Raw genomic sequence first — 446,673 nt, 5'->3', positions numbered from 1 at the left:
TGATCACGGTGACGCTGGCGCTGTTCATGGTCTACGGGGTGCGCCTGTCGGGGCAGCGCCTGCCGCGCGCGGTGCTGCCGCTGACGACGCTGGGCTATGCCGCGCCGGGGGCGGTGCTGGCGGTCGGCATCCTGATCCCGCTCGCCGGTCTCGATCACATGCTGGCCGACACCGTGCTGGCGATCACCGGCCACGACCCCGGGCTGCTGCTGACGGGCTCGGCCTTCGCGATCATCCTCGCCTATGTGGTGCGATTCTTCGCCATCGCCCAAGGCGCGAGCGACGCCGCCTTCGGGCGCGTGCCGCCCTCGCTGCCGATGGCCGCGCGTTCGCTGGGGCGCACGCCGGGCGGTGTTCTGCGCAGCCTCTACCTGCCACTGATGCGCGGCTCGGTCGGCTCGGCGCTGCTTCTGGTCTTCGTCGATTGCGTGAAGGAACTGCCCGCGACACTGCTGCTGCGCCCGTTCAATTTCGAGACGCTGGCCACGCGCACGCAGGAAAAGGCGAGCCTCGAGAACCTGGGCGATGCCTCGCCCGCCGCACTTCTCGTCTGCGCGGTGGGGTTGGTCGCAGTCGCGATCCTCGCCCGCGCGGATCAAGCGCGCGCCGATCTTGCCCGTTCCCGCTGAGCGGCGTCTTGCGCGAATTTCCAAGCCGCGCTATTGCGGGCCCGTCACGCCGGCGTAGCTCAGTTGGTAGAGCGTCTGATTTGTAATCAGGGGGTCGGGGGTTCGAGTCCCTCCGCCGGCACCACCTCACCGCGCCTGTGGGCGTGCATTGGAGGGCGCGATGGACGGCACCGCTCAGATTTCCGGAGCTCTTCCGGGGCGCATGTTCGATGCGCTCGTGCTGGGAGGTCCGGCGATGTGGGCGATTGCGGCGCTGTCTGTGATCTCGCTCGCGGTGATTTTTTGGAAAATCTGGGATCTGTTGGCCGCCGGCGCGTGGTCGGGCGGGGCACATAGCCAGGCGGCGATCGCGGCTTGGGCGGCAGGCGATCCCGACGGGGCCGAGGCGGCTCTGGCGGGGCGGCGCTCGTTGCGCGCGCAGCTGGCCCGAGCGGCGATGGCGAGTCTGCGCGATCCGCAGCTCGATCGGGCAGGTGCCGAGGCCGAAACGGGCCGCGTCGCGCGCGATCTGCTGGCGCGCGCACGCTCGGGGCTCCGCGCGCTGGAACTGGCCGTGGTGATCGGCCCGCTTCTGGGGCTTCTGGGCACGGTCGCGGGCATGATCGCGGCCTTCCGCGCGCTGCAGGAGGCGGGCGTTCAGGCCGATCCGGCGACGCTCGCAGGCGGCATCTGGGAGGCGCTTCTGACGACGGCGGCGGGCATGGCGGTGGCGATCCCGGCGCAGATCGCGCTGTCGGGCTTCGACGCGGTCGTGGACCGCCTGCGCCACGATATGGAAGACGCCGCGACCCGCATCTTCGCCCGCGCGCCCGCCACGCTCACCGAGCGGCCCCGCGCCGCCGCCGAGTGAGGCGCGCGCGATGTTCGCCTTCGGTCAACCGCGCCCCCGCCGCCGCCCGGCGCTGACGCCGATGATCGACGTGGTCTTCCTGCTTCTGGTGTTCTTCATGCTCGCCTCGCGCTTCGGGGTGGAGCGCACGCTCGACCTGACCTTGGGTGCCGGCACGTCTGGCGCGGACTGGTCCGGGCCGCCGCGTCTGGTCGATGTGGGCGTCGGCGGCACGGTCAGCCTGAACGGGCAGACTGTCGCGCTCTCCGATCTGGCGGGCGCGCTGCAGCCGCTGATGGACCAACCCTCCGATCCGGTGGTGCTGCGTCCGAAAGAGGGCGATCTGAGCGCACTGACGCAGGTGATCGAGGCGCTGCGCGGCGCGGGGCTGAGCAATCTGGTGCTGGTGCCGTGAGGCTTTTCTCCGATCCGCCGCGGCGTAGCCTGGCCGAGCCGCTCTTGCCGATGATCAACGTGGTTTTCCTGCTGCTGATCTTCTTCCTGCTGGCTGCGACGCTGGCCCAGCCGACGCCTTTCGAGGTCACCCCACCCGAGGCTTCGGGCGCGGGCAAGGCCGATCCCGGCGCGCTGGTCCTGTTTGCGAATTCCGAAGGCGAGATCGCCTATGGCGAGGCGCGCGGCGATGCGGCGATTGCGGCGCTGGGGGCGGCTGCGCAGGATGCGCGCGCGGACTGCGGCGATTGCGCCGACAGCCTGACCCTGCGTGCGGACGGGCAGCTTCCCGGCGACGCGCTGGCGAAACTGATGCCGCAGCTGGCGGGTCTCGGTTTCACCGATCTCAAACTCGTGGTGCGGGGCAAATGACGCTGCGCGGGCTGGCTTTCGCGGGTGCGCTTGGCGCGGCTTTGGCGGTCCATGCGGGCGTGCTGATGGTCTGGGAGCCTGCGCCTGCGGGCGGGGCGCAATCGGCGGGCGACGGGGGCGACGCGCTCGTCTCGCTTGCGCCGTCTTCGCCGTCCATGGCCGCGCGGGTGGCGGAGTGGGAGCGCCCGCCCGAGGTCGAGACGGAGATCGCGGCGGCGCAGCCTGAGGCTCCAACAGCGCCCGAAGCGCCTGAAGCCCCGACCGAGCCGCCGGAAACCGCGCCGCAGACTGCCGCAGCCCCCACGCTGACCGCGCCACCTGCGCCCGACGCGGCGTTGCCCGAACAGGCCGAGCCCGCGCCGCCCGACATGCCGCGGCCCGAAGCCAAGCCCACGCCGCCTGCGCCGGAACCGGCGAAGCCGAAGCCCAAAGCGCCCGCGAAGAAACAGGCCTCGCAGCCCGCCGCGGCTCAGCCCAAGCAGCAGGCGAAGGGGCAGGGCGACAAAGGGGCCGCAGGCGACCGGCGCGCGGCCCCGGCGGCGACGCTCTCGGCGGGGCAGATCCGCTCGCTGATGGGATCGTGGGGCGGAGACATCCGCGCCCGGATCGAACGCGCCAAGCAAACGCCCTCCGGGGCAGGCGCGGGCCGCGTGGTGGTGGCGCTGAATATCGCGCGCGACGGGCGGCTCGTTGGCGCGTCGGTGGCGCAAAGCTCGGGCAATGCGGCGCTCGACCGGGCGGCGCTCGATGCCGTGCGCCGGGCGGGTCGTTTCCCCGCAGCGCCGCAAGGCTTGGGCAAACCCAGCTACAGCTTCTCCTTGCCGATGGCCTTCCGCTGAGCGCGGCTTGCACCCGCCGGCAAGGCGAGGCAGGGTGCGCGCAACCAAGGAGCGAGCATGCCGATCAAGAACCGTTTTGCCGAGATGCACGCGGAAGCCACCGCATGGCGGCACGATTTTCACCGCAATCCCGAACTGCTCTATGATCTGCCGCGGACCTCCGCGCGCGTGGCCGAGCTGCTGCGGGAATTCGGCTGCGATGAGGTGGTCGAGGGGATCGGGCGGACGGGTGTCGTCGGCGTGATCGAAGGGCAGGGCACGCGCCAGGGCGGGCTACGCTGCGTCGGTCTGCGCGCCGATATGGATGCGCTGCCGATCCGGGAGAAAACCGGTGCCAAACACGCCTCCGAGGTCGAGGGCAAGATGCATGCCTGCGGCCATGACGGGCACACGTCGACCCTGCTTGCGGCGGCGAAATACCTCTGCGAGACGCGGGCTTTCGCGGGCCGTGCCGTGGTGATTTTCCAGCCCGCCGAAGAGGGCGGAGCCGGGGCCAAGGCGATGATCGAGGACGGTCTGATGGAGCGTTTCGGCATCGAAGAGCTCTATGCGCTGCACAACATGCCGGGGATGGAACCGGGCAGCTTCGGCATCCGGCCTGACGCGATGATGGCGGCGGCGGATTTCTTCGACATCGTGGTGACCGGCAAGGGCGGCCATGCGGCGAAACCTCAGGAAGTGATCGACCCGGTGCCGATTTCCGCCCATCTGATCCTCGCGCTGCAAAGCATCGTGTCCCGCGCGACCGATCCGCTGGAGGAGATCGTGCTGTCGGTCACGACGCTGGAGACCGACTCGAAGGCGCTTAACGTGATCGGCAATTCGGTGAGCCTTGGCGGGACGGTGCGTACGATGAGCGCCGAGACCCGCGATCTGGCCGAGCGCCGTCTGCGCGAGATCGCGCAAGGCGTGGCCGCGACGCATGAGGCGACGGCAGAGGTCGACTACCGGCGCGGCTATCCCGTCACCCGCAACGATGCGGCGGCGGCCGAGGTCGCAGCGCAGGTGGCCGAGGCCGTGGCAGGCACCTGCGATCGCAACGTCGACCCGATGATGGGGGCGGAGGATTTCGCCTATATGCTGGAGGTGCGCCCCGGGGCCTATGGCTTCATCGGCAATGGCCCCAGCGCGCCGCTTCATCACGCGGAATATGATTTCAACGACGCGATCCTGCCTGCGGGTGCAAGCTGGTTCGTCGGCATGATCGAGGCACGTCTGCCTGCCGAGTGAGCCTTAGCGCATGACCATAACCCGCGCTGGTCTCAGCGCATGACCATGACCGCACATTTCGCATGGCGCACGACGCGCGAGGCGGTCGAGCCGATCAGGTAATCGCCAAAGCCCGGACGGTGCGACGCGATCACGATGCAATCGGCCCCGATATGTTCGGCGTAGTCGAGGATTTCATGGCCGGGCTGACCTTCGACAATCGCCCAGGCGCCCGCGTCGAACTCCGCCGCGCGCGTGGCGAGGTCGTGCTCCAACGTCTTGCGCAATTCCTCCGCATAACCCTCGGGCATGTAGTTGATCGCATAGGCGGGGACGTCTTCCATCACATGCAGCAAGGTAATGCGCGCCCCGTCGCCTGCGAGCGCCCGCGCGACATTGATTGCGGCGTCGGGATTGTGATCTTCGTCGAAGGCGACGGGCACGAGAATGTTGGAATACATTGGTTTGGCTCCCTTTCTTTGTCGGGAGCCTGCCAGAGGGTCTGGCGCTGCGCATTGATTTGAGTCACCCCGGAGGTGGGCCGCGCCACCAAATTCGCGTGAGTTGCCCGAGACCTGCGCCGCGCGCGTAGCGGACGCAGGTCCGGTGAGGCTCAGCCGCCGGTATGGCTCATGTGGCGCGACATTTGGCCCGAGACGGTCTGGCGCGAATAGTCGAAATCATGGCCCTTGGGCTTGCGCGAGATCGCCTCGCGGATCGCGGCTTCCAGCGCGGCATCGTCCTCGCTGGCTCGCAGGGGCGCGCGCAGATCGGCGTTGTCCTCCTGGCCGAGGCACATGAACAGCTCGCCCGTGCAGGTCACCCGCACACGGTTGCAGTTCTCGCAGAAATTATGCGTGAGCGGCGTGATGAAGCCGATCTTCTGGCCGCTTTCCTCAAGCCGCACGTAGCGCGCCGGGCCCCCGGTCGATTCCGCCAGATCGGTCAGGGTAAACCGCTCGGCCATTGCCTTGCGCACATCCGAGAGCGGCCAGTATTGATCGAGCCGCAGATCGTCGCCCATCTCGCCCATCGGCATCACTTCGATGAAGGTCAGGTCGAAGCCTTCCGCCGCGCACCAGTCGATGAGGGTGAACAGCTCGTCTTCGTTGAAGCCCTTCAGCGCGACGGTGTTGATCTTGACCTTGAGGCCCGCGCGTTTCGCGGCCTCGAGACCTTTGAGCACCTGTTCGAGCCGCCCCCAGCGCGTGATCTTCGCGAATTTGTCGGCATCGAGCGTGTCGAGCGAGACGTTGATCCGCTTCATGCCCAGTGCCGCGAGATCATCGGCGAATTTCGCAAGCTGCGAGCCATTGGTGGTCAGCGTCAACTCGCGCAGATCGCCGGTCTCCAGATGCCGCGAGATCGAGCGGAAGAAGGTCATGATATCGCGCCGCACCAGCGGCTCGCCCCCGGTGAGCCGCAGCTTCTTCACGCCAAGGCGGATGAAGGTCGAGCAGAGCCGGTCCAATTCTTCGAGCGTCAGCAGTTCCTTTTTCGGCAGGAACTGCATGTGCTCGGCCATGCAATAGGTGCAGCGAAAATCGCAGCGATCGGTGACCGACACCCGCAAGTAGTCGATAGGGCGGGCGAAGGGGTCGATGAGGGGCGTGTTATCCATGGTTCGGAAAGTAAGGCGCGGCGGGCGGGGCGGCAAGGGTCGTCACGTGGATCACGTGCGGGCAGGGCGCAGAGCGGGGGGTGGCAGTCGCCTCGGACTGCGCATAGGCTCGACGAAATTTTAAGGAGATTTCGAATGCGCAAACCCCTCTCCCGCCCGATCTTGGCGCTCACGCTGATGATGCCGATGGCGGGCTGCGCCACGCTGGGACTCAACGGCCCAAACGCCGCGAGCCCGGCGACCACGGCAGCCCCCGACGCCGCCGCTCCGGTCGCAGCGCCGATCCCGAAGCCGAGTGCGAAAACCGCCGATTCCCTTGATACCACCACCGCGGAGCAGCGCGCGGAGGCGGCGAAGAAACCCGTGGGCGGCGAGACCAAGCTTGGCACCACCATCGCGAGCCTTGGCGATCCGGCCGATCCGGGCTTCTGGGTAAAGACCGGGCTGGTCAAAAGCGAAACCCCCGGCCGGATCGAAGACCCGAAGACCGGCAAATCCGCGAAGGTCACGCTGATCCCGTCGGGCAAGGCGGCTGGCTCGGGCTCGGAAGTGTCGCTGCCCGCGCTGCGTCTGCTCGAGGTGCCGCTGACCGATCTGCCCGAACTTACCGTCTACAAGCTTTGAGTGGCGCGCGATGAACCCTCTGCGCGAGATCGACATTCCGCCGCTCTGGCTGGTGCTCTTCGCGGCGCTGGTCTGGGCGCTGGGGCAGATCGTGCCGATGCCGTTTCGCTATGATCGCGCGCTCGGGATGATCGCGATCGCGCTCGGGCTCGCGCTCATGCTGGCCGCGGTGGGGCAGATGCTGCTTCACCGCACCACCTTCATCCCGCGCCGTGACCCGTCTGACCTCGTGACCTCCGGCGTCTTCGCGCTGTCGCGCAACCCGATCTATCTCGGCGACGCGCTTGTGCTGGCGGGGCTGGCGCTGATCTGGCACGCGCCTTTGGGGCTTCTGCTGGTGCCGGTCTTCATGTGGTTCATCACGCAGCGCTACATTCTCGGCGAGGAAGCCCGGATCGCCGCGCATTTCGGCGACGCTTACACCGCCTACCGCGCCCGGACCCGCCGCTGGCTCTGATCGGGCCGCGGCATAATGCTGCGCCCGTCAAAAAAGCTGGTGGCGGTGCAATCGGGTCGCAGCGCGAAATGGACGACCTAACGCGCTGATATAAAAATATAAATTACCCTAAAGTTCGGTATTCAATGGTATACACGAACCGGTGAGGCGCGCCGTGAACGATTAACAAGGTTTTACGGCCCATCGGTGCTTGTGAAACATTATTGCGCGATGCTAAGGAGTACGACGCAAGATTCCGGGTGCGCAGGCCATCGGCTAAACGCACCGCTATCCAAGGGGGAGTTAGAGTGAAAATCGGAGCTCCAAAGGAGATTTTCGAGGGCGAGGCGCGGGTCGCCATGACGCCCGACTCGGCTTTGCAGCTGCAAAAGCTGGGCCATGAGTGCTTCATCGAGACCGGGGCAGGCGTCCGTGCCGGCTTCACAGACGAGGCCTACGAGGCCGCGAACGTGACCGTCATCAAGACCGCCGCCGCGCTGTTCAAAGAGGTGGATTTCGTCATCAAGGTGCGTCCGCCGAGCGATACAGAGGTCAAGCGCCTCAAGCCCGGCCAGACCCTGATCTCGTTCTTCTACCCGGCCCAGAACGAAGAGCTTCTGAAAGCCGCCGAGAAGACCGGTGCGAACGTGATCGCGATGGACATGGTCCCGCGGATTTCGCGCGCGCAGAAAATGGATGCGCTGTCGTCCATGGCCAATATCGCGGGCTACCGCGCGGTGCTCGAGGCAGGCAACAATTTCGGCCGCTTCTTCACCGGTCAGGTGACGGCGGCGGGTAAGGTTCCGCCGGCGAAAGTGCTCGTGGTGGGCGCAGGCGTCGCGGGTCTCGCCGCGATCGGCGCTTCGACCTCGCTGGGTGCGATCACCTACGCCTTCGACGTGCGTCCCGAAGTGGCCGAACAGATCGAGTCGATGGGCGCCGAGTTCGTCTATCTCGACTTCGAAGAGGCCGCGAAAGACGGCGCCGAGACGGGTGGCTATGCTGCGCCGTCCTCGCCGGAGTTCCGTGAAGCCCAGCTTGCGAAATTCCGCGAACTGGCGCCCGATATCGATATCGTCATCACCACCGCGCTGATCCCGGGCCGTGACGCCCCGGTGCTGTGGACCAAGGACATGGTCGAGGCGATGAAGCCCGGTTCCGTGATCGTGGACCTCGCCGCCGAGCGCGGTGGCAACTGCGAACTGACCGTGCCGGACCAGAAGATCGTGAGCGACAATGGCGTGACCATCGTCGGCTACACCGATTTCCCGAGCCGCATGGCGACGCAGAGCTCCACGCTCTACTCGACCAACATCCGTCACATGATGACGGACCTGACGCCCGAGAAGGACGGTGTCGTCGTCCATGACATGGAAGACGACGTGATCCGCGGCGCGACCGTGGCCTATCAGGGCGAGATCACCTTCCCGCCGCCGAAACCCAAGGTGGCCGCGATCGCGGCGCAGAAGCCGAAGGAAAAGGCCAAGGAGCTGACGCCGGAAGAGAAGCGCGCAGCCGAAGTGGCCGAGTTCAAGAAGCAGACCCGCAACCAGGTGACGCTGCTCGCCGTGGGCGCGATCGTGCTTCTGGGCGTGGGCCTCGTGGCGCCGGCCAGCTTCATGCAGCACTTCATCGTCTTCGTGCTCAGCTGTTTCGTGGGCTTCCAGGTGATCTGGAACGTCTCGCACTCGCTGCACACGCCGCTGATGGCTGTGACCAATGCGATCTCGTCGATCATCATCCTCGGCGCGCTGTTGCAGATCGGATCGGGCTCGTGGCTCGTGATCCTGCTTGCTGCGCTGTCGGTGTTCATGGCCGGGATCAACATCTTCGGTGGCTTCATGGTCACCCGGCGCATGCTCGCCATGTTCCAGAAGTCGTAAGAGGGGGAGAGCGTAATGGAAAACGGATTCTCGACCGCCGCCTATGTCGTCGCGGCAGTTCTCTTCATCCTCTCGCTGGGCGGCCTTTCGGGGCAGGAAAGCGCGAAACGGGCCGTGTGGTATGGCATCGTCGGCATGGGCCTTGCGGTTCTGGCGACGCTGATCGGCCCCGGCTCGGGGCTGTGGCTTCTCTCGGTCATCCTGATCGCGGCCGGTGGCATCATCGGCTGGTTCGTCGCGAACCGGGTGCAGATGACGGAAATGCCGCAGCTTGTGGCGGCGATGCACTCGCTGGTCGGTCTCGCCGCCGTCTTCGTGGGCTACAACGCCTATATCGAGATGGCGCGCGTCGGCGCGATGGGCATGGAAGAACAGCACGCGCTGAAAGGCTTTGCCGCTCTGATCGCGCATAAGACGCCGGTCGAGCTGTCGATCCTGCGCGTCGAGCTGTTCCTCGGCGTGTTCATCGGGGCGGTGACCTTCACCGGGTCGGTCGTGGCCTTCGGCAAGCTCGCGGGCAAGGTGACCTCGAAGGCCACCAAGCTGCCGGGCGGGCATATGCTCAACGCAGGCGCCGCGATCCTCTCGGTGATCCTGCTGATCCTGTTCATCAACGGCGCGGGCGCTTGGGCGCTCATCGCGATGACGCTTCTGGCCTTCTTCATCGGTTACCACCTGATCATGGGTATCGGCGGCGCCGATATGCCTGTCGTGGTGTCGATGCTGAACTCCTATTCGGGCTGGGCCGCGGCGGCGATCGGCTTCTCGCTGGGCAACGATCTTCTGATCGTGGTCGGCGCGCTGGTCGGCTCCTCGGGTGCGATCCTGTCCTACATCATGTGTAAGGCGATGAACCGCTCGTTCATCAGCGTTATCCTCGGCGGCTTCGGCGGTACCTCCGGTCCCGCGATGGAAGTCGAGGGCGAGCAGATCGCGATCGACGCCGACGGCGTGGCCTCCGCTCTGCGCGACGCAGATAGCGTGATCATCGTGCCGGGCTACGGCATGGCAGTGGCACAGGCTCAGCAGGCCGTGTCGGAACTGACCCGCAAGCTGCGCTCTCAGGGCAAGGACGTCCGCTTCGCGATCCACCCGGTCGCGGGTCGTCTGCCGGGCCACATGAACGTGCTGCTGGCCGAGGCGAAAGTGCCTTACGACATCGTTCTGGAAATGGACGAGATCAACGAGGACTTCCCCGACACCGATGTGGTGATCGTCATCGGCTCGAACGACATCGTGAACCCCGCGGCACAGGAAGATCCGAACTCGCCGATCGCTGGCATGCCGGTTCTGGAAGTGTGGAGGGCCAAGCAGGTCTTCGTCTCGAAGCGCGGTCAGGGCACCGGTTATTCGGGCATCGAGAACCCGCTGTTCTACAAAGAGAACACCCGGATGTTTTATGGCGACGCCAAGGACTCGGTGAACCAGCTGCTGCCGCTGATCGACTGATCGGCAGGGCAGGGAATTTGGAAACGGCCGGTCGGTGGACCGGCCGTTTTCGTTTGTGAGGGTGGCTCGGGGCGACTAGCCCCGGGCCGCGCCCGACCCTCCCCCCGGGAGGGCGCATTGGCGATGTCGGCGCGGGCATGGAGGTCGTGCGGGCTTGCGAGATAAACCGCCCAGCCACATCCGTTGCAACGCGCCCACCCGAGGCTCGGGCGCGTCCCTCTGTCGTGAAGTAGAAAACCTGGGGCCTTACGCCCCCGCAGCCTCACCGGCCAGCTTGCGAATCCGTTCCACCATCGCGCGCAACCCGTTCGAGCGCTGCGCCGACAGGTGGTCGTTCAGGCCCAGACGGCCCAGCTCGGTGGGCGCGTCCACCTTCAGGACGTCTTCAACCGTCAGGCCGGAGTAAAGCGCATGCAGGATCGCGATCAGGCCCTGCACGATCATCGCGTCGCTATCGCCCTGAAAGTCGAAGGTCGCCTGCGGGCCCTCGCCCTCGATCCGGGGCAGCAGCCAGACCTGGCTCGCACAGCCCTCCACCTTGGTCGCAGGCACCTTTACCGCGTCGTCCAGGGGCGGCAATTCGCGGCCCAGCTCGATCACGTGACGGTAGCGGTCCTCCCAATCGTCGAGAAATTCGAAGGTCTCGGCAATCTCTTCAAAGGCTTCGCGCGCCATGGTTACTCGCTCCTACGGACAGGGAATTGCCTATTGGGTAACGGGTTCGCGCCCGAGGGTCCAGACGCGGCTTTTCAAAAGCGCTACAATGGGCTACCACAAATCCGGGTCCAGACCCGGGACAGTATCGGAGCCATCATGAACAAAGCCCTGATCGCGGCACTTGCCCTGACGCTCACCACCGCAGGCTGCGGCACAATCCGTGACAGCAAGCTCAACCCGTTCAACTGGTTCGGGCGCGACACGGCTGCACCGGTGGAAACACTCGCGCCGCGCGGCGGCTACCCCGTGAAGGTCGGCAAGCCGAACCAGCAGCAGGTGTCGCAGGTTTCCTCGCTCTCGGTCGAGAAGATCCCCTCGGGTGCGATTATCACCGCGATGGGCCTGCCGCCGACGCAAGGCTATTGGGATACCGATCTGGTCCCGCTGAATGGCGGTGCGCCGGATGAGAACGGCACGGTGACCTATGTCTTCATGGTTTCGCCGCCGCCCGCCGACAGCCCCGATGCGCGCCGGGTGATGACCCCGCAGTCGCGCGAGGTTTCGGCGGCTGCGTTCCTGAGCACTTACAAGCTGCAGGGCGTGCGCAAGATCGTGGTGCAGGGCGTTTCCAACGCGCGGTCCGTCGCGCGCTGATCGTCACTTCAGTTGATTGAGATGAGGCTCGGGGCGACCCGGGCCTTTTTCTTGTCGTCTTGCCCGGATCAGCCGCGACAGCGGCCCGGGCAGCGCCCGACCGCCCCCTCGGGCGGGCGCTTGTGGGGTGTCAGCGCGCGCACTGAAAGCCTCCGAAACTTTCAGGGATAAAGCGAAGACCACCAAAGAAGGGGGCGCCCACCCGGCGGTCAGGCGCAGCCCTCTGGTGTCCTTACACGTCGATCAGCTTCACCGCGCCGCTATCGGCGGTCAAAGCCACTTCGCCCTTAGCCAGACGCAGCGCGTCAGTGCCGAAGACCTCCGCGCGCCAGCCCTGCAGGGCGGCCACGTCGCGCTTGCCGGCGGCGATGCGATCCAGATCGGAGGATGTCGCGATCAGCTTCGCGGCGACGCCTGCCTGCTGCGATTTCGCCTTCAGCAGCACCCGCAGCAGATCGCCGAGCGCGGTGTCGACCTGCAATTGCTGGGCCTGGTTATCGGGGCGGGGCAGCTTCTCGTTGGGCATCTCAAGCCCTTCGCGGACCGCCGTCAGGATGCCCTCTGCGATCTCGCCCTTGCGAGCTTCGCGCAGCAGCAGTCGCGACTTGCCCAGCTCTTCGATCGAAGAGGGCTTGGTCGAGGCCAGCTCCAGCAGCGCGTCATCCTTGAAGATACGGCTCCGCGGGATGTTGCGGTTTTGGGCGTAACCTTCGCGGAACTGCGCCAGCTCGCGCACGATGGCGAGGAAACGGCCCGAATTGGTCCGCGTCTTCACGCGCTTCCATGCCTCTTCGGGGCGGTTGATATAGGTCTCGGGGTTCAGCAGAACCGCCTCTTCCTCTTCGACCCAGGCATCGCGGCCGGTTTTCTTCAGCTGTTCGTCGAGGAATTCGTAGATCACGCGCAGATGGGTCACATCGGCGATCGCGTATTTCTTCTGCGCCTCGGTCAGCGGACGGCGCGACCAGTCGGTGAAACGCGAGGATTTGTCGAGCGACTGCTTGGCGATCTTGCGCACCAGCGTCTCGTAGCCCACCTGCTCGCCGAAGCCGCAGACCATCGCGGCGATCTGCGTATCGAACAGCGGATCGGGGAAGACCTGCGCGTCGGTGTAGAAAATCTCCAGATCCTGCCGCGCGGCGTGGAAGACCTTCACGGTCTCCTTGTGGCGGTAAAGATCGTAGAGCGGCTCGAGCGAGAGATCGTCGGACAGCGGGTCGACCAGAACGGCCTCGCCTTCGGTCTCGCCATGATTGGGGAGCGCCATCTGCACGAGGCACAGCTTGGACCAGTAGGTCCGCTCGCGCAGGAATTCGGTGTCGACGGTGACGTAGGGCTCTTGCTTGGCCTTTTCGCAGAAGGCCGCGAGGGCCTCGGTCGTGGTGATGGTCTGCATATCGCGCTTTCAATTCGGTGCGGGCTCATCCCGCGCAGGTGCAAATTCCCTAGACCTTCATGGGGCAAAAGGGAAGGGCGGCGCGTGTTACGGCCCGGTTTGCGTGGCAGAAGCGCCAGTTTCAGTGCTGAAGGAGGAACGCGGCCCAGGTCAGCCCGTAGAGGATGGGCTGGTGGATCAGGTAGATCGGCAGGGTGTGACGGCCTGCGAACAGCGCGACTTTCATCACACCGCGTGTCTGATCCGGCTGGTAGCGCGCGGCCCGTTTCCAATAGCCCAGACGGTCGAGCAGTTTCGCCGCGCCCATGCCGATCAGGAACGGCCCGATCCACGGGAAGACCGGCTCGAAATCCATCGAGGGTCGCCACTTCGTCGAGAGCCCCAGCCACCACAGCCACGGGTGATTGAAGATCTCGAAGGCGTAGTTCAGATGCACCCAGACCGCGATCACGCCGAGTGCTGCCAGCAAGATCCACGGCAGGAACAGAAGTGCGGCACCGATCAGCGAACTGACGGCGATGGAATGCAGGATGCCGTAATAGATGAAGTATTCCGGCATCATCACATAGGTCGCGGCACTCACCAGCCCGGCGGCAACCACCACCTTGCCGATCCGCTTCCAGAACGGGGCGGTGCGGAAGCCGTGGCGATGGGCGAGCACGAGGCTGGCGCCGGCCATGAAGATGAAGGTGCTGGCTACCACGCGGGCGAAATCGAGGAAGGCGGGGTGAAACACCGTGCCACGCGGCACAAAGCCGAAATTCTCGAGATCGTAGGTCAGGTGGAAGATCGCCATGCCGATCAGCGCCACGGCCCGGATCAGGTCGGGGGCGATCATGCGCCCGCGCGGGGCCGTATCCGGGGTCGTGTCCATGTGTCAGTCATGCGCGAAGCGACGGCCGCTCGCAAGCGGATGCGGCGCATTTCGGCGTGAGCGTGCTTACAAATGGGCGCTTACAGAAAGACCGGCGTGCGGTCGCCCTCGGCGAACCGGCGCAGCACCGCCGGATAGAGGCGATGTTCCTGCACCAGCACGCGGGCGGCCAGATCGTCGGGCGTGTCGTCCGGCTCGATCGGAACGCGCGCCTGACCGAGAATCGGCCCGTCATCAAGCACCGGCGTCACCTCATGCACGGTGCAGCCCGCGACCGCATCGCCCGCCTCGATCGCGCGCTTATGGGTGTGCAGCCCGGGATATTTCGGCAAGAGCGAGGGGTGGATATTGAGCATCCGACCCTCGAACTGCGCCACGAATTCCGGCGTCAGCACCCGCATGAAGCCCGCGAGGCAGAGGATATCGGGCTTAGCGGCGAGGATCGGTTTCAGCAGCTCGGCCTCGAACGCGGCGCGATCCTTGCCATAGGGGCGGTGGTCGATGGCGGCGGTCGGTACGCCCATCCGCGCGGCCTTCTCCAGCCCCGACGCCCGTGCGTCGTTCGATGCGACGAGCACCGGGCGGGCAGGGTGGTCCTCTGCCATGCTCTCGACCAGTCGGACCATGTTCGAGCCGCCGCCCGAGATCAGGATCGCGACACGGATCACAGCAGCGCGCCCTCGTAGGCGATGCCCTCATTGGCGGTGACGGTGCCGATGCGGGTGACGCTCTCGCCTTCGCCTGCGAGCAGGGCGGCGACCTCGTCGGCCTTGTCCGCCGCGACGACGACGATCATGCCGATGCCGCAATTGAAGGTTTTCAGCAGTTCGCGCTCTTCCATCGAAGCGGTCTCGGCCAGCCAGCGGAATACGCCGGGCAGCTCCCACGCGTCGAGGTCGATGGTCGCGCCCATACCCTCGGGCAGAACGCGCGGCAGGTTCTCGGTCAGGCCGCCGCCGGTGATATGGGCCAGCGCATGAACGCCGCCTGCGCGCACCGCAGCCAGGCATTGTTTGACGTAAAGCCGGGTGGGCGCCAGCAGCGCCTCGCCAAGCGAGCCCTCATCGAAGGGGCAGTCCGCGTCCCAGCCAAGGCCGGATATCTCGACCACCTTGCGCACGAAGGAATAGCCGTTGGAATGCACGCCGTTCGAGCCGAGGCCCAGAAGCACGTCACCCTCGGCCACGCCTGCGGGCAGGTCGGTGCCCCGTTCCATCGCGCCGACCGCGAAGCCCGCGAGGTCGAAATCGCCCTTGGAATACATGCCCGGCATTTCCGCCGTCTCGCCGCCGATCAGTGCGCAGCCCGATTGCGCACAGCCTTCCGCGATGCCCTCGATGATGCGCGCGGCCTGATCGAGCTCGAGCTTGCCGGTCGCGAAATAATCGAGGAAAAACAGCGGCTCTGCACCTTGGCAGACCAGATCGTTGACGCACATCGCCACGAGGTCGATGCCGATCGTGTCGACATTGCCGGTGTCGATCGCGATGCGCAGCTTGGTGCCCACGCCATCGGTCGCGCCGACGAGGATCGGATCGTTGTAACCGGCCGCCTTCAGATCGAACAGCGCGCCGAAGCCGCCCAGACCCGACATCGTGCCCGAGCGCTGCGTGCGCTTGGCTGCGGGTTTGATCCGGTCCACCAACGCATTGCCCGCGTCGATATCGACGCCCGCATCGGCATAGGTGAGGCCCTGTTTTTTCTCGGTCATCGCGGCGCACTCCGGCAAGTAAACTCTTGGCCGAAGCCCTAGCGTAACCGCACGCGCCCCGCAACGTCGAAGGGGATGGGTGCGCGCGCTTTCTTGACGCGCGCGTGCGGCCTGACTAGAGGAATACGCAATGGTGGGCCTGTAGCTCAATTGGTTAGAGCAGGGCGCTCATAACGCCTTGGTTGCGGGTTCAAGTCCTGCCGGGCCTACCAGTTTTCCGCCGAAATTTCCGCAGCTTCGTGGCCGTGTTGCCACGACTCTCCCTATGCGTGTCGCCTCGCCCGGAAAGCCCCCATTTCGCCCAATTTGCGCCGTGAGACGATCACGAACCCGCGCCAAATGAGGGCCTTGTTAGAGTGTCAGTAACTATAAAAATCGAGCAGCCACGTCATAGGCCCCGATATTTTTGCACAGTCTTCGAAAGTCGGAGACCGGTCCCTCGCGGGCCTGTCCGGCAGTAACAAGGTAAAGCAGCGGCGACATGGCCACGACGTTCAACTGGATATATCTCGGCGTCGCCGAGGACGCGAACGGCAATATCTACTACTTGGATTCCCAAGAGGGAAATTCGAGCATGGAGAATTACAACCTTCTCCAGAACGCCTCCGCCGGGTCCTCCACCGATCCGCTGTTCAGCCACATCACCGAAGCAACGCTGATCGACAATGGCGGCTCGAGTGGCGTTCTCGACACCAATAACAACACGTCCAACGACACGATCCGGACCGATATCGGTGACGGTCAGGGCGTTCGCGATTTCACCTATGACGGTCTGGTGGTCTACAACACGACGATCACCTACACCGACGGCACCACGGCGAATGTGCAATCGGTCCTCGTGCAGACCACGACGGGCGAAGTGTTCCTCGCGCCGGAACTGTCGAATAATGCAACCACGGCGGCCTATGAGGCCAAACCGATCCAGTCGATGATCATCGGCTCAGCGGTGAGCTATCAAAACACCAATCTCGCGCAGGATCGCTACGTTACCGGCTTCGACGATGGCTATGTCGACGGCACCGACGGGGCGGACCGCATTGACGTGAACTACGTCGAACCGATCGCGAATGGCTCCGACCGCGTAGACAATAACGATGCGGGGCTCGCGGGCAGCAGCGGCAACGACGACTACATCCGGGCCTATGGCGGCAACGATACCGTGCTGGCCGGGCTCGGCAACGACACGGTCGATGGCGGCACGGGCGACGATTCGATCGAAGGCGGGTCGGGCAACGACTCGCTGATCGGCGGAACCGGCAATGACACGCTCCTCGGTGGCAGCGGGAACGACACGCTCACCGGGAACGACGGCAACGATTCCCTCGATGGCGGCGCGGATAATGACTGGCTCGATGGCGGGATCGGGAACGACACTCTGATCGGCGGTCTCGGGAATGACCGGCTGATCGGCGGCGCGGGCAACGACTCGCTCGATGGCGGGGCGGGGACCGATACGCTCGACGGCGGCACGGGCAACGACACGCTGCATGGCGGCGCGGGCGGCGATATCCTGTCGGGCGGAACCGGCATGGACTATGTCGACTATTCCGATTCCGCGAGCGCGGTGAACATCAACCTCGGCGCGGGAACGGCCACGGGCGGCGATGCGACGGGCGATACGCTCAGCGGCGTCGACGGGATTTACGGCTCGGCAGGCAACGACACGCTGATCGGCTTCGACGGCGCCTCCTCGGACCCGACGGATGGCTACACCAACGTCTTCTACGGCAATGGCGGCGACGACTATATCGACGGCGCGGGCGCGGATGACATCCTCTACGGCGGCACCGGCAACGACACCGTGCTGGGCGGATCGGGAAACGACTCGCTTTACGGCGACGAAGGCAATGACAGCCTCGTTGGCGGCACCGGCGATGATACGCTCTTCGGTGGCGACGGGAACGACGTCCTGCAGGGCGGGGCCGGGAGCGACCAACTCGACGGCGGCGCGGGCAATGATACGCTCTCGGGCGGCGGCGGCGGCGGCGACACTCTCGTCGGCGGCGCGGATGCCGACAGGTTCATCGACCTCGTCCCCGGCGACACGATCGACGGCTCGGAGACGGGCGACGATTTCGACATCATCGACCTCAGCGACTGGGGCTGGGACAATGTCGCCGTGCATCGTGACGCGGCGAACCCGGAAAACGGCACGATCGATTTCTATGACGGCAATGGCGCGGTCGTCGGCACGGTCAACTTCTCGAATATCGAAAAGGTCATCCCCTGCTTCACGCCGGGCACCTTGATCGCGACGCATAGCGGCGCCCGCGCGGTCGAAAGCCTGCAGGTCGGCGATCGCATTCTGACTCGCGACAGCGGCTTTCAGGTCATCCGCTGGATTGGCACCCGTGCGCTCAGCGCGGCGGAACTGCTGGCGAAGCCGGAATTCCGCTCCATCAAGATCGCACCGGGCGCGCTGGGCGCGAACCAGCCCGAGCGCGAGATGCGCGTCTCGCCGCAGCACCGCATCCTGCTGACCGGGCCGCGCGCGCAACTGATCGCGGGCGAGCCGGAGGTGCTGGCCGCCGCGCGCCATCTTGTCGGGTTGCCGGGGATCGAGATCGACGAAGAGGCCGAGGCGGTCACCTATATCCACGTGATGTTCGATAATCACGAGATCGTTTTCTCCGACGGGCTCTGGACCGAAAGCTTCCAGCCGGGGCAGGCGACGATGAACGATATGGATCAGGCGCAACGGGCCGAATTGCTTGCGCTCTTCCCGGAACTGGACGGCGAAGTCGAAAGCTATCTCGCCGCGCGGCCGAGCCTGAAACGCCATGAGGCCCGGATCATCGCGGCCGCCTGACCCGGCGCGAGCCACTTCCGCGTGACCTGCTTGCCCTTGCGTTCCCCCGCTCCGGATCGCTACAGGGGTTATTGACCCGTGGATCAATAAAAGGAGCGCGCTGCAATGCCTGACCTCGAAACCGCCGCCAAGGACGACAGCAAGCCGCGCCCGAACATCCTGATCCTGATGGTCGACCAGCTCAACGGGACGCTCTTTCCCGATGGTCCGGCGGAGTGGCTGCACACGCCCAATCTGCGCAAGCTGGCCGAGCGTTCCGTGCGGTTCGAGAACGCCTATACCGGCTCGCCCTTGTGTGCGCCGGGACGGGCGGCCTTCATGTCGGGCCAGCTTCCCTCGACCACGGGCGTCTATGACAACGCGGCCGAGTTCCGCTCGGACATTCCGACCTATGCCCACCACTTGCGCCGCGCGGGCTACCAGACCTGCCTCTCGGGCAAGATGCATTTCGTGGGCCCCGATCAGCTTCACGGGTTCGAAGAGCGACTGACCACCGATATCTACCCCGCCGATTTCGGCTGGACCCCGGATTACCGCAAGCCCGGCGAGCGGATCGACTGGTGGTATCACAATATGGGCTCGGTGACCGGGGCAGGGGTAGCCGAGATTTCCAACCAGATGGAATATGACGACAATGTCGCCCATGAGGCGAAGATGAAGCTCTACGATCTGGCGCGCGGCAACGATGCGCGGCCGTGGATGCTGACCGTCAGCTTCACCCATCCGCACGACCCCTACGTCGCGCGCAAGAAATACTGGGATCTCTACGAGGATTGCGACCATCTCGAGCCCGAGGTCGGCACGATCCCCTATGAGGAACAGGACAACCACTCGAAGCGGATTTTCGACGCCAATGACTGGCGCGAGTTCGACATCACCACCGAAGATATCCGCCGTTCGCGCCGCGCCTATTTCGCGAACCTGTCCTATCTCGACGACAAGATCGGCGAGCTGCTGCAGGTGCTCGAAGACACCCGGCAGGAGGCCACGATCCTCTTCGTCTCCGATCACGGCGACATGCTGGGCGCGCGGGGGCTGTGGTTCAAGATGAGCTTCTACGAGGGCTCGGCGCGCGTGCCGCTGATGATCTCGGCACCGGGGCTGGAGCCGGGGCTGGTCTCCGATCCGGTTTCGACGATCGACGTCACGCCGACGCTCTGCGATCTGGCGGGCATCTCGCTCGACGAGATCGCGCCCTGGATCGACGGGCAGACCCTGCTGCCGCAAGCCAAGCGCGAGCCCCGCAAAGAGGCGGTGGCGATGGAATATGCCGCCGAGGCGTCTTACGCGCCGCTCGTGAGCCTGCGCAAAGGGCGCTACAAGCTGAACCTGTGCAATCTCGATCCCGATCAGCTCTTCGATGTCGAGGCCGACCCGCATGAGTTGACCAACCTCGCAGACGACCCCGCCCATGCCGAGGCCTATGCCGCGCTGAAGGCCGAGGCGGCTCAGCGCTGGGATCTGGATCGTTTCGACGCGGAGGTCCGGGCCAGTCAGGCGCGCCGCTGGGTCGTCTACGAGGCGCTCAGCCAGGGCGGCCAGTACCCGTGGGATTACCAGCCGCTCAAGAAGGCCTCCGAGGCCTATATGCGCAATCACATGGACCTTAACGTGCTGGAAGAGAACAAACGTTTCCCGCGCGGGGAATAAGGGCGCACGGCCCGGGGGGGGGGCGCCGGCCCCGGGCCAATCTCTGGGGCTTTTCACTACCCCGTGAGCGCCTTTCCGGAACGCCGCGCCGCCCTAAGCTGTTGTCCAACCCAACAGGCAGACAGGAGATCGACCATGAGCGTTCCGACCCTCACCCTCAATGATGGCATCAAGATTCCGCAGCTTGGCCTCGGCGTCTGGAAAATGGACGATGCCGATGCGCCCGCCATCATCGAAAACGCCCTCGACGCGGGCTATCGCCATATCGACACCGCCGCCGCCTATGGCAACGAGGCGGGCGTGGGCCGCGGCATCGCGCAAAGCGGTGTGGCGCGCGAAGACATCTTCGTGACCTCGAAGCTCTGGAACGACCGGCAGGGCTATGACGAGACCAAGCGCGCCTTCGACGAGACGATGGGCAAGCTGGGCTTCGATTATCTCGACCTCTACCTGATCCACTGGCCGATGCCTGCGAAGGACAAATATGTCGAGGCGTGGAAAGCGCTGATCGAGCTGCGCGACGCGGGCCGCATCCGCGCGATCGGTGTGTCGAACTTCCTGCCCGACCATCTCGAGCGGCTGATCGAAGAGACCGGTGAGGCGCCCGCGATCAACCAGATCGAACTGCATCCGCGCTTCCAGCAGGCCGCGCAGCGCGAGGTGCATGAAAAGCTCGGCATCACGACCGAATGCTGGTCGCCCCTGGGGCAGGGCGAGGCGCTCGCGAACCCGATCCTCACAGAGATCGCGGCGCGCCATGGCAAATCGGTGGCGCAGGTGATCCTGCGCTGGCAGGTGCAGCTAGGTTGCGTGACGATCCCGAAATCCGCCAATCACGAGCGGATGCGCGAGAATATCGACGTGTTCGATTTCGAGTTGACCGAGGATGAGATGGCGCAGATCAAGGATATCGACAGCGCGGAAGGCCGGATTGGGCCGGACCCCGCCACCGCCGATTTCTGAGAGGGCCGATGGGTCATGCCACCCCGGCGACACAGGCGCTGACCCGCGCCAAGCTCGCCTTCGAACTGCACGAATATGCTTATGAGGCCGGTCAAGATAAGATCGGCCTCCATGCGGCCGGTGCGCTCGGAGTGGAGCCTTCGCGGGTTCTCAAGACCCTGATGGTCGAGGTGGATGGCAAGCCCGCCTGCGCGGTGATCCCGTCTGATGCGACGCTGTCGATGAAGAAGGTGGCCGCAGCTTTTGGGGGCAAATCCGCGAAGATGTTGGAGCCCGCCAAGGCCGAGAAGCTGACCGGGTTTCGCACCGGCGGCATCAGCCCCTTCGGCCAGAAACGCGCAAGCCCGGTGGCGTTCGAGCAGAGCGCGCTCGGCTACGAGACGATCATCCTGAACGGCGGCAAGCGCGGGCTGATGATCGAACTTCGCCCCGCTGCGGCGCTGTCAGCCGCGCGGGCCGAGGCAAAGCCCCTCATCGCCGATCAGTGACCGCCCATCCCCTTGCGGATGCGCCGGATCATCAGCCAGACCGCGAGGATCACGATCGGCGTCAGCCCCGCCATCATCAGCTCTTTGCTCAGCCCGATCTTCTTCGAGAGCGGATAGGCGAGGTAGCCCGCGACCGAGATCGCGTAATAGCTGATCGCGACCACCGACAACCCCTCGACCGTGTGCTGCAGGCGTAGCTGCAGGTCCGAGCGGCGATCCATGCTTTCCAGCACTTTCTGGTTCTGCGCCGAGCGTTCCACGTCGACCCGCGTGCGTAGCAGTTCGCCCGCGCGCGCCGCCCGCGTCACCATCTGGCGCAGCCGCGTTTCGGCCGATTTGACCGTGCGCACCGCCGGATCGTAGCGACGAGCCATGAACTCGCTGAGCTTCTGTCGCCCCTCGAAGCGGCTCTCGCGCAGGGCCTCCACCCGCTCGCGCACGATCGCCTCATAGGCTCCGGTCGCAGAGAAGCGGAAGGAATGCTGCACCGCGAGGCTCTCCAGCTCGGCGGAGATTTCCAGCAGGTCGTGCAGTGTCTCTTCGGCGGAATTGGCGTCATTGCCCATCCCGTCCACGATCTCGGTCAGGCGCGGGTCGAGCGCATTGAGCCGCTTCGACAGATCGCGCGCCCGCGCCAGCCCCAGCATCGACATCGCGCGATAGGTTTCCAGCTCGCAAAGCCGCTGCACCGTGCGCCCGATCCGTCCCGGCCCGGTGCCGGGCCGCGCGAAGACGGCAAAGCGCATCTGCCCGTTCGGGTCGATCCGGAAATCCCCCGCGACCACCGCCGCCCCGTCGAGCACCCAGGTGCAGACGAGGCTTTCGGTGACGAACCATTGCTCCAGCAGCGGCGAGATGTCGTCGGGGTTCTCGGGCAGCTCCTCGATGCGGATCTGCACCGCCGCGATCCGCCCGCCGGGCGCCGCATCGATCCAGCTATCGGGGTAGATCTCGGTCTCCGCCGGATCGAAGGCGCGCGACGACACGCCCTTGCCGAAAGCGAGATAGGTGGTGAATTCGGTATGGCTCTCCCATTTCACCTCGTGGCGCCCGATCTTGCCGCCGTAATGGGTGATCCCCGCCTGTGGCTGCGCCGCCCCGTTGCGCGTCAGAAGATCGACGAGGTGATCGTGATCCTTGCTGCGGTCGCGATTGGCCGCATCGCGCGGCTCCTTGAAGGCGACATAGACCGCATGTCCCGGCACGCCCAGTTTCGGATAGGGGCGGGCGTGCAATTCGTTCACGAGCGCATAGCGCTGGGGATGGTCGGGCAGGTGGGGCTTTGGATCGGCGGTCATCTCTCAAGTCTCGCTCACGCGGGTGTTACCCTCTAGCTGCGGCGAAATTCCCCGCTGATCAAGCGTTTGACGGCATGCATCGGAATACCGGGCAAATCTGCCACAGCGCCACGCGGATCGCGACGGGGCAGGGGGCGCTGCCCCCTCGGCCTGACGGCCTCACCCCGGGATATTTGCGCCAAGGCGAAGGGAGAAGGGTTAAAACGGCACGTCGTCGGCATCGGCGGCGGGCACGACGAAGCTCGACAGCAGACGCTTCTCGCCCGCCTTGTCGAATTCCACGACGAGCTTGTCGCCTTCCGAGCCCATCACCTCGCCATAGCCGAACTTCTTGTGGAAGACCCGGTCGCCGATCTCGTAATCGCTCTCGCCCTTGGCGTCGATCACCATATGGCGCGCCTCGCGCGGCTGGCCGGTCCCACGCGATTGAGCGTTTTGCAGCCGCCGCCAGCCCGGCGAGTTGTAGACATCGGCGCGCGAGACGCGGTCTTCCATCGCGGAGGAGCCGCCAAAGCCGCCCCCGTTCATACCGCCGCCATAGAGGCCCGGAGGCGTCAGCACGTCGATATGGGCGGGCGGCAATTCGTCGATGAAGCGCGAGGGCATCTGGCTTTGCCATTGGCCATAGACGCGGCGGTTGCCTGCGAAGGAAATCGTGCACAGCTCCTCGGCGCGGGTGATGCCGACATAGGCCAGACGCCGCTCTTCCTCGAGCCCCTTCAACCCGCTTTCATCCATCGAGCGCTGCGAGGGGAACAGCCCATCCTCCCAACCCGGCAGGAAGACCACGGGAAATTCCAGCCCCTTGGCCGCGTGCAGCGTCATGATCGAGACCTTCTCCTCGGTCTCGGCCTTGTCGTTGTCCATGATCAGCGCGACGTGTTCGAGGAAGCCCTGCAGATTGTCGAACTGCTCCAGAGCCTTGACGAGTTCCTTGAGGTTCTCGAGCCGCCCCGGCGCTTCCGGCGTCTTGTCGTTCTGCCACATCTCGACATAGCCGGACTCTTCCAAGATCCGTTCGGCCAGACGCACATGGCTGAGGTCATTTGCGGGCGCCACGCCATCCTCGGCGGGCTCGATCAGCAGGTCGTCATCCTCGGCCCGCGTCACCGCCGTCGCGGGCGAGGCCTGCACGACCTCCTCATGCCAGCGCGCGACATTCTCGACGAAGAGCCGCAGCTGCCCACCCGCCTTGCCCGACAGCGCGCCTTCGGCCACCAAGAGCCGCGCGCCGTCCAGAAGGCTCAGCCCGTTCTCGCGCGCGGCGACCTGAATGCGCTGCTGCGCCTTGTCGCCAAGGCCGCGCTTGGGGGTGTTGATGATCCGCTCGAAAGCCAGATCGTCATCGGGCGAGGTCACGAGGCGGAAATAGGCCATCGCGTCGCGGATCTCGAGCCGCTCGTAGAAGCGCGGCCCGCCGATGACGCGATAAGGCAGACCGATGGTCAGGAACCGGTCCTCGAAGGCGCGCATCTGATGCGAGGCGCGCACAAGAATCGCCTGTGAATTCAAGCTGATCGGCGGATTGCCGCGGGTCCCGCGCTGGATCGCCTCGACCTCTTCGCCGATCCAGCGGGCCTCTTCCTCGCCGTCCCAATGACCGATCAGGCGCACCTTCTCGCCGCCCTCGGCCTCGGTCCACAGTTCCTTGCCCAGACGGCCCTCATTGGCCGTGATCAGCCCTGAGGCGGCGGAGAGGATATGCGCGGTCGAGCGGTAATTCTGCTCCAGCCGGATCACCGCGGCGCCGGGAAAATCCTTCTCGAATTTCAGAATGTTGCCGACCTCGGCGCCACGCCAGCCATAGATCGACTGGTCGTCATCGCCCACGCAGCAGATGTTCTTGTGGCCCTGCGCGAGAAGCCGCAGCCACAGATATTGCGCGACGTTGGTATCCTGATACTCGTCGACGAGGATGTATTTGAACCAGCGCTGATATTGCGCAAGCACATCCCCGTGGGTCTGGAAGATCGTGACCATGTGCAGCAGCAGATCGCCGAAATCGACCGCGTTGAGCGTCTTCAGCCGCGCCTGATAGGCGGCGTAAAGCTCGGACCCGCGATTGTCGAAAGCCGCCGTCTCGCGGCCCGAGACCTTTTCGGGCGTCAGCGCCTTGTTCTTCCAACCGTCGATGAGCCCAGCCAATTGCCGTGCGGGCCAGCGCTTCTCGTCCATATTCGCCGCCACGATCAGCTGCTTGAGCAGCCGGATCTGGTCGTCGGTGTCGAGAATGGTGAAATTCGACTTGAGCCCCACAAGTTCGGCGTGGCGGCGCAACAGCTTCACGCAGACCGAGTGGAAGGTGCCAAGCCACGGCATCCCCTCGATCGCACCGCCCAAGTGGCGCCCCACGCGCTCTTTCATCTCGCGCGCGGCCTTGTTGGTGAAGGTGACTGCCAACACCTCGTTCGGGCGCGCGCGGCCGGTGTGGATCAGATGCGCGATCCGTGCGGTCAGCGCCGAGGTCTTGCCCGTGCCCGCGCCTGCCAGCATCAAGACCGGCCCGTCGAGCGTCTCGACGGCCTGGCGCTGCTGGGGGTTCAGTTTCTCGAGATACGGCGCGCTCCGCGCTTGCATGGCGCCCGCCATGGCACGTTGCGACAGGCTCGCAGCCCCTTCATACGGATCGTCGTCATCAGCCCAATTCATGGGAGGCAATCTAGCGGTTCGGCCTTCAGAGGGAAAGGGGCATGTTCGGCATCTGTTCGCCTAACGTAAGCTTCAGCGCCCGTCTTCGCTCTTGCGAAAATATCCCGGGGGCCCGCAGGACGGGGGCAGAGCCCCGTCACCGCCTACAACGCGCATCAACGCGGCGGAGACAGCTCCTACCCGGGCTCAGCCCTGATGGATCAGCGTGGCGAACAGCTTCGGATCGACGCTGGCCGATGCGAAGGTCTCGCCCTCGGTCAGCATGGCCACGGCGTCATGGCTGTGCAGGCTTTCTTGATGGCTGGCCACGATGCGGAAATCGCCGATACGGGCATCCGCCAGAAGGCGCTCGGCGAAGGCGCGCACGGCATCCTCGACGAAGATCGGGTTGGCGGCGTTCAGTTCGGCGAAGGCCTGTTCGTCCTCGCGCTTGACCATGACCTGCGTCTCGGTCGGCACCGCGGCGCGGGCGAGATCGATCATATCCTCGAACCACAGCACCTCGCCGGGCTCGACCACTGCCGAGATCCGCGCGACGGAGCGCTGCGAATGGGGCGTCGCCAGCTGGCCGCGGCTGGCGCGGGCATGTTCGGACAGCTCCAGCGAGCATGGGCAAGTGGAGGAATAAACGTAGTCGAGGTGGATCACCTTGGTGCGCACCCCGGCCGTCTCGATCAGTTCCAACGCGATATCGTAATACTGCCAGCCTTCCAACCCGGAGCGCAGCGAGGGCCGCTTCACCGGGAAGGAGACCCGCATCATCAGACGGGCGTCGAAGCTCTCGAGATCATCCATGTAGTCGTCGAGCGCGGCTTCCATCACCTCGAAGGAGAAGGTCTTCTCCGCATGGACGTAGAAGCTGCGCATCACGCGGGACATATTGATGCCCTTCTTCTCCGCTTCGAGGCTGACCGTCCCGGTGACCGAGGCCTCCAGCGTCAGATCGCCATTGTCGCGGGTATGGAAGCGCACCGGCAGGCGGAAATTCGAGATGCCGACATGTTCGATCCGGGTATGGGCGCCCACGATCAGCGAGGACGGGCCGTTCTGCAGGTCGGGCATCGTCGCCTTGTAGGTCTCGTCCGCCTCGAAAGCCGCGTCATAGTCGCGGCTCAGATCGGGATAGTTCGAGACCGCGTGGCCCGGCAGCAGCCGCGCGATCGCCGGATCCAGCTGTGCGACCTCGACCGGGTCGGCCTTTGCCGCCCATGCGCGCAGCACGTCGAGCGCGGCGCGCGCGTCGTCATTGTCGGGGGTCTCGATCCTGCCTTGCACGTTCATATCCTGTCCTCCGGTGCGCCCGGTCCCGCCAGATATGGGGTTTTTGAGGGCGATGTCCAAGACAATACGCCGGTTCGCGGCAATCGGTTCACCCCGTTCAGGCCGCGTCGAGCGCCCCCTTGATGTCGGCGATCAGGTCGCCCCCGTCCTCGATCCCCATCGAGATGCGGATCAGACCGGGGGTGATCGCGATCGCCGCCCGCTCCTCTTCCGACAGGTTCTTGTGGGTCGTCGTCGCCGGATGGGTCGCGATGGATTTCGCATCGCCGAGGTTGTTCGAGATCGACACGATCTGCAGCGCGTTGAGGAAGCGGAACGCCGCCTCCTTGCCGCCCTTCAGATCGAGCGCGAGCATCGTGCCGCCCGAGCCCATCTGCTCCATCGCCAATGCATGTTGGGGATGATCCATCAGGCCGGGATAGACGGTGCGGGCGAGTTTCTCATGACCGGCCACGGCGCTGGCCACGGCGGCCGCGTTGGCCGCCTGCGCGCGCACCCGCAGATCGAGCGTCTGCAACCCGCTCAGCAGAACCCAGGCATGGAACGGGCTCATCGCGCCGCCGGTGTGCTTCACGTAAGTTTCCAGCGGACCGCGGATATATTCCTTCGAGCCGAGCACGACACCGCCGAGCACGCGCCCGCCGCCATCGATATGCTTGGTCGCGGAATAGACGATCACATCTGCGCCAAGTTCCACTGCACGCGAGAAGATCGGCGAGGCGAAGACGTTGTCGACCACCACCGTTGCGCCGCCCTCATGGGCGATTTTCACGATGCCCGCGACATCCATCACTTCGAGGCCCGGATTCGAGACGCTCTCGAAGAAGCAGACCTTCGTCTCGGGACGCATCGCGGCGCGCCACGCGTCGAGATCGGTGCCGTCGACCAGGGTCACATCCACGCCGAAGCCCTGCAGCACTTTCAGCACATGCAGGCAGGACCCGAACATCTGGCGCGCGGCCACGATGTGATCGCCCGCCTTCACGAGGCAGGTCAGCGCGCCGTTGATCGCGGCCATGCCGGAGGCGCAGGCGAAAGCGTCTTCGGTGCCTTCGATCGAGGCCATCCGGTCTTCGAACATGCGCGTGGTGGGGTTGCCGTAGCGCGCATAGATGAACTCATCGTCGGAGGCGTTCAGGAACCGTTGCTCGGCGGCTTCGGCCGAGGGGTAGGCAAAGCCCTGCGTCAGGAACATCGCCTCGGCCAGTTCGCCATATTGGCTGCGGCGAATGCCGTCATGGACGAGTTTGGTGCGGGTCTTGCGCTCGGTCATCGGTGCCTCCTGCGGCGGTCTGTCGCGGCTTGGGGCTGCGATAGCGCGCAGGCGGCGCTGGGTCAACGCATAGCGGCGATGTCACGATCGCACAAAACGAATGCGTGCCGTCGCTGCAGGCTCACGCGAGGGCGTGGGAACTTTCCGACGAAAAGCCGCGTTCGGATTAGAACAACAACCTGCGCCTGCGCTCCTCCCCCGAGGCCCAAATGCCGCTTCTCAAGGTCCATGCCAGCTCCGAGCTGCCCGCCGATGTCATCGCTCAGGCGCGCGCCCTGCCGGAGGGCGCGCCGGTCGTCTTGATGATCCACGGCTACGGCTATGCGGCGGGCGTCGAGGGGCGCGACCCGTATCAGCATATCTTCGCGATGGAGCCGAGCTTCAATCTGCACACCGCGATCAGCTGGCCGCGCGCGCTCGGCTTCGACGGCAGCAATCCGGGCGAAGGGCTGGGCATCGCGTTCAGCTGGCAATCGACGGGGCGGCTGACCCGGATCTACGACATGGCCGAGATCGCCGCACAGCGCCTTGCCCGGTTGATCGGCGCGCTTCATGCCGCGACCGGGCGTCCGGTGGGAATCATCGGCCATTCGATGGGCGCACGTGTCGCGCTGCGCGCGCTGCGCCATGCCCATGCGGGGCAAGTCGCGCGGATGGTGCTGCTGGCCGCCGCGGAATTCCAGAGCCGCGCCGAGGAGGCGATGGCGAGCCCGGCGGGCCGCAGCTGCGAGGTGCTCAACGTCACCAGCCGCGACAATGACCTGTTCGATTTCCTGTTCGAGTGGGGCGTTGCAGGCGGGCGCGAGCGGTCTTTGGGAAATGGCCTTTCGCAGCCGATGCGCAACTGGCTCGATCTGCAGATCGACGCGCCCGAGGTGATCGAGGTTCTCGAAGATCTCGGCTACCCCGTCGCCCCGCCCGCGAAACGCGTCTGCCATTTCGCCTGCTACATGCGCGAGGGGCTGTTCGACCTTTACCGTCAAGTGCTGCGCCAGCCCGACCGACTGCCGCTTCCCTTTCTCGCCGAAGCACTACCTAAGGCGCAAGACCCCCGCTGGTCGCGCCTGTTTGCGCGTCCGCGCACAACGGGTTTCGCATTGCCCTCGTTCCAGCGTGCGGCAAAGTAGAGCGGAACCTGCCGCCTAACCTGACGGAGACCCCATGATCGACCTCTATTATTGGCCCACGCCGAACGGCTGGAAAATCTCTATCGCGCTCGAAGAGATGGGCCTGCCCTACGAGACCCACTTGGTGAATATCGGCAAGGGCGAGCAATTCGAGCCGGAATTTCTGAAAATCTCTCCCAACAACCGGATGCCCGCGATCATCGACCGCGACGGCCCCGATGGCGCGCCGGTCTCGATCTTCGAGAGCGGCGCGATCCTGCAATATCTCGCCCGCAAGACCGGCCAGTTCTACGGCGAGACCGAGCGCGACCGGATCGCGGTCGACGAATGGCTGTTCTGGCAGGTCGGCGGGCTGGGCCCGATGGCCGGTCAGGCGCACCACTTCCTGAAATACGCGCCCAAGCTCGAGCCGTCGCAGGACCTGCCCTACGCGAAGGATCGCTACCGGGCTGAAACCGGTCGGCTCTATGGCGTCATGGACCGCCGTCTCGCCGAGACCCGCTACCTTGCCGGCGATTTCTACTCGATCGCGGATATAGCGTCTTGGGGGTGGGCTTCGCTCTGGGAAGGGCAGGAGCAGACGCTCGACGACAAGCCGAACCTGAAGCGCTGGCTCGACGAAGTCGGCGACCGCCCGGGCGTCAAAGCGGGCCGGGCCCTGTCTGCCGATGAGCGCAGCGACAATTCGAGCCGCGAAGCGCAGAAGCATCTCTTCAAGCGCTGAACGCCAGACCCAAGACATGAAAAAGGGCGCCTCACCGGGCGCCCTTTTGCTTTGATCGATCAGGACCGGATCAGTTGATCGTCAGGTCCAGCGTGATCTCGCAGTTCAGAAGCTTCGAGATCGGGCAGCCTTCCTTGGCGCCCTCGGCCGCCTTGCGGATGGCCTCCTCGTCGCCAGTACCCTTCACGGTCGAGGTCAGCGCGGATTTCTTCACCGCGAAGCCATCGCCCTCCTTGTCGAGCGAGATTTCCGCCTTGGTGTCGATCACGACATCCGAGACGCCTGCCTGCTCGAGCTGAAGCGACAGCGCCATCGAGAAGCAGGACGCGTGAGCCGCGCCGATCAATTCCTCGGGATTCGAACCGGGCTCATCCTCGAACCGGGTGTTAAAACCGTAGGGCTGCGACTTCAGCGCGCCGCTCTCGGTCGAAATCGTGCCTTTGCCGCCCTTGATGGTGCCTTCCCAATGGGCCGATGCGTGCTTGCGGATCATGAATCCCTCCTATGCGTTGCATTCGCGGAGACAACGAGACGGAACGCCAGTTGTTCCGCTTCAGCGCCCGCGCCCCACCAGCCTATCATATTCCTGAATGGCGAAGCGGTCCGTCATCCCGGCCACGTAATCGAGCACGACCCGCGCCAGCGCCTGCTTCGATTCGGGCCGGGTGCAGTCGCCGCCGAGGATGCGCGCGCGGGAGACTTCCTCCTGCCATTCCTCGGGCAGAAGCTCCGGGCGTTCCATGAACAGCGGGAACAGCGCGTTGATCATTTCGGTCACGCGCTTGCGCTCCACCACCACGGAGGGCGCGCGATACATGCGCTCGAACAGGAATTGCTTGAGCACCTTGAGGCTTTGATAAAGCGGCTTCGAGAAGCGGATGATCGGCCCGTCCATCTGGCGGATATCATCGACCGATTGCGGCCCGAGCGAGGTCAGACGGTTCTCGGCCACCGCGATCACGTCTTCGACCATCACGCCGAAGACCCGGCGCAGCGCCTCGTGCTGGCGGCGCGTGCGGTCGAGACCGGGATGCAGCTTGTCGACCTCGGCGAAACAGGCCCCGATCACCGGCAATTCGCACAGGTCATTCTCGTCGAAGAGCCCCGCGCGCAGGCCGTCATGCAGATCGTGGTGGTTATAGGCCACGTCATCGGCCACGGCCGCCACCTGCGCCTCGGCGCTGGCATTGGTCTCCAGCTCCAGATCCCAGGCCGCATCGACCTCGGCCAGCGCATAGGGCAGCTCCTCGCGGCTGGGGAAGCTGTGCGAGCCGCCCTTGTCGGAAATCGCGGGCCCGTTGTGCTTGGCGATGCCTTCCAGCGTCTCCCATGTCAGGTTCAGCCCGTCGAAGCCCGCGTAATGCTTCTCCAGCTTGGTCACGATCCGCAGCGCCTGCGCGTTGTGATCGAAGCCCCCGTAAGGCGCCATTAGCTCGGCCAGCGCGTCCTCGCCGGTATGCCCGAAGGGCGGATGGCCCAGATCATGCGCCAGCGCCACTGCTTCGGCCAAATCGGTGTTCAACCCCAGCGTCCCCGCGATGGTGCGCGCGACCTGCGCCACCTCGATCGTGTGGGTCAGGCGCGTGCGGTAATAATCGCCTTCATGTTCGACGAAGACCTGCGTCTTGTGCTTGAGCCGTCGGAAGGCTGAGGAGTGGATGATCCGGTCCCGATCGCGCTGGAACGGCGAGCGAAAAGTGGACATGCTTTCGGGGTGAAGCCGCCCGCGGCTCTCGCCGGGCTGGCAGGCATAGGGCTTGAGCACTGGTAAAACCTCGTCTTGTCGGCACGCTTCGGCCCTCCTATATCTCGGATGTGACGGAAATACAGGCCCCGTGGGGTCAGGAAGGCCAATCCGATGCAACTCCCTCCGAAAGTGACCGAACGCGCCTTTGCGCGTCTGGCGGAAATCAATGAAGGTCGCGAGGCGCCGCAAGCGCTGCGCGTGGCCGTCGAGGGCGGCGGCTGTTCCGGTTTTCAGTATGATATCAAGCTCGAAGAGACGCCTGCGGGCGACGACATCGTGCTTGAAGGCGCAGGCCAGAAGGTTCTGATCGACCCGGTCTCGCTGCCCTTCCTCGAGAACGCCACGATCGACTTCACCGAAGAACTGATCGGCGCGCGCTTCGTGATCGAGAACCCGAACGCATCCAGCTCCTGCGGCTGCGGCGTCTCCTTCGCAATGTAACGATGTAGGCGATGCGCCTTATCTGAACGGCGCATCCTCGCTTCCTCTTGAAATAAATATCCCCGCCGGAGGCTCCCCTCCTTCGGCGTCACTCCTCCAGTGGCAATTTGCGAAAATCGAACCCGTCTTCCAGCGTCGGCTTGATCACGTCGAAATAGGGCGAGAGATCGAAATCGCGCGGCGTGAACAGCGACGAGTGCCGGATATGCAGAATTTCGCCCTGACTGTCGGCGCTGCCCATCTCGATATCGGGCAGGATCGGATAATGGACCGAATGAAACGCCTCGGCGATCACGGTCGAGCAAATCGCCCGCGTCGGGTCGCCTGATCCCAAAGCCAGCATCCGCCGCCGAAACCGATGCGGCACAGGCGGGCGCGGCAGAAGATACCGCACCAGGTCGATCACGTTCTTCAGATCGTATTGCCGCCCGACGGCGCTCTGCATGTAGTCGATCACCTCTTCCAGCCGATCATGCCCAAGCCCCACGGGGCGGCAGATGCGGGTGTTGAGATGCGCATAGGCCGCGAGCCCCGCGATCCGCACGCCCGCCTCAAGATCGGCCTCGATCAGCTCGCCGCCGGGCGGGCCGCCCGAATAGAAAGCCGCATGGGACCATGTGGAATGGGTGAGATACTTGATCGCCGCCGAGATCCGCCGGTCGCCCTCGACCAGCAGCACATCGCCGGGACGCAGCGTGGCGCGCAGCGCGCGGGTCGGGATCACGCCGAACGGCTGGTAGAAACGGGTCTGCTTTTGCAGAAACCGCGCCATTCTCTTGCCGGACATCCGAGACAGCTGCGCCATGATCTCCTCCTTGCTCAGAGGTAGGTCCGGCGCGCGCTACCGCACAGCTCAGGCGCAAAGATGTGATTTTCGTTGCCTGACGCGCGATGCGCCTGCGCTCATTTCGGCGGCAGCGGCCCGCCCATATCGAGCCCCGTATCCATCGCCGCCGCGCGCGCCTTCTCGATCCGTGCCCAAAGCGTGGGATCCTCCTCGCCCTGCGGCCAGACCCCCGTCAGCGCAAAGCGGAAGCGCGCGGAATGGCGCGCCTCGCGCTCGATCCGCTCGATGAACTCCGCGCCATGTTCCGCCACCAGATCCTCCAGCGGCCCGGCGGCGAGCATCACCACCTGCCAGATCGTCGTGGCCCCGGTCAGCGCCTTGCGGATGAAGGTCCAGAGCACCTCGGGATATTCGCGCAGCTCGAAGACACAGAGCACCGACCACGGGAACTCCTCGCCCTCGGGCTCCTCGGCATTGTCGGCGAGCCACAGATCGACCAGCGCCTCGACCGTGCGCACGTCTTCCGGTGCACTGGCCTCGTTGCACAGGATCGAAACGAGTTCAGGGGGCAGCGGGGTCGTCATTGCATCATTTCCTTGGTCGCCGACAGCGTCACGCCTTCATAGTCGCGCTCGACCCGGTCGATGTCCCATTGCAGGCGCGTGAGGAACACCACGTCGCCGTCATGGTCATAGGAGATGTGCTGTTTGTTGGCGTTGACCAGCTTTTCGACCGCCGCCTTGTCGCCCAGCACCCAACGGGCGGAGGTGAATTGCGAGGCTTCGAAGCGCACGGGGATGCCGTATTCCTGCTCGATCCGGCTCGCCAGCACCTCGAATTGCAGCGCGCCGACGACGCCCACGATGAAGCCCGAGCCGATCGCAGGCTTGAACACCTTGGCCGCGCCCTCTTCGGCGAATTGCATCAGCGCCTTTTCCAGATGCTTGCCCTTCATCGGGTCGGTCGCGCGCACCGATTGCAGCAGTTCCGGCGCGAAGCTCGGAATGCCGGTGAAGCGCAGCGCCTCGCCTTCGGTCAGCGCGTCACCGATGCGGAGCTGGCCGTGGTTCGGAATACCGATGATATCGCCGCCCCAGGCCTCTTCGGCCAGTTCGCGGTCGGCGGCGAGGAACAGAACCGGGTTCGACACCGCCATCTGCTTTTTCGAGCGCACATGCAGCAGTTTCTGCCCGCGCGTGAAATGGCCCGAGACGAGCCGCACGAAGGCCACGCGGTCGCGGTGCTTGGGGTCCATGTTCGCCTGCACCTTGAAGACGAAGCCCGCGACCTTCTTCTCCTCGGGCGCCACATCGCGCTCAGCGGATTTGAAGACCTCCGGCTCGGGCCCGAATTCGCCGATCCCGTCCATCAGTTCCTTCACACCGAAGCTGTTGATCGCCGAGCCGAACCAGATCGGCGTCAGGTGCCCCTCGAGGAAGCTCTGGCGGTCGAAGGCGGGCAGTAGCTCGCGCGCCATCTCGACCTCTTCCTTTAGCTTTTCGAGCTGGTCGGCGGGCACATGCTCGGCCAGTTTCGGGTCGTCCAACCCGCTGATCTTGATCGATTCCGCAACCTTGTTGCGGTCGGCGCGGTCCATCAGTTCCAGCCGGTCGTGCAGCATGTCGTAGCAACCGAGGAAGTCGCGACCCATCCCGATCGGCCAGCTTGCCGGGGCCACGTCGATCGCGAGGTTTTCTTGAATTTCGTCGATGATCTCGAACGTGTCGCGGCTCTCGCGGTCCATCTTGTTACAGAAGGTCAGGATCGGCAGGTCGCGCAGACGGCAGACCTCAAACAGCTTCCGGGTCTGACTTTCCACGCCCTTCGCGCCGTCGATCACCATGATCGCCGCATCGACCGCCGTCAGCGTCCGGTAGGTATCTTCCGAGAAATCCGAGTGGCCGGGCGTGTCGACGAGGTTGTAGCGGAAGTCGCGATACTCGAAGGACATGGCCGAGGCCGAGACCGAAATCCCGCGATCCTGCTCCATCTTCATGAAGTCCGAACGCGTCCGCCGCGCCTCGCCCTTGGCGCGCACCTGTCCCGCCATCTGAATGGCGCCGCCGAAAAGCAGGAACTTCTCGGTCAGAGTGGTCTTGCCCGCATCCGGGTGCGAGATGATCGCGAAGGTGCGGCGACGGGCGATTTCGGGCGGGAGCGCGGGACGGTTCATCATGCGCGCTCGTTTAGCCTGCCCGCGCGCGCCTTGCAATCGCGGCGATGGGGGGGCGCCGGGGTTGTCATGCAGAGGGGGGCTCCGCCCCCGCGCTGACGCGCTCCCCCGGGATATTTTGACCAAGGCGAAGTGCAATCCCGCGTGGCCTTCCTCTTGGCGGAAATATCCCGGGGGTGAATTGGCGCAGCCAAGAGGGGGCAGCGCCCCCTCGCTCCGTTTGGCTTAGTTCACCAGACCCGGGACCGGCAGCCCGGCCGATTGCCAGAGCAGCACGAAATTCAGCCCCAGCACCATGAGCGCGCCCAGCACCGCGAGCCACAGAATCGGCCCGCGCAGGGCGAATTTGCCCATGATGTCGCCGCGCCGTGCGAAGATCAGCAGTGCGACCATCGGGACGGGCAGGGCGATCGACAGCACCACCTGACTCATCACCAGCGCGTCGGTCGTGTTCACTCCGAGCCAGACGACGACGAAGGCGGGCGCCATCGTGATGACCCGGCGCAGCCAGACCGGGATGCGACGGCGGATAAAGCCCTGCATGATCATCTGCCCTGCCATCGTGCCGACGACCGACGAAGAAACTCCCGAGGCGATCAGCGAGGTCAGGAAGGCGGCCGCCGCGAACCCGCCCAAGAGCGGCGTCAGCGTGTGATAGGCGGTCTCGATCTCGGCCACTTCGGAATGCCCGCTATGGAAGGCCGAGGCCGCCATGATCACCATCGCCATATTGACCATCCCCGCGATCGCGAGCGCGATGATCACCTCGCGGTTGGAGAACTTCACCAGCCGCGCCTTCTGCACCGGATCACGCGTCAGGGCGCGGTTCTGCGTCAGGCCGGAATGGAGGAAGATCGCATGCGGCATCACAGTCGCACCGATGATGCCCACCGAGATCGTCAGCGCCGTCGCATCTGGCATTGAGGGCGCGAACATTCCTGCCACCGCTCCCGACCAGTCGACCGGCGCCACGAACATCTCGGCGAGGTAGCACGCCCCGATGAGCGCCACGAGCGCACCGATCACGATCTCCATCGGGCGGAACCCGCCGCGCTCGAACATCAAGATTGCATAGGTGACGACGGCGGTGACTCCCATCCCCCAGATCAGCGGCCAGCCGAACAGGAGCGAAAGCCCCAACGCGCCGCCCAGAAACTCCGCCAGATCGGTGGCCATCGCGGCGATCTCCGAGACGACCCACATCGCAATCGTCACAGGTTTCGAGAAATTCTCGCGCGAGAGTTCTGCGAGGTTCTTGCCCGTGACGATGCCCACGCGCGCCGAGATCGCCTGAAACAGCATCGCGATGAGGTTCGCACCCAGCACGACCCACAAAAGCGCATAGCCATAGCCCGCGCCCGCCTGAATATTCGTCGCGTAATTGCCCGGGTCCATATAGGCGACCGAGGCGATGACGGCTGGCCCGAAGAACAACAGATACCCGCCGCGCCGGTTGCCCGACAGCACGGCCTCCATCGCCGTGCGGGTGCGGCTCGTCATGTTTTCCTTGCGGGTTAGTTCAGTCATGGGAGTCCTCGTCTATGCTGCTCCTGCGAAATGTAGCCTTGGCTACAAGATTCGCAAGTGGCTAATTTTCGTTGACAGCACAACGCGCGCCGCGCGAAGCTTTGCTTGGCATATCGGGCGCGACACGTTATCCGGTCCGCTCCGGAAATGGCGCCCGACAGGCCCCCGACCGGTATTGAGACAAAGACCGTCAAGGCAGGCGAATGACTGACACCGATCCCTCCCAGATCAAGGGGTTCAACCGGGCCCGAGAGCGTGCGGCGCGCGCGCTCCTGGAAGACTATGTCGAGATGATCGCCGATCTGACGGCGGAATTCGGCGAGGCGCGGATCACCGAGATCGCCGCGCGACTCGGGGTGGCCCATCCGACCGCGACGAAAGCCGTGGCGCGGCTCAAACGCGAAGGGCTGGCCGTGTCGCGGCCCTATCGCGGGGTGTTCCTTACGGAGACGGGGGAGGCGCTGGCCGATCAGGTGCGCGAACGCCACCGGACCGTCGTGGCCCTGTTGCGCGCCGTGGGCGTGCCGGAAGAGGTCGCGGAGATCGACGCCGAAGGGATCGAGCACCATGTCTCGTCCCGCACGCTGGAGGCCTTCGAGGCTTTCCTTGCGTCAAAGGCTGGAAAATAGCTCCGACAGCCGCTCGGCCTCGCCGGCAAGACCCCAGGGCGGGTTCACGATGAACATCCCCGAGCCGATCATGCCGTGTCCTTCGCGCGCGGGCGGGAATCGCACCTCATGGCTCAGCGCATCGGGGAAATCGCGGCGCAGGGTGCGGACCATCGTCTCGTGTGCGCCCGAGGCGAGCATCGGATACCAAAGCGCGACGATGCCGACGTTCCATTTCTTCGCGATATGGCCGATCAGCTTCGGCATCGCCGTGTAGTCGGCCTTCTCCTCGAAGCTCGGGTCGATCAGCATCATCCCGCGACGTGGCGTCGGAGGTGTCAGCGCCAGCGCCATCTCGCGCCCGTCGGCCTTGTGCAGGACCGCGCCGCTTCGCCGCGTGGCCGTGCGCAGGGCGGAAAACTCCTGCGGGTGCAATTCACATAGCTGAATCGTGTCCATCGGCCGCAACAGCGCCTGTGCCACCAAAGGCGAACCCGGATAGGTCTGCGCGCCGTGCTGCGCCCGCACAGCGGCCAGCGCGCGCATATAAGGGTGATCGGAGGCGAACCAGCCCAGGCCTTCCACCCGCGTAATTCCGGCCGCTGCCTCTCCCGTTTTCGCCGCCTCCGCCCCGTCGAGCGCATAAAGCCCGCGCCCGGCATGGGTTTCGAGATAGCTCAGCGGCTTGTCCTTGCGCGTCAGGTAATCGAGCGCGGAGGCAAGCAGCGCGTGCTTGTGCACATCGGCCAGATTTCCGGCGTGATAGGCGTGTTGGTAAGACAGCATTGGTTCGGTCTCCTTGCGCCCTTCCTGCCGGTCAGCGCGCGCGAGGGCAATGCTCTTCTTCTCGAGAGAAATATCCCGGGGGTGCGCGAAGCGTGCGGGGCAGAGCCCCTCCGACGGATCAGCTTGGGAAAGAATAAAAGAAAACGGCGGCGCCCAGGGAGGAGGAGGGGCGCCGCCGTCTCTTTTCTGCCGTCAGGTCTCAGGGAGGAGGAGAGAGACCCTTCGGCACTGTCGACACCGCTTCAGGGAGGAGGAGGAAGCGGCGTCACACCCTCGGGTCCAGGGAGGAGGAGAGGACCCTCGGTATTTTGTGGCAGCACCCTCAGGGAGGAGGAGGAGAGTGCCGCCGAAACGATCGGCCCAGGGAGGAGGAGAGGGCCTTTCGTATCACATTGGACCTGTCGGCCCGGATATCAAGTGCTGCACTGCAGCATGCGACAGCCTGTCGCAGCTTTCCGCCGGTGATAGGCGGCGACCTCAGGGAGGAGGAGAGAGATCGCCGCCTGCTCGGCGCGGATCTCTCAGGGAGGAGGAGAGAGAGATCCGGGCAGCTCGGATCCGGCGTTGCGGCGTCGCGCCGCTTGGGGCCGGTATGTTTGGTGTGGCGGCGCTCTCAGGGAGGAGGAGAGAGAGCGCCGCCGCAGTCCTGAGCCCCAGGGAGGAGGAGAGGGGCTCGGGAAGCGAATTACTTGCCGTATGCGGCCTCGTAGGCCACGCGGGTGATCATCGAGCTGTGCAGCCCGAGGTCGTTCAGCTCGCGGCTGTTGAGCGAGCGCAGTTCGTTGAGCGTCTGGCGATACACCTTGCGGCGGGCCAGGGCTTCGGTCAGTTTCGATTTCAGCGCGGCGAAGCCGCCTTCGTTCAGTTGGATGTCTTGTACGAGTGCCATCGTTTCAGCCTCATCTATCTACTTGCGAGGGCCGCTGCCGGTTCCAGCTTGTCGGCCCGAATTCGTTACTTCGTGTTCCGTCGTTGGGCTAAAGATGGCGCTAATGCTGCGACTGCACAATGCCGGGAAGCCTCATTGCCGCCATGCAGAAAATGCATGAATGATTCTGACCCATTTTCGAGACGCAGACGCAAGATATGTGCGCTTGCCTTGCGGCGTTTGGGGGATTCCTGACCATTTGGGCAGTTCTCGACTTGAACTGCGCGGCAAAAACGCCACAGTTCCGGCCAAATCACGAGCAGTCGGGCCGATGACGGACCCGGGAATGGAGGAATCTGCATGGCTCTGAGCAAGGAAACGGTTCTTGCGACGTTGCAATCGGTAGAAGTGCCGGGCGGCGGGACCGCGATCAGCCGCGATCTCGTGCGCGCGCTTGCGGTGCAAGACGGCGTGGTGCGCTTCGTGCTCGAAGGCGCGCCGCAGCCCGAACTGGAAGCGATGCGCCCCACGCTGGAAGCGGCGATCAAGGCGCTTCCCGAGGTGACGAGCGTGACGGTGGTCGTGCCCGCGGGCGCGCCGCGCGGTCTTGGCGGCACCGCTCAGCAATCGCAACAGCGCGGCCCCGCGATCGGCGGCCATCCCAAGCCCCAGCAAGGCCCGCAAAAAGTGCCGGGCGTGAAGAAGATCATCGCTGTCGGGTCCGGCAAGGGTGGCGTGGGCAAATCCACCGTCGCGTCGAACCTCGCTGTGGCGCTGACTCGCGCGGGCAAGAAGGTCGGTCTACTCGATGCGGATATCTATGGTCCCTCGCTGCCGCGCATGATGGGTGCGAGCAAGCGGCCGGCCTCGCCGGACGGCCAGACGATCCTGCCGCTGCAGGCGCATGGCGTCACGCTGATGTCGGTCGGCCTCATGCTCAAAGAGAGCGAGGCGGTGATCTGGCGCGGCCCGATGCTGATGGGCGCGATGCAGCAGATGCTGTTCCAGGTGAAATGGGACGAATACGGCCCGCTCGACGTGCTTTTGATCGATCTGCCGCCGGGGACGGGGGATGTGCAGCTCACGCTGTGCCAGAAAACCGAGCTGGACGGGGCGATTATCGTCTCGACCCCGCAGGATGTCGCGCTGCTCGATGCGAAGAAGGCGATCGACATGTTCCAGCGGCTGAAAACCCCGATCCACGGGCTGGTCGAAAACATGTCTTCTTATGTATGCCCCAATTGCGGCCACGAGGCGCATCTCTTCGGCCATGGCGGGGTCGCCGCAGAGGCGAAGGCGCTGGGGCTGCCCTTCCTCGGTGCGCTGCCCGTCGATCTGGATGTGCGGCTCGCCGGCGATGCGGGCACCCCGGTCGCGGCGGGCGAGGGGCCGGCGGCCGAGGGCTATGCCGCTCTTGCGCAGGGGCTGGTCGACCGCGATCTGCTCTGACCTCGGGACCAAGGTCGCATTTGGAAAGGCGCCCGATCCGGGCGCCTTTTTTCTGGTCACAGGGGCGTTATGGGAAATCATGGCACCTTTCATGGAACTTCACGGGAGCGTAGAAGGCATGTGAGCGGAGATTCGCCACGAAACTGGGCGGAATCACGCGCGCTTCACGCGCCCTCGCGCAAAATCACCCTGTGGTGAGCGCTGAAATCAGTGGTGTCGCGGGTTCAAATTGCGGCTCAAAAACCACAGGTTCCGCATTGGGCGAAATTTTTTGGGATTTTACGGGAAGCTCTGACGGCTCCGGTTTTTCTACCATATATAGTAAATTGCCGTCATGCGTGCGCTATCTGTGGTCCTATTTCGGCACAACACCTGGTAATGGAGTCTCTTCGCGAACAACATGTGCCTAGTATTCGGCAACTTTTTTCTTGCGTGCCATGAATTCCCATGGCATCCCTAATTCATCGGAAGCGAAGACAAATAGAGGCACTAAGACCTCACGGCGAAATGCAGGTTTCATACAGGCCATCGCTTCACGAAAACAAAGAGATCCGGCGCGCGAGCGAGCAGATATCCCCATCCCCCCAGGTGGCGCGTGCAGTCGGACATACCCAGTAATGGGAACGAGGGCGGCGGATTGGGCAGTGGCAGCAGCCCAATCCGCTGTTTTCATTTCGGGCCCCGCCCGGCGGGACAGGTGATAGGAGCGCGCTTTGGCGGGCATGTTCATAGGCGAATACACCTTCAAGGTGGACAGTAAGGGTCGCGTGTCGATCCCCGCGCTGTTTCGTCGTGAGCTGGAAGAGGGTGACCCCGAGCGCCCGAACAAAGATCGCCCCCGCATGGTCATCGTCTACGGTGCCGACACCCAGAAAATGCTCCAGATCTACACGCAGGCCGCCTTCGAGGCGCTGGCCGCCGATATCGCGGCGCTGCCGCGCGGCTCGAAGCAGCGCACGATCCTGCAGCGGATGGTTTTGTCCAAATCGCACCCGACCGAAGTCGATCCCGATGGCCGCCTGGTTCTCCCGGCGGCTTTGCGCACGAAGATCGGTCTCGACAAGGAGGCTTATTTCTCCGGCGTGGGCGAGACCTTCGAGATATGGAACCCCGAGACCTTCGCCGCTGCCGATGAAGCCAATATCGATCAGTGGATCGAGGAGCAGGGCGAAGATTTCGACCCGCTCAGCCTATTGTCGCAGGGGTGAGCCATGACGGATCGGGACGCCCTGCCAGACGCCCCTCATGTCCCGGTTTTGCTGCGGCCGCTCCTTCGGGCGGTCGCGCCTGTCTCTGGGACTTGGCTTGACGGAACCTTCGGCGCGGGCGGCTATGCGCGCGGATTGCTGGAGGCGGGTGCCGACAAGGTAATCGGCGTCGACCGCGACCCGGCCGTGTTCGAGATGGCCGAGGCGTGGCGCGGCGAGTATGGCGACCGGCTGGAGCTGGTCGAGGGCACCTTCTCCGAACTCGATACCTATAGCGACGAATTGCTCGACGGCGTGGTGCTGGATCTCGGCGTCTCCTCGATGCAGCTCGATCAGGCGGATCGCGGCTTTTCCTTCATGCGCGACGGGCCGCTCGACATGCGGATGTCGCAGGAGGGGCCCTCGGCGGCCGATCTGGTGAACGAGACGGACGAGGCCGAACTCGCTGATATCCTGTATCAATATGGCGAAGAGCGCGCCTCGCGCCGGATCGCCAAGGCCATTGTCGAGGCGCGCAAGACCCAGCCTTTCGAGACAACGCAGCAGCTGGTCAAGGTGATCGAGCGCTGCCTGCCGCGCCCGAAACCGGGGCAGAGCCATCCCGCCACGCGCAGCTTCCAGGGTCTGCGCATCGCGGTGAACGATGAATTTGGCCAGTTGATCGAGGGGCTGGAGGCCGCGGAGCGCGCGCTGAAACCCGGCGGGCTTCTGGCCGTGGTCAGCTTCCATTCGCTCGAAGACCGGGTGGTGAAACGCTTCTTCGCCGCGCGCTCGTCGACGGGCGGGGGCGGTTCGCGACATGCACCGGTTCAGCAAGCCCTAGATCCCGCGTTCGAGATTACCGTGAAGGGCGACGGGCCCGACGAAGAGGAACTGGCGGAAAACCCGCGCGCACGGTCGGCCCGGCTTCGGGTAGGACGGCGCACCGAGGCGCCCGCCGGCAAGGCCGATCGCACGCAACTGGGGCTTCCGAAGCTCGTCACCGGGGAAAAGAAGGGGAAACGCCGTTGAGACTGCTTGCCTATCTTGCCGCCTCCGCCTGTGTCCTCGCGCTCGCCTTCTGGGCCTATCACGTCAATTACGACACGCAGGACCGGATCGACGAGCTGCGCGACCTCAACCGCGAAATCGCCTCGCTCAACGAGGGGCTGTCCGTGCTCAACGCCGAATGGGCCTATCTCAACCGCCCGCAGCGCCTGCGCGAACTGGTTAATCTCAACTTCACCTCGCTGCGTCTCCTGCCAATGACGCCCGAGCAGTTCGGGACCGTGGCGCAGATCGCCTATCCGACGCCGCAGGCTGATGATGCCGACGCGTCGAACGCCGATTTGTCCGGCCTGTCCGACCCGATCGAGGTCAAGGCCGATCCTGAGGGAGGGAACTGATGCGCACGCCCCTTCGTCCGCTTGCCCGTATACTTGACGCCCGCGAAAAGGGTGAGAACCCCGACGCGATCGAGCGCGAAAACCGCCGTCTGCGCGGCGAGGCCACCCGCGACAAGGCGCGCCAAAGCGCCGAGGGCCGCCTGCTGGTCATGTCGGTGATCTTCCTCGCGGCCTTCCTGACGGTGGGCCTGCGCATGGGCTCCTTCGCCGCCGCGCGCCCCGAAGAGCCGCAGACCGCTTCCACGACCGAGCAGATCCACGCCCAACGCGCCGACATCGTCGACCGCAAGGGCAGGGTGCTTGCGACCAACCTGCTGACCCACTCGCTCTATGCGCAGCCGCCGATGATGATCGATCCGCTGGGCACCGTGGACAAGCTGGTGAAGATCTTCCCCGATCTCGACCGCGACCGGCTGAAGCAGGATTTCACCGGTCATCGCAAATTCGTCTGGATCAAGCGCCGCATCAGCCCGGAGCAGATGCAGGCGGTCCATGATATTGGCGATCCCGGCCTTCTGTTTGGCCCGCGCGAGATGCGGCTTTATCCCAACGGCCACCTCGCCTCACATATTCTTGGCGGCGCGCGCTACGGCACGGAGGGCGTGAACTCGGCCGAGATCCTCGGCGTGGCCGGGATCGAGAAGGAATATGACAAATGGCTGCGCGATCCGGCCAATGGTGGGCAGCCGCTGAAGCTCTCGCTGGACCTGACCGTGCAGTCCGCGCTCGAAGACGTGCTCTCGGGCGGCATGAAGCTGATGAATGCCAAGGGCGCAACGGCGGTGCTTATGAAGGTTCAGACCGGCGAGATCGTCGCCATGGCGAGTCTGCCCGATTTCGACCCCAACGACCGCCCCGCGCCGCTTCTGAAAGGCGATCCCTCCGACAGCCCGCTGTTCAACCGCGCGGTTCAGGGGATGTACGAGTTGGGCTCCACCTTCAAGATTTTCGCGGTCAGCCAAGCGATGCAGGACGGTCTGGTCACGCCCGAGACGATGATCGACACCAAGGGCCCGCTGCGCTGGGGCAAGTTCCGCATCCACGATTTCCACAATTACGGCAAGCAGTTGTCGGTCACGGATGTGATCGTGCACAGCTCGAATATCGGCACTGCGCGGATCGTCCAGAAGATCGGTCCCGAGAAGCAGCGCGAGTTCCTCGGCAAGCTGGGCCTTCTGGAGCCCTCGCCGGTGGAGCTGATCGAGGCGCCGACGGGCCGACCGATTCTGCCGAAAAACTGGTCGGAGCTGTCCGCGATGACCATCGGCTACGGCCACGGTCTCTCCGACAGCCCGCTGCAGCTTGCAACGGCCTATGCGACGATCGCCAATGACGGGCGGCGCGTGCTGCCGACGCTGATCGCCAACGGCGGCCCGCGCAAGCCGCATAAGCAGGAATTCGGGGCCCCCGAAGGCGCGCAGGTCGTGTCTCCGGCAGTGGCCCGCAAGGCGCTTGCGATGATGCGCGCCGTGGTGACGCGCGGCACGGCGAGCTACGGCAATGTCGCGGGCTATCAGGTCGCGGGCAAGACCGGCACCGCCGACAAGCCCGATCCGCAGGGCGGCTATTACGACAAGAAGGTGATCTCGACCTTCGCGGGCGTCTTCCCGGTGACCAACCCCGAATATGTGCTGGTTCTCACGCTGGACGAGCCGACGGATACCTCCGGCGATACGCCGCGCCGCACCGCGGGCTGGACCGCCGTGCCGGTCGCGGCCGAGACGATCCGCCGTGTCGCGCCGCTTCTGGGCCTGCGCCCCGAACCGACCACGCCCGACACGCTCGACGGTATCAGCCTCGTCAAGAAAGACTGACCTTTCCGGGCTGTCAGCGGGTCTCGCGCCACGCGCATGAACTCGCGCAAAGAGACCGGGGGCAGGGCCTGTCGCCTTGACCTCGCAGACGCGTCGCCGGATAAGTGCGGCAAGCTGAATGAAGGACGGATACGATGGCTGCGGGCACCAAAATGCTGAGCGAATTGGGGCTGACGCCGCTGCAGGGCGCAGACTGCGCGATCTCGGGGCTGTCGGTCGACAGTCGGCAGGTCAAGCCGGGCCATCTTTTCGCGGCTCTGCCGGGTACGCAGATCCACGGGGCCGAGTTCATCCCCTACGCATTGCGCATGGGCGCGGCCGCCGTTCTGACCGATCGCGCGGGCGAGAAGGCCGCGCGCGAGGCGCTTGAAGGCACTGACACCGCCATCGTCATCACGCAAGACCCGCGTCAGGCGCTGGCCTTCGCGGCGGCGCTGTGGTTCGAGCGCCAGCCCGAGACCCTGATCGCGGTGACCGGCACCAACGGAAAGACCTCCGTGGCCACCTTCACCCGCCAGATCTGGCAGCTTATGGGGTTCGAGGCCGCGAATATCGGCACGACCGGCGTGGAAGGCAGCTATTCCGCCCCGTCGCCGCATACTACGCCCGAGCCGATCACCTTGCATCGCCTGCTCTCGGATATGGCGGCCGTCGGCGTGACACATGCCGCGATGGAGGCCTCGTCGCACGGGCTGGCGCAGCGCCGGCTGGATGGGGTGACGCTCTCGGCGGCTGCCTTCACGAATTTCACGCAAGATCACCTCGATTATCACGCGAGCTTCGAGGAGTATTTTGCCGCCAAGGCCGGGCTCTTCACCCGCGTTCTGCCCGAAGACGGGGCGGCGGTGATCAATCTCGACGATCCCAAGGGCGAGGAACTGGCGCGCTACATCACCGCGCGCGGTCAGGAACTGATCGGCATCGGCCATACCGAGCAATGCGAAATGCAGATCCTTGGCCAGCGATTTGACGCGACCGGGCAGGATGTGCGCTTCTCGTGGGAAGGCTGGACGCAGATGACCCGCCTGCCGCTGATCGGCGGGTTCCAGGCGATGAACGTGCTCACGGCAGCAGCGCTCGCCATCGCCTGCGGTGCCGACCCCGAGGACGTCTTCGCGACGCTGCCGAAGCTCTCGACCGTGCGCGGGCGGATGCAGCTGGCCGCTACCCGCGACAATGGCGCGACGGTTTTCGTCGATTACGCCCATACGCCCGACGCGGTGCAGACTGCGCTCAAGGCGCTGCGCCCGCATGTGATGGGCCGCCTGATCGCCATCGTCGGCGCGGGCGGCGATCGTGACGCGACCAAGCGCCCGCTGATGGGGCAGGCGGCGGCTGAGAACGCCGATATCGTCATCGTCACCGACGACAATCCACGCTCCGAAGATCCCGCGACGATCCGCGCCGCCGTGCTGGAAGGCGCGCCCAAGGCGCTGGAAGTGGGCGATCGGGCCGAGGCGATCCTGCGCGGCGTCGATCTTCTGCAGCCGGGCGATGCGCTCTTGGTGATGGGCAAGGGCCACGAGAGCGGTCAGATCATCGGCTCTGACACCTATCCCTTCGACGATGCCGAGCAGGCCTCGGTCGCCGTCGCCGCGCTGGACGGAAAAATTTGATGGCCGTTCTCTGGACCTCGAGTGACGCGGCCGCCGCGACCGGTGGCGAAGCCACGCAACCCTTCGCCGCGACCGGGATTTCCATCGACACCCGGACGATCCACCCCGGCGATCTTTTCGTGGCGCTCAAGGATGTGCGCGACGGCCATGACTTCGTGCGTCAGGCCCTCGACAAGGGCGCAGCGGCGGCGCTGGTCAGCCGCATCCCCGAGGGCTGCTCGAAGGACGATCCGCTGCTGATCGTGGATGACGTCCTCGCAGGCCTAGAGGCTTTGGGCCGGGCAGGGCGCGCGCGGGCGCGGGCCCGCGTGCTCGCTGTCACCGGTTCCGTCGGCAAGACGTCCAGCAAAGAGATGCTGCGCGCCGTCCTCTCCGCCCAAGGCACCGTCCACGCCGCCGAGGCGAGCTTCAACAATCATTGGGGCGTCCCGATCACGCTCGCGCGCCTGCCGCAGGATGCCGATTTCGCCGTGATCGAGATCGGTATGAGCAACCCGGGCGAGATCGCGCCGCTGGCGAAGATGGCGCAACCCCATGCCGCGATGATCACCACCGTCGCGCCGGCCCATCTGGCCGCTTTCGACAGTATCGAGGGCATCGCGCATGAGAAAGCGTCGATCTTCGAGGGGCTCATCGACGGCGGCATCGCGATCGTGCCGTCCGGTCTTGAGGTTTCCGACATTCTGCGCAAGGCCGCCCAGCAGGCCGGAACCATGGTCAGCTTCGGTCCCGAGCCGGGCTCGGATTACCGTCTGATCGAGGCCCGCATCGCGGGCGACGCGACCGTCGTTCAGGCCGATCACCACGGCACGCCGATCCTGTTCAAGGTGATGACCCCGGGGCGGCATTTCGCGAACAATGCGCTCGGCGTGCTGGCTCTGGCCGAAGCCGCGGGCTGCGATCCGACCATCGCCGCGATGGATCTGGGCAACTGGCAGCCCCCCGCCGGGCGCGGCCAGCGCGAGCGGGTCTATATGGATGTGGTGGACGAGGCCGAGAGCTTCGATCTCTTCGACGACGCGTTCAACGCGAACCCGGCCTCGATGTCGGCTGCGCTCGAGGTTCTGGCAGGCGCCAAGCCGCGCGACGGGGTGGGGCGCACCGCGAAAGGGCGCCGCATCGCGATCCTCGGCGACATGCTGGAGCTGGGCGAGGACGAGGCGGCGCTGCATGCGGCCATCGCCGATCACCCGGCCATGGCGAAGATAGACCTCGTGCATCTCGCGGGACCGCGCATGGCGGCGCTGCGCGAGGCCCTTCCGCGCGCCAAACGCGGCGAATGGTATGAAAAGGCGGACAAGCTGGCAGAGCGCGCCCGCCACCTGATCGACCCCGGCGACGTCGTTCTGGTCAAAGGGTCCAAAGGCTCCAAGGTGAGCGTCGTCGTGAGCGTATTGAAAAAACTCGGCCAGCCCGGCGCGGCCGAGGCCCATAAGGGAAAAGACTAATGTTGTATTGGCTGACTGACCTCTCGGATGGCGGGGGCGTCTTCAACCTGTTCCGCTACATCACCTTCCGCGCGGGCGGGGCATTCTTCACGGCGCTTCTGGTGGGGTTCATCTTCGGCCCCTGGCTGATCGGTATCCTGCGGCGCACCCAAGGCAAGGGGCAGCCGATCCGCGATGACGGGCCGGAGGGGCATATCTCCAAGGCCGGCACGCCCACCATGGGCGGCATCCTGATCCTAACGGCATTGCTTGTGTCGACGCTTCTCTGGGCGCGGCTCGACAACGGCTATATCTGGGTCGTGCTGATGGTCACTTATGGCTATGCCGCGATCGGGTTCGCCGATGACTACGCCAAGGTCTCCAAGCAAAACACCAAAGGCGTCAGCAGCAAGGCGCGGCTTGCGCTCGGGTTCCTGCTCGCGCTGCTCGCGTCGCTCCTGACATGGTATCTGCACCCCTCCGATCTGGAAGGGCGTCTGTCGATCCCGTTCTTCAAGGATCTCGTGCTGAACCTCGGCTATTTCTACATCCCCTTCGCGATGATCGTGATCGTGGGCGCGGCCAATGCGGTGAACCTCACCGACGGGCTCGACGGGCTCGCGATCATGCCGGTGATGATCGCCGCGGGCACGCTGGGCGCCATCGCCTATGTCGTGGGCCGGACCGACTTCACCGAATATCTGGGCGTGCAATTCGTCCCCGGTTCGGGCGAATTGGTGATCTTCACCGCGGCGCTGATGGGGGGCGGTCTGGGCTTCCTGTGGTATAACGCCCCGCCGGCTGCGGTCTTCATGGGCGATACCGGCAGCCTCGCACTTGGCGGCGCGATCGGCGCGATCGCGGTCTGCACCCAGCACGAGATTGTCCTCGGTATCGTGGGCGGCCTCTTCGTGGTCGAGGCGCTGTCGGTGATCATTCAGGTCGCCTATTTCAAGCGCACCGGGAAGCGGGTCTTCCTGATGGCTCCGATCCATCACCATTTCGAAAAGAAAGGCTGGTCGGAGCCGCAGATCGTCATCCGCTTCTGGATCATCTCGCTGATCCTCGCGCTGATCGGTCTGGCGACGCTGAAAATCCGCTAAACCACACCTCTTTACTAAGCGCGCAGCCGCGCGCGTGATGTCTTTCGGCGCGCCCTGGTTCCTCAGGGCGCGCCTTGGTTTCTCTCAAAATTAATTGAGCGAACCAGAGCCGCAGTCACTAGTTGTCTCCCCGAACCGCGACACGAGACGTCGCAAAGTTTTAACGAGGAGAACCCGATGACCCGCAAGTTCAACATTATTCTGTCGACGACCGCTCTCGCTGCCACGCTCTCGCTGGGCACCATTGCAAGCGCCGCAGATGGCGTGACCACCGGTGGCTCGTCCGAAAACGGCCAATACGGCCTGGTCGACTACAAGATGCAGATCGTGCCGAATGACCAGACCTCCGACGGCACCGCGCCCGCGGTCAACGTCACCTCGGGTGGCGACGTCAACAACACCGCTGGTGTCGCGGGCGAGAAAGTCGGCGTTACGATGACCGACCAGACCTCCAACGGCGAAGAGTCGATCCCCGCCGAGAACCAGCTGAACAAAGATGCCGGCATCGTCGGCAACAAGGTCCAGACCGGCGTCAACGATGCAGTCGTGTCCTCGGACGGCGCTGCAATCGGTACGATCGAGAAAGTCATGAACATGGGCGACAGCGACGAAGTCTATGTCCGCACCGACGACACGCTCGACACGACCGTTTCGATGTTCAAGATCACCGTTCCGGCCTCCGAAGTCGGCTCGGGCAAGCTGATGCTGAATGCGAGCCTGTCGGACATTCTCTCGACGCTCGAAAAGCAGCAAGACCAGAAGTCGTAATCTAACGATCTTCGCTAGAAGACCCTTTGCGGTGCGCACGGTTCCTCCCCTCCGTGCGCGCCGTTTTTTGCATGTCCGGCGACGTGCGCGCTGCGTTCCCCCTTTCCCCTTCGTATTGGTTCAAATATCCCGGGGGTGCGGGGGCTGGCCCCCGCGATAGAACGACGTGATAGAGCGACGAAAACGCGAGGCGGTCCCGCTGCCCTTGCGCGAGGCGACAGGAGAGACCCATGATCCCGGTGCAGGGCTTTGACGGACAGAAGGTGGCGGTGCTCGGGCTCGGGCGCTCGGGTCTGGCGACGGCGGCCGCGCTGCGCGCAGGCGGGGCCGATCCGCTGTGCTGGGACGACAGCCCCGAAGGCCGCGCCCGCGCCGAGGAAGCGGGCTATAGCTGCCGCGACCTGACGCGCCACGGCGCTTTCGAGGAGGTCGCAGCCCTGATCGTCTCGCCCGGTATCCCGCATCTCTACCCCAAGCCCAACCAGGTTATTTCGGCGGCGATGGAGGCGGGCGTGCCCGTCGATAACGATATCGGCCTGTTCTTCGCCTCCTGGGCCACTGATGATTTCATGCGCTACGATCAGGCGCCGCGCACGATCTGCGTCACCGGCTCGAACGGGAAATCCACGACGACGGCGCTGATCCATCACATTCTGGAAGAGGCCGGGCGACCGACCCAGATGGCGGGCAATATCGGGCGCGGCGTGCTCGATCTGGAGCCTGCCGAGAATGGCGAAGTGGTGGTGCTGGAGCTGTCTTCCTATCAGACCGATCTGGCGCGCGCGCTGACGCCGGACATCGCGGTCTTCACCAATCTCTCGCCCGACCATCTCGACCGCCACGCGGGCATGGGCGGCTATTTCGCGGCCAAGCGTCGTCTTTTCGCGGAAGGAGGCCCGGATCGCGCGGTGATCGGCGTCGATGAGCCCGAGGGCGTCTATCTCGCCAATCAGATCATGATGGGTCGCAACGATGACCGGCTGATCCGGGTGTCCTCCGCGCGCAAGCTGGGCGACTGGGGCTGGTCGGTCTACGCGCGCAAAGGGTTCCTCAGCGAATGGCGCAAGGGCAAGCAGGTGGCCTCGATCGATCTGCGCGACGTGACCGGGCTGCCCGGCGCGCATAACCACCAGAACGCCTGCGCGGCCTACGCCGCCGTGCGCGCGCTGGGAATTGCGCCGCGGGTGATCGAACAGGCGTTCCATTCCTTCGCCGGTCTGCCGCATCGCAGCCAGACCGTCGCGGAGAAGCGTGGGGTGCGCTGGGTCAACGACTCCAAGGCAACGAACACCGACAGCGCCGCGAAGGCGCTCGAGGCCTTCCCGAACATCCGCTGGATCGCGGGCGGTCTGGGTAAGGAGGGCGGGGTGGCCTCACTGTCCGAGCATCTCGGCGCGGTGAAAAAGGCCTACTTCATCGGCCATTCCGCGCGCGATTTTGCGCTGGAACTGGCCGTCGAGCATGAGATTTGCGAAACGATGGAAGCCGCCGTCGCCGCCTGCGCCCGCGATGCCGAAGAGGGCGACACGGTGCTGCTGGCGCCTGCGGCGGCCAGCTTCGACCAATATCCGAATTTCGAGAAACGCGGCGATCATTTCGCGCAGCTCGTGGACGCGCTGCCCGGCTGAGGTTTGGGCGTCTAAGCCGTCCGCTCTCACATCTCGCGACAACGGCAGTCCCGCTTCGGGGCTGCCGAATGCCCCGCTGCCTCTTCTGTCTCCTTCTCCGTACTCGGCCTGTAGCTCGAACGGTGTGGCGTCCTGAACGGCGCCGTTCGTCCTTATGCGCCAAACCTCCGAAACAAGACAAAAATCGCGCCCCGCGTACTGAGTCGCGGCGGCGCCCCAGTTGCATGCTTCGGCAATCAAACGGCGTATCTGGCGTCCAGATTTCGGCATCTCTGACAAGAAATACAACTCTTGATTGTTATTTCGCGACGCTGAACCGATGCCGCGGCGTCAAAACGCTCGCAATCTGAATCTTGGCTGCCCGGCTCAACAGGGGACACGGGGCCAGATTTAAACGCCGGGGTGGGCCGGCATTTCAGAAACGGAGAAAGACCATGAAACTGTTCAAACTCGCTTCGCTGCGCCGTCTGAAGTCCGACGAAGAGGGCGTCACTGTCGTCGAATACGGGATCGCGCTGGCGGTGGCCGTTGGTATCGGCTCGGCGATCTATACGACGCTCGGTACCGCGGTGCACGGGGAAATGCTGTCTGGCGCCCAAATCATGGATTCGACGGCAACCGGCGCCTACGGCAACTGATGCCGCGTCTTTCGCTCAGGGCGACCGTCACCGCGTTGCCCTGGGCCACTCAACTCATTTCATGAAACGGAGAGCGCCATGCGTATCGCATCTTTGCTGACCTTCACTGCAGGACTCGCCGTGGCAGGTGGCTCGGCTTACCTGGCGCGCGATTTCTTCGAGGCGAAATACAAACGCGACCTTGCCGCCGAGCGCGAAGGGCTCGTCGAGGTACTCGCCGCTGCACAGAACATTCCCTTCGGTCAGACCATCGAGGCGCAGAAGCTGACTTCGATCTCCTGGCCGAAAGAGGCGCTGCCGCCGGGTGTCTTTACCGATTACGCGGCCCTTCTGCCCAAAACGGGCGGAGAGCCACGCCGCGCCCGTGCCGAGATCGCGCAGGGCGAGCTTATCCTCGCCTCCAAGGTCTCGAACTACGGCGAGAAGGTCACCATCGTTCAGACCCTCGGCCCGAACAGCCGCGCCATGGCAATCGAGGTCAACGCCTCGAGCGGCGTGGGTGGCTTCGTGACGCCGGGCGACCGCGTCGACGTGATGATGACCCGCGGCAAGAACGAGTCGCTCAAGACCGTGACGATCCTTCAGGACGTTCGCGTCATCGGGGTCGATCAGGAAGCCGATGAGAAGGTGAAAACCCCCGGCGTGGCGCGCACTGTCACCGTCGAGGTCTCGCCCGATCAGGGCCAACGCCTCGCGCTGGCGCAGAAGGCGGGCACGCTCAGCCTGACGCTGCGCACGCTCGACGAGGCCGAGAGCGATCCGCTGCCCTCGATCGGCTTGGCCGATATTCTCAGCGAGCGGTCCGCGAACAAGCTCGAACCCACGCCCGTGCGCACGGTGACGATCCGGCGCGGCACGGAAGTGACCCATACGACGGTCAAGTGAGGTTCGGGGTCGATGGGGCGCATCCAGAACAGCATCCGGCGTTTCGCCCGAGAGGAAGACGGGACGATCCTCGTCTTCTTCGGGGCGAGCCTCGTGGTGGTGCTCGGTCTGGTCGCGCTCTCCTTCGATCTGGGCCGGCTCGGCAGCACCCGCTCGGAGCTGCAATCCTTCGCGGACTCGGTGGCGCTGGCGGCTGCGGGCGAACTTGACGGCAATTCCGACGCGATCACCCGCGCCAATGCGGCCGCTCAACTCATCGTCGACAGCCAGACTTTCGCGACTGGCTCGCAGGTGCTGGGGGCTGCGAACGATGTGACCCTGACCTATCTCAGCGCACTGCCGGACAGCGATAGCGACGCGACAAACGCAGTGACCACCGATCCCGCGAAGGCCGCCTTCGTGCGGGTCGATGTCGATGAGCGCGAAGTTCCGGGCGTTTTCGCCGCCGCTTTTACCACGATGGGCGGCTATGACGCGTTCGACGGTTCGGCCACGGCGCAGGCGGTGGCGGGGCTCGAAATCCTGGCCTGTGACGTGACGCCCTTGATGTTCTGCGTCCCGCCCGGCTTCGATGCGGAAAAGGATATCGGACAGATGATCCTGCTGCGCTCGGGCGGGGGCGGTGATGCCGCGTGGGGGCCGGGCGATTTCGGGTTCCTTGATCCGAATGGCGCGAAAATCGATGACGAGGGGCCTTGCGCCAAGAAATCCGGCGCGCAGCTCGACGCCTGCCTGCTCGGCGCCGTCAGCAAGATCACCCAATGCTTCAACCAGCGCGGCGTCGATCTCGAACCGGGCCAGAAGGAAGGGCGCAACGCGGCGATCTTCAACGTGCGCTTCGACATGTATCAGTCGATCATGAACGGGCTGAGCAACGATCCCGATTACGCGCCCGCGCCGAATGTCATCAAGGGGATCGTCGCCGCCAATCCGAGCGGGAAGGATGGCACGACGTCGAATGGCGGCGGAAAAAACACCTGCATCAAAGAAAATGAAGAGCTTTCGCCCGACACGGTCGGCCTGCCGCGTGACGATTGCTTCATGGAGGGGGCCGCTGAGCCCTGCGGGCGTTTCGGCGATGGCGACTGGTCGCAGGGCCGCATCACCTACATGCAGAAGAATTACGGGATCGACATCACGGCAGAAGGCGCCACGGATCCCTTCGCGGATGCCGAAACCCGGTACGATCTCTATCTTGCCGAGATCGCGGCGGCGGCTGGCGGCGACATTCTATCCGGGCGCGCCGAGACGGGCCTGCCGAGCTGCGCGCCCGCTGCCGCCCCCAATGCCGACCGCCGCGTGCTGATCGTCGCGGGCATCGATTGCAGCGCCGAGACGGGCACGGTGATCAAGGGCGCGGCTTCCGGCGTGCCGGTCAAGGAATTCGTCAAAGTCTTCCTGACCGAACCGGTGGGCGAGGACGGATCGAGCCCGCCGACGATGGATATCTGGGGCGAAGTGATCGGGTCCGCCAGCAATGGCGACCAAGAGGAGCTGGGCACAGGCGGCATGGTCCGCGACGTCGTCCAGCTTTACCGGTGAGCGCGATGCGGTGGTTTCGCGCATATCGCCTCCGCGCCCCGCGCCGGATCTGGCGCAACGATGAGGGCGCGCAGCTGGTGGAATTCGCGCTGGTGCTTCCGCTGATGCTCATCCTCTTCGCGGCGATCATCGAGAGCGGGCGGATGTTCCTCGCCTACCAGACGGTGATCGGCGGGGTGCGCGACGCGAGCCGCTACCTCGCCCGGATCACCCCGCGCAGCATCTGCGAAACCGGCGGCAGCGTCGATGGTCAGGCGGAGACGCTCGCGAATATCGTCGGCAACGCGATCACCGGCGGCAGCGTTCTGGGGAGCGGGATTACCGTCACGACGGTCGAGCCGAGCCTCGATTGCATCGAAGGCAGCTATCGTTTCGGCGATGCGCCGATCGTCGAAGTGGCGGCGAATGTCACGATCACCTTCCCCTTCGCCGGTCTCTTCACCCTGATCACACCGTCGACGCTCGGCACCGTCACCACGACGATCGCCGACCAGAACCGGGTCTTCGGCTCATGACCGGGCCGCTCGCATATCACGCGCGCGCACTGCGCCGCTTCCTGCGCGACGAGGAGGGCGCGACCCTCGTCGAGTTCACGCTGGTCTTCGGCCTCTACCTGCTGGTGTTCTTCGGGCTTCTGGATTTCGGGCGCCTGGCCTTTCACTACGTGAACATGCAGCGCGGGTTGCAGGTCGCGGCGCGACTGGCAGCGGTGCGTCCGGCGGCATGTGCCGGCGTGCCGGAGACGAACGAGCGCGGCGTGACGCCGAAAGACGAGACCGAGCCGCAATTCGGTACGAATTGCAGCGCCAAGAGCTGGGTCTGCGCGGCGCCCGCCACGGTGAGCTGCTCGGGCGCGACGACGAATGCGACCGTGGCCGAGATCTGGCCGATCGTCGCCCCGGCGCTGCCCAATGGCTCGACCGCGGCGAACCTGTCCTTCAGCTATTCCTACGATTCCGAGCTTGGATTTCTCGGCGGGCCCTATGTGCCGATGGTCACCGTCGAATTGCAGAATGTGAGCTTCCAGTTCGCGACGCCGCTGGGCGCGCTGGTGGGGCTCGTGACCGGCACTGCCGATGAAAATCTTGATGCAGATATCGCCTTCCCGAGCATGAGCACGTCGATGCCGGGCGAGGATCTCGCGCAGGGCGCGGGAAGCTAAAGCAAGGGGAGACATGAAATGACCCGTAGAACCAAACCGATATTCCTGGTGCCCGAGCCGAGCGCGCGCGACCTTGCCGCGCCCGCCAAGCGCCGGCTGACCTTTTCCGCCGAGGCCGAGCGCCTGACGCATGCACGGGCGCCTGACGAAGAGGGGCAGGTCATCGCGGTCGCGCGCAGCCGCGGCGGGATCGGGGCCACGATGCTGGCGGTGAATCTCGCCCATCAACTGGCCGCCCAAGGGGTGAAGAAAGGCCAGGCACCGCGCCGCGTCGGGCTGATCGACCTCGATCTGCAATTCGGCATGGTCGCGGGTTTCCTCGATCTCGATCCGAGCCCGGCGCTCTACGACATGGCGCGCAGCGGGGCGGTGCCGGACGAGACCTTCCTCGATCAGTCGATCCAGTATTCGAAAGACGGGCTGGAAGTGCTCTGCGCCCCCGCCGCTTTCGCGCCGCTCGGGGCGCTCGGGGCCGATCAGGTCACCGAACTCATCACCCTGATGCAGGCGCGCTGCGATTACGTCGTCGTCGATCTGCCGCATGCGCTGATCGATTGGGTCTCGCCGGTGCTGGCGCGCGCGTCGTTGATGTATCTGGTGACCGATCTCGCGGTGCCTTCGCTGCAGCAGGCCCGCCGCCTGATCGACGCCTATCACGAGGAGAACCTCGCGCTGGAGATCGAAGTGGTAGTGAACCATCAAAGCCGTCCGCTGATGCGCTCGCGGGTGCAGCAGGAGGCGGCGAAGGCGCTAGATCGCGATCTGAGCCACTGGTTGCCCGACGACCCGCGCGCCGCCAAGGAGGCTGCCGATCGCGGCGTGCCTCTTGCGCGGATCGGGCGGCGCTCTGCGCTGTCGAAAGCGATTGCCGGTTTGGCGAAGGGGCGGCTCGCACAGAGCGCAGCCCGGACGAATTGAGGGGGAGCACGAGATGTTTCGCAATTTCACGGATCGCGGGTCGAAACCGACCGAGACCGAAAAGGTGATCCCGCTCGGCAAGCCCTATGCGGGCGGCCCGCCGAAAGACGCGCGCGAGATGGCCGCACAACAGGTTACGCCCAAACCGCCCGTGGCAGAGGTCGACGAAGACGCGCAGCGTCGCGCGCTGGAACTGAAAAGCCGCCTGCATGACGCGCTTCTGGACCGGCTCAACCTGTCGATGCTCGACAAGGTCGTGCCCGAGGAGCTGCGCCGCGAAGTGGCGGCGCTGGTGAGCGAAGAGCTGCGCGACGCGAAAACGCCGCTGCGTGCGGAGGAGTTCAAGGCGCTGGTCGACGAGCTTCTCAACGAAGTGCTGGGGCTCGGCCCGCTGGAGCCGCTGCTGGCCGATCCGTCGATCAACGACATTCTCGTCAATGGCTGCAACCGCGTCTTCGTCGAGCGCCACGGCGTCCTCGAGCGCACGGCGGTACGCTTCCGCGACGAGCGCCACCTGCTACGGATCATCGACAAGATCGTCTCGCGGGTGGGGCGCCGGATCGACGAGAGCAACCCTTGGGTCGATGCGCGGCTCGAAGACGGCAGCCGCGTGAACGCGATCATCCGGCCCTGTGCGATTGACGGGCCGAGCCTGTCGATCCGCAAATTCGCGCGCCAACCCTATACGATGGAGCGGCTCGTCGAGACTGGGATGATGACGGGGGCTGCGTCGCGGTTCCTCCACGGGCTGGTGCATGCCCGCAAGAATATCCTGATCTCGGGCGGTACCGGCTCGGGCAAGACGACGCTCTTGAACGCGATTTCGGCTGCCATCGACCCGCGCACGCGGATCGTGACGATCGAGGACGCCGCCGAATTGCAGCTGCAACAGGAGCATGTGGTGCGGCTGGAAACCCGCGCGTCCAATCCGAACGGGCAGGGCGCGGTGATCCAGCGCGATCTGGTGAAGAACGCGCTGCGGATGCGCCCCGACCGGATCATCGTCGGCGAGGTGCGCGGCTCGGAAGCCTTCGACATGTTGCAGGCGATGAACACGGGCCATGACGGCTCGATGACCACGGTCCACGCCAATTCCGCGCGCGACGCTCTGGGACGGATCGAGCAGATGGTGACGATGATCGGCCTCGACATGCCGCTCAACGCGATCCGCTCGCAGATCGCCTCCGGCCTCGACATCGTCGTGCAGATCGCGCGCATGTCCGACGGTCGCCGCCGGGTGCTCTCGATCTCCGAGATCACCGGGCAGGAGGGCAATATCGTGATGATGCAGGACATCTTCACCTTCCGCAAAACCGGCACCTCCGCCGATGGCGTGATCGAGGGCGAGTTCACCGCGACCGGCCTGCGCCCGCGTTGCCTCGAAGACCTGATCGCGGCGGGTGTCGCGGTCGATCCGTCCGATTTCAAGATGCGGGGGAACTGAGCCATGTGGGAGATCATCGAAAAGGACCTCGCCGCCTATGTCGCCTATAGCGGCATCGCGCTTGGCGTTCTGCTGGCGCTGACGGGCGGCCTGCACCTGCTCAACCGCACCGAGACCAGCGGTGAGGCCAAGAGCCGCCGGATGAAGATGATCGCGAAGGGGCGCGACACCGAGGAGATGCTCGCGCTGCTCAAGCCCAACCCGCGCAAGGGCTGGATCGCCCGGCTGCCGAAGCGGTTCGATCTGCCGCGTCTGCTGCATCGCGCGGGCTTCCGGATCGGGCCGGACAAGTTCCTGCTGATCTGCGCCGCGCTTGCGATCGGGAGTTTCGTGCTGGCGCTTGCTCCGCTCGGCCCGCTGCGGGCGGCCTCTGCGGCTGTGACGATCGGGCTGGCGCTGCCCTTCATGGTGCTGCGCTCGCGGGCGACGCAACGGATGAAAGTGCTGACGAGCCAGCTGCCTGATGCACTCGACATGCTGGCGCGGGGCCTGAAGATCGGCCACCCGCTGAATATGTCGATCGGCGCCGTGGCCGAGGAGATGCCCGATCCGATCGGCACCGAATTCGGCATCATCTTCGATCAGGTGACCTATGGCGAAGACCTTCCCGACGCGGTGCTGGAATTCGCCGAGCGGGTGGGGCTGGAAGACGCCGACTATCTCGCGGCCAGCATCGGTATTCAGCACGGTACGGGCGGTGATCTCGCCCGCGTGCTCGAAGTGCTGGCGGCGACGACGCGGGGTCGTATCTCGATGCGGCGCAAGATCCGCGCGATCTCGGCGGAGGGGCGCGCCTCGGCGTGGTTCCTGACCGCGCTGCCCTTCATCATGTTCGGCTTCACCTCGCTGATTTCGCCGAATTACTACGGCGAAGTCGCCGATCACCCGATGTTCCGCACGATGGCGATCATCGTCGTCACGCTGATCATCCTGAACGCCGTGGTGCTGCGCCGTCTGGTGCAGTTCCGGATCTGAGCCGGGGAGAGAGACCATGTTGATGACACGGATCGAGGATTTCGCGCTTCGGATGGGCATCGCGCCCGAGACGCTTCTGGCCGCCGGGATCGGCTTCGGCCTGCTGCTTCTGATCGTCGGGCTTCAGGCCGCCTTCCAGCGCGACCGCGCCGCCGAGCGCATCGCGGCCATCGGCGGGCCGAAAACGGGGGGGCGCGCCGAGCATGGCTATCTCAAGGCGCCGGAGGCACGTCCGGGCCAGATCCTGAAGGCCTTCGTGCCCGCCGACCGCCAGACCCGCTCCAAGCTGGAACGCAAACTTGCGCAGGCCGGGCTTTCCGGCGCGAGCGCATTGCGCCGCTTCACCCTGGTCCGGATCGCGCTGGGGATCGGCCTGCCGGGCATTTTCATGGGGCTTCTGTTTGCCGCGCGCAGCCCCGAAATAGGCCTGCCGATGGGGCTGGATGCCCGTCTCGGCAGCCTGAGCGGCATGGCGACCTATCAGATCCTGACCGGGCTCGTCGCAGGCGGCTATCTGCTGCCGCTTATGTGGCTCAACAGCCGGATGCGCGAGCGGCGGCTGCGGATCGAAGAGAGCTTCCCGAACGCGCTCGATCTGATGCAGGTCGCGATCGAGAGCGGCATGGGGTTCGATGCGGCGATGACCCGCGTGGGCAACGAGCTTGCGGAGACGTCGCCGGAGATTTCCTTCGAGTTCCTCTCGGTGCAGCGCCAGGTTCAGGCCGGGCGCGAGCGCGAGGCGGCACTGCGAGACATGGCCGACCGGACCGGGGTCGAGACCGTGCGTGCCTTCGCCAATGTCGCAAGCCAGTCGCTGCGCTTCGGGGCCTCTATGGCACAGGCGTTGACCACCTATGCCGCGGATCTGCGCGGCATTCGTGAGATGCGGGCCCAGGAAAAGGCCAATCGCCTGCCGGTGCAGATGTCAGGGGTTCTGGCCTCGTTGATGCTCCCGGCGCTGATCCTCATCGCCGTTGGCCCGGTGGTGATTCGCTATTTCGTGAATTACGCGCAGTAAATCGAATCGTTTCCAAATTCGATCTTTTCCCAAGGCATTGTTTACGGACAATTTTTTAGGCCGAAATGTCGACTTAAATGCCGAATATGCAACCTTTGATTGCAGTGGGTGTCAATAGAATCATCCACAGGGGGCTGTGGATATAGTCCAAATGGCTAGCTTAGGAATTAACGCATTTAGGGGTTACGCTTAGAGATGGTCTACGCGCTGTCACGCACATAAGTGGGCCACATATAATAGTTTCTGGGGATGGTGGGGACCATGCGGGACTATGGGACAGCCGGGGCTTCGCCCGGGCAAGAGCGCGCTATCGAAGCGGGCATGATTGGGGCCGTTGCACAGTGGTGTGAGTGTCTGCACGGGACGAACCCGCTGCGTATGGCGTTGAGATATCTGACCGACAGTATCGGGGCCGAGGCCGTCATATTGGCGCGCTATCCGCGGGATGCGGGCGCATCGGCACGGGCGTTGGTCCATGACAGGGCGCGATCCGGCTGCCGGATCCCGCTGGAGCATAGTTTCGCAGGTGATCTGCTTGGCGATTATCTCGACAAGGCCAAACGGGGCTCGACCTGGTATCGCTCGATGCAGGACGAGGACGTGCCGCAGGCGGTCGCTTCGGCACTGGCCCGGCGCAACCTCGTCGAAATGGTCGTCATCCCGCTCGAGATCAGCGACCGCTGGGTCGATACGCTGGAGCTGCATTTCACCGAGAAGCTGCGCCAGTATCAGCAAGCGGTGCTGACCACGCTCGGCGATACGCTGAGCCGCACCTGGCACAACCGCGCCCGGGGTATGTTCACCGAGACCTTGCTGAAATCGGCCGCCAAACAGGCCGCGCCGCTCATCGGCTCGCCGATCCTGAGCGCGGACAACCCGGCGCGTCTGAGCCGTTCGGAATATCGCGTCTGCCTGCTGCTGCGTCACGGCCAGTCGCCCGATCAGATGCTCGCGGAGCTGGGGATCAAGGAATCCACCCTGCGCACCCATCTGAGCAATCTCTACGCCAAGACCGGCGCGCGCAATCTGGCGGAACTGACCTTCCAGCTTGTCTCCGAACTGCCCTTCGAACTCGCCGGCGCCAGAGCCGGACGGGTCGCATGACCGGGCAGCTCCTGCCGCTGGCGGCGCTGGCCCCGGTCTTGATCTGGGTCGCGCTCAGCGATCTGCGCGAGATGCGCATCCCGAACAAGATCGTGCTGATCACGCTTGGCTTCTTTGCGCTCTGCGCCCCGTTTCTGGGCCCGCACGAACTGAGCCTGCGCCTTGCCGCGGGCGCGATCACCTTCCTCGTCGGCTACGTCTTTTTCGTGCTGCGCGCCTTCGGGGGCGGGGACGTGAAATTTCTCGCGGCCCTGATGCTATTCGTACCCTCTGCGGCGATGGGGGAGTTTCTTATCGCCTTTTCCGTCGCGCTTTTTGCGGGCTCGGCGCTGACGATGGGGTTGCAAAGCGCGCCGGTGGCGACGCGGCTTGGGCCCCGTTTGGGTTGGAAAAGTTGTTACGCACGGGGAAAGCTCCCGATGGGCGTCTCGATCGCGCTTGCGGGTCTGGCTTTGCCTTATCTGGTCGGCGGGTAGGCCCCGCCAAGGGAGGACCTATGTCACGCAAGATTTGGACCAAGTCGCTCGGAGTGGTCGCTCTGGCATTGTGCACGGTCAGCGCACCACTCCTCGCCGACGAAACGAAGCCCGACGTCACCGAACGCGCGCAGGCGCTCGTCTGGGGCTCTGGCGATGTGAAACCCGATCCACAGGCCGGGCTTTCGATGTTGGAGGACGCCGCGGCGCAAGGCGATCCCGAAGCGGCTTTGGCCGCAGGTAACCTGCTCCTTTGGGGCGGTCCTGTCGCTGCGGATCGTGATCGTGCCGTCGGCTATCTCGAACAGGCAGTCGAAGCTGGCAACTGGGAAGCGCACCGTCTGTTGGGCAAGCAGCTGATCGGCGGCTGGGCTTTGCCACGCGACACTGCGCGCGGGGTCGACCTGCTTGAGACGCAGATTGCAAAGGGCGATGCGAAAGCGGCGCTGATCTTGGGCGAGGCCTATCTCTACGGAACGGGACTGCCGCGCGATTATGCCAAGGCACGCGACCTGTTCGAGACCGCAGCAGAGGCGGGCGACGCGACCGGATTGTGGAAATACGGTGAGGCGCTGATGTGGTCGCAGCGTGATCCGAAGACAGCGCAGGCGTTTCTCGAACGCGCAGGCGCGGCGGGTGTCGATGGCGCCTATGCGACGCTGGCCGAGGGCGCGATGTATGGCTATCTCGGTGGCGGCAAAGCGTCGCGCGCGAAGTTCGACGGCTATGCCAAGGCCGCCCGCGCGGCGGGAAACGAACGGATCGAAGTGCTCGACGCCACGCGTCGCATCTGGGGCATCTCGATGCGCGGCGATGGCAAACAGGCGGTGGCGCAACTGCGCGAGGCTGCCGAAGCGGGCAACAAGACCGCAGCGCGCTATCTGGTCGGCCTTTTGCGCGACGGCAATTCCTATAACGTCCGGCGCGATCCCAAAGGGGCGGCGGACTTCCTTGACGCGCATAGCGATCTGTTCACGCCCGAAGAACGTGCGAATTACGCGATGACGATCCGTGTGGCGAGGCATCGGCACGATGCCGATTTCGCACCGCTCGCGGGAGAGATCGCGCCCGCCCGGGCGAAGATGAATGCCGCAGAGGCTCGCGATCTTTTCAAGGCCAATCCTCGGCTCGCGGTCTATATGATCCAGAAAGACCTTGCCGATAAGGGGCTGTATCGCGGCCCGCTCGACGGGTTTGCCGGGCGCGGAACGCTGCGCGCGATGGAACGCGCCTGCGGCGGAATGTCGGGCGATATGGCCTGCCGTGACGGAGTTCTGGCGCCCGAGATCGTCGGCGCGATGCTGCGCGAAGGGTGGGGCTCGTAAGTGACATCGAAGGTTCTGGTCACCGGCGGCGCGGGCTTCATAGGCTCGCATTGCTGTAAGGCGCTGGCTGCGGCGGGGCACGCCCCCGTCGTCTTCGACGATCTGTCGCGCGGCCATGCCGATGCGGTGCGCTGGGGGCCTCTCGTCGAGGGCGATCTGCGCGACCGGGATCTGGTGGAGACGGCGCTCAAGGAGCACCGGATCGACGCTGTTATCCATTTCGCGGCGCTGGCCTATGTCGGCGAGAGCGTGGCCGAACCCACCCGCTATTACGACGTCAATCTGGGTGGGATGACCGCTCTTCTGGGCGCGATGCAGGCGGTGGGGCTGGACAAGATCGTCTTCTCGTCGAGCTGCGCCACTTATGGCACGCCCGAGACGCTGCCGATCTCCGAGGACACGCCGCAAAACCCGATCAACCCCTATGGCCGCAGCAAGCTTATCTGCGAATGGATGCTGGAAGATGCCGCAGCCGCGACCGATCTGCGCTTCGCGGCCCTGCGTTATTTCAACGCGAGCGGCGCTGACCCGAGCGGCGAGATCGGCGAGCGGCACGACCCGGAGACCCATCTGATCCCGCTGGTGCTGCGCGCGGCCTCGGGGCAGGGACCGGCGGTGAAGGTCTTCGGCACGGATTATCCAACGCCCGACGGCACCTGCATCCGCGACTACATCCATGTCGACGATCTGGCCCGCGCGCATCTTCTGGCGCTCGATCACCTGCAGGGCGGCGGCGATAGCCTGAAACTGAACCTCGGGACGGGGCGAGGCGCGTCGATCCGCGAAGTGATCGCCTCGGTTGAGCGGGTGACGGGGCGCAGGGTGCCCTTCGAGGACGCCCCACGCCGCCCCGGCGATCCGGCGGAACTGGTGGCCGATCCAACGCGGGCGCGCGAGGCTCTGGGCTTTAGCGCGCGCTACCGTGAACTTGACGAGATCGTGTCCCATGCCGCCCCGTGGTTCGGCCTCTGACCTCGGGTTCTCGCTCTGCCGGGGTTGAGCCTGCCGCCCAGCCATCTATCTTGCGCCTCAACGCAATTCAGGAGGCTCTCATGGCAAGCGACGCAATCGATCCGCAACTTCTCGACCGGCTGGCCGAGGTTGCCGTGCAGGTGGGGCTGAACCTGCAAGACGGTCAGGATCTGGTGTTGACCGCGCCCGTCGAGGCGCTGCCGCTGGTGCGCCGGATCGCCGCCGAAGCCTATCGCGCGGGCGCAGGCACCTTCACCCCGATCCTGAGCGATGGTCAGATCACGCTGGCCCGCTTCGAGAACGCGAAGGACGAAAGCTTCGACCGCGCGCCCGACTGGCTCTATCAGGGCATGGCGAAGGCCTATGAGGCCGGCGCGGCCCGCATGGCGATCGTCGGCGAAGACCCGATGCTGCTATCCGAACAGGACCCGGAGAAAGTCTCGCGCGCAGGCAAGGCCAACTCCATCGCCTATAAACCGGCGCTGGAGAAAATCTCGAATTTCGAGATCAACTGGTCAATCGTCTCCTATCCGACCGTGGCCTGGGCCAAGCGCGTTTTCCCCGATCTGCCCGAGGACGAAGCTGTGGGCAAACTGGCCGACGCGATCTTCGCCGCCTCGCGCGCCGATCAACCCGATCCCGTCGCGGCTTGGGAGGCGCATAACGCGGCCCTGCGCAAGCGCCGCGACTGGCTGAACGAGCAGCGCTTCTCGGCGCTGCATTTCACCGGCGGCGGCACCGATCTGACCGTGGGCCTCGCCGACGATCACGAATGGAGCGGTGGCGCCTCCGAGGCCAATAACGGCGTCGTCTGTAACCCGAACATCCCGACCGAAGAGGTCTTCACCACGCCCCATGCCGCGCGCGTCGACGGCGTCGTTCGCGCGACCAAGCCGCTGTCGCATCAGGGCAGCCTGATCGAGAATATCGAGATGCGCTTCGAGGGCGGCAAAGTGGTCGAGGCGAAGGCCAGCCGCGGCGAGGCGGTACTGCAAAAGCTGATCGACACCGATGAAGGCGCGCGCCGTCTGGGCGAGGTCGCGCTGGTGCCGAACGGCTCGCCGATCTCGGCCTCGGGGCTGCTGTTCTACAATACGCTCTACGACGAGAACGCGGCCTGCCATATCGCGATGGGGCAGTGCTATTCGAAATGCTTCATCAATGGCGGCGAGCTGAGCGAGGACGAGGTCGCAGCCAAGGGTGGCAACAGTTCGATGATCCATGTCGATTGGATGATCGGCGGCCCCGAGACCGATATCGACGGCATCAAGCCCGACGGCACGCGCGTCCCGGTCTTCCGCAAAGGCGAATGGGCCTGATAGGTCGTAGAACCTGACAAAGTATAGCGCCCGGCACGCCAATTGATGTGTCGGGCGCTTATTTTTTGTGCGAACGTGAGGGATTTCGCCTCATCTCGCGCAGTTCGATGCGCCCGGCGTAGGATGGCACCGCTGAGCGCGGGCGCTGCTTGACGGAAACGGAAACTGGGCGAAATCTGAATATACGGGTCGGGCTTGGCCGACCCTCTTGGGCAACTCGCGCACCCTTGCGCTGTGTGAAGGGCCGCCCGGTCGACGCAGATTTTCGATCCTCCTCCCCGAAAACGCGTTCAGGCCGGGCGGTGCCCAGCCTGACCAGCAAGAAATCGAGCTTTCCGCCCGCTTAGTTCCCCGTATCGAGGCTCTTCGAAATCAGTTTTTCGCGGTTCTGCGCGAGCGAGGGATGGATCAGCGCGTTCTCGATCGCGGCAACCTGCGTGAAGCCGATGTCGTTGAGCTTCTTCCCGTTAGTAAACTCCGCAGCCCGGGCTTGGTCGAGCATGCTGAGATGCGGATCGGCCGGCATGAAATAGGCCGGGTCGGACCCGCTCGAGCTCTGCTTGGGCGACTGCGATTGCGGCCCAAGGTCAGCGGGCGGCTGCGACGTGACACCGGCTTGCGCGATCCCGACGCCAAGGCCAAGCGCCACTGCAAGGCTGCAACCGAAAGTAGCGGCGGTAAAACGGGTCGTCATAGGCAGTTTCCTCATTTCTTCTTCAGGGCCATACGGATCAGCGTTTCCTTCGCCGTGCGGTCGGCATTCTGAACCAGTGCTTCCTTGATCTGCACGATCTGGCGGTCAGTCAGGTTGGACAGGTCGACATTGCCGACGAGGAAATGCACGCGTTGGATCTCCAGCGCATTGAGCGGCTGCTGCTGCGCGGCGGCCAGCGACGGCAACGCGGCGCAGGCGAGGGCGGCGATCAGGGCGATCGATTTCATCATGAGTCTCCTCAGGGTGCTCTTCCCAACGAAAATGCAGTTGCGCGCGCGTGGGACAAGCGTGGTCGCGCGCAAGTTTCGGTGAAGGTCGCTTGCCCTATGCGTCAAGATGGGGATTCACATCGCGAATTCATCATGATACCGTAACTATTAACAAGCAGAGGGCAGACATAAGCTCTCGCGAAATACGGGCAGGATCGAGGCAATGAAGGCGGGCTATCAGGGCACCTTCGTCATTTCATGGGCGCAGACGGAAATCGACGGCACTCCGGTGCCGCCACTTGAGGTCGTGACCGTGGGGGCATGTTGGCGATGGACGGGGCAGGCGATTTGCGTGGACGGGCCCAATGATCGGCTCATCTTGCACAATGCGCGCGGCGATGCGGAGCGGCGCACGAAAGCCGCCCGCGCGGTGCGTCGCCTGCTGGGCGAAGCGGTGGGACATCCGCGAACGCTCGACGATCCCGACGAGACCGAGACGCCCAATCAAAGCTTTACCGTGACCGATGGCTATCACGCCTATGTCGTCACGCTGATCGAGCTGGCCGAAAGCGGCACGCGCATCCTGATGTTCGCCGGTCGGATGCCGCCGGTGGACAGCGATCTGTGGGTGGTCGACCGGGCGCTCGACCTGCGCCCGAAAGCGGCGCGGCAGGGGCCCGCGGGTGTCATCTGTTTCACCCCCGGCACGCTGATCGAGACCGACCAGGGCCGCCGCCCGGTCGAGGCGTTGCGCGAAGGCGACCGCGTGCTGACCCGCGATGACGGGGCGCAGCCGATCTGCTGGATCGGTCGGCGCGACATCTCGGGCGCGCGGCTCCACGCGATGCCGCATCTGCGCCCGGTGCGGATCTCGGCAGGGGCGTTCGGCATCGCACGACCCGATCGCGATCTGATCGTGTCGCCGCAGCACCGGATGCTGGTGCGCGGGCGCGCGGCGCAGGCGCTGTTTGCCGAGGACGAGGTGTTGGTGCGCGCCTGCGATCTGGTGAATGGCCGCCAGATCCGCTTCGAGGGCGCGCTGCGCGGTCTGAGCTACATCCATCTTATGTTCGAACGCCATCAGGTGCTGACCGCGAACGGTCTGGAAACCGAAAGCTTCCACCCGGCCTCCACCCGGCTCGAGATGATCGCCCGCGACCAGCGCGCCGGGCTCGAAGCGCTGGTGCCCGAGGTCGAGGAAAATCCGCTCAGCTACGGCGCCTTCGCGCGCCGGGCGCTCAAGCCCTCCGAGGCTGCGATCCTGCGCCACGATCTGGCCGCCTGAACGAGCAAAACCGCTGGAAATCGCTGCAGGCTTGGGCTGTGCGTCAGATGCACGGCTTCGTGCGCATTTTGCGCCTTTTCTCTGCCCGAACGTCGCCTTAGCTTCGGGACAAAGGAGATATCAATGACCAGACCCGTCGTCGGCATCATCGGCAATAGAGGCCTCGTAGGTGACCGCTATCCCGTCCATGAAGGTGGGCAACTCAACTCGGAAGCGGTGAGCAAGGTCTCCGATTGCATCCCGCTGCTGATCCCCGCCGATCCCGAATATGTGTCCGTTCAGGAGTTGATGGAGGTCTGCGACGGCTTCCTCCTGACCGGCGGGCGCCCGAACGTCCACCCGCATGAATATGGCGAAGAGCCGACCGAGAAGCACGGCACCTTCGACCGTGCCCGCGACGCGATCACCCTGCCGCTGGTGCGGGCCTGTGTCGAGAACGGGCAGCCCTTCCTCGGCATCTGCCGGGGCTTTCAGGAGGTCAACGTCGCGATGGGCGGCACGCTTCACCCCGAGATCCGCGAGCTTCCGGGGCGATTGAACCACCGGATGCCGCCGGAGGGGACGCTCGAAGAAGGGTTCTCCAACCGCCACATGGTCACGCTCACCCCCGGCGGCCGGTTCGCGCGTCTCTTCGGCGCGGATGAGGTCGAGACCAACACGCTGCACGGGCAGGGCGTCTGCACCGCCGGTACCCGGATTGTGATCGAAGGGCGCGCCCCCGATGGTACGCCCGAGGCGATCTATGTTAAGGACGCGCCGGGGTTTACCCTATCGGTGCAATGGCATCCCGAATGGCGTGCGGCGGAAGATCCGGTCTCGCGCCCTCTGTTCGAGGCATTCGGCGATGCGGTGCGTGCTTGGGCGCGCGGCGAACGGCCCGCCGCCTGCGTCGCCTGAGCCGCTAAGACAAAACGGAGAGAAAGATGAAACGCTCGCGCGTGAACGAAATCATGGCCGCGGCCGAGGAAATGATCCAGGAATTCGGCTTCCGCCTGCCGCCTTTCGCATGGTGGAGCCCGGCCGAGTTCAAGGCGCGCCTGCCGCAGGCGCAGCGCATCGTGGAAGCCGCGATGGGCTGGGATATCACCGATTACGGGCAGGGCGATTTCGACAAGCTGGGCCTGTTCCTCTTCACCCTGCGCAACGGCGATCTGCGCGACCTTCAGGCGGGCCACGGCATGGCCTATGCCGAGAAGCTCCTGATCTCGCGCAAGGACCAGATCAGCCCGATGCACACCCATATCATCAAGGCCGAGGACATCATCAACCGCGGCGGCGCAGACCTCGCGATCGAGCTCTATGGCTCTGACGCGGATGGCAAATTCGACGAGAGCGCAGGCGGGCAGGTGATGTGCGACGGCGTCCCGCGCAATTACGCGCCCGGCGAGGTGCTGATCCTGCGCCCCGGCGAGAGCGTGACCCTGCGGCCCGGTGACTGGCATGCCTTCTGGGGCGAGGGGGGCGACGTGCTGATCGGCGAGGTTTCGACCGTCAATGACGACAATACCGACAATATCTTCCGCGAAGATATCGGGCGCTTCTCCGAGATCGAGGAAGACGAAGCGCCGCGCCACCTGCTGGTCAGCGACTACGACAAGTTCCTGTATTCATAAGTACTTACTGGCTTCCTTGCGGGCGAAAGGCTTGAGCCTTTCGCCATGCTCGGCCAGCCAGGCCTGCACGCGGGCCGGGTCTTTCTTGCTCAACTCGCGCAACCACCACGCGATGGCCTTCTGGATGAACCAGTCGCGATCCTCGGCCAGTTGCGCCGCCCAGCCCAGAACCTCGTCGCGCACCGCCTCGTCCTCGGGCTTGGGATTGCGCTGCTTGGTCCAGGGCAGGGTGAAGACGAAGGCCGCGCGCCGCGTCCACATGTGATCCGAGCGCACCCAGTCGGCCACCTCGTCGAGCCGCGCAGGCTCGGCCTGAAGCCGTTTCGAGCCCGCCTTGGCCGCGTGATCGGCAATCGCCCAGGCGTCGAATTGCGGCACCCAGCTCGCGATCAAGTCCCATGCGGCATCATCGGGGCGCAGCCGCGCCTGCGTCAGCAGCTTGGCGGCCGCGATCCGCGCCTCGTGAATGTCGCTGTCCCAAAGCCCGCGGGCGAGTTCGACCCGCCCCGGAACATCAAGCTGGCCACGCCACAGCGCGACCATGTCCTCGATCGCCGGAACGGAAACGCCCAGATAGCGCCGCTCCGCCTTGTGATAGGCGGCCATCTCGGCGGCTTTCTCGGCATCCGCCCAGCTTTCCAGCGCGAAAAGCGCGTCTTCCAGCGTGGGTGGCGGGCCGAGCGGCTCGCCCGTATCGTCTTCCTCGGCGAAGGCCTCATAGTCCGCATCCGAAGCCGCATAGGCCTCGGCCTCGGCGCGCAGCCGGGCGTCCTCCACCGGGTCGAGCGGCGCGTAATCCGCCGCGCGCGGCCGCGCGACGCGTTTCTTGCCCCGCTTGCGGCTCATTCGACCGTCACCGATTTGGCGAGGTTGCGCGGCTGGTCCACGTCGGTGCCTTTCGCGACCGCCGTGTGATAGGCGAGCAGCTGCGCCGGAACCGCGTAAAGGATCGGCGCGAAAGGTTCCGCAATATCAGGCATTTGCAGCGTGCCCCAGGTGCCATCCTGCGCCGCGCTGATGCCCTTGGCATCGGAGACCAGCAGCACCATCCCGTGGCGCGCCATCACCTCCTGCATGTTCGACACGGTCTTGTCGAAGAGCTTGTCATAGGGCGCCATAACGATCACTGGCACGGTGCGATCGATCAGCGCGATCGGCCCGTGTTTCAGCTCGCCCGAGGCATAGCCTTCGGCATGGATATAGCTGATTTCCTTGAGCTTCAGCGCCCCTTCCAGTGCCAGCGGATACATCGCGCCGCGTCCGAGGAAGAGAATGTCCTGCGCCTCTGCGAGTTGCTCGGCGAGATGCGCGATCGGCTCGGAGATCGACAGGGCCTGATTGAGCAGGCCGGGCAGGGCGCGCAACGTATCGGCATGGGCGCTAAGCGTGGGCCCGTCGGTGACGTCCCGATCACGGCCCGCTTTCAGCGCCATCACGGCCAGAACCAGCAGCTGCGCGGTGAACGCCTTGGTCGAGGCCACGCCGACCTCGACGCCCGCGAAGATCGGCAGCATGATGTCGGCTTCGCGCGCGATGGAGGAGGTGGGCACGTTCACCACGGCCACGGTTTTCGCAACGCGCTCGGAGCAATAGCGCAACGCGGCCAGCGTATCGGCGGTCTCCCCGGACTGGCTGACGAAGACGGCGAGGCTGCGCTCGGACAGGGGTGGCTCTCGGTAGCGGAATTCGGAAGCCACGTCGATCTCGACCGGGATCCGGGCGAAGGTCTCCAACCAGTATTTCGCCACCGCGCAGGCATAATGCGCCGTGCCGCAGGCGATCAGGATAATCCGGTCGATGTTGGAAAAGTCCAACTCTTCCGGCAGATTCAGCCCGGTTTCGGGCAGATAATGTCGCAAAGCGTCAGCCAGCACGACGGGCTGCTCGGCGATTTCCTTCGCCATGAAATGCTTGTAGCCGCCCTTTTCGACCTGCGCCTGACCCAGATCGATGCGGCTCTCGTCGCGGTTCGCACGGCGGCCCTCGGCGTCGAAAATCTCGGCGCCTGCGCGGGTGACGAATGCGTAATCGCCCTCTTCGAGGTAGGTGATCCGGTCGGTCATCGGCGCGAGCGCGATCGCGTCCGACCCCACGAACATCTCGCCATCACCATGCCCGATCGCGAGCGGCGAGCCCTTGCGCGCCGCGATCAGCAGATCGTCCTCACCGTCGAAGAGCCACAGCAGCGCGAACGCCCCTTCGAGCTTGCCAAGCGTCGCGACGGCGGCCTCGCGCGCATCCATGCCGCGATCCATGAACATCCGCGTCAGCAGCGCGACGGTTTCGGTATCCGTCTGCGTCTCCGGGGTGATCCCGGCCTCGGCCAGCTCGGCCCGCAGCTCGCGGAAGTTCTCGATGATGCCGTTATGCACGACCGCGACGGGGCCGGAGCGATGCGGATGCGCATTGCCCTGGGTGGCAGCCCCATGGGTCGCCCAGCGGGTATGGCCGATGCCCGACTTGCCCGGCAGCGGCTCATGCACCAGCAAATCGGACAGGTTCCACAGCTTGCCCACCGCCCGGCGGCGGTCCAGCTTGCCTGCATTTACCGTCGCGATCCCGGCACTGTCATAGCCGCGATATTCCAATCGCTTGAGGCTCTCAACGAGCCAAGGGGACACTTCGTGCTTCCCCAAAACGCCAATAATTCCGCACATTTATCAATCTTTCTTCATGCGACGCGCTTTCTCCGCGCGCAGTTTCGCAAATAGTTTCGTAGCGAGGCCCGGACGGTTCACCTGCTCGGACCGTTCGATCGCGATCGCCTCGGCAGGGACGTCTTTCGAGATCACCGATCCCGAGCCGGTCAGCGCGCCGTCGCCCACCGTGACCGGGGCCACCAGCATCGTGTCGGAGCCGATGAAGGCATTCGCGCCGATGGTGGTGCGATGCTTCATGACCCCGTCGTAATTGCAGGTCACCGTGCCCGCGCCGATATTCGTATGCTCCCCGATATCGGCATCGCCCAGATAGGTCAGATGGCCGACTTTCACACCCTCGGCGAGGATCGCGTTCTTCACCTCGACGAAATTGCCGATATGCACGTCCTCGGCGAGTTCCGCGCCGGGGCGCAGACGGGCGAAGGGACCGATCGTCGCCCCACGCGAGATGTGGCAGCCTTCGAGATGGCAGAAGGCCTCGATCACCGCACCGGATTCGATGGTCACATCGGGGCCGAACACGACGTTCGGGCCCAGCACGACATCGCGGCTGATATAGGTGTCGAGCGCGAACCAGACGCTGGTGGGCTCGACCATGGTCACGCCGTTTTCCATCGCCTCGGCGCGCATCCGCTCCTGGAACAGGGCCTCGGCGCGGGCAAGCTCGGCGCGGGTGTTGATGCCCAGCGTTTCGGCCTCGTCACAGGTCACGACCTGCGCGGTCAGACCCTTCTTGCGCGCGGCTTCGACGATATCGGTGAGGTAGTATTCGCCCGACGCGTTCTCGTTCGACAGCCCCGCGACCAGTTCGGTCAGAAGCACTGCGTCACAGGCGATAACGCCAGAGTTGCAAAGGGTTATGCCGCGTTCTTCATCCGTGGCATCCTTGAATTCCACGATCCGATCCAGCGTGTCGCCCTGCGCCACCAAGCGCCCATAGCGGCCCGGATCGGCCGCCTCGAAGCCGAGCACGGTCACCGCCGCATCGGACGCGGCCAGCCGCTCCAGCGTCTCTGGCCGGATGAAGGGCGTGTCGCCGTAAAGCACGATCACGCGGCCGTCGAACCCGTCGAGCGCGGGCAGGGCCTGTGCCACCGCGTGGCCGGTGCCGAGCTGTTCTTCCTGAAGCACGATCTGCGCCTCGGGATCGACCTTCGCGACGGCTTTCTTCACCTTGTCGGCACCGTGGCCCGCAACAACGATCACGGTCTCGGGTTCGAGCGCACGTCCGGCAGCCAGTGCATGCGCCACCAGCGGCGCGCGGCCCACCTGATGCAGCACCTTCGGCAAGTCGGATTTCATGCGGGTGCCCTGTCCCGCCGCGAGGGTGATCAATGCAATCGCCATTAGAAACCTTTTCTTCTGCTCGGCCCCGTTTTAACCATTGGCTTGCTTGCCGCAAGTGGTGCGTCTTCACGCTTCCTTTCGCGGTGTTACGGAAGGAGCAACAGGCAATGCGCACAGTGGTTTTCGACCTCGACGGGACTTTGGCGGATACCTCCGCCGACCTGATCGCGGCGGCTAATTCCTGCTTCATGGCGCGCGGCCACGCGCCGCTTCTCGATCCGGCGGGGGACGCGCTGACCGCCTTCCATGGTGGCCGTGCGATGCTGAAGGCCGGCTATGGGCGGCTGGGGCTGCCGGAGGCGGAGATCGCCGAGCTGGTCGAGGCCGATTATCACCCGCTGCTTGCGCATTACGGCGAGAATATCGACCGCCATACGCAGCTTTATCCCGGCGCGGAGGCGGCGGTGAAAACGCTGCGCGATCAAGGCTTTGCGACGGCTGTCTGCACCAACAAGCCCGAAGGTCTCGCGCGTGATCTGATCGACCGGCTCGGGATCGCCGCGCTTTTTGACGCGCTGATCGGCGCCGATACGCTGCCGCTGCGCAAACCTTCGCCAGATCCCTATCTCGCGGCGGTCGAGCGGGCCGGGGGCAAGCTGGAAACCTCGCTGCTGGTGGGCGACACCAACACCGATCGCGAGACCGCCCGCGCCGTCGGCGTGCCCTGCGTTCTTGTGACCTTCGGCCCAGAGGGGCGCGGCATCGAACGGCTCGCGCCCGAGGCGCTGCTCGATCATTTCGACGATTTGCCCGCGCTTGCCGCGCGGATGCTCGGGTGATCGCCTCGGCGGGGCTGCGCCGCCCCGAACCACCCCTACGACGCGGCTTCCGACGGCCATGACCGCAGCGCCCATCGGTCCTTCGCGCTTTCACGCCACCGCCTTCGTTCTGATCGCGGTGTTCCTCGACATGGTGGGGTTCGGGCTGATCATCCCCGTGCTGCCCTCGCTGATCGCGGATGTGGGCCATGTCGATCTGGCACAGGCGAGCCGGATCGGCGGCTGGATGTTCGCGGCCTTCAGCCTCGCGCAGTTCCTGTTTGCGCCGCTGATGGGCAACCTCTCGGATCGGTTCGGGCGCCGCCCGCTTTTGCTGCTCGCGATCGGGGGCTTGGGCGTCGATTACCTGTTTCACGCCTTCGCGCCGACGCTGCTCTGGCTCTTCGTGGGCCGGATCGTCGCGGGCATCTGCGGCGCGTCCTACGTCATCGCGAACGCCTATCTCGCCGACATCACCCCACCGGCCGAGCGTGCCCGCGCCTTCGGCCTGATCGGGGCGGCGTTCGGTTTCGGCTTCATCGCGGGGCCTGCGCTTGGCGGGTTTCTGGGCGAGCTTGGCCCGCGTATTCCTTTCTTCGTGGCGGCCGCGCTGTCGGGGCTGAACCTGATCTACGGGCTGATCGTGCTGCCCGAAAGTCTGCCGCAGGGCCTGCGCCGTCCGGTGAACTGGCGCGCCTGCAACCCGCTGGGCACGCTGAAAGTCTTCGCGCGCTATCCGGGCGTGCTGCCAATGGGCACCGCGCTTGGCGTCTATCTGTTCGCCTCCGCCGTCTATCCCGCGATCTGGCCCTATTGGGGGATGGCGAAATTCGGCTGGTCCGAGGGGACGGTGGGGCTGACGCTCGCAGGCTACGGGGTCGTCGCGGCGATCTTTCAGGGCGGGCTGGCCGGTCCGCTCGCGTCCCGTCTGGGCGAGGCGCGGGTGGTGGTGATCGGGCTGATCGTCGGGATCGGCATGACCATCGCGCTGGGGCTGTCGACCTCGCTCGTGATGGTGCTGATCGTCCTGCTGATCACCGGGGTCGAGGGGCTGGTGCATCCGATGATCGCCTCGCTGATGTCCAACGCGGTGCCCGAGGATGCGCAGGGCGCGCTGCAGGGCGGCATTTCGGCGCTGATGAACCTTGCAATGCTGGCAGGCACCTTGTTCTTCACCCAAGTCTTCGGGATATTCCTCGCCGAGAACGCCCCGATCCGCACACCGGACATGGCCTTTTACGTGGCCTCCGTGATCCTGCTGGCGGCATTGGCGCTGTTTATCCGCGCAAGAAAGGTCTGAGCGATGTCCGAGGTCTTCAAAGGCAATTTCACCCAGCAGGAGCCGATCCCCGAAGATGCGATCGAGCGCGCCGTCGAGGTGATGCGCTCGGGTCGCCTGCATCGCTATAACACCCTGCCCGGAGAGCCGGGCGAGGTGGCGCTGCTGGAGGAGGAATTCGCCGGATTGACCGGCGCGCCCTATTGCCTTGCGGTGGCCTCGGGCGGCTATGCCTTGGGCTGCGCGCTGCGCGCCGTGGGCGTGGGGCCGGGCGATCCGGTGCTGACCAATGCCTTCACGCTCGCTCCAGTGCCCGGCGCGATCGCGGCGGTCGGCGGCAAGCCCGTTCTGGTCGAGGTCACCGACAACCTGACCATCGACCTTGACGATCTGGCGGCGAAAGCCCCGCAGGCACGCGTGCTGATGCTGTCGCATATGCGCGGCCATATCTGCGACATGGATGCGCTGATGGCGATCGCGCGCGCCCATGATCTGACGGTGATCGAGGATTGCGCCCATACGATGGGGGCGACATGGGCTGGGGTTCACTCGGGGCGGCATGGCGCGATCGGCTGCTATTCGACCCAGACCTACAAGCACATGAATTCGGGCGAGGGCGGGCTGATCGTGACCGACGATGCCGAGCTGGCGGCGCGGATGATCCTGCTGTCGGGCAGCTACATGCTTTATGAGCGGCACCGCGCAGCGCCCGGCCCGGAGGTGTTCGAGGGGCTGAAATACGACACGCCCAATGTCTCGGGCCGGATGGACCATCTGCGCGCCGCGATCCTGCGCCCCCAGCTGTCGACGCTGGCGGATCGGGTGGCGCGCTGGAATGCGCTGTACCGTGAGGTCGAGGCCGGGCTTGCGGGGGCAGAGGGCATCGCGCTGATCGAGCGCCCCGAGGCCGAGAGCTATGTCGGCTCGTCCTTCCAGTTCCGCCTGCCGGGGCGCTCCGCCCCCGAGATGCTGGACTTCGTCGCCCGGGCTGCGGCCCGCGGGGTCGAGCTGAAATGGTTCGGCGCGGATGAGCCTGCGGGCTTCACCTCGCGCCATGACAGCTGGCGTTACGCTGAGGCGCAGAACCTGCCGCGCACCGATGCGGTGCTGGCGACGCTGCTGGATCTGCGCCTGCCGCTGACTTTCTCGACGGATGACGCCGCCCAGATCGTGCGTATCCTGCGCGAAGAGGCCGAGACCTGAAGAGGCGGCGCGCTGACCCTTACCCCGCGCGCGAGATCCAGTCGGCGATCATCAGGTCGAGATGCGCGCCGCCGCCATTCTTGTAAAGCGTGATCTCCTCGGCGCTTTCCCGCCCGCGCGCGCCGCCGATGAGGTCGTAGAGATCGGCCTTCACCGCCTCGGGCGTGATCACCCCTTCGCGGATCGGGATCAGCAGCTCGCCGATATGGCCCAGCGTGGTGTCGCGACTGTCGACGAAGAGGCTCGCCGTCGAGATCAGCGCATCGTCGGCCTCGCGCATATCGGCCTTATAGGCTCCGATCAGATCGACATGGGTGCCGGGCTTTACCCATGCGCCCTGCAAAACAGGCGCGCGGGCCATCGTGGCGCAGCTGACGATATCGGCCTCCGCCACCGCCTCGGCCAGTTCGGTCACCGCGCGCAGGCTGATGCCCTCGGGGGCAGGGCCCTCCGCCAGTTCCTGTGCCTGCTCGGGGCGGCGCGTCCAGAGCGTAATCTCCGTCAGCCCCGGAAAGCCCGCCGCATAGGCCGCGATCAGCGAGCGTGCGACCCGGCCCCCGCCCACGATCAACAGACGACGGCTGTCGGGGCGGGCCAGAAGCTGCGCGCCCAGAACGGAATCGGCGGCGGTCTTGAACTCGGTCACCAGCGGGCAATCGACGATCGCGGTGGGTTGGCCGTTCTCGGGCTCGAACACCACCATCGCGCCTTGCACCGTCGGCAGTCCCACCTGCGCATTGCCGTCGCAGACGGTGAAGGATTTCACCCCGTAACCCAGCCCCGGAATGTAGGCCGCGCGGCTCAGCAAAACCGCGTCAGAGGGCCCGAGAAACGTATCGCCCAGCTCCGCCTTCGGGCGCGTATGGCCCGCGCGCAGCGCTGCGATTGCGCCCGGCCAGTCCAGCTTCTCGGCGATGTCATAGGGGATGATCTTCGGGCTCATGTGGTCTCCTTTATTGTCTCGGTCGTCACAGAGGCGCCAGCCAGCGCGCCGGGGCCGACACCTCGCGCGGGCCGTTGGCGGCGCCGGTGATCGCATCGGCCAGTAGCGCGCCGCAGCCCGCCGAGAGCGTCCAGCCCAGCTGACCGTGGCCCGCATTGACCCACAGATTGTCGTAAGACTTCACCCGACCAAGGAACGGCGGGCCATGCGGGGTCGAGGGCCGCAGCCCGGTCCACAGCACGGGCGGCGCATCGCTCACCGCATCGCCGAAACGTGCGGCGACGTAATCGGTCAGAACCTTGGTGCGATCCTCGCGCAGCGTCCGGTCGCGTCCGGCGAATTCGGCGATCGCGGTCACCCGCAAGACACCACCGTAAGAGGCCACAGCCAGCATCGCGGCCTCGTCGATATAAGGGTGGCGGGGCAGGCGGCTTTGGTCGCGGACTTCCCACGTCCCCGAATAGCCCTTCACCGGGTAGATATCCGGCGCAAAGCCTAGAGGGCGCGCCAGATCGGGCGTCTCCACCCCGGTCGCAAGGATCACCTGCGCGGCGGGCAGCGTCTCGTCGGCGAGGTTGACCCCGGTGATCTTGCCATCAGCCTGCGTGAACCCGGTCACCGCGCTGTTGTAGCGAAACTGGACGCCGTGTTTGACGGTAAGGGCTTTGGCGGCGGCGCGGGTCACCTCGTGGCAATTGCCCGCGGCATCCATCGGCGAGAGGAACGCGCCTGCAAAACCCGTCTCGGCGAGCAGCGGATCGTTCTCGGCCAGCCAGTCCGGGTCGATCCGCGTCAGCCGCCCGTCGTCATGCGCGTCGATCTCGGCGGTTGCGTTATAAAGATAGAGCCCGCCCTCGAAGCGGATCAGCGCGTCCAGACCCAGCTCCTGCGCCATCTCGGGCAGGGCGGCGCGGGCGGTCTCGGCCAGCCGCATCATCCGCGCGGTGTTGCGCGCCTGTGCGGCCCCGGTGCAGTTGCGCAGGAAGGTCGTCCCCCAGCGCCACAGCGCCGGATCGAAGGGCGCGGTCAGCTTCACGCCGGGATTGCGCCCCGCCATCGCGCGCAGCAGTTGCGGCAAGGCATCCGGTCCCGCCCAGGCGCTTGCATGGCCGATCGAGACGATCCCGGCATTCGCGCGCGAGCACAGCTCCGCCGGGCCGGGCAGGCGGTCGATCACCGTCACGTCCAGACCCCGGCGGGCCAGCGCCCATGCGGTCATCGTGCCCACGATCCCCGCTCCGATCACGATATGACGTGGCTGGCCCATCTTCGCTCCCGTCGGTTTCCAAGCTCTCAGGGCTCTTTGTGGCGGCAATCGTTGCAAGTGACCAGCCCCTGCGCTGCGTGGCTCTGTGCCGCTGCGTCCATCCGGGCGCGGGCCGGGCCACGGGCCTTGACCCGACTCGGCAATTGCGCATAAATGAACGTGCGTTCAATAAACCGGGGGAGGAGATCCGATGTTCGCAGGTTCGATGGAGTTCGATCTGGGCGAGGATATCGCCGCACTGCGCGATATGGTGCGCCGTTGGGCGTCCGAGCGTGTGGCCCCGATCGCGGCCAAAACCGATCTGGATAATGAGTTTCCGAACGAGCTCTGGACCGAGATGGGCGAGCTTGGCCTGCTCGGGATTACCGTGTCGGAAGAATTCGGCGGGGCGGGGATGGGCTATCTCGCCCATGTCGTGGCCACCGAGGAAATCGCGCGGGCTTCGGCCTCGATCGCGCTCAGCTATGGCGCGCATTCCAATCTGTGTGTGAACCAGATCAAGCTGAACGGCTCGGACGCGCAGAAGAAGAAATACCTGCCCGGCCTGATTTCGGGCGAGTCCGTCGGCGCGCTGGCAATGTCGGAATCCGGCGCAGGCTCGGATGTGGTGGGCATGAAGCTCAAGGCCGAGAAGCGTAACGGCTATTACGTGCTCAACGGCCATAAATACTGGATCACGAACGGCCCCGATGCCGATACGCTCGTGGTCTATGCCAAGACCGACCCGGAAGCCGGCTCCAAGGGCATCACCGCCTTCATCGTCGAGAAGGATTTCAAGGGCTTCACCACTTCCAAGCATTTCGACAAGCTCGGCATGCGCGGCTCGAACACGGCGCAGCTGTTCTTCGAGGATTGCGAAGTGCCCTTCGAGAACGTGCTGGGCGAAGAGGGGCGCGGCGTGCGCGTCCTGATGTCGGGCCTCGATTACGAGCGCGTGGTGCTCTCGGGCATCGGCACCGGCATCATGATGGCCTGCCTCGACGAGGTCGTGCCCTATTGCAAGGAGCGCGAGCAGTTCGGCCAGCCGATCGGGAATTTCCAACTCATGCAGGGCAAGATCGCCGATATGTATGTCGCGATGAACACCGCGCGCGCCTACACATACGAGGTCGCGAAGGCCTGTGATCGTGGCGCGGTGACGCGTCAGGATGCGGCCGCCACCGTGCTTTATGCCTCCGAGCAGGCGATGGTGCAGGCGCATCAGGCGGTGCAGGCCCTTGGCGGCGCCGGGTTCCTCAACGACTCCAACGTCTCGCGCCTGTTCCGGGACGCGAAGCTTATGGAGATCGGCGCGGGCACCTCGGAAATCCGCCGGATGCTCATCGGTCGCGAGATCATGGGAGCCGTCTGATGCGGGCGGGCGCTCTCCTGCTGATCGGGCTTGCAGCGCCTTTGGCGGCGCAGGCCCAAGGGGTAGGGGCGGATTTCGATCCGGCCCCGTTGGAGAGCTGCCTTTCGAGCGCAGGCGATCCTGCGTCCTGCATCGGCAAAGCGGCGGAGAATTGCATCGGCGGTGATGCAGACGTCCCCGACCGCCGCGCCTGCTATGATGCCGAGCGCGCCCTCTGGTCCGACCGGGCGGCGACAGCCCTCGACAGCTTGCGCAAAGCGGCGGCGGCCAGTGACGCGGCGCAAATCGTGGCGGGCAAGTCTCCGTCCGGATTGCAAGGCGCGCAGCTGGGTGAGGCGGAAGCCGCCTGGGCGCGCTACCGCGATGGCGCCTGCGCCTACGGGGCCGCGCTGCAGGGCGAGGGCGCCGAGGCGGAGGAGGCGCGCTGCCTGATGCGCAAGACCGCTGAACATGCGCTGGAACTGCAGGATTGGGCCGGGCTGCTGGCCGGCAAGGCGCGCCCATGACATGGACACCCCGCCTTCACGGGCGCTCTGAGAAAAGGAAACGCGCGATGAAATTGGCATGGTTGCTGGGCGGTCTGATGCTCGCCGCGCCCGCTTGGGCGCAGGAGCCGAGCGTCGATCCGGACGCGGTGCGCGCCTGTTTCGACGGGGCGAAGGATACCCATCCCGCCCGTATCGGCGAGGCGGCCGCGACCTGTCAGGGTCAGCCGGGCGGCGATACGACACTCGGCATCTCGGCTTGCCTGCAAGGCGAGGCGCAGGTCTGGGACGATATCGCGAAGTCGCAATACAAGGCGGCGCGCGCCCGTCTGCTGGAGCAGGGCGGCACGGAACTCGCCAACAAGCTGCTCGATGCGCAAGGCGCGTGGGGGCAGTATCGCGACGCCGATTGCGGGCTGCTCTACGAGATTTGGAAGGACGGCACGATCCGCACGGTCGTGGCGTCGCAATGCTACCTCGAGCGTACGGCGCAACGCGCGCTGGAACTGCGCGATTTGGGGAGGATGGAATGAAACTGTTATCGCAGGCCCTGACCTCGTCGGAGGACTTTCAGGCCAATCGCAAGGCGCATCTCGACGCGCTGTCGCAGATCGAAAACGCGGCTGCACAGGCAGCGGCAGGCGGCGGCCCCGCCGCGCTGGAGCGGCACCTGTCGCGCGGCAAGATGGCGCCGCGCGAACGGGTGGCGGGGCTTCTCGATCCCGGCTCGCCGTTTCTGGAAATCGGCGCGACGGCGGCGCATGACATGTATGGCAATGCCGCGCCCTGTGCGGGCGTGATCGCCGGCATCGGCCGGGTGCAGGGCCAGGAGGTCATGGTGGTCGCCAACGACGCCACCGTAAAGGGCGGCACCTATTACCCGCTGACGGTGAAGAAACACCTGCGCGCACAGGAAATCGCCGAGGAAAACCATCTCCCCTGCATCTACCTCGTCGACTCGGGCGGTGCAAACCTGCCCAATCAGGACGAAGTCTTCCCCGATCGCGACCATTTCGGGCGCATCTTCTACAATCAGGCCCGGATGTCGGCGAAGGGCATTGCCCAGATCGCGGTGGTGATGGGGTCCTGCACGGCAGGCGGCGCCTATGTGCCCGCGATGTCCGATGTGACGATCATCGTGAAAGAGCAGGGCACGATCTTCCTCGCAGGCCCGCCTCTGGTGAAGGCCGCGACGGGCGAGGTCGTGACCGCCGAGGATCTGGGCGGCGGCGATGTGCATACGCGCCTCTCGGGCGTGGCCGATTATCTGGCTGAAGACGACGCCCATGCGCTGGCCCTCGCACGCCGCGCGGTCGGCAATCTCAATTACACGAAACCTTCGACGGTGAACTGGCAATCTCCCGAGGAGCCCGCCTACGACCCCGAGGAAATCCTCGGTGTCGTCCCGGCAGACCTGCGCACCCCCTATGACATCCGCGAGGTGATCGCGCGCCTCGTGGACGGCTCGCGCTTCGACGAGTTCAAACCGCGCTTCGGCGAGACGATCGTCACCGGCTTCGCCCATGTGAAAGGCTGTCCCGTCGGCATCGTCGCCAATAACGGCGTGCTGTTCTCGGAAGCCGCCCAGAAGGCCGCGCATTTCATCGAACTCTGCTCGCAGCGCTCGATCCCGCTGGTCTTCCTGCAAAACATCACCGGCTTCATGGTCGGGCGCAAATATGAAAACGAGGGCATCGCGCGTCATGGCGCGAAGATGGTCACCGCCGTCGCCACCACCTCGGTGCCGAAGATCACGATGCTGGTCGGCGGCTCCTTCGGGGCGGGCAATTACGGCATGGCAGGCCGTGCCTATTCCCCGCGCTTCCTCTGGACCTGGCCCAACTCGCGGATCTCCGTGATGGGCGGCGAACAGGCCGCAGGCGTGCTCGCCACCGTCAAACGCGACGGGATCGAGCGCAAGGGCGGTGAATGGTCGGCGGAAGAAGAGGCCGAGTTCAAGCGCCCCACCATCGAGATGTTCGAGCGCCAGTCGCATCCGCTCTACGCCTCGGCGCGGCTCTGGGATGACGGCATCATCGACCCGCGCAAATCGCGCGACGTGCTGGCGCTCTCGCTCTCCGCCGCGCTCAACGCTCCGATCGAGCCGACCCGCTTCGGCCTGTTCCGGATGTAACTTTCATGCCTCCGGCGGGGATATTTGGACCAAGAGGAAGTGCAAATCTTCGACTTGGCCGAAATATCCCGGGAGGCTCCGCAGGAGCTGGGGCAGCGCCCCCTCCGACGCTCTCAAAGGGGAGACCGACATGTTTTCCAAGATCCTGATCGCCAATCGCGGGGAGATCGCCTGCCGCGTGATCGAGACCGCACGCAAACTGGGCGTGGCGGCCGTCGCCGTCTATTCCGAGGCCGATAGCGAGGCGCGCCATGTGGCAATGGCCGACGAGGCGGTGGCCATTGGCGGCCCCGCGCCGAAAGACAGCTATCTGCGCGGTGATGCGATCATCGAGGCCGCCAAACAGACCGGCGCGCAGGCGATCCATCCGGGCTACGGGTTCCTCTCGGAGAACCCCGATTTCGTGGACGCCGTCGAGGCGGCGGGGCTGGTCTTCATCGGCCCCTCGGCGAAGGCGATCCGCGCGATGGGGCTCAAGGACGCGGCCAAGGCGCTGATGGAAAAGGCGGGCGTGCCTGTCGTGCCGGGCTATCACGGCGACAATCAGGACCCCGAGCATCTCGCGGGCGCGGCCGACACGATCGGCTATCCGGTGCTGATCAAGGCGGTCGCGGGCGGCGGCGGCAAGGGGATGCGGCTGGTCGAGGCGTCGTCCGACTTCGCGGATGCACTGGCGTCGGCGCAGGGCGAGGCGCAGACCGCCTTTGGCAATCCCGCCGTGCTGATCGAGAAATTCATCGGCTCGCCCCGCCATATCGAAGTGCAGGTCTTCGGCGATGGCGCGGACGCGGTGCATCTGTTTGAGCGCGACTGCTCGCTTCAGCGTCGCCACCAGAAGGTGATCGAAGAGGCCCCCGCGCCGGGCATGACGTCCGAGATGCGCGAGGCGATGGGGCAGGCGGCGACGCGCGCCGCCGAGGCCATTGGCTACAAGGGCGCGGGTACTGTGGAGTTCATCGTGGACGGCTCAGACGGGCTGCGGCCTGACCGGTTCTGGTTCATGGAAATGAACACCCGCCTTCAGGTCGAGCATCCCGTGACCGAGGCGATCACCGGGGTCGATCTGGTCGAATGGCAGTTGCGGGTGGCCTCGGGCGAGCCGCTGCCTTGCGCCCAAGAAGATCTGAGCATCACCGGCCATGCGTTCGAGGCCCGGCTTTACGCCGAAGACGTGCCCGCGGGCTTCCTGCCCGCGACGGGGACGCTCTCGCATCTACATTTCGCAGAGGGTTGCCGCGCCGATACCGGTGTGCGCACCGGTGACACGATCAGCCCGTGGTATGACCCGATGATCGCGAAGGTCATCACCCATGGCCCGACCCGCGCCACCGCGCTGGGGCAGCTCGCCCGCGCGCTGGAAGAGACCGAGGTGGCGGGGACGGTGACGAACCTCGCCTTCCTCGCGCGGCTCGCGCGGCATGAGGGCTTCGCGCAGGGCAAGGTCGATACCGGGCTGATCGGGCGCGAGATCGACGCGCTCGCCGCCCCGACCGAGACGCCGGTTGCCGCAAAAGCGCTGGCCGTGATCGCCGCGGCCGGGCTTTGGGACGGGAAGGACAGCGGCTTCAGCCTCTGGCAGTCGCCGCGCCGCGCCGTGCCCTTCGAGGAAGAGGCCGCGATCCGCGTGCACGGCCCGGGCCATGTCACGGTCGAGCTGGGCGAGGAGGCCCATGCGTGCCAGCTGGCCGAGGATGGCTGGCGGGTGAATGGGGCTAAGACCGGAGCGCGGATGGCGCAGTCTGACGGGGCGATCACGATCTTCCTGCATGGCGCGCATCGCTTCGACATCCCCGACCCGCTGGCGCGCGGGGCGGATGCCGACGCCTCCGACCTGACGCTGGCGCCGATGCCGGGGCTGGTGAAGGCGGTCTTCGTCTCTGCCGGCGACACGGTGGCGGCGGGCGACCGGCTTGCCATCATGGAAGCGATGAAGATGGAACACACGATGCGCGCGGCCCGCGACGGTGTGGTGGCCGAGGTTCTGGTGACTGAGGGCGCGCAGGTCGAGGCGGGTGCCGCGCTCATCCGGCTGGAGGACGAGGCATGATCCGTCTGCATCACATCCCCGGCGCGCGCTCGATGCGGGTGCTGTGGCTGCTGGAGGAGATGGGACTCGATTACGAGCTTCAGACATGGTCGCTCACCGATGGCTCGCTGCGCAGTCCGGAGTTTCGCGAACTCTCGCCCGCCGGGCGCATCCCGGCGCTGGAGGTCGACGGGCGGTCGATCTTCGAGAGCGGCGCGATCATCGAATACCTGACCGAGACCCGGCCCGAGGCCGGGCTGGCCCCGGTTCCGGGGGAGCCCACCCGCGCCGATTTCCTAGAATGGCTGCATTTCGCGGAGACGCAGGGCAACATCCTGCAAAGCCTCAATATTCAGCATATCTTCCTGCGCCCGCCCGAGGCGCGCTCGCCTGCGATGATGGCGCTCGAGACGAAGCGGCTCGGCGTGACGATGAAGGCGCTGGAGGCGCATCTGGCCGGGCGCGACTGGCTGATCGGGACGTTCTCGGCGGCCGATTGCATGATGGGGTTCAATATCGACGCGATGTTCCGCTTCGTGCCGCGGGAGGGGTTTCCGAACATCTCCGCCTATCGCGACCGGATCGAGGCACGACCTGCCTATCAGCGCGCGGTCGCGAAGGGCGGGGCGAGCATGTATGCGCAGGATTTCTACGAGCTGCCCCCGATGGAGCAAACCAATGGCTGAGAGCGTCGAAATCTTCGAGATGGCCCCGCGTGACGGGCTGCAGAACGAAAAGCGGCAGATCGCGCTTTCCGACAAGATCGCGCTGGTCGATTGCCTGAGCCGGGCCGGGTTCCGGCGGATCGAGGTGGGGTCTTTCGTCAGCCCGAAATGGGTGCCGCAAATGGCCGACTCGGCGGAGGTCTTCGCCGGGATCACGCGCCGCCCCGGCATTTCCTACGCGGCGCTGACGCCGAACATGAAAGGCTACGAGGCGGCGAAAGCGGCCAAGGTCGATGAGGTTTCGATCTTCGCCTCTGCCTCCGAGGGGTTTTCGCGCGCGAACCTCAATTGTTCGATCAGTGAAAGTTTGGAGCGGTTCGCGCCCATCATGGAGGCCGCGAAAGTCGATAATATGAAAGTCCGCGGCTACATCTCTGTCGTCACGGATTGCCCTTTTGACGGGAAAACGCCGCCGGAGAACGTGGCCCGGGTCGCGGCGCAGCTGCGCGACATGGGCTGTTACGAAATCAGCCTCGGCGACACGATCGGGCAGGGTACGCCCGAAAGCGTGACGGCGATGCTGCACGCGGTGTTGGGTGAGGTCCCGGCGGAAAAGCTCGCCGGGCATTTCCACGACACCTCCGGGCGGGCGCTGGAGAATATCGAAGCCTCGCTGGCGATGGGCCTGCGGGTGTTCGACGCCTGCGTCGGCGGTCTGGGGGGCTGTCCCTATGCGCCCGGCGCGGCTGGCAATGTCGCGACCGAAGCGGTGCAGGCGCGGCTTGAGGCATTGGGCTACGAGACCGGGCTGGATGTTGCCGTTCTGGCCGAAGCGGCCGCGATGGCGAAGAAGATGAAAGGGCAGGGCGATGTTTGAGACGATCAAGACCGAGACCGATGCGCGTGGCATCGCGCGGCTCACGCTGGCGCGTTCGGAGAAGCATAATGCGCTCTCCGAGCAGATGATGGAGGAGATCACTGCGGCGATCGGCCAGCTTGGCTCGGACGACGCCGTGCGCGTGGTCATCCTCGCCGCCGAAGGGCGCAGTTTCTGCGCGGGTGGCGATCTGAAATGGATGCAGAGCCAGATCGCGGCGGGCGCGAAAGAGCGTGCGGCGGCGGCGCGCAAGCTCGCAGGGATGCTGCAGGCGCTCAACACCTGCCCGAAACCGGTGATCGGCGCGGTGCAGGGCAACGCCTTCGGCGGCGGCATCGGCATGATGTCGGTCTGTGACGTGGCCATCGGCGTCGAGGGCGCGAAATTCGGGCTGACCGAAACGCGGCTGGGCCTGACGCCCGCGACGATCTCTCCTTATGTCGTCGCGCGCATGGGCGAGGCCCGGGCGCGCCGCGTCTTCATGTCCTCGCGGATCTTCGAGGCCGCCGAGGCGCGTGATCTGGGTTTGCTGGCCAAGGTGGTCCTGCCCGAGGTGCTGGAGCGCGCCGTGATGGCCGAGGCCGAGCCCTATCTCGCCTGCGCGCCGGGCGCGGTGGGCGAGGCCAAGGCCTTGGTCCGCGCGCTGGGGCCGCGGATCGACGAGAGCGTGATCGACATGACGATCGAGGCGTTGGTGACTCGCTGGGAATCCGCCGAGTCGGATGAAGGAATCACCGCGTTTTTCGAGAAGCGCGATGCGACGTGGAAAGCTTAAGGCAGCCTTAAGTAGCGCCCCGCAACGCGCAGGTTGAATATTCCGAAAATTCAAAGCGCCGTTAAGTTTGATCGAAGGCTGCGCTGCTGCAAAAGCGGCGCAGTCCAACGCGGGCAGGCTCTGAGCGGCGCTCGAAGCGCAAAAAATTCGCATACATTCGTATGCAAAAAGCATCTGTGGCCCGCATTTGCATGATTTTCCGGCCTGCTCTCGGTTGACCCCAATGGGGCGCAAGGCTATTGCTCGCCTAGCCAGAACCTGCGCGACAAGTCGTCGCGATGTTAGGGAGCCAAGCCCATGCATGACATGCTGCGCGAATATCTTCCCATCCTCATCTTTCTCGCCATGGCGATCGTGTTGGGCCTTGTGCTCATGCTCGCCGCGGCAGTGGTGGCGGTCCGCAATCCCGACCCTGAGAAGGTGTCGGCCTACGAATGCGGCTTCAACGCCTTCGACGATGCCCGGATGAAGTTCGACGTTCGTTTCTACCTCGTTTCCATCCTCTTCATCATTTTCGATCTCGAAGTGGCCTTCCTCTTCCCTTGGGCGGTGGCCTTCGGTCAGCTTTCCATGGTCGGATTCTGGTCGATGATGGTCTTCCTGACGGTTCTGACCGTAGGATTCGCATATGAGTGGAAGAAAGGGGCGCTGGAATGGGCGTGATGACCTCTGCCAATACCGCCGGTGCGGATCGCGAAGTCGCGACGCAGACGCTGAACAAGGAGTTGCAGGATAAAGGCTTCCTGCTGACCTCCACCGAAGACATCATCAATTGGGCGCGCAACGGCTCGCTGCACTGGATGACCTTCGGCCTTGCCTGCTGCGCCGTCGAGATGATGCAGGTGTCGATGCCGCGCTACGACCTCGAGCGGTTCGGCACCGCGCCGCGCGCAAGCCCGCGCCAGTCCGACCTGATGATCGTCGCCGGCACCCTCACCAACAAGATGGCGCCCGCTCTGCGCAAGGTCTACGACCAGATGCCCGAGCCGCGCTACGTGATCTCGATGGGCTCCTGCGCGAATGGCGGTGGCTATTACCACTACAGCTATTCGGTGGTGCGCGGCTGCGACCGCGTCGTGCCGGTCGATATCTACGTTCCGGGCTGCCCGCCCACGGCGGAGGCGCTGCTTTACGGCATCCTTCAGCTGCAACGCAAAATCCGCCGCACCGGCACGCTGGTGCGCTGAGGAGAGCGAGAGATGGACGATACTGCCCTTCGCGAACTGGCCGGCCATATCGAGCTGAAGCGCCCCGATGACGTGGTCTCCACCGAGATCGCCTTCGACGAGCTGACGGTCACGATCACCGCGCAATCCGTTCCCGGCTTTACCGAGTTCCTGCGCGACGATCCGAATTGCCGCTTCACCAACCTCGTGGACATCACGGCCATCGACTGGCCCGAACGCCCCCAGCGCTTCGATGTCGTCTGGCATTACCTGTCGATGTATCGCAATCAGCGCATCCGCATTAAGGCGGCGGTCCGCGAAGAGGACATGGTGCCCTCGATCACCAAGCTGCACCCCTGTGCCGATTGGTTCGAGCGCGAGATTTTCGACATGTTCGGCATCCTGTTCTCGGGCCATCCGGACCTGCGCCGTCTGCTGACCGATTACGGCTTCCGCGGCCATCCGCTGCGCAAGGATTTCCCGACGACGGGCTATGTCGAAGTGCGTTACGACGAAGTGCTCAAGCGCGTCGTCTATGAGCCGGTGAAACTGACGCAGGAATACCGGCAGTTCGATTTCCTCTCGCCATGGGAAGGGGCCAAATACATCCTTCCCGGTGACGAGAAGGGCGAGGAGGCGAAATGATGGACGGCGATATCCGCAACAATGTCTATGATGACGGCTCGAGGGACACGCTGACCGACGAACAGCGCATCCGCAATTTCAACATCAACTTCGGTCCCCAACACCCGGCCGCCCACGGCGTGCTGCGCATGGTGCTGGAGCTGGACGGCGAAGTCGTGGAACGCGCCGACCCGCATATCGGGCTGCTGCACCGTGGCACCGAGAAGCTGATGGAAAGCCGCACCTATCTGCAGAACCTGCCCTACTTCAATCGCCTCGACTATGTCGCGCCGATGAACCAGGAACATGCGTGGTGCCTCGCCATCGAGAAACTGACCGGCGTGGAAGTGCCGCGTCGCGGCTCGCTGATCCGCGTGCTCTATTCCGAGATCGGGCGCATCCTGAACCACCTGCTCAACGTGACGACGCAGGCGATGGACGTGGGCGCGCTGACGCCGCCGCTCTGGGGCTTCGAGGAACGCGAGAAGCTGATGGTCTTCTACGAGCGAGCCTGCGGCGCGCGTCTGCACTCGGCCTATTTCCGGCCCGGCGGCGTCCACCAGGACCTGCCGCCGAAGCTGCTCGACGATATCGAGACATGGGCGCATGAGTTCCCGAAAGTGCTCGACGATATCGAAGGGCTTCTGACCGAGAACCGCATCTTCAAGCAGCGCAACGTCGATATCTGCGTCATCTCCGAGGAAGAAATCCAGCAATGGGGCTATTCCGGCGTGATGGTACGTGGCTCCGGCCTTGCATGGGACCTGCGCCGCGCGCAGCCCTACGAGTGCTATGACGAGTTCGACTTCCAGATCCCGATCGGCAAGAACGGCGATTGCTACGACCGCTACCTCTGCCGGATGGCCGAGATGCGCGAGTCGACCAAGATCGTGCTTCAGGCGATCGAGAAGCTGCGGATGCCGGAAAATCAGGGCGACGTGCTTGCCCGCGGCAAGGTGACCCCGCCGAAGCGGTCGGAGATGAAGCGCTCGATGGAAGCGCTGATCCACCACTTCAAGCTTTATACCGAAGGCTTCCACGTCCCCGCGGGCGAGGTTTATGCCGCCGTCGAAGCGCCCAAGGGCGAGTTCGGCGTCTATCTGGTGGCCGACGGCACGAACAAGCCGTATCGCGCGAAGATCCGCGCTCCGGGTTACCTGCATCTGCAATCCATGGATCACGTCGCCAAGGGGCACATGCTCGCCGACGTTTCTGCAATCATCGGCACGATGGACATCGTGTTCGGGGAGGTTGACCGCTAATGCTTCGCCGTCTTTACCCGGAACAACCCGATAGTTTCGAGTTCACGCCCGAGAACCTCGCATGGGCCAAGGCCCAGATGACCAAGTTCCCGGTCGGCCGTCAGGCCTCGGCGATCATCCCGCTGCTGTTCCGCGCGCAGGAACAGGAAGGCTGGCTGAGCCGTCCGGCAATCGAATACGTCGCCGAGATGCTCGACATGCCCTATATGCGGGCGCTCGAGGTCGCGACCTTCTACTTCATGTTCCAGCTGGCCCCGGTCGGCTCGGTCGCCCACCTGCAGATCTGCGGCACGACCTCGTGCATGATCTGCGGCGCGGAAGACCTGATGAAGGTCTGCAAGGAAAAGATCGCCGCCGAGCCGTTCCAGCTCTCGGAAGATGGCAAGTTCTCGTGGGAAGAGGTCGAATGCCTCGGCGCCTGTGCGAACGCTCCGATGATGCAGGTCGGCAAGGATTACTACGAAGACCTGACCGAGGAGAGCCTCGCGAAGCTGATCGACGAGATGGGCAAGGGCGATGTGCCGAAGCCCGGCTCGCAGACCGGCCGCTTCTCGTCCGAGCCCGCCTCGGGCCTGACCGCGCTCACCGAGAGCAAGGGCGACAAGGAAGAGTACAATGCTTCGGTCGACCTCGCGGTCGGCATCGGCGACACGATCAAGCGCATCGACGGCACCGAAGTGCCGCTCGCCGCACCGTGGCAAAGCTCGGGTCAGCGCGGCCCGATCGGCACGATGGGGCAGGAGCGTCCGCGCTCTGCCGCGCAACAGGACGAGGCGCGCAAGGCCGCCAAGAAAACCGAAGCCAAGCCCGCCAAGGACGCGCCCGCCGACAAGACCGGCGTGACGAAATCCGAAGCGCAGGCCACCTCGAAGGCCCGCCCGGAGTCCAAGCGTGAGCCCGAAGGCACCGAGGCTGAGGCCGCACAGGCAGAGGCAGGCGAGAAGCCCAAGCTGCTCGACGCACCGCGCGACGGTGGGGCCGATGACCTCAAGATGATCAAGGGCGTCGGGCCGAAGCTCGAGACGCTTCTGCATTCGATGGGCATTTATCATTTCGACCAGATCGCTGGCTGGACCGATGCGGAACTCGCTTGGGTCGACAGCAATCTCGAAGGGTTCAAAGGTCGCGCGACGCGTGACGACTGGAAAGGTCAGGCAGAGAAACTGGCCAGCGGGGCGGAGACCGAATTCTCGTCGCGCGCAAAGAAAGACGGCATTTACGAATAAGCGCAACAGGGTAGAGACCGCCGTTCGGCGGAGTGAATGGAGAAACGGGAATGGGTGATCAGACACAAGGGTGCCGCGGCAAGGCGGGTATCTGGGCAGGTATTACGGGGCTTGTGGTCACCGTATTCCTGATGGTCGTGGCGCATGAGCCCTTCCTCGTGGCTCTGTTCCTCGGTCTGATGACCTTCCTGCTGTTCGGCGCCTTCCTGATCTGGGCGTTCTGCTCCGAGCATGGCGCGCCGGGCGCGGCTGACGGTACCGGCGCATCCTCCGACGACTCCGCAATTCCCGAAAGCCCGGTCGAAACCTTCAACGCCTCGTCTCCGGAAGGGGTTGCAGCCCAAGCGCAGGCGGCAGCGGCGGCACCGACGCCCGCAGCCGAACGCGAAGTGGCGCATGCCGACACCATGACGCCCAAGGACGAAGAGGCTACGCCCGAGGCTGACAAGCCCGAGCCCGGCCCGACCACCAAGCCCGCGACGGAAGAGCCTGAGGCCGAGGAGCCCAAGGCCGAGCCGAAGGCGGAAGAGCCTAAAGCCGAAGAACCGAGAGCGGCGCCCAAGGCCAAGCCCGAGAGCGACGACACAAACCCGCTCTCTGCCATGTCGGCGCAGGTCGCGGACAAGCCCGCCGCCAAAAGCGCGGCAGGCCAACCCCAGGCCGCCGAGGGCGACGGCAAGAAGCCGCGTGGGCTCAAGCAGCCGCGCAAGGCGGGGGCCGACGATCTCAAGAAGATCGAAGGCGTCGGGCCGAAGCTCGAAGAAGTGCTGAACGGCTGGGGTATCTACCATTACGACCAGATCGCGAAATGGGGCCCCGAAGAGATTGCCTATGCGGACCAGAACGTGCCGCGTTTCAAGGGCCGCTGCACCCGCGACAAGTGGGTCAGCCAGGCGAAGATCATCGTCGAGGAAGGCATGGATGCGTTCCTCGAACGGGCGAAGACGAACGATTACTGAGCGGGGGTGAATGAGCCAGATCGACGAGCACGACAGGGCGTTGGGGCGTAGAGCCGCCCTTATCATCGCCGTCGCCACGATCCTCTGGCTCCTCCTGCAATGGATCGGACAACAACACGGCTGGTCGGCGCAGGTCGCGCTGATCGGCGATCTCGCGGCGATAGCCGCCTATATCTACGCGCTGGCACTCGTCTGGCGCATCTGGCGCCGGAAATCCGGCAAGTGAGGGAAGCGATATGCTGAAGGATCAAGACCGGATCTTCACCAATCTCTACGGGATGCATGACCGCTCTCTGCAGGGCGCGAAGATGCGCGGGCATTGGGACGGCACTGGCGAGATCCTGTCGAAAGGCAAGGATTGGATCATCGAGCAAGTGAAGGCCTCCGGCCTGCGCGGGCGCGGTGGGGCAGGCTTCCCGACGGGTCTCAAATGGTCCTTCATGCCGAAGGAAAGCGACGGGCGTCCGGCCTTCCTCGCGATCAATGCCGACGAATCCGAGCCCGCGACCTGCAAGGACCGCGAAATCATGCGCCACGATCCGCATACGCTGATCGAAGGCGCGCTGATCGCCGGTTTCGCGATGGGGGCTGCGGCCGCCTATATCTACATCCGCGGCGAATATGTCCGCGAGAAAGAGGCGCTGCAGCGCGCGATCGACGAGGCCTATGAAGACGGGCTGATCGGCAAGAACGCCTGCGGCTCCGGCTACGATTACGACGTCTACCTGTCGCACGGTGCGGGGGCCTATATCTGCGGCGAGGAAACGGCGCTGCTGGAGAGCCTCGAAGGCAAGAAGGGCATGCCCCGGATGAAACCGCCGTTCCCGGCAGGTGCGGGCCTCTACGGTTGCCCGACCACGGTGAACAACGTGGAATCCATCGCCGTTGTCCCGACCATCCTGCGCCGCGGCGCGGAGTGGTATGCAGGCTTCGGGCGTCCGAACAACACCGGCGTGAAGCTGTTTGCGATGTCGGGCCACGTCAACACGCCCTGCGTCATCGAAGAGACCATGTCGATCTCGATGAAGGAACTGATCGAGAAGCATGGCGGCGGCGTCCGTGGCGGCTGGGAGAACCTCAAGGCGGTGATCCCAGGCGGCGCGTCCTGCCCGATCCTGCCCGCCGATCAATGTGAAGACGCGATCATGGATTACGACGGCATGCGCGAGCTGAAATCCAGCTTCGGCACCGCGTGCATGATCGTCATGGATCAGAATACCGACGTGATCAAAGCGGTCTGGCGCCTGTCCAAGTTCTTCAAGCACGAGAGCTGCGGCCAGTGCACGCCCTGCCGCGAAGGCACCGGCTGGATGATGCGCGTGATGGACCGTCTGGTACGCGGCGAGGCCGAGATCGAAGAGATCGACATGCTGTTCGACGTGACCAAACAGGTCGAAGGCCACACGATCTGCGCGCTCGGTGACGCAGCCGCCTGGCCGATCCAGGGCCTGATCCGTCACTTCCGCGAAGAGATCGAAGACCGCATCAAGGCCCGCAAGACGGGCCGCATGGGCGCGATGGCTGCCGAATGAAGCAACCCGCCGGATATCACCTGGCCGAGCTGAATATCGGCCGACTGGTTGCCGAACCGGGCGACCCGCGTGTGGAGGCTTTCATGAAAGCCCTCGACGCGGTGAACGGCATTGGCAAGCGGTCGGACGGGTTCGTCTGGATGATGGAAGGCTCGGGCGAGCCCGGCACCGGCAATACCGAGGCCAAGATCGGCGGCGATCCCTGTTTCGTCTCGAACCTGACGGTCTGGGAAGACGTCGAAAGCCTCGAGAAATTCGTCTGGAACACCGTGCATCGCGCTTTCTACGAGCGTCGCGCGGAATGGTTCGAACTTCTCGGTCAGCAGCATTTCGTCATGTGGTGGGTGCCCGCGGGCCATCAGCCGACGCTCGACGAGGCGCTGGAACGGCTCGAAGCGCTTCGCGCGAATGGACCGTCGGACCGGGCTTTCGGCTGGAAAGACCTTCCGCAAGCCACGCTGTGGAAGACGCGCGCCTGTGCGCCGGAGGTGGCGGCATGAACCTCTCGATCAAACTCTTCTCGCTAGCACTGGTCGCGACAGTTCTCTCAGGCTGCGTGCCGAGCGGCACCATCAAATTGTCGGAAAAGGGCGACGTGCGCGAGGAAGCCCTGAGCGAGATGGTTGCGATGAAGAAAGCCAGGATGCTTTCGGAGAATTGTCGGCGCATGTCTTTGATCACGCTCGGCTATAATGAGTTTCGCGACACCGACATGCGCATTGCCCTCACGGAAAAGGCAAAGGCGCAGGGATATACACGGCGCGATCTGTCGAAATGGGCGTCCAAGCTCGACCATGCCACGCTTCAGAACGATCTCATGAATTACATCAAGTCGCGTAAACTCGTGTTCGGCGAACCGCTGACCTTCTGTGAAGCGGGCGAAAAAGAAATCGCGATGAAAAGCCAGATTGGATCCTACCTCTATATCCGCGATATCCATGGTAAAACACGCGAAGAACTGGGCGTGACCATCCCGAAACCGGAGGGGAAATAGGGCATGGCAAACGACAGGATGACAGCCGGACTGGCGAAAGGCGCTGTTGCCATGATCTTGCCAACGCTTTTGGCAGGCTGCATGGGCACTCCGGGCGGCAACGAGGCCTCGAAAGGCCCGCGCCGTTTGGCGGCGGTCGAGGGCTATACGGCGGCCTATGACGCGAGCGGCGCGCTTGTCGTGATGCGGCAGGCTCAGCCCTTTGCGAATGACGAGGGCGCCGAGGCCAAGCGGGCCGCGAACGCCATCTGCGGCGGGGCCGTGGCCTCGTCGATTGACGACACATACCGGGACGGCGCTTGGGTCTTCCCGATGGGCTGCGGACACGCGGCCTGACCTAAAACCCGCGCGGGGGCAACCTCGCGCCCGAAGAGACGAGACGGATAGCCATGGCTGACCTGAGAAAGATCATCATCGACGGGAACGAGGTCGAGGTCGATCCGAACCTCACGCTGATCCAGGCGTGCGAGCAGGCGGGGATCGAGATCCCGCGCTTCTGCTACCACGAGCGTCTGTCGATCGCGGGCAACTGCCGGATGTGTCTGGTGGAAGTCGTGGGCGGCCCGCCGAAGCCCGCCGCGTCCTGTGCGATGCAGGTGCGCGATATGCGCCCCGGTCCCGAAGGGGCACCGCCGGTGATCAAGACCAACTCGCCGATGGTCAAGAAGGCCCGCGAGGGGGTGATGGAGTTCCTGCTCATCAACCACCCGCTCGACTGTCCGATCTGCGACCAGGGCGGCGAATGCGATTTGCAAGACCAGGCAATGGCTTACGGGGTGGACTTCAGCCGCTACCGCGAGCCCAAGCGCGCCGCGACCGAGCTGAACCTCGGCCCGCTGGTCGAAACTCATATGACGCGCTGCATCTCCTGCACCCGCTGCGTACGCTTCACCACCGAAGTCGCTGGCATTACCCAGATGGGCCAGACCGGCCGGGGTGAGGATGCGGAGATCGCGAACTACCTGAACATGACGCTCGATTCCAACATGCAGGGCAACATCATCGACCTGTGCCCGGTGGGCGCGCTGGTCTCCAAGCCCTACGCGTTCACCGCGCGTCCGTGGGAGCTGACCAAGACCGAGACCGTCGACGTGATGGACGCCGTGGGCTCGAACATCCGCGTCGATACCAAGGGGCGCGAAGTGATGCGCATCCTGCCGCGCAACAATGACGACGTGAACGAGGAGTGGATCTCCGACAAGACGCGCTTCGTCTGGGACGGGTTGCGCCGCCAGCGTCTCGACAAGCCTTACGTCCGCGTCGACGGCAAGCTGAAGCCCGCAAGCTGGGGCGAAGCGCTGAGCGCCGCCGCCGAGGCGATGAAGGGCAAGAAAGTCGCCGGTCTCGTGGGCGATCTGGTCTCGACCGAGGCAGCTTTCTCGCTCAAGCAACTGATCGAAGGTCTGGGCGGCACCGTCGAATGCCGCACCGATGGCGCGCGTCTGCCGATCGGTAACCGCTACGGCTATGTCGGCAACGCGACGATCGCCGATCTGGATAACGCCGAGATGGTGCAGATCATCGGCGCGAACCCGGCGGTGGAAGCGCCCGTTCTGAACGCGCGCATCCGCAAAGCCTGGGCCAAGGGCGCGACTGTCGGTCTCGTCGGCGAAGCCTGCGATCTGACCTATGATTACGTCCATGTCGGCACCGACCGCGCCGCTCTGGCAGAACTGTCGGGCAAGACGATCTCGGACGAGACCAAGGCGAAGAACACCGTCGTCATCATCGGGCAGGGCGCTCTGAACGAAGCCGATGGCGAGGCGGTTCTGGCCCATGCGATGAAGCTGGCCGAGAACTCGAACGCCAAGTTCATGGTGCTGCACACCGCTGCGGCCCGTGTCGGCGCGATGGATGTGGGCGCTGTGACCGAGGGCGGTCTGCTCGCGGCCATCGACGGCGCCGAAGTGATCTACAACATGGGCGCCGACGAGGTGGAGATCACTCCGCGCGCCGAGGGCGGTCCCTTCGTGATCTATCAGGGCAGCCACGGCGACCGCGGCGCGAACCGCGCCGACGTGATCCTGCCGGGCGCGGCCTATACGGAAGAAAACGGCCTCTTCGTGAACACCGAAGGGCGTCCGCAGCTTGCTTTCCGCGCGGCTTTCCCGCCGGGCGAGGCGAAAGAGAACTGGGCGATCCTGCGCGCGCTCTCGGCCGAGCTGGACGCCAAGCAGCCTTGGGACACGCTCGCCGGTCTGCGCCGCGCGATGGTCGCGGACGTGCCGCATCTGGCGCAGGTCGATGAGGTTGTGGAGAACGAAGTGCAGGCGATCGAGCCGCGCGACATGGGCAAGGCGACCTTCCGTCTGCCGATCCACGAATTCTACCTGACCAACCCGATCGCACGGGCCTCCGTCGTGATGGGCGAATGCGCCAGCCTCGCGAAAGCGCGGGCCGAAGCGCCGGTCGCCGCCGAGTGAGGTTGAGACGGATGATGCAGACCCTGCCCAATATCGCACCGCTCGCCCCCGGCCTTCTGGCCGGTCTGGCGGCGTGCACGCCGACCGGCGGGGCGCAGGGGGATAGCGCGGTCAAACCGGACTATCGGGGCACCGAGACGCGGCTCCTCGACAGCGATCTGGTGGAGATCCGCGCGCGTGTCTCGGGCGAGGGCGCTGGCGAGAAAGCGGCGACCGATTATGCCCAATGCGCAGCCGCGCAATATGCGCTGGTGCGCGGCTATGGATTTGCGCGCCATGTGCGCACGAATGTGACTGAAGAGGGTGGCATCTGGCGGGCAGATGCGGTCTACACCATCTCGCCCGCCTTGCCGCAGGGACTCAAGACGATCGACGCGGAAGTAACCGTCGCCGATTGCAAGGATCGCGGCATTCCGACCGTATGAAGAGAGTGGGACATCATGGCTGAATTCTTCGCGACACCTTTCGGGATCTTCCTGCTGATCGTGCTGCAGAGCTTGGCGGTTATCGCCTTCGTGATGCTTTCGATGATCTGGCTGGTCTATGGCGACCGTAAGATCTGGGCTGCCGTGCAGATGCGTCGCGGGCCGAACGTCGTCGGGCCCTGGGGTCTGATGCAGACCTTCGCGGATGCGCTGAAATATGTGGTCAAGGAAATCGTCGTTCCGGCGGGCGCCGACAAGTTCGTCTATTTCCTCGCCCCGATCCTGAGCTTCGTGCTGGCGATGCTGACCTTCGCGGTGATCCCCTTCGCCGACGGTTGGGTGCTTGCCGATATCAACGTGGCCCTTCTGTTCGTCTTCGCGGCCTCCTCGCTCGAAGTGTATGGCGTGATCATGGGCGGCTGGGCGTCGAACTCGAAATACCCGTTCCTGGGCTCGCTCCGCTCGGCCGCGCAGATGATCTCCTACGAGGTCTCGATCGGCCTGATCATCATCGGGGTGATCATCTCGACCGGCTCGATGAACCTGTCGACCATCGTGCGCGCGCAGGATACCGGCTGGGGCCTGCTGGGCTGGTACTGGCTGCCCCACCTGCCGATGGTGGCGCTGTTCTTCATCTCGGCGCTGGCCGAAACCAACCGCCCGCCCTTCGATCTTCCCGAAGCGGAATCCGAACTCGTCGCGGGCTTCATGGTGGAATACAGCTCGACCCCGTATCTGCTGTTCATGGCCGGCGAATATATCGCGATCTGGCTGATGTGCGCGCTGATGTCGATCCTGTTCTTCGGCGGCTGGCTGTCCCCGATCCCGGGGTTGCCCGACGGGGTACTGTGGATGTTCGCCAAGATGGTGTTCTTCTTCTTCATGTTCGCGATGGTGAAGGCGATCGTGCCGCGCTACCGCTACGACCAGCTCATGCGGATTGGCTGGAAAGTCTTCCTGCCGCTGTCGCTGGCGTGGGTGGTGATCATCGCCTTCCTCGCGAAATTCGAAATCTTCGGGCACTTCTGGGCCCGCTGGGCGATGGGGAGCTGATAGATGGCTTTCGACTATAACCGCGCTGCCAAGTATTTCCTGCTGGTGGACTTCATCAAAGGCTTCGGTCTGGGGATGCGCTATTTCTTCGCGCCGAAACCCACGCTGAACTACCCGCACGAGAAGGGCCCGCTGTCGCCGCGCTTCCGTGGCGAGCACGCCCTGCGCCGCTATCCCAACGGGGAAGAGCGCTGCATCGCGTGCAAACTGTGCGAGGCGATCTGCCCGGCGCAGGCGATCACGATCGACGCGGAACCTCGCGCCGACGGCTCGCGCCGCACGACGCGCTACGACATCGACATGACGAAATGCATCTATTGCGGCTTCTGTCAGGAAGCCTGCCCGGTGGATGCGATCGTCGAAGGTCCGAATTTCGAATTCTCGACCGAGACCCGCGAGGAGCTGTTCTACGACAAGCAGAAGCTTCTTGAGAACGGGGCCCGCTGGGAAGCCGAGATTGCCCGCAACCTCGAACTGGATGCGCCTTACAGATGACCGACGATTTTTCGAAACTCTTTAGCAACATGATGGAGCAGTCGGCCGAGATGGCGCGGCTGTTCAATCCGGCGCTGGAAAGTTTCAATCCGGCTGCGATGGAGAAACTCTTCCCCACCATGTCGAAGGACATGATGGAGATGTGGTTCGGCAAGACCTTCAACCGCGAAGGGCTCGACAGCCGGACGCGGCTTCTGGTGACGATCGCCGCGCTCACGGTGCTGGGCGCGCAAGCGGACTCGCAGCTGCGCCTGACGATCCGCCACGCGCTCGAGGCCGGGGCCACGCAACGCGAGATCGCCGAGGTGATCTTTCAGATGAGCATGTTCGGCGGGGTGCCCGCCATGACCCGCGCGCTCGAGATCGCGCAATCGGTCTTCGACGAGAATTCGGGAGAGAACGAATGACGGTGTTTGCTTTCGCCTTCTACCTTTTCGCCATTACGGCGGTGGTCGCGGGCTTCATGGTGGTGATTTCCAAGAACCCGGTCCATTCGGTGCTCTGGCTGATCCTCACCTTCCTGTCGGCAGCGGGGCTTTTCGTGCTGCTGGGCTCGGAATTCGTCGCGATGCTCTTGATCATCGTCTATGTCGGCGCGGTCGCGGTGCTCTTCCTCTTCGTGGTGATGATGCTCGATGTCGACTTCGCCGCGCTGAAAGGGGAGCTGGCGCGCTACATGCCGCTGGGCCTGCTGATCGGGGTCGTGATGCTGGTGCAGCTGGGGATCGCCTTCGGCGCATGGCAGACCTCCGGCATGGCGGAAAGCCTGCGTGCCGATCCGGTGCCCGAGGGCATGACCAACGCGCAGGCGATCGGCCTGCTCGTTTATGACAAATACCTCTACCTCTTCCAGACGGCGGGCCTGATCCTGCTGGTCGCGATGATCGGGGCGATCCTTCTGACGCTGCGCCATCGTACCAACGTCAAGCGCCAGAACGTCATCGCGCAGATGCATCGCGATCCGTCCAAGACGATGGAAATGGTGGACGTCAAACCGGGGCAGGGGCTGTGAGCGAACAAAAGCAAGCGAAAAACGCGAGTTCGGAAACGAGGGTGAACGCATGATCGGATTGGAACATTACCTTGGCGTGGCTGCCGCGCTGTTCGTGATCGGCATTTTCGGGATCTTCGTGAACCGCAAGAACGTGATCGTCATCATGATGTCGATCGAACTCATGCTGTTGGCGGTGAATATCAACCTGGTGGCCTTCGCGGCCTATCTGGATGACCTCGTCGGACAGATCTTCACCCTCTTCGTGCTGACCGTTGCGGCAGCCGAGGCCGCGATCGGCCTTGCGATCCTCGTGGTCTTCTTCCGCAACCGCGGCTCGATCGAGGTCGAAGACGTCAACGTGATGAAGGGATAAGGGACGATGGAAACGATCATTCTCTTTGCGCCGCTGGTCGGTGCGATCCTTGGTGGCTTCGGCTGGCGGGTGATCGGCGAGAAGGGCGCGATGGTCCTGACCACGGGCCTTCTGTTCCTCGCCGCTCTGCTCAGCTGGATCGTATTCCTCACGCTGGGCGATCAGACGCAGCACATTCACGTCCTGAACTGGATCACCTCGGGGGAGCTGGATGTCTCCTGGGCGATCCGGATGGACCGACTGACCGCGATCATGCTGATCGTGGTGACGACGGTCTCCTCGCTCGTGCATCTCTACTCGTGGGGCTACATGGCCCATGACGAGAATTTCGACGAAGAGAAGGGCGAGAACTACAAGGCGCGTTTCTTCGCCTACCTGTCCTTCTTCACCTTCACCATGTTGATGCTGGTGACCTCGGACAACCTGCTGCAGATGTTCTTCGGCTGGGAAGGCGTCGGTGTCGCCTCCTACCTGCTGATCGGCTTCTACTACAAGAAACCCTCGGCCAACGCGGCCGCGATGAAGGCCTTCATCGTCAACCGTGTCGGCGATTTCGGCTTCCTGCTGGGGATGTTCGGCCTGTTCTACATGACCGGCTCGCTGCAGCTGGACGACGTCTTCTCGGCGGCCCCGGCCTTGTCCGAGACCAATCTCGACTTCCTCTGGGGGTCCTGGAACGCGGTCGAGCTCTGTGCCTTCCTGCTCTTCGTGGGGGCGATGGGTAAATCGGCGCAGCTCTTCCTGCACACATGGTTGCCGGACGCGATGGAAGGCCCGACGCCTGTGTCGGCACTGATCCACGCCGCGACCATGGTGACCGCAGGCGTGTTCCTCGTCTGCCGCATGTCGCCGGTCTATGAATACGCTCCGCATGCGCAGACCTTCATCGTCGTGATCGGCGCCTCGACCGCCTTCTTTGCTGCGACCGTGGGTCTGGTGCAGAACGACATCAAGCGCGTCATCGCCTATTCGACCTGTTCGCAGCTGGGCTACATGTTCGCCGCGGCCGGTGTCGGCGTCTATTCGGTGGCGATGTTCCACCTGCTGACCCACGCGTTCTTCAAGGCGCTGCTGTTCCTTTCGGCGGGCTCGGTCATCACCGCGATGCACCACGAGCAGGACATGCGGAACTATGGCGGCCTTCGCAAAAAGGTGCCGCTGACCTTCTGGGCGATGATCTTCGGCACGCTGGCGATCACCGGGGTCGGTATTCCCTTCACGCCGATCGGCTTCGCGGGCTTCCTGTCGAAAGACGCGATCATCGAGAGCGTCTGGGGCGGTTCCGGCGCGGGCTATGCCTTCTGGCTTCTGGTTATCGCGGCGGCCTTCACGTCCTTCTACTCGTGGCGCCTGATCTTCATGACCTTCTTCGGCAAGCCGCGCGGCGATCATCATGCGCATGATCACGCCAAGGAAAGCCCGTGGGTCATGACGGTGCCGCTGGTGGTGCTGTCCTTCGGCGCGATCTTCGCCGGGATGATCTGGTACAACGTCTTCTTCGGCGATCACGCTAAGCTGGTGAAATTCTTCGGGCTTCCGGCCCATGCCGAGCAGACGGCGGATGCGGGTCATGCGACGAATGGCGAAGCCGCGCAGTCCGGCGAGGGCACCCATGGCGCAACGCCGCCGGTGCCGGATGCGACCATGTCCGAGCAGCAGGCCGAGGCCGAGCTGATGGACGAGGCCAAGACCTCGCCGGATGTCGGCGTCTCGACGGCGGTGATCAAGTATCCGGGCGTCGCACCTCAGGGCGCGATCTATATGGGTCAGGAAAACGAGGTCATCGACAAGGCGCACCACGCGCCGGCCTGGGTCAAGGTTTCGCCCTTCGTGGCGATGCTTGCAGGGCTTCTCGTGGCATGGCTGTTCTACATCAAGGACACCAGCCTGCCGAAGCGGTTCGCCGAGGCGCAGCCGGGCCTGTACCGCTTCCTGCTCAACAAGTGGTATTTCGACGAGCTGTACGAGCGCATCTTCGTGCGCCCGGCGCTCTGGTTCGGCTATCAATTCTGGAAGAAAGGGGACGAGGGCTCGATTGACCGAGTTATCGACGGCATGGCCGTTGGCATCGTCCCGACATTCACGAGGTTCCTTAACAGGATGCAATCGGGCTATCTGTTCCACTACGCCTTCGCCATGGTGATCGGGATTGTCGGTCTCATGCTCTGGGTCGTCCTCAACGGGGGGGCGAACTGATGCAACACCTGCTTTCCATCGTCATCTTCACGCCCGCCGTGGCGGCGCTGATCCTCGCGCTGGTTCTGCGCGGCGGCTCGCCCGAGGCGGACCGGAACGCGAAATGGGTGGCGCTGACCGCGACGTCGGTCACCTTCCTGATCTCGCTGTTCCTGCTGGCCGGGTTCGACCCGTCCAACACCGGCTTCCAGTTCATGGAGAAATACTCCTGGATCATGGGGTTCCAGTACCGCGTGGGCGTCGACGGCCTGTCGATCCTCTTCGTGATGCTGACCACCTTCATGATGCCGCTGGTGATCGTAGGTAGCTGGAACGTCACCGACCGCGTGAAGGAATACATGATCGCCTTCCTCGTCCTAGAGACGCTGATGGTGGGTACCTTCGTCACGCTCGATCTGGTGCTGTTCTACCTGTTCTTCGAAGCGGGCCTGATCCCGATGTTCCTGATCATCGGTATCTGGGGGGGCAAGCAGCGCGTCTACGCCGCGTTCAAGTTCTTCCTCTACACCTTCTTCGGCTCGGTCTTCATGCTGGTGTCGATCATCTACATCTACTTCCACACCGGAACGACGGACATGCCGGGGCTGCTCGTCTACGAGTTCCCATACACACCGGTGCACATACTCGGGATAACGATCCCCGGCGGGGTGCAAACGCTGCTCTGGCTCGGCTTCTTCATCTCCTTCGCGATCAAGATGCCGCTCTGGCCGGTGCACACCTGGCTGCCTGCCGCGCACGTGCAGGCGCCGACGGCCGGTTCGGTCGTGCTGGCCGCGGTGCTGCTGAAGCTCGCCGATTACGGTTTCCTGCGCTTCTCGCTGCCGATGTTCCCGGTGGGCAACCTCGTGGTCGGCCCCTGGGCGATGTGGCTCGCGGTGATCGCGATCATCTGGACCTCGTTGGTGGCGCTGGTTCAGACCGATATCAAGCGCGTCATCGCCTATAGCTCGGTCGCACACATGGCCGTCGTGCTGCTCGGGATTTTCTCGGGCACGCAGCAGGGCATCGAGGGCGGTATCTTCATGGTGGTCGCGCACGGTTTCACCTCGGCGGCGCTGTTCCTCGCGGTGGGTGTGGTCTACGACCGGATGCATACGCGCGAGATCTCGGCCTATGGTGGCCTGGTGAAGCGCATGCCGGCCTATGCGACGATCTTCATGTTCTTCACGATGGCCAATGTCGGCCTTCCGGGCACCGCCAATTTCGTCGGCGAGTTCCTGATCCTCGTGGGCGTCTTCCAGGTGAATACCTGGGTTGCGCTCTTCGCCACGACGAGCGTGATCCTGTCGGCGGCCTATGCGCTCTGGCTCTATCGCCGGGTCGTCTTCGGCGATCTGATCAAGGAGAGCCTGCGTTCGATCACCGACCTGAGTACGCGCGAGAAGTGGATCTTCGCGCCGCTGGTCGCGATGACGTTGTTGCTCGGGGTCTATCCTGATCTGGTGACCAACATCATCGGGCCGTCGGTGACGCAACTCGTCCAGAACTATCACGATGCCTTGCCGGACAACCTTCTGTCCGACCTGGTCGAACACTGAGGAGCTGAGGGATGACTTCTGCGGATTTCTCGATCGTCCTTCCGGAGTTTTTGCTCGCCGTCTACGCGATGGTGGCGCTGCTCGCGGGTGTGTGGTTCGGCAAGGACAAGCTTGCGCCGACCCTGCTGTGGATCACTTCCGGCGTCATGCTGGTGATCGCGGCCTGGATCGGTCTGGCCGAGGTAGGGTCGCATGAGGCCTTCGGTGGCCTCTTCATCGACGACGCGTTCTCGCGCTTCACCAAGGTGATGATCCTGGTCTCGGCTGCGCTGGTTCTCGCGATGGGCACCGATTACATGCAGCGCCGCGGGCTGCTGCGCTTCGAATACCCGATCCTCGCGACGCTGGCCGTCATCGGCATGATGATGATGGTCTCGGCGGGCAACCTGATGTCGCTCTACATGGGCCTCGAGCTGCAATCTCTCGCGCTCTACATCGTGGCCGCGCTGCGCCGCGAGAGCGAGAAGAGCTCGGAAGCCGGTCTGAAGTACTTCGTGCTCGGCGCGCTGTCCTCGGGCATCCTGCTCTACGGCGCCTCGCTGACCTACGGCTTCGCGGGCACCACGCAATTCGCGGGTATCATCGGGGTGGTTCAAGAAGGTCACCTGCCGATCGGCCTGCTGTTCGGCATGGTCTTCCTGATCGCCGGTCTCGCCTTCAAGGTCTCGGCAGTGCCGTTCCACATGTGGACGCCCGACGTCTATGAAGGCTCGCCCACGCCGGTCACCGCCTTCTTCGCCACCGCGCCGAAAATCGCCGCGATGGCGCTGATCGCACGGCTCGTCTTCGACGCCTTCGGTCAGGTGCCTGCGGAGTGGGGCCAGATTCTCGCGCTGCTCGCGGGCCTGTCGATGGTCTGGGGCTCGGTCGCGGCAATCGGTCAGACGAACATCAAGCGCCTGATGGCCTATTCCTCGATCACCCATATGGGCTTCGTGCTGCTGGGCCTCTCGGCGGGCACCGCCGAGGGCGTGCAGGCGATGCTGACCTATATGGCGATCTACGTGACGATGAATGTCGGCGTCTTCGCCTTCATGCTCTCGATGGAGCGTGACGGCCAGCCGGTGACCGATATCAAGTCGCTGAACCAATATGCCCGTCAGGATCCGACCAAGGCGCTGGCGATGCTGGTACTGCTGTTCTCGCTCGCGGGCGTGCCGCCGTTCCTGGGCTTCTTCGCCAAGTTCGCGGTGCTGCAGGCGGCGCTGCATGCGGGCTATATCTGGCTCGTGCTGCTGGGCGTGATCGCCTCGGTCGTGGCGGCCTTCTACTACCTACGGATCGTGTTCTACATGTATTTCGGCAAGGAGACGGACCCGCTGGACAACCGGATGCCCGCGATCCAATGGGGGCTTCTGATGGTCTCCGCGCTGGCGATGCTGCTCGGTATCTTCAACCTCTTCGGCATCGAGGGCGCGGCCCAGGCTGCGGCGGCGGCTCTTGTCAACTGAGCGCGATGACTGGCCCGAGGGTGTGGCGCGACACGTTCTGCCCTCGGTCGATAGCACCATGGATGAAGCGGCCCGGCTAGCGCCGGGCCTCTCCGGTTCAGCGTGGATCTTTGCGCATGAGCAGACCGCGGCCCGCGGTCGGCGCGGCCGTGCCTGGCGCGCACCCACGGGCAACTTCTCGGCCACGCTGGTGATGCGGCCCGAGGGCGGGCTGGGGCAGGCGGCGCTCTATTCTTTCGTCGCGGCTCTGGCGCTCGAAGCGGCGCTCGCCCATGTCGGGGGCCCGCATGCACGGCTCACGATCAAATGGCCCAATGACGTGCTGCTGAGCGGTGGCAAGATCGCGGGCATCCTGCTGGAGAGCCTGCGGGGCGGAGAGCAGATCGCGATCGGCATCGGGGTGAACCTCGCGCAAGCGCCCGATCGCAGCGAGGTCGAACCCGAGGCGATGGCCCCGGTCAGCCTGATTGGCGAGACCGGGATGCAGATCGCTCCGGTCGATTTCCTGCCGATGCTGGCGCAGGCCTTCGACCATTACGACCGGAAATTCCGCGACTACGGCTTCGACGCGATCCGCAATGCGTGGCTCGCCCGCGCGGCGCGGCTGGGCGAGGAGATCACCGCCCGGGTCGGCAACGAAACCTATCGCGGCACTTTCGAGACCATCGACGAAACCGGCGCGCTGATCCTGACCACGCCCGAGGGCCGTCGCGCCATCTCGGCAGCGGATATCTTTTTCTGAGCGGAAAGGGGGAGCCATGCTTCTCTGCATCGACTGCGGTAACACCAATACGGTCTTTTCGGTCTGGGACGGGACGGATTTCATCGCCACATGGCGGATGGAGACCAATCACCAGCGCACGGCGGACGAGTATTTCCTCTGGCTGTCGGGCATGATGCGCGTGCAGGAGATCGCGGGCGAGATCACCGAGGTGATCATCTCCTCAACCGTGCCGCGCGTCGTCTTCAACCTGCGGGTCCTGTCGAACCGGTATTTCAACTGCCGGCCGCTGGTGGTGGGCAAGCCCGAATGCCGTCTGCCGGTCGAGCCGCGCGTCGATCCGGGCACGACCGTCGGGCCGGATCGCCTCGTGAACACGGTGGCGGGCTATGACCGGCATGGCGGCGATATCGTCGTCGTCGATTTCGGCACCGCGACCACCTTTGACGTGGTGGCCTCCGACGGGGCCTATATTGGCGGCGTGATCGCACCCGGCGTCAACCTCTCGCTCGAGGCGTTGCACGCGTCCGCCGCCGCCCTACCTCATGTCGACGTGACGATGCCCGACAAGGCCATCGGCACGAATACCGTCGCCTGTATCCAATCGGGCGTTTTCTGGGGCTATATCGGCCTCGTCGAAGGCGTCGTGCGCCAAATCCGGCTCGAACGCGACCGCCCGATGAAAGTCATCGCGACCGGCGGTCTTGCCGAACTGTTCTCGCAGGGCTTTGACCTCTTTGACAGTGTGGAATACGACCTTACCATGCATGGCCTGCGCCTCCTCAACGACTATAACAAGGACTTTCCCGCGTGAGTGACAGACTGATCTATCTCCCCCTCGGCGGTGCCGGCGAAATCGGCATGAACGCCTATGTGTACGGCTACGGCCCAGAGGGGAAAGAGCGGCTGATCGTTGTCGATCTGGGCGTGACTTTCCCGGATATGGATGGCACGCCCGGCGTCGACCTGATCTTCGCCGATCTCGAATGGCTGGAAGCGAATGCCGACCGGATCGACGCGATCTTCATCACCCACGCCCATGAAGACCATATCGGCGCGCTGCCCCATGTCTGGAACAAGCTGCGCAAGCCGGTCTATGCGCGCGCCTTCACCGGCCGCATCGGTCAGCTGAAGCTGGAAGAGGCGGGCATCCCGGCCGAGACGATCCAGATCGTCGAGCCGCGCCCGACCGTGATCGAGGCGGGTCCCTTCGAGGTGCAATTCGTGCCGATCTCGCACTCGATCCCCGAAAGCTCCGGCCTCATCATCGACACGCCCGCCGGGCGCGTTGTCCATACGGGTGATTTCAAGCTCGACGGCAACCCGATCGTGGGCGAGCCCTTCGAGCCCGAGATGTGGCATGCCATCGCCAAAGAGGGCGACGGTGTGAAGGTTCTGGTGAGCGATTCCACGAATGTCTTCTCGCCGCTGCCGGGCCGGTCGGAGGCCACGCTGGCCGAGCCGATCTCGGAACTGATCCGCGCACAGACCGGCATGGTCGTCGCGACAACCTTCGCCTCGAACGTCGCGCGCCTGAAGACGCTCGCCGAGGCGGGCAAGGCCGCGGGACGCTCCGTCTGCCTGCTGGGCCGTGCGATGAAGCGTATGGTCTCGGTCGCGGAAGAAACCGGGGTGCTCAAGGGCATGCCCGGCACGATCTCGGCGGAAGAGGCGAGCGATGTGCCGCGCCAGAACCTGATGCTGATCGTGACCGGTTCTCAGGGCGAGCGCCGCGCGGCCTCGGCCCAACTGAGCCGTGGCAAATATCTGGGTCTCGAGCTGAAAGAGGGCGACACGTTCCTGTTCTCCTCGAAGACCATTCCGGGCAACGAGCGCGGCGTGATCCGCATCATGAACGCGTTCTCCGAGATGGGCGTCGACGTGGTGGACGATCACGGCGGGCTCTATCACGTCTCGGGCCACGCGAACCGCCCCGATCTGGAAGCGGTCCATGAGCTGCTCGCGCCGAAGATGCTGATCCCGATGCATGGCGAGCATCGCCACCTGCGCGAACACGCGAAGCTGGCCTCGGATAAGGGCATCGCATCAGAAGTCGCGACGAACGGCACGATGATCGATCTGACCGGCAAGGTGCCAAAAGTCGTCGAATATATCGAAGCGGGCCGCACTTACCTCGACGGTTCGGTGCAGATCGGCGCGATGGACGGCGTGGTGCGGGACCGAATGCGCATGGCGCTGAACGGGCTGTGCCTCGTGACCCTGATCCTCGACGAGGAAGACCAGCCCCTGGGCGAGCCCTGGGTCGAGCTGAACGGCCTGCCGAAACTGGGCCGCTCGGGCGCGCCGCTGGCCGAGACGATCGAAGACGAGATGACGCAATATCTCGAACGGGCTTCGATCAAGGTCCTCAAAAATGACGACAAGCTCGACGAGGGCCTGCGTCGCATCGCGCGTCAGGTCTCGATGGAAGAGATCGGCAAGAAGCCCGAAGTGATCGTCGTCACCAGCCGCCTGACCGAGTGAGCGCGGCTCCGCGCCCGCAAGGGCGCGGATCGCCCTAGGCGCCAGGCGCTCAGGGGCGCGCCCCTGCCTTGAAGACAAAGAAAAACCCCGCCGGAGGAAGCCTCCGGCGGGGATATTTTTACCAATACGAAAGCGTCAGCTGTCCGCTTTGTCCTCGGCGGTCTCCTCAACCGCGCCGGGGCGGAAGGAGACGGTGAGGAAGTCCGGAACGTGATCGCCCATGCCCACGACTTCGTTGTCGCGCTCGCGGCGGTTGCGGCCACCGCGCGACCGGCGGGCATTGCCGCCCTCGTCGGAAGACTGGCTGCGCGATTGCGGCTTCGGAGCGCTCGCGGCCTCGGGGGCTTCGCTGCGCGCCTCTTCGGGCTGAGCCTCGGCCTTATTGGCGGCCTTCTCCGGCTCCTGCTGCTCCTGCGGCGCGGCGCTTTGCGGCTGCTGCGTCTCTTCGCTGCGCTGGTCGCGTTTCGACCCACGCCCGCCACGATCCCGGCTGCGCCCGCCGCGCGAACGACCGCCCTTGGCGTCTTCGCGCTTGCGCGCCGGTTGCTTCGCGCCTTCGGACAGCTCGAAATCTTCCGGCGGCTCGGCGCGCGGGATTTCCTGTTCGACGAGGTTTTCGATCTGGCCGAGGAATTTCTCGTCCGACGGCACCGCGATCGAGATCGCCGTGCCCTTGCGGCCCGCGCGACCCGTGCGGCCGATCCGGTGGACATAATCTTCGGCATGCATCGGCAGATCGTAGTTGAAGACGTGGCTCACCGAGGGCACGTCGAGACCGCGCGCGGCCACGTCGGAGGCGATCAGCAGCTTGAGCTTGCCATCGCGGAAATTCTCGAGCGTGCGCGTGCGCTGGCTCTGATCGAGGTCGCCATGGATCGGGGCGGCGTCGAAGCCGTATTTCTGCAGGCTCTTGGCGACGATATCGACATCGACCTTGCGGTTACAGAAGACGATCGCGTTGGTGCAGGCCTCGCCCTCGGCCGAGATCACCGCGCGCAGCAATTCGCGCTTGGCCTTGGCCGTCTGGTCGCGGCGCGCCGGTTCGATCTGGATCAGCTTCTGGGTGATGTTCGCACCCGTGGTCGCCTGACGCGCAACTTCGACCCGCGTCGGCGCATGCAGGAAGGTGTTGGTGATCCGCTCGATCTCAGGGGCCATCGTGGCCGAGAAGAACAGCGTCTGGCGCGTGAACGGCGTCAGCTGGAAGATGCGCTCGATATCCGGGATGAAGCCCATGTCGAGCATCCGGTCGGCCTCGTCGACGACCATGACCTTCACATCGGTCAGGATCAGTTTGCCACGCTCGAAATGGTCGAGCAGGCGGCCCGGCGTCGCGATCAGCACGTCGACGCCCTTGTCGATCAGCTTGTCCTGCTCGCCGAACGACACGCCGCCGATCAGCAGCGCGCGGGTCAGCTTGGTGTTCTTGGCGTAGAGGTCGAAGTTCTCGGCGACCTGGGCTGCCAGTTCGCGGGTCGGGCAGAGCACGAGCGAGCGCGGCATCCGGGCGCGGGCGCGGCCCCGACGCAGCAGCGTCAGCATCGGCAGGGTGAAGCTGGCGGTCTTGCCGGTCCCGGTCTGCGCGATGCCGAGCACGTCCTTGCCTTCGAGCGCGGGCGGAATGGCGCCAGCCTGAATGGGCGTGGGCTCTTCGTAGCCAGCATCGACAACGGCGGAAAGGACTTTCGGGTCCAGCTTCAGATCGGTGAATTTAGTCATGGGTTTCCTTGGTTTACCTTTGATCGCGTCCTGTCGCGACCCGCATCGGGCGGAGCCGCTATCGGGCGCTTTAGGAACCGGGCGCCCAGGAGAAGCTCCGCCGGATTACGGAGCTTGACTGCGCCCTACCGGATTGCGACGCAAAGGTCAATCTTTTCAGGGGGTGACCCGGGGCTGCGTGCGGAACATAGCGCGGTCCTGCGCGATATTCGGCCTCTTGCAAAAGGGCACGGAACCTGACCTCCTGAGCGGGGTTTGATCCCGAAGCGTGACGAGGGACAGGTATGGCAGTTGCGGAATCGGCGGGTCTCGGCCCGGTATTGGCCTTTGCGCTGGTGGGTGTGTGCGGTGTCGGGGCGCAATGGCTGGCCTGGCGCCTGCGCCTGCCCGCCATCGTGATCATGCTCGTCGCTGGGCTCATCGCGGGCCCCGCGACGGGGCTTTTGAACCCGAGCCGCGATTTCGGCGAATTGCTGAGCCCTCTGATCGCGCTCGCCGTGGCGGTGATCCTGTTCGAAGGGGGATTCTCGCTCGATTTCCACCGCTTGGGCGATGCGAAAACCGGGGTCCGGCGGCTGGTCTTCATCGGCGCGCCTCTGGGCTGGTTGCTCTCGGCACTCGCGCTCGTCTGGGGGGCAGGGCTCAGCTGGGAAAGCGCGGCGGTCTTTGGCGGCATCATGGTCGTCACCGGCCCCACGGTGATCGCGCCGCTTCTGCGCACGGCGAAACTTGCCCGCCGCCCCGCACGCCTGCTGCAATGGGAAGCGATCGTGAACGACCCGATCGGCGCGCTGGCGGCGGTTCTGGCCTTCGAGGTGGTGTTCACGCTGCGCTCCAACCTGCCGATGGGCGAGGCGGTCGGGCATCTCGCGCTCGGCATCGGCTTCGCGGCTGCGATCGGTGGCGCAATCGGCTGGGGTATCGCGCGCAGCTTCTCGCGCGGGTGGGTGCCGGAATTCATGAAGGTGCCGGTGCTCTTCGCGACGCTTCTGGCCACCTTCGCGGTGACGGATCACGTGCTGCATGAAAGCGGGCTGCTGGCGGTCACGGTGATGGGGCTGGTGATCGGCAATGCCGACCTGCCGTCCTACGAGGAACTGCGCCGCTTCAAGGAGCATGCGACGGTCTTGCTGGTCTCGGGCGTGTTCATCCTGCTCGCCGCGAATATCGAGATCGACCAGTTGGCCGCCCTCGATTGGCACGCGCTCCTCTTCGTCATTCTCGTGGTGCTGGTGGCGCGGCCGCTGACGGTGCTGATCTCATTGATAGGGACGAGTCTGCCGCGCAACGAGCGGCTGCTGATCGCCTTTACCGGCCCGCGCGGGGTGGTTCTGGTCGCGGTGGCGGGCCTCTTCGGGCAGCGTCTGGCCGAGATCGGCGTCGCGGACGGGCTGCGCATCGGGCCGCTGGCCTTCGTGCTGGTGCTGGTGACGGTGATCGTGCATGGCTTCACGCTGGCGCCGCTCGCGCGGAAACTGGGGCTCGCCAATGCCGACAAGCCGGGCCTGCTGATCGTAGGCGGTTCGCGCTTCACCACGGCGCTGGCCGAGACGCTGAACAAGGCCGAGGTGCCGGTGCTGATCACCGACCCGAACCATGCCCACCTGATCCGCCCGCGCGCCAATGGGCTCAAGACCTTCTACGGCGATATTCTGGGCGAAGCGGCGGAGGACAAGGTCGAGCTGATGGCCTATTCGACCCTGCTCGCGGCCACCGATAACGACGCCTACAACACGCTCGTCGCGACCGATCTCGCGCCCGAGCTGGGCCGCGACAAGGTCTGGCAGGTGCCGCGCCAGAAGGACGACCGCGAACGTCACGCGCTGCCGACGCAGCTCGGTGGGCGCCGCTTTGGCGAGGGGCGGACGCTGGAGAATTGGGAGAAGCTGCTGTCGGAGGGCTGGCGGTTCCGGGTCACCCGGATCACCGAGGAATACAGGCTGCCCGACTGGCGCAAGAAGCGGCCCAAAGCGAAGCCCGTGATGGTCGTGGCGAAAAGCGGCGATCTGCGCTTCGTGATCGATGCGGCCGAGATGAAGGTCGAACCGGGCGGGCGGTTGATCTCGCTCCTGCCGCCCGAGGCATTCGAGGAGGAAACCGCGCAGAAGGCCAAGGCCGGGGAGAAGCCCTCGGGTCAGCCGGGGCCTGCCGCGCGAATCCCGTGAGGGCTAGTCGATCCGGGCGGTGAGGGTGCGGCGGGCGATCACCGCGCCGTCGCGGCTGAGCGTGATCTGGCCGTCGTAGCGGCCCCTCGGCCATCCGCCCGGCGGGGCTTTCTTGCCGACATACCGGAAGAACCGGGCCTTGGACGCGTCGCCCTCGCTGGTCGTGTCGATGCTAATCCCGTTCGGGCCGGTGATCTCGAACCCGATCGTGTCCCCAGTTCGCAGGCCGAAGCCGTAGCCCCACAAGATTAGCGCGGGTGCGGTGTCGCTGGGCGGGGGCAGGGGAGCACCGGCCAAGACTGTCTCGAAGCGTGGCAGGGTGGCGGTGAACCCGGCCGCCAGCCAACCGCTCGGTGAATATTTTACCGGGTCGGACCAGAGCGTTTGCGTCGCATCGGTGGCGCAGGCGTCCTGCATGTCAGGATCGAACGGGTCGACGACGGCGTCGTCGTGGCGCAGCGAAAGGTGCAGATGCGGGAACTCCGCTTTACCTGATTGTCCGACGAGGCCGAGCGGGGCGCCCGCCGCCACCTGATCGCCGCGGATCACGGAGATGGAACCTTCGCGCAGGTGGCAATATTGGGTCTGCCAGCCGTTGCCGAGATCGATGGTGATCCCGTTGCCGCATTCCTTGCCTGCAGCTGTCTGCCCGCTGGCATAAGCTCCGTCGGGTTCCCCGTCGCGGGTGGCGATCACCCGGCCCGGGGCGGCGGCGATCACCTGCACGCCCGCCTGCATCTGCGCTTCGGTCAGTAGCGCGAAATCGGTGCCCTTGTGGCGATCATAGGTCAGCCTGCCGCAACCCGCATCGCGCGCGCCGGGGCCGGGGTCGCGGTCGACGTAGTTCTGGATGTAGCAATCTTGGCCAAGCGTGCACTCGACCGGCATCTGCAGCTTCGGCGCGTCGGATAGAAAAGTCCCGGCCATGCAGGGCACGGCCGGGACGAGTAGGCTTATCAATACCGCGCGGAGCACGGTCTAGATCATTCGGCGGTCAGCAGGCGCGGCTTGGAGCCGGAGATCCGCTTCTTGCCCGGTTCCTCGACCTTGATGACGATCTTGTCGTCCTTGATCGAGACCTTGGCGACGCCGCCCTTGGTGAGCTTCCCGAAGAGCAGCTCTTCGGCGAGCGGCTTCTTGATATGCTCCTGAATGACCCGGCCCAGCGGACGCGCACCCATCTTGTCGTCGTAGCCCTTCTCGGCGAGCCAGTTCGCGGCGGCCGGGGTGAGCTCGATATGGACGTTGCGGTCGATCAACTGTGCTTCGAGTTGCAGCACGAACTTGTCGACCACCTGCAAGATCACCTCGCGCGGCAGCGGCGCGAAGCTGACCACCGCATCCAGACGGTTGCGGAACTCGGGCGTGAAAGTCCGCTCGATCGCGGCCGTATCCTCGCCCTCGCGCCGATCGCGCCCGAAGCCGATTGCGGTCTTCGCCTGCTCGGCGGCGCCCGCATTCGAGGTCATGATCAAGATCACATTGCGGAAGTCGACGGTCCGGCCGTTATGGTCGGTGAGCTTCCCGTGATCCATCACCTGCAGCAGGATGTTGTAGACATCCGGGTGGGCCTTTTCGATCTCGTCGAGCAGCAGCACGCAATGCGGGTGCTGGTCGACGCTGTCGGTCAGCATGCCGCCCTGATCGAAGCCGACATAGCCCGGAGGCGCACCGATCAGACGCGAGACCGCGTGCTTCTCCATGTATTCCGACATGTCGAAGCGCATCAGTTCCACGCCGAGCGTATCGGCGAGCTGCTTGGCGACCTCGGTCTTGCCGACGCCGGTCGGACCCGCGAAGAGGTAGTTGCCGATCGGCTTCTCCGGCTCGCGCAGACCCGCACGGGCCAGCTTGATCGCGGAGGACAGCGTCTCGATCGCCTTGTCCTGGCCGAACACGACGCGCTTGAGGGACTTCTCGAGATCCTTGAGCACCTCGGCATCGTCCTTCGAGACCGATTTCGGCGGGATCCGCGCGATCTTGGCGACGACTGCCTCGATCTCTTTCGGGCCGATGGTCTTGCGCCGCTTGCTTTCGGCCACGAGATGCTGGGCCGCGCCCGCCTCGTCGATCACGTCGATCGCCTTGTCGGGCAGCTTGCGGTCATGGACATAGCGCGCCGACAGTTCCACCGCCGTCTTGATGGCGTCGTTGGTGTAGCGGATGTCGTGGTGCTTCTCGAAATAGGGTTTCAGACCCATCAGGATCTTGATGGAATCCGGCACCGACGGCTCGTTCACGTCGATCTTCTGGAACCGGCGGCTCAGCGCGCGGTCCTTCTCGAAATGCTGGCGGAACTCCTTGTAGGTGGTGGAGCCCATGGTGCGCAGCTTGCCGCCCTGAAGCGCGGGCTTCAGGAGGTTGGACGCATCCATCGCGCCACCCGAAGTCGCGCCAGCCCCGATCACGGTGTGGATCTCGTCGATGAAGAGGATCGCGTCGGGATGCTCTTCGAGTTCCTTCACCACGGCCTTCAGACGCTCCTCGAAGTCGCCGCGATAACGGGTGCCCGCGAGCAGCGCACCCATATCGAGCGAGTAGATCGTCGAATTGGCGAGGATCTCCGGGGTTTCGCCGCGCGTGATCTTCAGCGCGAGACCTTCCGCGATCGCGGTCTTGCCCACGCCGGGATCGCCCACCAGAAGCGGGTTGTTCTTGCGGCGGCGGCACAGCACCTGAATGCAGCGCTCCACCTCGTGCTCACGCCCGATCAGCGGGTCGACATCGCCCTTCTCGGATTTCGCGTTGAGGTTCACGCAGTATTTCTCGAGCGCGGAATCCTTGGCTTCGGCCTGGGTCGCCCCTTCGGCTTTGGCCTCTTCCTCGGCACCCGACACCGGGCGCGTTTCGCCGAACTCGGGGTCCTTCGCCACGCCATGCGCGATGAAGTTCACCGCGTCGTAGCGGGTCATGTCCTGCTCTTGCAGGAAATAGGCGGCGTTGCTTTCGCGTTCCGCGAAGATCGCGACGAGCACATTGGCCCCGGTCACTTCCGAGCGGCCCGAGCTTTGGACATGGATGGCCGCACGCTGGATCACGCGCTGGAAGGCCGCGGTCGGCACGGCTTCCGAACCTTCGATTTCGGTCACGAGGGTGGACAGCTCATCGTCGATGAACTCCACCAAGGTCTGGCGCAATTCGTCGGTGTCGACGGCGCAGGCCTTCATCACCCGCGCGGCGTCCGGCTCGTCGATCAAGGCGAGGAGCAGGTGTTCTAGCGTCGCGAGTTCATGCTTTCGGGCATTGGCGAGCGCCAGCGCCCCGTGGATTGCCTGTTCGAGCGTATTGGAAAACGACGGCATTATCTGCTCCTTTCCTCGGAGGGCGGCGCGGGAGGATACCCAGCCTAGTGTTGCCCTATAAGATTAAAGTTCGGTGGAAATCGCCGCGCTTCAAGTCTTTTCATGCCCAAAATCCGACCGGACTCCGATTCGTGCGGAAAAAACGGTCATTTAACGGGCGCGACGGTGCAGGGATACCGATGAGGCGCGCAATATCTTGGGGGGTTGCGTGTGACCTCTCCCATATGGGGAGGGTTTTCGCGCGTTCAAGCGTATTGCCGGTTACTTGGGCGACTCGCCGCGGCTTTCAGCGGTGTCGTATTGCGTGTCCTCATAGACCGGCGGACGGCGCGCGGTGCTCTGGTGCAATTCCGCGGCCAGTTCGGCCTCTTCGGGGTCAGTGTTGCCCGCGCGCTCAGGGGTGTCTTCGGCGCTCGCGGCGGGTGTCGATTTGGACGATGGCTCCTCTTCGTCGTCGTAGACTTCCTCGTCGAGCTCCGCCTCGGTATGGGCGGCAGGCGAATGTTCCAGCAGCAGCGCCATGATGTCGGTCCGGGTCAGGATCCCGACGAGCCGTCCGCTTTCGGTCACCGGCACGACGCGCGCCTCGCGCCGGGCCAGCCGTTCGAGCAATTCGCCCACCGGCGTGTCGCCCTCGACCGTCTCGATATCGGTATGGAAGATCGCGCGGACCTCGGCCTCAGGGGGCGCCGCGCGGAACCGCAGCGGGCGGCGCAGGATGTCGAATTCCTTGAACAGTTCCTCCAGCGCGTCGTGCTGATCGACCACGCCCAGATAATAGCCGGAATTGTCGACCACCGGCAGCGTGTGCACGTTGAGCGCGGTCATCTTGCGCACGATTTCCGACAGCGGCGCTTCGGGGCTGACGGTGACGGGGTTCTGCGTCATCAGATCGCGCACATGCGTATCGGCGAGAAGCGACTCGGCGGCGCGGTGTTCGGCCACCGCCATCAGCCGTGCCAGATCGGCGGGGTCCATATTGGCCGACTGGTTGAACTCGACCAGAAGGTTCGACAGGTCGCGCTGGCTGAGCGAGCGGGCCGGGCCGCGGGCGCGTCCGACATGGGCCGGGTGATAGGCGAGCGGGCGCGTCGGATAGGAAATCCCGAACAGCCGGTTCCAGAGCATCGCGAAACCGATCATCAGCACGGTCATCACCGCGATCGGGAAGATCGCGAAATCGAAGCCGAGCCGTCGCCCGGCCTCATGTTCCAGCACCACCAGCAGCGCGATCCCGGCCGCCGGCGGATGCAGAGCGCGCGCCGCCATCATTGCCGCAATCGACCCGCCCACCGCGAGCCCGTCCGCATAGGGCGGCGGCGTCACCATCAGCACCGCGACCGGCACCACGGCGGAGATCATCATCCCCATCATCGCGGACCATGGCTGCGCCAGAGGCGAATTCGGCAAAACGAACAACAGCACCGCCATCGAGGCGAAGCTGGAGACGAGGTAGATCCCGGCCTGTCGCGAATGGGGCAGGGTGGCCACGATGAAGGTCACGACGAGGATCGCCACCCCCGCACCGACCGCGCCGCGCAGAATGTCGACCGCGGGCCTGCGCCCCATGGAGGGGCCGAAGCGGCGCAACTGGCGGCGGACATTCTTGGGCAGGTGTGAGATCGGCATCGGTTCGCTGGGGTCGGAAAAGGTGAAACAGGTATCGCGCCTGCCACGCGCGGATGCAAGCGCGGGGCGGCGAGGGCGCAGTGGCGCGGCGTCGCCGGTTCGAGGCTGGGTGACGACTGCAAGGGCGTCTGACATCTTGCCATCATGCGCGGCGCCTCTATGGTGCGGCGCGACTTTACAGGCGGGACAGAAGACGGAGACAGCGCGATGGCCGGACCGATAGACAAGACGCTGCGCACGGCGAAGAGCCATGCGAAAAGCGGGGCCTTTGCCGAGGCCGAGGCGCTCTATCGCGAGGTGCTGGCAAGGTTTCCCGGCAACAAGCGCGCGCAAGCCGGGCTGGCCGAGATCGCGCAGACCCGCGCCTCCACCCGTCCGATGAACCCGCCGCGCCCGGTGATCGACCAGCTCTTCGGCCTTAAGAAGTCGGGCCGTGACCGCGAGGCCGCCGAGGCCGCCGCCCGCGTTCTCAAGCAATTCCCGCGGGCTCCGGCTGCGATGGAAGTCCGTGCCGCGGCACTCTCGGCGCTGGACGATCACGAGGGCGCGGCGGCGCTCTATCGCGAATTGGTGGGGATGTTCCCTGACGCGCCCGACGCGCATGGCAGCTACGGCAACGAACTGATGGCGCTGAACCGCGACGACGAGGCCGTGGCCGAGTTCGAGCGCGTTTTGGAACTACGGCCCGGCGATCCGGTTTCGCTCAATAACATCGGCAATGCGAAACGCCGGGCGGGCGAAGACAAGATCGCGCGCGAGCTCTATCAGGCCGCCCATGAGGCTGCGCCCGATTTCGCCGAGGCACAGCTGAATCTGGGGAATATGCTGGCGAAAGATGGAGAGCTGGAGGAGGCGGAATTCCACCTCAAGGCCTTCTTGCACAAAGTGCCCGATCACTATCTGACCCTGTCGTCGCTGGGCGATCTCCTTCTCGCAAAAGGCGACAAGCAATCGGCGCGCGAGAATTACGAGCGCGCTTTGCACTATCGGCCCGGCTTCCCCGATGCGCTCGCCGGGCTCGCCCATATCCAGCGCGCCACGGCGGACGATCCGCTTTTCGATGCGCTCACGGCTTCGCTCGCGCAGCCGGGCCATAGCGCGAAGCAACGTGCGGGGCTCGAATTCGCGCTTGGCAAGCTGCGCGAGGAGTCGGGCGAGACCGAGGCCGCTTTCGGTCACTACACGCGCGGCAATGCGCTGCGCAAAGAGGCTCAGGGCTACACCATTGCGCGCGACGTGGAGCGTTTCGCTCAGATCAAACAGGCGTTTCCCGCCCCACCCGCCGAAATTCCCGAAACCGCGCCTGATGGCCCCGAGCCGATCTTCATCGTCGGCCTGCCGCGCTCGGGCACGACCCTGACCGAGCAGATCATCTCGGCGCATCCGCAGGTCGCACCGGGCGGAGAGCTGACCGAGCTGAGCCAACAGTTCAACGAGTTCGACTGGACCGATCCCGATCTGCTGGCGCAGAAAGCGCCCGAGATCCGCGCCGAGTATCGCGAGAAACTGCGCAAGCTCGGGCAGGGCGCGCCCTTCGTGACCGACAAGATGCCGCTCAATTTCCGCTGGTTGGGCGAGATCCGGGCGCTTTTCCCGCAGGCGAAGATCGTCCACACCAACCGCGACCCGCGTGCGGTGATCTGGTCGATCTTCCGGCTCAATTTCAGCTCCGACGGCAATGATTACGCCTATGATCTGGATGATCTGGTTGCCTATCATGGCCTCTATCGCGACCTGATGGCGCATTGGCGCACGCTGTTCGGCGCGACGCTTTACGATCTCGATTACGAACAGCTGACCGCGACGCCGGAGCCGGTGATCCGCGACATGCTGGCCTATCTCGAACTGCCTTTCGACGAGGCGTGTCTGCGCCCGCAGGACAATACGCGCATCGCGCGCACCGCGTCGCGCGATCAGGTTACGAAACCGATCTACAAGGGCAGCTCGCAGGCGTGGGAGAAATTCGCGCCCCATCTGGAGGCAGCTTTCGCCAAGCTCGACTGAGAGTCTGGGCTTGTCCTCTGGAGATCCCGCCGATTCAGGCGGGCCTTGAGCCATGTCGCTGCGACCGGCCCTTAGCGGCGCTTGTCATCGTCCGGGTGCTCGCTATGGTCGGGACGATTTTGCGAAGGAGAGCCAATGGCTGGGTCCGTTGACAAGATTCTGCTTGCCGCGCGTGGTCATGCAAAGCGTGGGGAAATCGCGCAGGCCGAGGCGCTTTACCGCGAGGTGCTTGGGCGCTTTCCGGGCAACAAACGCGCGAGAGCGGGGCTTGAGGCACTGGGACAGGCCAGTAAGGTGAAACCCGTCGCGGGGCCGCCGCGCGCGCTGATTCAGCAGTTGATGGGGCTGATGCAGACGGGGCGCAATCGCGAGCTGATCGACCAGGCGAACCGCGCGCTGCGGATCCATCCTGACACCATACTGTTGCTTGAATTCCGCGCGGCGGGGCAGGGGGCGCTGGGCGACCATGCCGGGGCGGCCGAGACCTACCGCCGCCTGATCGCCTTGCGTCCGGATCACGCCGATACGCACGGCAATCTGGGCAATGAGCTGATGGAGCTGGGCCAGCACGAAGACGCGATCGCTCAGTTCGAGCGCGTGTTGGCGCTGCGTCCACGCGATCCGGTCGCGCTCAACAATCTGGGCAATGCGCTGCTCGCGCTCGGGCGCGAGGCCGAGGCGCGCACACGGTTCGAGGCCGCGCTCGAGGTCGCGCCGAATGATGTGCATATGCTCAATAATCTGGGCAATCTGCTGCTGAACGAGGGGGATTTCACCGGGGCGCGGCTCCGGTTGGAAAAGGGGCTGTCGCTCGATCCGCGCCATGTGTTGCTGTTGAACAATCTTGGCATCGTGCTTCTCGCCGAAGGCGACATCGCGGGGGCGCAGGCACGGTTCGAGGCGGCGCTGGCTGCTGACCCGAGTTATGCCGAGGCCTGGTGGAACCTCTCGCCCCTGCATCGCTTCGTGCCCGATGACCCGCTGCTTTCACAACTCGAAACGCAGGTCGCGGCGGAAGGCCATTCGGAGCACGATCGGATGCTGCTCGAATTCGCGCTGGCCAAGGCGCAGCATGATGTGGGCAGGACCGAGCGGGCCTTCGCGCTCTGGCATTCGGCCAATGCGCGGCGCAAGGCCGAACTGGGCTATGACATCGCGCAGGATCGCACGCTGTTTGCGCAGCTGCGCGACCGGTTTGCCGAAGCTTATCCGCCGATCCCCGAGACCGAGGCCGACCGGGCTGCCCCGGTGCCGATCTTCCTGCTGGGCCTGCCGCGTTCGGGCACGACGCTGGTCGAGCAGATCGTCACCCAGCACAGTCAGGTCGCGCCCGGCGACGAGATCGCCACGCTGGATAGCGAGATGAGCGCGCTCGACTGGAGCGACCCGGAGGCCCTGACCCGGGAGGCGGGGCGCATCCGCGCCGCCTATTACGAGACGCTGACCGGGCTGGCCGATGGCAAGCCCTTCGTGACCGACAAGATGCCGCTCAATTTCCGCTGGATCGGCGCGATCCGGGCGCTGTTTCCGCGCGCGCTCATCGTGCATGTCCATCGTGATCCGCGCGCGACGCTCTGGTCGATCTATCGCAACTTCTTTTCCAGCGCGGGGAATGGCTACGCGCATGATCTGGACGATCTCGTGGCCTATCACGGGCTCTATCGCGATCTGATGGCGCATTGGGCGACGCAGCCCGGCACGATCATCGATTGCGACTACGAGGCGCTGACGGAAGACCCCGAGGCGCGCAGCCGCAGGTTGATCGAGGCTCTCGGGCTACCTTGGGAGGATGCCTGCCTGCGCCCTCAGGACAACGCCCGCACGGTTGCGACCACGTCGAACACGCAGGTGCGCAAGCCGATCTACAAAGGCAGCTCGCAGGAATGGGGGAAATACGCCCCCTATCTGGAGGCAACCTTCGCGAAGCTCGCCTGAGCGCGGGCTTGCGACGCGCAGGGGCCGCGTTAATCTGCACGGACCACTGAGAGAGCCCTCCGATGCCCGACCTGTCCCATATTCTCGCCTTCGGTGCCGTGGCCCTCGCCATGGTGCTGAGCCCCGGTCCCAACATGATCTATCTGGTGTCGCGCACGATCTGTCAGGGGCGAGGCGCGGGGATGATCTCACTGGGTGGGGTGGCGCTGGGATTTGTCTTCTACATGCTTTGCGCGGCCTTCGGGATCACTGCGATCGTGCTCGCCGTGCCCTATGCCTATGACGCGCTGCGAATGGCCGGGGCGCTCTATCTGCTCTGGCTGGCATGGCAGGCGGTGCGACCGGGCGGGCGCTCGGCTTTCGTGATGCGCGAGTTGCCGGTCGACGGGCCGCGCAAACTGTTCGTGATGGGCTTCGTCACCAACCTGCTCAATCCGAAGATCGCGGTAATGTATCTGTCGCTGCTGCCGCAATTCATCGACCCCGCGGCGGGATCGGTGCTGGCGCAGTCACTGGCGCTTGGCGTGGTGCAGATCGTTATCTCGGTGGGCGTGAATGCTGCTATCGTGATGGGCGCCGGCGCATTGGCGCAGTTCCTCGCGACGCGTCCGCTCTGGATGCGGGTGCAGCGCTGGGCGATGGGGACGGTGCTCGCCGCGCTGGCGCTGAGCGTGTTGCGCGACGCGCGACGGTGAGGCCTAGAACCGGTCTTTGCGCGCGCGCGCTTCGGTGAAGACTTCGACCGGCGTCGCGTTTTCGGGCAGGCCGAGCGCCGCGCGCAGTTTCGGATCGTCGCCGCGCAGGAACGGGTTGGTCGCTTTCTCCAGACCCAGTTCGACCGGAACGGTGGGGCGGGCCTGAGCGCGAATGGCGCGGACATTCTCCATCCGGTCGATGAGGTTCGGGTTCTCCGGTTCGATCGAGAGCGCGAAGCGACCATTTGCCTCAGTATATTCATGCCCCGAACAGACCAGCGTCTCGTCGGGCAACTCGCTAAACCGCGACAACGTGTTATACATCTGTTGCGCCGAGCCCTCGAAGAGACGTCCGCAGCCCCAACTCATCAGGCTGTCGCCGGAAAACAGCAGACCGCCCTCGGGGAAGTAATAGGCGATATGGCCGACCGTATGCCCATCGGCGGGCAGAACCTCGACATGCTCCATCCCGATCGCGAGTTTTTCGCCGGGGCTGACCTCCTGATCGAGCTTGGGCAGACGATGCGCATCCGCCTTGGCCCCCACGATTTTCGCCCCCGTCGCCGCTGACAATGCCTGAACGCCATCGATGTGATCGGCGTGATGATGCGTCAGCAGGATCAGGTTTGCTTTCCAGCCCCGTTCGTTCAGCGCCTTCAGGATCGGCGGCGCTTCGGGAACGTCGATCACGGTGGTTGTGTCCGTCGCCGCCTCGTGCACGACATAGGCATAGTTGTCGGCGAGACAGGGAATGATGAGAAGCTCAACGGCCATGGTGTTTTCTACCGCTTTGATTATCTTGGCACATAGCTAAGCCGAAGGAAGCGAAAGGCGCAATGCATCTCGACGTACTCGACCTGCGGAATTTCTACTACCGAACTCAGCTAGGCCGTGCGGCGCAGCGGGCAATCCGAGATCGGGTTGTTTCCATGTGGCCCGCGACGGGGCCGCAGATGGCGGGGCAGACGGTGGCGGGCTACGGCTTCGCGGTGCCGCTGCTGCGTCCCTATCTGGAGCCTGCGCGCCGGGTGATCGGGTTGATGCCGGCCGAGCAGGGCGTGATGCCCTGGCCTGCGGGGATGCCCAATGTCTCGGTTCTGTGCGACGAGGCGCGCTGGCCGCTCGAGACGGGCCGGGTGGATCGGCTGATCGTGATGCACGGGCTGGAGACCTCCGACAATTCCGAGGCCTTGATGCAGGAATGCTGGCGGGTGCTGGGGCCGGGGGGCAGGGCGCTGTTCATCGTGCCGAACCGCGCGGGTCTCTGGGCGCCGCGGGAAACCACGCCCTTCGGTTTCGGCAAGCCCTACACGCTGGGGCAGCTCGACCAGCTCGCGCGCCGTTCCGGCTTCGTGCCCGAGCGGCATACCGGGGCACTCTATATCCCGCCGAGCCATCGCCGCTTCTGGCTGCGCTCGGCCGCGATGTGGGAACGGCTGGGCACCAAGGCGGCGGGCGTGCTGGCGGCGGGCGTCGTGATGCTGGAAGTCTCCAAACAGGTCCATGCGCGCCATGATTCCGGCCTGGGCGCGCGGGTCCGCAAACCGCTGTCGATTCTCGAAGGGGCGGTAAAACCGGCGACGGACCCGGCCTGACACGGAGTTAATGCCTCCCGCGGGAAAAACAGTCGAGACGCAACAATCACGTTCGCGTACCGCCCGTCGCGCAACTCTCATGTGTTCCGTCGCGGGAGGCGGATAATTATCGAACTGCCAACGCGTATTGAGGTGAATCACCCCCGCGCGGCGTTCCGTGACCAACCGGTCCAAATTCCTGTTAGCGCCCACAAAATCCTCCCGTCCCTGTCACCTTCCCGCGACGAAGGGCAGATTGGAGTGCTTCTGCTCACATTCTCGTGCTCAAGATGGTTGCGAGGGGGGGATTGCTCTGCTAGTGACCTCCCCGATAAGCGGCGCGGAGGGCATGTCTCAAGCGCGCCGGGGGAGCGCCCCATGGCCTGTTCCGGGTCGGGGCAAAACGCATCGGAAGGGTGGACGTGTCCGAACCAGCTTCGATTTCCGCAAGCATCGCCGGCCGCTATGCGCTGGCCATTTTTGAACTCTCGCGCGAAGCAAATGCCCTCGCCGCGCTCGAAGCCGATGTCTCCGCGCTGTCGGAGGCGCTGGCTGGCTCTGACGAGCTGCGTGAGGTGATTGCATCGCCGGTCTACACGCGCGACCAGCAGGCAGCCGCAATCGGCGCTCTGGCAGGCAAGATGGGCCTGTCGGACCCGATGAAGAACGGTCTGCAGCTGATGGGCGCCAAGCGTCGTCTCTTCGTGCTGCCGCAGCTGCTCAAGGCGCTGTCGGATCTGATCGCGGACGAGAAGGGCGAAGTGACCGCAGATGTCACCTCGGCCAGCAAGCTCAGCGCCGCACAGGCCAAGAAGCTCGCCGAAGTGCTGAAAAACCAGACGGGCAAGACCGTCAAACTGAACACCGCCGTCGATGAAAGCCTCATCGGTGGTATGATCGTAAAGCTGGGCTCGCGCATGGTCGACACGTCGATCCGTTCGAAGCTCGCTTCTCTCAAGAACGCCATGAAAGAGGTCGGATAAATGGGCATCCAAGCAGCTGAGATTTCTGCGATCCTCAAGGAGCAGATCAAGAATTTCGGGCAGGACGCCCAAGTGGCCGAAGTCGGTCGCGTGCTGTCGGTTGGCGACGGTATCGCGCGCGTCTACGGGCTCGACAACGTCCAGGCCGGTGAGATGGTTGAATTCCCCGGTGGTATCCGCGGGATGGCACTGAACCTCGAGACCGACAACGTCGGTGTCGTGATCTTCGGTTCGGACCAAGACATTAAAGAAGGCGACACCGTCAAGCGCACGAACTCCATTGTGGACGTGCCGGTCGGTGAAGCGCTGCTCGGCCGCGTGGTCGACGGTCTCGGCAACGCGCTCGACGGCAAAGGCGCCATCGAAGCGAAAGAGCGTCGCGTCGCCGACGTGAAAGCTCCGGGCATCATCCCGCGTAAATCGGTTCACGAGCCGATGGCGACCGGCCTCAAGTCGGTTGACGCGATGATCCCGATCGGCCGTGGCCAGCGCGAGCTGATCATTGGCGACCGTCAGACCGGTAAGACCGCAATCGCGCTCGACACCATTCTGAACCAGAAGTCGTATAACGACGCCGATCCGTCCAACAAGCTGCACTGCTTCTACGTCGCGATCGGCCAGAAGCGCTCGACCGTGGCGCAGCTGGTGAAGAAGCTCGAAGAGACCGGTGCGATCGAATACACCACCGTGATCGCCGCGACCGCTTCGGACCCCGCGCCGATGCAGTACCTCGCACCCTACACCGCGACCGCGATGGCGGAATACTTCCGCGACAACGGCATGCACGCGCTGATCATCTATGATGACCTCTCGAAGCAGGCTGTCGCTTATCGCCAGATGTCGCTGCTGCTGCGTCGCCCGCCGGGCCGCGAAGCTTACCCGGGCGACGTGTTCTACCTGCACTCCCGCCTGCTGGAGCGTTCGGCGAAGCTGAACGAAGACTTCGGCGCCGGTTCGCTGACCGCTCTGCCGGTCATCGAAACCCAGGGCGGCGACGTGTCGGCCTTCATCCCGACCAACGTGATCTCGATCACCGATGGTCAGATCTTCCTCGAGACGGAACTCTTCTACCAAGGTATCCGTCCCGCCGTGAACACCGGTCTGTCGGTGTCGCGCGTTGGTTCGTCGGCTCAGACGAACTCGATGAAGACCGTGGCGGGCCCGGTTAAGCTGGAACTGGCACAGTATCGCGAAATGGCGGCCTTCGCTCAGTTCGGCTCGGATCTCGACGCCGCAACCCAGAAGCTGCTGAACCGTGGTGCGCGCCTGACCGAGCTGATGAAACAGCCGCAGTATTCGCCGCTCACCAACGCGGAAATCGTGGCCGTCATCTTCGCCGGCACCAACGGTTATCTCGATAACATCCCGGTTTCCGAGGTCGGCAAGTTCGAACAGGGTCTGCTGGATTACCTGCGCAACTCGCGCAAGGACATCCTCGACTGGCTCACGAACGAGGATCCGAAGATCAAGGGTGACGCGGCCGACAAGCTGAAAGCCGCTATCGACGAATTCGCCAAGACCTACGCGTGATTGGCCTGAAAGGACAGGGACATGCCCAGCCTTAAGGACCTTAAAAACCGGATCGGAAGCGTCAAGAACACGCGGAAGATCACCAAGGCGATGCAAATGGTCGCCGCCGCAAAGTTGCGCCGCGCTCAAGAAGCGGCCGAAGCTGCGCGCCCCTATGCCGAGCGGATGCACTCCGTGATGGCGGGGCTCGCAAGCTCGGTCCAGGGCCGGGACAACGCGCCGCGCCTGCTTTCGGGCACCGGTTCGGACAAGGTGCAGCTTTTGGTGGTCATGACCGCCGAACGCGGCCTGTGCGGTGGCTTCAACGCCAATATTGCGAAGCTCGCGCGCCAGACGGCTGAAAAGCTGCTGGCCGAGGGCAAAGAGGTGAAGATCCTCACCGTCGGCAAGAAAGGCCGCGATGCGCTGCGCCGTGAATACGGTCAGTACTTCATCGGCCACGTCGATCTGAGCGACGTTAAGCGCCTGAGCTATGACGACGCGCAGAAGATCGCTCGCGACCTGATCGGTCGCTTCGACAATGGCGAGTTCGACGTCGCGACGATCTTCTTCTCGATCTTCGAGAGCGTGATCGCGCAGCGCCCGACCGCGAAGCAGATCATCCCCGCTTCCTATGAACCGGAAGAGGGCGAAGAAACGCCGAGCGTGAACTACGACTACGAACCCAGCGAGACGCAAATCCTCGAGGATCTGCTGCCGCGCGGGGTCGCCACGCAGATCTTCACGGCTCTGCTGGAAAACGGTGCCTCGGAACAAGGTGCGCGGATGTCAGCGATGGACTCTGCGACGCGCAATGCGGGCGATATGATCGACAAGCTGACGATCGAATACAACCGCACGCGCCAGGCCGCGATCACCAAGGAACTCATCGAAATCATTTCGGGCGCCGAGGCGCTCTGACGGAACCGGAGAAAGACAGACATGGCAAGCAATGGTAAAGTGACCCAGGTCATCGGCGCCGTCGTCGACGTGCAGTTCGACGGCGAGCTGCCTGCGATCCTCAACGCGCTGGAAACCGAGAACAACGGCAAGCGCCTCGTTCTCGAAGTGGCTCAGCACCTCGGCGAAAACTCGGTGCGTACCATCGCAATGGACGCGACCGAAGGTCTCGTGCGCGGCGCCGGAGTGAAAGACACCGGCAAGCCGATCTCGGTGCCGGTCGGCAACGCGACCCTCGGCCGCATCCTGAACGTGATCGGCGAGCCCGTGGACGAGAAGGGCCCCGTGGAAGCGGACGAAACCCGCGCCATCCACCAGCCCGCGCCGAACTTCGAGAGCCAGGCGACCGCCTCGGAAATCCTCGTGACCGGCATCAAGGTCATCGACCTGCTCGCACCCTACTCCAAGGGTGGTAAGATCGGCCTGTTCGGCGGCGCTGGCGTCGGCAAGACCGTTCTGATCATGGAGCTGATCAACAACATCGCGAAGGTGCACTCGGGCTACTCCGTGTTCGCCGGTGTGGGCGAGCGGACCCGTGAAGGGAACGACCTCTACCACGAGATGATCGAATCCAACGTCATCAAGCCCGACGATCTGTCGAGCTCGCAGGTGGCTCTGGTCTACGGCCAGATGAACGAGCCTCCGGGTGCGCGTGCGCGTGTCGCTCTGACCGGTCTGACCCTGGCCGAGCAGTTCCGCGACCAGTCGGGTACCGACGTTCTGTTCTTCGTGGACAACATCTTCCGCTTCACGCAGGCAGGTTCCGAGGTGTCGGCACTTCTGGGCCGTATCCCCTCGGCAGTGGGCTACCAGCCGACGCTGGCCACCGACATGGGTGCGATGCAGGAGCGTATTACCTCGACGAAAGCCGGCTCGATCACCTCGATCCAGGCCGTCTACGTGCCCGCGGATGACCTTACCGACCCGGCTCCGGCCACCACCTTCGCCCACCTTGACGCCACGACCGTTCTGTCGCGTGCGATCTCGGAACTCGGCATCTACCCGGCTGTGGACCCGCTGGACTCGTCCTCGCGTATCCTCGATCCGGGCATCGTCGGCGAAGAGCACTACAAGGTCGCCCGTCAGGTGCAGGAGATCCTTCAGCGCTATAAGGCTCTGCAGGACATCATCGCCATCCTCGGCATGGACGAACTGTCCGAAGAGGATAAGCTGACCGTGGCTCGTGCCCGTAAGATCCAGCGTTTCCTCTCGCAGCCCTTCGACGTTGCGAAAGTGTTCACCGGTTCGGACGGCGTTCAGGTTCCGCTCGAAGACACCATCGAGTCGTTCAAGGCGGTTGTTGCAGGCGAATACGATCACCTGCCCGAAGCAGCCTTCTACATGGTTGGCGGCATCGAGGACGTGAAAGCGAAAGCCGAGAAACTCGCCGCTGCGGCGTAAGGAGGCATTATGGCCGACACGATGCAATTCGATCTCGTTGCGCCCGAGCGCAAGCTGGCCTCGGAAGAGGCGGCGGTCGAGGTCATGGTGCCTGGTGCGGATGGTGACCTCACGGTCATGCCCGGCCACGCGCCGATGCTGACCACGCTGCGTCCCGGCAAGCTGACGATGGTGACGCGGTCGGAAACCCAGAGCTACGCGGTGACGGGTGGCTTCGCCGAGATCACCCCCGAGGGGATCACGGTTCTGGCCGAGCGTTCGCTGCCCGCGGAAGAGTTCACCAAGGAAGTCCACGATCGCCTGATCGAGGAAGCCCGCCGCGTCCATGACGAGGCGCATCCTTCGGTGGCCGACATGACCGCGAAGCTGCTGGCTGACATGGAGGCCCTCGGCTCGCATATGCTGAGCTGAGACCTCTCGCGAAAAGATTTAGGAAGCCCCGGATTTTCCGGGGCTTTTTATTGTCTGCAGTTGGGGTAAGCTCTGCCTCAGGTTGAAGGAAAGAGGCCGTCTCGCGATGATCACGATCGAAAGCCACCGTCTGGGGATGCAACGCGGCTCGCTCGTGCTGTTCTCCGACTATCAGGATGGCGGCGCCATGTGGACGGGCGAGGGCCCGCGCGAGTTGCGCAAGAAGGTTGCCTTCCCCGAGCCGTTTCGCGCGACGCCGATGGTGCAGGTCTCGCTGTCGATGTGGGACGTGGACGGCAAGCACAATTCGCGGATGGATATCTCCAGCGACGGCGCCACGCCCGAGGGGTTCGTGATCGTCTTCCGCACCTGGGGCGACAGCCGTGTGGCGCGGGTGCGCGCGGATTGGCTGGCACTGGGCGGTGTCTCGCATGAGGATGACTGGGACATCGACTGATCTGCGCCGACCATCCCATGAAAAACGCCCCGCCGATCGGCGGGGCGTTTTCCTATGTCTGGGGGAGGGCGGTTCGCAAACCGCCCCGCCGAAAGATCAGTCGAGCGCCTTGAAGTTCAGCGCCGCACCTTCGTCCTTGATGCCCGAGAACCAGCGCGCCGTGACGGTCTTGGTCTTGGTGTAGAAGCGGAAGGCGTCCGGGCCGTACTGGTTGAGGTCGCCGAAGGCCGACTTCTTCCAGCCGCCGAAGGTGTAGTAGCTCAGCGGAACAGGGATCGGGAAGTTGATGCCGACCATGCCGACATTCACGTTCGCCGCGAAGTCGCGCGCCACGTCGCCATCGGCGGTGTAGATCGCGGTGCCGTTGCCGTAGGGGCTGTCGATGACAAGATCGAGCGCCTCGTCATAGGACTTCGTGCGCACCATCGACAGGACCGGGCCAAAGATTTCCTCTTTGTAGATGTCCATGTCGGGGGTGACGTTGTCGAAGAGCGACGGGCCGACAAAGAAGCCGTCCTCATAGCCCTGCAGCGAGAAGTCGCGGCCGTCGACGACAAGGTTCGCACCCTGATCGACACCCGAATTGATGAGCGACTTGATCCGCTCCTGCGCCTGCTTGGTGATGACGGGGCCGTAATCCACGTCGTCGCCACCGGTATAGGGGCCGACTTTCAGCTTCTCGATCTTCGGCACGAGACGCTCGACCAGCGCATCCGCCGTGCCGTCGCCCACCGGGACCGCAACCGAGATCGCCATGCAGCGCTCGCCAGCGGCGCCGTAGCCCGCGCCGATCAGCGCGTCGGCGGCCTTGTCCATGTCCGCGTCGGGCATGATGATCATGTGGTTCTTCGCACCGCCGAAGCACTGCGCGCGCTTGCCGTTGGTTGCCGCACGACCGTAGATGTATTGCGCGATCGGGGTCGAACCCACGAAGCCCACGCCCTGGATCGTTTCGTGATCGAGGATCGTGTCCACGGCTTCCTTATCGCCGTTGACGACCTGCAGTACGCCATCGGGAAGACCGGCTTCCTGCGCCAGTTCCGCAAGCATGATCGCGGTGGTCGGCACGCGCTCGGACGGCTTGAGGATCATCGCGTTACCGGCCGAAAGCGCCGGGCCCATTTTCCACAGCGGGATCATGGCGGGGAAGTTGAACGGCGTGATGCCGGCCACGACGCCCAGCGGCTGACGCATCGAGTAGAGGTCGATACCGGGGCCTGCGTCGCCCGTGTATTCGCCCTTGAGCATCGCCGGCGCGCCCATGCAGACCTCGATCACTTCGAGGCCACGCTGCACGTCGCCCTTCGCGTCGGGGATGGTCTTGCCGTGCTCTTTCGACAGAGCCTCGGCGAGCTTGTCCATGTCGCGCTCGATCAGCTGACCGAATTTCATCATCACGCGCGCGCGACGCTGCGGGTTGACCTTCTGCCATTCCAGCTGCGCTTTCGCGGCGTCCGCGATTGCCGCATCCAGCTCGGCCGGAGTGGCCAGCGCGACCTTGGCGATCTGCTCGCCGGTGGCGGGGTTGAAGACTTCGCCGAAGCGGCCGGACGTGCCCGCAACGCGCTTGCCGTTGATCCAGTGACCGATTTCTTCCATGAGACGCTCCTCCTACAGATAATCTTGGCTTGGGCGCACTCTAGCCTTGCGAAATTGAGCATAAAAGAGGAAGTAGTTCAAAAGCGTTTTGCATTTTTGCAAAGAGGGACGCGATATGGACTGGGACGACTTGCGGATTTTCCTTGCCGTCGCACGGGCCGAGAGCCTGTCGGGCGCCGGGCGGCGGTTGAAGCTGGACGCGGCCACCGTGGGGCGGCGCATCGCGCGGCTCGAAGAAGGGGTGGGGGCGAAGCTCTTCGTGAAATCGCCACAGGGCTATGCGCTCTCCGAGTCGGGCGACCGGCTCCTGCCCCATGCCGAAGCGGCGGAGCAGGTCTTTGCAGGCGCCGATGAGGAACTCTCCGGCATCGCGGGCCAGTTGACGGGGCAATTGCGGATCGGCGCGCCCGATGGCTGCGCGAATTATCTTCTGCCACAGGTCTGCGCGAAGATCGCCGAGGACAATCCCGGGCTGGAGATCCAGGTCGTCGCCTTGCCGCGGGTCTTCAACCTCTCGAAACGCGAGGCGGATATGGCGATCGCGGTCTCGCGCCCGACCGCAGGCCGCCTGACCGTGCAGAAGCTGAGCGATTACCACCTTAGCCTTGCCGCCCATCGCGACTATCTCGCAAAAGCACCGCCGATCACCTGCAAGGAGGATCTGCGCCATCACCGGATGATCGGCTATATCCCCGACATGATCTTCGACAAGGAGCTGGATTACTTCGCCGAGACCGAGGCCGAGGTGATGGGGCTGGCGTCAAATTCAGCGGCCGTGCAGACCCGGATGATCGAGGCGGGCGCGGGGGTGGGCATTGTCCACGACTTCGCGATCCCCTTCGCCCCCGGCGTGCAACGCGTGCTTGGCGACGAGATCCGGCTCAATCGCGCCTTCTGGTTGATCCGCCATGCCGATGACCGCCGATCCGAGCGCCTGACCCGCTTCGCCGAGGCGTTGGGGCAGGGGCTGCGCGACGAGGTTGCGCGGCTCGAACACGCTGCGGTTGAAATATAACTGGCGGCCCCGTGAACCGCAAAGCCGTTGACAAATCTATGAAAGCAGTGGGACGCTTGGGTTTAGACGACGTTTTTCAGGGAGACGCCGATGCAGGTTATGCAGATTCTCAAGAACAAGGGCGAGATGGAAGTTTTCACCGTCGCCCCCGACATGAAGCTGAGCGAGGTGATTGCCACGCTTTCTTCGAAACGCATCGGTGCGGTGATCGTCTCGCAGGACGGGGAAACCGTCGACGGGATCGTCTCGGAACGCGATGTCGTGCGTGAAATCGCCCGGCGCGGTGCCGATTGTCTGGTGATGACCGCCGGAGATGTCATGACCCGCGACGTCAAGCATTGCGCCCCGATGGACAGCACCGAAGAGGTGATGAGCCTGATGACCGAGGGCCGCTTCCGCCACATGCCCGTGCGTGAGAACGGCAAGATGGTCGGCGTGATCTCGATCGGGGACGTTGTCAAGGCGCGTCTGAACGAGCTCCATATGGAGAAAGAGTCGCTTCAGGGCATGATCATGGGCAACTGATGCCGCATTGCGGCACCTTCCCGCTTGCATTTAGCCACGCAATATAGTTGCGTGCGCTGAGCTTTTTGGCGGGCGACGAGGGAGGATGCCATGCGGATCGGTCTTTACCCCGGAACTTTCGATCCGGTCACGCTGGGCCACCTCGATATTATCGAGCGCGCGATGGCTCTGGTGGATCGGCTCGTGATCGGGGTCGCGATCAACCGGGACAAGGGGCCGCTTTTCTCGCTCGAGGAACGCGTCGCCATGCTTCAGGACGAATGCGCGAAGATCACCGACCGCCGCGGCGGAGAGATCGTCGTCCATCCCTTCGAAAACCTGCTGATCGACTGCGCCAAGGATGTCGGCGCCAGCGTGATCGTGCGCGGCCTGCGCGCGGTGGCCGATTTCGAATATGAATTCCAGATGGTCGGGATGAACCGCGCGCTCGACGCCTCGGTCGAGACGGTGTTCCTGATGGCCGATGCACGGCGTCAGGCGATCGCCTCGAAGCTGGTGAAGGAAATCGCGCGGCTCGACGGGGATGTCTCGAAATTCGTCACCCCCGCCGTGCGCGATGCCTTGGTCAAGGCTTACGCCAACCGCTGATCAGCCGTTCGAGGCGGCGTTGCCCGACGTGCCGCTTTGCTGCGATTTCTGCTGCATCTGAGTGCTGCCGCTCGCATTTGCCGAGGATTTCGTGGCGTTGCCCGCCTGCTGCGGCAGGTTATCGAGACCCCATTGGTCGATCACGACGGAATCCTCGACGCCTTTCAGCGCAAGGTTCGCCTCGTAGTAATTGCCCGATTTGATGAGCTTGGACGCGTCCTGCAGATGGGCGAGCGACGCTTTCGCGGGCACCATCGCCGCCGAGATGGACACGTCGATATCGTTGTCCTTCAGCGTCTTGGCGGCGGCTTTCGCGTTCCCCTGTGCCATCTGCTGATTGGCCTTGCCGACCGCTTTCTGGTTATCCGGCGTGACCGTGAAGCTTTCGCCAAGCGCGATGGAGCTGTCGAAGGGCAGGTAGGTCACGCCTTTCTTGCCCGCTTTCGAGGGTACGCCCCATTTGCTCTCGGCCTTCTCGGCGGACTGCATTTTCGCAGTGGCGTCCTTGGTCATCTTGGTCGCCATGTCGGTATTGCCGTCGAAGATCGCCAGACGCGCCGCGCGCACTTCGCGCATCGCCGTGTAGGCGTCATTGACCGTGGTCAGCAAGTCCTTGTCGGTCGAGCTTGCCGTGGTCTGCGAGACGGCGTCATTGCCTTGGTTCTGGGCGCTCTGCATCGCGGTGCCGCTTGAATTGCTGTTGGCGTTGGTGGTGGCGGCATTGGCCATCTCAAAGCTCGCGGGGCCCGCGATCAGCGCGGAGGAGAGGGCGAGGGCGAGGAATTTCTTGCTGCGTTCCATGGGATATTCCCTTTCGTGATGGGGTTCAGCTAAGGCGGAGGCGCCGAGGTGGCGCGCTCCATGGCCCCAAAACGTCTCGGATTTCAAAGGGTTCTATCACCATGCATCAAGGCTCCCGGCGCGGGAGAGAGGGCGCGTGCATGCTCTGCGAGCCGTGTGTGAGAGGTGAACGAAAAAGGGCGGCCCAAGATGGACCGCCCCTTCGTCATTTTCGCAATCTGTGGGGCTGCGCCCCGTTCACGCTCAGATCAGCTTGCCCATCGCGACGGCGGTGTCCGCCATGCGGTTCGAGAAGCCCCATTCGTTGTCGTACCAGCTCAGGATACGGACCATGCGGCCTTCCATGACCTTGGTCTGGTCCATGTGGAAGATCGACGAATGCGGGTCGTGGTTGAAGTCGCTCGAGACGTTGGGCTTGTCGGTATAGCCGAGGATGCCTTTCATCGGGCCGTCAGCGGCTGCCTTGATCGCGGCATTGATCTCTTCGACGCTGGTGTCCTTGCCGGCCTCGAAGACCAGATCGACGACCGAGACGTTCGGCGTCGGCACGCGGATCGCGACGCCGTCGAGCTTGCCGTTGAGTTCCGGCAGCACCAGACCCACGGCTTTCGCAGCGCCGGTCGAGGTCGGGATCATCGACAGCGCGGCCGCACGGGCGCGGTAGAGATCCTTATGCATCGTGTCCAGCGTCGGCTGGTCGCCGGTATAGCTGTGGATCGTGGTCATGAAGCCCTTCTCGATCCCGATCGCGTCGTTCAGCGCCTTGGCGACGGGCGAGAGGCAGTTCGTGGTGCAGGACGCGTTCGAGACGACGAGGTCATCCGCGGTCAGCGCACCGTCGTTCACACCGAAGACGATGGTCTTGTCGGCGCCGCTGGCAGGGGCCGAGACCAGAACGCGCTTCGAGCCGTTCTCGAGGTGGAAGGCCGCCTTGTCGCGCGCGGTGAAGATGCCGGTGCATTCCAGCGCGACATCGACATCGCCCCAGGGCAGCTCTTTCGGGTCACGGATCGCGGTGACCTTGATCTTGCCGCGGCCGGCATCGATCCAGTCTTCGCCGGTCGTGACCTCATGGGGGAATTTGCCGTGCACGGAGTCGAATTGCAGCAGATGCGCGTTCGTCTCGACCGGGCCGAGATCGTTGATCGCGATCACTTCGATGTCGGTGCGCCCCGACTCGATGATCCCGCGCAGCACGTTGCGGCCGATGCGACCGAACCCGTTGATGGCAACTTTAACCGTCATATCCGTCTCCTCTGGCTGGCTGCCCGGCAGGGAGTTGCACGGGCAGGTCTTCCGTTAACGCTAACAAGCGCGTTCAGCGCCAAAGGTCAACGGGGTGCAGCCCGATGCTAGCGCCAGAAAGCGACATATTGAACGAGATCGGCAGTTTTTTTCGCCAGAAACAGCAGGATGCTGCCGTCATCGGCAAACACATCCGCCAAAATGAGCAAAATGAGGAGGGCCCCAAGCCAGAGCGCGATCCGATTGGTCATCTATCCCCTTCGCGCGCCCTTGCTTGGCGCGTCAGTGCACGAGTCGCCCCATCGCCCCGGCCACATCGGCCATGCGGCAGGAGAACCCCCATTCGTTGTCGTACCAGGCCAGAACGCGGACAAGCTTGCCCACGACCTTGGTCTGGTCCGGCGCGAAGATAGAGGATTGCTGCGTGTGGTTGAAGTCGATCGAGACCTTAGGTTCGGGGTCGTAGCCCAGCACCATGCCCATGTAGCCGGCAGCGGCCTCGCGGACGATCTCGTTCACCTCGTCGCGGGTGACGGTCTTGCGCGCCTCGAAGGTCAGATCGACCGCGGAAACATTGGGGGTCGGGACGCGCAGCGCGGTGCCGTCGAGGCGGCCTTGCAGTTCGGGCAGCACCTCGCCCAGGGCTTTCGCGGCGCCGGTGGAGGTCGGGATCATCGCCATCGCGGCGGCGCGGGCGCGGTAGAGATCCTTGTGGCGGCGGTCGAGCGTGGGCTGATCGCCGGTATAGGAATGGATCGTCGTCATCACGCCCGATTCGATGCCGATCGTGTCATTGAGCACCTTGGCGAGCGGCGCGAGGCAGTTCGTCGTGCACGACCCGTTCGAGACGACGTGATGCGCGGGCGTCAGCTCGCGATGGTTCACGCCGTAGACCACGGTCTTGTCGGCATCGGTCGCAGGCGCGGAAACCAGAACCCGCTTCGCGCCGCGGCCCAGGTGGACGGCGGCCTTGTCGCGGGCGTTGAACTTGCCGGTGCATTCGAGAACGACATCGACGCCGTCCCAGTCGAGTTCTTCCGGGTCGTAGGTCGACATCACGTCGATCGGGCCGCGCCCGAGGTCGAGCGTGTTGCCCGCGACCTTCACCTGCCCGCCGAACCGGCCGTGGACGGAGTCGTATTTCAGGAGATGCGCATTGGTCTCGATCGGGCCGGTGGCGTTGATCTTGACGACCTGCACGTCATTGCGCGCGGCTTCCGCGATATGCGCGAGCGTGCAGCGCCCGATGCGGCCGAAGCCGTTGATCCCGATGGTGACGGTCATGATGATCTCTCCGAAGCGCGTAATTTCGGCGCTGGATACCATTGCATGCAATTCGGGAAAAGGTTTTGAAACAGTATGTTAGCGTAAACACGCGGTGTTTGCGATAACATTGCGGGGCAGGGTGCGGCTTTGGCGCGAAGAGTGGCGCCAAACGGGGCGCGGCGACAGAATCTTTCGCTCAATCTTCGTCCTCCGCGACGAGGAAGATCTCTCCCGCGGCTTCCATCTCCCGGATCGCGGCGACGACCGCGCTCATCGCCTCTTCGGCGTCTTTCTCCTTCACCTTGCCCAGATTCGCCATCTCGTCGCGCAAGCTTTGCGCCATGCGCTGGGACATGTTGGCAAGAATGAACTCCGCCGCGGGCTGCCACGGGCCGGTCGCCCCGGCAAGCGCGACGGTCAACTGCGCTTGATCGACCACGCGCAGCACTTTCGGAATGTCGCGGGTGTCGATGCGGGCGGGGATATTGGCGAAGGTGAAGATCGCCTTCTTCACCTCGTCGGCGAAAGTCTTGTCCTCTTCCTCCAACCCCTTGAGCACCGCGTCGCGGGTGGCCGAAGCCGAGTAGTTCAGGATCGCGCCCACCCGTTCCACCGGCCCGGAATCGAAGGTCTTGGGCGGGGCGGCATCGAGCTGCGCCGCAAGCGCCTGCCCGATCCGCAGCACGGTTTCGGGCGCGACATTGCCGGTCAGCGAGACCGCATAGGCAATCCGCCGCGCTTTCTCTCCGGGCAGCAGCCCGAGCAGTTCGGCAGATTTCGCGACCGACAGCTTCGACAGCATCACCGCGCCCACTTCGACGCTTTCGCCTTCCAGCACGGGCAGAAGCACCTCTGCGGTGAGGCCCGCGATCCGCTGCCACGGGTCGGCGCGCGAGGAGCCGGAGGCCAGCCTGCGCAACCGGTTCGAAGCCGAGGGCGAGAGCTGTCCGTCTAGCAGTGACAGCGCGCCTTCCAGCCCGCCAGGGAAAGCGATGCCGACAGCTTCCAATTCTTCGCAGAACTCTTCCACCACGCTCGCGATGGTAGCGCGGTCGACCAGACGCAGCTGTGCCACAGCCTCGGTCAGTTCGGTCTGGTGATCGTCGCTCAGCTCCGTCAGCGGCAGTTTCAGCCCTTCGGAGGCGAGCAGCCGCACGATGATCGCAGCTTTCTGGCGCCGCGTAAGCGGTCCCGGCCGGGCGGATTTGTCGCCAGCCGAGTCGGACCCGGCCATATGACCGAGCGCCATGGGCGCGATCGCATTCACCGCGAGAACCTCCGTGCTGGGCATCGGCCGCGCGGGCGGCCAATGCGGTTTCGCGGTCAGCTTTGCACGGAGGCCGTTAAGACGGGATTACCGTCTCAGCGGTCAGCTGGACTGCAGGACGCAGGCACTCGCGTCCTTGTCCCAGACCTGGCCCTGCGGGCAGGACATGGAAGCCTGATGGCCGCTAAAGCACTCGGCCGACGCGGCCAGAGGAGCGAGGATCAGCACGGCGGCTGCAAGGATGGTTCGGGTCATCTGCAATCTCCCTTTGCTAGATGCCCCAGCGTAAGCCCGAATCGCACGCGCCGCCTATAGTCGGCTGACATAGGCGGCGCGGAACGGGCTTGTTTCTCGATTATTCGCCGAAAACGCGGGCGAAAATCGTGTCGACATGCTTGGTATGGTAGCCCATGTCGAACTTCTCGTTGATGCCGTCGACGCCGAGAGCGGCCACGACATCCTTGTCGGCGAGCAGCTGTTCGCGGAAATCGACGCGGTCTTCCCAGACCTTGAGCGCGTTGCGCTGCACCATCGCATAGGCGTCTTCGCGCGACACGCCGGCTTGCGTCAGCGCCAGCAGAACGCGCTGGCTCATCACCAGACCGGGGAACTTGTTCATATTCGCGAGCATGTTCTCGGGGTAGATGATCATCTTGTCGACGACGCCTGCCAGACGGTTCAGCGCAAAGTCCAGCGTCACGGTCGCGTCGGGGCCGATGCCACGCTCGACCGAGCTGTGCGAGATGTCACGCTCGTGCCAGAGCGCCACGTTCTCCATCGCCGGGATCACGGTCATCCGCACTAGGCGGGCAAGGCCGGTGAGGTTCTCGGTCAGGACCGGGTTCTTCTTGTGCGGCATCGCCGACGAGCCTTTCTGGCCCATCGAGAAGAATTCGGCGCCTTCGAGCACTTCGGTGCGCTGCATGTGGCGGATCTCGATCGCGACGTTTTCGATCGACGACGCGATGACGCCGAGGGTGGCGAAGAACATCGCATGGCGGTCGCGCGGAATGACCTGCGTCGAGATCGGCTCCGGCTTGAGGCCGAGCATCTTGCAGACATGCTCTTCGACGCGCGGGTCGATATTGGCGAAGGTGCCGACAGCGCCCGAGATCGCGCCGGTCGCGACTTCTTCCTTGGCGGCTTGCAGGCGGGCTTTGTTGCGGTCCATCTCGGCGTAGAAGCGCGCGAAGGTCAGGCCCATCGTCGTGGGCTCGGCATGGATGCCGTGCGAGCGGCCCACGCGAACCGTGTCCTTGTGCTCGTAGGCGCGCTTCTTCAGCGCCGCCAGAACCTTGTCGAGATCGGCCAGCAGAATATCGGCGGCGCGCACCAGCTGCACGTTGAGGCAGGTGTCGAGCACGTCCGACGAGGTCATGCCCTGATGGACGAAGCGGGCCTCTTCCGAGCCAACATGCTCGGCCAGATGGGTCAGGAAGGCGATCACGTCATGCTTGGTGACGGCCTCGATCTCGTCGATGCGGTCGACGTCGAACTCGACATCCTTGGCCTTCCAGACGGCCTCGGCATTCTCTTTCGGGATCACGCCCAGCTCGGCCTGAGCGTCGCAGGCATGCGCCTCGATCTCGTACCAGATTTTGAACTTGGTGGCGGGTTCCCAGATGTCGACCATCTCTTTGCGGGCATAACGCGGGATCATCGGCGGCCTCTTGATTGCGTGTGGTTGCGCGCTTGTTAGACTGCACCTGCCTTTGGGGCAAGGGAGAGCCAATGCCGCAGCTGTCGGATTTCGAGGGGAACTGGGTGCTGACGCGCCAAATCCTGCATAGCGACGGCGATAAGGCCCGTTTCGACGGTCATGCCTGCTTCGCACCCGAAGGGGTCGGGCTGCATTATCGCGAGAGCGGCGAGCTGGTGATGCCGGGCGGTCAGAGCTTTCACGCCGAGCGCAGCTATTTCTGGCGGGCCGAGGGCGGGCAGATCGCCGTGGCCTTCGAGGACGGTCGTCCATTTCACAGTTTCGATCCGCTGAGCCCGGCCGCGAGCCATTGGTGCGATCCCGACGATTACCGGGTGAGCTATGACTTCGACGCGTGGCCGAAGTGGCGGGCGATCTGGCGGGTGCAGGGACCGCGCAAGGATTACGAGATGATCTCGGACTATGTGCGCAGCGCGGGGCAGCCCTGACGCGGGCGCTCTTGCCGCGGGCGGGGACGCGCGGCAATCTGCGGGGATGAAAGACCTTGTCGCCACACCGATCCTGCAAAACCGCCTGAGCTTCGCGCCCTGGGCCGACCCGCGCACGCGGCGGCTGCCGGGGGTGATCCCGGTGCCATATGAGGATTGGCTCGAGGTCGACGACGCCTATGCCGCGCAGATGGGTTTGCGCGACCGGCTGATAGGGGAGGCGTGCGATCTGGTGCTGGGCCTGTCGGATCACGGACGACCTGCGGCGGAAGAGCTCTACGATCTGGTGCTGCCGATGCTTCCGGCGCTGGGGTTTGCCTGCAGTGCGGAGACGGTCACGCGGCCCGATGGGGCGGTGGTTGCGCTGGATCGCGCGGACCCGCTGGCCACGCTCGGGCGGCTCTTGCAATGCGATCTGTGCCTGATGGAAGCCGATGAGGCCGCCTTCGGCCATGCCGAGCATGTGCTGACCGGTGGCGTGCTGTGTTTCCCTTCGGGCTGGACGCTACGCGAGAAATTCATGCGTCCGATGATGCGCATTCACGAACCGATCGAGATCTACACCGACGATCTCGGCAAAAGGGTTCAGCGCTTGCTCGATGGCGTACGTGAGGGCAGGGGGCTGATGCGCGGGACTGCTTCGCGCTCTGCCGCGCATCTGCACGATCCGCGCTCGGAATACGAATTCGCCCACGCGCCCGCCGACGCCCCTTATATACGGGTGGAGCGGCAATGCCTGTTCCGGCTGCCGCGCACGAACGCCGTGGTGTTCTCGATTCACACGCAGGTGGTGCGGCCCGAAAGCCTGAGCCCGGATCAGGCGCAGTCCTTGGCCGAGCACCCGATCCGGCAGGCGGATTAAGCTTCCTGCATCAGGCGCCAGCGCGTCTCGGCCATATCCTGCGAGACCATGCCAGGGATCAGAAGCGCGTCGATCAGCCACCACAGGCCTGCAAGGCCAAGCGGGATGAAGCCGATCAGGATGGGCGACAGAAGCGTGCCGATCCCGGTCAGCGCCAGCATCACCACGCCGGAGAAGACGCGCCCCATATACATCCGGTGCACGCCAAGCATCGGCAGCATGAACCACAGCACATAGCCCAGAAGGGCGGACTTCTTCTCATTCGCGACGCGCTGCTCGATATAGAGGGCGCGGGCATCGTCTCGGGTCATGTTAATCTCCATAACATCTTCCCGGTCGATATGGGCAGTTGCGCCGCGCGATCAAGAGGGTCGCGGACAATCCGCCGTCTCGGCGGGTCTGCGCGGGCGTCCGGTTTCATAACCTTTTAACCAAAAGTGACCTTAGGGAAGTTTTGGCGCTAATCGCCTTATGCGCGAGTGCCGCGACGCTGCGGATTTCCGCAGTTCGGAAAAAATTTGACATATAAAACAACAAGATAAATAACAGTGATCAACGACTTGTGATTTTTGGCCGTGATCTCTTTGTAGCCCCGAGCCGCAACAATTGTCGGCTTTCGTCACAATTATGGACGAATCAAAGATGAAAACCGGGTTAAAGAAAAGCGGGCTTGAAGGTTCGCACTCTGAGGTAGGGTAATAGGGGCGAAAATGTCGGATCTCTCGACCAATTTCGAGCTTGCAAGTGTAACGGGTGCCACCCAGGAACGGTCGCGCATTCTGCGCTACGAGGGCGTGGGCAAGCGTCTGTTCGACATTCTCGCCGTGATCGCGATCCTTCCGGTTCTGCTGCCGCTGATCGCGGTGCTCGCGCTCGCGGTGCGCGCCGATGGTGGTCCTGCCTTCTATTCGCAGATCCGCGTCGGACAGGGCGGCAAGCGCTTCCGCTGCTACAAGCTGCGCACCATCCATGTCGATGCCGAGGCGCAGCTCGTGCGTATGTGCAACGAGAACCCCGCGCTCGCGCTGGAATGGTCGGTGAACCAGAAGCTCGACGACGATCCGCGCATCACCCGCATCGGCCGCTTCCTGCGACGCACCAGCCTCGACGAGCTGCCGCAGTTCTTCAACGTGCTGTTCGGGACGATGAGCCTCGTGGGGCCGCGCCCCTTCATGCTCGACCAGGAGGCCAGCTACAAAGGCGCGATGGGCCTGGCTTATTACAAGATGCGCCCCGGCATCACCGGGCTGTGGCAGGTCGCCGGGCGTTCGACCACCGCCTTCGTGGATCGCGTGCGCTTCGACGAACGCTATTATGCGCGGCTGTCGCTGCTGAACGATCTGTGGCTCTGCGTGATGACCGTCGCCGTGGTGCTGCGCCAGACGGGCAAGTAATTCCAACACCGGTTGCGAGAGAGAGACGGCTTGTAACCTGCCAACGGGCGCTCCCCTCGGGGGGCGCCCATCGTTTTTCAGCCTTCGACTTGAAGGAAGCGCAGCCCGCCCTTGTCGAGCCAAGCCGCGCTTAGGAGTCCGGTCTCATAGGCGCCGGTATCGACCGCGATGCGGCCCTGATCGGCGACCGGCTGTTCCACGACCCAATGGCCGAAGGCGATCCAGACCCCGTCGCGCCGCGTCATCTGCCCGAACCGGGGATGGCCCCAGAGCAGCGCGTCGCGGCTTTGGCGTTCCATCGGGTGATAGGGGTCGGCCCCCGCATGGGTCGCGGCGAAGCGACCCTCGCGCCACATCGCGGGGCGCGCATCGAGCCATGCCAGCAGGTCCGGCCCCAGCGCGCGGGCGAGGTCCATGCGCAGCGCGTCCAGCACCTCCGGATCCGTCTCGCGCGGATCGGGCGGTGCGATGCCGTAGCTCTGCAGCGTCTGCAATCCGCCCACGCGCAGCCAGCCGGCGGTGCGCGCATCGGGGGACAAAAGGAAGTCGAGCATCATCCGCTCGTGATTGCCCATCAGGCAGATCATCCGTGAGGGGTTGGCAAGCTGCGCGGCATGGAGCGTCGCCAGCACCCGCGCCGAATTCGGTCCGCGGTCGATCATGTCGCCCAACGTAATGATCCGGGCCTTTGCGCCTCGCGGTTCCTGCCCGATCCGCTCGAACATCTTGCCCAAGAGATCGGCGCGGCCATGAAGGTCCCCGATCACGCAGATCGGCGCCTCCGGACGGGGCAGCCCATTGGGTGCCGAGGGAGCGGTCTCTGGTTTGAGACGGGAGAGTAGAGAGCGCAACATATGGGGAAATCCGGAGTTATGCGGGGTGGAAACCAACGCGTGGCTGGGACATAACCGTCGTAAGACGTGAGCGAAAGGGGCTCACATAAAAATGGGCGGCAAACCGCCCCCGTGGCAAGGGCGGGTCGTAAGGGGCATGGCGAGACGCATTCTGATCGTGGTGGAGAACCTGCCGGTGCCGCTGGATCGCAGGGTCTGGCTGGAGGCCACGACATTGCGCGCTTCGGGCTACGAGGTCTCGGTGATCTGTCCGATGGGGCGCGGCTGGGACGCGGCTTATGATGAGATCGAGGGCATCCATATTTACCGCCACCCCGCACCGCCAGAAGCCCATTCCGGCGCGGTGGCCTATGCGCGCGAATACTGGCACGCGATCAAGGCGTGGTTCCGGCTGGCGAAACAGGTGAAACGCGAGCGCGGCTTCGACGTGATCCAAGGCTGCAACCCGCCCGACCTGATCTGGCTTCTGGCCTGGCGCTATCGCCTCTCGGGTGTGCGCTACATGTTCGACCATCACGACGTCTGCCCGGAGCTGTTCGAGGCCAAGTTCGGCAAGAAGGGGCTCCTGTGGGCCGTGATGCGCATCTGGGAGCGGATCACCTTCGCCAGCGCCTCGGTGTCGATGGCCACGAACGAGAGCTTCCGCAAGATCGCGATCTCGCGAGGTGGCATGGCCCCCGAGGACGTCTTCGTCGTTCGCTCCGCCCCGCGCGTCGAGACCTTCCTGCCCGGGCCTGGTGATCCCGCCTATCGCAAGGGCGCGAAGACCGTGCTCGGCTATATCGGCGTGATCGGCCAGCAGGAGGGGATGGACCTGCTGGTTCAGGCGGTCGAGCATCTGGTGCGCAAGCTCGGCTACAGCGATCTGCATGTGGTGATCGTGGGCTTCGGCCCCGAACTGCCTACCGTGGAGGCCGACGTCGCGGCGCGCGGCCTGAGTGACTACTTCACCTTCACCGGCCCGCTCTACGGCGAGGATATGCTGGCGGCGATGAATGCGATCGATATCGGCGTGGCACCCGATCCGAAAAACGCGATGAACGACATCTCCACGATGAACAAGGTCATGGAATACATGACGCTCGAGAAGCCCTTGGTGCAGTTCGAACTGACCGAAGGGCGGGCCTCTGCGGGGGAGGCCGCGCTCTATGCCCGCGCCAATGATCCGAAGGACTTCGCCGCCCGGATCGCGGCCCTGATCGAGGCGCCCGAACGCGCGCGTTCGATGGGGCGGCTGGGCCGGGCGCGGGTGCTCGATGCGCTGTCTTGGGATTTCTCGGCCCGACAGCTCCTTGCGGCCTATGATCGGATATTCTCCAAGATGGGGAAATAAAACCTGCAGATCGAGCGGAATTGTTTCTTATAAATCATTCTTTTTGCTCAAGTTTCGCCAAGATTCCAGTTGCGCGCCGCCCCATTTGCGCCACAAACTCAAGGGGCGGACAGCGAGATGGTTCGCCCTATATCGTTAAGCATTCAGCTTGGAACTTGTATGGCGCATTGGAGGACATCGGCGGTGGCGTTTACCGCACTGGTTGTGACCAGTGTGACCAGCTCTGCCATCGCGGGTGATCTGCGCGAAGCCACGCCTCACGCGACCGCTGATCTGACGGGCCGTGCGCTCTACGATCCGGTGGCCCATGCGCTCGCGATCGGGCTGACACCGGCGATGGCCGATGCGCGCGTGGATCGTGCGATCAAAGCCGTGGAAACCTGCCCGCTTGTGTTCGACACGCGCAACCCGATCCCGGGCTGCTGGGGCGGGACCGTCGCGCTGGGCTCGTAAGCCCGCTCAATCCGGAATCGAGGCACTCAGCCGGGGCAGGGATTGCCCGATGAAGCGCGTCAGGCGGCGGTCGGCTGCGCGGATATCCTCGTCGCGGCGGATCGGCGTGACATAGCGCACCAGCGCGCCATCGGTCCGTCCGCGCGTGATGCCATCGACGATCACCGACAGCTTCGCGCGCCAGTCGCTCGTCATCGCGCGGCCGCGCCCGTCGAACCAGTAATAGACCAGTTGTCGGTTGAGCCCCTTGGTGATGATCGCGCGGTTGACCTCGAAGGGGGCGCGGTGGGGCAGGGCGATGCGATGCGGGCGGAAGGCACTGACCTCCCAGCCGCCGACCGGCAGGCACACCTCGGGGGAATGGATGCCGTCGCCTTGGCTCTGATCGGCATACCACGCGACGAACAGGTTCACCGGCGCGTCCTGAGCGGGATCGGTATAAACCGCGTTGAGATAATCGCTCGCCGCCAGCACAGTTTCCGTGGCTGGCTCCAGCGGGCGGCGCGTGCCTTCCCAGCCATCGATCTGCGTCGGGAAGGACGACAGCGGCGCGCGCTCGGGCGGGAGCGTCGTCATCTGCGGCAGGCCCGACCAGAGCGCCAGCGCGACCCCGGTCAGGATGACCGCCAGCCCCAGATCGCGCGACGGTGCGAGCTTGCGCAAGCGGCGCGCTTCCGGCGCAAAGCGGCGATAGTCCAGATCGAGCGCCTCCGAGAGCGGTTTTGGCTCGGCCACCAGCCGCTGCAGCCCGATTGCGGTGAGGCTTAAGATCGCAATCGCCGCCCCGAAGATCACCCAGCCCTCGAAGACATGCAGGAAGCCCTCGGCCTGTTCGATCCCGTAGGCGTCGACAAGTATCGCGACCATGCCGATGCGCAGCGAATTCAGAAGCACCGTCAGAGGCGCGGCCATCACGAAAAGCACCGCCTTATGCCAGAACGGGCCGCGATAGAGGATGCCGAACAGGTAGGAAAAGCTGAGGATCGGGAAGAGATAGCGCAGCCCCGAACAGGCATCGGCCACCTGCAGCTTGTAGACGCCGAGGTCGATCACATTGCCGCTCAGATGCACCGGGATGTCCGCGGCGCGCACCAGCATCACGCCCAACTCCGACGAGACGAGCTGCAGGGCGATGGTGAGCTTCCAGTAGAGGATCTGCGGCAGCGGCAGCATGAAAATCAGATGCAACACCGGCTTCCAGTGGCGTTTGCCCGCCTGCCAGCCCATGCTCAGCAGCACCGCGCCCATCATCCAGATAATCAGCGCATAGGTCACGAAATCGGCGATTTGTGCGCGGCTGCCGAAGACGGCGAGGGCGAGGGCGAGTGCGATCACCGCGACGCCTTGCCAGCGCCGCGGGCGGGCCTCCAGCGTAAGCGGTGCGTGATGCAATTCGCGCGCGAAAAGATAGAGCGAAATCAGCGGGATCAGCGGCCCGTGGCTGTATTCCGGCGTGGACCATGCCGCCCCGAGGCTCGCGAGTCCCAACGCGAAGAACGGATAGGAGAGGACGGCCAGCGTCAGCAGGCCGAGCGTGCCCCATGGCAGGGCACGCACCTCGCGCAGAGGGGGGCTCGTGGTGATCATCTCGACTGCTCGCTCATAGGCCGTCTGACGCGGCGCTTAACATGAGCTTACCCCGCGAGAGCTTTGATCCAAAGACAAAATCAGCGCTGGGCCGGGGCCGGGCGCGGGGTGTTGCCCGGTGAGCCCTCTCCGGTCAGGGCGGCAAGCTGCGCCTGCGCGCCCCGCATCGCGGGCGGGAGCGGCTCACCGGCAAGACGCAGCGCATCGCGTAGGGCCGCTTCGGCCAGATCGGGCTCTTCAAGTGCGATCAGCACGGCGGCGTAGTGATATTGCGCGAGCGCGTTCTCGGGCAGCCCGGCGGCGGCGGCGGCGAGGAGGGGGCGCGCGGCCCCGTAATTGCCCAGCCGGTATTCCGCCCAGCCATAGGTGTCCTTGAAGGCGGGTTCGGGCCGCTCTCGGAAGCGTTTCGCGATCTGCGCCGCACGCTCGAGGCTGGGCCGGTCGTCGCGATGGGTGCTCAGCAGGCTCGCGAGGTTGTTCGCTACGATCAGATCGCCGCTGTCGCGGGTGTAGAGATCGTCATAGGTCGCGATCGCCGCGTCGAACCGGCCCGATTTTTCCTCCGAGCGCGCCCGGTAGAGCAGCAGCAGCGGATCGGCCTGCGGGGCCTTTTCCAGCGCGGTCTGGATCACCGCAAGCGCGTCGCCTTCGCGCCCTTGGGCCGCGAGCAGGCGATAGAGCTGGCGGGCTGGGCGCGGATCGGCCGGGTCTTCGTACATCAGCGTGCGCAGCCCGGTTTCGGCCCGGTCGGTGTCGCCCTGAATCGCGCAGAGATTGGCCTCCAGCAGCCGCAAGCCGCGATTGCCGGGTTGCTCGTCCAGTTGCGCCTCGAGATAGGCGCGCGCCTCGCCGCCCCGCCCGGAGGCCAGTTGCGCCTGCACCACGGCCGAGACCGCCGCCGCCGAGACCGCAGGGGCCGTGGTGACGCCGTCTTCGCCGGTCGGGGGCATCTGCACCAGGGTTTTCAGCGTCTCGATCGCGCTCTCGCTGCGGCCGCGCCCCATCAGGATCGCGGCGCGGATCGACTGCGCCAGCGCCTCCGTGCCCGGGGCCGACGATGCGGCAAGGCGGTCCGCGATGCGATGGGCAAGCATCCAGTCGCGATCGGCAAGCGCCAGATCGGCCTGCCGCTTGAGCAGTCCGGGGCTGTTGGGGGTTACCGCCACGGCCTCGGCCAGAACCGTCCGCGCGGCGCTGGCGCGGTCATGCGCGAAGAGGAAATCGACATAGCGGATCGCCTCGGGCGCAGCGCGCCCCGCCGCATCATAGGCTTGGCTGAAGCGGCCCATCGCCAGGTCGGGCGCGCCTTCTCGCAGGTCGGCCTCGCCCAGCAGGGTCAGGGTCTGCGGGTTGTCGGGGGCCTGCTGCAGCGCGCTGCGCAGATCGGTGATCGCCAGATCGAGGCGATCCTCCTCGATCCGCCACGCCGCGCGCTGCTGCAGGGCAGGGACGTTGGTCGCATCGGTCTTCAGGATGGCCGCGATCTCGGCTTTCGCCTTATCGCGCTGCCCGTCATGGTCGAGCATCCGGGCGTAAGCAGAGCGCAGCTGGCGCATCTCCTCGCTGTCGGGATGGCTTTCGATCAGCGCCTGCATCCGCGTTAAAGCCGCCGCCCGGTCCCCGGCCTGAAAATCCAGATCGGCCCGCATCGCGGTGAAGATCGCCTCATTCGACTGGCCCTTCGACTGCGCGATGAGCGAGTCGAGTTCCGCCCGCGCGGCCTCGGCACCTTTCGCGCGGGCCAGAAAACGCACGAGTTCCAGATAGCCGCCCGTCTGCTGGTCTCGATCTGTCGCGAGCTTGCGCAGGAAACGCGCCGCCCCCGCCGGATCATCGCGCAGCACATACCATGCGATGAGGGCCGTGCGGGTTTTCGGGTCTTCCGGGAATAGCCCCTGCATCACTTCGAGCTGCGCGCCGATCTCCGCGTTCGCGCCGCGCTTCGAGATCAGTTCCAGCTTGAGAACCTGCAGCCGGTATTGCGCAGGATCGCGGGCCAGCGCCGCATCGAGCGCGGCCAGCGTCGCGGCGTCGTCGCCCTGTGCATTGCGCGCGTCGATCAGCACATGCCAGCCGGTCAGGACCTCGGGATGCGCCACGGTCAGAGCCTTGGCCTGCGCCGCGATTTCGGACTGGCGGCCCGTGTCGCGCGACAGGCTGGCCTCTCGCAGGTCGAGCGCGAGCTGCACCGCCTGCGCGCCGGGATCGTCCGGGGCGAGCTCCTGTACCGCGTCGACCTGCTTTTGAGCGCGCGGCAGGTTGCCCGTGCGCAGCGACAGCTCCGCAAGGATGCGATGCACCTCGACCGTCTCAGGATACTGTTCGAGCAGACGCAGATATTGGCTGAAGGCCTCCTGCAGGCGTCCCTGCGCCAGCAGCAGATCGGCATAGGCGCGCCGCGCGGCCTTATGGGTGCCGTCATATTCGAAGACGTTGCGCAGCTCGACCATCGCGCGGACGGGATCGCCCTCGGCCAGAAGGGTCTGGGCCGATTGGTAATGGGCTTCGGCCTTGTCTGCGTCACTCTTGCAGCCGCTCAATGCGAGTGCCGCGCAAAGCGCGAAAAAGCTCGCGCGCGCATACTGGTATCGGGGCATCTGTCTTGCCTGCTCTGCTACTGCGCTCTGACTGGCGCTTGGCAGAAAGGCTAGCTGCTCCGACGTCATCTATAAAGAGATTTGAACAGCGCCCCCCTGTCTAAATAGCCAGTTTTCCTAGGAATAGACGCGTTTTTGCGACAGTTTCGCCTCAGCCACTCGCGAATTGCTCACGAATTCTTGCGTAAGGCGGGGAGATGCAGCTTACTGGCGCAAACAAATCCCAGAGGCCAAAGGCCCGGTACAGGCATGAACGAAATCTACACCGAATTCTTCGGGTTGGCAGAGCGTCCTTTTTCGTTGCTGCCCGATCCCGATTTCCTGTTCTGGTCTCCAGAGCACAAGCACGCGGCGACGATGCTCGAATACGGGCTGTTCTCGCGCGCACCGATCACGCTGATCACTGGCGAGGTCGGGGCGGGCAAGACGACGCTGCTGCGTCACCTGATGGCGACGATCTCCGAGGATGTGACGATCGCGCTCGTGTCGAACGCGCGCGGCTCGCGCGACGACGTGATCCGCTGGATCATGCTCTCGCTCGGCCAGCGGGTGGAGGCGGGCGAGGATTACGTCCTGATCTACGACCGGTTCCAGCAGCTTCTGATCCAGGAATATGCCGCCGGGCGGCGCGTGGTGGTGGTGATCGACGAGGCGCAGAACCTCGATGCGGGCGTGCTCGAAGAGCTGCGCATGATCACCAATATAAACGCCGACAAGGACGAGCTGGTGCAGCTGATCCTGATGGGGCAGCCGGAACTGCGCGACCTGATCGCACGGCCCGAGCTGCGCCAGTTTGCGCAGCGTGTGTCTTCCGGCTTCCATCTCGGGCCGATGCCCGCCGATTGCGCGCAGCCCTATATCGCCCATCGCCTGCAGGTCGCAGGCGCGACGCGCGAGATCTTCACCCCCGAAGCTGCGCAGAAACTGCACGCCCATTGCGGCGGCCTTCCGCGGCTGATGAACCAGCTGGCCGATCTGGGCATGGTCTATGCCTATTCGGCGCGCTCCCATACGGTAACCGGCGAGATCATCGACAGGGTGATCGAGGACAACGTCTTCTATCTGCCGGTCGAGACCCAGCGCGCCAAGCCGCGCGTGATCGCGCCCACGCCAACCTCCGCAGCAGCCGCTGAGGCCGCGCCTGCCTTTCGCCACAGGGGAGGGCGCTGATGCGGGAGCTCCGCTTCTACGCAGCCCTGTTTGCCCGGCGGATCCACTGGCTCTTGCTGGCGGTGTTGCTGGGCGCGCTTGTCGGTCTGGCGGCGGGGCGGATGATCACGCCGATCTACGAGGCCAAGGCGCTTCTTGTGGTCGAAGGGGACCGCATCCCCGACGGTCTGGCGGCCTCGACCGTGCGCACCGACACCAATGCCAAGCTGCAGGTGATCCGCAAGCGGGTGCTCTCGCGCGAAAGCCTGCTCGACATGGCGCGGCGGATGGCGCTGTTTCCTGACCTGCGCACCGAGTCCGGCGCGCGCAATGCCGATGCGGTTTTCGAGGCGCTGCAGAACTCGGTCGAGATCGAGATCTCCGAGCAGAGCAAGTCGCGCTCCGCCCCGAAAGACGCGACCTTCATGACGGTGTCCTTCCGCGCAGGCGCTCCGGCCCGCGCCGCGCGGGTCGCAAACGAACTGGTGACGCGCATCCTCAAGGAAGACAGCGATATCCGCACCAAGGCCGCCCGCGATACGCTTGATTTCTTCTCGCGCGAGGTGGATCGGCTGGAAGGCGAACTGGCGAAATCCTCCAGCGCGATGTTGCAGTTCAAGCAGGAGAACGGCGACGCTCTGCCCGAGGAATTGCCGCTGCTGCGCGACCGTCTCGCTGCCGTTCAGGCGGGCGCGGAGACCCGGCTCGCGCATGTGAACGAGACCGAGACCGAGATCGACCGGCTGGTGCGGCTGCGCGAAGCCGCGGGGCGTGTGGTCGACCGCGACGCAATCTACCCGCCCGCCGCGCGCGAACTGTCCCGGCTCGAGGCGCAGCGAGACGCGCTCAAACCGCTGCTGCCCGCCGATGACGCACGCCTCGCGGCGCTGGGCGCGCAGATTCAGGAATTGTCGCAGCAGGTGGCGCTGCCGCTGCCGAAAGCCAACTCCGCCTTCGAGAGCCGTCTGCGCGAATTGACCGATACGCTCTTCGTTGCGCAGGCCGCCGGGGATGCCGCCGATCTGAAAATCGCGCAACTCCGCGAGGCGATTGCGAAAGTGCCCGCCAACGCATCGGCGCTCGAGGCGCTGCGCCGCGATCACGACAATCTCGCCGATCAATACGACAGCGCCGTGAAAGCGCGCGCCGTGGCCGAGACGGGCGATACGATCGAGTCGCTGGCCAAGGGCGAGAAGTTGACCGTGATCGATCAGGCGGTCGCGCCGGGAGAGCCGGTGAAGCCCAATCGCAAGACGCTCGCGCTGGCAGGCGTCGGGGTGGGGCTTTTGTTTGGTCTCGTGGCGATTGCGCTGCGCGAATTGCTCAGCACCGGCATCCGCCGCCCCGAAGACCTGCAGCGCCATCTGGGGATCTCGGCTTTCGCGACGCTGCCCTATCTGAGCACGCCCGAAGACGCGCGCCGACGTCGTCGCAAGGTGCTGGTCTCCGGCTCGATGGTCGGCGCGGCTTTCGTTGCGGTCGTGGTGCTGTTCGGCGCGTTCTACATGCCGCTCGACCGGCTGTTCTGAGGCAAGGAGGCGAGAGATGGCGGAGAGATTGCGAGACGCGATTGCCAAGGCCCGCGCTGCCCGCACGGGCCGTGCGACCTCCGAGCCTTCGGTCCGGGCGCAGGTCGCCCCCGGCAGCGACGGTATCACGGCGGGCGCGTGGCAGGCTCTGACGCCGATCGCCCCGAATTTAGGGCGGCTGCGCGGCAAGCGCATCGTCAGCCCCGATAGCAGCGCCGAGAGCGCCCCGATCGACCTCATGCGCACCAAGATCGTGCAGCAGATGCGCGCCAATGGCTGGCGGCGGCTGGCGATCACCTCGCCCTCCGCGGGCTGCGGGAAATCGACCGTCGCGCTCAATCTCGCGCTGAGCCTTGCGCGACAGCAAGAGCGTCACACGCTGCTGATAGAGGCCGATTTCCGCAAACCCTCGCTGTTGAAGCTGCTCGACGCGCCTCGCGGGCCGCAGATCTCCGAAGTGCTCGCAGGCACGGCCGAGTTTGCCGATCACGCCTTGCGGCTGGGCGGCAACCTCGCGATTGGGGCGAATAGCAAGCCGGTGGAGACCCCGGCCGAGTTGATCCAGTCGCGCCGCGCTGCCGAGGCGCTGGAACGGATCGAGACGATCTACGCCCCCGACCTGATGATCTTCGACACCGCGCCGGTGCTGGTCAGCGACGATACGCTCTCGCTCGCCGCCCATGTCGATTGCGTGCTGATCATCGCCGCGACCGAAGAGACCACGATTCAGGAAATCGACATCTGCGAGCGCGAGCTGGCCGAACGCACCAATGTGATGGGCGTCGTGGTCAACAAATTCCGCTTCGCCGCCCCCGAATATGGCTATGCCTATGGCTACGGCTACGGGGCCGCGATGGAGGAGGACTGAGCGGCCAGCCGCTTTGCCTTCGGTCACGCCCGTGCCATATAGCTTCGGTAAACGCGCGGCCCCCGCCTGCGGGGGCTCTGACCGCGCCAAACCCTGCTGACGAAAGGCCGCCATGACCCGCATCATCTCTTCGCTGTCCGAGATTTCCGCCCCGTATGACGCGCTGTTTTGCGACCTCTGGGGGTGCCTGCATAACGGGGTTAAGGCGTTTCCCGCGGCGGTCGAGGCGCTGCAGGCGTTTCGTGCAAAAGGCGGCAAGGTCGTGCTTCTGACCAACGCCCCGCGGCCCGCGAAATTCGTGATGGAGTCGCTGGATCGGCTGGGTTGCCCGCGCGACGCCTATGACCTCGTCGTATCCTCCGGCGATGCCGCGCAGGATGCGATGTTCGCGGGCGCCGTGGGCAAGAAGGTCTGGCATCTGGGCCCGTCCAAGGATGACGGGTTCTTCACCGAAGTGCCGGAAGAATGGCAGGGGCAGGCCGAGATCACCCGTGTCGATTTCGACGAGGCCGAGGGCATCGTCTGCACCGGCCCCTTCGACGAGGTGAACGAAGTCCCTGAGGATTACCGCCCGAAGTTCCTGCTCGCGAAGATGCGCGAGCTGCCGATGCTTTGTGCAAACCCCGATATTGTCGTCGATCTGGGCGACAAGCGCATCTACTGCGCCGGCGCGCTGGCCGCGCTTTATGAGGAAATGGGCGGTGAGGCGATGTATTTCGGCAAGCCCCATCCGCCGATCTACGATCTCGCGCGGCGCAAGCTGAGCCGTCTGGGCGGCGCGGAGGATGCGCGCATCCTCGCTATCGGTGACGGGATCAATACCGATGTGGCCGGCGCTGCGGGGGAGGGGATCGATTGCCTCTTCATCTCCAGTGGTCTGGCGCATGATCAGTTCGGGGCCGATCCGCAGAACCCCGATCCCGAATTACTGCGCACCTGGCTGGAGGCGCGTCAGCGCGACCCGCTCTACACGATGGGTCATCTGACCTGAGCGAAGCGCAAAATTCAGGCGGTAACTTTGTTGCGCCTTTTGTCGCGGTAGGGTAAAAAAGTTGCGCGGGCGTCTTGCCTGTGCTCTGCCGCATGTGCTATGCCGCAGTGCAACATGAACTTCCGGCTGGGACCTATGGATATGCTCGACAACCTGCCCCGTGGCACGATCTGCATCGAAGATCTGGAAATCGGCATGGTGCGCTACCTCCGCAAGGAGGTCACCGACCGCGACATCGAGATGTTCGCGGAGGTCTCCACCGACCATAACCCGGTCCATCTGGACGATGCCTATGCGCAAGACACCATTTTCGAGGGTCGAATCGCGCATGGCATGCTGACTGCCGGCCTGATCTCGGCGGTGATCGGCGAGCAGCTTCCCGGTCATGGCACGGTCTATCTGGGCCAGTCGCTGAAATTCATGGCCCCCGTGCGCCCCGGCGATGTGGTCTATGCCGAGGTGAAGGTGACGGCGATCGATCATTCGCGTCGCCGTGTCACGCTTGAAACCCACTGCGCGGTGGGCGATACGGTGGTCGTGAAAGGCGAGGCGCTGGTTCTGGCGCCCTCGCGCAAGTTCGACTGACCCGGCGACCTCGCCGGAGGGCGGGGTGGATGAAACGCTTGACCACTTGGAAATCGCTGGAGAAATCCGCGCGCGGAGCCTCCGTCGCGATGGGCAATTTCGACGGCATCCATCTCGGCCATCAATCGGTGATCGATCAGGCACGTGGGAAAGATGCGCCGCTGGGCGTCATCACCTTCGAGCCCCATCCCCGCGAATTCTTCGCAGCCCGGGCAGGCAAGACCCTGCCGCCGTTCCGGCTGATGAACCCCGAGGCGCGCGCCAACCGGCTCGCCAAGCTCGGGGTCGAGCGGCTCTATGAACTGCCCTTCAACGAAGAACTGGCCGATATGAGCGCCGACGCTTTCGCCCGCGAAGTGCTGGCCGAGGGGCTGGGCGTGACCCATGTCGCCGTGGGCGGCGATTTCCGCTTTGGCAAGGGCCGCGAGGGCGATGCCGCGATGCTGACGGAGCTGGGCGCGAAATACGGCTTCGAGGTCACCGTCGCGCCGCTTCTGCATGTCGAGGGGGTGGAGGCGTCCTCGACCGCGATCCGCACCGCGCTGGCCGAGGGCCGCCCCGAGGATGCCGCCGCTATGCTGGGCCACCTGCACCGGATCGAGGGCGCGGTACTGCATGGCGACAAGCGCGGCCGCGATCTGGGGTATCCGACCGCGAATATGTCGATGGCCGGGCTGCATCTGCCCAAGCTCGGCGTCTATGCGGTGAAGTTCGACGTGCTGACCGGGCCGCATAAGGGCAGCTATACCGGGGCTGCGAGCCTCGGCGTGCGCCCGATGTTCGGCGAGAATACCCCGAACCTCGAGACCTTCGTCTTCGATTTCAAAGGCGATCTCTACGACGAGCATGTCTCGGTCGCGCTGGTCGAATTCCTGCGCCCCGAGATGAAGTTCGACGGGGTGGAGGCGCTGGTCGCGCAGATGGATGCCGATTGCGCCCGCGCGCGGGAGATACTGGCCGAGCGCTGAGGGCCGCGCCCCGCCCGACCTCGGGTGGGCGCTTAATTTCGCTAGTGGCTGGGCGCTTTATCTCTAAAACCCGCAAGCCGCACGTGCCCGCGATACCATCGCCAATGCGCCCTCCCGGGGGGAGGTCGGGCGCGACCCGGGGCTGGTCGCCCCGCGCCAAGGGCCACCGGTCTGCCCGTCCCGCCATGTCCAAATCGCAGATCCGCTCACGATCCGCCGATCTGCCCTTTCCATTTCCCCGCCGCTGCCCCATTTTCCGCGCCATGACCAAACTGCGCCCCGAGTTCTGGAACCTGCCGCTGAAGAAGCTCACCGCCCCCGAATGGGAGGCGCTGTGCGATGGCTGCGGCAAATGCTGCCTGAACAAGCTCGAATACGAGGATACGGGCGAGGTCGTCTTCACCCGCGTCGCCTGCCGGCTGCTCGATGGCGAGAGCTGCAGCTGCACGCAATATGACATTCGCCACCAGTTCGTTCCCGAATGCGTCACGCTCAGCCCCAAGACGATCCACAAGATCGCCTATTGGATGCCTGCGACCTGCGCCTACCGGCTGCGCTTCGAAGATAAGCCGCTGCATGACTGGCACTACTTGATCTCGGGTTCGCGCGAGACGGTCCACGAGGCCGGGGAAAGCGTGCGCGGCTGGACCGTACCCGAATTCGAAGTGCCCGAAGACGAGTGGGACGAATACACGATCGAGGATCTCTCATGAATTTTGCCTCCGACAACACGTCCGGTGCCCATCCCGCCATTCTCGAGGGCCTCATGGCCGCGAATGAAGGGCATGTGCATTCCTATGGCGACGACCCGATCACCGAAGGCGTGCAGGCGAAGATCCGTGAGATTTTCGAGGCGCCCGAGGCGCGCGTCTATCTGGTTGCGACCGGCACGGCGGCCAATGCGCTTTCCTGCGCGGTGCTGACCCAGCCCTGGGGCGCGATCTTCTGCCATCGCAACGCCCATATCGAGGAAGACGAATGCGGCGCGCCGGAATTCTACACTGGCGGCTCGAAGCTGGTTCTGGTCGACGGGCCGGATGCGAAGATGGACCCCGACGCGCTCGCGCGCACCATCGCCCATACCGGGCGCGGCGGCATCCATAACGTCCAGCGCGGCATGGTCTCGATCACCAACTCGACCGAGGCCGGGGCGGTCTATTCGCCCGAGGAGGTGAAAGCCCTGAGCGATGTCGCCCGCCGCTTCCATCTGCCCGTGCATATGGACGGCGCACGTTTTGCCAATGCGCTGGTGTCCGCGGTCTGCACCCCGGCCGAGATGACCTGGAAGGCGGGCGTCGACGTGCTCAGCTTCGGCGGCACCAAGAACGGCTGCATGGGCGTCGAGGCGGTGGTGATTTTTGACCCCAAACGCGCCTGGGAATTCGAGCTGCGCCGCAAGCGTGGCGGCCATCTCTTCTCGAAGCACCGCTTCCTCGCGGCCCAGATGCAGGCCTATCTGGCCGACGATCTGTGGTTGAAGACCGCGCGCCATGCCAATGAAATGGCACGCAAACTCTCGGAAGGCTTCGGCCAGATCGAGGGCGCGAAACTGATCCACCCGACGCAGGCCAATGCGGTCTTCGCCGCCTTGCCGCGTGGGGCGCATAAGCGCGCGAATGCAGCCGGGGCCTATTATTACCTCTGGCCGTTCGATCAGTCGCTGGAAGGGCCCGAGGACGAGCTTCTGGCCGCGCGTCTGGTGTGTTCCTGGGCCACGACGCCCGAGGAAATCGACGCCTTCCTCGGCTATCTAGCCTGAGTTCAGCGGCGTCCGGGCAGGTCGCGAAACGCGAGTTTCTCGGGCGGGCCGTCCCATTCCGGATGCTCTTTCTGCGCGGCTTTCAAGGCCGCGCGGAACCTAGCGATCGCCCCAAGGCCCGGAATGCGCGGGATATGCGCCAGTTCCCAGTGAATGCCGTTGATCGGATCGTCGAAGAACACCGCGTAATAGCCCGGCGCATAAACGGAATATTCCTGCGGGGCCTCCGTCACCGACAGCCCGCGCGGGATCAGGAAGTCGCGGTGAAACGCATCCACCTCGGCGCGTGATTTCGCCCAGAGCGCGATGTGATGGATGCCCACGGCGCGCGCCTCGTGATCCAGTTTCTCGCCCGAATGCGCGGGCTGAATGCCGATATAGGAATGCGGCATCGGGAAGCGCGCCATGTAATAGATGGAGCGATAGCCGATATCGAGCGTCCAGAAGCTCTTATATCCAAGCCATCCGAACATCGCATCGTAGAAGGCGATCGACTTGTCATAGTCGAGCACTGAAAATTCGACGTGATTGACCCCGCGCCAGCGCATGAGCGGCCTCCTCCTGATGGTCTTAACCCTAGAGGAGCCGCGCGACGGTGCAATGACGTCTCACGCAGATGGGATGGGGTAGGGCGGGTGCCATGGTCGCGCAGGGCCCGCCTGCCGCACTGTTGCGGACGAGACCTCGAAGAGCACCAGATGGCTCAGATCAAGACGCGAGCGCGAAGCGTAGAGCAGCCCCTGTGCGCCGCGCGCCCGTGACCGATCCGAGAGGCGCCATGTGGGCGACGGCGCGCCGCTCGCTCTCCCATCTTGCCAGATCACAGACGCCGCCGCCTGATCGGGCGTGCCGCGCAGGTCGTCCATCGCTTCTGTAATGATCTCCAGCGGCACAATCACCCGCGGCGGGTCAGTGGTCCGCACATAGCGCCGGAGCGCCACGGCAGCCCCCTCGGCACTCAGCGAGGCATAAAGGGCGACCTGCCCGGAATGATGAAACCGGCCCTCCGGATGGCGGGCCGGTTCGCAAGCCTCGTCGGCACGGTCGGCTGAGAGTATCCGCCAGACCGTGCCGTGGAAGGGGATCACTCGGCTTCGCCCTGCTCGGCGAGGAACTTTTCTGCGTCGAGCGCGGCCATGCAGCCCATCCCCGCCGAGGTCACCGCCTGACGATAGGTGTGATCGGTCAGGTCGCCCGCCGCGAAGATGCCCGGCTGCGAGGTGCGGGTTGAACCCGGCTCCACCCAGACATAGCCGCCCGATTGCATCTTCAGGCTGTCCTTCACCAGCTCGGACGACGGCGCGTGCCCGATCGCCACGAAGAACCCGTCGCAGGGGATGACTTTCTCGGACCCGTCGGCGGTGGATTTCACCCGCACACCGGTGACGCCGAGCGGATTTTCGTCGCCGAGGATTTCCTCGACCGTGTGATTCCACTCCACTTCGATCTTGGGGTTCTTGAACAGGCGATCCTGCAGGATCTTCTCAGAGCGCAGCGTGTCGCGCCGGTGGATCAGCGTCACCTTGGAGGCGAAGTTGGTCAGGAACAGCGCCTCTTCGACCGCGGTGTTGCCGCCGCCGATCACCACGACTTCCTTGCCGCGATAGAAGAACCCGTCGCAGGTCGCGCAGGCCGAGACGCCGAAGCCCTTGAACTTCTCTTCCGAGGGAAGCCCCAGCCATTTCGCCTGCGCCCCAGTGGCGAGGATCACTGCTGCTGCCTCGTAGGTCGTGCCCGAATCGCCTTTCGCGACGAAGGGGCGCTTCGAGGTGTCGAGCTCGGTGATCATGTCCATGATGATCTCAGTGCCCATCGCGCGGGCATGCTCTTCCATCTTCACCATCAGGTCGGGGCCCTGAATCTCGCTCTCACCGGGCCAGTTCTCGACCTCGGTGGTGATGGTCAGCTGGCCGCCCGGCTGCATGCCTTGCACCAGAACCGGCTCGAGCATCGCACGCGACGCGTAGACCGCCGCCGTGTAGCCCGCAGGGCCGGAGCCGATGATCAGAACCTTGGTTTTCTTCGTCTCGGACATGCCTGCCTCCTTGGAATTCTGCCCGACGGATATAGTCGGAGCGAGGCGCGCCGAAAAGCCCCTGCTTGCCGCGACAAATAGCACTTGCGGAGCGGTCCGCGAAATATTATTGCGCATCCTCTCTTCCAGCGGTAAGTTCTGCCGCAACGCACGAAGGATTGTTTCAACATGCCCACCTCCCGGCTCGACGACATCGACCGCAAAATCCTCGCTGAACTGCAGGCGGACGGGCGGATGACGAATGTCGAACTGGCCAAGCGTGTGGGCATTTCGGCACCGCCGTGCCTGCGCCGCGTGCGCACGCTCGAAGAGGCGGGCTACATCCGCGGCTACCATGCTGACGTGAACCCGCGCGAGCTGGGCTTCGAAGTGCAGGTCTTCGCGATGGTGCGCCTGCACAGCCAAGCCGAAGCGGATCTGTCGAACTTCGAGTCGCGCTGCCGCGAATGGCCGCTCGTGCGCGAGTGCCATATGCTCAATGGCGAGATCGATTTCGTGCTGAAATGCGTGGCGCCGGACCTCTCGAGCTTCCAGAGCTTCCTGACCGGCCAGCTCACTGCCGCCGAGAACGTGGCCAGCGTGAAGACCTCGCTGGTGATCCGCTGCGCCAAGGACGAGCCGGGCGTGCCCTTCGATGTGCTCGAAGAGCGCATCGCGAAACTCGCCTGAGCCTTACCCTGAATTGAACCGTTGTCGGAGGGGCGCTGCCCCTCCCTTCGCTGTCGTGAATTCCCACCCCGGGATATTTTCGCAAGAGCGAAGGGCGGGCGGCGCCCCTTAGCGGGTCTCTTTCGGGCGCAACACCAGCCAGATCAGCGCGGCGCCCGCCAGCGTCAGGAAGGGGATCATCGCAAGATTGACCGCCTGCCAGCCCGCTTGGGCATTACCGCTCTGGGTGCAGTTCATCAGCCCACCCGAGGCGAGCGAGGCGAGGAAGACGCCGCCGAAGACCACGAAATCGTTCATCCCCTGCACATGGCCGCGCTCATCCGGGCTATGGGCGGAGGCGAGCATCGCCGTCGCGCCGATGAAGCCGAAGTTCCAACCCAGCCCCAGCAGCATCAGGGCGATGTAGAACTGGTCCAGATCGACCCCGGTCAGCGCCACAGCGCCGGAGGCCGCGAGAATCACGAGGCCGGTGCCCACGATCACCTCTTTGCCGAAGCGCGCGATCAGGTGGCCGGTGAAGAAGCTCGGCAGATACATCGCCAGCACATGGGCCGAGACGATATTGGCCGCGTCGCCCTGCTCGAACCCGCAGCCCACGACCGCCAGCGGCGTCGAGGTCATCACGAGGTTCATCAGCGCATAGGAGACCATGGCGCAGATCATCGCGACGAGGATCACCGGGTCTTTCAGCAGCTCGCGCCGGGTGCGGCCCTCGTGATGTTCGTGCTTCTTGCGCCGCCCCGGAGCCGGGATGTCGAGGAAGGAGAACAGGATCGGCCCGAGCGCATTGATCCCGATGATCGCGAGGTACGTCGCCATGAAGGGCACGACCATCGCCTCGCTCGTGACCTTCACGAGCTGCGGGCCGATGATCGCGGCCACAAGCCCGCCGGCCATCACATATGAGATCGCCTTGGGCTGGAACTCCGCGCTGGCGGTATCGGTCGCCGCGAACCGGTAGAAACCCTGCGCCGACATGTAGGTGCCGGTGAAGAACGACCCCAGCATGAACAGCGCAAACGACCCGTGATAGAGCGCATAGGCCGCGGTCGCCGCCCCCAGCGCGCCCATCGCATTGGCGAGGATGAAGCCCGCGCGGCGGCCTTTCGCGGCCATGAATTCCGACATCGGCTGCGCCGAGAGGACCGAGCCCAGAATGATCAGCGACAGGGGCAGGGTCGCGAGGCAGGGATTGGGCGAGAGCATCTGGCCCGCAAGACCGCCCACCGTGAAGATCATCGGCATCTGCGCGCCCAGAAGCGCCTGGGCCAGAACCAGCACGATCGTATTGCGCTTTTCGCGAGAGGCGGGAGGGGCGGTCATGTCAATCATGACAGCTTGCTAGCGTGGCGATTGGGGGCTGGCAAGCGGGCGCGGCATGAGGCAGGGTGTCGCGCATGGTTGGACGTATCATTACCTGCGAAGACGATATTGCCGAAGGCACCGAATTTCTTTGCCGCACAGAGCCGCGTTTTGCCGAGGTTTGCGCGCTGACGGGGCCGTGGCCTTTGCGCCGCCGCGAGGACGGGTTCGAGGCGCTGCGCGACGCGATCATCGGCCAGCAGGTCTCGGTCGCCGCCGCCAACTCGATCCGGGGCAAGGTGATCGGCGCGGGCTATGGCGATCCGGTCTCTATCGCGGGCGCCTCGGAAGAGGACCTGCGCGCCTGTGGCCTCTCGCGCCAGAAAGTGCGCTACCTTCAGGCGCTCTCCAATTCCGGCGTCGATTTCGAGGGTCTGCGCGCGATGCCCGACGAAGACGTGGTCGCGCAGCTCCTGCCGATCCCCGGCATCGGGCGCTGGACGGTGGAGATGTATCTCATCTTCGCTCTGGGCCGCGCCGATGTCTTCGCGGTGGACGATCTGGCGCTCGCCGAAGGGGCGCGGCTGCTGTTCGATTTGCCCGAGCGGCCCAAGCGCAAGCAATTCAATGAGCTATCGGCAGCCTGGTCGCCGTGGCGCGCGGTTGCGGCGCGCGGCCTCTGGGCCTATTACGCGGCCTGTAAAGATCGTGAAGGAGTTGCCCCATGACCCGCAAGCTGGAAGCCGGACGCAAAGAGCCGCAATCGGGAACGGTGAAATCCGCCGTGGTGTTCCTGCATGGCTATGGCGCGGACGGGGCGGATCTTCTGGGCCTCGCCGATCCGCTGGGCCAGCACATGCCCGACACGCTGTTCCTCGCGCCCGACGCGCCCGAACCCTGCCGCGCGGCGCCTTACGGGCGGCAATGGTTCCCGATCCCCTGGATCGACAATTCCAGCGAAGCGGAATCCGCCCAAGGTCTCAAGGACGCGGCTGCCGACGTGGATGCTTTCCTCGATTCCGTGCTGGAAGAGCAGGGGCTGACGCCCGCGCGGCTTGCCGTGATCGGCTTCTCGCAAGGCACGATGACCGCGCTCGAAGTGCTGCCGCGCCGGGCCGAACCTGTCGCGGGGCTCGTGGCCTTCTCGGGCCGTCTTCTGCGCCCGGAAGCTCTGGGCAACGAGGCGATCTCCAAGCCGCCGGTTCTGCTGATCCATGGCGATCAGGACCCGGTCGTGCCCTTCGCCGATATGGGCAAAGCGGGCGATGCGCTGGTCTCGGCGGGGTTCGATACCTATGCCCATGTGATGAAGGGCACCGGTCACGGCATCGCACCCGACGGGCTCTCGGTGGCGCTGTCCTTCCTGCAAGACAAACTGCCGGGCTGAGATGCCCGCGGCCGCCGATCGCCGCGGCACCTGCAACCTTGCCAAACGCTCGCGCAGCGTCATTTCTCTGTCATGGCTGTTTGCTACCCATGCCGCATGGCAGCAATCGCGAGATCAAGAGGCTTGCCAGATCGCGAACGCCATATATAGTCATGGATAAGGCAGGGGCGGACCCCGCCCCTGAGCCGAGGCAGGCGACAGGGCGAGGACGGAGTCACCCATGCTGGACGAGTGCGACAGGACGAATTTTCGAACCCAATTCACCCGCGAACCGGCGGCGCTGAGACAGCACCCGGCACTGGTGCTCAACGCCGATTTCCGGCCGCTCTCCTATTACCCGCTGTCGCTATGGCCTTGGCAGGAGGCGATAAAGGCGGTCTTCCTCGACAGGGTGACGATCCTCGCCGAATACGAAGAAGTGGTGCGCAGCCAGAGGCAGGCCTTCAAAATCCCCTCCGTCGTCGTCCTCAAAGAATATGTCCGACCCCAGAAGCGCGTGGCTTTCACGCGCTTCAATCTTTTTCTGAGGGACGAATTCAAGTGCCAGTATTGCGGCAAGCGGGGCGATCTGACCTTCGACCATGTGATCCCGCGCTCGCGCGGTGGAATCACCAGTTGGGAGAATGTTGTGGCCGCCTGCGCGCCGTGCAATCTGCGCAAGGCCAACAAGCCGCTGGAGCGCTCCGGGATGCATCTTCTCAAGCCCGCGCGCCAGCCCCAGCCCGAGGATATGCTGCGCATCGGGCGTCGCTTCCCGCCAGGCTATCTGCACGAAAGTTGGATGGACTTCCTCTACTGGGACACCGAGCTGGAAGCCTAAAGAAAAGGGCGCGTCGTCTCCGGCACGCCCTTCTTCGTATTGGTGAAAATATCCCGGGGGGCTTGCGCAGCAAGCGGGGGCAGAGCCCCCTCAGTGCCCCGCCGCGACCTGACCACCATTCGACAGCTTGTCGATGATCGTCTCTGTCGCGTGGTTCATGCCCACGACCTTCACATCCGTGCCTGACATCCGGAACTTGCCCACCGCCCGGTCCAGCGCCGAGACCGAGGAGATGTCCCAGATATGGGCGTGGGTCAGGTCGATCACCACGCGGTCGAGCTTCTCCTGGAAGTCGAAGGCGCGGTTGAACTCTTCCACGGTCGCGAAGAAGATCTGGCCCTTGATGTAATAGGTCCGCAGGTGATGCGCCTCGTTGTAGCGCGAGGAGATCTCGGTCATCCGCGCGATCTTGCCCGCGAAGAAAATCCCCGAGAGCAGCACGCCCACCAGAACCCCGATCGCGAGATTATGGGTGGCGACGACGAAGGCGACGGTGGCCAGCATCACCACGTTGGACGACATCGGCATCGTGCGCAGCTGTCCCAGCGAGGCCCAGCTGAACGTGCCGATCGACACCATGATCATGATCGCCACCAGCGCGGGCATCGGGATGCGGCCCACCCATTCGCCCAGCACCACGCAGAAGATGAGAAGCGCGATCCCCGCGGTCAGGGTCGACAGGCGCGTGCGGCCGCCCGAGGTGACGTTGATCACCGACTGGCCGATCATCGCGCAGCCCGCCATGCCGCCAATGAAGCCGGTGCAGAAATTGGCGATGCCCTGACCGAAGCATTCCTGACGACGGTCCGAACGCGTGTCGGTCATCTCGTCGACGATGTTCTGCGTCATCAGGCTCTCCAGAAGGCCGACGACCGCCACGCCCACCGAATAGGGCAGGATGATCTGCAGCGTCTCGAAGGTGAACGGCACGTTGGGGATCAGCAGCGAGGGCAGCTGATCGGGCAGGGCGCCCATGTCGGACACCGTGTGCACGTCGTTGAGCCCCAGCCCCATCGAGACCGCGCTGAGAACGAGGATCGCGATCAGCGGCGAGGGGATGGCACGGAAGAAGCGCGGCAGCAGGTAGATGATCGCAAGGCCAAGTGCCACCAGGGCATAGGTCGCCACGACCGGCACATTGGCCGGGTTCAGCTCGGGCCATTGCGCCATGAAGATCAGGATGGCGAGCGCGTTCACGAAGCCCGTCATCACCGATTTCGACACGAAACGCATCACTGTCCCGAGGTTCAGCGCCCCGGCAATCACCTGAAGCACGCCCGCCAGCACCGTCGCGGCCAGCAGGTAGTCGAGCCCGTAGCTGCGCACCAATGTGCCCATCAGCACGGCGGTTGCGGCGGTGGCGGCCGAGATCATGCCCGGGCGGCCACCAAAGAAAGCGGTGATCGTGGCGATCATGAAGGAGGCGTAGAGGCCCACTTTCGGGTCCACGCCTGCGATGATGGAGAAAGCGATGGCCTCGGGGATCAGCGCGAGCGCCACCACGAGACCGGAGAGAATGTCAGCGCGGAAGTTGCCAGTCCACTGGCTGCGCCATTGCGACAAGGTCATACGGTTGTCCTGCAATTAGAAAGGCCCGCGACCGGGGAGGGGCGGGCCGGAGGGATGTGAGATTTGGCGAAGCCAATACCCGGGTGACGTAGCGATGCCAAGCCCCGGAGGTCGGGTTTTAAGAAAAATTCAAAGAGGATTAAGCCGGATTGCCCGATTTCGTGGCAAATTTGGCGAGACTGGTGGCCAGATCGCCATAGCCCGTAAAACGCCGTTCATAGCGCAGGCCGAGCCGCTTCGCGGCCTCACGCGCCTTCGCGTCGAGCGCGGGATCGTCGGTCTGGGCCTGATAGATCAGCCGGTCGTAATTGCCGAACATCATCGGGATCAGCTCGGGGTGACGGTCGAAGCCCATCGGCTTCCAGACGAATGCGTCGAACTGACGGGTCAGGAAATCGGTGAGGTAGAAGGCCGTGATTTCGTCCTCGGCGGTTTCGGCAAAGGCCGCGTTGCCTTCAAAAAACGAATAACAATGGGGGCCTTCGACCATCTCGACCCCCAAAGACTTGCACTTTTCCAACAATTGCCCGCCCGTGCCGCAATCGGCATAGACCACGAAGATATCGTCATATTGGTCGCGATAGCGCAGCACCGCCTCTTCGACGGCGGCGGTGATTTTCTCGGGGTATAGGTGCAGATTGGCGGGCAGGCAGGTCAGGTCGATATGATCCCAGCCATTGATCCGCTTGAGCGCGAGAATCTCCCGCGCGAGCGCCCCGCAGGCGATCAGCAGAAGACGCCCCGAGCCCTCGGGAGCTAAGCCATTTTCGGATAAGGTCGTGTCGCCGGGAAGCGAGGCAGCTTTCTGGGCGGTCATTCCACCCGTGCCATCATCCGGGCAACGCCTGCTGCGACGAGAACCATCAGCCCGAGCATCGCCATCGGCACGCCCGATGCGGCGAAGGCCCAGATCGTCAAGCCCGCCAGAACGATCACAAACAGGATCAGCAGCAGAAAATGTGGCAGCGGCATTTCTCGTTTCCCCCTTCTCTTCAAGTATGGGGCGGGGAAGCGCACATGAAAAGGCCCCGATGAAAAAATCGGGGCCTTCTCCATGCATATCAGCCTGGATGCGCGCGCGATCGGCGATCAGGCGCTCATCTGGTTGTGCTTGCGGGCGATGAAATCCTTCGCCGTCTCGACCGCCACGGCGGCGTCGCGGCAATAGGCGTCGGCGCCGATCGCCTTGCCAAATTCCTCGTTCAAGGGCGCACCGCCCACCAGAACGATGTAGTCGTCGCGGATGCCCTGTTCCTTCATCGTGTCGATCACGACCTTCATGTAGGGCATCGTGGTGGTCAGCAGCGCGGACATGCCGAGGATGTCGGCCTCTTCGCGCGCGATCGCTTCGAGGTAGTTCTCGACCGGGTTGTTGATCCCCAGATCGACGATCTCGAAGCCCGCGCCCTCCATCATCATCGCAACGAGGTTCTTGCCGATATCGTGGATATCGCCCTTCACCGTCCCGATGACCATCTTGCCCATGCGCGGCGCGCCGGTCTCGACCAGCAGCGGCTTGAGGATGGCCATGCCGCCCTTCATCGCATTCGCCGCCAGCAGCACTTCCGGCACGAACAGGATACCGTCGCGGAAGTCGTTGCCCACGATAGTCATGCCCGCGACGAGGGCCTTGGTCAGAATGTCATACGGCGTCCAGCCGCGGTCGAGCAGGATGCGGGTGGCCTCTTCGATCTCTTCCTTGAGACCGTCATAGAGGTCATCCATCATCTGCGCGGTGAGCTCGTCGTCGTCGAGTTCCGAAAGGATGATATCGTCTTCGTCTTCGGCCATGTCCAATAGTCTCCTGCTAGCCGGTGTTACCCTGTGGTGAGGCCGTGGCCCCGTCAAGTCTTGGCGATTTGCGACATGCGCGGTGTTTTGTCCGACCTCGCATGGTGTTGGTAGGTCCGCATCCGGACTCTACTTGGCAAATGTTCTCATTTCGTTCTAAATTCCGGGCATGAGTCTGCCATTCGATCTTCCCCCCGCGAACCCGTCCGAGCGTCTGCGCGCGCGCGGTGCCGCGGCGCGCCCCGTGGGCCGGTTCGAGCCCTTCGCCCGCGCGCCCGAGCATGACGGCTGGGACATTCCCGAAGAAGAGCGCCTGACCCGCACCGAGGTCTCGGTGGAGCGTCCCCGCTCCGTCATCACCCGCAACCAGTCGCCCGATGTGCCCTTCGAGCGCTCTCTCAACCCCTATCGGGGCTGCGAACATGGCTGCATCTACTGCTTCGCGCGGCCCAGCCACGGCTATCTCGGCCTCTCGGCGGGTTTGGATTTCGAAACCCGACTGATCGCACGGCCGGAGGCGCCGCAGGTGCTCGAAGACGAGCTGCGCAAGAAAGGCTACCGCCCGAACGTGCTCGCCATCGGCACGAATACCGATCCCTACCAGCCGCTCGAGCGCAAGATGGAGATCATGCGCGCCGTGCTGGAAGTGCTGCAGGCCTATCGCCATCCGGTCTCGATCGTCACCCGCGGCTCGACGATCCTGCGCGATCTCGACATCCTCGCGCCGATGGCCGAGGCCGGATTGGCGCAGGTTGGCGTGTCGGTCACGACGCTCGACGCCAAACTCGCCCGCGATCTGGAGCCGCGCGCGCCCAGCCCGCCGACCCGTATCCGCATGATCCGCGAATTGTCGCGTGCCGGTATCCCGGTGCGCGTCATGGCCGCGCCGATGATCCCGGGGCTCACCGATCACGAGCTGGAGGCGATCCTGACCGAGGCGCGCAGGGCAGGGGCCAAGGCCGCCTCGATGATGCCGGTGCGGCTGCCGCATGAGGTGGCGCCGCTTTTCGCCGACTGGATGGAGCGGCATCACCCCGGCAAGGTCGAGAAGGTGCTGGGCCGGATCCGCGACATGCGCGGCGGCAAGCTCAACGATCCGCGCTTCGGCGAGCGGATGAAGGGGGAAGGGGAGCTGGCCGAGCTGTTGCAGCAGCGGTTCAAGCTCAGCTGCAAGCGGCTGGGCTTCGCGCGTCATCTGCCCGATCTCGACGTGACGCAGTTCCGCGTACCGCCCCGGCCGGGCGATCAGCTCGAACTGTTCTGATCTCGTCTGAGACGCGCGCATGGTGCAACCGCCGGGAAAAACCCAGCCCTTCCTTCGTTTTGGTTCAAATATCCCGGGGTGAGGCCGCAAGGCCGAGGGGCAGAGCCCCTCAAACCGCGCTTAGCTGCGCCGACGTCCCCGACGTTCGCGCTTGGGCGCATCCCCGCTCAGCCCGTCATCCTCCGACGAGAACCCGCCGAGCACCGAGGAGATCTGATCCAGCGTCGGGCGCTCGCCGCGCGGACGCGTCTCCAGCGCCTCGCGCATCGCCACCAGATGCTCGGCCATCGTGCCGCAGCAGCCGCCGATGATCGTCGCGCCGCAATCGCGCGCCATCACCGCATATTCCGCCATCAGCTCGGGCGTGCCGTCGTAGTGGATATGACCGTCGACATATTTCGGGATGCCCGCATTGCCTTTGGCGATGATCGGGCGTTCGGTCCCGGTCGCGGCAAAGCCCAGAACGGTACGCAGCAGGTCGGACGCGCCGACGCCGCAATTCGCGCCGAAGGCCAGCGGCGGGTGAGCCAGCTTTTCGACCATCGAGACCATCGCCTGCGAGGTCAGGCCCATCATCGTGCGGCCCGCCGTGTCGAAGCTCATCGTACCGCACCAAGGCATCCCCGCCAAATGGCAGGCCTCGGCGGCGGCCTTGTATTCCTCCTGTGCCGAGATCGTCTCGACCCAGAGGATATCCGCGCCGCCTTCTTTCAAGCCCTCGGCCTGTTCGTGGAACATCTCGACCGCCAACTCATGCGTCAGCGTGCCCATCGGCGCGAAAATCTCGCCGGTCGGGCCCATCGAGCCCGCAACGATCACGGGACGCGACTGCTTGTCGGCCACATCCCGGCCGATCTCGGCGGCGAGGCGGTTGAGCTCGCGCACGCGGTTCTGCGCGTTGTGCAGTTTCAGCCGCGAGGCATTGCCGCCGAAGCTGTTGGTGAGAAACAGGTCCGAGCCCGCTTCGACGGCCAGCGAATAAAGCTTCGCGATCTTCGCGGGCTCGTCGGCATTCCACAGTTCCGGCGCATCGCCCGAGGCCAGCCCCATGTTGAACAGGTTGGTGCCGGTCGCGCCATCGGCCATCAGCCAATCGCGGGTTTCCAGAAGGCGGCTCAGCGCGTCGGTTTTCGGGGCGGTCATAAGGGCCTCGTCAAATGCAAAGGGCCGCGTCGGGCGCGGCGGTTGGGTTTCTCCTGCCATGACAGGCGGGAATTGGCAAATTCGTTTCCTTCATGTTCTTGATGAAGGCGCTGCAATCTCGGACTGAAATGCAAAAGGCCGGACGCGCTTGGCATCCGGCCTTTCAATCTGCGTCATCGGCGAGGGCTCACTCGGCCTCGTCGACCACCTGACGGCGCGCCTCGGCCATGCATTCGGCCATCTTCGCGCGGATCGTCTGTTCATCGGCCTTGTCGCCAAGATCGCCCGAGAGCTTGCGGTACACGTCTTCGTGGCCCGCTTCCTCGAAATCGGAGGTCACGACCTCGCGGACATAGGCGTCGGCCTCGGGGCCGGTTTTGCCCAGAAGCTCAGCGGCCCATTGGCCCAGCATCTTGTTGCAGCGGGCATCGGCCTTGAACTGCAGCTCGGCATCATGCGCGAACTTGTTCTCATAGGCGTTTTCGCGATCGTCGAAGGTGGTCATGGCCCACGTCCCTCCCGGTAAAGTCTCCGTTACCTCCGATATGCACATGCACGGCGTGCGCCGCAAGAGGAAAGGGCCGCGTTTTGGCGGGTTTGACGGGGCTGTGCATCTGCGTGAAGTGGCGTGCGCTTTACCTTGCGAGACTCGCGGGCTTGTCCTATAGGGCGGGCAACACCCTTTCGCGGACGGCGCGCAGGGGCGGGCGCGGCATTCCCGACGGTATGCGGCGCAGGCCCTGGCACCGCCGCGCCAAGTGAGAACGGAGACGCGATGGCACCCCGGCGCAAGAAGATCTACGAAGGCAAGGCGAAGGTTCTGTATGAAGGCCCCGAGCCCGGAACGCTGGTCCAGTATTTCAAGGACGACGCGACCGCCTTCAACGCGCAGAAGAAGGACGTGATCGAGGGCAAGGGCGTGCTCAACAACCGCCTGTCCGAGTATTTCATGACCGGCCTGACCAATATCGGCGTGCCGAACCACTTCATCAAACGGCTCAACATGCGTGAGCAGTTGATCCGTCAGGTGGAGATCGTGCCGCTCGAGGTGATCGTGCGCAACTTCGCCGCCGGTTCGATCGCGAAGCGTCTGGGCATGGAAGAGGGCACGCCGCTGCCGCGTCCGATCGTCGAATACAGCTACAAGAACGACGATCTGGGCGATCCGCTCGTGCCCGAGGAATATATCATCGCCTTCGGTTGGGCGAGCCAGCAGGACCTCGATGACATCGTGGCGCTTGCGCTGCGCGTGAACGACTTCCTCACCGGCGTGTTCTACGGCGTCGGCATCAAGCTGGTCGATTTCAAGATCGAGATCGGTCGCGTCTGGGATGGCGATTTCATGCGCCTGATCGTGGCCGACGAGATCAGCCCCGACAGCTGCCGCCTGTGGGACGTCAAGACGGGCCAGAAGCTCGACAAGGACGTGTTCCGCCGCGATCTGGGCAGCCTGACCGATGCCTATACCGAAGTCGCCAAGCGCCTTGGCGTGCTGCCGACCAATACCCAGCCGATCAAACCGACGCTGATCAACTGAAAGGACCGCTCGTGATGAAAGCCCGCGTTCATGTCATGCTGAAGGATGGGGTGCTCGACCCGCAGGGCGAGGCCGTGCGCCACGCGTTGGGCCATATGGGCTTCGACGGTGTCGAGGGCGTGCGTCAGGGGAAGGTGATCGAACTGGACCTGAGCGCCACCGACGCAGCCTCTGCCGAGGCCGAGGTGAAGGAGATGTGCGAGAAGCTTCTCGCCAATACCGTGATCGAGAAATACACCATCGAGATCGCCTGATCCGGGTCGGGTGGGGGGCGCTGCCCCCCTTGGCCTGCCGGCCAATTCCCCCCCGGGATATTTGTACCAAGCCGAAGGCCGCACAGGCCTTACCCGACAGGTTCGACCCTCAAGGCCAGGAGTTTGCACCCATGAAAGCCGCCGTCATCACCTTCCCCGGATCGAATTGCGACCGCGACCTGAGCATGGCCTTCGCCGCAGCCGGGGCGGATGTCGTCAAGGTCTGGCACAAGGAAACCGCATTGCCCGAAGGCATCGACATCATCGGTGTGCCGGGGGGGTTCTCCTATGGCGATTATCTGCGCTGCGGCGCGATCGCCTCGCGCTCGCCCATCGGGCAGGCGGTGGCCGATTTCGCAGGCAAGGGCGGCTATGTCATCGGCATCTGCAACGGCTTTCAGGTGCTCACCGAGATGCGGCTGCTGCCGGGCGCCTTGATGCGCAATGCGGGGCTGAAATTCGTGTCGAAACCGCTGGCCCTGCGCGTCGCCACGACCGACAGCGCCTATACCTCGGGCTATGAGGCGGGGCAGGAGATCGTGATCCCGGTCGCCCACCATGACGGCAATTACCAGATCGACCCGGAAGGCCTTGCCCGCATCGAGGGCGAGGATCGCGTGGCGTTCCGCTACGTCGAGAATCCCAACGGCTCCGTCGACGATATCGCGGGCGTCCTGAGCGAGAACCGCCGGGTGCTGGGCATGATGCCTCACCCCGAGCGCGCGATCGAGGCTGCGCAGGGCGGCGCCGATGGGGCGGCGCTTTTCCGCGCGTTGAGCGGGATGCTGGCAACCGCCTGATCTCGCGCGCTTGTTGCGCTCTGGGCCTTGGCTTAGACTTCGCGCATGACGCACGTGCAGACACGTTCGACGATTTTACCTGAAGAGCCGCCCGAGAGTGAGGGCGGGCTCGGCGTGATGGCGCGCTCGCCACGCGCCCGTTGGTTGCTGCGCGTCGCCGTGGTGCTGATCCTCGCGCTGGCGGGGGCGGTGATGTGGATCACCAATCAGTGGCTGACCCAGCGTTTCACCGAGACGACGCGCGTGCGCACCGAGCTGCGGCTTGCGCTTTACACCGGCAACATCATGTCCGAGCTGCAGCGGACATCCGTGGTGCCGCTGTTGCTCGCGCGCGATCCGGAGCTGACGCAAGCTCTTGATACAACGGATTATTCCACCGCATCGGCGCAGTTGATCACGGCCAAGAAAGAGGTCGCGGTGGCTTCGATCCGGCTGTTGGACATGCAGGGCCGGGTGGTCGCGTCGACCAATCGCACGCAGATCGGCTCGCCCTTCCCGAATGCGCCCTTCTTCGTCGATGCGACCCGCTCGCGCGGGACGATCTTCTCGGTCAACGAGCCCGAGGCAGGCGGCACCGAATTCGACTATTCGCGCGCCGTCATCCAGAACAACAAGCCCGTCGGCGTGATCGTGGTCGAGGCGGATCTGTCGAAATTCGAACGCGCCTGGGCCGGGATTTCCGATGCGCTTGCCGTGGTCGACAGCGAGGGCAAAATCATCCTGACGACCGAGCCGCGCTGGCGCGGGGTGACGATGTCAGAGGCGCTGGCCGCGCGGTCTGCCCCTTCCGCGATCGAGCGCGCGCTGCAGGCGACTGCGGACTGGGCCAATGACGCGCCCGACGCCTATCTCAAGGGCCGCGCGGTGATGCGCACCGAGGCGCGCATTCCCTTCCGTGGCTGGAAGATGATCGCCTTTACCAGCTACGATTCCGTGCGCGAGCGGGTGAATGCGGTGCTCGCGCTCGAGATCATGGGCTTCGCGATCCTGCTGGCGCTGGTCTTCTACGCGCTGTCGCGCCGGGCGCGGCGACAAAGCCAGGAATTGCGCGCGGAATCGGCGGAGCTGCGCCAGCTCAACACCCGGCTGAGCCGCGAGATCGCCGAGCGCGAGAAGGCGCAGCAGGATCTGGCCGTGGCCGAACAGACGATCGCGCAAAGCTCGAAACTCGCGGCTCTGGGGGAGATGTCGGCGGCGGTGAGCCACGAATTGAACCAGCCCTTGGCCGCGATGAAGACCTATCTGGCCGGCGCGAAACTGCTGTTGCAGCGCGCCCGGGTCGAGGAGGCGCTGTCCTCCTTCCAGCGCATCGACGACCTGATCGGGCGGATGGGCGCGATCACGCGGCAGCTGAAATCCTATGCCCGCAAGGGCGGCGAGGCCTTCGAGCCGGTGGACCTGCGGGTGGCTCTGTCGGAGGCGCTCTCGATGATGGAACCGCAGCTGAAAATTCGCAAATTGCACATTTCGCGCACCATGCCGCGCAGTCCTGTTATGGTAATGGCGGACCGCATCCGGCTGGAGCAGGTGATCATCAACCTGTTGCGAAATGCACTCGACGCCACCAAGTCGGTTGAGGAACCGCAAGTGGAGTTGTTGCTTACCTCGGGTGAGACGGCCGTGCTGAGCGTGCGTGATAACGGTCCCGGTATTTCGGATCTCGACAAGCTGTTCGAGCCGTTCTGGACCACGAAGAAACCGGGGGAAGGGACGGGGCTGGGCCTCGCGATCTCGTCCTCCATCATCAGTGATTTCGGGGGTCGTCTGACCGCCCATAATTCCGAAAGCGGGGGTGCCGTCTTTGAAGTGCAGCTGCCCCTCCTGGCGGACAAGAACAGGGCCATAAAGGCCGCGGAGTAAGACATGGCAAGACTAATGAAGGTAGCGATCGTCGATGACGAGGAAGATATGCGGCAATCCGTCAGCCAATGGCTGGCGCTGTCGGGCTTCGACGCCGAGACCTATGCCAGCGCCGAAGACGCGCTGAAAGTGATCGGCCCCGATTGGCCGGGCGTGGTGATCACCGACATCCGGATGCCCGGCATGGACGGGATGGCCTTCCTCAAGCGGCTGATGGGCATCGATAGCGGTCTGCCGGTCATCATGATCACAGGCCACGGCGATGTGCCGATGGCGGTCGAGGCGATGCGTCTCGGCGCGATGGACTTCATGGAAAAGCCGTTCTCGCCCGATCGGATGACCGAGCTGGCCAAGCGCGCCACGCAGGCGCGGCGCACGACGCTGGACAACCGCGCACTGCGCCGCGATCTGGCCGAGGGCGAAAAGGTGATGGGCAAGCTGATCGGCACTTCCGAGCCGATGGAGCGTCTGCGCGAGGATATTCTCGATCTGTCGCAGGCGGATGGTCACGTTCTGATCGATGGCGAAACCGGCACCGGCAAGACGCTGGTGGCCCATGCGCTGCACGCGACGGGCCCCCGCGCGGGCAAGAAATTCGTCGTGGTCAGCTGCGCCGCGCTGACCGAAGAGGCGCTCTCGGCCAAGCTGTTCGGCCCGGTCGAAGAGGGCGGTCTGCCGCTGATGGAAGAAGCGCGCGGCGGCACGCTCTGCCTCGAGGATGTCGAGGCGCTGAGCCAGTCGCTGCAGGCGCGGCTTTTGCAATTCATCAACGATCAGGGCGCACCGGCGGAGACGCGGATCGTTGCGATCTGCAACACGCATGGCGAGGGCAAGACGGTCGAGGACTCGCTGCGCCCCGACCTCTACTATCGTCTGGCCGCGCTGAAGATCACCCTGCCGCCGCTGCGGGCGCGCGGCGAGGATATCCTGACGCTGTTCAACCGCATGTCCGAGCAATTCGCCGATGAATATGGCTGCGACGTGCCCGAAGTCACCGCGCAGGAAGCAGCCCAACTGCTGCAGGCCCCGTGGCCGGGCAATGTGCGCCAGCTGATCAACGTGGCCGAACGCGCGGTGCTGCAATCGCGCCGGGGATCGGGCTCGATCGCGTCGCTTCTGATGACCGATGACGAAGAGACGGGACCGGCGGCGATCACCACCGAGGGCAAGCCGCTCAAGGAATATGTCGAGAGCTTCGAGAAGATGCTGATCGACAATACGATGCGGCGCCACAAGGGCTCGATCTCGGCGGTGATGGAGGAGCTGTGCCTGCCGCGCCGGACGCTGAACGAGAAAATGGCCAAATACGGCCTCGCCCGCGCGGATTATCTGTGAGGGCAGGGCTTCTGGCTGCGGCCCTCGCGCTTGCGCCCCTGATGGCGCAGGCGCAGGACGCGCCGCCGGAGGCCGCGCAATTGCAGGGCCAGCACCCGTCGAAATATTACGAGACCGCGTCGCAGCTTTTCTCGCAAGGCCGCAAGGAAGATGCGATTTTCCTGTTCTATCTCGGGCAGTTGCACTGGCGCTGCCTGCTTGCCGCCAATCCCGGCATTGATCCGACGGGCGATCCGGCGCTGTTCGGCTCGCTCTCCGAGGTGGTCGGGCGACCGCTCAACGAATGGGCCTACGGCGATCCCGACATGGTGCATCGGCTGCTCGGAGAGGTGCTTGCCTATGACGCGGCGCATCCCGATCCGTATCGCATGACGCAAGCTGACAGCCCCGAATGCGCGCAGGTACGCCGCGGGCTGGAAGGGTTGCGCGACGGAATTCCTGCTCAAGCGGAAGCAATTCGCCGCGAGCGCACGAGAAACGGCCTGCCCAATCGCTGAACATCGCGAGAATCCGGGGTGTGATTAACCCTTCCCTTACGAAAATTCGATTGTGTTCCCGTAGGCTGTGCCGCTATGGTCGGAACCAGTCGGTTTCACGCCATAAGTGTGAACCCACCGAAATTCGCTGATGCCTTGGCCGATCCGGCGCAGATGATGCGCAAGGGGCCCCGGCTCAACCGATTGGCCGAAAGGCCGCAAGTTTGTCTCCCTCTTCCGCATTAGACGGGACGGAGGCCGTTAATTGGGCGCCACGCGGCTAAGGCCGACCGCGCCTTGGAAAGAACCGCGATGATGCGTGACGGGATATCGCAGATGAGGACGGGCAGGCTCCACGCCACCGCCGTCTGCGCGCATGTCCGCACCCTCGCCTCAAGGACAGTTTCAGCCCAAGACAGCGCCGCGCCCCCGGGCAGGTCGCAAAGGGCTGACCTATTGGATTTACATGGCAAAGAAGATGCTTATCGATGCCACCCACGCGGAAGAGACCCGCGTCGTGGTGGTGGACGGCAACAAGGTTGAAGAATTCGACTTTGAGACCATCAACAAACGGCAGCTCGCCGGAAATATCTATCTCGCGAAAGTAACGCGCGTCGAACCGTCCCTGCAGGCGGCCTTCGTCGACTATGGCGGAAACCGGCACGGCTTCCTCGCCTTCGCGGAAATCCACCCCGATTACTACCAGATCCCGGTCGCCGACCGCGAAGCGCTGCTGGAAGAAGAACGCCAGCTCGCCGAGGCCGCGGCTGCGGAAGAGGAAAAGCCGAAATCTTCGCGCCGCCGCCGTTCGCGCCGGTCGTCGAACAAGGCGGAGAAGGCCAAGCAGGACGAGGCGGTGATCAGCTCGGACGAGATCCCGGGTATGGGCGTCGTCGATCCCGAAGCGGAAGGCGAAACCTCCGGCGAGGCTGCCGACGCGCCCGCCGACGAGACCAAGGCCGAAGCGCAGACCGACAGCACCGAGGCTCCGGGCGAGGACGCTCCCGCGCAGGCTCAGGAAACCGCCTCGACGCCCGCCGCTGCGGCTGAGACCGCGTCCGACGAGGATGACAGCGACGACTCCGACGACGATGACGACGACGCGGGCGATGACGCTGCCGAGGCCGATAGCGGCATCGAATCCGTCGCCGACGAGGATGTCGAAGAAGAAATCCGCCCGGCTCGCAAGCCGCGTCCGCGCCGCTACAAAATCCAGGAAGTGATCAAGGTGCGCCAGATCATGCTGGTGCAGGTCGTCAAGGAAGAGCGCGGCAACAAGGGCGCGGCGCTGACCACCTATCTCTCGCTGGCAGGCCGCTACTGCGTGCTCATGCCCAACACCGCGCGCGGTGGTGGCATCTCGCGCAAGATCACCAACGCCGCCGACCGCAAGAAGCTCAAGGAAATCGCGGGCGAACTGGACGTGCCGAAAGGCGCGGGCCTGATCGTGCGCACGGCGGGCGCGCAGCGCACCAAGACCGAGATCAAGCGCGACTACGAATACCTGATGCGCCTGTGGGAGCAGATCCGCGACCTGACGATGAAATCCGTCGCGCCAGCGCCGATCTACGAGGAAGGCGATCTGATCAAGCGGTCGATCCGCGACCTCTACAACAAGGATATCGACGAGGTTCTCGTCGAGGGCGAGCGCGGCTACCGCGCGGCCAAGGCGTTCATGAAAATGATCATGCCGAGCCACGCCAAGAACGTGAAGCACTACGCCGAGTCGCTGCCGCTCTTCGCGCGCCATCAGGTGGAGAGCTACCTCGCATCGATGTTCAACCCGACCGTGCAGCTCAAGTCCGGCGGTTACATCGTGATCGGCGTCACTGAGGCGCTCGTCGCCATCGACGTGAACTCCGGTCGGGCGACCAAGGAAGGCTCGATCGAGGAAACCGCGCTCAAGACCAACCTGGAGGCCGCCGACGAAGTGGCCCGCCAGCTGCGCCTGCGCGACCTCGCCGGTCTGATCGTGATCGACTTCATCGACATGGACGAGCGTAAGAACAACAACGCCGTCGAGAAGCGCATGAAGGAACGTCTCAAGACCGATCGCGCGCGCATTCAGGTCGGCCGTATCTCCGGCTTCGGCCTTCTCGAGATGAGCCGTCAGCGCCTGCGTCCGGGTATGATCGAATCCACGACGCAGCCCTGCGCCCATTGCCACGGCACCGGCCTGATCCGCTCCGATGACAGCCTCGCGCTGAGCGTCCTGCGCGCGATCGAGGAAGAGGGCACCCGCAAACGGACCCGCGAGGTTCTGGTGCGTGCCCCCGTCGCAGTCGCCAACTACCTGATGAACGCCAAGCGCGAGCATGTGGCGGTGATCGAGGCGCGTTACGGCATGTCCGTGCGCATCGAAGCCGCGCCGGAACTCGTCTCGCCCGATTTCACCATCGAGAAGTTCAAGACCGCGACGCGCAATGTCGCGGAAGTGGACAGCCCCGTGGTGTCGGCGTCGGCCAGCCTGATGGCCGAGATCGACGACGCGGAGGACGAGGCGCAGACCGAAGCTGAATCCGAGGCCGAGGAGCAGACCGCGACGGTCGAGACCGAAACTGAGGAGCAGCCGAAGAAGAAGCGTCGTCGCCGTCGTCGCCGCCGGAAGTCGAATGGCGAGAACGGGGAGAATAACGACTCCGCGGAGAACGGCGATCAGTCGTCGGACGACCAGAAGTCGGACGGTCAGAAGTCCGAGCCAGCCGAAGGGCAGGAAGCGCCCGCCAAGGCCGAACCCGCGCAGGCGGCGGAAGCTCCGGCAGACGAGGCCAAGACCGAGGCGCAAACCGACGCGAAGACAGAGGCTCAGCCCGAGGAAGAAGCGCCGAAGCCCAAGCGCCGCTCGCGCGCGCGCAAGAAGGTGGAAGAGCCGAACGCCGAGGCTGAAACCGCCGAGGCTGCCGTCGAGGGCACCGAGGCCAAGGCCGAGGAAGAAGCGCCCAAGCCGAAGCGTCGCACGCGGTCGCGCAAGAAGGTGGACGCGGAGGCCGATGCGCAAGCTGCCGTCGAAGGCAGCGCCGCAGAGGTCAAGGCCGACGCCGCAGAGGCAGCCGAGGAGGCGCCCAAGCCGAAGCGTCGCTCCCGTGCGCGCAAAAAGGTCGAGGAACCCGTCGCAGAGACGCCCGACACGCCCGAGCCGCCGGAAACCCCGCAGCCCGACGCGCCGACCGAACCGCAGGAGACGCCGCAGCCCGACGCACCGGTCGAGACGCCCGAGCCCACGCCGCAGGAAACCCCTATCGACGTGCCGCAGGAAGCGCCGCCCACGCCCGAACCGGAAACCCCGTTCGAGCAGCCGCCGGAAACGCCGCAGCCCGATGCGCCGGTCGAACTGCCCGGTGGTCCGGCCTTCGCCGAGACCGAGGCCGAGGGCGAGACGATGACCGAAGAGGCACCCAAGCCCAAGAAACGGGGCTGGTGGAGCCGCTGAGGCACCTTCAGATTTGAGAAAGGCCGGGCAGAGCGCCCGGCCTTTTTCGTTTTCGTATTTCGTTTTCCGCGCTCAGGCGGCCAGGTCCTGTGCCTGTCGGGTCAGTTGCAGCGCCGCCCGCGCCGCCTCGCGGCCTTTCTCGACAAAATGGCTGCCGAAGATCGTCCGGTGATGATCGGTCTCCTGGAATTGATGCGGGGTCAGCGAGACCGACAGCACGGGCACGCCCGTCTCCAGCCCCACCTGCATCAGGCCATTCACCACGGCCTGCGCCACGAAATCATGCCGATAGATCCCGCCATCGACGACCAGCGCCGCCGCCGCGATGGCGCCATAGGGGCCCGTGCGGGCCAGCTGCTGTGCCTTCATCGGCAGCTCGAACGCGCCGGGCACGTCGAAGACATCGACCTGCGCCTCCGGGATCTCTTCGAGAAACCCCTCGAGCGCACGGTCGACGATATCGGCGTGCCAATTGGCTTTGATGAAGGCGTAACGGGTGTGTGTCATCGTAATCTCCTTGCATAGCGACACGTCACCCAAGGCGATCACATGCAGTCCGCGCCCACGCGCCAAGGCACGGGGTCGGATGCATATTCTCTTCCATCCGGACTGTAACCGTCGGCTCAGGCCTCGCACCTGATCTGCTGACCCTCGCACGACGGCGAGGCGCTCGCGGGCTCGCGGATTTCGCCGCATACCGCCGGTGGGGAATTTCGCCCCGCCCTGAGAATGGCCGGAGATTGGCACGCGTTCTTGCGCTCGGCAAGGGGCTTTGCTCGGTCAGGATGCGACGGTCATCACCCCTTGCGCACCAGATAGACCTTCACGCCTTCCCAATCCTCTGCCTCGACCAGTTCGTGTCCGGTTTGCGCGCAGAAATGCGGCACGTCGATCCAGCTTGCCCCGTCGGTCGCGACCAGCTGGACCAGTGCGCCGGGCGCGGCCGACTCGAGCGCTTTGCGCAGGCGCAGAACGGGCAGGGGGCAGAGCAGCCCCTTCGCATCGATTTCGATATCGGGCGTCATGGCGGAGGTTCTCGCGCGGCCGCGCTGATTTGTCCACGCTGTTGTTATCTCACGACCCGGTGACCGCGCGCGAGGAATGGGGTAGAGGAGGAACATGTTTGGAATCGATCTCGTCTCCGCTGCGTTCCTGCCCGCCGCCTTCGTGGCGCTCTTTGCGGGTCTGTTGTCATTCCTCAGCCCCTGCGTGCTGCCGATCGTGCCGCCCTATCTCGCCTATATGGGCGGGGTGAGCATGGGCGATCTGCGCGAGGGCAAGCGCTCGGCCGTGGTCCCGGCCCTGTTCTTCGTGCTGGGCCTGTCGACGGTGTTTCTGTTCATGGGGTTTGCCGTCTCGACCTTCGGGCGGTTCTTCCTGACCAATCAGGTGCTGTTCGGACGGATCGCGGGCGGGGTGATCGTGATCCTCGGCCTGCATTTTCTCGGGGTTTTCCGGATCTCGATCCTCGACCGCGAGGCGCGGCTGGATGCGGGCGACCGGGGCGGCTCAAGCTTGGGTGCCTATGTGCTGGGCCTCGCCTTCGCCTTCGGCTGGACGCCCTGCATCGGCCCGCAACTGGGTGCGATCCTGTCGCTAGCCGCCCAAGGCGGCGATCAGGCACGCGGGACGGCTCTGCTGGCGGTCTATGCGCTGGGGCTGGGCATCCCGTTCCTGCTGGCCGCGCTGTTCATCCAGCGTGCGATCGGGGTGATGAACCGGCTCAAGGCCTATATGGGGATCATCGAGAAGACGATGGGCGCGCTGCTGGTCGTCGTCGGGATCCTGCTGCTGACCAACGCGTTCTCGGCGATCAGCTTCTGGCTGCTGGAAACCTTCCCGAGCCTTGCCGTGCTGGGCTGAGCCCTCAGGCCACCATTTGCGCCGCGCGGACCAGATCCGCCTCGAAAGCCCGCAGCATCGCGGGCTTTTCGATGTCGGGCAGGCGCAGCAGGTAGGACGGGTGGACGGTGATCAGCATCGGCGTGCCGTCGTCGAGCACCTCCACCGTGCCGCGCCGTTTGAGAAGGCCCCGCCGATCCCCGGTGAGGCTCTCCAGCGCGGTCGCCCCCATCGCGAGGATCGCCTTCGGCTTCACCAGCGCGCGCTCCTGATCGAGCCACCAGCGGCAGTGGTGGATTTCCTGCCGGTCGGGCGACTGGTGGATGCGCCGCTTGCCGCGCGGGGTGAATTTGAAATGTTTCACCGCATTGGTGAGGAAGGCGCGCTCGCGGGACAGGCCTGCACGTGCTGCCACCTCGTCGAAGAGCTGCCCGGCGGGGCCGACGAAGGGGCGTCCCTCAAGATCCTCGAAATCGCCGGGCTGCTCGCCCACGATCATCAGCGGCGCATCCAGTGGCCCTTCGCCCGGCACCGCCTGCGTCGCATTCTCCCAGAGCGGGCAACGGCAGCAGGCGTTCAGCCCGGCGAGCAGATCTTCGCGGTCGCCCACGGGCGGCGGCGTGGCGCGGTCGCTCGCCAGACGCTCGGTGATCTTGCCTGCACGGGCCGGGGCGAGCGTGGGTGCGTTGGCCGCCATCAATTCGGCGCGCGCCTGCGCGGTCGCGATCATCTCGGGGATCAGCCCGGCCTCGGGCAAGTTATGCCAATACTTGCGCGGCATCTCGGATTGCATCGCGCCGATCTTCAGCCGTGCCGGGTTGAAGATGTTGCGGAAATAGGTGCGCCAGAGGTCTTCCGCGCCATCCTCGGGCAAGTCAGGGCGCGGCTGGCCCTCGCTGAAGCGCAGCTTGCCCGCTTCGAAATGCGCGGTCAGGTCGGGCGTGAAGATCGACCAGTCCATATCGCCGAAGCGTTTGACGAAAAACGGCGCGGTCAGCTCGCAGATGTAATGCGTGGGCTCGAACCACGCGGCGAAACGGCGGCGGGGGGCGTCGGGCTCGCCGATCTCGCGGAAGCGCACGAAGGCGGTCATCTTGTGGCGGTCGCGCGAGACCTCCTTCGCCATGCGGTTCACCCGGTCGATGCGCGGATCGGCGCGGTCTTCCAGCAGGCGCTTGTCGGATCGCAGCGCCCAGAGCACCGAGTAAGCCCGCGCGAAGCGTTCCGGGTCGCGATGGCAGATCACGAGGCGGGCGAGATCGACAAAGCCCTTCGGCACGCTCACAGCGCCGCCTGTGGGGGTAGGGGCGTCCTGGGCGAAGAGATCGGCCTCACCCGCCCCGCGATGCCACAGAAGCTCCTCGGGCGGGATACCAGCGCCCAAGGCCGCGCGGGCCTCGTCTCGCCACGCCTCGAACGTGCCGATCTCGGGCAGGGTGATCGTGCGCATCACAACAGCTGCAATTGCTGTGGCGGCGGGGCGAAACGGGCGCGCAGGTCTGCCGCGTCGGTCAGCGCGCGCGGATGCCAGTCCAACAGCGTGATGAAAGGCTTCGCCTGCTTCAGGTTCGCCCCCATCCGCCGCAGATCCTCGTAGCGCAGCGTCCGGTGGCGGCGCGTCGCCAGCACGCGACCCACCGTCTTCACCCCCAGCCCCGGCACGCGCAGCAGCATCTCACGCTCGGCCCGGTTCACGTCGAGCGGGAACAGATGCCGGTTCGCCAGCGCCCAGGCGAGCTTCGGGTCGACCGTCAGATCGAGATTGCCGTCGGTCGTACCTTGCGAAATCTCGTCCACGTCGAAGCCGTAGAAGCGCAGCAGCCAATCCGCCTGATAGAGCCGATGCTCGCGCATCAAGGGCGGCTTGATCAGCGGCAGTGCGGCGGAACTGTCGGGGATCGGCGAGAAGGCAGAGTAATAGACGCGTTTGAGCGCATAGCTCGAATAGAGCCGCGTCGAGGTCTTCAGGATCGTCGTGTCATTCGCCCCGTCCGCGCCGACGATCATCTGCGTCGATTGCCCGGCGGGCGCGAATTTCGGGGGGCGCTTGCCGGTGAAGCTGCGCTCTTTCCGGGCCTCGCGCAGCAGCCGCACATCGCCCATCGCGCGCCGGATCTGGGCGGGGTCCTTCTCGGGGGCGTAGTCCTGCACCGCGCGGTCGGTCGGCAGCTCGACATTGATCGAGAGGCGGTCGGCGTAAAGTCCGGCCTCCTCGATAAGTTCGGGGGCGGCATCGGGGATGGTCTTCAGGTGAATGTATCCGCGGAAATTATGCTCCACCCGCAAGAGCTTCGCGATCCGCACCATATCGGCCATCGTGTCGTCGGGCGAGCGGATGATGCCGGACGACAGGAACAGCCCCTCGATATAGTTGCGGCGGTAGAATTCCAGCGTGAGGGTCACGACCTCCTCGGGCGAGAACCGCGCGCGGGTGACGTTGGAACTGACCCGGTTCACGCAATAGGCGCAGTCGTAGATGCAGAAATTCGTCATCAGGATTTTCAGCAGACTGATGCAGCGCCCGTCCGGCGTATAGGCGTGGCAGATGCCGGAGCCCGTGACCGAGCCGATCCCCTTGCCATCCTTGGAATCGCGCCGCTGCCCCCCGCTCGACGCGCAGGAGGCATCGTATTTCGCCGCATCCGAGAGGATCGCCAGTTTCTGATCGAGGGTCATTCTTGCCATGCGTTCACTATATGTTCACATTTTTCGCCTTTCAATAAATCCATGACAAAGGGGCGCGAAAATCGCGCCCCTTTGGAAAACGTCGCTTCGGTTTCAGGCCGTCAGGCGGCGATACATGTGCCAGCTGGCATGGCCCAGCACCGGCAGCACGATGAACAGGCCAAGGAAGACCGGCAGCATCCCGATGAACAGGCTCGCCGCGATCACCATGCCCCAGATCGCCATCGAGACCGGGTTGGCGGCGACTGCCCGCATCGAGGTGAGGATGGCGGTGATGATGTCGATCTCTCGATCCATGATCAGCGGCAGACCCACCACGGTGAAGGAAAACAGAATCGCCGCGAAGGCCGCCCCGATCGCGGAGCCGATCGTCAGCATCATCAGCCCGTTACCGGTGAACAGGATTTCGGGCGAGCTGGAGACATTGGTGAAGGCCGACAGCCCCATGAACAGCGCGAAGGTCGTGTGGGCGACGAAGACCCAGAACATGAACATCATCAGGATCAGCATCGCCATCGAGGGCGTCTGGCGGTCCTTCTCGGAAACGCAGCAGGCGATCACCTCACGCCAGACCAGCGGCTCTTGGGCTTCCAGCCTACGACTGACGGTGTAGAGACCCATCGCGGCAAAGGGCGCGAGCAGCGGAAAGCCGAGCGCGAAGGGGATCAGCCACCATTCCTCGCCCTGGGCTGCGAACACGGTCCAGAGCACGATGCCACCGAGCACGTAAAAGCCCGAAAACATCAGCCCGAAGGCCGGGGCGCGTTTGAAATCGTTCCATCCTGCTTTCAGGATGTCTGGTATTTCCGAGACCTGAAGGTCGCGGATATGCGGCACCTCGGAAGGCGGCGACGCGATCGTTTGCATGTGTATTCTCCCTGACTGAGGGCCCTCTCCCCAAGGCCCGCAACTTCACGTTGCGTCACGCGGGCGTGATCTGTCCAGAGAATTGCTTGCTGCGTCGCCGCGAGGCTCAGCCGCCCATCCGTTTCGTCAGTCGAAGCGACAGCGTATAAGGCAGTCGTTTCAATAGCTTGAGCTGCCATGTCAGGCGGCGGGGGAAGTGGGTCTCGAAGCGGTTCTTGGCCAGCCCGTCGGCAATGCGGCGGGCGGCCTCATCGGCTTCGATGACGAAGGGCATGGCAAAATCGTTCTTCTCGGTTAGGCGAGTCTTCACGAAACCGGGAGAGATCAGCCGCACGTCGATCGCGGGCGCATATTCCACGCGCAGGCTCTCGACGAGGTTGATGACGGCGGCTTTCGAGGCGGAATAGAGCTGCCCCTTCGGCAGCCCGAAGATGCCCGCGACCGAGCCGAAGATCACCAGCTGCCCGCCCTCGCGCAGCAATCCCGGTGCGGCCTGCGCGAACCACAGCGTGCCGAGCAGGTTCACCTCCACCAGCTTGCGCGCGGCGTCGCGCTCGATTTCATCGACGCGGCCGGGATCGTAGAGCGCCGCGGTGATGATCATTGCGTCCAGCTTTCCGTGGCTCAGGATCTCGCCGCGCGCATCGTCGAGGCTTTCGGGGTCGGAGACGTCGCAGGGGACGACCTCGCCCTGACCCAGTTCCGCCTTCAGCGCGTCCAGCGGCTCGACCGAGCGGGCCGACAGCACCAGCCGCGCCCCGCGCGCAGCCAGTTCGCGCGCCAGCGCCTGCCCGATGCCCGAGCTCGCGCCCATGATCCAGATGCGTTTGTTCTTGAACTCCACGGTGCTCATCTCTCGCTACTGGAGAGGATACGCGCCAAAACCGTTCAGGGTTTCATTCCGAGCGCGGAAACGCACTCCGCCAGCAGCTCGTCGAGCGGTCGCGTGCCCGACAGCTCCAGCACCGGCTCGGCCCGGCCCGCCAGCCATTCGTGATGGCGGCTGAGCGAGCGCCCCGAGAAATAGGGATCGTCATAGCCCGCAGCCCAGGTCAGGAAGGAGCCGTGATTGGTCTCCATATCGCCGCCCTTGCGGATGCGCGTGCCGAAGCGCGCCGCTTCGCGCTTGCGCAGGCGCGCAAGGCGGATCGGTGTCGGAGCGGTGAGAAAGACGATCAGGTCGGCACCTGCGATTGCGGGCTCCCCCCAGCCGTCGAGCGAGCCGGAGATTACCCAGCCCTCGGGCTCCTTCGCCGCCTCCATCAGCGCCAGTCGTTCAGCGGGGCGGCGTTTGACGGTGTAGGGCGGGTCGCTCTCGGCCCAGTAGAACTGATCGGTGTCGAGATGGGTGACGCCTAGCCGGTCGGCCAGACGTTCGCCCAAAGAAGATGTGCCCGAACCCGCGGCGCCGGTGATATGAACCCGCGCCGCCATTCGCGATCAGTTCTCCGCTTGCGCGTCGGCGCGGGATTTGCCTTCGAGGCCAAGCGCCAGCGTCGCCGCCATGAACCCGTCGAGATCGCCGTCGAGCACGCCCTGCGTGTCCGAGGTCTCGTACTGCGTGCGCAGGTCCTTCACCATCTGGTAGGGCTGCAGCACGTAAGAGCGGATCTGGTTGCCCCAGCCGGCCGAGCCCTTGTTCTCGTGGGCTTCGTTGATCGCCGCGGTGCGCTTTTCCAGCTCCATCTGATAGAGGCGCGATTTCAGCGCCTTCATCGCGATGTCGCGGTTCTGGTGCTGCGACTTCTCGGAGCTGGTGACCACGATCCCGGTCGGGTGGTGGGTGATCCGCACCGCCGAGTCGGTCGTGTTGACGTGCTGACCGCCCGCGCCCGAGGAGCGGAACGTGTCGATGCGGATATCGGCGGGGTTCACCTCGATCTCGATATTGTCGTCGACCACCGGATAGACCCAGACCGACGCAAACGAGGTTTCGCGCGTGCCCTTGCCGAAGGGCGATATCCGCACGAGGCGATGCACGCCCGATTCCGATTTCAGCCAGCCATAAGCGTTGGGGCCGGAAATCTTGTAGGCGCAGGATTTGATCCCGGCCTCTGCACCCGGTTCTTCGGATTGCAACTCGACCTCGTAGCCGCGTTTCTCGGCCCAGCGGACATACATCCGCTGCAGCATCGAGGCCCAGTCGCACGCCTCCGTGCCACCCGCGCCCGCGTTGATCTCGAGGAACGTGTCATTCGCATCCGCCTCACCGTCGAGCAGCGCTTCGAGCTCTTTCGACGCGGCGGTTTCTTTCAGCGCGGCCAGCGAGGCCTCGGCCTCGGAGACGACTTCCTCGTCGTCTTCCATCTCGCCCATCTCGATCAGTTCGACATTGTCCTCCAGATCCTGCTTGATCCGGTTATAGGTTTCGAACTTGTCCATCAGTTGCTGCCGGTCGCGCATCAGTTTCTGCGCGCGCGCCTGATCGTCCCACAGGGTGGGGTCTTCGATCATCGCGTTGAATTCCTCGATCCGGTGCGGCGCGGTCTCGAGGTCCATCCGCTGGCCCAGCAAGGTCAGGGACTTGCGGATCTGTTCGACGGTGTTCTGCGTCTCGGCGCGCATCTGTCATCCTCTTGAAAGCTTGGCCCGCGTGATACGAGATCGGGGCGGCACCCGCAAGGCGGCGCGGGGGAAATTGCGTGGGCCGCGCGGCGTTGAAAAGCCGCGCGGCCCTTGTGTCTGTGGCCTCCGTGGGCCGGAGCGGGACTTGGCTCAGCTCGCGTCCAGTGCCGCGATGATCGCGCCGAAATCGCTGGCCTTGAGCGAGGCCCCGCCCACCAGCGCGCCATCGACGTTGGAGGTCGCGAAAATCTCTTCGGCATTGGAGGGCTTGACCGACCCGCCATAGAGCAGGCGCATCCCGTTGCCATCATCGGCGAAGCGCGCGACCAGCGTGTTGCGCATGAAGTCATGCACCTCGGCGATCTGCTCCAGCGTCGGCGTGCGGCCCGTGCCGATCGCCCAGACGGGTTCATAGGCAATCACGCAATTGGCGGCTGTCGCCCCATCGGGCACCGAGCCCGCAAGCTGTTCGCCGACCACGTCGAGCGTCTGTTCGCCGTCGCGCTGCGCTTCCGTTTCGCCCACGCAGATCACCGCGATCAGGTCTGCACCAATCGCCGCCTCGGCCTTGGCGCGCACGATCAGATCGCTTTCGTGGTGGTCCGCGCGACGCTCGGAATGACCGACGATGACGTAAGAACCACCCGCATCCGCGATCATCCGCGCCGAGATGTCGCCCGTATGCGCGCCGCTCTCGTTCATGTGGCAATCCTGCCCGCCGACCGCGAGCTTGCCGCCAGCCGCCTCGGCCATCGCGCCGATTAGCGTCGCGGGCGGGCATAGGAGCACGTCACAGGCGGGGGACGGGTGCGCTTCGGTCAGCGCCGTGACCTCGCCCAGATTGCTCTTGAGCCCGTTCATCTTCCAATTGCCGGCGGCCAGTTTCTTGCGCATGTGCGATTACTCTCCCTGATGTCGTTGGGCCCGACATTAGGGCAGGGGGCGCAGGCTCGCAAAGGGCAAATTGGCGCGGGGACGCGACTTAGCCGTTGCTTTGGGGGGCTTCCATATCGGCGAACTTGATCGACTCGCCGCAGCCGCATTCGTCGACCACGTTCGGATTGCGGAACTTGAAGCCCGATTCCAGAAGGCCGGTCTCGTAGTCGATCTCGGTGCCCAGCATGAACATCTGCGCCATCGGCGCGATCAGCACACGGGCGGGGCCCTTTTCCACGACGATATCCATCGGCCCGGCCTCGGCCGCGACCTCCATCGTGTATTCCATGCCCGCGCAGCCCCCTTTCTTCACGCCGATGCGGAAGCCAGCCGCGTCCTCGCGCGACATCAGCTTGGCGATCTGCGCGACGGCGGCGTCGGTCAGGGTGACGGGATCTTGTCCGGGGACGTTGAACATGGGGGCTCTCCTTCACCGAGTAATTTAGTCGGGGACGGGCAGGATTCCAAGGGGCGGAAGCTGTCCCAAAAGCGCGAGCGTGGCGTAAGAGGCGGCGAGCGCCCAGCCGAAAGAGGCCAGCGTACCGATGATCACATATTCGGATTTCGGATTCGCTCCGTCCTTGGAGACCGCCTCGAAGCGCAGGATCGACTTCGCCGCGATCAGGAAGCCGATGCCGGAGGGCTGACCGGCGAGTACCAGAAGAAAAATCAGCCCGCGTTCGAGCAGCCCGATCATCCGCCCGCCCTGGGGCAGGCCTTCGGGCGGGGCGTCGTTTTCATATTGCGCCATCAGCAGCCCCACCGCGAAGCCGCCCGCGCGGGTGGTGATCAGAAGCCCCGTCGCGAGCGTCAGGGCGCCGGGGAGCCATGAGAGGTTCGCCCAGAGCGAATTGGCCCAGAACGTCGGGAAGGCGGCGGCGATCAGTGCGGTCGCAGCCAGATGGGCGGCTTGATCGCCGAGGAAGGCGGCGAGGGCCTGTTCACGCGGCGCGAAGCTCTTGGCCACATCGATCACGAGATGGCTGAGCGCGACCAGCACCAGCACCCCGATCAGCACCCAACTCGGCTGCAGCCCCACCAGCAGCGTCAGCCCCGCAAGGATCGCGATATGCGTGGCCAGAGCCGCTCCGTCCCGCCCAGCCTTCTTCGCCGCCATGTCGCTGCTTTGAAACGCGAAATCGGTGAAGGCATGGGCAAAGAGAAGCGCCGCGAAAGTCTCGATCATGGGGTCTCCTCGATCATCGCTAGGGCCTCCACGATGGCCGGGTACGCCGCGCTTGCCAAGGCCTGTGCCAGCGATTGCCGGGTGATCCCGATCTCGGAGGCGGCGGCGGTCTGGGTCGGCGGATCGAGGCGCAACATCGGTGCAATCGCGCGCGCCTGCGCCGGGGTCCAGCCTTCCGAGATGTGATCGCACAGCCGCATCGCCGCGCCAAGTGGTCCGCCCGCCGCATGCGCGATGCGCGGCCCCTCGAGGCTGTCGAGCAGTTGCCCCGAGGCGGTGAAGACCGGCCCCGACGCTCCGTTCAGGTCGCCATCCGCAGGCAGCGTGCCATCGCCCTCCGCAATCGCGATCCGGGTCGAGAACGCCTCGCCCAGAGCGCGCAATTCGGCCCGGATCAGCACGGCCAGCCTTGCCTGATAGCGCGGCTCGGTGATCGCGATCTGCCAGCCATCGCCGCGATTGCGGGCGAAGCTCATCGTGCCGAGGGAAGGCCGCAGCGCTGCCGCCGCCCCCTCGATCGCATCGAGCGCCGCGCTCAGTTCCGACGCGGAGAGCCGGGTCGAGGCGACGATATCGCCGGTGAGAACGCAAAAATAAACCATGCGCAGGTTATAAGGCCTGCGCATGGCGATATGCAAGCAAAAATACCTGCATTAACTATTTAGCAGGCGAAATAGCCTGCGTCATTCGTCGAGGAACGGATAATCCGTGTAGCCCTCAGCACCGCCGCCGTAGAACGTCTCCGGGTTCGGTTCGTTGAGCGGCGCGCCCTTCTCGAAGCGCGTCGGCAGGTCCGGGTTCGCGATGAACAGTTTGCCGAAAGCCACCGCCGCCGCGCCCTCTTTCAGCGCCGCTTCGGCCATCGCCTTGTCGTAACCATTATTCGCGATATAGGGCGCCTTCGACTTCGCACGCAGCGTCTCGATCCCGTCCTCGGGCCATTCGCGCGGACCGCCGGTCTGACCTTCCACGAAATGAACATAGGCCATCGGCTTGGTGTTGAGGAAATCGACCACCGCGCCGAACAGCTCGGCCGTGTTGCTGTCGATGCCGACGTTATTCGCGTTCGACCAGGGCGAGAGGCGGATGCCCACGCGCTCGGCGCCGAGGATTTCGGTCACCGCGTCCACCACTTCGCGCAGGAAGCGGGTGCGGTTCTCGATCGAGCCGCCATATGCGTCCTCGCGTTTGTTCGAAGTGTCGCGCAGGAACTGGTCGATCAGGTAGCCATTCGCGGCGTGAATCTCGACGCCATCGAAGCCCGCGGCTTTCGCGTTGCGCGCCGCGTTGCGGTAATCCTCGACCGTGGCGGCGATCTCTTCGACCGTCAGCGCATGTGGTGTGGTGGTCGCGACGAAGCCTTCACCGTCGAAGGTTTTCGCCTCGGCCGAGATCGCCGAGGGACCGACCGGATCGCGCCCATCCAGAAGCTGCGGCACCGAAATCCTGCCGACATGCCAGATCTGTGCGACGATCTTGCCGCCCGCGCCATGCACGGCCTCGGTGACCTTCTTCCAGCCAGCGACCTGCGCGTCGTTATAGATACCAGGCGTCCAGGCATAGCCCTGACCCATCGGCGAGATCTGCGTACCTTCGGTGATGATCAGCCCCGCGCCTGCGCGCTGGCGGTAGTATTCCACCGTCATGTCGGTCGGATGCAGGTCGGGGGCACGGTTGCGGGTCAGCGGCGCCATAACGAAACGGTTCGCGATCTCGATCGCGCCGAGCTTCGTGGGGGAGAAAAGCGTATCAGCCATGTCGGTCATCTAGTCGGGCCTCTCATCGGGTTTGACGTTCGGCGACATGAGATGGGTCGCGCGGCGCTATGGGCAAGGTGAGCTACGCGCAACGCCCCTGTGCGCAAATGCGAGGAAGCAAAAAGGGAGCCGCGTGGCTCCCTTCCTCTTGGTCCGAAATATCCCGGGGGGCACCCGCAGGGTGCGGGGGCAGAGCCCTCTCCGAGCCTCACATGAAGCCCAGTTCCAGCCGCGCCTCGTCCGACATCATGTCCATGCCCCATTGCGGATCGAAGGTCATCTCGACATCGACATCGCGCAGACCGCCGACGCAGGCCACGGCATCGTGAACCCAGCCCGGCATCTCGCCCGCGACGGGGCAGCCCGGCGCGGTGAGCGTCATGATCACCTTCGCGTCATTCTCGGGGCTGATCTCGATCGTGTAGACGAGGCCGAGATCATAGATGTTCACCGGAATTTCCGGGTCATAGACGGTGCGGCACGCTTCCACGACATTTTCGTAGAGCGGGTGATCGGTCGTCGAGGGCTTGATCAGCGGCGTGCCTTCAAGCGGCTCTTCGGGCGTGGCGGTCATGGAAGCCTCTTTCATCGGCGGGGGCGCGCGCGGGCGCCTATCGAATTACTCGACTGTTTATCTAGGTGATAGGACCCGAGCCGTAAAGGGAGGCGTGGGCCACCGGCTGATATGTGATGACGTGGAGGCGCATCCGATGCGGAGCGTGGAAACGTAGGCCTTGGCGCGGGGCGACCAGCCCCGGGCCGCGCCCGACCCTCCCCTCGGGAGGGCGCATTGGCGACGTCATCGCGGGCACGACCTCCTTGCGGGCTTTCGCGATTAAGGGCCCAGCCATCGAGGATGCAAAGCGCCCACCCAAGGGTCGGCCGCGGCCCTCCGTCTTATGAACACACTCCACCCCCAACGCTCCTGCCTTGACGCCCCTCCCGCTTCACGCCAAACCGATCCCATGTTGCCCGAAGAGAAACTCGACCAGATCCTCGCGCGCTTCGAGTACCTCGAGGCGCTGCTCAACGCTGGCGCGGAACCCGCCAAGATCGCCGAGATCAGCCGTGAGTATTCCGAACTCAAACCGGTCGTGACCCAGATCGAAGCGTGGCGTCAGGCGCGCGCCGATCTGGAAGAGGCGGAGGGGTGGATGACCGACCCGGAAATGCGCGATCTGGCCGAAGAGGAGCTGCCGCGCCTCAAATCCCGTATCCCCGAGATGGAGCAGGCTTTGCGCGTGGCGCTTTTGCCCAAGGATGCCGCCGACGCGCGCCCCGCGATCTTGGAAATCCGCCCCGGTACGGGCGGCGAGGAGGCGGCGCTTTTCGCGGGCAACCTGCTGCGGATGTATCAGAAATACGCCGAGAAACACGGCTGGCGGTTCGAGATGATGGAGCTGACCGAGACCGAGCTGGGCGGCGTCAAGGAAGCCGTCGCCCGGATCGAAGGCGAGGGCGTCTTCGCGCGGCTGAAATACGAATCCGGCGTCCACCGCGTGCAGCGCGTGCCGGAAACCGAGGCCGGCGGGCGCATCCACACCTCCGCCGCGACCGTGGCCGTTCTGCCCGAGGTCGAGGCGGTCGATATCGACATTCCCGCCAGCGACATCCGCATCGACACGATGCGGGCCTCCGGGGCGGGCGGCCAGCACGTCAACACCACGGACTCGGCGGTGCGCATCACCCATATCCCGACCGGGATCGTCGTGACCTCGTCGGAGAAATCCCAGCATCAGAACCGCGCCAATGCGATGGCGGTGCTGCGCGCGCGGCTGTTCGAGGCCGAGCGCGACAGGGCGGCCTCCAAGCGCGCCGAGACGCGGAAGTCTCAAGTGGGCTCCGGCGACCGCTCGGAGCGCATCCGCACCTATAATTTCCCGCAAGGGCGGCTGACCGATCACCGCATCAATCTTACCCTCTATTCCCTTGATAAGGTTATGGAAGGCGAGATCGACGAGGTGGTCGACGCGCTGATTGCCGACGATCAGGCGGCGAAACTGGCGGAGATGGAGGTGTGAGGGCGCAGGATGCGTTGGTCGCCGCGACGCGGCGTCTGCGCGAGGCCGGGATCGAGGGCGCGCAGACCGACGCGCGCAGGCTTTTGGCCCATGCGCTGCAGATCGCGCCCGACCGACTGACGCTGGCGCTGCAAGACCCGCTGCCAGAGGACGCAGCCGCCCGGTTCGAGGTGGCGCTGACTGCCCGCGAGGCGCGCCAGCCCGTCGCCCAGATCACCGGCAAGCGCCTCTTCTGGGGCCACGAATTCCGCATCACCCGCGACACGCTCGACCCGCGCCCGGAGACGGAACTGCTGGTCGAGGTGGCGCTGGAGCGGCCCTTCGTCCACGCGCTCGACCTTGGCACGGGCACAGGTTGCATCCTGATCTCGCTGCTGAAATCCATGCCCTTCGCGGCGGGAACGGGGACCGATCTGTCGGACGCCGCGTTGGAAGTCGCGAAATCCAATGCCGAGGCGCTCGGTGTGGCCAAGCGCGCCAAGTTCCTGATTTCAGACTGGTTTGCCAATGTGCCGGGGCGCTACGACCTCATCGTCTCGAACCCGCCCTATATCGCCCAAGACGAAATGGCGGGGCTCTCGCAGGATGTGCGCGACTGGGAGCCGCTCTCGGCGCTGACCCCCGGCGGCGATGGGCTCGACGCCTATCGTGCGATTGCACGCGGGGCAGGGGCGCGGTTGCTCGCAGGCGGTCGTCTCGCGGTCGAGATCGGCCCGACACAGGCGCAGGCGGTCAGTGACCTCTTCGCGGCCCAAGGTTTCGAGCGGATCGAGACGCGCCAGGATCTCGATGGGCGCGACCGCGTCGTTTTGGCGCATAAATCCGGGGATACGGCGGATTGCGGCGCTTCCTGAGCGCGAAATCGCGCAAAAACTTGGGGAAAACCTCGCGAATCGGCGGAAATCGCGGATTTGACCGATTTTCTGACTTGAAAGGTGGCCCCCCGCATGTTTAGTCAAGCCTGTGCAGGGCGGATATTGATCCACCGCACGGCTCAGCTTCACAGCGCGGGTGTTAGGAACGAAACCGGGCAAGTATGCCCAGCGTGACAGTTCAGCCCGCAGGCCACGCATTAGCGGCCATTTCCGAAAAGCCCGTGACAACGGGCCAAGAAAACGAAAGCCATGAGATCTTCGAAATCCCGTTCGCGCAATAAGTCGAACCGTCAACGGTCGATGGGCAATATCGTTAACCGCGTCTTCGACAGCTCCGGCCCCGAAGGCAAGGTGCGCGGTACGCCGCAGCAGATCATCGACAAATATCTTCAGCTTGCGCGCGATGCGCAGCTCGGCAACGATCGCGTGGCCGAACAGAACTTCCTGCAGCACGCAGAGCATTACACGCGAATGCTGGGCGAGGCGCAGAAAGAACAGGCCCGCGAGCAAGAGGCCCGCAACCAGCAGCGCCAGCAGAACAACCAGAACAATGGCAACCAGAACAATGGTGGCCAGAATAACGGTGGTCAGAACCAAGGCGGCCAGAACAACGGTGGCAACGGTCAGAATAATGGCCAGAACCACGCTCAGCAGGACGACGGCCAGAACGAGGCCCAGTCGAAGGGTGAAGCTCAGGACAACAATACGTCCGAGCGTCGCGAAGAGCGCAGCGAGGCGAAATCCTCCGGTCGCAACAAGCGCGCCGAAAGCCCCGAGATGATGCCGCCGATGCCGCAGCTGGAGCTTGAAGAGGATTCCACCCTCGTCGAGACGCCGGAAAGCCGCAGCAGTGAAGAGGCGCCGAAAGCCGCGGAACAGCCTGAGAAGGCTGAGAAAGCGGAAAAGGCCGAAAAGCCCAAGCGTCCGCGCGCCCCGCGCAAGCCGCGTGCCCCGAAAGCCGACAAGGCTGAAAAGGCAGAGGCGAGCGCCGAGATGCCCAAAGCCTCGGGCGAGTAAAGCCTCGGACAAGAGATAGCAAAAGGCCCGCCGGATCGGCGGGCCTTTTTGCATGATGGGGCAGGGGCGGCGCTCAGGCGGTCAGGTCTTTGTCCAGAAACACCCGGTCATAGCCGCCATCCATCCGGCGGTCGCGCTCGACAAAACCGAGCCGCGCATAGACTGCGCGGCTCTCCTCCATTGCGGCATTGGCGAAAAGCCACAGCTTTTCCGCGCCGATCTCGCGGGCGCGCGCCTCGGCGAACGCCATCAACTGCCGCCCGATCCCCTGGCCCTGCGCGGCCGGGTCGACGGCGACGGGCTCGATCTGCAACCGGGGCGGCGTCCCGTCATCCGCAAAGAGCCCGATATAGCCCGCGACTCCGTTCTCTCCCTCGCAGACCCAGAGATGCGGCAGCTCGGCGGCATGATCGGCGAGCATTGGCGCGGGTGGGCGTCCGATCCGGGGAATGTAGCGGGAGAAGGCCGCCTCGGCGATCTCGGCAATGCGCGGCAGGTCGTCCTCGCGCGCCGGACGGATCATTCCTGACCCGCGACGATGCGTGCAAGGCGGCAGAACTGCTCCAGCGTCACGCGTTCGGCGCGCTCGGTCGGCGCGATCCCGGCCTGCTCCAGTTTCGCCTCGATATCGGGGGCCACGCCTTTCAGCGAGGCGCGCAGCATCTTGCGGCGCTGGTTGAAGCCGGCAGCGACGACCCGGCTGAGCGTCGCCGCATCGGCGGGATAGCGTGGCTCGGGCAGGGCGCGCAGATGCACCACCGCGGAATGGACCTTCGGGGCGGGCGTGAAGGCTTCGGGCGGCAGGCTCATCACGATCTTCGCCTCGGCACGCCATTGGGCGAGGATCGCGAGCCGCCCGTAATGCTTGCTGCCCGGTTTGGCCACGATCCGCTCGGCCACCTCGCGCTGGAACATCAGCGTCAGGCTTTCCCAGAAGGGCGGCCAGTCTTTCGGCGTCAGCCAGCGCACCAGCAATTCGGTGCCCACGTTATAGGGCAGGTTCGCGGCGATCTTGATCGGCGGTGTCAGATGCGCGAGCGGGTCGATCTGCAGCGCGTCGCCATTGATGACTTCGAGCCGTCCCGGATAGGCCTCGGCAATCTCGGCCAAAGCGGGAAGGCAGCGCGTGTCCTTCTCGATCGCGAGCACCTTGCGCGCCCCTTCGGCCAGAAGCCCGCGCGTGAGGCCACCGGGGCCGGGGCCGACCTCCAGCACATCCGCGCCCGTCAGATCGCCCGCAGAGCGTGCGATCTTCGCGGTCAGGTTCAGATCCAGCAGGAAGTTCTGCCCAAGGCTCTTCTTTGCGACGAGGTCATGCGTCTGCAGAACCTCGCGCAGCGGCGGCAGCCCGTCGATTGTCGCCATCACGCAGCCTCAGTCATGACGCGCGGCTCCCATCCGGGCCGCCATCTCCAGCGCCGCAATCAGCGAGGCGGGGTTGGCGCGGCCCTGGCCCACGATGTCATAGGCGGTGCCGTGATCGGGCGAGGTCCGCACGAAGGGCAGGCCGAGCGTGATATTCACCCCGCCGTCGAAATCGAGCGTCTTTATCGGGATCAGCGCCTGATCGTGATAGGCGCAGATCGCGGCGTCGTAGGTCTGACGGGCGCGGGCGTGGAACATCGTATCGGCGGGCATCGGGCCCGCGACGGCGTAGCCCTCTTCGCGCAGACCGTCGAGCGTGTCGGCGATCCAGTCGCCTTCCTCGGAGCCCATCGCACCGCCTTCGCCTGCATGCGGGTTCAGCCCCGCCACCGCGATCCGTGGGGCAGAGAAGCCGAAATCGCGCCGCAGCCCTTCATAGGTGATCCGCACCGTCTCGCGCAGAAGCTGCGGGGTCAGGAGTTTCGGCACTTCGGAGAGCGCGACATGGATCGTGGCGGGCACCACGCGCAGCGGCGGGTCGACACGCGACGAAGCCAGCATCATCACCACCCGCTCGACGCCCGCGAGATGGGCGAGATATTCGGTATGGCCGGGAAAGGTGAACTTTGCCCCGTCCTTCAGCGCCTTCTTGTTGATCGGCGCGGTGGTAAGCCCGGTGCCTTCGCCGCGCATCACCAGATCGACGCCGCGCGCGATCACGTCGATGACGGCTTTCGCATTGGCCGGATCGGGCTCGCCCGGCAGGGCGGCGGCGGGGAATTGATGGGGCAGCACCGGCAGCCCGGCGCTGGCATTGCGCAGCGCATCGGAAGGCCGGTCGATCTCGCGGATCTTCGTGCCGCGCGGCAGATGCGCGGGATCGCCGATCCAGACGAAGGGCAGCTTCGCGCCGCAATGCTCCCAGGCGCGGGCGGCGATCTCGGGGCCAACCCCCGAGGGATCGCCGCAGCTGAGGATCACGGGGCGGTCGGGCGCACGGGCCGCGGTGCGATCGGTCGGCTGGGCGCTCATTTGCGCACGATCACCGCGTCGGCTTCCAGATCGGCCATGTAGCCGTTGGCATAGGCTTCGAGCGCCTTGCTCTCCAGCGCCGCGCGGACCTGATCGCGGTCGGGGGCCGATTGGTCGCCCTCGGGGGCCACCTTGCGATCGCAGAGCATCACCAGAAGATCGTTTGCGCCCTGCGGGATAACTTCGCTCTCGCCCACGTCGAGATGCGACAGCGCGAGACCGACATTGGTCGGCACCTGCGCCTGCGCCACATCCTCATGCATGGTGAGCGCGCTCGCCGGGAAGCCCTTGCCGATGGTGTAGAGCTGGTTGCATTGGCGCGCCGCGGCCACTTGGCTCTGGATCTTGGCCGATTGCTGCGAGCCGGTCTGGCCGATCGAGAAGGTCATGTAGCTCAGCGTCTGCGGGCCCGACGGCGCGTCGCCGTCACCGATCGCACGCAGCATGAAGACCGCGACCGCGCCCTTGAGCTCGATCGGCTGGGTCGCCGTGCCGGGCTTGAGCTTGAGCACCACGCCGCGCAGTTGCGGCGGCAGCTTGTCGATCGGCATCCAGTCCAGACGCCCGCCGCGATCCCGCGAGGGAGCGGCCGAATATTGACGTGCGAGTGCTGCGAATGCGCCATCGCCCTGCGCGGCCGACAGTTGCCGCGCCTGACCCATCGCCGCGCGCTCGCGGCCCGGCGGGGCGGGCACGATCGCCTCGGAGATCAGCACTTTCACGCCCTTGCCGGTCTGGCTTTCGGGCATCATCGCGCGGTCGATGTCCGCTTTCGTGATGTTCACCTGCGGCCCGAACCGCGCCCGGACCACCTGACGCCAGACGAGGCCGGCCTCGGTGAAGTTGCGGAAGGTGTTCGGATCGACGCCTTCCTTCTGCAGCGCCTGCACGAATTGCTCGCCAGTCATGTTCGCGCGGCCCGCGAATTCGTCCATGCCCTGCTGAATCGCGGCTTCGTCGAGCTTGATGCCGATGCGATTGCCGGCCCAGACGCGCAAGCGATCTTCGATCAGCGCCTTCTCGGCATCCTCACGGGAGTTCGAGCCGGCATTGAGCAGCTGCATGAAGCGCTGGCGCTGGCTGATCTCGTAATCGGTCACGCCCATCCCGTTGACGGTAACGACGGGCGCGAAGCTGCCGCCCGATTGCGCCTGCGCCGTCCCTGCGGCGAAAGGCAGGGCGAGCATCAGCGCCAGAAGGGTGAGCAGTCGGGTCATCATCGTCATGAGCGTGCCTGTCCGTTTCGTCTCGTTCAGTCTTGGCCCTTTGGGCCTCGTTGATCCTCTGGGCCCGCTGGGCCGCATTGCGATCCTCAGCCTCACCCTCCGCAGGTTCGCCGCGCGGGCGCACCGCCACTCGCGCCGAAGCCGACGAGTTGGACGGAAAGGCCGAAATCGGTCTCCGGGGCTACACTAGTGGATGACGTGAAGCGGCGCGAGAGGGAAAGATCAACCGCGATGCATTCGGTCTGGTAGCGCAGGCCGAGCTTGGCGCGCGCGGCGCGCTCGGCGGTGAAATCGTAACGTGTGCTGAGCGTGCCCGACCAGCCGTTGCCCCAACGCCATCCCGTGTCGAGCATCAGTTCCGACATGTTGTCGTCGCGCCCTTCGGCGGGGTTCTTCTCGAGCCAGAGATAGCCTGCCGAGACGTTGAAGTCGTCGCCGGCCCGCGACAGCCGCAACTCGTCGCGCGAAACGGAGAAGTTATCGTCGAACAGCGCGCGGTTCGACAGGGTCAGCCCGTTCGCGGTGGCCAGATGGGTTGCGAGGAGCCAGTCGGATTTCGTCCCCGACAGCCCCGTGCCCTGCGAGAACTGGCTCAGATCGCGCTGGCGGAAGACGCGGCCCGCCGCGACGCCCAGCGACCAGCCGGAGCTGTCATAGCGCGTCCAGCCGAGCCCGACATTGGCGCGCAGCCCCGTCTCGCGCGCATCCTCGCCCGGATAGCGGGTCAGCGAGAACAGGTTGCCGCCGTCGAATTCGGGCAGCTGGCTGTCCTCGTTGGGGGCGTCCGCCAGATGATCGGGCGCCCAGACGATCTGCGCCACTGGCTCGATCACATAGGCGGCGCGGCCGCTCGTCTTCACCCAGGGCCAGCGGATTTCCGCGGCGACGGTGGGTTGGCCGCGCAGGATCGTGTCGCTGAAGGCGGGATCTTGGTTGGTCTCGATGATGTCGCCCGCGAATTGCGCCTCGAGCGAGCCCAGCATACCCGGCCCGAACAGCCAGTTGCGCCGCCAGTCGGCGGTGAGCGAGCCACGCACCATGTCGCGCCCGTCGGGGCGTCCGTCGCCATTGAGATCGAGCGTCGAACTCGAAGCGCGCCGCGTCGCCAAGGTGGAGAATCTCAGGCTGCCCTGTCCGCCGATCCCAGCGGGGCGGAAGGTGCGGATCCATTCGCCGGTGCCGCTCAGCATCGGCTCGGTGGAGTTGTTCTCATCCGCGCGCAGCGAGTGAATATTGCCGACGCGGGTCCAGATCATCTCGTCGCGGCGCACCCGTTCGAGCTCGACACCCGACCACAGCCGGTCGTCGTCGCCGAGCCCGTAATTGAGCAGGTAGCTGTCGTCGCTGACCAGCCGAAGCTGTGCGGTCAGGCGGAATTCGCGGGGCAGCTGCGCCTCGAGATCGCCGAAGAGATAGCCGCGCGTGCCGCTGCGAATGTCGTCATTGCTCAGCGCGCCCGACCATTCCATCTTGCCCCAGTTGAAGGCCTGCCGGTAGCGCAGGTTCAGCGTCTCGGTGCGCGAGGTCGCGAAATAGGGCGTCACCGTCAGGTCGCGGCTGGGCCCGAGCGCGATGAAATAGGGCACCAGAAGCCCCGGTCCGAGACCGCTCGTGGTGCGGAATTGCGGGGCGAGGAAGCCCGTCATCCGTCGTACGCCCGGCGCAGGCAGGCGCAGCCGCGGCAGATAGGCGATCGGCACGCCCGCCGCGCGGAACTGGGCATCCTCGAAGACGATCTGCCGCGTGGTCGCGTTATGCACGACGCGGCTCGCGCGGATTTCCCAAAGCGGCGTCGGATTGGTCCGGCAGACCTCGCAGGACGAGGCCACGACCTTGTTCATGATCGTGATCGCGCCGTCGCGCCGCTCGATCCGGGCGGCGGCGAGCTGCAATTCGCGCGCCATCACCATGCGGGCGCTGAGCAGGATGCCGTTTTGCAGATCCGAGGACAGCTCCGCCTGCGAGGCGAGGATCACCGCCTGCGACTGGCCGGGCTGCACCAGCCGGATCGGACCTTCAAGGTAGAGCTTGTCCGCCTTCTGGTCATAGATCACGCGCTTGGCGGAAAGCCGGTTCGACTTGTAGAAGACCTCGACATTGCCCTCGGCGACCAGCTCGTTCTGATTGCGGATCGAGACCCGGTCGGCCAGCAGCGTCGCCAGTTCGTCCGAAGAGGGGATCGCCGCGTCCTGTGTCGTGGTGGAGGCTGTCGCGGTGGCGTCTTGTGCGCGCACCGTCTGCGGTCCCGCCACGCCAAGCGCGACGATCAGCGCCAAGGCGCTCGCCCGTCCTGCCAAGGCGCCGAATTGCCGCCGCATCACCCATCCTCCCGGTGCAGTAGCCGCGCCAGCGGCAGCATCAACCCGATCACCGGCGGCGCCCAGGCCGCGAGCAGAACGGGAATCTGTCCGTTATCGCCCAGAACTTGCGCGATATTGCGCAGGAAGAACAAGCCCAGACCCGCCGCCAAGGCCAAAAGAACCTTCGCGCCGATGCCCCCAAAGCGCACATGATCCATCGTGAAGCTGGCAGCGATCAGCACCATCGCGGCCAGCAGCACCGGCAGCGCCAGCTCCATCTGGAACCACACGATATGGCGCCGCGCCGAGAAGCCCGCATCCTCGAGCGACGCGATGAAGCTTGGCAATTGCCAGATCGGTACGGCGGAGGGCTTGCCGAAACTGTCGCGGATGCTGGCGACCGTCAGGTCCGAGGGCAGCGAGAGGCTGTCCTGGGTGGTGGCGTCGCGCTCGGGGTTGGTGGATTCGCCCAGCGGCCAGTCCTTCACGTCCTGCAACTGCCATGCGCCCGGCACCAGCGTCGCGGTCTTCGCGTCGATCCGGCGCACCGGGCCGCGATTAGGGTCGAAGATCAGGAAGGTCACGCCATGCAGGGTCGTGGCATCGCCATTGGCGCGTTCGGCATGGATCACCGCCTGCGCCAGCGACTTGCCGTCCGAGGCGAGGCCCGCGCTTTGCCGCATCCACACGCCTTCACGCCCGATCGAGACGGTCGAGCCGCCATCGGATGTGTAGTGATCGACGAGCGTCTCGTAGCGCTTCGAGGTGGCGGAGACGAGCGGGTTGCCGACCAGCAGCGCCAGTAGACCAATCACCAGCGCCGCCGCGATCGGGGCTGCCAGCATCCGCAGCGCGGACCGGCCCGCCGCCCGGATAACCACCAGTTCCGAGCTGCGCGCCAGTGCGACGAACAGCGCCACCGCCGACAGCATCACGATCAATGGCAGGATGGTGTAGATCGTCTCGGGGATGTTGAGCGCAGAGAGCACCGAGAGCTGCAGCAGGCTCAGCCCCTGATCGGAGAAGCGGCGGATTTCCTCGACCACGTCGATCAGGAACAGGATGCCCCAGAAGCTCGCCGCGACGATCAGGAAGCTGCGGAGGAACCGTTTCGCAAGATAGAGCGCAAGCGTCACGCGGCAGCCTCCCGTTTGGGCCGGATACGGCGCGGACGCCCCGACCACCACAGCATGAACAGCACCATCACGATCCCGCCCAGCGTCGGCGCGATCAGGCTCGGCCAGAGCGAGGGGTCGCGCCCGGAACTGGTCTCGGCAGCGTTTTGCAGCACCTGCACGACGATCAACCCGCCGATGGCGAGCGACATCTGCCGCCACATGCCGAAGCGCGAAAACGTGCCCATCATCAGCGCCGAGAAGCCGATTAGCGCCGCGATCGGGGCCAGAAGGGGCTGGGTGATCCGCCGGGCAAGCTCCAGCCGCAGCGCGTCGCGGGCGGCCTTGGCGCTCTCCGCACCCGGTGTCGCATCCAGACCGGTCCCGGCCATCATCGCAGCGAGGCGCGGCGTCGTCATCTCGTCGATCTTCGGCGCCCGCGCTTTCCCGGCCTTCAGGAACGAACCGATATCATAGGTGAAATTGCTGAACCGCGTGACCGACAGGCGGTCCGACGGTTTGCGCAGGGTCTGGGCCATGCCCGAAAACATGATCAGTTTCGGCCCCGTCTCGGTCTTCACGATCACGCCCTTGTCGGCGGTATAGATCGTGCTCGTCTGCGCCGAGCGGCTGTCGGAGACGAAGATATCCTGCAACTCCCCCAGATCGGAAATGCGCCGGATATAGATCGAGATGCCCGGCGCGGGATGCTGGAACGTGCCTTCGGTGAGGAATTTCGCGGTCAGGTTCTGCGCGACCTCCTGCTGACGCTCGGCCAGCCGGGCCTTCGCGGCGGGGACGAGGAAATTCACCAGCAAAGCCATCATCACCGAGGCGATCAGCCCGAAGACCAGCACCGGGCGCGCCAGCCGCCAGTTCGAGGTGCCAGTGGCGCGCATCACCACCAATTCGCTGTCCTGATCGAGCCGGTTGAACGCGTAGATCGTGGCGGCGAAGGCGGCGACCGGCAGCACGATGCGGATGACGTAAGGCAAGGTCAGCGCGGTGAATTCCAGCACCACCGTTGCGGTCTGGCCATCCGAAATCAGGCTGTCGAACATGATCACAGCCCGGTTGACCCAATAGACGGAGACCAGCACGAGCGCGAAAAACCCGAACAGCGCCATCAATTTGGACAAAACATATCTGTCCAGTTGCGTCACGACCCTCTCAATACCCCCGAATATTTCCCTTTCTCTAGCCTGTCGGGCGAAGTGAGGGAAGGGCACAGCGGGGGTGCTTTTCATTTTCCGGAGGCAGGGCTAGGCTCGCGCGCAATTTGATGCCAATCGCGACCGAGCGCCGCCGACGCGCGCGCCGGTCTCATCTTCGGAGAGCCCCACATGACCCAACCTGTTGCTATCGCCTTCAAGGAAACCGATCCGGAGGGCTTCGCCACCCAAAGCGGGCGGATCGCGCTGATCGTGGGCGGTGACGGCAAGCTGGGTCAGGCCGGGCGCAAGCTGGATCGGGCGATGAAGGGCGCGATCAAGCGCGCGGTGGACTCGGAGGCCTTCGCGGGGCTCGGTGCGGGCGAGGCGATGGAGCTGAGCTGGCCCGCTGCAATCGCCGCCGAAGCGGTGCAGCTGGTGCGGCTCGACCGCAAGGCCAGCGCCGACGAGGCCCGCAAGGCGGGGGCTGCGATCGGCGCGAAACTGGGCGAGGCGGGCGCGCTCGTTGTGGCGCAGAACCATCCGCGCGCCGCCGATCTGTCGCTGGGCCTCGCGCTGCGCGCCTATCGCTTCAACTATCACACCGGTGAGGACAAGAAGGCCTACGGGCCGGTGACGATCATGGTCGACAAGCCCGAAGAGGTCGCCGCCGCCGCCGCCCCGCACGCAGCACTGGCCGAGGGCGTGTTCTTCACCCGCGATCTGGTCAACGAGCCCGCCAATATCCTGACCACCGACGATTTCGCCGCCCGCCTCGCCGCGATGCAGGAGCTGGGCCTCGATGTCGAAATCCTCGAAGAAGAGGACATGAAGAAGCTCGGCATGGGTGCGCTTCTGGGCGTCGGCATGGGCTCGGAAATGCCCTCGAAGCTGGTCGTGATGCAGTGGAAGGGCGGCGAAGAAGGCGAGGCGCCCTTCGCGCTCGTCGGCAAAGGCGTCGTCTTCGATGCGGGCGGCATCTCGCTCAAGCCCGGCGCGGGCATGGAAGAGATGACGATGGATATGGGCGGCGCAGGCGTCGTCTCGGGCGTGATGCGCACGCTGGCGCTGCGCAAGGCCAAGGCGAATGTGGTGGGCCTCGTGGGCCTCGTCGAGAACATGCCCGACGGGCGCGCGCAACGCCCCGGCGATATCGTGACCTCGATGAAGGGCGACACGATCGAAGTCATCAACACCGATGCGGAGGGCCGCCTCGTTCTGGCCGATGTTCTCTGGTACGCGCAGGACCGGTTCCAGCCCAAGGCGATGGTCAACCTCGCAACGCTGACCGGGGCCGTGATCGTCGCCCTCGGCCACGAGAACGCAGGGCTTTTCGCCAACGATGACAAGTTCGTAGCCGACATTCTTAAAGCGGCGAAGACCGAGGGCGAGGGCGCGTGGCACATGCCGCTGCAACCCGCCTATGACAAGGCGCTGAAATCTCGGCTGGCCGATATGCGCAATGTCGGCAACCGTTGGGGCGGCGCGATCACCGCGGCCGCTTTCCTCAAGCGCTTCGTCAAGGACGAGGTGCCGTGGTGCCATATCGACATCGCGGGCGTGGCGCTTCCGCCGGGGGAGACCACGCTGGCGCCGAAAGGCCCGACCGGCTGGGGCGTGCGCATGCTCGACCGTCTGATCCGCGACAAGTTCGAAGCCTGAGATGGGTCAGGTCAATTTCTACCATCTGACCCGCTCCAGCCTCGAGGAGGTGGTGCTGAACCTCGCCTCCCGGGCGGTGGAGCAGGGTTGGAAGGTGGAATTGCGCGGGACCGATTCCGCGCGGCTCGACTGGCTCGACCAGAGGCTCTGGCTGATGGGCAACGAGGCGAGCTTCCTGCCGCACGGGCTCGCAGGCGGGCCGCATGACGCGCTGCAGCCGATCCTGCTGGGCACCGCGCCCGCAGGCGACGGGCGCGAGGCGATGATGGCTGTCGACGGCGCCGAGGTCGCAGCAGAGGAAACCGACGCCCATAAGCGCGTCTGGATCCTGTTCGACGGCAACGACCCGCAGGCGGTGCAACATGCGCGCGGGCAATGGAAAACCCTGACCGGCGCGGGCGCGAAAGCGATCTACTGGTCGGAAGAGGGCGGCCGCTGGGAGAAGAAGGCGGAGAGTTGAGAGGAGCTTATTGCAGTCGCTCCGGCTCCAGCACCATCACGGTCGGCTCGCGCGGCAGGGTCCTGAGCGAAACGATCACCTCGCTCACGCCGGGCCGCTCTACCGCGAACTCGTCTTTCATCCCGTCGAGAAATCTCTGCAGGGTCGGCTCGCCGAACCAATGGACCGGGATCACGATGCGCGAGCGCAGCCGGTTCAGGATACGGATCATCGTCGGCTGATCGACCGTGTAGGAGCCGTCCACCGCCGCCATCACCACATCGAGCCGCCCCAACGCCGCATATTGCGCGGGATCGGGCTCGTGGTGCAGATGCCCCAGATGGCCGATGCAGAGCCCCGCTACCTCGAAGACGAAGATCGAGTTGCCGTTCTCCTCGACCCCGCCGAAGCTGCGGATCGCGGTGGGCACGTTGCGGATCAGCATCTCGCCGAGGTCCAGGTGGTGCTCTGCCGCGACGCCGAACTGACCCGACCAACCCTTCAGCGCTACCGTCCCCTCCGGGATCATATCGGTCATGTGGCTCGAATGGGCGTGGTTCATCGTGACGTAATCAGGGGCAAAGCGCGCCCCGCCGGTCCAGCCGTTGAAATCGGTGACGACCGACAGCCCGCCCTCGGTCTGCAAGAGCACCATCGAATGGTCGATGTAATGCAACCGCACCGATTGCTCCGGCACCGGGTCGGACCAGCTGGCTTTGTGCAGATACTCGATCCCCGGCGCAGCATCCGCGATCGCGATACAGTGGCTGATGCGCTGGTTTTGCGCAGCCGCCGCGAGTGGCGCGAGCGTGGCGCAGAGGGTTAGAAGGATGGAACGAAACATGGCGAGCCTCCTTTTGCCCTAGCGTAAGGCCAAAATGCGATTCCGGTCCATGCCCTTGCGTCCCACGTGGCCTTCCCTTCGCGCCGCTTTGGGTCTATCAGCCGGGGCCGAAGGAGAGCCCCAGATGACCAAGTTCAGCTTCACCCTCAAGGCCACCGATGGTGCTGCGCGCACCGGGACGATCTCGACGCCCCGCGGCGAGATCCGCACGCCGGCCTTCATGCCCGTGGGCACCGCCGCGACAGTGAAGGCGATGATGCCCGAAAGCGTCGCCGCGACTGGCGCGGATATTCTGCTGGGCAATACCTATCACCTGATGCTGCGCCCCGGTGCGGAGCGGGTGGCGCGTCTGGGCGGGCTCCACAAGTTCATGAACTGGGACAAGCCGATCCTGACCGACTCGGGCGGCTTTCAGGTGATGAGCCTCGCGTCTCTGCGCAAGCTGACCGAGGAGGGCGTGACCTTTGCCTCCCATGTCGACGGCTCGAAACATATGCTCTCGCCCGAACGCTCGATGGAGATCCAGAAGCTGCTGGGCTCGGATATCGTGATGTGCTTCGACGAATGCCCGGCGCTGCCCGCGACCGAGGAAGAAGTGGCGAAGTCCATGCGCCTCTCGATGCGGTGGGCGCAGCGCTCCCGCGACGCCTTCGGCGACCGTCCCGGCCATGCGCTGTTCGGCATCCAGCAGGGCGGCGTGACACGTGAACTTCGCGAGGAAAGTGCCGAGAAACTCAAGGAAATCGGCTTCGAGGGCTATGCGGTCGGCGGCCTCGCCGTGGGCGAGGGGCAAGAGGCGATGTTCGGCGTGCTCGACTATGCGCCTGGCATGCTGCCGCAGGACAAACCCCGCTACCTGATGGGCGTCGGCAAACCCGACGATATCGTGGGCGCGGTCGAGCGCGGCATCGACATGATGGATTGCGTGCTGCCGTCGCGCTCGGGGCGCACGGGCCAAGCCTGGACCCGCCGCGGTCAGGTCAACATCAAGAACGCCCGCCATGCCGACGACCCGCGCCCCTTGGACGAGGCCTGCACCTGCCCGGCCTGCCAAAACTACTCGCGCGCCTATCTGCACCACGTCTTCCGCTCCGGCGAGATGATCTCGGGGATGCTGCTGACCTGGCACAACCTGCATTACTATCAGGAACTGATGGCGGGCCTGCGCGCGGCGATCGACGAGGGGGCGCTTGCACGCTTCGTCTCGGAATTCCACGAGACCCGCGCGATGGGCGATATCGAGCCGCTCTGAACCCCGCTCAGTGCGAGATCACGATGACGGCCGCGTAATGCGTCGCGGCTGCGGCCAGCACATGGCCGTGCCAGATCGCGCGCGAAAAGGGGATGCGCTCGGTCTGGTAGAAGATCACGCCGACCGTATAGGTCAGCCCGCCCACGACCAGCAGGATCAGCGCGGGCAGGGGCAGGGCTACGATCAGCGGCCACATCGCGATCATCCCGAGCCAGCCCATCGCCAGATAGAGCCAGAACCCCGTGCGCTCCGCGCGGTGAAAGAAGCCGAGCTTCATCACGATGCCGAAGGTCGCGAGCGCCCAGACCGTCGCGGTCAGCGCCCAGCCGGCGACGCCGCCGAGGCCGATGAGCGCCATCGGCGTGTAAGTGCCCGCAATCAGAAGATAAATCGCCGCATGGTCGAAGCGCCGCAGCACCGCGCGCGTCGGTGCATGCAGGGTGAGGTTATAGGCGGCCGAGAGCGAGAAAGAGGCGATCAGCCCCACCGAGTAGACCGCGAGCGGCCAGACCCGGCCTTCCGGCGCCGCCAGCGATGCCCAGACGATCAGCGCGCTGACGCCTGCCACGGCGAAAACGACGCCCAGCACATGGACGACGCCATCGGCGACATGTTCGCGAAAGCTGTGGCTCAATTGGTGGCGCGTCATCGTGGTGATCCCCTCAGTCATGCCTTTAAGATAGCAACGATGAGGCGAACTCCCAAGCCGCGGCGGAAAAAACGCTGGGTCACAAGGGGGCTCTGCCCCCGCGCGCTGCCGCGCGCGCCCCGGGATATTTGAAAAGAGCGAAGACAGGACAGACGCCCATCTTCGCTCTTTTCAAATATCCGGGGGTGAGGGCGAAGCCCGAGGGGGCAGAGCCCCCTGACCCAGATTAGATACCGTCGCCGACGAAGGCCTTCTCGACCACATATTCGCGCGGCTCGGAATTCGCGCCTTCGCGCAGCCCGAAGCCTTCGAGCACCGCCATCACGTCCTTGTTGAAGGCGAGCGAGCCGCAGACCATCGCGCGGTCGGTCTCGGGGTTCATCGGCTCGAGGCCGAGATCCTTGAACACCTTGCCGTTCTCGAGGTTGTCGGTGATCCGGCCCATGTGATGGAATTCCTCACGGGTCGTGGTCGGGTAGTATTTCAGCTTGCCGTCGACCATCTCGCCGATCAGCGGGTCGTTGATCAGGTTGTCGACCAGCTGGCGACCGTATTCCAGTTCCTCGACCGTGCGGCAGGTATGCATCATGATGACCTCGTCGAACTTGTCGTAGGTCTCGGGGTCGCGCATCAGCGAGGCGAACGGCGCGATGCCGGTGCCGGTGGCGAGGAACCACACCCGCTTACCCGGCAGCAGCGCGTCATGGACCAGCGTGCCCACGGGCTTGGGGCGCAGGATGATCTGGTCGCCCACATTGATATGCTGCAGCTTCGAGGTCAGCGGGCCGTCGGGCACCTTGATCGAGTAGAATTCCAGCTCCTCATCCCAGTTCGGCGAGGCGATGGAATAGGCGCGCAACAGCGGTTTACCATTGTCGCCCATTAGCCCGATCATCACGAACTCGCCCGAGCGGAAACGCAGGGACTGCGGGCGGCTCACGCGGAAGGAAAACAGCCTGTCCGTCCAATGGGTCACTTCGGTCACGGTCTGCGCGTCGGGCAGGGTCTTCGCCTTGGGGATCTCGGTCACGGCGCTCTCGTTCATTGTCACATCTCTCTCGGGCCGGGGCAGGCGCCTCGGTCTGGCAAATATACAGATCGGATACAGCTTGCGTGAGCGCTGGCCCTTGATCTGGCTCAATTGCCGGTTTCGTTATGGTCTATCGGATATCGCGGACGGGTGAAAGCCTCAGCCGGCGAGCCGCGCGCGGTAGTCATGCGCGGCCCAATCGGCGCGGAATAGCCATTGCGCCTGCGGCTGGCGCTCGGCCAGTTCCGGCGGAATCTCGACCTCGTCGAAGCCCACGCGCCGCGCCATCGCATATTGATCCGCGATCAGCGGGCCCGCTGCGCGCAGCCGACCCGTGAAGCCGAGCGCACGGATGCGGCGCGCCAGCGAGAAGCCGCGCCCGTCCGAGAAAGTCGGGAACAGGACGCGGATCATCTCGGCGCCTTCGATCAGCGCAGGGAGGTAGCCCGCATCGGTCTCCGGCGCGATGTCGAGGCTCGCCCCGGTGAAGTCGTCATTGTGGAAGCCGTCGTCGCGAACGATCACGCTCATGCCACATTCTCCTTGTTCTCAATCACTTGGCCTTCACTGTTCACGCGGACGGCCTTGCCGCCGATGAAGTGGATGCCGCATTCGGTCTTGGCGGCGCCGCGCCAGCGACCCGCGCGTTCGTCTTCGCCCGGTTTGACCGGCGAGGTGCAGGGCGCACAGCCGATCGAGGGATAGCCTTGTGCCACGAGCGGGTGGCGCGGCAGGCGGTTCTCGACCATGTAATCCTGCACATCCTGCTTGTCCCAATGGGCGAGCGGGTTGATCTTCATCCGGCTGTCGGTCTCGATCTCGAAGAAATCGAGCGCCGCGCGCTGGCCGCCCTGAAAGCGTTTGCGCCCGGTGATCCACGCGTCATAGCCCGACAGCGCATTTTCCAGCGGCACCGTCTTGCGCAGGGTGCAGCAGGCGTCGGTGCTGTGCTGGTGCAGCGTGCCGTCCGGGTCGTCGCGGGCAATCGCGGCCTCATCGGCCTGGACCACCTGCACATTGGTCAGGCCCAGCTTGGCCGCGACGTCGCGCTGATAGGCGAGCGTCTCGGGAAACAGCATCTGCGTGTCGATGAACAGCACCGGCGTGCCGGGCGCGATCACCGAGACCATATGCAGCAACACCACCGATTCCGCCCCGAAGGACGAAACCAGCGCGACATTGCCCACATCGGGGTCCCGCAACGCCCGCTCCATCACCGCGGTTGCGGCGTGGTGGCGGTAGCGTTCGTTCAGCCCGGCGACGCGGGGGGCGATATCCGTTCCATCACTGAGCGGCATGGCGTTGAGCCTCTGCATAGAGCGCTTCCTTGAACGGGTCCGGGCCAAGGCGGCGCAGCGCGTCGAGGAAGCTCTCGGTGGCGCTTTCACGCAGCTCGAGATAGGCGCGCAGGAGACGCTCCAGCGCAGGGATCACCTCCGTATAGGCGAAGCCGGGGCCGGCACGTTCGCCAAGCGCCATCGTTTCGGTCGCGTCGCCGCCAAGCGTGATCTGGTAGTTCTCCACGCCCGCACGGTCGAGACCGAGGATGCCGATATGGCCCAGATGGTGGTGACCGCAGGCGTTGATGCAGCCCGAGATCTTGATCTTGAGCGCACCGATCTCCTGCTCCAGCCCGAGATCGCGGAAATGGGTCGAGATCTGCTGCGCCAGCGGGATCGAGCGGGCCGTGGCCAGCGCGCAGTAATCCATGCCGGGGCAGGCGATGATATCCGAGGTCAGCCCGATATTCGCCGTGGCGAGGCCGCCCTTGCGCAGGGCCTCGAACAGCGCGGGCAGATCGGCCTTCGCGATATGCGGCAGGATCACGTTCTGCTCGTGGCTGATGCGCAGCTCCGACTGGCCGTAGCGTTCGGCAAGCTCCGCCAGAAGGCGCATCTGGTCGGAGGTGGCATCGCCCGGAGGCGCGCCGTGATCCTTCAGGCTGACCGTGACCACCGCGTAGTCGGGGTTGTGATGGGGCGAGACCGAGCGCGCGGCCCAATCGCGCAGAAGCGCGTCGACACTCAGGGCGGTCTCGAAGCTCTCGCTCTCCCGCGCAGGCAGCGCGGGCGGGGCGAATTGCGTCTTGAGATCGGCGAGGATCGCTTGGTCCGCGCCCTTGAACGCCGCGCGGCGGGCCGGGAATTCGGCCTCGACCATCTCGGAAAACGTATCGATTCCAAGCTCGTGCACGGTGATCTTGATGCGCGCCTTGTACTTGTTGTCGCGCCGTCCGGCGAGGTTCCACGCCGCCACGATCGATTCCAGATAGGGCAGCAGATCGACCGCGGGCAGGAAGCTGCGGATTTCCTTGCCGATCATCGGGGTGCGGCCGAGACCGCCGCCCACGAAGACCTGGAAACCGATCTCGCCATCGCGCTCGACCAGTTGCAGGCCGACGTCATGGGCGCGGATCGCGGCGCGATCGGCCTCGGCGCCGTTGATCGCGATCTTGAACTTGCGCGGCAGGAACTGGAACTCGGGGTGGTCGGTGGACCATTGGCGGATCAGCTCGGCATAGGGGCGCGGATCGGCAATCTCATCGGCGGCGGCACCTGCGAAGGCATCCGTCGTCGTGTTGCGGATCGCGTTGCCCGAGGTCTGGATCGCGTGCATGCCCACATCGGCGAGCGCGTCAATCATATCCGGCACATCGATCAGCTTCGGCCAGTTGAACTGGATGTTCTGGCGCGTGGTGAAGTGCCCGTAGCCGCGATCCCAGGCATCGGCGATCTTGGCGAGCTGGCGCATCTGCCGGGCTTCGATCGTGCCATAGGGGATCGCCACGCGCAGCATATACGCGTGCAGCTGCAGATAGAGGCCGTTCATCAGGCGCAGCGGCTTGAACTCGTCTTCGGTCAGGCTGCCGTCGAGACGGCGCGCGACCTGATGGCGAAACTGCTCGGCGCGCGCGCGGACGGCGGCGCGGTCGAAATCGCTGGGTTGGAACATGGTTCAGCTCCCGGGTAGCTCGATGGAAGGGCCGGAGGCGCGGAAGGCCTCGCGGAAATGCGCGGGCTCGGGGCCGTTCGGGCCGAGCGTGGCAGGCGCGAGATAGGCGCCGACGACTTTCTCGGGCTGGGCATTGGCCAGATCGAGCCACATGTCGGCGATCACCGGATCGTCGAGGAAGGCGGCGTCCTTGAGCCGCAGCACCCATTGGCCCGCGTCGTTCATGTAGACGACATGGCCTTCGCGCAGATCATTGGCGCTGATCACGCCGGGGATGAATTTCTTGCTCATAGCACGGCCTCCATGAGGGCGGTGCGGGCGTCGCGCGGGGCGAGCCCGAGTAGGATCACGGCGGGGCCTTTGGCCTCGGCGGTAACGGTGGGCAGGGTGGCGAGCGTCGCGGGGCGGATCACCTGATCGGCGCGCGAGGCGTTCTCGACCACACAGGCGGGTGTCGCCGGCGAGGCGCCATGCATCATCAGGCGCCCCTGCACGTAGCGCGCCGCGCGCTTGCCCATGTAGATCGCGGCGACAGCGCCGGGGCGGGCCAGCGCCGCCCAATCCTGTTCTGCCAGCCCGTCTGCGTCATGCCCGGTGAGCAGGCGCAGCTCGCGATTGCGGCCGCGTTCGGTCAGGCTCTGGCCAAGCGATGCAGCGGCGGCAGAAGCGGCGGTGATGCCCGGCAGTACGCGATAGGCGATCCCGGCCGCGTCGAGCGCGTCCAGTTCCTCGCCCAGCCGACCGAACACGCCCGGATCGCCAGATTTCAGGCGCAGCACCCGCTGGCCTTCCTGCGCGAGGCGGACGATCAGGGACGAGATGTCGCCTTGTTTCATCGACGGGCCGAAGCCGGTCTTGCCGGTCTCGATCAGCTGCGCCTGCGGACCCGCGAGCGCGAGCACCTCGGCGCTCACCAGCGTGTCGTGCAGGATGACGTCGGCGCACATCATCTCGCGCAGCACCGCCACGGTCAGCAGGTCCGGATCGCCCGGACCGGCCCCTGCAAGGGTCACCTGGGTCTGAGTTTCGAGAGTTTCCATGTCACGCTCCTCGTCTGCGTCTTGAGTGTGAATATAGGAAATTATTCCGGTTTTTGGCTATATGCCCTTGCCAATAAGGACATTCGTTCCTTATGGATTTGGGAGGAGTGACAATCTCCTAACAAGCGGAGGGAAATCGGAATGGCGGTGCAGATCGACGAGCTGGATCGGAAAATCCTCGCGGAGCTTCAGGACGATGCGAGCCAGTCGCTCGACGAAATCGCGCGGAAAACAGGGTCTTCCAAGACCCCGGTCTGGAACCGGATTCGTAAATTGCGCGCGGCGGGGGTGATCGGAAAGCAGACCGCGATCCTCGATCCCGAGGCGCTTGGTTTCGATGCCTGCTTCTTCGTTCTGATCCGCACCTCCGAGCATGAGGCCGAGTGGCAGGACAAGTTCCTCGCCACCCTTCGCGCGCGCCCCGAAGTGATGGAGGCGCACCGTCTGGCGGGCGATATCGACTACATTCTGAAAGTGCGGGTCGAGAATGCGCGCGCCTATGACCGCTTCTATCAGGCGCTGATCTCCGAAGTGAAAATCCACAACGTGACCGCGCTTCTCTCGATGGAGGAGCTGAAATCCACCACCGCGCTGCCGCTGTGAGGCTCAGCGCTTGGTGTAGGTGACCTGCAGCTTCTCCAGCCCGTGGAAATGATAGAGATCGGCGTAATAGGGGCGGCGCGGCAGATCGAGCCCCTGTAGCCGTTCCATCAACATCGGCAGGGCGAGTTTCAGTTCCAGCCGGGCAAGCGGAGCGCCGATGCAGAAATGCGCCCCCGCGCCGAAGCTGAAATTGGTGCGCACGGGGCGCGATGGGTCGAAGACGCTCGCATCGTCCCAGGCCGACGGGTCGCGGTTCGCACCGGCAAGCAATAGCCCGATCCGCTCGCCCTTACGCAGCACCTGTCCCTGAAACTCCATGTCCTCATAGAGCCAGCGCGTGAACAGATGCAGCGGAGGATCGAAGCGCAGAAGCTCCTCGATCGTGCCGTCGATCCGCGCAGGCTCCAGCCAATGCGGTGCGACGGTCTGTTCGATCAGCGTCTTCACGCTGTTGCCGATCTGGTGGACGGTCGCCTCATGGCCCGCGTTCAGGAGCAGGATCACGGTCGAGATCAGCTCGTCGCGGGTCAGATGGGTGCCTTCCTCTTCGACGGCGATCAGCTCCGAGATCAGATCTTCCCCGGGCGCTTTGCGGCGGGTCTCGATCAGATCGCCCAGATAGGCGGCAAATTCCGCCGAAGCGCGCGCGGCGTCTTCCTCGAGGCTGATATCGCGGCGCGCCTGATACATCTGCACCATCGCGTTCGACCACGCCAAGAGCTTGTCCGCATCGCTTTCGGGTACGCCCAGAAGCCGCGCGATCACGATCACAGGCAGGGGTTTGGCGAAATGTTCCAGCAGGTCGCAGCCGCCCTCGGGCATCTCGTCGATCAGCCGATGGCAGAGCGCGGCGATCTCGTCTTGCATCCCTGCGATCCGGCGCGGGGTGAAGGCCTTCGTCACTAGCTTGCGCAGCCGGGTGTGCGTCGGGGCTTCCAGTTCCAACATCGAATGACGCTCGATGGCGTAGAAGGGTTCGAGGTGCTTGGGGATGTCCACCGCCTGCTCGGGTGGGGCCTCGCGCCCCAGCCGCCGGTCGCGCAGCGCCATGCCGACAATCGCGGCCCGCGCGGTAACGCGAAACCCGTATTCGGGCCATTGCACGAAGGGGCCGCCTTGCCGCACCCGATCATAGAACGGGTAGGGGTTCTGGACGAATTCTGGATCGAGCGGGGATTGGGAAAGGGTCTGCATCGGCGCTCCGGTTACTCGGGGCCAGATTGGCCGCAACGCGCCCGGGGATGCAAGACCAAGCGAACGCTCCGCCTTGCATTGCCGCGCGGTTGGCGCAAGGAAAGGGGCGGGAGAGTGCTGATGCTGGGCCGTGTCGCCATATTGCTGATCTGGATCGCGCTGACGCTCGCCGCCTCTATCGGGGTCTGGCGGGTCTCGGCGCGCGAGGGTCTGGCGCGGATCGAAGCGCAGGGGCAATCCGATCTGCGGCTCGCCTCGGATCGTCTGGTGGCGGCGCTGTTGCAATTTCGCGAGGTGGCGGTGCTGGCTGCGGATCATCCCGACGTGGTCGCGCTGGCGGCACGTTTCGCCGAAGGGGGCAAGGCGGTCGGCACATGGCGCGATGCGGCGGTGAGCCTGACGCTGCAACGCCTCGCCGACCATGCGGGCGCGCGCGACATCTGGCTGATCGCACCGGGCGGCACTGTGCTGGCAGGCCCGGCGGACAGCCCTGACAGGGTCACAATGAACCGGGCGCTTTCGCGGGCGGCGCAAGGAGCGACCGGCTCCGAGCATTTCGTCGACCCCGACACCGGCGATCGGCTGTTCGTCTTCGCCGCGCCGGTCTTTGCCTCCGGCGGCAATGTTGCGGGGATCGTGCTGCTGCGGCTGAATGCCGAGGATGTCGAGGCCGAGGGGCGCGGCAACCCGGTGCCGGTCTGGTTCACCGATGATAGCGGCGTGAGTTTCCTGACCAACCGCACCGATCTGGTGCTGCTGTCCGAGCCCGGGGCAAAGTCCGATCCCGCGACCTATCCGGCGGGGTCGCTCGCCGGGGTGCTGCACCTGCGCGAACGCAACCTTGCGGGTCATCGTCTGGTGTCGGGAGATGGCTCGCTTTCCGGTCCCGCACTGGACGTCTCGCGCGCCTTGCCGGTGATCGAAATGGAGGGCCATGCCCTCGCTGCCGCGGACCCGGTGTTGCGCGCGGCGCGGCTTGCGGCGCTTTCGACTGCGGCCGGGTTTCTCGCGGTGGGGGCGGTGATGTTCGCCCTGTGGGAGCGCAGGCAGGCGCTCTCCGAGGCCAATGCCGCGCTCGAAGTCCGCGTTGCTGAACGCACGGCGGAGCTGTCGACCGCGAACGAGGAATTGCGCCGCACGCAGGCCGAGCTGGTGCAGGCGGGCAAGCTCTCGGCGCTGGGGCAGATGTCGGCGGGGATCAGTCACGAGTTGAACCAGCCGCTGATGGCGATCTCGTCTTATGCCGAGAATGCCGAACTGCTGCTCGATCGCGGTCGGACCGAAGAAGCGGGCGAGACGCTGGGCAAGATCGGGGCGATGGCGCATCGCATGGCGCGCATCATCCGCAACCTGCGCGCATTCGCGCGGCAGGAAAGCGAACCCGCGACCCGCGTCGGGCTGGCTGCGGTGGTGGAGAGCGCGCTGGAGATGCTCGACGAGCGACTGCGGCGCGTGGGCGTCACCGTGGACTGGCAGCGCCCCGACTTTCCCGCCATCGTGATGGGCGGCGAGGTGCGGCTGAGTCAGGTCGTCATCAACCTGATCTCGAACGCGATCGAGGCGATGGAAGGCCAGTCTGAGCGCCGCCTGACGATCCGCATGGCGCGCGCGGACGGGGTGATCCGCCTCAGCCTGCGCGACACCGGGCCGGGTATCGCCGATCCGGACCGCATCTTCGATCCGTTCTACTCGACCAAGGAGGCGGGATCGGCGGAGGGGCTTGGCCTCGGCCTCTCGATCTCTTACGGGCTGGTGCAAGGGTTCGGCGGCACCCTGCGGGGCGAGAATGTGTCCGGCGGCGGCGCGCGTTTCACTATCGAGTTGCGCGAAGCCACGGCCCAACCCAAACCGATCGAGGTGGAGACATGATGCGCCGGGTTCTCTTTGTCGATGACGACCGTGCGGTGCGCGAGGCGCTGGGCCAGACGCTGGAACTGGCAGGGCTGAAGCCGACGCTTGCGGGCAGCTATATCGAGGCGAAGGACCATATCTCGACTGAGTTCGAAGGGATCGTGGTCACCGATATCCGCATGCCGGGCAAGGACGGGTTCGCGCTGCTGGATCTCGTGCAGAAGGCCGACGCCGAGCTGCCCGTCGTCCTGCTGACCGGGGAGGCGGATGTGCCCATGGCGGTGCGTGCAATGGCGGCGGGTGCGTTCGATTTTCTGGAAAAGCCCTGCACGGGGAAAGACTTGCTGGCCGTTGTCGAGAAGGCGCTGGAAACCCGCGCGCGGGTGATGGAGGCGCGGTTCTCGCGGGCTGCGGGCAAGCGCGGCGACGCGGCGGCGCGGATTTTGGTGGGTAGCTCTCCGGTGGCGGAGGGTTTGCGCGAAGCCGCCCGACGCGCCGCGCGCTCGGGCGCCGAGGTGCTGATCACCGGCGCGCCGGGGGCGGGCAATTCCAAGCTTGCCGAGGTGATCCACCTGCTCTCGACCAATGCGCGGCGGCCCTTCGTGAAACTCGCCGCGGCGGGCCTCGATGTGGAAGCGCTGGAGGCGGGCTTCGCACAGGCCGAGGGCGGGACGCTTTATCTTGATGAGGTGGCCGATCTGCCGCGCCCCGCGCAATTCGCGCTGATCGAACTCTTGGAGACACGGCCCGCCACGCGCCTGATCGCGGGCACCTATCGTGACCTGCCGGGCGAAGCGCGGGCCGGGCGTTTTCACCCCGATCTCTACTGGCGGCTGGAGGCGTTGAAAGTGCGCATCCCGTCGCTGTCGGAGCGCCCCGAGGATATTCCCGCGCTGTTTCGCCATTACGTCGCTACCGCCTGCGAGCAGGCCAACCTGCGCGCCCCCGAAATCCCGCCCGAGATGACCGCGCAACTGATGGCGCGCGACTGGCCCGGCAATGCCCGTGCGCTGATGTCCGAGGCGATGCGCTTCGCGATGGGCCTTGAGGCGGGGGAGCCGCCCGAGGAGCTTGGTCTGTCCGAGCGCATGGCGGCGGTCGAGAAGTCGCTGCTGGCCGAGGCGCTGACCCGCGCGGGCGGCAATGCGACCGAGGCGGCGGCGGCGCTGAAACTGCCGCGCAAGACCTTCTACGACAAGCTCGCGCGCCACGGGCTTCGGCCCGAGGAGTATCGGGACTAGCGGCGGGCGAGGATTCGCACTGATCCGGTTCGATCTGTGCGGGATTTCGCACACGCCTCCGCGCGTCCTAGTGAAGCGTTCCTCCTAAGATCCTGATTTTGCGCAGATAATGCCTTTTTCACAAGAGTTTCACGAAACAGTTGATCGCATCTCTCGGCGGCTTTTTGCTGACCCCAATGCCGGGGAGGACCGGCGTGACATGAATTCCGGGAGGACATTATGAAGAAATTTACCGCCGCCGTTTCGGCGCTCGCTCTCATGGCTTCGGCCTCGGTCGGAATGGCCGATCCGACGGGCTGCGACGAAGGCGAGATGGTCATCAAGTTCAGCCACGTCACCAACACCGACAAGCACCCGAAAGGGATCGCGGCTGCGCTGTTCGCCAAGCGCGTGAACGAAGAGATGGACGGCAAGGCCTGCGTCGAGGTCTACCCGAACTCGACCCTTTACAACGATGATCAGGTGCTGGAAGCGATGCTGCAGGGCGACGTGCAGATGGCTGCGCCGAGCCTCTCGAAATTCGAGACCTTCACCAAGAAATACCGCATCTTCGATCTGCCCTTCATGTTCAAGAACATGGACGCCGTGGACGAATTCCAGAATTCGGACATCGGTCAGAATATGAAAGAGGCGATGGTGCGTCGTGGTCTGCTGGGCCTCGATTTCTGGCATAACGGCCTCAAGCAGTTCTCGGCCAACAAGCCGCTGCTCGTGCCGGGCGACGCCAAGGGTCTGAAGTTCCGCGTGCAGCCCTCCGACGTGCTGATCGCGCAGATGGAAGCGCTCGACGCTTCGCCGCAGCCGATGGCCTTCTCGGAAGTCTATGGCGCGCTGCAGACCGGCGTTGTCGATGGGCAGGAAAATACCTGGTCGAACATCTACGGCCAGAAGTTCTATGAGGTGCAGGACGGCATCACCGAGACTAACCACGGCCTGCTCGACTACATGGTCGTGACCTCGGTCGATTGGTGGGACAGCCTCGACCCGGCGATGCGCGACCAGATCAAGTCGATCCTCGACGGGGTCACCAAAGAGCGTAACGCCGCGATCAATCAGGTGAACGAAGAGAACCGTCAGGCGATCCTCGACGCCGGTGCGACGATCCGCGAACTGACGCCCGAGCAGCGCCAGCAATGGGTCGACGCGATGAAGCCGGTCTGGGACCAGTTCAAGGATGACGTCGGTCAGGAAAACATCGACGCAGCGCAGGCGATCAACGCCAAGCACTGATCCGAACGGACGGGCGACGACCCCCACTCGTCGCCCGATCTCACGGCGCGCGCGGCCCCCACACACCCGCGCGCGCCACTTTCAACTCTCGACCTCAGACCGGAGTGAGCCATGAGCCAGCGCTATGAGCCGCGCAACGGGTTTTCGCGGGCGATCCATCATCTGGAGGAGACGCTGATCGCGTTGATCCTCGGCACGATGACCGTGATCACCTTCGTCAATGTCGTGCTGCGCTACGTCTTCAACTCCTCGCTGATCTGGGGGCTGGAGACGACTTTGATCCTCTTCGCCTGGCTGGTTCTGCTGGGCATGAGCTACGCGGTGAAAGTGACCGCGCATCTTGGCGTCGATGCGATCATCAACATGCTGCGCCCAGGGCCGCGCAAGGCCATGAGCCTCGTCGCGGCGGGCCTGTGTATTCTCTACGCGGTACTGCTGCTGAAAGGCGCATGGGATTACTGGGCGCCCTTCGCCGGGTTTGAGCAGACCTCGGGCCGCTGGTTCCCGACGGGCTTTCAAGACACCCGCGACCGCGCCTTCTACGAGACCGATCAGGTGCCGATCGCGCATTGGCTCGCCGTCTGGCTGGGGGATCGGTTCAACATGGGCGAGGCCTATGACAAACTGCCGCGCTTCATCCCTTACCTGATCCTGCCGATCGGCGTGACGCTTCTGCTGATCCGCTTCGTGCAGGCGGCAATCGGGGTCGCCGTGGGCAGCCGCGCGGCGCTGATCGTGAGCCACGAAGCCGAAGACCAAGTGGCCGAGGTGGCCTATATCAACAAGGGTGACTGAGGCATGGATATCCTGTTCCTTTTCGTGATGGTGATCGGCTTCATGCTGATCGGCGTGCCGATCGCGGTCTCTCTGGGGCTCGCGTCGACGCTGTTCCTGCTGATCTTCTCGGACGCCTCGCTGGCCTCCATCGCGCAGTCGCTCTACGACGCGATGGACAATCACGCGACGCTGCTGGCGATCCCGTTCTTCATCCTCGCGTCGAGCTTCATGTCGACGGGCGGGGTGGCGCAGCGCATCATCCGCTTCGCCATCGCCGTGGTGGGCCACCTGCCGGGCGGTCTGGCCATCGCGGGCGTCTTCGCCTGTATGCTGTTTGCGGCGCTCTCGGGCTCGTCGCCTGCCACCGTGGTCGCCATCGGCTCCATCGTCATCGCGGCGATGCGTCAGGTGGGCTACTCGAAGGATTTCGCCGCCGGCGTGATCTGTAACGCGGGCACCTTGGGCATTCTGATCCCGCCGTCGATCGTGATGGTGGTCTATGCCTCGGCGACCGACGTGTCGGTGGGCCGGATGTTCCTCGCGGGCGTCATTCCGGGCCTGATGGCGGGCGTAATGCTGATGGCCACGATCCTGTTCTTCGCGATCAAGCGCAACCTGCCGAAAGGCGAGTGGCAAGGCTGGGGCGAGGTCGCCGCAAGCTTCGTCGACGCGTTCTGGGGCCTGATGCTGATCGCGATCATCATGGTCGGCCTCTACGGCATTCCGGGAATCACGGGCGGCATCTTCACCCCCACCGAGGCCGCCGCCGTCGCCGCCGTCTATGCGTGGTTCGTCGCGAACTTCATCTATCGCGACATGGGCCCGCTCGATGAGGGCGAGCAGAAAACTTCGCTTCTGAAGAAGCCGCAGGCAATCTTCACCGCGATCTGGCACAAGGGCACGCGCGACACGCTGTTCGAGGCGGGCAAGCTGACCATCACGCTGATGTTCATCATCGCCAACGCGCTGATCCTCAAGCACGTGCTGACCGACGAGCAGATCCCGCAGAAGATCACCGAGGCCCTCCTCGGCGCAGGCCTCGGCAAGATCATGTTCCTCGTGATCGTCAACATCATCCTGCTGATCGGCGGTCAGTTCATGGAGCCCTCGGGCCTGATCCTGATCGTCGCGCCGCTGGTCTTCCCGATCGCGATCGAGCTGGGCGTCGATCCGATCCATCTCGGCATCATCATGGTGGTGAACATGGAGATCGGGATGATCACGCCACCGGTGGGGCTGAACCTCTTCGTGACCTCCGGGGTGGCGGGGATGCCGATCATGCGGGTCGTGAAAGCGGCCGCGCCCTTCCTCGCCGTGCTCTTCGTCTTCCTGATCCTTGTCACCTATGTGCCGTTCCTGTCGACATGGCTGCCGACGATGGCGATGGGGCCGGAGACGGTCGTGAAATAACCCGAGCGGGGCAGGGGCTGCTTCCGGCCCGATGCTCCGCCATTCCAACTGGGCGCGCCCGTGGCATCCCCACGCGGCGCGCTTTTGTTTGGGGGAGGGGCGCTGCAAAGGGGAGAGGGGGCTCTGCCCCCGCGCGCTGCGCGCGCCCCCCGGGATATTTCGGCCAAGCCGAAAGAAGCCCCGTGCTTTCGCCTTGGCCGAAATATCCCGGGGTGAATTCGCGCAAGCGAAGAGGGGCAGCGCCCCTGTTGCCCGCTCGGGACATGGCACCGGCGCAAAATAAAAGGGCGACCCGATCGGCCGCCCCTCCTGCTCTGGCTATCGCCTGATTTTATTTCTGTTCCGAACCCGTCGGCGCCGGCGCTGCGGCGGCGGTCTCGGAGGCCGGGGGCGCGAGTTTCCGCGTGCCCTGACCGGTTTGCAACGGGTCGTCCTGACGCTGTACCGAACCTTCGAAATGCGCACCGCTCTCGATCGCGATGGTCTTGTGGATGATGTCGCCTTCGACGCGTGCGGTCGAGGTCAGGCGCACCTTCAGGCCGCGCACACGGCCCACGACGCGGCCGTTGACCACGACGTCGTCCGCCATGATCTCGCCCTTGATCGTGGCGCTTTCGCCGACGGTCAGCAGATGGGCGCGGATGTCGCCTTCGACGGTGCCTTCGATCTGGATGTCGCCGGTCGTCTTGACGTTTCCGGTGATGGTCAGGTCCGAGGAGAGAACCGAGGGCGCGGGCTTCGAGCGCGGCGCGGCGCTCGGCGTGTAGTCGCTCGAGCTGGACGTCGGGCGGCTCGGAGCGGTCGAGCTCTCACCGGTTTTGGGCTTGTCGCCGTCGGCCTTGGGGCCCGGTTCATGGATTTTCGATTTAGAAAACATTCTTACCAGCCTTGATGAAGGTCATCGGGTTAATTGGCTTGCCTCCGAGCCGGATCTCGTAGTGCAGATGCGGTCCCGTGGAGTGTCCGGTATTGCCCATATCAGCAATCCACTCGCCTTGCGACACTTTTTGCCCGACTTTCACGTGGAATTTGTTGAGGTGGCCGTAGCGGGTGGTGATGCCGAACTCGTGGCGGATCTTGACGATATTGCCATAGCCGCGCTCGCGTTCGGCGGCGATCACGACGCCATCAGCGGGCGCATAGACCTTGGTGCCGATCGGGGCGGCCATATCGACGCCCTCATGCATCCGGCCCCAGCGCCAGCCGAAGGGCGACGAGAAGCGGAAATGTGCCTTCACGGGCATCGAGAAGGGCAGCTTGTCGACGGCGATGCGATACATGTTCATCTCGTCGAGCTTGCGCAGGATGTTCTCGGCGCGCGCGGTGTCGCCATCGAGATCGGCGGTGCCCTTGGTCGAGAGCGAGATCGGCGAGAGCGGCCCGCCGGTGCCCGAATAGCCCCGCTTGATTTCCTTGAGGACGTGATCGGGATCCATGCCCGCCTGTTTGAAGACCTTGTCGAGCGGCTCCATCGAGATTTTCACCGCCCCTTCGAGCGTGGTGAAGATTTCGTCGTTGCGCTGTTCGAGGAGACGCTTCTGCAGGGCGATCTTGTCCATCTGCAGCTGCGCGGTCTTGGCATCGGCATTCGCCGTGTCGCGTTCCTTCGCGGTCTCGCCGAGCGCGGTGGACAGCATATCGACCGTCTTTTCCATGTCCTCGGCGCGGGCGATCGGCGTCGGACCCGCGTCTGGGCCTTTGCCCTCGGCTTTGGCCAACGCCAGTCGGGCGGTGTCGCGCTCGTCCATGGTGCGGCGCAGGGTCGCCTGAATCACGCCGATCCCGGTTTCCAGCTCGCGCTTGCGTTCTTCCGAGGCGAGCAGAGTGGACTGCATCTTCGAGACCTGCTCGAGGGCGGTCTGGAAACGGTCCTGTGCGGCAAGGGCTTCGGCGGCGCGGGCGTCGCGCTCTTGCGAGAGCGCGTCGAGGCGGCGCTCGAAGGCGAGTTTCGCGACCTTGTCGTTCTGCTCGGCCCCGCCGGAGGAAATTCCGTCGATGAAGAGCATCGAGGTTGCGGCCATCGACCACACGAACACACCTGCGCCGATCGCCAGTACACTCGCTTGGGTGAGGGGGCGCAGTCGGACGAACCGCGTGGCGCTGTCTGATTTCAGAAACAGCCGCTGTTCGGGCAGGATGCGCTCGAGACGGGTGTTCAGGCGGTCGAGAATGCGTCTAGGCAAGCCGGTCGGTCCTGTGTTTGTTGCGGATCAAGCGCGGCCACGGGGCCGCACGTCACTTGCGGCGGCGCACCCGTCCTGCTTGTGGATAAGTCCTCCGCCCTTGAGCAATGGGATTACCAAGGGGGGCAGGTCCGGGCAACCTCTTTCCCCCTCGCATTTGGTCACGGTTCCCTCGCGCGCGCGGTATGAGCGGTTTTCTGCCCAAAAGGGAGGGTGGCCCGGCGGTTTCGTCCCAGCTCGTCATCTGGGCGTCACGTTGGTGTGATCCGCACTTGCCGATGGGCGCGCGCCGCACGACGCCCCCGCGGCGCGAAATCTGCCGCCCGCCGGGGTGCCATGCGGGGCGCTGCGCCCGAGGGGCGGCTCAGCCCAGGTCGCGGGCGGCTTCGAGCACCTCTTCGGCGTGGCCTTTGACTTTCACTTTCGGCCAAACCCGCGCGACGTTGCCGTCCGCGCCGATCAGGAAAGTCGCGCGAACAATGCCCCAGAAGGTTTTGCCATACATCGATTTTTCGGCCCAGACGCCATAGCTTTCGCAGGTCTCGCCACCATCATCCGAGGCGAGATAGATGCCCAGATCATGCTTGGCGCAGAAATTCTCGTGCTTCTTCAGGCTGTCTTTCGAAATGCCGATGACGACGACGCCGGCCTCGGCGAAATCCGGGGCGAGCCGGGTGAAATCGAGCGCCTCGGTGGTGCAGCCGGGCGTGTTGTCCTTGGGGTAGAAATACAGCACGACCGGACGGCCCGCAAAGGCCGACAGCGTCAGATTGCCGTCTTCCGTGATCGGATTTCCGAGCGTTTCGAAGCTCTTGCCGCCCGTAGCGGGAAGGGTGAACTCCGGCGCTTTTTCGCCTGTCTCGATCATTGGGGAACCTCCTTGCAGTTTCGGGGCTTACTTTCCACGCCCGCTTGCGCGAGACTTAACCACGAGGCAGGAGACCCGGGCAAGACCGCGCGCGGTGGGCCCGGCATAAGAGACGGGGTCGGCACGCGCCGCCGCCGAGGGAGAAAAAGCCCCGATCCAACGGGCGCAAGACGAACGGTATGGAGAGACAGCGTCCCGATAGTCGCGAAACGTCCGGCGCGCCCGAAAGGGCGGGCGATGCGTCGTTGAACGATGCCGAGACGCCCAAACCCGAAGCCGAGACCCAGCCCGGGGCAGCGACTCCGGTGAGCCGCGGTCGCCGTGCCCGCACCGGTCTGCTCCTCGTTCTCAGCTTCCTGTTTCTCGGGGTCGTGGCTGCCGGCGCCTTTCTCGTCATCACGCATCGCGCGGTCGCCGTGCCGCAATGGATCGTCGCGCGCATCGAGACCCGCGCCAATGACGCCTTGCAGGGCCAGATGCGGGTCCGGCTGTCCGGCGGGATCGACCTTTACATCGACGATGGCATCCGCCCCCGGATCCGGCTGAACACAGTGCGGTTGGAGCGGCCCTCGGGTCTGCCGATCGCGGTCCTGCCGGAATTGCGCATGACGCTCTGGGCGGAGCCTTTGCTGCGCGGGCGGGTGGAGCCGCGCTCGTTTCGGTTGCGCGGGGCGAGCCTGTCGCTGCATCGTCTGCCCGACGGTAATCTGGATCTCGATTTCGGTGGCGGCAATCGCTTCGCCAATATCGACTTGAACAACGCTTCCGATCTCATTGAGACCTTTGAAAAAACTCTTGAGGTTCCGGCGCTGTCCCGGCTGCAGCAGATCAGCGCGGAAGACCTGCAAATCCGGCTGATGGACGAGCGGCTCGACCGGCTCTGGAAGGTCACCGATGGCCGCTTCAAGCTGACTCAAAGCGACAGTGAAATCTCGGTCGCGCTGGGGTTCGATCTGGGCAGCGGGCAGACGAAACCGGCGCAGGTCGCGCTGTCGATGACCACGCAGAAAGCCAGCCGCGAAGCCAGTTTCGGGGCCGCGGTGACTGCGCTTCCGGCGCGCGATCTGGCGGTTCAGGCCCCGGCGCTCGCGGCGCTCGGCGTGCTCGATGCGCCGATCTCGGGGGCGCTGCGCTCGGGGCTCAACGACAAGGGCGAACTGACCGGGATGAACGCGATGCTCGAAATCGGGCGCGGCGCGATCCGGCCCAACGAGGGCGTGAACCCGATCCCGATCGAGAACGGCAAGCTCTATCTCAACTACGATCCGAAACGGCAGCGCGTCGAGGTCTCGACGCTTTCGCTCAATAGCCGGGCGCTGCGCCTGAAGGCGGCGGGACACACCTATCTGCGCGATCTCGAAGGCGGCGTGCCGCAGAAGATCGTCGGCCAGATCGCGATTTCCGATCTCCAGCTCGATCCGGCAGGTCTGTTCGAGAGCCCGGTTCAATTCGCGCAAGGTGCGGTCGATTTCCGGCTGAACCTAGATCCGTTCCGTATCGATATCGGCCAGCTGGAACTCAACGACCAGGGCGACACGACGATCTCGGCGCGCGGCAAGGTCAGTGCCGAGAAGGACGGCTGGAAAGTCGCGCTCGATGCCGGGATCGACCAGATCGACCAGACCAAGCTGCTCGCGCTCTGGCCGCCCGCGGTGGTGCCGAAGACCCGCGAATGGCTCGAGAAGAACGTGACCACGGGCCAGCTGCGCAATGCCCGCGTGGCGCTGCGGCTCGTGCCGGGCGCGCAGCCGAAACTGGCGCTCGGCTACGAGTTCCGGGGCGCGGATGTGCGGATCATCAAAACGCTGCCGCCCGTGCAGCAGGGCCGAGGTTTCGCGACGATCATCGACACGCGACAGGCGCTCAAGGTCGAGGAGGGGCATGTGACCGCGCCGTCGGGCGGGCGGATCGAGGTGACGGGTTCGTCACTCATCGTCCCCGATATCCGTATCAAGCCCGCCCCGGCGAAGGTCACGCTGATGACGCGCTCGCCGATCCCGGCGGCTCTGTCGCTCCTCGACCAGCCGCCGTTCGAATTCCTAAGCAAGGCGGGCATGAGCACCGATGTGGCGCAGGGCTGGGCCGAGGCGCGCTCGGTGATCCGCTTGCCGCTGAAGCCCAATGTGCCGCAGGACGAGATCGATTTCGACGTGACCGCCCGGCTGACCGAAGTAAAGAGCGACACGCTGGTGCCCGACCGGCCGCTGCGGTCCGATTTGTTGACGCTGAAGGCCGATCCCCAAGGGATGACGATCTCGGGCAAGGGCACTCTGTCCGGTGTCGGGTTCGATGCCGCCTGGACGCAGAAATTCGGGCCGGAGAACAAGGGGCGCTCGGAGGTCGCGGGCACGGTCGATGTCAGCCCCGATGGGCTCGACCGGCTGGGGATTGCGCTGCCCAACGGCATGGTGCGCGGTTCGGGTAAGGGCCGTATCGCGCTCGAGCTGCGCAAGGATCAACCGACGCGGTTCACTTTCGCGAGCGCGTTGCAGGGGATCCGCCTGTCGATCCCGGAAATCGGCTGGAGCAAAGCGCCGGGCAGTGCGGGCGATCTGAAAATGTCCGGCACGCTCGGCGCGCCGCCGCAGGTCGACAGCCTGTCGCTGAGTGCTGCGGGGCTGAAGACGCAGGGCGACATCACCTTGAACAAGGGCGGCGGGCTGAACCGGGCGCGGTTCTCGAGCCTGAGCGTCGGCAACTGGTTCACCGGCAGCGTCGATCTGATCGGTCAGGGCAAGGCGCGCCCGCCGAAAGTGAATGTCACCTCGGGCAGGCTGGACCTCGCCAAGGCGGATTTGGGCGGTGGTGCGGGTGCTAGCGCGGGCGGTGCCGGCACGGCGATCAGCGCGGCCCTCGACCGGGTGCAGATCACGGATGGCATCGCGCTGACGGGCTTCCGGGGCGATTTCAACACGCGGGGCGGTCTCTCGGGCCGGTTCCAGGGGCAGTTGAACGGCAGCGCGCCGATCGACGGCACGGTGATCCCGGCTGCGGGCGGGCGCGTCGCGGTGCGCGCGCAAACCCGCGACGCAGGCCGCGCGCTGGCGGCGACCGGGATCTTCACCAAGGCCCGCGGCGGGCAGGGCGCGCTGGTGCTGACGCCGCTTGGGCAGAAAAGCTATGACGGCAAGCTCACGGTCGCAAACCTGCGGGTGAAGGACGCGCCGGTTCTGGCCTCGCTGCTGTCCGCGGCCTCGGGCGTGGGGCTGCTGGAGCAGCTCAGCGGCGATGGCATCCTGTTCAGCTCGGTCGACGGCGCCTTCCGCTTGACGCCCAACGGGGTGAGTGTCACACGGGGCGCCGCCGTGGGGGCCTCTATGGGGGTGACGATGACGGGCAACTATTACCCGCAATCGAAGACACTGAACATGAAGGGCGTGATCTCGCCTTTCTATCTCGTGAACGGGATCGGTCAGGTCATCTCCAAGCAAGGCGAGGGGCTTTTCGGGTTCAACTACTCGCTGCGCGGAAGCTCCGATGCGCCGAAGGTCTCGATCAATCCGCTCTCGGTGCTCGCGCCGGGCGGTCTGCGCGAGTTGTTCCGGGCGGGGCCGCCCAAGGTGCTGAGCGAATAAGGCTGACGATGAAGCTAGACGATTTCGATTTCGAGCTCCCCGAGGGGCTGATTGCGACGCGACCTGCGCGCCCGCGCGATGCGGCGCGGCTGCTGCTGGCCGAGGGCGATGCGATCCACGACCGCCATGTGCGCGATCTGATCGACATCTTCCGCCCCGGCGACCGGCTGGTGCTCAACAACACCAAGGTGATCCCGGCGCGGCTGGCGGGCACCCGGACCCGGCAAAGCGCGCAGGGCGAGGTGGTCGCGAAGGTCGAGGTGACGCTTCTGGAACCCGCACCGGGCGGCGAATGGTCGGCGCTGGCCAAGCCTTTGCGCAAGGTGAAGGAAAGCGAGGAGATCGTCTTCTCCGACGCGCTCTCGGCCAGGGTCGAGGCGATCGAGAACGGCCAGCTGCGGCTCAGTTTCAACCTGTCGGGCGAGGATTTCGACGCGGCGCTGGCCGAGGCGGGCGCGATGCCGCTGCCGCCCTATATCGCGGCGCTGCGCGCGCCCGATGACGAGGACAAGCGCGACTACCAGACCGTCTTCGCGCGCCATTCCGGTGCGGTCGCGGCGCCCACGGCCAGCCTGCATTTCACCCGCGAGCTGCTGGAGGCGCTGGCCGCCAAGGGCGTGGAGTTCACCGAAGTCACGCTCCATGTCGGCGCGGGCACCTTCCTGCCGGTGAAGGTCGAGGACGTCACCACCCACAAGATGCATGCCGAATGGGGCGAGGTCAGCGAGCAGGCGGCAGCCGAGATCAACGCGACCAAACAGGCGGGCGGCCGCGTCATTCCGGTCGGCACCACCGCGCTGCGCCTGATCGAGAGCGCCGCGCGCGCCGAGGGTGGCGCGAAAGGCCATATCGTGCCTTTCCGCGACGCCACCGACATCTTCATCTATCCCGGCTTCGAGTTTCGCATCACCGATGCGCTGATGACGAATTTCCACCTGCCGAAATCGACGCTGCTGATGCTGGTCTCGGCTTTGATGGGCCAGGACCGTATACGCGAAATTTACGATCATGCGGTTAAGACGGGCTATCGTTTCTTCTCTTACGGCGATGCGTCGCTTCTAATTCCGTAGAGTCGCTTTCAGGGCTTGGAAATGTCTTCGCTGCGGACTAGATGCCGCGACACGACGCAATCCAAATCAGTCCCCGGGAGTCCAAGACATGTTGTTAGTGCTGCGCCAGACATGGCCGCTTTTGCTGGGCATCATGCTCTTGATGGTCGGCAACGGGATGCAGGGCACGCTGCTTGGTATCCGCGGCAAGATCGAGGGTATCGACACTTTCTATATGTCGCTCGTCATGTCGGCCTATTTCGCGGGCTTCCTGTTCGGGTCGCGCATGGTGCCGGAGATGATCGCGCGCGTCGGTCACGTGCGGGTCTTCGCGGCGCTCGGCTCGCTGATCTCGGCGATCCTCGTCCTTTATGCCGCCTTCCCGAACTGGCCCTCCTGGGTGGCGCTGCGCGTGCTGATCGGCTTTTCCTTCTCGGGCGTGTATATCACGGCGGAAAGCTGGCTGAACGCGGGCTCGACCAACGAGACGCGCGGGCAGGCGCTGTCGCTCTACATGATCATGCAGATGTTCGGCATCGTCACGGCGCAGGCGCTGCTGAACGTGGGCGATCCGGCGGGCTATCTCCTCTTCGTGATCCCCTCGGTGCTGGTGTCGCTGTCCTTCACTCCGATCCTGCTCGCGGCCTCGCCCGCTCCCAGCTTCGAGACGATCCAGCGCATGACCTTCAGGCGGCTCTGGGAAGCCTCGCCGCTGGGCATGGTGGGGATCTTCCTGCTGGGCGGCATCATCTCGGCGATGTTCGGCATGGCCTCGGTCTGGGGCACCGCCGAAGGGCTCAACGTGAAGCAGATCTCGGCCTTCGTGGCGGCGATCTACGTGGGCGGCCTCTTCTTGCAATTTCCGATCGGATGGGCTTCGGACCGGATGGATCGGCGCCGCGTGATCATGGGCGCGGCGCTGGTAGGTGCGGTGGTGACCTTCGCGATCTTCGCGACGAACCCGCCCTTCTGGGTGCTGCTGATCGGGGCGGCGCTGATCGGCGGTGTGGCCAACCCGCTCTATTCGCTGCTGATCGCCTACACGAACGACTATCTCGATTATTCCGATATGGCGTCCGCTTCGGCGGGGCTGATGTTCATCAACGGGCTTGGTGCGGTGGCGGGGCCGCTGGTGACCGGTTGGCTCATGAGCGTCATGGGACCGGGCGGGTTCTTCCTCTATATCGGGGTGCTTTGTGCCGGGATCGCGGGCTATGCGGCATGGCGGATGACGCGCCGCGAAGCGCCTTCGGCGGACGAGACCGGCTCCTACACGCTGCTCTCGCCGACGGCGACGGCGGTCGCGGTCGAGGCCCGTCTCGAAGTCGCTCAGGAAGAAGCGGAAGCGGAAGCGGAGGCCGAAGCCGAGGCAGATGCGGACGAGCCGTCCGAGGCCGACAAGCGCACCGAGACCACCGGCTGACGCAAGGCCCTTTGCCTGCCCCTGCGCTTGCCCTACCATGATCTGAAGATCAGGCGGGGCAGGCACGGCAGGGGAGGGCCGTCACCATGGATCGCATTAACGAGATTATACGCTTCTGGCGTATCGAGGTCGGCGAGAAATACTGGTATCAGTCGAGCGAGCAGATCGACGCCGCGATCCGGCGCCGCTATGCGCCGCTCTGGCAGGTGGGTTCGCAAGGTGCGCTGAGCGAATGGGAGCGTAACGCGGAGGGCGCGCTCGCGCTTTTGCTGCTGCTCGACCAGTTCCCGCGCAACATGTTCCGCGAGGACCCGCGCGCCTTTCAGACCGATCCGATGGCGCGCCGCCATGCCGATCGCGCGATCGCCGAAGGGTTCGACCTGCAGATCGGCCCGCCGCTGCAGCAATTCTTCTATCTGCCTTTCATGCATTCCGAGGAACTTGCCGATCAGGACCGGGCGTTCTCTCTGTTCGCCGAGCGCTGGCGCTCGGAGGATAACCTGCGCCATGCGCGCGCACATCGTTCAGTGATCGAACGGTTCGGGCGCTTCCCTTGGCGCAATTCCGCGCTAGATCGCGAAACGACGCCCGAGGAACAGGCATTTATGGAACAGGGCGGCTACCGCAAAGCGCTTGCGGATGCGGATGAGTTGAAGCTGTCCGTAAAATAGTTTAATGCCAAACCAGTTTCTGACCGGAGGGAAGACATGGCATCGAAAAGCTACGACATGATTGTGATCGGGGCAGGGCCGGGGGGCTATGTCAGCGCCATTCGAGGCGCACAGCTGGGCCTCAAGGTCGCGATCGTTGAGCGCGAGCATCTGGGCGGCATCTGCCTGAACTGGGGCTGTATCCCCACGAAGGCGCTGCTGCGCTCGGCCGAGGTGTTCCACCTGATGGAGCGCGCGAAGGATTTCGGTCTCAGCGCCGAGAAGTTCGGCTATGACCTCGACGCGGTGGTGAAACGCTCGCGCGGGGTGGCGCAGCAGCTCGCCTCCGGCGTCGGCCATCTGCTGAAGAAGAACAAGGTCGATGTCGTGATGGGCACGGCGAAACTGGCCGGCAAGGGCAAGGTTTCGGTCAAGACCGACAAGGGCACCGAAGAGTTGACCGCCAAGAACATCGTGCTGGCCACCGGCGCGCGGGCGCGCAACCTGCCGGGGCTCGAGGCCGACGGCAAGCGCGTCTGGTCCTACAAGCACGCGCTCAACCCGCCGCATGAGCCGAAGAAACTGCTGGTCATCGGCTCCGGCGCGATCGGCATCGAATTCGCCAGCTTCTTCAATACGCTGGGCGCCGAGACGACCGTCGTCGAGGTGATGGATCGCGTGCTGCCCGTCGAGGACGAGGAAATCTCGAAATTCGCCAAGAAGCAGTTCGAGAAGCAGGGCATGACGATCCGCGAGAAGACCACCGTGACCAAGCTCGACCGCAAGGCCGACAAGGTCATCGCGACGCTCGACAAGGGTGGCAAGACCGAGACGCTGGAGGTCGACACCGTGATCTCTGCGGTCGGCATCGTCGGCAATGTCGAGGATCTGGGCCTTGAAGAGGCGGGCGTTAAAGTCGACCGCACCCATGTCGTGACCGACGAATACTGCCGCACCGGCGTCGACGGGCTCTATGCCATCGGCGATATCGCAGGCGCGCCGTGGCTCGCGCACAAGGCAAGCCATGAGGGCGTGATGGTCGCCGAGTTGATCGCGGGCAAGCACGCCCATCCGGTCAAGCCGGGCTCGATCGCGGGCTGCACCTATTGCCAGCCGCAGGTCGCCTCGGTCGGCATGACCGAAGCGAAGGCGAAAGAGGCGGGCTACGACATCAAGGTCGGCCGCTTCCCCTTCATCGGCAACGGCAAGGCGATTGCCTTGGGCGAGAGCGAAGGTCTGGTGAAGACCGTGTTCGACGCGAAGACCGGCGAATTGCTGGGCGCGCATATGGTCGGCGCGGAAGTGACCGAGCTGATCCAGGGCTATGTCGTGGGGCGTCAGCTCGAGACCACCGAGGAAGACCTGATGAACACCGTCTTCCCGCACCCGACCCTGTCGGAGATGATGCACGAGTCGGTGCTCGACGCTTACGGGCGCGCGATCCACTTCTGATCGGATGTGCCGAGAGATAGGAAAGGCCGGGGGAGACCCCGGCCTTTTTCGTTGCGTGGTAAGGGACGCGCCCGAGCCTCGGGTGGGCGCTGCGCGTCGCCTGTGGCCGGGCGGTTTATCCCGCAAGTCCGCAAGTCGGCTCTGCCCGCGCTGACACCGCCAATGCGCCCTCCCGGGGGGAGGCTCGGGCGCGGCCCGGGGCTGGTCGCCCCGTGCCGGTTATGACCAAGGCCTGTTCTTGCCCTTCCGCCGCACCTTCGGCATGGAGCGCGCACCGCTCCAATCGCCCGTAGCCGGAGCAGGGGCCGCGCGTTCCCGGCGCGCACCCGTACCGCCCGCAAGCTGGCGCAGCGCGGCGACGCGGTTCTCGGTCGAGGGGTGGGTGGCGAACAGGTTATCCGCGCCATGCCCGCTCAGCGGGTTGATGATGAACATATGCGCGGTCGCGGGATTGCGCTCGGCGGCGACATTCTCGACCCGGCGCGCGCCCGCCTCGATCCGCTGCAGCGCCGAGGCCAGCCAGAGCGGATTGCCGCAGATAGCAGCGCCTTCCTTGTCGGCCGCATATTCGCGGGTGCGCGAGATCGCCATCTGCACCAGCGCCGCCGCCATCGGGGCGAGGAACATCATCGCCAGCGTGCCCATGATCCCCATCCGCTCGCGCGAGCCGCCGAAGAACAGCGCGAAATTCGCCAGCATCGAAATCGCACCGGCGAAGCTCGCCGTCACCGTCATGATCGCGGTGTCGCGGTGCTTGATATGGGCTAGCTCGTGGGCGATCACGCCCGACAGCTCTTCGCGCGACAGGCTTTGCATCAGCCCGGCGGTCACCGCCACGGCGGCATTCTCGGGGTTGCGGCCGGTGGCGAACGCGTTGGGCTGCGGCGTGTCGATCAGGTAGACGGCGGGCATCGGCAGGTCGGCATTCTTCGCCAGTTGGCCCACAAGGGCATTCAGCCCCGCGCGGTCGCCCGGCGCCACCAGATGCGCGTTATGCATCCGCAGGACCATCTTGTCCGAATTCCACCACGAATAGACATTCATCCCGGCGGCGAAGATCAGCGCGATCACCATGCCGGTGGCGCCCCCCATCAGGTAGCCCAACCCCATGAACAGCGCCGTCATCGCCGCCATCAGCATCGCAGTCTTGGCATATCCCATCGTGATCATCTCCACGCGAAAACACTCGGCCTCGATATAGGCACGCGACGCGCCCACGCAATTCCGCGGGGCGCGCAAAACAAAAGGGGCCCCGGCGGGACCCCTTCAAAATCATGCGATGCAGCGCGCGATCAGCGTTCGATTTCGCCACCGCCCGCGTGCCAGTCGCCCAGACCGCCGATGTTATAGACATGCTCGTAGCCAAGTTGGGCGAGCATCTGCGCCGCACCTGCCGAACGCGCGCCCGAGGCGCAATACAGAGCGACCGGCTTCGACGTGTCCAGCTTGGGATGCTTCTCGGGGCTCGACGGGTCGGCCTTCATGCGGATCGTCGCGAGCGGGATATGCAGCGCACCCTTGGCCTTGCCCGAGCTTTTGACTTCCATGCCCTCGCGCACGTCGACGACGGTCAGTTCGCCGGCTTTCGCCTTGGCCACGGCGTCTTTCGCCGAGATTTTTTCCAAGCGGCCACCGCCGGAAGGACGAAGGAAGTTCAGCATCTCAATACCTCTTGCGTTCGCTGGACCCGAAAGATCCGTTTCCCGCCTCATGTGGCAAATGCCGGGAGGCTTTCAAGAGTATTAGCGCGGAACGGAGCGAAAATACATTCAAGAAATGGAATTTAATGCCGATCTGCCACGATTTTGATCGTGCTGCGAGGCGGGCAGGCGGCGCGCGGAAAGCGCGCGACATCCGCGCAGAGTCAAAAGTTCACATTTCGTTCGCAGATTTGGATTGGAGACTCGCACGGAAACACCTATCTAGGGCTGGTGATAAAGGGGGCGTGGATGGCTGAACTGAAGTTCATCGAAGTGCGCGGCGCGCGCGAGCACAATCTCAAGGGCGTGGATGTCGATATTCCGCGCGACCAGTTCGTGGTGATCACGGGGCTGTCGGGCTCCGGGAAATCCTCGCTGGCGTTCGATACGATCTATGCCGAAGGGCAGCGCCGCTATGTCGAAAGTCTGAGCGCCTATGCGCGGCAGTTCCTCGACATGATGGGCAAACCCGATGTCGATCACATCTCGGGCCTGTCGCCCGCGATCTCGATCGAGCAGAAGACCACGTCGAAGAACCCGCGCTCCACCGTCGGCACCGTGACTGAAATCTACGACTACCTGCGTCTGCTCTACGCCCGCGCGGGCACGCCCTATTCGCCTGCCACCGGCGAGCCGATCGAGGCGCAGCAGGTGCAGGACATGGTCGATATCGTGATGCAGATGGAGGAGGGCACGCGCGGCTATCTGCTCGCCCCGATCGTGCGCGACCGCAAAGGCGAATACCGCAAGGAATTCATGGAGCTGCGCAAGCAGGGCTTCCAGCGCGTGAAGGTCAATGGCGAATTCTACGAGCTGGAAGAACCGCCGACGCTCGACAAGAAATTCCGCCACAACATCGACGTGGTCGTGGACCGTGTCGTCGTGCGCGAGGGGATGGAGACGCGGCTGGCGGACAGTTTCCGCACCGCGCTCGACCTCGCCGACGGTATCGCGATCTTCGAGAGCGCGCCCCGCGAAGGCGAGGGGGAGCCGGAACGCACGACATTTTCGGAGAACTTCGCCTGTCCGGTTTCGGGCTTCACCATTCCCGAGATCGAACCGCGCCTGTTTTCGTTCAACGCGCCGTTCGGGGCCTGTCCGGTCTGTGACGGCCTCGGCGTCGAGCTGTTCTTCGACGAGCGCCTGATGGTGCCCGATGTGACGCTCTCGGTGCAGGGCGGGGCGCTGGCGCCATGGGCACGGACGAAGTCGCCCTATTACACCCAGACGATCGAGGCGCTGTCGAAACATTACGGGTTCGATCCGAAGAAGCCGTGGAAGGACCTGCCGGAGAATGTGCAGGAGCTGTTCCTGCGCGGCTCGGGCGATCAGGAGATCAAGTTCCGCTTCGACGAGGGCGGCCGCGTCTACGAGGTCAGCCGCACTTTCGAGGGGATCATCCCCAATATGGAGCGCCGCTACCGCGAGACCGACTCCGCCTGGTCGCGCGAAGAGATGGAGCGGTATCAGAACAACCGCCCCTGCCATGCCTGCGGCGGCTATCGCCTACGGCCCGAGGCGCTCGCAGTGAAGATCGGCGACAAGCATGTGGGGCATGTAGTCGAGATGTCGATCAAGGAGGCCCATGACTGGGTCGCCACCGTGCCGGGCAGCTTGTCGAACCAGAAGAACGAGATCGCGACGGCGATCCTCAAGGAAATCCGCGAACGTCTCGGCTTCCTCGTGAATGTGGGCCTCGATTATCTGACGATGAGCCGTGCGGCGGGAACGCTGTCGGGCGGCGAGAGCCAGCGGATCAGGCTGGCGTCGCAGATCGGCTCGGGACTGACGGGCGTGCTCTATGTGCTCGACGAGCCCTCGATCGGTCTGCACCAGCGCGACAATGACCGCCTGCTCCAGACGCTGAAAAACCTGCGCGATCAGGGCAATACCGTGATCGTGGTCGAGCATGACGAGGATGCGATCCGCCATGCCGATTACGTCTTCGATATCGGCCCCGGCGCGGGCGTCCATGGCGGTCAGGTCATCGCGCGCGGCACGCCAGACGAGATTGCCGCCGATGCGGCCTCGCTGACGGGGCAATATCTGTCCGGCAAGCGCGAGATCGCGGTGCCGACGGAACGGCGCAAGGGCAACAAGAAGAAGCTCAAGGTGGTGGGCGCGACCGGCAACAACCTCAAGAACGTCACGGCCGAGTTCCCGCTGGGCAAGTTCGTCTGCGTCACCGGCGTCTCGGGCGGGGGCAAGTCCACGCTCACCATCGAGACGCTGTTCAAGACCGCCTCGATGCGGCTCAACGGCGCGCGTCAGACGCCCGCGCCCTGCGACACGATCAAGGGTCTGGAGCATCTCGACAAGGTCATCGACATCGACCAGCGCCCGATCGGGCGCACGCCGCGCTCGAACCCGGCGACCTATACCGGGGCCTTCACCCCGATCCGAGACTGGTTCGCCGGTCTGCCGGAGGCGAAGGCGCGTGGCTATAAGCCGGGGCGCTTCTCCTTCAACGTGAAGGGCGGGCGCTGCGAGGCCTGTCAGGGCGATGGCGTCATCAAGATCGAGATGCACTTCCTGCCCGACGTCTATGTCGAATGCGAGACCTGCAAGGGCAAGCGCTACAACCGCGAGACGCTCGAGATCCAGTATAAGGGCAAGTCCATCGCGGATGTGCTCGACATGACGGTCGAGGATGCGCAGGAGTTCTTCAAGGCGGTGCCTTCGATCCGCGAGAAGATGGACGCGCTGATGGAGGTGGGCCTTGGCTATATCAAGGTCGGCCAGCAGGCGACGACCCTTTCGGGCGGCGAGGCTCAGCGGGTGAAGCTGTCCAAGGAACTGTCGAAACGCGCCACAGGTCGCACTTTGTACATTCTGGACGAGCCGACGACCGGTCTGCACTTCGAAGATGTTCGAAAACTGCTAGAGGTGCTGCACAGTCTCGTGGAGCAGGGGAACACTGTCGTGGTGATCGAGCACAATCTCGACGTCATCAAGACCGCCGACCATATCATCGATATCGGTCCCGAGGGCGGCGATGGCGGCGGTGAGATCGTGGCGGTCGGTACCCCCGAGCAGGTGGCCGAAAACCCGCGCAGCCATACCGGCCATTACCTCGCGCAGATGCTGGGAGTGAAGGTCGCGGCGGAGTGATCCGCCGCGCCGATGACTTTGACCGTAACCGCGGGCTCAGCGCTGCGCGGTGCGCCCGATGACTTCCATGACCTTGTGGTCTTCCGCGCCCACTTTGTAGATCACGCCGCGTACTCTGTAGTAGCGCCAGGCGCCCGTCACGATCGGCAGGTCGTAGCGGCGCAGGTTCAGGATCATCGAGTGCTGATAGACCGGGAAGTCGTCGCCGACGCTGAACTCGGGCTCCATCTGGCCTTGCAGCACCCAGCGCGCCGTTCCGTTGGTCGTGGCGACCTTGCAGAACGTGTCCCCCGTCGTGAGCGTCTTGCACTCCGGCGCGGCTTTTGCAGCGGTCTTGGTCTCGGCTGTGGCATTGCCCATGTCGATCTTGCCGCCACGCATCACTTGGACCCCTTGCGCCGATCCTTCGGCGGAGGCGAGGGCGGGCAGGGCGCAGAACAGCGCGATCAGGGCGAGCGGGCGTGTCACGATCCTCATCACGAAAGCCTAGCCACGCAGATGCCATCGGGCAATGAAATTGAGAATCGACGCATGTTTCTGTCCTCCAAGCTTTTGAGGACAAGAAAAAACGGGCGGAGTGGTTCCGCCCGTTCGTAACTTTCCGTCTGGACTGTGGCTCAGAAGCCGACGACGTCCGAAGCTTTGCCGATCTGGGCGATCACTTCGCCGTTCTCGGGGCTGACTTCGTAGATGTAGCCAAACGAGCGCCAGTAAGTCGCGTCAGCCTTCAGGCCGAATGCGTCGGGCTGACGGAGGCGAACGTGGCTCTCGGTGATCTGCTGGCCAACCTGCCACAGAAGGTCGTTACGAACCGAGGGCTTTTCAGCATTTGCCTGGTTCGCGACCGAGACGCTCGATGCGAGTTTCGAACCTGCGGCGCTCATCGGACCATCTGCGAGAGCTGCCATCGGGGTAAGGGCTGCACCGATCACCGCGATCAGCGCGATACGGGGAAGATAAGTCATGCGCGTTTCCTTTCGTCTTGGTGGACCAAATGCCGCATTGCGGCGAAAAGGTCCATTGCAGATTCCGCATTACCGCTATGCACGCGTTTGTGTGCGATTGTGTGCCGGCGGTTTTGCTAGGGCGCTGAAAATGCTTAAAGAAATTCTAATGGTGGTTTCAGAAAATATGAAAGACCCGCGCAAACACGCGCGGGTCTTCACTTTTCGTAACGTCATTTTGAACGTCGTTTCTGCGTTTGCGCGGTCAGTTCCCGAGGATCGAACGCGCGAGTCCGATCAATGCGAGCACTTCGCCGGTCTGACGGTCGACCTGATAGACGTATCCGTTCGAACGCCAGTAGGTCCGATTGTCGTTTAACCCGTAGCGATTCGGGTCGCGGATCAGGACGTAGTCACCAATGATCCGGTCGCCGCGACGCCAGCGGTGGTCGGCGTCCCGCCATGCGTCATCGCGCTCGTCGTCATGGCGATAGCTCTTCTTGGCGAGGCCCGGCGGGCGACAGCCATTGTTCTTCTTGGCCAGCCCCGGCGGGCAGCCCTTGTAATTGCGCTCCGCGTGGCCGCGGTCGTTCTTCCACTTGCCGTGGCCATGCCCGTCGGCAAGGGCCGCACCGGGCAGAAGGCTCGCCCCGAGGGCGGCGGCGAGGGTAAGCTGGGTCAGGCGTTTCATGTGACCTCTCCTTTCCATAAGCGCCTCAGGCGCGTCTCGGGATATAAATGACCATACCTGCCGGGCCGTTCCATGATGGAAACGTACCTTACCTTCTCACAAGCAAGACCCCGCCGAAGGCACATGGTCCTTCGGCGGGGTCCGGCTCGCCCGAGGGCGAACTTAGGTCGTAGGGGTCACTTCTTGCAGGTATTGACACCCAGCATCGAATAAAGCGGGCAGGTGCCCAGCAACCCGGTCGCAAGCGGGATCAACCCGATCCAGTACAGCCAGTGATAGGGGCCGGGCGGGGTGACGAAGAAGCCGATGATCAGGGCCAGCCCGATCACGATGCGCAGAGTGCGGTCGATGCCGCCGACATTGTTCTTGAACATGCAAAGCCCTTTCGGTGGCGCAGTTTCCTTTGATCTTGATACTGTTACGCAAGCTCAAGCGGCAAGGATTAACTGCGGGAGGCGCGGTGACGCGCCCCCGCTCAGCTGCGCGAGCGCTTCTCGAAGCGCGGCAGCATGGCCGAGAAATCGCGCCCCTTGCCGCCTTCGGCTTCCACGAAAGCCGCGTAGAGCGCGGAGGCGAGCTTGCCCATCGGCGTGTCGGCATCGGCGCTCTCGGCGGCCTGCTGGCTCAGCCGCAGGTCCTTGAGCATCAGCTCGGCCGCGAAGCCCGGCTTGTAGTCGTTGTCGGCAGGCGATTGCGGCCCGACGCCCGGCGCGGGGCAATAGGTGTTCATCGACCAGCTCTGACCCGAAGAGGTCGAGACCACGTCGAACATCTTCTCACGGTCGAGGCCGAGCTTGTCGGCCAGCGCGAAGGCTTCGCAGGTCGCGATCATCGTCACGCCAAGGATCATGTTGTTGCAGATCTTGGCCGACTGGCCTGCGCCCGCTTCACCGCAATGCACGGCTTTCTGGCCCATCACGTCGAAGAGCGGCTTCACGATGTCGAAGCTTTTCGCGTCACCGCCCACCATGAAGGTCAGCGTGCCGTTGGTCGCACCGCCCACGCCGCCGGAGACCGGCGCGTCGAGCGAACCGAGGCCGCGCTCCGCCGCCATCGCCGCGACCGCTTTCGCGCTATCCACGTCGACCGTCGAGCAATCGCACAGCACCGCATCTTCCTGCATCGCCGGGATCACTTCCTTGGCGACGTCGCGCAGGATCTGGCCATTGGGCAGCATGGTGATGACAACCTCGGCCTCCTGCGCCGCCGCCGCTGCGGTCGTCGCCTGACCCACGCCCTCGGGCGGCGGGGCGGTGAGGTCGAAGCCGATCACTTTGTGACCCGCGGCGACCAGATTGGCCGCCATCGGCCCACCCATGTTTCCAAGCCCGATAAATGCGATTTTCATGGTGTCTCCTCCCAGATGGCCCATTCGGGGCCGAGCGGCTCCAGCATCTGCGCGACCGCCTCTTCCGGCAGCGCATCCAGAGCGTATTTCCATTGCGGATTGCGATCCTTGTCGATGATCTGCGCCCGCACGCCCTCGAGAAAATCACCTAGCTCCGCCGCACGCCAGGTAAAGCGGAACTCATGGGTGAGGGCGGCGCGGATGGTGTTCTCGGCGCGGGTCATGCGGATCAGGCGCAGCGTCGCTTCCATCGAGAGCGCGGAATTGCGCAGCACCGTCTTGTAGGTCTTCTCGGCGAACTCGCTGCCCGAGGTCTCGAGCTTGGCGACGATCGCAGCGAGGTTCTCGGCCCAGAAAATCCGGTCGATCTCGGGGCGCAGGCTCTCCAGCTTGCCGGGCTCGGGCGAGGTGCGCGGATGGGGTAGGATGTCGATATTGCCGGTCTCGATGAGCCGGGTCTTCAGATCGTCCCAATCGGCCTCGGGCACGAACATATCGGCGAACCCCGCGTACAGCGCGTCTGTCGCGTTCATCCGCGCCCCGGTCAGGCCGAGATATTCGCCCACATGGCCCGGCGCGCGCGCCAGTAGCAGCGTGCCCCCCACGTCCGGGATCAGCCCGATCCCGCTTTCGGGCATCGCCACCTGCGTGCTCTCGCCAACGACCCGGTGGCTCGCATGGCCGCCGACGCCGACGCCGCCGCCCATCACGAAGCCCTGCATGAAGGCGACGACGGGTTTGGGATATTCCGCGATCTTGGCGTTCATCCGGTATTCGTCGCGCCAGAAATCGCGCCCCGGCGCATAGTCGCCCGCAATCCCGGCCCGATAGACGGCGGCGATATCGCCGCCCGAGCAGAAGGCGCGATCACCCACCGCGTCGATTATGACAAGATCGACCTCCGGGTCGTCGCGCCACGCGTCGAGCGCCGCCTCGATCGCCATGGCCATGTCGTGATCGAGCGCGTTGAGCGCCTTGGGTCGATTGAAGGTCAGCCGTCCGGCGCGACCTTCTTTCCTTGCGATCATCGTTTCTTCGGTCATCCACGCTCCGCCAGCATCGCGCGACTGATGATCAGCCGCATGATTTCATTCGTGCCTTCAAGGATCTGGTGCACGCGCAGGTCGCGCACGAGCTTCTCGATCCCGTAATCGGCAAGATAGCCGTAACCACCATGCAATTGCAGGCATTGGTTTGCCACATCGAATGAGGCATCCGTCACATAGAGTTTAGCCATGGCGCAGAACTTCGTCGCATCATGGGTCTTGTTGTCGAGCTTCCATGCGGCCTGACGCAGGAAGGTGCGCGCGGATTCCAGTTTCACCTCCATCTCGGCGAGGCGGAATTGCAGCGCCTGAAACTGATCGAGCGATTTGCCGAAGGCCTTGCGCTCGCCCATATAGGCCAGCGTCTTGGTCAGCGCGGCCTGCGCGCCGCCCAGGGCGGAGGCCGCGATGTTCAGACGCCCGCCATCGAGGCCTGCCATCGCATAACTGAAACCTTTGCCCTCTTCGCCCAGCAGATTCTCCGCCGGAATGTGGCAATCGTCGAATTGCACCTGCGCGGTCGGCTGGGCTTTCCAGCCCATCTTGCGCTCCAACCCGCCGAAGCTGAGCCCCTGCGCGCCGTCCTCGACGACCACGGTGGAGATGCCCTTGGGCCCCGGATCGCCGGTGCGGACCATCGTCACATAGACATCCGAATAGCCGCCGCCCGAGATGAACGCCTTGGTGCCGTTGAGCACCCAGCCCTCGTTCGAACGCTCGGCCTTGGTGCGCAGAGCCGCCGCGTCCGAGCCCGAGCCCGGTTCGGTCAGGCAGTAGGAGAAGACTTTCTTCATGCTGACCAGATCGGGCAGCCAGCGCGCCTTGTCCTCGTCCGAGCCGAACTTGTCGATCATGCCGCCGCACATGTTGTGGATCGACAGGAACGAGCCGACAGCGGGGCAGGACATCGCCAGCGCCTCGAAGACGAGCGTGGCATCGAGGCGCGACAGGCCAGATCCGCCGTAGTCTTCGGAGACGTAAATGCCGCCCAGACCCAGCTCGGCCACTTTCGGCCAGAGCTCTTTCGGGATCGTGCCCGCCTCTTCCCACGCCTCGGCATGGGGGGCGATCTCGTCTTGCCCGAAGGCGTAAGCCATATCGAAAATGGCCTGCTGTTCCTCGCTGAGCGCGTAGTCCATGAAACTCCTCCCCGAGCTCACTTTCGGCAAAGGCTCGACCTCAACCGGATGAATTGAACACCCGTTTAATTTCGAATCCTTGCGAGAGTTTTGCAAGGGGGGAGCATGGAGGGAAGGGGGCGGGCCGTCAGCCCGCCAGATAATCCGCGATCACAGACTCCGAGCCGCGGGCCCAGACGTCGTTCAGAAGTGCTGTGAATTTCGCCACGACCTCGGCATTCTCGGCCAGATCGCCGTAGATTTCCGACATTTCCAGCCACGCGGCGGGACGTTCCTTCGCCAGCTTCGACTGCGCGACGAGGTGATCCCAGTTCGGATCGTTCGGCGCGATCTCCGCCCCGGTCTCGCTGGTGCCGTAGCAATAGCGGCACCACAGCGCGCTTTCGAGGATCAGCCCGGTGCAATCGCGACCTTGTGCGACGCAGTCGTTGATCGAAGTGATGATGAACTTCGGCTGCCGGTTCGAACCATCGAGGCACAGGCGGCGGATCGTGTCGGCCACTTCCGGGTTCGAGAAGCGATCGAGGATCAGCTGTTTGTAATCATTGAGATCTGTCTCCGGCACCGGCGGCACGATGGGCAGGATCTCGGTCGTCTCGATCTTGTCGAGATAGGCGCGAATCTGATCGTCGGCCATCGCCTCATGCGCGTATTCGATGTCGCGCAGACCGGCGGCATAGGCGATGATCGCATGCCCGCCATTGAGAATGCGGATTTTCATCGTCTCGAACCGGTCGACCGCATCGGTGAAGGTCACGCCGACCTTCTCCAGCGCCGGACGGCCTGCAGGGAAATTGTCCTCCATGACCCATTGGCGGAAGGGCTCGCAGGTGACGGGGGCGGCGTCTTCGATCCCGAAGCTTTGGGCCAATGCGCGTTCGCGCGGGCCGGTTGCGGGGGTGATCCGATCCACCATCGAGTTCGGGAAAGCGACATTGGCCTTGATCCATGCGCTCAGTTCCGGATCGGACAGCTCCGCCAGCCCGCAAACCGCATCGCGCGTGACATGGCCGTTATGGGGGACGTTGTCGCAGCACATCACGGTGAAGGGCGGCACACCCGAGGCACGGCGCGCTTTCAGCGCCGCAATGATCGCGCCGAAGGCGGTCTCGGGGGCGTCGGGATTGGCCGCATCGGCCTGAATGTCGGGATGGGTCGGGCTGAACGTCCCGGTCTTGGGGTCGATGTAATAGCCGCCCTCGGTCACGGTGAGCGACACGATCCGCACGCTGGGCTGCGACATCGCGGCGATCAGCGGGGCGTTGCCCGAGGCGACCTCGGCGAAACCGACCATCGAGCCGATCACGCGCGCCGATTTTGCCGCCGGGTCCAATTCGATCACACTATACAGACCGTCTTGCGCCAGCACCCCCTCGCGCATCTTCGCATCGCCCGCGCGCACGCCCGCGCCCATGAGCGCCCAGTCATGGCCTTCGCCCAGGTTGAACAGATCGTCGAGATAGACCGCCTGATGCGCCCGGTGGAAATTGCCGCAGCCGATATGAACGATGCCGGGGGTGAGCGCCGCACGGTCGTAACCGGGGCGCGCCACGTCTGCGGGAAGCTCGGAGAGGGTGTCGTTGGAAAGTGTCATATCAGCTCATCCAGTTTCCGCCGTCGACATTGTAGGTCTGGGCGACGATGTATTCGGCCTCGTCCGAGGCGAGGAAAACGGCCATGCCGGTCAGATCGGCAGCCGTGCCCATGCGACCAAAGGGGACGGCTTCGCCCACCTCTTTTTTCTTCTGGCCCAAGGGTTTGTTCTCGTATTTCGCGAAGAAAGCATCGACGCCGTCCCAATGCTCTCCGTCGACCACGCCGGGTGCGATCGCGTTCACGTTGATGCCGTGTTCGATCAGGTTCAGCCCCGCCGATTGGGTGAGGCTGATGACCGCGGCCTTGGAGGCGCAATAGACCGCCACCAGAGCCTCGCCACGCCGCCCGGCCTGAGACGCCATGTTGATGATCTTGCCGCCACGGGCTTGCGCGATCATCTCTTTCGCCGCCGCCTGCATCATGAACAGCGTGCCTTCGACATTGATCTTGAAGACGCGGGCGTAGTCTTCGTGGGTGATCTCCACGAGGGGGGCCGCCGTGAAGATCGCTGCGTTGTTGATCAGGATGTCGATCCCGCCCGAGGCGCGCATCTTCTCCATCGCGGCGTCGATGCTGGCCGGGTCGGTCACGTCGAGCTTCAGAGCGACAGCACCGATCTCGGCTGCGGTGTCTTCGGCCCGCGCGATGTCGATATCGCCGATCACGACCTCGGCCCCTTCCGCGATGTATTTCTCCGCGAAGGCGCGGCCGATCCCGCGCGCGGCGCCGGTGATCAGGGCGCGTTTGCCTTTCAGTCGCATCAGATTGCCTGCCCTTGCGCGTCGAATTTATGAAGCTGGCTCAGATCAGGCGTCAGGTAGACCTTGTCGCCCGCATGCAGGCCGATCTCGCCACCGCCGCGCACGTTGATCAGGCCATACTCGGTCTCCACATGCAGGAACGTGTCCGATCCCAGATGCTCGGAGACGCCGACGGTGCCTTTCCACGCGCCTTCCGTGGTGGAGACCTCGATATGCTCGGGGCGGATGCCGATGCTGTCGGCCCCGTATTTCGCGGCCTCGTCGCCTTCGATGAAGTTCATCTTGGGCGAGCCGATGAAGCCCGCGACGAACTTGTTGCGCGGCGTGCGATACAGCTCGAGCGGAGAGCCGACCTGTTCGATCCGGCCAGCCTGCAGCACGACGATCTTGTCGGCCATGGTCATTGCCTCGACCTGATCGTGCGTCACATAGACCATCGTGGTCTTGAGCTTCTGGTGCAGCTCGGAAATCTCAAGACGCATGTTCACGCGCAGCGCCGCATCAAGGTTCGACAGCGGCTCGTCGAACAGGAACGCCGCCGGTTCACGCACGATGGCGCGGCCGATCGCGACCCGCTGACGCTGACCGCCCGAAAGCTGGCCGGGACGGCGGTCGAGATAGTCGGTCAAGTTGAGAATGCGCGCGGCATTGTCGACCTTCTCCTTCGCCGCCGCTTGATCGAGCTTCGCCATTTTCAGCGGGAAGGCGATGTTCTTGCGCACCGACATATGCGGGTAGAGCGCGTAGCTTTGGAACACCATCGCCAGACCGCGCTTGGCGGGGGGCAGTTCGGCCGACGGTTGACCGTTGATCTCGATTTCACCGCCGGAGACATCTTCCAGGCCCGCAATCAGGCGAAGAAGGGTGGATTTGCCGCAGCCCGAGGGGCCGACGAAGACGACGAACTCGCCATCGTTGATTTCCAGATCGAGCGGGGGGATGACCTCGACATCGCCGAAGGCCTTGCGGACGCCCTTGAGGGTTATCTGTCCCATGGGTTTAGCTCCTTATTTCACGGCGCCGAAGGTCAGGCCACGCACCAGCTGTTTCTGGCTGAACCAGCCGAGGATCAGGATCGGTGCGATAGCGAGCGTCGAGGCGGCAGAGAGTTTCGCGTAGAACAGCCCTTCGGGGCTGGAATAGGCGGCAATGAAAGCGGTGAGGGGGGCGGCTTTCGCCGCAGTCAGGTTCAGGGTCCAGAACGCTTCGTTCCAGGCGAGGATCACGTTCAGCAGAAGCGTCGAGGCGATACCGGGCACGGCCATCGGGGTGAGCACGTAGAGGATCTCACCCCCCAGCGTCGCCCCGTCCATGCGCGCGGCTTCGAGGATGTCCTTCGGGATTTCCTTGAAATAGGTGAAGAGCATCCAGATCACGATCGGCAGGTTCATCAGGCACAGCACGATGACCAGACCGATCCGGGTATCCAGAAGCCCCCAGTCGCGGAACATCAGGTAGATCGGGACGAGCACGCCCACCGCGGGCATCATCTTCGTGGACAGCATCCACATCAGAACGTCCTTGGTGCGCTTGCCCGGCACGAAGGCCATGGCCCAGGCCGAGGGGATCGCGATGACCAGCGCCAGCAGGGTGGAGCCAAACGAGATCACCACCGAGTTCATGAAGTGGCGGAAGTAGTTCGAGCGCTCCTGCACGACGTGATAGCTGTCAAACGTCCAGGACGAGGTCAGCACGTCCCAGGGCGCCTTGATCGCGTTCCCCTCGGTCTTGAACGACAGGATGATCGTCCAGAGGATCGGGAAGAAGATCACGAAGGCAAGCGCCCATGCGATCACCGACATGATCACGCGGCGGCGGTTGGAGATTTTGCGCGCCATTGGATTACGCCTCCAGGTTCTTGCCGATCATCCGCATCAGGAAGATCGCGACGATATTTGCGAGGATCACGGCGATCACACCGCCCGCTGCGCCTCCGCCCACGTCGAATTGCAGCAGCGACTGGACATAGACGAGGTAGGTGAGAGTGGTGGACGCGTTGCCCGGGCCGCCATTCGTGGTCACGAGGATTTCCGCGAAGGTGGACAGCAGGAAGATCGTCTGAATGAGGATCACGACGGTCGCGGCGCGCGCGAGGTGCGGCAGCATGATGTAGAAGAACCGCGACAGCGCACCGGCGCCGTCCATCTCGGCGGCCTCCAGCTGCTCGGAATCGAGCGATTGCAACGCGGTCAGCAGGATCAGCGTCGCAAACGGCAGCCACTGCCATGCCACGATAATGGTGATCGAGAGCATCGGCGCATGGGCGAGAAAGTCATAAGGTTGCAGCCCTATCGCCTTGGCGAGATAGGCGAAAATGCCGTTCACCGGATTGTAGAGCATGTTCTTCCAGACCAGCGCGGACACGGTCGGCATCACGAAGAAGGGCGCGATCACGAGGACTCGCACGATGCCTTGGCCGAAGATCGGCTGATCGAGCAGCAGCGCCAGCAGGATGCCACCGAACACGGTGATCAGAAGCACGCCCCCCACCAGTACCAGCGTATTGATCAACGCGGTGAAGAAGGCGGGATCGGTCAGGAAGTAATAGTAATTGTCCCAGCCAACGAAGCCGCCCTGACCGGGCATCAACAGGTTGTAGCGCTGGAACGAGAACCAGATCGTCATGCCCAATGGCACTGCCATCCAAAGAAACAGCAAGATGACGGATGGCGAAATCATAAGGCGCGCGGCAGAGCGCGAGGCTTGCGTGGACATCGGTCCGGCTCCGGTTATCGGGAGTTGCAAAAAGAGGCACGGGGCGGTCAGACCCAAAATGACCGCCCCGGCCAGGGAGGGGCCAGGTTACTTGATGTAACCGGCCTTCTTCATCTCACGCTCGGTCAGGCTTTGTGCGCTTTGCAGTGCTTGATCGGCCGAGACTTGCCCTGCGAGAGCCGCCGAGAACTGCTGACCGACAGCGGTGCCGATCGCCTGGAACTCGGGGATCGCGACGAACTGGACGCCCGTATAGGGGACCGGCTGGACCGAGGGGTTCTTCGGGTCAGCCGCGTTGATCGAGTCGAGCGTCAGCTTCGCGAAGGGTGCCGCTTCGAGATATTTCGGGTTCTCATACAGCGAGGTGCGGGTGCCCGGGGGCACGTTCGCCCAGCCTTCTTTCTCGGCAACCAGCTCGGTGTAGTGCTTGGAGGTCGCCCATTCGATGAAGGTCTTGGCAGCCTCTTCCTTCTGAGTGCCCGCCGGGATCGCCAGCGACCAGGCCCAGAGCCAGTTCGCGCGCTTGTCCACGCCTTCCTTGTTCGGCGCGAGCGCGAAGCCCACCTTGTCGGCCACGGTCGAGTCCTGCGGGTTGGTCACGAAGGACGCCGCCACGGTCGCGTCGATCCACATGCCGCACTTGCCCTGCTGGAACAGCGCGAGGTTCTCGTTGAACCCGTTGGACGAGGCGCCCGGAGGCCCGTATTTGTTCATCATGTCGAGATAACGCGTCAGGGTCTCTTTCCACGGCGCGGTGTCGAATTGCGGGGTCCAGTTCTCGTCGAACCAGCGGCCGCCCATCGAGTTGTCCATCGCGCTCAGGAAAGCTGCGTTCTCGCCCCAGCCGGCCTTGCCGCGCAGACAGATGCCGTAGACTTCGTTGTCCTTGTCGGTCATCGCCGCGGCGGCTTTCTCGATGTCGGACCAAGTCGGCTTCTCGGGCATTTCCATCCCGGCCTTTTCCATCAGGTCCTTGCGATACATCACGAAGGAACTCTCGCCATAGAAGGGCGCGGCATAGAGGTGATCGTCGACCGTCAGGCCCGAACGGATCTGCGGCAGCAGGTCGTTCACATCATAGCTGTCGGGCATGCCGTCGAGCGGCACGAGCCAGCCCTGCTTGCCCCAGATCGGAACCTCGTAGGTGCCGATGGTCAGCACGTCGAACTGACCGCCCTTGGTGGCGATGTCGGTGGTGACCTTCTGGCGCAGAACGTTCTCTTCCAGCGTGACCCATTCGACTTTGATGTCGGGATGCTCGGCGTAGAAGTCGTCCATCAGGCCCTGCATGCGGACCATGTCGCCGTTGTTCACGGTCGCGACGGTGATGGTGGTCTCGGCGGCCGCGGCAGTCGCAAGCGCGCCAAGAGCACAGGCGCCCATGAGCGCCCGGATCGTGTAAGTCATAGATTTCCTCCCTTGAGTTTTGAGCATATGCCCAAACTGTGAGAAAATATTCACAAACACGACCTAAACTGTCAATCCAGAATTACTGCGATGTCTTGATTAATTGTTAACGCTGACAGTAACGCCTTGTTTCGGCGTCAGTCTTCCAACAGGGCCTGGGCCGTCTTCTCATCGGTCACGAGCCCGTTAAGAAGCCCGCCTGCAAGAGCTGCACGAATCGCGACCAGTTTCGATGGGCCGGCTGCGATGCCGATCACCGGCGCCTCGCGCTTGGGCTCGATCCGGAACGAGCCGAACCGTGCGGTGGTGGGGGTGGCGATGTAATTGCCCTGCGCATCGTAGAACGAGCCCACGAGCTCGCCCACGCCGCCTGCGGCGCGCAATTCCTCCAGTTCGGCAAGGGTGACGAAGCCGTCCTTGTGCACCGGTGCGTCCTCGCCCAGTTGGCCGACGCCCACGAAGGTCGCATCCGCCGCCGCCGCAAGCCGCTGCACTGCCTGCACCGGCTTGAGCTTGTCGAACATCGCGCGCTCTTCCACCGTCTCCGAGATCACCGGCACAAGCATCGGGTAATGCGGCAGGCGCAGCTTGTCGGCCATGCGCATGATGACATCATAGAACGAGGCCGAGCCGTCCGGGGCGATATTGCCGATCAGCGAGACGATCTTATGCGCGGTCGCGGGGCGCTGCATCACCTCGTTCACCATCGCCGACAGCGAACGACCCGTCCCGAAGGCGATCACCTGCGGCTCCGAGCGGGCGAGAATCCGTTCGAGAAGCGTGGCAGCGAAGGCGGCGGTGGCCGCGGACGGATCGCCCCGTTCGCCCAGCGAGGGCGCGACGCGTGCCGTCTGCAGCCCGAAGCGCCGGATCAGCGCCGCTTCCAGTTCCAGACAGGCCCCGATCTTGTGCTCGATGCGCACTCGCACCAGCCCCTCGGAGACCGCGCGGCTCACCAGCCGCTGCGCGCGCTGGCGCGACACGCCGAGCTCGGCGGCGATCTGGTCCTGCGTCATTCCGCCGACATAATAGAGCCATCCGGCCCGTGCCGCCTCGTCATCGCGCGAGGTTTCGGCGTCACTCATACGGTTCACGAATCTTTCTCCCTAGTCGGCTCATTCTGGAAGAACTCGGTGAAATGCGCAAATTCGCGATGCGGCTGCGCGTCCTCGGGCGGGGTCAGATCGCGCCCGGCCAGATGGCTGCCGCCGGTGAAGCGCCAGACTTCCATTCCGGCCGCAAGCCCGGCGCGGATGCCGTTGAGACTGTCCTCGATCACCAGCGTGCGGGCCGGGGCCGCGCCCATCTTCTTTGCCGCATGGAAGAACAGATCGGGGGCGGGCTTGCCATGCGAGACCTCGCTCGCCGTGAACAGCCGGTCGCCCACCAGCTTGCGCAGCCCCGCGATTTCCAGCGAGCGTTCCGCGCGCGGCTGGCTCGAGGAGGTGGCCACGCACCACGGCACGTCCAGCCTCGCCATCACATCGGCCACACCCGGCATCACCTGCAACTCGCGCTCGAACGCGTCCAGAAGCCGCGCGCGATATTGCGGCTCGAATTCCTCCGGCAGATCGAGCCCGAATTCGTAGCGGATCTGCTTCATCACGGTGGGGTAGGACCGTCCGAGGAAATGCCGTGCGACATAGTCGAGGTCGATCGACACCCGCAGCTTGGCAAGCTCGTCGATCAGCATCTGCGCCGAAATGATCTCGGAATCGATCAGCACCCCGTCGCAGTCGAAAATCACCAGCTCGGTCATGGTTCCTCCCCCTGTCCTTCGCGCAGCGATAGCGCGCGAAAGCAGGGATGGCCAGAGGCGGGGAGGGACGGTCAGGCTGCGGTGCCTTGCGCGCCGATCCCGGTCACGCGCAGCACGATCGCGCCCGCGCCGAACAGGAAGATCGCCATCATGCCGAGCCATCCGACCCAAGGGATCATGCAGATGAGCGCCCCGATCACCGCACCGCCGAAGGCCGCCAGCGCACATTCTCCATTGGTGACGGGATGGCCGCGCCCGACCAGATCATGCGCCCAGGCGCCGATGACCCAGATGCCCACGATATAGCCGCCGAAGCCCAGCACCAGCACCCCGAGCAGCGAGAACGGAATAAGCACAATGCCGATCACCGTCATCGCGAGCAGCAAGATCGACCCGACCAGCGCCGAGAGCCCGATGAAGCCCGCAAGCCCTGCGCGCAAAGGATGGGCGAGGCTGCGTTGGCGCATCCGGTCCATGAAGCCCGGCGCGAAGACGGCGAGAAGCGTGGTCACGATCCCGACCACGAGCACGCTGCCCAGCCAGTCGCGAGTCTCGATGAGGTAATTGCGCTCCGGGGCTGCGCGCGTCTTCGCCTGCTCGAACTCCTTCGCCTCATGTATGCTGACCCGCTCGGCCGGGGCGACGCTGGCGGGCACGCTCACCTCGCCGGGCGTGTCGGTGTAGACTTGGACCTTGCCTGTGACCGTCGCGCCATCGCCCCAGGTGACGGTCTTTGTGCCCAGCACCAGATCGCCCGAGATCTCGGTGTCGATCTGCGCGTCGTCGGCGCCGATGATCACGCTGCCCGCGATCGGGGCCTCAAGCCGGACCTGCTGGCCCATCGCGCGCAGGTTGCCCGAGATCGGGCCCTTGATGGTGAGCGCCTGACCCGCGAGCGTGGCCGCGCCCGCCACCGGGGCGTCGAGGTCGATATCCTGTCCCGCCGCGTAGAGATCACCGCCCACCTGCGCGCCGATCACGATATTCTGGCCCGCCAGATGGGCCGCGCCGGTGATCGGGCTACCCAATGTCACATGCTGACCGGCGGCGAAAAGGTCGTGGATGTCCTCGCCCGTGGCGCTCACGGTGCGGCCCGCGAGATAGGCGTCACCGCCGAAGCGCCAGTCTTGGGATTCTTCGGCGGAGGCGGCGGAGGCGCTCAGCGCGACGGCGAGGCAGGCGAGGGATTTGACGAGGAAATTGCGCAACATGACCGGGGCCCTCCAGCGAAATTGACGTCGGGGGAAGTATAGCGCCATTCGTTCGCGGTCCCGTGACATAGCTCAATGCGCGCGTAAAAACCTGCGATTTACGCATGTGAAAAGGGGCGCCCCTTTCGGAGCGCCCCTTCCCATTAGATCCCTGAAGCGGGAACGGCTGATTACATCATGCCGCCCATGCCGCCCATGCCGCCCATGTCGGGGGCACCGCCAGCGCCTTTCGGCTCCGGCTTCTCGGCGATCATCGCTTCGGTGGTGATCAGCAGGCCAGCAACCGAAGCCGCGTCTTCGAGCGCGGTGCGGGTCACTTTCGCCGGGTCGATCACGCCGAACTCGAACATGTTGCCATATTCTTCGGTCTGCGCGTTGAAGCCGAAGTTCAGGTCGTCGCTCTCGCGGACCTTGCCGGCCACGACAGCACCGTCCACACCGGCGTTCTCGGCGATCTGACGCAGCGGCGCTTCGAGAGCGCGCTTGACGATCGCGATACCGGCTTCCTGGTCGGAGTTCGCACCGGTGAGACCGGCGAGCACTTTCGCACCCTGCACGAGGCTGACGCCACCGCCGACAACGATGCCTTCCTGAACGGCCGCACGGGTCGCGTTCAGAGCGTCGTCCACACGGTCCTTGCGCTCTTTCACTTCGACTTCGGTCATGCCGCCGACGCGGATGACAGCAACGCCACCGGCCAGTTTCGCGACGCGCTCTTGAAGCTTCTCGCGGTCGTAGTCCGAGGTGGTTTCCTCGATCTGGGTGCGGATCTGGCTGACGCGCGCTTCGATCTCGGCCTTGTCACCAGCGCCTTCGACGATGGTGGTGTCGTCCTTGGTGATGGTCACCTTCTTGGCGGTGCCCAGCATGTCCATGCCGACGTTCTCGAGCTTCATGCCGAGGTCTTCCGAGATCACCTGGCCGCCGGTGAGGACAGCGATGTCCTGCAGCATGGCCTTGCGGCGGTCGCCGAAGCCCGGTGCTTTCACGGCTGCGATCTTCAGGCCGCCGCGCAGCTTGTTGACCACGAGGGTCGCGAGCGCTTCGCCTTCGACGTCTTCACCGATGATGAGGAGCGGCTTTTGCGACTGGATGACCTGCTCGAGGAGCGGGACCATCGGTTGCAGCGACGAGAGTTTCTTCTCGTGGAGCAGGATGTAGCAGTCTTCGAGTTCCGCGACCATCTTGTCGGGGTTGGTCACGAAGTAGGGCGACAGGTAGCCACGGTCGAACTGCATGCCTTCGACGACTTCGACTTCGGTCTCCATGCCGCGGGCTTCTTCCACGGTGATGACGCCGTCATTGCCGACTTTCTGCATCGCGTTGGCGATCATCTTGCCGATGGCTTCTTCGCCGTTCGCCGAGATGGTGCCGACCTGAGCGACTTCGTCCGAGTCCTTGACCGGGCGAGCAGCGCTCTTGATCGCGTCGACGACTTTCGAGGTCGCGAGATCGATGCCGCGCTTAAGGTCCATCGGGTTCATGCCAGCGGCCACGGCTTTCAGGCCGTCCTTGACGATCGCCTGAGCGAGCACGGTGGCGGTGGTGGTGCCGTCGCCAGCCTCGTCATTGGTGCGCGAGGCGACTTCTTTCACCATTTGCGCGCCCATGTTCTCGAACTTGTCCGAAAGTTCGATCTCTTTGGCGACCGACACACCGTCCTTGGTGATGCGCGGCGAGCCGAACGACTTTTCGATCACGACGTTGCGGCCTTTCGGGCCCAGCGTGACCTTCACCGCGTCGGCGAGGATGTTGACGCCGTCGAGCATACGATCGCGGGCGTCGGTGGAGAATTTCACGTCCTTGGCTGCCATGTTTGTTGGCTCCTTGACTGAGTTGTTCTTGGGATATCAGGGGATCTCGGTAAGGGCAGGGCGCCTTACGAGATGATGCCCATGATGTCGCTTTCTTTCATGATGAGCAGCTCTTCGCCGTCGAGGGTCACTTCCGTGCCCGACCACTTGCCGAAGAGAACGCGGTCGCCAGCTTTGACGCCCGGTGCGATCAGCTCGCCCGATTCCTTGCGCGCGCCGTCACCCACTGCGACGACTTCACCCTCTGCGGGCTTCTCTTTCGCGCTGTCGGGGATGATCAGGCCACCCTTGGTTTTTTCTTCGCTCTCCACGCGCTTGACCAGCACACGGTCATGAAGCGGTTTGAATGCCATCTGGGTCACTCCCTAAAGGTTCCAGGTTCGAAAACTTTTAGCACTCGTCACTGGTGAGTGCTAACGATGGCGGAGTTAGTCATTGGGGTGGGCGGGTGTCAATAACCGGATGACGAATTTTTTGCGTCAATTCGAGCGATCGGGGCGCGGCGATTTCGCCTCTATGCGGAATGCAGATCGCGTGGCACTCTCGCCGTCATGAAACTCGCCACGTTCCTTCGGCCGCTGCTGGCCCCCGCGCTCTCGCTCTGCCTTGCACTGCCCGCTTGGGCCGAGTGTCGCGGCAAGAATATTTTCGATGCGCTGCCCGCAGCCGAGCAGGAGGCCCTGACCGCCGAGGCCGATTCCGCGCCCTTCTCTCGCGGATTGCTGTTCTCTGCAACCAAAGGCGAGGAAAAGATCACGCTGGCTGGCACTTACCACCTTCCCGATCCGCGCCATGACAAGCTTGTCGGCGCGCTCTCGAAGGCGCTCGACGATGCGTCGCGGCTTCTGGTGGAGGCCGGTCCGGACGAGCAGGGGAAGCTGGAGCATGCGATCAAGACCGACCCGACGCTGATGTTCTCGACCGGCAAGACGCTGCCGCAGATGATGTCGGAGCAGGACTGGAACATGACCAAGGTGGCGCTGGCGGCCCACGGGATGCCCGCCTTCCTCGCGGCCAAGATGCGGCCCGCTTTCGTCGCGATGACGCTCTCGCTGCCGCCTTGTGCGACGGCCGAGCTTGCGAAGGGGCAGGGAGGTCTGGACCTGCAGGTGATGACCGCGGCCGAGGCCGATGGCGTGCCGGTCGAGGCGCTTGAGCCGTGGGATACTGTCTTCAAGCTCTTCAACGGAATCACCGAGACCGAAGCGCTAGAGATGCTGCGCGCGGCGGTGATCGGCGCGCCCTTGGCCGACGATATGGGCGTGACGATGGGCGATCTCTATTTCCGGGGCGAGCCGCGTCTGATCTGGGAACTGGCGCGCTACCAGGCAGTCGCGGCGGGCATGGATGCCGACGAGGTCGAGCGCCAGATGAAGCTCTCCGAGGACCTTCTGATGGTGGCGCGTAACCAAAACTGGCTGCCCGAGATCGAGGCGGCGGCAGAGGATGGCCCGGTCGTCGTGGCGGTGGGCGCGCTGCATCTGTCCGGCGAAGAGGGGCTGTTGCGGCTGCTCGAAAAGGACGGCTGGACGATCAAGCGGCTCGATAGCTGATCAGCTGAAACACGGCCTTTGCGGGGCGCCCTCCCAAGGTTCGGGCGCGCCCCTTTCCGCATCGCCAGACCCCTAGGTGACAAGCCCAGACACAGCGCCTATAACCTGCGCCGACAGATGATTATCCGAGAGGATCTCCCCATGACGATCAAGGTTTTTGGCCATAAGGCTCCCGACACCGACTCCACCGGCTCGCCCATCGCCTGGGCGTGGTATCTCAATGATGTCAAAGGCTCTCCGGCCAAGCCCTGCCTGCTGGGTGAGCCCAACACCGAGGCCGCTTTCGTCATCGAGCATTGGGGTCTCGACAAGCCCGAGATCATCTCTGACGTGGAAGAAGGCGAGGACGTGGTCGTCGTCGACACCAACAACCCCGCCGAGCTGCCGAGCGGTATCAACGCGGCCAACGTCATCCAGATCATCGATCACCACAAGCTGACCGGCGGGATCGAGACCAAGGGCCCGATCGACATCACGATGCGCCCGCTCGCCTGCACCGCGACCATCCTCTACGATCTGATGGGCGACGACGTGGCGAAAGCGCCGCGCGGCATCAAGGGCGCGATGCTCAGCTGCATCCTGTCGGACACGCTGGAATTCCGCTCGCCCACCACGACCGATCACGACCGCGCCGTCTGCGACGCGCTGGCAGCGGATCTGGGCATCGACATGCACGAGCTGGCCGAGAAGATGTTCGAAGCGAAATCGGACGTCTCCGCCTTCACCGATGCGGAATTGCTGCGGATGGATTCCAAGGAATACCCGGTCGACGGCACGAGCTTCCGCGTCTCGGTGCTGGAGACCACCGCACCGAAGATGGTGCTGGACCGGAAAGCCTCGCTGATGTCCTCGATGGAAGAGGTCGCGAAGGAAGACGGCGTCGATCAGGTGCTGCTCTTCGTGATCGACATCCTGAAGGAAGAGGCGACGCTGCTGGTGCCGAACGATCTGGTGAAGGGCGTGGCCGAGAAGAGCTTCGATGCCACGGTCGAGGGCGACACGGTGGTGCTGCCCGGCGTTATGAGCCGCAAGAAACAGATCATCCCGCAGCTCAAGGTCTGAGCGTTTCGGGATTTGAGATAGGGAAGGGGCGTCCGGTCGGGCGCCCCTTTTTCTTATTGGTTGCGGAGCAGGGCGCGCGCCGGTCCGTGGGATGGCGCAGCCTGAGTTTTGAACGAAGGCGGTTTATGCCTGCCAAGCTCCTCCACAGTGTGAACGTCGCGCGCGGGTGGCAATGCGCCAGCCCGTCGGGACGGACCGGCGCGCACCCTGCGCCTGCGGCGCGCATCGGGCGCAATCGCGAAGCGGGAGCATTTTTCTCGGGCGCGGGGCGACTAGCCCCGGCCGCGCCCGACTCTCCCCCCGGGAGGGCGCATTGGCGAAGTCAGCGCGGGCACGAATGCCATTCGGTCTTGAGAGATAAACCGCCAAGCCACCCACCCAAGGCTCGGGCGCGGCCCTAAGCCCCTCACGCCTCCATGGTCCCCGTTTCCACGAACCGCTGGTGCCAGCTCAGCGCCTCGCCCAGCAGGTTCGGGGCGTGATTGGCGAAGCTGCCCTTCTTCGCACGCTCGAAATAGTCGCGCAGCATCGGGCGATAGGCGGGATGGGCGCAGGTCTCGATGATCGTCTCGGCGCGCTGCTTCGGAGACAGCCCCCGCAGATCCGCCAGACCCTGCTCGGTCACGATCACCTGCACGTCCTGCGCAATGTGATCGACATGGGCGGCCATCGGGACGATCGCGGAAATCTTGCCGCCCTTCGCCACCGAGGGCGTCATGAAGATCGAGACATAGCCGTTGCGCGCGAAATCGCCCGAACCGCCGATGCCGTTCTGGATCTTCGAGCCCATCACATGGGTCGAGTTCACATTGCCATAGATATCCGCCTCGATCAGCCCGTTCATCGCGATACATCCCAGACGGCGCACAAGCTCGGGGTGGTTCGAGATCTCCTGCGGACGCAGGATCAGCTTGTCGCGGAAATAGGCGGCGTTGTCGTTGAAATACTGGGCCTTCTCGGGCGAGAGCGAAAACGCCGTGGCCGAGGCCATGCGCAGCTTGCCCGCCTCGATCATGTCGAGCATCCCATCCTGAATGACCTCCGTGAACGCGGTCATCTGGTCGAAGGGCGCTTCGATCAGCCCGGCCATCACGGCATTGGGCACATTGCCCACGCCAGATTGCAGCGGCAGAAGCCCGCGCGGCAGGCGGCCCTGTTTCACCTCGTTACCAAGGAAGTCGAGGATATGGCCCGCAATCGCCTCGGCCACCGCATCGGGCGGGCTGAAGGGTGCGTTGCGGTCGGGCGCGTCGGTCTCGACCACGGCCACGACTTTCTCGGGATCGACCTCGAAATAGGTCTGGCCGATCCGGTCGTCGGGTTTCACCAGCGGGATCGGCACGCGGTTCGGGGGCAGGGCGGTGCCGTAATAGATGTCGTGCATCCCCTCCAGCAGCGGCGATTGCCAGCGGTTCACTTCGAGGATGATCTTGTCGGCGCAATCGAGCCAGGTCTTGTTGTTGCCGACCGAGCTCGACGGGATCAGCTTGCCATCCTCGGTGATGCCGGAGATCTCGATCACTGCCGTATCGAGCTTGCCCATGAACCCCATCCACGCCATCGGCGCGACCTGGCTCAGGTGCATGTCGAAATATTTCATCTGGCCCGCATTGATCCGCTCGCGCGCGATCGGGTCGGAATTGTAGGGCAGGCGGAATTCGATTCCGTCGGCCTTGGCCAAGGCGCCGTCCAGCTCGGGGCCCGTCGACGCGCCCGACCAGATCTTGACCTTGAACGGGCGACCCGCCGCGTGCTCGGCCTCGATCCGCGCGGCCAGCGCCATCGGCACCGCCTTGGGGTAGCCCGAGCCGGTGAAGCCCGACATGCCGATGGTCGCGCCATTGTCAATCAGCTCTGCAGCCTCTTCGGCGGACATCACCTTGGCGGCGAGCCCGGCATGGGCTTTGCGGATCGTATGGTTCATGAGCAAGCGCCTCCTTCGCGATGGTTCGGTCGCGATGGCGCGGAACGGGGCTCCTCTCTGCCCCGCATGGCCGCGCGACCTGGTGTTCCGGTGACGAGGAACGCGAGGTTGCGCGGGATGTCCATGTTTGGCAGATATGCGCCGTATGCATAACAACTGTCACCGGGCGCATGGCATATCGATCTCAGCGCCAGTGGCGCAGAGATCAGGCTTCGGCAAAACCCATCGAAATCAGGGCATTGGCGAAATCGTCATTGGTGAAGGGCTTGATCAGCATCTTGCCTTCGGGAAAGCCGTCCATCATCACGGATTGTTCATCATATCCGGTCGAGTAGAGGATCGGCACCGAGCGTTCGCGCAGCGCCTTGGCGGCTTCCAGCGAGGTTTCGTCGCCAAGATTGATGTCGAGCAGCGCCATCGAGATGTCATTGCCGCCAGCAATATGGAGCAATGCTTCTTCGACAGTGCCGAAGATGACCACATCGCGCGCGCCGAATTCGCTCAGCATCGCGGCCGCATCATAGGCCACGATCATCGCGTCTTCGAGCACCAGCGCGGTGCCGTCGATCCGAGGGGGGGAACAAAGAGTCACGAGGACCGCCTAGCCGCGAGGCGGGCACCGCTTACGCGGATCTCGCTTCGTTCGTGTTGGAAAATCCGGGGCATCAGCTTCCTGTCCTTGCAGATTACTGCATTTGGAGGGTGAGAGGGATCGTGGTCGATCCGACGTCAGTATAACGATTTAGGCTTCAGCCCGATTGTCGGTGCACTGAGAGGCCTCTTCAGCCTTCCTGCACCTCGTAATCTCCGGGGTCATTTAACTATGACATACTGCTGCAAAGCGTCTAGCTGGCATGAATCCCACAGGGCTGCCTGTTACACAAGCGATCGTGAACATGCGGGGCGCAGATAGTGAGGGAAATAAGGGGAAATAGGGAATCCACCCACGAAATTTGAAAGGAACCTGCCACGGTCCTCCGCGTTGCCTTATGACGTAAAAGTGAGCCAAGGCATGACACGCAACTTTAGAAATTGTCCCTTCGTCGATAATCCCGCCTTCATGGCGCCCGATGCGCACGAGGAAGCAATCGCCGAAGCCGCCCGCGCGGGCGAGCTACGGATGCCCGCAGGGCAGACCGTCGTGATGGAAGGCAACGAACCGCAACGCTTCTTCACCTTGCTCGAGGGCCAGGCGATGCGCTACCGGATGCTGGAAGACGGGCGGCGCCAAGTGCTCAATTTCCTCTTCCCCGGCGATCTGATCGGCCTCGACGCCATCATGATGGGCATGGCCTCGCATACGACCGAGGCGCTGACCCCGGTAAAGCTCAGCGTTTTCGACCGTAAACAAGTGTGGGAGCTTTTCTCGAAGATGCCGCAGCGCGCGATGATGCTGACGTGGCAGGTTGCGCGCGAGGAGCATTTCCTGAGCGACGCGCTCGTGACGGTCGGGCAGCGCTCGGCGCGCGAGGCGCTCGCATGGGCCTTCGTCACTCTCTTTGAGCGCGGATCGCAGACCGGGCTGGTGCGCGACGGCAAGATGCCGTTCCCCGTCCGGCAGCAGGATCTCGCGGATGCGCTCGGGCTATCGCTCGTTCACACAAACAAGACACTTGCCCGTCTGCGGTCCGAAGGGCTTGTCAGATGGACGCAGGGGATTCTCGAACTGCCCGATCTCGAAAGGCTTGCCGATATAGGAGTCGTCGAGCTCGGGGCCGGGCCACCGCGCTACTATTTATAGTCGCGCAGGAGAGTGGCGGAATTCCTCAGTAACGCTGCAGTCGCGCAGCGATTCCTAAAGCTTTTCACATAGGCGAAAAGTGTTTTTCCGCCGGGTGACGCCGAGGAACATCCGAAAAAATCTGCATCAATGTCCTATGACGTAGCGCGCTCAGCGCTTTCGCGGCAGATGCTGGTTTCTTCGCAGAAATCAACAAAACGGAACCGAGCAAGCTTGGAAAACCTGTCTCGAAAACCTGACCTCGCCTATCTGGCGGAGCTGTCCCAATCGCAACGCGCCATTCCCGCGGGGGCGGCGCTCTTGCCCGAGTCCACGCCATTGATTGTGCGGGTCGAGCGCGGGATCGCCATGCGCTATACGCTGCTCGAAGACGGGCGCAGGCAAGTCGAAGCGCTGGTTTATCCGGGCGATCTGTGCGGGCTGACGAGCGTGCTCTACGGTCCGGGGGCGAGCTATTACGAGGCGCTCACGCCGATGATGCTGTCGAGCTTCGATCCGGCCGATCTGCATCAGCCTCTGCCAGATGGTCCCGACCGCACCACGACGCTCGTGTGGCTGATGACGCGTGAACTGACGCGGCTGTCGGGCTGGCTGGCCTCGGTCGGGCAGCGCAACGCCAATGAGGGGATCGCGTGGTTCGTGATGCACGCATGGGAGCGTGCCGAGGCGGTTGGGCTGATCGAGAAGGACAGCGCGCCGTTCCCCTTCGCCCAGCAGGTCGTGGCGGACTCGCTCGGGCTGTCGCTCGTGCATACGAACAAGACGATCCGCCGTCTGCGCGATCAGGGCCTGTTCCGGATTGCCGGCGGGCGTGTGCGGATCTCGTCGCTCCCGGCGCTGCGCCGAGCCGCGGCGCTCTGACTGCTCCTTTCTGATAAGCCTCTCTGACAGCGCGCCGCGGGGTTTCTGCGGCGTTGGTTTGTCATGCGCCGGGGGAGGGCGCTGCCCGTTCCCGTCAACGCGGGGCGAGGCGGGAGCCTGAGCGGATAGCACCCCTCACGCACCCCGTGACCTCAAGCGTCCGTGATCGGCTAAGTTGCTCATTTTGCTCACGGATCGCTCACCGCTCCATCACAAGCGCGAGAGAAGGGCCCGTTTGCCCCTGTATTCGGGCGCGCCCGTTCAAGACCAACCCCCTTTATTTATTGGTTATTTTTTCGTGCGTCGCAGGTGTGTGATGACATTTGTGCATGATTTTCAGTCGGTTACGCTCGTTCCTGCGACAATTTGTCAACACCGATTGACCTCGCGGGCGCTGCCCTAGAGTGGGAGGCATCGCGCGGGACGGGAGCCCTCGCGGCCTCCCCCGAGAGACCCCTATGCCCCCGCGCCAAGAAGAGGGAATAGGAAAGGTATTTCCGTGTTGTTTGAAAAAATCTACAAGCGGCCCAGCCGCCTCGCTGCCCCGGTCCTGTTGACCGTTGCGGCTGCATGGCTGTCAGGTTGCGCGGAGAACGGGGTGATGACCCCGCTCGGCCCGGTGGCGGCCGGAGAACGCGCTCACCTGATCAGCTTCTTCCTTTGGATGCTGCCCATTTCCCTGCCGATCCTGATCGGCACGCCGTGGATCGCGATGCGCTATCGCCGTCAGGGTGGGAAAGGCAAATATGATCCGACCTGGTCGCACTCGGTTGCCGCCGAAGTCGTGATCTGGGGCGGTGCCACGCTCACCTTCCTTATCGTCGGCTGGCTCACCTGGGGCCACGTGATGGGCGAAGACCCCTACAAGGCAACGGGCAAAGAGCCGATGCATGTGAAGGTCATCGGGTCCGAATGGAAATGGATGTTCATCTATCCCGGCAAGGTCGCCGCCGTGAACCGGTTGGTCCTGCCCGAGAACACCCCCGTCGAGTTCGACATCACCGCCACCGGCGCGATGCAGAGCTTCTGGATCCCGCGTCTTGCCGGCCAGATCTACGCAATGCCCGGCATGGGCACGAAGATGAATCTGACCACCTCGGAAGATCCGTCGCAGACCTATGGCTTCAACAGCCAGTTCAACGGCGCGGCTTTCCCGCTCAACAAGTTTGAGGTCGACGTGGTGAGCCAGGAGCAGTTCGACGCGTTCCTGCAAGAGCCCAAGCACCCCTTCGCCCAGCTCGAAAAAGCGTTCAAGAAGACCGCGACCTGGTCGGGGCCTGAGCTCTTCGAGCCGCCGGAGAAAGGCTACTGGGGCAAAGTAATGATGAACCCTGACATGCTGTCCGATGGCGGCGCAGCGATCCTGCCCGACCACGCGCCCGAGCAGAAGAAGATCGACGACGCGATCCGCGAAGAACTGCATGTCTCGCAAAACCAACATCAAGGGGACGCTCAATGAGTATTCTTGGTAGTCTCGATTGGAACGATATCTTCATCGTTCCCTTCTTCACGGATCCGTCTCTGTCCACCGGGATCGCAGCAGGCGCGGGCGGCATCGTCGTCCTCGGCGCGCTCGCGGTCATGGTTCTGCTGACCGTCAAAGGTTGGTGGAAACCGCTTTGGTCGAACTGGATCACCACGCTCGATCACAAGAAGATCGGTGTCATCTATATCGTTCTGGCCCTGATCATGCTGATCCGGGGCGTCCTCGAGGCGGTCGTGATGCGCGCCCAGCAGGTCTCGCCCGCACCGGGCTTCCTGTCGGTCGAACACCACGCCGAGCTGTTCTCGACCCACGGCACGATCATGATCTTCTTCGTGGCGATGCCCTTCCTGACCGGCGTCATCAACGTCGTCATGCCGCTCCAGATCGGTGCGCGCGACATGGAGTTCCCCTTCATGAACGCGGTCTCGCTCTGGCTGTCGATCGGCGGTGCGGCGCTCGTGATGGCCTCGCTCGTCGTCGGTCACTTCGAGACCGGCGGTTGGACCGCTTACCCGCCCTATACGGGTATCAAGCTGTCGCCGAACGAGGGCGTGGATTACTGGATCTGGTCGCTGGGCCTGACTTCGGTGGGCTCGACGCTTTCGGGCATCAACTTCCTCGTGACGATCTACAAGCAGCGTGCCCCCGGCATGAAGCTGTTCGACATGTCGATCTTCGCCTGGGCGACGCTCTGCACGGCGATCCTGATGATCTTCGCGATGATGCCGCTGACCGTGGCCTCGCTGATGCTGGCGCTTGACCGTCAGGCAGGCTTCCACTTCTTCACCGCTACCCAAGGCGGGAACATGATGAACTTCGCCAACATGTTCTGGCTGTTCGGTCACCCGGAAGTCTACATCCTGATCCTGCCGGCCTTCGGCGTGTTCTCGGAAGTCATCCCGACCTTCTCGGGCAAGAAGATCTACGGCTACACCTCGCTCGTCTGGGCCACCATTGCCATCGCAGTGCTGTCCTTCACCGTCTGGGTGCACCACTTCTTCACCATGGGTCAGACCGCCCACCTCAACGCCATCTTCGGCATCGCGACGATGACGATCGGTGTGCCGACCGGTGTGAAGGTCTTCAACTGGATGCTGACGATGTGGCGCGGCAAGCTGCGGTTCTCGACCGCGATGCTGTTCTCCACCGGCTTCATCTTCACCTTCGTGATCGGCGGGATCACGGGCGTCATGCTCGCCAACCCGACGATCGACTTCGCGACCCACAACTCGCTGTTCCTGGTGGCGCACTTCCACAACATGCTCATCCCGGGCCTGCTGTTCGGTATGTTCGCGGCCGTGAACTACTGGTTCCCGCTCTGCTTCGGCTTCCGTCTGGACGAGAAATGGGGCCGTCGCAGCTTCTGGCTGTGGATGATCGGCTTCTACGGGGCCTTCATGCCGCTTTATGCGATCGGTCTGATGGGCGCACCGCGCCGCATGGCCTTCTTCACCGAGCCGGCCTACTTCCCGTGGCTGGTGATCGCGATGCTCGGCGCGCTGTGCGTGCTGGCGGGTCTGACCGCGCAGATCATTCAGGTCTGGGTCTCGGTCAAGAACCGTGAGAGCCTGATGGTGCCGGCGGGCGATCCCTGGGACGGTCGTGGTATCGAATGGTCGCTGGGCTGCCCGGTGCCGGAATACGACTTCTCCACCATCCCGGCGATGACGTCGCGCGAGCCGTGGGTCGATGCGAAGGAAGCGGGCAAGCGGGTCATGGATCCGACCGAGTTCGTCGACATCCACCTGCCGAAACCGACCGGCATGCCGTTCCTGGTGGGCCTCGTCGCGACCCTCTTCGCTTTCGCCATGATCTTCCAGATGTGGCTGATCGCTGCGGTGGGCTTCGTGGCCATGTGGGTGCTGGTGCTGATCCGCTCCTACGACACCGACTGGGAAGAAACCGTCACCGCGGAAGAACTGCGTGAGGGCTATGAAGCCCATAAGCGCGTCGTCGAATCCACGCCGCAAATCCGGCTCGACGATGAGTTCACCACCAAGAACCGCGGCCTGATCATGGAGACGCAGGTATGAGTGCAACTATGAGCAACACGGGGGCAGCGCACGCTGCCTCCCACGATCACGGCCATCACGACAAGACGGGCACGGTGATCTTCGGCTTCTGGATCTTCCTGATGTCGGACCTCATCGCCTTCTCGCTGATGATCGCCAACTACGCCGATGCCGAATGGCACGGCATCGCGAACGGGCCGAGCCCTCATGAGCTGTTCAGCCTCGGCCTGCCGACCATCGAGACGATGGCGCTGCTGATCTCCACCTTCACCTTCGGCATCTGCACGCTGGGGATGAAATACGGCGCTTCGATGAAGCGCACGGTGGGCTGGCTCGTCGTGACGTTGGCGCTTGGCGCGATCTTCCTCGGGATCGAACTCTACGAATTCCACGAGTTCTGGACCGAGGGCAACACGCCGCAAGTGTCGGGCTTCCTGACCGCCTATTACTCGCTGGTGGGTCTGCACGGTCTGCACGTCACCTCGGGTATCATCTGGGGCATCCTGCTGATGGTTCAGATGAAGACCTTCGGGATGAACGACCTGATCAAGTCGCGTCTCGTGCGTCTGGGCCTGTTCTGGCACATGCTGGACATCGTCTGGATCGCGCTCTTCACGAAAGTCTACCTGATGGGGGTGCTGTGATGGATTATATCAACTCCGACGTCGGCATGGACTCGGCTGAGTACAAGCACGACATGGCGCGCTATGTCTGGGGCTTCGCGCTCTCGGTGGTCCTGACGCTCGCGGGCGTCGTGATCGTCGCGGGTGGCGTGTTCTCGACGGGCCTCGCATGGTCCATCGTGGGCATCCTCGGCATCGCGCAGCTGATCATCCAGTTCTGGGCCTTCATGCACCTCGACTTCTCGAAAGAGGCGCGTCCGGACCTGTATCTGGTGCTGTTCACCTTCCTGCTCATCATCCTGATGGCTGCGGGCACCGTCTGGGTGCTGGCCGATCTGGCAAGCCGGATGGGTATGGGCGCTGGCAGCATGTAAGCCGAGGGGCAGGGGCCTTAGGGCCTCGCTCCGCCAAGCAAATAGAAACGCGGGCAGCGCAAACTGCCCGCGTTTTTTCATGTCCACCTGAGAGGCGCGATTACATCGGGAAGAGCTGATAGCCTTGGCTCTCCAGCACCGGGACAGCCGCCAGTGCCGACAGCGCCACATCGACATTCGGCCCGACCTGATCCTCGGTGAAGCCGTGATCGGCCAGTGCCTGCCCGCAGACGTAAAGCGTGACGCCCGCATCCGCGAGTTCCTGCTTCAGCTTGGTGTCGGGATCGTCCTTGCCGAATTTCTCCTTATACGCCTCGGGCGAAAGCGCGAGCGGGGTCGCCGCGCCATGCAGCACCACCGCGAATTTGCGATGTTCCTTGTCGACGCCCGCATGGCCGTAGACGTTCACCGCGCGCGCGACATGCCAGAGCGCCGCGTTCACGCCGCCGTCCATTGTCTTGCCCATCCCGACGTCGAAGACGATCTTCCAGTCCTTGTTCGGATCGGGGCTGAGCGCGCCATCGGGCACGGGGTGCATCTTGCCGTAATCCTTCACGACCGGGTTGATCCATTCGGTTTTCGAGCCGTCGTTGCTCGAGGAGGCGGCGAACGCCGCGCCCGAACCGAGGGCAAGGGCGAGGGCGGCGGGAAGAACGAAGCGGGTTGCGCGCTGCATGAAACTCTCCTGTGAAATCGATTTGAGGGCCGGGACAGGGGATGTCCGCGCCCGGTGAGGCTCAGCGCGGGGCGGTAGCGCTTCGTTCCTCGCCGCGCCGCTCACGGCAGATCAGGGCTGCGTGATGCGCGCCGCACCTCCGCGCGTGCCAAAACCGATGCGACAGTAAGTCACGCAAAACTCACGAAATGTCGCATCCCCGTGATCTGCGCGTTCACGCTAAGCAATGTGAGTAACCAGTAGTGAGCCAGTCGGAGCATCGATGACACAGAGTGCATTGCGGATCACGGCATTCGTCTCAGCCGTGATTTTGGGCCAGCTTCCCGCCTACGCGCAGGACGCGGTCGGGGAGGAGACGCCCGCAATCGGCGCGCAATCGACACCCGTCGCGCAAGGGGCCTCGAAGGCCGCCCATATGAGCGATCCGGTGAAAGAGCTTACTGCCGACCACTCGAAATTCGACCAGCTCAAGGGGCCGTTCGCGTCGGGCTCCGAGGTGACCGAGGCTTGCCTGTCGTGCCATACTGAGGCCTCCAATCAGGTGATGCATTCGGTCCACTGGACCTGGGAATACCAGAACGAGGCCACCGGCCAGACGCTCGGCAAGGCGCATGAGATGAACGCGTTTTGCGGCAATGTCGCCTCGAACGAGGTGCGCTGTACCTCGTGCCACACGGGCTATGGCTGGACGGACGTGCGCGAGCCGATGCCCGACGATCCGACCAAGGTCGACTGCCTCGTCTGTCACGACAAATCCGGCCAATATACCAAACAGGATAACCTCGCGGGCGAGCCGCCGCTGGAACCGGTGGCCGCAGGCGCGAAGACGATCACCGGCGCGGCCGCATGGCCCGTCGATTTGGCCGAGGCCGCGCAATCGGTGGGCGCACCGCCCGGACGCGACAATTGCGGCAATTGCCACTTCTACGGCGGTGGCGGCGATAACGTGAAGCATGGCGATCTCAGCTCGGCGCTGTTCAATCCACCGCGCGACGTCGATGTCCATATGTCGCCCGACGGTCAGAACTTCACCTGCGAGACCTGCCACGTCTCGGACAAGCACGTCTTCGAGGGCTCGCGCTACGAGACCGATGTGATCGACCCGCATCCCGATCGCATGGCGGGCTCGGCGCATGATGCGGCCGCCTGCCAGTCCTGCCACACGGACAGCCCGCATGAAGGGCCGAACCCGCTGATCGCGGCGAAGCTCAACGATCACACCGACACGGTGGCCTGCCAGACCTGCCACATCCCCAGCTACGCGCGGGGCGGGGTGGCGACGAAGACCGTCTGGGACTGGTCCACGGCGGGCAAGCTCGACGAGAACGGCAAGCCGATCACCGAAGAGGGCTTCACCCAATCCGACGGCAAGCACCTGCACACCTACATGTCGAAGAAGGGTGATTTCGAATGGGGCGAGAACGTTACGCCCTATTACGCATGGTCCAACGGCGAGATGACCTTCACCCTGCCGGAGGAAGAGATCGACCCGACGCAGGTGGTCGAGATCAACAAGATCGGCGGCAATCCCGGTCAGCCCGACAGCCGCATCTTCCCCTTCAAGCGGATGGTCGGCACGCAGGCCTATGACGTACAGCGCAACGTGCTGGCCTATAACAACGTCTATGGCCCCGGCAACGGCACCGCTCTCTGGTCCTATTACGACTGGGAGAAATCGCTCAAGGCGGGCATGGACTATGCCGGTGTCGAGTATTCGGGTGAGTTCGATTTCGTCCATACCTACATGTATTGGCCGATCACCCACATGGTCGCGCCCGCCGACGATGCGCTGCAATGCGAAAGCTGCCACGCGCAGGGCGGTCGGATGGCCAATCTGGCGGGGATCTACGTTCCCGGCTCGGAAATCAATCTCGGCGGCAAGCTTGGGCTCGCGATGTTCCTGATGGCGCTTCTGGGGGCCTTGGGCCATGGCGCGCTGCGCCTGATCAACCGCGGCAAGAAGAATGGAGGCCACCATGGCTGAGCATTGCGTAAAGGTCTATTCGCGCTTCAATCGGCTCTGGCACTGGAGCCAGGTTGGCTCGATCCTGCTGCTGTTCTTCACCGGCGCGCGGCTTCTGGGGCTGCATCCGATCCTGCCTTTCGGGGCGGCGGTGCTGATCCATACGGTCGTCGCGCTGGCGCTGCTCCTCTTGTGGGCCTTCGCGACCTTCTGGCTGTTCACCACGGGCGGCTACAAGCAGTTCATCCCGCGCATGCAAGGCATGTGGGAGGTCAGCCGCTTCTACGCCTATGGCGTCTTCAAGGGCGAGGAGCATCCTTATGTGAAGAGCTACGAGCGGCGGCACAACCCGCTGCAGGCGGCGGCCTATTTCGCGCTCAAGATGATGCTCTTCCCGGCGATCTGGATCTCGGGGCTGGCCTATCTCAGCTACGGGTTCTGGGATCACCTCGACGGCGGCTCGTTCTGGCTGGAGATCATCGCGAATTTCCACGTCCTCGCGGCCTTCGCCATCGCGAGCTTCGTGGTGGTCCATGTCTACCTGCTCACCATCGGCCACGGCTTCCGCCAGCATGTGCGCCCCATGGTCTCGGGCTATGAGAAGGTCGATCTGACGCCCGAGGCAGAGGCCTATTTCCGCCAGCAGGGCCGGGTGCTCGACTGAGCATCGCTACGCACGACGGATCAAGGCCCCCCATGCGGGGCCTTTTTCTGTCTCCGTCTTGGGCCATCCCCGGCAGGGCAGGCAAAGAAAAACGCCGCTCGGGAAAGCGGCGTTCGGGTCGGTCCGGCGAGGTGCGCGAGGCTCAGGAGCCCCAGTGCCGCACCGGGCCGCAATCCATGTGCACGAAGTTCGAGCGCGAGTATTTGCCAACGCCGCCGGCGTGGCAGGCGGCCGCCGCCTTGTACATCTGGCTGACCGAGCGCGACTTCAGCCGCAGGTCCATCGCCAGACCCTGCATGTGCAGCGAGTTCTTCGCGACGCCTTTCGAGCGGGAGCGCAGCATGGCGTTGGTCTTGGGCGAGCGGTAGCCCGACAGCAGCATGTAGGGTTCGCGCGAATCCATCAGGCTATGCGCTGCCGCCGCAATATCCACGGTGCGCGCGTCGATGTTTTTCAGCTGGTTGGTGCGCCAGTCGCGGGCGAAGTAGGTGATTTCCTTCAGCGCGTCGGGGATATACTCGCCTTCGATCCAGTAAACGGTGTCGAGCGTCTCGCCGGTACGACCGTTATACATCTTGATCCGTCGGATGTCCCCTGCGCCCTTGAGTAGACCGAAAGCGTTACTCATGGTGGGGGCTGCCGTCACCATGGTCGCAGCAAATGCGCCCAGAAGGCCGCGCCGGGAAATCGTCGTCATAGCAAGTTCCTGTGTTCGCCTGTCTCTCGATTTTCCCGCTCTGTTTCGAGCGGTTGAGGGATGGTAGACCCAAACTTCTTACTCCTTATGGCATAGACAGATTAATCGATAAAGAACGGAACTGATGCATCTTTGCCATGTTGGGGTATGTCGGCAAAATTTCGCCTGCCGGTAGTAAAAATACGCTCACGTCCTTGTGGGAGCGGTGTGCGTGCGGGGTGAGAGGCGGCGGAAAGGCGCTGTTGCGCCCCTGCATCGTTCCGCGCGGGTCCGCGCAGTTCGTTGCGCGCAGGCAACGCTTCGCTGGACAGATGCGGGTAAGTTTGGAACATCTGGAACGATGGGTCCGGGCAGGGGTTTAGACGCTATGACGCGCAATTTCCGTAAGATAGGGCTGGCCTTCGCGCTAGCTACGCTCGCCGCCGGCGCTCAGGCGCAAGGCACGGCCCAGATTGCAGCTCAGGGGGCGATGTCGCCATTGGCAGGGGTCGAGCTTTCGGGCTTCACGCAGGCCGTGGCCGAAGCTGCGGCTGACAATCCCGCTCTGGCCGCCTTCTATGCCGCCCGCGATTACCGGCCGATCTGGACCGCCGCCGAGGATGCGGACCGCCGCGCGGCTTTCATGCGCGCGCTCGATCTGTCGGCGATGCAGGGGCTGCCCACCGCGCATTACGACCCCGAGGGGCTGCGTGTCGCCTTCGCCGCCGTCCAGTCCGAGCGTCAGCGCGGGCTCCTCGAAGTGAAGATGAGCCAGATTTTCCTCGATTACGCCCATGACCTGTCGCATGGCGTGCTCGACCCGCATAGCGTCATTTCCGATATCAAGCGCGAACCCAAACGCGCCGATCCCGAAGCCCGGATGACGGCCTTCGCCGCCGCGACCAACCCGGCGCTGTTCCTGCGCGAACTGGCGCCGCAGATGCCGCAATATGCGCAGCTGGTGAAGGCGCGTCTCGATCTGGAGCATCAGATCGAAGCGGGCGGCTGGGGGCCGACGGTGCCCGGCACCAAGCTCGAGCCCGGCGATCGCGGGCCGGACGTCGTGGCGCTGCGCGACCGGCTGCAGAAGATGGGCTATCTGGGCCGCTCTGCCAGCGCGACCTATGATGCCGAGATGCAGAAGGCCGTACAGGCCTATCAGACCGATCAGGGTCTTGCGACCGATGGCGTGGCCGGGCCCAGCACGCTGGGCGAGATCAACAAGAGCCCCGAGGCGCGGATGAAAGCCATCCTCGTCGCGATGGAGCGTCTGCGCTGGATGAACGGCATCGATTTCTCGGGCCGCTACGTCTGGGTCAACATCACCGATTTCTCGGTCCGCGTCATCGACAATGGCAAGACCACGTTCCGCTCGGTGACGGTGGTGGGCCAAAACAGCTCGGACCGCCGCACGCCGGAATTTTCCGACGAGATGGAGCGGATGGTCATCAACCCGGCCTGGCATGTGCCGCGCTCGATCGTGACCAAGGAATATCTGCCGCAGATGAAGCGCAATCCGAACGCGGCGAGCCAGCTTCAGCTGATCGACAGCCGCGGCCGGGTCGTGCCGCGCTCTGCGGTGAATTTCGCCGCCTATAACGCGAGCAACTTCCCCTTCGCGATGAAGCAGCCGCCGTCGAACCGCAATGCGCTGGGGCTGGTGAAATTCCTGTTCCCGAACCGCTGGAACATCTACCTGCACGACACGCCCTCGAAATCGCTCTTCAAGAAAGAGACGCGGGCGTTCAGCCATGGCTGCGTGCGCGTCGGCGACCCCTTCGATTTGGCCTACACGCTTCTGGGCGCGCAAAGCTCCGACCCGGAAGCGGAGTTCAAGCGCATCCTCAATTCGGGGCGCGAGACCGTCGTGCCTCTGGGAAAGCACGTGCCTGTGCATCTGACCTATTTCACCGCCTGGCCGACCGCGTCGGGGCATGTCGAATATCGCCGCGACGTCTATGGGCGTGACGCGATCCTCTTCAACGCCTTGCAAAAGGCCGGGGTGGAATTGGGCACGCAGGACAGCTAAGTCTCTGGCAACGGGGGCGGTAAGCGCGCCCTCATGCGACCATGAGAGGATCGGCCATGTCCCAGACAATCGAGCATATCGCGCAGGCGCTGAACGCCCGCGCCGAAGGCGACCTGTCGATCGAGGTGACCGGCGCGTCCGAGCCTGCGACGGCGGAACCCGACCAGATCGCCCTCGCGATGAGCGAGAAATACGCCGAAGGGCTGCGCGAGGGTAAGGCCCGCGCGGCGCTTCTGTGGGAAGGTGCGGATTGGCGCGCGCTCGGGCTGGAGGCTGCGGTCTTCGTGACCCGCCCGCGTCTCGCCATGGCGGGGCTGTCGAAAGCCTTCGACCCCGGTCCCATCGTCGAGCCCGGCATCCATCCGACCTGCGTGATCGACCCGACCGCCATCATCGGGCCGGACGCGTCAATCGGCCCCTTCACCGTGATCGGCAAGGAGGTGAAGATCGGTCCGAATGCGCGGATCGTGGGGCAGGTGACCATCGCGGAAGGCGCGCAGATCGGCTCTGACGCGCTGATCTATCCCGGCGCGCGGATCGGAGCGCGGGTTCTTATCGGCGATCGTCTGGTCTGTCAGCCCGGCGCAGTGATCGGCTCGGACGGGTTTTCCTTCGTTACGCCTGATCCTTCGGGGGTCGAGGAAATCCGCCACACGCTGGAGCAGCGCGAGGAAATCACCGAGCAGAAATGGTCCCGCATCCATTCGCTCGGCACGGTCGAGATCGGCGACGATGTCGAGATCGGCGCCAACGCCTGTATCGACCGCGGCACGGTGCGCGCGACCGCCATCGGCTCGGGCAGCAAGCTCGATAACATGGTCCATATCGGTCACAACGTGCAGGTGGGCGAGGATTGCCTGCTTTGCGGGCAGGTCGGCATCGCGGGCTCCACCCGGATCGGGCACCGCGTGGTGCTGGCAGGCCAATGCGGCGTCTCGGACAACATCACCGTGGGCGACGACGTGATCGCGGCGGGCGGGACGAACATCTACACCAACGTCCCCAAAGGCCGTACGATCTGGGGCAGCCCGGCGGTGAAGATGGAAACGCAGCTCGAGATCAACAAATCTGTCCGCAGATTGCCGAGATTGTTTGCGCAAATGGCCGAGCTTCGAGAAACTGTTACGAAACTCACGCAAAAAGGCGGCACGGAGTAACCCCAGATATGAGGCCAGACGTGCAAGACCAGGTTTTCTCGATCATCGCCCGCGAAGCCCTTCGTGAGCCCTCCGAACTGTCGCCCGAGATGACGCTCGACGAACTGGGGCTCGACAGCCTCGGCCTCGTCGAAGTGATCTTCGCCATCGAAGAGGCCTTCGACGTCTCGGTGCCCTTCAACGCCAACGAGCCCGCCGCCTCGCAATTCGACATGTCCTCGATCGGGGCGATCGTGGGCGCGGTGGAGCGGCTGGTTTCTGGCGGCAAGCCTTCGACCGCCGTCGCCTGATGCGGCGCGTCGTCATCACGGGCGCGGGCACGATCAACGCGCTCGGCGAGGGCGTTGCGGCAACCAAGGCGGCCATGGCGGAGGGGTGCATCGGCATCGGCCCGCTCAGCTTCCAGGATGTGGAGCGGCTGAGCATCCGCATCGGCGGCCAGATCCACGGCTATGACGCGTCGACCCGCTTCACCTCGGCGCAGCTCGCGCAATACGATCCCTTTACCCAATACGCGCTGATCTCCGGCGCGGAGGCGATGGCGCAGGCGGGGCTGGAGGCAGTCCCCGATCCCGCGCGCTGGGGCTGCATCATCGGGTCGGCAGGCGGCGGGCACACCACCGCGAACAACGCCTATCGCGCTGTTTTCGCAGGCCAAAAGGCCCGCGTGCATCCGCTCACGGTGCCCAAGCTGATGGCCAATGCCGCGCCCTCGCATCTCTCGATCCGCTACGGGCTGCAGGGGCCGAGCTTTGCCGTCGCCACTGCCTGCGCCAGTTCCAACCATGCCATCGGCCTCGCGTTCCAGATGGTGCGTTCGGGCATGGCCGAGGGGATGCTTGCAGGCGGTTCTGAGGCGATGCTCAATTTCGGCGGGCTGAAAGCATGGGAGGGGCTGCGGGTGATGTCGCCCGATGGCTGCCGCCCGTTCTCGGCAGATCGCAACGGCATGGTGCAGGGCGAGGGCGCGGGCGTCTTCGTGGTCGAGACGCTGGAGAGCGCCGAGGCGCGCGGTGCGCAGCCCTTGGCCGAGATTGCGGGCTTCGCGATGAATTCGGATGCGAGCGATATCGTGATGCCGTCGCTCGACGGGGCCTCTGCGGCGATCACCGGCGCGCTGAGCGACGCGGGCATGGCGCCCGAAGAGGTCGGCTATATCAACGCCCACGGCACCGGGACGGCGGCCAACGACCGGATCGAGACCGCTGCGATCCGCGCGGCGCTAGGTCTGGCCGCCGATCAGGTCGCGGTCTCATCGACCAAGGCGCTACACGGCCATTGCATCGGCGGCACGGGGGCGGTGGAGCTGATCGCCTGCCTCATGGCGCTTGGCGACGGGGTCATCGCGCCGACGGCGAATTACGCCACCCCCGATCCCGACTGCGATCTGGACTATGTGCCCAACACGGCCCGCAAGGCACAGGTCGGCGCGGCGCTCTCGAATGCCTTCGCTTTCGGCGGGCTCAACGCGGTTCTGGCCTTGCGCGCGATATGAAAACGCCGCGCCCGGATGGGCGCGGCGTCTTGGATTTCAAACGGTTGCGAGTCGAAGCTCATCCATTCAGCTTACTGCTGAACGCCGTTTTCCTTGTTGGTTTTCACGGTTTCGTCGAAGGCTTTGGTGAAGCCCTTGAGCGAGATATCCGCTTTCACCTTCTGCTGCGGGTTGGCCAGCGGCGTGATCGTGATCGTCGCCTTGCTGCCCTTCTTGAGCGAATTGAGCTCGGCGCTGCTGACGCCGAAGCGCGCGAAGCAGCCCATCATGCGCGGGTCGCAGAAGGAATAGGGGTAGACCATCGCCTTGCCGCCATCGACCTGCATCACGAGGTTCTGCGACAGCAGGGTCTGCATCGGAACCATGATGGTCAGACCGGCAGCGGCCTGGCTGCCATCGGGCAGGCCGATCACCGAGATGTCGGCCACGTTGCCGCCATTCTGGTCCTTGATCACCTGATACATCTGGCAGGGATCCTTGCCGTCGGGCGACTTGGCGCATTGCAGCTGCCAGTCTTCGTAGGTCGCCTTGATGTAGGTCTGCGGCTCCTGCGGCTCCTGCGGCTTCTGGGCCTGCTGGTCGGCGCCGGGCATCGTCGGCGCAGTCTGGCCGTCGGTCGCCTGATCGGTGCCGCTGGTGTCTGCGTCTGCGCCCGCATCCGCCGCCGGGGTCGCCGCGCCATCGGTGGTCGCGCCATCGGTAGTCGCGCCTGCGGTCGCATCCGCCGGCGGAGTCGTGGTCGTATCGCTCGAGGTGGTATCTTGCGCCCACGCCCCGCTTGCAAGGCCGAGGGCCAGAGCGAGGGCGAGCGGTTTCGTCAGTTGAGACATATTACTCTTCTCCTGAAACGTATTGGGCGAAGGCTTAACACGGGGCTGCGCCCCTGTCAGTGGCGAATTCCGCAGCGGGGCTCACGGATCGGCGGCAAACTGCCACAGTTTCGTGAGCCGTGCGACGGCCTGCATCGGCGCTGGGGCAGGCGAGAGATTTCGCGGAAAGAGCGGGGGCGATTCAGTCGCGTCTCGCGCGGGCTGTATCGGCTATTCCGGGGGGAGTGAAAGCTGGGCTTTCCAAGCGAAAGGGGCCCATTCGGACCCCTTCCTTTTCCCCCTGTCGGACTGGCCGACTTCGTCATTGCCGACACGCTAGGCCGTAATTTTTCACAGGTCAACAGGCAAAGTTGAGGAAGTGTGACAGGCGGTGAGGCGATGAACTCCGGTGCGCAATCCCTTGGCACAGAAGAAAAAGACCGCGCCAAGCGTGGCGCGGCCAGTTCAACAGGGAGGAAGCGCCCCCATCCGCGCAAAAGCGCACTCCGGGGGCAGGATCAGACTGGCGCAAAAGGGTTAAGGTAGTATTGTCGGAGCCGAAATTTGTTTGGCGAGGGCAAGATGACCGGTGTTCTGACCGAAGAGGGTGTGTTCGTTGGGGGCGGTGGTGAAGGCTACGCAAGCCCGCAGGAATTGAAGCTCCAATACGGCAACCGTCACGGGCTGGTTGCGGGCGCGACCGGCACCGGCAAGACGGTGACGCTGCAGATCCTCGCGGAAGGTTTTTCGCAGGCGGGCGTGCCGGTCTTCATGGCCGATGTGAAAGGCGATCTGTCGGGCATCGCGGCCACCGGCTCGACCGAGGCGAAGCTGCACAACGCCTTCATGGAACGCTCGCAGACCATCGGTTTCGATCTGGAATATCGCGCCTATCCGACGGTCTTCTGGGACATGTTCGGCGAGAAGGGCCACCCGGTGCGCACGACCGTCTCCGAGATGGGGCCGCTGCTGCTGAGCCGCCTTTTGGGGCTGACCGAGGCACAGGAAGGGGCGCTCAACATCGCCTTCCACATCGCCGACAAGGAGGGGCTGGCGCTGCTCGACCTCGACGATCTGCGCGCGATGCTGCGCCATATCGGTGAGCGCGCGGATGAGATCGCGCTGGAATACGGCAATGTCGGCACCGCGACGATCGGCGCGATCCAGCGCGATCTTCTTGTGCTGGAGAACCAGGGCGGGGCGCAGTTCTTCGGCGAACCCGCGCTGGATCTCAGCGATCTGATCCAGATCGACGAAAACGGTATGGGTCAGATCAACATCCTCGCCGCCGACAAGCTGATGGGCAGCCCGCAGCTTTACGCGACCTTCCTGCTGTGGCTACTCTCGGAACTGTTCGAGGAGCTGCCCGAGGTCGGCAATCCCGACAAGCCCAAGCTCGTCTTCTTCTTCGACGAGGCGCATCTGCTGTTCGACGACGCGCCGAAGGCGCTGGTCGACAAGGTGGAGCAGGTGGCGCGATTGATCCGCTCGAAAGGGGTGGGGGTGTTCTTCATCACCCAGAACCCCGGGGACGTGCCCGACGGCATTCTCAGCCAGCTCGGCAACCGCGTCCAACATGCGTTGCGCGCCTTCACCGCGAAGGATCAGCGCGACCTGCACCGCGCCGCCGAGAACTACCGCGCTAATCCGAGCTTCGACACCGAGATCGCGATCAAGGAGGTCGGCACCGGCGAGGCAGTGACCTCCTTCCTCGAGAAGAAGGGCGTGCCGGGCATGGTCGAGCGGACGCTGATCCGCCCGCCGCAGTCGCGCTTGGGCCCGCTTAGCGATACCGAGCGCGCCGCCGTGATCGCGGGAAGCGGTCTGGGCGAGAAATACGACACGCCCGTGGATCGCGAGTCGGCGCAGGAAATCCTCGCCAAGCGCGCCGAACTGGCCGCGCGCGAGGCCGCGGAGGCCGAGGCGCGCGAGAAGGCGGCCAAGACCGCCGCAGGCCGCTCCGAGCTCGATGAAGGCTTCGACAGTTTCAACAATGCACGGCGCTACGATCCGACGGCGAAGTCGAAACCGGCGCGCAAATCCTCGCGCCGGTCCGATACGATCCTCGAGACCTTCGGCAAGAGCTTTGCGCGTCAGTTGGGCACCAAGACGGGCCAGACGATCGTGCGCGGGGTTCTCGGCTCGCTCTTCAAGTCGCGCTGAGAGACGGATCTGCCGCACGGCCATCGGCGGGCTGCGGCGCCAGCCGCGCCTCCGCCAGAAGCGCGATCAGCAGCTCGATATGGCGGGCGACCGAATAGGTAGCCTCGCCCGCGCGCCGCGCGTGATCGAGCGCCGCTTCCTCGGCCATCAGCGCGCGCAGGGCCGTTCCCGGACGCGGCAGCTCGCTCATCCGCATCACCCGCTTGAGGTCGCGCTTGCGGCTGTAATCGTTCAGCCCGTGCCGGACCGCGCGGATCAACAGGCGCGGGCGGCGCATCTTCGCCACGGCGGTGACCGGATCGAGATCGGGATCGACGCTGTCGGCTGCGGCCGGTTCGACGAGGCGCAGCGGCGACGGGGCGTAGACGGCGGGCGTGGATTTCTGGCGAAATGCGAAGGTCATCGGAAACTCCCTTGAGGTGAGATCCCGAGCGTTACCCAGCCTCAGGCGGTGTTGCGCAATTTCGCCCTGAAGCGCGCGCCCCGCAAAGCTTTGTTTAGGAAGTTTAAGGAATTCTTGCTGGCGTCCCGTTTATTAACGAACGGGTAACCAAAGCAACTCACGGTTGTTACCGGACGGACTCGTCGCGCGTTTCGCGGCGCAATCTGGGGGACAATATGACTTCGATCGCACCGGCCCCGGCGGAGCTTCCCGCCTGGCTGCCCGAACATGCCCGACTCTATCTGCGCCATGTCGAAGAAGGCGTTCCGATACGGGCCTTGGCACGGGCGGAAGGGTGCGCGGCCTCGACCATCCTGCGCCGTGTGCGCCGGATTGAGGCGCGGCGGGACGATCCGCTGGTCGATGAGGCGCTCGAACGTCTTGGCCGCGCGGCCGAGCCGGGCGCCGCCAATTATCCCGAGGCTCCGATGACGACCGTGCTCCAAAAGGACACGCCCATGACTGCTGCTTTCCGCCCCTCTGAGACGCCCGCCGATGAAGACCAGCTGCGCCGCGAAACGCGCCGCATCCTGCGCCGCCTGGCCGAGCCGGGCGCGCTCCTGATCGTGGGGCGCGAGATGGACAAGGCCGTGGTGCTGCGCGGCACGGTGCGCACTGCAGTGCTGGAGCGCGCGGTGGCGCAGGCTTTCGCGCTCAAGGACTGGATTGAGGTCGCCCATGCGGGGCGCGTCACCAGCTACGAGATCACGCAGGCGGGGCGCTCGGCGCTGAAACGCGTGCTGGAGGAAGAAGCCGCGGCACGCGGCGAGACCGCCGCCAATCCATTCGCCGCGCAACATGGCGAGTTCGCCCACGAGACGCGCGCCGACGCGGACGGGCATCAGCGCCGGGTACGCGCCAATCTGGCCGAAAGCCCGCTCGCGGTGCTGGCGCGGCGGCGTGACAAACAGGGGCGGCCGTTCCTCGGCGCCGATCTCGTCGCCGCAGGGGAGCGTTTGCGCGAAGATTTCGAACTGGCGCAGATGGGGCCGCGGGTCGGGCAGAACTGGGAGCGGTTCCTGACCGGCGGCGGCGGGCGCGGGCAGTACCGCCCCGAGCTGGCGATGGGCGGTGGCTCCGACACCGCGCGCGAACGGGTGGCGCTGGCGCTGCGCGATCTGGGGCCGGGTCTGGGCGACATGGCGCTACGCTGCTGCTGCTTTCTCGAAGGTCTGGAGACGGCGGAGAAGCGGCTTGGCTGGTCGGCGCGCTCGGGCAAGATCGTCCTCCGCATCGCTCTGCAACGCCTCAAGCGGCATTACGACGACACCTATGGCGGTGCCAGTCCGATGATTGGGTGAGTGGCGGTCCGGGCGTTCTCACTCAGCCGAACCCTCAATGCCTAACAGTCCGTTTAAGTTAAGCCGTTACCTTCGCTTTGCTTTGCAAGACTCTGATAAAACGCAAGAAAGGGCGTGAGATTTTCTCGCGCCCTTTCCTTTTTTCGCTGGTCCGTGTCCTGCCGAGCTTGGTGTGCACCCTTAAGGCTTCCTTCTTGGCGTGAGCGACCCACGCGAAAACGATATAATGCGAAGTTGTAAACTTTTCCGCATGTCGATAATCGAAGATTATGAATATCACGCTTCGTCAACTCACCTATCTACGGGCGCTCGGTCAGGCACGCTCTTTCTCGCGCGCCGCTGAGATCGTCCATGTCAGCCAGCCCGCGCTCTCGGTCCAAATCCGTGAGTTGGAGGAGCAGGTTGGCCAGCCGCTGGTCGAGCGCCGCCCGCGCGATGTGCGGCTGACGCGGGCCGGGCGGCGGGTGCTGGAGACCGCCGAGCGGGTCGCGGGCGAGTTGCGCGATCTGCAATCCGAGGCGAGGCGCGGGCTGGGGCAGGTCAATCTCGGCGTGATCCCGACCATCGCGCCCTATCTGCTGCCTGCGTCTCTGGCGGGGCTGCGCGCGCAAGGGGGGCTGCGGCTGCGCGAGGCTACGACCGAGTCGCTGCTGGCCGAGATCGCCGAGGGGCGCCTCGATGCGGCGATCATCGCGACGCCCGCGCCCGAACTGTTCGAGACACCGCTGTTCGAAGATCGCTTCCTGCTGGCCGGGACGCCGGATCAGCTGACCATGGTGCGCGGCCTCAGCCCTCAGGCGATCGACCCGGATCAGCTCTTGCTGCTCGACGAAGGTCATTGCCTCGCGGATCAGGCGCTGGCGCTGTGCGGGCTGACGCGGGCGGCGCAGCGCATCGATCTGGGGGCGTCTTCGCTGACCACGCTTTGCGCGCTGGCCGGGCAGGCGATGGGGCTGACGCTGGTGCCCGAGATCGCGAGCCTGCAGGAAACCCGCGCCTTTCCGACTCTCGCGCTCAGCCGGTTCGACGAGGAGCCGGCACGGACCGTAAGGCTGGTCCGTGCCCGCGAAGTGTCCGATGCCGAGGCGTGGTTCGACCCGCTCGCGCGGGTCTTGCAACAAGCGGGCGAGGGGCTGGTCGCGCAGGCGCGCAGACGCTTCTGATCGCCGCGCGCCCCGATCCGTTGGTAGCCGGCCCGATTACAGGCCGGCATAGGGTCACGCCGCCGCTTCGGCCTTGGCGTTGACCAGCCAGTTCATGACGGTCTCGGGCGAGGACACGCCATAGGGATCCGCGCCGTGGTTGTCTTCAAGGCCGGGCTCTTCGAACCAGGCCTCGACCACGCCGTCATTGACGACGGCCGCATAGCGCCACGAGCGCAGACCGAAACCCAGATTGTCCTTGCGCACCAGCATGCCGACGCGGCGGGTGAACTCGCCCGAGCCATCGGGGATCACCTTGACGTTCTCGAGGCCCTGCGCCTTGGCCCACTGGTTCATCACGAAGGCGTCGTTGACCGACAGGCAGTAGATCTCGTCGATTCCCTGCTCGGCGAAATCGTCGAAGCCCTTCTCGAAGCCGGGCAGCTGGTAGGTCGAGCAGGTGGGGGTGAAGGCGCCGGGCAGTGCAAACAGCACCACGCGCTTGCCCGCGAAGTAATCCGAGGTGGTCTTGTCCTCCCAACGGAAGGGGTTCGGCCCCTCGATGCTGTCATCGCGCACGCGGGTGTGGAAGGTCACTTCAGGCAGTTTCGAACCGGAAAGCATGGGGAGGTCTCCTTTGTCGGTTGGGGAGGTTGCGTTTTGGAGAGTGTCCTGACTAGCGGATGTCCCTTTCGGTCACAATCGCTGACTTTGCAGTTGCGGCATTCGCTGCGCGAGACCCTTTCGGATGCACCGAGATGTTCGGCGTCTTTGAATTCGTTATCCTTGTGGTGATCCTGACCGCCGCTTCCGCGCAAGTCAGCCGCGCGCGATGTGCAAGGCGGCCTTCGGGCTTGCGCATTTGCATCCGACACGCAATCGGCTTATGTGACGATCAACCGCACTCCGAAAGGATGGATCATGCGCGATCTCAAGATGCCCGGTGAACGCCACCCCGAAAAGGCGCATCGCGCCGACAATGCTCAGCCCAAGAAACCCGATTGGATCCGCGTGAAAGCGCCGGTCTCGGAAGGCTACAAGAAGACGCGCGACATTCTGAAGACCAACAAGCTGGTCACCGTCTGCGAAGAGGCAGGCTGCCCGAATGTCGGCGAATGCTGGAGCCAGGGTCACGCCACCATGATGATCATGGGCGAGATCTGTACCCGTGGCTGTTCCTTCTGCAACGTGGCCACCGGTCGCCCGGACGCGCTCGACGTGTTCGAACCGGGCCGCGTCGCCCATGCGGTCGAGACGCTGGGTCTGAACCACGTCGTGATCACCTCGGTCGACCGCGACGATCTGGACGATGGCGGGGCGGAGCATTTCGCCCAGACGATCCGCGCGATCCGTCACCGCTCGCCCGACACCACGATCGAGATCCTGACGCCGGACTTCCTGAAATGCGAGCCCGCCGCGCTGGAGAAAGTCGTCGAGGCGCGCCCCGATGTCTTCAACCACAATCTGGAAACCGTGCCGGGCCTCTATCCCGGCGTGCGCCCCGGTGCACGTTACTTCCACTCGCTGCGCCTGCTGCAGCGCGTGAAAGAGCTGGACCCGTCGATGTTCACCAAGTCAGGCATCATGGTCGGTCTGGGCGAGGACGCACCGCAGGTCCGTCAGGTGATGGATGACATGCGTTCGGCCGACGTCGATTTCCTGACGATCGGTCAGTATCTGCAGCCGACGCCGAAGCACCACGCGGTGATGCGTTTCATCACCCCGGACGAGTTCCGCGACTACGAGAAGGCGGCTTACGGCAAGGGCTTCCTGATGGTCTCTGCCACGCCGCTGACCCGCTCGAGCTATCACGCGGGCGATGATTTCGCCCGGCTGCGCGAGAACCGGCTGAAGAAGCTCGGCCTGAGCTGAGCGCGCCCATCGCGATCTGAATGAACCCGGCCCTGTGTGGCCGGGTTTTTCATTTCTCCAACCGCGTGAGTTTTTCGTCCAGACCGAACAGCGCGCGAAATCCCAATGCGTCGCGCGCGCCCAAAGCCTGTGCGCCTTGGATGCTCAGGTGACCCGCATCGCGGTAAAGCGGCGTGCCGGCTTCCTCCAGCGGGCAGGTATCGTTGGGGCAAAGGACGCCGATCAGGTCCATTACGCGCACGCCGTCGATTTCCTCCAGCCCGTCGAGCGCCGCGAAGGCCTGCGCGCGATAGGCCCGTGCCTCCGTCTGCCGCATCTCGCAACGCGCGCGGGCGCCAAAGCTGAGAAGCCCGCTCTCCGCCCGTTCGCGACAGGCGAAGAAATTCGTGCCGACCGACGGGGGCGGGCTGACCACGACGATCTGACGGTCGGGGCGTGCGATGGCCTGCACAGCCGCGTGCAAGGCGGCGCGGCCTCGGGCGAAGGTCATTGCGACGGGCACGATCCGACCGCGCTCCATCGCGATGCCCTGCGGTTCAGAGCCGAGGATCTGCGCGACGGGGCTGGAGATGACGAGGCGGGTGATCTCGGGATGGGCTTGCAGATAGGCGACGATCGCCCTGTTCGAGCGGATGCAGCCTTCGCCCCAGATGGCATCCTGACCGACCTCCGGCTGTATCTGGGACAGGCCGAGCACCGGCGCGCAGGCGGATTTCGTGGCCTGCGCGACGGGGCCGATCTCGGGCGGCAGGGTTGCGGCCAGATGCATCGCGTAGCTGTCGCCCCATAGGAACGTGGTCGGGTGCGGGCCTGTCGTGCACAGCGCCTCCGGGTCGAACGCCGCGGTGAAGTCGCAGCCCGGCGCGATCCCGGTATTGGCGGCCCCGAGCGCGAGGTAGTCGCGCGGAGGCATGCGCAGGCCGGGCAGGGCGAGGGCGATCAGCCACAGCGCCACCGTCCCGCCAAGCGCCAGCCCCGCCGCGCGCGGCCAAGAGGGCAGCGGAGTGCGATGCAGCGGCCGTTCGACACCGATATGCAGCAGATGGGCGAGCCCCAGCGAGACCACGATCAGGCTCAGCCGCAGCCAGAGCGGCAAAGGCGCATCCAGCCACGCGTTGCGCGTCAGCGCGAAAAGCGGCCAATGCACGAGGTAGAGCGCATAGGAAATCCCGCCGAGCCACAGCAGCGGTCGCATCATCCGATGATCCCCATTCATCCAGGCGGGCCGCGCCGCGATCACAAGCGCCGTGGCCCCGACCACGATCACCGCATCGAACCCCGGATGTACAGAGCCCCAGCCCGCACCCGGCGCAATGGCGCAGACCACCAGCAAAACGATAAGCGCCAAGGGGCTGAGCAGGCGCAGCCAGCGCCCGGCATGGCTTGCGATCCGCGGCTCGAACAGCATCACCACCGCCCCGGCCATCAGCTCCCACGCCCGCGTCGGCAACAGGAAAAAGCTCGCAACCGGGCTGCGCGGGGCCAAAACGAGGCAAGCGGCGAGGCTGACCGTCAGTGCGCCGATCAGCAGCGTCGGCCAATGCCTGCGCGGCGCGATCAGCATCGCGAGCGGGGTGACGAGGTAGAACTGCTCCTCCAGCGACAGCGACCAGCTATGGAGAAGCGGGTTCAACTGCGCACCAGCGGTGAAGTAATTCACGCTTCGCCATAGCGCGATATTCGAGGTGAAGCTCAGCGCCGCCCCGAGCGTGTCGAGAAACCGCGCCATTTCGGCCTGCGACAGCAGCCACAGCGCGGCCACGGCGGTCGCGAGATAGACGGCAAAGGCCGCAGGCAGCAGTCGCTTGGCGCGCGACAGGTAGAACGCGCGCAAGGTAAACCGCCCCTCGGCCATTGCGCGCGCGATCATCCCGGTGATCAGGTAGCCCGAAATCACGAAGAAAATGTCGACCCCGAGATAGCCGCCCGCGAGGGGCAGTTCCGCGTGATAGAGCACCACCATCGCCACGGCGAGCGCGCGCAGCACCTGAATGTCGCGGCGATGGGGCAGACCCGCGCTCATGCCGAGACCTGCGCAGCGACCGCGCGAAGGTCGGGCGCGATGTCGAGGCTCAGCCAATCGGGGATCAGATCGGGCCGTGGCTTCGGTGCCTCCCAGATCCCGTCCTGCAGCGTGAAACCGTTCGCGGCATAGACGTCGCGGCACGGCGTGTTGAGGGGGCTCTCGTGGATTTGTCCGCACAAGGGATGGCGTCCCGGGCGTGCTGCCAGTGCAGTCTGCAACAACGCCGTCTCGATCCCGTAGCCAAAGGCTCGGCAACTGAGAACGAACTGGGTGATTTCACTCGCCTCGGCCCCATCCGCGATCACCAATGCGCTCACGATCCCCATCGACCCGAACCTGTCACGCGCTTCGGCGATCAGAACGCGGCGGGAAGGATCGCAGAGCGCGTCAGTCGAGATCGGAACCTGCGTCGTGTTGAACTGGTTGGTGCGCGCGATCAACTCGCCCACCCGGGGCAGATCGCGTCGCTTGGCGGAGCGGATCGCGACCCGCAGTCCAAGCTGGCGATATGCGGCGCCGGGGGCTTCGGAAGGGGCGGCGACACAGGCCTGCCGCGCCGCCCGCGCTTGATAGAGCGTGGTGCGGTCAGAACCCGCAAATGCGGCGCGCTGATCGGCCCAGTCGTCCAGCAACTGCCACGTCTCCGGCGCATTCGGGTCAAGCGCCAGCAGCCCCGGACACCCGGCTTCGGCCAGCGCGCGCTCATCCGCGCGATCGTCGAGGAAGACAAAGCTCTCGGGCGCGAGGTTCAGCTGCGCCGCGATCTTGGCGATATTGCCCGCCTTCGGCGCCCAGTCGATCTCGCGCGCGACGAAATCGGAGGCCCGCAGTGCGGCACCCCGCCAACTGACATTCGCTGGATCGTTCTTCGAGGCCACCGCAAGCAAAACCCCGCGCGCCTTCAATCGCAACAGCAGCGCCTGACGCTCGTGGTGATGGGTGATCGGACCTTCGCCGATCTCACCGGCCCAGAGCGTGTTATCGAGATCGCTCACCACGAGCTTGCGCCGCGAGAGCAGATGCGCCGCACGGCAGGCGCGCAGATAGGGGCCGGATGCAAGCGATGCCGCCAGCGACGTGGGGTGCAGATCGCCCGCCTCGAAGAAAACGCGCCCCGCAGCTGGCCCGAGACGATGCGCCTCTGCAGCCTCCGGGATACGCAGAACCGGGCGCACCGCCCGCTGCGTTAGCGCGTCGAGCCTCTCGTTCAGCCACGCCGCCACGCGGGCCCGCCTGCGCGCGCTGAAACGATCCGCCAGCGCACCGTGCCAGCCCGAAGCCTGCCGCGCGCCCGAGATGTCATGCAGATAAACCGGGGCGTCGGTCCGCGCGAGGAGGTGGGACAGCGTCGCCTCCACCTCGTCCAATGCGGCGCGCAAGCCGGGCAGGTCGCGCGCCATCGGGCGCAGGAGGGCGCCGGGCGCGATAGCGCGGGCATAGCTTTGCACGAAGCCGAAACCGAAAGGGGCGTAGAAGACCAGATCGACCGGGCCAGCCCGCTCCACCGCGCGGCGCAATTCTGCCCCGTCGCGCTGGGCGCAGAGATGCGGCGTGATCGCGAGGCCCTCCGCCGCCGCCGCGATCTGGAGCTGGGTCGCGATATCCCAGATCAGGCAATCCCCGATAAACAGCACCCGCAGCGCATGACCGGGCGGTCGGGCCAGTGTCTCGGTCAGGTGTGCCAAGCCTTGCACGAGCGTGGCGCGGGCTGCCCCGGACAGCTCCGGGCTGAGCCTGTCGTGCCAAAGTGCGGCAGCCACAGCCCCTTCGTCCACGGTTTGGGAGAGCCGCGCGGCACCATATGTCTGCTTCAGCCATCCCGCTAAAGCCGTGAAGCCCTGCGCGGCCTCTCCCTGCGCGAGGTGATGCGCGAGCAAGGCACAGCCCGTGCGCGCCTGCTGCAGTGCCGCAGGGCTCGGCGCCTCTGCCAGCCTTTGCAAATCCCCGGCAAGGGCGTCGACTTGCGCGCGGATCGCACGGGACAGCTCCAGTTCCCCCCCGTTCATCGCGCGGCTCTCCGGAGTTTCAGTCGCAGCCACGCCCTTAGCAGCCAAGGTGCAATCGCGATCACCAGCGCCTTCGCCCAGAGCGCTTTCGGCGCGACCTGCCAATCCACCTGCACCAACTGCGCGAGTGCCAAGTCTCGATGGCCTGCTTTCGCCTGCCAGATCACCGCATGCAGGCAGGAATAGGCGTGAAACCGCGCCGCGCTCCGCCGTCGCGGCAAAGCGATGCGTCCGCGCGCGATCCAGTCCGCGAAGGTCTGATGCCAATGGGGCACCTCGCCTTGATGCGCGCGCCAGCCGCTCGCGCCGTCTGCGATGTGGTAGCGGGCGACGGGGGCGGGGAGATAGGCAAACCGCGCCTCGCAGCCCAGCCGAAACCACGTGTCGCTGTCCTCGCCGACCGTGACGCCTTCGGGAAAGCCGCCCGCGCGGATAAGCGCGCCGCGACGGATCATCACCGAGGAGGCGGTGATTTCCGGCCCGCCCCGAACCAGATGCGCGAAGTAATCGCTCACGCAAAGCACCGGGGCCTCGGCAAGCTCGGGCGCGGGCGATCTGTCCTGCGCCGCATGGCACACCTCGCCGAAGATCACCTCCGCCCCCGGCACCGTCCGCCTTGCGCGCTCGAACGCGGCCAGCGCGCCCGGCAGATAGGCGTCATCGGCGTCGAGAAAGGCGATCCAGTCGCGCCGCGCCGCCCGCATCCCGGCATTGCGCGCGGCACTCACACCGCGATTGTCCTGCCGGATCAGCCGAATGGTAAGCGGCGAACGCGCGGCGATCCGCTCCACGAGGGCGGCGCCCTCGTCGCTGGAGCCGTCGTCGATCACCACCACCTCGGCAGGCGCAGGCCGCTGCGCCTCGACCGAGGCGAGCGTCCGCGCGATGAAGGGCGCCTTGTCATGCAGTGGGATCACCACGCTCAGATCGGCGCAGCGGTCGGGCCCGGCGCTGGGCGTACAGAGGCGGGGCGTGCGGTCCATCCTTGGCGAAAGCGCGGTCATGCGAGGGCGACCTCCTCGGCGAATTCGGTGAAGGCGCGGGCCAGCCCGGCGATCACGCCGTCGATGGCGTCTTGCGGGGCGCAGCTCGCGAGGGCGCACAGATCGGCGAGGCTTTCCGAGCCTGTAAGCGCGACGGGGGTCCAGACGTGCCGGGCCACCGCGCTGGCGTAATCGTCGAATTTGAACCGCCCGCCGATCAGCCCCGGCGCAGCCAGCCAGATTGCGGGCAGGCCAAGCGCATCCGCCGCGATCAGCCCGTGCAGCGAGGCCGAGGCGATGCGTTCGCATGTGGCGATCTGCGCGATCACCTGCGCCGGCGGCGCGGCGGGCGAGATCACCCGGATCGCCGCCCCGTGCCGCGCTTTCAACGCTGCAAATTCCGGCGCGTCGAGATGGGCGTGATGGGCCACCAGCCCGAAGGCATGGCTCGGCGCGGGCAGGGCGGGCCGTTTCTCGGTCCCGCCGAGGAGAAGCCGCGTTGCGTAAAGTCCGGGATCGCCGAGGGTCACGCTATGGCCCAGCCCTTCGACCCGGTCCCGGCTCAGCGCGCCGCGCAGCCCCACGATCCGCGCCCCGGTGAAGCGCCGTGTGCTGCGCTCATCGATGAACCCGGAGCCGAGGATCGTGCCGCGATAGGTCTCGTCGAGATGTTCGAGCACCGATCCGGTCGCGGTCAGCCGCGCGCGGTCGGGATAGGCATGGACCGGGGTGAAACCGTGATGCCGCAGGATCGCGGGCGTCAGCAGATCGCCGAAATTCAGCGTCTCGCGAAACCAATAGGCGCTGAGCCCGTTGCCCCGCGCGAGTGCCAGGCTCTTCTGGGGCAGCCGCTCGGCGAGGTGATAGCTCATCAGCCGGTCGATCCGATGGCGCAGTATGCGGCTCATTTACCCGCCCTCTCGATGAGGCTGGCGAGACGTTCGGGGTCTAGGGCTGTCGCGCCGTGGCCGCTCCGCACAGCCTCCGCACGCAGGGCCGCGGCCTGCCGATAAAGCGCCGCCATCTGCGCTCCGACCTGCGGCCAGAGATAGTCCCGGGCCACAAGCGCCCGCCCGCGCGCGCCCATCGCCGCCCGCTCGGGCGCAGTCGTTGCACCAAGCGCGGCAATTGCGCCGCCCAACCCCGCCAGATCGGGCGTGACCCACCAGCCGCAGCCCGCCTCGCGCAATTCCGCCCAAGGGCTGCCGGTCGTGGCGATCACGGGACGTGCGGCGGCCAGCGCTTCGGCCACAACGGTGCCGAAATTCTCGGTATGGCTCGGCAGGATCAGCGCATCTGCCGCCGCGATTTCCGGCTGTTTCGCAGCACCCCACACCGGTCCTGCGAGGGTGATGCGCTCTGCCGCGTCCCGCTCGGCGGCGCGGGCGCTAAGCGCCGGGGTCAGGCCGTCCTCGTCGGGGCCTACGATCCGCAGCTCCCAATCGCGCGGCGCGCAGGCGGCGAAGGCGCGGATCAATGTGTCGAGGTTCTTCACCCGGTGCAGCCGCCCGAGAAACAGGAGGCGTTTGCGCCCGTTCGGGCTGCGCGTCCGGGTTGGCGCACCCTCCGGTGGCAAGGCGATCCCCAGCGGAACCTGCGCGATCCGCGCGACCGGGCAATGGTGCGCGACCGCCTCCGCCTCGGCCTGCGAGGTGACGTGCAACAGCTCCGCCCGCGCCAGATCGCGGCGCTGATACAGGTGCCACGCGAGGTCTTTCTTGCGCCGCTTATGCGCCCGCGCCCACGGCAGCAGCATCCCGTGCGGGCTGACGATCCGGCCCAGCCCCAGATCGGCGGCAAGGCGCAGCCCCGCATGGTTCAGCGGGTCCCACAGCCCGTGGCTATGCAGCACGATCCGCGCGCCGGCCTTCACTTGCGCGCGCATCCCGGCCATTGCCCGCGCGAGCTGCGCGACGTTCGGACCTTGCGTGGGCGCGACGCGCAGGCAGCGCGCGGCGATCTCCGCGTCCGGGTCGAAGGCGCGGGTCAGAAAGCGGCTCGCGATGCCCTGCGCCGCAAGCGCCTCCGCCAGAGCGGGCGCATTGGCGGCGATCCCTCCGGCGCTGCGGCGCAGGTCCGGCACGACATGCAGAACCGTGATTTCAGGCGGGGGAGAGGTCATGGGAGAACTCCGGTTGGGGCTGCGGGTCGGTAGAGAGATGGTCCATAGCCGCGGTCGCGAGGGCGGCGGTGAACTGGGCAGGGGCGAAGCGCGCGATGTCGGCCCGCAGGGCGGCGCTGAGCCGGGATTGCAGGTCCGCGTCGCGCGACAGGGCCAGCAGGCGGCGCGCGGCCTCTGCCTCGTCCGAAAAGCGGCAGTCTGGGGCGGAGACGATCTCGTCCTGTCCGGTCCCGCGCGGCACCAGAGGGATCATCCCGCTCGCGGCCATCTCGGCGGTGGCGATGCCAAAGGCCTCCACCTCGCAGCAATTCAGCCCGTAGCGCAGCGATCCCAAAAGCGCGGTTTTCGCGGCACCGCTCTGAGGGGGCAGCCGTTCGATCCAATTCTGCCCAGCGATCAGCGCGCGAATACGGGCCATGTAATCGGGCGGTCCGTCGGGCCCGGCGATCACGAGCCTGCCGCGAAACCCTTGGGCACGAGCGCGCGCGACGATGGCGATGGCCCGCTCGATCCGTTTTTCCGGTGCGATCCGCCCGAAAATCAGCACATCCTCGCGCCGCGTGGCCCAGTCGCGGATCGGGCCGGGGACGGCGGCCAGCGCCACCGGCGGGGAGATCACACGGACCCGGCCGGGGCAAAGCGGGGCACTCGCCGCAGCCAGCCAGCGCGAATTGGCGATTACGGTGTCATCGGGGCGCGGGCCGAGGGCGGGGCCGTCGATCACGCGGCGCAGGATCTTTGCGCGCGGGCCCGTTTGCCCTGCCAGCGCGGGATGCCAATCGCGGGCAGAGAGCAGATGCAGCGCGGGCGCGTTCCAGCGGCGGACGCCAGACAGCGAGACCCGCAGATCGTAGGCCCGCCCGAGCGCTGCCAGCGCCCGGTTGAACCGCGCGGCCTCAAGCGCGCCGATAGGGCTTCGCGCGGGGAGGGTGAGCACCCGCAGGTCGCCGGGAGAGAGGTCGGTGCCTGCCAGTGCGTTGAGCGCGTCGCAGTCGAAGCCGCCGCGCGTGACGACGGTCAGATCGAACCGCTCGCGCAGCGCCACGAGCGTCCAGGCGGCCACCGCCTCGGCCCCGCCGCGCCCCCAGATCCCATGGGCGAGCACGGCGCGCGGTTTTTGGGGTGGCGCGCTCATGCCGGTCCCTCCGCCGGGCGGCGGCGCAGGAGGGCGGTCAGTCGCGCACGTTCCGGCGCGCTCAGCCCCAGCCGCCAGCTTGCCCCGGGCCAGAGAACCGAGCAGACCCCGAAGCTCAGCGCCAGCCGCGCCGTACCTTCGGGCAACAGTCCCTGCACCAGCGCCGCGCCAAGCGCCGCGGGCAGCGCGCTCGCCAGCACCGGGATCAGGGTCTCGTGCGCCCAGCGAGTGGCGGTGCCGGGGGAGAAGCGCGTCAGAAGCATAATCCGTAGCGCGGCGATCGCGGTGGTGGCGGCAAGCGCCACCCAAAGCGCCGCGCCGATCTCGCCACTCGCCCGACCGGCGAGGAAGGCCGCAGGCAAGCTCATCACCGTCAGCGCCGCGCCCCAGCCCTGCATCCATGCGATGCGACCGCGTGCGAGGAACGCCAGCCCCAAGCCCGCGCTCACCTGATCGAGCGCAACCGCCGCCAGCATCAGCCGCACCACCATCACCATCTCGGGGCTGCTGCGCCCCAACCAGAGCGTCAGCAGCGCCGGCGCGTTCACCGCCATCGGGATCGCTGCGCCGAACGCGATCAGCGCAGCGATCCGGCTGGCGACCAGCGCGCCGGTGACGCTGCCGTCAGCGCCTTGTGCCGCATGATCGGCATAGATACGCGGGGCCAGAACCTGACGCGTGGCTTCGGCGAATTGGCGCAAAGCGGCGGGGAGTGGGTTTCCCAGCCCATAGGCCGCACTTGCGACCGGACCGCTCAGCGCGGCCATCAGGAGAACCATGCCCTGCGCCCGCGCACTCGCCGCCAGCCCGCCGAGGACCGACCACGACAGGAGCGCGGTCTGGCCGCGGGCGGGGCGGATGTTCAGGATCCAGTGCAGATGCAGCCGCGTCTCGGGCAGGGATTGGCGCGCCCGCCACGCCCCGGCAAGCGTGGAGCTCAGGCTCAGCCCAGCGGAAAGCGCGGCGAAGGCGGCAAGTGGCGGCGTAGTCTGCCCGATCAGAAGAAAGGCAACCGGGATCAGCGCCACCGCCCGCGCCAGATCGAGCGCTGCAAACAGGCCGAAGCGCTCGTGTGCCTGCAATGCGATCTCGTACGGGGCGAGCGCGATCGCGACGACGCTCGCCGCCAGAACGCAGAAGAAGGCGACCTGAGCCTGATCCGCCAGCGAGGGCGGCAAATCGAACAGCCGCGCCAGCGCGGACGGACCAAGAAGCGCACCGATCCCTCCCACGCCGAGCGCCACCCGCAGATGCAGCCCGATCAGCGCGTTGAAGAGGCGCGGGCGCTGAGCCAGCGGCGCAAGGGAGAGCGCCCGCAGCGTCGTGCTTTGCAGGGCGCCGGTCACAATGCTCGCGATCAGCGCGAGCGCGAGGGCTGCGAGATAGGCACCCATCGCCTCGATCCCCAAAGCGGCGAGCGCAAAGCGGGTGCTCAGGAACCGCGCGACCAGCCCGCCTCCGATCTGGCCCCATGCGATCGCCCCATTGCGCAGCGCTCGCGACGGAGGTGATTGTGGTGAGGAGGAAGGCAAAGGCCGGGGGGACGATACGGAGACGCTCATCGGACATTGCCCTCCGACGATACGCCATCCGATGCCGCGCGCGGGCCGCGCCCGTCTCCGGCGCTGACATCGCCCAGAACGACGACACGCGGCGGCACGATCGCGCCGGGGCGCAGGACGCGATGCGCCGTGATCCATGCGCTGTCGCCGATCTCGATGGGCCGCGCGAAGAAGCGGAAATCGCCGCGCGCCCAGTCGTGGCTGCCGGTGACGATGCGCACCCCTTGGCTAATGCAGACATGTGCGCCGATCCGCACCGGGCCGGGGTTGTCGATCCACACGCGCTCGCCCAGCCAGACATGCGCGCCGATCTCCAGAAGCCACGGGTATTTGATCGTGACGCGTGGCTTGCAGACGAGGCCGGGGCCGACTTTCGCCCCGAACCCGCGCAGGATCGCCGCCTTCGCCCGCGAGGGGATCAGGGCGAGGAGCGCCGATTGGAAAAACAGCGCATTGACCAGATACCACGCCACGCGCCAGCCGAAGCCGCGATTGCCCGCGATCACCGGGCGGGGGAAGCGAGACAGGTCCTGCGTGGCGATCGGCCGGAAGGGACCTTGTCGGGAGGAGGGGCCCGGTTGCGGTGGGACGGGGAGGGGCATGGCATCAGGCATTGGAGCGCACCGCAGCTTGGGGGAAGCGTGCCCGGACCGCTTCGATCGCGCCTGCCACGCTCGGGCTGATCCGTGCGGGCTTGAGCCGGGTGCGAATGCGCTTGGCCAGCGCGGTCGTCATCCCCAGCGCGGTCCAGAAGGCGGGGGTGGCGGCACCTCCGGGCGAGAGCAGCCACGCCTCGAATTGCGCATGCGTGAAGAGCGCCGCGAGATAGCCCAGCAACAGCGCCATCAGCACCCGGTCGCTGCGGCGGCGCGCATGCCGGGCCGCGAGAACCGCGCCGCGCGTGATCAGGAGCAGCATTCCGGTGAACAGGACCGCCCCCGTAAGCCCGACCTCTTCGATCAGAGCCAGCGCCGAATTGGTCTTCTCGCGCCCATAGTGCGACGCGCTCGCCGACAGCGCGTAGTCGTCGAACCCGTAGGAGACGCCGAAGCCCAGCCCGAAGATGCCGCCCGCGCGGGCCCCCTCGAGCGTGGCGGCCCATGTCTCTGCGCGCGAGGCGATCAGGGTCTCGGTCTGTGCGGAGGCCTTGAAGAGATAGCGCTGCGTCAGTGCCTCCGCCCGGTCCGGGAAATAGAGCCACAGAAGCGACAGCACTGCCCCAAGCGTTGCCGCCGCCATCGCCAACCGCTTGAGCCCGCGCCCGATAAGAAAGACCGCGATCAGCACCGTGAGCGACAGTAGGCTCGCCCGCGACAGGCTCATCAGCACCAACACCGTCAGGATCAGCGCCACAGCCCGCCAGAATAGCCATCTCTGTCGCCCGATCCGGCGCTGGGCGAGCCGCCACAGCGGCAGTGGCGCGACGGTGAGGATCATCAGGGCGAGAAAGTTGGAATTGGCGCTCAGCCCCCGATAGAGCGAGATATCCGCGTTCATCTCGACCGTGCCGAAGCCCGAACGCAACCCCCCGATCCCGGCGAACAGCACCAGCGCCAGCAGCGGCCAGAGGATCGCGAAGAGATCGCGCCGCCGCGTGTGCTGCGCCCAGGCCGCGCCCGCCGAGGCGAAGGCAAGCGCGGTCAGCGCGTAGATCGCGGCTTTCGGCCCGCTCAGATGCGGAACGCTCGACCACAGCGCAGACAGCGCCGCCAAGCCCAGCAGCGCCAGCCTGCAATACATCCCGTCGCCCGGGATCTTGCGCCACAACCGTCCATTGAGGAGAAGTGCGAGGACAAGACCGCCCATCGCCGCCCAACGCGCGCCGGGGCCGAAAAGCATGTTGACATAGATGACGCTCGGCGCGGCGGTGGCGGCGATGCCGAGGCCCAGCAACAGGCCGCGTTTGCGGATCGCGAGCCTCATGCGCGTTCCGCCTTGCGGTTGGGCGCGGGCGCGGCACTGGCTTCGCGCGTGGTTTCGGGCGCGTCTTGCGTCACCCGCTCGGCCAGCGTGCAAAGCTGGCTCGCCCAATCCGCGCTCGACCAGCCCGCGATTGCCGCAGGCGCATCGGCCCGCATCCGGGCGCGTAGATAGGGATCGGCGCAGACACGGGCCAGCGCGGCGTGCAATGCGCCGGCGTCGCCCGGCGGCACGATCAGCCCGGCCTCGCGCCCGCCCAGCAGGTCGGGCACCGCGCCGCAGGCCCCGCTTGCCACGACACCGCAGCCCGCGGCCAGCGCCTCGCCGATCACCAACCCGAAAGGTTCGGCGCGGCTCGGCAGGACAAGGCAATCCGCGGCGGCGAGGTGATCGCGCAGCGCCGCCCCTTCGAGCCGTCCGCGCCACAGGATACGGGGATCGCGGGCGGCCGCCTTCGCCAGTGTCTCGCCCAGCGGCCCGTCGCCCGCCAAGATCAGACGCGCCTGAGCGGCGTTGAGCTGCGCGAAAGCGTCCAGCAGCAGGTCCAGCCCTTTCTCGGGGGCGAGCCGCCCGAGGAACATCAACACGGGCGCATCGGCCGCGATCCCGAGCCGCGCGCGCATCTTCTGCCGCCCGTCAGGGCCGAGGGTGCGAACGTGGCGCGCGATGGCGGCGGTGTCCGAACTCATCCGTCCGGGGACGATCTTCTCGGGCGGCACGCCTTGGTCGCGAAGATAGTCGGCAGCACGCTGGCCTGCCGGGCAGAAACCGTCGATCATCTCGAGGATCCGACGCTTGAGCACCGCGCGAACCCCGCGTGCAGGGCTCATCCACGTGTCGCTCAGCGCGATGATCCGCGCGCCAGAGAGTTTGCCTAGGACGATCGCAGCCAGCAGGGGGAAATGCGCCCAACCGGCGACGAAAATGACTGTGGGGCGCGTGCTGCGGATCTCGCGCCAGAGCGTGACGAGGGCCGCCAGACGCTTCGCGGGCAGGATGGTTTCGGGCGCGGCGTCTGCCCATCTCTGCGTAACCGCCGCCGAGACATAGCGCACCGTGAGACCGGTGGGCAATTGTTCTGCCAGCGCGGTGGTCATTGCGACCATGTACGGCGCGGGCTCGATCAGCACCGCGAGCGCGGAGCCGGGGCAGGCTTCGGGGCAGGGAGGCTTAACCGACAAGGCGGGCCTCCTGCGGGTAAGGGGCGACGCGGGCGCAGGCGACGTGCAGCACTTCGGACAATGCGCGCGCATGGGCGTCCCAGCTGGTATGATCGCGGGCGAAGCGGGTGCCCGCGCGTGCAATCTGGCGCCACTCGGCACGCGGTCCGGTCACCAGGGGGCGCAGTGTCTCGACCAGCGCCCCGACCGAGCGTGGCGCGACCAGATAGCCGGTCTCGCCGTGGCGCAGGAATTGCGCCGGGCCTTGGTCCTCGACCCCGATGCAGAGCGCGCCAGCGGCCATCGCCTCGAGATAGACGATCCCGAAAGCCTCCCGCCATGACGGCAATACGAAAACGTCGCTTTGTCCGATCGTTGCGAGCACATCTTCATGTGGTTTCTGACCGGCGAGTGTGATCCTATCCCCGAGCCCCTGCCGCGCGATCTGGGCGGCGAGATTGGCGCGCTCGGGCCCGTCGCCGATGATCGTCAGATGCCATCGTGCGTCCGCCTCGCGCGCAAGCCGTCCGAGCGCCGCGATCAGCAGTTTCAAGCCTTTGGCGGGATGCAGATTGGCGACGCTCACCAGCCGCAGGGGAGCCTCGTCCGGCAGCCGCAGGGGCGGACGGTCGGGCGCGGGATCGACCCCGTTCCAGACCACCTCGATATGATCCCCACGCCCGGACAGATCGGTCGCGAAGCGGCGCAGCGGTTCGCCCACCACCACAAGCCGGTCGAGCCCGCCCAAGGCGTCCCGAAACCGCTCGGCCTGCCCATTGGTCCAGAGATACCGCCAATTGCTGTTTTCGCCGTGCAGCACGCCGACCACAGGCAGTCCCAGCCGCGCGGCCAGCGACTGCGCGGCAGGTGCGAGGGTCTCTGTCTGTATCAGGATCACATCGGGACGGCGCGCGGCGATCATCTCGTCCGCCAGCGCCGTGAGCGCCCGGTCGAGCGTGCGATTGGTCAGCTTGCGCATCAGCCCGCCCGGCAGGGTCGGGTAGCGCGCGAGGCGGATCTCCTCGATCTCGGGGAAGCGCGCCGCCTCGATCTCTCCGCGATGCTCTGGCGAGGCGAACCGCGCCGTACCCGCAGGCGTCAGCCCGCGCAGCACGCCGACCCGGACCCGGTGGCCCCGCCGTGCCAGCGCCCGTGCGCTGTCGGCGACGAAACGGCTCGGCCAGCCGTCGGGGCGGTTCGGAAACCACGGGGTCAGCATCAGAATGTCGAGCGATGCGTCGCTGATGATCACAATCCCACTCCTTCACTCGGTTCGCGAGGTCGGGAGGCGACGGGGCGCGCGCTTGGTTGACCTCGCGTAAACCGTCGCGCAAGCGAGGTTAATTTGAGGTTAATGGTCGAAAGCATTGCCTGCGGGGGGCGGCCAGAAGGGCGGAGAGGGCGCATCGGAGAGCGGACCGCGTGGCCCTGCGCACTGCGAATTCCCGCGCGCGCGAACCGGAATCTGCTATTCTGGTTCCCATAAAGAAACCTTTGCCGAGGTCCGGCGTTAAAGATATTCCAGCTTCTACGACACGCCGCAGACGGGTTTGTAATGACCAAGATTCACAGGCCCGCGCCTTCGCATGCGGTGTCCTTCCGACAAATCCTGAGACACGAGACCGCCGCCGCGCATGAGGCGGGCGAGGCGCAATTCTCCAGGTTCTTCGCGGCCCCGGAGCAGAAGCTGGGTTGGTTTCTCGCAGCGCAGGCCGAAGGGCTTGGCGTCTTGGCGCGCCATGCGGCTCCCGGCGCGCTCTGCGCGGGATTGCTGAGCGATTTGCTCGACCGGCTCGACCGGGATCTGGCGCGGCTGGGCCGTCCTGTGCGCCCGGTGCCGGACATGATTTCCAGGCAGGGCCTGCTTGACCCGCTGGCGGTCGACTATCTCGTGCTGGGCTCGCGGCTCGGCACGCAGGTGATCGACCGCAAGGTCTTCGCCGAGACCCCGACCGAGGCCAAACCGCTTTATTTTCAGGCCCCCGCCGCCGGGGCGCTGTGGAAACGGCATTGCGCGACGCTCGATGCGCTGAGCCCCGCAGACCCGCGCGCAACTCGTATTGTCGCCGATGCGACGCGAGGCTCCCATCTTTTCGCGCAAGCCGTGCAGGCGCAGGGGGCGGGCACAACGTCCGACGCTCTCGCACCGGCGCTTGCCTCCAATTCCATTGACCATCCGCGGCCCGGCAGGATCGCGACAGACACCGATTTGACGCCCAAGGAGCCGACGTGACGTCCGATACCAGCCCCGCCCCCAGCCAGCGCCCCGTCGATCTGACCGATTGCGACCGCGAGCCGATCCACCAACTGGGCCGGGTCCAGAGCTACGGCGCGCTTCTGGCGCTCTCGAGCGACTGGATCGTGCAACATGCCTCGACCAATCTCGAGGAGATCCTCGGCATGGCCTATGAGGAGGCGCTTGGCCGTCCACTGGCCGATTTGATCGTCTCGGACGGGTTCGACCGGATCCGCGCGAGCCTGCGCACGGCAGAGGGCGGTGAGACGGCGGTGCGGCTGTTCGGTGTGGTACTGAAAGCGAACGGGAAGAGTTTCGACGTCTCGCTCCATGCCTCGGGGCCGTATCTGGTCGTCGAATTCGAGCCGAAGCTGGGCACGCGCGGACGCGATGTGATGACCGATGTGTATCCGCAGATCGCGCGTCTGCGCCGCGACCGGGGGCTGGAGCGGCTTGCGCGCGATGCGGCGATGGGGCTGCAGGCGCTCTCGGGCTTCGACAGCGTGATGATATACCAGTTTCAGCCCGATCAGTCGGGCAAGGTCATCGCCGAGACCCGCAAGGACCAGCAGCGCCTCTATGACGGGCTGCGCTTCCCGGCCAGCGATATCCCGGTGCAGGCGCGGGCGCTGTATAAACGCGCGCTGCTGCGGCTGATCGCGGATGTGAACGATCCCGGCGCGCCGGTGCTGCCCGGGGTCGATCTGAACGGGCAGCCGCTCGATATGTCGCTGGCGGTGACGCGGGCGGTCTCGCCGATCCATATCGAATACCTGCGCAACATGGGCGTCGGTGCCTCGATGTCGGTCTCGATCATGCGCGATGGCGAGCTGTGGGGGCTGTTCGCCTGCCACCATAACCACCCGCGCTATATCGATTACGAATTGCGCACCGCGATCGAGATGTACGCCCATATGTTTTCCTATGAACTCAGCAAGTTCGAGGATGGCGAGCGCAAGCAGGCGCAATCCGATACGGCCAGCCTGCAACGCACGCTGATGGGGCATATGGCCGATGGCAAGGCGCTGTCGGAAAGCCTGATGGCCGTCTCCGACGAGATCCGTCTGGTGATCCCGCATGACGGGCTCGTCCTTTATGAGAACGAGGACTTCAGCGCGACCGGGACGACTCCGACCAAGGAGGAATTCGCCGGGATCGCGCGCATGCTGGACCGGTCGATCGGGTCCTCGACCTTCGCGACCGATCAGCTGGGGCGCGCCCACGAACCGGCCCGCGATTTTCCGGAACGGGCCGCAGGGCTGCTCGCCATTCCGATCTCGAAACGGCCGCGCGACTATCTCGTGCTGTTCCGCCGTCAGATCGCGGATACGGTCGAATGGGCGGGCGATCCCACGAAACCCGCGCAGCTTGGCCCGAACGGCGTGCGGCTCACGCCGCGCAAGAGCTTCGAGGTCTGGCGCGAGACGGTCACCGGGCGCTCGGCCCCCTGGACGAACCAGCAATGCCACGCGGCGGAGCTACTGCGCACGGTGCTGCTGGAGATCTTCCTCAAGATCACCGACGCGACCTCTGCCGAGCGCAAGCGCGCTCAGGAGCATCAGGAACTGCTGATCTCGGAGCTGAACCACCGGGTGCGCAATATCCTGAACCTGATGCGCGGACTGCTGGCGCAGTCGCGCAGCTCGGCGCGCTCGCTCGAAGAGTTCACCGACAATCTCGACGGGCGCATTCAGGCGCTGGCGCGGGCGCATGACCAGCTGACGGCGGAGCATTGGGAGCCTGCCTCCCTGCATGGGCTGATCTCGTGCGAATTCGCGGCCTATGCCGATCGCAAGGCCGAGCGTGTGATCATCACCGGGCCCGATGCGCTGATCTCGCCGCAGGCCTATACGACGCTGGCGCTCGTGCTGCACGAGATGGCGACGAATTCGATCAAATATGGAGGGCTGTGCGATAGCGGCGGGCGCGTCGAGATCGCGCTCTCCACCGATCACAGCGGCGGTCTGCTGATCGACTGGAAAGAGCGCGGGGGGCCGCCCGTCACCCCGCCGAAACGGCGCGGCTTCGGGTCGATCATCATCGAGAACTCTATCCCGCACGAGCTGCGCGGCGATGCCGAGATTTCCTACAAGATGACCGGGGTGGAGGCGCAATTCCGCATCCCGCCGACGACCATCGCGGAGCTGATCGATCAGCCGGGCACGGAAGGAGACGTTGCGGCCGCACCCGCCGCGCAGACCGGCGCCGCGTTCCGCTTGTCGGGGCGGGGGCTGGTGCTGGAAGACACGCTCATCATCGCGATGGACGCCGCCGGCGTGCTGGAGGATCTGGGCGCGCGCGACGTCAAGATCACCTCCTCGGTGGAAGGCGCGCTGACATGGCTGGAGGGCGCGCGACCGGATTTCGCCGTGCTCGACGTCAATCTCGGAGACGAGCAATCCGTGCCGGTCGCCGAGCGGTTGCACAAGATGGGCGTGCCCTTCGTGCTGGCGACGGGCTACGGGTCTGCGCCTGACCTGCTGGAAATCTACCCGCCCTGCACGGTCGTCCAGAAACCCTTCTCCTCGGACTCGCTCAGAGAGGCTTTGCAAAACGCAATTGCGTGACCCTACGCACAGAACTTCGATCATATCTGACCGTCCAATAACGATTTGACGTATCTGGCATGTAAGTTTCCGTGATAATTCTGACCCCGCGGGACTGGGCAAACGGGGGTCGCTATGAATGTGAGTGCCAACACGGTCGGCGGTAGCCGGGCCGATTTCACCGAAGACGAAATCGCGAAACTCCGCGCGGCGCTGCACACGCTCGGGAATGTCGCCAGTGTCTGCGCCTCCAGCGCCCGCCTCCTGCCGCGATTTTGCGAGGATCAGGCGGCACTCGGGATCTGCGATGGGCTGAGCGAGAATGCCGACATCGTCCGTGCCACGATGGAGGATCTGAAAGCGGTGCTGCGCCTCGACAGCCTTCAGTGACGGTCGTGAGTCTATGCGCGCGATCCGGGCCGAGTGATCCGGCGCGGCGGTCCTTTGCGTAGCCCTGTCACCCAAGCAAGAGGAGAGTGCCATGCGCCGCCTGTCGATCGCCTTTCTCGCATCAAGCCTTTGCGCTGCGCTGATGCCGGGCCTCGCGCTGGCCTCGATCTTCGGCGGCTGGGCTGAGCAGCGGTTTTCGCTGTTTTCCTCCAATGATTGGCAGCAATCGCGCGATGGCGTGGAGATGCGCTCGGACGGCTCGGTGTCGCTGATCTGGCGGGCGTTGCCGCAGTCCGATTGGGGGACGCGCAAGGCGGCGTGGCAATGGTCGGTCAGCCAGAGCGTCCCGCCGACGCCGCTCGACCGCAAGGGCGGGGACGATCGAGACCTGTCGCTCTATTTCGTCTTCATGCCCGAGGCCGTCGCCCGCGCCAATGAAGGGGCCAGCATCCGCAAGCTTCTGGCGGTGAAGGAAGCGCGCGTGCTGATGTATGTCTGGGGCGGTAAGCATGGGCGCGGGGCGCTGCTGCCTTCGCCCTATCTGGGCACGCGCGGCAAAACGGTGGTGCTGCGCCCGGCGGGGACCGGCACGCATTCCGAGAGCGTGGATCTTGCGCGCGATTACCAGCGCGCTTTCGGAGGCCAGCCGACGCAGCTTGTGGGGTTGGCGCTGTCGGGCGACAGCGACGACACCGACAGCGCGATCCGTGCCCGGATCGAGGGGCTGAGCCTGAACTGACCGCGCCACACCGTCCCCGGTGATTTCACACAAAAACACTGCCAAGACATGACTTTGTCGGTAACCTGTGGCAGCAAGGCCCAAAAAGGGGGGCAGGATGGCGCTCAATTTCCGACAGTCCGAAATTCTCGAGATCGCGCGCGACGAGGGCCGCGTCGTGGTTGAAGCCTTGGCCGAACGCTTCAATGTCTCGGTCCAGACGATCCGGCGCGATCTGACGGAACTCTCCGAAGCGGGCCATCTGGAGCGCGTGCATGGCGGAGCGGTGATCCGCACCGGCGTGGTGAATTTCGCCTATGAAGAGCGCCGCCGGATGAACGAGGCGGCGAAGGCGGCGATCGGGCGGGCCTGCGCGCAGGCGATCCCCGATAACAGCTCCATCGTGCTGACGCTGGGCACCACGACCGAGGCGGTGGCGCGCGAGCTTCTGCATCATCGCAACATCACCGTGGTCACGAATAACATCAACGTCGCCAATATCCTGCTGGCCAATGAGAGCTGCGATATCCTCGTGGCGGGTGGCAACCTGCGCCGCTCGGATGGCGGGCTGGTCGGCGACCTGACGGCGGATTTCATGGGCGAGTTCAAAGCCGATTTCGCGGTGATCGGGACGTCGGCGCTCGATTCCGACGGCGACATGCTCGATTACGATCTGGCCGAGGTCCACGTGAGCCGCCGGATCTTGCGGCAGGCCCGGCAGAGCTTTCTGGTGACCGACGCGTCGAAGCTGGAACGCTCCGCGCCGGTGCGCTTGGCCTCGCTCTCCGATATCGACCGGGTTTTCATCGACAAGCCTTTGCCGGACGCGCTCATGGCGCTTTGCGCGCAATGGGATACCGAGATTACCGTCGCCGGGTGAGCCTTAGCGCAGCACCCGCCGCAGCCCCGTCTGCACCCGCGTGAGTTCCGGCAGATAGGTTTCGATCAGGCTCTCCGCCGGATCGGCGCTCGCCGCCATTCCGGTATTGAGCGCGGCCACGACCCGCCCATGCATGTCGTAAAGCGGCACCGCGATGGAGCGCAGCCCGATCTCCACTTCCTGATCGATCACCGCATAGCCGTCGCGGCGCACCTGATCTATGCGCGCGAGGATCTCGCCCGGATCGGTCAGGCTATAGGCCGTGCGCGGCGTCAGGTCCGAGGCCTCCACCGCCGCGCGGGCGTCTTCCGGGGGCAGGGCGGCCAGCAGCACGCGCCCCATCGAGGTGCAATGCGCCGGCAGCCGCGACCCCGGCATCAACCCGATCGACATCACCCGCCGCTGGGCGGCCCGCGCGAGATAGACGATCTCGGTCCCATCGAGGATCGAGACCGAGCAGCTTTGCCCGATCCGATCCGTCAGCTGATCGAGCCACGGCTGCACGATCTGCGGCAGCGGCAGCGAGGCCAGCGCCCCCATCCCGAGCCGCAAGACCTTCGGCGTCAGTGTGAAGAACTTGCCGTCGTATTCCGCATAGCCTTCCGCATTCAGCGTCAGCAGACAGCGCCGCGCGGTGGCCCTGTCGAAGCCCGTCGCCTGCGCCACCTCGGCAATCGAGAGCCGCGGCGTCTCGGCCCCGAAACATTCGATGACGCGCAGGCCCTTCGCGAAAGAGGCGATGAAATCGGTCGGTTTGTTCAACATGCGAACAGGTTTTCTCGCGATGCGAACAAATGTCAAGATGCGCACGAAATCCGTGGAAAGCCGCTCCACGCAGGTCTAAATCCGAGGCCTCAGGAGGACCGCAATGGACAAGAGACTTTCCTCGCTGACCGAGGCCGTGGCCGATATTCAAGACGGCGCCACGGTGATGATCGGCGGCTTTGGCGGCTCGGGGGCCCCGATCGAACTGATCCACGCCCTGATCGACCGCTTTCTCGAAACCGGCTCGCCCAAGGGGCTGACCGTGATCAACAACAACGCGGGCAACGGCCATGTCGGCATCGCGGCGATGATCGAGCAGGGCATGGTCAAGAAGATGATCTGCTCCTTCCCGCGCTCGGCTGATCCTACGGTATTTACAGAACGCTATCTGGCGGGCGAGATCGAGCTGGAACTGGTGCCCCAAGGCACGCTGGCCGAACGTATCCGCGCAGGCGGCGCGGGCATCCCCGGCTTCTTCACGCCGACCTCCGTCGGCACCGATCTGGCCGAGGGCAAGCCGGTGCAGCAATTCGATGGCCGCGACTACGTGATGGAGCGCTGGCTCAAGGCCGATCACGCGCTGATCAAGGCCGAGCAGGGCGACGCGCTTGGCAACCTGACCTACCGGATGGCCGCGCGGAACTTCTCGCCGCTGATGGCGACGGCGGCAGAAAAGGTCGTCGTGCAGGTCACGAAAGCGGTGGAGCCGGGCGAGATCGACCCGGAAGTCATCGTCACCCCGGGCATCTTCGTGGATGCGATCATCGAGGTCGCCAACCCCGCCCAGGAAGAAGAGTTGAACCGCGCCGGAGCCCATCACCCATGACCCAGAAACTGAGCAATGCACAGATCGCCTGGCGCGCCGCCCAGGACATCGAGGACGGCGCCTATGTGAACCTCGGGATCGGTTTTCCCGAGATGGTCGCGCGCTTCCAGCCCGAGGGCCGCGAGGCGATCTTCCACACGGAAAACGGCGTGCTCGGCTTCGGTCGTGCGCCCGAACCCGGTCAGGAGGACTGGGACCTGATCAATGCCGGGAAAAAGGCGATCACGCTGAAACCCGGCACCGCCTTCTTCCACCATGCCGACAGCTTCGCGATGGTGCGCGGCGGGCATCTCGACGTGGCGATCCTCGGCGCTTATCAAGTGGCCGAGACGGGCGATCTGGCGAACTGGTCGACCGGACCGAAAGGCGTGCCGGCGGTGGGCGGGGCGATGGACCTCGTGCATGGCGCGAAACGCGTGGCTGTCATCACCGACCACGTCACCAAGAAGGGCCAGCCGAAGCTGGTTGAGGCTTGCACCTTCCCGCTGACCGGCGTGGGCTGCGTGACCCGCGTCTATACGTCGCTCGCCGTGGTGGACGTGGTGGATGGCCGCTTCGTCCTGCGCGAAAAGCTCCCCGCGATCTCGATGGAGGAGCTGCAATCCGTCACTGGCGCGACCCTCCATGTCGAGGGCGAAGTGGTTGACCTGATCTGTCCCGAGGAGTTGGCCGATGCGTGACGCTTATATCTGCGACTATATCCGAACCCCGATCGGCCGTTTCGGCGGCGCGCTGGCGCCTGTCCGTGCCGACGATCTGGGGGCGATCCCCTTGAAAGCCCTGATGGCGCGCAACACGGGTGTCGATTGGGAGGCGGTCGAGGACGTGATCTTTGGTTGCGCCAATCAGGCGGGCGAGGACAACCGCAACGTGGCGCGCATGTCCGCGCTGCTCGCGGGTCTGCCGGTGGGTGTGCCGGGGACCACGATCAACCGGCTCTGCGGTTCGGGGATGGATGCCATCGTCACCGCCGCCCGCGCGATCAAGGCCGGCGAGGCCGATCTGATGATCGCCGGCGGCGTCGAGAGCATGTCGCGCGCGCCCTTCGTGATGCCCAAGGCCGAGGCCGCCTATAGCCGCGCCAATGCGGTCTACGACACGACGATCGGCTGGCGCTTCGTGAACAAGCTGATGAAAGAGGCTCACGGCGTCGACTCGATGCCCGAGACGGCGGAGAACGTGGCCGATGATTTCGGCGTGAGCCGCGAAGATCAGGACGCGTTCGCGCTGCGCTCGCAGGAAGCTGCGGCCAAGGCGATGGAAGCGGGCCGTCTGGCCGAGGAAATCACGCCCGTCACGATCCCGCAGCGCAAGGGCGATCCGGTCGTGGTCGAAAGTGACGAACACCCGCGCCCCGGCACGACGCTGGACGCGCTGACCAAACTGCGGCCCATCGTGCGGCCTGATGGCACGGTCACGGCGGGCAACGCGTCCGGTGTGAACGATGGCGCGGCGGCGCTGATCATCGCCTCCGAGGAGGCCGTGCGTAAACACGGGCTGACGCCGCTGGTGAAGATCTCCGGCGGGGCCGCAGCTGGCGTGCCGCCGCGGATCATGGGGTTCGGGCCCGCGCCTGCGTCCAAGAAGCTGATGGCGCGGCTGGGGCTGACGCAGGACGCGTTCGACGTGATCGAACTGAACGAGGCCTTTGCCAGTCAGGGTCTGGCCACGCTGCGCGATCTCGGTATTGCGGATGACGATGCCCGCGTGAACCCCAATGGCGGCGCGATCGCTCTGGGGCATCCTCTGGGCATGTCGGGCGCGCGGATCACCGGCACGGCGGCGCTGGAGCTGGTGCGCCGCAAGGGCCAACGGGCGCTGGCCACGATGTGCATCGGCGTGGGGCAGGGCATCGCCGTGGCGCTGGAGGCGGTCTAGAGAGCTGCGCCCGGTACGCGCCGAAGGCGCAGGGCGCGCGCCGGTCCGTCCCGACGGGCTGGCGCATCTGCAGCCGGGCACGCCGCTTCACTGATGGAGGGGCGTGGCAGGCATCAATCGCTTGAGCGGATACGGGACGCGCGCCATCCCACGGACAGGCGCGCGCCCTGCTTGGCTCAGGTCCTGTCCAAGAAATTCTTCAACAGTACGGCCACGGCCTCGGGCTGCTCGTAACAGGGCAGGTGGCCCGCTTTCGCGATCTCGTGGAACTCGGCGCCGCACAGCTCTGCCGTTGCGCGCACCAGATCGGGCGGGGTCGAGGCGTCATCCGCACCCGTCATCGCCATCACTGGCAGCGTCAGCGCCCGCGTTGCCTCGGTCTGATCGGCCCCGGCAATCGCCGCGCAGCAGCCCGCATAGCCCTCGTCGGGCCCGCGTTCGAGCATGTTGCGGCAAAGCGTGAACTCCGCCGGGTGGGCCGCGGCGAACCCGGGTGCGAACCAGCGTGCGAGGATCGCGTCGGAGATGCTCGCGATGCCGTCGCGGCGCACATTGGCGATCCGCTCGTTCCACATCTCGGGCGTGCCGATCTTGGCGGCGGTGTCCATCAGGACCAGCGCACGCAGAAGGTCCGGACGGCGCGCGGCGAGGCTCTGGCCGATCAGCCCGCCGATCGAGAGGCCGATAAAGGTCACATCCCGAAGCCCGAGCGCGTCGCAGATCGCGGCGGCATCGCCCGAGAGGTCCTCGATGCTGTAGGGGCCGGGCGGGCAATCGCTCAGCCCATGCCCGCGCTTGTCGAAGCGGATCAGCCGCAGCCCCTCGGGCAGATGCGGGATCAGCGCTTCCCAGAGCCGCAGATCGCTGCCGAGCGAATTGCCGAACATCACCACGCGCCCGTCGCGCGGGCCTTCGTCGAGAATGTGGAGCGTCACCCCGTCATGGGTCAGTGCGTGCATGAAAGCCTCCTCTTTGTGGGAGGTTGTAGCGCGCGGGACGGGGGAAGGAAAACATACCGCGGAGGTATCGGAGGTTACCTCGGTGATACCTTAGGTGAGGCGCCGGGATCTACTGGCGCGGGGCGACCAGCCCCGGGCCGCGCCCGACCTCCCCCCGGGAGGGCGCATTGGCGAGGGCGTCGCGGGTATAACCGGTCTACGGGCTTGCGAGATAAAGCGCCAAGCCACAGAGCGCGTACAGCGCCCACCCGAGGTCGGGCGCGGCCCTTTCCGCGCCAAAACGAAAAAGGCCACCCCCGAGGGGATGGCCAGTCTCCGAAATCGCGGAGAGGTATTACTCGGCCGGTTCGGCCACGGTGTCCTTGGTCTCCGCCTCAGCCATCGCGGCCTCGACGATGGGCGTGCCATAGACAAAGAAGTCCTGCGGAAGCTCGCCGCCGAACCAGACGCCGCCGCCGTTGAAGAAGTTGCTCTCGTCCCAGGTCAGCGTTTTCCAGTCCGGATCGAAGATCAGGTAGCCGGTGTCGCCGAACAGCTCGATGCGGTTGCCGCCGGGCTCGTAGACATACATGAAATAGGCCTGCGAGACGCCGTGCTTCGCCGGGCCCGCCTCGATGGTCACGTCATATTCCTGCAAGATGTCGGCAAGGTCGAGCATCTGGCCCTGATTGCCATACCAGAAGGCGACATGGTGCAGACGGTTGCCGGGGCCAGCCTGATCCTTGGTGAAGGCGACCTCGTGCACGAGCGGGCTGACCGAGAACCACGCCGCCAGCTCGTCCGAGCCACCGAAGACCACGTTCTCACGCTTGAGGAAGCCGAGATTGTCCTGCAGGAACTTACCGTTCTTGGTCACGTCCGAGCAGAGCAGGTTGACGTGGTCCAGACGACGCACCGGCACCCCACGCAGCGGGCGCTTCTGGGCGCGCGAGAGCAGCTTCGATTTCAGCTCTGCCGGGGCCTCGTAATACTCGACCTCCCAGAACAGATGCTGCTTGTGGCCGTCCGGCGTGGTGAATTCATAGGCGCGGCCGTAACCCTTGTGACCCTCGACCCATTTGCCCGGGTTGCCCGAGGCCTCGAGCACGGCCACGCGGCGCTCCAGTGCCTGCGGCGAGGAGGCGCGCCAACCTACCATGCCAATCCCGGCCTTGTCCGAGCGCGTCAGCTTCAGCGAGTGGTGATAGCGGTCCTCGTAGCCGCGCAGGTAGCAGGATTTGCCGTCATCCTCGGTGGGGGTCATGCCCAGAACATCGTGGAAGAACCAGAAGCTTTCCTCGAATTTGGGGGTGAAGAGTTCGATGCAGGCAAGCTGCGCGATATCGTGGATCTGTTCCTGAAAGCTCATGGTGTCCTCCCTAAAGCTCGATAAGGTGAATGCGGTCAGTTTGCGGGGGCCTTCTCGTGGCCGTTGGTCGGGGCTGTGCCGTTCGAGGCGGCGGCGGGTTGCTCGCTCGCTTCGGCATATTTCGGCTCGCCCGCGACCGCGTAATGGCCCGAGCGCAGCTCGTTGAGCATGATCCGAACGGCCTGCGGCTTGACGCCCAGCGTCTCGACCGCCGCGCGCGTGACCTCGCGCATCAGCGCTTCTTTCTGCGCCTCGGTGCGGCCTTCCATAAGGTTGATCTGGATTACCGGCATGACTGCTCCTCTATCCCGGGACGCGCCCTCATTCCCCGCGTGTCGGGGCCTCCTCGGCGTGTCCGTGGAACGAGATTGGGGCAGAAACGGCGATACGATCAAATACCATTTAGTCCGGGTTTCGATACCGAAGGCGCATCGCTCCGGGTAAGAGCAAACCCGTCAAATGGCATGATGCAGTACCCGGATCGCGTCCGGTCTGTCGCATGAAGAACGTTTTTCAAGTGGCGGAATTTATTGACTTAAACTGCGTGCGACTTCTAGGAAGTTCGCGACGATCGGGGACGTGTCACCCTCTCGCGAGATGCAGGAGATATCGACCCGCGCGGTCTCGCTCACATCACTGATCGGCAGGCATTTCACGCCCTCCATGATGACCGATGTGATCGATTGCGGGACGACCGAGACGCCGAACCCCGCCGCCACCAGCGCCATCGCGGTAAAGCCGTCGCCCACGACCTGCGCGACATTGGGCGCGAACCCCGCCTCGTGGCAGAGCCCCGTGACCTTCTCGACGAACCCCTGCGCGCGGCTGGCGGGAAACAGCATCATCGGTTCGCGCGCCAGTTCCGACAGCGCGACGCTCTCGCGATCCGCGAAAGGCCCCGGATCGGGCACGACGATATAGAGCGGCTCCGAGGCCAGTTCCTCGATCGCGAGACCCGGCACCGGCGTCAGCATCCGGTTGAAGCCCAGATCGATCGAGCGGTTCTGCAGCCCCTCGATCTGCGCCAGCTTGTCGAGCGCGTGCATCACCACTTTCACATCCGGATAGCGGCGTTTGAATTCGAGGATGATCCGCGGGATGAAGCTGAGGATCGCGGTGCCGAAGATCGCGATGTCGATCCGGCCAAGCCCGCCCTCGGACGCCCGATGGACCCGGTCCGCCGCCTGATCGAGCAGCGCCGCGATGTTGCGCGCCTCATCGAGAAACAGCGCCCCCGCCTGCGTCAGTTCGACACCGCGCGGCGTGCGGTTGAAAAGCTGCGCGCCGAGCTGTTCTTCCAGCGCCTGAATCTGGCGGGTGATCGGCGGCTGAGAGACATGAAGCCGCTCGGCCGCGCGACCGAAATGCAGTTCCTCGGCCACGGCGATGAAATAGCGAAGCTGGCGCAGGTTCATGACAATCCCTTTCAGCGTCTACAGTTGCGCGAACGCGCGCCCCGGGCAAGCCGGGCCGCGCGCACAAGCCTTGAGACGAGGGAGGACGCTCACAGCTTGAGGCAGAGGTTCGTCCGCTCGGTGTAGAATTCGAGCGAATGCACCCCGCCTTCGCGTCCGATTCCTGAGGATTTCGAGCCACCGAAGGCCGTGCGCAGGTCGCGCAGGAACCACGAATTGACCCAGACGAGACCCGCCTCCATCTGCCCGCCGACGCGATGGGCGCGGGAGAGGTTCTCGGTGAGGAGCGTGGCCGACAGACCGTAATCGGTATCGTTGGCCATCGCGATCACCTCGTCTTCGCTGTCGAAGGGCTGGATGTGGCAGCAGGGGCCGAAGATTTCCTCGCGCACGATGGGGCTGTCCTCGGGCAGGCCGGTCCAGATGGTCGGTTCGACGAAGAAGCCCCCGTTGCGATAATCGCCTTGCGCGAAGTCGGGGACGCCGCCGCCGGTGATGATCTGCGCGCCCAGATCGGCGGCCTTTTTGTAATAGCTCAGCACCTTTTCGCGATGCTCGGCCGAGATCAGCGGGCCGATGGTCGCGCCGTCGGTATCCGGTCCGCCTTGGATCAGAGCTTCCGCGCCCGCTTTCAGGCGGCTGACGAATTCGTCAAACACAGGGCGTTCGACATAGATCCGCTCGGTGCCCAGACAGACCTGCCCGGTATTGGCGAAACACGAGCGCATCGTGACCTCGATCGCCTTGTCCATATCTGCATCGGCAAAGACGATGGCGGGGTTCTTGCCGCCGAGTTCAAACGACACATCGCGCAGCCCCACCGCGGCCTGTTTCATGATCGCCTCGCCGGTGCGGGTCTCGCCGGTGAAGGTGATGCCGTTGACCTTCGGGTGCTGGGTCAGCAACTCGCCCGCGCTTTCCGGGCCGAAGCCGTGGATCACGTTATAGACGCCTTTCGGGATGCCCACCTCGTTCATCACCTCGCCCAGCAGGGTCGCGGTGGCGGGGCTTTCCTCGGAGGGCTTCACGACGACCGTATTGCCGCAGGCCAGCGCCGGGCCGACTTTCCATGTCATCAGAAGGAAGGGCGCGTTCCAGGGCGAGATCACCCCGATCACACCTTTCGGACGGTGCAGTTCGAGATTGGCCGCGCCCGTGCCGTCGGGCGTATCCATGTGGAAATACTCGCCGCCCGTGTTCTTGAGCATCTCCGCGAAGATCCGGAAGTTGGCCGCGCCGCGCGGGATCTCGACCTTTTCGGCAAAGCCGCGCGTGTGGCCGGTGTCCCGTACTTCCGCTTCCATGAAATCGGCCTTGCGCGCGTCGATCGCGTCGGCGAGCTTCATCAGCAGGTCGCAGCGTTGCGCCTTCGGCATCTTGCCCCAGGGGCCTTTCAGCGCCGCCTGTGCCGCCTCCACCGCGTCATTCACATCCTCGGCCAGCGCCTCGTGCACATCGGCGATCTTCTCGCCGGTCGAGGGGGAAATCTTGTCGAAGGTCTTGCCCGATTGCGCGGCGCGGTATTCGCCGTCGATGAAGAGCTTATGCGTGGTCATATCGTCCTCCCGTGAGCCACCTCTTGGGCGACAAGCTAGGCAACCCGGCCGATACGCTCCAATGCTTTTCTATCCCGCACGCGATACCGTTTTTGCATGATGCCGCATCGGGGCGCGATGCAAAACCCGTATCAAGCCCGGCCCGTCAAAGTATTGGAGCGTATCGCGCCGCCGTCTTAGCCTTGATCCGGAGGCAGCCCGTATCGGTTTCACGAGACCGATGCAGATGAGGGCCACGACGGAGGACATATGCTGGACAGCACCAAGATCGAGAGCTTGGGCGACGCGCTGTATGACGCGCTGCGCTCGGGCCGACCGACCCAGAAAATCAGCGCGCTCGAACCCGAGAGCGATATCGAGGACGCCTATCGCATCCAGTTGCGGATGCTCGAGCGGCGTCTGGAAGCGGGCGACGCGGTCGTCGGCAAGAAGATCGGCCTGACGAGCCGCGCCATTCAGGACGCGCTTGGCGTCTACCAGCCCGATTTCGGGCAGGTGACGAAGCGGATGCTGTTCGAGGATGGCGCGACGATCGACCTCAGCAAGCTGATGCAGCCGCGTTTGGAGGGCGAGCTGGCCTTCCGCCTGAAGGAAGACCTGATCGGGCCGGGCGTGACGGTGACGGATGTGATCCGCGCGACCGACTATGTGACGCCGTGCTTCGAGATCGTCGATACCCGGTATCAAGATTGGCAGATCAAGATCCAGGACACCGTGGCGGACAATGCCTCCTGCGGCGTGTTCGTGCTGGGCGAGGCCAAGGCCGACCCGCGCGATCTGGACCTGAGCCTCGCAGGCATGGTGATCGAGAAGAACGGCGAGGTGGTCGCGACCGGGGCCGGGGCTGCGGTGCAGGGCTCGCCGGTGATGGCGGTCGCGTGGCTCGCCAATACGCTCGGGCGTCTGGGGATCCCGCTGAAAGCCGGGGAGATCATCCTGTCGGGCGCGCAGGCGCCGCTGCTGGATGTGCGTGACGGCGATCATTTCACCTGTGAGATCGCGGGCATCGGCTCGTGCGAGATGCGATTTGCCGGGAGGGCGATGGTATGAGCCTCGATCAACCGAAGACCGTCGATGAGGAAGCGATCATCCGCATGGCCGAGCGCGTCGAGACAGCGCAGCGCTACGCGGTGCCGATCCGCAAACTGACCGAAGATTACCCCGATCTGAGCATCGCCGACGCCTACCGCGTCCAGACCGCGCTGCGCCGCAATCTGGAGAAGAAAGGCGAGCGGGTGATCGGTTGGAAAGCGGGTCTGACTTCGAAGCCGAAGATGGCGCAGATGGGGGTCTCGACCCCCGGCGTGGGCTTTCTGACCGACGCGATGGAGCGTCCGGCGAACTCCAAGATCACCGTCAGCGACATGATCCACCCACGCGTCGAGGCCGAGATCGCTTTTGTCACCAACAAGGAGCTGTCGGGCAAGGTCACCCGAGAAGACGTGCTGGCCGCCACCGATTACGTCCAGCCCGCGCTGGAGGTGATCGACTCGCGCTTCACCGGGTTCAAGTTTGATCTGGAATCGGTGCTGGCCGACAATTCCAGCTCGGCCCGCTATGTGCCGGGCGGGCGGATGATCCGCCCCGATGCGCTCGATCTGCGGACCGTGGGCGTCGTGTTGGAGCATAATGGCGAGATCGCCCAGATCGGCGCGGGCGCCGAGGTGCTGGGCCACCCCGCCGAGGCGATCGCGATGCTGGTCGGCGTTCTCGATGACATGGGCGAGGTTTTGCCTGCGGGCAGCTTCGTGATGGCTGGCGCGATCACCGCCGCCGTGGCCGTCAAACCCGGCGATTCCATCACCGCGAGATTTTACGAGATGGGCTCGATCACGGTGAGTTTCACCGAGTGATCCCGAGCCAAGGAGGTTCAAGATGAACAAGATCAAATGTGCCCTGATCGGGTCGGGCAATATCGGCACCGATCTGATGTTCAAGCTGCTGCGCTCCGACGTGCTCGAGCCGGTCTGGATGGTCGGCATCGACCCCAATTCCGACGGGCTCAAGCGCGCCGCCGACAAGGGGCTGAAGACCACCCATGAGGGCGTCGACGGGCTGCTGCCCCATGTCGAGGCCGACGGCATCCAGATCGCGTTCGACGCGACCTCGGCCTATGTCCATGCGGAAAACTCGCGCAAGCTCAACGAGTTGGGCGTGTTCATGGTCGACCTGACGCCCGCCGCGATTGGTCCGCTTTGCGTGCCGCCGGTGAACCTTGGCGATCTGGCGAAAGCGACGCCGATGAACGTCAACATGATCTCCTGCGCGGGTCAGGCGACGATCCCGATCGTCTCGGCCGTGGGCGCGGTGCAGACGGTCGAATATGCCGAGATCATCGCCTCGCTTTCCTCGAAATCCATCGGGCCGGGCACGCGGGCGAACCTCGACGAGTTCACCTTCACCACCTCGAACGCGATCGAGAAGGTGGGGGGTGCGAAGAAGGGCAAGGCGCTGGCGAACATCAACCCCGCCGATCCGCCGATGATCATGCGCAACACGATCTATTGCGAGGTCGAGGGCACGCCCGATGAGGCCGCGATCACCAGATCGGTCAAGGAGATGATCGCGCAGGTGCAGAAATACGTGCCCGGATACAAGCTGGTGAACGGCCCCGATTTCGACGGCAACCGCGTCGCGGTCTTCATGGAGGTCGCGGGCCTTGGCGACTACCTGCCGACCTATGCGGGCAATCTCGACATCATGACGGCGGCCGCCGCGCGCACCGCCGAGATGTTCGCCGAACGGATCCTCGACGGGTCGATGGAACTCAAGAAACTGGAGCCGGCACAATGACCTCAGACAGCGTGATCCAACAGAAAGTGAAATCCGGCCTAGAGGGCCGCAAGGTCAAGCTGCACGACATGTCCCTGCGCGACGGGATGCATGCCAAGCGCGAGCAGATCCCCGTCGAGATGATGGTCAAGATCGCCAAGGGTCTGGACGCGGCGGGCGTGCCTTACATGCAGGTCACCCATGGCGCGGGGCTGGGCGGCAACTCGATCCAGCATGGCCGCGCGCTGGCGTCGAACGCGGAATATATCTCGGCGGTGGCCGAGGTGGTGAAGCAGGCGACGATTTCGGTCCTGCTGATCCCCGGTCTGGGCACGATGAAGGAGCTCGAAGAGGCCTATCAGTGCGGTGCGCGTTCGGTCCATGTGGCGACCCATTGCACCGAGGCCGACACCTCGCCGCAGCATATCGCCTTCGCGCGCAAGCTCGGCATGGATGCGTCGGGCTTCCTCATGATGTCGCATCTGAACTCGGCCGAGGGGCTGACCGAACAGGCGCTCCTGATGGAGAGCTATGGCGCCAACACCGTCTATGTCACCGACTCGGCGGGCGCGATGCTGACCCATGAGGTGAGCCACGCGATCTCGATGATGCGCGACGCGCTGAAACCGGAAACCGAGATCGGCTTCCACGGCCACCATAACCTTGGCCTCGGCATCGCCAACTCCATCGCCGCCATCGGCGCGGGCGCGACCCGGATCGACGCCTCGCTGGCAGGGCTTGGCGCAGGCGCGGGCAACGCTCCGATCGAGGTGCTGGCCGCTGTCTGCGACCGGATGGAGATCGCGACCGGCTCGGACACTTTCGCGCTGATGGATCTGGCCGAGGATGTCGTGGTCCCGTTCATGGATCACGTCGTGCGCGCCGACCGCGAGGCGCTAACGCTGGGTTTTGCCGGGGTCTATTCGACCTTCCTGCTGCCCGCGAAACGCGCAGGCGAGCGCTTCGGTATCCCGGCGCGCGACATCCTCGTGGAACTCGGCCGCAAGAAGATGATCGGCGGTCAGGAAGACATGATCCAGGACACGGCGATGACCATGGCGCGCGAACGCGGCCTGTTGAAGGAGAGCGCCTGACGAGGCCCTTTCCGCGCGTCGGTCCCAACGGCGCGCGGAAAGCCGGACCGGGTAGGGGAAGAGGAGCCCCGACGCCCGGAGCGACCGGACCAAAGAAACGCGAAGGGAGGAAATCCATGAAACTGAAACGCGCCGCGCTCGCTTTGAGCGCGCTGATGTCGCTTGCCGCATTGCCGGCCTATGCCATCGACGTGGCCCCGGGGGATTACAACATCCTGCCGTCCGGCACGAATATCGGGCTGCTCTATCTGCAGCATCAAAGCGCCGATACGTTCGAGCTTGGCGGGACGAAGGTGCCCGACAGCAAGGCCAAGGTGAACGTGATGGTCCTGCGCGGGCTGCATTATTCCGAAGCCTTCGGGATGCCCACGCTCTATCAGGCGGTGCTGCCGATCGTGAATTTCGACACCGCGCGCATCGGCGGTGGGGATATGCCGACCAAATCGGGCGTGGGCGATCTGACGCTGGGCTTTTCGGTCTGGCCGGTGCAGCCGTCGAACCCAGAGACCGGGACAACGCTGGGCGTGACTGCCTTCGTGACCGCGCCCACGGGGCGGTATGACGCGGCGAAGGTCAGCGCGGGCTCTGGGACGTGGACGCTGACGCCGCAGATCGGGTTCATTCAGGGGCTCGGGCAGGGGCTCTATTTCGACGCGATGGCCGATGTGGCGGTCACGATGGACCACACGGAGAGCGGCCAGAAGATCGAGCGCAGCCCCGCCACGCAGGTTCAGGCCTATCTGCGCAAGCAATTCGGCCAGAAGACCTCCGTGTCCTTCGGTCTGTCCTCGCAGCGTGGCGGCAAGATCAAGGTGGGCGGCACCGATACCGGCCAGCGCACCGAGCGCGATCAGATCCGCCTCTATGCCAATACTTTCGTCACCCCGACGGTTCAGGTGCAGGGGATGCTGGCAAAGGACGTGAACAGCGATGGCGGGTTCCGCAACGACGTGGTCGCGGAACTGCGTTTCCTGAAGGTCTTCTGATCCTCCCCGGCCGGGCGCGAGCCCTCATTCGTGCCCGGCATTATCCAATACCTTTTGCGATAGTGAGGAGGGTTCCGTTATGACCTATATGGTATCAACGGGAGGAGGCGTGGGAATGGACTTCAAGCGGCTCAAATATTTCCTCGCGGTGGCCGAGGAATTGCATTTCGGACGCGCGGCGAACCGGCTCGATATCGCGCAGCCGCCGCTGTCGCGCCAGATCGCGGCGCTGGAGGCCGAGCTGGAGGTGCAGCTCTTCGACCGCTCGCGCAGCCAGATCCGGCTGACGCAGGCGGGCGAGGTGTTGCAGGATCACGCGCGGCAATTGCTCGAACGGCTGGATGCGGCCTATCGCGAGACGAAGATGGTGGGCTCCGGTGCGGGCGGGCGGCTGCGGATCGCCTTTGTCGGCTCGGCCTCGCACGGCGTGCTGCCGACGCTGATCAAATCCTACCGCTCCTTCTACCCGGAGGTCGAGCTGCAGCTCTCGGCGATGAACAATGCCGAACTGCACACTGCGCTTGTGAGCCGGGAGATCGACATCGCGGTGGCGCGCCCGATCCTCGATGACGAGGAATTCCGCCGCGAGCCGCTCTGCACCGAGCCGCTGATCCTCGCGCTGCCCGACAATTCCGACCTCGGCACCCGCGCCGAAATCCACTTTGCCGACCTCGCCGATAAGACCTTCGTGCTCTATCCGCGCAAGCCCCGGCCCAGCTATGCCGATGTCGTGCTCGATATCTGCGCGCGGGAAGGGTTCAAGCCGAAAGCGGTCGATCTGGCGCAGGATTTTCAATCTGCGATCAGCCTTGTTTCCGTGGGCGTGGGGATCGCCGTGGTGCCGCAATCGGTGTCGCGCACGCAGCGCCCCGGCGTGATCTTCCGGCCCTACAAGGGCTATAATCCGGGGACCGGGCTGACCGTGCATGCGCGGCTCGACAATCGCGCGCCGCAGGTAATGCACTTTCTGGAGGTGACACGGAAATTCGCGCGCAAACAGTAGGTTGAGGTGCGAAGTTCAAGTGATACGTTAAGTCGGGCGCGGGTCGTCGCGGAAGGTCGTGGCCTGCACGGAGGGGCGTTCGGCAAAGCGTGCGTGCCATTCCGCCAGCGCCGGACGGCCCTCGCGCCAGCCCTCTCCCTCGAAGCGGAAATCGAGATAGCACAGCGCGACGCCGATGCTGAGATGGCCGATGTCGAAGGGCCGCTCGGTCAGGCGCGGGGCATGACCTTCCAGCCAATCCGCAACCCGTTTCATCTTGGTCCGGTAGACGGCGAGCATCTGCTCGGACCGCTGTTCCTCGGGCCGCATCTTCAGCTCCACCAGCCACGGCAGCGCAACATCCAACAGCCCCGTTCCAAGCGCCTCGTCGCGCTCGGCCTCGAGCCGCGCGGCGGGATCGGCGGGGAAAAGCTGCGGGCCGTCTGCGCTTTCCAGATCGGCCCATTCGCAGACCACATGGCTGTCGAACAGCACGCGGCCATCGTCCAGCTCCAGCGTCGGGATCTTCGACAACGGGTTGATCGCCATCAGCCCCTCATGCGGGATCATCGGATCGGCATGGGTGCGCACGGTCTCGACCTTACCGGCGAGACCTTTCTCATGCAGCGCGACCATCGCTTTGCGGACGTAAGGCGAGCGCGGGGACCAGTGCAGGATCGGCATCGGCTCAGCCTTTCCGCGCGACGGAGGCCAGCACGTCCTCGTTCACCGTGATCCCGAGGCCGGGCCCGGTCGGGCAATGGACGTGGAAATCGGCAAAGCGGATCTCGCCGCCGGTGAGGTCCGTTTTCAGAATCTTCGGGCCGAAATGCTCGCAGCCCCATTCGAGCCGGGGCAGGGTGGAGAACACCGCCAGATGCGCCGCGGCGCCAATGCCGCTCTCGATCAGGCAGCCGCCATACAGCTCCATCCCGCAGGCCTGGGCGATGCCAGCGGCGCGCTTGATCTCGTTCAGACCACCCGATTTCACCAGTTTCAGCGAATAGACCGAGCCTGCTGCAGCGATGCCGTTGGCGATAATATCGGGGCCGGTGAAGGCGGCCTCGTCCACCATGATCGGGATCGCGGCGCGCGCGGCCACGCGGGCAGTTGCGGCGATCAGACCGGGGCGCAGCGGCTGTTCGATCAGCGACACGCCCATCTCGGCCAGCTGCGGCAGGTAGCGGATCGCGACCGCCTCGGTCCAGCCCTGATTGACGTCGACGATGATCTCGGTGGCTTTGCCCTCCAGCGCCGAGACGATCTTGCGCAGGCGGATCATGTCCTGATCGGGCGTGTTGAAGCCCAGCTTGATCTTGAAGCGGCGATGCTCGCGCGCGTCGAACTTGCGGTTGGCTTCCTCGATCTCCTGATCGGCATCGCCCGAGGCGAGCGCCCAGATCACCTCGATCCTGTCGCGCACCGCGCCCCCCATCAGGACCGAGACCGGCAGGTCGAGCGAGTGCCCGGCGGCGTCGTAGAGCGCGGCATCCACCGCAGCGCGCGCGGCGTTGTTACGGCTCGCGGCCTTGGCCATCTTGGCGGCGTTCAGCTCGAACTCGAGCGCATTCGCTCCTGCCAGCGCCGGGGCCAGGTAAGTGTCGATATTGGCCTTCATCGCCTCGACGCTTTCCTCGGCCCAACGGGGACCGCCCAGCGTCGATGCCTCGCCCCAACCGACCGATCCGTCGGCCAGCTCGGCGCGCACGATCACATAGGACTGGAAGTTGATTTCCGTGTTGGACAGCTTGTGACGCCGGGTCGTCGGGCAATCGACGATCATCGTCTCGATCTTCGCGATCTGGCGACCCGCATGGGCGTCCGCGCCCTGAAAATGATCTGCGAGTTTCGCAACGCCGGGCGTAGTCATCGGCTCTGTCCTTCGAAATATGTCATTGGTCTTCAAGGTAAATCCGGCGCCGCGCGTGCGGCGCCGGGAACTCTTTACGCCACTCGGATCATTCCGCGGCCATCGCCTGAGCCTGATTGCCCAGCGTGAAGTCGAAGCGCAGAACCAGATCGGTGTCCGAACCTTCGGGCGCTTTCTCGAACTTGCCGATCAGGTCCTCTTTCACGGCAAACACCGAGTCATTGTCGAGATAATCGCTATCGGCGTCGTAGATCTGCGAGATCAGCGGGCGGTAGCCCTCGCGCGTGACCATCATGTGGATGTGGCCCGGGCGCATGCAATGGTGGCCCATGTAGCGGATCAGCTCGCCCGCGGTCTCGTCGCCGGGGATCGGGTAGGGCACGGGGCGGATCGCGACGAAGGCGTAATGCCCGTTCTCGTCGCTCTCGAAGCGGCCGCGCAGGTTGTATTCGGGCTGATCGGGATCGTGGTTCTCGTACAGACCGTTGGGCGCGTCTTCCCAGACGTCGATGATCGCGCCGGGGATCGGGTTGCCCTTGTTGTCTCGGATATATCCCTCGACATAGACGGTTTCCTGACCTTCGAAGTTCTTTTGAATGGTCGAGGCGCCCTTCGGCATCACCGGAGCGTTCTCGCGGAAGAACGGCCCGAGCACGGTCGAGACGGTTTCGTCGCCCGAGATCGGGTTCGAGAGCATGTCGACCAGAACTTCGACGCCGAGAATGTCGCCCAGAAGGATGAATTCCTGACGCTTGTCCGAGCACAGCGCACCGGCGCGGCCGAGATAGTCGCAGGCATAAAGGAATTCTTCATGGGTCAGGTTCACGTCTTTGCAGAACCCGTGCAGATGCTTGATCAGGCTTTCCATGATCTCGCGCTGGCGCGGCTCGAGCGTGGCGTGCTGGCCCAGCGAGTCGATGACCACATCGGTCACATTATCCACGGTTACGTTGCGCATAAGTCTCCTCCTCGGATGCGGTGGGCGGCCCTCCTCCGGGCGGCGCCTTCAATTCGATAAGCGGAGATTTGCATGGCGCAGGCGGCTTGGGCCAGACGGGTGCGCGGTATCCTGTAATACCTCAAAGGTTCAGTTTGGCCGAAGTTCATACCCCAGGCGTTCGGAAATCGTCCGCACGGCGCCCAGGGCGATATTGCGGAAGGCGCGCGGCTGGACCTCGTGGCGCGAGCGGGGGACCGAGATGACCAGCACCGCGACGGGCTGGGCGATGTGGTCGCGGATCAGCGCCGAGACGCAGATCACATCCGCCTCGTCCTTCGGCGCGCCTGCGTTGAACCCGTCGCGTGCGAGCGCGTCCAGCTCCGCGCGCAAGCGTGCGCGATCCTCCAGCCGCGAGCCGGGCCGGGTGTGCCGGTCGAGATATTCGTCGAGCTGGGCCGGGGAGAACTGCGCCAGATGCAGCATCCCCGGCGGGCTGTCATGCAGCGCGATCCAAGACCCCAGCGCCTCGCGCGAGACCCGCAGTGCCTGCGTGCCCTCCAGCGCGTCGAGCACCAGAAGCCGCCCGTGATCGTGCAAGGTCAGGTGCAGCGTCTCGCCATAGTCGCGCCAGAGCGCCGCCAGCACGGGCCGCGCGGCCTCCGTCAGCGCCGAGCTATCCTCCCGCGCGCGGTTCAGCGTCGCGACCAGCGGGCCCAGCCGATAGCGCCCGCGCTCGACCTTTCGCAGCAATCCGATTCGCGCCAGACCGTTCACGAGGTCATGCGTGCCGCTCACGGAATTGCCGATCGCGCGCGACAGGTCCGTGACCGAATGTTCCGGCTGAGCGGCGGTGAACTGGCGCAAAAGCTCCCCCACCTTGCGTAATGTCTTCATCTGGACCCTCCCGCGGTGATTTCGGGTCTCAGAATTCCGGTATTGCCGGAAAAAGTCGCGGTATTTGTCGATACCTTTCGGTATCAGCCCGGCTCCGGCACCGTGAAGGGGACAGGTCGGACATGTCTTTCGTTCATCCGACCTGATGGAGGAGGAACCATGAAAGACCAAGTGAAAGACGCCCAGAGCGGCGTCACGACCCCCTATACCGGTGACGAATATCTCGAGAGCCTGCAGGACGCCCGTGAGGTCTATGTCCATGGCGAGCGCGTCAAGGATGTGACCAAGCACCCCGCGTTTCGTAACTCGTCGCGCATGGTGGCGCGTTGGTATGACAAGCTGCACGCCGAGAAGGACACCATCGGGCGTCCCACCGATACCGGCTCGGGCGGCTGGACGCACCCGTTCTTCAAGGGCGCGAAGACGAAGGAAGACCTGATCGCGGGCCGCGACGCCATCGCCGAGACGCAGCGCGTCGCCAATGGCTGGATGGGCCGCGCGCCGGACTACAAGGCGGCCTTCCTTGGCACGCTGGGCGCGAATTCCGGCTATTACGGAGAATACGAGCAGAACGCGAAGAACTGGTATGCCAAGTCGCAGGAGCGTCTCGACTACTGGAACCACGCGATCATCAACCCGCCGATCGACCGTCACCTGCCGGCTGAGGAGACCGGCGACGTGTTCATGCAGGTCGAGAAGGAAACCGACGCGGGGATCGTGGTGTCTGGCGCGAAAGTCGTCGCGACCGGCTCGGCGCTGACGCATTACAACTTCATCGGCTATTACGGCGTGCCGATCAAAGACAAGAAGTTCGCGCTGACCTTCACCGCGCCGATGGACAGCCCCGGCGTGAAGCTGATCTCGCGCGCGTCTTACGAGCTCAACGCCGCCGTCATGGGCACGCCTTTCGACTATCCGCTGTCCTCGCGCCTCGATGAGAACGACGCGATTCTCGTCTTCGACAAGGTGCTCGTGCCGTGGGAGAACCTGTTCCTCTATGGCGATATCGAGAAGGTGAACGGCTTCTTCCCGGCGTCCGGCTTCGCGCCGCGCTTCACGCTGCATGGCTGCACCCGTCTTGCGGTGAAGCTCGACTTCATCGCGGGTCTGTTCTCGAAGGCGCTCGATGCGACCGGGGCAGGCGGCTTCCGCGGCCCGCAAACGGCGGTGGGCGAGGTGATCGGCTGGCGTAACCTGTTCTGGGGCCTCAGCGACGCGATGGTCATGAACCCCGACGACTGGGTCGGCACCGATGGCTATCTCGCGCCGAAATCGTCCTCGGCGATGGCCTACCGTGTCTTCGCGCCGATGGCCTATTCCCGGATCAAGGAGCTGATCGAGCGCCACGTTGCCTCGGGGCTGATCTACTTGCCGTCCTCGACGCTCGATTTCCAATCGGAAGACGTACGCCCCTATCTCGACCGCTTCGTACGCGGTTCGAACGGGATGGTCGCGGTGGACCGGGTGAAGCTGCTGAAGCTGCTCTGGGACGCGATCGGCTCGGAATTCGGCGGTCGTCACGAGCTCTACGAGAGCAACTATGCGGGCAACTATGAGGCGATCCGCATGGAGACCATGTTCACCGCTCAGGCCACGGGCGAGTTGGATATGATGCGCGGCCTCGTCGACAATTTCATGAGCGAATACGACCTCGACGGCTGGGTGTCGAAGGACCTCGTGAACCCCTGGGACGTGAACCGCCTCAAGGGCGGGTTCCAGGCCTGAGACGAAAGGGCTGCGCGGGATCCTCGCGCGGCCCACGACCCCGGGGAAGGAGGAGCCCCATGAATTTGGATTTCACAGGCATGAAGACGCAGGTGCTGCGCGACGACCAGATCGCGCTGCCCGCGAGCGTCCTGACCATCGGCGCCTTCGACGGCGTCCATCGCGGCCATCAGGCGCTGATCTCGCGCGCCGTGGCCGAGGGCCGCGCGACGGGCGTGCCCTCGGTCGTCTGGACCTTCGATCCGCCGCCCAAGGTGTTCTTCGGTCGCGCGCGGCAGCTGTCGCCCCTCGCCGAGAAGCTCGCGCGGATCGCGCGGCTCGGCCCGGATTACATCGTGCTGGCCTCGTTCTGCCAAAGCTATGCCGCGCGCAGCCCGCAGGCGTTTCTGGACGATCTGGCGCGGATCAACCCCGCCCGCATCCATGTCGGCGCGGATTTCCGCTTCGGCGCGAAACAGGCGGGCTGCGTGACCACATTGGCCGAGCGCTTCGACGTGACGCTGGCGCCCGCGGTCCTGTGCGAAGGCGGCGAGGTGATCTCGTCCACGCGCATCCGGGGCCTGCGCGCCGAAGGCCGCGCGCGCGAGGCCGTGGCCCTGCAGGGCTCGACCGATGCCGCCGCGCTGATGTCGGGCGCGCTTTTGACACAGGATATGAGATTTGGGGAGGAATTCGATGTCCGGAATTGATCCGCGCGATCTGCGCGACGCTTGCGGCAGTTTCGCAACCGGCGTGACGGTGATCTCGACGCGCACCGAGGATGGCGATCACGGGATGACGGCCAACGCCTTCATGTCGGTCTCTCTCGACCCGCCGCTGATCACCATTTCGCTCGATCACAATTGCAAGCTGCGCGAGAAGGTGCGGGCCTCGGGGCGCTATGCGGTCTCGGTGCTCAATCACGAGATGGAAGGGCTGGCGATGCATTTCGCGGGCCGCCACGATCCGGCGCATAACGATCCCTTCATCGAGCGCGCCGGGATGCCCGTGGTGCCGGGGGCTGCCTGCGTCTTCGTGACCGAGGTCGCGCAGGAGGTGGAGGCGGGCGATCACACGCTCTTCATCGGCAAGGTGGTCGAGATCGAGCGCGATCTGGAGGCCCGGCCGCTTCTGTTCTGTGGTGGCAAGTTCGGCGCGCTGGCGAGCTAGGCCGGCGCTATTGCGCGAAGATGTCGCGCCAGCGTTCGAGGAAGCGCGCGGCTTTCATCGTGTCGGTCGCGACCAGAAGCGGTGGGCCGAGGGCGATGAGGCGCTGCAGCGCGAGCGTCTCGTCGCTGTCGCTGCCGCCACCGTCGCGCGTGATCGGGTCGATCAGCTTGGTCTTCGCCAGCGCCCGCTTGCCTGCGGGCGAGAGCAGGAAATCCAGCAGTTTCGCGGCGGTCGGATTGGGCTCGCGCCCCGGCAGATAGGCTGCGCGCGACAGAACCAGCGTGTAATCGGCGGGCGCGATGATCCCCAGATCGGGATTGTCGCGTGCCGCCTGCGCCGCGTAGGAGCCGAGGATATTATAGGCGATCAGGTAGCGCCCGCCCGCGACCCCGTCGATAATCTCGGCCGAACAGCAGGTGGCGACCGCGCCGGAGCGCGCGAAGGCCTCGGTCAGCGCGCCGAAGGTGCTGGCCTCCTGACTGTCGAGGAAAGCGAACAGGAACCCCAGCCCGGAATCCGCGATGTCATAGGTCGCGACCTTGCCGGTGTAGGGCGATTGCGCGGGCCGCAGCAGGTCCACCAGATCGAAGCGCGTGCGCGGCACGTCCTCGGGCGGGACCAGCGCGCGGTTGTAGATCATCACCGCAGGCTCGCGCGAGATGCCCCAGACCTGATCGCGCCAGCGCAGGTCCTTCGGCAGCGCCGTCGTCTCGGGCGAGACCCATGTGGCCGCGCAATTGTCGTTCACCAGCTTCACGACATGCTGCACGCCCGAGCTGATCACCAGATCGGCGCCGGGTTTGCCGGACGCGCAATCGGCCTCGGAAATATCGTAGAGGTCGTTCGAACCCCATTGCTCGAACCGGATCGCGAGGCCGGGCTGGGTGTCCAGAAACGCCTCGATCGCGGGGGCGAGGATGTTGACGTCGGTCGTGGTGCGCAGGGTGATTTGCCGCGCGGGCTCATCGGGGCCGAAGGTGCGGATGGCTTCGGGCTCGGCCGCCGCGACGGTGGAACTCAGGCATAGCCAGAGCGTCAGGGACAGGAGCGTGCGGATCATGTTGTCTCCTCCGCCTGGGGCAGGGTGATCGCGATGGTGAAGCCTGTCGTATCGCTCTCCATCTCGAGCGTGCCGCCATAGGTTTCCGCAACCGATTGCGCGATGGCGAGGCCCAGCCCGCTGCTCGCACCGCGCCGACGCGTGTCCGAATGTCCCGGCGCGAAACGCTCGCCCAGACGCGCGCGCAGCTCGGGCGTGGGGCCGGGGCCTGCGTCGCGCACCCAGAGCCGGGCGCGCCCGTCGCGCATGTTCGCACCGATGGTGACCGGGGCCTCGCCATGCGACAGCGCATTGCCCAGCAGATTCTTCGCCGCCTCCGACAGCGAAAGCTCATCGGCCAGCACGGGTACCTCCGCCTCGGCGATCTCCAGCCGGATTTCGCTGCCCGGCGCGAGGGTGACGTGATCGCCTTCCTCGAAGATATCCAGCGCGATGTTGCGCAGATCGACCCGCTCGCGCCGCGCACTATCGGCGCGGTGGATCACAAGCGCCCGCGACAGCATCTGATCGAGCAGACGGCTCAGCCGCACCGTACCGGAATGCATCTTCGCGACGATCTGGTCGCGCCGGGCGGGATCGTCTTCCTCGGCGGCGAGGTCGGATTGCGCACGCAGGGCCGCAACGGGGGTGCGCAGCTGATGCGCGGTGTCCGAGATCAGGCTTTTCATCGTGGCGAATTGCCGGTCCAGCCGCCCCATGAACCCGTTCGTCGCCTGCACCATCACATCGACCTCGCGCGGCACGGCGGCGCGGATCGGGGTGAGGTCCTGCGGGTCGCGTTCCGAGATGCGATGGGCCAGCCGCTCCAGCGGGCGCAACGCGCTATGCACGATGATGATCGCGAAGGCGAGCATGGCGATGCCGCCGACCGCCAGCCCGCCAAGCGCGTTGCGGGTGATGCTGAGCGCAAGCTGGGTGCGCGCCCGCAGGGTCTGGCCCACGATCACCTCGACCGTGCCGGAGAACTGGCGTTCCGCGAAACGGCGCGTGACCCGGATGTAGCGCGCGGGCTCTCCCTTGAAGCGCGCGTCGTAAAGTTCGGAATCCTGTGCGGTCGTGTCGGGGCGGGGCAGGTCTTCATAGCCCGTGAGCACCGCGCCTTTCGGGCCGCTGACCTGATAGGCGATGCGGTCATCGGGGGCGAGGGCCAGCAGCTCAAACGCCGAGACCGGCAGATCGACCACCGGCGCGCCGTCGCGGATCGAGATCGAGGCGGCGATGTCATTGGCCGCGCCCACCAGCAGCCGGTCAAAAGCGTCGCGGGCCGCCGCGCGCCCATAGGCGAAGGCCGCCAATGCGAGGATCAACCCGCCGACGATCATCAGCCCCGACAGCCCGGTCACGAGCCGCGCGGTCAGCGAGCGCGTGGCGGAAAGGCCGGTTTCGCGGGGGAGAGCGCCGTCAGACATCGCCATCCCGTGCCGCCAGACGATAGCCGCGTCCGCGCAGGGTTTCGATCTCGACCCCGCTGCCGGTCAGCTTCTTGCGCAGCCGCGCGATATAAAGCTCGATCGCATTGTCGCCCGGCACCGCATCGTCGAAGGCGTAGAGCCCCTCGTGCAGCCGATCCTTCGACATCACTTGCCCCGCATTGCGCATCAGAATTCCCAGCAGCGCGAATTCGCGCCCCGTCAGTTTCAGCGCCTGATCCCCGACCGTGGCGCTGCCTGCTGTCGCGTTATAGCGCAGATGGCCGAGTTCGAGATCGGCAGAGCGATCCGTGGTCTGCCGTCGCCCGATCGCATGAAGTCTTGCCTCCAACTCTCGATGATCAAAGGGTTTTACGAGGTAGTCGTCCGCCCCGAGCTCGAAGGCGGAGATCTTGTCATCGACCGAGAATTGCGCGGTCAGCATCAGCACCGGCATCGTGGCGGCCTGCGCGCGCATCTCGCGAAGAAGGTCCGTGCCGCTGCCATCGGGCAGGTTGATGTCGAGGATCACCGCGTCATAGGCCTGCACCGCCAGAAAGTCGCGCGCCTCGCCCACCGAGGCGGCGAGATCGCAGGCCATGCCTGAGCGCGCAAGCCGACGTTGCGTGGCCTCGGCCAGCTCCTCGGCATCCTCCACTAGCAAGAGCCGCATTCTTCCTCCCTCATGCGCCTCTGAACCTGTGACAGGTTCGTGACAGGTTCAAGCGGTAAAACCCGGTCCATAGCCCGCTGCGGGAGGCAACGGGCGGACAGTGGAGGATATACCATGGCTTTTAAACTCATGCGCGCGGCGATTGCCGTCGCGGCACTCACCGTTGCGACCGGCGCCTCGGCGCAAGAATGCATCGCGCCCGCGAACCCCGGCGGCGGCTGGGACTTCACCTGCCGTCAGGTCGGCAAAACCATGCAGGATCTGGGTCTCATCGACTCGACCATGCAGGTCGTGAACCTCGCCGGCGGCGGCGGTGGCGTGGCCTTCGCCGAAGTGGTGAACAAGCGCAATGACGACGACAACCTGATCGTCGCGGCTTCCTCGGCCACCGCGACCCGTCTGGCGCAAGGCGCCTATCCGGGCAACTCGATGGATCAGGTCCGCTGGGTCGGCTCGATCGGCGCGGATTACGGCGTGATCGCCGTGGCAGCCGACAGCGACATCCAAACGCTTCCGGAACTGCTCGACAAGATCAAAGCCGATCCGAATTCGGTCTCCGTCGCGGGCGGCTCGGCCGTGGGTGGCTGGGATCACCTCAAGGTGCTGATCGCAGCCGACGCCTATGGCATCGACGATGTGCGCAAGGTCAAATACATCGCCTTCGACGGCGGCGGCGAAGCGGTCACCCAGCTTCTGGCGGGTTCGGTTCAGGCCTTCACCGGCGATCTTTCGGAAGCCAAGGGCTTCGTCGACTCCGGCGATATCCGCGTGATCGCGGTGCTGGCGCCCGAGCGTCTGGACGGCGAATTCTCGGAATTCCCGACCGCGAAAGAGCAGGGCGTTGACGCGATCGGCGCGAACTGGCGCGGCTTCTACGCGCCGGGCGGCATGTCCGACGAGGCTTACCAGATGTGGGTCGACAAGGTCGGCCAGCTCTACGCCTCCGACGAGTGGAAGCAGGTGATGGCGGCCAACGGTCTGGCCCCGCTCAATCTGCAGGGCGCTGAATTCGAGAGCTTCGTGCAGAACTCGGTCCAGCAGATCCAGGACATCTCGCGCCAGATCGGCATCATCAAGTAAGCGAGACACCCCATGCGCGCGGCGGGCTTTCGGGTGCCGCCGCGCCTTCATACCAAGGGAGGGGATCATGAGTGATCGCATCTTCGGCGCCGTCGGCCTGTGCCTTGCGCTGTTCTACGGCTGGGCGACGCTGCAAATCCAAGAAAGTTTCCTGTCGGATGCGGTGGGGCCGAAAACCTTCCCGCTGGTGATCGCGGTGATCCTCGGGCTGGCTTCGCTCGTGATCTTGCTGCGCCCCGATCCCGACCCGGTCTGGCCGAGCCTCGCCCGGCTCGCCGAAATCCTCGCCGCCGTTGTGGTGATGATCCTCTATGCCGAGTTTCTGCCCGTCGTGGGCTTCCTGATCGCGACCGCTTTTGCCAGCGCCTACCTGACATGGCGGCTGGGCACGGGGCCGCTGCAATCCATCGTCGTCGGCGTCGCCACCTCGATCGGTATCTACGTAATTTTCAAGCTGGTGCTGGGCCTCTCGCTCGCCAGCGGCCCCTTCGGCTTCTGAGGTGAAATGATGGACACCTTAATGTCACTCGCAGACGGTTTTCACACCGCTCTGACCTTCGAGAACCTCGCGCTCGCGCTCTTGGGCACGTTCCTCGGCACCATGATGGGCGCGCTGCCCGGGCTTGGCCCGTCCAACGGCGTCGCGATCCTGATCCCCCTGGCGTTTACGCTGGGGCTGGGCGCTACCCCCTCGCTGATCCTGCTGACCTCGGTCTATTACGGGGCGATGTATGGCGGGCGGATCAGTTCGATCCTGCTCAATATTCCGGGCGACGAGCCCGCGATGATGACCTGTCTCGACGGCTATCCGATGGCCAAGAAGGGTCTTGCGGGCGAGGCGCTGTCGCTGTCGGGCATCGCAAGCTTCGTGGGTGCTTTCATCGCCACCTGGGGCCTTATCCTGCTGGCGCCGCAGCTGGTGAAATTCGCGCTGCTGTTCGGACCGGCAGAATATTTCGCGCTCTTCGCGCTGGCCTTCGCGACGCTGGGCGGGGTCTCCTCGACCAATCAGGCGAAATCGGCTTTCGCCGCGATGCTGGGCCTTGGCCTGTCGGTGATCGGGGTGGACACGCAGACCGGCGTGCCGCGTCTGACCTTTGGCGAGGTGCACCTCTATGACGGGCTCGATTTCCTCGTTGCCATTGTCGGCCTCTTCGCGCTGTCGGAAGTGTTCATCTTCCTTGAGCACCGCCACGGCTCGGCCACCGGCGCGGGCCACAAGGTCTCGGTCGGGCGTATCACGCCGCCGTGGAAGATGGTGAAAGAGACGACGCCGACCATGCTGCGCTCGTCGCTCCTGGGCTTCGTCGCGGGCGTGCTGCCGGGGGCAGGGGCGTCGCTGGGCTCCTTCATCTCTTACTCGATGGAGAAGAAGCTGGTCGACCGCAAGAACACCTTCGGCACGGGCGATCCGCGCGGTGTGGCCGCCCCCGAGGCGGGCAACAACGCCGCGGCTGGCGGTGCACTTGTGCCGATGCTGGCGCTCGGCGTGCCGGGCTCGGGCACCACGGCGGTGCTGCTGGCGGTGCTTCTGTCGCTCAACATCACGCCCGGCCCCTTGCTGTTCCAGAACAACCCCGACGTGGTCTGGGGCCTGATCGCGGCGCTGTTTATCGCCAACTTCATGCTGCTCGCGATGAACATCCCGATGGTGGGCATCTTCACCCGTGTGCTGATGATCCCGCCGCGCATCCTGATGCCGATCGTCGCGATGGTGTCCTTCGTGGGGATCTACGGGATTTCCGGCTCCAGCTTCGATCTGCTGGTGATGATCGGCTTCGGTGTGATGGGCTGGCTGCTGCGCAAGCTCGACGTGCCGCTGGTGCCGATCATCCTCGGCACGCTTCTGGGCAACACGATGGAGAACAACCTGCGCCGGGCCGTCACGATCTCGAATGGCGATTACTGGACGCTGGTTGGCAGCCCGCTGGCGATCGGTCTGTGGACCGTCGCAATCGTGGGCTTCATCCTGCCGCTGTTCCTGAGCCGCTTCGTGAAAGCGCGGATGCATGAGCGCCGCGATGACGAGGGTGCGATCTCGGACTGAGACCGCACCCCCTAGCGCAGGCATCACACCTCCCCCGAGGTGCCTGCGCCGGTTCGAAGGAAGGGGCGGCGGTGGTCAACCCGCCGCCCCTTTCTCACCTCCGAGCCTTATTGCGTGGTCCAGCCCCCATCGACGGGGATCGAGGTGCCGGTCACGTTGTGCGCGATCGGCGCACAAAGCCACAGCGCGAGCGCCCCGATTTCGGAGGGGTCCGAGAGGCGCCGGGTGGGCTGCTTCTCCGCAAGAAGATCCGCGATCCCCGCCGCCCGGTCACCGCCATGGGCTGCTGCGCGTTCCGCGATCTGCGGCCCGAGGATGTCGGTCTCGGTCCAGCCCGGGCAGATGCAGTTGACGGTGACGCCGCCCGCTTCGCGCGTGCCCGCCTGCGCATATTCCAGCGCCGCGACCCGGCTCATGCCCACCAGACCGAATTTCGAGGCCACATAGGGCGCCTTGTTGGCCGAGGCCACAAGCCCATGCACCGAGGCGATGTTCACGACGCGGCCATAACCGCGCTCGGCCATGCCCGGCATCGCGCGGCGCATCGTGTGGAACGCGCCCGACAGGTTCACCGCGAGAATGGCGTTCCAGATCTCGGGCGTGGCTTCGGCAAGGCTCGCGGTGCGCTGGATGCCTGCGTTGTTCACGAGGATATCCGCGTCGCCCCAATCCGCGACCGCGTCCATCATCGCGTCGATTTGCGCCGGATCGGCCATGTCGGCGTCGAAGAACTTCACCTCCGGCGCGCCCGCCGCCTCCAGTACCGCTGTCGCCTCGGCGACCTGCGCCGCATCGGCGAGACCGTGCAGCGCGATGCGCGCGCCCGCCTCGGCGAGCGATTTCGCGATCGCAAGGCCGATGCCTTGCACCGAACCCGTTACCAGAGCCGTCTTTCCATCCAGTCGCGACATTAGTCCTCCTCCGTCACTTTCTTGCGCAGCTCGGTCTTGAGGACCTTGCCGTAATTGTTCTTGGGAAGCTGCGTCACCACGCGATACGCCTTGGGGCGCTTGAACCGCGCGATCTGCTCGCAGCAATGTTGATCGAGGGCGGCGGGGTCGATCTCGGCCCCCGGCGCGGGCGTGACGAAGGCCACGACGCTCTCGCCCCATTCCGGATCGGGCTTTCCGACCACCGCGACCTCGTGGACCGAAGGGTGCAGAAGCAGCGCCTCCTCGACCTCGCGGGGATAGATATTCGTGCCGCCCGAGATGATCACGTCCTTCGAGCGGTCCTGCAGCGTGACGAAGCCGTCCTCATCCATCGTGCCCAGATCACCGGTCCAGAGCCAGCCGTCGCGAAGCGCTTTCGCGCTCGCCTCGGGGTTCTGCCAGTAACCTTCCATCACCGCGGCTCCGCGCACGAGTATCTCGCCGGTTTCGCCAGCGGGCAGGGCGCGGCCTTCGCTGTCGGCGATCCGCACCGAGACCGGGCTATGCGCCAGCCCGACCGAGGCCAGCCGCTCGCGCCAGCGCGGATGGGTACGGTCGGCGACCAGCTCGCGCGACAGGGCGGTGATCGTCATCGGGCTCTCGCCCTGGCCGTAGATCTGAACGAAGCGCGGGCCCATCACCTCGACCGCGTCGATGATATCGGCGACATACATCGGCCCGCCGCCATAGACGATGGTCTTGATGCCCTCGCCGGTCTGGCCCGTCGCGCGGGCGCGGTCCACCAGACGGCGGATCATCGTGGGGGCGGCGAACATCGAGACATGTTGCAGCTTCGGCGCGAGATTGAGGATTTCGTCGGCCTCGAACCCGCCCGAGCGCGGCACCACATGGCGCGCCCCGCGCATCACATGGACGAAATTGTAAAGCCCCGCGCCATGCGACATCGGTGCGGCGTAGAGGATCGCATCCTGCGGTTCGACGCTGTCGACATCCGAGAAATAGCCCAGACACATCGCCTGCACATTGGCCGAGGTGATGCACACGCCCTTGGGCCGTCCAGTCGTGCCGGAGGTGTAGAACAGCCAGACCGTCTCGGTCTCAATGATCTCGACCGGGGCGGGCATCGGATCATGGCGCAGAAGATCGGCATAGGCCGGGCCTTTGAAGTCCACTGTCTCGACGCCCAGATCGGTTCCCGGGCCGCCGGTGAAGGCCAGCTTCGCCTCGGAAGCTTCAACGATCCATGCGGCCTCGCGCGGGTGCAGCTTGCCGTTGATCGGCACCGCCACCGCACCTGCGAACCAGATTCCATACATTGCCTCGAGATATTCGGGGCAGTTCTTGGCGAACAGCGCCACGCGGTCGCCCGGAGCGATCCCTTTTGCCACCAGCGCAGCCCCGATGCGGGCGGCGCGGTCGGCGAATTCCGCGTAGGTGGCGCGCAGTTCCTCGCCCTGCAGCAGCGCGGGGGCGTCCGGCGTGCGGACCGCGCTGCGGATCAGCCACTCCGCCGGGTTCATGCCGCGCGCTCCGCTTCGAGGATGGAGCAGTAATTCGCGACGCCCGAGCCGCCCATGTTGAAGACGCAGCCCAGTTCCGCACCGGGCAGCTGCATCTCGCCCGCCTGACCGGTGAGCTGCATTGCGGCCAGTACATGCATCGACACGCCGGTCGCGCCCACGGGGTGGCCCTTGGCCTTTAGCCCGCCCGAGAGGTTTACCGGAAGCCGCCCGTCGCGCAGTACCAGCCCGTCGTCGATGGCCCGCGCGCCGGAGCCTTGCGGCACAAGCCCTATCGCCTCGTAGACGAGCAATTCCGCGATGGTGAAACAGTCGTGGACCTCCGCAAAGGAAAGATCATCGACACTGACGCCTGCCGCAGTATAGGCGCGGCGGAACGCCTCTGCCGGGCCCTCGAAAGCCAGCAGATCGCGGCGCGACATCGGCAGGTAGTCGCTGACCTGCTCGGCGGCGCGGAAACCGATGGAATTGGCGAAATCGCCCGCGCGGTCGTCTGCGACCATGACCAGCGCCGCCGCCCCGTCGGAGATCAGCGAGCAATCGGTCATCCGCAGAGGCGGGGCGATCATCGGGTTCTTGTCGCTCACCGTGTTGCAGAATTCGAAGCCCACATCCTTGCGCATCTGCGCGAGCGGATTGGCGAGCGCATTGTGGTGGTTCTTCGCCGCGATCCGGGCGAGTGCGGCCGAGCGGTCGCCATGCGCCTGATAATAAGCCTGCGCAAAACGTGCGAAAATCTGCGGGAAGGAAACGCCCGCCTCCTCCATCTGGTAAGACGCCCCGGCGAGCGCCTCGGTGACGCCTGCAGTGTCCTTCGCGGTCATCTTCTCGGCCCCGATCACCAGCGCGGCCTTCACCCGGCCCGAACGGATCGCATCGCGCGCTGCATAGATCGCAGCCGAGCCGGACGCGCAGGCATTCTCCACGCGGGTCGCAGGCGTGAAGCGCAGCCGGTCGTCGATCCCCAGCGCCAGCGAGCTTGCGAACCCGTCCGGCACCAGCCCGGAGTTGAAATGCCCCAGCCAGATACCGTCGATCTCTGCCGGATCGATCCCTGCGTGCTCCAGCGCGCCGCCGCCCGCTTCGAGAACCAGATCCTCGAGCGTGCGCCCCTCCAGCTTGCCGAATTTCGTATGGCCCCAGCCGACGATCTTCGCGTCCATGCGGGTCTCCTCCCAATGATCCTCCGTTGCGGCGGAGACTAGCGCAGGGGCGGCACGACCTCTATTCGTAGAACTACGCTATCGGGAGGATTGGATGGAGCAGGACCTGCTGGACAGCGATGAGATGGCGGTGCTGGCCTTCGAGCATGCGCCGGTCGGGCTGGCGGTCACCCGCGACCGGGTGATCGAGCGGTGCAACGCGCGGTTTTGCGAGAGTTTCGGCTATCGCGAAGACGAGCTCCCGCAGCGCTCGCTCGCGGTGCTCTACCCGTCGCAGGAAGAATTCCTTCGCATCGGCGAGATCGGGTTGCGGCGGATGCGCGAGACCGGGCGCTATGCCGATGAGCGGATCATGCAACGTCGCGACGGGTCGCTGTTTTGGTGCCGGGTGCGGGGGCAATCGCTGACGCCCGCCGACCCGTTTGCGCGCGCGGTGTGGAGCTTTGCCGATCTGTCGGAATTGCGGCCCGTCGTCGATCTGACCGCGCGCGAGCGGCAGGTGGCGGCCCTTCTGGCCGAGGGGCAGACCAACAAGGAGATCGCGCGGGTGCTGGAGCTGTCGCCGCGCACCGCAGAGGCCCATCGCGCCCGGCTGCAGGCGAAACTCGGCGCGCGCAACACCGCCGAACTGGTGGCGCGGCTGACGGGGCTGCCGCTCTAGACGCGTCGCCTCAATGAAAAAAGGGGCGCCGAGGCGCCCCTTTTTGTCTCGATCCCAAGTCAGGCCCAGATCACGAATGCGGTTCAGGTGACGCCTCAGGTGTCGACCGGGGCGGCCGCTCGCTACGCTGCGGGGTGAGCTTGCTCTGGATGATCGCGAGCGCGCTCGACAGCGATGCGGCTTCCTGAGAGCTCGTCGCTTCCTCGGGGAAGACGTATTTGCCGTTCGCGATGCTCTTGGCATCCTCTGCCAGCCGCTCGACCGGGCGCAGCAGCAGCTTGAGGAACACCAGCGTCACGCCGAGCAGGCACAGCGCCGCGGCTGCGACCGTCGCCAGCGTCACCTGCGTCAAAACCGGCAGATCGTTCGAGATGTTGTCGCGGCGCAGAACCGCGAAGACGCGCCAGCCGAAGTTGGGCAGTTTGTTCCAGACGAAATCCGGCGCAAAGGCATAGGTTCCGCCGTCCTTGCCGTCGACAAGGTGGAAGACGCCGGAAGACTTGCTGCGCAGGCTCGCGCTTGACGTCAGGCTCTTGGGCAGGGGCGTGCTCTCGTGACGGGTGTCGATGACGGTATCGCCGTTGATGTCCTGCACGACCACGTCGATGCCAAGCTCCTTGCTCGCCTCGAACAGGAAGCTGCGCACCCATGCGATCCGCACGCGGTAGACCAGCACGCCGATCTTCTGGCCGTCCGGGCCCTTCACGGGGGTCGAGAGGTTCAGGAAATACTCCATCTTGCCGGTCAGCGCATTGGTGGCCGTCTCGGTGATGGAATCGACCGACGGCACGCGGATGCCATCGCGGAACCACCGCTTGGAGCTGACATTCTTGCCGACATCATAGCCGTTCGAGCCGGAGATGATGGTGCCATCGGGCGCGGCGAAGCCTGCCCAGGCGACCTGACCCCCGGTGCGGGCGACGGCGTCCATGAACTTGTTGATGTCGTCTTTCGACGCGGTGCCGATGCTTCGCGCAACGGCATGCATACTGTCCCATTCGCGCATCAGCGCGGTGTTGAAGCTGAGCGCGATCGCGTCGGAGCCTCTCAGAACCAGCTTGTGTTCAATGGTTGTCTGAAATTCATGGGCCTGATCCGACACGACCTTGGCGACGAAGACGGCCGTCGCTGCCACGACGAGCACCATCGCCAGAGCGGTGCGTAGGAAAATGCCTCCGAGATTGTGATGTCGACGAATGGTCATCTTCGCTTCAATCCTACGTTAATTGTAGAAGGGGTCCGATTTAAATCATGGTTACTGAGTAAATACGGCGAGAAAGTGGTGCGGGCCCATTTCAAGGTTAATTTTTTCGCGGACCGGAAGGATGGCTTGCAAAGCGCAAAGCGATGCCAAACACTCGAAGGAACAAGCTCCCGGGGTACGGGACTGCGAGGGCTCGATCGACGGGTCGTTCCGCAAAAACCAAATTGCAGATCGAGGGGCCGCAAAGGTCTCGGGCACAGGCTTACAGGACACGTAATATGCAAAAGATTCAAGGAGTAAGCGTCGCGATCGCGACCTGCCTGGCACTGTCACTGGGGGCGGGCTCGCAAGCCCGCGCGGATGGCACGTTTCTGCAGTTCGACGCGGCGCAGAATACCTCCGACACGGTCTTTTCAATGTCGCGCGGGAAAGTGAGCTTCAGCGCGAATTTCTCTGATTACGATGGGGGGTGGTCGACCGGGGCGGCTGTGACGCGCGACTTTGCCCTCGGGGGAATCGGTACGCTTAAGGTCGGGCCCAGTATCGGTCGCACGCTGGACGACGATAACTGGCGACTCGGCGCGCGCGTGGGGCTGGAGCGGTATACGCCAACCAGCTTCGGGCATGTCTTCATGCTGGCGCAATACAACACGATCGATCAGGACTGGTTTGCGCTGTTTCAGGCCGGGAACCGCTCCGGGCTGGGGCTAGAGCTCTCCGCGGGCGGAAGCGACACCTATTCCGAGCGTACCATCGCGGTGACCCAGAAAATCGACGGCGGGCCGGTCTCGATCCGGGCGGGGTGGCGCGCCCTTGCCAAGGAAGCCTTCGTCGGCCTTTCCATTAATACCTATTAATTCGGGCCCGCCGAAGGCTCACTCGTCCGAGGAGTATTTCGGCAAGAAGCGGCGGTAGATGTCGTGCAGAAGCGCGCTCGCGCTCACATGGCTGACGCCCGGCTCGTCCCCTTCGGCATAGAAGCGCACGAACAGTTCTTCGCGCTGTTCCTCGGTCGGCAGAAGTTGGAGGCGCGCGCCATCGCGGGTCTTCGCGATGACGTAGCATTCGATCGGGTCGGTGATCTGGTCGATCGTCAACATCCCGCGGGTCTGTTCCGGCAAGGTCAGGCCGCGCAGGCGCACCGTGTCCATCGTGAAAGAGGTCATCCAGACCCAGTATTCGGTGCCGTCTGAGACGAAGGAAATCCGCTCGGGCTTGTCGGCCACATGGATTTCGCGCCGGGGCAGCTCCACGCAGGCACGGCAGGTCGCCGCCAGCAGGAACAGGTTATAGATCGTCCAGAACAGGATCACCCATTTGCCGTCGCCCGCGTCGTAATAGGCGAAGCGATCCCAGACGATCCCGATCAGAAGGCCGCCCAGCGTCAGGAAGAACAGGATCAGGAACGGCATCATGATCCGCCACTGTACGACGACTTTCGACCGATCGCCGCCTTTCGCCGTCACCGAGAACGGATGGCCATGGGGCCGTAGCAAGCCGGTGAAGGCGGCGCGGGCGATCGGGATCGCGCCGATCAGCTGGCTCACGTCGTTCAGCAGCGGCACGACCATGCCGCGGCTGAGCATGTTCAGTATCATCAGGCTCCACAGGTAATAGACCCCGAAATAGCTCAGCACATCCGCGAGGCCCGCATTCACCACGGTGATGTTGAAATACCAGTAGAGCAGCGGGTAGCAGATCGCCGCGATCCGGAAGGGGAAGGTCGTGGTCCAGTAGAAGATCGAGTCGATGACGCTCCAGCGGTCGCGCAGACGCAGCTTGCTTTTCGAGAACGGGCCGAGCGAGGACCGCGCGATCTGCATCAGGCCGAGGCACCAGCGGGCGCGCTGGGTGATGTATTCCTTGAGGCCTTCGGGGGCGAGGCCTTCGGTCAGCGGCTCGGCCAGATAGACGGTGCGCCAGCCTGCGTTCTGCAACGCCAGCGTCAGCATAAAATCTTCGGTCACGCTCTCGGTGTTGAAGCCGCCGATCTCACGCAGCGCGCTCCAGCGGCAGACCGAGGAGGTGCCGCAGCAAAAAGCGATCCCCCAGCCGTCGCGCGCGGGCTGCATCTGGTCGAAGAAGAAGCGCTGTTCGTCGGGATAGGAGCTGTCGAGCTTGAAATTGTGCTGGATCGGGTCGGAGTTGAAGAAGTGTTGCGGCGTCTGCACGAGGCCCACTTCGGGGTCGTGGAACAGCGCCAGCGTGCGGGAAATGAAGCCGCGATGGGGCACGAAATCCGCATCGAGGATTGCCACGAAATCTGGCTGCACCTCTTCCTCAGCCAGCCGGTCCAGCGCGTGGTTGATATTGCCCGCCTTCTGCCCTTCGTTATCGGCCCGGCGCATGTAGCGCACGCCCTTGGTCTCGCAGAAATCGCGCAGCCAGTCGCGGCGGCTGTCGTCGCAGACCATGATCATCTTGTTGCGATGGCGCAGGAATTTCGCGCCCACGATAGTGCGTTCGAGAACGTCGCGATCCTCGTTATAGGTGGCGATCAGGATCGCGACGAGCGGCTCTTTCTCCGTCGGGAGATTAGCGTATTGATCCGCTTCCTCGCTGCGCAGCTTGATCCGCGACAGGACCAGAAAGGCGCTGAGCGAGCCGATCATGGTGAAGGCTTCGAGGCCGAAGAGCGACCAGCTCGCCAGAGCATCCAGCGTCAGGCCGGGCGGGGCGAGGGTCTCGGTCGCGCGCCACCAGATATAGCGCAGCGCGAGCACCGCGCTGATCCCCAGCAAGACCGCCCGGTGCCAATTGCGCCGCGGTTTGACGAAGCTCGGCAGAATGGCTGTGATGCCCACCACGAGGATGAGCTGCATCGCCGCCGAGCCAAGCTCTCCCAGTTGCGGATAGAAGAACATGCCGCCCCGCCCTCAGCGCAGGAAGTCGAGGGGGCGGTGCTCGAAGAACACCCGCCCGGTGCGCCCCACGGGACAGTCGAGGTCGGGATCGGATTTCAGGTCCGGAACGAGAAGCGTCACATCGTAGCGCTCGAGATGTTTCTGGCTCGGCGCGATGGCGAGGTGCTGGTAGACGCGCGCCGCGCCGCTGCCGGCGAGCCGCGCAATCGTCGCGTCGTAAATCTTGTCGCGCGAGGCCAGCTTAAAGGTCGCGGAATCGCCCACCTTGAGGTTGTTGTAGACGCCTTCGCTCACCGAGGCGGTCACCAGCGAGACGTCGCAATCGACGAGCGACATGATCGGATCGCCGCGCTGCACCGTCACGCCATCCGCCTGCAGGGTTTCCCAGTAGATCCCGTTCGCGGGCGATGTCACCTGGCTCGAGGACAGGGTGTTCACCCGCGTCTGTTCCTTTGCCCGGCGCGCGTCGAGCGTCTTGACGCGGGCTTGGGCCTCGGTGAGGTCCGCGTCGAGCGAGGCGATCTCTTCGTCGAGAAGCGCGCCGCGCTGTTCGGAGCTTGGGGCGTCGTTATAGCCGTCGCCCAGATAGACGCCGGACTTGGCGGCATCGAGCGCGTTTTCGAGCAGCGCCACGTCCTCGCGCGCTTGCGTCACGGGGCCATTCTCCGCCGGGGCGGCAGGGGCGGTCTGCGCCACTTGCGTGGCACTCGTCTCCGAGCTTTGCGCATCGGGCTGCAGCCGGTCGAGCCGCGCGCGGGCGAATTTCAGCTTCGTTTCGATCTCGGCGATGCGATGCGTGCGATAGAGCTTGCTGCGCGCGCTATAGGCGTCGCGTTGCGTGCGTTTGGCGGCGAGGTCGCTTTTGATCCGCGCGACATTTGCCTCGGCATTCGCCAGCTCCATTCGCAAATCTTCGAGCCGCGTCGTGTCCGAGAGGATATCATCGACGGTGGCCAACCGCTCGCCCTTGTCGACATGGGCACCGAGCGGTCGTTTCGGCATCGACAGCTTACCGGCAGTGCTGCTGCGCACCGTGACCACGGGCGCATTGACGACGGCATCGGCACTCACGCCCGACATCTGCTCTCCGACGATCACCCAAAGCGCGCCCGCGACTAAAACGATACCGATGACAGGGCGAAAAGTTTTCAATTTGGGCTCCTCGAAATTGCTCGTTTCTGGGCGGCGGGGCCAATAGGTTTAACAACCTATAAACGTAACGTAATTGCAAGATACAACCGGAGGCGATTGGCCGAATATTTGCTTGGTGATGCGAAGCGGCACTGGCGGCGCGGGGCTCGCGCACTCCGTCGATAACGCGAAGGAAACGCGCGCGTTCATGATACACTTCTCCAGTTCAGGAGGAGGATTCACCATGACCGACCCAGCCCATGCGAGCCGTTTGACGGCGGCCGATTTCGACCAGGAACTTCTCGATCTCTACGATTACTATGTCCATGGCAAGATCTCGAAACGGGAATTTCTCGATCGGGCGGGGAAATGGGCGGTGGGCGGCGTGACCGCGCTGGCGATCCTCGGCGCGCTCGCGCCCGATTATGCGCTGGCCCAGCAGGTGGCCGAGGACGATCCCGACATTCTGGGCGAGGACATCACCTATTCCAGCCCGAACGGCACCGGCGAGATCACCGCCTATCTGGTGCGCCCGACGCAGATTGACCCGGACAATCCGCCCGCGGTGATCCTCGTCGTGCATGAGAACCGCGGCCTGAACCCCTATATCCGCGACGTGGTGCGCCGCCTCGCCAAGGCGGGCTTCGTGGCGATGGGGCCCGATGGGCTGTCCTCGCTCGGCGGCTATCCGGGCAATGATGACGAGGGGCGCACGATGCAGCGCAGCCTCGATCAGGGTGCGCTGCTCAATGATTTCTTCGCCGGGTTCGAGTATCTCCAGACGCTCGACGGCACCAACGGCAAGGTCGGTGCGACCGGGTTCTGCTATGGCGGGGGCGTGGTGAACAAGCTCGCCGTCGCCTATCCCGAGATGGGCGCGGGCGTGCCGTTCTACGGGGCTGCGCCAGACAGCGCGCAAGTCGCGATGATTGAGGCGCCGCTGATGATCCAGCTGGCAGCGCTCGACCAGCGGATCAATGCGATGTGGCCGGAGTATCAAAAGGCGCTCGAGGAAAACGACAAGCGCTACGAGGCCTATATCTATCCGGGCGTGAACCACGGTTTTCACAACGACACGACGCCGCGCTACGACGAGGCCGCCGCCAAGCTGGCCGAGGAGCGCATGATCGCGTGGTTCCGGACCTACCTCGCCGGGTAAGCTGCCGCGCTCGCGACCTGCCGGGGGTGCGCTTGGATTTGGCGCGTGCTACGCCTCTCGCAAGATCCGCGTCATCGCGCGGAGCCGCAAACGGGAGAGAGGCGCGCGCATGAGAAACGGTGGTCAGGTTCTGGTCGAAAGCCTCGTGGGGCTTGGTGCGCGCAAGGCGTTCGGGGTGCCGGGGGAGAGCTATCTCGCGGTGCTCGACGCGCTGCATGACACGCAGGGCACGCTCGATTTCGTGCTGTGTCGGCAGGAAGGCGGGGCGAGCTTCATGGCCGCCGCTTACGGCAAGCTGACCGGGGAGCCCGGCATCTGCATGGTCACGCGCGGCCCCGGGGCGACCAATGCCGCGATCGGGGTCCACACCGCGATGCAGGATTCCGCGCCGATGATCCTCTTCGTGGGGCAGGTCGGCACCGATATGAAGGGCCGCGAGGCGTTTCAGGAGCTCGATTACAAGGCGGTCTTCGGCACAATGGCGAAATGGGCGGTCGAGATCGACCGGGTCGAGCGTATCCCCGAAATCCTCTCGCGCGCCTGGACGATGGCCGTGAGCGGGCGGCCCGGTCCGGTCGTGGTCGCGCTGCCCGAGGATATGCTGACGTCGATGACCGAGGCCGCACCGCTGGGTGCGCCCGTCCGGATCACCGAGCCGCAGCCCGATCCGGCGGCGATGGGCAAGCTGTGCGAGATGCTGGCCGGGGCCAAGCGTCCGCTGATCCTCTATGGCGGGTGCAACTGGCGCGGGGACGGCGCTGCGCCCATTAAGTCCTTCGCGGAAGTCTCTGATATCCCTGTGCTTTCCGTCTTTCGCTATCAGGATAAGTTCGACAATAATTCGCCCGTCTTCTGCGGCGATGCGGGCGTCGGGATGGCGCCGCATGTGAAGCGCCTGATGCGCGAGGCCGACGTGATCCTCGCGATCAATGCGCGCTTTGGCGAGAATACGACCGACGGCTACACGCTGTTGGACGTGCCGCAGCCCGCGCAGCGGCTGATCCATGTCCACGGCTCCGATCTGGAGATCGGCAAGGTCTACCGTCCCGAACTCGGCATCCATGCCGGGCCGAACGCCTTCGCCGCAGCCCTTGGCGCGCTGGAGCCGGTCAAGGGTGACTGGGCCGACTGGCGGGCCGAGGGTCGCGCGGCCTATGAGGCGGGCTTCGATCTGCCCGATCTGCCCTCGCCGGTCGATATGGGCAAGGTCTGCGCCTATCTGCGCGAGCACCTCCCCGAGGACATGATCCTGACCAACGGCGCGGGCAATTTCGCGGTCTGGCCGGGGCGGTTCTTCCGCTTCGGGCCGAACGCCACGCTGCTTGCACCGCAATCGGGCGCAATGGGTTACGGGGTGCCGGCGGCCATCGCGGCCAAGGTGGCGCAGCCCGAGAAGACCGTGGTCTGTTTCGCGGGCGACGGCGATTTCCAGATGACCTCGCAGGAGCTTGCCACCGCCGCGCAGGCGGGTGCGCAGCCGATCATCCTGATCCTCAATAACGGGATTTACGGCACGATCCGCGCCCATCAGGAGCGCAATTATCCGACCCGCGTGTCGGGCACCTCGATGGCGGTAAACCCGGATTTCGCGGCGTTGGCGAAGGCCTATGGCTTCCACGGCGAGCGGGTCGAGCGGACTGAGGATTTCGCCGCCGCTTTCGAACGTGCGCGGGCCTCAGAGACCGGTGCGGTGCTGGATCTCGTGATCTCGCCCGAGGCGCTCACTCCGCGCCAGTCGCTCTCTGCGATGCGGGCTGCGGCGCTGGAGGCGGGCAAGGGGCGCTGAGCGCCCGCCGCCTCAGAACGTCTCGACCCAGGGGCGCAGCGTGATCTCGTTCGTCCAGGCGCTGCGGTCCTGCTCGATCAATTGGCGATAGGTTTTTGCGATCGCCGCGGGGCGCAGCATCGAGCCGGGCTTGTCGGGCGCCTCGCTGCGGCCCGGATTGAGGATCATCCCGTCGATATTCACCCAAGCCACATGGATGCCTTGCGGGTGCAATTCGCGCGCCATGCTCTCGGCCAGCCCACGCTGCGCGAATTTACCCATCGCGAAGGGGGCGGAGCGCGCGAACCCTTTCACCCCTGCCGAGGCCCCGGTGAAGAGGATCGTGCCGCGAGTGCCGTCGGAGGGCTCGGCTTCGAGCATCCGCCGAGCGGCGTGCTTGCCGGTCAGAAACGCCCCGATCGCAGTGATCTCGACGGCGGCGCGAACCTCGTCGGCATCGAGCTCCGCCACCGGGCCGCGCACGCGTCCCGAGGGGTTGTAGACCACGACGCGCGGCGGTGCGGTCAGGGCGTCGAACAGATCGGCAATCGCGGCCTCGTCGGTTGCGTCCAGCTGCACCATGCGCGCGCCGGTCTCCTCGGCCAGTGCCTGCATCTTCTCGGCGCTGCGAGCCGCCAGCGTCAGGTCATAATCAGACGCAAGCTCTCGCGCCACTGCGGCTGAAAGCCCGTCGCCCACTCCGATAATCACCGCCTGTGCCTTGCTCATGGTCTGTCCTCCTCCAGTTCGCGTTCCCGCGCCCGGCGCGGATGCCTTACGACATAGCCCGGCGCGACACTGGCCCAAATCGGGGCTGCCCGCATCGCGGACAGTTTAGCCGAAGAGGATCAGATGCGAGCGCCAGATTACGATCAGGCAGACGATCCCGAAGGTGGCGAACCCGGCCATCGACCAGATCAGCAGCCGCCGCATCAAACCCGGCAGCGGCCCCGCCAGCGAGGCGCGCTTTTGAAACGGGCTGAGCGCGCCCGCCCCAAGCCCGGCTGCGGTGGCCAGAAACAGCGGCACATACAGCGCGTAGCCGACATAGCCGTATTCGGGCTTGAGGATGCAGAACGGGCAATGATGGTTGGGGTTTTCATAGATATAGAGCGAGATCGTGGCGACGATCGCAGTCAGCCCCATCCCGAACATCAGCGCCGAGGCCAGCGCGTAAAGCCCATAGCCGCGCTTGCGGATCAGCGCCGCGATCCCCGCAGCCAAGGCGATCAGCGCAGTGAGGCCAAGCAGCCAGAGCGCCTGCGCCTCGCCGACGCCCGCCATCTGGTTCGCGAGATTGGGATTGTTTGGCGTGAACAGCTTCGAGCAGCACGAGGTGATCACATCGGTCTGCATGTCGAGGAAATAGCTCAGCTCGACCGCGCCATCGGCAAGGATCAGCGGCGTGATCGCCAAAAGGGCCGCGTATTTCACGCGGGTCAGCGGGTAGTCCCGTCCCAGCCTGTCGGCCCGGTCGAGGATCAACCAGATCACGGCGGCGAAGAACACTCCGATCTTGAGATAGAGCGCGGGGAAGCCGTAATCGTTCACGTTGAGCGTGCCGACCGCACACATCGCGCCGACGAATAGCGACGACATCCGGTCGGCATTGAAGACGAAGAGCAAAAGCGCCGCGAGCTCGGCCAGCATGACGGCGGCGAAGAGGGTCGAGACCAACTCGGTCATCCGCTCCATGCGCAGCTGGCGCGCGCCCATATCGGTAAGGTCCCAGCGGCGCAGCACGGTCACGGCGAAACCGCCCGCCCAGAGGGCCGTCAGCGCGGCCAGACCCGCCACCAGCAACAGCGCCATGATCGGCGTTTGAAAGATCATGGCTGCGGCTCCAGCTGGGCGGGGGCATCCTCGATCCGCCCGTCACGCATCGAAACCACCCGGTCGACGCAGTCCGCGCCCCAGACACGTGGGTCGTGGCTCGACATGATGACGGTGCGCCCGCGCGCTTTCTCCTCGGCGACGATCTGCAGGAAGGTTTCGGAAAGCGCGCTGTCGAGATTGGCCGTGGGCTCGTCCGCGATCAGGATCGGGGGATCGTTGATCAGCGCCCGTGCGATGGCGGCGCGCTGCGCCTCGCCTCCCGAGAGCAGCTCGATCCGGGTCTGGGCGCGCGGCCCCAGACCCAGCGCCTCGATCCGGTCCATCGCTCGTTCGCGCAACTCCCCGAAGGGCTGACCCAGCGGCGCGGCTGGCAGCATCACGTTTTCCAGCACGGTCAGGCCGCGCACGAGGTTAAACCGCTGGAAGATGAAGCCGAACCGCTCGCGCCGCAGTTCGGTCTGGAAGTGCTCGGGCAGGCCGGAGACGACCTCGCCATCGAGACTGACGCGGCCCGTGGAAGGCCGCGCCATGCAGGCCACGACCGACAGGAGCGAGGATTTCCCCGAGCCCGACGGCCCCTTGAGGACGGTGACGGCCCGGCCCTCGATGGTCAGGTCGATCCCGTCCAGCGCGGTCACGGCATTGGGGCGGCCCGCATTATAGGTCTTGGTCACGGATTGCAGAGTGATCATCGGGGCCTCCTCAGCGCATCACGGCATCGGGATCGGCCGAGGCCGTGCGCCAGATCGGCACCACGGTCGCAGCGATATAGGGCAGGGTGGTCAGCAGCGCGAGCGTCAGCAGTTGCAGCCCGTCCACATGCGGGCTCAGCGGGAAATCGGGATAGATCACCGCCCAGCCCTTCAGGATCGGCGCGAAGAGCGGGGCGCCGAAGAAGAACACATGGGCGAAGCCCGCGACGGTGCCGATCAGGAAGGCTGCCAGCGAGATCAGCCCGCCTTCCCACATCTTCATCGCGATCACGTCGCGCGTATTCCAGCCCACCGCCTTGAGGATGCCGATCTCGCGCGCTTCCTCGGCCGAGAGCCCGCTGGCTTTTTCGGCGGCGAAGATGACGAAGGCGAGGATGCCCGCGAAGGCCAGCGCCGTCAGCAACCCCTCGCGCCAGTCGAACAGTTTCTGATAGGTGCGCGCGATATCGGCGCGGGTGACGAAGCGCATCTGCGGCAGCGCGTTCGAGCCTTTCTGGACGATCGTAGCGACCTCGTTGGGGTTGCGCACGCGGGCCACGACATCGGTGTAGCGACCTTCGGGAATGTCGAAGAAGTCGCGGAAATCAGCCTCGTTCATCAGCATCAGGTCCGAGGTCATCAGCGCGGAGTCGCGGCTGAAGGTCTTGGCGACGTCGAATTTCTTCAGATCGCCCTCGTAGCGCGACAGGAAAACCGGCGCGCCCGCCCATTCGAGGCCGCGTGCGCGGGGGATGCCCTCGCCAATCGCGATCTGACCGGGGTCGGGCATCATCTCGCGGTCGTCGGGCACCATGACGGTGTAATTCGCGCCATTGATCCGGTCGTAGTAATAGCCCCAGAGCCGGGGATGGGCCTCGGTCACACCGCGGATCGCGGCGATCTCGTCGGCGACCGAGCCGTCGATCAGGTCCTGACGGCCCAGCGTGATCTTCTGCACGGTAATCTCGGGCGCGCCTTCGAGCACGGTCGTGGTCTCGAACCGCAGGCTGGCGGCGAAGAACATTGCCGAGGCAAGGACGAAGACCACCACAGAATAGACCGCGATCAGGGCGATATTCTTGCCTTTGCGGCGGGCGAGAGCGGCGAGGGTGAAATCGGCCAGCGCGCGCTGGCGGCGCAGGAATGGGGTCATTTCGCGGCCTCGGGTTGGAAGAGGAGCCAGCCCTTGCCGGGCGTGGCGGGGGGCGGCACGAAGGTGCCGGAGGGGAAGTGGTCGAAGCTGCCTGGGTGGTCCTGAAACGGCGTGTTCAGATCGGCGAGGCTGGGGTTGCGGGTGTAGCGCGCCTCGGTAAACAGCGCCGGGTCGGTCAGCCCCAGCCGCGCGACCAATCTGCGCTCCTCCAGTAGACGCCCATCACGATGGGGACGCGCGAAGACGGGGTAGTAAAGCTCCACCGCCAGCAGCAGCGTCAGAGCGCCGAGGCCCGCAAAGACATAGCTCGAACGGCGCATCAGAATGGGCCGCCCTGATCGAGCGCGTCGATCAGCTCCGGCGTGACCTCGTCATGGCGCAGCAGCTTCTGGCCCTTATGGTCGCGCATGAAATCCTGCGCATCGACCGCGTTCATCAGCGGCACCAGCTCGTGCCCCATCGGGCCAAGCACGTCCGAGCCCACGACATAAAGCGCCTCGCGTGCGCCGATCAGCTTGAGCCCGTAATATTCGGTCACGCCCATGCCGGTGATCTGATCGGCTTTGCGGCCAAGGGCGTATTTCTCCATGTCGAACATGTATTTGAAGTAGTCCTTGGCACCGTCGAAATGATCGGCATAGCCATCCGCGTAGAGCACCGTGGTGACCCATTCGGGGTATTTGTAGACGAACATGCCGCAGACCGGGCATGTGTCGCCGGGGCCTGGCGGGGGCAGGTCGAGTGTGGGTGCATCGGCGCGCGCGGGGCTCAGCCCCGGACCGAGCGAGAGGGCCGCGGCGAGGCCCGCCGCGCGTTGGAGCATCTGGCGGCGTGTCGGGTGCGATGCAGGGCGCGCGGGCATGCCCCCGTGATGGCAGGGATGGTTGCACATCGTCTTGCAACTCCTTGAATAGAGTTCTGAAAAGACGGGGCCGCGCGGGCCCCGCCTTGAGGCGATCACTGACCGGCGCGGGCGCGGCGCTCGGCGCGGCGTTTGCGAATGTTGATCGTGTCGCGCGCCATGTCGGCATAGGCCATGACCAGCGCCTCGTCGAAGCTCGCCAGCTTGCCCCCGTCCTTGGCCGCCGCATCCGCCTTGGCTGGATCGGCATAGGCGTATTTCGACGTGCCGGTCATCGTGCCGGGCTTTTTCGCGTCGATCACGTAGGTCATGTCATCGACCACCGCGAGCGGCTTGACCTTGGCCGTGGCCCCCGCATCGCCCGCATAGATCGTCTTCGGACCCGCATCCATGTTCAGCGCGAGGCTGATCGCCGCGCAATGCAGCGAGCAGGTGCCGTCGACCGTGTCGTTGTCATAGACGATCAGGTGGCGCGTCTGGCTGAACATCTGCCGCATCATGCCGCAATAGGGGCAGCGGGGGTATTTCTCGAACTCGTTCTCGAGCGGCGCCGTGTCGGTCTTGAGAAAGCGGGTCAGCCCGTTCTGGTCGGTCCAGTCCGTCGGCGACATCGGCATGCCGTCCATCGGTTTCATATCCTCGGCAGCGGCGCCGGAGGCCACCAGCGCGAGGCCGGTAGAAGAGGTCAGAAGAAAGTCGCGTCGTTTCATCGGGATCATCCTGTCATATCGCAACGCACCGCCATCGAGAGACGGGCGCAGTCGCGAGCCATGTGTCTGGTTTGGAAAAAGGCACGTCCGGATAGACGTGCAGGGACGCACTCAGACGACAGGAGGGGCGCGGGCGTGCCGGAAACGGGGCGCGGTCTGCACCGGGAGAGAGACCCGCTCAAGGGACGCGTGGAGCGGGACAATCTCGCGGTCGAGACGGGCCGGGGTGACGATCGTGTCGGGGGCTTCAAACGCGCAGACCGAGGCCGAGCCGCAGACTGCGCATTGGCTGTGGACTTGACCCGTGGGCGCGGTCTGACCGGGCAGGGGCGCGGCCCCATCCGGCGCGGCGACCGTTTCGCCCTGCGGGGTCATGTAGACGATGCCCTCGCCGGTACAGATCTGCAGAAGCCCCATCTGCGCGCCGGGCGCGGCCCGGCCGGTGGCGGCGATGGCGGCGGCACCCAGATGATCGGTCAGCAGGACGACCTGCAGCAGGATCGCGACGAGCGCGGTCAGCAGCGCCGATTGGGCGCGGCGCAATCCAGCGAAGCGCGGCGCGTGCAGGCGCGGGCCGCGTTCGATCTTGCCGTCAAAGGCTCTGGAGGCGCGTTGGGGTCGGGTCATTGTTCAAGCTCGTATCACACGAGGGTGAGCCGAGAATTGATCCGCGTCAAACGCTTGAGGGGTGACTCAGCGTCGCAGTCCTGCGTGCCCAGAGCGCAGGCGGTCGGGCCATGGTCCGGCCTGCCACCTGTGCCTTCAGGCTACGCGACGCCAAGGCTGCGCGGGGAAGTGCACTGCCTCGCCGGTCTCGATCGAGCGCTGCACCGGGCCCTTCGGGTTCCGCTGCGATATCTCGACACAGCAACTCGGAAACCTGATGATAGATCGGCAGGCCGGTGCGCTATCAAGCAGGTTGCTTACCTAAGTTAACTCGAAGGGGAGACGCGAGGGAGAGACGCATGATTGTAGTGCGGATGAGAGCGGTTATGTCGCGCCGAGCCTCTGGACCGGGGGCGCGCGCTCTGGCTGCGGTGCGGCGCTGGTGGGCTCACCCGATCAGGTGCTCTCGAAGCTCGAGGAATATCGCAAGATGGGCATTCGCGCCTTCATCTTGTAGGGCTATACGCATCTCAACACGGTCTCGCTGCCCGAAATCTATGGGGCCGCCCGCAACACCGCTCGCAGAAGGGAAGCGCCGCTAATGGAAAAGATCGACCTCACCTCCGACGTGGCTCTCAGCCGGATCGTCTATGGCATGTGGCGGCTCGCCGACGATGCCGATACCTCGCCCGCCCATGTTCGCGCCAAGATCGACGCCTGTCTGGCGCAGGGGATCACTACGTTCGACCATGCCGATATCTATGGCGGCTACACGGCGGAGGGGGTATTCGGCGCGGCGATGCGCGAAGACCCGTCGCTGCGCGATCAGATGGAGATCGTCACGAAATGCGACATCATCGTCGCGGCGGGCCGTCATTCGCATCGCAAGGTGAAGCATTACGACACCTCGCGCGCCCATATCGAAGCCTCGGTCGAGGCCTCGCTTCGGGAATTGGCCACCGATCGGATCGACCTGCTGCTGATCCACCGCCCCGATCCGCTGATGGATCACCACGCGACGGGAGCGGTGCTCGACGATCTCGTGGCGTCCGGCAAGGTGCGCGCGGTCGGCGTGTCAAACTTCCGCCCGTGGGATTGGGAGCTGCTGCAATCGGGGATGAAGACGCCGCTGGTGACGAACCAGATCGAAATCAGCCTTGGCTGTCTGCAGCCCTTCACCAACGGCGATCTGGCCTTCCACCAGCGTCAGGCGCAGCCCGTGATGGCATGGTCGCCGCTGGGTGGCGGCGCGTTGATGACGGGCGAGGGCGCGGTGCAGAGCGTTCTCGACGAGATCGCGCAGGCGCAGGGTGTCGATCGCGCGGCTGTTGCGACGGCCTTCCTGCTCGCCCATCCGGCGCGGATTATCCCGGTGATGGGGACGAACAATCTCGAGCGGATCGCGAAGCTTTCCGATGCGCTCAAGGTTCAGATCGACAGGGAGACGTGGTTCCGCCTCTACGAGGCCGGGCTCGGTCACCCGGTCCCATGATGGACGCAACGCTTTAATTCACCCCGCGCCACCCGGCGCGGGGTCTTCTTTTTCGGGGCGGATAAGGGGGCGTTCAGGCCGACAGCCAGCCCTCGAGCTTACCGCTATCCGGCAGGCCGCCCGTGTGGACCAGCTTCCCGTCGACCGAGACGCCGGGGGTCGACATCACGCCAGCCATGGCGATTGCGCGGGGATCGGTCACCTTCTCGACCGACACCTCGATGCCGAGCTTGGCGGCCGTTTCCTTGACCATCTCCTCGGTCTTTTCGCAGCGCTTGCAGCCGGGGCCGTAAACCTTGACGTCCTTCATCTCTTTTCTCCTTAGAACAATGCGTTGAACAGGAAGCCGACGGCGAGGATGCCGCTGGCGACGACCCCGATAAACACCGCGATCAGGCGCAGTTTCAGGACCTGGCGAAGGATGATCATCTCGGGCATGGACAGCGCGATCACCGACATCATGAAGGCCAGAACCGTGCCGAGCGCCGCGCCCTTGCCCAGAAGCGCCTCGACAATCGGGATGACGCCGGCGGCGTTGGTGTACATCGGCACGCCCATCAGTACCGCGGCCGGCACCGACCACCACGTGCCCGAGCCCATGATGCGCACCATCAGGTCCTGCGGCACATAGCCGTGGATCAGCGCGCCCATGGCGATCCCGACGATGATCCAGATCCAAACCTTGGAGAAGATCTCGCGCACGGCCTCGAGGCCCAGACGATAGCGGTCGGTCATGCTCAGATCGTCGCTCTCGACCGCGCCCGGCGTGGTCGCGCCGGAATGGATGTCGCGCACCCAGTCCTGCAGCCAGCCCTCGACATGGAGCCTGCCGATTACCCAGCCCGCGATGATCGCGATGGCGAGACCGAAGCCGAGATAGACCAGCGCTACGGGCCAGCCGACGAGGCCGACCAGCAGGATCAGCGCCACTTCGTTGACCATCGGGGCGGCGATCAGGAAAGAGAAGGTGACGCCCAGCGGGATGCCCGCGGAGACGAAGCCGATGAACAGCGGCACCGCCGAGCAGGAGCAGAACGGGGTCAACACGCCCAAGCCCGCCGCCATCACGTTGCCGACGCCCTCGCGCTTGCCCGAGAGAAGCGCGCGGGTCTTTTCCGGGCTGAAGAAGCTGCGCACGACCCCCATCGCAAAGACGATCAGGGTGAGCAGCATCATCACTTTCGGCACGTCGTAGAAGAAGAAGGCCAGCGCCTCGCCGGTATGGGTGTCGCGGGCGACCGGCAGCAGCGAGACGATCCATTCGGAGAGGGCCGGGAGCTGGTGGTAAACCACCCACCACGCGACGAGGCCTGCCGCGACGACTGCGCTCCACGCCCAGCCGGGCATCCCGCCATGTGGGGTTTCATGCTGTGTCACACTCATGCCGCGGTCCTTTTCGTGCTGGCGCTGGCTTTCATGACCGCGCTCAGAATCTGCTGGATTTCCGGGGAGAGGTCGGGGTTCACCCGATACCGGACCCATTGCGCATCGCGCCGGTCGACCACCAGCCCGGCGGCTTTCAGTACGCCCATATGGCGCGACATGCGCGACTGGGTGGCATCGAGACGCGCCATCAACTCGCAGGCGCAATGCTCGCCACCGTCATGCAACAGCTGCATCGCCCCCAGCCGGGTGGGTTCGGCAAGCGCGGAAAGAACAGTCACGATCATCGGTGCCTCCATTTCTACATTCGCATATGCGCATTCGCGCAAATGGAGTCAACGCGCCCGAGGTGGAGCATTCGGTCGCACCCATCCACCGGGGTACGGGAAACTATCGATGAGAGTGATCGCATCACGGGCCTCCGACCTTCACAGGGTCGGAGCCAGATTAGCGCTGAGGGGGCGCATCGCTTCAATGCGCTCGATCAAGTCGGGCGCGATTTTTCTCGATCTCTAGCGAAAGGTCACTGTGTTCGGCCTCAGGATTGGCCCTTCGCGATGTTGCGCTCCATGAGCCGCTGGAACAGCCGGGGCGAGGCGCGGTTGATCCACCACGCGAGCCGCGCGACGCGGCCCACCGGGATCATCGGGCTGCCGCGCTTCAGCCCGGCGAGGATCACCCGTGCGGCAGCCTCGGGCGTCATGTAATCCACCCCGTCCGCAGCCGCACCGGGGCGCGCGATCCCGTCGGACTGGCGCTCGGCCCGGTCGATATTGGTCGCCACGAAGGAGGGCGCCGCGATCTGCACGCGCACGCCGTGAGGGGCCTCCTCCGAGCGCAGCGATTTGAAAAAACCTTCCAGCGCATGTTTCGACGCCGCATAGGCCGTGCGGTGATAGAGCGGCGAGAACCCCGCGACCGAGGAAATCGCCAGATGCGTGCCGTGGCTTTTGCGAAGCGGATTCAGGAAATGCCGCACCATCGCGGTCGCCGCGAAATAGTTGATCTCGAAGACCTTGCGATGTGCGGCATCGGTCAAGTCGGAGAAAGGGCCGATCTGGGTGACGCCTGCGTTGTAGATCACCAGATCGATGCGGGGATGACGCGTCAGAATGTCTTTGCAGGCGCTGGCAAGCTGATCCGCGTCGGTCAGGTCGCAGGCAATGGCCTCTTCGTTGGGCTTGGCCGTCAGCCCGGAGATATCCCGATCGAGCAGAACGACCTGCCAGCCCTCGGCGCGCAGCCCCGCCGAGAGCGCCTGCCCAAGCCCCCCGGCGCCACCCGAGATTACCGCAACCCGCGTGCTCATAGCCCGGCCTCGCGGGCCCAGAGATCGAAGACCTCGGCGCTGGTCAGCTCTGGCGTGTAGCCGAAGACCTCCTTCAACGCGTCATTGGCGAGCACGGGGCGGTATTGCAGGAAGCGCACCTGTTCGGGCCCGTAGCGGCTCAGTCCCAGCGGATGGGCGAGGGCCAGTGCCGCCTTGATGCCAAGCGCGGGCAGGCGGCGCACGGGTTTGCCCAGACGCCGCGCCAGATCGGTGACCCCGAGCGCCCCGTCGCCCGCGACGTTGAAGATGCCGGGCGGCCCATCGGTCGCAGCGCGGATCAGGATGCGCGCGAGATCGCGGGTCCAGATGAAGACGAACGGGCTCTCGCTTCCCCTCAGCGCGAGCAGGCGCGGCTTGCGGAACAGCGCGGTGATCTGGTTGTCCGTGCCCTTGCCCAGAACCGTGCCCACCCGCAGCACGACCTGCTCGAGGGCAGGGTGGGCGGTGCGCGCCTCGGCCAGCATCTCCTCGACCTGCCGCTTGTGATCGGCATAGGCGAACTCGGGATTGCCGCGCACAGGATCGCTCTCGCGCAGCGGTACGGGGTTGTCGGCGTGATAGCCATAGGCCGCGCCCGAGGAGGTCACGACGAGCCGTCGCACTCCAACCGAAAGCGCCGCATCCAGCACCTTGCGCGTGCCCTCCACATCGACCTTATAGGCCAGCTCGCGCCCCATTCCGGGGCCCGGCGTCACGATGGAGGCGAGATGCACGATCACCTCGGGCCGCTCGCGCGCGATGACCTTGGCGGGGGCGTCGGTGGTCACATCCATCGCCACGAAGCGCACGCCCTCGGGCAGGGTGTCGGGGCAAGCCAGATCGGTCGCGATGACCTCATGGCCGCTCTCAGACAGTTCGGCGGTGAGTACGCGGCCGATCATGCCGCCCGCTCCGGTAATCAGGATCCGGGTCATCGTGCGGCCTCCTTTCGTCTCATGAGTGTCGAGATCGCGAAGCCCGCGATGATGTGCCAGATGCCCCAGAAGGCCGCGACGATCGCCATGCCGCCAAGGCCGCCGAAGAAGGCGAAGATCAGCACGAGGCCGAGGCCGGAATTCTGGATGCCCGTCTCGATGGTGATCGCGCGCCGGTCGAAGGGCGACAGCCGCGCTAGCGTCGCGGTGCCATAGCCGCCCGCGAAGGCCAGCGCGTTGTGCAGCACCACCATTCCCGCGATCAGCCCGACGAATTGCACGAAATACTGCCAATTGGCGCTGAGCGAGAGCGCGACGAAAGCCACGAAAATCGCCATCGAGATCCATTTCAACGGATCGCGAAGGCGCGTGGTCAGATCATAGCGGTAATGGTTCAGCGCGATCCCGGCGATCAGCGGCAAAAGCAGCATGACGCCCACGGTGATCGCCACGCTCACCGGATCGATATGGGTCTCGTGCAGCAGCGCGCGCGTCGGCGCGTAAAGGCTGCCCCAGAAGGCGATATTGAGCGGCGTCAGCACGATCGCCGCCACCGTGGCGAAGGCGGTCAGCGAGACCGAGAGCGCCGTGTTTCCGCCCGCCCGGTGGGTGAAGAAGTTCGAGACATTCCCGCCCGGGCAGGCCGCCACAAGGATCAGCCCCAGCGCGATGGATGGGCTGGGCTGCAACGCCAGCACCAGCCCGAAGGTCAGCGCGGGCAGCACCAGAAATTGCGACGTGAACCCCACGATCAGCGCCCAGGGCCTGCGCACCAGGGGGCGGAAATCGCGCGGGGATAGGTCGATCGCGACCGAGAACATGACGATGCCGAGGATCGCGTTGAGCAGATGCAGGGCGCCGGGGCTGAAATTCAGCCGGACCGCGTCGAGCCCCGTCATGCCGGGGCCTTCCCGCCGAGCGCCTTGATCCAGCCGGTGACCGCCTTGCGATAGGTCGCCTTGTCCACGTAATAGGCCATCCGCGCGAGCTTGAGATAGGCCATGCCGCCGGTCGCACGCTCGAACCCTTCGGCCTTCTTCGCCTGCAGGCGCTTTGCGGCGTCCGATCCCTCGCGCAGCCCGCGAATGTAGCGCGCCACCATCTCGGCTTGCTCGTGACGGCCCTGCCAGCCAAGCCCGCTCGCCTCGAGCATTCCCAGCACGAAGAGATCGTCGCGCTTGGGATGCATCGCGTTCAGGTACAGATGCGGCGCATCGCCCTGCCAGTTCAGCAGCTCCGGCGCGATGAACGGGTAATGCAGCTTGTAGCCGGTGGCCGCGAGGATCATGTCATACTCGGCCTGCGTGCCATCCTTGAAATGCACCGTTTTGCCATCGAGCCGTTCGATATCCGGGCGCACTTTCAGATCGCCGTGGCCCGCGTGGAACAGCACCAGCGAGTTCACGATCGGATGGCTCTCGTAGAGTTTGTAATCGGGCTTGGGAAACCCGTATTTCTGCGGGTCGCCCACGAACCATTTCAGCAGCGCGCCGTCGATCTTGCGTTTGAGCCACATCGGCAGCTTGATTGCGCCGCCTAGCGTGTCGGCGGGTTTGCCGAAGACGTATTTCGGAACGAAGTAATAGCCGCGCCGCATCGAGAGATCGCAGCTTTTGCCGTGATGGATCGCGTCCACCGCGATGTCGCAGCCGGAATTGCCCGCGCCCACGACGAGCACGCGCTTGCCGGCGAATTGCGAGGGGTCGCGATAGGCCGAAGAATGGATCAGCTCGCCGTCGAACTGGCCGGGGAAGTCCGGCATGTTCGGCTCGGAAAGCGTGCCATTGGCAATCAAGACGCCCGCATAGACCTCCGAATGCTCGCCCTCGCCATCGCGCCAGCTGACCCGCCAGCCTTCGCCATCGCCGCCCAGCGGTTCAACCTTCGTCACCTCGGCGCCGAAACGGTAATGGCGGCGAATGTCGAAATGATCGGCGAAATCGCGGAAATACTGCGCCATCTCGCGGTGACTGGGATATTCGGCCACCTCGTCGCGCATCGGGAAATCGGTGAATTCCGTCATCCGTTTCGAGGAAATCAGATGCGCGCTTTCATACATCGTCGAATGCGCGCCCTCGATATCCCAGAGCCCGCCCACATCGCTGTGCAGCTCGAAGCCCTGATAGTCCACTCCCTGTTCGCCCAGCACCTTGGCCGCGGCCAGGCCCATCGGGCCCGCGCCGATCAGGGCGAACGTGCCCCTCGTATTTGTCATGTTGCGTCTCCTCCCAGACATTCTTAAATTGAACCATTGTTCAAAATAAGCAAGCCCCGATCTGATGACGAAAAAGACGACCGAGAAACAAAGGCTTAGGGCGCCGTCGAAGCGCTCTCTCGCGAGTCGTTCACGGATTCTCGATGCGGCGGAAACGGTGTTTGCGCGGGACGGATTCGAAGGCGCGAAGGTGCGCGACATCGCCGCGCTGGCCGAGGTGCCGCTGGGTCTGGTGAACCATCACGGGGGCTCGAAAGAGGCGCTGTTTCGTGAGGTCGTGGAGCGGCGCGCCGAAGAGCTGGCGCGTCTGCGTCTCGAGGCGCTGGCGCAGGCGAAGGGACAGGGGGCGCTCGATCTGACGGCGATCCTCGGCTGTTTCTTCCGGCCCTACCTGGCGAAGGCGGCGGGCAGCGATCCGCAATGGCTGGCCTATGCGCGGCTTGTGGCGATGGTCTCGGCCGATCCGGCCTGGGCGGATATCTCGACTGATCTGTTCGACCCGACCGCGCAGCGCTTCATGGATGAGATCTGCGCGCTGCATCCCAAGGTTAGCCGGGCGGTCGTGGCCGAAGGGTTCGTCTATTCGGTTGCGGCGCTTCTGGCCTTCCTGACCTCGGAATGGCGGATCGCGGCGCTGGCCTCGCAGTCAGATGCGCAGGGGTCCGTCGAGGGGCTGGTCGCCTTCTGCGCGGCGGGCTGTGCGGCGCGGATCGCGCAGGCCGAGACGTGACCGGATGCTGAGCACAACGACCCTGCTGGTCATCACAGCCGTGTTCTTCTCCGCCTTCCTGCGCGGCATCGCGGGGTTCGGCTTCGCGCTGGCCGCTGTTCCGATCGTCTCGCTGATGGTGCCGCCGATCGAGGCGGTGACGCTGGCAGTGCTGCTGCAGGTCGTGGTCGGGTGTCGCGATCTTTTCATCCTGCACGGGCATGTGCACAAACCCTCGCTCGCGCGGCTGTCGCTGGGCGCGATCGTGGGCACGCCGGCGGGGATTTTCGCGCTCACCGCCGTCAGCGCCGATGCCGCACGGGTGATGATCGCGCTCGCCGTTTTGGCGGGGCTGGCGCTGCTGTTGCGCTACAAGCCTGCGCGCCCGCATCCCCATGGTGGGCTCGCGTTGCTGGCGGGCGTCGCCTCGGGGGCGTTTTCCGGACTGGCCGCGATGCCGGGCCCGCCTGCGGTGGCTTATTATCTGGGTGCGGGCACCACGGCCGTGCAGACGCGGGCCTCTTTGCTTCTGTTCTTCTTCGTGGCCTCGCTGCTGGCCACGCCGGGGCTGATCTGGGCGGGCGCGGTGAATCGCGACGCGCTCTGGCTGACGCTGGTCTCGGTGCCCGCGCTGGCTCTGGGGACATGGGCGGGCACGGCTGCTTTCGCGCGGCTCGACAACGCCCAATACCGGACGATCGCCATTGTGGTCATGGCGATTTCGGCGGTGCTGGCGGGCTGGCGGGGGCTGTCGGTCTATCTCTAGGGCAGGGCGCGAACGCCCCTCTTAGCTGCCGCGGGCGAGGATGAACCACTCGCCGATATTCTCGCGATTGATGAAGCCCACGAAATTGCCGGTCTTGCCGATCACCGCCACGGCGGGAATACGCCCTTTCGCGAACGCGTCGAGCACATCGTCCATCCCGGTTTTCAGCGACACGACGGGCACATTGTCGAACATGATCTCGGAAACGGGGCGCTGGCGGAACTCGGGGTCGGGCCGGGCGAGCACGCTCTCGCGGGTGACGAAACCGACGAACTGCCCGTCTGGCGTAAGCACGGGGAACTCCGATTGCGAGCTGTGCAGGATCGCCTGAGCGGCGGTGTCGAGCGTATCGTCGGGCGTCAGCGACACGAAGGAGGTGATGACCGCGTCGCGCGCGGCCGAACGATGGGCGAGGCCACGCATCGCCGCATCCGAGCTTTCCGCCCCGGCCGCGAAGAAGATGAACGCCGCGATCAGCACGAGGATCGGGTTGCCGCTCGTCAGCCCCCAATAGGCGAAGAGCACGGCGATGACCTGCCCGGTGCGCGCCGCGACCTGCGTGGCTTTCACCCGGTCCATGAAGAGCGCAAGCACGGCGCGAAACACCCGCCCGCCATCCATCGGGAAAGCCGGGATCAGGTTGAACGCGACGAGAAGCGCGTTCACCAGCGCGAGCCGGCCCCAGAAGCTTTGGCCCGGATTGTCGAGCGATTGCAGGTCGCTCAGCCAGCCGCTGCCGCCAAGAAAGATCGTCAGGATCAGGAAGATCACGACATTGACCGCCGGACCCGCCACCGCGATCAGGATTTCCTGCTTGGGGTTTTCCGGGATCCGCTCCAGCCGCGCCAGCCCGCCGATCGGCAGAAGGGTGATGTCGGGCGTGCGCACGCCGAACCGGGCCGCCATCGTCGCATGGCCGAATTCATGCAGCACGACACAGGCGAAGACCGACAGGATGAAGAGCATGTTGACCAGTGCGGCCTGCGGTCCGTCCGCCGCCCAGGCCGAGGCGGTGATCCAGATGATCAGCAGAACGAAGGTGACATGGACCCTCAGAACCGTGCCGCCGATCTTGCCGATTGAATAGGACCAGCTCATGTCATCCCTCTCTTTCCGCCGTGCGGTTGCCCCGAAAGCGGGGCGCGGCACATGGATGTCCGCCGCCCTCAATCTGACCCTTCGTCCCGGTCACCACAAGCAAGCAATCCCAATAAGTGACGGGGTTTGAAAAAGCTTCTGCCCGCGCAGATCAGAACTCGGTCACGCGCCGCGTCGTCTCCGGGTCGAGGAAACCCGCGACCGTGGCATCGGTCTCGAGCTGCAGCGCCCGGTGCAGGTCCGGCACCGCGGCGTGATTGAGAACGCGTTTCATCGCGCGCACCGACAGGATGGGAAGATCGGCGAGCCGTTCGGCGGTCTGGACGGCCACCGCGATCAGCGCCGCATCGTCAACGACCTTCCACGCCACGCCGATCTCGCCCATCTCCTGCGCCGAATACCGGTCGCCGAAGATCAGCATCTCGCGCGCCTTGTTCAGCCCGACCAGCGCGGGCAGGAGCGAGGTGACGGCCCCGGTGACGAAGAGGTTCAGCGAGACCTCGGGGAAGAAGCCCTTCGCGCTCTCCGCCCAGATCGGGAAGTCGCAATTGATCGCCCATTCCAAGCCGCCGCCGACGGCCCAGCCGTTGATCGCGCCGACCACCGGCTTTGCGCCGAGCGTAATCGCATGGGTGGCCCGCTGGATCGCGTGAACGATCTCGCGCGCCTCTTCTTCGGTCTCGGGATGGGTATGGGCCTTGCGGTCATCGCCCGCGCAAAACGCTTTGCCCGCCCCGGTGAAGATGATCGCCTTGGTGGCCGGGTCGGCGTTGGCGTCCTCAAAGGCGCGCGCCACATCGACAACCAGCTGACGGTTCATCGCGTTGAGGCGTTCGGGGCGGTTGAGGGTAATGGTGCGCACGCCCTTGGCGCCAAGCTGGCTCAGGACGGTGTCGTAGCTGAAATGGCTCATTGGAAACTCCGGATGACGCGTTTGGTCTTGCCCTCGGTGCGCGGGAAGCTGTGGGCGGGGAGCAGGGTGACGCTCGCCGTTGCACCCAGTTTCGACTTGATCCGCTGTTCCACCTTGCGCGCCAGATCGGGCGTGGCGTGGACGCCTCCCGCCAGTTCCGCGCTGACGAGCAGGGTGTCATAGGGCGGCGGCGTGTCGAGGGTGATGCGATAATCTCCCGAAAGCTCGGGGATTTCGTTGAGCACGGCGGCGACCATCGAGGGGAACATGTTCAGGCCCCGCACGACCACCATGTCATCGGAGCGCCCGACGACCGAGAAACGAAACCCGGTGCAGCCGCAGGCGCAGGGCTCGGTCTCGCCGATGGTGATGATGTCGCCGGTGCGGAACCGCACCAGCGGCTGACAGTCGCGCACGAGGTGGGTCAGGACCAATTCGCCGCGCGCCCCGACCTCCAGCGGGATCGGCGCGTCGGTGTCGGGGTCGATCAGCTCGGGATGCAGCACGTCGGCGGCCATGAAATGCAACCGCGTGTCATACGGACATTCCGCCGCGAAGTTCGAGAAGACGTCCGAGACGCCGTAATTCGCGTTGCGCGGCTCCATCCCCCAGGTCTCGCGCAGGCGGGCGCGGAAGGCGGGATCGTCAAGGCCGGGCTCGCCCCCGAACAGACCCAGCTTGAGGCCCAGATCGCGCGGCGTCAGTCCGGGGTGTTTCTCGGCGATGACCCGTTCGAGGACGGACGGATAGGAGGGCGTGCAGGAAATCGCGGTGATGCCGACCTCGCGGATCGTCTGGATCAGCAGCTCGGTCGAGCCGACGCCGAAGGGCACGACCAGCGCGCCCGTCGCCTCCAGCGTCATGTGATCTGTCAGCCCGCCCATCCACATCTGGTAATTCAGGCAATGCACCACCGTGTGTTCGGGCGTCAGCCCCGCAGAGCGGTGACAGCGCCCGCCGACCTCCTGCGTCACCAACGCGTCGCGGGCCGACAGGGCGAGGTTCATGGCCTGACCGGTGGTGCCCGACGTCCGATGCAGGCGGTTGGCGGTGCTGCGCGTAGCGGCGAGGTAGTCGCCGAAAGGCGGATGCTCGGCCTGCGAGATCCGCAGTTGCGATTTGTCGGAGAGAGGCAATTCGGGCAGGTCGCGCAGGTCCTCGGGTGGCCTGCGCCCCTGCCAGAGGTTCTGGTAAAATGCGGAATGCGCGGCGACATGGGCGCGCTGCGCCTGCCAGCGGCGTTCGATCTCAGGCTGCAGCTCCGCGCGGGAGAGTGTCTCGGCGCCGGGAATGGTGGTCATGCCGTCATCCCCCGGTCCCAGAGCAGCGAGAGCGTCTCCAGCACTGCATCGCGATCCTGCGATATCTCGATCAGGACCGGATCCTTCGCCAGCAGAAGGTTGGAGAGGTATTGATCGACCATGCCTCCCAGCGCGTAGGCGCGGCGCACCAATTCGTCGCGCGGGGGCGCCGTCTTGCCCTCCTGCCGCTGCCTGCGTTCCACGGAGGCGACCACCGCCTCGATCCATTCCCGGTTGAGCGTCTGAAACGCCGCCTGCGCCTCGGGAAAGCCGTCGGTCGGGTGGATCAAGCTGCGCATCAACCCGCTATTTCGCTCGAACAGACGGAGATAGGCGCGGGTCGCCGCGCGCGGCGCATCATGGCCCTCGCGCTCGCTCGCCGCGCGCATCGCCAGTTGAAGGAAGGCCACGAAGTCGCGCAACAGGCTGTCGAGCAGGGCGTTACGATCCTTGAAGTAAAGGTAAAACGTGCCGTTCGAGACGCCGGCTGCCTTGCAGATCTCCGCGACGGTGAGGCCCTGCGGCCCGCTGTCTTGCAAAACCTTGCAGGCGGCGATCTGAAGCTGGGCGCGAGTGCGCTCTCCCTTCGGGCGTCCGGCGCTTGTCGTGGCAAGATGCTCCGGGAAGGAGAACACGGCGGCGTCCTGCGACGCATTTGCGAGGGTGGAGGTCACGTTCCGGCTCCAAAAATGAAACTGACGTCAGTTTTATATTTAGGGAAAGCAAACCCGTCAACGCTGACGTGACTCTGCGTCGCGTCAGGGCGATGCGCTCAGGTCGCGGAGGGTGCCAGATAGACCTCGCCGGGGGCGAAGGGGAGGAAGCGCTCCGCCGCGATCCCCGAGGCTGCGAGGCTTTCACCCAGCAGGGCGGGCGGCTCCTCGCGCGGCTCGTCGGTCAACTGGAACGTGCCCCAATGACAGCCAAGCGCCTGCGTGGGGCCGATATCGGTGAAGATGCGCACAGCCTCTTCGGGCGCGACATGCTGGGGCTGCATGAACCAGCGCGGCTCATAGGCCCCGATCGGGATCACCGCGATGTCCGGCGCGCCGTGCCGGGCGCGGATATCGCGAAAGAGGGCCCCGTCGCCATAGCCGGTATCGCCCGCGAACCAGATCCGGCTCTGCGGCGTGTCGATCCAGAAGCCGCTCCAGAGCGCCATGCGCCGATCTCCGAGACCGCGCGCAGACCAATGGTTCGCGGGCGTTAGCGTGACAGAGACACCGGGGGCCAGCGCGATCCGGTCGTGCCAATCCCCGGTCTCGATCTGCGCCCCGCGGACCGCCCGTCGCACCGTCGCATCCGTGCCCAGCGGCATCACCATCTTCGGGCGGTGACGCTTATGCAGCTTGCGCAAAGTGACGGTGTCGAGATGGTCGTAATGGTTATGGCTGATCAAAACCGCGTCGATGGGCGGGAGGTTGTCGAAGGCGATACCGGGCGCGGTGACGCGCCGGGGCCCGGCAAAGCGCAGCGGGCTCGCGCGCTCCGACCAGACCGGATCGGTCAGCAGGTTGAGCCCCGCGACCTGAATGAGCACCGAGGCATGCCCGACCATGGTCAGCCGCGCGTCCTCGCTACGCTCGGGCGGGACATTCGGCTCGACGGGGACATGCTTGGGCCAGCGCGCCCGCTGCCCCTCGCGGTGCCATTTCAGAATGTCGCGAAAGGAGCGGTCGGTGGAGGGCTGGCCATGCGGGTGAAACCGCTCGCCGTCGAAATGGTCGCTGACCGGGCCGGAATAGTAGCGGTTACGTGCCATCTCGTGCCTGCCTTTGTCTTTCGGGGAAGGTTAGCGGACCGGACCCGGCCTGTCGCGTCTCGGGATATCAGCGCGCCAAAGCCTCGAGATGGGCGGCGGCGCCTTCCGCGAGCGCGGTCGGGTTATAGCCGCCCTCCAGACAGGAGACGATGCGACCCTCGCAACAACGGCGCGCGACGCCCCGGATCGCATTGGTCAGCCACCAGTAATCGCCCGCGGTCCAGAGCAGCCCGGAGATATCGTCCTCGCGATGCGCGTCGAACCCGGCGGAGACGATGATCAGCTCCGGTTTGAACGCCTCCAACCGGGCCAGCCCGTCTTCCCAGGCCACCTTCATCTCGGAGGCGCCGCTTCCGCTGGCGAGCGGTAGGTTGAGCACGTTGTCATGCGCCCCGGTCTCCGAGCGTGCCCCGGTGCCCGGCCAGAGAGACTTGGGCTCCTGATGCGACGAGATGAACAGGCTGCGCGGCTCGTCCCAGAGGATATCCTGCGTGCCATTGCCGTGATGCACGTCGAAATCGAGCACCGCGACGCGCGAAAGGCCATGCCGTTCGAGCGCATGGAGCGCCGCAAGCCCGGTATTGCCATAGATGCAGAACCCCATCGCCCGCGTCCGCGTCGCATGGTGCCCCGGCGGGCGGGTCGCGACGAAGACGCGCTTGGCCTCGCCCGAGAGGACAAGATTGACGGCCTGCAGGGCACCGCCCGCGCCCAGACGGCTTGCTCGGCGCGACCCGGGCGAGACATGGGTGTCCGAGTCGAGATCGGCATGTTCCTCGCGCGCGAAGACCTCTTCGAGCGCTTCGAGATAGGCCGGATCATGGCCCAGCAGGAGATCCTCGTCGCTCGCCTCGCGCGCCTCGATGACGGGCAGCTCCATCTCGTCGATCAGTCCGCGCACCGTCTCGAGCCGCCACGGACGCTCGCGATGATGAGGCCCGGTGTCGTGGCCGAGGCAATCCTCGTGGGTGATCGTGACGAAACTGCTCATGAAGCTCTCCAGAGAAGGGGCGTATCGGGGCTATAGGCGCGAGTCGGACCCCGCCGCACCGTTACTCGTCCGGTGCTGCCCGTTGCGAAGCTGCGTCAGCCTTGGGGAAATGACAAGCACCCCCGAGGACGGAAACACGCTTCCGCCTTCACATTGGATGATATCGAGTAACGCGGTTCCGAGCGCTCAGCAGGGCGGCCCGATCAGAAACACGGGCGGCAGCTCGCGCGCGCGGCGCTCCGCCAGCCGTTGTTTCGCGGTGGCCAGCTTGACCTGCGTGACCTCGAAGCGCACCAGCGCCCGGCTGCGCGCGTCATAGAGCCGCCGTATCGGTGAACCCGGATTTCCGATCATTCCCGGACGGCGGTCCGCGCTGGGCGGAAACCAGTCGTTCAAGGCTACAAGCGCGTCTCGCCACGCTCTGTCCGCCTTGATGTACCGCTCGAACGCAAGACGCAAGGCGCGGCGGCGCGTCGTGAGTTCCGGTCGCATTTTCTCTCCTCCCCCAGAAGATTCGACATTCTCCAATTATAGCAGAAACGCGGCGAGTCGTCAGATTTTGCTGGGCTCCGCGGCGATCACCGTCTCGAACACGGTTTCGCGAGCAGGGCAGGAATTCCTTGTCTTGACGCTTTGGGGTTGCATTAAATGAACCATCGTTCATTTAATATGAGCGCCCCCATGGAGGATCGTTGGCCCGATGTGCTGGCGATGGGGTGTCAGAGGAGGAAATCATGCATAGCGAGACGAACCCGCACCCTGAACTCGGTGTGGCCCCGAAACGCGGTCTGGCCCATGTCGCCGGACCGACCGATACCCCGCTGATCGAGGATACGATCCCGGCCGTGCTGAAGCGCAGCGCCGCGCGTTGGCCTGATCGCGAGGCTGCCATCTTCACCTCGGAAGGCATCCGCTGGACCTGGGCGGAATTCGCGGCACGGGTCGATCGGCTCGCTGCGGGCTTGCTCGCGCTCGGTCTTCGCCATGGCGACCGGCTTGGCATCTGGTCGCCCAACCGCTCGGAATGGCTGCTGACGCAATTCGCGACGGCGCGGATCGGGGTGATCCTCGTGAACATCAACCCGGCCTATCGTCTGCACGAGCTGGAATTCGCGTTGCGCAAGACCGGTTGCCGGGGGTTGGTGCTGGCGGAGACCTTCAAGAGCTCGGATTACCTGTCGATGATTCAGCGCCTCTTGCCGGAGCTTGCGAAGAGTGAGCCCGGCCAGCTGGAAACCATGAAACTGCCCGACCTGCGCGACATCATCACGATTGGCGAGACCCAGCATCCCGGATGCCATCGTTTCTCGGATGTGGAGGCGCTGGGCGAGGCGCAGGACCGGGCCGCGCTCGATCCGATCACCGAACATCTCGACCCGAACGAGCCGATCAACATCCAGTTCACCTCCGGCACGACCGGGTCGCCGAAGGGCGCGACGCTGACCCATCGCAACATCGTCAACAACGCGCATTTCGTGACCCACGCGATGCTCGCGACCGAGCAGGACCGCGTCTGCATCCCCGTGCCGTTCTATCACTGCTTCGGCATGGTGATGGGCACGCTGGGCTGCGTCACCAAGGGTGCGACCATCGTCGTCCCCAGCGAGGGCTTCGATCCCCAGAGTGTGCTGGAATGCGTCGCCGCCGAGCGCTGCACCGCGCTTTACGGCGTGCCGACCATGTTCGTCGCGATCCTGGAACATCCCGATTTCGCGAACCACGATCTGTCTTCGCTGCGCACCGGCATCATGGCGGGCGCGCCCTGTCCGATCGAGGTGATGAAACAGGTGCAGTCGAAGATGCATATGTCGGAAGTGACCATCGCCTACGGGATGACCGAAACTGCGCCGGTGTCCTTCCAGTCGGCCACCGATACGCCCTTGGAGAAACGCGTCTCCTCGGTGGGGCTGGTGCAGCCGCATCTCGAGGTGAAGATCGTGCGCGAGGATGGTTCGCTCGCCAATGTGGGCGAGCAGGGCGAGCTGCTGACGCGCGGCTACTCGGTCATGTGCGGCTATTGGGGCGAGCCCGAGCGTACGGATGAGGCGCTCGATGCCGATGGCTGGATGCATACGGGCGATCTCGCCCGGATCGACAGCGAGGGCTATTGCAACATCACGGGCCGGGTGAAGGACATGATCGTACGCGGCGGCGAGAACGTCTATCCGCGCGAGGTCGAGGAGTTCCTCTACACCCATCCCGATATCAGTCAGGCGCAGGTCTTCGGCATCCCGGATCACAAGTTCGGCGAGATCGTCGCCGCGTGGATCGTGCCGCGCAACGGCGCCGAGCTGACCGAAGACGCTATCCGCGCGTTCTGCCGCGACGAGATCGCGCATTTCAAGGTTCCGGCGGTGATCCGGTTCAAGGATAGCCTGCCGCTGACGGTCTCGGGCAAGCCGCAGAAATTCGTCATGCGCGATGCGATGATCGAGGAGCTGGAACTGGAGGTCGAGGCGACTGCCTGAGCCGTCTCTAGCGTTGCGAGCGTCGCGCGGGGTCTCCGCGCGGCGCTCTCTGCGTCAGGCTGCGTCCTTGGGTTTATGCGTGCCATTGAACCGCGCGCGCAGCGGTAGCAGGCTCAGCGCTGCCGTCGTCGCAAAGCCCGCGCCCGCCAGGAACGTCCATTGCGCGCCGCCGATTTCCCAGAGCGCCCCGGCAAGCACGCTTGCGATCAGCAGACCCACGCCGGTCACGAGGTTGAACATGCCGAAGGCGGTGCCGCGCAGCTCTGCCGGGACCGCTTCGGCCACCAATGCGGCCAGCAGGCCCTGGGTGAAGCCCATATGCATCCCCCAAAGCAGCACGCCAACCGCAAGCCCGCCGATCCCGCTGACCAGCGCCAGGGTCAGGTCCGCCGCGATCAACAGGCCCAGCCCGACCAGCAGCAACCCCACGCGCCCGACCCTGTCGGACAGCGCGCCCACCGGATAGGCGATCAGCGCATAGACCGCGTTCATGCCCACCAGAACCAGCGGCACCAGCATCACCGGGATGCCGTCGTCATTGGCGCGCAGGATCAGGAAGGCCTCGCTGAACCGCGCGAGGGTGAACAGCGTGGCGACCACCACGACCCACCAGAACATAGGGCCCAGGAGCTTGAGTTCCGAACGGGCGAGCGGGTTGCGCACGCGGCGTTGCGTGCGGGGATGGGCGGGCTCTTTTACCACAAACAGGATCAGCCCGAGCGACAGGAAGGCCGGGATCACCGCGACCCAGAAGACCGAGCGGAAATCGTCCGAGAACAGCCACATCAGCCCGATCGCGGCGAGCGGCCCGAGGAACGCGCCCACCGTGTCGAGCGATTGCCGCAACCCGAAGGCCGCACCGCGCATCTTGCCCGGCGCGAGGTCGGCGATCAGCGCGTCGCGCGGCGCACCGCGGATGCCTTTGCCCACCCGGTCGATGAAGCGCGCGGCCACCAGCCAGTCGAATGTCGGGGCGAGCGGGAAGATCGGTTTCGTCACCGCCGCCAGCCCGTAGCCGAGCGCGGCCAGCTCCTTGCGCCGCCCGATCCGGTCCGACAGCGCCCCCGAAAACACCTTGGTGATCGCGGCGGTGGCTTCGGCGATCCCTTCGATCACGCCCACCGCCAGCGCCGTCGCGCCAAGCCCGGTCATCAGATAGACCGGCAGCAGCGCGTGGATCATCTCGGAGGAGATGTCCATGAAGAGCGACACGAACCCCAGCGCCCAGATGCCCACCGGCAATCCGCGTCCAAACTTGCCCGCTGGCGTGTCCTGTGCCTCTTGCGCGTCGTCCGTCATGTGCCTCCTGCGCGCGCCGTGAGGGGCTTACTGCCCGCGCGCCTGTGCTCTGCGATCATAAAGCGCGCGTATCAGCAAGGCCATCGCCCCTTCGAGCGGCAGCCAGACGAGGCAATAAAGCCAGACCAGCAGCGCAGGCCCCCAGCCGATCGGCGTCACGAAAAGCCCGTAGACCGCAATCAGCGTGCCCAGCAATTGCGTGGCCTCCGTCGTCGCGAACAGGCGCAGCGCCGGGAAGGGGCGCCGCCAGAACCAGCTTTGATGGCGCGTGACGAACAGCGTCATGTGCCCCGAGACGAGAAGCTTGAGGAAGATGATCGTCTGGATCTGGTCGCGCGGCAGGCCGAGATAGGCATCGACGAACCAGAACAGCACGAAGGTCTCGATCACCCCGGTCACGCCCAGCGTCGCCGCCACCGTCAGCACGCGTCGCATGTCCCAGCGCACCGGGCGTGGCGAGACCGAGACATTGTCATAGGCGATCATCATGATCGGGAAATCGTTGAGCACCGCCAGCAGCACGATCATGATCGCGGTGACGGGGTAGAAATCGAAGATCAGGATCGAGAGCGTCATGAACAAGAGCACACGGATCGTCTCGGCCACGCGGAAGGTCGCGTAGCTCGTCATCCGCTCGAAGATCCGGCGCGCTTCCTCGATCGCCGTAGTGATGATCGACAGCCCCTTGTCGGTCAGCACCAGATCGGCGGCGGCGCGTGCGGCATCGGTCGCCCCGCTCACCGCGATCCCGGCATCGGCCTTGCGCAGGGCAGGGGCGTCGTTCACCCCGTCCCCGGTCATCGCGACGATGGAATGCCCGGCCTGCAGCACCTCGACGATGCGGAACTTGTGCTCGGGCAGGACGCGGGCGAAGCCGTCGGCGGCGCGGACATTGGCCTCCACCGTGGCCGGGTCGCCATCGAGCAGCTGGCCCGCCGGGTAGATTTTCTGGCCAAGGTCCAGCTTGCCCGCGATCTGGCGCGCAATCGCCTCGTGGTCGCCGGTGATGATCTTGACGTCGATCCCCATGTTGCGGGCCTCGGCGATGGTGCTCGCGGCATCGGGGCGCGGCGGGTCGATGATCGGCAGCAGGCCGAGGAACTCCCAATCCTGCCCGGCGCGCTTCTGTGCGGCCCCGAGCGCGCGATAGCCCTGCTGCGCGAGGGTTTCGACCTCGTCCTCCACCGCCTTGCGCGCCTCATCTGCGAGGGCTGCAAGCTCCACGATCACCTGCGGCGCGCCTTTCGCGACCTGCCAGCGATCGGCCTCGTGCCGGACCTCCGCCTCGCTGCGTTTGCTCACCGGATCGAACGGGGTGAAGCTGAGCGTCTCGATGGCGTCGAGCGCAATGCCCTCCGCCGCCGCCAGCACCGCCTTGTCGATCGCATCGGGCGCGTCGCGGTCGCAGGCCAGCGCCGATGCGCGCAGCAGATCGTCGACCGCGACCCCCTCTGCCGGGCGCGGGTCCTCGACCGTCAGCTCGTTCAGCGTCAGCGTCCCGGTCTTGTCCGAGCACAGCACATCGACGCCTGCCAGTTCCTCGATCGACACCAGCCGCGAGACGATCGCCTTCATCCGCGCGAGACGCTCGGCGCCCACCGCCATCGTCACCGACAGAACCGTGGGCAGCGCGACCGGAATCGCCGCGACCGTCAGGATCAGCGCGAACTGGATCACTTCGAGCGGGGGGTTGTGCCGCTGGAACGAGACGATCACGATCATCGCCACCAGAACCAGCGCCGCTGCGATCAGGAAATTCCCGATCTGCATCACGGCCTTCTGGAAATGCGACTTGCCGTTCGTGGTCTGCACGAGAGAGGCCGTGTGGCCGAAATAGGTGTCCATCCCGGTCGCCGTAACCTCGCCGGTCATCTCGCCCAGCTTCACGACCGAGCCGGAATAGGCGCTGTCACCGACCGCCTTGTCGACGGGAAGGGACTCGCCCGTCAGCGCCGCCTCGTCGATGGAGAGATATTTGCCCTCGAAGAGCGTCAGATCGGCGGGCACGATCTGGCCGATCGAGAGCCGCACGATATCGCCGGGCACCAGATCGCGCGCGGCGATCTCCTGCCATTGCCCGTCGCGTTTCACGCGGGCGCTCGGGGCCAGCTGCGCCTTGAGCGCCGCGATGGCCGAACTCGCCTTGCTCTCTTCCTTGAAGCCCACGGCGGCGTTGAGCAGCAGCATCACGAAGATCACCGCGAAGTCGGACCAGTCGCGCAGCACGAGCGACAACAGCGCCGCCAGTTCGATCAACCACGGGATCGGCCCCCAGAAATAGCCCGCGATCCGTTGCAGCAGGGTTTTCTCGTCGCTCTGGAGCGCGTTCGGACCGTATCGCTCGAGCCTCTGTGCCGCCTCTGCCGCGCTCAGACCTGTCTTGCGGTCCGTTTGCGGCACATCCTGCGTCATCGGTTCAGCGACGGTCTGGTCCATTGTGCGTGTCTCCAGTTTTGGCCCCGAGCTTTCCGAGCCACTGGCCGATTTCCGGCCAGACATTCGAGAGGGTGTGGCTGCCCATGAAGAGGCCGATATGCCCGCCCTCGACGAGGCGGCTCACGATATCCTTGCGCGGCGTGCCGAGCAGCGTCTCGGCGGCGAAGACCTGTTCGCGCGTGGTGATGTCGTCCGCCTTGCCCGCAAGCAGGAAGGCCGGGCAGGTGATCGCGCCCAGATCGAGCTTGCGCCCGAGGCCCACGAACTCGCCCTTGGCAAACAGGTTCTGTTTGAACAGCAGGTCGATCGCCTGCAGGTAATAGCGCCCCGGCAGGTCGATGGGGTTCTCGTACCAGCTCTCGAACCGCTCGGTGCGCTTCATGAAATTGCGGTCGTCGATATGCTCGTAGAGATCGACGAACTTGCCGAAATACTGCTGATCGGCATGCATGTTCTTCCAGCCGGTGAGCATGAACCGCCCCGGCATCCGGCCCTCACCGGCCTCGACCATTTCCTGATAGGCCGAAAGCGGCATCTCATGGGCGAGCTTGCGGATCGGGCCGTGCCCCGCATCGGTGTCGATGGGCGAGCCCGCCAGCACGAGACCCGCGACCTTCTCGGGAAAGCGCGCGGCATACATCGCCGACATCCAGCCGCCCTGACAAAGCCCCACCAGCATCACCCGCCCGCCGAGCTCATCGACCGCGACATTGATCTCGGCGAGGTATTTGTCGATGTCGAAATCGCGCATCTCGGGCGTCGCGCTTTTCCAGTCGGTGCAGAGAACACGTCCCAGACCTGCATCCAGAAGCGTCTCGATCAGGCTCTGGCCCTTGGCATAATCCGCGATGGTCGAGGAATGCCCGGCATAGGGCGCGTCGACAATCACCGGGAGGCCGCCGCCCGTGCCGCCGAAATCGCGCAGCCGCATCGTGTCGAGATCGAGCAGAACGTCGTTCTTCGTGGCCCAGTCCGGGTCGGGCGGGTGCGTGATCTTCGCCGCCTCGTCGAGATAGGTCAGCCCTTTCTCGACCGCGTCGAGCCCGATCTTCTGCCATTCCATCGCCGCCGCCATCGGCCAGAAGAAGGGAACGCTGTGTTCGTAGGTGTTCTTGGCATCGCTCATGTTCGACACTCGGAAGACGCTTTGGTGCACAGATGCACTCTTTTGAGACCCCAAGGCCGGTTAGAATGCAAGCGCAGCAAAGCTCGAGCGCGCGAACGTGAAGCTGATGTGTGGAACGGTGAGGCGGTTTTGGCGGCGGGTGACGCTTTCTTAATCCGTGCTCAGAAGCGCCGTGACCAGCGCGCTGGACGGGTCGGACAGCTCCTCGATCACGTCGAAATGGTGCCGCCCGTAGGCCGCGACCAGATCGGCCTCCGGCCAGTGCTCGGCCAGCAGGGACGACTGGCGCAGGAATTCCGGACGCTCCGCCGCGCCGACCCAGACGGTGACCTTCACGCCGGGGCGCAGCTTCAGCAGGGCGGGGCTCTCGCTCGTGGCAATCTCGGGCGTGATCCCCAGCCGCGCGTTCATCGAATGCATCTGCAGCGGACGCAGATCATGCACGCCGCTCACCGAGCTCACCCGCCGGATGCGCGCCGCGGTTTCGTCGGAGAGCGCGCTCCCTTGCGACACCGACCGCGTCACCAGATGCCCGCCCGCGGAATGGCCGACGAGATGGATCGGGCCCTCCACCAGCTCTGCTGCGTGATCGATGGCCCGCGCGATCTGCTGCGCGATGCCGGGAATGCTGTTCTCCGGGGCGAGCGTGTAGCCGGGCAGGGCGACGGTCCAGCCCTGCGACAGCGCGCCCTCTGCCAGATGGGACCACATGTCCTTGCTGAATTTCAGCCAGTAGCCGCCGTGGACGAAGACCACGAGCCCCTTGGATGCGCCTTCGGGGCGGAAGATGTCGATCTTTTCGCGAGGGGCATCGCCATAGGCAACTTCGCTCATCCGATCGGCATGGCGCGACCGGAACTCGGCGGCGCGCTTGGCCCAGAGATCGGGGTAGCTGCTGCCATTCTCGATATAGCCGCCGTTCTCGAAAGCGTCTTCCCAGTCGATCCCGCTCAGGTCTTCCATGTTCCCTCCCGCTCGTTTTGCGTCCTGCCCGGAGACAGAGCATATAGCGCGGGATATTGCGAGGGCATGGTTGCGCGGGTAGCGTGCGCCGGAGCCGAAACTCTCGCGATCCATCAGCCGATTGCGGGGTTTCGAGACGCGCCGAAAGGCCGCGATTATCTGACGGAGAGAACCATGCCGAACCTGCCGAGAAAGCATCTTTTCGATCTGCCCGAGGGGGTGATCTATCTCGACGGGAATTCGCTCGGGCCGCTGCCGCGCGGGGTGGCGGAGCGGCTGGAGAGCTGCGCGCGCGACGAATGGGGGCAGATGCTGATCCGGGGCTGGAACGAGGCGCAGTGGATGGATCAACCTGCCCGCGTCGGCAATAGGATCGGTCGGCTGATCGGCGCGCCCGAAGGCTCTGTCGTGCTGGGCGATACGCTTTCGATCAAGGTCTATCAGGCGCTGGCCTCGGCGCTGGAAATGCGGCCCGACCGGAAGGTCATCCTGTCCGACAAGGGCAATTTCCCGACCGATCTCTACATGGCGGATGGGCTGATCCGCTCGCTGTCTCGCGGGCACGAGCTGCGCACGCCCGCCCCGGAAAATGTGGCGGACGCGATCACCGAAGAGGTGGCGGTGGTGATGCTGACGCAGGTCGATTACCGCACAGGCCGGATGCACGATTTCGAGGCGATCACCCGCAAGGCCCACGCGGTCGGGGCGGTGATGATCTGGGATCTCGCCCATAGCGCGGGCGCGGTGCCGGTCGACATGGCGGCGAACGGGGCCGAATTCGCGGTCGGCTGCACCTATAAATATCTCAACGGTGGGCCCGGTGCCCCGGCCTTTATCTATGTCCGCCCCGACATCGCCGACACAATGCGCCCTGCGCTGAGCGGCTGGCTCGGCCATGAGGCGCCCTTCGCCTTCGATCTCGACTATCGTCCCGGCCGCGCGGTCGAGCGGATGCGCGTCGGCACGCCGCCGGTCCTGCAGATGACCGCGCTGGAAGAGGCGCTCAAGGTCTGGGACGGGCTGACGATGGAGGAGGTGCGTAAGCGTTCCGTCGAGCTGTCGGAGCTTTTCATCCGCGAGGTCGAGGCGCGCTGTCCTGACCTCAAGCTGCTCAGCCCGCGCGACCCGGAGGCCCGCGGCAGTCAGGTCTCGTTCGGTTTCGCAGAGAGCTACGCCGTCGTTCAGGCCCTGATCGCGCGCGGGGTGATCGGAGATTTCCGCGCGCCCGATGCGATGCGCTTCGGCTTCACGCCCCTTTACCTCGACGAGGCCGACGTGACCCGCGCCGCTGAAATCCTCGGCGAAGTGATGGCACAGCGGGCCTGGGATACGCCTGCGTTCAAGGCACGCGGACGGGTCACCTAACCGTTCGCCTTTGCGCAGCCGTCAGCCCGGCGTCGTGAACTCTGCGACCAGTTCGCGGATCAGCTCGCGCAGCCAGACATGACCCTGATCCCGGCGCAGATGCGGGTGCCAGGCGATCTGGCTGGGAAAGGTGCCGAGGTCGACCGGCACGGGAACATCGCGCAAGCCATAAGGTCCGGCGGTCATCGCGGCGACCCGCGCGGGCACCGTGGCAATCCCGCCCAGCCGAGCCACCGCAGGTGCGGCGGTCAGGAAATGCGTGACCACGACAGCCGTGTTCCGGTGCAAACCTGTCGCCTCGGTGCGTTTGTGAACTCCGGTGCGCCACTTGCCGGGCGGGGCGACGACGACATGCGGCAACGTCTCATAGAGGTTCCGGTCGAGCGACGCGCCCTCGGGTAAAGCCTGTGGGGCCACGATACAGCGGAACCCGTCCTCGAACAGGTCGGAGACCACGAGATCCTCGGGCGGGGAGTCGAACCGCCCGACCGCCAGATCGAAGGCCCGCCCGGCAAGCGCGCGGGGGTCCAGATCTGGCCCGATAGGCGAGATTTCGAGACGAGCCGACGGGGCCCTATCGGCAAAGGCCGCCGCAAGTTCCGGCGCGAGAACGATCTCGGCATAGGGCCCCAGCAACAGCCGGAAGCGGCGCGTGGTGCGCGCGGGATCGAAGGGTTCGGCGGCGCGGAAGGCCTGTTCCAGCCGCTCCAGCCCCGCGGCGATGTCGGGCGCGATCTCGAGCGCCTTCTCGGTCGGCTCCACGCCGTAGCGGGCGCGCAGGAACAGCTCGTCACCCAGCGCCGCACGCAGACGTGACAGCGCCGCGCTCACGGTGCTCTGGGATTGGCCGAGCCGCTGGGCGGCGGCGGTGACATTGCGTTCTTCCATGACCGCATGGAACACGCGCAGAAGCGAGATATCGGGTGTCATGTCTCCGGAATATCGATTTCTGACGTTGTCTGCATCAATTTCTCGATCAGTGAACGCAACCTATCTCTGTTGGGACGCGTTGACGGCTCGAAGCGAACAGGGCCGGAAATGCCCTCACATTCATGACGAAGGAGGCCAAACCCATGGCACGTATTCTTATTCTTTCGACCGCAGCTGATGCCCTTGGCGACACCGGCAAACCGACCGGCGTCTGGTACGAGGAACTGGCGACCCCGTATTACGCGTTTCTCGACGCAGGCCACGCGGTGAAAGTGGCGACCATCGGCGGCCGCTCGATCCCGATCGACCCGAATTCCGACGTGACCGGCGATGACGCGCCCGCCTCGGTGACGCGGTTCCGCGACGATGCAGACGCCAAAGCGGTTCTGGAAAACCCCGCGCGCATCGAGGACGAGGACATTACTTCCTATGATGCGCTCTACATCCCCGGCGGCCACGGTGCGATGTACGACCTCGCCGAGAGCGATATCTCCGCCAAGGCGATCGGCACCGCGTGGGATAGCGGCAAGGTGGTCGCCTCGGTCTGCCACGGCCCGGCAGCCTTCGACAAGGTGAAGGACAAAAACGGCGACTCCATCGTGAAAGGCCGCAAGGTCTCGGCCTTCACCGATAGCGAAGAACGCGGCGTGGGTCTTGCCGACGCGGTGCCGTTCCTTCTGGAAACCCGCCTGCGCGAGCTGGGCGCGAAGTTCGAGAGCGTCGACGACTGGCAGCCCCATGCGGTAGCCGACGGGCGTCTGGTGACCGGACAGAACCCGGCGTCGTCCGAGGCGGCTGCGAAAGAAGTTCTGGCCCTGCTGGGCTGATATCGAGAGGCGCCGCCCAGTCCGGGTGGCGCCTTTTTCGTTCCCACAATTCAGAGAGGCTGACATGTCGAAAATCATTCTCATCACCGGCGCCTCCACCGGGATCGGCGAGAGCTGTGCGCGCCATGCGGTCGAGGCGGGCCACAAGGTGGCTCTGGCCGCACGGTCCGAGGAGAAACTCGAAGCGCTCGTCAAGGATCTGGGTGAAGACAACGCCCTCGCGCTGCCCACCGACGTCACCGACCCCGACGCTCAGGAACGCATGGTCGCGCGCGCGGTCGAGCATTACGGACGCCTCGACGTGGTGTTGGCCAATGCGGGCGTCGGTGCCTCGGCGCGCGGGACCGAGGCAGGATCGGTCGAGAGCTTCCAGAAGATGATCGAGGTGAACTGCCTCGCCGTGACCTACACCGCGAAATTCACCCTGCCGCATCTGCGCGCCTCCAAGGGGCATATGGTGCTGACCGGCTCGAAGGCATCGCAGGGCGCGATGTTCGGTTCGGTCTATTCGGCGACGAAGTGGTTCATCCGCGGCTATGCCGACAATCTCGGTGAGGAGCTTGGCGAGGCGGGCGGCCGCGTCACATGCTTGCATCCGGGCATGGTCGACACGCCGTTCTTCGACGAGGCGAAACCGGATGCGCTGCGCCCCGACGACGTCGCGCGGGCTTTCCTCTTCGCGATCGACCAGCCCGATCACGTTCTGATCCCGCATCTGCCGGTCTATCCCAAACCGAAGACGGACTGATCCGGGTGGGCCGCCTCTACGGCGGACCGACATTAAAAAGAGCCGGCCCATCGGGGTCGGCTCCTTGCTGTTTCGACCCTCTGAGAGCTCGGCTCAGATCGGGTAATGCTGCTTGGGGTCCTCGACGGTGATCCAGCGCAGATCGGTAAATTCGGCAATGGCCGCGCGCCCGCCGAACCGCCCGTAGCCCGAGGCCTTGACCCCGCCGAAGGGCATCTGCGGCTCGTCGCCCACCGTTGGGCCGTTGATATGGCAGATCCCGGTTTCGAGCCGGTTCGCCAGCGCCATCGCGCGCGAGACATCGGCGCTGAAGATCGCGCTCGACAGCCCGTATTCGGTGTCATTGGCCACTTTCAATGCCTCCTCGTCGCCCTTCACGCGGATGATCGATTTGACCGGGCCGAAGCTCTCCTCGGCATAGATGCGCATGCCTTCCGCGACGCCGTCGAGCAGCGTCGCCGCGACGATCGTTCCCTCGCGAGAGCCACCGGCGACAAGTTTCGCGCCTTTCCCGGTGGCGTCGGCGATCAGCGCATCCATCTTCTCGGCTGCCGCCTCGGAGACAAGCGCCCCCAGCGCCACCTCGCCACGGGGATCGCCCGCGGGCAGGGCATTGGCGCGCGCGGCGAGCTTTTCGACGAAGGCGTCGGCCACTTTCTCGTCGACGATGATCCGCTCGGTCGACATGCAGATCTGGCCCTGGTTCATGAAGGCGCCGAAAATCGCGGCATTCACCGCCCCGTCGAGATCGGCATCGTCGAGCACGATCAGCGGCGCCTTGCCGCCCAGCTCCAGCAGCGAGGGTTTCAGATGCTCGCCCGCGAGCCGCCCGATGATCCGGCCGACGGCGGAAGAGCCGGTGAAGTTCACGTGCTTGACCGCAGGATGCGCGATCAGCGCCTCGACGACATCGGCGGCGTCCTCGGGGGCGTTGGTCAAGACGTTGAGCGCGCTCTCGGGCAGTCCGGCTTCCGCGAAACATTCCCCGATCAGGCGATGCGTCGCGGGGCACATCTCGGACGCTTTCAACACCACGGTATTGCCGCAGGCGAGCGCCATCGCGACCGCCCGCGTGCCGAGGATGACCGGCGCGTTCCACGGCGCGATACCGAGGCAGACGCCCTTGGCGCGCGCCACGCCCATCGCCATCGTGCCGGGCTTGTCGGAGGGGATGATCTCGCCGCCGATCTGGGTGGTCATCGCCGCAGCCTCCCGGATCATGCCCGCGGCGAGATGGACGTTGAACCCGGCCCAGGCCCCGGTCGCGCCGGTCTCGGTGATCATCGCCTGAACGAAGTCGTCGGCTCTAGCCTCCATTACGTCAGCGGCTTTCGACAGGATCTTGCGCCGCCCGTTCGGCCCGGTCGCGGACCAGCCGGGAAAGGCGCGCGCGGCAGAGGCCACGACCGCCTCGACATCGTCACGCCCCGCCGCGGCGGCGCGGGTGGCGACCTCGCCGGTGACGGGATCGATCCGGTCGAAACTTGCGCCCGAGGCGGAAGGGGCGGAGGCCCCGTCCAGCAGCATTCCGATCTCTTTCATGGGTATTCTCCTCCTCGATTTCTGTCGCATTTGCGGAGCACCGCGCGCGCCCGTCTGGTGTCGCGTCTTCCCGGGCAATCATAGTGATAGTCCGGGCACCAAGGTGCGGATTGCAAGGGGGGATGACGTCACAAAGCCGCAACGGCGGGGGACAGCCTCTAGGCGGAGAGCGTCAGACCGACGCTCTCCTAACCAGATCGGACCGAATGCCCCCTCAGACGCGCAGGGCGTCGGCGGGGTGCTCGACAGAGGGGGCCGTCTCCTCGGGCTCGGGATCGGCGGTGCGGATGCCGAAATCCTCCAGCACCGCGAGGATCGCCGGGGTCACGAAGAGCGAGAGCACCGTGGCCGCGCTCAGACCGAAGGCGAGGCTCGCCACGATCGGGCGCAGGAATTGCGCCTGCGTCGAAGTCTCCAGCAAAAGCGGGCCGAGCCCGACCACCGTCGTCAGCGAGGTCAGGAAGATCGCGCGGAAGCGGTCGCGCACGGCCTCCTTTCCGGCCTCGAGCATCGGGGTGCCGGTCGCACGTCGCTCGCCGATGAACGCGTCGAGCAGGATCGCGTCGTTCACCACCACGCCCGCCAGCGTCGCCAGCCCCACGAGGCTCGGCAGCGAGAGCGGAAGGCCAAGCAGCACATGCCCCCACATCACGCCGATCAGGCTGAGCGGGATCGTCGCGATCACGGCGATGGGGCGGATGAAGCTGCCCATGTAGAAGGCCAGCAGCAGGTAGACCCCGACCGCGCCCGCCGTCATGAAGCGTACGAGCGACGCCCCGGTGGTCGCGGTGTCCTGTTCCTCGCCCAGAACCTGCACCTTCACGTCGGGACGCTTTTGCGCCAGTTCGGGCAGGTAATCGGCCCGCATCGCCGCCATCAGCTCGCGCGAATTGGCCCGCGTCGGGTCGATCGTGCCCTGCACCGAGACCGCGCGCTGCCCGTTCACATGGGTGATCGTGGTGTAGCCGCGCGTCTCGCTGACCGTCGCCACCGCCGAGAGCGGCACCAGCGCGCCGTCCTTGCCGGGCACCCGCAGCGCGAGAACATCACCGATAGCGCGCCGCTCGGAGGGCGCGAGCCGGGCGACGATATCGACCTGACCGCGCGCATCGGCAAAGCTGACCGCGCTGTCGCCCCGGAAGGCCGCGCGCAGCTCACCGGCCAGCGCGGCAGGCGTCACGCCCAGCAGGTTGGCCACCGCCGGTTTCATCCGCACCACCAGCTCCGGCTTGCCCGGCTGCAGGTCGAAGGTCACGTCTCGCACCCCGTCGAAGCCGCGGAAGAAGCGGCGCAGCTCGCGTGCGGTGGTCGCCAGATCAGCGAGATCGGGGCCGGTGACCAGCAGATCGATCGGTTTGCCACCCGCGCCGCGCTCCTTGTCGGTGATCCGGAAGGCGGCCATGTCGGGCATCTTGCCAACCAATTGCTTCCAGCGATCGAGCACGGTGCCGACATCGGTGGTGCGTGTCCCTGCGGGCAGAAGCGAGGCGCTCACCGTGGCCATGTTCGGCCCCGTGGTCGGGCTGTCGGCATTGCTGCCATAGGTAATCGTGTAGCTTTGCACGAGGGGCTGGCCGTCCGGCTGAGCGGGGCTCAGCTCGGCATCCATCTCCTTGAGCGCCTTGACGACCTTGCTCACCCGCGCCTCGGTCAGCGAGAGCGGCGCACCCGCGGGCAGCAGAAGCCGCGCCTCGACCGTGTCGCTCTCCAGCGTCGGGAAGCTCTGGTACTTCAGGAAGCCCCCGGTGAAGGGCGCGATCGAGAGCGCCACGACAAAGATCGCAACCCCCAGCGTGAGGTAGCGCCAGCGCAGCGCGACCCCGGCAAGCGGCACGATGACACGGTCGCGCAGCCGCTCGAAGGCGCCGTTGACCGCGCGTTGCACGGGGCCGGGGCGCATGTCGTGTTTGAGCGAGTGGCGCATATGGGCGGGCAGGATCAGGAAGGCCTCGATCAGGCTGACCGTCAGCGTGATCAGCAGCACGATCGGGATATATTTCAGCAGCGCGCCGATATTGCCGGTCAGGAAGCTCAGGGGCCCGATCACCATCGCCGTCGTCAGGAAAGACGCCAGAACGCCGGGAAAGACCTGCATCGTGCCTTTGACGGCGGCAACACGGGCGGGCTCTCCCGTTTGTCGCCTGCGCACGATGTTTTCCGAGATCACGATCGCATCGTCCATCAACAGACCGGTGGCGACCAGCAGCGCCACCATCGTCATCATGTTGATCGTGTAGCCGAGGAACTGCATCGCGAATATCGCGCCGAGGAAGCTGATCGGCAGGCCCATCGCGACCCAGAAGGACATGCGCAGACCGAAGAACAGCCACATCGCGACGAGCACGAGGATCAGGCCCTGCAGCCCGTTGACCCCGATGATGCGCAGGCGCTCGACGATGTTGCGCGTGGAATCCGCCGAGATCGCGAGCTGGATATTGCCCGGCGCCTCGGCCTGCGCCTGTGCCATCTCGCGATCGAGTGCGGCCCGCACCCGCAACGCATCCTGCGAGGCGGTCTTCTGAACCGAGACGATGGCGGCGCGCTTGCCGTCGAAATAGGTGGCCTGCGAGGGATCGGCGAAGCCTTCGCGGATCGTCGCGACATCGCCCAAGCGCACCTCGCCGCCCGCGGCACTGCCCGCAATCGGGATCTGCGCAAGCTCGGCAGGCGTGCGCCTCTCGCCGAGGAAGCGGATCGCCACCTCGCCCGAGCGCCCCTCGAGCGAGCCCGCGGGCATGTCGAGGCTGTAGCGCGCCAGCGTCGCACCGACAGAGCCCATGTCGAGCCCGAAGCGCTCCAGCGCGGCGCGGTCGAATTCGATCGCGATCTCGCGGTCGGAGAAGCCGTTCACCGAGACCAGCGAGATTGCCGGATCGGCGCGCAGCTGATCGGCGAAGCTCTGGGCATAGGCGTATAGCACCGCCGGATCGTCCGGCCCGGTCACTGCCACCGACGAGACCGAGGCGGTGCGCTCGACGATCTGCACCACCGGATCGTCGGCCTTGTCGGGGAAGGAATTGATCCCGTCCACCGCATCCTTGATGTCGTTGTAGAAGCGCGTCATTTCCGCGCCCTCGATCATCTCGGCGGTGATCTGGGCGCTGTTGTCACGCGCAAGACAGGTCAGTTTCGCAAGGTTCTCGACCCGCGTCAGGACCGGATCGGTCACGGTGCAGATGCCGGTCTCGACCTCTGAAGGCGCGGCGCCGGGATAGGTGATGCGGACCGAGACATCCGAGGGTGGCGTGGCGGGGAAAGTGTCGCGCTGCAGGCTCGGCAGCGCCATCAGCCCGAGGCCCGCAATCGCGATCATCGCGATATTGGCCGCCGTGCGATGGCCAGCGAAAAGCGCGATCATTGCGCATCTCCCGCGGGCTTGGCGGCGTCGCCTTCGGGCGCGGCCCCCTTGCCGCCACCTCCGCCGCCACCGCCACCGCTGCCCGGTTGCGGGCTGGTGGCCGTCTGGCCGAGCGCCTCGGCGGCAATCTCGGCCTTGCGCGCCTCATCCTCGGTCGCCTTGACCGTCATGCCCGGCACGGCGATCGAAGGATCGGTGACGACCAGCTTGTCGCCCGCCTTGAGGCCCTGCGCGATCACCGCCAGATCGCCCGAGACGAAGCTGGTCTTCACCGCGCGCTTCGCCAGCGTGCCATCCTCGGACACCACCATCGCAGCCCCCCCGGCGACCGCTTCGGCGGGCACGACGAGCAGGCTCTGCTTCGGCGCGGCGAGTTCCACCGCCACCACCATGTTGCGCCGCAGGGGCGGGCGCTCGCCCGCCTGCGCCTGACCCAGCGGATCGTCGACGCGCACCACGACGGGCGCGCTTTGCGTGGTTTCGTCGATCGCCTCGCCCATCCGCTCGACCTTGGCCTTCCAGACAATGGGATGCTCGGGCTCGGGCAGGGTGACGCGCGCCTTTAGATCGGTGACCTTGGTGCCGTCGCCCGCGAGCCGGAGCAGGGGGCCCATCCGCCCGATCGGGAATTGCGCCGAGATATCGACCGCCGCGACGCCCTCGCCGCTAAGTAGAACCTGACCGCGATTGACGTATTGCCCCAGATCCGCGTCGAGCGAATTGACCCGCAGCTCGAAAGGCGCCGTGATCGTCGACAGCCCGATGGACCGGTCTATCGTCGCCGCCTGCGTATCGAGCACCTCGCGTTCGGCCTCGTTCAGTTTCAGCTGGCTTTCGAGATCGGTCACCTTGGTCTGCGCGGTCAGCTGCTGCCGGCGCGCCGCGTCGAGCTGGGGCTGGGTGATCCGGCCCAGATCGTGCAGCGTTTTCTGGCGGTCGAGCTCGTCCTGGGCCAGCGCGAGATCGGAGCGCGCCAGTTCGAGGCTCGTGCGCACCGTGTCATCCTTGACCTTGGAGGCCGCGACCTGCGCCTCGAGACTGGCGCGCTGCAGTTTCAGATCGCTGTCGTCGATGGTGAAAAGCGGCGTGTCCTTGGCCACGATATCGCCCGGCGCGAGCGGTTTGGCGATGTCGCGGATTTCCCCCTCGATCCGGGCGACAGCGCGCCATTCGCGCACCGGCGCGACCGTGCCATAGCCGGTGACGCGCGGGATCATCTCGATGGGCGCGAGCGTGATCACCCGCACCAGTGTCGCCGGGCGATTCGCCTCGCTCGGGCTGGGCAGAGCTTTCAGATCGCCCGCAAAGACGATCGCGGCCACACCGAGTGCGGTCGGAACCGCCACCATCGCGAGCCGTGCGAGGCCCGTTCCAATTCCAACCATGACGTCCCTCTTCGCGCATGTCTTTTGACTACTTATGCAAACCTGAGCGCGTCGGGCTAGCGCAAATGTGACGCACCCCCTGAAAGGCCCGATGGCCGGGCCGGGGCGTCGCATGCGGCTGGTGGGCCGACGACGCGGCCCCGGAGGCTTGGCGGGCGCGGGTCGGGCCCTACCTCAGGCGAGATCACGTCTCGAGACACGCACAGACATCAGTCAGGGAGCCAGACCAGCCATGAAATATCCTCTCATCGTGGCCGCTGCGGTCTTCGGGGGCGCGCTCGCCTCCGCCGCGCAGGCCGATATCACCGTCTCGTCCAAGATCGACACCGAAGGCGGTCTCTTGGGCAACATCATCGCGCTATCGCTGGAAAATGCCGGGATGCCGGTGGAGCGGCGGTTGCAGCTGGGCGGCACGCAGGTCGTGCGCAAGGCGATCCTCGCGGGCCAGATCGACATCTACCCAGAATATACCGGCAACGCGGCCTATTTCTTCAACGAGGCCGATAGCGACATCTGGAAGGATGCCACGAAGGCCCATGACCGCGCCGCCGAGCTCGACAAGCAGAACGACATCACTTGGCTCGACTCCGCGCCGGCCAACAACACCTGGGCGATTGCGGTGACGGGCGCGCTGGCCAAGGAGAACGACCTCACCACCATGTCCGATTTCGGCAAATGGGTGTCGAAGGGCGGCGATGTGAAGCTCGCAGCCTCGACCGAGTTCGTCTCGTCCCCCGCCGTGCTGCCCGCGATGCAGACGGCCTACGGGTTCAAGCTGAGCCCCGATCAGACCGTGGTTCTGTCGGGCGGGGACACGGCGGCGACCATTCAGGCGGCGGCGCGCGGCACCTCGGGGGTGAACGCGGCGATGGCCTATGGCACCGATGGCGGTGTCGGCGCGGCGGGGCTCGTCGTGATGGAAGACGACAAGGGCGTGCAGCCGGTCTACGAGCCCACCCCGATCGTGCGCGACGCGGTGCTGAAGGAATATCCGAAGATCCCCGAGGTTCTTAACCCGATCTTCGACAAGCTCGACATGCAGACGCTGCAAAAGCTGAACGGTCGTATTCAGGTCGGCGGTGAGCCCGCCGAGGCGGTCGCGAAGGACTACCTGACGCAGATCGGAGTGCTGAACTGACTGCGGCGGCGCGCAAACGGGCGGTGACGCGCTCCGCGATGGCGGGGCTGTCGCCGCCGGGCGTGCTGTTTGCGGTGCTGGGTCTGGCCGCGATCTTCGCGCCCTTCATGACCTTGGCGGCGAACCGGATCGTCGCCGGTGAGGGCAGGGCGCTCTGGACCCTCGCCGCGCCGCAGGTCACGGGGCCGGGGATCGCGCTGATGCTGTTGGGGCTCGCCTTGGGGCTGCCCGCCGCGCGGCCCTTTCTGCGCATCGCGGGGGCTGCGCTTGGCCTTGCGGGGCTGGTCTGGCTGCTGGTTCTCGGCGCGTCTTCCCTGCTCGAGGAGGCAGGGGAGTATGCCCGCGTCTCTCCGGCGGCGGGCTTCTGGTTCCTGCTGGTGGTCTTCGCGCTGATGATGGCCGATGCGCTTTCCGCGCTGTCGCCGGGGCCTGCCGCGCGGGCGGGGCTGCTGGTGCTGGTGCTTGCGCTGATTGGCGCGCTGCTGTGGTCGGGGGCGCTGAGCGATCTGTCCATCGCGCAGGAATTCGCGAGCCGCAAGGATGCCTTCTACACCGCGAGCCTGCGCCATCTGGGACTTGCCTTCGGCTCGCTTCTGGCGGCGGCGGTGATCGGCCTGCCGCTGGGCGTGATGTCCCACCGCAACGCCGGGCTACGCCGCGCGCTCTTGCCGGTGCTGAGCTTCCTGCAGACGATTCCGTCGCTTGCGATGTTCGGGATCATGATCCCGGTTCTAAGCTGGCTGAGCGGCGTCATCCCCGGCGCCCGCGCGATCGGCATCGCCGGGATCGGCTTCGCGCCGGCCTTCCTCGCGCTGACCCTCTATTCGCTGCTGCCCGTGGTCGCCAATGTGCTGGCCGGGCTGCGCACCGCGCCCGCCGCCACGCTCGAGGCCGCGCGCGGGATGGGCATGACATGGCGCCAGCGTCTGACCCGGGTGGAACTGCCGCTGGGCCTGCCGGTGGTGCTGGCGGGGCTGCGCATCGTGCTCGTGCAGAATATCGGACTGGCGGTGATCGCCGGGCTGATCGGCGGCGGCGGCTACGGCACCTTCGTGTTTCAGGGCCTCAACCAGACGGCGGGCGACCTGATCTTGCTGGGCGCATTGCCCACTGTTGCGCTGGCGCTGATCTCGGCCATCGCGATGGACATCCTCGTCGAACTGACGACCCCCCGAACGGAGCGAGAAGAATGATCGAAATCGACGAGATTACGAAGCTCTATGAGGACACCGCGGCGGTCGACCACGTGTCGATGACGGTCGAGACCGGCACGATCACGGTGATCGTGGGCACGTCCGGCTCGGGCAAGACCACGCTTCTGCGGATGATCAACCGGTTGATCGAACCGAGTTCCGGCGAGGTGCGGATCAACGGCGAGGTCACAAGCGCGCTGGCCAAGCACGAGCTGCGCCGCCGGATCGGCTATGTCATTCAGGGCGACGGGCTGTTCCCACATTACACGATCGCGGGCAATATCGGCGCGGTGCCCAAGCTGCTCGGCTGGTCCAAGGACAAGACGCGCGCCCGTGTCGACGAGTTGCTGGACCTGTTCTCGATGGAGCCCGCGCAGTTTCGCGACCGCTACCCGGCGGAGCTGTCGGGCGGCCAGCAACAGCGCGTCGGCGTAGCGCGCGCGCTCGCCTCGCGCCCCGATCTGCTGCTGATGGACGAACCCTTCGGCGCGCTCGACCCGATCATTCGGGGCCGGGCGCAAGCCGATCTGAGACATATCCAGCGTCAGTTGGGCTCGACCATCGTGCTCGTGACGCATGACATGGAAGAGGCGATCCATCTGGGCGACCGGGTGGCGGTGATGGATGGCGGCAAGCTGCTGCAACATGGCACGCCCGCCGAAATCATCGCCGCGCCCGCGACCGATTTCGTGGCGCAGATGGTGGGCGGCGTGGACCGTCCGCTGCGGCTGTTGTCGTTGATCCCGGTGTCGGAGGTGCTGGAAGACGGCACTGCCGAGGGCGAGCCCATCGCGCCCGACACGAGCCTGCGCGATGCGCTGTCGCTGTGCCTCTGGCGCCGCGTCGAGGCGCTGCCGGTGGCCGATGGGGACACACCGCTTGGCCGGGTCACGCTGGCAACGATCCGTGCCCGCGCGGCGGAGTTGGCATGAGCCGTAGCGGCATGATCCGAGCCGCCTGCGTGGGGCTGCTTCTGGCGCTGGTTCTGCGCCCGCATTGGTTCGCGCCGGTCTTTGCGCCCTTCGCCCCGGCGGGCGGTCCGGTGATCTACGAGCGCGCCTCGATCCTGTCGCTCTCGCTGAGCCATCTGGGGCTCGTGGCGCTGGCCTCCGGGCTGGCGACGCTCGTCGCGGTGGGCCTTGCCATCCTCGTGACGCGGCCTGCGGGCGCGGCCTTCCTGCCGCTGTCGCGCACGATTACCAATATCGGCCAGACCTTTCCGCCCGTCGCGGTGCTGGCGCTGGCGGTGCCCGCGCTCGGTTTCGGGGCGGGGCCGACGCTGGTGGCGCTGTTCCTCTACGGGTTGCTGCCGATCTTCGAGACGGCCATCGCGGGGCTCTCGACCCTGCCGCCCGCGACGATGGAGGCCGCCCGCGGCATCGGCCTGACTCGATGGCAACGTCTGATCCGGGTGGAACTGCCGCTGGCGCTGCCAGTAATCCTGACGGGCATCCGGCTGTCGGTGGTGATTGCAATCGGCACGGCGACCGTCGGCTCCACCGTGGCCGCGCGCACTTTGGGCGAGGTGATCATCGCGGGGCTTCTGACGAGCAACACCGCCTTCGTCCTGCAAGGCGGCGTGATCGTGGGGCTGTTCGCGGTGCTCGTCTACGACGCGCTGAGCCTGTTGGAGACCGCTCTGACGCGGCGTTTGGGCAGGCAGTCCGTCGGGGCCGATACCTGAAACCGGGCAGGCTCGAGGAGCGACCCGCGCCCCGTCTGAGGCGCGGGCGGCGGCGGGTTCAGAACGCCCAGTCCTCGTCCTCGGTCGCGACCGCCTTGCCGATCACATAGCTCGACCCCGAGCCCGAGAAGAAGTCGTGGTTCTCGTCCGATCCGGGCGAGAGGGCGGCGAGGATCGCGGGGTTCACGCGGGTGGCCTCGTCGGGGAATAGCGCCTCGTAGCCGAGGTTCTGCAGCGCCTTGTTGGCGTTGTAATGCAGGAAGTGCTTCACATCCTCGGTCAGGCCCAGACCGTCGTAGAGCTGCTCGGTATAGCGGCCCTCGATGTCATAGAGGTCGAACATCAGCGAGAAGGCGAAATCCTTGATCTCGGCGCGCTCGGCCTCGGTCACATGCTCCAGCGCGCGCTGGAACTTGTAGCCGATGTAATAGCCGTGGATCGCCTCGTCGCGGATGATCAGGCGGATCAGGTCGGCGGTGTTGGTCAGGCGTGCGCGGCTCGACCAGTGCATCGGCAGGTAGAAGCCCGAATAGAACAGGAAGCTTTCCAGAAAGACGCTCGCGACCTTGCGTTTGAGCGGGCTCCCGGTCGCGTCATATTCGTCAAGGATCAGCCGCGACTTGGCCTGCAGATGCGGGTTTTCTTGCGACCAGCGGAAGGCCTCGTCGACCTCTGCGGTGTTGCACAAAGTCGAGAAGACAGACGAATAACTGCGCGCGTGCACAGCCTCCATGAAGGCGATGTTGGACAGCACGGCTTCCTCATGGGGCGTGGCCGCATCCGCCATCAGCGCGGGCGCGCCGACCGTGTTCTGGATCGTGTCCAGCAGCGTCAGCCCGGTGAAAACCCGGATCGTGAGGGTCTGTTCGTCCTCGGTCAGTTGCGACCAGCTTTGGATGTCATTCGACAGCGGCACCTTCTCGGGCAGCCAGAAATTCGACGTGAGCCGGTTCCAGACCTCCAGATCCTTGTCGTCCTGAAGGCGGTTCCAGTTGACGGCGCGCGGAACGGGCCGGGGAACGGGGCGGGGCGTGTGCAGATCTTTCATGGCGGGCCTCACAGGGAACAGGATACGCAGCCCTGCACCTCGGTCCCCTCAAGGGCCGCTTGGCGCAGGCGGATGTAGTAGATGGTCTTGATGCCGCCCCGCCATGCGTAGATCTGGGCGCGGTTGATGTCGCGGGTCGTGGCCTCGGCGGGGAAGAACAGCGTCAGCGAGAGCCCCTGATCGACATGCTCGGTCGCCGCCGCGTAGGTGTCGATGATCGCCTCGGGACCGATCTGATAGGCGTCGCGGTAGAACTCCAGATTGTCGTTCGTCATGTAGGGCGCGGGGTAATAGACCCGGCCGATCTTGCCTTCCTTGCGGATCTCGATCTTCGCGGTGATCGGGTGGATCGAGGCGGTGGCGTTGTTGATATAGCTGATCGAGCCGGTCGGCGGCACGGCTTGCAGATTGCGGTTCCACAGGCCGGTCTCCATCACCCGTTCGCGCAGGGCGGCCCAGTCGTCGCGCGAGGGCAGGGTGATCCCGAAGCGGTCGAACAGGGCGGTGACGGTCTCGCTTTCAGGCAGCCAATCGCGGGTCACGTATTTCTCGAAGAAGCTGCCATCCGCATAGGCGGACGCTTCGAACCCCTTGAAGCTGCGCCCGTGCTCGGCTGCCAGCCGGTTCGATTCCGCCAGCGCGTGATAGGCCACGGCGGCGAAATAGACGGAGGTGAACTCAATCCCCTCGGGGCTGCCGTAATGGATGCGCTCGCGGGCGAGGAAGCCGTGCAGGTTCATCTGGCCCAGCCCGATCGCGTGGCTTTCCTCATTGCCCTTGCGGATCGAGGGGACGGCGTTGATGGCGCTCATCTCCGACACCGCCGAAAGCGCGCGGATCGCCGCCCCGACGCTTGCGCCCAGATCGCCGCCATCCATCACCTTCGCGATGTTGAGAGAGCCCAGATTGCACGAGATATCGGTGCCCATCCGCGCATAGCCCAGATCCTCGTCGAATTCCGAGGGCTCGGCCACCTGCAGGATTTCCGAACACAGGTTCGACATGGTGATGCGCCCCGCGATCGGGTTGGCGCGGTTCACCGTGTCCTCGAACATGATGTAGGGATAGCCGCTTTCGAACTGGATCTCAGCCAGCGTCTGGAAGAAGGCGCGGGCGTTGATCTTGCGTTTGCGGATGCGCGCGTCATCGACCATCTCGTGATATTTCTCGGTCACGGAAATCTCCGAGAAGGCGCAGCCATAGACCCGCTCCACGTCATGGGGCGAGAAGAGATACATCTCCTCGTTCTTCTTCGCGAGTTCGAAGGTGATATCGGGAATCACCACGCCGAGGCTCAGCGTCTTGATCCGGATTTTCTCGTCCGCATTCTCGCGCTTGGTGTCGAGGAAGCGCAGGATGTCGGGGTGATGGGCGTGCAGATAGACCGCGCCCGCGCCCTGACGCGCGCCGAGCTGGTTGGCGTAGCTGAAACTGTCTTCGAGCAGCTTCATCACCGGGATCACGCCCGAGGACTGGTTCTCGATCCCTTTGATCGGCGCGCCATATTCGCGGATATTGGTCAGCATCAGGGCCACGCCGCCGCCGCGTTTCGACAGTTGCAGCGCCGAGTTGATGCCGCGCCCGATGCTTTCCATGTTGTCTTCCAGCCGCAGCAGGAAACACGACACGAATTCGCCCCGCGCCTTTTTGCCCGCATTGAGGAAGGTCGGCGTCGCGGGCTGGAAGCGGCCTGCCAGCATCTCTTCCATCAGCCGCATCGCCAGCGCCTCGTCGCCGCGCGCGAGTGTCAGCGCCACCATCACGACCCGATCCTCGTAGCGTTCGAGATACCGCTGCCCGTCGCGGGTCTTCAACGTGTAGGAGGTGTAATATTTGAACGCGCCGAGGAAGGTCGGAAAGCGGAACTTGGCAGCAAAGGCCGCGTCCCAGATCGCGCGCTGGAAGTTGCGCGAATACTGATCGAGCACGGCGGCGTCGTAATAGCCTTCCTCCACGAGATAGCCGAGCTTTTCATCCAGCGAATGGAAAAACACCGTGTTCTGGTTCACATGGCGCAGGAAATATTGCCGCGCCGCCATCCGGTCGGCGTCGAAGCGGATATTGCCCTCCGCATCATAGAGGTTGAGCATCGCATTGAGCGCGTGGTGATCAAGCCCCGCGAATTCAGAGGCCATGGCCCCGCTCGGTTTCACGTCGCTATCGAGCATTCCTGCCTCCAGAAGGTTTCGAGACCTGCGCGTACGCGGGCGATGTCACTGTCCGTGCCTGCCAGCTCGAACCGGTAAAGCACGGGGATATTGCATTTGCGCGCCAGCAGATCGCCCGCGCAGGCGAAGAGTGCGCCGAAATTGCGATTGCCGCTGGCGATGACGCCGCACAGGCCCGCGCGGCGGGTGGGGTCGTTGAGAAAGGCGATGACCGGTTTCGCGACCGCACCTCGCCCCTTGCCGTCGGCATAGCTCGGGCAGATCAGGACATAGGGGCCGGGCGGGGTCGGCATCGGAGCCTCAGCCGAAACGGGCAGGCGCAGCGCGGGCAGGCCCAGCCGCTCCACGAAGCGCTGCGTGTTTCCCGACGCCGAGGAGTAATAGATCAGCTTTGCCTGTCCCATCGCGGCTAGGTCTCAGGCCAGCCGGTTGATCATGTCGGGGCGAAAGCCCGCCCAGTGATCCTCGTTCGCGATCACGACCGGGGCCTGACGGTAGCCGAGGTCCTGCACCATCTCCATCGCCGCGGCATCTTCGGTCAGGTCGATCACGTTGTAATCGATCCCCTTGGCATCGAGCGCGCGGGTCGTGGCGGTGCATTGAACGCAGGCCGGTTTCGAATAGACGGTGATGGTCATGGTTCCTGTCCCTTTGTTTGCTGTCGGCAGCGCGGGACAAGGCTCGTGGGCAGGGCGCAAAGCGAACTGCCACGCGCCCGGGCCCTCCGCCGCGGTCGTCGTCTATCTGCTCTGGCAGGTCTCCTGGCTCGCGGCTCGAACGCCTCTCGGTCCGTCTTCCCGGCGCATCGCACCAGTGACATTCGGACTTGAGGCTCGCCGCTTACAGTTGCGGGGGCAGCGCCGGACTCTCACCGGCTTCCCTCTTCGCCTGCGGAGTGACTCGCAGGAACCAAAGCAACATCATATTGGGTTAATGCGATAAAGGCTGTCAATATATAGATTGCCCTGCCGCGCGAAATGCGCGCGCGACAGGGCAGCGTTAAGCCTCAGGCGCCGTCGCCAAGGGCCCGGATATGCGCCGGGAGGCGGGCGTTCTGACCATACATGAAGTGGTTCTCCATCCGCTCCGAGAAGCGGCTGGCCTCGGTCTCGCGGCCCACGGCCTCGGCCATTTCGCGGATATGCATCGGGCTCGCCCCGCAGCACACGCCAAGGTAATTCACCCCGATCGCCTGCGCCTCACGCGCGAAGGCGCCGATCTCGTAGCGGTTACACGCCAGCGGATCGAGCGCGGTCGGGAAGGTCCGGCCATGCGGCGAGGGGCAGGTGCAGCCGTTGTGATCGGAGAGGTTGAAGAAGGTGGGCTCCTCCGTCGTGGTCCGGTAGGGCACGGGCAGGGCGCCGACATGGCAGCTTACCGCTGCGCGCACCTTGCGCAGCCACGGCATCATCGTCTGCGGCCCGCGGAAGCAGTTCAGCCCGACGACATCGGCGCCCGCCTGTTCGAGCTGCTGGCAGGTCTCGACGATGCCGACCCCGTCCATCATCTCGTTGGCCGCCATCGGCGCCAGCGTCAGCACCACCGGCAGACCCGACGCCTTCGCGGCCTCCAGCGCACACAGCGCCTCGCCCGCATAGTAGAAGGTCTCGCCGATGATAATGTCCGCGCCTTCCTCGACTGCCCAGCCGATCATCTCGTCGAACATTGCGCGCACCTCGGCCTGCCGTGCCGGATCGGTCGGGTCCCAGATATTCGTGTTCGAGATATTGCCCGCCATCAGGTTGCCGGTCTTCGCATTGGCGACCTCGCGCGCGATTTTCAGCGCCGCGCGGTTGAGCGGCTCCAGCAGGTCTTCCTTGCCGATCACGCGCATCTTCTCGCGGTGACCGTTATAGGTGAAGGCCTCGACGATATCGCTGCCGGCGCGCTGGAAATCGATATGCAGATTGCGCAGCGCCTGCGGGTATTCGAGCGCCACCTCGGGCACGAATTCCCCGGCGGTCAGATAGCCGCGCCGTTCCAGTTCGAACAGAAAGCCCTCGGCGCAGATCACCGGGCGCGCGTCGAGCAGGCGGGTCAGTTTGTTGTCATTCATGGAGAGATCCTCTCAGTTCATCCATGACCATCGTTTGAAGTGCCGAGCCTCACAGGGAACGGGGCTGTCGTTCCCTGCTGCAATGGTCCTCGGCCGGGCCGCAGAATGCGACCGCAAGACGAAAAACAGGCTCAGAGGCCGCGCCGGGCGCGAGCCCCGCCGCGCCGAAGCGGCGGGGGCATCTCGATCGGCAGGGCGAAAGGCTGCGGGCGCAATGAGTCCAACAGCAACTCGCAGAACACCGCGACGGCGGGCGAGGCTGCGCCGAACGGATAGGCCTGCGTATGGGCGATGATCGCCGCCTTCGCATAGGGCATGTCGCCCGGCAGTCCGCCGAGCCATTCCATGTAGCCCAGCGTGCCCAGCTCACGCGCACGCAGCGGCGAGATCGGTCCTATATCGAGTTGTAAGAGTGAAAGCGTTCGTTCCAAAAGCATCGCGCCCTCCGCGCAAAAGGGCGGGAGTGGTCGCGGCACGGCGATATGCGAGGTCCGATCTGGTCCATCTCTCGTCTCTCCGTCCCAGGGCACCCCGCCCGGGTTTAAGGTGACCGAGATGCGCGCGGGCGCGCATCCGAGATGGCAGGTCTCCTGACTCGCGGGTCGTGGCTTCACCGGACCTTCCCAACCTTTGCAGGTCAGTGGCGTTTCCGGTGGCGCTCGCCGCTTACAGTTGCGGGGGCAGTCACGGAGTTGGGCATCGCCCGCACCGTGTTCCCTTTTCAGCCGACCCTTTGGGGCCGGACACCATCCCGGATTTGATCGCAGGAAAATCTGGCGCTGTCCAGAACGGATTGGGGCCTGTGGGACAAGCGGGCCCGCGTTGACAAAGATCAAGGTCGAAATGCGCCCCTGCGATAAAGTGCCCGCAGGTGCAAACAGGGGAGGCGAGCTCATGGCCACGAAGAAAGAAGTCATTCCTTTCGATAGCTTACGCCGCGAGGATGTCGCGCTTGTGGGCGGCAAGAACTCTTCGCTTGGAGAGATGGTGCAGGAGCTTGGCGCCAAGGGCATTCAGGTTCCGCCGGGCTTCGCCACCACCTCCGACGCCTATCGGATGTTTCTCGAGGAAAACAATCTGACCGAGGCCATCGCGGGCTATCTCGCCGATTACGATGCCGACAAGATCAGCCTTCATGTCGCGGGTCAGAGCATTCGCGACACGATCGTGGCCGGGGACTGGCCCGCCTCGACCGAAGCCGCGATCCGGGAGGCGTATCGCGATCTGTCGAAGCGGGCAGGGGTGCCCGAGGTCTCCGTCGCCGTGCGCTCGAGCGCGACGGCCGAAGACCTCCCCGATGCCAGCTTTGCCGGTCAGCAGGAGACCTATCTGAACGTGTCGGGCGAAGAGGAGCTTCTGACCGCCTGCCGCAAGTGCTACGCCTCGCTCTTCACCGACCGCGCGATCACCTATCGCAAGCTCAGAGGGTTCAATCACCTCGATGTCGCGCTCTCCGTGGGCGTCCAGCAGATGGTGCGCTCCGATATCGGCGGGTCGGGCGTGATGTTCTCGATCGACACGGAAACCGGCTTCGACAAGGTCGTGCTGATCAGCGCGGCCTGGGGCTTGGGCGAGAATGTCGTGCAGGGCGCGGTCACGCCGGACGAGTTTCAGGTCTACAAACCGTTCCTTGGCAAGGCCGGGGTCAAACCGATCATCGAGAAGAAGCTCGGCGCGAAAGAGATCAAGATGATCTATGCCGGGCCGGACGCCCCGAACCCGGTGCGCAACGTGCCGACGTCAAAAGCGGAACGCGGGAAGTTCGTTCTGTCGGATGACGAGGTGCTCGACCTCGCGCAACAAGCGGCCACCATCGAAGCGCATTACGGCCAGCCGATGGATATGGAATGGGCGAAAGACGGCGTCACGGGGAAGCTGTTTATCGTGCAGGCGCGCCCTGAGACCGTGCAATCTCGGGTCTCTGCGGGGTCGCTCCGGCGCTATACCATCGGCGCGCATGGTCCGGTCGTCGTCAGCGGTCTGTCGGTCGGCGAACAGGTCGCGACCGGGCGTGTCTGCCTGATCGAAGACGTCAAGGATATCGACGATTTCGTGGATGGCTCGGTCCTCGTCACCTCGACGACGGACCCCGATTGGGTGCCTGTCATGAAACGCGCCTCGGCCATCATCACCGACCACGGCGGCAGAACCAGCCACGCCGCCATCGTCAGCCGCGAGCTGGGCGTGCCCGCCATCGTCGGCTGTGGCGATGCTACCCATGTGCTGCATGACGAGCAGGAGGTGACCGTCTGCTGCGCCGAAGGCGACGAGGGCCGGGTCTATGACGGCTTTGCCGAGTTCACGGTCGAAGATCTGAACCTCGACGCGGTGCCGGAAACCAAGACCAAGGTCATGCTCAACCTCGCCAACCCGGCCATTGCCGCGCGCTGGTGGCGGCTGCCGATCGACGGTGTCGGTCTGGCGCGGATGGAATTCGTGATCTCGAACACGATCCGGGTCCACCCGATGGCGCTGCTGCATTTCTCCGATATCCGGGAGACGGAGGTGCGGGAAGAAATCGAAACGCTCACAAGAGGATACGAGGACAAGGCCGAGTATTTCGTCGATCAACTGGCGCTCGGACTGTCCCGGATCGCCGCCGTGGCCTACCCGAACCCGATGATCCTGCGGCTGAGCGATTTCAAGACGAACGAATATGCCGACCTCTTGGGCGGGCGGCAATTCGAGCCGGTGGAATCCAACCCGATGATCGGCTGGCGCGGCGCCTCGCGCTATTACGATCTCGCCTATGTCGAGGGGTTCCGGCTCGAATGCCGGGCGATCCGGCGACTGCGCGAAGAGGCCGGGTTCGACAATGTGCTGGTGATGGTGCCGTTCTGCCGCACGCCCGAAGAGGCCGACCGCGTCTTGGCGGTGATGGCCGAGGAAGGGCTGGTGCGCGGATCGAACGGTCTGCAGATCTACGTGATGTGCGAAGTGCCCTCGAACGTCATCCTCGCCGAGGAATTCGCCAAGCGGTTCGACGGTTTCTCCATCGGGTCGAACGATCTGACGCAGCTGACCTTGGGCATCGACCGCGACAGCGACCGGCTCGCGCCTCTGTTCGACGAACGGCACGCCGCCGTTCAGTGGATGATCCGGAGCGTCATCGAAAGAGCGCATGGCGTGGGCGCGAAGGTCGGGCTCTGCGGTCAGGCGCCGTCGAACTACCCGGAATTCGCCCGCAGACTGGTCGAGTTCGGCATCGACTCGATATCGGTGACGCCGGACAGTTTCCTGAAGGTCAAAGGCCATGTCGCCGAGGCGGAAGGTCAGCGCTGATCTGAGCGTGAACCCGCGGGACCTTTTCGTTTGCGTCGGGGCCAGAGCTTAACCGTCTCGGGCGAGTTGCCCGAGACGGTCGCGCGCTCAAGCCACGGTTGCCGGTTCGGCGCTCGGCTTCGCGGGGGCCACATGCATGCCCAGCCGCGCCAACAGGTCCTGATCTTTCCACGCTGCGGGGTTGTCCGTGGTCAGAAGCTGATCGCCCACGAAAATCGAGTTCGCGCCCGCGACGAAGCAAAGCGCCTGCCACGCGTCGCTCATCCCGGTGCGGCCTGCCGAGAGCCGCACGACCGACGCGGGCATCAGGATCCGCGCGAGCGCGACGACCCGCACCAGCGCGAAAGGGTCGACCGGCTCGGCGTTCTTTTGCACCGGCACGCCTTCGATCTCGTTCCAGAGGTTGATCGGCACGCTGGCCGGGTGCGCGGGCAGGGTGGCGAGCGTCACCAGCATGGCGATCCGATCCTCCTCAGCCTCGCCCATGCCCAAGATCCCGCCGCAACAGACCCGAATGCCGCCTTTGCGCACATTTTCGACCGTATCGAGCCGGTCCTCCATCGTGCGGGTCGTCGCGATCTTCCGGTAATAGTCCGGCGACGTGTCGATGTTGTGGTTGTAGAAAACCAGCCCCGCCGCCTTCAGCTTCTCGACCTGCCGCGGCGAGAGCATGCCCAGCGTCATGCAGGTCTCCAGCCCCAGCTCGGAGACGCCGCGCACCATCTCGCAGAGCGCATCCATGTCGCGATCCTTCGGGCTGCGCCACGCCGCGCCCATGCAGAACCGTTGCGCGCCTGAGGCCTGCGCGCGTCGTGCCGCGCTCAGAACCTCTTCGGTCTTCATCAGCTTGGTGGCTTTCACGCCGGTCTCGTAATGCGCGGATTGGGAGCAATACCCGCAATCTTCCGGGCAGCCGCCCGTCTTGATCGACAGCAGGCTCGCCGTCTCGAGCGCGCTCGGGTCGAAATGGGTGCGATGAACCGTTTGCGCCCGGTGAAGAAGCTCGGGGAAGGGCAGGTCGTGGATCGCCTTCGCCTGCGCCATGCTCCAATCGTTTCTGATGTCTCCCGCCATGGTTACGCGCGCTCCTTCAGGCGGGTGAGGCCCGTCGCGAGACCGCTGGCGATTGCGATCTTGACCAGATCCCCGGGAACGAAAGGTGCGACGCCGGTTGCGAGAAGTTTCGACGCGGGCACGAAATTGGCGAGCCAGGCGAGGCCCGCGGCATAGACCACGATCAGCCCGACGAGCATCGCCAGCGCTTTGCCGAGCCAACCGCGACCATGTGCGAGCACGCTGATCATGGGCGCCGCCAGCAGAAAGCCCAGCAGGTAGCCCCCGGTCGGTCCCATCATGTAGGCTAGGCCGATGCCGCGCTCGGGTGTGCCTGAGAAGACCGGCGCCCCCATCGCGCCCATCATGAGATAGGTGGTCATTGCGGCAGCCGCCATTCTGGGGCCGACGCTCGCTGCGATGAAGAAGACCGCAAGCGTGTGCAGGGTCATCGGCACGGGCCAGAAAGGCACCTGAAGCTTCGCGCCGAGTGTGATCAGGGCAGCGCCCCAAAGCGCGAGCCCAAGGCCGCGCCAGAGAGTGTGGGTGAGCTTCTGGGAAGTGTCGAAAACCGTCATTGAACCTGTCCTCAGTCGATAGTTGGAATTGCTATCTATGACTATGCGGGCGCATCCGGGGCTATCAATTGGAGTTATAGATAATTATCCAGAAATCACGTAAGTCTCGTGTGCTTCGGCATTTTTTATCGATGACTTGCGTTTTCCTATCCAGCCGACATGGCGTGCCAAGGTTGCGCAGGCCAGGTCTGTCTGCCCCTTGTGGAGGGCGGTAATGATGATCCGGTGATCGTGGTCCGAGCGGGCTTCCCAGTCGCGGCGCCAGGCGGCGAAAAGGAAGCGTGCGCTGGTCGTCTGCAGATTGTCGATCGTCTCCAGAAGTCGTGGCATCCCGCAGGGTGTCAGGATCAACTGGTGGAATTGACGGTTCGCGGCCTCCCAATCACGGACTGTTCTGGCACTGTCTCCGATACGCGTAACCTGTTCAGCTTTTTGGAGAATTGCGCGTGTCATGTTCGGAGCTGCATGGCGCAGCGCCAAGGGTTCGAGGCTGGCGCGCATCTCCGCCACTTCGCGCAGTTCGGCCACGTCGAACTCGGTCACGCGAAAGCCGCGGCGCGCTTCGCTCTCGGCCAATCCGCGCGCCTGCAATTCGCGAAAGGCTTCGCGCACCGGGACGTGGCTCGCGCCGAACTCGCTCGCGATGTGGTCCTGTCTCAGCCGGGCGCCGGGCGGAATCTCACCTGAAATGATGCGATCCGAAAGTATCCGCGCGATGCGCTGCGAATGTGTTTCATGGGGTGTATCCGTCATAATTTATAGATAAATATTCTAGCAGCAATTCGTCCACCCCCATTCATGTACCGGAAACATGTTTGTAAGATTAAGGAAAAGATATATCTCTGGGCAGTGGTGGAGACGCATTAACCTGCATTGGATCTTATGTGACCTGGCAAGAAGCTTTCCGGCGTGATGCGCGCGGAACTGAGGACGACGCGGCTCCCGATGCCGGCTACAAAGCCCTGATGGAGCTGATCGATGACGGATTCTGCGTCATCCAGTTCATCGACGGGCCCAGAGGGCCCCTCAGCGACTATGTCCATATCGAAGCCAATTCCGGTTACGAAAGACATACCGGGATCGACGGTATCGTCGGCAAGACCGTGTTCGATGTCGCCCCACAAGACGGGGCCGAGTGGGTCAAAATCTACGGCGAAGTGCTCAGAACCGGAGAGCCTCTGAGGTTCGAGCGCGAGTTCGTCGAGGCCGGGCGGCATATCGAGGTTTCCGCGACGCGGGTGGAGCCCGCCGCGAAAGCGCAGGTCGCGGTTCTGTTTCGCGATATCACCGAGCGCAAACGCAAAGAGCGCGAACTACGCGAAAGCCAGCGCCGCGCGGAAAAGAGTGCACGTCACGTCGCACGCGCGCTCTCGGCCGGGGCGATCCTTGGCACCTGGGTTTGGTATCTCGACAGCGAAACCTTCGATCTCGATGAAGAATTCTCGCGCAGCATGGGGCTCGATTCCGCGCAAGGCGCTGCAGGTCTGACAATCGACCAGATTGTCGTGAACGTTCATGAGGACGACAAGCCGGGGCTGATGGCGGCGATCGATCGCGCCACGCAGCAGACGACGCCGTATGCATATCAGTTTCGCGTCAAGCGGGCCGACGGGCTGTATCACTGGGTCGAAGCCAATGGCCGGATGGAGGCCGAAACGCCGCGCATCTTCGCAGGCGTTCTGATGGATCTCGATGACCGGCGCGCCATTCTCGAAGAGCGCGACAAGGCGGCGGCCGAGCTGTCCAAGCTGAATGAAACGCTGGAGCAGCGCGTCGAAGAGCAGACCGCGAAGCTCATGCAGCGGGAGGGAGAGCTCCGGCAGGCCCAGAAAATGGAGGCCGTCGGGCAGTTGACCGGGGGGCTCGCCCACGATTTCAACAATCTCCTCACGGCGATTTCCGGGTCGCTCGACTTCGTCGCAAAGCGGCTCGAAGACGGGCGTCGCGAGGAAATCCTGCGCTATCTCGAAGCCGCGCAAGCGTCGACCGAACGGGCCGCCAGCGTCACACAGCGTTTGCTCGCCTTCTCGCGTCAGCAGTCGCTGATGCCCAAGCCGACCGACGTGCCGCAACTGGTCCGCAGTATGGAGGACCTGATGCGGCACTCCATCGGGCCGCATATTCTGGTAAGGGCGGAGGACGACGCAGAGGCCTGGCCCGCGATGGTCGACCCGAACCAGCTTGAGAGCGCGCTTCTCAATCTGTGCATCAATTCGCGCGATGCGATGCCCGATGGCGGCACGATCACGATCGGCACGACCAACGAGGCCATCGAGACCGAGAACTCGGAGCTTCCGCCCGGCGACTACCTGCGTCTGTCCGTGCACGACACTGGAACGGGTATGACTGCGGAGGAAATCTCGAAAGCCTTCGATCCCTATTTCACGACGAAGCCCAGCGAGAAGGGCACCGGCCTCGGGCTTTCGATGGTCTACGGGTTCGCGCGCCAAAGCGGCGGCTGCGCGACGATCGACTCCGAGCTGGGGAAGGGGACGACCGTGAACATTTTCCTCCCGCGCTCGGTCGAGACGGTCGCGCGCGCCGAGGTGGATTTGCCTGTAAGCGAGGAGCCCGCCACGGGGGGCGGACACACGATCCTCGTTGTGGACGATGAGGCGATCGTGCGTTTCGTCGTCGTGGAGGCGTTGGAAGAGGCGGGCTTCACGGTCTATCAGGCGGCCCATGCGGCGGCCGGGCTTCAGGTGCTGCAGGACCAGCCCGAGGTGACGCTTCTCCTGACGGATATCGGCTTGCCGGGCGGCATGACGGGCCGGGAGCTTGCAGCCCGGGCGCGAGAGGCGCGAGAAGATCTCAGAGTGATGTTCATGACCGGGTATGACGAGGAAGCGGCAACGGCCACGACGCTTACGGATACTGAAGTCTTGCTGAAGCCGTTCGATTTCGACGAAATGGTGCGTCGCGTCACGAGTTTCGCGAACCGCACCGCTGCGTGACGCGGGTCGCGCCCGAGTGATGTTCGGGGCGTCCGACCCTAGGCGGATCAAACGCCGCGCTTGTTGCCCCAGATCAGAACATGCAGCTGCGGCAGGATGCGGGGCGCGAACCAGTTGTCCGCCATAGCGGTGTCCGTCAGCCAGCCAAGCCGGTCGGCCAGACCCTGCGGATCGACCGCAACCTCCGGGTCAACCTCGGGATTGCCCGGCTGCAGATAGAGCGGCAGATCCGGGTGGCGGGCATGGGCCGCCTTGGCCCAGTCGTAATCCGCGCGGTCGAAGATCACGATCTTCATCACGGTGCTGCGGGCCGAACCTCCGGCCGCCACGCACGCGGCAAAGGCGTCCCAATCGACCTGCTCTCCGCTCGAAGGCGGCTTCGGCGACAGCACCAGCGTGTCCAGATCACCGAACCAAGGCCGCGCGACAGAGCCCTGCGTCTCGCAGGCGAAGCGGTAGCCGGCGGCCCGCCCGAGCGCGATCAGCGGCCCGAAATCCTGAATGGCCGGGTTTCCGCCGCTGAGCGAGATCGTCAGCGGGCGGTCGCCAGACAGCCGACGCAGCTCGGCCCAGACATCCTCGGAACTCATCGGCGCCCATGTGTGACGATAGGCGCTGTCGACCGCGTGGAGGCTGTCGCACCACGAGCAGCGGTAGTCGCAGCCGCCCGCGCGCACGAATAGCGTAGGTTCGCCGATCAGCGCGCCTTCGCCCTGAATGGTCGGGCCGAAAATCTCGGCGATGCGCAGCGTCGTCATGGACGGTATTCCGCCCAGGTCTTGGGCGTCTCGCTGACCAACGCCGCGCTGGTCTCGGGCCAGCGCGCCTTGCACCAATCGTAGAAATGCTTGGCCATGTTCTCGGCGGTCGAGGGCACGTCCATCACGTCGTTCAGGTGCCGGTGATCGAAGGTGTCGTCGATATAGGTCTTGAGCGGTTTCAGATCGTGATAGTCGCGCACGAACCCGTTCTCATCGAGCGTCGCGGCGGCCAGTTCGACGACCACGATGTAATTATGCCCGTGCAGCCGTGCGCATTGATGATCTTCGGGCAGATGCGAGAGCTGATGCGAGGCGGAGAAATGGAATTCCTTGCGGATACGGAACATCAGCGGGCCTCCTTCTCGGCAACGGCCTTGGCCCAGAAATCCGGATCGGCATAGGCGGTCGGATCCGCGACGCCCGCCAGATGGAACGCCTCGCGCCGCTCGACACAGGTGCCGCAGCGCCCGCAATGCACCTCGCCGCCTTTGTAGCACGACCACGTCTCGGCAAAGGGCGTGCCGTGTTTGGCCCCTTCGGCCACGATGTCGGCCTTGGAGCGATGCACGAAAGGCGTCTCAAGTCGCACATCGGCATAGCCGTCGAGCGCCATGCGCTGCATCGCATCGAAGGCCTCGGTGAAGGCAGGGCGGCAATCGGGATAGATGAAGTGATCGCCCCCATGCACCGCAGTCGCCACCGCTTCGTCGCCATTTGCGGCGGCCACACCGAAGCCAATGGCGAGCATGATCGCGTTGCGGTTCGGCACGACGGTGATGCGCATCGTCTCTTCGGCGTAATGCCCGTCGGGCACATCGATGTCGTCGGTCAGCGCCGACCCGGTCAGCGCGGCCCCGATCGGGCGCATGTCGATGAGATGATGCGGCACGCCAAGACGGCGCGCGGCGGCGGCGGCGTAATCAAGCTCCTTGCGGTGCCGTTGGCCGTAGTCGAAGGAGACGAGCCGCGTGAGATTACCCTCAGCGGCGACGATATGGGCGAGCGATACGGAATCGAGTCCGCCCGAGCAGATGACGAGAGTCTTCATATTTGAACCCTTGTTTTGATGACCGGGTAGGCTGCGACCGGTTGAGCGGGCCTCTAAAGGATGGGGCAGGGCTCTGCAAGGGCGGCGCGCCGGATAGATCGCCACGATCGCGCGACCGGACAGACGCGAACCATCGAGGCCCCCGCTTGTCGTTACCCCGCTTGACGGGCGGCTCCGACGGTGTCACCTCTTTGGGCGAAGCGACAGGGGCGCTCGGGAAACCGGGCTGAGACGAACCCTTAGAACCTGAACCGGATAATGCCGGCGGAGGGAGGCGCGTGAGACGGTCAGGCGCAGTCCCGCCTTTGCCCACTCGCACTCCTCTTGCTGCCCGCAGCCAAGGAGAGTGCGATGGAAGACCCCGGACAATATCTCGCAACGATGCGGCAGAGCGCGCCGCTCGTTCATAACATCACCAACTATGTCGCGATGAACGTGATGGCGAATGTGCTGCTGGCTTCGGGAGCCTCGCCTGCGATGGTCCATGCGCGCGAAGAGGCGGCCGAGTTCGCAGGGCTCGCACAGGCGCTCAGCATCAATATCGGCACGGTGTCGCCGCCATGGGCGGAGGCGATGGTGGCGGCGGCCACGGTCGCGCGCGCCAGAGACATCCCGTGGGTGCTAGACCCTGTCGCGGTCGGCGCGACGGATTATCGGCGCGCTCTCGGGGCGCGGCTGGTGGAGCTGCGTCCGACGGTGATCCGCGGCAACGCGTCGGAGATCCTTGCGCTTGCAGGCGAGGCTGGTGCGGGGAAAGGGGCGGACACTTCTGAGAGCGTCGCGACGGCTGAAGGCGCCGCGCGCGCCTTGGCGCGCCATAGCGGGGCGGTGGTCGCGGTGACCGGCGCGGTCGATTTCGTGACCGATGGGGAGCGCGCTGCGCGGGTTGCGAATGGCCATGCGATGATGCCGCGCGTCACCGCTTTGGGCTGTTCGCTGACCGGTGTCGTCGCGGCCTTTCTCGCAGGCCAGCCCCGGTTCGAAGCCGTGATCGCGGCGCTCGCTTATTTCGGGCTTGCGGGTGAACGCGCTGGCGCGACCGCCCAAGGCCCGGGCAGCTTTCAGGTCGCCTTCCTCGATGCGCTCCATGCCATCGACGCCGACGCTTTGACCGCCGGTGCGCGGATCGAGGCTGCATGATCCCGCCCATCTGTTTCGTCACCGACCCGGACGCCCCGCAGCCGGTGATCGCGCAAGCAATCGCTGCGGCTGAGGGCGGCGCGGGCTGGGTGCAGCTGCGCGACAAGACGCTCTACGATGCGGAGTTCGCAGCACTCGCCCGGACGCTGATCTCGGCGCTCGCCCCCTATGATGTCCCGCTGATCGTGAATGACAGGGGCGCCGTGGCCATCGAGATCGGCGCCGCTGGCCTCCATATCGGCCAGAGCGATGGCGACCCCGCCGCGATCCGCCGCAGGATCGGGCCCGACATGCTCCTTGGCCTCTCCATCGAGACCGAGGCGCAGATCGGCGCCGTGCCTCCCGGCGTCGATTATCTCGGCGTCGGTCCGATCCATGCGACCGGCTCGAAGCCCGACCACGCGGCCCCGATCGGCCATGCGGGCTTTGCCGCGATCGCCGCACGCACGGATCTTCCCTGTCTTGCGATCGGAGGGATCACCGCGACCGATGCTCCCGCGATCCGCAAGGCGGGCGGTGCCGGTCTTGCCGTGATTTCCGCCATCTCGCGCGCCCCTGACATGGCGCGCGCCACCCGAACCCTGCGCAGCGCATGGAGCGACATATGATCCCCAATATCCTCACCATCGCTGGCTCCGACCCATCGGGCGGGGCGGGCATTCAGGCCGATATCAAGGCCATTTCCGCCAATGGCGGCTACGCGATGAGCGTGATCACGGCTCTGACCGCGCAGAATACGCGCGGCGTGCAGGCGGTCAGCCTGTGCGACACCGGGCTGATCGCGGCGCAGATGGCCTCGCTGCGCGACGACATTCGGATCGACGCGATCAAGATCGGGATGCTGGGCGATGCCGCGATCATCGAGACCGTGGCGGAGGGGCTTTCCGGGCTCGAGTGTCCGGTGGTGCTCGACCCAGTGATGGTCGCGAAAGGCGGCGATCGGCTGTTGGCAGAGGCGGCGGTGACCGCGCTGCGCGGCCTGCTGCCGCGCGCCGATCTGATCACGCCGAACCTGCCTGAGGCCGCCGATCTCTTGGGCTGCGCCGAAGCGACGACGCTTGATGAGATGCGCGATCAGGCCCATGCGCTGCGCGCGCTCGGGCCGCGTGCTGTGCTGCTGAAGGGCGGGCATCTGAGGGGCGATCAAAGCCCGGACCTGCTGGTCACCGAGCAAGAGGAACTCCGCCTCGACGCGCCGCGCATCGCGACGCGCAACACCCACGGCACCGGCTGCACCCTGTCCTCGGCACTGGCGACATTGCTCGGCGCGGGTCTGCCGCTCGCGGAGGCCACCCGTCGCGCGAAGGCCTATCTGAACGCCGCGATTGCCGGGGCGGATCGGCTATCCGTCGGATCGGGCCACGGGCCGGTGCACCATTTCCACGCTTTTCAGGAGGACAGCCAATGAGCTTCACCCAAGACCTCGCGCAGGCGACCGCGCCGCTGCAGCGCCAGATCCATGACATGCCCTTCAATCGCGAATTGGCGGAGGGTCGCCTCGATCCGGAAACGTTCCAAGGCTACATCATTCAGGACGCCCATTACCTCGAAGGCTTCGCCCGTGCGCTGGCGTTGGCCGCCGCGAAGGCCCCCGATGCACCGACCGTCGCGCAGCTCTCAGGTTCGGCGGCCGGCGCGATCGCGGTCGAGCGGGAATTGCATGCGCATTACATGGGGCTGTTCGGCGTCTCGGCCGACGATTTCGCGCAGATCGAGCCCTCTGCCGCCTGTGATCACTATGTGTCCTTCCTGCTGCGCAGTGCCACGACCGGCGATTTCCCCGAAGCAGTGGCGGCGCTACTCCCCTGTTTCTGGATTTATCGCGACATCGGCCGGGAAATCGCACAGGTCAGCGGGGACGCGAACCCCTATGCGGCCTGGATCGCGACCTATTCGGGAGAGGCTTTCGATCAGAGCGTGGAACGGATGCTGGTGCTGACCGATAGGCTGGGTATGACGGCCGATGAGGCCGCCCGCGACCGGATGCACCGGGCCTTCGCCCGCAGCTGCTGGCATGAGTGGCGGTTTTGGGACAGCGCTTACCACCGCGAAAGCTGGCGGCGGCCTGCGGCTTGAGTGTCGCGGGCCCGGTTTCGGGCCCGCGACGGAAATCTCCGCGCGGGCCTGCGCCTCTCACAGGTCCTTGGCCGAGCCGTCGGCCTGCCCGGCAATCCAGTATCCTGCCGCCTTCAGCCATCCCTTCGGATGACCGCGGGCGATCAGATCGTCACGCAGGGCGCGGGCGACGCTGGCTTCGGCGGCGATCCAGACAAACGTTCGCGGCGGCAGGGCAATGCGGTCCAGCAACCGGCGGAGCGGCGCGGGATCCGCTGGGTCGGAGCGATGCGTCCAGAGCGCGACGTGATCCGAAATCCTTTCGAATGCGCCCGTCGCTCTTGAGCAGGCGCCACCCCTTGCGTCCTGTCGACGAACCCGGTCCCCCTATAGGGATCGCTGTGCTTCGGGGTAATAGGTCCAGGCTATGAACCGGCTTGTCTTCTGTCCCTGCGCCATTTCGACGACCCGAGACTCGGCAACCCTCGCTTTGCGCAGCAGTCTGGAAATGGGCTGAAGGTTGTCTTTCTTCGACACCAGAGAGGTAAACCACAGGCATTGATCGGCGAAACCTGTGCTCTGCTCGATCATTCTGGCGATGAAGCCGATTTCGCCACCGGGGCACCAGAGTTCGGCGTTCTGGCCGCCGAAATTGAGTTTCTTCGAGTGACCTTTCCCCAAATTCCGCCACTTGCGCTGGGTGCCTTTGTCCGCCTGCTCAATGGACGCGTGAAACGGCGGATTGCACAGGGTGACATGGAAGATATCGTCGGGACCGATCACACCTTTGAAGATGTCCTCCGGATCGGACTGGCGTCTGAGGCTGATGTTCAGACCGTTGCGGTCGCAAATCTCCGCCGCCGAGTTGATCGACACCGGATCGATATCGACGCCGGTGAACTCCCAGCCATATTCATGCTGACCGGTCAGCGGGTAGACGAGGCTGGCGCCGGTCCCGATGTCCAGCGCCTTGATCTCGCGCCCGTGCGGGATCTCATGGTTGTTACACTCGGCCAGAAGATCCGCGAGATAGTGGATGTAATCGACACGTCCGGGGATCGGAGGGCACAGATAAGTGGCCGGAAGATCCCAGAAATCGATGTCGTAATGCGTCCGCAAGAGTGCCCGGTTGAGCATGCGAACCGCGTCCACGTCCGCAAAATCGATCGTCATCCGACCGCGCGGGTTTCGTGTCGTGAATGCCTCCAGCTCCGGGGTTTGCACGATCAGGCGCTCAAAGTCGTACCCCGCCCGGTGTTGATTGCGCGGGTGCAACATCGGTTTGGTGGCCATGGAAAGAACCTTCATGCATAGCGGTGGAGGCAGCGCGGCCAACAGGATGTCGACCTTAGATCTTCATCGCGGCTTGAGAAATGCCTGATCGGCCCGCGTGTCACCGATATCAAGATGCCTGGGATGTGTCGCGGTCGGAAATTCGAAGCTCGATAGGGACGGGGCCAGCGGGGCCGCACCACAAGAGGCGAGGGCGGCCCGCTGCCAAAAGGGCGCCACCTATTTTGCGTTGTCGCTCAGAGCAGTGCAGGGGGGCAGGCGGTCTTTCTCGACATTGAGAAGTTCTTCGACCTGCGCGCTCACCTCGGCGCCCGGAAGCCCGGGCGGGATTGCCGGGAAATAGGCGACGGTGATCGTGCCCCCGGTCTTCACGTCCCTGCGCCAGACATGGCCCGCGTTATGCGCGACCGGCACGATCGGCAGGCCGAGCTTGCGATAAAGCGCGATCAGGCCCGGCTGGAATTCACAGCGATCGTTCACGCCGACCCGTGTGCCTTCGGGGAAGATCAGGATCGAGCGGCCTTTGGCGGCTTCTTCGCGCGCCTGGGTGATCATCCCGGCGAGGGCACGCCCGCCGCCGCTGCGGTCGATCAGGATCATCGGTGAATGTTCGAGGAACCAGCCGAAGATCGGGATACGCCGCAATTCGTGTTTCGCGATGATGCAGACATCGGGCACGAGCTGGTTGAAGGCCAGCGTCTCCCATGTGGATTGGTGGTTGCAGACATAGATGCAGGGGCTGTCGAGATGCTTGTTCTCGAGCCCTTGCTCGCGCACGCGCAACCGCAGGATCCCTCGTGCGAGCGCGAAGACCCCGCCGGTCCAGACCCGCACGGCGGCGCGCACGAGGCGGGGGCGCCGCGCCAGCGCGAGGACCGGGATCATCGGCGCTTGCAGTGCCGTCCACGCCCCGAAGGCTACGTCGAAGAGCTTTGAGCGCAGGCCTTCGAACCTCGGGGCCGAGCCGGCCCGTCCGCGTCGCGCGCGCGACGCCGTATGTGCTGTGTGATCAGGCTGCAATCGGGTGATCCATGGTTTCGAATGGTGAAAAGCCGGCGGTGGTCGCGGCCCCGAGGAACGCGCTGCGCGCGTCGCCCACGGTGCCCAGACATTCCATGGCCGCTTCGACGCGGTCAATTGCACGGATCTGTGCGGTATCAGTGACCGGCCATTTCTCGCGCAGCCAGTAGTGCACCTGTTCGATGGTGCTGAAGGTTTTGACGTCGCCGTCCGGCGACACGACGAGGGAGATGGGTTTGCCCCAGTAAATTTCGATCAAGGTTCGTATCTTTCTAAGCGGTCGTGACGGCTCCGATTTGAACGGTCGCGCGATCACGGAGGCATAGTGCGGGCTAAGCCGTTTCTATGCGGTGAATTAGGTCTGCGCGCGAGGGCGCGCCGGTTTGGTATCCCAAGCGGATCGCGAGGCGTCAGCGTCAATGCGCGCGGATCACGGTCCGGCCCCTCTGACATGCGAAGCTCTCGTGGAGGTCGCGAGGGGCAGAAATTGCGGTATCGACCAAGTTCATCCCGGTAGGAGGGCTGAATGGGTTGGTCTGCTCGAACGGCGTCACGGCACCATGGGCCTATGGGAAGCTCCTTTTCCTTACTGCCGCCTTTGAAAAGCTGCGGCCCGACAAAGCTCAAGATCGTCGCTGAGCCGGGAGGAACAGGGTCCGAGAATTAAGATATGCGAGTGCAGACATAAGGGATTTGCGCCCAAATTACGAGGAAATTGCGTTTCGGCGTCTGAATTTTCGCGCAACGGCTTGATTGTACGAGATATAAATTGCGCGCTCGGAAAGACGTGGCCGTGCGTGCCGTTCGCTCGCTGCTGATTTCCTTTGCAAAAGGGGCCGCGGTCACTTAGGTATACCGGACTACGCTCGTCTCATCTGTAATTTCTCTTCTCTGCCGGCTCCGGTCTTCCTACTGAAATGACTGAGCTTGGCTGATCAATTCTGCAGACGGGATATCTTCGTCCACATCTCGGCCCTTGCGCGTGCAGGTCTCTCTCTGCGCGAAGACGGACAGGCCGTTACCTGAGAATTCGGAACCGGACGCGACGGCCGTGAGACCGCCCGCAATCTGGCACCAGCTGATGCGGTTCCGTAGCCGGTCTTCAGACCGGATTTCGCGACCAGAGCGGGACTATGCCCCGCAAAAACGACTTCGACGGCGTCTTCCGTGATCTGCCCCCGAAAGCCCCGACGGCTCGGGACCGGACGGGCGCCGCGTTGCGCCTCATCCTAGGAGGCACCGCCGAGACACGAGCGAAACTGACCGAAGCTTTCGGTCATCCAGAGGAATTCCGCGAGTATCCCTCGCGGGTAAAATGGAGGGCCGAACATGGCTATCGAAAAAATACAAACGGGCAAGAAGCCCCAGACGAATGACATCGCGAACAACAAGGGCCATGCCGCCCTCGCCTGGCCTCATTTCTTCCGGACTCTGTCCGAAGAGAAAGCTGCGAACGGGGAAAGCACAGCGTCGCGCAGCGCCCAGAAATAGGGCTTCGCGAAGATCAGGACCGGAATTCCCGGCATGAAGGCTGAGCGATGTGAGGTTCTACGCGAACCGGCCGATGCTCGCCACACGACGTGCCGGGACGTGGAGCGGCAGGGGGAAACTCCTGCCGCTTCGCTTTTTTGAAAGGCGGGTCAGCCGGGTGGTTGAACAGGCGACTTTGTCAGCAGACTTTTCGCAGAGCTGATAAGGACAAATGCTCGGAGCATTCGCTTGGCAGGCTTCGCGCCGACAACGAAGATAAGTCTCCATAGTGTGACCAGACGAATGAACTGGGGGCAAATTCCCAGACCGGGCCGCGCCGGATCTCTGTCTTTTGGAATGGTCAGACACGCGCCTCGGGTTGCACAAAAATCAGGCATCGAGCTCGAAAGCTGACCGCCAATCCGTCAGCCGTGAATTGGAGCTTGTCCAATATAGGTCCGTGCTTCGCATGTTTGGCTGCCGGCTCTATGCGGGTCGTAACGGAAAACGAATGTGATCGATGCCCGAAGCCCTATCCATCATCGTGATTGAAACAGACCCGGAGCGCGCGGGGCTCATCGAGGACAGCCTGCGCGAAGCGGGCTCCTTTGAGATCACCGTGATCCCCGAGACGACCGGCCTTGCGCGGCGGATTTCCGAAATCAATCCCGATATCGTGCTCGTTGATATGGCAAGCCCCTCGCGGGACATGCTCGAAGAGCTGACGCTGGCTTCGGGGCCGCTGGAGCGTCCGGTGGCGATGTTCGTCGATCGTTCGGATGACGGGGCGACGAAGGCCGCGATCGATGCGGGCGTCTCCGCCTATGTGGTCGACGGGCTGCGCGCGGATCGCATCAAGCCGATCATGGACGCCGCGATTGCGCGGTTCAACATGGTGCAGCGGATGCGGACCGAGCTGGAGACAACCCGGCGCGCGCTGGAAGAGCGCAAGGTGATCGACCGTGCAAAGGGGCTTTTGATGAAGGCGCGCGGGATCGACGAGGACGCGGCCTATGCGCTGCTGCGCAGGACGGCGATGGATCAGGGCAGGCGGGTCGCGGATGTCGCCCATGCGCTGGTGACGGCCGCGGGGCTCCTGTCATGAGCGGTGTGCCGATTTCGGTCGGATATATCCCGCTCGTCGATGCGGCGCCGCTGATCATCGCGCGCGAGATCGGTTTCGCCGAGGAAGAGGGGCTCGCGCTGACGCTCAATGCCGCGCCGAGCTGGTCGACCTTGCGCGATCAACTGATGTTGGGGCGGCTCGAGGCGGCGCATATGCTGTTTCCGATGCCGATTGCCGCCGCATTGGGTCTGGGCGGGTTCAACACGCGCATCGATATCCTGCAGATCCTGTCGCATAACGGCAATTCGATTGGCGTGTCGCGTGCGCTGGCCGATCGGATGCGGTCGCAGGGCTACGGGTTCGATTTCGCGGATGCGCGCGCGGCGGGCGAGGCTCTGATCGCGGGCGCGGCGGGCCGTTTGCGCATCGGCGTGCCGTTCCCGTTCTCGATGCATGCGGAGCTTCTGTATCACTGGCTGGGTGCGATCGGGTTGAGCGCGCCGCAGGATCTCGACGTTCACACCGTCCCGCCGCCCTTGATGGCCGAGGCCTTGGCGGCGGACGAGATCGATGTGTTCTGCGTGGGCGCGCCCTGGGGCTCTATCGCGGTGGAGAACCGGGTCGGTGAAATGCTGCTGCCTGGTACGGCGATACGCGCCAACGCGCCGGAGAAGGTTCTGGCCGTGCGCCACGACTGGGCAGAAGCCGAGCCGGGGCTGACGCGGCGGTTGATGCGGGCGGTGTGGCAGGCCGGGCGATGGCTTGGACATGAGCGCAACCTTCTGACGGCGGCCGAGCTGCTTGCCCGGCGCGACTATCTCGACCTGCCGCCGGAACTGATAGAACGGACGTTGACCGGCAATCTCGTGATCTCGCCGCGGGGCGAGATGCGCAGCGTGCCGGGCTACATGAGCTTCCAGACCGGCGCGGCGGGCTACCCCTGGGCCTCGCAGGGTGCGCTCGTGGCGGCAAGGCTCGCGACAAGACTGGGGCTGTCGCGCGAGGAGGCGATGGCCTCGGCGCGTGCGATCTGCCGGACCGATCTCTACACCCGCAATCTCGCCGATCTGGGGGCGGATCTGCCTGAGGCGCGCGACAAGATCGAAGGCGCGCTGACCGCTCCGGGCGCCATCCCGGCCATTCAGGGGCAGGTGATTCTGCCGAGCGATGCGTTCTTCGACGGCTGGATTTTTGATCCTTTCGCGAATTCATGACGGTTTCGTGAGCATTTTCTAAGCGCGCTGCAGAAAATCAGCTCTTCGCAGGCGCAGCATGAAACCCAATTGTTGACGCTGCGGGTGCAAAACTCGTTTTCTGGTCCTATCGAAGCAAGGGCGTTTCGATTTCCAACATATTCCGCCTCGCATCGCTGTGAGGCTCCGAACAAAGCCGTTCGACCCTGATCGCAGATCTTCCTCCTCCCTTGGAAGTGGTGCGCTCGGGTCGGGCGGCTTTTTCGTTTTCGACGCACATGACGATGCAACAGGGACCGTAACGATGAAAAAGCTTCTGGCAGCGATTGCCACCACCACCTGCCTTGTCAGCCCCGCGCTGGCGGAAATGCTCGATGTCGAGAAGGACGAGCTGAAATTCGGCTTCATCAAACTCACCGATATGGCGCCGCTCGCGGTGGCCTATGAGAAGGGCTATTTCGAGGATGAAGGTCTCTTCGTCACGCTCGAGCCGCAGGCGAACTGGAAGGTTCTGCTCGACCGCGTGATCGACGGCGAACTGGACGGGGCGCATATGCTCGCCGGTCAGCCGCTGGCCGCGACCATCGGCTTCGGCACCAAGGCGCATGTCATCACGCCCTTCTCGATGGACCTGAACGGCAACGGCATCACCGTGTCGAACGAGGTCTGGGCAGAGATGAAGAAGAACATCCCCGTCGATGACGCGGGCAAGCCCGTGCATCCGATCTCGGCCTCGGCGCTCAAGCCTGTCGTCGAGAGCTACCGCGCCGAAGGCAAGCCCTTCAACATGGGCATGGTGTTCCCGGTCTCGACCCACAATTACGAGCTGCGCTACTGGCTGGCCGCGGGCGGTCTGGAGCCGGGCTATTACTCGCCCGACGACGTGTCGGGCCAGATCGGCGCCGATGTGCTGCTGTCCGTGACGCCCCCGCCGCAGATGCCCGCGACCCTCGAGGCCGGTACGATCTACGGCTATTGCGTGGGCGAGCCGTGGAACCAGCAGGCCGTCTTCAAGGGCATCGGCGTTCCGGTGATCACCGATTACGAGATCTGGAAGAACAACCCCGAGAAGGTCTTCGGCATCACCGCCGAATTCGCCGAGGAAAACCCCAACACCACGCTCGCGCTGACCAAGGCGCTGATCCGCGCGGCGATGTGGCTCGATGAGAACGACAACGCCAACCGCCCCGAGGCGGTCGAGATCCTGGCCCGCTCGGAATATGTGGGTGCGGATGCCGAGGTGATCGCGAACTCGATGACCGGCACGTTCGAGTATGAGAAGGGCGACAAGCGCGACGTTCCCGACTTCAACGTCTTCTTCCGCTATTACGCGACCTATCCCTACTACTCGGATGCGGTCTGGTATCTCAGCCAGATGCGCCGCTGGGGCCAGATCCCCGAGAGCCAGAGCGACGACTGGTATGACGAGGTCGCCAAGTCGGTCTACAAGCCCGAGATCTACCTTCAGGCCGCGCAGATGCTGGTCGATGAAGGTATCGCGGACAAGGCTGATTTCCCTTGGGATACCGATGGTTACCGTGAGCCCACCTCCGACATCATCGACGGTGTCGAGTATAACGGCCGCACCCCCAACGCCTATATCGACAGCCTGCCGATCGGTCTGAAATCGGGCCAGAAAGTCGTCGGCAACAAGGTCGAAGGGTAACTCCCCTGACTTGCGGGCGGGGCCGCCGAGGTCTCGCCCGTCCTTTCCTCTCTACATTCCCCCAAGGACGCCAAGCCATGACCGCCATCGATCCTGACGCCCTGACCGCTCAGCAGGCCCGCGAGGCCCGCCGCGAACGTCTCTTCACCCGCATCAACAAGGCCGATAGCTGGTTCAAGGTGCTCGGCCTGAGCTGGGTCACCCCGGTTCTGCGCGCCGCGGCCGGCGATAATCCCAAGGCCCAGATGAAAGAGATCTGGCAGCTTCTCGGCGTGCCGGTGGTGGCGATCATCGCCTTCCTCGCCGTCTGGGCGGTTCTGGCCCCGAAAGTGCAGACCTCGCTCGGCGCCATTCCCGGGCCCGCACAGGTCTGGGAGCAGACCGAAGTCCTCTATGCCGATCACCTGCGCGAGCGCGACAAGGCCGCCGCCTTCTACGAACGGCAGGACGCGCGTAACGCCAAACTGGTCGCCGACGGCAAGGAAGACCGGGTGAAATGGCGCGACTACACCGGCAAGCCGACCTATCTCGACCAGATCTGGACCTCGATCAAGACGGTGTTCTTCGGCTTCGCGCTTGGCACGATCGTCGCGGTGCCGCTGGGCATCATGGCGGGCCTGTCGAAAACCGCGAATGCCGCGATGAACCCGCTGATCCAGATCTTCAAACCGGTCTCGCCGCTCGCGTGGTTGCCGATCGTGACAATGATCGTCTCGGCGGTCTACACGACGAGCGACGGGATGTTCTCCAAGTCCTTCCTGATCTCGGCGATCACGGTCACGCTGTGCTCGCTCTGGCCCACGATCATCAACACGGCCCTTGGCGTGGCCTCGATCGACAAGGACCTCGTGAACGTCTCGAAAGTGCTGAAGATGGGCACCTGGACGAAGATCACCAAGCTGGTGCTGCCCTCGGCGCTGCCGCTGATCTTCACCGGTCTGCGCCTGTCGCTCGGGGTTGGTTGGATGGTGCTGATCGCGGCGGAAATGCTGGCGCAGAACCCGGGCTTGGGCAAATTCGTCTGGGACGAGTTCCAGAACGGCTCCTCGGACAGCCTCGCGCGGATCATGGTGGCGGTGTTCACCATCGGCATCATCGGCTTCATCCTCGACCGGCTGATGTTCGCGATCCAGTCGATGTTCACCTTCTCGAACAACCGGTGATCCTCATGAGCATCCTCGAATTCAAATCCGTCTCGAAAAGCTTCGGCGAAGGCACTGCGCGCAGCGACGTGCTCAACGGCATCGACCTGAGCGTGAAAGAGGGCGAGTTCCTCGTGCTGCTGGGCTTCTCCGGCACCGGCAAGACCACCCTGATCAACCTTATGGCAGGGCTCGAGATGCCCTCCAAGGGCGAGGTCCTGTTCAAGGGCGCGCCGGTCACCGGCCCCGGTCCCGAGCGAGGCGTGATCTTCCAGAACTACTCGCTGATGCCGTGGCTGACGGTGGATCAGAACGTGGCCCTCGCGGTCGAGACGATCTTCCCCGGCCTGTCGAAGAAAGAGCGTCAGGAGAAGGTCGACCACTACGTGAAGATGGTGGGCCTGAGCCACGCCGCGAGCCGCCGCCCGGCGGAGCTGTCGGGGGGCATGCGCCAGCGGGTCAACGTGGCCCGCGCGCTGGCAATGAACCCCGAGGTGCTGCTGCTCGACGAGCCGCTTTCGGCGCTAGATGCGCTGACGCGTGGCAACCTCGCCGACGAGATCGAGCATATCTGGGAGCAGGACAAGAAGACCTGCGTGTTGATCACCAACGACGTGGACGAGGCGATCGTTCTGGCCGACCGGATCATCGCGCTGAACCCTGACGGCACGCTGGGCGAAGAGTTCAAGGTCACCATCCCGCGTCCGCGCGATCGCGGTGCGATGAACCATGACGAGGGGTTCAAGCGTCTGCGCGCCGCCGTCACCAACTACCTGATGGATGTCGGCATGCAGGCCAAGGCCGAAGGCTCGCGCAAGCTGCCCGATGTCACGCCGCTGCACGCGCTGCCCAAAGCGGTGTCCGAGGCTGCCCGTTCGGCGCTCGAGGACAAGTATCTGGAGTATTCGCAGCTTCACAAGATCTACCCGACCCCGAAAGGGCCGCTGACCGTGGTGGAGGATTTCAACCTCACCCTGAAGAAGGGCGAATTCGTCTCTCTGATCGGCCATTCGGGCTGCGGGAAATCGACCGTGCTGACGATGACCGCGGGGCTCAACGATGTGTCGAAAGGCGGCATCAAGCTCGACGGTTTCGAGGTAAAGGGCGCCGATCCAGAGCGCGCCGTGGTCTTCCAGGCGCCCTCGCTGTTCCCGTGGCTTTCGGCGCGCGAGAACGTCGCCGTGGGCGTGGACAAGGTCTATCCCAAGGCTTCCCGCGCCGAGCGTCAGGGCGTGATCGACTATTACCTCGAGCGCGTGGGTCTGGGCGATGCGATGGATAAGCCCGCCTCGGACATGTCGAACGGGATGCGCCAGCGCGTGGGTATCGCGCGCGCCTTCGCGCTTTCGCCGAAACTGCTGCTGCTCGACGAGCCCTTCGGGATGCTCGACAGCCTCACCCGCTGGGAGCTGCAGGAAGTGCTGATGGAAGTGTGGAGCCGCACCAAGGTCACCGCCGTTTGCGTCACCCATGACGTGGACGAGGCGATCCTGCTGGCCGACCGCGTGGTGATGATGACCAACGGCCCGCGCGCCACGATCGGCAAGGTGATGGAGGTCGATCTGCCGCGCCCGCGCACCCGCAAGGCGCTGCTCGAACACCCCGATTATTACCTCTACCGCGAGCAGGTCCTGAACTTCCTCGAAGAATATGAACAGGGCCACACGCCCAAGAAATCGGAGGCCGCGTGATGGACGCTGCAACTGCAACCGCAACCCCCGCACGCGCCTTCATCGGCGTCAGCGAAGTCTGGGTGCCCGAGGGCGACCGTCTGGTCCATGCCGCGGGCGATTACGGCGCGCTCACGGCGTTCGAGGAAGCCTCGGTCCGCACCAGTTTCGGCAAGGGAGAGGGTCTGCCGGGCAAGGCTTGGTCCGAGGGGCGCCCGGTCGTCCTGAAAGGGTTCGACGGGTCCTATTTCCAGCGCATCGAGGCCGCGAAAGAGGCGGGCTTGACCTCGGCCGTGGCGCTGCCGGTTTTCGATGGCGACACGCTCAAGGCGGTTCTGGTCGTGCTGTGTGGCGATGACGAAATGACCACCGGCGCGATCGAAGTCTGGGCCGAGCGGGACGGGCTCCTGATGCTCGACGATGGTTATTACGGCGCGGCCAAGCATTTCGAATGGGTTTCGAAACACACGCATTTCCCGAAAGGTCAGGGCCTGCCGGGCGGTGTCTGGGCCGCGCAGACCCCGATGCTGATGCGCGATCTGGGCTCGGGCTATCGCTTCATCCGCTCGGAAAGCGCGGGCGCGGCCGGGCTGACCACGGGTCTCGGCCTGCCGATCCCGGTGCCGGGCGATCAGAACTATGTGGCGACGCTTCTGTCGGCCCGTGGCACACCGATCGCACGCCGTTTCGAAATTTGGGACGCCCGCGAGGCCCGTGTGGGCCGCGACGGCGGCGCGGTTCTGGTGGATGGCCTGTGCGAGCGCGAAGGCGCGCTTTGGAACGAGGACAACCCCAAGCGCGCGCAGGACTGGCAGGGCCCGATCGGCAAGGTGCTGGGCACCGGCTTGCCGCTGGTGATCGGCGGCGCGCAGATCGCTGCCGGCTACAGCTCGATGGTCGCATTGCCGATCCATCGTGACGGCGAGATCGCCCATATCGTCGCCTGGTATCTTTGAGGAGTGACCAAGATGCAGAAACTGGTCGTTATCGGTGCTGGCATGGCCTCGGGTCGGATGCTCGAGCATCTGTTCGAAGCCGCGCCCGGCGCATGGGATGTCACCCTTTTCAACGCGGAGTCGCGGGGCAACTACAACCGCATCATGCTTTCGCCGGTGCTGTCGGGCGAGAAAAGCTATGCGGAAATCGTCACGCATGACGCGGATTGGTATGACACCCACGGCGTGACCTGTCGCTTCGGCGAGAAGGTCGTGGGGATCGACCGCGACCGCAAGGTGGTGATCGGTGAGCAGGGTGAGGTCGCTTACGACAAGCTGGTCATCGCCACCGGCTCGAACCCGTTCATCATCCCGCTGCCGGGGCATGATCTGGACGGCGTGATCGCCTATCGCGACCTCGACGACACGAACCGGATGATCGAGGCGGCGCGCCCCGGCGCGCGCGCCGTGGTGATCGGCGGCGGTCTTTTGGGGCTGGAAGCTGCGGCGGGTCTACGCCTGCGCGGTATGGATGTGACGGTGGTCCATATCATGGGTCACCTTATGGAGCGTCAGCTCGACGAAGCCGCGGGCTACCTGCTGCGCCGCGCGCTCACCGATCGCGGGATCGAAGTCTGCTGTTCTGCAAATTCCAAGGAGATTTTGGGTGAAGATGGCAAGCTGCGGGCGCTGAAGCTGGATGACGGCACCGAGCTGCCCTGCGACCTGCTGGTCATGGCCGTGGGCATCCGTCCCTCGGTCGCACTGGCGAAAGAGGCGGGACTCGAGACTGGGCGTGGGATTCAGGTCGATGCACAGATGCACACGTCCGACCCGGATATCCTGTCGCTTGGCGAATGTGTGGAATTCGACGGCCAGATCTTCGGCCTTGTCGCGCCGCTCTACGATCAGGCGAAGGTTGCGGCACAGACTCTGACCGGTGAGGCCAGCGAATACATCCCCCGCGAGGTTTCGACCAAGTTGAAGGTCACCGGATGCGACCTGTTCTCGGCGGGCGATTTCGCCGAAGGCGAGGGCCGCGAGGATATCGTCTTCCGCGATCCCGCGCGCGGCGTCTACAAGCGCCTCGTGCTGGAGGGCGACCGCGTGATCGGCGCGGTGATGTATGGCGACGTGGCCGATGGCAACTGGTTCTACGGGCTCATCAAGGACGGCACCGACATCTCGGAGATGCGCGAGACGCTGATCTTCGGCCCGGCCTTCCAGGGGGGCGCCTCGGTGGACCCTATGGCGGCCGTTGCAGCCTTACCGGCTGACGCAGAGATCTGCGGCTGCAACGGCGTGTGCAAAGGTCAGATCGTGGCCGCGATCGAGGCGGGCGCGACTTCGCTCGACGCGATCAAGGCCACCACCAAAGCCAGCGCGTCGTGCGGCACCTGTTCGGGGCTGGTCGAGCAAGTTCTGGCGGTCACGTTGGGCGATGATTTCGTCCTGCCCACGGCGAAACCGATCTGCGCCTGCACCGATCACCCGCATGAGGATGTGCACCGCCTGATCAAGGCGAAAGAGCTGAAATCGCAACCGGCGGTGATGCAGGAGCTGGGGTGGAAGACGCCCAATGGCTGTCATGTCTGCCGACCTGCGCTGAACTACTACCTGCTGGCCGACTGGCCGCTGGAATATACCGACGACCCTCAAAGCCGCTTCGTGAACGAACGCAACCACGCGAACATCCAGAAGGACGGCACCTATTCCGTGATGCCGCGCATGTGGGGCGGGATGACCACCCCGGAGGAACTGCTGGCGATTGCCGAGGCTGCGAAGAAATACGACGCGACGGTCAAGGTCACGGGCGGGCAGCGCATCGATCTTCTGGGCATCAAGAAAGAGGATCTGCCGCATATCTGGGCCGATCTGAATGCCGCCGGAATGGTTTCGGGCCACGCCTACACGAAGGGTCTGCGCACGGTGAAGACCTGCGTGGGCACCGATTGGTGTCGCTTTGGCACGCAGGACTCGACCGGGCTCGGGATCAAGCTGGAAAAGCGGCTCTGGGGCTCGTGGACGCCGCATAAGTTTAAGATGGCGGTGACGGGCTGCCCGCGCAATTGCGCCGAAGCCACCTGCAAGGATCTGGGCGTGGTCTGTGTGGACTCGGGCTTCGAGATCAGCGTCGGCGGCGCGGCCGGGATGGAGCTGAAAGAGACCGAGCCGCTGGCCAAGGTCGCGACCGAACAGGAGGTAATCGATATCTCGGTGGCTTTCCTGCAGCTCTATCGTGAGAGCGCGAACTACCTCGACCGGCCCTATAAATGGATCGCCAAGACCGGCGGGCTGGAGTGGATCATCGAACAGGTCGTGGACGATCTCGAGAACCGCGCGGCGCTGATCGAGCGCTTCGATATCTCCCAATCCGTCTATCAGAAAGACCCCTGGGCCGAACGCGCGACCCCTCACTACGAGCGCGCTTGGAGCCCGCTCGCCGATCTCACGAAGGAGGCTGCGGAATGAGCTGGATCGATATCGGCGCGCTCGACGACATCCCGGTGCAGGGCGCGCGCGTCATCAAGACCAAAATGGGCTGCGTCGCGGTATTCCGCACCGCCGATGATGCCGTTTTCGCCCTCTCGGATCGCTGCCCGCACAAGGGCGGGCCGCTCTCGGAGGGGATCGTGCATGGCCACAAGGTGACCTGCCCGCTGCATAACTGGGTGTTCAGCCTCGAGACGGGCGAAGCACAGGGTGCGGATGACGGGCAGGTGCCGACCTATGATCTGCGCGTCGAAGCGGGACGTTTGCTGATCGATGCAAGCAAGCTCGCCGCGCAAAGCGCCGCCTGAACCGGAGTGGAACGATGACCCGCGCTGCTCCGACCATTTGCACCACATGCCCCTATTGCGGCGTCGGCTGTGGCGTTCTGGCGACGCCCGACGGTGCGGGCGGGATGGAAATCCGGGGCGACAAGGCCCATCCCGCCAATGCGGGCAAGCTGTGCTCGAAAGGGTCTGCACTGGGGGAGACGGTCGATCTGGAGGGCCGCCTTCTGGCCCCGGTCGTGAACGGGCAGGCGACGGAGTGGGACGCGGCGCTCGATCTGGTGGCCGAAAAGTTCCGCGCGAGCATCGCCGAACACGGTCCCGACAGCGTGGCGTTCTACGTCTCCGGCCAGCTTCTGACCGAGGATTACTACGTCGCCAACAAGCTGATGAAGGGCTTCATTGGCTCGGGCAATATCGACACCAATTCGCGGCTCTGCATGGCCTCGTCGGTGGCGGGGCACAAGCGCGCCTTCGGCACCGATACCGTGCCGGGGCAATACGAGGATTTCGATCAGGCCGACCTCATCGTGCTGGTGGGGTCGAACCTCGCCTGGTGCCATCCGGTGCTTTATCAGCGGATCGCGGCGGCGAAGAAGGTGCGGCCCGAGATGCGCGTCGTGGTCGTCGATCCGCGCCGCACCGCAACCTGCGACATCGCCGATCTGCATCTGGCCGTGGCGCCGGGGGCGGATGCGGCGCTGTTCAACGCGCTGCTGACCGAGATCGCCGCGCAGGACGCGGTGGATCGGGCTTACGTCGCGGCCCACGTCAACGGGTTTGACGACGCGCTCGCGGCGGCACAGGAAAGCGATCCGTCCGCGACCGGTCTCAGCGCCGCCGATCTGGCCGAGTTCACGCGGCTCTGGATTGGCTCCGAGAAGGTCGTCACGATCTACAGCCAGGGCGTGAACCAATCCAGCTCCGGCACCGACAAGGTCAACGCGATCCTCAACTGCCACCTCGCAACGGGCCGCATCGGCAAGCCCGGCGCGGGGCCGTTCTCGGTCACGGGTCAGCCCAATGCGATGGGCGGGCGCGAGGTGGGTGGGTTGGCGAATATGCTCGCCTGTCACCTCGATATCGAGAACGCGGACCATCGCGACGCGGTGCAGGGCTTCTGGGCGAGCCCGACGATGGCGCCCGGTTCGGGCCTCAAGGCGGTCGACATGTTCCGCGCGGTCGAGGAGGGCCGGATCAAGGCGCTCTGGATCATCTGCACCAATCCCGCCGTCTCGATGCCTGAGGCCGACCGCGTGCGCGACGCCATCGCGGGCTGCGATTTCGTGGTGGTCTCGGATATCACCGCCGGCACCGATACCGCGAAGCTGGCCGATGTGATCCTGCCCGCGACCGGATGGGGTGAGAAGGACGGGACCGTCACCAATTCCGAGCGCTGCATTTCGCGTCAGCGCGCCGTTCTGCCTGCGCCCGGTCAGGCCCGTCACGACTGGAAGATCATCTGCGACGTAGCCGCGAAAATGGGCTGGGCTGCGGAGTTCGCCTATGACGGCCCGGCGGAGATCTTCCGGGAATACGCGGCGCTGTCGGAGGTAGCAGGGCAGCTGGGTCGCGATTTCGATATCTCCGATTTCAAGACGATCTCGCAGGCCGAGTATGAGGCGCTCGCGCCTTTCACCTGGCCGCAGGGGCCTAAGAAGAAAGGCGGTCGGTTCTTTGCCGAGGGCGGGTTTTTCACGCCCGACCGCAAGGGCCGGATGCTGCCGATCACGCCGCGCGCGCCGAAAACCGCGCTGAGCCCGCAGACGCCCTTCCGCTTCAACACGGGCCGCGTGCGCGATCATTGGCACACGATGACGCGCACCGCGAAATCGCCGCGCCTGAGCCTGCATATGGCCGAGCCTTATCTGGAAATTCACCCCTCGGACGTGGCCAAACTGGGGCTGCGCGCGGCAGGTCTGGCGGAAGTGAAAAATGCTCAGGCTCGCGCAGTTCTGCGCGTTCTGGAAAGCATCCGGATGCAACCCGGTTCGGTCTTCGCACCGATGCACTGGACGGGCGAGACCGCCTCCGATGGACGCGTCGATGCGCTGGTCGCCGCCCATGTCGATCCCGTCTCGGGCCAGCCCGAAAGCAAGGGCTGCGCGGTCCAGGTCTCCCCCTATCAGGCCGCATGGTTCGGCTTTGCCGTGAGCGTGGCTGATGTCACGCCGCGCGCCGGTTACTGGGCGAAGGCACGCAGCAAGAGCGGCTGGCGGATCGAGCTGGCCGGGCGCGAGGCGCCTGCGGATTGGGAGGCGTTCGCGCGTGACCTCTTCGCTTTGCCCGAGGCCGAAGCGGTCACGATGATCGATGCGGGCCGGGGCCTCGCACGGATCGCACTGATGGTCGAAGACCGTGTGTCGGCGGTTCTTTTTGCGGCCCCCGAGCCGGTCGCGGTGTCGCGCGGCCATGTCGCGGCACTTCTGGGCGAGACCGATCAACCGAGCCTTCTGGCTGGGCGCGCCGGTGCCGATCAGCCCGATCCGGGCGCGATCGTCTGCGCCTGTTTCGATGTGGGCGTGAACACGATCCTTGCCGCGATTGCCGATCAGGGGCTGGCCTCCGTCGAGGCGATCGGCGCGGCCTTGCAGGCGGGCACCAATTGCGGCTCCTGCCGACCGGAACTCGCGGCGCTGCTGGCGAGCGCCCAACCCCGCGAGGCCGCCGAATGAGCCTCGCTCCCTATATCCACGCGATGGGCCGCGGTCCGGGCCGCGCGCGGTCGCTGACGCGCGATGAGGCTCGCGACGCGATGGGCCAGATCCTGCGTGGCGAGGCGGCCCCCGAAGCCGTCGGCGCGCTTTTGATGCTGATGCGCTATCGCGGCGAGAGTGCCGCCGAGATCGCGGGCTTCGCCGAAGCCATTCGTGAGACCGTGCCGGGTTGGACGGGACCAACGCCCGCGCTCGACTGGCCGAGCTATGCGGCGGGGCGTTCGCGGGGCTTGCCGTGGTTTTTGCTGTCCGCGCGGCTGGTGGCAATGGCGGGAGAGCCGGTTCTGCTCCACGGCTGGAACTCGCATCAATCGCCCGTGGCTTCCGTGCGCGACGCGCTCGCAGGCGCCGGGATCGCAGTGGCGCGGGAAATGCAGGATGCCGCCGCGCTACTGGAACGCGACAAGATCGCCTATCTGCCGCTCGAAAATTTCGCGCCGCGCGCGCTCGATCTGCTGCGGCTGCGCGAGGTTCTGGGGCTGCGCTCGGCGATCAATACCGTGCTGCGCGTGCTCAACCCGGGCGGCGCGCGGGCCTCGGTGCAAGGCGTGTTCCATCCGCCCTATCGCGAGCTGCAGGCCGATGCCTGCGCGCTGCTTGGGCTGGAGGCGATGACGGTGATCAAGGGCGGTGGCGGCGAGTTCGAGCGCCATCCGGGCAAGGACATCGCGCTCTTCGGCTTGCGGTCGGGGCAAGCCTGGACGGCGCAAGCGCCCGAGCGCCTCGACGTGACCCGCCGCCTTGCCGACGAAACCCCCGATCCCGCCGATCTGGGGCGCCTCTGGTCGGGCGAGATCGACGATCCCTTCGCGACCGAAATCGTTCTCGGCACGGCAGAACTGGCGCTCGACACCGCCGGAATCGCACAGCCCCGCGCGCGCGCCGCCGATCTCTGGGCACGCCGACACAGCGCGCGCGCCGCTTGATAGGAAGATGATCATGAAGCTCTCTGCCGCATCCCCCTTTGCCCCGAGCGACGCCGCGCTTCGCGCCCGCAAGCCGGGGATTCTGGCCTTCATGAGCGAGGTTTTTCGCGACTGGCGACTGGCTCTGGCAGGCGTCTCGCCCAAGGCGACGACCCCGACCCGATCCGCGCCCGATCGCGCGAAACAGGGCGCGATCGCGCTCGTCGGGGCGGGCCCCGGTGCACGGGACCTGCTGACGCTTCGGGCGGCTCAGCGTCTGAGCCAAGCCGATATCGTCTTCTACGATCGCCTCGTCGACCCGGAGGTGCTCGAGCTGGCGCGGAGCGAGGCCGAGCTTGTCTATGTCGGAAAGGCCGTCGGCGCCTGTGCTTGGCCGCAGGAACGGATCGACGCGGTGATCGTAGCGGCGGCGCTGCAGGGCAAACGGGTCGTGCGGCTGAAAAGCGGCGATCCGTGCATGTTTGGACGCGCTACCGAAGAACTCGCCGCCGCGCGCGCGAACGGTATCCCGGTCGAGATCGTGCCCGGGGTCACCGCGGCTTCCGCGGCAGGGGCGGCCCTCGGCCGGTCGCTGACGGAACGCGGCGCCACCGACCGCGTGGTCTTCGCCACCGGCATGTGTCGCGCGGGCGACGACACGCCCGATTGGGGGGCATCCACACGCCCGGGCACGACGCTCGCGCTTTATATGGGCGTGCGGCAGGCGCCCGTGATCGAGGCGAACCTTATCGCGGCGGGTGTCCCGGCTGCCTCCGAGGTCGAGATCGTTTCGGATATCTCGACCGATCGTCAGAGGATCGCGACCTGCCAGCTTGGCGCGCTCGCCGCGACGATCCGGTCGGAAAAGATAGGCAACCCGGCGATCATCCTGATCCGTCACGACAAGGGTGTCGCGTGCCTCGGCGGCACGGGGGAGCTGCAGTCTCGGGACGTGGGAAAAGCCGGAAAAGCGCCGCTGGTCGCCGATTTCTAACGCCGAAGCTGTCACAACCCAAAGCGCAAACGGAAGGTCGGAGCCGCCGAGTTTCACCGGCGAGCCCCTGCTTTTCGCCCCTTCGCGAATGGGGTTATTCGAGGCACATCGGGACCTCAATGCCCCATCATCATCTCGCCCTTCGCCATCGCCAGATGGTGCGGCTGATGGTGCGCGCCGACCGTCAGGATGCCGATGAAGCCGAGCGCGCGGATCTTCTGCGGATCCGCGCCGGTCACGGTGAGCGCGCTGCCGCCGGAGATTTCCTCGGCGCTCATCTTCCAGCCCTCGACCCCGTTCATCGTCGCGACATGGGCGGGCACCATCGCACGAATGGACGCGGTAACCTCAGGGTCGTCGGAAGTCGCCTCGAAGCGCGCGCCACCTTCGATGTCGTCCTCTTTGACCTTGGCGAGCAGGGTGACATTGTTCATGTCGATCAGATGCTGGCGCAGACCCTCGATATTGACGCGGTTCCAATCCGTCTCGGGATCGGCGAGCAGATAGGCGACGATCTCCTGAATGGCCGCGAAGGCGGACTGGCCCGGCTCGGTGATCGCGCCCGTGTCCTCGGATTGCATTCCGGGCATCTGCGCGGTCGAGGTCATTGGCATCTGCCCGTCGGCATGAGCGTCGTCGGACATCATGTGGTCGTCATGTGCGGGCATGTCTTCGTCGTCGCCCATATGCTCATGGTCGCCCATGTCCGTGTCGTCCATCATCATGTGATCGCCCGACATCATGTCATGCGCGCTCCCATCCGCGCTGCCATCTCCGTGCGCGTAGCTGACGGCGGGCAACGCCAAGAGGGCGAGAATGCTAAGAAAACGTGTCATGAGTCCTCCGGAGTTTTGCGTAACTCTGTCATCTTTGCGCGCCGATGTCACAGCTTCAGCCTCCGCAAGCGCAAGGCGTTCCCGATCACCGACACCGACGAGAAGCTCATCGCGAGCGCCGCGATCACAGGCGAGAGCAGCACGCCGAAGACCGGGTAGAGCACACCCGCCGCGATCGGCACGCCCGCGGTGTTATAGGCGAAAGCGAAGAAAAGGTTCTGGCGGATGTTGCGCATCACGCCCTCGGCCAGACGGCGCGCGCGGACGATGCCGGTCAGGTCGCCCTTGACCAGCGTGAGCCCCGCGCTTTCGACCGCGACATCCGCGCCGGTGCCCATGGCGATGCCGACATCGGCAGCGGCGAGCGCAGGCGCGTCGTTCACCCCATCGCCCGCCATCGCCAACGAGGCGCCATCCTTGCGCAGTTTCTCGACCAGCGCGGCCTTGTCCTCGGGCGAGACCCCGGCATGGACCTCGTCGATGCCCAGTTCGCGCGCGACGGCCCGCGCGGTGCCCTCGCTGTCGCCCGTGGCCATGACGATCCGCAGGCCTTCCTCGTGGAGCGCGCGAATGGCATCCGCTGTGGTCTCCTTGATCCGGTCGGCCACCGCGATTACCCCGATCACCTTGCCGTCGCGGGCGAGATACATCGCGGTTTTGCCGTCCGATTGCAGACGCTCGACCGTCTCGGACTGAGCGGAGATATCCGCGCCGATCTGCTCCATCAGCGCCGCGTTGCCGAGTGCGACCTGCGCACCGTCGACACGACCCGTGACGCCCTTGCCGGTCACCGCCTCGAAGTCTTCGGCGTCCAGTTTGGGCGCATCCTCGGCCCCCTGCACGATAGCCTCAGCCAGCGGGTGCTCCGAGCCGCGTTCCAGTGCGGCGGCGAGGGATTTGACCTCGTCCTCGGAGGCCCCGTCCGCGATCACATCGGTCAGCGCGGGCTTGCCCTCGGTCAGCGTGCCGGTCTTGTCGACGATCAGCGTGTCGACCTTGGCGAAGCGTTCCAGCGCTTCGGCGTCACGGATCAGCACGCCCGCGCTTGCGCCGCGCCCGGTGCCGACCATCACCGACATCGGCGTGGCGAGACCCAGCGCGCAGGGGCAGGCGATAATGAGGACGGAGACGGCGGCCACGGTCGCATAGCCCAGTGCGGGCGAGGGGCCGAAGGCGAGCCAGGCTATGAAGGCGAGGATCGAACAGGCCACCACGGCGGGCACGAAGTAGAGCGCCACACGGTCGGCCAGCCCCTGGATCGGTGCGCGCGAGCGTTGCGCCTTGCCGACCATCTCGACGATGCGCGAAAGCGTGGTTTCCGAGCCCACCGCCTGCGCCTCCATCACGAAGCTGCCCTGCTTGTTCAGCGTGCCGCCGGTGACCGCATCGCCTTGGGCTTTCTCGACCGGGACCGGCTCACCGGTGATCATGCTCTCGTCGATGGCAGAGGAGCCTTCCGCGACCACACCATCCACCGGCACGGTCTCGCCCGGGCGCACGCGGAGCTTGTCGCCCGTCTGCACTTGATCGAGCGGCACGTCTTCCTCGCCGTTTTCCCCCACGCGGCGCGCGGTTTTCGGGGCGAGGTCCATCAGCGCGCGGATAGCGTCACCGGTCTTCTCGCGTGCGGAAAGCTCCATGATCTGGCCGACCAGAACCAGCACGAGGATCACCGCCGAGGCTTCGTAATAGACCGGCGGAAGCCCGTGCTCGTTCAGCATCTCGGCGGGGAAGATACCCGGCACCAGAAGCCCTGCGAGCGAGAACAGATAGGCTGCGAGCGTACCCAAAGCGATCAGCGTCCACATGTTGGGCGAGACATTCACCACCGATTTCCAGCCGCGCACGAAGAAGGGCCGCGCGAACCACAGCACCGGCGTCGCCAGCGCGAATTGCAGCCAGAGAAAGGCTTTCGGCCCGATCCACTCGGCGAAGGGCAGCCCGATATGCGCGCCCATCTCCAGCACAAAGACCGCAGCCGCCAGCGGCCCCATGATCCAGAGCCTGCGCCGGAAATCGACGAGCTCGGGGTTCGGGCCGCTATCGGCACTGGGGCTCATCGGCTCCAGCGCCATGCCGCATTTCGGGCAGTCGCCGGGCTTGTCCTCGACGATCTCGGGATGCATCGGGCATGTATATTGCGTGCCTTCGGGCATTGCCTTGGCAGCGGGACGAACGCCCAGATAATCCTCGGGCCGGGCCTCGAACTTGTGCTGACAGCCCTCGGAGCAGAAATAGAACCGCTCGCCGTCGAGCTTGGCCATATATTTCGCCGTTGCGCGCTCGACCGACATCCCGCAGACCGGGTCGGTCGCCTTGATGTAGTCATTCGGCTTGGCCACGAACTTGTCGTGACAGCCTTGCGAACAGAAGTGGTAGAGATGGCCGTCATGCTCGGCACTGGGCTTGTCGGCATTCGGGTCGACCGTCATTCCGCAGACTGGGTCACGCGTGATCGCGTCCGTCGTTTCCTGCGTGTCGTGGGTCTCGTGGTGGGCGTGCTGCGATGTCATCCGTTCATCCTTTCGGCAACTTCGCCCGATCAGATAGGGCTTCCAGCTGCTGGAGGGTCAAGAGTATAACCGATCTTTTTCCCAAACCCGGTCCCGCGTCCCTATGTTCCGGCGGCCCTCACGTGAGCGTGACTTTATCTTCCAGTCACTGGAAGGTTTATATTAGGCACAGGAGGCCTATGCAGATGAATATCGGAACCGCCGCGACGCAGACCGGGCTGCCGGTCAAGACGATCCGCTATTACGAGGAGATCGGCCTCGTCACGCCCAACCGGCGCGCGAATGGCTATCGCGATTTCTCGGACGCCTGCGTGGAGCAGCTGCGGCTTCTGGCGCAGGCGCGCCATCTGGGGTTCTCGCTCGAGGAATGTCGCCGCCTGCTCAGCTTGAGCGCCGATGAGGGGCGGGCCAGTCGCGATGTGCGTGCGCTCGCGCAGCAAAACCTCGAAGCCGTGCGCGCAAAGATAGCCTCTCTCAGTGCATTGGAGGCGCAACTCCAGCGTCTGATCGCGCAATGTCATGGCGACGATGCCCCCGATTGTGCGATCCTCGATGACCTGATGGGGCAGCGCGGGAATTGACAGCCGCGCCAGAGCCCACCAGATAGAGGGCAGGGAGAACCGGGAGAGCCATGCGCAAAGCGCTGCATATCGTCATCGTCGGGCTGGTCTGTTTGGTCGGTCTTTCGCAGTTGGGCGCGCCCGCTGCCGCGATGACCCATGCACGTGCGATGGATGCGATGGACGCAATCACCGTCAGCGATTGTGCAGCCTGTCCCGAAAGCCATCACGATGCGGGGCCGATGCAGGACAAGACCTGCCCCCACGCGCAGATGATGGTCTCGGCTACGCTGGACTTCGCGCCGGAATTCTCTCTGAGCCGGGCCGACCTGTCCGTGACGCTCCTGCCTGCGGAGACGCCCGCGCCCTTGGCGCATGAGCCCCAGCTCGACCTTCCGCCACCGCGTATCTGATCGATCACACCGTCGCTGGCCCTTGAGGGGGCTCGTCTGTCGCGTCCCAAGTCTGGGCGCATGATCGAACAGGATACTCTATGAAACGCTATATTCTCTCTGCCGCGGTCGTCGCGGCCCTCGCTGCGGGCAGTTGGCTCGTGATGCAACCCGAAACCGCGAACGAAGCCGAGGCGGCCACGCCTGCCCAAGGCGAACCGCTCGTTGCTGTCACCTTGCCGACCTCCCTGACCGAACAGGCCAAGATGGGCAAACGCGCTTTCGACGCGACCTGCGCCGCCTGTCACGGCGCGAATGCCACCGGCAAGATGGGCTTCGGCCCGCCCCTCGTGCACAAAATCTACGAGCCGTCCCATCACGGCGACATGGCCTTCCAGGCCGCCGTTCAGGCAGGCGTGCGCGCGCATCACTGGAAGTTCGGCAACATGCCCCCGCAGGAGGGTCTGACCCGTGGCGATGTCGCCAATATCGTCACTTATGTGCGCGAATTGCAGCGCGCGAACGGGATCGAATAATATGCAGAACGTCACACTGACCCGCCGCGCGGTCCTTGCCGGAATGGGGGCCACGGCGCTGACGGCGCGCATCGGAAACGCGGCAACCGCCCCGACGCCGCTGACCGCTCAGCGCGCCATGGCCCAGATCGCCCCCGAGGGCTATCCGCAAACCGAGGTCTGGTCCTATGACGGCACGCTGCCGGGGCCGCAGCTGCGGGTGCCGCAGGGCGCGCGCCTGCAACGGCGCTTCGTCAACAAGCTCGATGTGCCAAGCTCGGTGCATTGGCACGGCATCCGCATCGACAACGCGATGGATGGCGTGGCGGGGCTGACGCAGGATGCCGTGCCGCCCGGCCAGACCTTCGACTATGATTTCGTTGTGCCGGATGCGGGCACCTATTGGTATCACGCGCATACGAACTCGATGGAGCAGGTCGCGCGCGGCCTCTCCGGTGCGCTGATCATCGAGGAGCCCGACGCGCCGGATGTCGATCGCGACGAGGTGCTGCTGCTCGACGATTGGCTGCTCGATCCCGACACCGCGCAACTGGAGCCGGATTTTACCCATCCGATGGACCTCAGCCACGGTGGGCGTTTCGGCAATCTGGTGGGGACCAACGGGCATTACGCCCTGACCCTGAAAGCGAAACGCCACGAGCGGTTGCGGCTACGCCTGATCAACGCCGCCAATGCGCGGATTTTCGTGCTGCGACTGACCGGGCTATCGGGCTGGCAGGTGGCGCTGGACGGGATGTCGCTGCCCGCGCCGGAGCCCATTCCCGAGGAACTGATCCTCGCGCCCGCGCAACGCGTCGATCTGATCGTCGATGTGACCGGCGACGGGGCTCAGGCGGCGATCGAGCGTTTGGGCAATGACGACCAATGGCACAGCCAGGTCGCCTTCGAGATTTCCGGCGAGGCGAGCCGCACGCGGCGTGACGCGCCTGCGCCTTTGCCGCCCAATCCGAACATGGCCCCGCCCGATCTCGCGCAGGCCCGTCCGCTGGAGATGAAGATCGAAGGCGGCGCGATGGGCCGGATGTCACGCAGCCAGATGCAGGGGCTGATGCAGAGCGGCAATTTCTGGACGCTCGGCGGCAAGGCCGGGCCTGGGGACACGCCGTTTGCGCAGCTGTCCAAGGGCGAGCCGGTGCGGCTGCGCTTCGTCAACGACACAGCCTTCCCGCATGCGATGCACCTGCACGGGATGCATTTCCGCGAGGTGCTTGAGGATGGACGCCTAGGCCCGATGCGCGACACGGTGCTGACCTTCGCCGGACGCAGCCACGAGGTCGCGTTCACCGCCGACAACCCCGGCAAATGGCTTTTGCACTGCCACATGCTCGCCCATGCGGCGGCAGGAATGTCGTCCTGGATCGACGTGACCTGAGTTTCCGATGAAAGGAGTGAAGATGAAACAACCCCTGATGACGACCCTGTTCCTACTTGGCTGGGCGCCGATGGCGTTCGCGCATGGCGGGGTGGAGGACCCGCAGGTTCTCGCGCGGATGGAAGGCATGAAGCGGCTCGGGACCGAGATGAAGCTTCTGAGTACGATGGCGAAGGGCGAGAGAGACTTCGAAGCCGAAAAGGTCCGGCGCGCGATCACCCGGATCGAGGCGGAAGCGGGACAGATTCCGGTGCTCTTCAAGCCCGAGGCGCAGGACCCGAAATCCGAGGCCCATCCGTCGATCTGGGACGAATTCCATGACTTCCGCGGTCAGGCGCAGGCGCTGGAGGAAGCGGCCGGTTCGCTCTCGAAGCCGATCGAGTCCCGGCAAGCGCTTGGACCTGCTCTCGTCAAGCTCGGGGTGACCTGCAAGGAGTGCCATGACGAGTATCGGGAGTGAGCGGCGATGCGAATTGAAGCCGTAGGTCTGGTTGCCGTGGTCTTGCTCGGGGCAGGGGGCGCGCACGCCGCCAGCCTGCTCGACGGGCGCGATATCGCGGCGGGCAAGGAACTCTATACGCAGAACTGCGCGAGCTGCCACGGTGCCAATCTCGAAGGTCAGCCGGACTGGCGCGAGGCGGGGCCCGATGGCGTCCTGCCCGCCCCGCCGCATGACGAAACCGGCCACACATGGCACCACGAGACCGCGCTGCTGTTCGATTACGTCAAGCAGGGTGGGGCAGAGGCGCTGGCCGCGCGCGGGGTTGCCGATTTCCCAAGCGGGATGCCGGGTTTCGGCGGAACGCTCGATGACGCGCAGATCCTCGATATCCTCGGCTTCATCCGATCGACATGGCCCGAGCGGATGCAAGCGGTGCAGGCGGCGCGCGACGCGCAGTAAGCCCCCGGCGCGGCTCCGTCGGTCCGTGCCGCAAATGTGCCTTGGAGCGTGCCGCGTTTGTGCCTTCGGGAAGCCAGAAAAAAGAAAGCCCGGAGCGAACTCTGGGTTTTTCTCTCTGAAGTCAGTCTCCTGCGTGAGATTTGGCTCCGGCGGCAGGGAACGGGGCTGTCTTGGATTCAGTCTTAAGAAGTTGAAGTCGTTAAGGGTTTTCTGCGTAGTCCCGTGGTTTTTGCCACAGTTGGATGTCCTAAGGATGGGTGTTCGATTTCGGCGCGGCAAGGTATTTTCGGTAGTCCGATCACGCTATCGAGCCGAAAAATCGCTCGGCTTGACAGAAGGGTTGGCTTGGCTGCGTTCACCAAGTGTTCTTAGCTCATCTCGAGATTAGCTCCGGCCAGCCAGAAGGTGCCAGCCGAATTGGAGTCGAAATACCAATACTTCGAGGTATTGGTCGCCTGAGCTTGGCACGCCGAATGTCAGTGCCGACTAACCGGAGCGTAAAAAGGCAGCGAGGCTCCCATAGCTGCGTCCGAATATTGACGACACAGCCACCCCGTCCGACACGTTCATTGGTTCGTAATGTCGCCCTTGAGAGAGTAGCCGATCATCAGCACGTCCTTGCGGGTCATCTCGTCGATCTCATGCGCGGCGAGGACCGACATGATGTCGTCGATTGCGGCCATGTATTCGCCGGTGCTGATATTCATGCCCCGATGCGCCGCCACCATGTCGCGCCCGGTATATTGCTCGGGGCCGCCACTGCCTGCGCCGAAGAAAGCGCAGAGTTGGGCCTTGGCGTCTTTCAGGTCGTCCGGTCTTTCGCGGTATGGCAGGAAACGGGCGCTGATTGCGGGGTTTACCATATGCGCCTCGAGGACATCGTCGACGAGCGCCTTGATCCCGGGCTTTCCGCCCAGCCGGTCGTAGAGGGTCTGTTCCATCGTTCTTGCTCCTTGTTCGCTATCCGAACTGTTTGCAGCTTGGACCCCGGGCGCTGGGTCGCGCCCGGGATGAGGGCTCATTGCGCGGCCTGCTGCACACGCTGCGGCTGGATGTTGTGATTGACCCGGAAGAGGTTCGTGGGGTCGTAGCGCGCCTTGATCTCCTGCAGCCGGTTGAGGTTGCCGCCATAGGCCTCGGCAAGGCGATCCGCGTCATCCGCTGGCAGGAAGTTCACGTAGACACTGGGCGCCGCGTCCGCCGCCGTCGCGTTGAACAGGTCGCGCGCCCAAGTGATGCAGGCCTTGTCCTTCGCCGCGTCGTCCCAGCGGGTGTGAACGTTCATGGTGAAGTGGCTGTCGCGCTGCGGATAGGCGGTCGCGTCGGACGGGACGCGGGCCATCGCGCCGCCGACATGGGCGATGAAGATCTCGCATTGCGGATCGGGAAGCTCCTCGACCGCGCCCAGTATCGCCTCCATCGTGCCGGACCCGAGCTTCAGGAAATCCCGGCTCTTCCAGTAATTGCGCGCGCCGGGCGTCAGCAGCGGATCGAAGGCTGCCTGCCAGCCGGTGAAGGGATGCGGGCCGATCACATCGACAATGGGCGTGCCGAGGGCGCGCAGCTCGCGCATGGCCTCTTCGCCCTTGGCCATGTCGCCCACATAGCAGGCCGCGAAGATCAGCACCTCGCGCCCGTGCCAGTCTTCAGGCAGGAAGGGCAGGGGAGGCGCCTTGCGCAGGACCGACCAGACCGTCAGCTCGTCCGGCGCCTTGTCGCATATCTCCTGAAACTTCGGCAGCAGAGTGGCCGCCTCCGCGAAGGGATGGATGACGAGGCCGGACAGAACCTCGGTGCCGATGGCGTGACCCTGGAATTCGAAGGAGGACACCACCCCGAAATTGCCGCCCCCGCCGCACAGCGCCCAGAAAAGGTCCGGATGCTCCGTTTTCGACGCCCGGATGCAGCGCCCATCGGCCAGCACCACGTCGGCCGACAAGAGGTTGTCGACCGTCATCCCGTATTTCCGGGTGATCCAGCCGAAGCCGCCGCCAAGTGTCAGCCCCGCGATCCCGGTTGTCGAGTTCACGCCGACAGGCACGGCAAGCCCATGCACCTGCGACTCGCGATCGACATCGCCCAGTGTCGCGCCCGGTTCGGCCCGGACGGTCCCGGCCTCAGGATCGACGTGAACCGAGCGCATGCCCGACAGGTCCAGCATCAGCGAGCCGTCCTCGACCGCGAGACCGGCAATCTGGTGGCCGCCGGACCGAACGGCCATCCGAAGCCCTTTATCCTTGGCAAAGGCGACCGCGGCCTGAATGTCGCTGGCTCCCATCGCATGCACGACGAGCCCCGGTTTGCGATCGATCATCCCGTTCCAGATCGACCGCGCGGTGTCATAGCCCTCATCTCCCTCGATCAGGGCCTTGCCGCGCAGAGCTGCTCCAAGGGCCTCCCGGTCCGCGCCGGTGATCTTCTTGCGCGTGCCGTCCAGCCCGTTCATTTCAATGATATCCGACATGTCTTCCTCCCTGTGAGATCATGGCGCACAGCGACGCGATCCACCCCTCGCGCGTCTGCCGCGTTCGATTGTTTGCGGTTCTGAAAGGATGAGCGCGCCGCGGGTCTCAAACCAGTGGCGAAACTGGACCGGCCTGCACGGGCACAGGGTGTGGGCACGGAGTTGGATACAAGAAGCGCAATTTGCGCTATGCTGGGAAAAGCCATGGAGGAGATCTCCGATGTCCAACGCCAGCTATTTCCAGTTCTGTCCGGTCGCGATGGCCGCCGAAATCCTCTGCACCCGGTGGACGATGGTCCTCGTGCGCGAACTCGTGGCCGGATCGACCCGCTTCAACGATATCAGGCGAGGTGTCCCGCGCATGTCGCGCACACTGCTTGCGCAGCGCCTGCGGGAGCTGGAGGCGGCCGGGATCGTCGAGAGACACCCGGTCGCGGGCACTCAAGCCGTCGACTACCTTCTCACCGATGCGGGAAAGGACCTGCTGCCGCTCGTCGAGGCCTTCGGGATCTGGGGGCAGAAATGGGTGGAATCCGAGCCGTCTCTGGAGCGGCTCGATGTGTCGCTGCTGATGTGGGACATGCGCCGCAATCTCGATCCTTCACCGCTTCCTCCGGGCCGGACTGTCCTGAATTTCCACTTCCCCGAGCTCGCGGCGTCAAAATCCTCGTGGTGGCTGATCGTGGAGGCGAGCGGCGATGTCGATCTGTGTCAGGTCGATCCGGGCTTCGATGTGGACCTCTTCGTCACGACGGATCTGCGCACGATGACAGAGATCTGGATGGGCCTCACGACCGTTTCGAAGGCCGCCCGCAAGCTCGACCTTATCGGGTCCCGAGATGTGGTGGCCTCGATGCAGAAATGGCTGGGCCTCAGCCCCTTCGCAGCCGAGAAGAAGCTCGCCTCCTGAGCCGCGTCGCCGTCCCGGTCCGCGCGTCGTCGACGGCTGTGGCAGACCGTGCCGGCATCGGCCACAGGCCGCGCGTTCCGAAGGGCTACATGCCCATCAGCACCCGCGCGGCGTTGAAGAGAACCTTCGGATCAAGGTCCGTGCGTGCGACCGGCGGGGGAGGTGTGATCCGTCCCGTCAGGCTCGCCACCGCGGCCCGGGCGGAGCGGACGGAATATTCCACCGTGAACACGCAATCGCGCGGCAGTTCGCAGAACTGCCCGATGATCGCGAAGTTGCTGGCGCCGCTGGGCCTCGTGTCGGGGCGATCCCCGGGCTGACGCGGCATGAACTGGCTGGTGATGAACGGCATCCGGCAAGGGATCACGCGGGCGGTCTTGAACCAGTCCTGCTGTTCGTGCGTCAGGCCCATATGGCCGAAAAGCTCGGTCAGGATCTCGTCGCCGGTCGCCTCCCACATCGGTTTTGTGGTGAAGTCGCCGGGACGGTCTCCGCGTAGGCCATATCCCCAGAAGACATAGGTACCGTGTTTCTGGCCGCGGAAATGGGGTTGGTGGAAGAGCACGATCGAGAGCGTCCAGCCCGAGTCCGCGAAGGTCACGAGTCCGCCCGTGCCCGTGCGGTTACCGGTGAAATCCTCCATGAACTCGAAGAAATCGGGGCCGTCGAGCGTGACCGTGAAGGAATGCCACGCGGTCTTGTCGGTCGCGCCGCAGAACGCCTCGGGACGGCCGAAGCCCTCATGTTCCGCCGCCAGCTTTCGCCACAGCGTCCAGGCACCGCCCTCGCGGTCATCGCGGCTGGGCGCGCGGTCGTTCGATCCGGTCACCGAGGCATCGGTCATCGAGCCGAGCGTGAGATAGACCTTGTCGGTCTCGGCGACCGGTATCTCCTCGCCGCTGGCAAAGGCCAGCGCACTGACGCGGCGGTCCTGCCGCGTGCCCTCGATCCGCACGTCGACGACCTGCGTGCCGGTGACGATTTGCACGCCTCGGTCGCGCAGCCAGCTCACGATTGGTGCGATCAGGGAATCATACTGATTGTAGCGGGTGCGCAGGATGCCGGCGATCCGGGTGAAACCGGGAAAGAGATGGATGAACCGTCGCAGGTAGCGCCGCATCTCGACCACGGAATGCCATGGTTGGAAGGAGAACATCGTCGACCACATCAGCCAGAAGTTGCTGTCCAGAAAGGTCGGCTGGAACCAGTCCTCGATCGTCTGAGCTCCGAGAGACCCTTCGCGATGCAGGATCAGGCGGTTGATATCCACGATGTCCTGCGCCGTGAGCGTTAGCTCAAAGCGGTCCTCTGCCGGTTTGCCGTCGCGCACGATGCGGCAATTCGCCGAGCCGGGCACCATGCGGTTGAAGGCGAAGATGTCCTGTGCTGCCGAGGTGGCGGGATCGTCCGCCGAGGGGATCGAGCCGAGCAGATCGAACGTGCAGGCGAAATGCTCCTCGAACATCCGGCCACCGCGGACGAGATACCCGTCCTCGCCATCGCCCGATCCGTCCAGCGAACCGCCCGCGGTGCCGAGTTGTTCGTAGACATGGATCGCCGCGCCATCCACGCCCGCATCGCGTAGCAGAAAGACTGCCGTGGCAAGGCCCGCGATGCCGCCGCCGACGATGTGATGTCGTTCCGTTGTCGCTTCCATCGCCGAGCCTCGCTCTCTGCAGTCCAGATTTCCGTCGCCCCCGTCGAAATCCTTGGGGACACAGCGAATTCTAGCATTTTATGAGAAACGGACGAAGAAGATTGCTTTCCGAGTTTACGCCTGCTCCGCCCGCTTGCATGGTGATCAGGGAAGGCACGTCATGCGGCGGACTGCCCAAACTGTCTGAGCATGGGACCGGCCATTCGCGCCGGGTGCAGCTAATATCCATGCTCCCCCTTTGGCGAGAGGGGAAATCTCGGCCCTTAGCGGGCATTGAAACTTGATGCGGCAAATGGCACGTTTGAGCCCAAAGCGGTCTTTGGCAGCCGGAACCGCTACGAGTGAACGAAGCTACGAATGGTGATACCTAGCCCGCCCTCGAACGTTTTCGGGCGTTCCATTTCCGCATCGGCTGCGGCGAACTGAAAGCGGTCATCTGCCAACTTGTAGATCGCGGGAAGCACTTTGCCTGCGTCCTCGCCCATGCTGTCTATCCAGTCGATACCCTTCGGATCGGCGGCATCATTCAGCAAAAAACATCCTTCGACCAAAGTATTGCCGGCTGGAACGGCAACATGAAATGACTGTCCAGATATGGTCATCACCGCACCATCAGCCCCATGACTGTCCGGCAGATCAACACGTCCATTCTCGTCGAATGAAACCTGCACCCATTTTCCCTGTAACCTATCCAGATCCTCGTTCATCGGCCGTCCCTTATTCTTCCCACTATAGCGTATAAACGGACGAACGTCCGCAATCTGGTCATCGGTGCGCCGCGCAGCGAAGAACCGCAATCCGCCCTTTGTCCGCGAGGTTAGAAGAGAGCCGAAAGCGATAGTTGAGTGACTGTCCGGCGGGCGAACGGCATCTGCGTATGTGCGAGCTTCGATGCTCTCAGCCGCCCCAAGTCCTCTCGAGCAGCGCCAGCCAATTGCTATGTGCAAGCCTCTCGATCAGCGGCGCATCATAGCCATGGGCGCGCATCGCCTCGATCAGGCGCGGCAGCCCCGCCACGTCGCTGAGATCGGGGGGAACAGCCACCCCGTCGAAATCCGAACCGAGCCCGACCCGGCTCTCGCCCAATGTCTCAATCAGGTGATCGAGGTGACGAAGCATCGGGTCGAACCCGGCGAAAGGTTCTCCCCTGCCGTCCTGGCGCAGAAATCCCAGCCCGTAGTTGAGCCCGACAAGGCCGTCGCTCTCGCGGATCACCGAAAGCTGTCGGTCCGTGAGATTGCGCGACGAGGGGCAGAGCGCATGCGCATTGGAATGGGTGGCGACCAAGGGCGCATCGGAAAGCGTCGCGACGTCGTTAAAACCCTTCTCGTTCAGATGGCTCAGGTCGATCATGATCTTCAGTCGGTTGCATTCCGCCACCAGCCGTTTGCCTGCCGCGGTCAGCCCGTCTCCGGTATCGGGCGAGGACGGATAAGCAAAGGGCACACCGTTGCCGAAAGCCGTCGGACGAGACCAGACTGGTCCGAGCGAGCGAAGCCCCATCGCGTGCCAGACATGCAGCAGGTCGAGATCGGGTCCGATCGTTTCGGCACCTTCGAAGTGCAAGATCGCGGCAATCTTGTTTGCGGCCATCGCGTTGCGGATATCTGCGACAGAGCGACAGATTTTCAGATTCCCCTCACGCTCCATCCACATGAGGTGGCCGACCATCTTCATCGCGACGGGCAGTGCGTCCTTAAGCGGAATTTCCTCCGGCAAGGGCAGCGAAAAGGGCGGATTTCGCATGATCGCGTCCAAATCGGGATCGTCATGGGCGACCGGCGACGGAATGTAGACCGCGAAGAACCCGCCAGCGAAACCACCCGCACGCATTCGCGGCAGGTCGAGATGGCCCTCTCCGGTGTCGCTTAGCCAAGTTGTCTCGCGGGCCCCCGGGGCGCGCAGCAGGCGCAGAAGGAAGTCGTTATGGCCGTCGAAAACCGGAACCGGGGCGCTCATGTGATCTCATCCTCTTTCATTTAGTCTGCGAACGCATTCAGAAGTTCGCGGGTGTGATCGGTTGCGGCACGGAGACTGCAAAGATCGGCACGTGGAGGCCCCCTTGATGAGCCGATCGGGCGTAGCGGGCCAGTTCAGTATTCATAAGGAGGCGTAAGCAATTTGAGTCGCTGTAAAAAACTCTGACTCACGCTTCGCGATTCGGGTCGCACCTCAAGCATCTTGTCGCGAAAGCTCTTCATCCGGCGCACTTAACACGGGTCTGATCATTCTCAGAGCTACAAGTTTGTGAGAGTAAGTTCGAACGTTTTTCGGCACTTAGGCTTTCGGCCCAAACCGGTCATTCAGGACAAACATCGAGTATGTCGGCTCTAAGGCGGAAGCCAAGATTCAGTTCGTGGTAACGACCGGCTGGCGGTTATTGGCATCCCCAGTGCTTTGCCACCTCTCAGCGGAATTCGAACCGAGCCTCACTCATCACGCGCCTGCCATTCCTTCCAGCGCAGCACGACATTCGCGCCAAAGTCACGCACCGGTTTCGGCGGCAGTGATTTCGGCTCCGGCTCGGCCGTGAAATACGCCGTGATTGGGCTGTGTTCTCCGCAGGCCAGTTCGGCTGCCCCAATGCCCGTGAGCGTGCCGCGGGCGGTGCCGAGGCCGTTCTGGACGCAAGCCGAGAACAGCCCCGGTTCCAACTCGCGCATCACGGAGACCGAATTCAGGCTCAGGCACAAATGCCCCGCCCATTCGAACTCCATCCGCAGGCCGGCGAGTTGCGGGAAGCGGGCGTCGAATTTGCCGCGTTGGATCCGGGCGGCGCGGATCACGTCATCGGCACGCGCGGCGAGGTCCGAGCGCAGCACCGCGCAGGTGCGGGTGACGATACGATTGCCGCCCTGGGCGCTGTCGATACGGCGCATCGTCGTGCCCATCGGGTTCGAGGGCGTGATCCCCCAACGCGGCGCGCCACCGAGCTTTGCGAGCTGTTCGGCATTAAGTTCCGGGGTCATGGATGCAAATAGGAAAAGCTGCATGAGCCGTCCCTTGGCGAAGCCGAAGCTCTCGAGGTGACCGTTCGTAGCCAGAATGACCCGTGGGCTCGAAACTGTGCCATGTGGCGTCTCGACCCGCCAGTCGGAGCCTTCCCGGGTCAGCGCCGTGACGGGGCTTTGCTCGTGCAGGCTCACGTCCTCGCGGATTAACCCGTCGGCCAGTCCGCGGATATAGCCCGCCGGTTGAAGCATCACGGTGCCGGGTGTGTAGAGACCCGAGCGGTAATATAGGCTGCCGGTCATCTCGGACATCTGCTGCGCGTCGAGCAACTCGTGCCCCTCGCCGAGGCTTTCGAGATGGGCCGCATAGCTCAGATTATGCGCATGAGCGGCGTCGCTGACAGCGCCGTTTACCTTGCCGACCGGGTCGAAATAAGCGGGGTTGATCCCGTAGTCCTCGACCGCCGCGCGAGCGAAGCCGATGGCCGCGCGGTTGAGCGCGATCATCGCGCGGTCATCCCCCGCGCCTGCGTAATCCTCCGAGGTTAGCTCGTGCGGCAGGTCGATCATGAAGCCTGAATTGCGGCCCGCAGCCCCTTCGGCCACGCGTCCGGCCTCGAGCACTGTGATGCGAGCCGATGGCTGCAACTGGCGCAGCCGGCGCGCGGCCGACAGCCCGGCAAAGCCCGCGCCCACCACTACGAAATCCGCTACGCTTGCGCCTTCCAGCGGAGGGTGTGCGCCGCGCGGGCCCAGGATCGCGTTCCAAGCGGCGACCCCTTGCTCGCGCGGCAGGTAACGGGCCCGATGGGTGCTCATGTCAGGCGACCGCCTCGTCGGCATCATCGCTCAGGTCCAGCCAGATCGTCTTGAGTTGAGTATACTGGTCATGCGCGTGAATGCCGTTGTCACGCCCGCCGAAGCCCGACTGCTTCCAGCCGCCGAACGGGGTCGAGATATCGCCCTCGCCGAAGCTGTTGACCGTCACCGTGCCCGCCCTTAGCGCCCAGGCGCCCCGCAGGGCCCGCTTGGCATTGGCGGTGAACAGCGAGGCCGCAAGCCCGTATTCGGTGTCATTGGCCAGCGCGATCGCTTCGTCGAAGCTCTCTACACTCAGCACCGTCAGAACGGGGCCGAAGATTTCCTCGCGTGCAAGCCGCGAGTCTGCGTCCGCCTCGATTACGGTCGCCTCGACAAAGCCCTTTTCGGCCTTGCCGCCGAAGACCATCGTCTGAGCCTGTTCGAGATAGGAGCAGACCTTGTCGTAATGCGCAGGCGAGACCAGCGCCCCCAGCCGCGTCGCGGGGTCGAGCGGGTCGCCCACGTTCCACGCCTTCGCGTGATGCGCAATGCGGGTCAGAAGTTCCTCCTTGATGCCCGACTGCACGATCAACCGCGAGCTGGCCGAACAGTTCTCGCCCATGTTCCAGAACGCGCCGTTGACGATGTGCTGGGCCACCCGGTCGAGGTTCTCGGCGTCGTCCATCACGATAGCGGGGTTCTTGCCGCCCATTTCCAGCACCACCTCTTTGGCGTTGCTCTCGGCGGAATAGCTCAGGAAACGCTTGCCCGTCGCGGTGGAGCCGGTGAAGGAGATCATGTCCACATCCATGTGGCGGCCCAGCGGCTCGCCCACCTCCGACCCGGAGCCCGGCAGCACGTTCAGCACGCCCTTAGGCAGCCCCGCTTCGATTGCCAGTTCCGCCACGCGCAGCGCGGTGAGTGAGGTTTCCTCGGCCGGTTTCACGATCACCGAACAGCCTGAGGCCAGCGCCGGACCGATCTTCCACGCCAGCATCAGAAGCGGGAAGTTCCACGGCAGCACCAGCCCGACCACGCCGATCGGCTCGCGCACCACCATCGCGATATGGTCGTCCGAGGCGGGCGCGACCTGATCGTAGATCTTGTCGATCACCTCGGCATGCCAGCTCAGACAATGGATCGTCTCGGGCAGATCGACCGTCTCGCAATCGAAGATCGTCTTGCCGCTGTCGAGGCTCTCCATCACCGCCAGCTCGCGCGCATTGCGCTTGATCAGTTTGGCGAGCCGGATCAGCACTTCTTTGCGTTCGCTTGGGTGGAGGCGCGACCAACGTCCGTCCTCGAAGGCATCGCGCGCCTTGCCGACGGCGAAATCCACATCCTCGGGACCGCAGGTGGCGACCTGCGTCAGCACCTTGCCGGTGGCCGGGTTCATCGTGTCAAACGTCTTGCCCGAGATCGCCGGTCGATAGCCGCCGTCGATGAAGGCGTTGCCGGGAAGATCCAGCCCCTCCGCGATGGCGCGGTATTCCTGTTGCGTCAGAAGATCCATGTCTCAGCCCTCCGCCTCGATCGTGGCGATCGCGCGTTTGACCACACGCACCACCTGTTCCAATTCGCGCTTGTCGTCCTTGTTGAGCGGGGTAAGCGGCGGCAACATTCCACCGGTTTCGATCCCGTTCATCGTCACACCATGCTTGACCGTCTGGATGAACTTGCCGCCCTGCTCGAGCACGCGCATCAGCGGCAGCATCGCCGACATGATCCGGCGCCCTTTGCTGAAATCGCCCTCGATCACACAGGCGTTGTAGAGCGCGACATGCTCCGCTGGCAGGAAGTTCGAGCCGCCACAAACCCAGAACGGTGCGCCCCAAGCAAAAAATTCGAGCGCCTGGTCATCCATCCCGCATCCCATCTGGATATGCGGATAGTCACGCGCCAGCAGATGCACGCGATTGATGTCGCCCGAGCTTTCTTTGATGCCGCAGAAGTTGCGGCTGCGTCCGACGCGGTCCAAGAATTCCGCGCCCATCATCGCGCCGGTCCGGTGCGGGTAGTTATAGAGCATGATCGGCAGGTCGGCCGCCTTGTCGATCGCAAGCGCGTTGAGCGCATTCTCGCGGTCGGTGGGCACCGAGTAAGGCGGCGATGCCAGCAGGATCGCATCGACCCCGATCTCGCGCGCGGCTCTGGCGAGAGCGATGGAGTCGGAGGTAAGCATCGCGCCCGTGCCCAGCACCAACGGGACCCGACCCGCAATATGCGCATGGGTAAAGCGGGCGATCTCGATCCGCTCCGCGACGGTCTGGGCATAGTTCTCGCCCGTCGAGCCGCCGGTGATCAGGCCATGCACGCCCTGTGCGATCACGAAGTCGACCACCTCGGCCAGCCTGTCCCAGGCGACCGAGCCATCGGGCAGCAGCGGCGTGACCAGCGGGGTATAGATCCCCTCGAACTTGAATATCGGTGTCATTGCAACCTCATGCGGAGGGGGTGAGCGGAAGGCGCCCGAGCGGCGCATTCAGCGCGGCGGGCAGCACGTAGCGTTCGATCTCATGTTTCGAGAGAGCCCAATGCGCGTCGGAGAGGTCGGCCGCGGCCTCCTCGTCGCGGGCCGCGACCGCCGCGATGATCGCATCGTGTTGGGCGCAGGCCTCCGACAGATTGTCGGCCATCGCCTGCGTCGTGGGCTGGTAGAAGGTCATGCCGATCCGGGCGTGATCGATCAGCAGCCGGTGGAACGAGGGCAGCAGGTAGGTATTGCCCGCCATCGCGCCGGTGATCTCGTGAAACCTCGTATTTGCGAGCGCGCGCGCGGCGGCACTGCCCGAATGAATCGCCTCGCGAAAGGTTTCTTGCGCAGCGCGCAATTCGGCCAGTTGGATGTCGTTGGTGTTGCGCGCGGCCAGCCGCAGGATCGCTCCGTAGATCATCGGAGCCGCGAGGAAAAAGTCATGCAACGTGCGCGTCGACAGATCAGACACCCGCGCCCCGCGATTGTCGCGCCAATTCGCATATCCCAGCCCGTCCAACTCGCGCAGGATCTCGCGGACCGGGGTTCGTGACAGGTCGAACCGTTCACACAGCTCCGCCTCGTCCAAATCGGCGCCGGGCGCCAGCTCAAGCGTCAGAATTGCGCGTCTGAGATGGTCGAAAAGCGCTGCCTTGCGTGCTTTCGGCGAGAGGGTCTCTTCGGTGGCCATAGTGACGATTCTCCTGTTCCACGCCCTCTCGATATCAAAAATACAAATTGAATACAAAATGTATTTCGTGCAATGATCCACAAATCGTCGCGCAACAGGAGACTTCGAGTCGGTCATGTCCCAGCCCCAACACATCGTCTTCGTTCTTGTCGGAGAATTCTCCCATCTGGCCTTTTCAACGCGCTTGAGCCGCTGCGCATCGCAAACCGGGAAAGCGGTGAGGCACTCTACCGTTGGTCGTTGATGGCAGAGGGGGGAGCTGTGGCGACATCGTCGAGTGGCATTCGCATGATGGTCGATCACGACCTTGATGCTCTGCCGCGCTGTGACGCGGTTTATCTTGTCACCGGCAACGACATGCGGTCGCATATCTCTCGCCCCTTGCTGGCGCTGCTTAGACGCGCACGGGCCGCGGGCGTCACGCTCGGCACTTTTTGTTCGGGCGCCTATGTCTTCGCGAAAGCAGGGTTCTTGGACGGCCGACGCTGTGCTCTTCATTGGGAATTCCACAATGCCTTCCGCGAGGAATTTCCGGATGTGAAACTTGAGACCTGCGTCTTCGTCGAAGACGGTCCCTTCGTGACGGCGTCTGGCGGGCAAGCCGCGGGGGACTTGATGATCGCACGCATCCGGGCCGATCATGGCGAGGCGCTGGCGATGCGGGTCTCCGAGCAGATGGTCTGCGGTGCAATCCGCCCTAGCGCGACCGAGCAGCGGATCTCCTTCCAGGCGCGCACCGGTTTGCAGAACAGGAAAGTCGCGCAGGCAGTGCGTTTCATGTCCGAGCGACTTGAAGAGACGTTTTCCTCGCAGGAGATCGCTGACGAATTGGGCGTGTCGGTGCGTCAGCTCGAACGGCTCTTCAATGCGCATCTCCACATGTCGCCCAAGCGCTACCTGATGCAACTGCGGATCGACCGGGCGCGTCAACTTCTGACGCAAACCGAAATGCCGATGATCGACATTTCGACCGCCTGCGGATTCTCGAGCCCGACGCAATTCGCCCGAGCCTGGCGCGGTATAGAAGCCCGCGCAGTTTCGAAAGCAGGCGGCCTGAGGTGGGTCGGGCAAGCGAGCAGGAATGCCTGCCTAAAGCTGCCATTCGTTTTCCGTGCAGCGAACGGCAGCTATCCGTCCTCCCCTTCAGGTGCTGCGAACGGGCCAAAGTGGCCGTTAATAATTCCTGCGGCAGAAGGCCGATTGCTGCATGGTGAAAATGTTATCCCGCAATTTTCGTTCTGCCGCAAAGACTCTGTCTGGTCGTCGGTGCGGTCTCGTGCGACTGCCGCTCGCGACCGCCTGAGCCTCAGAAGCGGGTGCCCCAATGCGGGTGAAGATTGTCGATCACCAGCGGATGGCGATGCGTGCGTTGGCCCTGAAGATGCGGATGATCCGGCGAAAGATTGTCGTGACGATGCTCCAGCGTGACCGGATCGCCGGAGGGCCAGACTCGCAGCGCCACGATCAGCCCAAGCGCTGCCAGCCCCGCCAGCCCGAGCAGTGCCGGGACCGCGCCGAATTCGGTCATCAGCCAGCCCGACAGCGGGTAGGCCACCAGCCAGCAGGCATGGCTCAACGCGAACTGCGCGGCGAAGAGCGCGGGACGGTCCTCGGAATGGGACGAGCGTTTCAGCAATCGGCCTGACGGTGTCAGCACCGCTGAATATCCGACGCCCGTCGCCAGCCATGCAGCGAGAAGCAAGGGCCAGCTGAGCCCGACCGCCGAGATCGCCACGGCAAGGCCGAGCAGGGCGGCGATCATCACGCCGGCGCCGGACAGCATCACCGGGCGATCCGGGACGCTCTCGAGCAGGCGCGGCAGGCCGAGCGCCGCCAGCATCGACCCCGCCCCAAAGGCGAACATCGTCCAGGCCAGATCGCTGTCCGAGAGGTTGAGACCTCCGCGCACCAGCACGACCGAATTCACCAGCACCATCGCGCCTGCAGCCGCCGCGGCAAGGTTCACCGCCAGAAGCCCGCGCAGCCGGGGAGTCGCAAGGTAAATCCGGATACCGCGTGTGGTTCGGTCGTAGATGCCGCGCCGGGTTGCCGCCTGCGGGCTCGGCAGGATCACCGACACCACCAGCATGGCCGAGCCCGCAAACCCCGCGACCGTGCCGAGAAACAGGCTGTTATAGCTCATCACCGCGAGGAGCAGCCCGGCGAGAGTGGGGCTGACGATATTCTCAAGGTCATAGGCCAATCGGGACAGGGAAAGCGTTCGAGTGTAGCGCTCTTCTTCCGGCAGTACATCCGGCAGCGTCGCCTGAAATGTCGGGGTGAAGGCGGCGGAGGCCGATTGGAGAAGGAAGATCAGCACATAGACCTGCCAGACTTCGGTCACGAACGGCAGCGCCAGTGCTGCGCAGGCGCGGACAAGGTCGAGCGTGACCAGAAGTGCCCGTCGGTTCACCCTGTCGGCGAAGGCGCCTGCCACCGGCGCGATGCCGACATAGGCGACCATCTTGATCGTGAAGACCGTGCCCAGCACCATCCCCGCATTGTCCCCCGCCAGATCATAGGCCAGCAGCCCGAGCGCCACCGTGGCGAGCCCGGTGCCGAGGAGCGCTACGATCTGCGCGGCGAAGAGATGGCGATAGGTTCTGTCTGCGAGGATGGCGAGCATGTGCTCATGAATAGCTTGAAATGGTCTCGCGGTCCAAGCGACCTATCTCGGTCTTCGGGTCGCGGCCCTCACCCAAGCGGTCATGGGAGCGGGCCAGCTTGGCGCCCGGGAGATCGCGCCCGACGGCTCGCAACCGTTCGCCGAGGCTGATCTCCGAGCGCAGCCCGATCATTCTTCGAGCGCTTTCCGGCGGGCCTGATATTCCTCGGGATCGATTTCTCCCTTTGCAAGGCGTTCCTTCAGAATGTCGAGGGCGGTGCTCTGGCTCCGGCCCGGTCCGCGCTCCATCAACCAGCGCACGGCAAGCACGGCAAGGACGATGAGCACGCCCCAGAACACGACCATCATGCCGACACCGAAGAAGCCGTAGCCTTCGCCCCACATCATCGGATGACCGTAATAGCCCTCTGCGTAGCCGCCCGGCGCATCGGCGAAAGCGACCGCCGGGGCGAGGGGTGCGAGACATGCAGTGAAAAGAGAAAGCTTGGTCATAGTCGCCTCCACGCGTTTGTTTTGGCGTCGATACACCTTTGAGGAGTGCCGGACATTGAGCCAGATCAACGGCGCGCTCCGAAGGACGCCACAGCGTAGAAAAATCATTGGCTGAAGGCGAGTTGCCGGTAGGCGGCCTCGGCCATCGGCCAGAGCGCGGTGCCGCTCAAAGGTGCGGACAGGGCGAAGCCGTAGCCCCGATCAACCCAGATCAGACTCGCCACACCATCCGCTCCCTCGGTCAGGCGAAACGCGGTTTCTCCGGTGGACAGCGCCGTGACATAGAGCGTCAGCCGCGCCCCCGCTTGGGTTTCATACATCAGCTGCGCGGCGGGGCCTTGATCGGCGGGCAGCAGGCGCCCGCCCACGAGGCTGTAGCCCTGCGCCGAGAGGTCCGGGGCGACGAGCTTGCGGTCGAGCCGCTTCGTCAGCCAGGCCATCAGGTGATCGCGCTCCCGTGCGGCGACTTCGACCGGATGGACGACCTCCACCGTGTAGACCGCATGGGCGACCTGTGCCTCGCGGGCGAGCTCTCTCAGTGGGGCGGCCGGTGGGGCGCTCCCATCCTGACGCGCCAGCCCCCAACCGGCGCCAAGCCCTGCGGCGAAGAGCGCCAAAGCGGCCGCCATCCGTGTCCAGCCCGGTCGGGTCGGCGGGGCGACACGCAGCCGCGCCGGGATAGGTGCAGCGTGGATCGGCGCGAGGGCCGCGCGCAGGGCGTCGCGATCGGCGCGCATCGCGGAGAGCCGCTGCGCCAGCGCGGGGTCCGCCGCGAGCTTCGTCTGCACCCGGGCGCGGGCCTCGGGAGGGAGCCGATCATCGAGATAGGCATGCAGCTCCGCCTCGTTCAGCATGTTGGCCTCCACATGGGGATCTGTCATTTGAGCCTCCGCAGGTGGGGACGGCGCGGGCGGTCGGGGCGGTCATGGCCGGTCATCTCGCGCAGCGCCTCTCGTCCGCGGGCAAGACGTGACATCACCGTGCCCTTGGGAACGCCGAGGATCCGAGCGACTGCCTCATAGCTGAAATCCTCGACACCGACCAAAAGCAATACCTCCTGCTGCTCGATCGGCAGGCGTGCCAGAGCCCCCAGCACATCGCCGAGAAACACGACCGTCTCGGCATCGACCGTCGTCCCGGCGAGATCGTCGGGATCGACGGCACCCGCCTCTGGGCGCCGCGCGCGGTGTCGGTGCGCGTCGTGGTAGAGGTTGCGCAAAATGCGAAACAACCAAGCCCGCAGCTTGTCCTCCGAGCGCAGCAGGTGCCAGCGCGTCAGCGCCCGCGCGAGGCAGTCCTGCACCAGATCATCCGCCGCATCGCGCTCGCGGGTCAGCGCGAAGGCGAAGCGGCGCAGCGCGGGGATCTGCGCCTCGACCAGATGGCGGGTGCGAAGGGTCACATGGGCGGGCCTTGCTGGACCAGGCGGCCTCGATGGGACGCCGCCCGGGGGATTACGTCAGGGTTGGGCGACCTTCCAGGCGCCGTTGGCGACGCCATCGCCGGTCACGTCGCCCGGCTTCATGTCATTCTTCCAAGTATACAGCGGTTGGCCCTTATATGCCCATTGCTTCGTGCCATCGTCGCGGGTGATCACGCTCCAGTCGCCCATCGCCTGATCTTCGGCGGTGGCCATCAGCGGCGGCCAGTTGGTGGCGCAAGGACCGTTGCAGGCGGACATGCCGTCGCTGTCCTTGGCGAAAGTGTAGAGCGTCATGCCCGCGGAATCGACCAGCGTGGGCCCCTTGGCGGTGTCGGTGACACTGGCGGGATCGGCTTGCGCAATGCTCGCGGCCAGCAAAACGGCAGTGGTCAGCAGAAATCGTTTCATCTTCCTCTCCTCTCGGAATTGGGTCCTGTAGGGAAGAAGACGACCCCGGCGCGGGAATAATCCCGGCCGGGGCAAAAAAATCTGAATTGTGAGGACGAGCCTCAGGCCAGACGGGCCTGCAGGCTGCGGCTCTGCCAGCGCAGGATACCTGCGACCGTGGCCCAGTAGACGATCCAGCCGCCCAGCGTCGCGGCGTCCGGCGCGGCGCGATAGCCGGTCAGCGCCGAGATCAGCCCGCCAACACGACCGCCGTCGTCGAGCACCGCGCTCATATCCCAGAGCGGCGCGCCGAAGGGCAGGATGCCTGCCGAGACGAGATCATCGACACCGGTGGTGAAAAGCGCCGCGCCCAGAAGCAGCAGCATGACCTCGGACACCCGGAAGAAGCCGCGCCACGGCATAAATCGCGCCCCGGCCCGCAGCGCCGCATAGCTTGCCCCAGCGGCTGCCACGCCCACGGCGATCGAGGCCAGAACCCTCGCCATCTCGCTCTGCTTCGCTGCCGCGAGCGAGCCATAGAGGAAGACCACCGTTTCCGAGCCTTCGCGCGCCACTGCCGCCATCGCGAGGACGAAGACCGCCCACCAGCTTTGGCGTATCGCGGCGGCTTTCAGCCCGGCCTCGAGGTCGCGTTTTAGCGTGCGGCCATGGCCGCGCATCCAGACCACCATCTGCACGATCAGCCCGGCTGCGACGAAGACCATCACCGTCATCAAGTCCTGCCGGACATCTGCCGACAGAAGCTTCGAGAAGCCCAACAGCGTCAGCGCGAAGGTCAGCGCCAGCGCGAGCCCCGTCAGCACGCCACCCCAAAGGAAGCGCGCCGCCCGACGTCCGGCGCCTTCATGCGCGAGCCAGCCCGCGAGAATGCCGATGACGAGAAGCGCCTCGACGCTCTCGCGCCACAGGATGAAGATGATCTGTCCGTCCATGACATTCTCCTGCGGGTGGAAGATGGATTATTTGACGACGATCGTGCCCCTGGCGGTGTCGAGATCCTCGTGGAATTCCTCGACGAAGGGATAGTTGCCAGCAGGTAGTGCCGGAAGGTCGATCGTCTCGGTCTGGCCCGGCGCGATGATCTTCTCGATACGCAGGCGCTTGCTTTCAAACTCGGCGGCTGTCTTGCCGGTATTCGAGACGGTCAGCGTCACGGCGGTATCGGCGGCCAGGTCGATCATTTGCGGAGCGATGACCCCGTCGGTCAGGGTGATCGTGGGAACGGCCTCATCTGCCACGGCAAGGGCCGGCGCACAGGCCAGCACGATAAACGCGGGGATGATGCGTGAAATACGGGTCATGATGTTCCTGCTTGTCTGTTCGCCCGTCGAATAACCGACAAAAATACTTGGGTCAATAATTCCCGATAAAAATGCTAAGCTGTTTCGCGCGCCAATAGGCGCTCGACGCTGAACGGGCCGCGTCTGACCTTCCTCACTTCCAAAGAGCCATGGCAAACCGCGGGTCGATGACCGGCGGGTCATGAGCGGAACAATCTTCATCGATCGTGATGGCTTGCGTTGGACCGATGCGCCGCCAGAGTATGGTCCACTTAAGACCCTCTGCAACCGATGGAAGCGCTGGAGGTGAGTGGCTGAACGCCACTGGCCCGAGAGAAGCCACGAACGGGGTGTTTTCGCCCGAATGATGGAGGGGCTTGCTTCCGGGGCCGCCGACCGGAAGACAGTGATGATCGATGTGAGCAGGCGAACGCCATGCGTTCGAGTGAGCCTGCGCAAGTATCTCAAGGCGCACCGCACGGCTTCGAGCCTGCGGTTGAAAAAGGGGGGTGTGGCAGGCTGATTGGGCGGAGTTCGAAGATCAGAAAACGATCCGGGGGATCGTTTTCCTGAGAACGGGTGGCATGAACACCAAGTCGCATGCCGTCACGGACGCGAACGGCCGCCCGATCAAGTTCTTCATGACAGCCGGCCAGGTCAGTGACTACACCGGTGAGGCGGCCCTGCTGAGCAGCCTGCCCGTGGCCGAATGGCGGCTCTCCGCCCAGGCCACCGAGCGGGTAGCGACCGGCCTATTCCGTTGAAAAACTCGCGCTTGATTGCTGGGCGTGGCGCTGATTCAATTCCGACATCAGGTGGGAGGATTGGCG

Annotated in this window: 424 protein-coding genes, 2 tRNA genes, 4 pseudogenes and 4 riboswitches (1 of these 434 only partly in view); of the genes and pseudogenes, 223 read left to right on the top strand and 207 right to left on the bottom strand. The window is 65.0% G+C overall.

What is annotated here, in order from left to right:
- The 7 genes from BMI87_RS02135 to BMI87_RS02105 form a co-directional block, all read left to right on the top strand.
- Nucleotides 1–629: the 3' portion of an iron ABC transporter permease gene (locus tag BMI87_RS02135; protein WP_078520013.1), read on the top strand. It extends 934 nt beyond the left edge of the window; only the last 629 of its 1,563 coding nucleotides appear in the window; its start codon lies beyond the left edge, outside the window; it ends in the stop codon at nt 627–629.
- Nucleotides 630–677: 48 nt separating this feature from the next.
- Nucleotides 678–753, top strand: a tRNA-Thr gene (locus BMI87_RS02130).
- A gap of 36 nt (nt 754–789) precedes the next feature.
- Nucleotides 790–1,479 carry a MotA/TolQ/ExbB proton channel family protein gene (locus BMI87_RS02125; protein WP_078519508.1) on the top strand — a complete coding sequence of 230 codons (690 nt, stop codon included), beginning with the start codon at nt 790–792 and terminating at the stop codon, nt 1,477–1,479.
- 10 nt (nt 1,480–1,489) lie between these two features.
- Complete coding sequence (locus BMI87_RS02120; protein ID WP_078519507.1) at nt 1,490–1,873, top strand: biopolymer transporter ExbD; 384 nt, start codon at nt 1,490–1,492, stop codon at nt 1,871–1,873.
- Complete coding sequence (locus BMI87_RS02115; RefSeq protein ID WP_246832628.1) at nt 1,870–2,283, top strand: biopolymer transporter ExbD; 414 nt, start codon at nt 1,870–1,872, stop codon at nt 2,281–2,283. Before BMI87_RS02120 ends, BMI87_RS02115 begins: the two co-directional genes overlap by 4 nt.
- A complete protein-coding gene (locus BMI87_RS02110) occupies nt 2,280–3,122 on the top strand; it encodes an energy transducer TonB (RefSeq protein ID WP_078519505.1) in 843 nt (280 codons plus the stop codon). Before BMI87_RS02115 ends, BMI87_RS02110 begins: the two co-directional genes overlap by 4 nt.
- Nucleotides 3,123–3,179: 57 nt before the next feature.
- Nucleotides 3,180–4,352 (top strand): M20 aminoacylase family protein, encoded by a 1,173-nt coding sequence (locus BMI87_RS02105; protein WP_078519504.1) that lies wholly within the window; start codon nt 3,180–3,182, stop codon nt 4,350–4,352.
- Nucleotides 4,353–4,384: 32 nt separating this feature from the next.
- Here the strand turns inward: BMI87_RS02105 and BMI87_RS02100 are convergent, their stop codons facing one another.
- The gene (locus tag BMI87_RS02100; protein WP_078519503.1) at nt 4,385–4,792 is read right to left on the bottom strand and encodes a universal stress protein; all 408 of its coding nucleotides are present in this window, start codon (nt 4,790–4,792) and stop codon (nt 4,385–4,387) included.
- A 152-nt stretch (nt 4,793–4,944) separates the two neighbouring features.
- Nucleotides 4,945–5,952, bottom strand: coding sequence for a GTP 3',8-cyclase MoaA (gene moaA, locus BMI87_RS02095; protein WP_078519502.1), 1,008 nt, complete (start codon nt 5,950–5,952; stop codon nt 4,945–4,947).
- 135 nt (nt 5,953–6,087) lie between these two features.
- Between moaA and BMI87_RS02090 the strand changes: the two genes are divergently transcribed.
- The 4 genes from BMI87_RS02090 to BMI87_RS02075 all read left to right on the top strand — a co-directional run bounded on the left by BMI87_RS02090 (nt 6,088) and on the right by BMI87_RS02075 (nt 10,344).
- On the top strand, nt 6,088–6,576 hold the full coding sequence (locus BMI87_RS02090; protein WP_078519501.1) for a hypothetical protein: 489 nt from the start codon (nt 6,088–6,090) through the stop codon (nt 6,574–6,576).
- Between the two features lie 10 nt (nt 6,577–6,586).
- Nucleotides 6,587–7,033, top strand: a complete 447-nt coding sequence (locus BMI87_RS02085; protein ID WP_244176536.1) for an isoprenylcysteine carboxylmethyltransferase family protein — start codon at nt 6,587–6,589, stop codon at nt 7,031–7,033.
- 287 nt (nt 7,034–7,320) lie between these two features.
- On the top strand, nt 7,321–8,895 hold the full coding sequence (locus tag BMI87_RS02080; protein WP_078519500.1) for a Re/Si-specific NAD(P)(+) transhydrogenase subunit alpha: 1,575 nt from the start codon (nt 7,321–7,323) through the stop codon (nt 8,893–8,895).
- 15 nt (nt 8,896–8,910) lie between these two features.
- The gene (locus tag BMI87_RS02075) at nt 8,911–10,344 is read left to right on the top strand and encodes an NAD(P)(+) transhydrogenase (Re/Si-specific) subunit beta (protein WP_078519499.1); all 1,434 of its coding nucleotides are present in this window, start codon (nt 8,911–8,913) and stop codon (nt 10,342–10,344) included.
- Nucleotides 10,345–10,590: 246 nt separating this feature from the next.
- Here BMI87_RS02075 and BMI87_RS02070 read toward each other — a convergent pair whose 3' ends face one another.
- Nucleotides 10,591–11,019, bottom strand: a complete 429-nt coding sequence (locus BMI87_RS02070; protein WP_078519498.1) for a SufE family protein — start codon at nt 11,017–11,019, stop codon at nt 10,591–10,593.
- A gap of 138 nt (nt 11,020–11,157) precedes the next feature.
- Here BMI87_RS02070 and BMI87_RS02065 point away from each other — a divergent pair, with 138 nt between their 5' ends.
- Nucleotides 11,158–11,655: a hypothetical protein gene (locus BMI87_RS02065; RefSeq protein WP_078519497.1), complete on the top strand. Its 498-nt coding sequence runs from the start codon at nt 11,158–11,160 to the stop codon at nt 11,653–11,655.
- Between the two features lie 232 nt (nt 11,656–11,887).
- Here BMI87_RS02065 and rnd read toward each other — a convergent pair whose 3' ends face one another.
- The 4 genes from rnd to purM all read right to left on the bottom strand — a co-directional run bounded on the left by rnd (nt 11,888) and on the right by purM (nt 15,636).
- Nucleotides 11,888–13,051: a ribonuclease D gene (gene rnd / locus BMI87_RS02060; RefSeq protein ID WP_078519496.1), complete on the bottom strand. Its 1,164-nt coding sequence runs from the start codon at nt 13,049–13,051 to the stop codon at nt 11,888–11,890.
- Between the two features lie 121 nt (nt 13,052–13,172).
- Nucleotides 13,173–13,925: a DUF1624 domain-containing protein gene (locus BMI87_RS02055; RefSeq protein ID WP_078519495.1), complete on the bottom strand. Its 753-nt coding sequence runs from the start codon at nt 13,923–13,925 to the stop codon at nt 13,173–13,175.
- 80 nt (nt 13,926–14,005) lie between these two features.
- Complete coding sequence (purN, locus tag BMI87_RS02050; RefSeq protein ID WP_078519494.1) at nt 14,006–14,593, bottom strand: phosphoribosylglycinamide formyltransferase; 588 nt, start codon at nt 14,591–14,593, stop codon at nt 14,006–14,008.
- Entirely contained in the window at nt 14,590–15,636 is a 1,047-nt protein-coding gene (gene purM / locus BMI87_RS02045) for a phosphoribosylformylglycinamidine cyclo-ligase (protein WP_078519493.1), read from the bottom strand. Before purM ends, purN begins: the two co-directional genes overlap by 4 nt.
- 135 nt (nt 15,637–15,771) lie before the next feature.
- Between purM and BMI87_RS02040 the strand changes: the two genes are divergently transcribed.
- From BMI87_RS02040 to ybaK, 5 genes are all read left to right on the top strand, one after another.
- A tRNA-Ile gene (locus tag BMI87_RS02040) sits at nt 15,772–15,848 on the top strand.
- A 269-nt stretch (nt 15,849–16,117) separates the two neighbouring features.
- On the top strand, nt 16,118–18,445 hold the full coding sequence (locus BMI87_RS22985) for a Hint domain-containing protein (RefSeq protein WP_305798447.1): 2,328 nt from the start codon (nt 16,118–16,120) through the stop codon (nt 18,443–18,445).
- Nucleotides 18,446–18,550: 105 nt separating this feature from the next.
- A complete protein-coding gene (betC, locus tag BMI87_RS02030; RefSeq protein ID WP_078519492.1) occupies nt 18,551–20,095 on the top strand; it encodes a choline-sulfatase in 1,545 nt (514 codons plus the stop codon).
- 135 nt (nt 20,096–20,230) lie between these two features.
- Nucleotides 20,231–21,058, top strand: coding sequence for an aldo/keto reductase (locus tag BMI87_RS02025; protein ID WP_078519491.1), 828 nt, complete (start codon nt 20,231–20,233; stop codon nt 21,056–21,058).
- An 8-nt stretch (nt 21,059–21,066) separates the two neighbouring features.
- Entirely contained in the window at nt 21,067–21,546 is a 480-nt protein-coding gene (ybaK, locus tag BMI87_RS02020) for a Cys-tRNA(Pro) deacylase (protein ID WP_078519490.1), read from the top strand.
- On the opposite strand, the gene BMI87_RS02015 is transcribed toward ybaK, so the two are convergent.
- The 4 genes from BMI87_RS02015 to metZ form a co-directional block, all read right to left on the bottom strand.
- Nucleotides 21,540–22,844 (bottom strand): DUF3422 family protein, encoded by a 1,305-nt coding sequence (locus BMI87_RS02015; RefSeq protein ID WP_078519489.1) that lies wholly within the window; start codon nt 22,842–22,844, stop codon nt 21,540–21,542. The genes ybaK and BMI87_RS02015 overlap by 7 nt on opposite strands.
- 198 nt (nt 22,845–23,042) lie before the next feature.
- On the bottom strand, nt 23,043–25,493 hold the full coding sequence (locus BMI87_RS02010; protein ID WP_078519488.1) for an ATP-dependent helicase: 2,451 nt from the start codon (nt 25,491–25,493) through the stop codon (nt 23,043–23,045).
- 186 nt (nt 25,494–25,679) lie between these two features.
- Nucleotides 25,680–26,774, bottom strand: a complete 1,095-nt coding sequence (gene folE2 / locus BMI87_RS02005) for a GTP cyclohydrolase FolE2 (RefSeq protein ID WP_078519487.1) — start codon at nt 26,772–26,774, stop codon at nt 25,680–25,682.
- A 97-nt stretch (nt 26,775–26,871) separates the two neighbouring features.
- Complete coding sequence (gene metZ / locus BMI87_RS02000) at nt 26,872–28,047, bottom strand: O-succinylhomoserine sulfhydrylase (RefSeq protein ID WP_078519486.1); 1,176 nt, start codon at nt 28,045–28,047, stop codon at nt 26,872–26,874.
- Between the two features lie 209 nt (nt 28,048–28,256).
- On the opposite strand from metZ, the gene BMI87_RS01995 reads away from it, so the two are divergent.
- Nucleotides 28,257–29,174: an alpha/beta fold hydrolase gene (locus BMI87_RS01995; protein ID WP_078519485.1), complete on the top strand. Its 918-nt coding sequence runs from the start codon at nt 28,257–28,259 to the stop codon at nt 29,172–29,174.
- A 34-nt stretch (nt 29,175–29,208) separates the two neighbouring features.
- The gene (locus BMI87_RS01990; RefSeq protein WP_078519484.1) at nt 29,209–29,898 is read left to right on the top strand and encodes a glutathione S-transferase N-terminal domain-containing protein; all 690 of its coding nucleotides are present in this window, start codon (nt 29,209–29,211) and stop codon (nt 29,896–29,898) included.
- A 70-nt stretch (nt 29,899–29,968) separates the two neighbouring features.
- Here the strand turns inward: BMI87_RS01990 and BMI87_RS01985 are convergent, their stop codons facing one another.
- Together BMI87_RS01985 and BMI87_RS01980 are read right to left on the bottom strand one after the other, a co-directional pair.
- Nucleotides 29,969–30,391, bottom strand: a complete 423-nt coding sequence (locus tag BMI87_RS01985) for an OsmC family protein (protein ID WP_078519483.1) — start codon at nt 30,389–30,391, stop codon at nt 29,969–29,971.
- 60 nt (nt 30,392–30,451) lie between these two features.
- Complete coding sequence (locus BMI87_RS01980) at nt 30,452–31,663, bottom strand: deoxyguanosinetriphosphate triphosphohydrolase (RefSeq protein ID WP_078519482.1); 1,212 nt, start codon at nt 31,661–31,663, stop codon at nt 30,452–30,454.
- A gap of 93 nt (nt 31,664–31,756) precedes the next feature.
- Here BMI87_RS01980 and BMI87_RS01975 point away from each other — a divergent pair, with 93 nt between their 5' ends.
- Nucleotides 31,757–32,086, top strand: a complete 330-nt coding sequence (locus BMI87_RS01975; RefSeq protein WP_078519481.1) for an iron-sulfur cluster assembly accessory protein — start codon at nt 31,757–31,759, stop codon at nt 32,084–32,086.
- An 88-nt stretch (nt 32,087–32,174) separates the two neighbouring features.
- Here the strand turns inward: BMI87_RS01975 and BMI87_RS01970 are convergent, their stop codons facing one another.
- The 4 genes from BMI87_RS01970 to BMI87_RS01955 all read right to left on the bottom strand — a co-directional run bounded on the left by BMI87_RS01970 (nt 32,175) and on the right by BMI87_RS01955 (nt 36,573).
- Nucleotides 32,175–32,891 carry a lipo-like protein gene (locus BMI87_RS01970; RefSeq protein WP_078519480.1) on the bottom strand — a complete coding sequence of 239 codons (717 nt, stop codon included), beginning with the start codon at nt 32,889–32,891 and terminating at the stop codon, nt 32,175–32,177.
- Nucleotides 32,892–32,989: 98 nt separating this feature from the next.
- The gene (locus tag BMI87_RS01965) at nt 32,990–33,457 is read right to left on the bottom strand and encodes a DUF6869 domain-containing protein (RefSeq protein ID WP_078519479.1); all 468 of its coding nucleotides are present in this window, start codon (nt 33,455–33,457) and stop codon (nt 32,990–32,992) included.
- Nucleotides 33,454–35,049 (bottom strand): peptide chain release factor 3, encoded by a 1,596-nt coding sequence (locus BMI87_RS01960; protein ID WP_078519478.1) that lies wholly within the window; start codon nt 35,047–35,049, stop codon nt 33,454–33,456. Before BMI87_RS01960 ends, BMI87_RS01965 begins: the two co-directional genes overlap by 4 nt.
- Before the next feature lie 222 nt (nt 35,050–35,271).
- Complete coding sequence (locus tag BMI87_RS01955; RefSeq protein WP_078519477.1) at nt 35,272–36,573, bottom strand: Nramp family divalent metal transporter; 1,302 nt, start codon at nt 36,571–36,573, stop codon at nt 35,272–35,274.
- Between the two features lie 203 nt (nt 36,574–36,776).
- Between BMI87_RS01955 and mntR the strand changes: the two genes are divergently transcribed.
- Entirely contained in the window at nt 36,777–37,202 is a 426-nt protein-coding gene (gene mntR / locus BMI87_RS01950) for a manganese-binding transcriptional regulator MntR (protein WP_078519476.1), read from the top strand.
- On the opposite strand, the gene BMI87_RS01945 is transcribed toward mntR, so the two are convergent.
- Both BMI87_RS01945 and BMI87_RS01940 read right to left on the bottom strand, forming a co-directional pair.
- On the bottom strand, nt 37,185–37,967 hold the full coding sequence (locus tag BMI87_RS01945; RefSeq protein WP_078519475.1) for a 23S rRNA (adenine(2030)-N(6))-methyltransferase RlmJ: 783 nt from the start codon (nt 37,965–37,967) through the stop codon (nt 37,185–37,187). The two genes, mntR and BMI87_RS01945, sit on opposite strands and share 18 nt — an antisense overlap.
- Before the next feature lie 685 nt (nt 37,968–38,652).
- Complete coding sequence (locus BMI87_RS01940) at nt 38,653–38,856, bottom strand: DUF1127 domain-containing protein (protein WP_078519474.1); 204 nt, start codon at nt 38,854–38,856, stop codon at nt 38,653–38,655.
- Between the two features lie 339 nt (nt 38,857–39,195).
- Here BMI87_RS01940 and BMI87_RS01935 point away from each other — a divergent pair, with 339 nt between their 5' ends.
- The 24 genes from BMI87_RS01935 to BMI87_RS01820 all read left to right on the top strand — a co-directional run bounded on the left by BMI87_RS01935 (nt 39,196) and on the right by BMI87_RS01820 (nt 65,011).
- Nucleotides 39,196–40,284, top strand: coding sequence for an Mrp/NBP35 family ATP-binding protein (locus BMI87_RS01935; protein ID WP_078519473.1), 1,089 nt, complete (start codon nt 39,196–39,198; stop codon nt 40,282–40,284).
- Nucleotides 40,285–41,006: 722 nt separating this feature from the next.
- Nucleotides 41,007–41,492, top strand: a complete 486-nt coding sequence (gene mraZ, locus BMI87_RS01930) for a division/cell wall cluster transcriptional repressor MraZ (protein WP_078520010.1) — start codon at nt 41,007–41,009, stop codon at nt 41,490–41,492.
- 3 nt (nt 41,493–41,495) lie between these two features.
- Nucleotides 41,496–42,503 carry a 16S rRNA (cytosine(1402)-N(4))-methyltransferase RsmH gene (rsmH, locus tag BMI87_RS01925; protein ID WP_078519472.1) on the top strand — a complete coding sequence of 336 codons (1,008 nt, stop codon included), beginning with the start codon at nt 41,496–41,498 and terminating at the stop codon, nt 42,501–42,503.
- A complete protein-coding gene (locus BMI87_RS01920; protein WP_078519471.1) occupies nt 42,500–42,877 on the top strand; it encodes a cell division protein FtsL in 378 nt (125 codons plus the stop codon). Before rsmH ends, BMI87_RS01920 begins: the two co-directional genes overlap by 4 nt.
- The gene (locus BMI87_RS01915) at nt 42,877–44,691 is read left to right on the top strand and encodes a penicillin-binding protein 2 (protein ID WP_246832627.1); all 1,815 of its coding nucleotides are present in this window, start codon (nt 42,877–42,879) and stop codon (nt 44,689–44,691) included. The genes BMI87_RS01920 and BMI87_RS01915 overlap by 1 nt, the downstream gene beginning before the upstream one ends.
- A 134-nt stretch (nt 44,692–44,825) precedes the next feature.
- Nucleotides 44,826–46,307 (top strand): UDP-N-acetylmuramoyl-L-alanyl-D-glutamate--2,6-diaminopimelate ligase, encoded by a 1,482-nt coding sequence (locus BMI87_RS01910; RefSeq protein WP_078519469.1) that lies wholly within the window; start codon nt 44,826–44,828, stop codon nt 46,305–46,307.
- The gene (gene murF / locus BMI87_RS01905; protein ID WP_078519468.1) at nt 46,307–47,755 is read left to right on the top strand and encodes a UDP-N-acetylmuramoyl-tripeptide--D-alanyl-D-alanine ligase; all 1,449 of its coding nucleotides are present in this window, start codon (nt 46,307–46,309) and stop codon (nt 47,753–47,755) included. Before BMI87_RS01910 ends, murF begins: the two co-directional genes overlap by 1 nt.
- On the top strand, nt 47,755–48,837 hold the full coding sequence (gene mraY / locus BMI87_RS01900) for a phospho-N-acetylmuramoyl-pentapeptide-transferase (RefSeq protein ID WP_078519467.1): 1,083 nt from the start codon (nt 47,755–47,757) through the stop codon (nt 48,835–48,837). Before murF ends, mraY begins: the two co-directional genes overlap by 1 nt.
- 177 nt (nt 48,838–49,014) lie before the next feature.
- Nucleotides 49,015–49,605, top strand: a complete 591-nt coding sequence (locus BMI87_RS01895; protein ID WP_078519466.1) for a hypothetical protein — start codon at nt 49,015–49,017, stop codon at nt 49,603–49,605.
- 230 nt (nt 49,606–49,835) lie between these two features.
- Nucleotides 49,836–51,233: a UDP-N-acetylmuramoyl-L-alanine--D-glutamate ligase gene (gene murD / locus BMI87_RS01890; protein ID WP_078519465.1), complete on the top strand. Its 1,398-nt coding sequence runs from the start codon at nt 49,836–49,838 to the stop codon at nt 51,231–51,233.
- A 434-nt stretch (nt 51,234–51,667) separates the two neighbouring features.
- The gene (locus tag BMI87_RS01885) at nt 51,668–51,871 is read left to right on the top strand and encodes a Flp family type IVb pilin (RefSeq protein ID WP_078519464.1); all 204 of its coding nucleotides are present in this window, start codon (nt 51,668–51,670) and stop codon (nt 51,869–51,871) included.
- 78 nt (nt 51,872–51,949) lie between these two features.
- Nucleotides 51,950–52,756 (top strand): Flp pilus assembly protein CpaB, encoded by an 807-nt coding sequence (gene cpaB, locus BMI87_RS01880; protein ID WP_078519463.1) that lies wholly within the window; start codon nt 51,950–51,952, stop codon nt 52,754–52,756.
- Nucleotides 52,757–52,768: 12 nt separating this feature from the next.
- Nucleotides 52,769–54,298 carry a pilus assembly protein TadG-related protein gene (locus tag BMI87_RS01875; protein ID WP_078519462.1) on the top strand — a complete coding sequence of 510 codons (1,530 nt, stop codon included), beginning with the start codon at nt 52,769–52,771 and terminating at the stop codon, nt 54,296–54,298.
- Nucleotides 54,299–54,303: 5 nt separating this feature from the next.
- Nucleotides 54,304–54,813 carry a TadE/TadG family type IV pilus assembly protein gene (locus BMI87_RS01870; protein ID WP_078520009.1) on the top strand — a complete coding sequence of 170 codons (510 nt, stop codon included), beginning with the start codon at nt 54,304–54,306 and terminating at the stop codon, nt 54,811–54,813.
- Nucleotides 54,810–55,460 carry a TadE/TadG family type IV pilus assembly protein gene (locus BMI87_RS01865; RefSeq protein ID WP_078519461.1) on the top strand — a complete coding sequence of 217 codons (651 nt, stop codon included), beginning with the start codon at nt 54,810–54,812 and terminating at the stop codon, nt 55,458–55,460. Before BMI87_RS01870 ends, BMI87_RS01865 begins: the two co-directional genes overlap by 4 nt.
- 18 nt (nt 55,461–55,478) lie before the next feature.
- A complete protein-coding gene (locus tag BMI87_RS01860) occupies nt 55,479–56,378 on the top strand; it encodes a hypothetical protein (RefSeq protein ID WP_078519460.1) in 900 nt (299 codons plus the stop codon).
- Nucleotides 56,379–56,391: 13 nt separating this feature from the next.
- A complete protein-coding gene (locus BMI87_RS01855; protein ID WP_078519459.1) occupies nt 56,392–57,822 on the top strand; it encodes a CpaF family protein in 1,431 nt (476 codons plus the stop codon).
- Between the two features lie 3 nt (nt 57,823–57,825).
- Nucleotides 57,826–58,797 (top strand): type II secretion system F family protein, encoded by a 972-nt coding sequence (locus BMI87_RS01850; protein ID WP_078519458.1) that lies wholly within the window; start codon nt 57,826–57,828, stop codon nt 58,795–58,797.
- A 16-nt stretch (nt 58,798–58,813) separates the two neighbouring features.
- Nucleotides 58,814–59,815: a type II secretion system F family protein gene (locus tag BMI87_RS01845; RefSeq protein ID WP_143593837.1), complete on the top strand. Its 1,002-nt coding sequence runs from the start codon at nt 58,814–58,816 to the stop codon at nt 59,813–59,815.
- Between the two features lie 378 nt (nt 59,816–60,193).
- Entirely contained in the window at nt 60,194–60,919 is a 726-nt protein-coding gene (locus BMI87_RS01840; protein WP_168175142.1) for a helix-turn-helix transcriptional regulator, read from the top strand.
- Entirely contained in the window at nt 60,916–61,395 is a 480-nt protein-coding gene (locus tag BMI87_RS01835; RefSeq protein WP_078519456.1) for a prepilin peptidase, read from the top strand. The genes BMI87_RS01840 and BMI87_RS01835 overlap by 4 nt, the downstream gene beginning before the upstream one ends.
- Nucleotides 61,396–61,415: 20 nt before the next feature.
- The gene (locus tag BMI87_RS01830) at nt 61,416–62,720 is read left to right on the top strand and encodes a tetratricopeptide repeat protein (protein ID WP_078519455.1); all 1,305 of its coding nucleotides are present in this window, start codon (nt 61,416–61,418) and stop codon (nt 62,718–62,720) included.
- Nucleotides 62,721–63,692, top strand: a complete 972-nt coding sequence (gene galE / locus BMI87_RS01825; RefSeq protein ID WP_078519454.1) for a UDP-glucose 4-epimerase GalE — start codon at nt 62,721–62,723, stop codon at nt 63,690–63,692. It abuts the gene before it with no gap.
- Between the two features lie 80 nt (nt 63,693–63,772).
- Complete coding sequence (locus tag BMI87_RS01820) at nt 63,773–65,011, top strand: aminopeptidase (RefSeq protein ID WP_078519453.1); 1,239 nt, start codon at nt 63,773–63,775, stop codon at nt 65,009–65,011.
- Nucleotides 65,012–65,354: 343 nt separating this feature from the next.
- On the opposite strand, the gene BMI87_RS01815 is transcribed toward BMI87_RS01820, so the two are convergent.
- Both BMI87_RS01815 and BMI87_RS01810 read right to left on the bottom strand, forming a co-directional pair.
- Entirely contained in the window at nt 65,355–65,705 is a 351-nt protein-coding gene (locus BMI87_RS01815) for a hypothetical protein (RefSeq protein ID WP_078519452.1), read from the bottom strand.
- 11 nt (nt 65,706–65,716) lie between these two features.
- Nucleotides 65,717–65,953, bottom strand: coding sequence for a hypothetical protein (locus tag BMI87_RS01810; RefSeq protein WP_146681481.1), 237 nt, complete (start codon nt 65,951–65,953; stop codon nt 65,717–65,719).
- Between the two features lie 205 nt (nt 65,954–66,158).
- On the opposite strand from BMI87_RS01810, the gene BMI87_RS01805 reads away from it, so the two are divergent.
- From BMI87_RS01805 to BMI87_RS01795, 3 genes are all read left to right on the top strand, one after another.
- The gene (locus BMI87_RS01805; RefSeq protein ID WP_078519450.1) at nt 66,159–67,220 is read left to right on the top strand and encodes a Hint domain-containing protein; all 1,062 of its coding nucleotides are present in this window, start codon (nt 66,159–66,161) and stop codon (nt 67,218–67,220) included.
- Nucleotides 67,221–67,343: 123 nt separating this feature from the next.
- On the top strand, nt 67,344–68,117 hold the full coding sequence (locus tag BMI87_RS01800) for a gamma-glutamyl-gamma-aminobutyrate hydrolase family protein (RefSeq protein ID WP_075774454.1): 774 nt from the start codon (nt 67,344–67,346) through the stop codon (nt 68,115–68,117).
- Nucleotides 68,118–68,143: 26 nt separating this feature from the next.
- Nucleotides 68,144–68,833, top strand: a complete 690-nt coding sequence (locus BMI87_RS01795) for a D-lyxose/D-mannose family sugar isomerase (RefSeq protein ID WP_078519449.1) — start codon at nt 68,144–68,146, stop codon at nt 68,831–68,833.
- On the opposite strand, the gene BMI87_RS01790 is transcribed toward BMI87_RS01795, so the two are convergent.
- Genes BMI87_RS01790 through glmU form a run of 3 tightly spaced genes read right to left on the bottom strand, consistent with a single transcriptional unit; the run spans nt 68,828 to nt 72,840 of the window.
- Nucleotides 68,828–69,679 carry a DNA alkylation repair protein gene (locus BMI87_RS01790; RefSeq protein ID WP_078519448.1) on the bottom strand — a complete coding sequence of 284 codons (852 nt, stop codon included), beginning with the start codon at nt 69,677–69,679 and terminating at the stop codon, nt 68,828–68,830. The genes BMI87_RS01795 and BMI87_RS01790 overlap by 6 nt on opposite strands.
- Nucleotides 69,676–71,490 (bottom strand): glutamine--fructose-6-phosphate transaminase (isomerizing), encoded by a 1,815-nt coding sequence (gene glmS / locus BMI87_RS01785; protein ID WP_078519447.1) that lies wholly within the window; start codon nt 71,488–71,490, stop codon nt 69,676–69,678. Before glmS ends, BMI87_RS01790 begins: the two co-directional genes overlap by 4 nt.
- A 3-nt stretch (nt 71,491–71,493) precedes the next feature.
- Nucleotides 71,494–72,840, bottom strand: coding sequence for a bifunctional UDP-N-acetylglucosamine diphosphorylase/glucosamine-1-phosphate N-acetyltransferase GlmU (gene glmU / locus BMI87_RS01780; protein WP_078519446.1), 1,347 nt, complete (start codon nt 72,838–72,840; stop codon nt 71,494–71,496).
- A gap of 107 nt (nt 72,841–72,947) precedes the next feature.
- Here glmU and BMI87_RS01775 point away from each other — a divergent pair, with 107 nt between their 5' ends.
- From BMI87_RS01775 to BMI87_RS01765, 3 genes are read left to right on the top strand one after another with little or no spacing between them, the layout of a single operon-like run.
- Nucleotides 72,948–73,619, top strand: a complete 672-nt coding sequence (locus tag BMI87_RS01775) for an HAD-IA family hydrolase (protein ID WP_078519445.1) — start codon at nt 72,948–72,950, stop codon at nt 73,617–73,619.
- 58 nt (nt 73,620–73,677) lie between these two features.
- A complete protein-coding gene (locus BMI87_RS01770) occupies nt 73,678–74,898 on the top strand; it encodes a TCR/Tet family MFS transporter (RefSeq protein ID WP_078519444.1) in 1,221 nt (406 codons plus the stop codon).
- 3 nt (nt 74,899–74,901) lie between these two features.
- Nucleotides 74,902–76,080 carry a DegT/DnrJ/EryC1/StrS aminotransferase family protein gene (locus tag BMI87_RS01765; RefSeq protein WP_078519443.1) on the top strand — a complete coding sequence of 393 codons (1,179 nt, stop codon included), beginning with the start codon at nt 74,902–74,904 and terminating at the stop codon, nt 76,078–76,080.
- 19 nt (nt 76,081–76,099) lie between these two features.
- On the opposite strand, the gene BMI87_RS01760 is transcribed toward BMI87_RS01765, so the two are convergent.
- Nucleotides 76,100–77,023 (bottom strand): ornithine cyclodeaminase family protein, encoded by a 924-nt coding sequence (locus BMI87_RS01760; RefSeq protein WP_078519442.1) that lies wholly within the window; start codon nt 77,021–77,023, stop codon nt 76,100–76,102.
- Between the two features lie 25 nt (nt 77,024–77,048).
- On the bottom strand, nt 77,049–78,290 hold the full coding sequence (locus BMI87_RS01755) for an FAD-dependent oxidoreductase (RefSeq protein WP_078519441.1): 1,242 nt from the start codon (nt 78,288–78,290) through the stop codon (nt 77,049–77,051).
- Nucleotides 78,291–78,480: 190 nt separating this feature from the next.
- Between BMI87_RS01755 and BMI87_RS01750 the strand changes: the two genes are divergently transcribed.
- The 32 genes from BMI87_RS01750 (at nt 78,481) to BMI87_RS01595 (ending at nt 108,519) form a co-directional block, all read left to right on the top strand.
- A complete protein-coding gene (locus BMI87_RS01750) occupies nt 78,481–79,641 on the top strand; it encodes an isovaleryl-CoA dehydrogenase (RefSeq protein ID WP_078519440.1) in 1,161 nt (386 codons plus the stop codon).
- Nucleotides 79,641–80,147 (top strand): lysozyme inhibitor LprI family protein, encoded by a 507-nt coding sequence (locus BMI87_RS01745; RefSeq protein ID WP_078519439.1) that lies wholly within the window; start codon nt 79,641–79,643, stop codon nt 80,145–80,147. Before BMI87_RS01750 ends, BMI87_RS01745 begins: the two co-directional genes overlap by 1 nt.
- A gap of 47 nt (nt 80,148–80,194) precedes the next feature.
- Entirely contained in the window at nt 80,195–80,659 is a 465-nt protein-coding gene (locus tag BMI87_RS01740; RefSeq protein WP_168175141.1) for a lysozyme inhibitor LprI family protein, read from the top strand.
- Nucleotides 80,656–82,260, top strand: a complete 1,605-nt coding sequence (locus BMI87_RS01735) for a carboxyl transferase domain-containing protein (RefSeq protein ID WP_078519437.1) — start codon at nt 80,656–80,658, stop codon at nt 82,258–82,260. The genes BMI87_RS01740 and BMI87_RS01735 overlap by 4 nt, the downstream gene beginning before the upstream one ends.
- A gap of 130 nt (nt 82,261–82,390) precedes the next feature.
- Nucleotides 82,391–84,307: an acetyl/propionyl/methylcrotonyl-CoA carboxylase subunit alpha gene (locus BMI87_RS01730; protein ID WP_078519436.1), complete on the top strand. Its 1,917-nt coding sequence runs from the start codon at nt 82,391–82,393 to the stop codon at nt 84,305–84,307.
- The gene (locus BMI87_RS01725) at nt 84,304–84,972 is read left to right on the top strand and encodes a glutathione S-transferase family protein (RefSeq protein ID WP_078519435.1); all 669 of its coding nucleotides are present in this window, start codon (nt 84,304–84,306) and stop codon (nt 84,970–84,972) included. The genes BMI87_RS01730 and BMI87_RS01725 overlap by 4 nt, the downstream gene beginning before the upstream one ends.
- Nucleotides 84,965–85,828, top strand: a complete 864-nt coding sequence (locus tag BMI87_RS01720) for a hydroxymethylglutaryl-CoA lyase (RefSeq protein WP_078519434.1) — start codon at nt 84,965–84,967, stop codon at nt 85,826–85,828. Before BMI87_RS01725 ends, BMI87_RS01720 begins: the two co-directional genes overlap by 8 nt.
- Entirely contained in the window at nt 85,821–86,603 is a 783-nt protein-coding gene (locus tag BMI87_RS01715; RefSeq protein WP_078519433.1) for a crotonase/enoyl-CoA hydratase family protein, read from the top strand. Before BMI87_RS01720 ends, BMI87_RS01715 begins: the two co-directional genes overlap by 8 nt.
- Nucleotides 86,604–86,900: 297 nt before the next feature.
- Nucleotides 86,901–87,266: an NADH-quinone oxidoreductase subunit A gene (locus BMI87_RS01710; RefSeq protein ID WP_078519432.1), complete on the top strand. Its 366-nt coding sequence runs from the start codon at nt 86,901–86,903 to the stop codon at nt 87,264–87,266.
- Entirely contained in the window at nt 87,266–87,790 is a 525-nt protein-coding gene (locus BMI87_RS01705; RefSeq protein WP_075774728.1) for an NADH-quinone oxidoreductase subunit B family protein, read from the top strand. The genes BMI87_RS01710 and BMI87_RS01705 overlap by 1 nt, the downstream gene beginning before the upstream one ends.
- A 12-nt stretch (nt 87,791–87,802) precedes the next feature.
- Nucleotides 87,803–88,414: an NADH-quinone oxidoreductase subunit C gene (locus BMI87_RS01700; protein WP_078519431.1), complete on the top strand. Its 612-nt coding sequence runs from the start codon at nt 87,803–87,805 to the stop codon at nt 88,412–88,414.
- Complete coding sequence (locus BMI87_RS01695; RefSeq protein ID WP_078519430.1) at nt 88,411–89,655, top strand: NADH-quinone oxidoreductase subunit D; 1,245 nt, start codon at nt 88,411–88,413, stop codon at nt 89,653–89,655. The genes BMI87_RS01700 and BMI87_RS01695 overlap by 4 nt, the downstream gene beginning before the upstream one ends.
- Nucleotides 89,655–90,881, top strand: a complete 1,227-nt coding sequence (locus BMI87_RS01690; protein ID WP_078519429.1) for an NADH-quinone oxidoreductase subunit E — start codon at nt 89,655–89,657, stop codon at nt 90,879–90,881. Before BMI87_RS01695 ends, BMI87_RS01690 begins: the two co-directional genes overlap by 1 nt.
- A 50-nt stretch (nt 90,882–90,931) precedes the next feature.
- Nucleotides 90,932–91,840: a hypothetical protein gene (locus tag BMI87_RS01685; protein WP_078519428.1), complete on the top strand. Its 909-nt coding sequence runs from the start codon at nt 90,932–90,934 to the stop codon at nt 91,838–91,840.
- 10 nt (nt 91,841–91,850) lie between these two features.
- Nucleotides 91,851–92,066 (top strand): DUF5337 family protein, encoded by a 216-nt coding sequence (locus tag BMI87_RS01680; RefSeq protein WP_078519427.1) that lies wholly within the window; start codon nt 91,851–91,853, stop codon nt 92,064–92,066.
- Nucleotides 92,067–92,076: 10 nt separating this feature from the next.
- A complete protein-coding gene (nuoF, locus tag BMI87_RS01675; protein WP_078519426.1) occupies nt 92,077–93,372 on the top strand; it encodes an NADH-quinone oxidoreductase subunit NuoF in 1,296 nt (431 codons plus the stop codon).
- A complete protein-coding gene (locus BMI87_RS01670; protein ID WP_078519425.1) occupies nt 93,369–93,872 on the top strand; it encodes a DUF3291 domain-containing protein in 504 nt (167 codons plus the stop codon). The genes nuoF and BMI87_RS01670 overlap by 4 nt, the downstream gene beginning before the upstream one ends.
- Entirely contained in the window at nt 93,869–94,366 is a 498-nt protein-coding gene (locus BMI87_RS01665) for a DUF5333 family protein (RefSeq protein ID WP_078519424.1), read from the top strand. Before BMI87_RS01670 ends, BMI87_RS01665 begins: the two co-directional genes overlap by 4 nt.
- A 3-nt stretch (nt 94,367–94,369) precedes the next feature.
- Nucleotides 94,370–94,702, top strand: coding sequence for a hypothetical protein (locus tag BMI87_RS01660; protein WP_078519423.1), 333 nt, complete (start codon nt 94,370–94,372; stop codon nt 94,700–94,702).
- A 53-nt stretch (nt 94,703–94,755) separates the two neighbouring features.
- Nucleotides 94,756–96,789, top strand: coding sequence for an NADH-quinone oxidoreductase subunit NuoG (gene nuoG / locus BMI87_RS01655; RefSeq protein ID WP_078519422.1), 2,034 nt, complete (start codon nt 94,756–94,758; stop codon nt 96,787–96,789).
- Nucleotides 96,790–96,803: 14 nt separating this feature from the next.
- Nucleotides 96,804–97,214 carry a hypothetical protein gene (locus BMI87_RS01650; protein ID WP_172976187.1) on the top strand — a complete coding sequence of 137 codons (411 nt, stop codon included), beginning with the start codon at nt 96,804–96,806 and terminating at the stop codon, nt 97,212–97,214.
- A gap of 15 nt (nt 97,215–97,229) precedes the next feature.
- Entirely contained in the window at nt 97,230–98,267 is a 1,038-nt protein-coding gene (nuoH, locus tag BMI87_RS01645) for an NADH-quinone oxidoreductase subunit NuoH (protein ID WP_078519421.1), read from the top strand.
- 3 nt (nt 98,268–98,270) lie between these two features.
- Nucleotides 98,271–98,762 (top strand): NADH-quinone oxidoreductase subunit NuoI, encoded by a 492-nt coding sequence (gene nuoI, locus BMI87_RS01640; protein WP_075774482.1) that lies wholly within the window; start codon nt 98,271–98,273, stop codon nt 98,760–98,762.
- Nucleotides 98,759–99,169: a carboxymuconolactone decarboxylase family protein gene (locus BMI87_RS01635; protein ID WP_078519420.1), complete on the top strand. Its 411-nt coding sequence runs from the start codon at nt 98,759–98,761 to the stop codon at nt 99,167–99,169. The genes nuoI and BMI87_RS01635 overlap by 4 nt, the downstream gene beginning before the upstream one ends.
- Nucleotides 99,166–99,774: an NADH-quinone oxidoreductase subunit J gene (locus BMI87_RS01630; RefSeq protein WP_078519419.1), complete on the top strand. Its 609-nt coding sequence runs from the start codon at nt 99,166–99,168 to the stop codon at nt 99,772–99,774. Before BMI87_RS01635 ends, BMI87_RS01630 begins: the two co-directional genes overlap by 4 nt.
- 49 nt (nt 99,775–99,823) lie before the next feature.
- Nucleotides 99,824–100,129 carry an NADH-quinone oxidoreductase subunit NuoK gene (nuoK, locus tag BMI87_RS01625; protein ID WP_075774485.1) on the top strand — a complete coding sequence of 102 codons (306 nt, stop codon included), beginning with the start codon at nt 99,824–99,826 and terminating at the stop codon, nt 100,127–100,129.
- Between the two features lie 6 nt (nt 100,130–100,135).
- Nucleotides 100,136–102,325, top strand: a complete 2,190-nt coding sequence (gene nuoL, locus BMI87_RS01620) for an NADH-quinone oxidoreductase subunit L (protein WP_078519418.1) — start codon at nt 100,136–100,138, stop codon at nt 102,323–102,325.
- Complete coding sequence (locus BMI87_RS01615; protein ID WP_078519417.1) at nt 102,325–103,863, top strand: NADH-quinone oxidoreductase subunit M; 1,539 nt, start codon at nt 102,325–102,327, stop codon at nt 103,861–103,863. Before nuoL ends, BMI87_RS01615 begins: the two co-directional genes overlap by 1 nt.
- 11 nt (nt 103,864–103,874) lie before the next feature.
- Nucleotides 103,875–105,314 carry an NADH-quinone oxidoreductase subunit NuoN gene (gene nuoN, locus BMI87_RS01610; protein WP_078519416.1) on the top strand — a complete coding sequence of 480 codons (1,440 nt, stop codon included), beginning with the start codon at nt 103,875–103,877 and terminating at the stop codon, nt 105,312–105,314.
- A complete protein-coding gene (locus tag BMI87_RS01605; protein WP_256376229.1) occupies nt 105,304–106,056 on the top strand; it encodes a biotin--[acetyl-CoA-carboxylase] ligase in 753 nt (250 codons plus the stop codon). Before nuoN ends, BMI87_RS01605 begins: the two co-directional genes overlap by 11 nt.
- 16 nt (nt 106,057–106,072) lie before the next feature.
- Nucleotides 106,073–106,849: a type III pantothenate kinase gene (locus BMI87_RS01600; RefSeq protein ID WP_078519414.1), complete on the top strand. Its 777-nt coding sequence runs from the start codon at nt 106,073–106,075 to the stop codon at nt 106,847–106,849.
- Nucleotides 106,850–106,896: 47 nt separating this feature from the next.
- Nucleotides 106,897–108,519 (top strand): ribonuclease J, encoded by a 1,623-nt coding sequence (locus BMI87_RS01595; protein ID WP_078519413.1) that lies wholly within the window; start codon nt 106,897–106,899, stop codon nt 108,517–108,519.
- A gap of 135 nt (nt 108,520–108,654) precedes the next feature.
- Here the strand turns inward: BMI87_RS01595 and BMI87_RS01590 are convergent, their stop codons facing one another.
- A complete protein-coding gene (locus BMI87_RS01590) occupies nt 108,655–110,238 on the bottom strand; it encodes a DEAD/DEAH box helicase (RefSeq protein ID WP_078519412.1) in 1,584 nt (527 codons plus the stop codon).
- Between the two features lie 284 nt (nt 110,239–110,522).
- Here BMI87_RS01590 and BMI87_RS01585 point away from each other — a divergent pair, with 284 nt between their 5' ends.
- Entirely contained in the window at nt 110,523–112,403 is a 1,881-nt protein-coding gene (locus BMI87_RS01585; RefSeq protein ID WP_078519411.1) for a sodium:proton antiporter, read from the top strand.
- 3 nt (nt 112,404–112,406) lie between these two features.
- Here the strand turns inward: BMI87_RS01585 and BMI87_RS01580 are convergent, their stop codons facing one another.
- The 3 genes from BMI87_RS01580 to BMI87_RS21940 form a co-directional block, all read right to left on the bottom strand.
- Nucleotides 112,407–113,291 carry a M23 family metallopeptidase gene (locus BMI87_RS01580; protein ID WP_168175140.1) on the bottom strand — a complete coding sequence of 295 codons (885 nt, stop codon included), beginning with the start codon at nt 113,289–113,291 and terminating at the stop codon, nt 112,407–112,409.
- A gap of 95 nt (nt 113,292–113,386) precedes the next feature.
- Nucleotides 113,387–115,705, bottom strand: a complete 2,319-nt coding sequence (clpA, locus tag BMI87_RS01575; RefSeq protein WP_078519409.1) for an ATP-dependent Clp protease ATP-binding subunit ClpA — start codon at nt 115,703–115,705, stop codon at nt 113,387–113,389.
- Between the two features lie 261 nt (nt 115,706–115,966).
- The gene (locus BMI87_RS21940) at nt 115,967–117,469 is read right to left on the bottom strand and encodes an HPP family protein (RefSeq protein ID WP_168175139.1); all 1,503 of its coding nucleotides are present in this window, start codon (nt 117,467–117,469) and stop codon (nt 115,967–115,969) included.
- A gap of 72 nt (nt 117,470–117,541) precedes the next feature.
- Between BMI87_RS21940 and BMI87_RS01560 the strand changes: the two genes are divergently transcribed.
- From BMI87_RS01560 to BMI87_RS01550, 3 genes are all read left to right on the top strand, one after another.
- A complete protein-coding gene (locus tag BMI87_RS01560) occupies nt 117,542–119,338 on the top strand; it encodes a tetratricopeptide repeat-containing sulfotransferase family protein (protein WP_168175138.1) in 1,797 nt (598 codons plus the stop codon).
- 135 nt (nt 119,339–119,473) lie between these two features.
- On the top strand, nt 119,474–121,273 hold the full coding sequence (locus tag BMI87_RS01555; RefSeq protein WP_078519407.1) for a tetratricopeptide repeat-containing sulfotransferase family protein: 1,800 nt from the start codon (nt 119,474–119,476) through the stop codon (nt 121,271–121,273).
- 62 nt (nt 121,274–121,335) lie between these two features.
- Entirely contained in the window at nt 121,336–121,968 is a 633-nt protein-coding gene (locus BMI87_RS01550; protein ID WP_078519406.1) for a LysE family translocator, read from the top strand.
- A gap of 3 nt (nt 121,969–121,971) precedes the next feature.
- Here the strand turns inward: BMI87_RS01550 and gloB are convergent, their stop codons facing one another.
- On the bottom strand, nt 121,972–122,742 hold the full coding sequence (gene gloB, locus BMI87_RS01545) for a hydroxyacylglutathione hydrolase (RefSeq protein WP_078519405.1): 771 nt from the start codon (nt 122,740–122,742) through the stop codon (nt 121,972–121,974).
- A 62-nt stretch (nt 122,743–122,804) separates the two neighbouring features.
- On the opposite strand from gloB, the gene BMI87_RS01540 reads away from it, so the two are divergent.
- From BMI87_RS01540 to BMI87_RS01510, 7 genes are all read left to right on the top strand, one after another.
- Complete coding sequence (locus tag BMI87_RS01540; RefSeq protein WP_078519404.1) at nt 122,805–123,563, top strand: class I SAM-dependent methyltransferase; 759 nt, start codon at nt 122,805–122,807, stop codon at nt 123,561–123,563.
- 401 nt (nt 123,564–123,964) lie between these two features.
- Nucleotides 123,965–124,525, top strand: coding sequence for a F0F1 ATP synthase subunit delta (locus tag BMI87_RS01535; RefSeq protein ID WP_078519403.1), 561 nt, complete (start codon nt 123,965–123,967; stop codon nt 124,523–124,525).
- Nucleotides 124,526–126,055 (top strand): F0F1 ATP synthase subunit alpha, encoded by a 1,530-nt coding sequence (gene atpA / locus BMI87_RS01530; protein WP_075774502.1) that lies wholly within the window; start codon nt 124,526–124,528, stop codon nt 126,053–126,055.
- 21 nt (nt 126,056–126,076) lie between these two features.
- Nucleotides 126,077–126,955: a F0F1 ATP synthase subunit gamma gene (locus BMI87_RS01525; protein ID WP_078519402.1), complete on the top strand. Its 879-nt coding sequence runs from the start codon at nt 126,077–126,079 to the stop codon at nt 126,953–126,955.
- A gap of 21 nt (nt 126,956–126,976) precedes the next feature.
- Nucleotides 126,977–128,395 (top strand): F0F1 ATP synthase subunit beta, encoded by a 1,419-nt coding sequence (gene atpD / locus BMI87_RS01520; protein WP_078519401.1) that lies wholly within the window; start codon nt 126,977–126,979, stop codon nt 128,393–128,395.
- Between the two features lie 9 nt (nt 128,396–128,404).
- Entirely contained in the window at nt 128,405–128,806 is a 402-nt protein-coding gene (locus tag BMI87_RS01515) for a F0F1 ATP synthase subunit epsilon (RefSeq protein ID WP_078519400.1), read from the top strand.
- A 106-nt stretch (nt 128,807–128,912) separates the two neighbouring features.
- Nucleotides 128,913–129,263: an H-type lectin domain-containing protein gene (locus BMI87_RS01510; protein WP_078519399.1), complete on the top strand. Its 351-nt coding sequence runs from the start codon at nt 128,913–128,915 to the stop codon at nt 129,261–129,263.
- Nucleotides 129,264–129,359: 96 nt separating this feature from the next.
- Here the strand turns inward: BMI87_RS01510 and BMI87_RS01505 are convergent, their stop codons facing one another.
- Nucleotides 129,360–130,862: a CoA-acylating methylmalonate-semialdehyde dehydrogenase gene (locus tag BMI87_RS01505; protein WP_078519398.1), complete on the bottom strand. Its 1,503-nt coding sequence runs from the start codon at nt 130,860–130,862 to the stop codon at nt 129,360–129,362.
- A 115-nt stretch (nt 130,863–130,977) separates the two neighbouring features.
- Between BMI87_RS01505 and BMI87_RS01500 the strand changes: the two genes are divergently transcribed.
- The 3 genes from BMI87_RS01500 (at nt 130,978) to coaD (ending at nt 132,990) form a co-directional block, all read left to right on the top strand.
- Complete coding sequence (locus tag BMI87_RS01500; RefSeq protein ID WP_078519397.1) at nt 130,978–131,877, top strand: LysR family transcriptional regulator; 900 nt, start codon at nt 130,978–130,980, stop codon at nt 131,875–131,877.
- Between the two features lie 90 nt (nt 131,878–131,967).
- Nucleotides 131,968–132,402: a CBS domain-containing protein gene (locus tag BMI87_RS01495; protein WP_078519396.1), complete on the top strand. Its 435-nt coding sequence runs from the start codon at nt 131,968–131,970 to the stop codon at nt 132,400–132,402.
- A gap of 90 nt (nt 132,403–132,492) precedes the next feature.
- On the top strand, nt 132,493–132,990 hold the full coding sequence (gene coaD / locus BMI87_RS01490) for a pantetheine-phosphate adenylyltransferase (RefSeq protein ID WP_078519395.1): 498 nt from the start codon (nt 132,493–132,495) through the stop codon (nt 132,988–132,990).
- Here the strand turns inward: coaD and BMI87_RS01485 are convergent, their stop codons facing one another.
- The 7 genes from BMI87_RS01485 to purB all read right to left on the bottom strand — a co-directional run bounded on the left by BMI87_RS01485 (nt 132,991) and on the right by purB (nt 139,229).
- Nucleotides 132,991–133,791, bottom strand: a complete 801-nt coding sequence (locus BMI87_RS01485; RefSeq protein WP_078519394.1) for a YfdX family protein — start codon at nt 133,789–133,791, stop codon at nt 132,991–132,993.
- Between the two features lie 243 nt (nt 133,792–134,034).
- Nucleotides 134,035–135,036, bottom strand: coding sequence for a type I glyceraldehyde-3-phosphate dehydrogenase (gap, locus tag BMI87_RS01480; RefSeq protein WP_078519393.1), 1,002 nt, complete (start codon nt 135,034–135,036; stop codon nt 134,035–134,037).
- Nucleotides 135,037–135,143: 107 nt separating this feature from the next.
- Nucleotides 135,144–135,287: a hypothetical protein gene (locus tag BMI87_RS22440; RefSeq protein ID WP_168175137.1), complete on the bottom strand. Its 144-nt coding sequence runs from the start codon at nt 135,285–135,287 to the stop codon at nt 135,144–135,146.
- Nucleotides 135,288–135,318: 31 nt separating this feature from the next.
- Nucleotides 135,319–136,320: a type I glyceraldehyde-3-phosphate dehydrogenase gene (gap, locus tag BMI87_RS01475; RefSeq protein WP_078519392.1), complete on the bottom strand. Its 1,002-nt coding sequence runs from the start codon at nt 136,318–136,320 to the stop codon at nt 135,319–135,321.
- A gap of 178 nt (nt 136,321–136,498) precedes the next feature.
- Nucleotides 136,499–137,536 carry a flagellar motor switch protein FliG gene (locus BMI87_RS01470; RefSeq protein WP_078520005.1) on the bottom strand — a complete coding sequence of 346 codons (1,038 nt, stop codon included), beginning with the start codon at nt 137,534–137,536 and terminating at the stop codon, nt 136,499–136,501.
- A gap of 135 nt (nt 137,537–137,671) precedes the next feature.
- Complete coding sequence (locus BMI87_RS21935; protein WP_098410593.1) at nt 137,672–137,824, bottom strand: chitin-binding domain-containing protein; 153 nt, start codon at nt 137,822–137,824, stop codon at nt 137,672–137,674.
- Between the two features lie 100 nt (nt 137,825–137,924).
- Nucleotides 137,925–139,229 carry an adenylosuccinate lyase gene (gene purB, locus BMI87_RS01465; protein WP_078519391.1) on the bottom strand — a complete coding sequence of 435 codons (1,305 nt, stop codon included), beginning with the start codon at nt 139,227–139,229 and terminating at the stop codon, nt 137,925–137,927.
- 71 nt (nt 139,230–139,300) lie between these two features.
- On the opposite strand from purB, the gene BMI87_RS01460 reads away from it, so the two are divergent.
- Together BMI87_RS01460 and BMI87_RS01455 are read left to right on the top strand one after the other, a co-directional pair.
- Nucleotides 139,301–139,717 (top strand): DUF6314 family protein, encoded by a 417-nt coding sequence (locus BMI87_RS01460; protein ID WP_078519390.1) that lies wholly within the window; start codon nt 139,301–139,303, stop codon nt 139,715–139,717.
- Nucleotides 139,718–139,763: 46 nt separating this feature from the next.
- Nucleotides 139,764–140,579 carry a DUF3445 domain-containing protein gene (locus BMI87_RS01455; protein ID WP_078520004.1) on the top strand — a complete coding sequence of 272 codons (816 nt, stop codon included), beginning with the start codon at nt 139,764–139,766 and terminating at the stop codon, nt 140,577–140,579.
- Here the strand turns inward: BMI87_RS01455 and BMI87_RS01450 are convergent.
- Nucleotides 140,576–140,890, bottom strand: coding sequence for a TM2 domain-containing protein (locus BMI87_RS01450; protein ID WP_075774515.1), 315 nt, complete (start codon nt 140,888–140,890; stop codon nt 140,576–140,578). The two genes, BMI87_RS01455 and BMI87_RS01450, sit on opposite strands and share 4 nt — an antisense overlap.
- Before the next feature lie 399 nt (nt 140,891–141,289).
- On the opposite strand from BMI87_RS01450, the gene BMI87_RS01445 reads away from it, so the two are divergent.
- Nucleotides 141,290–141,973 carry a sugar transferase gene (locus BMI87_RS01445; protein ID WP_078519389.1) on the top strand — a complete coding sequence of 228 codons (684 nt, stop codon included), beginning with the start codon at nt 141,290–141,292 and terminating at the stop codon, nt 141,971–141,973.
- A 77-nt stretch (nt 141,974–142,050) separates the two neighbouring features.
- Here BMI87_RS01445 and BMI87_RS01440 read toward each other — a convergent pair whose 3' ends face one another.
- Entirely contained in the window at nt 142,051–142,740 is a 690-nt protein-coding gene (locus tag BMI87_RS01440; RefSeq protein WP_246832626.1) for a metallophosphoesterase, read from the bottom strand.
- 223 nt (nt 142,741–142,963) lie between these two features.
- On the opposite strand from BMI87_RS01440, the gene BMI87_RS01435 reads away from it, so the two are divergent.
- Together BMI87_RS01435 and BMI87_RS01430 are read left to right on the top strand one after the other, a co-directional pair.
- The gene (locus BMI87_RS01435; RefSeq protein ID WP_078519387.1) at nt 142,964–144,160 is read left to right on the top strand and encodes a glycosyltransferase family 4 protein; all 1,197 of its coding nucleotides are present in this window, start codon (nt 142,964–142,966) and stop codon (nt 144,158–144,160) included.
- 183 nt (nt 144,161–144,343) lie between these two features.
- Nucleotides 144,344–144,613 carry a hypothetical protein gene (locus BMI87_RS01430; protein WP_078519386.1) on the top strand — a complete coding sequence of 90 codons (270 nt, stop codon included), beginning with the start codon at nt 144,344–144,346 and terminating at the stop codon, nt 144,611–144,613.
- 6 nt (nt 144,614–144,619) lie between these two features.
- Here the strand turns inward: BMI87_RS01430 and xrtD are convergent, their stop codons facing one another.
- Both xrtD and BMI87_RS01420 read right to left on the bottom strand, forming a co-directional pair.
- Nucleotides 144,620–146,200: a VPLPA-CTERM-specific exosortase XrtD gene (gene xrtD / locus BMI87_RS01425; protein WP_078519385.1), complete on the bottom strand. Its 1,581-nt coding sequence runs from the start codon at nt 146,198–146,200 to the stop codon at nt 144,620–144,622.
- A gap of 80 nt (nt 146,201–146,280) precedes the next feature.
- Complete coding sequence (locus tag BMI87_RS01420) at nt 146,281–148,797, bottom strand: tetratricopeptide repeat protein (protein ID WP_168175136.1); 2,517 nt, start codon at nt 148,795–148,797, stop codon at nt 146,281–146,283.
- Between the two features lie 249 nt (nt 148,798–149,046).
- Here BMI87_RS01420 and BMI87_RS01415 point away from each other — a divergent pair, with 249 nt between their 5' ends.
- The 8 genes from BMI87_RS01415 to BMI87_RS01380 all read left to right on the top strand — a co-directional run bounded on the left by BMI87_RS01415 (nt 149,047) and on the right by BMI87_RS01380 (nt 156,646).
- Complete coding sequence (locus BMI87_RS01415) at nt 149,047–149,967, top strand: ExeA family protein (protein WP_078519383.1); 921 nt, start codon at nt 149,047–149,049, stop codon at nt 149,965–149,967.
- Complete coding sequence (locus tag BMI87_RS01410) at nt 149,967–151,475, top strand: hypothetical protein (RefSeq protein WP_078519382.1); 1,509 nt, start codon at nt 149,967–149,969, stop codon at nt 151,473–151,475. The genes BMI87_RS01415 and BMI87_RS01410 overlap by 1 nt, the downstream gene beginning before the upstream one ends.
- A gap of 16 nt (nt 151,476–151,491) precedes the next feature.
- On the top strand, nt 151,492–152,343 hold the full coding sequence (locus BMI87_RS01405) for a CpsD/CapB family tyrosine-protein kinase (RefSeq protein WP_078519381.1): 852 nt from the start codon (nt 151,492–151,494) through the stop codon (nt 152,341–152,343).
- Between the two features lie 112 nt (nt 152,344–152,455).
- On the top strand, nt 152,456–153,334 hold the full coding sequence (locus BMI87_RS01400; RefSeq protein ID WP_078519380.1) for a TIGR01459 family HAD-type hydrolase: 879 nt from the start codon (nt 152,456–152,458) through the stop codon (nt 153,332–153,334).
- Between the two features lie 141 nt (nt 153,335–153,475).
- Nucleotides 153,476–153,919 (top strand): MaoC family dehydratase, encoded by a 444-nt coding sequence (locus BMI87_RS01395; protein WP_075774735.1) that lies wholly within the window; start codon nt 153,476–153,478, stop codon nt 153,917–153,919.
- Nucleotides 153,920–153,948: 29 nt separating this feature from the next.
- On the top strand, nt 153,949–154,887 hold the full coding sequence (locus BMI87_RS01390) for a bifunctional riboflavin kinase/FAD synthetase (RefSeq protein ID WP_078519379.1): 939 nt from the start codon (nt 153,949–153,951) through the stop codon (nt 154,885–154,887).
- Between the two features lie 263 nt (nt 154,888–155,150).
- A complete protein-coding gene (locus BMI87_RS01385) occupies nt 155,151–155,600 on the top strand; it encodes a YcgN family cysteine cluster protein (RefSeq protein ID WP_078520003.1) in 450 nt (149 codons plus the stop codon).
- A complete protein-coding gene (locus tag BMI87_RS01380; protein ID WP_078519378.1) occupies nt 155,597–156,646 on the top strand; it encodes a low specificity L-threonine aldolase in 1,050 nt (349 codons plus the stop codon). The genes BMI87_RS01385 and BMI87_RS01380 overlap by 4 nt, the downstream gene beginning before the upstream one ends.
- Before the next feature lie 2 nt (nt 156,647–156,648).
- On the opposite strand, the gene BMI87_RS01375 is transcribed toward BMI87_RS01380, so the two are convergent.
- Genes BMI87_RS01375 through trxB form a run of 3 tightly spaced genes read right to left on the bottom strand, consistent with a single transcriptional unit; the run spans nt 156,649 to nt 158,681 of the window.
- A complete protein-coding gene (locus BMI87_RS01375) occupies nt 156,649–157,194 on the bottom strand; it encodes a VOC family protein (RefSeq protein ID WP_078519377.1) in 546 nt (181 codons plus the stop codon).
- Nucleotides 157,195–157,254: 60 nt separating this feature from the next.
- The gene (locus BMI87_RS01370) at nt 157,255–157,734 is read right to left on the bottom strand and encodes an RES family NAD+ phosphorylase (RefSeq protein ID WP_078519376.1); all 480 of its coding nucleotides are present in this window, start codon (nt 157,732–157,734) and stop codon (nt 157,255–157,257) included.
- Nucleotides 157,731–158,681, bottom strand: coding sequence for a thioredoxin-disulfide reductase (gene trxB, locus BMI87_RS01365; RefSeq protein ID WP_078519375.1), 951 nt, complete (start codon nt 158,679–158,681; stop codon nt 157,731–157,733). The genes BMI87_RS01370 and trxB overlap by 4 nt, the downstream gene beginning before the upstream one ends.
- Before the next feature lie 168 nt (nt 158,682–158,849).
- Between trxB and BMI87_RS01360 the strand changes: the two genes are divergently transcribed.
- The gene (locus BMI87_RS01360; protein ID WP_078519374.1) at nt 158,850–159,350 is read left to right on the top strand and encodes an Lrp/AsnC family transcriptional regulator; all 501 of its coding nucleotides are present in this window, start codon (nt 158,850–158,852) and stop codon (nt 159,348–159,350) included.
- A gap of 108 nt (nt 159,351–159,458) precedes the next feature.
- On the opposite strand, the gene BMI87_RS01355 is transcribed toward BMI87_RS01360, so the two are convergent.
- Nucleotides 159,459–160,673 carry an MFS transporter gene (locus BMI87_RS01355; protein WP_078520002.1) on the bottom strand — a complete coding sequence of 405 codons (1,215 nt, stop codon included), beginning with the start codon at nt 160,671–160,673 and terminating at the stop codon, nt 159,459–159,461.
- Between the two features lie 74 nt (nt 160,674–160,747).
- Here BMI87_RS01355 and BMI87_RS01350 point away from each other — a divergent pair, with 74 nt between their 5' ends.
- From BMI87_RS01350 to BMI87_RS01340, 3 genes are all read left to right on the top strand, one after another.
- Complete coding sequence (locus BMI87_RS01350; protein ID WP_078519373.1) at nt 160,748–161,380, top strand: DNA-3-methyladenine glycosylase; 633 nt, start codon at nt 160,748–160,750, stop codon at nt 161,378–161,380.
- Nucleotides 161,377–162,039: an alpha/beta hydrolase gene (locus tag BMI87_RS01345; protein WP_078519372.1), complete on the top strand. Its 663-nt coding sequence runs from the start codon at nt 161,377–161,379 to the stop codon at nt 162,037–162,039. The genes BMI87_RS01350 and BMI87_RS01345 overlap by 4 nt, the downstream gene beginning before the upstream one ends.
- 220 nt (nt 162,040–162,259) lie before the next feature.
- A complete protein-coding gene (locus BMI87_RS01340) occupies nt 162,260–162,859 on the top strand; it encodes an HNH endonuclease (RefSeq protein ID WP_078519371.1) in 600 nt (199 codons plus the stop codon).
- Nucleotides 162,860–162,949: 90 nt separating this feature from the next.
- Here BMI87_RS01340 and BMI87_RS01335 read toward each other — a convergent pair whose 3' ends face one another.
- The 4 genes from BMI87_RS01335 to BMI87_RS01325 all read right to left on the bottom strand — a co-directional run bounded on the left by BMI87_RS01335 (nt 162,950) and on the right by BMI87_RS01325 (nt 166,219).
- Complete coding sequence (locus tag BMI87_RS01335) at nt 162,950–164,428, bottom strand: SulP family inorganic anion transporter (protein WP_078519370.1); 1,479 nt, start codon at nt 164,426–164,428, stop codon at nt 162,950–162,952.
- A 139-nt stretch (nt 164,429–164,567) separates the two neighbouring features.
- Nucleotides 164,568–165,245 carry a DUF1638 domain-containing protein gene (locus BMI87_RS01330; protein WP_078519369.1) on the bottom strand — a complete coding sequence of 226 codons (678 nt, stop codon included), beginning with the start codon at nt 165,243–165,245 and terminating at the stop codon, nt 164,568–164,570.
- Complete coding sequence (locus tag BMI87_RS22435; protein WP_165756922.1) at nt 165,242–165,400, bottom strand: hypothetical protein; 159 nt, start codon at nt 165,398–165,400, stop codon at nt 165,242–165,244. Before BMI87_RS22435 ends, BMI87_RS01330 begins: the two co-directional genes overlap by 4 nt.
- 117 nt (nt 165,401–165,517) lie before the next feature.
- The gene (locus BMI87_RS01325; RefSeq protein ID WP_078519368.1) at nt 165,518–166,219 is read right to left on the bottom strand and encodes a B12-binding domain-containing protein; all 702 of its coding nucleotides are present in this window, start codon (nt 166,217–166,219) and stop codon (nt 165,518–165,520) included.
- A gap of 169 nt (nt 166,220–166,388) precedes the next feature.
- Between BMI87_RS01325 and BMI87_RS01320 the strand changes: the two genes are divergently transcribed.
- Entirely contained in the window at nt 166,389–167,483 is a 1,095-nt protein-coding gene (locus BMI87_RS01320) for a PA0069 family radical SAM protein (RefSeq protein ID WP_078519367.1), read from the top strand.
- A 120-nt stretch (nt 167,484–167,603) separates the two neighbouring features.
- Here BMI87_RS01320 and bmt read toward each other — a convergent pair whose 3' ends face one another.
- Both bmt and BMI87_RS01310 read right to left on the bottom strand, forming a co-directional pair.
- On the bottom strand, nt 167,604–168,626 hold the full coding sequence (gene bmt / locus BMI87_RS01315) for a betaine--homocysteine S-methyltransferase (RefSeq protein ID WP_078519366.1): 1,023 nt from the start codon (nt 168,624–168,626) through the stop codon (nt 167,604–167,606).
- A 187-nt stretch (nt 168,627–168,813) separates the two neighbouring features.
- The gene (locus BMI87_RS01310) at nt 168,814–169,131 is read right to left on the bottom strand and encodes a DUF1476 domain-containing protein (RefSeq protein ID WP_078519365.1); all 318 of its coding nucleotides are present in this window, start codon (nt 169,129–169,131) and stop codon (nt 168,814–168,816) included.
- 270 nt (nt 169,132–169,401) lie between these two features.
- On the opposite strand from BMI87_RS01310, the gene purC reads away from it, so the two are divergent.
- From purC to BMI87_RS01275, 7 genes are all read left to right on the top strand, one after another.
- Complete coding sequence (purC, locus tag BMI87_RS01305; RefSeq protein ID WP_078519364.1) at nt 169,402–170,163, top strand: phosphoribosylaminoimidazolesuccinocarboxamide synthase; 762 nt, start codon at nt 169,402–169,404, stop codon at nt 170,161–170,163.
- 14 nt (nt 170,164–170,177) lie between these two features.
- Nucleotides 170,178–170,417, top strand: a complete 240-nt coding sequence (gene purS / locus BMI87_RS01300) for a phosphoribosylformylglycinamidine synthase subunit PurS (protein ID WP_078519363.1) — start codon at nt 170,178–170,180, stop codon at nt 170,415–170,417.
- 131 nt (nt 170,418–170,548) lie between these two features.
- Nucleotides 170,549–171,217: a phosphoribosylformylglycinamidine synthase subunit PurQ gene (purQ, locus tag BMI87_RS01295; RefSeq protein ID WP_078519362.1), complete on the top strand. Its 669-nt coding sequence runs from the start codon at nt 170,549–170,551 to the stop codon at nt 171,215–171,217.
- Nucleotides 171,218–171,334: 117 nt separating this feature from the next.
- Entirely contained in the window at nt 171,335–173,077 is a 1,743-nt protein-coding gene (locus BMI87_RS01290) for an ATP-binding protein (RefSeq protein ID WP_078519361.1), read from the top strand.
- 3 nt (nt 173,078–173,080) lie between these two features.
- A complete protein-coding gene (locus BMI87_RS01285; RefSeq protein WP_078519360.1) occupies nt 173,081–174,412 on the top strand; it encodes a sigma-54 dependent transcriptional regulator in 1,332 nt (443 codons plus the stop codon).
- On the top strand, nt 174,409–174,909 hold the full coding sequence (locus BMI87_RS01280) for a hypothetical protein (RefSeq protein WP_078519359.1): 501 nt from the start codon (nt 174,409–174,411) through the stop codon (nt 174,907–174,909). Before BMI87_RS01285 ends, BMI87_RS01280 begins: the two co-directional genes overlap by 4 nt.
- 445 nt (nt 174,910–175,354) lie before the next feature.
- The gene (locus tag BMI87_RS01275) at nt 175,355–178,318 is read left to right on the top strand and encodes an Rne/Rng family ribonuclease (RefSeq protein ID WP_078520001.1); all 2,964 of its coding nucleotides are present in this window, start codon (nt 175,355–175,357) and stop codon (nt 178,316–178,318) included.
- Nucleotides 178,319–178,390: 72 nt separating this feature from the next.
- Here BMI87_RS01275 and BMI87_RS01270 read toward each other — a convergent pair whose 3' ends face one another.
- Both BMI87_RS01270 and BMI87_RS01265 read right to left on the bottom strand, forming a co-directional pair.
- Entirely contained in the window at nt 178,391–178,825 is a 435-nt protein-coding gene (locus BMI87_RS01270) for a 6,7-dimethyl-8-ribityllumazine synthase (protein ID WP_078519358.1), read from the bottom strand.
- A gap of 81 nt (nt 178,826–178,906) precedes the next feature.
- Nucleotides 178,907–179,053: riboswitch (FMN riboswitch) on the bottom strand.
- 62 nt (nt 179,054–179,115) lie between these two features.
- A complete protein-coding gene (locus BMI87_RS01265) occupies nt 179,116–179,343 on the bottom strand; it encodes a sulfurtransferase TusA family protein (RefSeq protein ID WP_078519357.1) in 228 nt (75 codons plus the stop codon).
- A 94-nt stretch (nt 179,344–179,437) separates the two neighbouring features.
- On the opposite strand from BMI87_RS01265, the gene BMI87_RS01260 reads away from it, so the two are divergent.
- Nucleotides 179,438–180,181, top strand: coding sequence for a cytochrome c biogenesis CcdA family protein (locus BMI87_RS01260; RefSeq protein ID WP_078519356.1), 744 nt, complete (start codon nt 179,438–179,440; stop codon nt 180,179–180,181).
- A gap of 4 nt (nt 180,182–180,185) precedes the next feature.
- Here the strand turns inward: BMI87_RS01260 and BMI87_RS01255 are convergent, their stop codons facing one another.
- The 12 genes from BMI87_RS01255 to BMI87_RS01200 form a co-directional block, all read right to left on the bottom strand.
- Nucleotides 180,186–181,610 carry a UdgX family uracil-DNA binding protein gene (locus BMI87_RS01255; RefSeq protein WP_078519355.1) on the bottom strand — a complete coding sequence of 475 codons (1,425 nt, stop codon included), beginning with the start codon at nt 181,608–181,610 and terminating at the stop codon, nt 180,186–180,188.
- Nucleotides 181,610–182,845, bottom strand: coding sequence for a putative DNA modification/repair radical SAM protein (locus tag BMI87_RS01250; RefSeq protein WP_078519354.1), 1,236 nt, complete (start codon nt 182,843–182,845; stop codon nt 181,610–181,612). The genes BMI87_RS01255 and BMI87_RS01250 overlap by 1 nt, the downstream gene beginning before the upstream one ends.
- A 93-nt stretch (nt 182,846–182,938) precedes the next feature.
- Entirely contained in the window at nt 182,939–183,712 is a 774-nt protein-coding gene (locus tag BMI87_RS01245; protein WP_078519353.1) for a DUF2189 domain-containing protein, read from the bottom strand.
- 106 nt (nt 183,713–183,818) lie between these two features.
- Nucleotides 183,819–184,565, bottom strand: coding sequence for an SDR family oxidoreductase (locus BMI87_RS01240; RefSeq protein ID WP_078519352.1), 747 nt, complete (start codon nt 184,563–184,565; stop codon nt 183,819–183,821).
- Between the two features lie 35 nt (nt 184,566–184,600).
- Complete coding sequence (locus tag BMI87_RS01235; protein ID WP_078519351.1) at nt 184,601–185,146, bottom strand: AAA family ATPase; 546 nt, start codon at nt 185,144–185,146, stop codon at nt 184,601–184,603.
- A gap of 6 nt (nt 185,147–185,152) precedes the next feature.
- Nucleotides 185,153–186,277: a peptide chain release factor 2 gene (gene prfB, locus BMI87_RS01230; RefSeq protein WP_078519350.1), complete on the bottom strand. Its 1,125-nt coding sequence runs from the start codon at nt 186,275–186,277 to the stop codon at nt 185,153–185,155.
- 150 nt (nt 186,278–186,427) lie between these two features.
- Entirely contained in the window at nt 186,428–187,171 is a 744-nt protein-coding gene (tpiA, locus tag BMI87_RS01225; protein ID WP_078519349.1) for a triose-phosphate isomerase, read from the bottom strand.
- Nucleotides 187,172–187,259: 88 nt separating this feature from the next.
- Nucleotides 187,260–187,631 (bottom strand): iron-sulfur cluster assembly accessory protein, encoded by a 372-nt coding sequence (locus tag BMI87_RS01220; protein ID WP_078519348.1) that lies wholly within the window; start codon nt 187,629–187,631, stop codon nt 187,260–187,262.
- Between the two features lie 24 nt (nt 187,632–187,655).
- Nucleotides 187,656–188,399, bottom strand: coding sequence for a DUF3307 domain-containing protein (locus tag BMI87_RS01215; protein ID WP_078519347.1), 744 nt, complete (start codon nt 188,397–188,399; stop codon nt 187,656–187,658).
- Nucleotides 188,396–189,001 (bottom strand): hypothetical protein, encoded by a 606-nt coding sequence (locus tag BMI87_RS01210; protein ID WP_078519346.1) that lies wholly within the window; start codon nt 188,999–189,001, stop codon nt 188,396–188,398. The genes BMI87_RS01215 and BMI87_RS01210 overlap by 4 nt, the downstream gene beginning before the upstream one ends.
- Nucleotides 189,002–189,082: 81 nt before the next feature.
- A complete protein-coding gene (locus BMI87_RS01205) occupies nt 189,083–190,156 on the bottom strand; it encodes an alkene reductase (protein ID WP_078520000.1) in 1,074 nt (357 codons plus the stop codon).
- 208 nt (nt 190,157–190,364) lie between these two features.
- Nucleotides 190,365–190,730: a DUF59 domain-containing protein gene (locus tag BMI87_RS01200; protein WP_078519345.1), complete on the bottom strand. Its 366-nt coding sequence runs from the start codon at nt 190,728–190,730 to the stop codon at nt 190,365–190,367.
- 391 nt (nt 190,731–191,121) lie between these two features.
- Between BMI87_RS01200 and prfA the strand changes: the two genes are divergently transcribed.
- The 3 genes from prfA to BMI87_RS01185 all read left to right on the top strand — a co-directional run bounded on the left by prfA (nt 191,122) and on the right by BMI87_RS01185 (nt 194,069).
- The gene (prfA, locus tag BMI87_RS01195; protein WP_078519344.1) at nt 191,122–192,177 is read left to right on the top strand and encodes a peptide chain release factor 1; all 1,056 of its coding nucleotides are present in this window, start codon (nt 191,122–191,124) and stop codon (nt 192,175–192,177) included.
- Complete coding sequence (gene prmC, locus BMI87_RS01190; RefSeq protein ID WP_078519343.1) at nt 192,174–193,031, top strand: peptide chain release factor N(5)-glutamine methyltransferase; 858 nt, start codon at nt 192,174–192,176, stop codon at nt 193,029–193,031. The genes prfA and prmC overlap by 4 nt, the downstream gene beginning before the upstream one ends.
- A gap of 270 nt (nt 193,032–193,301) precedes the next feature.
- Complete coding sequence (locus BMI87_RS01185) at nt 193,302–194,069, top strand: DUF4167 domain-containing protein (protein WP_078519342.1); 768 nt, start codon at nt 193,302–193,304, stop codon at nt 194,067–194,069.
- Between the two features lie 73 nt (nt 194,070–194,142).
- On the opposite strand, the gene BMI87_RS01180 is transcribed toward BMI87_RS01185, so the two are convergent.
- From BMI87_RS01180 to lptF, 7 genes are all read right to left on the bottom strand, one after another.
- Entirely contained in the window at nt 194,143–194,592 is a 450-nt protein-coding gene (locus tag BMI87_RS01180; protein ID WP_078519341.1) for a GNAT family N-acetyltransferase, read from the bottom strand.
- The gene (gene rsmA, locus BMI87_RS01175; RefSeq protein ID WP_078519340.1) at nt 194,589–195,434 is read right to left on the bottom strand and encodes a 16S rRNA (adenine(1518)-N(6)/adenine(1519)-N(6))-dimethyltransferase RsmA; all 846 of its coding nucleotides are present in this window, start codon (nt 195,432–195,434) and stop codon (nt 194,589–194,591) included. The genes BMI87_RS01180 and rsmA overlap by 4 nt, the downstream gene beginning before the upstream one ends.
- A 9-nt stretch (nt 195,435–195,443) precedes the next feature.
- Nucleotides 195,444–196,466, bottom strand: a complete 1,023-nt coding sequence (gene pdxA, locus BMI87_RS01170; RefSeq protein ID WP_078519339.1) for a 4-hydroxythreonine-4-phosphate dehydrogenase PdxA — start codon at nt 196,464–196,466, stop codon at nt 195,444–195,446.
- The gene (locus BMI87_RS01165; protein WP_168175135.1) at nt 196,463–197,692 is read right to left on the bottom strand and encodes a peptidylprolyl isomerase; all 1,230 of its coding nucleotides are present in this window, start codon (nt 197,690–197,692) and stop codon (nt 196,463–196,465) included. Before BMI87_RS01165 ends, pdxA begins: the two co-directional genes overlap by 4 nt.
- Before the next feature lie 92 nt (nt 197,693–197,784).
- Nucleotides 197,785–200,010, bottom strand: coding sequence for an LPS-assembly protein LptD (locus BMI87_RS01160; RefSeq protein WP_078519337.1), 2,226 nt, complete (start codon nt 200,008–200,010; stop codon nt 197,785–197,787).
- On the bottom strand, nt 200,010–201,128 hold the full coding sequence (gene lptG / locus BMI87_RS01155; RefSeq protein ID WP_078519336.1) for an LPS export ABC transporter permease LptG: 1,119 nt from the start codon (nt 201,126–201,128) through the stop codon (nt 200,010–200,012). The genes BMI87_RS01160 and lptG overlap by 1 nt, the downstream gene beginning before the upstream one ends.
- On the bottom strand, nt 201,125–202,270 hold the full coding sequence (gene lptF, locus BMI87_RS01150; protein WP_078519335.1) for an LPS export ABC transporter permease LptF: 1,146 nt from the start codon (nt 202,268–202,270) through the stop codon (nt 201,125–201,127). The genes lptG and lptF overlap by 4 nt, the downstream gene beginning before the upstream one ends.
- Nucleotides 202,271–202,450: 180 nt before the next feature.
- Here lptF and BMI87_RS01145 point away from each other — a divergent pair, with 180 nt between their 5' ends.
- A complete protein-coding gene (locus tag BMI87_RS01145; protein WP_078519334.1) occupies nt 202,451–203,920 on the top strand; it encodes a leucyl aminopeptidase in 1,470 nt (489 codons plus the stop codon).
- Between the two features lies 1 nt (nt 203,921).
- Nucleotides 203,922–204,380 (top strand): DNA polymerase III subunit chi, encoded by a 459-nt coding sequence (locus BMI87_RS01140; RefSeq protein WP_078519333.1) that lies wholly within the window; start codon nt 203,922–203,924, stop codon nt 204,378–204,380.
- 7 nt (nt 204,381–204,387) lie between these two features.
- Here BMI87_RS01140 and BMI87_RS01135 read toward each other — a convergent pair whose 3' ends face one another.
- Entirely contained in the window at nt 204,388–205,203 is an 816-nt protein-coding gene (locus tag BMI87_RS01135) for an MBL fold metallo-hydrolase (protein ID WP_078519332.1), read from the bottom strand.
- A 124-nt stretch (nt 205,204–205,327) separates the two neighbouring features.
- Here BMI87_RS01135 and tgt point away from each other — a divergent pair, with 124 nt between their 5' ends.
- Entirely contained in the window at nt 205,328–206,455 is a 1,128-nt protein-coding gene (gene tgt, locus BMI87_RS01130; RefSeq protein WP_078519331.1) for a tRNA guanosine(34) transglycosylase Tgt, read from the top strand.
- 7 nt (nt 206,456–206,462) lie between these two features.
- Here tgt and BMI87_RS01125 read toward each other — a convergent pair whose 3' ends face one another.
- The 7 genes from BMI87_RS01125 to cobA (BMI87_RS01095) form a co-directional block, all read right to left on the bottom strand.
- Entirely contained in the window at nt 206,463–207,104 is a 642-nt protein-coding gene (locus tag BMI87_RS01125) for a hemolysin III family protein (RefSeq protein ID WP_078519999.1), read from the bottom strand.
- A 226-nt stretch (nt 207,105–207,330) separates the two neighbouring features.
- Nucleotides 207,331–208,149 carry a ferredoxin--NADP reductase gene (locus BMI87_RS01120; RefSeq protein WP_078519330.1) on the bottom strand — a complete coding sequence of 273 codons (819 nt, stop codon included), beginning with the start codon at nt 208,147–208,149 and terminating at the stop codon, nt 207,331–207,333.
- Nucleotides 208,150–208,293: 144 nt separating this feature from the next.
- On the bottom strand, nt 208,294–208,665 hold the full coding sequence (locus BMI87_RS01115; protein WP_078519329.1) for a DUF934 domain-containing protein: 372 nt from the start codon (nt 208,663–208,665) through the stop codon (nt 208,294–208,296).
- Nucleotides 208,662–209,432, bottom strand: a complete 771-nt coding sequence (locus tag BMI87_RS01110) for a phosphoadenylyl-sulfate reductase (RefSeq protein WP_078519998.1) — start codon at nt 209,430–209,432, stop codon at nt 208,662–208,664. Before BMI87_RS01110 ends, BMI87_RS01115 begins: the two co-directional genes overlap by 4 nt.
- Entirely contained in the window at nt 209,419–211,086 is a 1,668-nt protein-coding gene (locus tag BMI87_RS01105) for a nitrite/sulfite reductase (RefSeq protein WP_078519328.1), read from the bottom strand. The genes BMI87_RS01110 and BMI87_RS01105 overlap by 14 nt, the downstream gene beginning before the upstream one ends.
- Nucleotides 211,087–211,089: 3 nt before the next feature.
- Entirely contained in the window at nt 211,090–211,377 is a 288-nt protein-coding gene (locus tag BMI87_RS01100) for a DUF2849 domain-containing protein (protein ID WP_078519327.1), read from the bottom strand.
- Nucleotides 211,374–212,126, bottom strand: coding sequence for a uroporphyrinogen-III C-methyltransferase (cobA, locus tag BMI87_RS01095; protein ID WP_078519326.1), 753 nt, complete (start codon nt 212,124–212,126; stop codon nt 211,374–211,376). Before cobA (BMI87_RS01095) ends, BMI87_RS01100 begins: the two co-directional genes overlap by 4 nt.
- Nucleotides 212,127–212,267: 141 nt before the next feature.
- Between cobA (BMI87_RS01095) and BMI87_RS01090 the strand changes: the two genes are divergently transcribed.
- Complete coding sequence (locus BMI87_RS01090; protein ID WP_078519325.1) at nt 212,268–212,729, top strand: Lrp/AsnC family transcriptional regulator; 462 nt, start codon at nt 212,268–212,270, stop codon at nt 212,727–212,729.
- A gap of 3 nt (nt 212,730–212,732) precedes the next feature.
- Here BMI87_RS01090 and BMI87_RS01085 read toward each other — a convergent pair whose 3' ends face one another.
- On the bottom strand, nt 212,733–213,923 hold the full coding sequence (locus BMI87_RS01085) for a cytochrome P450 (RefSeq protein WP_078519324.1): 1,191 nt from the start codon (nt 213,921–213,923) through the stop codon (nt 212,733–212,735).
- Between the two features lie 120 nt (nt 213,924–214,043).
- Here BMI87_RS01085 and BMI87_RS01080 point away from each other — a divergent pair, with 120 nt between their 5' ends.
- From BMI87_RS01080 to BMI87_RS01060, 5 genes are all read left to right on the top strand, one after another.
- The gene (locus BMI87_RS01080) at nt 214,044–215,792 is read left to right on the top strand and encodes an ATP-binding protein (protein ID WP_078519323.1); all 1,749 of its coding nucleotides are present in this window, start codon (nt 214,044–214,046) and stop codon (nt 215,790–215,792) included.
- Nucleotides 215,789–217,015 (top strand): sigma-54 dependent transcriptional regulator, encoded by a 1,227-nt coding sequence (locus tag BMI87_RS01075; protein WP_078519322.1) that lies wholly within the window; start codon nt 215,789–215,791, stop codon nt 217,013–217,015. Before BMI87_RS01080 ends, BMI87_RS01075 begins: the two co-directional genes overlap by 4 nt.
- Nucleotides 217,016–217,234: 219 nt before the next feature.
- Nucleotides 217,235–218,245, top strand: a complete 1,011-nt coding sequence (locus BMI87_RS01070; protein WP_078519321.1) for a TRAP transporter substrate-binding protein — start codon at nt 217,235–217,237, stop codon at nt 218,243–218,245.
- Nucleotides 218,246–218,356: 111 nt separating this feature from the next.
- The gene (locus tag BMI87_RS01065) at nt 218,357–219,040 is read left to right on the top strand and encodes a TRAP transporter small permease (RefSeq protein WP_078519320.1); all 684 of its coding nucleotides are present in this window, start codon (nt 218,357–218,359) and stop codon (nt 219,038–219,040) included.
- 3 nt (nt 219,041–219,043) lie between these two features.
- On the top strand, nt 219,044–220,432 hold the full coding sequence (locus tag BMI87_RS01060; RefSeq protein ID WP_078519319.1) for a TRAP transporter large permease: 1,389 nt from the start codon (nt 219,044–219,046) through the stop codon (nt 220,430–220,432).
- A gap of 331 nt (nt 220,433–220,763) precedes the next feature.
- Here BMI87_RS01060 and BMI87_RS01055 read toward each other — a convergent pair whose 3' ends face one another.
- The 3 genes from BMI87_RS01055 to BMI87_RS01045 all read right to left on the bottom strand — a co-directional run bounded on the left by BMI87_RS01055 (nt 220,764) and on the right by BMI87_RS01045 (nt 223,483).
- Nucleotides 220,764–221,309: a polymer-forming cytoskeletal protein gene (locus BMI87_RS01055; protein WP_078519318.1), complete on the bottom strand. Its 546-nt coding sequence runs from the start codon at nt 221,307–221,309 to the stop codon at nt 220,764–220,766.
- On the bottom strand, nt 221,299–222,615 hold the full coding sequence (locus BMI87_RS01050) for a M23 family metallopeptidase (RefSeq protein ID WP_078519317.1): 1,317 nt from the start codon (nt 222,613–222,615) through the stop codon (nt 221,299–221,301). Before BMI87_RS01050 ends, BMI87_RS01055 begins: the two co-directional genes overlap by 11 nt.
- Nucleotides 222,616–222,979: 364 nt before the next feature.
- A complete protein-coding gene (locus BMI87_RS01045; protein ID WP_078519316.1) occupies nt 222,980–223,483 on the bottom strand; it encodes a peroxiredoxin in 504 nt (167 codons plus the stop codon).
- A 179-nt stretch (nt 223,484–223,662) separates the two neighbouring features.
- On the opposite strand from BMI87_RS01045, the gene BMI87_RS01040 reads away from it, so the two are divergent.
- The 5 genes from BMI87_RS01040 to lpdA all read left to right on the top strand — a co-directional run bounded on the left by BMI87_RS01040 (nt 223,663) and on the right by lpdA (nt 231,632).
- Nucleotides 223,663–227,058 carry an AsmA-like C-terminal region-containing protein gene (locus BMI87_RS01040; RefSeq protein WP_146681478.1) on the top strand — a complete coding sequence of 1,132 codons (3,396 nt, stop codon included), beginning with the start codon at nt 223,663–223,665 and terminating at the stop codon, nt 227,056–227,058.
- An 8-nt stretch (nt 227,059–227,066) separates the two neighbouring features.
- On the top strand, nt 227,067–228,128 hold the full coding sequence (gene queA, locus BMI87_RS01035) for a tRNA preQ1(34) S-adenosylmethionine ribosyltransferase-isomerase QueA (RefSeq protein ID WP_078519314.1): 1,062 nt from the start codon (nt 227,067–227,069) through the stop codon (nt 228,126–228,128).
- Nucleotides 228,129–228,216: 88 nt separating this feature from the next.
- Entirely contained in the window at nt 228,217–229,530 is a 1,314-nt protein-coding gene (locus BMI87_RS01030; protein WP_078519313.1) for an MFS transporter, read from the top strand.
- An 86-nt stretch (nt 229,531–229,616) separates the two neighbouring features.
- The gene (locus BMI87_RS01025) at nt 229,617–230,201 is read left to right on the top strand and encodes a DUF924 family protein (RefSeq protein ID WP_078519312.1); all 585 of its coding nucleotides are present in this window, start codon (nt 229,617–229,619) and stop codon (nt 230,199–230,201) included.
- 36 nt (nt 230,202–230,237) lie between these two features.
- Nucleotides 230,238–231,632, top strand: coding sequence for a dihydrolipoyl dehydrogenase (gene lpdA / locus BMI87_RS01020; RefSeq protein WP_078519311.1), 1,395 nt, complete (start codon nt 230,238–230,240; stop codon nt 231,630–231,632).
- A gap of 219 nt (nt 231,633–231,851) precedes the next feature.
- On the opposite strand, the gene htpX is transcribed toward lpdA, so the two are convergent.
- Together htpX and BMI87_RS01010 are read right to left on the bottom strand one after the other, a co-directional pair.
- Entirely contained in the window at nt 231,852–232,793 is a 942-nt protein-coding gene (gene htpX, locus BMI87_RS01015) for a zinc metalloprotease HtpX (RefSeq protein WP_078519997.1), read from the bottom strand.
- Between the two features lie 131 nt (nt 232,794–232,924).
- Nucleotides 232,925–233,293: a rhodanese-like domain-containing protein gene (locus BMI87_RS01010; protein ID WP_078519310.1), complete on the bottom strand. Its 369-nt coding sequence runs from the start codon at nt 233,291–233,293 to the stop codon at nt 232,925–232,927.
- A 288-nt stretch (nt 233,294–233,581) separates the two neighbouring features.
- On the opposite strand from BMI87_RS01010, the gene uvrA reads away from it, so the two are divergent.
- A complete protein-coding gene (uvrA, locus tag BMI87_RS01005; RefSeq protein ID WP_078519309.1) occupies nt 233,582–236,443 on the top strand; it encodes an excinuclease ABC subunit UvrA in 2,862 nt (953 codons plus the stop codon).
- Between the two features lie 36 nt (nt 236,444–236,479).
- Here uvrA and BMI87_RS01000 read toward each other — a convergent pair whose 3' ends face one another.
- The 18 genes from BMI87_RS01000 to groES form a co-directional block, all read right to left on the bottom strand.
- Nucleotides 236,480–236,920 carry a hypothetical protein gene (locus tag BMI87_RS01000; RefSeq protein ID WP_078519308.1) on the bottom strand — a complete coding sequence of 147 codons (441 nt, stop codon included), beginning with the start codon at nt 236,918–236,920 and terminating at the stop codon, nt 236,480–236,482.
- A gap of 140 nt (nt 236,921–237,060) precedes the next feature.
- On the bottom strand, nt 237,061–237,408 hold the full coding sequence (locus tag BMI87_RS00995; RefSeq protein WP_078519307.1) for a hypothetical protein: 348 nt from the start codon (nt 237,406–237,408) through the stop codon (nt 237,061–237,063).
- Nucleotides 237,409–237,652: 244 nt separating this feature from the next.
- Entirely contained in the window at nt 237,653–238,078 is a 426-nt protein-coding gene (locus tag BMI87_RS00990; protein ID WP_078519306.1) for a hypothetical protein, read from the bottom strand.
- Between the two features lie 176 nt (nt 238,079–238,254).
- Nucleotides 238,255–238,452 carry a DUF2892 domain-containing protein gene (locus BMI87_RS00985; protein WP_078519305.1) on the bottom strand — a complete coding sequence of 66 codons (198 nt, stop codon included), beginning with the start codon at nt 238,450–238,452 and terminating at the stop codon, nt 238,255–238,257.
- Between the two features lie 101 nt (nt 238,453–238,553).
- Nucleotides 238,554–239,426 carry a 3-hydroxyisobutyrate dehydrogenase gene (gene mmsB / locus BMI87_RS00980; protein ID WP_078519304.1) on the bottom strand — a complete coding sequence of 291 codons (873 nt, stop codon included), beginning with the start codon at nt 239,424–239,426 and terminating at the stop codon, nt 238,554–238,556.
- Entirely contained in the window at nt 239,423–240,469 is a 1,047-nt protein-coding gene (locus BMI87_RS00975; protein WP_078519303.1) for an enoyl-CoA hydratase/isomerase family protein, read from the bottom strand. Before BMI87_RS00975 ends, mmsB begins: the two co-directional genes overlap by 4 nt.
- Complete coding sequence (locus BMI87_RS00970; protein ID WP_078519302.1) at nt 240,466–241,611, bottom strand: acyl-CoA dehydrogenase family protein; 1,146 nt, start codon at nt 241,609–241,611, stop codon at nt 240,466–240,468. The genes BMI87_RS00975 and BMI87_RS00970 overlap by 4 nt, the downstream gene beginning before the upstream one ends.
- Before the next feature lie 127 nt (nt 241,612–241,738).
- Nucleotides 241,739–243,205, bottom strand: a complete 1,467-nt coding sequence (locus tag BMI87_RS00965; protein ID WP_078519301.1) for a mannitol dehydrogenase family protein — start codon at nt 243,203–243,205, stop codon at nt 241,739–241,741.
- A 1-nt stretch (nt 243,206) separates the two neighbouring features.
- Complete coding sequence (locus tag BMI87_RS00960) at nt 243,207–243,971, bottom strand: L-iditol 2-dehydrogenase (RefSeq protein ID WP_078519300.1); 765 nt, start codon at nt 243,969–243,971, stop codon at nt 243,207–243,209.
- Nucleotides 243,968–244,963 (bottom strand): ABC transporter ATP-binding protein, encoded by a 996-nt coding sequence (locus BMI87_RS00955; protein ID WP_078519299.1) that lies wholly within the window; start codon nt 244,961–244,963, stop codon nt 243,968–243,970. The genes BMI87_RS00960 and BMI87_RS00955 overlap by 4 nt, the downstream gene beginning before the upstream one ends.
- A gap of 12 nt (nt 244,964–244,975) precedes the next feature.
- On the bottom strand, nt 244,976–245,806 hold the full coding sequence (locus tag BMI87_RS00950; RefSeq protein WP_078519298.1) for a carbohydrate ABC transporter permease: 831 nt from the start codon (nt 245,804–245,806) through the stop codon (nt 244,976–244,978).
- A gap of 4 nt (nt 245,807–245,810) precedes the next feature.
- Entirely contained in the window at nt 245,811–246,683 is an 873-nt protein-coding gene (locus BMI87_RS00945) for a carbohydrate ABC transporter permease (protein ID WP_078519297.1), read from the bottom strand.
- 87 nt (nt 246,684–246,770) lie between these two features.
- Nucleotides 246,771–248,090, bottom strand: coding sequence for a sugar ABC transporter substrate-binding protein (locus BMI87_RS00940; RefSeq protein WP_078519296.1), 1,320 nt, complete (start codon nt 248,088–248,090; stop codon nt 246,771–246,773).
- A gap of 137 nt (nt 248,091–248,227) precedes the next feature.
- On the bottom strand, nt 248,228–249,175 hold the full coding sequence (locus BMI87_RS00935) for a sugar-binding transcriptional regulator (RefSeq protein ID WP_078519295.1): 948 nt from the start codon (nt 249,173–249,175) through the stop codon (nt 248,228–248,230).
- A 5-nt stretch (nt 249,176–249,180) separates the two neighbouring features.
- Nucleotides 249,181–249,849 (bottom strand): HAD family hydrolase, encoded by a 669-nt coding sequence (locus BMI87_RS00930; RefSeq protein ID WP_078519294.1) that lies wholly within the window; start codon nt 249,847–249,849, stop codon nt 249,181–249,183.
- Between the two features lie 71 nt (nt 249,850–249,920).
- Nucleotides 249,921–251,060, bottom strand: a complete 1,140-nt coding sequence (locus BMI87_RS00925) for a hypothetical protein (protein ID WP_078519293.1) — start codon at nt 251,058–251,060, stop codon at nt 249,921–249,923.
- A 170-nt stretch (nt 251,061–251,230) separates the two neighbouring features.
- Complete coding sequence (gene groL, locus BMI87_RS00920; protein WP_078519292.1) at nt 251,231–252,874, bottom strand: chaperonin GroEL; 1,644 nt, start codon at nt 252,872–252,874, stop codon at nt 251,231–251,233.
- Nucleotides 252,875–252,939: 65 nt separating this feature from the next.
- Nucleotides 252,940–253,227, bottom strand: coding sequence for a co-chaperone GroES (gene groES, locus BMI87_RS00915; protein WP_075774612.1), 288 nt, complete (start codon nt 253,225–253,227; stop codon nt 252,940–252,942).
- 198 nt (nt 253,228–253,425) lie between these two features.
- Between groES and BMI87_RS00910 the strand changes: the two genes are divergently transcribed.
- Both BMI87_RS00910 and BMI87_RS00905 read left to right on the top strand, forming a co-directional pair.
- Entirely contained in the window at nt 253,426–254,427 is a 1,002-nt protein-coding gene (locus BMI87_RS00910; protein ID WP_078519291.1) for a TraB/GumN family protein, read from the top strand.
- Nucleotides 254,428–254,568: 141 nt separating this feature from the next.
- Complete coding sequence (locus BMI87_RS00905) at nt 254,569–255,489, top strand: manganese-dependent inorganic pyrophosphatase (protein ID WP_078519290.1); 921 nt, start codon at nt 254,569–254,571, stop codon at nt 255,487–255,489.
- Between the two features lie 406 nt (nt 255,490–255,895).
- Here BMI87_RS00905 and BMI87_RS00900 read toward each other — a convergent pair whose 3' ends face one another.
- Both BMI87_RS00900 and BMI87_RS00895 read right to left on the bottom strand, forming a co-directional pair.
- Nucleotides 255,896–257,413, bottom strand: coding sequence for an acetyl-CoA hydrolase/transferase family protein (locus BMI87_RS00900; protein ID WP_078519289.1), 1,518 nt, complete (start codon nt 257,411–257,413; stop codon nt 255,896–255,898).
- A 205-nt stretch (nt 257,414–257,618) separates the two neighbouring features.
- Nucleotides 257,619–258,005: a response regulator gene (locus BMI87_RS00895; protein ID WP_078519288.1), complete on the bottom strand. Its 387-nt coding sequence runs from the start codon at nt 258,003–258,005 to the stop codon at nt 257,619–257,621.
- 420 nt (nt 258,006–258,425) lie between these two features.
- On the opposite strand from BMI87_RS00895, the gene BMI87_RS00890 reads away from it, so the two are divergent.
- From BMI87_RS00890 to BMI87_RS00865, 6 genes are all read left to right on the top strand, one after another.
- Nucleotides 258,426–259,154, top strand: a complete 729-nt coding sequence (locus tag BMI87_RS00890) for a Crp/Fnr family transcriptional regulator (protein WP_246832625.1) — start codon at nt 258,426–258,428, stop codon at nt 259,152–259,154.
- Nucleotides 259,155–259,367: 213 nt separating this feature from the next.
- Complete coding sequence (locus BMI87_RS00885) at nt 259,368–260,015, top strand: Crp/Fnr family transcriptional regulator (RefSeq protein WP_158522062.1); 648 nt, start codon at nt 259,368–259,370, stop codon at nt 260,013–260,015.
- A 499-nt stretch (nt 260,016–260,514) separates the two neighbouring features.
- Nucleotides 260,515–261,474, top strand: a complete 960-nt coding sequence (locus tag BMI87_RS00880; RefSeq protein WP_133051919.1) for a cytochrome ubiquinol oxidase subunit II — start codon at nt 260,515–260,517, stop codon at nt 261,472–261,474.
- Nucleotides 261,471–263,534, top strand: a complete 2,064-nt coding sequence (locus tag BMI87_RS00875) for a cbb3-type cytochrome c oxidase subunit I (RefSeq protein WP_078519284.1) — start codon at nt 261,471–261,473, stop codon at nt 263,532–263,534. Before BMI87_RS00880 ends, BMI87_RS00875 begins: the two co-directional genes overlap by 4 nt.
- Nucleotides 263,535–263,542: 8 nt before the next feature.
- Complete coding sequence (locus tag BMI87_RS00870) at nt 263,543–264,157, top strand: cytochrome c oxidase subunit 3 (protein ID WP_165756923.1); 615 nt, start codon at nt 263,543–263,545, stop codon at nt 264,155–264,157.
- Nucleotides 264,157–264,510, top strand: a complete 354-nt coding sequence (locus BMI87_RS00865; RefSeq protein ID WP_078519282.1) for a cytochrome o ubiquinol/quinol oxidase subunit IV — start codon at nt 264,157–264,159, stop codon at nt 264,508–264,510. The genes BMI87_RS00870 and BMI87_RS00865 overlap by 1 nt, the downstream gene beginning before the upstream one ends.
- 100 nt (nt 264,511–264,610) lie before the next feature.
- Here BMI87_RS00865 and BMI87_RS00860 read toward each other — a convergent pair whose 3' ends face one another.
- The gene (locus BMI87_RS00860; protein WP_078519281.1) at nt 264,611–265,186 is read right to left on the bottom strand and encodes a DsrE family protein; all 576 of its coding nucleotides are present in this window, start codon (nt 265,184–265,186) and stop codon (nt 264,611–264,613) included.
- 262 nt (nt 265,187–265,448) lie between these two features.
- Between BMI87_RS00860 and BMI87_RS00855 the strand changes: the two genes are divergently transcribed.
- Together BMI87_RS00855 and BMI87_RS00850 are read left to right on the top strand one after the other, a co-directional pair.
- Complete coding sequence (locus BMI87_RS00855; RefSeq protein ID WP_210402447.1) at nt 265,449–267,170, top strand: tetrathionate reductase family octaheme c-type cytochrome; 1,722 nt, start codon at nt 265,449–265,451, stop codon at nt 267,168–267,170.
- Nucleotides 267,163–267,813: a cytochrome b/b6 domain-containing protein gene (locus BMI87_RS00850; protein WP_078519280.1), complete on the top strand. Its 651-nt coding sequence runs from the start codon at nt 267,163–267,165 to the stop codon at nt 267,811–267,813. The genes BMI87_RS00855 and BMI87_RS00850 overlap by 8 nt, the downstream gene beginning before the upstream one ends.
- A gap of 142 nt (nt 267,814–267,955) precedes the next feature.
- Here BMI87_RS00850 and BMI87_RS00845 read toward each other — a convergent pair whose 3' ends face one another.
- Nucleotides 267,956–268,510 (bottom strand): DUF882 domain-containing protein, encoded by a 555-nt coding sequence (locus BMI87_RS00845; RefSeq protein WP_078519279.1) that lies wholly within the window; start codon nt 268,508–268,510, stop codon nt 267,956–267,958.
- Nucleotides 268,511–268,877: 367 nt separating this feature from the next.
- On the opposite strand from BMI87_RS00845, the gene BMI87_RS00840 reads away from it, so the two are divergent.
- From BMI87_RS00840 to BMI87_RS00825, 4 genes are read left to right on the top strand one after another with little or no spacing between them, the layout of a single operon-like run.
- Nucleotides 268,878–270,518, top strand: a complete 1,641-nt coding sequence (locus BMI87_RS00840; protein ID WP_078519278.1) for a murein L,D-transpeptidase — start codon at nt 268,878–268,880, stop codon at nt 270,516–270,518.
- A 56-nt stretch (nt 270,519–270,574) separates the two neighbouring features.
- Entirely contained in the window at nt 270,575–271,675 is a 1,101-nt protein-coding gene (locus BMI87_RS00835; protein ID WP_078519277.1) for a UDP-3-O-(3-hydroxymyristoyl)glucosamine N-acyltransferase, read from the top strand.
- Nucleotides 271,676–271,683: 8 nt separating this feature from the next.
- A complete protein-coding gene (locus tag BMI87_RS00830; protein WP_078519276.1) occupies nt 271,684–271,965 on the top strand; it encodes an acyl carrier protein in 282 nt (93 codons plus the stop codon).
- Nucleotides 271,965–273,170 carry a beta-ketoacyl synthase gene (locus BMI87_RS00825; RefSeq protein WP_078519275.1) on the top strand — a complete coding sequence of 402 codons (1,206 nt, stop codon included), beginning with the start codon at nt 271,965–271,967 and terminating at the stop codon, nt 273,168–273,170. Before BMI87_RS00830 ends, BMI87_RS00825 begins: the two co-directional genes overlap by 1 nt.
- Before the next feature lie 71 nt (nt 273,171–273,241).
- On the opposite strand, the gene BMI87_RS00820 is transcribed toward BMI87_RS00825, so the two are convergent.
- Nucleotides 273,242–274,000 carry an invasion associated locus B family protein gene (locus BMI87_RS00820; protein ID WP_078519274.1) on the bottom strand — a complete coding sequence of 253 codons (759 nt, stop codon included), beginning with the start codon at nt 273,998–274,000 and terminating at the stop codon, nt 273,242–273,244.
- A 561-nt stretch (nt 274,001–274,561) separates the two neighbouring features.
- Here BMI87_RS00820 and BMI87_RS00815 point away from each other — a divergent pair.
- Complete coding sequence (locus tag BMI87_RS00815) at nt 274,562–276,142, top strand: helicase HerA-like domain-containing protein (protein WP_078519995.1); 1,581 nt, start codon at nt 274,562–274,564, stop codon at nt 276,140–276,142.
- Here the strand turns inward: BMI87_RS00815 and BMI87_RS00810 are convergent.
- A complete protein-coding gene (locus BMI87_RS00810) occupies nt 276,129–276,545 on the bottom strand; it encodes a DUF6477 family protein (protein ID WP_246832624.1) in 417 nt (138 codons plus the stop codon). The genes BMI87_RS00815 and BMI87_RS00810 overlap by 14 nt on opposite strands.
- Before the next feature lie 215 nt (nt 276,546–276,760).
- On the opposite strand from BMI87_RS00810, the gene BMI87_RS00805 reads away from it, so the two are divergent.
- Both BMI87_RS00805 and BMI87_RS00800 read left to right on the top strand, forming a co-directional pair.
- Nucleotides 276,761–277,885 carry a DUF6456 domain-containing protein gene (locus BMI87_RS00805; protein ID WP_078519273.1) on the top strand — a complete coding sequence of 375 codons (1,125 nt, stop codon included), beginning with the start codon at nt 276,761–276,763 and terminating at the stop codon, nt 277,883–277,885.
- A gap of 269 nt (nt 277,886–278,154) precedes the next feature.
- Nucleotides 278,155–279,048 (top strand): LysR substrate-binding domain-containing protein, encoded by an 894-nt coding sequence (locus BMI87_RS00800; protein WP_078519272.1) that lies wholly within the window; start codon nt 278,155–278,157, stop codon nt 279,046–279,048.
- 54 nt (nt 279,049–279,102) lie between these two features.
- On the opposite strand, the gene BMI87_RS00795 is transcribed toward BMI87_RS00800, so the two are convergent.
- Nucleotides 279,103–279,651 (bottom strand): peroxiredoxin, encoded by a 549-nt coding sequence (locus BMI87_RS00795; RefSeq protein ID WP_078519271.1) that lies wholly within the window; start codon nt 279,649–279,651, stop codon nt 279,103–279,105.
- Between the two features lie 297 nt (nt 279,652–279,948).
- On the opposite strand from BMI87_RS00795, the gene lipA reads away from it, so the two are divergent.
- A complete protein-coding gene (gene lipA, locus BMI87_RS00790; protein ID WP_078519270.1) occupies nt 279,949–280,899 on the top strand; it encodes a lipoyl synthase in 951 nt (316 codons plus the stop codon).
- A gap of 49 nt (nt 280,900–280,948) precedes the next feature.
- On the opposite strand, the gene BMI87_RS00785 is transcribed toward lipA, so the two are convergent.
- From BMI87_RS00785 to BMI87_RS00735, 11 genes are read right to left on the bottom strand one after another with little or no spacing between them, the layout of a single operon-like run.
- On the bottom strand, nt 280,949–282,922 hold the full coding sequence (locus BMI87_RS00785; RefSeq protein ID WP_078519269.1) for an acyltransferase family protein: 1,974 nt from the start codon (nt 282,920–282,922) through the stop codon (nt 280,949–280,951).
- Nucleotides 282,919–284,931 carry an HAD-IIIC family phosphatase gene (locus BMI87_RS00780; RefSeq protein WP_078519268.1) on the bottom strand — a complete coding sequence of 671 codons (2,013 nt, stop codon included), beginning with the start codon at nt 284,929–284,931 and terminating at the stop codon, nt 282,919–282,921. The genes BMI87_RS00785 and BMI87_RS00780 overlap by 4 nt, the downstream gene beginning before the upstream one ends.
- Nucleotides 284,928–285,935, bottom strand: a complete 1,008-nt coding sequence (locus BMI87_RS00775) for a glycosyltransferase family A protein (RefSeq protein WP_168175134.1) — start codon at nt 285,933–285,935, stop codon at nt 284,928–284,930. The genes BMI87_RS00780 and BMI87_RS00775 overlap by 4 nt, the downstream gene beginning before the upstream one ends.
- Nucleotides 285,932–286,822, bottom strand: coding sequence for a polysaccharide pyruvyl transferase family protein (locus BMI87_RS00770; RefSeq protein WP_078519266.1), 891 nt, complete (start codon nt 286,820–286,822; stop codon nt 285,932–285,934). Before BMI87_RS00770 ends, BMI87_RS00775 begins: the two co-directional genes overlap by 4 nt.
- The gene (locus BMI87_RS00765; protein ID WP_078519265.1) at nt 286,819–288,036 is read right to left on the bottom strand and encodes a glycosyltransferase; all 1,218 of its coding nucleotides are present in this window, start codon (nt 288,034–288,036) and stop codon (nt 286,819–286,821) included. Before BMI87_RS00765 ends, BMI87_RS00770 begins: the two co-directional genes overlap by 4 nt.
- The gene (locus BMI87_RS00760; protein WP_078519264.1) at nt 288,017–289,171 is read right to left on the bottom strand and encodes a glycosyltransferase family 4 protein; all 1,155 of its coding nucleotides are present in this window, start codon (nt 289,169–289,171) and stop codon (nt 288,017–288,019) included. Before BMI87_RS00760 ends, BMI87_RS00765 begins: the two co-directional genes overlap by 20 nt.
- A complete protein-coding gene (locus BMI87_RS00755; RefSeq protein WP_146681477.1) occupies nt 289,168–290,733 on the bottom strand; it encodes a lipopolysaccharide biosynthesis protein in 1,566 nt (521 codons plus the stop codon). The genes BMI87_RS00760 and BMI87_RS00755 overlap by 4 nt, the downstream gene beginning before the upstream one ends.
- Complete coding sequence (locus BMI87_RS00750; protein ID WP_146681476.1) at nt 290,730–291,347, bottom strand: colanic acid biosynthesis acetyltransferase WcaF; 618 nt, start codon at nt 291,345–291,347, stop codon at nt 290,730–290,732. The genes BMI87_RS00755 and BMI87_RS00750 overlap by 4 nt, the downstream gene beginning before the upstream one ends.
- Nucleotides 291,340–292,656: an O-antigen ligase family protein gene (locus BMI87_RS00745; RefSeq protein WP_078519261.1), complete on the bottom strand. Its 1,317-nt coding sequence runs from the start codon at nt 292,654–292,656 to the stop codon at nt 291,340–291,342. Before BMI87_RS00745 ends, BMI87_RS00750 begins: the two co-directional genes overlap by 8 nt.
- Nucleotides 292,653–293,834 carry a glycosyltransferase gene (locus BMI87_RS00740; protein ID WP_168175133.1) on the bottom strand — a complete coding sequence of 394 codons (1,182 nt, stop codon included), beginning with the start codon at nt 293,832–293,834 and terminating at the stop codon, nt 292,653–292,655. The genes BMI87_RS00745 and BMI87_RS00740 overlap by 4 nt, the downstream gene beginning before the upstream one ends.
- The gene (locus BMI87_RS00735) at nt 293,824–295,065 is read right to left on the bottom strand and encodes a glycosyltransferase (protein ID WP_078519259.1); all 1,242 of its coding nucleotides are present in this window, start codon (nt 295,063–295,065) and stop codon (nt 293,824–293,826) included. The genes BMI87_RS00740 and BMI87_RS00735 overlap by 11 nt, the downstream gene beginning before the upstream one ends.
- Before the next feature lie 303 nt (nt 295,066–295,368).
- Between BMI87_RS00735 and BMI87_RS00730 the strand changes: the two genes are divergently transcribed.
- The 5 genes from BMI87_RS00730 (at nt 295,369) to BMI87_RS00710 (ending at nt 300,583) form a co-directional block, all read left to right on the top strand.
- A complete protein-coding gene (locus BMI87_RS00730; RefSeq protein ID WP_078519258.1) occupies nt 295,369–296,046 on the top strand; it encodes a hypothetical protein in 678 nt (225 codons plus the stop codon).
- Nucleotides 296,043–298,616 carry an HWE histidine kinase domain-containing protein gene (locus BMI87_RS00725; protein WP_078519257.1) on the top strand — a complete coding sequence of 858 codons (2,574 nt, stop codon included), beginning with the start codon at nt 296,043–296,045 and terminating at the stop codon, nt 298,614–298,616. The genes BMI87_RS00730 and BMI87_RS00725 overlap by 4 nt, the downstream gene beginning before the upstream one ends.
- A 114-nt stretch (nt 298,617–298,730) precedes the next feature.
- Nucleotides 298,731–298,985, top strand: a complete 255-nt coding sequence (locus BMI87_RS00720) for a hypothetical protein (RefSeq protein ID WP_078519256.1) — start codon at nt 298,731–298,733, stop codon at nt 298,983–298,985.
- Between the two features lie 91 nt (nt 298,986–299,076).
- Nucleotides 299,077–299,724 (top strand): DUF3047 domain-containing protein, encoded by a 648-nt coding sequence (locus tag BMI87_RS00715; protein WP_078519255.1) that lies wholly within the window; start codon nt 299,077–299,079, stop codon nt 299,722–299,724.
- 97 nt (nt 299,725–299,821) lie between these two features.
- A complete protein-coding gene (locus BMI87_RS00710) occupies nt 299,822–300,583 on the top strand; it encodes a DeoR/GlpR family DNA-binding transcription regulator (RefSeq protein WP_078519254.1) in 762 nt (253 codons plus the stop codon).
- Between the two features lie 3 nt (nt 300,584–300,586).
- Here the strand turns inward: BMI87_RS00710 and BMI87_RS00705 are convergent, their stop codons facing one another.
- A complete protein-coding gene (locus BMI87_RS00705) occupies nt 300,587–301,348 on the bottom strand; it encodes an IclR family transcriptional regulator C-terminal domain-containing protein (RefSeq protein WP_078519253.1) in 762 nt (253 codons plus the stop codon).
- 103 nt (nt 301,349–301,451) lie between these two features.
- Between BMI87_RS00705 and BMI87_RS00700 the strand changes: the two genes are divergently transcribed.
- From BMI87_RS00700 to pcaF, 3 genes are read left to right on the top strand one after another with little or no spacing between them, the layout of a single operon-like run.
- Nucleotides 301,452–302,174: a 3-oxoacid CoA-transferase subunit A gene (locus BMI87_RS00700; protein ID WP_078519252.1), complete on the top strand. Its 723-nt coding sequence runs from the start codon at nt 301,452–301,454 to the stop codon at nt 302,172–302,174.
- Nucleotides 302,171–302,854 (top strand): CoA transferase subunit B, encoded by a 684-nt coding sequence (locus BMI87_RS00695; protein WP_078519251.1) that lies wholly within the window; start codon nt 302,171–302,173, stop codon nt 302,852–302,854. Before BMI87_RS00700 ends, BMI87_RS00695 begins: the two co-directional genes overlap by 4 nt.
- A complete protein-coding gene (gene pcaF, locus BMI87_RS00690) occupies nt 302,847–304,052 on the top strand; it encodes a 3-oxoadipyl-CoA thiolase (protein ID WP_078519250.1) in 1,206 nt (401 codons plus the stop codon). Before BMI87_RS00695 ends, pcaF begins: the two co-directional genes overlap by 8 nt.
- 176 nt (nt 304,053–304,228) lie before the next feature.
- On the opposite strand, the gene pcaD is transcribed toward pcaF, so the two are convergent.
- The 5 genes from pcaD to BMI87_RS00665 all read right to left on the bottom strand — a co-directional run bounded on the left by pcaD (nt 304,229) and on the right by BMI87_RS00665 (nt 309,330).
- Nucleotides 304,229–305,011 (bottom strand): 3-oxoadipate enol-lactonase, encoded by a 783-nt coding sequence (gene pcaD, locus BMI87_RS00685; protein ID WP_078519249.1) that lies wholly within the window; start codon nt 305,009–305,011, stop codon nt 304,229–304,231.
- Between the two features lie 334 nt (nt 305,012–305,345).
- Complete coding sequence (locus BMI87_RS00680; RefSeq protein ID WP_078519248.1) at nt 305,346–306,359, bottom strand: VOC family protein; 1,014 nt, start codon at nt 306,357–306,359, stop codon at nt 305,346–305,348.
- A gap of 35 nt (nt 306,360–306,394) precedes the next feature.
- On the bottom strand, nt 306,395–306,754 hold the full coding sequence (locus tag BMI87_RS00675; protein ID WP_256376228.1) for a 2-hydroxymuconate tautomerase: 360 nt from the start codon (nt 306,752–306,754) through the stop codon (nt 306,395–306,397).
- A 132-nt stretch (nt 306,755–306,886) separates the two neighbouring features.
- Entirely contained in the window at nt 306,887–307,774 is an 888-nt protein-coding gene (locus BMI87_RS00670; protein WP_078519246.1) for a LysR family transcriptional regulator, read from the bottom strand.
- A gap of 89 nt (nt 307,775–307,863) precedes the next feature.
- Nucleotides 307,864–309,330, bottom strand: coding sequence for a 2-hydroxymuconic semialdehyde dehydrogenase (locus tag BMI87_RS00665; RefSeq protein ID WP_078519245.1), 1,467 nt, complete (start codon nt 309,328–309,330; stop codon nt 307,864–307,866).
- 249 nt (nt 309,331–309,579) lie between these two features.
- On the opposite strand from BMI87_RS00665, the gene BMI87_RS00660 reads away from it, so the two are divergent.
- The 6 genes from BMI87_RS00660 to BMI87_RS00635 all read left to right on the top strand — a co-directional run bounded on the left by BMI87_RS00660 (nt 309,580) and on the right by BMI87_RS00635 (nt 315,185).
- Nucleotides 309,580–310,380 (top strand): fumarylacetoacetate hydrolase family protein, encoded by an 801-nt coding sequence (locus BMI87_RS00660; RefSeq protein WP_305798443.1) that lies wholly within the window; start codon nt 309,580–309,582, stop codon nt 310,378–310,380.
- Nucleotides 310,377–311,183 carry a 2-oxo-3-hexenedioate decarboxylase gene (gene dmpH, locus BMI87_RS00655; RefSeq protein WP_078519244.1) on the top strand — a complete coding sequence of 269 codons (807 nt, stop codon included), beginning with the start codon at nt 310,377–310,379 and terminating at the stop codon, nt 311,181–311,183. Before BMI87_RS00660 ends, dmpH begins: the two co-directional genes overlap by 4 nt.
- A 22-nt stretch (nt 311,184–311,205) precedes the next feature.
- Nucleotides 311,206–312,123, top strand: a complete 918-nt coding sequence (locus BMI87_RS00650; protein ID WP_078519243.1) for an acetaldehyde dehydrogenase (acetylating) — start codon at nt 311,206–311,208, stop codon at nt 312,121–312,123.
- Complete coding sequence (dmpG, locus tag BMI87_RS00645; RefSeq protein ID WP_078519242.1) at nt 312,120–313,196, top strand: 4-hydroxy-2-oxovalerate aldolase; 1,077 nt, start codon at nt 312,120–312,122, stop codon at nt 313,194–313,196. Before BMI87_RS00650 ends, dmpG begins: the two co-directional genes overlap by 4 nt.
- Before the next feature lie 116 nt (nt 313,197–313,312).
- Nucleotides 313,313–314,182 (top strand): transporter, encoded by an 870-nt coding sequence (locus BMI87_RS00640; protein WP_078519241.1) that lies wholly within the window; start codon nt 313,313–313,315, stop codon nt 314,180–314,182.
- Between the two features lie 115 nt (nt 314,183–314,297).
- Entirely contained in the window at nt 314,298–315,185 is an 888-nt protein-coding gene (locus tag BMI87_RS00635; protein ID WP_078519240.1) for a LysR family transcriptional regulator, read from the top strand.
- Between the two features lie 27 nt (nt 315,186–315,212).
- Here BMI87_RS00635 and BMI87_RS00630 read toward each other — a convergent pair whose 3' ends face one another.
- From BMI87_RS00630 to BMI87_RS21930, 4 genes are all read right to left on the bottom strand, one after another.
- Complete coding sequence (locus tag BMI87_RS00630) at nt 315,213–315,848, bottom strand: glutathione S-transferase family protein (RefSeq protein ID WP_078519239.1); 636 nt, start codon at nt 315,846–315,848, stop codon at nt 315,213–315,215.
- A gap of 4 nt (nt 315,849–315,852) precedes the next feature.
- Complete coding sequence (locus BMI87_RS00625; RefSeq protein ID WP_078519238.1) at nt 315,853–317,034, bottom strand: muconate/chloromuconate family cycloisomerase; 1,182 nt, start codon at nt 317,032–317,034, stop codon at nt 315,853–315,855.
- A gap of 88 nt (nt 317,035–317,122) precedes the next feature.
- The gene (locus tag BMI87_RS00620; protein ID WP_078519237.1) at nt 317,123–317,992 is read right to left on the bottom strand and encodes a dioxygenase; all 870 of its coding nucleotides are present in this window, start codon (nt 317,990–317,992) and stop codon (nt 317,123–317,125) included.
- A 129-nt stretch (nt 317,993–318,121) separates the two neighbouring features.
- The gene (locus tag BMI87_RS21930) at nt 318,122–318,868 is read right to left on the bottom strand and encodes an IclR family transcriptional regulator (RefSeq protein ID WP_168175132.1); all 747 of its coding nucleotides are present in this window, start codon (nt 318,866–318,868) and stop codon (nt 318,122–318,124) included.
- Between the two features lie 159 nt (nt 318,869–319,027).
- On the opposite strand from BMI87_RS21930, the gene BMI87_RS00605 reads away from it, so the two are divergent.
- Genes BMI87_RS00605 through BMI87_RS00595 form a run of 3 tightly spaced genes read left to right on the top strand, consistent with a single transcriptional unit; the run spans nt 319,028 to nt 321,742 of the window.
- On the top strand, nt 319,028–320,593 hold the full coding sequence (locus BMI87_RS00605) for a 4-hydroxyphenylacetate 3-hydroxylase N-terminal domain-containing protein (protein ID WP_078519236.1): 1,566 nt from the start codon (nt 319,028–319,030) through the stop codon (nt 320,591–320,593).
- Nucleotides 320,594–320,652: 59 nt separating this feature from the next.
- Nucleotides 320,653–321,282 carry an FAD synthetase family protein gene (locus tag BMI87_RS00600; protein WP_078519235.1) on the top strand — a complete coding sequence of 210 codons (630 nt, stop codon included), beginning with the start codon at nt 320,653–320,655 and terminating at the stop codon, nt 321,280–321,282.
- Nucleotides 321,269–321,742: a flavin reductase family protein gene (locus BMI87_RS00595; protein ID WP_078519234.1), complete on the top strand. Its 474-nt coding sequence runs from the start codon at nt 321,269–321,271 to the stop codon at nt 321,740–321,742. Before BMI87_RS00600 ends, BMI87_RS00595 begins: the two co-directional genes overlap by 14 nt.
- Before the next feature lie 7 nt (nt 321,743–321,749).
- On the opposite strand, the gene BMI87_RS00590 is transcribed toward BMI87_RS00595, so the two are convergent.
- Genes BMI87_RS00590 through BMI87_RS00580 form a run of 3 tightly spaced genes read right to left on the bottom strand, consistent with a single transcriptional unit; the run spans nt 321,750 to nt 324,884 of the window.
- Complete coding sequence (locus BMI87_RS00590) at nt 321,750–322,802, bottom strand: ABC transporter substrate-binding protein (protein ID WP_078519233.1); 1,053 nt, start codon at nt 322,800–322,802, stop codon at nt 321,750–321,752.
- Nucleotides 322,799–324,211 (bottom strand): sensor histidine kinase, encoded by a 1,413-nt coding sequence (locus BMI87_RS00585; RefSeq protein WP_078519991.1) that lies wholly within the window; start codon nt 324,209–324,211, stop codon nt 322,799–322,801. The genes BMI87_RS00590 and BMI87_RS00585 overlap by 4 nt, the downstream gene beginning before the upstream one ends.
- The gene (locus BMI87_RS00580; RefSeq protein WP_078519232.1) at nt 324,204–324,884 is read right to left on the bottom strand and encodes a response regulator transcription factor; all 681 of its coding nucleotides are present in this window, start codon (nt 324,882–324,884) and stop codon (nt 324,204–324,206) included. Before BMI87_RS00580 ends, BMI87_RS00585 begins: the two co-directional genes overlap by 8 nt.
- A 114-nt stretch (nt 324,885–324,998) precedes the next feature.
- Here BMI87_RS00580 and BMI87_RS00575 point away from each other — a divergent pair, with 114 nt between their 5' ends.
- From BMI87_RS00575 to BMI87_RS00565, 3 genes are all read left to right on the top strand, one after another.
- Nucleotides 324,999–325,964 (top strand): tripartite tricarboxylate transporter substrate binding protein, encoded by a 966-nt coding sequence (locus BMI87_RS00575; protein WP_078519231.1) that lies wholly within the window; start codon nt 324,999–325,001, stop codon nt 325,962–325,964.
- A 67-nt stretch (nt 325,965–326,031) separates the two neighbouring features.
- Nucleotides 326,032–326,463, top strand: a complete 432-nt coding sequence (locus tag BMI87_RS00570; RefSeq protein WP_078519230.1) for a tripartite tricarboxylate transporter TctB family protein — start codon at nt 326,032–326,034, stop codon at nt 326,461–326,463.
- A gap of 9 nt (nt 326,464–326,472) precedes the next feature.
- A complete protein-coding gene (locus tag BMI87_RS00565; protein ID WP_078519990.1) occupies nt 326,473–328,011 on the top strand; it encodes a tripartite tricarboxylate transporter permease in 1,539 nt (512 codons plus the stop codon).
- A 107-nt stretch (nt 328,012–328,118) separates the two neighbouring features.
- Here the strand turns inward: BMI87_RS00565 and BMI87_RS00560 are convergent, their stop codons facing one another.
- Genes BMI87_RS00560 through BMI87_RS00550 form a run of 3 tightly spaced genes read right to left on the bottom strand, consistent with a single transcriptional unit; the run spans nt 328,119 to nt 331,587 of the window.
- Nucleotides 328,119–328,922 (bottom strand): 3-hydroxybutyrate dehydrogenase, encoded by an 804-nt coding sequence (locus tag BMI87_RS00560; protein WP_078519229.1) that lies wholly within the window; start codon nt 328,920–328,922, stop codon nt 328,119–328,121.
- Nucleotides 328,922–330,424: a class I adenylate-forming enzyme family protein gene (locus tag BMI87_RS00555; protein ID WP_078519228.1), complete on the bottom strand. Its 1,503-nt coding sequence runs from the start codon at nt 330,422–330,424 to the stop codon at nt 328,922–328,924. Before BMI87_RS00555 ends, BMI87_RS00560 begins: the two co-directional genes overlap by 1 nt.
- Nucleotides 330,421–331,587 (bottom strand): acetyl-CoA acetyltransferase, encoded by a 1,167-nt coding sequence (locus BMI87_RS00550; RefSeq protein WP_078519227.1) that lies wholly within the window; start codon nt 331,585–331,587, stop codon nt 330,421–330,423. The genes BMI87_RS00555 and BMI87_RS00550 overlap by 4 nt, the downstream gene beginning before the upstream one ends.
- Before the next feature lie 94 nt (nt 331,588–331,681).
- Between BMI87_RS00550 and BMI87_RS00545 the strand changes: the two genes are divergently transcribed.
- Nucleotides 331,682–332,248: a PAS and helix-turn-helix domain-containing protein gene (locus tag BMI87_RS00545; RefSeq protein ID WP_246832623.1), complete on the top strand. Its 567-nt coding sequence runs from the start codon at nt 331,682–331,684 to the stop codon at nt 332,246–332,248.
- A gap of 70 nt (nt 332,249–332,318) precedes the next feature.
- Here the strand turns inward: BMI87_RS00545 and BMI87_RS00540 are convergent, their stop codons facing one another.
- The gene (locus BMI87_RS00540) at nt 332,319–333,452 is read right to left on the bottom strand and encodes a cache domain-containing protein (protein WP_146681474.1); all 1,134 of its coding nucleotides are present in this window, start codon (nt 333,450–333,452) and stop codon (nt 332,319–332,321) included.
- Nucleotides 333,453–333,730: 278 nt separating this feature from the next.
- Between BMI87_RS00540 and BMI87_RS00535 the strand changes: the two genes are divergently transcribed.
- Entirely contained in the window at nt 333,731–334,309 is a 579-nt protein-coding gene (locus BMI87_RS00535; protein WP_078519225.1) for a hypothetical protein, read from the top strand.
- 18 nt (nt 334,310–334,327) lie between these two features.
- Here the strand turns inward: BMI87_RS00535 and BMI87_RS00530 are convergent, their stop codons facing one another.
- Nucleotides 334,328–336,316, bottom strand: a complete 1,989-nt coding sequence (locus BMI87_RS00530) for a glycosyltransferase (RefSeq protein ID WP_078519224.1) — start codon at nt 336,314–336,316, stop codon at nt 334,328–334,330.
- A gap of 12 nt (nt 336,317–336,328) precedes the next feature.
- Nucleotides 336,329–337,468 carry an HlyD family secretion protein gene (locus BMI87_RS00525; RefSeq protein WP_078519223.1) on the bottom strand — a complete coding sequence of 380 codons (1,140 nt, stop codon included), beginning with the start codon at nt 337,466–337,468 and terminating at the stop codon, nt 336,329–336,331.
- Nucleotides 337,469–337,691: 223 nt separating this feature from the next.
- On the opposite strand from BMI87_RS00525, the gene yghX reads away from it, so the two are divergent.
- Together yghX and BMI87_RS00515 are read left to right on the top strand one after the other, a co-directional pair.
- A complete protein-coding gene (gene yghX, locus BMI87_RS00520) occupies nt 337,692–338,606 on the top strand; it encodes a YghX family hydrolase (RefSeq protein WP_078519222.1) in 915 nt (304 codons plus the stop codon).
- A gap of 109 nt (nt 338,607–338,715) precedes the next feature.
- Nucleotides 338,716–340,392 (top strand): thiamine pyrophosphate-binding protein, encoded by a 1,677-nt coding sequence (locus BMI87_RS00515; RefSeq protein WP_078519221.1) that lies wholly within the window; start codon nt 338,716–338,718, stop codon nt 340,390–340,392.
- Nucleotides 340,393–340,404: 12 nt separating this feature from the next.
- Here the strand turns inward: BMI87_RS00515 and BMI87_RS00510 are convergent, their stop codons facing one another.
- The 8 genes from BMI87_RS00510 to BMI87_RS00475 form a co-directional block, all read right to left on the bottom strand.
- Nucleotides 340,405–341,100 (bottom strand): SDR family NAD(P)-dependent oxidoreductase, encoded by a 696-nt coding sequence (locus tag BMI87_RS00510; protein WP_078519220.1) that lies wholly within the window; start codon nt 341,098–341,100, stop codon nt 340,405–340,407.
- 105 nt (nt 341,101–341,205) lie between these two features.
- Nucleotides 341,206–342,204 (bottom strand): hypothetical protein, encoded by a 999-nt coding sequence (locus BMI87_RS00505; RefSeq protein ID WP_078519219.1) that lies wholly within the window; start codon nt 342,202–342,204, stop codon nt 341,206–341,208.
- Complete coding sequence (locus BMI87_RS00500; RefSeq protein ID WP_078519218.1) at nt 342,201–342,899, bottom strand: ABC transporter ATP-binding protein; 699 nt, start codon at nt 342,897–342,899, stop codon at nt 342,201–342,203. The genes BMI87_RS00505 and BMI87_RS00500 overlap by 4 nt, the downstream gene beginning before the upstream one ends.
- 10 nt (nt 342,900–342,909) lie before the next feature.
- Nucleotides 342,910–344,052 (bottom strand): ABC transporter permease, encoded by a 1,143-nt coding sequence (locus BMI87_RS00495; protein WP_078519217.1) that lies wholly within the window; start codon nt 344,050–344,052, stop codon nt 342,910–342,912.
- Nucleotides 344,049–344,372: a hypothetical protein gene (locus BMI87_RS00490; protein WP_078519216.1), complete on the bottom strand. Its 324-nt coding sequence runs from the start codon at nt 344,370–344,372 to the stop codon at nt 344,049–344,051. The genes BMI87_RS00495 and BMI87_RS00490 overlap by 4 nt, the downstream gene beginning before the upstream one ends.
- On the bottom strand, nt 344,372–344,944 hold the full coding sequence (locus tag BMI87_RS00485; protein WP_246832622.1) for a nitrous oxide reductase accessory protein NosL: 573 nt from the start codon (nt 344,942–344,944) through the stop codon (nt 344,372–344,374). The genes BMI87_RS00490 and BMI87_RS00485 overlap by 1 nt, the downstream gene beginning before the upstream one ends.
- Before the next feature lie 65 nt (nt 344,945–345,009).
- Complete coding sequence (locus BMI87_RS00480) at nt 345,010–345,624, bottom strand: nitrous oxide reductase accessory protein NosL (protein ID WP_078519214.1); 615 nt, start codon at nt 345,622–345,624, stop codon at nt 345,010–345,012.
- A gap of 111 nt (nt 345,625–345,735) precedes the next feature.
- Nucleotides 345,736–346,251 (bottom strand): DUF2946 family protein, encoded by a 516-nt coding sequence (locus tag BMI87_RS00475; protein ID WP_078519213.1) that lies wholly within the window; start codon nt 346,249–346,251, stop codon nt 345,736–345,738.
- A gap of 349 nt (nt 346,252–346,600) precedes the next feature.
- Between BMI87_RS00475 and BMI87_RS22995 the strand changes: the two are divergent.
- Together BMI87_RS22995 and BMI87_RS00465 are read left to right on the top strand one after the other, a co-directional pair.
- Nucleotides 346,601–346,832 (top strand): annotated as a pseudogene (locus tag BMI87_RS22995) (alkanesulfonate monooxygenase); the annotation flags it as partial.
- The gene (locus BMI87_RS00465; protein ID WP_078519212.1) at nt 346,832–347,722 is read left to right on the top strand and encodes an aldo/keto reductase family oxidoreductase; all 891 of its coding nucleotides are present in this window, start codon (nt 346,832–346,834) and stop codon (nt 347,720–347,722) included. The pseudogene BMI87_RS22995 and the gene BMI87_RS00465, both read left to right, overlap by 1 nt.
- A gap of 73 nt (nt 347,723–347,795) precedes the next feature.
- Here the strand turns inward: BMI87_RS00465 and BMI87_RS00460 are convergent, their stop codons facing one another.
- From BMI87_RS00460 to BMI87_RS00430, 7 genes are all read right to left on the bottom strand, one after another.
- The gene (locus BMI87_RS00460) at nt 347,796–348,032 is read right to left on the bottom strand and encodes a thioredoxin family protein (RefSeq protein WP_078519211.1); all 237 of its coding nucleotides are present in this window, start codon (nt 348,030–348,032) and stop codon (nt 347,796–347,798) included.
- A gap of 11 nt (nt 348,033–348,043) precedes the next feature.
- Entirely contained in the window at nt 348,044–349,105 is a 1,062-nt protein-coding gene (locus BMI87_RS00455; protein WP_168175131.1) for a permease, read from the bottom strand.
- Nucleotides 349,102–349,392 (bottom strand): metalloregulator ArsR/SmtB family transcription factor, encoded by a 291-nt coding sequence (locus BMI87_RS00450; protein ID WP_078519210.1) that lies wholly within the window; start codon nt 349,390–349,392, stop codon nt 349,102–349,104. Before BMI87_RS00450 ends, BMI87_RS00455 begins: the two co-directional genes overlap by 4 nt.
- Before the next feature lie 251 nt (nt 349,393–349,643).
- Nucleotides 349,644–350,414 carry an SDR family oxidoreductase gene (locus BMI87_RS00445; RefSeq protein WP_078519209.1) on the bottom strand — a complete coding sequence of 257 codons (771 nt, stop codon included), beginning with the start codon at nt 350,412–350,414 and terminating at the stop codon, nt 349,644–349,646.
- The gene (locus BMI87_RS00440; RefSeq protein ID WP_078519208.1) at nt 350,411–351,349 is read right to left on the bottom strand and encodes an SDR family oxidoreductase; all 939 of its coding nucleotides are present in this window, start codon (nt 351,347–351,349) and stop codon (nt 350,411–350,413) included. Before BMI87_RS00440 ends, BMI87_RS00445 begins: the two co-directional genes overlap by 4 nt.
- The gene (locus BMI87_RS00435; RefSeq protein ID WP_078519207.1) at nt 351,346–352,248 is read right to left on the bottom strand and encodes a bile acid:sodium symporter family protein; all 903 of its coding nucleotides are present in this window, start codon (nt 352,246–352,248) and stop codon (nt 351,346–351,348) included. The genes BMI87_RS00440 and BMI87_RS00435 overlap by 4 nt, the downstream gene beginning before the upstream one ends.
- Complete coding sequence (locus BMI87_RS00430; RefSeq protein ID WP_078519206.1) at nt 352,245–353,564, bottom strand: NAD(P)/FAD-dependent oxidoreductase; 1,320 nt, start codon at nt 353,562–353,564, stop codon at nt 352,245–352,247. Before BMI87_RS00430 ends, BMI87_RS00435 begins: the two co-directional genes overlap by 4 nt.
- Before the next feature lie 64 nt (nt 353,565–353,628).
- Between BMI87_RS00430 and BMI87_RS00425 the strand changes: the two genes are divergently transcribed.
- Together BMI87_RS00425 and BMI87_RS00420 are read left to right on the top strand one after the other, a co-directional pair.
- The gene (locus tag BMI87_RS00425; protein ID WP_198453271.1) at nt 353,629–354,294 is read left to right on the top strand and encodes a TetR/AcrR family transcriptional regulator; all 666 of its coding nucleotides are present in this window, start codon (nt 353,629–353,631) and stop codon (nt 354,292–354,294) included.
- A gap of 4 nt (nt 354,295–354,298) precedes the next feature.
- Nucleotides 354,299–355,039, top strand: coding sequence for a sulfite exporter TauE/SafE family protein (locus tag BMI87_RS00420; protein ID WP_210402446.1), 741 nt, complete (start codon nt 354,299–354,301; stop codon nt 355,037–355,039).
- A 21-nt stretch (nt 355,040–355,060) separates the two neighbouring features.
- Here the strand turns inward: BMI87_RS00420 and BMI87_RS00415 are convergent, their stop codons facing one another.
- The 7 genes from BMI87_RS00415 to BMI87_RS00385 form a co-directional block, all read right to left on the bottom strand.
- A complete protein-coding gene (locus BMI87_RS00415) occupies nt 355,061–356,137 on the bottom strand; it encodes a site-2 protease family protein (RefSeq protein ID WP_078519204.1) in 1,077 nt (358 codons plus the stop codon).
- A gap of 151 nt (nt 356,138–356,288) precedes the next feature.
- Nucleotides 356,289–357,050, bottom strand: coding sequence for an enoyl-CoA hydratase/isomerase family protein (locus tag BMI87_RS00410; RefSeq protein WP_078519203.1), 762 nt, complete (start codon nt 357,048–357,050; stop codon nt 356,289–356,291).
- A complete protein-coding gene (locus BMI87_RS00405) occupies nt 357,047–358,351 on the bottom strand; it encodes a phenylacetate--CoA ligase family protein (protein WP_078519202.1) in 1,305 nt (434 codons plus the stop codon). The genes BMI87_RS00410 and BMI87_RS00405 overlap by 4 nt, the downstream gene beginning before the upstream one ends.
- Entirely contained in the window at nt 358,348–359,025 is a 678-nt protein-coding gene (locus BMI87_RS00400; protein ID WP_246832621.1) for a TetR/AcrR family transcriptional regulator, read from the bottom strand. The genes BMI87_RS00405 and BMI87_RS00400 overlap by 4 nt, the downstream gene beginning before the upstream one ends.
- A gap of 98 nt (nt 359,026–359,123) precedes the next feature.
- On the bottom strand, nt 359,124–360,113 hold the full coding sequence (locus BMI87_RS00395) for an MBL fold metallo-hydrolase (RefSeq protein WP_078519201.1): 990 nt from the start codon (nt 360,111–360,113) through the stop codon (nt 359,124–359,126).
- A 67-nt stretch (nt 360,114–360,180) separates the two neighbouring features.
- On the bottom strand, nt 360,181–361,104 hold the full coding sequence (locus tag BMI87_RS00390; RefSeq protein ID WP_078519200.1) for a histone deacetylase family protein: 924 nt from the start codon (nt 361,102–361,104) through the stop codon (nt 360,181–360,183).
- 186 nt (nt 361,105–361,290) lie between these two features.
- Nucleotides 361,291–361,596 (bottom strand): hypothetical protein, encoded by a 306-nt coding sequence (locus tag BMI87_RS00385; RefSeq protein ID WP_078519199.1) that lies wholly within the window; start codon nt 361,594–361,596, stop codon nt 361,291–361,293.
- Between the two features lie 242 nt (nt 361,597–361,838).
- Here BMI87_RS00385 and BMI87_RS00380 point away from each other — a divergent pair, with 242 nt between their 5' ends.
- Nucleotides 361,839–363,572, top strand: a complete 1,734-nt coding sequence (locus tag BMI87_RS00380) for an AMP-binding protein (protein WP_078519198.1) — start codon at nt 361,839–361,841, stop codon at nt 363,570–363,572.
- A gap of 54 nt (nt 363,573–363,626) precedes the next feature.
- Here BMI87_RS00380 and BMI87_RS00375 read toward each other — a convergent pair whose 3' ends face one another.
- The 4 genes from BMI87_RS00375 to BMI87_RS00360 all read right to left on the bottom strand — a co-directional run bounded on the left by BMI87_RS00375 (nt 363,627) and on the right by BMI87_RS00360 (nt 369,396).
- Nucleotides 363,627–364,871: an MFS transporter gene (locus BMI87_RS00375; RefSeq protein ID WP_078519197.1), complete on the bottom strand. Its 1,245-nt coding sequence runs from the start codon at nt 364,869–364,871 to the stop codon at nt 363,627–363,629.
- A 27-nt stretch (nt 364,872–364,898) separates the two neighbouring features.
- Complete coding sequence (locus tag BMI87_RS00370) at nt 364,899–367,307, bottom strand: plasma-membrane proton-efflux P-type ATPase (RefSeq protein ID WP_078519196.1); 2,409 nt, start codon at nt 367,305–367,307, stop codon at nt 364,899–364,901.
- Entirely contained in the window at nt 367,288–368,433 is a 1,146-nt protein-coding gene (locus BMI87_RS00365; RefSeq protein WP_210402445.1) for an alpha/beta fold hydrolase, read from the bottom strand. The genes BMI87_RS00370 and BMI87_RS00365 overlap by 20 nt, the downstream gene beginning before the upstream one ends.
- A 150-nt stretch (nt 368,434–368,583) precedes the next feature.
- Entirely contained in the window at nt 368,584–369,396 is an 813-nt protein-coding gene (locus BMI87_RS00360; protein WP_078519195.1) for an alpha/beta hydrolase, read from the bottom strand.
- Between the two features lie 174 nt (nt 369,397–369,570).
- Between BMI87_RS00360 and kynU the strand changes: the two genes are divergently transcribed.
- Complete coding sequence (gene kynU / locus BMI87_RS00355; RefSeq protein ID WP_078519194.1) at nt 369,571–370,761, top strand: kynureninase; 1,191 nt, start codon at nt 369,571–369,573, stop codon at nt 370,759–370,761.
- A 21-nt stretch (nt 370,762–370,782) separates the two neighbouring features.
- Here kynU and BMI87_RS00350 read toward each other — a convergent pair whose 3' ends face one another.
- Nucleotides 370,783–371,691, bottom strand: a complete 909-nt coding sequence (locus tag BMI87_RS00350; RefSeq protein ID WP_078519193.1) for a LysR family transcriptional regulator — start codon at nt 371,689–371,691, stop codon at nt 370,783–370,785.
- Nucleotides 371,692–371,834: 143 nt separating this feature from the next.
- Between BMI87_RS00350 and BMI87_RS00345 the strand changes: the two genes are divergently transcribed.
- Together BMI87_RS00345 and BMI87_RS00340 are read left to right on the top strand one after the other, a co-directional pair.
- A complete protein-coding gene (locus BMI87_RS00345) occupies nt 371,835–372,518 on the top strand; it encodes a type 1 glutamine amidotransferase domain-containing protein (protein ID WP_078519984.1) in 684 nt (227 codons plus the stop codon).
- Nucleotides 372,519–372,582: 64 nt separating this feature from the next.
- A complete protein-coding gene (locus tag BMI87_RS00340) occupies nt 372,583–373,266 on the top strand; it encodes an SDR family oxidoreductase (RefSeq protein ID WP_078519192.1) in 684 nt (227 codons plus the stop codon).
- A gap of 93 nt (nt 373,267–373,359) precedes the next feature.
- Here the strand turns inward: BMI87_RS00340 and BMI87_RS00335 are convergent, their stop codons facing one another.
- The 3 genes from BMI87_RS00335 to BMI87_RS00325 form a co-directional block, all read right to left on the bottom strand.
- Nucleotides 373,360–374,808: an aldehyde dehydrogenase gene (locus BMI87_RS00335; protein ID WP_078519191.1), complete on the bottom strand. Its 1,449-nt coding sequence runs from the start codon at nt 374,806–374,808 to the stop codon at nt 373,360–373,362.
- A gap of 214 nt (nt 374,809–375,022) precedes the next feature.
- Complete coding sequence (locus BMI87_RS00330; protein WP_078519190.1) at nt 375,023–378,166, bottom strand: efflux RND transporter permease subunit; 3,144 nt, start codon at nt 378,164–378,166, stop codon at nt 375,023–375,025.
- Nucleotides 378,163–379,551, bottom strand: coding sequence for an efflux RND transporter periplasmic adaptor subunit (locus BMI87_RS00325; protein WP_168175130.1), 1,389 nt, complete (start codon nt 379,549–379,551; stop codon nt 378,163–378,165). Before BMI87_RS00325 ends, BMI87_RS00330 begins: the two co-directional genes overlap by 4 nt.
- A gap of 232 nt (nt 379,552–379,783) precedes the next feature.
- On the opposite strand from BMI87_RS00325, the gene BMI87_RS00320 reads away from it, so the two are divergent.
- The 4 genes from BMI87_RS00320 to BMI87_RS00305 are packed head-to-tail and all read left to right on the top strand — an operon-like array spanning nt 379,784 to nt 383,566.
- Nucleotides 379,784–380,689, top strand: a complete 906-nt coding sequence (locus tag BMI87_RS00320; RefSeq protein ID WP_078519188.1) for an ABC transporter substrate-binding protein — start codon at nt 379,784–379,786, stop codon at nt 380,687–380,689.
- 23 nt (nt 380,690–380,712) lie between these two features.
- Nucleotides 380,713–381,882 carry an ABC transporter permease gene (locus tag BMI87_RS00315; RefSeq protein WP_246832620.1) on the top strand — a complete coding sequence of 390 codons (1,170 nt, stop codon included), beginning with the start codon at nt 380,713–380,715 and terminating at the stop codon, nt 381,880–381,882.
- On the top strand, nt 381,879–382,814 hold the full coding sequence (locus BMI87_RS00310; RefSeq protein WP_078519187.1) for an ABC transporter ATP-binding protein: 936 nt from the start codon (nt 381,879–381,881) through the stop codon (nt 382,812–382,814). Before BMI87_RS00315 ends, BMI87_RS00310 begins: the two co-directional genes overlap by 4 nt.
- Nucleotides 382,811–383,566, top strand: a complete 756-nt coding sequence (locus BMI87_RS00305) for an ABC transporter permease (protein ID WP_078519186.1) — start codon at nt 382,811–382,813, stop codon at nt 383,564–383,566. The genes BMI87_RS00310 and BMI87_RS00305 overlap by 4 nt, the downstream gene beginning before the upstream one ends.
- A gap of 58 nt (nt 383,567–383,624) precedes the next feature.
- On the opposite strand, the gene nrdF is transcribed toward BMI87_RS00305, so the two are convergent.
- The 6 genes from nrdF to BMI87_RS00275 form a co-directional block, all read right to left on the bottom strand.
- Nucleotides 383,625–384,614: a class 1b ribonucleoside-diphosphate reductase subunit beta gene (gene nrdF / locus BMI87_RS00300; protein ID WP_078519185.1), complete on the bottom strand. Its 990-nt coding sequence runs from the start codon at nt 384,612–384,614 to the stop codon at nt 383,625–383,627.
- Between the two features lie 8 nt (nt 384,615–384,622).
- Nucleotides 384,623–386,782, bottom strand: coding sequence for a class 1b ribonucleoside-diphosphate reductase subunit alpha (nrdE, locus tag BMI87_RS00295; RefSeq protein ID WP_078519184.1), 2,160 nt, complete (start codon nt 386,780–386,782; stop codon nt 384,623–384,625).
- Complete coding sequence (nrdI, locus tag BMI87_RS00290; protein WP_078519982.1) at nt 386,764–387,186, bottom strand: class Ib ribonucleoside-diphosphate reductase assembly flavoprotein NrdI; 423 nt, start codon at nt 387,184–387,186, stop codon at nt 386,764–386,766. Before nrdI ends, nrdE begins: the two co-directional genes overlap by 19 nt.
- 12 nt (nt 387,187–387,198) lie before the next feature.
- Nucleotides 387,199–387,420 (bottom strand): glutaredoxin-like protein NrdH, encoded by a 222-nt coding sequence (gene nrdH / locus BMI87_RS00285; RefSeq protein ID WP_078519183.1) that lies wholly within the window; start codon nt 387,418–387,420, stop codon nt 387,199–387,201.
- Nucleotides 387,421–387,515: 95 nt separating this feature from the next.
- A riboswitch (cobalamin riboswitch) is annotated at nt 387,516–387,711 on the bottom strand.
- Between the two features lie 77 nt (nt 387,712–387,788).
- Nucleotides 387,789–388,838 (bottom strand): homocysteine S-methyltransferase family protein, encoded by a 1,050-nt coding sequence (locus BMI87_RS00280; protein WP_078519182.1) that lies wholly within the window; start codon nt 388,836–388,838, stop codon nt 387,789–387,791.
- Nucleotides 388,839–388,969: 131 nt separating this feature from the next.
- Nucleotides 388,970–389,275 carry a hypothetical protein gene (locus BMI87_RS00275; protein ID WP_078519181.1) on the bottom strand — a complete coding sequence of 102 codons (306 nt, stop codon included), beginning with the start codon at nt 389,273–389,275 and terminating at the stop codon, nt 388,970–388,972.
- A gap of 125 nt (nt 389,276–389,400) precedes the next feature.
- Nucleotides 389,401–389,604: riboswitch (cobalamin riboswitch) on the bottom strand.
- 128 nt (nt 389,605–389,732) lie between these two features.
- On the opposite strand from BMI87_RS00275, the gene ppsA reads away from it, so the two are divergent.
- The gene (gene ppsA / locus BMI87_RS00270) at nt 389,733–392,120 is read left to right on the top strand and encodes a phosphoenolpyruvate synthase (RefSeq protein WP_078519180.1); all 2,388 of its coding nucleotides are present in this window, start codon (nt 389,733–389,735) and stop codon (nt 392,118–392,120) included.
- 87 nt (nt 392,121–392,207) lie between these two features.
- Here the strand turns inward: ppsA and bioB are convergent, their stop codons facing one another.
- From bioB to BMI87_RS00255, 3 genes are all read right to left on the bottom strand, one after another.
- A complete protein-coding gene (gene bioB, locus BMI87_RS00265; protein WP_078519179.1) occupies nt 392,208–393,194 on the bottom strand; it encodes a biotin synthase BioB in 987 nt (328 codons plus the stop codon).
- Between the two features lie 2 nt (nt 393,195–393,196).
- Entirely contained in the window at nt 393,197–393,751 is a 555-nt protein-coding gene (locus BMI87_RS00260) for a biotin transporter BioY (RefSeq protein ID WP_078519178.1), read from the bottom strand.
- An 84-nt stretch (nt 393,752–393,835) separates the two neighbouring features.
- Nucleotides 393,836–394,504, bottom strand: coding sequence for a GntR family transcriptional regulator (locus tag BMI87_RS00255; RefSeq protein ID WP_078519177.1), 669 nt, complete (start codon nt 394,502–394,504; stop codon nt 393,836–393,838).
- 131 nt (nt 394,505–394,635) lie between these two features.
- On the opposite strand from BMI87_RS00255, the gene BMI87_RS00250 reads away from it, so the two are divergent.
- Nucleotides 394,636–396,705 carry an ATP-binding protein gene (locus BMI87_RS00250; protein ID WP_078519176.1) on the top strand — a complete coding sequence of 690 codons (2,070 nt, stop codon included), beginning with the start codon at nt 394,636–394,638 and terminating at the stop codon, nt 396,703–396,705.
- A 47-nt stretch (nt 396,706–396,752) separates the two neighbouring features.
- Here the strand turns inward: BMI87_RS00250 and queE are convergent, their stop codons facing one another.
- From queE to queC, 3 genes are read right to left on the bottom strand one after another with little or no spacing between them, the layout of a single operon-like run.
- Nucleotides 396,753–397,463 carry a 7-carboxy-7-deazaguanine synthase QueE gene (gene queE, locus BMI87_RS00245; RefSeq protein WP_078519175.1) on the bottom strand — a complete coding sequence of 237 codons (711 nt, stop codon included), beginning with the start codon at nt 397,461–397,463 and terminating at the stop codon, nt 396,753–396,755.
- On the bottom strand, nt 397,460–397,813 hold the full coding sequence (queD, locus tag BMI87_RS00240; RefSeq protein WP_078519174.1) for a 6-carboxytetrahydropterin synthase QueD: 354 nt from the start codon (nt 397,811–397,813) through the stop codon (nt 397,460–397,462). The genes queE and queD overlap by 4 nt, the downstream gene beginning before the upstream one ends.
- The gene (gene queC, locus BMI87_RS00235; RefSeq protein ID WP_078519173.1) at nt 397,813–398,514 is read right to left on the bottom strand and encodes a 7-cyano-7-deazaguanine synthase QueC; all 702 of its coding nucleotides are present in this window, start codon (nt 398,512–398,514) and stop codon (nt 397,813–397,815) included. Before queC ends, queD begins: the two co-directional genes overlap by 1 nt.
- A 195-nt stretch (nt 398,515–398,709) precedes the next feature.
- Nucleotides 398,710–398,804, top strand: a riboswitch (TPP riboswitch).
- Between the two features lie 61 nt (nt 398,805–398,865).
- Between queC and thiM the strand changes: the two genes are divergently transcribed.
- From thiM to tenA, 4 genes are read left to right on the top strand one after another with little or no spacing between them, the layout of a single operon-like run.
- Nucleotides 398,866–399,654, top strand: coding sequence for a hydroxyethylthiazole kinase (gene thiM, locus BMI87_RS00230; RefSeq protein ID WP_078519172.1), 789 nt, complete (start codon nt 398,866–398,868; stop codon nt 399,652–399,654).
- Nucleotides 399,651–400,262: a thiamine phosphate synthase gene (thiE, locus tag BMI87_RS00225; protein WP_078519171.1), complete on the top strand. Its 612-nt coding sequence runs from the start codon at nt 399,651–399,653 to the stop codon at nt 400,260–400,262. Before thiM ends, thiE begins: the two co-directional genes overlap by 4 nt.
- Nucleotides 400,259–401,062, top strand: coding sequence for a bifunctional hydroxymethylpyrimidine kinase/phosphomethylpyrimidine kinase (gene thiD / locus BMI87_RS00220; RefSeq protein WP_078519170.1), 804 nt, complete (start codon nt 400,259–400,261; stop codon nt 401,060–401,062). The genes thiE and thiD overlap by 4 nt, the downstream gene beginning before the upstream one ends.
- Nucleotides 401,059–401,730, top strand: coding sequence for a thiaminase II (gene tenA / locus BMI87_RS00215; protein WP_078519169.1), 672 nt, complete (start codon nt 401,059–401,061; stop codon nt 401,728–401,730). Before thiD ends, tenA begins: the two co-directional genes overlap by 4 nt.
- 57 nt (nt 401,731–401,787) lie before the next feature.
- Here tenA and BMI87_RS00210 read toward each other — a convergent pair whose 3' ends face one another.
- From BMI87_RS00210 to BMI87_RS00195, 4 genes are all read right to left on the bottom strand, one after another.
- Nucleotides 401,788–402,027 carry an SIP domain-containing protein gene (locus tag BMI87_RS00210; protein ID WP_078519168.1) on the bottom strand — a complete coding sequence of 80 codons (240 nt, stop codon included), beginning with the start codon at nt 402,025–402,027 and terminating at the stop codon, nt 401,788–401,790.
- A 69-nt stretch (nt 402,028–402,096) separates the two neighbouring features.
- The gene (gene rlmF, locus BMI87_RS00205; RefSeq protein WP_078519167.1) at nt 402,097–403,002 is read right to left on the bottom strand and encodes a 23S rRNA (adenine(1618)-N(6))-methyltransferase RlmF; all 906 of its coding nucleotides are present in this window, start codon (nt 403,000–403,002) and stop codon (nt 402,097–402,099) included.
- A 219-nt stretch (nt 403,003–403,221) separates the two neighbouring features.
- A complete protein-coding gene (locus tag BMI87_RS00200) occupies nt 403,222–403,887 on the bottom strand; it encodes a 1-acyl-sn-glycerol-3-phosphate acyltransferase (RefSeq protein WP_078519166.1) in 666 nt (221 codons plus the stop codon).
- Nucleotides 403,888–404,011: 124 nt separating this feature from the next.
- The gene (locus BMI87_RS00195; protein ID WP_078519165.1) at nt 404,012–404,281 is read right to left on the bottom strand and encodes a DUF982 domain-containing protein; all 270 of its coding nucleotides are present in this window, start codon (nt 404,279–404,281) and stop codon (nt 404,012–404,014) included.
- Nucleotides 404,282–404,943: 662 nt separating this feature from the next.
- Here BMI87_RS00195 and BMI87_RS22740 point away from each other — a divergent pair.
- The 13 genes and pseudogenes from BMI87_RS22740 to cobA (BMI87_RS00140) all read left to right on the top strand — a co-directional run.
- Nucleotides 404,944–405,045: pseudogene (locus tag BMI87_RS22740) on the top strand (cold-shock protein); the annotation flags it as partial.
- A 306-nt stretch (nt 405,046–405,351) separates the two neighbouring features.
- Nucleotides 405,352–405,513: a hypothetical protein gene (locus BMI87_RS22430; protein WP_168175129.1), complete on the top strand. Its 162-nt coding sequence runs from the start codon at nt 405,352–405,354 to the stop codon at nt 405,511–405,513.
- Between the two features lie 499 nt (nt 405,514–406,012).
- Nucleotides 406,013–406,597, top strand: coding sequence for an ANTAR domain-containing response regulator (locus BMI87_RS00190; protein WP_078519164.1), 585 nt, complete (start codon nt 406,013–406,015; stop codon nt 406,595–406,597).
- Nucleotides 406,594–407,772 carry an ABC transporter substrate-binding protein gene (locus tag BMI87_RS00185; protein WP_078519163.1) on the top strand — a complete coding sequence of 393 codons (1,179 nt, stop codon included), beginning with the start codon at nt 406,594–406,596 and terminating at the stop codon, nt 407,770–407,772. The genes BMI87_RS00190 and BMI87_RS00185 overlap by 4 nt, the downstream gene beginning before the upstream one ends.
- Before the next feature lie 283 nt (nt 407,773–408,055).
- On the top strand, nt 408,056–409,417 hold the full coding sequence (locus tag BMI87_RS00180) for a CmpA/NrtA family ABC transporter substrate-binding protein (RefSeq protein ID WP_078519162.1): 1,362 nt from the start codon (nt 408,056–408,058) through the stop codon (nt 409,415–409,417).
- Nucleotides 409,418–409,494: 77 nt separating this feature from the next.
- On the top strand, nt 409,495–410,580 hold the full coding sequence (locus BMI87_RS00175; protein WP_078519161.1) for an ABC transporter permease: 1,086 nt from the start codon (nt 409,495–409,497) through the stop codon (nt 410,578–410,580).
- 5 nt (nt 410,581–410,585) lie between these two features.
- The gene (locus BMI87_RS00170) at nt 410,586–412,250 is read left to right on the top strand and encodes an ABC transporter ATP-binding protein (RefSeq protein ID WP_078519981.1); all 1,665 of its coding nucleotides are present in this window, start codon (nt 410,586–410,588) and stop codon (nt 412,248–412,250) included.
- The gene (locus BMI87_RS00165) at nt 412,250–413,185 is read left to right on the top strand and encodes a GAF domain-containing protein (RefSeq protein WP_078519160.1); all 936 of its coding nucleotides are present in this window, start codon (nt 412,250–412,252) and stop codon (nt 413,183–413,185) included. Before BMI87_RS00170 ends, BMI87_RS00165 begins: the two co-directional genes overlap by 1 nt.
- Before the next feature lie 12 nt (nt 413,186–413,197).
- Nucleotides 413,198–415,636: a nitrite reductase large subunit NirB gene (gene nirB, locus BMI87_RS00160; protein WP_078519159.1), complete on the top strand. Its 2,439-nt coding sequence runs from the start codon at nt 413,198–413,200 to the stop codon at nt 415,634–415,636.
- Nucleotides 415,633–415,965 carry a nitrite reductase small subunit NirD gene (gene nirD / locus BMI87_RS00155; RefSeq protein ID WP_078519158.1) on the top strand — a complete coding sequence of 111 codons (333 nt, stop codon included), beginning with the start codon at nt 415,633–415,635 and terminating at the stop codon, nt 415,963–415,965. The genes nirB and nirD overlap by 4 nt, the downstream gene beginning before the upstream one ends.
- A gap of 14 nt (nt 415,966–415,979) precedes the next feature.
- Nucleotides 415,980–418,616, top strand: a complete 2,637-nt coding sequence (locus tag BMI87_RS00150) for a nitrate reductase (protein ID WP_078519157.1) — start codon at nt 415,980–415,982, stop codon at nt 418,614–418,616.
- Complete coding sequence (locus tag BMI87_RS00145) at nt 418,613–419,584, top strand: glycosyl transferase family protein (protein ID WP_078519156.1); 972 nt, start codon at nt 418,613–418,615, stop codon at nt 419,582–419,584. The genes BMI87_RS00150 and BMI87_RS00145 overlap by 4 nt, the downstream gene beginning before the upstream one ends.
- 13 nt (nt 419,585–419,597) lie before the next feature.
- Complete coding sequence (gene cobA, locus BMI87_RS00140; protein ID WP_246832618.1) at nt 419,598–420,557, top strand: uroporphyrinogen-III C-methyltransferase; 960 nt, start codon at nt 419,598–419,600, stop codon at nt 420,555–420,557.
- Nucleotides 420,558–420,673: 116 nt separating this feature from the next.
- Here the strand turns inward: cobA (BMI87_RS00140) and BMI87_RS00135 are convergent, their stop codons facing one another.
- Both BMI87_RS00135 and BMI87_RS00130 read right to left on the bottom strand, forming a co-directional pair.
- Nucleotides 420,674–421,393 carry a hypothetical protein gene (locus BMI87_RS00135; protein WP_146681471.1) on the bottom strand — a complete coding sequence of 240 codons (720 nt, stop codon included), beginning with the start codon at nt 421,391–421,393 and terminating at the stop codon, nt 420,674–420,676.
- A 47-nt stretch (nt 421,394–421,440) separates the two neighbouring features.
- Complete coding sequence (locus tag BMI87_RS00130) at nt 421,441–423,906, bottom strand: heavy metal translocating P-type ATPase (RefSeq protein ID WP_078519154.1); 2,466 nt, start codon at nt 423,904–423,906, stop codon at nt 421,441–421,443.
- 185 nt (nt 423,907–424,091) lie between these two features.
- Between BMI87_RS00130 and BMI87_RS00125 the strand changes: the two genes are divergently transcribed.
- The 6 genes from BMI87_RS00125 (at nt 424,092) to BMI87_RS00100 (ending at nt 427,667) form a co-directional block, all read left to right on the top strand.
- Nucleotides 424,092–424,487, top strand: coding sequence for a MerR family transcriptional regulator (locus tag BMI87_RS00125; RefSeq protein ID WP_078519979.1), 396 nt, complete (start codon nt 424,092–424,094; stop codon nt 424,485–424,487).
- 50 nt (nt 424,488–424,537) lie between these two features.
- Complete coding sequence (locus tag BMI87_RS00120; protein WP_078519153.1) at nt 424,538–424,879, top strand: hypothetical protein; 342 nt, start codon at nt 424,538–424,540, stop codon at nt 424,877–424,879.
- Between the two features lie 80 nt (nt 424,880–424,959).
- The gene (locus BMI87_RS00115; protein WP_078519152.1) at nt 424,960–425,394 is read left to right on the top strand and encodes a cytochrome c; all 435 of its coding nucleotides are present in this window, start codon (nt 424,960–424,962) and stop codon (nt 425,392–425,394) included.
- 1 nt (nt 425,395) lies between these two features.
- Entirely contained in the window at nt 425,396–426,766 is a 1,371-nt protein-coding gene (locus BMI87_RS00110; protein WP_078519151.1) for a multicopper oxidase family protein, read from the top strand.
- Between the two features lie 22 nt (nt 426,767–426,788).
- On the top strand, nt 426,789–427,226 hold the full coding sequence (locus BMI87_RS00105) for a cytochrome c (protein WP_168175128.1): 438 nt from the start codon (nt 426,789–426,791) through the stop codon (nt 427,224–427,226).
- Between the two features lie 6 nt (nt 427,227–427,232).
- The gene (locus BMI87_RS00100; RefSeq protein ID WP_078519149.1) at nt 427,233–427,667 is read left to right on the top strand and encodes a cytochrome c; all 435 of its coding nucleotides are present in this window, start codon (nt 427,233–427,235) and stop codon (nt 427,665–427,667) included.
- Nucleotides 427,668–428,233: 566 nt separating this feature from the next.
- Here BMI87_RS00100 and BMI87_RS00095 read toward each other — a convergent pair.
- The gene (locus BMI87_RS00095; protein ID WP_078519148.1) at nt 428,234–428,608 is read right to left on the bottom strand and encodes a group 1 truncated hemoglobin; all 375 of its coding nucleotides are present in this window, start codon (nt 428,606–428,608) and stop codon (nt 428,234–428,236) included.
- Nucleotides 428,609–428,685: 77 nt separating this feature from the next.
- Nucleotides 428,686–430,131 (bottom strand): FAD-binding oxidoreductase, encoded by a 1,446-nt coding sequence (locus tag BMI87_RS00090; protein WP_078519147.1) that lies wholly within the window; start codon nt 430,129–430,131, stop codon nt 428,686–428,688.
- A gap of 220 nt (nt 430,132–430,351) precedes the next feature.
- Between BMI87_RS00090 and BMI87_RS00085 the strand changes: the two genes are divergently transcribed.
- Nucleotides 430,352–431,041 carry a helix-turn-helix domain-containing protein gene (locus BMI87_RS00085; protein WP_078519146.1) on the top strand — a complete coding sequence of 230 codons (690 nt, stop codon included), beginning with the start codon at nt 430,352–430,354 and terminating at the stop codon, nt 431,039–431,041.
- Nucleotides 431,042–431,126: 85 nt separating this feature from the next.
- On the opposite strand, the gene BMI87_RS00080 is transcribed toward BMI87_RS00085, so the two are convergent.
- From BMI87_RS00080 to BMI87_RS00050, 7 genes are all read right to left on the bottom strand, one after another.
- On the bottom strand, nt 431,127–432,698 hold the full coding sequence (locus BMI87_RS00080) for an oleate hydratase (protein WP_078519145.1): 1,572 nt from the start codon (nt 432,696–432,698) through the stop codon (nt 431,127–431,129).
- Nucleotides 432,699–433,033: 335 nt separating this feature from the next.
- Nucleotides 433,034–433,405: a TIGR03067 domain-containing protein gene (locus BMI87_RS00075; protein WP_078519144.1), complete on the bottom strand. Its 372-nt coding sequence runs from the start codon at nt 433,403–433,405 to the stop codon at nt 433,034–433,036.
- A gap of 190 nt (nt 433,406–433,595) precedes the next feature.
- On the bottom strand, nt 433,596–434,657 hold the full coding sequence (locus BMI87_RS00070) for a dipeptidase (RefSeq protein ID WP_078519143.1): 1,062 nt from the start codon (nt 434,655–434,657) through the stop codon (nt 433,596–433,598).
- A 470-nt stretch (nt 434,658–435,127) separates the two neighbouring features.
- Complete coding sequence (locus BMI87_RS00065) at nt 435,128–436,468, bottom strand: FAD-binding oxidoreductase (RefSeq protein WP_078519142.1); 1,341 nt, start codon at nt 436,466–436,468, stop codon at nt 435,128–435,130.
- 1 nt (nt 436,469) lies between these two features.
- A complete protein-coding gene (locus tag BMI87_RS00060) occupies nt 436,470–437,963 on the bottom strand; it encodes an aldehyde dehydrogenase (protein ID WP_078519141.1) in 1,494 nt (497 codons plus the stop codon).
- 3 nt (nt 437,964–437,966) lie between these two features.
- Entirely contained in the window at nt 437,967–438,884 is a 918-nt protein-coding gene (locus BMI87_RS00055) for a dihydrodipicolinate synthase family protein (RefSeq protein WP_078519140.1), read from the bottom strand.
- A 7-nt stretch (nt 438,885–438,891) separates the two neighbouring features.
- Complete coding sequence (locus tag BMI87_RS00050) at nt 438,892–439,614, bottom strand: GntR family transcriptional regulator (protein ID WP_078519139.1); 723 nt, start codon at nt 439,612–439,614, stop codon at nt 438,892–438,894.
- A gap of 72 nt (nt 439,615–439,686) precedes the next feature.
- On the opposite strand from BMI87_RS00050, the pseudogene BMI87_RS22735 reads away from it, so the two are divergent.
- Nucleotides 439,687–440,574: pseudogene (locus tag BMI87_RS22735) on the top strand (GlxA family transcriptional regulator); the annotation flags it as partial.
- 346 nt (nt 440,575–440,920) lie between these two features.
- Here BMI87_RS22735 and BMI87_RS00040 read toward each other — a convergent pair.
- From BMI87_RS00040 to BMI87_RS22425, 7 genes are all read right to left on the bottom strand, one after another.
- Nucleotides 440,921–442,240 carry an MFS transporter gene (locus BMI87_RS00040; RefSeq protein WP_078519138.1) on the bottom strand — a complete coding sequence of 440 codons (1,320 nt, stop codon included), beginning with the start codon at nt 442,238–442,240 and terminating at the stop codon, nt 440,921–440,923.
- 168 nt (nt 442,241–442,408) lie between these two features.
- The gene (locus tag BMI87_RS00035; RefSeq protein ID WP_078519137.1) at nt 442,409–442,732 is read right to left on the bottom strand and encodes an SHOCT domain-containing protein; all 324 of its coding nucleotides are present in this window, start codon (nt 442,730–442,732) and stop codon (nt 442,409–442,411) included.
- Between the two features lie 104 nt (nt 442,733–442,836).
- Nucleotides 442,837–443,613 (bottom strand): anti-sigma factor, encoded by a 777-nt coding sequence (locus tag BMI87_RS00030; RefSeq protein ID WP_146681470.1) that lies wholly within the window; start codon nt 443,611–443,613, stop codon nt 442,837–442,839.
- Nucleotides 443,610–444,134: an RNA polymerase sigma factor gene (locus BMI87_RS00025; protein WP_246832617.1), complete on the bottom strand. Its 525-nt coding sequence runs from the start codon at nt 444,132–444,134 to the stop codon at nt 443,610–443,612. Before BMI87_RS00025 ends, BMI87_RS00030 begins: the two co-directional genes overlap by 4 nt.
- A gap of 57 nt (nt 444,135–444,191) precedes the next feature.
- The gene (locus BMI87_RS00020; RefSeq protein WP_078519136.1) at nt 444,192–444,563 is read right to left on the bottom strand and encodes a hypothetical protein; all 372 of its coding nucleotides are present in this window, start codon (nt 444,561–444,563) and stop codon (nt 444,192–444,194) included.
- Between the two features lie 101 nt (nt 444,564–444,664).
- Nucleotides 444,665–445,495 (bottom strand): FTR1 family protein, encoded by an 831-nt coding sequence (locus BMI87_RS00015; RefSeq protein ID WP_078519135.1) that lies wholly within the window; start codon nt 445,493–445,495, stop codon nt 444,665–444,667.
- A 27-nt stretch (nt 445,496–445,522) separates the two neighbouring features.
- Nucleotides 445,523–445,864: a cupredoxin domain-containing protein gene (locus BMI87_RS22425; protein ID WP_168175127.1), complete on the bottom strand. Its 342-nt coding sequence runs from the start codon at nt 445,862–445,864 to the stop codon at nt 445,523–445,525.
- A 139-nt stretch (nt 445,865–446,003) separates the two neighbouring features.
- Here BMI87_RS22425 and BMI87_RS00005 point away from each other — a divergent pair.
- A pseudogene (locus BMI87_RS00005) lies at nt 446,004–446,565 on the top strand (transposase); the annotation flags it as partial.
- Nucleotides 446,566–446,673: the final 108 nt, after the last annotated feature.

Origin of the sequence: Thioclava sp. F28-4 (genome assembly GCF_002020045.1) — a bacterium.
Lineage (GTDB): Bacteria > Pseudomonadota > Alphaproteobacteria > Rhodobacterales > Rhodobacteraceae > Thioclava > Thioclava sediminum.
This window is presented reverse-complemented; position numbering and strand designations above follow the sequence as displayed.

Excerpts from the sequence above, each read along its gene's own strand:
- BMI87_RS02125 (WP_078519508.1), top strand. The coding sequence starts at position 790 with ATGGACGGCACCGCTCAGATTTCCGGAGCTCTTCCGGGGCGCATGTTC.
- BMI87_RS02120 (WP_078519507.1), top strand. The coding sequence starts at position 1,490 with ATGTTCGCCTTCGGTCAACCGCGCCCCCGCCGCCGCCCGGCGCTGACG.
- BMI87_RS02110 (WP_078519505.1), top strand. The coding sequence starts at position 2,280 with ATGACGCTGCGCGGGCTGGCTTTCGCGGGTGCGCTTGGCGCGGCTTTG.
- BMI87_RS02105 (WP_078519504.1), top strand. The coding sequence starts at position 3,180 with ATGCCGATCAAGAACCGTTTTGCCGAGATGCACGCGGAAGCCACCGCA.
- BMI87_RS02100 (WP_078519503.1), bottom strand. The coding sequence starts at position 4,792 with ATGTATTCCAACATTCTCGTGCCCGTCGCCTTCGACGAAGATCACAAT.
- moaA (WP_078519502.1), bottom strand. The coding sequence starts at position 5,952 with ATGGATAACACGCCCCTCATCGACCCCTTCGCCCGCCCTATCGACTAC.
- BMI87_RS02090 (WP_078519501.1), top strand. The coding sequence starts at position 6,088 with ATGCGCAAACCCCTCTCCCGCCCGATCTTGGCGCTCACGCTGATGATG.
- BMI87_RS02085 (WP_244176536.1), top strand. The coding sequence starts at position 6,587 with ATGAACCCTCTGCGCGAGATCGACATTCCGCCGCTCTGGCTGGTGCTC.
- BMI87_RS02075 (WP_078519499.1), top strand. The coding sequence starts at position 8,911 with ATGGAAAACGGATTCTCGACCGCCGCCTATGTCGTCGCGGCAGTTCTC.
- BMI87_RS02070 (WP_078519498.1), bottom strand. The coding sequence starts at position 11,019 with ATGGCGCGCGAAGCCTTTGAAGAGATTGCCGAGACCTTCGAATTTCTC.
- BMI87_RS02065 (WP_078519497.1), top strand. The coding sequence starts at position 11,158 with ATGAACAAAGCCCTGATCGCGGCACTTGCCCTGACGCTCACCACCGCA.
- rnd (WP_078519496.1), bottom strand. The coding sequence starts at position 13,051 with ATGCAGACCATCACCACGACCGAGGCCCTCGCGGCCTTCTGCGAAAAG.
- BMI87_RS02055 (WP_078519495.1), bottom strand. The coding sequence starts at position 13,925 with ATGGACACGACCCCGGATACGGCCCCGCGCGGGCGCATGATCGCCCCC.
- purM (WP_078519493.1), bottom strand. The coding sequence starts at position 15,636 with ATGACCGAGAAAAAACAGGGCCTCACCTATGCCGATGCGGGCGTCGAT.
- BMI87_RS22985 (WP_305798447.1), top strand. The coding sequence starts at position 16,118 with ATGGCCACGACGTTCAACTGGATATATCTCGGCGTCGCCGAGGACGCG.
- betC (WP_078519492.1), top strand. The coding sequence starts at position 18,551 with ATGCCTGACCTCGAAACCGCCGCCAAGGACGACAGCAAGCCGCGCCCG.
- BMI87_RS02025 (WP_078519491.1), top strand. The coding sequence starts at position 20,231 with ATGAGCGTTCCGACCCTCACCCTCAATGATGGCATCAAGATTCCGCAG.
- ybaK (WP_078519490.1), top strand. The coding sequence starts at position 21,067 with ATGGGTCATGCCACCCCGGCGACACAGGCGCTGACCCGCGCCAAGCTC.
- BMI87_RS02015 (WP_078519489.1), bottom strand. The coding sequence starts at position 22,844 with ATGACCGCCGATCCAAAGCCCCACCTGCCCGACCATCCCCAGCGCTAT.
- BMI87_RS02010 (WP_078519488.1), bottom strand. The coding sequence starts at position 25,493 with ATGAATTGGGCTGATGACGACGATCCGTATGAAGGGGCTGCGAGCCTG.
- folE2 (WP_078519487.1), bottom strand. The coding sequence starts at position 26,774 with ATGAACGTGCAAGGCAGGATCGAGACCCCCGACAATGACGACGCGCGC.
- metZ (WP_078519486.1), bottom strand. The coding sequence starts at position 28,047 with ATGACCGAGCGCAAGACCCGCACCAAACTCGTCCATGACGGCATTCGC.
- BMI87_RS01995 (WP_078519485.1), top strand. The coding sequence starts at position 28,257 with ATGCCGCTTCTCAAGGTCCATGCCAGCTCCGAGCTGCCCGCCGATGTC.
- BMI87_RS01990 (WP_078519484.1), top strand. The coding sequence starts at position 29,209 with ATGATCGACCTCTATTATTGGCCCACGCCGAACGGCTGGAAAATCTCT.
- BMI87_RS01985 (WP_078519483.1), bottom strand. The coding sequence starts at position 30,391 with ATGATCCGCAAGCACGCATCGGCCCATTGGGAAGGCACCATCAAGGGC.
- BMI87_RS01975 (WP_078519481.1), top strand. The coding sequence starts at position 31,757 with ATGCAACTCCCTCCGAAAGTGACCGAACGCGCCTTTGCGCGTCTGGCG.
- BMI87_RS01970 (WP_078519480.1), bottom strand. The coding sequence starts at position 32,891 with ATGGCGCAGCTGTCTCGGATGTCCGGCAAGAGAATGGCGCGGTTTCTG.
- BMI87_RS01965 (WP_078519479.1), bottom strand. The coding sequence starts at position 33,457 with ATGACGACCCCGCTGCCCCCTGAACTCGTTTCGATCCTGTGCAACGAG.
- BMI87_RS01960 (WP_078519478.1), bottom strand. The coding sequence starts at position 35,049 with ATGATGAACCGTCCCGCGCTCCCGCCCGAAATCGCCCGTCGCCGCACC.
- BMI87_RS01955 (WP_078519477.1), bottom strand. The coding sequence starts at position 36,573 with ATGACTGAACTAACCCGCAAGGAAAACATGACGAGCCGCACCCGCACG.
- mntR (WP_078519476.1), top strand. The coding sequence starts at position 36,777 with ATGACTGACACCGATCCCTCCCAGATCAAGGGGTTCAACCGGGCCCGA.
- BMI87_RS01945 (WP_078519475.1), bottom strand. The coding sequence starts at position 37,967 with ATGCTGTCTTACCAACACGCCTATCACGCCGGAAATCTGGCCGATGTG.
- BMI87_RS01940 (WP_078519474.1), bottom strand. The coding sequence starts at position 38,856 with ATGGCACTCGTACAAGACATCCAACTGAACGAAGGCGGCTTCGCCGCG.
- BMI87_RS01935 (WP_078519473.1), top strand. The coding sequence starts at position 39,196 with ATGGCTCTGAGCAAGGAAACGGTTCTTGCGACGTTGCAATCGGTAGAA.
- mraZ (WP_078520010.1), top strand. The coding sequence starts at position 41,007 with ATGTTCATAGGCGAATACACCTTCAAGGTGGACAGTAAGGGTCGCGTG.
- rsmH (WP_078519472.1), top strand. The coding sequence starts at position 41,496 with ATGACGGATCGGGACGCCCTGCCAGACGCCCCTCATGTCCCGGTTTTG.
- BMI87_RS01915 (WP_246832627.1), top strand. The coding sequence starts at position 42,877 with ATGCGCACGCCCCTTCGTCCGCTTGCCCGTATACTTGACGCCCGCGAA.
- BMI87_RS01910 (WP_078519469.1), top strand. The coding sequence starts at position 44,826 with ATGGCTGCGGGCACCAAAATGCTGAGCGAATTGGGGCTGACGCCGCTG.
- murF (WP_078519468.1), top strand. The coding sequence starts at position 46,307 with ATGGCCGTTCTCTGGACCTCGAGTGACGCGGCCGCCGCGACCGGTGGC.
- mraY (WP_078519467.1), top strand. The coding sequence starts at position 47,755 with ATGTTGTATTGGCTGACTGACCTCTCGGATGGCGGGGGCGTCTTCAAC.
- BMI87_RS01895 (WP_078519466.1), top strand. The coding sequence starts at position 49,015 with ATGACCCGCAAGTTCAACATTATTCTGTCGACGACCGCTCTCGCTGCC.
- murD (WP_078519465.1), top strand. The coding sequence starts at position 49,836 with ATGATCCCGGTGCAGGGCTTTGACGGACAGAAGGTGGCGGTGCTCGGG.
- BMI87_RS01885 (WP_078519464.1), top strand. The coding sequence starts at position 51,668 with ATGAAACTGTTCAAACTCGCTTCGCTGCGCCGTCTGAAGTCCGACGAA.
- cpaB (WP_078519463.1), top strand. The coding sequence starts at position 51,950 with ATGCGTATCGCATCTTTGCTGACCTTCACTGCAGGACTCGCCGTGGCA.
- BMI87_RS01875 (WP_078519462.1), top strand. The coding sequence starts at position 52,769 with ATGGGGCGCATCCAGAACAGCATCCGGCGTTTCGCCCGAGAGGAAGAC.
- BMI87_RS01870 (WP_078520009.1), top strand. The coding sequence starts at position 54,304 with ATGCGGTGGTTTCGCGCATATCGCCTCCGCGCCCCGCGCCGGATCTGG.
- BMI87_RS01865 (WP_078519461.1), top strand. The coding sequence starts at position 54,810 with ATGACCGGGCCGCTCGCATATCACGCGCGCGCACTGCGCCGCTTCCTG.
- BMI87_RS01860 (WP_078519460.1), top strand. The coding sequence starts at position 55,479 with ATGACCCGTAGAACCAAACCGATATTCCTGGTGCCCGAGCCGAGCGCG.
- BMI87_RS01855 (WP_078519459.1), top strand. The coding sequence starts at position 56,392 with ATGTTTCGCAATTTCACGGATCGCGGGTCGAAACCGACCGAGACCGAA.
- BMI87_RS01850 (WP_078519458.1), top strand. The coding sequence starts at position 57,826 with ATGTGGGAGATCATCGAAAAGGACCTCGCCGCCTATGTCGCCTATAGC.
- BMI87_RS01845 (WP_143593837.1), top strand. The coding sequence starts at position 58,814 with ATGTTGATGACACGGATCGAGGATTTCGCGCTTCGGATGGGCATCGCG.
- BMI87_RS01840 (WP_168175142.1), top strand. The coding sequence starts at position 60,194 with ATGGCGTTGAGATATCTGACCGACAGTATCGGGGCCGAGGCCGTCATA.
- BMI87_RS01835 (WP_078519456.1), top strand. The coding sequence starts at position 60,916 with ATGACCGGGCAGCTCCTGCCGCTGGCGGCGCTGGCCCCGGTCTTGATC.
- BMI87_RS01830 (WP_078519455.1), top strand. The coding sequence starts at position 61,416 with ATGTCACGCAAGATTTGGACCAAGTCGCTCGGAGTGGTCGCTCTGGCA.
- BMI87_RS01820 (WP_078519453.1), top strand. The coding sequence starts at position 63,773 with ATGGCAAGCGACGCAATCGATCCGCAACTTCTCGACCGGCTGGCCGAG.
- BMI87_RS01815 (WP_078519452.1), bottom strand. The coding sequence starts at position 65,705 with ATGACGACCCGTTTTACCGCCGCTACTTTCGGTTGCAGCCTTGCAGTG.
- BMI87_RS01810 (WP_146681481.1), bottom strand. The coding sequence starts at position 65,953 with ATGAAATCGATCGCCCTGATCGCCGCCCTCGCCTGCGCCGCGTTGCCG.
- BMI87_RS01805 (WP_078519450.1), top strand. The coding sequence starts at position 66,159 with ATGAAGGCGGGCTATCAGGGCACCTTCGTCATTTCATGGGCGCAGACG.
- BMI87_RS01800 (WP_075774454.1), top strand. The coding sequence starts at position 67,344 with ATGACCAGACCCGTCGTCGGCATCATCGGCAATAGAGGCCTCGTAGGT.
- BMI87_RS01795 (WP_078519449.1), top strand. The coding sequence starts at position 68,144 with ATGAAACGCTCGCGCGTGAACGAAATCATGGCCGCGGCCGAGGAAATG.
- BMI87_RS01790 (WP_078519448.1), bottom strand. The coding sequence starts at position 69,679 with ATGAGCCGCAAGCGGGGCAAGAAACGCGTCGCGCGGCCGCGCGCGGCG.
- glmS (WP_078519447.1), bottom strand. The coding sequence starts at position 71,490 with ATGTGCGGAATTATTGGCGTTTTGGGGAAGCACGAAGTGTCCCCTTGG.
- glmU (WP_078519446.1), bottom strand. The coding sequence starts at position 72,840 with ATGGCGATTGCATTGATCACCCTCGCGGCGGGACAGGGCACCCGCATG.
- BMI87_RS01775 (WP_078519445.1), top strand. The coding sequence starts at position 72,948 with ATGCGCACAGTGGTTTTCGACCTCGACGGGACTTTGGCGGATACCTCC.
- BMI87_RS01770 (WP_078519444.1), top strand. The coding sequence starts at position 73,678 with ATGACCGCAGCGCCCATCGGTCCTTCGCGCTTTCACGCCACCGCCTTC.
- BMI87_RS01765 (WP_078519443.1), top strand. The coding sequence starts at position 74,902 with ATGTCCGAGGTCTTCAAAGGCAATTTCACCCAGCAGGAGCCGATCCCC.
- BMI87_RS01760 (WP_078519442.1), bottom strand. The coding sequence starts at position 77,023 with ATGAGCCCGAAGATCATCCCCTATGACATCGCCGAGAAGCTGGACTGG.
- BMI87_RS01755 (WP_078519441.1), bottom strand. The coding sequence starts at position 78,290 with ATGGGCCAGCCACGTCATATCGTGATCGGAGCGGGGATCGTGGGCACG.
- BMI87_RS01750 (WP_078519440.1), top strand. The coding sequence starts at position 78,481 with ATGTTCGCAGGTTCGATGGAGTTCGATCTGGGCGAGGATATCGCCGCA.
- BMI87_RS01745 (WP_078519439.1), top strand. The coding sequence starts at position 79,641 with ATGCGGGCGGGCGCTCTCCTGCTGATCGGGCTTGCAGCGCCTTTGGCG.
- BMI87_RS01740 (WP_168175141.1), top strand. The coding sequence starts at position 80,195 with ATGAAATTGGCATGGTTGCTGGGCGGTCTGATGCTCGCCGCGCCCGCT.
- BMI87_RS01735 (WP_078519437.1), top strand. The coding sequence starts at position 80,656 with ATGAAACTGTTATCGCAGGCCCTGACCTCGTCGGAGGACTTTCAGGCC.
- BMI87_RS01730 (WP_078519436.1), top strand. The coding sequence starts at position 82,391 with ATGTTTTCCAAGATCCTGATCGCCAATCGCGGGGAGATCGCCTGCCGC.
- BMI87_RS01725 (WP_078519435.1), top strand. The coding sequence starts at position 84,304 with ATGATCCGTCTGCATCACATCCCCGGCGCGCGCTCGATGCGGGTGCTG.
- BMI87_RS01720 (WP_078519434.1), top strand. The coding sequence starts at position 84,965 with ATGGCTGAGAGCGTCGAAATCTTCGAGATGGCCCCGCGTGACGGGCTG.
- BMI87_RS01715 (WP_078519433.1), top strand. The coding sequence starts at position 85,821 with ATGTTTGAGACGATCAAGACCGAGACCGATGCGCGTGGCATCGCGCGG.
- BMI87_RS01710 (WP_078519432.1), top strand. The coding sequence starts at position 86,901 with ATGCATGACATGCTGCGCGAATATCTTCCCATCCTCATCTTTCTCGCC.
- BMI87_RS01705 (WP_075774728.1), top strand. The coding sequence starts at position 87,266 with ATGACCTCTGCCAATACCGCCGGTGCGGATCGCGAAGTCGCGACGCAG.
- BMI87_RS01700 (WP_078519431.1), top strand. The coding sequence starts at position 87,803 with ATGGACGATACTGCCCTTCGCGAACTGGCCGGCCATATCGAGCTGAAG.
- BMI87_RS01695 (WP_078519430.1), top strand. The coding sequence starts at position 88,411 with ATGATGGACGGCGATATCCGCAACAATGTCTATGATGACGGCTCGAGG.
- BMI87_RS01690 (WP_078519429.1), top strand. The coding sequence starts at position 89,655 with ATGCTTCGCCGTCTTTACCCGGAACAACCCGATAGTTTCGAGTTCACG.
- BMI87_RS01685 (WP_078519428.1), top strand. The coding sequence starts at position 90,932 with ATGGGTGATCAGACACAAGGGTGCCGCGGCAAGGCGGGTATCTGGGCA.
- BMI87_RS01680 (WP_078519427.1), top strand. The coding sequence starts at position 91,851 with ATGAGCCAGATCGACGAGCACGACAGGGCGTTGGGGCGTAGAGCCGCC.
- nuoF (WP_078519426.1), top strand. The coding sequence starts at position 92,077 with ATGCTGAAGGATCAAGACCGGATCTTCACCAATCTCTACGGGATGCAT.
- BMI87_RS01670 (WP_078519425.1), top strand. The coding sequence starts at position 93,369 with ATGAAGCAACCCGCCGGATATCACCTGGCCGAGCTGAATATCGGCCGA.
- BMI87_RS01665 (WP_078519424.1), top strand. The coding sequence starts at position 93,869 with ATGAACCTCTCGATCAAACTCTTCTCGCTAGCACTGGTCGCGACAGTT.
- BMI87_RS01660 (WP_078519423.1), top strand. The coding sequence starts at position 94,370 with ATGGCAAACGACAGGATGACAGCCGGACTGGCGAAAGGCGCTGTTGCC.
- nuoG (WP_078519422.1), top strand. The coding sequence starts at position 94,756 with ATGGCTGACCTGAGAAAGATCATCATCGACGGGAACGAGGTCGAGGTC.
- BMI87_RS01650 (WP_172976187.1), top strand. The coding sequence starts at position 96,804 with ATGCAGACCCTGCCCAATATCGCACCGCTCGCCCCCGGCCTTCTGGCC.
- nuoH (WP_078519421.1), top strand. The coding sequence starts at position 97,230 with ATGGCTGAATTCTTCGCGACACCTTTCGGGATCTTCCTGCTGATCGTG.
- nuoI (WP_075774482.1), top strand. The coding sequence starts at position 98,271 with ATGGCTTTCGACTATAACCGCGCTGCCAAGTATTTCCTGCTGGTGGAC.
- BMI87_RS01635 (WP_078519420.1), top strand. The coding sequence starts at position 98,759 with ATGACCGACGATTTTTCGAAACTCTTTAGCAACATGATGGAGCAGTCG.
- BMI87_RS01630 (WP_078519419.1), top strand. The coding sequence starts at position 99,166 with ATGACGGTGTTTGCTTTCGCCTTCTACCTTTTCGCCATTACGGCGGTG.
- nuoK (WP_075774485.1), top strand. The coding sequence starts at position 99,824 with ATGATCGGATTGGAACATTACCTTGGCGTGGCTGCCGCGCTGTTCGTG.
- nuoL (WP_078519418.1), top strand. The coding sequence starts at position 100,136 with ATGGAAACGATCATTCTCTTTGCGCCGCTGGTCGGTGCGATCCTTGGT.
- BMI87_RS01615 (WP_078519417.1), top strand. The coding sequence starts at position 102,325 with ATGCAACACCTGCTTTCCATCGTCATCTTCACGCCCGCCGTGGCGGCG.
- nuoN (WP_078519416.1), top strand. The coding sequence starts at position 103,875 with ATGACTTCTGCGGATTTCTCGATCGTCCTTCCGGAGTTTTTGCTCGCC.
- BMI87_RS01600 (WP_078519414.1), top strand. The coding sequence starts at position 106,073 with ATGCTTCTCTGCATCGACTGCGGTAACACCAATACGGTCTTTTCGGTC.
- BMI87_RS01595 (WP_078519413.1), top strand. The coding sequence starts at position 106,897 with ATGAACGCCTATGTGTACGGCTACGGCCCAGAGGGGAAAGAGCGGCTG.
- BMI87_RS01590 (WP_078519412.1), bottom strand. The coding sequence starts at position 110,238 with ATGACTAAATTCACCGATCTGAAGCTGGACCCGAAAGTCCTTTCCGCC.
- BMI87_RS01585 (WP_078519411.1), top strand. The coding sequence starts at position 110,523 with ATGGCAGTTGCGGAATCGGCGGGTCTCGGCCCGGTATTGGCCTTTGCG.
- BMI87_RS01580 (WP_168175140.1), bottom strand. The coding sequence starts at position 113,291 with ATGCCGGTCGAGTGCACGCTTGGCCAAGATTGCTACATCCAGAACTAC.
- clpA (WP_078519409.1), bottom strand. The coding sequence starts at position 115,705 with ATGCCGTCGTTTTCCAATACGCTCGAACAGGCAATCCACGGGGCGCTG.
- BMI87_RS21940 (WP_168175139.1), bottom strand. The coding sequence starts at position 117,469 with ATGTCAGACGCCCTTGCAGTCGTCACCCAGCCTCGAACCGGCGACGCC.
- BMI87_RS01560 (WP_168175138.1), top strand. The coding sequence starts at position 117,542 with ATGGCCGGACCGATAGACAAGACGCTGCGCACGGCGAAGAGCCATGCG.
- BMI87_RS01555 (WP_078519407.1), top strand. The coding sequence starts at position 119,474 with ATGGCTGGGTCCGTTGACAAGATTCTGCTTGCCGCGCGTGGTCATGCA.
- BMI87_RS01550 (WP_078519406.1), top strand. The coding sequence starts at position 121,336 with ATGCCCGACCTGTCCCATATTCTCGCCTTCGGTGCCGTGGCCCTCGCC.
- gloB (WP_078519405.1), bottom strand. The coding sequence starts at position 122,742 with ATGGCCGTTGAGCTTCTCATCATTCCCTGTCTCGCCGACAACTATGCC.
- BMI87_RS01540 (WP_078519404.1), top strand. The coding sequence starts at position 122,805 with ATGCATCTCGACGTACTCGACCTGCGGAATTTCTACTACCGAACTCAG.
- atpA (WP_075774502.1), top strand. The coding sequence starts at position 124,526 with ATGGGCATCCAAGCAGCTGAGATTTCTGCGATCCTCAAGGAGCAGATC.
- BMI87_RS01525 (WP_078519402.1), top strand. The coding sequence starts at position 126,077 with ATGCCCAGCCTTAAGGACCTTAAAAACCGGATCGGAAGCGTCAAGAAC.
- atpD (WP_078519401.1), top strand. The coding sequence starts at position 126,977 with ATGGCAAGCAATGGTAAAGTGACCCAGGTCATCGGCGCCGTCGTCGAC.
- BMI87_RS01515 (WP_078519400.1), top strand. The coding sequence starts at position 128,405 with ATGGCCGACACGATGCAATTCGATCTCGTTGCGCCCGAGCGCAAGCTG.
- BMI87_RS01510 (WP_078519399.1), top strand. The coding sequence starts at position 128,913 with ATGATCACGATCGAAAGCCACCGTCTGGGGATGCAACGCGGCTCGCTC.
- BMI87_RS01505 (WP_078519398.1), bottom strand. The coding sequence starts at position 130,862 with ATGGAAGAAATCGGTCACTGGATCAACGGCAAGCGCGTTGCGGGCACG.
- BMI87_RS01500 (WP_078519397.1), top strand. The coding sequence starts at position 130,978 with ATGGACTGGGACGACTTGCGGATTTTCCTTGCCGTCGCACGGGCCGAG.
- BMI87_RS01495 (WP_078519396.1), top strand. The coding sequence starts at position 131,968 with ATGCAGGTTATGCAGATTCTCAAGAACAAGGGCGAGATGGAAGTTTTC.
- coaD (WP_078519395.1), top strand. The coding sequence starts at position 132,493 with ATGCGGATCGGTCTTTACCCCGGAACTTTCGATCCGGTCACGCTGGGC.
- BMI87_RS01485 (WP_078519394.1), bottom strand. The coding sequence starts at position 133,791 with ATGGAACGCAGCAAGAAATTCCTCGCCCTCGCCCTCTCCTCCGCGCTG.
- gap (WP_078519393.1), bottom strand. The coding sequence starts at position 135,036 with ATGACGGTTAAAGTTGCCATCAACGGGTTCGGTCGCATCGGCCGCAAC.
- BMI87_RS22440 (WP_168175137.1), bottom strand. The coding sequence starts at position 135,287 with ATGACCAATCGGATCGCGCTCTGGCTTGGGGCCCTCCTCATTTTGCTC.
- gap (WP_078519392.1), bottom strand. The coding sequence starts at position 136,320 with ATGACCGTCACCATCGGGATCAACGGCTTCGGCCGCATCGGGCGCTGC.
- BMI87_RS01470 (WP_078520005.1), bottom strand. The coding sequence starts at position 137,536 with ATGGCCGGGTCCGACTCGGCTGGCGACAAATCCGCCCGGCCGGGACCG.
- BMI87_RS21935 (WP_098410593.1), bottom strand. The coding sequence starts at position 137,824 with ATGACCCGAACCATCCTTGCAGCCGCCGTGCTGATCCTCGCTCCTCTG.
- purB (WP_078519391.1), bottom strand. The coding sequence starts at position 139,229 with ATGATCCCGCGTTATGCCCGCAAAGAGATGGTCGACATCTGGGAACCC.
- BMI87_RS01460 (WP_078519390.1), top strand. The coding sequence starts at position 139,301 with ATGCCGCAGCTGTCGGATTTCGAGGGGAACTGGGTGCTGACGCGCCAA.
- BMI87_RS01455 (WP_078520004.1), top strand. The coding sequence starts at position 139,764 with ATGAAAGACCTTGTCGCCACACCGATCCTGCAAAACCGCCTGAGCTTC.
- BMI87_RS01450 (WP_075774515.1), bottom strand. The coding sequence starts at position 140,890 with ATGACCCGAGACGATGCCCGCGCCCTCTATATCGAGCAGCGCGTCGCG.
- BMI87_RS01445 (WP_078519389.1), top strand. The coding sequence starts at position 141,290 with ATGTCGGATCTCTCGACCAATTTCGAGCTTGCAAGTGTAACGGGTGCC.
- BMI87_RS01435 (WP_078519387.1), top strand. The coding sequence starts at position 142,964 with ATGGCGAGACGCATTCTGATCGTGGTGGAGAACCTGCCGGTGCCGCTG.
- xrtD (WP_078519385.1), bottom strand. The coding sequence starts at position 146,200 with ATGATCACCACGAGCCCCCCTCTGCGCGAGGTGCGTGCCCTGCCATGG.
- BMI87_RS01420 (WP_168175136.1), bottom strand. The coding sequence starts at position 148,797 with ATGCCCCGATACCAGTATGCGCGCGCGAGCTTTTTCGCGCTTTGCGCG.
- BMI87_RS01415 (WP_078519383.1), top strand. The coding sequence starts at position 149,047 with ATGAACGAAATCTACACCGAATTCTTCGGGTTGGCAGAGCGTCCTTTT.
- BMI87_RS01410 (WP_078519382.1), top strand. The coding sequence starts at position 149,967 with ATGCGGGAGCTCCGCTTCTACGCAGCCCTGTTTGCCCGGCGGATCCAC.
- BMI87_RS01405 (WP_078519381.1), top strand. The coding sequence starts at position 151,492 with ATGGCGGAGAGATTGCGAGACGCGATTGCCAAGGCCCGCGCTGCCCGC.
- BMI87_RS01400 (WP_078519380.1), top strand. The coding sequence starts at position 152,456 with ATGACCCGCATCATCTCTTCGCTGTCCGAGATTTCCGCCCCGTATGAC.
- BMI87_RS01395 (WP_075774735.1), top strand. The coding sequence starts at position 153,476 with ATGCTCGACAACCTGCCCCGTGGCACGATCTGCATCGAAGATCTGGAA.
- BMI87_RS01390 (WP_078519379.1), top strand. The coding sequence starts at position 153,949 with ATGAAACGCTTGACCACTTGGAAATCGCTGGAGAAATCCGCGCGCGGA.
- BMI87_RS01385 (WP_078520003.1), top strand. The coding sequence starts at position 155,151 with ATGACCAAACTGCGCCCCGAGTTCTGGAACCTGCCGCTGAAGAAGCTC.
- BMI87_RS01380 (WP_078519378.1), top strand. The coding sequence starts at position 155,597 with ATGAATTTTGCCTCCGACAACACGTCCGGTGCCCATCCCGCCATTCTC.
- BMI87_RS01375 (WP_078519377.1), bottom strand. The coding sequence starts at position 157,194 with ATGCGCTGGCGCGGGGTCAATCACGTCGAATTTTCAGTGCTCGACTAT.
- trxB (WP_078519375.1), bottom strand. The coding sequence starts at position 158,681 with ATGTCCGAGACGAAGAAAACCAAGGTTCTGATCATCGGCTCCGGCCCT.
- BMI87_RS01360 (WP_078519374.1), top strand. The coding sequence starts at position 158,850 with ATGCCCACCTCCCGGCTCGACGACATCGACCGCAAAATCCTCGCTGAA.
- BMI87_RS01355 (WP_078520002.1), bottom strand. The coding sequence starts at position 160,673 with ATGACCGCCCCTCCCGCCTCTCGCGAAAAGCGCAATACGATCGTGCTG.
- BMI87_RS01350 (WP_078519373.1), top strand. The coding sequence starts at position 160,748 with ATGGTTGGACGTATCATTACCTGCGAAGACGATATTGCCGAAGGCACC.
- BMI87_RS01345 (WP_078519372.1), top strand. The coding sequence starts at position 161,377 with ATGACCCGCAAGCTGGAAGCCGGACGCAAAGAGCCGCAATCGGGAACG.
- BMI87_RS01340 (WP_078519371.1), top strand. The coding sequence starts at position 162,260 with ATGCTGGACGAGTGCGACAGGACGAATTTTCGAACCCAATTCACCCGC.
- BMI87_RS01335 (WP_078519370.1), bottom strand. The coding sequence starts at position 164,428 with ATGACCTTGTCGCAATGGCGCAGCCAGTGGACTGGCAACTTCCGCGCT.
- BMI87_RS01330 (WP_078519369.1), bottom strand. The coding sequence starts at position 165,245 with ATGACCGCCCAGAAAGCTGCCTCGCTTCCCGGCGACACGACCTTATCC.
- BMI87_RS22435 (WP_165756922.1), bottom strand. The coding sequence starts at position 165,400 with ATGCCGCTGCCACATTTTCTGCTGCTGATCCTGTTTGTGATCGTTCTG.
- BMI87_RS01325 (WP_078519368.1), bottom strand. The coding sequence starts at position 166,219 with ATGGCCGAAGACGAAGACGATATCATCCTTTCGGAACTCGACGACGAC.
- BMI87_RS01320 (WP_078519367.1), top strand. The coding sequence starts at position 166,389 with ATGAGTCTGCCATTCGATCTTCCCCCCGCGAACCCGTCCGAGCGTCTG.
- bmt (WP_078519366.1), bottom strand. The coding sequence starts at position 168,626 with ATGACCGCCCCGAAAACCGACGCGCTGAGCCGCCTTCTGGAAACCCGC.
- BMI87_RS01310 (WP_078519365.1), bottom strand. The coding sequence starts at position 169,131 with ATGACCACCTTCGACGATCGCGAAAACGCCTATGAGAACAAGTTCGCG.
- purC (WP_078519364.1), top strand. The coding sequence starts at position 169,402 with ATGGCACCCCGGCGCAAGAAGATCTACGAAGGCAAGGCGAAGGTTCTG.
- purS (WP_078519363.1), top strand. The coding sequence starts at position 170,178 with ATGAAAGCCCGCGTTCATGTCATGCTGAAGGATGGGGTGCTCGACCCG.
- purQ (WP_078519362.1), top strand. The coding sequence starts at position 170,549 with ATGAAAGCCGCCGTCATCACCTTCCCCGGATCGAATTGCGACCGCGAC.
- BMI87_RS01290 (WP_078519361.1), top strand. The coding sequence starts at position 171,335 with ATGGCGCGCTCGCCACGCGCCCGTTGGTTGCTGCGCGTCGCCGTGGTG.
- BMI87_RS01285 (WP_078519360.1), top strand. The coding sequence starts at position 173,081 with ATGGCAAGACTAATGAAGGTAGCGATCGTCGATGACGAGGAAGATATG.
- BMI87_RS01275 (WP_078520001.1), top strand. The coding sequence starts at position 175,355 with ATGGCAAAGAAGATGCTTATCGATGCCACCCACGCGGAAGAGACCCGC.
- BMI87_RS01270 (WP_078519358.1), bottom strand. The coding sequence starts at position 178,825 with ATGACACACACCCGTTACGCCTTCATCAAAGCCAATTGGCACGCCGAT.
- BMI87_RS01265 (WP_078519357.1), bottom strand. The coding sequence starts at position 179,343 with ATGACGCCCGATATCGAAATCGATGCGAAGGGGCTGCTCTGCCCCCTG.
- BMI87_RS01260 (WP_078519356.1), top strand. The coding sequence starts at position 179,438 with ATGTTTGGAATCGATCTCGTCTCCGCTGCGTTCCTGCCCGCCGCCTTC.
- BMI87_RS01255 (WP_078519355.1), bottom strand. The coding sequence starts at position 181,610 with ATGCGCACGATCACCCTGCCCGAGATCGGCACGTTCGAGGCGTGGCGA.
- BMI87_RS01250 (WP_078519354.1), bottom strand. The coding sequence starts at position 182,845 with ATGGCAAGAATGACCCTCGATCAGAAACTGGCGATCCTCTCGGATGCG.
- BMI87_RS01245 (WP_078519353.1), bottom strand. The coding sequence starts at position 183,712 with ATGCAAACGATCGCGTCGCCGCCTTCCGAGGTGCCGCATATCCGCGAC.
- BMI87_RS01240 (WP_078519352.1), bottom strand. The coding sequence starts at position 184,565 with ATGAGCACCGTGGAGTTCAAGAACAAACGCATCTGGATCATGGGCGCG.
- BMI87_RS01235 (WP_078519351.1), bottom strand. The coding sequence starts at position 185,146 with ATGGCGGCGCGGGTTCATATCACCGGCGCCGCGGGTTCGGGCACATCT.
- prfB (WP_078519350.1), bottom strand. The coding sequence starts at position 186,277 with ATGCGCGCCGAGACGCAGAACACCGTCGAACAGATCCGCAAGTCCCTG.
- tpiA (WP_078519349.1), bottom strand. The coding sequence starts at position 187,171 with ATGCGCAAGAAACTGGCCGCCGGCAATTGGAAGATGAACGGGCTCAAG.
- BMI87_RS01220 (WP_078519348.1), bottom strand. The coding sequence starts at position 187,631 with ATGTTCAACGTCCCCGGACAAGATCCCGTCACCCTGACCGACGCCGCC.
- BMI87_RS01215 (WP_078519347.1), bottom strand. The coding sequence starts at position 188,399 with ATGATCGAGACTTTCGCGGCGCTTCTCTTTGCCCATGCCTTCACCGAT.
- BMI87_RS01210 (WP_078519346.1), bottom strand. The coding sequence starts at position 189,001 with ATGGTTTATTTTTGCGTTCTCACCGGCGATATCGTCGCCTCGACCCGG.
- BMI87_RS01205 (WP_078520000.1), bottom strand. The coding sequence starts at position 190,156 with ATGGCTGATACGCTTTTCTCCCCCACGAAGCTCGGCGCGATCGAGATC.
- BMI87_RS01200 (WP_078519345.1), bottom strand. The coding sequence starts at position 190,730 with ATGACCGCCACGCCCGAAGAGCCGCTTGAAGGCACGCCGCTGATCAAG.
- prfA (WP_078519344.1), top strand. The coding sequence starts at position 191,122 with ATGTTGCCCGAAGAGAAACTCGACCAGATCCTCGCGCGCTTCGAGTAC.
- BMI87_RS01185 (WP_078519342.1), top strand. The coding sequence starts at position 193,302 with ATGAGATCTTCGAAATCCCGTTCGCGCAATAAGTCGAACCGTCAACGG.
- BMI87_RS01180 (WP_078519341.1), bottom strand. The coding sequence starts at position 194,592 with ATGATCCGTCCGGCGCGCGAGGACGACCTGCCGCGCATTGCCGAGATC.
- rsmA (WP_078519340.1), bottom strand. The coding sequence starts at position 195,434 with ATGGCGACAATCGACGGGCTGCCGCCGCTGCGCGAGGTTCTGCAGACG.
- pdxA (WP_078519339.1), bottom strand. The coding sequence starts at position 196,466 with ATGAGCGCCCAGCCGACCGATCGCACCGCGGCCCGTGCGCCCGACCGC.
- BMI87_RS01165 (WP_168175135.1), bottom strand. The coding sequence starts at position 197,692 with ATGACGATGATGACCCGACTGCTCACCCTTCTGGCGCTGATGCTCGCC.
- BMI87_RS01160 (WP_078519337.1), bottom strand. The coding sequence starts at position 200,010 with ATGCGGCGGCAATTCGGCGCCTTGGCAGGACGGGCGAGCGCCTTGGCG.
- BMI87_RS01145 (WP_078519334.1), top strand. The coding sequence starts at position 202,451 with ATGACCCAACCTGTTGCTATCGCCTTCAAGGAAACCGATCCGGAGGGC.
- BMI87_RS01140 (WP_078519333.1), top strand. The coding sequence starts at position 203,922 with ATGGGTCAGGTCAATTTCTACCATCTGACCCGCTCCAGCCTCGAGGAG.
- BMI87_RS01135 (WP_078519332.1), bottom strand. The coding sequence starts at position 205,203 with ATGTTTCGTTCCATCCTTCTAACCCTCTGCGCCACGCTCGCGCCACTC.
- tgt (WP_078519331.1), top strand. The coding sequence starts at position 205,328 with ATGACCAAGTTCAGCTTCACCCTCAAGGCCACCGATGGTGCTGCGCGC.
- BMI87_RS01125 (WP_078519999.1), bottom strand. The coding sequence starts at position 207,104 with ATGACGCGCCACCAATTGAGCCACAGCTTTCGCGAACATGTCGCCGAT.
- BMI87_RS01120 (WP_078519330.1), bottom strand. The coding sequence starts at position 208,149 with ATGAACGAGAGCGCCGTGACCGAGATCCCCAAGGCGAAGACCCTGCCC.
- BMI87_RS01115 (WP_078519329.1), bottom strand. The coding sequence starts at position 208,665 with ATGAGCGTGATCGTTCGCGACGACGGCTTCCACAATGACGACTTCACC.
- BMI87_RS01110 (WP_078519998.1), bottom strand. The coding sequence starts at position 209,432 with ATGCCGCTCAGTGATGGAACGGATATCGCCCCCCGCGTCGCCGGGCTG.
- BMI87_RS01105 (WP_078519328.1), bottom strand. The coding sequence starts at position 211,086 with ATGTTCCAACCCAGCGATTTCGACCGCGCCGCCGTCCGCGCGCGCGCC.
- BMI87_RS01100 (WP_078519327.1), bottom strand. The coding sequence starts at position 211,377 with ATGAGCAAGAAATTCATCCCCGGCGTGATCAGCGCCAATGATCTGCGC.
- cobA (WP_078519326.1), bottom strand. The coding sequence starts at position 212,126 with ATGGAAACTCTCGAAACTCAGACCCAGGTGACCCTTGCAGGGGCCGGT.
- BMI87_RS01090 (WP_078519325.1), top strand. The coding sequence starts at position 212,268 with ATGGCGGTGCAGATCGACGAGCTGGATCGGAAAATCCTCGCGGAGCTT.
- BMI87_RS01085 (WP_078519324.1), bottom strand. The coding sequence starts at position 213,923 with ATGCAGACCCTTTCCCAATCCCCGCTCGATCCAGAATTCGTCCAGAAC.
- BMI87_RS01080 (WP_078519323.1), top strand. The coding sequence starts at position 214,044 with ATGCTGGGCCGTGTCGCCATATTGCTGATCTGGATCGCGCTGACGCTC.
- BMI87_RS01075 (WP_078519322.1), top strand. The coding sequence starts at position 215,789 with ATGATGCGCCGGGTTCTCTTTGTCGATGACGACCGTGCGGTGCGCGAG.
- BMI87_RS01070 (WP_078519321.1), top strand. The coding sequence starts at position 217,235 with ATGAAGAAATTTACCGCCGCCGTTTCGGCGCTCGCTCTCATGGCTTCG.
- BMI87_RS01065 (WP_078519320.1), top strand. The coding sequence starts at position 218,357 with ATGAGCCAGCGCTATGAGCCGCGCAACGGGTTTTCGCGGGCGATCCAT.
- BMI87_RS01060 (WP_078519319.1), top strand. The coding sequence starts at position 219,044 with ATGGATATCCTGTTCCTTTTCGTGATGGTGATCGGCTTCATGCTGATC.
- BMI87_RS01055 (WP_078519318.1), bottom strand. The coding sequence starts at position 221,309 with ATGTTTTCTAAATCGAAAATCCATGAACCGGGCCCCAAGGCCGACGGC.
- BMI87_RS01045 (WP_078519316.1), bottom strand. The coding sequence starts at position 223,483 with ATGATCGAGACAGGCGAAAAAGCGCCGGAGTTCACCCTTCCCGCTACG.
- BMI87_RS01040 (WP_146681478.1), top strand. The coding sequence starts at position 223,663 with ATGGAGAGACAGCGTCCCGATAGTCGCGAAACGTCCGGCGCGCCCGAA.
- queA (WP_078519314.1), top strand. The coding sequence starts at position 227,067 with ATGAAGCTAGACGATTTCGATTTCGAGCTCCCCGAGGGGCTGATTGCG.
- BMI87_RS01030 (WP_078519313.1), top strand. The coding sequence starts at position 228,217 with ATGTTGTTAGTGCTGCGCCAGACATGGCCGCTTTTGCTGGGCATCATG.
- BMI87_RS01025 (WP_078519312.1), top strand. The coding sequence starts at position 229,617 with ATGGATCGCATTAACGAGATTATACGCTTCTGGCGTATCGAGGTCGGC.
- lpdA (WP_078519311.1), top strand. The coding sequence starts at position 230,238 with ATGGCATCGAAAAGCTACGACATGATTGTGATCGGGGCAGGGCCGGGG.
- htpX (WP_078519997.1), bottom strand. The coding sequence starts at position 232,793 with ATGGGATATGCCAAGACTGCGATGCTGATGGCGGCGATGACGGCGCTG.
- BMI87_RS01010 (WP_078519310.1), bottom strand. The coding sequence starts at position 233,293 with ATGCTGAACTTCCTTCGTCCTTCCGGCGGTGGCCGCTTGGAAAAAATC.
- uvrA (WP_078519309.1), top strand. The coding sequence starts at position 233,582 with ATGGCTGAACTGAAGTTCATCGAAGTGCGCGGCGCGCGCGAGCACAAT.
- BMI87_RS01000 (WP_078519308.1), bottom strand. The coding sequence starts at position 236,920 with ATGAGGATCGTGACACGCCCGCTCGCCCTGATCGCGCTGTTCTGCGCC.
- BMI87_RS00995 (WP_078519307.1), bottom strand. The coding sequence starts at position 237,408 with ATGACTTATCTTCCCCGTATCGCGCTGATCGCGGTGATCGGTGCAGCC.
- BMI87_RS00990 (WP_078519306.1), bottom strand. The coding sequence starts at position 238,078 with ATGAAACGCCTGACCCAGCTTACCCTCGCCGCCGCCCTCGGGGCGAGC.
- BMI87_RS00985 (WP_078519305.1), bottom strand. The coding sequence starts at position 238,452 with ATGTTCAAGAACAATGTCGGCGGCATCGACCGCACTCTGCGCATCGTG.
- mmsB (WP_078519304.1), bottom strand. The coding sequence starts at position 239,426 with ATGAAAATCGCATTTATCGGGCTTGGAAACATGGGTGGGCCGATGGCG.
- BMI87_RS00975 (WP_078519303.1), bottom strand. The coding sequence starts at position 240,469 with ATGACCGAAGAAACGATGATCGCAAGGAAAGAAGGTCGCGCCGGACGG.
- BMI87_RS00970 (WP_078519302.1), bottom strand. The coding sequence starts at position 241,611 with ATGGACTACGCGCTCAGCGAGGAACAGCAGGCCATTTTCGATATGGCT.
- BMI87_RS00965 (WP_078519301.1), bottom strand. The coding sequence starts at position 243,205 with ATGACACTTTCCAACGACACCCTCTCCGAGCTTCCCGCAGACGTGGCG.
- BMI87_RS00955 (WP_078519299.1), bottom strand. The coding sequence starts at position 244,963 with ATGGGACAGATAACCCTCAAGGGCGTCCGCAAGGCCTTCGGCGATGTC.
- BMI87_RS00950 (WP_078519298.1), bottom strand. The coding sequence starts at position 245,806 with ATGGCGCGCAAAATCTCCAACCGCCGCCGCGTGATCATGTCGGTGATC.
- BMI87_RS00945 (WP_078519297.1), bottom strand. The coding sequence starts at position 246,683 with ATGTCCACGCAAGCCTCGCGCTCTGCCGCGCGCCTTATGATTTCGCCA.
- BMI87_RS00940 (WP_078519296.1), bottom strand. The coding sequence starts at position 248,090 with ATGACTTACACGATCCGGGCGCTCATGGGCGCCTGTGCTCTTGGCGCG.
- BMI87_RS00935 (WP_078519295.1), bottom strand. The coding sequence starts at position 249,175 with ATGAGTGACGCCGAAACCTCGCGCGATGACGAGGCGGCACGGGCCGGA.
- BMI87_RS00930 (WP_078519294.1), bottom strand. The coding sequence starts at position 249,849 with ATGACCGAGCTGGTGATTTTCGACTGCGACGGGGTGCTGATCGATTCC.
- BMI87_RS00925 (WP_078519293.1), bottom strand. The coding sequence starts at position 251,060 with ATGTTGCGCAATTTCCTCGTCAAATCCCTCGCCTGCCTCGCCGTCGCG.
- groL (WP_078519292.1), bottom strand. The coding sequence starts at position 252,874 with ATGGCAGCCAAGGACGTGAAATTCTCCACCGACGCCCGCGATCGTATG.
- groES (WP_075774612.1), bottom strand. The coding sequence starts at position 253,227 with ATGGCATTCAAACCGCTTCATGACCGTGTGCTGGTCAAGCGCGTGGAG.
- BMI87_RS00910 (WP_078519291.1), top strand. The coding sequence starts at position 253,426 with ATGAAACTCGCCACGTTCCTTCGGCCGCTGCTGGCCCCCGCGCTCTCG.
- BMI87_RS00905 (WP_078519290.1), top strand. The coding sequence starts at position 254,569 with ATGACGATCAAGGTTTTTGGCCATAAGGCTCCCGACACCGACTCCACC.
- BMI87_RS00900 (WP_078519289.1), bottom strand. The coding sequence starts at position 257,413 with ATGAACCATACGATCCGCAAAGCCCATGCCGGGCTCGCCGCCAAGGTG.
- BMI87_RS00890 (WP_246832625.1), top strand. The coding sequence starts at position 258,426 with ATGACACGCAACTTTAGAAATTGTCCCTTCGTCGATAATCCCGCCTTC.
- BMI87_RS00875 (WP_078519284.1), top strand. The coding sequence starts at position 261,471 with ATGAGTATTCTTGGTAGTCTCGATTGGAACGATATCTTCATCGTTCCC.
- BMI87_RS00870 (WP_165756923.1), top strand. The coding sequence starts at position 263,543 with ATGAGCAACACGGGGGCAGCGCACGCTGCCTCCCACGATCACGGCCAT.
- BMI87_RS00865 (WP_078519282.1), top strand. The coding sequence starts at position 264,157 with ATGGATTATATCAACTCCGACGTCGGCATGGACTCGGCTGAGTACAAG.
- BMI87_RS00860 (WP_078519281.1), bottom strand. The coding sequence starts at position 265,186 with ATGCAGCGCGCAACCCGCTTCGTTCTTCCCGCCGCCCTCGCCCTTGCC.
- BMI87_RS00855 (WP_210402447.1), top strand. The coding sequence starts at position 265,449 with ATGACACAGAGTGCATTGCGGATCACGGCATTCGTCTCAGCCGTGATT.
- BMI87_RS00850 (WP_078519280.1), top strand. The coding sequence starts at position 267,163 with ATGGCTGAGCATTGCGTAAAGGTCTATTCGCGCTTCAATCGGCTCTGG.
- BMI87_RS00845 (WP_078519279.1), bottom strand. The coding sequence starts at position 268,510 with ATGACGACGATTTCCCGGCGCGGCCTTCTGGGCGCATTTGCTGCGACC.
- BMI87_RS00840 (WP_078519278.1), top strand. The coding sequence starts at position 268,878 with ATGACGCGCAATTTCCGTAAGATAGGGCTGGCCTTCGCGCTAGCTACG.
- BMI87_RS00835 (WP_078519277.1), top strand. The coding sequence starts at position 270,575 with ATGTCCCAGACAATCGAGCATATCGCGCAGGCGCTGAACGCCCGCGCC.
- BMI87_RS00830 (WP_078519276.1), top strand. The coding sequence starts at position 271,684 with ATGAGGCCAGACGTGCAAGACCAGGTTTTCTCGATCATCGCCCGCGAA.
- BMI87_RS00825 (WP_078519275.1), top strand. The coding sequence starts at position 271,965 with ATGCGGCGCGTCGTCATCACGGGCGCGGGCACGATCAACGCGCTCGGC.
- BMI87_RS00820 (WP_078519274.1), bottom strand. The coding sequence starts at position 274,000 with ATGTCTCAACTGACGAAACCGCTCGCCCTCGCTCTGGCCCTCGGCCTT.
- BMI87_RS00815 (WP_078519995.1), top strand. The coding sequence starts at position 274,562 with ATGACCGGTGTTCTGACCGAAGAGGGTGTGTTCGTTGGGGGCGGTGGT.
- BMI87_RS00810 (WP_246832624.1), bottom strand. The coding sequence starts at position 276,545 with ATGACCTTCGCATTTCGCCAGAAATCCACGCCCGCCGTCTACGCCCCG.
- BMI87_RS00805 (WP_078519273.1), top strand. The coding sequence starts at position 276,761 with ATGACTTCGATCGCACCGGCCCCGGCGGAGCTTCCCGCCTGGCTGCCC.
- BMI87_RS00800 (WP_078519272.1), top strand. The coding sequence starts at position 278,155 with ATGAATATCACGCTTCGTCAACTCACCTATCTACGGGCGCTCGGTCAG.
- BMI87_RS00795 (WP_078519271.1), bottom strand. The coding sequence starts at position 279,651 with ATGCTTTCCGGTTCGAAACTGCCTGAAGTGACCTTCCACACCCGCGTG.
- lipA (WP_078519270.1), top strand. The coding sequence starts at position 279,949 with ATGCGCGATCTCAAGATGCCCGGTGAACGCCACCCCGAAAAGGCGCAT.
- BMI87_RS00785 (WP_078519269.1), bottom strand. The coding sequence starts at position 282,922 with ATGAGCGCGGGTCTGCCCCATCGCCGCGACATTCAGGTGCTGCGCGCG.
- BMI87_RS00780 (WP_078519268.1), bottom strand. The coding sequence starts at position 284,931 with ATGAACGGGGGGGAACTGGAGCTGTCCCGTGCGATCCGCGCGCAAGTC.
- BMI87_RS00775 (WP_168175134.1), bottom strand. The coding sequence starts at position 285,935 with ATGACCGCGCTTTCGCCAAGGATGGACCGCACGCCCCGCCTCTGTACG.
- BMI87_RS00770 (WP_078519266.1), bottom strand. The coding sequence starts at position 286,822 with ATGAGCCGCATACTGCGCCATCGGATCGACCGGCTGATGAGCTATCAC.
- BMI87_RS00765 (WP_078519265.1), bottom strand. The coding sequence starts at position 288,036 with ATGACCTCTCCCCCGCCTGAAATCACGGTTCTGCATGTCGTGCCGGAC.
- BMI87_RS00760 (WP_078519264.1), bottom strand. The coding sequence starts at position 289,171 with ATGAGCGCGCCACCCCAAAAACCGCGCGCCGTGCTCGCCCATGGGATC.
- BMI87_RS00755 (WP_146681477.1), bottom strand. The coding sequence starts at position 290,733 with ATGAGCGTCTCCGTATCGTCCCCCCGGCCTTTGCCTTCCTCCTCACCA.
- BMI87_RS00750 (WP_146681476.1), bottom strand. The coding sequence starts at position 291,347 with ATGCCTGATGCCATGCCCCTCCCCGTCCCACCGCAACCGGGCCCCTCC.
- BMI87_RS00745 (WP_078519261.1), bottom strand. The coding sequence starts at position 292,656 with ATGAGGCTCGCGATCCGCAAACGCGGCCTGTTGCTGGGCCTCGGCATC.
- BMI87_RS00730 (WP_078519258.1), top strand. The coding sequence starts at position 295,369 with ATGACCAAGATTCACAGGCCCGCGCCTTCGCATGCGGTGTCCTTCCGA.
- BMI87_RS00720 (WP_078519256.1), top strand. The coding sequence starts at position 298,731 with ATGAATGTGAGTGCCAACACGGTCGGCGGTAGCCGGGCCGATTTCACC.
- BMI87_RS00715 (WP_078519255.1), top strand. The coding sequence starts at position 299,077 with ATGCGCCGCCTGTCGATCGCCTTTCTCGCATCAAGCCTTTGCGCTGCG.
- BMI87_RS00710 (WP_078519254.1), top strand. The coding sequence starts at position 299,822 with ATGGCGCTCAATTTCCGACAGTCCGAAATTCTCGAGATCGCGCGCGAC.
- BMI87_RS00705 (WP_078519253.1), bottom strand. The coding sequence starts at position 301,348 with ATGTTGAACAAACCGACCGATTTCATCGCCTCTTTCGCGAAGGGCCTG.
- BMI87_RS00700 (WP_078519252.1), top strand. The coding sequence starts at position 301,452 with ATGGACAAGAGACTTTCCTCGCTGACCGAGGCCGTGGCCGATATTCAA.
- BMI87_RS00695 (WP_078519251.1), top strand. The coding sequence starts at position 302,171 with ATGACCCAGAAACTGAGCAATGCACAGATCGCCTGGCGCGCCGCCCAG.
- pcaF (WP_078519250.1), top strand. The coding sequence starts at position 302,847 with ATGCGTGACGCTTATATCTGCGACTATATCCGAACCCCGATCGGCCGT.
- pcaD (WP_078519249.1), bottom strand. The coding sequence starts at position 305,011 with ATGCACGCACTGACCCATGACGGGGTGACGCTCCACATTCTCGACGAA.
- BMI87_RS00680 (WP_078519248.1), bottom strand. The coding sequence starts at position 306,359 with ATGAGCTTTCAGGAACAGATCCACGATATCGCGCAGCTTGCCTGCATC.
- BMI87_RS00670 (WP_078519246.1), bottom strand. The coding sequence starts at position 307,774 with ATGAACCTGCGCCAGCTTCGCTATTTCATCGCCGTGGCCGAGGAACTG.
- BMI87_RS00665 (WP_078519245.1), bottom strand. The coding sequence starts at position 309,330 with ATGACCACGCATAAGCTCTTCATCGACGGCGAATACCGCGCCGCGCAA.
- BMI87_RS00660 (WP_305798443.1), top strand. The coding sequence starts at position 309,580 with ATGCTGGACAGCACCAAGATCGAGAGCTTGGGCGACGCGCTGTATGAC.
- dmpH (WP_078519244.1), top strand. The coding sequence starts at position 310,377 with ATGAGCCTCGATCAACCGAAGACCGTCGATGAGGAAGCGATCATCCGC.
- BMI87_RS00650 (WP_078519243.1), top strand. The coding sequence starts at position 311,206 with ATGAACAAGATCAAATGTGCCCTGATCGGGTCGGGCAATATCGGCACC.
- dmpG (WP_078519242.1), top strand. The coding sequence starts at position 312,120 with ATGACCTCAGACAGCGTGATCCAACAGAAAGTGAAATCCGGCCTAGAG.
- BMI87_RS00640 (WP_078519241.1), top strand. The coding sequence starts at position 313,313 with ATGAAACTGAAACGCGCCGCGCTCGCTTTGAGCGCGCTGATGTCGCTT.
- BMI87_RS00635 (WP_078519240.1), top strand. The coding sequence starts at position 314,298 with ATGGACTTCAAGCGGCTCAAATATTTCCTCGCGGTGGCCGAGGAATTG.
- BMI87_RS00630 (WP_078519239.1), bottom strand. The coding sequence starts at position 315,848 with ATGCCGATCCTGCACTGGTCCCCGCGCTCGCCTTACGTCCGCAAAGCG.
- BMI87_RS00625 (WP_078519238.1), bottom strand. The coding sequence starts at position 317,034 with ATGACTACGCCCGGCGTTGCGAAACTCGCAGATCATTTTCAGGGCGCG.
- BMI87_RS00620 (WP_078519237.1), bottom strand. The coding sequence starts at position 317,992 with ATGCGCAACGTAACCGTGGATAATGTGACCGATGTGGTCATCGACTCG.
- BMI87_RS21930 (WP_168175132.1), bottom strand. The coding sequence starts at position 318,868 with ATGAAGACATTACGCAAGGTGGGGGAGCTTTTGCGCCAGTTCACCGCC.
- BMI87_RS00605 (WP_078519236.1), top strand. The coding sequence starts at position 319,028 with ATGAAAGACCAAGTGAAAGACGCCCAGAGCGGCGTCACGACCCCCTAT.
- BMI87_RS00600 (WP_078519235.1), top strand. The coding sequence starts at position 320,653 with ATGAATTTGGATTTCACAGGCATGAAGACGCAGGTGCTGCGCGACGAC.
- BMI87_RS00595 (WP_078519234.1), top strand. The coding sequence starts at position 321,269 with ATGTCCGGAATTGATCCGCGCGATCTGCGCGACGCTTGCGGCAGTTTC.
- BMI87_RS00590 (WP_078519233.1), bottom strand. The coding sequence starts at position 322,802 with ATGATCCGCACGCTCCTGTCCCTGACGCTCTGGCTATGCCTGAGTTCC.
- BMI87_RS00585 (WP_078519991.1), bottom strand. The coding sequence starts at position 324,211 with ATGTCTGACGGCGCTCTCCCCCGCGAAACCGGCCTTTCCGCCACGCGC.
- BMI87_RS00580 (WP_078519232.1), bottom strand. The coding sequence starts at position 324,884 with ATGCGGCTCTTGCTAGTGGAGGATGCCGAGGAGCTGGCCGAGGCCACG.
- BMI87_RS00575 (WP_078519231.1), top strand. The coding sequence starts at position 324,999 with ATGGCTTTTAAACTCATGCGCGCGGCGATTGCCGTCGCGGCACTCACC.
- BMI87_RS00570 (WP_078519230.1), top strand. The coding sequence starts at position 326,032 with ATGAGTGATCGCATCTTCGGCGCCGTCGGCCTGTGCCTTGCGCTGTTC.
- BMI87_RS00565 (WP_078519990.1), top strand. The coding sequence starts at position 326,473 with ATGGACACCTTAATGTCACTCGCAGACGGTTTTCACACCGCTCTGACC.
- BMI87_RS00560 (WP_078519229.1), bottom strand. The coding sequence starts at position 328,922 with ATGTCGCGACTGGATGGAAAGACGGCTCTGGTAACGGGTTCGGTGCAA.
- BMI87_RS00555 (WP_078519228.1), bottom strand. The coding sequence starts at position 330,424 with ATGAACCCGGCGGAGTGGCTGATCCGCAGCGCGGTCCGCACGCCGGAC.
- BMI87_RS00550 (WP_078519227.1), bottom strand. The coding sequence starts at position 331,587 with ATGGACGCGAAGATCGTCGGCTGGGGCCATACGAAATTCGGCAAGCTG.
- BMI87_RS00545 (WP_246832623.1), top strand. The coding sequence starts at position 331,682 with ATGGAGCAGGACCTGCTGGACAGCGATGAGATGGCGGTGCTGGCCTTC.
- BMI87_RS00540 (WP_146681474.1), bottom strand. The coding sequence starts at position 333,452 with ATGACCATTCGTCGACATCACAATCTCGGAGGCATTTTCCTACGCACC.
- BMI87_RS00535 (WP_078519225.1), top strand. The coding sequence starts at position 333,731 with ATGCAAAAGATTCAAGGAGTAAGCGTCGCGATCGCGACCTGCCTGGCA.
- BMI87_RS00530 (WP_078519224.1), bottom strand. The coding sequence starts at position 336,316 with ATGTTCTTCTATCCGCAACTGGGAGAGCTTGGCTCGGCGGCGATGCAG.
- yghX (WP_078519222.1), top strand. The coding sequence starts at position 337,692 with ATGACCGACCCAGCCCATGCGAGCCGTTTGACGGCGGCCGATTTCGAC.
- BMI87_RS00515 (WP_078519221.1), top strand. The coding sequence starts at position 338,716 with ATGAGAAACGGTGGTCAGGTTCTGGTCGAAAGCCTCGTGGGGCTTGGT.
- BMI87_RS00510 (WP_078519220.1), bottom strand. The coding sequence starts at position 341,100 with ATGAGCAAGGCACAGGCGGTGATTATCGGAGTGGGCGACGGGCTTTCA.
- BMI87_RS00505 (WP_078519219.1), bottom strand. The coding sequence starts at position 342,204 with ATGATCTTTCAAACGCCGATCATGGCGCTGTTGCTGGTGGCGGGTCTG.
- BMI87_RS00500 (WP_078519218.1), bottom strand. The coding sequence starts at position 342,899 with ATGATCACTCTGCAATCCGTGACCAAGACCTATAATGCGGGCCGCCCC.
- BMI87_RS00495 (WP_078519217.1), bottom strand. The coding sequence starts at position 344,052 with ATGACCCCATTCCTGCGCCGCCAGCGCGCGCTGGCCGATTTCACCCTC.
- BMI87_RS00490 (WP_078519216.1), bottom strand. The coding sequence starts at position 344,372 with ATGCGCCGTTCGAGCTATGTCTTTGCGGGCCTCGGCGCTCTGACGCTG.
- BMI87_RS00485 (WP_246832622.1), bottom strand. The coding sequence starts at position 344,944 with ATGTGCAACCATCCCTGCCATCACGGGGGCATGCCCGCGCGCCCTGCA.
- BMI87_RS00480 (WP_078519214.1), bottom strand. The coding sequence starts at position 345,624 with ATGAAACGACGCGACTTTCTTCTGACCTCTTCTACCGGCCTCGCGCTG.
- BMI87_RS00475 (WP_078519213.1), bottom strand. The coding sequence starts at position 346,251 with ATGACCCGACCCCAACGCGCCTCCAGAGCCTTTGACGGCAAGATCGAA.
- BMI87_RS00465 (WP_078519212.1), top strand. The coding sequence starts at position 346,832 with ATGGAAAAGATCGACCTCACCTCCGACGTGGCTCTCAGCCGGATCGTC.
- BMI87_RS00460 (WP_078519211.1), bottom strand. The coding sequence starts at position 348,032 with ATGAAGGACGTCAAGGTTTACGGCCCCGGCTGCAAGCGCTGCGAAAAG.
- BMI87_RS00455 (WP_168175131.1), bottom strand. The coding sequence starts at position 349,105 with ATGAGTGTGACACAGCATGAAACCCCACATGGCGGGATGCCCGGCTGG.
- BMI87_RS00450 (WP_078519210.1), bottom strand. The coding sequence starts at position 349,392 with ATGATCGTGACTGTTCTTTCCGCGCTTGCCGAACCCACCCGGCTGGGG.
- BMI87_RS00445 (WP_078519209.1), bottom strand. The coding sequence starts at position 350,414 with ATGAGCACGCGGGTTGCGGTAATCTCGGGTGGCGCCGGGGGGCTTGGG.
- BMI87_RS00440 (WP_078519208.1), bottom strand. The coding sequence starts at position 351,349 with ATGACCCGGATCCTGATTACCGGAGCGGGCGGCATGATCGGCCGCGTA.
- BMI87_RS00435 (WP_078519207.1), bottom strand. The coding sequence starts at position 352,248 with ATGACGGGGCTCGACGCGGTCCGGCTGAATTTCAGCCCCGGCGCCCTG.
- BMI87_RS00430 (WP_078519206.1), bottom strand. The coding sequence starts at position 353,564 with ATGACAAATACGAGGGGCACGTTCGCCCTGATCGGCGCGGGCCCGATG.
- BMI87_RS00425 (WP_198453271.1), top strand. The coding sequence starts at position 353,629 with ATGACGAAAAAGACGACCGAGAAACAAAGGCTTAGGGCGCCGTCGAAG.
- BMI87_RS00420 (WP_210402446.1), top strand. The coding sequence starts at position 354,299 with ATGCTGAGCACAACGACCCTGCTGGTCATCACAGCCGTGTTCTTCTCC.
- BMI87_RS00415 (WP_078519204.1), bottom strand. The coding sequence starts at position 356,137 with ATGAGCTGGTCCTATTCAATCGGCAAGATCGGCGGCACGGTTCTGAGG.
- BMI87_RS00410 (WP_078519203.1), bottom strand. The coding sequence starts at position 357,050 with ATGAGCCATTTCAGCTACGACACCGTCCTGAGCCAGCTTGGCGCCAAG.
- BMI87_RS00405 (WP_078519202.1), bottom strand. The coding sequence starts at position 358,351 with ATGACCACCATTCCCGGCGCCGAGACACTCTCCCGCGCGGAGCTGCAG.
- BMI87_RS00395 (WP_078519201.1), bottom strand. The coding sequence starts at position 360,113 with ATGGCACGTAACCGCTACTATTCCGGCCCGGTCAGCGACCATTTCGAC.
- BMI87_RS00390 (WP_078519200.1), bottom strand. The coding sequence starts at position 361,104 with ATGAGCAGTTTCGTCACGATCACCCACGAGGATTGCCTCGGCCACGAC.
- BMI87_RS00385 (WP_078519199.1), bottom strand. The coding sequence starts at position 361,596 with ATGCGACCGGAACTCACGACGCGCCGCCGCGCCTTGCGTCTTGCGTTC.
- BMI87_RS00380 (WP_078519198.1), top strand. The coding sequence starts at position 361,839 with ATGCATAGCGAGACGAACCCGCACCCTGAACTCGGTGTGGCCCCGAAA.
- BMI87_RS00375 (WP_078519197.1), bottom strand. The coding sequence starts at position 364,871 with ATGACGGACGACGCGCAAGAGGCACAGGACACGCCAGCGGGCAAGTTT.
- BMI87_RS00370 (WP_078519196.1), bottom strand. The coding sequence starts at position 367,307 with ATGGACCAGACCGTCGCTGAACCGATGACGCAGGATGTGCCGCAAACG.
- BMI87_RS00365 (WP_210402445.1), bottom strand. The coding sequence starts at position 368,433 with ATGAGCGATGCCAAGAACACCTACGAACACAGCGTTCCCTTCTTCTGG.
- BMI87_RS00360 (WP_078519195.1), bottom strand. The coding sequence starts at position 369,396 with ATGGAAGACCTGAGCGGGATCGACTGGGAAGACGCTTTCGAGAACGGC.
- kynU (WP_078519194.1), top strand. The coding sequence starts at position 369,571 with ATGCCGAACCTGCCGAGAAAGCATCTTTTCGATCTGCCCGAGGGGGTG.
- BMI87_RS00350 (WP_078519193.1), bottom strand. The coding sequence starts at position 371,691 with ATGACACCCGATATCTCGCTTCTGCGCGTGTTCCATGCGGTCATGGAA.
- BMI87_RS00345 (WP_078519984.1), top strand. The coding sequence starts at position 371,835 with ATGGCACGTATTCTTATTCTTTCGACCGCAGCTGATGCCCTTGGCGAC.
- BMI87_RS00340 (WP_078519192.1), top strand. The coding sequence starts at position 372,583 with ATGTCGAAAATCATTCTCATCACCGGCGCCTCCACCGGGATCGGCGAG.
- BMI87_RS00335 (WP_078519191.1), bottom strand. The coding sequence starts at position 374,808 with ATGAAAGAGATCGGAATGCTGCTGGACGGGGCCTCCGCCCCTTCCGCC.
- BMI87_RS00330 (WP_078519190.1), bottom strand. The coding sequence starts at position 378,166 with ATGATCGCGCTTTTCGCTGGCCATCGCACGGCGGCCAATATCGCGATG.
- BMI87_RS00325 (WP_168175130.1), bottom strand. The coding sequence starts at position 379,551 with ATGGTTGGAATTGGAACGGGCCTCGCACGGCTCGCGATGGTGGCGGTT.
- BMI87_RS00320 (WP_078519188.1), top strand. The coding sequence starts at position 379,784 with ATGAAATATCCTCTCATCGTGGCCGCTGCGGTCTTCGGGGGCGCGCTC.
- BMI87_RS00310 (WP_078519187.1), top strand. The coding sequence starts at position 381,879 with ATGATCGAAATCGACGAGATTACGAAGCTCTATGAGGACACCGCGGCG.
- BMI87_RS00305 (WP_078519186.1), top strand. The coding sequence starts at position 382,811 with ATGAGCCGTAGCGGCATGATCCGAGCCGCCTGCGTGGGGCTGCTTCTG.
- nrdF (WP_078519185.1), bottom strand. The coding sequence starts at position 384,614 with ATGAAAGATCTGCACACGCCCCGCCCCGTTCCCCGGCCCGTTCCGCGC.
- nrdE (WP_078519184.1), bottom strand. The coding sequence starts at position 386,782 with ATGCTCGATAGCGACGTGAAACCGAGCGGGGCCATGGCCTCTGAATTC.
- nrdI (WP_078519982.1), bottom strand. The coding sequence starts at position 387,186 with ATGGGACAGGCAAAGCTGATCTATTACTCCTCGGCGTCGGGAAACACG.
- nrdH (WP_078519183.1), bottom strand. The coding sequence starts at position 387,420 with ATGACCATCACCGTCTATTCGAAACCGGCCTGCGTTCAATGCACCGCC.
- BMI87_RS00280 (WP_078519182.1), bottom strand. The coding sequence starts at position 388,838 with ATGAATGACAACAAACTGACCCGCCTGCTCGACGCGCGCCCGGTGATC.
- BMI87_RS00275 (WP_078519181.1), bottom strand. The coding sequence starts at position 389,275 with ATGCTTTTGGAACGAACGCTTTCACTCTTACAACTCGATATAGGACCG.
- ppsA (WP_078519180.1), top strand. The coding sequence starts at position 389,733 with ATGGCCACGAAGAAAGAAGTCATTCCTTTCGATAGCTTACGCCGCGAG.
- bioB (WP_078519179.1), bottom strand. The coding sequence starts at position 393,194 with ATGGCGGGAGACATCAGAAACGATTGGAGCATGGCGCAGGCGAAGGCG.
- BMI87_RS00260 (WP_078519178.1), bottom strand. The coding sequence starts at position 393,751 with ATGACGGTTTTCGACACTTCCCAGAAGCTCACCCACACTCTCTGGCGC.
- BMI87_RS00255 (WP_078519177.1), bottom strand. The coding sequence starts at position 394,504 with ATGACGGATACACCCCATGAAACACATTCGCAGCGCATCGCGCGGATA.
- queE (WP_078519175.1), bottom strand. The coding sequence starts at position 397,463 with ATGACGACGCTGCGCATCGCCGAGATTTTCGGCCCGACCATTCAGGGC.
- queD (WP_078519174.1), bottom strand. The coding sequence starts at position 397,813 with ATGTTCCGTATCCGCAAGGAATTCCATTTCTCCGCCTCGCATCAGCTC.
- queC (WP_078519173.1), bottom strand. The coding sequence starts at position 398,514 with ATGAAGACTCTCGTCATCTGCTCGGGCGGACTCGATTCCGTATCGCTC.
- thiM (WP_078519172.1), top strand. The coding sequence starts at position 398,866 with ATGGAAGACCCCGGACAATATCTCGCAACGATGCGGCAGAGCGCGCCG.
- thiE (WP_078519171.1), top strand. The coding sequence starts at position 399,651 with ATGATCCCGCCCATCTGTTTCGTCACCGACCCGGACGCCCCGCAGCCG.
- thiD (WP_078519170.1), top strand. The coding sequence starts at position 400,259 with ATGATCCCCAATATCCTCACCATCGCTGGCTCCGACCCATCGGGCGGG.
- tenA (WP_078519169.1), top strand. The coding sequence starts at position 401,059 with ATGAGCTTCACCCAAGACCTCGCGCAGGCGACCGCGCCGCTGCAGCGC.
- rlmF (WP_078519167.1), bottom strand. The coding sequence starts at position 403,002 with ATGGCCACCAAACCGATGTTGCACCCGCGCAATCAACACCGGGCGGGG.
- BMI87_RS00200 (WP_078519166.1), bottom strand. The coding sequence starts at position 403,887 with ATGATCCCGGTCCTCGCGCTGGCGCGGCGCCCCCGCCTCGTGCGCGCC.
- BMI87_RS22430 (WP_168175129.1), top strand. The coding sequence starts at position 405,352 with ATGGCTATCGAAAAAATACAAACGGGCAAGAAGCCCCAGACGAATGAC.
- BMI87_RS00190 (WP_078519164.1), top strand. The coding sequence starts at position 406,013 with ATGCCCGAAGCCCTATCCATCATCGTGATTGAAACAGACCCGGAGCGC.
- BMI87_RS00185 (WP_078519163.1), top strand. The coding sequence starts at position 406,594 with ATGAGCGGTGTGCCGATTTCGGTCGGATATATCCCGCTCGTCGATGCG.
- BMI87_RS00180 (WP_078519162.1), top strand. The coding sequence starts at position 408,056 with ATGAAAAAGCTTCTGGCAGCGATTGCCACCACCACCTGCCTTGTCAGC.
- BMI87_RS00175 (WP_078519161.1), top strand. The coding sequence starts at position 409,495 with ATGACCGCCATCGATCCTGACGCCCTGACCGCTCAGCAGGCCCGCGAG.
- BMI87_RS00170 (WP_078519981.1), top strand. The coding sequence starts at position 410,586 with ATGAGCATCCTCGAATTCAAATCCGTCTCGAAAAGCTTCGGCGAAGGC.
- BMI87_RS00165 (WP_078519160.1), top strand. The coding sequence starts at position 412,250 with ATGGACGCTGCAACTGCAACCGCAACCCCCGCACGCGCCTTCATCGGC.
- nirB (WP_078519159.1), top strand. The coding sequence starts at position 413,198 with ATGCAGAAACTGGTCGTTATCGGTGCTGGCATGGCCTCGGGTCGGATG.
- nirD (WP_078519158.1), top strand. The coding sequence starts at position 415,633 with ATGAGCTGGATCGATATCGGCGCGCTCGACGACATCCCGGTGCAGGGC.
- BMI87_RS00150 (WP_078519157.1), top strand. The coding sequence starts at position 415,980 with ATGACCCGCGCTGCTCCGACCATTTGCACCACATGCCCCTATTGCGGC.
- BMI87_RS00145 (WP_078519156.1), top strand. The coding sequence starts at position 418,613 with ATGAGCCTCGCTCCCTATATCCACGCGATGGGCCGCGGTCCGGGCCGC.
- cobA (WP_246832618.1), top strand. The coding sequence starts at position 419,598 with ATGAAGCTCTCTGCCGCATCCCCCTTTGCCCCGAGCGACGCCGCGCTT.
- BMI87_RS00135 (WP_146681471.1), bottom strand. The coding sequence starts at position 421,393 with ATGACACGTTTTCTTAGCATTCTCGCCCTCTTGGCGTTGCCCGCCGTC.
- BMI87_RS00130 (WP_078519154.1), bottom strand. The coding sequence starts at position 423,906 with ATGACATCGCAGCACGCCCACCACGAGACCCACGACACGCAGGAAACG.
- BMI87_RS00125 (WP_078519979.1), top strand. The coding sequence starts at position 424,092 with ATGAATATCGGAACCGCCGCGACGCAGACCGGGCTGCCGGTCAAGACG.
- BMI87_RS00120 (WP_078519153.1), top strand. The coding sequence starts at position 424,538 with ATGCGCAAAGCGCTGCATATCGTCATCGTCGGGCTGGTCTGTTTGGTC.
- BMI87_RS00115 (WP_078519152.1), top strand. The coding sequence starts at position 424,960 with ATGAAACGCTATATTCTCTCTGCCGCGGTCGTCGCGGCCCTCGCTGCG.
- BMI87_RS00110 (WP_078519151.1), top strand. The coding sequence starts at position 425,396 with ATGCAGAACGTCACACTGACCCGCCGCGCGGTCCTTGCCGGAATGGGG.
- BMI87_RS00105 (WP_168175128.1), top strand. The coding sequence starts at position 426,789 with ATGAAACAACCCCTGATGACGACCCTGTTCCTACTTGGCTGGGCGCCG.
- BMI87_RS00100 (WP_078519149.1), top strand. The coding sequence starts at position 427,233 with ATGCGAATTGAAGCCGTAGGTCTGGTTGCCGTGGTCTTGCTCGGGGCA.
- BMI87_RS00095 (WP_078519148.1), bottom strand. The coding sequence starts at position 428,608 with ATGGAACAGACCCTCTACGACCGGCTGGGCGGAAAGCCCGGGATCAAG.
- BMI87_RS00090 (WP_078519147.1), bottom strand. The coding sequence starts at position 430,131 with ATGTCGGATATCATTGAAATGAACGGGCTGGACGGCACGCGCAAGAAG.
- BMI87_RS00085 (WP_078519146.1), top strand. The coding sequence starts at position 430,352 with ATGTCCAACGCCAGCTATTTCCAGTTCTGTCCGGTCGCGATGGCCGCC.
- BMI87_RS00080 (WP_078519145.1), bottom strand. The coding sequence starts at position 432,698 with ATGGAAGCGACAACGGAACGACATCACATCGTCGGCGGCGGCATCGCG.
- BMI87_RS00075 (WP_078519144.1), bottom strand. The coding sequence starts at position 433,405 with ATGAACGAGGATCTGGATAGGTTACAGGGAAAATGGGTGCAGGTTTCA.
- BMI87_RS00070 (WP_078519143.1), bottom strand. The coding sequence starts at position 434,657 with ATGAGCGCCCCGGTTCCGGTTTTCGACGGCCATAACGACTTCCTTCTG.
- BMI87_RS00065 (WP_078519142.1), bottom strand. The coding sequence starts at position 436,468 with ATGAGCACCCATCGGGCCCGTTACCTGCCGCGCGAGCAAGGGGTCGCC.
- BMI87_RS00060 (WP_078519141.1), bottom strand. The coding sequence starts at position 437,963 with ATGGATCTTCTGACGCAACAGGAATACCGCGCCATCGCGGAGGGGCTG.
- BMI87_RS00055 (WP_078519140.1), bottom strand. The coding sequence starts at position 438,884 with ATGACACCGATATTCAAGTTCGAGGGGATCTATACCCCGCTGGTCACG.
- BMI87_RS00050 (WP_078519139.1), bottom strand. The coding sequence starts at position 439,614 with ATGGCCACCGAAGAGACCCTCTCGCCGAAAGCACGCAAGGCAGCGCTT.
- BMI87_RS00040 (WP_078519138.1), bottom strand. The coding sequence starts at position 442,240 with ATGCTCGCCATCCTCGCAGACAGAACCTATCGCCATCTCTTCGCCGCG.
- BMI87_RS00035 (WP_078519137.1), bottom strand. The coding sequence starts at position 442,732 with ATGACCAAGCTTTCTCTTTTCACTGCATGTCTCGCACCCCTCGCCCCG.
- BMI87_RS00030 (WP_146681470.1), bottom strand. The coding sequence starts at position 443,613 with ATGACAGATCCCCATGTGGAGGCCAACATGCTGAACGAGGCGGAGCTG.
- BMI87_RS00020 (WP_078519136.1), bottom strand. The coding sequence starts at position 444,563 with ATGAAACGATTTCTGCTGACCACTGCCGTTTTGCTGGCCGCGAGCATT.
- BMI87_RS00015 (WP_078519135.1), bottom strand. The coding sequence starts at position 445,495 with ATGGACGGACAGATCATCTTCATCCTGTGGCGCGAGAGCGTCGAGGCG.
- BMI87_RS22425 (WP_168175127.1), bottom strand. The coding sequence starts at position 445,864 with ATGACCCGTATTTCACGCATCATCCCCGCGTTTATCGTGCTGGCCTGT.